This is a genomic window from Parasphingorhabdus pacifica, from assembly GCF_054779195.1.
The window spans coordinates 115,344-572,769 of the sequence record NZ_BAAGYS010000006.1 but is presented as its reverse complement, the minus strand read 5'-3'; the positions used below and the strand labels follow the sequence as shown (position 1 = coordinate 572,769).

Annotated in this window: 419 protein-coding genes, 8 tRNA genes, 1 other RNA gene, 3 pseudogenes and 2 riboswitches (1 of these 433 running past the window's edge); of the genes and pseudogenes, 175 read left to right on the top strand and 256 right to left on the bottom strand. The window is 68.3% G+C overall.

Annotation, left to right across the window (positions count from 1 at the left end; translation table 11 throughout):
- Positions 1-10: 10 nt before the first annotated feature.
- From ACYVAN_RS08755 to ACYVAN_RS08745, 3 genes are all read left to right on the top strand, one after another.
- On the top strand, positions 11-2,266 hold the full coding sequence (locus ACYVAN_RS08755) for a DUF3631 domain-containing protein (protein WP_460957556.1): 2,256 nt from the start codon (positions 11-13) through the stop codon (positions 2,264-2,266).
- A gap of 69 nt (positions 2,267-2,335) precedes the next feature.
- Positions 2,336-2,572: a helix-turn-helix domain-containing protein gene (locus tag ACYVAN_RS08750; protein ID WP_460957554.1), complete on the top strand. Its 237-nt coding sequence runs from the start codon at positions 2,336-2,338 to the stop codon at positions 2,570-2,572.
- Entirely contained in the window at positions 2,556-3,719 is a 1,164-nt protein-coding gene (locus tag ACYVAN_RS08745; RefSeq protein WP_460957552.1) for a site-specific integrase, read from the top strand. The genes ACYVAN_RS08750 and ACYVAN_RS08745 overlap by 17 nt, the downstream gene beginning before the upstream one ends.
- A gap of 102 nt (positions 3,720-3,821) precedes the next feature.
- Here the strand turns inward: ACYVAN_RS08745 and ACYVAN_RS08740 are convergent, their stop codons facing one another.
- Both ACYVAN_RS08740 and ACYVAN_RS08735 read right to left on the bottom strand, forming a co-directional pair.
- Positions 3,822-7,424 carry an NB-ARC domain-containing protein gene (locus ACYVAN_RS08740; protein WP_460957550.1) on the bottom strand — a complete coding sequence of 1,201 codons (3,603 nt, stop codon included), beginning with the start codon at positions 7,422-7,424 and terminating at the stop codon, positions 3,822-3,824.
- Between the two features lie 202 nt (positions 7,425-7,626).
- Positions 7,627-7,699: transfer RNA gene (locus ACYVAN_RS08735), tRNA-Ala, on the bottom strand.
- A gap of 158 nt (positions 7,700-7,857) precedes the next feature.
- On the opposite strand from ACYVAN_RS08735, the gene ACYVAN_RS08730 reads away from it, so the two are divergent.
- Complete coding sequence (locus tag ACYVAN_RS08730; RefSeq protein ID WP_460957548.1) at positions 7,858-9,198, top strand: phenylacetate--CoA ligase family protein; 1,341 nt, start codon at positions 7,858-7,860, stop codon at positions 9,196-9,198.
- A 76-nt stretch (positions 9,199-9,274) separates the two neighbouring features.
- Here ACYVAN_RS08730 and ACYVAN_RS08725 read toward each other — a convergent pair whose 3' ends face one another.
- The 5 genes from ACYVAN_RS08725 to ACYVAN_RS08705 all read right to left on the bottom strand — a co-directional run bounded on the left by ACYVAN_RS08725 (position 9,275) and on the right by ACYVAN_RS08705 (position 13,738).
- Complete coding sequence (locus ACYVAN_RS08725; protein WP_460957546.1) at positions 9,275-10,630, bottom strand: NAD(P)/FAD-dependent oxidoreductase; 1,356 nt, start codon at positions 10,628-10,630, stop codon at positions 9,275-9,277.
- A complete protein-coding gene (locus ACYVAN_RS08720; protein ID WP_460957544.1) occupies positions 10,623-10,856 on the bottom strand; it encodes a DUF6158 family protein in 234 nt (77 codons plus the stop codon). The genes ACYVAN_RS08725 and ACYVAN_RS08720 overlap by 8 nt, the downstream gene beginning before the upstream one ends.
- Before the next feature lie 12 nt (positions 10,857-10,868).
- Positions 10,869-11,150 carry a WhiB family transcriptional regulator gene (locus ACYVAN_RS08715; RefSeq protein ID WP_460957542.1) on the bottom strand — a complete coding sequence of 94 codons (282 nt, stop codon included), beginning with the start codon at positions 11,148-11,150 and terminating at the stop codon, positions 10,869-10,871.
- A gap of 231 nt (positions 11,151-11,381) precedes the next feature.
- A complete protein-coding gene (locus tag ACYVAN_RS08710; protein WP_460957540.1) occupies positions 11,382-12,686 on the bottom strand; it encodes an MFS transporter in 1,305 nt (434 codons plus the stop codon).
- Between the two features lie 227 nt (positions 12,687-12,913).
- Positions 12,914-13,738: a GNAT family N-acetyltransferase gene (locus ACYVAN_RS08705; protein ID WP_460957538.1), complete on the bottom strand. Its 825-nt coding sequence runs from the start codon at positions 13,736-13,738 to the stop codon at positions 12,914-12,916.
- 75 nt (positions 13,739-13,813) lie between these two features.
- On the opposite strand from ACYVAN_RS08705, the gene ACYVAN_RS08700 reads away from it, so the two are divergent.
- Complete coding sequence (locus ACYVAN_RS08700; RefSeq protein WP_460957536.1) at positions 13,814-15,460, top strand: DUF885 domain-containing protein; 1,647 nt, start codon at positions 13,814-13,816, stop codon at positions 15,458-15,460.
- A gap of 100 nt (positions 15,461-15,560) precedes the next feature.
- Complete coding sequence (locus ACYVAN_RS08695; RefSeq protein ID WP_460957534.1) at positions 15,561-16,037, top strand: GreA/GreB family elongation factor; 477 nt, start codon at positions 15,561-15,563, stop codon at positions 16,035-16,037.
- 169 nt (positions 16,038-16,206) lie between these two features.
- Here ACYVAN_RS08695 and ACYVAN_RS08690 read toward each other — a convergent pair whose 3' ends face one another.
- The 13 genes from ACYVAN_RS08690 to ACYVAN_RS08630 form a co-directional block, all read right to left on the bottom strand.
- Positions 16,207-17,223 carry a nitroreductase family protein gene (locus ACYVAN_RS08690; RefSeq protein ID WP_460957532.1) on the bottom strand — a complete coding sequence of 339 codons (1,017 nt, stop codon included), beginning with the start codon at positions 17,221-17,223 and terminating at the stop codon, positions 16,207-16,209.
- A gap of 464 nt (positions 17,224-17,687) precedes the next feature.
- The gene (locus tag ACYVAN_RS08685) at positions 17,688-19,394 is read right to left on the bottom strand and encodes a BCCT family transporter (RefSeq protein WP_460957530.1); all 1,707 of its coding nucleotides are present in this window, start codon (positions 19,392-19,394) and stop codon (positions 17,688-17,690) included.
- Between the two features lie 587 nt (positions 19,395-19,981).
- Positions 19,982-20,353, bottom strand: a transfer-messenger RNA (tmRNA) gene (gene ssrA, locus ACYVAN_RS08680).
- 89 nt (positions 20,354-20,442) lie between these two features.
- Positions 20,443-21,354 (bottom strand): amidohydrolase family protein, encoded by a 912-nt coding sequence (locus ACYVAN_RS08675; protein WP_460957528.1) that lies wholly within the window; start codon positions 21,352-21,354, stop codon positions 20,443-20,445.
- The gene (gene smpB / locus ACYVAN_RS08670) at positions 21,351-21,827 is read right to left on the bottom strand and encodes an SsrA-binding protein SmpB (protein ID WP_460957526.1); all 477 of its coding nucleotides are present in this window, start codon (positions 21,825-21,827) and stop codon (positions 21,351-21,353) included. Before smpB ends, ACYVAN_RS08675 begins: the two co-directional genes overlap by 4 nt.
- 135 nt (positions 21,828-21,962) lie before the next feature.
- Entirely contained in the window at positions 21,963-22,865 is a 903-nt protein-coding gene (gene ftsX, locus ACYVAN_RS08665; RefSeq protein ID WP_460957524.1) for a permease-like cell division protein FtsX, read from the bottom strand.
- A 53-nt stretch (positions 22,866-22,918) separates the two neighbouring features.
- A complete protein-coding gene (ftsE, locus tag ACYVAN_RS08660) occupies positions 22,919-23,608 on the bottom strand; it encodes a cell division ATP-binding protein FtsE (RefSeq protein WP_460957522.1) in 690 nt (229 codons plus the stop codon).
- Between the two features lie 143 nt (positions 23,609-23,751).
- Positions 23,752-24,858, bottom strand: a complete 1,107-nt coding sequence (gene prfB, locus ACYVAN_RS08655; RefSeq protein WP_460957520.1) for a peptide chain release factor 2 — start codon at positions 24,856-24,858, stop codon at positions 23,752-23,754.
- A 231-nt stretch (positions 24,859-25,089) separates the two neighbouring features.
- Positions 25,090-25,587: a PadR family transcriptional regulator gene (locus ACYVAN_RS08650; protein ID WP_460957518.1), complete on the bottom strand. Its 498-nt coding sequence runs from the start codon at positions 25,585-25,587 to the stop codon at positions 25,090-25,092.
- Between the two features lie 435 nt (positions 25,588-26,022).
- Positions 26,023-26,099: transfer RNA gene (locus ACYVAN_RS08645), tRNA-Met, on the bottom strand.
- Positions 26,100-26,416: 317 nt separating this feature from the next.
- Positions 26,417-26,493 (bottom strand) — tRNA-Met (locus tag ACYVAN_RS08640).
- Between the two features lie 335 nt (positions 26,494-26,828).
- A tRNA-Met gene (locus ACYVAN_RS08635) sits at positions 26,829-26,905 on the bottom strand.
- Between the two features lie 159 nt (positions 26,906-27,064).
- Positions 27,065-29,968: a UPF0182 family protein gene (locus ACYVAN_RS08630; RefSeq protein WP_460957802.1), complete on the bottom strand. Its 2,904-nt coding sequence runs from the start codon at positions 29,966-29,968 to the stop codon at positions 27,065-27,067.
- A gap of 195 nt (positions 29,969-30,163) precedes the next feature.
- Here ACYVAN_RS08630 and ACYVAN_RS08625 point away from each other — a divergent pair, with 195 nt between their 5' ends.
- A complete protein-coding gene (locus ACYVAN_RS08625; RefSeq protein ID WP_460957516.1) occupies positions 30,164-30,694 on the top strand; it encodes a PPA1309 family protein in 531 nt (176 codons plus the stop codon).
- A gap of 121 nt (positions 30,695-30,815) precedes the next feature.
- Here ACYVAN_RS08625 and ACYVAN_RS08620 read toward each other — a convergent pair whose 3' ends face one another.
- Positions 30,816-31,838: a YlbL family protein gene (locus ACYVAN_RS08620; RefSeq protein ID WP_460957514.1), complete on the bottom strand. Its 1,023-nt coding sequence runs from the start codon at positions 31,836-31,838 to the stop codon at positions 30,816-30,818.
- A gap of 169 nt (positions 31,839-32,007) precedes the next feature.
- Here ACYVAN_RS08620 and ACYVAN_RS08615 point away from each other — a divergent pair, with 169 nt between their 5' ends.
- Positions 32,008-33,450 (top strand): zinc-dependent metalloprotease, encoded by a 1,443-nt coding sequence (locus ACYVAN_RS08615; protein ID WP_460957512.1) that lies wholly within the window; start codon positions 32,008-32,010, stop codon positions 33,448-33,450.
- A gap of 123 nt (positions 33,451-33,573) precedes the next feature.
- Here the strand turns inward: ACYVAN_RS08615 and ACYVAN_RS08610 are convergent, their stop codons facing one another.
- Positions 33,574-34,116 (bottom strand): M48 metallopeptidase family protein, encoded by a 543-nt coding sequence (locus tag ACYVAN_RS08610; protein WP_460957510.1) that lies wholly within the window; start codon positions 34,114-34,116, stop codon positions 33,574-33,576.
- Between the two features lie 229 nt (positions 34,117-34,345).
- Here ACYVAN_RS08610 and ACYVAN_RS08605 point away from each other — a divergent pair, with 229 nt between their 5' ends.
- Positions 34,346-34,495, top strand: coding sequence for a DUF5679 domain-containing protein (locus tag ACYVAN_RS08605; protein WP_460957508.1), 150 nt, complete (start codon positions 34,346-34,348; stop codon positions 34,493-34,495).
- Positions 34,496-34,693: 198 nt separating this feature from the next.
- Positions 34,694-36,010, top strand: coding sequence for an ABC1 kinase family protein (locus ACYVAN_RS08600; RefSeq protein ID WP_460957506.1), 1,317 nt, complete (start codon positions 34,694-34,696; stop codon positions 36,008-36,010).
- 97 nt (positions 36,011-36,107) lie between these two features.
- On the opposite strand, the gene ACYVAN_RS08595 is transcribed toward ACYVAN_RS08600, so the two are convergent.
- The 7 genes from ACYVAN_RS08595 to ACYVAN_RS08565 form a co-directional block, all read right to left on the bottom strand.
- The gene (locus ACYVAN_RS08595) at positions 36,108-36,965 is read right to left on the bottom strand and encodes a class I SAM-dependent methyltransferase (protein ID WP_460957505.1); all 858 of its coding nucleotides are present in this window, start codon (positions 36,963-36,965) and stop codon (positions 36,108-36,110) included.
- A 236-nt stretch (positions 36,966-37,201) separates the two neighbouring features.
- A complete protein-coding gene (locus ACYVAN_RS08590) occupies positions 37,202-37,561 on the bottom strand; it encodes a WhiB family transcriptional regulator (protein ID WP_460957503.1) in 360 nt (119 codons plus the stop codon).
- A 547-nt stretch (positions 37,562-38,108) separates the two neighbouring features.
- Positions 38,109-40,187: an ATP-dependent DNA helicase UvrD2 gene (locus tag ACYVAN_RS08585; RefSeq protein WP_460957501.1), complete on the bottom strand. Its 2,079-nt coding sequence runs from the start codon at positions 40,185-40,187 to the stop codon at positions 38,109-38,111.
- 163 nt (positions 40,188-40,350) lie between these two features.
- The gene (gene nudC / locus ACYVAN_RS08580) at positions 40,351-41,298 is read right to left on the bottom strand and encodes an NAD(+) diphosphatase (protein WP_460957499.1); all 948 of its coding nucleotides are present in this window, start codon (positions 41,296-41,298) and stop codon (positions 40,351-40,353) included.
- Positions 41,299-41,356: 58 nt separating this feature from the next.
- The gene (locus ACYVAN_RS08575) at positions 41,357-42,724 is read right to left on the bottom strand and encodes a M16 family metallopeptidase (RefSeq protein WP_460957497.1); all 1,368 of its coding nucleotides are present in this window, start codon (positions 42,722-42,724) and stop codon (positions 41,357-41,359) included.
- Entirely contained in the window at positions 42,721-44,043 is a 1,323-nt protein-coding gene (locus tag ACYVAN_RS08570; RefSeq protein ID WP_460957495.1) for a M16 family metallopeptidase, read from the bottom strand. Before ACYVAN_RS08570 ends, ACYVAN_RS08575 begins: the two co-directional genes overlap by 4 nt.
- 172 nt (positions 44,044-44,215) lie before the next feature.
- On the bottom strand, positions 44,216-45,886 hold the full coding sequence (locus ACYVAN_RS08565) for a DUF2207 domain-containing protein (RefSeq protein ID WP_460957493.1): 1,671 nt from the start codon (positions 45,884-45,886) through the stop codon (positions 44,216-44,218).
- A gap of 112 nt (positions 45,887-45,998) precedes the next feature.
- On the opposite strand from ACYVAN_RS08565, the gene ACYVAN_RS08560 reads away from it, so the two are divergent.
- Both ACYVAN_RS08560 and ACYVAN_RS08555 read left to right on the top strand, forming a co-directional pair.
- The gene (locus ACYVAN_RS08560) at positions 45,999-47,018 is read left to right on the top strand and encodes a neutral zinc metallopeptidase (protein WP_460957491.1); all 1,020 of its coding nucleotides are present in this window, start codon (positions 45,999-46,001) and stop codon (positions 47,016-47,018) included.
- A gap of 376 nt (positions 47,019-47,394) precedes the next feature.
- Positions 47,395-48,369: a neutral zinc metallopeptidase gene (locus tag ACYVAN_RS08555; protein ID WP_460957489.1), complete on the top strand. Its 975-nt coding sequence runs from the start codon at positions 47,395-47,397 to the stop codon at positions 48,367-48,369.
- 36 nt (positions 48,370-48,405) lie between these two features.
- On the opposite strand, the gene ACYVAN_RS08550 is transcribed toward ACYVAN_RS08555, so the two are convergent.
- A complete protein-coding gene (locus ACYVAN_RS08550; RefSeq protein WP_460957487.1) occupies positions 48,406-48,846 on the bottom strand; it encodes a hypothetical protein in 441 nt (146 codons plus the stop codon).
- Positions 48,847-48,919: 73 nt separating this feature from the next.
- Positions 48,920-50,023, bottom strand: a complete 1,104-nt coding sequence (locus ACYVAN_RS08545; RefSeq protein WP_460957485.1) for a potassium channel family protein — start codon at positions 50,021-50,023, stop codon at positions 48,920-48,922.
- 244 nt (positions 50,024-50,267) lie between these two features.
- Between ACYVAN_RS08545 and ACYVAN_RS08540 the strand changes: the two genes are divergently transcribed.
- Positions 50,268-50,804 carry a hypothetical protein gene (locus ACYVAN_RS08540; RefSeq protein ID WP_460957483.1) on the top strand — a complete coding sequence of 179 codons (537 nt, stop codon included), beginning with the start codon at positions 50,268-50,270 and terminating at the stop codon, positions 50,802-50,804.
- A 106-nt stretch (positions 50,805-50,910) separates the two neighbouring features.
- Here ACYVAN_RS08540 and ACYVAN_RS08535 read toward each other — a convergent pair whose 3' ends face one another.
- The 3 genes from ACYVAN_RS08535 to ACYVAN_RS08525 all read right to left on the bottom strand — a co-directional run bounded on the left by ACYVAN_RS08535 (position 50,911) and on the right by ACYVAN_RS08525 (position 58,319).
- Positions 50,911-51,525, bottom strand: a complete 615-nt coding sequence (locus tag ACYVAN_RS08535) for a hypothetical protein (protein ID WP_460957481.1) — start codon at positions 51,523-51,525, stop codon at positions 50,911-50,913.
- 132 nt (positions 51,526-51,657) lie between these two features.
- Positions 51,658-55,122, bottom strand: coding sequence for an ATP-dependent helicase (locus ACYVAN_RS08530; protein ID WP_460957479.1), 3,465 nt, complete (start codon positions 55,120-55,122; stop codon positions 51,658-51,660).
- A complete protein-coding gene (locus tag ACYVAN_RS08525) occupies positions 55,119-58,319 on the bottom strand; it encodes an ATP-dependent helicase (protein ID WP_460957477.1) in 3,201 nt (1,066 codons plus the stop codon). The genes ACYVAN_RS08530 and ACYVAN_RS08525 overlap by 4 nt, the downstream gene beginning before the upstream one ends.
- A gap of 233 nt (positions 58,320-58,552) precedes the next feature.
- On the opposite strand from ACYVAN_RS08525, the gene ACYVAN_RS08520 reads away from it, so the two are divergent.
- Positions 58,553-59,560 (top strand): chitinase, encoded by a 1,008-nt coding sequence (locus ACYVAN_RS08520; protein WP_460957475.1) that lies wholly within the window; start codon positions 58,553-58,555, stop codon positions 59,558-59,560.
- Positions 59,561-59,624: 64 nt separating this feature from the next.
- Positions 59,625-59,912, top strand: a complete 288-nt coding sequence (locus ACYVAN_RS08515) for an MGMT family protein (protein WP_460957474.1) — start codon at positions 59,625-59,627, stop codon at positions 59,910-59,912.
- 19 nt (positions 59,913-59,931) lie between these two features.
- On the opposite strand, the gene ACYVAN_RS08510 is transcribed toward ACYVAN_RS08515, so the two are convergent.
- The 5 genes from ACYVAN_RS08510 to ACYVAN_RS08490 form a co-directional block, all read right to left on the bottom strand.
- Positions 59,932-60,765 (bottom strand): uroporphyrinogen-III synthase, encoded by an 834-nt coding sequence (locus tag ACYVAN_RS08510; RefSeq protein WP_460957800.1) that lies wholly within the window; start codon positions 60,763-60,765, stop codon positions 59,932-59,934.
- Between the two features lie 50 nt (positions 60,766-60,815).
- Positions 60,816-61,613, bottom strand: coding sequence for a TIGR02569 family protein (locus tag ACYVAN_RS08505; RefSeq protein WP_460957472.1), 798 nt, complete (start codon positions 61,611-61,613; stop codon positions 60,816-60,818).
- A gap of 120 nt (positions 61,614-61,733) precedes the next feature.
- The gene (gene moeZ, locus ACYVAN_RS08500; protein WP_460957470.1) at positions 61,734-62,936 is read right to left on the bottom strand and encodes an adenylyltransferase/sulfurtransferase MoeZ; all 1,203 of its coding nucleotides are present in this window, start codon (positions 62,934-62,936) and stop codon (positions 61,734-61,736) included.
- A 303-nt stretch (positions 62,937-63,239) separates the two neighbouring features.
- Positions 63,240-64,310, bottom strand: a complete 1,071-nt coding sequence (locus ACYVAN_RS08495) for a DUF3152 domain-containing protein (RefSeq protein ID WP_460957468.1) — start codon at positions 64,308-64,310, stop codon at positions 63,240-63,242.
- Positions 64,311-64,410: 100 nt separating this feature from the next.
- Positions 64,411-65,505: an alpha/beta fold hydrolase gene (locus tag ACYVAN_RS08490; RefSeq protein WP_460957466.1), complete on the bottom strand. Its 1,095-nt coding sequence runs from the start codon at positions 65,503-65,505 to the stop codon at positions 64,411-64,413.
- Between the two features lie 149 nt (positions 65,506-65,654).
- Between ACYVAN_RS08490 and ACYVAN_RS08485 the strand changes: the two genes are divergently transcribed.
- Positions 65,655-66,287: a TetR/AcrR family transcriptional regulator gene (locus ACYVAN_RS08485; protein ID WP_460957465.1), complete on the top strand. Its 633-nt coding sequence runs from the start codon at positions 65,655-65,657 to the stop codon at positions 66,285-66,287.
- A gap of 315 nt (positions 66,288-66,602) precedes the next feature.
- Here the strand turns inward: ACYVAN_RS08485 and ACYVAN_RS08480 are convergent, their stop codons facing one another.
- Together ACYVAN_RS08480 and ACYVAN_RS08475 are read right to left on the bottom strand one after the other, a co-directional pair.
- Positions 66,603-67,514, bottom strand: coding sequence for an alpha/beta fold hydrolase (locus ACYVAN_RS08480; protein WP_460957463.1), 912 nt, complete (start codon positions 67,512-67,514; stop codon positions 66,603-66,605).
- A 47-nt stretch (positions 67,515-67,561) separates the two neighbouring features.
- Positions 67,562-68,461, bottom strand: a complete 900-nt coding sequence (locus ACYVAN_RS08475) for an AurF N-oxygenase family protein (RefSeq protein ID WP_460957461.1) — start codon at positions 68,459-68,461, stop codon at positions 67,562-67,564.
- A gap of 89 nt (positions 68,462-68,550) precedes the next feature.
- On the opposite strand from ACYVAN_RS08475, the gene ACYVAN_RS08470 reads away from it, so the two are divergent.
- On the top strand, positions 68,551-69,354 hold the full coding sequence (locus ACYVAN_RS08470; protein ID WP_460957459.1) for a TetR/AcrR family transcriptional regulator: 804 nt from the start codon (positions 68,551-68,553) through the stop codon (positions 69,352-69,354).
- Between the two features lie 138 nt (positions 69,355-69,492).
- Positions 69,493-69,795 carry a DUF4873 domain-containing protein gene (locus tag ACYVAN_RS08465; RefSeq protein ID WP_460957457.1) on the top strand — a complete coding sequence of 101 codons (303 nt, stop codon included), beginning with the start codon at positions 69,493-69,495 and terminating at the stop codon, positions 69,793-69,795.
- A 48-nt stretch (positions 69,796-69,843) separates the two neighbouring features.
- Here ACYVAN_RS08465 and ACYVAN_RS08460 read toward each other — a convergent pair whose 3' ends face one another.
- Entirely contained in the window at positions 69,844-70,071 is a 228-nt protein-coding gene (locus tag ACYVAN_RS08460; protein WP_460957455.1) for a DUF3107 domain-containing protein, read from the bottom strand.
- A gap of 132 nt (positions 70,072-70,203) precedes the next feature.
- Positions 70,204-70,884 carry a ferritin-like fold-containing protein gene (locus ACYVAN_RS08455; protein ID WP_460957453.1) on the bottom strand — a complete coding sequence of 227 codons (681 nt, stop codon included), beginning with the start codon at positions 70,882-70,884 and terminating at the stop codon, positions 70,204-70,206.
- A gap of 720 nt (positions 70,885-71,604) precedes the next feature.
- Between ACYVAN_RS08455 and ACYVAN_RS08450 the strand changes: the two genes are divergently transcribed.
- Together ACYVAN_RS08450 and ACYVAN_RS08445 are read left to right on the top strand one after the other, a co-directional pair.
- A complete protein-coding gene (locus tag ACYVAN_RS08450; protein WP_460957451.1) occupies positions 71,605-73,089 on the top strand; it encodes a DEAD/DEAH box helicase in 1,485 nt (494 codons plus the stop codon).
- Positions 73,090-73,265: 176 nt separating this feature from the next.
- Complete coding sequence (locus ACYVAN_RS08445; protein ID WP_460957449.1) at positions 73,266-74,726, top strand: Rv3212 family protein; 1,461 nt, start codon at positions 73,266-73,268, stop codon at positions 74,724-74,726.
- Positions 74,727-74,738: 12 nt separating this feature from the next.
- On the opposite strand, the gene ACYVAN_RS08440 is transcribed toward ACYVAN_RS08445, so the two are convergent.
- The 5 genes from ACYVAN_RS08440 to ACYVAN_RS08420 all read right to left on the bottom strand — a co-directional run bounded on the left by ACYVAN_RS08440 (position 74,739) and on the right by ACYVAN_RS08420 (position 77,792).
- Positions 74,739-75,074 carry a hypothetical protein gene (locus tag ACYVAN_RS08440; RefSeq protein ID WP_460957447.1) on the bottom strand — a complete coding sequence of 112 codons (336 nt, stop codon included), beginning with the start codon at positions 75,072-75,074 and terminating at the stop codon, positions 74,739-74,741.
- A 74-nt stretch (positions 75,075-75,148) separates the two neighbouring features.
- Positions 75,149-75,934, bottom strand: coding sequence for a RecB family exonuclease (locus ACYVAN_RS08435; RefSeq protein WP_460957445.1), 786 nt, complete (start codon positions 75,932-75,934; stop codon positions 75,149-75,151).
- A 132-nt stretch (positions 75,935-76,066) separates the two neighbouring features.
- Positions 76,067-76,930 carry a PHP domain-containing protein gene (locus tag ACYVAN_RS08430; protein ID WP_460957443.1) on the bottom strand — a complete coding sequence of 288 codons (864 nt, stop codon included), beginning with the start codon at positions 76,928-76,930 and terminating at the stop codon, positions 76,067-76,069.
- 114 nt (positions 76,931-77,044) lie between these two features.
- A complete protein-coding gene (locus ACYVAN_RS08425; protein WP_460957441.1) occupies positions 77,045-77,611 on the bottom strand; it encodes a PH domain-containing protein in 567 nt (188 codons plus the stop codon).
- Positions 77,612-77,630: 19 nt separating this feature from the next.
- The gene (locus tag ACYVAN_RS08420; RefSeq protein ID WP_460957439.1) at positions 77,631-77,792 is read right to left on the bottom strand and encodes a hypothetical protein; all 162 of its coding nucleotides are present in this window, start codon (positions 77,790-77,792) and stop codon (positions 77,631-77,633) included.
- Between the two features lie 982 nt (positions 77,793-78,774).
- On the opposite strand from ACYVAN_RS08420, the gene ACYVAN_RS08415 reads away from it, so the two are divergent.
- The 4 genes from ACYVAN_RS08415 (at position 78,775) to ACYVAN_RS08400 (ending at position 81,327) form a co-directional block, all read left to right on the top strand.
- Entirely contained in the window at positions 78,775-79,875 is a 1,101-nt protein-coding gene (locus ACYVAN_RS08415) for a magnesium and cobalt transport protein CorA (RefSeq protein WP_460957437.1), read from the top strand.
- A 155-nt stretch (positions 79,876-80,030) separates the two neighbouring features.
- Positions 80,031-80,228: a hypothetical protein gene (locus ACYVAN_RS08410; protein WP_460957435.1), complete on the top strand. Its 198-nt coding sequence runs from the start codon at positions 80,031-80,033 to the stop codon at positions 80,226-80,228.
- Between the two features lie 157 nt (positions 80,229-80,385).
- Entirely contained in the window at positions 80,386-80,670 is a 285-nt protein-coding gene (locus tag ACYVAN_RS08405) for a hypothetical protein (protein ID WP_460957433.1), read from the top strand.
- Positions 80,671-80,817: 147 nt separating this feature from the next.
- The gene (locus tag ACYVAN_RS08400; protein ID WP_460957431.1) at positions 80,818-81,327 is read left to right on the top strand and encodes a CAP domain-containing protein; all 510 of its coding nucleotides are present in this window, start codon (positions 80,818-80,820) and stop codon (positions 81,325-81,327) included.
- A gap of 78 nt (positions 81,328-81,405) precedes the next feature.
- Here ACYVAN_RS08400 and ACYVAN_RS08395 read toward each other — a convergent pair whose 3' ends face one another.
- From ACYVAN_RS08395 to ACYVAN_RS08385, 3 genes are all read right to left on the bottom strand, one after another.
- Complete coding sequence (locus ACYVAN_RS08395; RefSeq protein WP_460957429.1) at positions 81,406-81,927, bottom strand: general stress protein; 522 nt, start codon at positions 81,925-81,927, stop codon at positions 81,406-81,408.
- A 259-nt stretch (positions 81,928-82,186) separates the two neighbouring features.
- Positions 82,187-85,657 (bottom strand): patatin-like protein, encoded by a 3,471-nt coding sequence (locus tag ACYVAN_RS08390; RefSeq protein WP_460957427.1) that lies wholly within the window; start codon positions 85,655-85,657, stop codon positions 82,187-82,189.
- 329 nt (positions 85,658-85,986) lie between these two features.
- Positions 85,987-86,946 carry an HpcH/HpaI aldolase/citrate lyase family protein gene (locus ACYVAN_RS08385; RefSeq protein WP_460957425.1) on the bottom strand — a complete coding sequence of 320 codons (960 nt, stop codon included), beginning with the start codon at positions 86,944-86,946 and terminating at the stop codon, positions 85,987-85,989.
- A 215-nt stretch (positions 86,947-87,161) separates the two neighbouring features.
- Between ACYVAN_RS08385 and ACYVAN_RS08380 the strand changes: the two genes are divergently transcribed.
- Positions 87,162-88,430 carry a magnesium transporter MgtE N-terminal domain-containing protein gene (locus tag ACYVAN_RS08380; protein ID WP_460957423.1) on the top strand — a complete coding sequence of 423 codons (1,269 nt, stop codon included), beginning with the start codon at positions 87,162-87,164 and terminating at the stop codon, positions 88,428-88,430.
- Positions 88,431-88,432: 2 nt separating this feature from the next.
- Complete coding sequence (locus ACYVAN_RS08375) at positions 88,433-88,996, top strand: DUF1003 domain-containing protein (protein ID WP_460957421.1); 564 nt, start codon at positions 88,433-88,435, stop codon at positions 88,994-88,996.
- Positions 88,997-89,019: 23 nt separating this feature from the next.
- On the opposite strand, the gene ACYVAN_RS08370 is transcribed toward ACYVAN_RS08375, so the two are convergent.
- Complete coding sequence (locus tag ACYVAN_RS08370; RefSeq protein ID WP_460957419.1) at positions 89,020-89,436, bottom strand: NUDIX hydrolase; 417 nt, start codon at positions 89,434-89,436, stop codon at positions 89,020-89,022.
- A gap of 4 nt (positions 89,437-89,440) precedes the next feature.
- Positions 89,441-89,932, bottom strand: a complete 492-nt coding sequence (locus ACYVAN_RS08365; protein ID WP_460957418.1) for a MarR family winged helix-turn-helix transcriptional regulator — start codon at positions 89,930-89,932, stop codon at positions 89,441-89,443.
- A 157-nt stretch (positions 89,933-90,089) separates the two neighbouring features.
- Between ACYVAN_RS08365 and ACYVAN_RS08360 the strand changes: the two genes are divergently transcribed.
- The gene (locus ACYVAN_RS08360) at positions 90,090-91,226 is read left to right on the top strand and encodes an Mrp/NBP35 family ATP-binding protein (RefSeq protein ID WP_460957416.1); all 1,137 of its coding nucleotides are present in this window, start codon (positions 90,090-90,092) and stop codon (positions 91,224-91,226) included.
- Between the two features lie 118 nt (positions 91,227-91,344).
- On the opposite strand, the gene ACYVAN_RS08355 is transcribed toward ACYVAN_RS08360, so the two are convergent.
- A complete protein-coding gene (locus ACYVAN_RS08355) occupies positions 91,345-91,989 on the bottom strand; it encodes an O-methyltransferase (RefSeq protein ID WP_460957414.1) in 645 nt (214 codons plus the stop codon).
- Between the two features lie 235 nt (positions 91,990-92,224).
- On the opposite strand from ACYVAN_RS08355, the gene sigE reads away from it, so the two are divergent.
- The 4 genes from sigE to tatB all read left to right on the top strand — a co-directional run bounded on the left by sigE (position 92,225) and on the right by tatB (position 96,013).
- A complete protein-coding gene (gene sigE / locus ACYVAN_RS08350; RefSeq protein ID WP_460957412.1) occupies positions 92,225-92,824 on the top strand; it encodes an RNA polymerase sigma factor SigE in 600 nt (199 codons plus the stop codon).
- The gene (locus ACYVAN_RS08345) at positions 92,821-93,519 is read left to right on the top strand and encodes an anti-sigma factor family protein (RefSeq protein ID WP_460957410.1); all 699 of its coding nucleotides are present in this window, start codon (positions 92,821-92,823) and stop codon (positions 93,517-93,519) included. Before sigE ends, ACYVAN_RS08345 begins: the two co-directional genes overlap by 4 nt.
- 211 nt (positions 93,520-93,730) lie before the next feature.
- Positions 93,731-95,458: a S1C family serine protease gene (locus ACYVAN_RS08340; RefSeq protein ID WP_460957408.1), complete on the top strand. Its 1,728-nt coding sequence runs from the start codon at positions 93,731-93,733 to the stop codon at positions 95,456-95,458.
- A 153-nt stretch (positions 95,459-95,611) separates the two neighbouring features.
- On the top strand, positions 95,612-96,013 hold the full coding sequence (gene tatB / locus ACYVAN_RS08335; RefSeq protein WP_460957406.1) for a Sec-independent protein translocase protein TatB: 402 nt from the start codon (positions 95,612-95,614) through the stop codon (positions 96,011-96,013).
- On the opposite strand, the gene ACYVAN_RS08330 is transcribed toward tatB, so the two are convergent.
- The 3 genes from ACYVAN_RS08330 to ACYVAN_RS08320 all read right to left on the bottom strand — a co-directional run bounded on the left by ACYVAN_RS08330 (position 95,992) and on the right by ACYVAN_RS08320 (position 99,286).
- Complete coding sequence (locus ACYVAN_RS08330) at positions 95,992-97,224, bottom strand: MFS transporter (protein ID WP_460957404.1); 1,233 nt, start codon at positions 97,222-97,224, stop codon at positions 95,992-95,994. The two genes, tatB and ACYVAN_RS08330, sit on opposite strands and share 22 nt — an antisense overlap.
- Positions 97,225-97,379: 155 nt before the next feature.
- Complete coding sequence (locus ACYVAN_RS08325) at positions 97,380-98,969, bottom strand: leucyl aminopeptidase (RefSeq protein ID WP_460957402.1); 1,590 nt, start codon at positions 98,967-98,969, stop codon at positions 97,380-97,382.
- A gap of 149 nt (positions 98,970-99,118) precedes the next feature.
- Positions 99,119-99,286 carry a DUF3117 domain-containing protein gene (locus ACYVAN_RS08320; RefSeq protein WP_460957400.1) on the bottom strand — a complete coding sequence of 56 codons (168 nt, stop codon included), beginning with the start codon at positions 99,284-99,286 and terminating at the stop codon, positions 99,119-99,121.
- A gap of 360 nt (positions 99,287-99,646) precedes the next feature.
- On the opposite strand from ACYVAN_RS08320, the gene ACYVAN_RS08315 reads away from it, so the two are divergent.
- The gene (locus tag ACYVAN_RS08315) at positions 99,647-100,435 is read left to right on the top strand and encodes an enoyl-CoA hydratase-related protein (RefSeq protein ID WP_460957398.1); all 789 of its coding nucleotides are present in this window, start codon (positions 99,647-99,649) and stop codon (positions 100,433-100,435) included.
- Positions 100,436-100,482: 47 nt separating this feature from the next.
- Here the strand turns inward: ACYVAN_RS08315 and ACYVAN_RS08310 are convergent, their stop codons facing one another.
- From ACYVAN_RS08310 to ACYVAN_RS08295, 4 genes are all read right to left on the bottom strand, one after another.
- The gene (locus ACYVAN_RS08310; RefSeq protein WP_460957396.1) at positions 100,483-101,076 is read right to left on the bottom strand and encodes a DNA-3-methyladenine glycosylase I; all 594 of its coding nucleotides are present in this window, start codon (positions 101,074-101,076) and stop codon (positions 100,483-100,485) included.
- 69 nt (positions 101,077-101,145) lie between these two features.
- A complete protein-coding gene (locus ACYVAN_RS08305; protein WP_460957394.1) occupies positions 101,146-101,595 on the bottom strand; it encodes an SRPBCC family protein in 450 nt (149 codons plus the stop codon).
- A 3-nt stretch (positions 101,596-101,598) separates the two neighbouring features.
- Entirely contained in the window at positions 101,599-101,940 is a 342-nt protein-coding gene (locus ACYVAN_RS08300) for a DivIVA domain-containing protein (protein ID WP_460957392.1), read from the bottom strand.
- Positions 101,941-101,997: 57 nt separating this feature from the next.
- Positions 101,998-102,336 carry a PadR family transcriptional regulator gene (locus ACYVAN_RS08295; RefSeq protein WP_460957390.1) on the bottom strand — a complete coding sequence of 113 codons (339 nt, stop codon included), beginning with the start codon at positions 102,334-102,336 and terminating at the stop codon, positions 101,998-102,000.
- Positions 102,337-102,566: 230 nt separating this feature from the next.
- Between ACYVAN_RS08295 and ACYVAN_RS08290 the strand changes: the two genes are divergently transcribed.
- Together ACYVAN_RS08290 and ACYVAN_RS08285 are read left to right on the top strand one after the other, a co-directional pair.
- On the top strand, positions 102,567-102,920 hold the full coding sequence (locus ACYVAN_RS08290; RefSeq protein ID WP_460957388.1) for a hypothetical protein: 354 nt from the start codon (positions 102,567-102,569) through the stop codon (positions 102,918-102,920).
- Positions 102,921-103,093: 173 nt separating this feature from the next.
- The gene (locus ACYVAN_RS08285) at positions 103,094-104,716 is read left to right on the top strand and encodes a CocE/NonD family hydrolase (protein WP_460957386.1); all 1,623 of its coding nucleotides are present in this window, start codon (positions 103,094-103,096) and stop codon (positions 104,714-104,716) included.
- A 50-nt stretch (positions 104,717-104,766) separates the two neighbouring features.
- On the opposite strand, the gene ACYVAN_RS08280 is transcribed toward ACYVAN_RS08285, so the two are convergent.
- The gene (locus ACYVAN_RS08280; RefSeq protein ID WP_460957384.1) at positions 104,767-105,345 is read right to left on the bottom strand and encodes an LOG family protein; all 579 of its coding nucleotides are present in this window, start codon (positions 105,343-105,345) and stop codon (positions 104,767-104,769) included.
- Positions 105,342-106,127 (bottom strand): LOG family protein, encoded by a 786-nt coding sequence (locus ACYVAN_RS08275; protein ID WP_460957382.1) that lies wholly within the window; start codon positions 106,125-106,127, stop codon positions 105,342-105,344. Before ACYVAN_RS08275 ends, ACYVAN_RS08280 begins: the two co-directional genes overlap by 4 nt.
- Before the next feature lie 320 nt (positions 106,128-106,447).
- Here ACYVAN_RS08275 and ACYVAN_RS08270 point away from each other — a divergent pair, with 320 nt between their 5' ends.
- The gene (locus ACYVAN_RS08270; protein ID WP_460957380.1) at positions 106,448-107,443 is read left to right on the top strand and encodes a slipin family protein; all 996 of its coding nucleotides are present in this window, start codon (positions 106,448-106,450) and stop codon (positions 107,441-107,443) included.
- Between the two features lie 69 nt (positions 107,444-107,512).
- Here the strand turns inward: ACYVAN_RS08270 and dapE are convergent, their stop codons facing one another.
- A complete protein-coding gene (dapE, locus tag ACYVAN_RS08265) occupies positions 107,513-108,589 on the bottom strand; it encodes a succinyl-diaminopimelate desuccinylase (protein ID WP_460957378.1) in 1,077 nt (358 codons plus the stop codon).
- A 217-nt stretch (positions 108,590-108,806) separates the two neighbouring features.
- Between dapE and dapD the strand changes: the two genes are divergently transcribed.
- Entirely contained in the window at positions 108,807-109,796 is a 990-nt protein-coding gene (dapD, locus tag ACYVAN_RS08260) for a 2,3,4,5-tetrahydropyridine-2,6-dicarboxylate N-succinyltransferase (protein WP_460957376.1), read from the top strand.
- 110 nt (positions 109,797-109,906) lie between these two features.
- Here the strand turns inward: dapD and dapC are convergent, their stop codons facing one another.
- The 6 genes from dapC to typA all read right to left on the bottom strand — a co-directional run bounded on the left by dapC (position 109,907) and on the right by typA (position 116,951).
- The gene (gene dapC, locus ACYVAN_RS08255; RefSeq protein WP_460957374.1) at positions 109,907-111,031 is read right to left on the bottom strand and encodes a succinyldiaminopimelate transaminase; all 1,125 of its coding nucleotides are present in this window, start codon (positions 111,029-111,031) and stop codon (positions 109,907-109,909) included.
- Positions 111,028-111,348 carry a ferredoxin gene (gene fdxA, locus ACYVAN_RS08250; RefSeq protein ID WP_460957372.1) on the bottom strand — a complete coding sequence of 107 codons (321 nt, stop codon included), beginning with the start codon at positions 111,346-111,348 and terminating at the stop codon, positions 111,028-111,030. The genes dapC and fdxA overlap by 4 nt, the downstream gene beginning before the upstream one ends.
- 354 nt (positions 111,349-111,702) lie before the next feature.
- Positions 111,703-112,080: a hypothetical protein gene (locus ACYVAN_RS08245; RefSeq protein WP_460957370.1), complete on the bottom strand. Its 378-nt coding sequence runs from the start codon at positions 112,078-112,080 to the stop codon at positions 111,703-111,705.
- The gene (gene mshB / locus ACYVAN_RS08240; RefSeq protein WP_460957368.1) at positions 112,077-112,991 is read right to left on the bottom strand and encodes an N-acetyl-1-D-myo-inositol-2-amino-2-deoxy-alpha-D-glucopyranoside deacetylase; all 915 of its coding nucleotides are present in this window, start codon (positions 112,989-112,991) and stop codon (positions 112,077-112,079) included. Before mshB ends, ACYVAN_RS08245 begins: the two co-directional genes overlap by 4 nt.
- A gap of 70 nt (positions 112,992-113,061) precedes the next feature.
- A complete protein-coding gene (locus ACYVAN_RS08235) occupies positions 113,062-114,807 on the bottom strand; it encodes an ABC transporter family substrate-binding protein (protein WP_460957366.1) in 1,746 nt (581 codons plus the stop codon).
- 215 nt (positions 114,808-115,022) lie between these two features.
- The gene (gene typA / locus ACYVAN_RS08230; protein WP_460957364.1) at positions 115,023-116,951 is read right to left on the bottom strand and encodes a translational GTPase TypA; all 1,929 of its coding nucleotides are present in this window, start codon (positions 116,949-116,951) and stop codon (positions 115,023-115,025) included.
- A gap of 301 nt (positions 116,952-117,252) precedes the next feature.
- On the opposite strand from typA, the gene ACYVAN_RS08225 reads away from it, so the two are divergent.
- Positions 117,253-117,813 (top strand): hypothetical protein, encoded by a 561-nt coding sequence (locus ACYVAN_RS08225; RefSeq protein ID WP_460957362.1) that lies wholly within the window; start codon positions 117,253-117,255, stop codon positions 117,811-117,813.
- A 69-nt stretch (positions 117,814-117,882) separates the two neighbouring features.
- Here the strand turns inward: ACYVAN_RS08225 and ACYVAN_RS08220 are convergent, their stop codons facing one another.
- Positions 117,883-118,188 carry a YciI family protein gene (locus tag ACYVAN_RS08220; protein WP_460957360.1) on the bottom strand — a complete coding sequence of 102 codons (306 nt, stop codon included), beginning with the start codon at positions 118,186-118,188 and terminating at the stop codon, positions 117,883-117,885.
- A 218-nt stretch (positions 118,189-118,406) separates the two neighbouring features.
- Between ACYVAN_RS08220 and trpS the strand changes: the two genes are divergently transcribed.
- Positions 118,407-119,372, top strand: coding sequence for a tryptophan--tRNA ligase (trpS, locus tag ACYVAN_RS08215; RefSeq protein WP_460957358.1), 966 nt, complete (start codon positions 118,407-118,409; stop codon positions 119,370-119,372).
- A gap of 326 nt (positions 119,373-119,698) precedes the next feature.
- Here trpS and ACYVAN_RS08210 read toward each other — a convergent pair whose 3' ends face one another.
- Genes ACYVAN_RS08210 through ACYVAN_RS08195 form a run of 4 tightly spaced genes read right to left on the bottom strand, consistent with a single transcriptional unit; the run spans position 119,699 to position 124,345 of the window.
- The gene (locus ACYVAN_RS08210; RefSeq protein WP_460957356.1) at positions 119,699-120,544 is read right to left on the bottom strand and encodes an NUDIX domain-containing protein; all 846 of its coding nucleotides are present in this window, start codon (positions 120,542-120,544) and stop codon (positions 119,699-119,701) included.
- A gap of 56 nt (positions 120,545-120,600) precedes the next feature.
- Positions 120,601-121,647 (bottom strand): ABC transporter ATP-binding protein, encoded by a 1,047-nt coding sequence (locus tag ACYVAN_RS08205; protein ID WP_460957355.1) that lies wholly within the window; start codon positions 121,645-121,647, stop codon positions 120,601-120,603.
- 1 nt (position 121,648) lies between these two features.
- Positions 121,649-123,286, bottom strand: a complete 1,638-nt coding sequence (locus ACYVAN_RS08200) for an ABC transporter permease (protein WP_460957353.1) — start codon at positions 123,284-123,286, stop codon at positions 121,649-121,651.
- A gap of 6 nt (positions 123,287-123,292) precedes the next feature.
- On the bottom strand, positions 123,293-124,345 hold the full coding sequence (locus tag ACYVAN_RS08195) for a thiamine ABC transporter substrate-binding protein (protein ID WP_460957351.1): 1,053 nt from the start codon (positions 124,343-124,345) through the stop codon (positions 123,293-123,295).
- Between the two features lie 36 nt (positions 124,346-124,381).
- A riboswitch (TPP riboswitch) is annotated at positions 124,382-124,492 on the bottom strand.
- 131 nt (positions 124,493-124,623) lie between these two features.
- Between ACYVAN_RS08195 and ACYVAN_RS08190 the strand changes: the two genes are divergently transcribed.
- Both ACYVAN_RS08190 and ACYVAN_RS08185 read left to right on the top strand, forming a co-directional pair.
- Positions 124,624-124,917: a 4a-hydroxytetrahydrobiopterin dehydratase gene (locus ACYVAN_RS08190; protein WP_460957349.1), complete on the top strand. Its 294-nt coding sequence runs from the start codon at positions 124,624-124,626 to the stop codon at positions 124,915-124,917.
- A 50-nt stretch (positions 124,918-124,967) separates the two neighbouring features.
- Positions 124,968-125,171 (top strand): DUF397 domain-containing protein, encoded by a 204-nt coding sequence (locus ACYVAN_RS08185; protein WP_460957347.1) that lies wholly within the window; start codon positions 124,968-124,970, stop codon positions 125,169-125,171.
- Between the two features lie 585 nt (positions 125,172-125,756).
- Here ACYVAN_RS08185 and ACYVAN_RS08180 read toward each other — a convergent pair.
- The 6 genes from ACYVAN_RS08180 to ACYVAN_RS08155 all read right to left on the bottom strand — a co-directional run bounded on the left by ACYVAN_RS08180 (position 125,757) and on the right by ACYVAN_RS08155 (position 131,838).
- Positions 125,757-126,713: an FAD-dependent oxidoreductase gene (locus ACYVAN_RS08180; protein ID WP_460957345.1), complete on the bottom strand. Its 957-nt coding sequence runs from the start codon at positions 126,711-126,713 to the stop codon at positions 125,757-125,759.
- Between the two features lie 86 nt (positions 126,714-126,799).
- Complete coding sequence (bioD, locus tag ACYVAN_RS08175) at positions 126,800-127,501, bottom strand: dethiobiotin synthase (protein ID WP_460957343.1); 702 nt, start codon at positions 127,499-127,501, stop codon at positions 126,800-126,802.
- A 17-nt stretch (positions 127,502-127,518) separates the two neighbouring features.
- Positions 127,519-128,811: an adenosylmethionine--8-amino-7-oxononanoate transaminase gene (locus ACYVAN_RS08170; RefSeq protein WP_460957341.1), complete on the bottom strand. Its 1,293-nt coding sequence runs from the start codon at positions 128,809-128,811 to the stop codon at positions 127,519-127,521.
- Positions 128,812-129,373: 562 nt separating this feature from the next.
- On the bottom strand, positions 129,374-130,015 hold the full coding sequence (locus ACYVAN_RS08165) for a LysE family translocator (RefSeq protein WP_460957339.1): 642 nt from the start codon (positions 130,013-130,015) through the stop codon (positions 129,374-129,376).
- 124 nt (positions 130,016-130,139) lie between these two features.
- Positions 130,140-130,865, bottom strand: coding sequence for a DUF5134 domain-containing protein (locus tag ACYVAN_RS08160; protein WP_460957337.1), 726 nt, complete (start codon positions 130,863-130,865; stop codon positions 130,140-130,142).
- A gap of 607 nt (positions 130,866-131,472) precedes the next feature.
- A complete protein-coding gene (locus ACYVAN_RS08155) occupies positions 131,473-131,838 on the bottom strand; it encodes a winged helix-turn-helix transcriptional regulator (RefSeq protein ID WP_460957335.1) in 366 nt (121 codons plus the stop codon).
- A 114-nt stretch (positions 131,839-131,952) separates the two neighbouring features.
- On the opposite strand from ACYVAN_RS08155, the gene ACYVAN_RS08150 reads away from it, so the two are divergent.
- Positions 131,953-133,491, top strand: a complete 1,539-nt coding sequence (locus tag ACYVAN_RS08150; protein WP_460957333.1) for an MFS transporter — start codon at positions 131,953-131,955, stop codon at positions 133,489-133,491.
- A gap of 82 nt (positions 133,492-133,573) precedes the next feature.
- Here ACYVAN_RS08150 and ACYVAN_RS08145 read toward each other — a convergent pair whose 3' ends face one another.
- Both ACYVAN_RS08145 and ACYVAN_RS08140 read right to left on the bottom strand, forming a co-directional pair.
- Positions 133,574-134,164 (bottom strand): hypothetical protein, encoded by a 591-nt coding sequence (locus ACYVAN_RS08145; RefSeq protein ID WP_460957331.1) that lies wholly within the window; start codon positions 134,162-134,164, stop codon positions 133,574-133,576.
- A gap of 730 nt (positions 134,165-134,894) precedes the next feature.
- Positions 134,895-135,386 (bottom strand): RICIN domain-containing protein, encoded by a 492-nt coding sequence (locus ACYVAN_RS08140; protein WP_460957329.1) that lies wholly within the window; start codon positions 135,384-135,386, stop codon positions 134,895-134,897.
- Between the two features lie 359 nt (positions 135,387-135,745).
- On the opposite strand from ACYVAN_RS08140, the gene ACYVAN_RS08135 reads away from it, so the two are divergent.
- Entirely contained in the window at positions 135,746-136,186 is a 441-nt protein-coding gene (locus tag ACYVAN_RS08135) for a hypothetical protein (RefSeq protein WP_460957327.1), read from the top strand.
- Here ACYVAN_RS08135 and ychF read toward each other — a convergent pair.
- Positions 136,138-137,214, bottom strand: coding sequence for a redox-regulated ATPase YchF (gene ychF, locus ACYVAN_RS08130; protein ID WP_460957325.1), 1,077 nt, complete (start codon positions 137,212-137,214; stop codon positions 136,138-136,140). The two genes, ACYVAN_RS08135 and ychF, sit on opposite strands and share 49 nt — an antisense overlap.
- Positions 137,215-137,321: 107 nt before the next feature.
- Positions 137,322-137,543 carry a hypothetical protein gene (locus ACYVAN_RS08125; RefSeq protein WP_460957323.1) on the bottom strand — a complete coding sequence of 74 codons (222 nt, stop codon included), beginning with the start codon at positions 137,541-137,543 and terminating at the stop codon, positions 137,322-137,324.
- Between the two features lie 178 nt (positions 137,544-137,721).
- Here ACYVAN_RS08125 and ACYVAN_RS08120 point away from each other — a divergent pair, with 178 nt between their 5' ends.
- Both ACYVAN_RS08120 and ACYVAN_RS08115 read left to right on the top strand, forming a co-directional pair.
- A complete protein-coding gene (locus ACYVAN_RS08120) occupies positions 137,722-139,206 on the top strand; it encodes an AlkA N-terminal domain-containing protein (protein WP_460957321.1) in 1,485 nt (494 codons plus the stop codon).
- On the top strand, positions 139,203-139,700 hold the full coding sequence (locus ACYVAN_RS08115) for a methylated-DNA--[protein]-cysteine S-methyltransferase (RefSeq protein WP_460957319.1): 498 nt from the start codon (positions 139,203-139,205) through the stop codon (positions 139,698-139,700). Before ACYVAN_RS08120 ends, ACYVAN_RS08115 begins: the two co-directional genes overlap by 4 nt.
- A 329-nt stretch (positions 139,701-140,029) precedes the next feature.
- On the opposite strand, the gene ACYVAN_RS08110 is transcribed toward ACYVAN_RS08115, so the two are convergent.
- Positions 140,030-142,984: an AAA family ATPase gene (locus ACYVAN_RS08110; RefSeq protein WP_460957317.1), complete on the bottom strand. Its 2,955-nt coding sequence runs from the start codon at positions 142,982-142,984 to the stop codon at positions 140,030-140,032.
- Positions 142,981-144,168, bottom strand: coding sequence for an exonuclease SbcCD subunit D (locus tag ACYVAN_RS08105; protein WP_460957315.1), 1,188 nt, complete (start codon positions 144,166-144,168; stop codon positions 142,981-142,983). Before ACYVAN_RS08105 ends, ACYVAN_RS08110 begins: the two co-directional genes overlap by 4 nt.
- Before the next feature lie 313 nt (positions 144,169-144,481).
- Between ACYVAN_RS08105 and ACYVAN_RS08100 the strand changes: the two genes are divergently transcribed.
- The gene (locus ACYVAN_RS08100) at positions 144,482-145,444 is read left to right on the top strand and encodes a DNA recombination protein RmuC (RefSeq protein ID WP_460957313.1); all 963 of its coding nucleotides are present in this window, start codon (positions 144,482-144,484) and stop codon (positions 145,442-145,444) included.
- A gap of 14 nt (positions 145,445-145,458) precedes the next feature.
- Here ACYVAN_RS08100 and ACYVAN_RS08095 read toward each other — a convergent pair whose 3' ends face one another.
- The 3 genes from ACYVAN_RS08095 to ACYVAN_RS08085 form a co-directional block, all read right to left on the bottom strand.
- On the bottom strand, positions 145,459-146,427 hold the full coding sequence (locus ACYVAN_RS08095; RefSeq protein ID WP_460957311.1) for an alpha/beta hydrolase fold domain-containing protein: 969 nt from the start codon (positions 146,425-146,427) through the stop codon (positions 145,459-145,461).
- 86 nt (positions 146,428-146,513) lie between these two features.
- Positions 146,514-148,010, bottom strand: coding sequence for an FGGY-family carbohydrate kinase (locus ACYVAN_RS08090; protein WP_460957309.1), 1,497 nt, complete (start codon positions 148,008-148,010; stop codon positions 146,514-146,516).
- 99 nt (positions 148,011-148,109) lie between these two features.
- Positions 148,110-149,525 carry an L-fucose/L-arabinose isomerase family protein gene (locus tag ACYVAN_RS08085; protein WP_460957307.1) on the bottom strand — a complete coding sequence of 472 codons (1,416 nt, stop codon included), beginning with the start codon at positions 149,523-149,525 and terminating at the stop codon, positions 148,110-148,112.
- A gap of 299 nt (positions 149,526-149,824) precedes the next feature.
- Between ACYVAN_RS08085 and ACYVAN_RS08080 the strand changes: the two genes are divergently transcribed.
- A complete protein-coding gene (locus ACYVAN_RS08080; RefSeq protein ID WP_460957305.1) occupies positions 149,825-150,817 on the top strand; it encodes a LacI family DNA-binding transcriptional regulator in 993 nt (330 codons plus the stop codon).
- Between the two features lie 89 nt (positions 150,818-150,906).
- Here ACYVAN_RS08080 and ACYVAN_RS08075 read toward each other — a convergent pair whose 3' ends face one another.
- From ACYVAN_RS08075 to ACYVAN_RS08060, 4 genes are all read right to left on the bottom strand, one after another.
- Positions 150,907-153,417, bottom strand: coding sequence for a glycoside hydrolase family 172 protein (locus ACYVAN_RS08075; RefSeq protein WP_460957303.1), 2,511 nt, complete (start codon positions 153,415-153,417; stop codon positions 150,907-150,909).
- 350 nt (positions 153,418-153,767) lie between these two features.
- Complete coding sequence (locus tag ACYVAN_RS08070; RefSeq protein ID WP_460957301.1) at positions 153,768-154,772, bottom strand: substrate-binding domain-containing protein; 1,005 nt, start codon at positions 154,770-154,772, stop codon at positions 153,768-153,770.
- 21 nt (positions 154,773-154,793) lie between these two features.
- Complete coding sequence (locus ACYVAN_RS08065) at positions 154,794-155,891, bottom strand: ABC transporter permease (protein WP_460957299.1); 1,098 nt, start codon at positions 155,889-155,891, stop codon at positions 154,794-154,796.
- Complete coding sequence (locus tag ACYVAN_RS08060) at positions 155,888-157,450, bottom strand: sugar ABC transporter ATP-binding protein (protein WP_460957297.1); 1,563 nt, start codon at positions 157,448-157,450, stop codon at positions 155,888-155,890. Before ACYVAN_RS08060 ends, ACYVAN_RS08065 begins: the two co-directional genes overlap by 4 nt.
- A gap of 244 nt (positions 157,451-157,694) precedes the next feature.
- On the opposite strand from ACYVAN_RS08060, the gene ACYVAN_RS08055 reads away from it, so the two are divergent.
- Positions 157,695-158,657, top strand: a complete 963-nt coding sequence (locus ACYVAN_RS08055; protein ID WP_460957295.1) for a DUF6542 domain-containing protein — start codon at positions 157,695-157,697, stop codon at positions 158,655-158,657.
- A gap of 122 nt (positions 158,658-158,779) precedes the next feature.
- On the opposite strand, the gene ACYVAN_RS08050 is transcribed toward ACYVAN_RS08055, so the two are convergent.
- Complete coding sequence (locus tag ACYVAN_RS08050) at positions 158,780-159,829, bottom strand: 4-hydroxy-3-methylbut-2-enyl diphosphate reductase (RefSeq protein WP_460957293.1); 1,050 nt, start codon at positions 159,827-159,829, stop codon at positions 158,780-158,782.
- A 150-nt stretch (positions 159,830-159,979) separates the two neighbouring features.
- Between ACYVAN_RS08050 and ACYVAN_RS08045 the strand changes: the two genes are divergently transcribed.
- Genes ACYVAN_RS08045 through ACYVAN_RS08030 form a run of 4 tightly spaced genes read left to right on the top strand, consistent with a single transcriptional unit; the run spans position 159,980 to position 162,672 of the window.
- Positions 159,980-160,507: a lipid droplet-associated protein gene (locus ACYVAN_RS08045; protein WP_460957291.1), complete on the top strand. Its 528-nt coding sequence runs from the start codon at positions 159,980-159,982 to the stop codon at positions 160,505-160,507.
- A complete protein-coding gene (gene xseA / locus ACYVAN_RS08040; RefSeq protein ID WP_460957289.1) occupies positions 160,504-161,964 on the top strand; it encodes an exodeoxyribonuclease VII large subunit in 1,461 nt (486 codons plus the stop codon). The genes ACYVAN_RS08045 and xseA overlap by 4 nt, the downstream gene beginning before the upstream one ends.
- A gap of 16 nt (positions 161,965-161,980) precedes the next feature.
- Complete coding sequence (locus ACYVAN_RS08035; protein WP_460957287.1) at positions 161,981-162,376, top strand: hypothetical protein; 396 nt, start codon at positions 161,981-161,983, stop codon at positions 162,374-162,376.
- Entirely contained in the window at positions 162,373-162,672 is a 300-nt protein-coding gene (locus ACYVAN_RS08030) for an exodeoxyribonuclease VII small subunit (RefSeq protein ID WP_460957285.1), read from the top strand. Before ACYVAN_RS08035 ends, ACYVAN_RS08030 begins: the two co-directional genes overlap by 4 nt.
- A gap of 67 nt (positions 162,673-162,739) precedes the next feature.
- Here ACYVAN_RS08030 and ACYVAN_RS08025 read toward each other — a convergent pair whose 3' ends face one another.
- Positions 162,740-163,360, bottom strand: coding sequence for a DUF4245 domain-containing protein (locus tag ACYVAN_RS08025; RefSeq protein WP_460957283.1), 621 nt, complete (start codon positions 163,358-163,360; stop codon positions 162,740-162,742).
- 187 nt (positions 163,361-163,547) lie between these two features.
- Here ACYVAN_RS08025 and glpX point away from each other — a divergent pair, with 187 nt between their 5' ends.
- Complete coding sequence (gene glpX, locus ACYVAN_RS08020; protein WP_460957281.1) at positions 163,548-164,591, top strand: class II fructose-bisphosphatase; 1,044 nt, start codon at positions 163,548-163,550, stop codon at positions 164,589-164,591.
- A gap of 252 nt (positions 164,592-164,843) precedes the next feature.
- Positions 164,844-165,599 (top strand): S1 family peptidase, encoded by a 756-nt coding sequence (locus ACYVAN_RS08015; protein ID WP_460957280.1) that lies wholly within the window; start codon positions 164,844-164,846, stop codon positions 165,597-165,599.
- 90 nt (positions 165,600-165,689) lie between these two features.
- On the opposite strand, the gene ACYVAN_RS08010 is transcribed toward ACYVAN_RS08015, so the two are convergent.
- On the bottom strand, positions 165,690-166,682 hold the full coding sequence (locus tag ACYVAN_RS08010) for an NAD(P)/FAD-dependent oxidoreductase (protein WP_460957278.1): 993 nt from the start codon (positions 166,680-166,682) through the stop codon (positions 165,690-165,692).
- Positions 166,683-166,874: 192 nt separating this feature from the next.
- On the opposite strand from ACYVAN_RS08010, the gene ACYVAN_RS08005 reads away from it, so the two are divergent.
- The 4 genes from ACYVAN_RS08005 to ACYVAN_RS07990 all read left to right on the top strand — a co-directional run bounded on the left by ACYVAN_RS08005 (position 166,875) and on the right by ACYVAN_RS07990 (position 171,385).
- On the top strand, positions 166,875-167,669 hold the full coding sequence (locus tag ACYVAN_RS08005) for a S1 family peptidase (protein ID WP_460957276.1): 795 nt from the start codon (positions 166,875-166,877) through the stop codon (positions 167,667-167,669).
- A 243-nt stretch (positions 167,670-167,912) separates the two neighbouring features.
- Positions 167,913-169,310, top strand: a complete 1,398-nt coding sequence (locus tag ACYVAN_RS08000) for a class II fumarate hydratase (RefSeq protein WP_460957274.1) — start codon at positions 167,913-167,915, stop codon at positions 169,308-169,310.
- 84 nt (positions 169,311-169,394) lie between these two features.
- Positions 169,395-170,927, top strand: coding sequence for an ATP-dependent DNA ligase (locus tag ACYVAN_RS07995; RefSeq protein ID WP_460957272.1), 1,533 nt, complete (start codon positions 169,395-169,397; stop codon positions 170,925-170,927).
- On the top strand, positions 170,924-171,385 hold the full coding sequence (locus tag ACYVAN_RS07990; RefSeq protein WP_460957270.1) for a DUF4288 domain-containing protein: 462 nt from the start codon (positions 170,924-170,926) through the stop codon (positions 171,383-171,385). Before ACYVAN_RS07995 ends, ACYVAN_RS07990 begins: the two co-directional genes overlap by 4 nt.
- A gap of 4 nt (positions 171,386-171,389) precedes the next feature.
- Here ACYVAN_RS07990 and ACYVAN_RS07985 read toward each other — a convergent pair whose 3' ends face one another.
- Together ACYVAN_RS07985 and ACYVAN_RS07980 are read right to left on the bottom strand one after the other, a co-directional pair.
- On the bottom strand, positions 171,390-171,620 hold the full coding sequence (locus ACYVAN_RS07985; RefSeq protein ID WP_460957268.1) for a DUF397 domain-containing protein: 231 nt from the start codon (positions 171,618-171,620) through the stop codon (positions 171,390-171,392).
- Positions 171,621-171,626: 6 nt separating this feature from the next.
- Complete coding sequence (locus ACYVAN_RS07980; protein WP_460957266.1) at positions 171,627-172,502, bottom strand: helix-turn-helix domain-containing protein; 876 nt, start codon at positions 172,500-172,502, stop codon at positions 171,627-171,629.
- A 311-nt stretch (positions 172,503-172,813) separates the two neighbouring features.
- Here ACYVAN_RS07980 and ACYVAN_RS07975 point away from each other — a divergent pair, with 311 nt between their 5' ends.
- Entirely contained in the window at positions 172,814-173,197 is a 384-nt protein-coding gene (locus tag ACYVAN_RS07975) for a hypothetical protein (RefSeq protein WP_460957264.1), read from the top strand.
- A 143-nt stretch (positions 173,198-173,340) separates the two neighbouring features.
- Positions 173,341-174,780, top strand: a complete 1,440-nt coding sequence (locus ACYVAN_RS07970; RefSeq protein WP_460957262.1) for a GuaB1 family IMP dehydrogenase-related protein — start codon at positions 173,341-173,343, stop codon at positions 174,778-174,780.
- Positions 174,781-174,826: 46 nt separating this feature from the next.
- Here ACYVAN_RS07970 and ACYVAN_RS07965 read toward each other — a convergent pair whose 3' ends face one another.
- Positions 174,827-176,230: a PhoH family protein gene (locus tag ACYVAN_RS07965; RefSeq protein WP_460957260.1), complete on the bottom strand. Its 1,404-nt coding sequence runs from the start codon at positions 176,228-176,230 to the stop codon at positions 174,827-174,829.
- Positions 176,231-176,605: 375 nt separating this feature from the next.
- Between ACYVAN_RS07965 and ACYVAN_RS07960 the strand changes: the two genes are divergently transcribed.
- From ACYVAN_RS07960 to ACYVAN_RS07950, 3 genes are all read left to right on the top strand, one after another.
- Entirely contained in the window at positions 176,606-177,106 is a 501-nt protein-coding gene (locus ACYVAN_RS07960) for a hypothetical protein (RefSeq protein ID WP_460957258.1), read from the top strand.
- Positions 177,107-177,196: 90 nt separating this feature from the next.
- Positions 177,197-177,445, top strand: coding sequence for a hypothetical protein (locus ACYVAN_RS07955; RefSeq protein ID WP_460957256.1), 249 nt, complete (start codon positions 177,197-177,199; stop codon positions 177,443-177,445).
- A 298-nt stretch (positions 177,446-177,743) separates the two neighbouring features.
- Positions 177,744-177,992 (top strand): hypothetical protein, encoded by a 249-nt coding sequence (locus tag ACYVAN_RS07950; RefSeq protein ID WP_460957254.1) that lies wholly within the window; start codon positions 177,744-177,746, stop codon positions 177,990-177,992.
- Positions 177,993-178,179: 187 nt separating this feature from the next.
- On the opposite strand, the gene ACYVAN_RS07945 is transcribed toward ACYVAN_RS07950, so the two are convergent.
- On the bottom strand, positions 178,180-178,956 hold the full coding sequence (locus tag ACYVAN_RS07945) for an isoprenyl transferase (RefSeq protein WP_460957252.1): 777 nt from the start codon (positions 178,954-178,956) through the stop codon (positions 178,180-178,182).
- A 128-nt stretch (positions 178,957-179,084) separates the two neighbouring features.
- Here ACYVAN_RS07945 and trhA point away from each other — a divergent pair, with 128 nt between their 5' ends.
- Positions 179,085-179,774 (top strand): PAQR family membrane homeostasis protein TrhA, encoded by a 690-nt coding sequence (gene trhA / locus ACYVAN_RS07940; RefSeq protein ID WP_460957250.1) that lies wholly within the window; start codon positions 179,085-179,087, stop codon positions 179,772-179,774.
- An 81-nt stretch (positions 179,775-179,855) separates the two neighbouring features.
- Here the strand turns inward: trhA and ACYVAN_RS07935 are convergent, their stop codons facing one another.
- The 3 genes from ACYVAN_RS07935 to mca all read right to left on the bottom strand — a co-directional run bounded on the left by ACYVAN_RS07935 (position 179,856) and on the right by mca (position 183,308).
- Complete coding sequence (locus ACYVAN_RS07935) at positions 179,856-181,880, bottom strand: thioredoxin domain-containing protein (protein WP_460957248.1); 2,025 nt, start codon at positions 181,878-181,880, stop codon at positions 179,856-179,858.
- Positions 181,881-182,037: 157 nt separating this feature from the next.
- The gene (locus ACYVAN_RS07930) at positions 182,038-182,427 is read right to left on the bottom strand and encodes a hypothetical protein (RefSeq protein ID WP_460957246.1); all 390 of its coding nucleotides are present in this window, start codon (positions 182,425-182,427) and stop codon (positions 182,038-182,040) included.
- A complete protein-coding gene (gene mca, locus ACYVAN_RS07925) occupies positions 182,424-183,308 on the bottom strand; it encodes a mycothiol conjugate amidase Mca (protein WP_460957244.1) in 885 nt (294 codons plus the stop codon). The genes ACYVAN_RS07930 and mca overlap by 4 nt, the downstream gene beginning before the upstream one ends.
- A gap of 413 nt (positions 183,309-183,721) precedes the next feature.
- On the opposite strand from mca, the gene ACYVAN_RS07920 reads away from it, so the two are divergent.
- Both ACYVAN_RS07920 and greA read left to right on the top strand, forming a co-directional pair.
- The gene (locus tag ACYVAN_RS07920; protein ID WP_460957242.1) at positions 183,722-184,159 is read left to right on the top strand and encodes a DUF4307 domain-containing protein; all 438 of its coding nucleotides are present in this window, start codon (positions 183,722-183,724) and stop codon (positions 184,157-184,159) included.
- A 189-nt stretch (positions 184,160-184,348) separates the two neighbouring features.
- Entirely contained in the window at positions 184,349-184,837 is a 489-nt protein-coding gene (gene greA, locus ACYVAN_RS07915) for a transcription elongation factor GreA (protein ID WP_460957240.1), read from the top strand.
- Between the two features lie 424 nt (positions 184,838-185,261).
- Here the strand turns inward: greA and ACYVAN_RS07910 are convergent, their stop codons facing one another.
- Positions 185,262-185,762, bottom strand: coding sequence for an Lrp/AsnC family transcriptional regulator (locus tag ACYVAN_RS07910; protein ID WP_460957238.1), 501 nt, complete (start codon positions 185,760-185,762; stop codon positions 185,262-185,264).
- A gap of 145 nt (positions 185,763-185,907) precedes the next feature.
- Between ACYVAN_RS07910 and hppD the strand changes: the two genes are divergently transcribed.
- Positions 185,908-187,116, top strand: a complete 1,209-nt coding sequence (gene hppD / locus ACYVAN_RS07905) for a 4-hydroxyphenylpyruvate dioxygenase (protein WP_460957236.1) — start codon at positions 185,908-185,910, stop codon at positions 187,114-187,116.
- A gap of 10 nt (positions 187,117-187,126) precedes the next feature.
- Here hppD and ilvA read toward each other — a convergent pair whose 3' ends face one another.
- Entirely contained in the window at positions 187,127-188,338 is a 1,212-nt protein-coding gene (gene ilvA / locus ACYVAN_RS07900) for a threonine ammonia-lyase (protein ID WP_460957234.1), read from the bottom strand.
- Between the two features lie 136 nt (positions 188,339-188,474).
- Here ilvA and ACYVAN_RS07895 point away from each other — a divergent pair, with 136 nt between their 5' ends.
- Positions 188,475-188,729: a hypothetical protein gene (locus tag ACYVAN_RS07895; RefSeq protein ID WP_460957232.1), complete on the top strand. Its 255-nt coding sequence runs from the start codon at positions 188,475-188,477 to the stop codon at positions 188,727-188,729.
- A gap of 106 nt (positions 188,730-188,835) precedes the next feature.
- On the opposite strand, the gene ACYVAN_RS07890 is transcribed toward ACYVAN_RS07895, so the two are convergent.
- From ACYVAN_RS07890 to ACYVAN_RS07880, 3 genes are all read right to left on the bottom strand, one after another.
- A complete protein-coding gene (locus ACYVAN_RS07890) occupies positions 188,836-189,975 on the bottom strand; it encodes a cystathionine gamma-synthase (RefSeq protein WP_460957230.1) in 1,140 nt (379 codons plus the stop codon).
- Positions 189,976-190,106: 131 nt separating this feature from the next.
- Positions 190,107-191,522 carry an RDD family protein gene (locus ACYVAN_RS07885; RefSeq protein ID WP_460957228.1) on the bottom strand — a complete coding sequence of 472 codons (1,416 nt, stop codon included), beginning with the start codon at positions 191,520-191,522 and terminating at the stop codon, positions 190,107-190,109.
- A gap of 104 nt (positions 191,523-191,626) precedes the next feature.
- Positions 191,627-192,994 carry a cystathionine beta-synthase gene (locus ACYVAN_RS07880; RefSeq protein WP_460957226.1) on the bottom strand — a complete coding sequence of 456 codons (1,368 nt, stop codon included), beginning with the start codon at positions 192,992-192,994 and terminating at the stop codon, positions 191,627-191,629.
- A gap of 182 nt (positions 192,995-193,176) precedes the next feature.
- Here ACYVAN_RS07880 and ACYVAN_RS07875 point away from each other — a divergent pair, with 182 nt between their 5' ends.
- Together ACYVAN_RS07875 and ACYVAN_RS07870 are read left to right on the top strand one after the other, a co-directional pair.
- Complete coding sequence (locus ACYVAN_RS07875) at positions 193,177-194,103, top strand: SGNH/GDSL hydrolase family protein (RefSeq protein ID WP_460957224.1); 927 nt, start codon at positions 193,177-193,179, stop codon at positions 194,101-194,103.
- A gap of 230 nt (positions 194,104-194,333) precedes the next feature.
- A complete protein-coding gene (locus ACYVAN_RS07870) occupies positions 194,334-195,554 on the top strand; it encodes an acetyl-CoA C-acetyltransferase (RefSeq protein WP_460957222.1) in 1,221 nt (406 codons plus the stop codon).
- Between the two features lie 95 nt (positions 195,555-195,649).
- Here the strand turns inward: ACYVAN_RS07870 and ACYVAN_RS07865 are convergent, their stop codons facing one another.
- On the bottom strand, positions 195,650-196,447 hold the full coding sequence (locus ACYVAN_RS07865; protein ID WP_460957220.1) for a Bax inhibitor-1/YccA family protein: 798 nt from the start codon (positions 196,445-196,447) through the stop codon (positions 195,650-195,652).
- A gap of 450 nt (positions 196,448-196,897) precedes the next feature.
- On the opposite strand from ACYVAN_RS07865, the gene ACYVAN_RS07860 reads away from it, so the two are divergent.
- Together ACYVAN_RS07860 and ACYVAN_RS07855 are read left to right on the top strand one after the other, a co-directional pair.
- Positions 196,898-198,340, top strand: coding sequence for an MSCRAMM family protein (locus ACYVAN_RS07860; protein ID WP_460957218.1), 1,443 nt, complete (start codon positions 196,898-196,900; stop codon positions 198,338-198,340).
- Positions 198,337-199,011 carry a class F sortase gene (locus ACYVAN_RS07855; protein ID WP_460957216.1) on the top strand — a complete coding sequence of 225 codons (675 nt, stop codon included), beginning with the start codon at positions 198,337-198,339 and terminating at the stop codon, positions 199,009-199,011. Before ACYVAN_RS07860 ends, ACYVAN_RS07855 begins: the two co-directional genes overlap by 4 nt.
- Positions 199,012-199,095: 84 nt before the next feature.
- On the opposite strand, the gene yidC is transcribed toward ACYVAN_RS07855, so the two are convergent.
- The 3 genes from yidC to ACYVAN_RS07840 all read right to left on the bottom strand — a co-directional run bounded on the left by yidC (position 199,096) and on the right by ACYVAN_RS07840 (position 202,921).
- Positions 199,096-200,217: a membrane protein insertase YidC gene (gene yidC, locus ACYVAN_RS07850; RefSeq protein ID WP_460957214.1), complete on the bottom strand. Its 1,122-nt coding sequence runs from the start codon at positions 200,215-200,217 to the stop codon at positions 199,096-199,098.
- 224 nt (positions 200,218-200,441) lie between these two features.
- The gene (locus ACYVAN_RS07845) at positions 200,442-201,587 is read right to left on the bottom strand and encodes a hypothetical protein (protein WP_460957212.1); all 1,146 of its coding nucleotides are present in this window, start codon (positions 201,585-201,587) and stop codon (positions 200,442-200,444) included.
- Positions 201,584-202,921 (bottom strand): hypothetical protein, encoded by a 1,338-nt coding sequence (locus ACYVAN_RS07840; protein ID WP_460957210.1) that lies wholly within the window; start codon positions 202,919-202,921, stop codon positions 201,584-201,586. Before ACYVAN_RS07840 ends, ACYVAN_RS07845 begins: the two co-directional genes overlap by 4 nt.
- Positions 202,922-203,292: 371 nt before the next feature.
- Between ACYVAN_RS07840 and ACYVAN_RS07835 the strand changes: the two genes are divergently transcribed.
- The 3 genes from ACYVAN_RS07835 (at position 203,293) to ACYVAN_RS07825 (ending at position 205,288) form a co-directional block, all read left to right on the top strand.
- Positions 203,293-203,670: an ArsR/SmtB family transcription factor gene (locus ACYVAN_RS07835; RefSeq protein WP_460957208.1), complete on the top strand. Its 378-nt coding sequence runs from the start codon at positions 203,293-203,295 to the stop codon at positions 203,668-203,670.
- Positions 203,667-204,767 carry an ACR3 family arsenite efflux transporter gene (gene arsB, locus ACYVAN_RS07830; protein ID WP_460957206.1) on the top strand — a complete coding sequence of 367 codons (1,101 nt, stop codon included), beginning with the start codon at positions 203,667-203,669 and terminating at the stop codon, positions 204,765-204,767. Before ACYVAN_RS07835 ends, arsB begins: the two co-directional genes overlap by 4 nt.
- A gap of 113 nt (positions 204,768-204,880) precedes the next feature.
- On the top strand, positions 204,881-205,288 hold the full coding sequence (locus tag ACYVAN_RS07825; protein WP_460957204.1) for an arsenate reductase ArsC: 408 nt from the start codon (positions 204,881-204,883) through the stop codon (positions 205,286-205,288).
- 96 nt (positions 205,289-205,384) lie between these two features.
- Here the strand turns inward: ACYVAN_RS07825 and ACYVAN_RS07820 are convergent, their stop codons facing one another.
- Positions 205,385-207,283 carry a bifunctional sugar phosphate isomerase/epimerase/4-hydroxyphenylpyruvate dioxygenase family protein gene (locus ACYVAN_RS07820; RefSeq protein ID WP_460957202.1) on the bottom strand — a complete coding sequence of 633 codons (1,899 nt, stop codon included), beginning with the start codon at positions 207,281-207,283 and terminating at the stop codon, positions 205,385-205,387.
- Positions 207,284-207,849: 566 nt separating this feature from the next.
- Between ACYVAN_RS07820 and ACYVAN_RS07815 the strand changes: the two genes are divergently transcribed.
- Positions 207,850-208,836, top strand: a complete 987-nt coding sequence (locus tag ACYVAN_RS07815) for a zinc-dependent alcohol dehydrogenase (protein ID WP_460957200.1) — start codon at positions 207,850-207,852, stop codon at positions 208,834-208,836.
- A gap of 26 nt (positions 208,837-208,862) precedes the next feature.
- Here ACYVAN_RS07815 and ACYVAN_RS07810 read toward each other — a convergent pair whose 3' ends face one another.
- The 4 genes from ACYVAN_RS07810 to ACYVAN_RS07795 form a co-directional block, all read right to left on the bottom strand.
- Positions 208,863-209,648, bottom strand: coding sequence for an IclR family transcriptional regulator domain-containing protein (locus ACYVAN_RS07810; RefSeq protein WP_460957198.1), 786 nt, complete (start codon positions 209,646-209,648; stop codon positions 208,863-208,865).
- A 246-nt stretch (positions 209,649-209,894) separates the two neighbouring features.
- A complete protein-coding gene (locus ACYVAN_RS07805; RefSeq protein ID WP_460957196.1) occupies positions 209,895-210,584 on the bottom strand; it encodes a hypothetical protein in 690 nt (229 codons plus the stop codon).
- 117 nt (positions 210,585-210,701) lie between these two features.
- A complete protein-coding gene (locus ACYVAN_RS07800) occupies positions 210,702-211,073 on the bottom strand; it encodes a hypothetical protein (protein WP_460957194.1) in 372 nt (123 codons plus the stop codon).
- Between the two features lie 3 nt (positions 211,074-211,076).
- The gene (locus ACYVAN_RS07795; RefSeq protein WP_460957192.1) at positions 211,077-212,243 is read right to left on the bottom strand and encodes an SRPBCC family protein; all 1,167 of its coding nucleotides are present in this window, start codon (positions 212,241-212,243) and stop codon (positions 211,077-211,079) included.
- A 320-nt stretch (positions 212,244-212,563) separates the two neighbouring features.
- On the opposite strand from ACYVAN_RS07795, the gene ACYVAN_RS07790 reads away from it, so the two are divergent.
- Together ACYVAN_RS07790 and ACYVAN_RS07785 are read left to right on the top strand one after the other, a co-directional pair.
- On the top strand, positions 212,564-213,493 hold the full coding sequence (locus tag ACYVAN_RS07790) for a hypothetical protein (RefSeq protein ID WP_460957190.1): 930 nt from the start codon (positions 212,564-212,566) through the stop codon (positions 213,491-213,493).
- Positions 213,490-213,732 (top strand): hypothetical protein, encoded by a 243-nt coding sequence (locus tag ACYVAN_RS07785; RefSeq protein WP_460957188.1) that lies wholly within the window; start codon positions 213,490-213,492, stop codon positions 213,730-213,732. Before ACYVAN_RS07790 ends, ACYVAN_RS07785 begins: the two co-directional genes overlap by 4 nt.
- A gap of 205 nt (positions 213,733-213,937) precedes the next feature.
- On the opposite strand, the gene ACYVAN_RS07780 is transcribed toward ACYVAN_RS07785, so the two are convergent.
- From ACYVAN_RS07780 to ACYVAN_RS07730, 11 genes are all read right to left on the bottom strand, one after another.
- Positions 213,938-214,014 (bottom strand) — tRNA-Leu (locus ACYVAN_RS07780).
- A 146-nt stretch (positions 214,015-214,160) separates the two neighbouring features.
- A complete protein-coding gene (locus tag ACYVAN_RS07775; protein WP_460957186.1) occupies positions 214,161-215,336 on the bottom strand; it encodes an ATP-grasp domain-containing protein in 1,176 nt (391 codons plus the stop codon).
- Positions 215,337-215,668: 332 nt separating this feature from the next.
- Positions 215,669-216,991 (bottom strand): NAD(P)/FAD-dependent oxidoreductase, encoded by a 1,323-nt coding sequence (locus tag ACYVAN_RS07770; RefSeq protein ID WP_460957184.1) that lies wholly within the window; start codon positions 216,989-216,991, stop codon positions 215,669-215,671.
- 426 nt (positions 216,992-217,417) lie between these two features.
- Positions 217,418-217,855: a DUF6157 family protein gene (locus tag ACYVAN_RS07765; RefSeq protein ID WP_460957182.1), complete on the bottom strand. Its 438-nt coding sequence runs from the start codon at positions 217,853-217,855 to the stop codon at positions 217,418-217,420.
- A 242-nt stretch (positions 217,856-218,097) separates the two neighbouring features.
- Complete coding sequence (locus ACYVAN_RS07760; RefSeq protein WP_460957180.1) at positions 218,098-218,688, bottom strand: DinB family protein; 591 nt, start codon at positions 218,686-218,688, stop codon at positions 218,098-218,100.
- A 50-nt stretch (positions 218,689-218,738) separates the two neighbouring features.
- A complete protein-coding gene (locus tag ACYVAN_RS07755; protein WP_460957178.1) occupies positions 218,739-219,260 on the bottom strand; it encodes a GNAT family N-acetyltransferase in 522 nt (173 codons plus the stop codon).
- 191 nt (positions 219,261-219,451) lie between these two features.
- The gene (locus ACYVAN_RS07750; protein WP_460957176.1) at positions 219,452-219,718 is read right to left on the bottom strand and encodes a type II toxin-antitoxin system death-on-curing family toxin; all 267 of its coding nucleotides are present in this window, start codon (positions 219,716-219,718) and stop codon (positions 219,452-219,454) included.
- The gene (locus tag ACYVAN_RS07745) at positions 219,715-219,912 is read right to left on the bottom strand and encodes a hypothetical protein (RefSeq protein ID WP_460957174.1); all 198 of its coding nucleotides are present in this window, start codon (positions 219,910-219,912) and stop codon (positions 219,715-219,717) included. The genes ACYVAN_RS07750 and ACYVAN_RS07745 overlap by 4 nt, the downstream gene beginning before the upstream one ends.
- Positions 219,913-220,093: 181 nt before the next feature.
- Entirely contained in the window at positions 220,094-220,393 is a 300-nt protein-coding gene (locus ACYVAN_RS07740; RefSeq protein ID WP_460957173.1) for a HigA family addiction module antitoxin, read from the bottom strand.
- A gap of 12 nt (positions 220,394-220,405) precedes the next feature.
- On the bottom strand, positions 220,406-220,687 hold the full coding sequence (locus ACYVAN_RS07735) for a type II toxin-antitoxin system RelE/ParE family toxin (protein ID WP_460957171.1): 282 nt from the start codon (positions 220,685-220,687) through the stop codon (positions 220,406-220,408).
- Between the two features lie 56 nt (positions 220,688-220,743).
- Positions 220,744-221,505, bottom strand: a complete 762-nt coding sequence (locus ACYVAN_RS07730) for a uracil-DNA glycosylase (RefSeq protein ID WP_460957169.1) — start codon at positions 221,503-221,505, stop codon at positions 220,744-220,746.
- A 538-nt stretch (positions 221,506-222,043) separates the two neighbouring features.
- On the opposite strand from ACYVAN_RS07730, the gene ACYVAN_RS07725 reads away from it, so the two are divergent.
- The gene (locus ACYVAN_RS07725) at positions 222,044-224,704 is read left to right on the top strand and encodes a glycosyl hydrolase family 65 protein (protein ID WP_460957167.1); all 2,661 of its coding nucleotides are present in this window, start codon (positions 222,044-222,046) and stop codon (positions 224,702-224,704) included.
- 290 nt (positions 224,705-224,994) lie between these two features.
- On the top strand, positions 224,995-226,476 hold the full coding sequence (locus ACYVAN_RS07720; RefSeq protein WP_460957165.1) for a S10 family peptidase: 1,482 nt from the start codon (positions 224,995-224,997) through the stop codon (positions 226,474-226,476).
- A 131-nt stretch (positions 226,477-226,607) separates the two neighbouring features.
- Here ACYVAN_RS07720 and ACYVAN_RS07715 read toward each other — a convergent pair whose 3' ends face one another.
- From ACYVAN_RS07715 to ACYVAN_RS07685, 7 genes are all read right to left on the bottom strand, one after another.
- A complete protein-coding gene (locus ACYVAN_RS07715) occupies positions 226,608-227,621 on the bottom strand; it encodes an ABC transporter ATP-binding protein (RefSeq protein ID WP_460957163.1) in 1,014 nt (337 codons plus the stop codon).
- The gene (locus tag ACYVAN_RS07710) at positions 227,614-228,627 is read right to left on the bottom strand and encodes an ABC transporter ATP-binding protein (protein WP_460957161.1); all 1,014 of its coding nucleotides are present in this window, start codon (positions 228,625-228,627) and stop codon (positions 227,614-227,616) included. Before ACYVAN_RS07710 ends, ACYVAN_RS07715 begins: the two co-directional genes overlap by 8 nt.
- A gap of 10 nt (positions 228,628-228,637) precedes the next feature.
- Positions 228,638-229,606: an ABC transporter permease gene (locus ACYVAN_RS07705; protein WP_460957159.1), complete on the bottom strand. Its 969-nt coding sequence runs from the start codon at positions 229,604-229,606 to the stop codon at positions 228,638-228,640.
- Positions 229,599-230,525, bottom strand: coding sequence for an ABC transporter permease (locus ACYVAN_RS07700; protein WP_460957157.1), 927 nt, complete (start codon positions 230,523-230,525; stop codon positions 229,599-229,601). Before ACYVAN_RS07700 ends, ACYVAN_RS07705 begins: the two co-directional genes overlap by 8 nt.
- A 66-nt stretch (positions 230,526-230,591) precedes the next feature.
- Positions 230,592-232,220 (bottom strand): peptide ABC transporter substrate-binding protein, encoded by a 1,629-nt coding sequence (locus ACYVAN_RS07695; RefSeq protein WP_460957155.1) that lies wholly within the window; start codon positions 232,218-232,220, stop codon positions 230,592-230,594.
- 206 nt (positions 232,221-232,426) lie between these two features.
- Positions 232,427-233,380: a Ppx/GppA phosphatase family protein gene (locus ACYVAN_RS07690; protein WP_460957153.1), complete on the bottom strand. Its 954-nt coding sequence runs from the start codon at positions 233,378-233,380 to the stop codon at positions 232,427-232,429.
- A 92-nt stretch (positions 233,381-233,472) separates the two neighbouring features.
- Positions 233,473-235,470, bottom strand: a complete 1,998-nt coding sequence (locus ACYVAN_RS07685) for a lytic transglycosylase domain-containing protein (protein ID WP_460957151.1) — start codon at positions 235,468-235,470, stop codon at positions 233,473-233,475.
- A 268-nt stretch (positions 235,471-235,738) separates the two neighbouring features.
- Here ACYVAN_RS07685 and ACYVAN_RS07680 point away from each other — a divergent pair, with 268 nt between their 5' ends.
- Positions 235,739-237,403: an isovaleryl-CoA dehydrogenase gene (locus ACYVAN_RS07680; protein ID WP_460957149.1), complete on the top strand. Its 1,665-nt coding sequence runs from the start codon at positions 235,739-235,741 to the stop codon at positions 237,401-237,403.
- 127 nt (positions 237,404-237,530) lie between these two features.
- On the opposite strand, the gene ACYVAN_RS07675 is transcribed toward ACYVAN_RS07680, so the two are convergent.
- The 3 genes from ACYVAN_RS07675 to eno form a co-directional block, all read right to left on the bottom strand.
- Positions 237,531-238,085 (bottom strand): DUF501 domain-containing protein, encoded by a 555-nt coding sequence (locus ACYVAN_RS07675; RefSeq protein ID WP_460957798.1) that lies wholly within the window; start codon positions 238,083-238,085, stop codon positions 237,531-237,533.
- 2 nt (positions 238,086-238,087) lie between these two features.
- Positions 238,088-238,678 (bottom strand): FtsB family cell division protein, encoded by a 591-nt coding sequence (locus ACYVAN_RS07670; RefSeq protein ID WP_460957796.1) that lies wholly within the window; start codon positions 238,676-238,678, stop codon positions 238,088-238,090.
- 68 nt (positions 238,679-238,746) lie between these two features.
- The gene (gene eno / locus ACYVAN_RS07665) at positions 238,747-240,033 is read right to left on the bottom strand and encodes a phosphopyruvate hydratase (protein ID WP_460957147.1); all 1,287 of its coding nucleotides are present in this window, start codon (positions 240,031-240,033) and stop codon (positions 238,747-238,749) included.
- Positions 240,034-240,400: 367 nt separating this feature from the next.
- On the opposite strand from eno, the gene ACYVAN_RS07660 reads away from it, so the two are divergent.
- Positions 240,401-240,778, top strand: coding sequence for a tetratricopeptide repeat protein (locus tag ACYVAN_RS07660; protein ID WP_460957145.1), 378 nt, complete (start codon positions 240,401-240,403; stop codon positions 240,776-240,778).
- A gap of 56 nt (positions 240,779-240,834) precedes the next feature.
- Here ACYVAN_RS07660 and ACYVAN_RS07655 read toward each other — a convergent pair whose 3' ends face one another.
- The 7 genes from ACYVAN_RS07655 to mfd all read right to left on the bottom strand — a co-directional run bounded on the left by ACYVAN_RS07655 (position 240,835) and on the right by mfd (position 250,789).
- On the bottom strand, positions 240,835-241,671 hold the full coding sequence (locus tag ACYVAN_RS07655) for a lytic transglycosylase domain-containing protein (protein ID WP_460957143.1): 837 nt from the start codon (positions 241,669-241,671) through the stop codon (positions 240,835-240,837).
- A gap of 32 nt (positions 241,672-241,703) precedes the next feature.
- The gene (locus ACYVAN_RS07650) at positions 241,704-242,516 is read right to left on the bottom strand and encodes a lytic murein transglycosylase (RefSeq protein WP_460957141.1); all 813 of its coding nucleotides are present in this window, start codon (positions 242,514-242,516) and stop codon (positions 241,704-241,706) included.
- A 137-nt stretch (positions 242,517-242,653) separates the two neighbouring features.
- Complete coding sequence (locus ACYVAN_RS07645) at positions 242,654-243,721, bottom strand: nucleoside triphosphate pyrophosphohydrolase (protein ID WP_460957139.1); 1,068 nt, start codon at positions 243,719-243,721, stop codon at positions 242,654-242,656.
- Positions 243,722-243,799: 78 nt separating this feature from the next.
- On the bottom strand, positions 243,800-244,735 hold the full coding sequence (locus ACYVAN_RS07640; protein WP_460957137.1) for a SurA N-terminal domain-containing protein: 936 nt from the start codon (positions 244,733-244,735) through the stop codon (positions 243,800-243,802).
- Between the two features lie 317 nt (positions 244,736-245,052).
- A complete protein-coding gene (locus ACYVAN_RS07635) occupies positions 245,053-246,504 on the bottom strand; it encodes an LCP family protein (RefSeq protein ID WP_460957135.1) in 1,452 nt (483 codons plus the stop codon).
- A gap of 337 nt (positions 246,505-246,841) precedes the next feature.
- Entirely contained in the window at positions 246,842-246,991 is a 150-nt protein-coding gene (locus tag ACYVAN_RS07630) for a hypothetical protein (protein ID WP_460957133.1), read from the bottom strand.
- Positions 246,992-247,177: 186 nt separating this feature from the next.
- Positions 247,178-250,789, bottom strand: a complete 3,612-nt coding sequence (gene mfd / locus ACYVAN_RS07625) for a transcription-repair coupling factor (RefSeq protein WP_460957131.1) — start codon at positions 250,787-250,789, stop codon at positions 247,178-247,180.
- A gap of 220 nt (positions 250,790-251,009) precedes the next feature.
- Here mfd and ACYVAN_RS07620 point away from each other — a divergent pair, with 220 nt between their 5' ends.
- Positions 251,010-252,200, top strand: coding sequence for a PQQ-dependent sugar dehydrogenase (locus tag ACYVAN_RS07620; RefSeq protein ID WP_460957794.1), 1,191 nt, complete (start codon positions 251,010-251,012; stop codon positions 252,198-252,200).
- A 49-nt stretch (positions 252,201-252,249) separates the two neighbouring features.
- Here ACYVAN_RS07620 and ACYVAN_RS07615 read toward each other — a convergent pair whose 3' ends face one another.
- Together ACYVAN_RS07615 and ACYVAN_RS07610 are read right to left on the bottom strand one after the other, a co-directional pair.
- A complete protein-coding gene (locus tag ACYVAN_RS07615) occupies positions 252,250-252,930 on the bottom strand; it encodes a TetR family transcriptional regulator (protein ID WP_460957129.1) in 681 nt (226 codons plus the stop codon).
- Between the two features lie 97 nt (positions 252,931-253,027).
- Positions 253,028-253,984 carry an acyl-CoA desaturase gene (locus ACYVAN_RS07610; protein ID WP_460957127.1) on the bottom strand — a complete coding sequence of 319 codons (957 nt, stop codon included), beginning with the start codon at positions 253,982-253,984 and terminating at the stop codon, positions 253,028-253,030.
- A 462-nt stretch (positions 253,985-254,446) separates the two neighbouring features.
- Between ACYVAN_RS07610 and ACYVAN_RS07605 the strand changes: the two genes are divergently transcribed.
- From ACYVAN_RS07605 to ACYVAN_RS07590, 4 genes are all read left to right on the top strand, one after another.
- Positions 254,447-254,517 (top strand) — tRNA-Gln (locus ACYVAN_RS07605).
- Positions 254,518-254,602: 85 nt separating this feature from the next.
- Entirely contained in the window at positions 254,603-256,339 is a 1,737-nt protein-coding gene (locus ACYVAN_RS07600) for a GGDEF domain-containing protein (RefSeq protein ID WP_460957125.1), read from the top strand.
- A gap of 299 nt (positions 256,340-256,638) precedes the next feature.
- Positions 256,639-258,186 (top strand): bifunctional UDP-N-acetylglucosamine diphosphorylase/glucosamine-1-phosphate N-acetyltransferase GlmU, encoded by a 1,548-nt coding sequence (gene glmU / locus ACYVAN_RS07595; RefSeq protein ID WP_460957123.1) that lies wholly within the window; start codon positions 256,639-256,641, stop codon positions 258,184-258,186.
- 37 nt (positions 258,187-258,223) lie between these two features.
- A complete protein-coding gene (locus ACYVAN_RS07590) occupies positions 258,224-259,189 on the top strand; it encodes a ribose-phosphate diphosphokinase (protein ID WP_460957121.1) in 966 nt (321 codons plus the stop codon).
- A 129-nt stretch (positions 259,190-259,318) separates the two neighbouring features.
- Here ACYVAN_RS07590 and ACYVAN_RS07585 read toward each other — a convergent pair whose 3' ends face one another.
- Both ACYVAN_RS07585 and ACYVAN_RS07580 read right to left on the bottom strand, forming a co-directional pair.
- Positions 259,319-259,936: a malonic semialdehyde reductase gene (locus ACYVAN_RS07585; RefSeq protein WP_460957119.1), complete on the bottom strand. Its 618-nt coding sequence runs from the start codon at positions 259,934-259,936 to the stop codon at positions 259,319-259,321.
- An 87-nt stretch (positions 259,937-260,023) separates the two neighbouring features.
- Positions 260,024-261,310, bottom strand: a complete 1,287-nt coding sequence (locus tag ACYVAN_RS07580; protein WP_460957117.1) for an Nramp family divalent metal transporter — start codon at positions 261,308-261,310, stop codon at positions 260,024-260,026.
- A gap of 343 nt (positions 261,311-261,653) precedes the next feature.
- On the opposite strand from ACYVAN_RS07580, the gene ACYVAN_RS07575 reads away from it, so the two are divergent.
- Both ACYVAN_RS07575 and pth read left to right on the top strand, forming a co-directional pair.
- Complete coding sequence (locus ACYVAN_RS07575; RefSeq protein WP_460957115.1) at positions 261,654-262,271, top strand: 50S ribosomal protein L25/general stress protein Ctc; 618 nt, start codon at positions 261,654-261,656, stop codon at positions 262,269-262,271.
- Positions 262,272-262,446: 175 nt separating this feature from the next.
- Positions 262,447-263,034 carry an aminoacyl-tRNA hydrolase gene (pth, locus tag ACYVAN_RS07570; protein WP_460957113.1) on the top strand — a complete coding sequence of 196 codons (588 nt, stop codon included), beginning with the start codon at positions 262,447-262,449 and terminating at the stop codon, positions 263,032-263,034.
- 44 nt (positions 263,035-263,078) lie between these two features.
- On the opposite strand, the gene ACYVAN_RS07565 is transcribed toward pth, so the two are convergent.
- The 11 genes from ACYVAN_RS07565 to ACYVAN_RS07515 form a co-directional block, all read right to left on the bottom strand.
- On the bottom strand, positions 263,079-264,737 hold the full coding sequence (locus ACYVAN_RS07565; RefSeq protein WP_460957111.1) for a fatty acyl-AMP ligase: 1,659 nt from the start codon (positions 264,735-264,737) through the stop codon (positions 263,079-263,081).
- Positions 264,738-264,818: 81 nt separating this feature from the next.
- A complete protein-coding gene (locus ACYVAN_RS07560) occupies positions 264,819-266,693 on the bottom strand; it encodes an ABC-F family ATP-binding cassette domain-containing protein (protein WP_460957109.1) in 1,875 nt (624 codons plus the stop codon).
- A 219-nt stretch (positions 266,694-266,912) separates the two neighbouring features.
- Positions 266,913-267,878, bottom strand: coding sequence for a 4-(cytidine 5'-diphospho)-2-C-methyl-D-erythritol kinase (locus ACYVAN_RS07555; protein WP_460957107.1), 966 nt, complete (start codon positions 267,876-267,878; stop codon positions 266,913-266,915).
- Positions 267,879-268,056: 178 nt separating this feature from the next.
- Complete coding sequence (locus tag ACYVAN_RS07550) at positions 268,057-269,079, bottom strand: methionine ABC transporter ATP-binding protein (RefSeq protein ID WP_460957105.1); 1,023 nt, start codon at positions 269,077-269,079, stop codon at positions 268,057-268,059.
- A 224-nt stretch (positions 269,080-269,303) separates the two neighbouring features.
- A riboswitch (SAM riboswitch) is annotated at positions 269,304-269,395 on the bottom strand.
- Positions 269,396-269,734: 339 nt separating this feature from the next.
- Entirely contained in the window at positions 269,735-270,622 is an 888-nt protein-coding gene (gene rsmA, locus ACYVAN_RS07545) for a 16S rRNA (adenine(1518)-N(6)/adenine(1519)-N(6))-dimethyltransferase RsmA (protein WP_460957103.1), read from the bottom strand.
- A 163-nt stretch (positions 270,623-270,785) separates the two neighbouring features.
- Entirely contained in the window at positions 270,786-272,252 is a 1,467-nt protein-coding gene (locus ACYVAN_RS07540) for a transglycosylase family protein (RefSeq protein WP_460957101.1), read from the bottom strand.
- Positions 272,253-273,275: 1,023 nt separating this feature from the next.
- Complete coding sequence (locus tag ACYVAN_RS07535; protein WP_460957099.1) at positions 273,276-274,118, bottom strand: TatD family hydrolase; 843 nt, start codon at positions 274,116-274,118, stop codon at positions 273,276-273,278.
- Positions 274,119-274,139: 21 nt separating this feature from the next.
- Entirely contained in the window at positions 274,140-275,933 is a 1,794-nt protein-coding gene (gene metG / locus ACYVAN_RS07530) for a methionine--tRNA ligase (protein WP_460957097.1), read from the bottom strand.
- A 156-nt stretch (positions 275,934-276,089) separates the two neighbouring features.
- Entirely contained in the window at positions 276,090-276,395 is a 306-nt protein-coding gene (locus tag ACYVAN_RS07525; protein ID WP_460957094.1) for a transcriptional regulator, read from the bottom strand.
- Positions 276,392-276,856: a hypothetical protein gene (locus ACYVAN_RS07520; RefSeq protein WP_460957092.1), complete on the bottom strand. Its 465-nt coding sequence runs from the start codon at positions 276,854-276,856 to the stop codon at positions 276,392-276,394. The genes ACYVAN_RS07525 and ACYVAN_RS07520 overlap by 4 nt, the downstream gene beginning before the upstream one ends.
- An 89-nt stretch (positions 276,857-276,945) precedes the next feature.
- Positions 276,946-277,971 carry a DUF4185 domain-containing protein gene (locus ACYVAN_RS07515; RefSeq protein WP_460957090.1) on the bottom strand — a complete coding sequence of 342 codons (1,026 nt, stop codon included), beginning with the start codon at positions 277,969-277,971 and terminating at the stop codon, positions 276,946-276,948.
- A gap of 83 nt (positions 277,972-278,054) precedes the next feature.
- Between ACYVAN_RS07515 and ACYVAN_RS07510 the strand changes: the two genes are divergently transcribed.
- Positions 278,055-279,353, top strand: a complete 1,299-nt coding sequence (locus ACYVAN_RS07510) for an aminodeoxychorismate synthase component I (RefSeq protein WP_460957088.1) — start codon at positions 278,055-278,057, stop codon at positions 279,351-279,353.
- 32 nt (positions 279,354-279,385) lie between these two features.
- On the opposite strand, the gene rsmI is transcribed toward ACYVAN_RS07510, so the two are convergent.
- On the bottom strand, positions 279,386-280,234 hold the full coding sequence (rsmI, locus tag ACYVAN_RS07505) for a 16S rRNA (cytidine(1402)-2'-O)-methyltransferase (RefSeq protein ID WP_460957086.1): 849 nt from the start codon (positions 280,232-280,234) through the stop codon (positions 279,386-279,388).
- Positions 280,235-280,257: 23 nt separating this feature from the next.
- On the opposite strand from rsmI, the gene ACYVAN_RS07500 reads away from it, so the two are divergent.
- Positions 280,258-281,838, top strand: a complete 1,581-nt coding sequence (locus tag ACYVAN_RS07500; RefSeq protein ID WP_460957084.1) for a dolichyl-phosphate-mannose--protein mannosyltransferase — start codon at positions 280,258-280,260, stop codon at positions 281,836-281,838.
- A gap of 113 nt (positions 281,839-281,951) precedes the next feature.
- Here the strand turns inward: ACYVAN_RS07500 and lat are convergent, their stop codons facing one another.
- The 3 genes from lat to ACYVAN_RS07485 form a co-directional block, all read right to left on the bottom strand.
- Positions 281,952-283,322 carry an L-lysine 6-transaminase gene (lat, locus tag ACYVAN_RS07495; RefSeq protein WP_460957082.1) on the bottom strand — a complete coding sequence of 457 codons (1,371 nt, stop codon included), beginning with the start codon at positions 283,320-283,322 and terminating at the stop codon, positions 281,952-281,954.
- 255 nt (positions 283,323-283,577) lie between these two features.
- Positions 283,578-284,294, bottom strand: a complete 717-nt coding sequence (locus ACYVAN_RS07490) for a spermidine synthase (RefSeq protein WP_460957080.1) — start codon at positions 284,292-284,294, stop codon at positions 283,578-283,580.
- Between the two features lie 91 nt (positions 284,295-284,385).
- Positions 284,386-284,982 (bottom strand): TetR family transcriptional regulator, encoded by a 597-nt coding sequence (locus tag ACYVAN_RS07485; protein ID WP_460957078.1) that lies wholly within the window; start codon positions 284,980-284,982, stop codon positions 284,386-284,388.
- A gap of 238 nt (positions 284,983-285,220) precedes the next feature.
- On the opposite strand from ACYVAN_RS07485, the gene ACYVAN_RS07480 reads away from it, so the two are divergent.
- Together ACYVAN_RS07480 and rph are read left to right on the top strand one after the other, a co-directional pair.
- Positions 285,221-286,060 (top strand): SDR family NAD(P)-dependent oxidoreductase, encoded by an 840-nt coding sequence (locus tag ACYVAN_RS07480; protein ID WP_460957076.1) that lies wholly within the window; start codon positions 285,221-285,223, stop codon positions 286,058-286,060.
- Positions 286,061-286,403: 343 nt separating this feature from the next.
- Positions 286,404-289,016 carry a rifamycin-inactivating phosphotransferase gene (rph, locus tag ACYVAN_RS07475; protein ID WP_460957074.1) on the top strand — a complete coding sequence of 871 codons (2,613 nt, stop codon included), beginning with the start codon at positions 286,404-286,406 and terminating at the stop codon, positions 289,014-289,016.
- 252 nt (positions 289,017-289,268) lie between these two features.
- On the opposite strand, the gene ACYVAN_RS07470 is transcribed toward rph, so the two are convergent.
- The 5 genes from ACYVAN_RS07470 to ACYVAN_RS07450 all read right to left on the bottom strand — a co-directional run bounded on the left by ACYVAN_RS07470 (position 289,269) and on the right by ACYVAN_RS07450 (position 293,495).
- Positions 289,269-289,341, bottom strand: a tRNA-Ala gene (locus ACYVAN_RS07470).
- Between the two features lie 74 nt (positions 289,342-289,415).
- A complete protein-coding gene (gene sepX / locus ACYVAN_RS07465; protein ID WP_460957072.1) occupies positions 289,416-290,360 on the bottom strand; it encodes a divisome protein SepX/GlpR in 945 nt (314 codons plus the stop codon).
- A gap of 275 nt (positions 290,361-290,635) precedes the next feature.
- The gene (locus ACYVAN_RS07460; protein ID WP_460957070.1) at positions 290,636-291,307 is read right to left on the bottom strand and encodes a GNAT family N-acetyltransferase; all 672 of its coding nucleotides are present in this window, start codon (positions 291,305-291,307) and stop codon (positions 290,636-290,638) included.
- A 6-nt stretch (positions 291,308-291,313) separates the two neighbouring features.
- Positions 291,314-292,537 (bottom strand): molybdotransferase-like divisome protein Glp, encoded by a 1,224-nt coding sequence (gene glp / locus ACYVAN_RS07455; RefSeq protein WP_460957068.1) that lies wholly within the window; start codon positions 292,535-292,537, stop codon positions 291,314-291,316.
- Positions 292,538-292,598: 61 nt separating this feature from the next.
- A complete protein-coding gene (locus ACYVAN_RS07450) occupies positions 292,599-293,495 on the bottom strand; it encodes a UTP--glucose-1-phosphate uridylyltransferase (RefSeq protein WP_460957066.1) in 897 nt (298 codons plus the stop codon).
- 37 nt (positions 293,496-293,532) lie between these two features.
- Here ACYVAN_RS07450 and ACYVAN_RS07445 point away from each other — a divergent pair, with 37 nt between their 5' ends.
- Both ACYVAN_RS07445 and ACYVAN_RS07440 read left to right on the top strand, forming a co-directional pair.
- Positions 293,533-294,129: a 5-formyltetrahydrofolate cyclo-ligase gene (locus tag ACYVAN_RS07445; RefSeq protein ID WP_460957064.1), complete on the top strand. Its 597-nt coding sequence runs from the start codon at positions 293,533-293,535 to the stop codon at positions 294,127-294,129.
- A 98-nt stretch (positions 294,130-294,227) separates the two neighbouring features.
- Positions 294,228-294,368, top strand: a pseudogene (locus tag ACYVAN_RS07440) (FmdB family zinc ribbon protein); the annotation flags it as partial.
- Between the two features lie 14 nt (positions 294,369-294,382).
- On the opposite strand, the gene ACYVAN_RS07435 reads toward ACYVAN_RS07440, so the two are convergent.
- Entirely contained in the window at positions 294,383-294,583 is a 201-nt protein-coding gene (locus ACYVAN_RS07435) for a hypothetical protein (RefSeq protein WP_460957806.1), read from the bottom strand.
- Positions 294,584-294,825: 242 nt separating this feature from the next.
- On the opposite strand from ACYVAN_RS07435, the gene ACYVAN_RS07430 reads away from it, so the two are divergent.
- Positions 294,826-295,503 carry an SAF domain-containing protein gene (locus ACYVAN_RS07430; protein WP_460957062.1) on the top strand — a complete coding sequence of 226 codons (678 nt, stop codon included), beginning with the start codon at positions 294,826-294,828 and terminating at the stop codon, positions 295,501-295,503.
- A 77-nt stretch (positions 295,504-295,580) separates the two neighbouring features.
- Positions 295,581-296,057, top strand: a complete 477-nt coding sequence (gene mscL / locus ACYVAN_RS07425; protein WP_460957060.1) for a large conductance mechanosensitive channel protein MscL — start codon at positions 295,581-295,583, stop codon at positions 296,055-296,057.
- Positions 296,058-296,105: 48 nt separating this feature from the next.
- On the opposite strand, the gene ACYVAN_RS07420 is transcribed toward mscL, so the two are convergent.
- The 10 genes from ACYVAN_RS07420 to mrf all read right to left on the bottom strand — a co-directional run bounded on the left by ACYVAN_RS07420 (position 296,106) and on the right by mrf (position 305,028).
- Positions 296,106-296,282, bottom strand: coding sequence for a hypothetical protein (locus ACYVAN_RS07420; RefSeq protein ID WP_460957058.1), 177 nt, complete (start codon positions 296,280-296,282; stop codon positions 296,106-296,108).
- A gap of 192 nt (positions 296,283-296,474) precedes the next feature.
- On the bottom strand, positions 296,475-296,975 hold the full coding sequence (locus ACYVAN_RS07415; RefSeq protein WP_460957056.1) for a MogA/MoaB family molybdenum cofactor biosynthesis protein: 501 nt from the start codon (positions 296,973-296,975) through the stop codon (positions 296,475-296,477).
- Between the two features lie 197 nt (positions 296,976-297,172).
- Positions 297,173-298,768 carry a S1C family serine protease gene (locus ACYVAN_RS07410; RefSeq protein WP_460957054.1) on the bottom strand — a complete coding sequence of 532 codons (1,596 nt, stop codon included), beginning with the start codon at positions 298,766-298,768 and terminating at the stop codon, positions 297,173-297,175.
- Between the two features lie 154 nt (positions 298,769-298,922).
- Positions 298,923-300,002, bottom strand: a complete 1,080-nt coding sequence (gene galT, locus ACYVAN_RS07405; protein ID WP_460957052.1) for a galactose-1-phosphate uridylyltransferase — start codon at positions 300,000-300,002, stop codon at positions 298,923-298,925.
- On the bottom strand, positions 299,999-300,808 hold the full coding sequence (locus ACYVAN_RS07400) for a DeoR/GlpR family DNA-binding transcription regulator (protein ID WP_460957050.1): 810 nt from the start codon (positions 300,806-300,808) through the stop codon (positions 299,999-300,001). Before ACYVAN_RS07400 ends, galT begins: the two co-directional genes overlap by 4 nt.
- A gap of 162 nt (positions 300,809-300,970) precedes the next feature.
- Positions 300,971-302,392 (bottom strand): sensor histidine kinase, encoded by a 1,422-nt coding sequence (locus ACYVAN_RS07395; RefSeq protein ID WP_460957048.1) that lies wholly within the window; start codon positions 302,390-302,392, stop codon positions 300,971-300,973.
- On the bottom strand, positions 302,389-303,081 hold the full coding sequence (locus ACYVAN_RS07390) for a response regulator transcription factor (RefSeq protein ID WP_460957046.1): 693 nt from the start codon (positions 303,079-303,081) through the stop codon (positions 302,389-302,391). The genes ACYVAN_RS07395 and ACYVAN_RS07390 overlap by 4 nt, the downstream gene beginning before the upstream one ends.
- Before the next feature lie 160 nt (positions 303,082-303,241).
- Positions 303,242-303,394, bottom strand: coding sequence for a 50S ribosomal protein L32 (rpmF, locus tag ACYVAN_RS07385; RefSeq protein WP_460957044.1), 153 nt, complete (start codon positions 303,392-303,394; stop codon positions 303,242-303,244).
- Complete coding sequence (locus ACYVAN_RS07380) at positions 303,394-303,687, bottom strand: type B 50S ribosomal protein L31 (protein WP_460957042.1); 294 nt, start codon at positions 303,685-303,687, stop codon at positions 303,394-303,396. Before ACYVAN_RS07380 ends, rpmF begins: the two co-directional genes overlap by 1 nt.
- 69 nt (positions 303,688-303,756) lie before the next feature.
- Entirely contained in the window at positions 303,757-305,028 is a 1,272-nt protein-coding gene (gene mrf, locus ACYVAN_RS07375) for a ribosome hibernation factor-recruiting GTPase MRF (protein ID WP_460957040.1), read from the bottom strand.
- A gap of 97 nt (positions 305,029-305,125) precedes the next feature.
- On the opposite strand from mrf, the gene rpmB reads away from it, so the two are divergent.
- The 14 genes from rpmB (at position 305,126) to ACYVAN_RS07305 (ending at position 313,240) form a co-directional block, all read left to right on the top strand.
- Positions 305,126-305,362, top strand: a complete 237-nt coding sequence (gene rpmB, locus ACYVAN_RS07370) for a 50S ribosomal protein L28 (RefSeq protein ID WP_460957038.1) — start codon at positions 305,126-305,128, stop codon at positions 305,360-305,362.
- Positions 305,362-305,526, top strand: coding sequence for a 50S ribosomal protein L33 (gene rpmG / locus ACYVAN_RS07365; protein WP_460957036.1), 165 nt, complete (start codon positions 305,362-305,364; stop codon positions 305,524-305,526). Before rpmB ends, rpmG begins: the two co-directional genes overlap by 1 nt.
- 5 nt (positions 305,527-305,531) lie before the next feature.
- A complete protein-coding gene (gene rpsN / locus ACYVAN_RS07360; protein WP_460957034.1) occupies positions 305,532-305,837 on the top strand; it encodes a 30S ribosomal protein S14 in 306 nt (101 codons plus the stop codon).
- Between the two features lie 4 nt (positions 305,838-305,841).
- Positions 305,842-306,081: a 30S ribosomal protein S18 gene (gene rpsR, locus ACYVAN_RS07355; protein ID WP_460957032.1), complete on the top strand. Its 240-nt coding sequence runs from the start codon at positions 305,842-305,844 to the stop codon at positions 306,079-306,081.
- 116 nt (positions 306,082-306,197) lie between these two features.
- Entirely contained in the window at positions 306,198-306,878 is a 681-nt protein-coding gene (gene bluB / locus ACYVAN_RS07350; protein WP_460957030.1) for a 5,6-dimethylbenzimidazole synthase, read from the top strand.
- A gap of 78 nt (positions 306,879-306,956) precedes the next feature.
- A complete protein-coding gene (locus tag ACYVAN_RS07345) occupies positions 306,957-308,462 on the top strand; it encodes a GGDEF domain-containing protein (RefSeq protein WP_460957028.1) in 1,506 nt (501 codons plus the stop codon).
- A 76-nt stretch (positions 308,463-308,538) separates the two neighbouring features.
- Positions 308,539-308,611 (top strand) — tRNA-Arg (locus tag ACYVAN_RS07340).
- 512 nt (positions 308,612-309,123) lie between these two features.
- The gene (locus ACYVAN_RS07335) at positions 309,124-309,405 is read left to right on the top strand and encodes a hypothetical protein (protein WP_460957026.1); all 282 of its coding nucleotides are present in this window, start codon (positions 309,124-309,126) and stop codon (positions 309,403-309,405) included.
- Between the two features lie 21 nt (positions 309,406-309,426).
- Positions 309,427-309,762, top strand: a complete 336-nt coding sequence (locus tag ACYVAN_RS07330; RefSeq protein WP_460957024.1) for a hypothetical protein — start codon at positions 309,427-309,429, stop codon at positions 309,760-309,762.
- Positions 309,763-309,807: 45 nt separating this feature from the next.
- Positions 309,808-310,695, top strand: coding sequence for a hypothetical protein (locus tag ACYVAN_RS07325; RefSeq protein ID WP_460957022.1), 888 nt, complete (start codon positions 309,808-309,810; stop codon positions 310,693-310,695).
- Positions 310,696-310,697: 2 nt separating this feature from the next.
- The gene (locus tag ACYVAN_RS07320) at positions 310,698-310,985 is read left to right on the top strand and encodes a hypothetical protein (RefSeq protein WP_460957020.1); all 288 of its coding nucleotides are present in this window, start codon (positions 310,698-310,700) and stop codon (positions 310,983-310,985) included.
- Positions 310,982-311,203, top strand: coding sequence for a hypothetical protein (locus tag ACYVAN_RS07315; RefSeq protein WP_460957018.1), 222 nt, complete (start codon positions 310,982-310,984; stop codon positions 311,201-311,203). The genes ACYVAN_RS07320 and ACYVAN_RS07315 overlap by 4 nt, the downstream gene beginning before the upstream one ends.
- 21 nt (positions 311,204-311,224) lie before the next feature.
- Complete coding sequence (locus ACYVAN_RS07310; protein WP_460957016.1) at positions 311,225-311,611, top strand: SAV_915 family protein; 387 nt, start codon at positions 311,225-311,227, stop codon at positions 311,609-311,611.
- Between the two features lie 504 nt (positions 311,612-312,115).
- Positions 312,116-313,240 (top strand): pentapeptide repeat-containing protein, encoded by a 1,125-nt coding sequence (locus tag ACYVAN_RS07305; protein ID WP_460957013.1) that lies wholly within the window; start codon positions 312,116-312,118, stop codon positions 313,238-313,240.
- A gap of 404 nt (positions 313,241-313,644) precedes the next feature.
- On the opposite strand, the gene ACYVAN_RS07300 is transcribed toward ACYVAN_RS07305, so the two are convergent.
- From ACYVAN_RS07300 to ACYVAN_RS07285, 4 genes are all read right to left on the bottom strand, one after another.
- Positions 313,645-314,409, bottom strand: a complete 765-nt coding sequence (locus ACYVAN_RS07300) for a hypothetical protein (RefSeq protein WP_460957011.1) — start codon at positions 314,407-314,409, stop codon at positions 313,645-313,647.
- A gap of 97 nt (positions 314,410-314,506) precedes the next feature.
- Positions 314,507-315,622 carry a WXG100 family type VII secretion target gene (locus tag ACYVAN_RS07295; RefSeq protein ID WP_460957009.1) on the bottom strand — a complete coding sequence of 372 codons (1,116 nt, stop codon included), beginning with the start codon at positions 315,620-315,622 and terminating at the stop codon, positions 314,507-314,509.
- Complete coding sequence (locus tag ACYVAN_RS07290) at positions 315,622-315,909, bottom strand: hypothetical protein (protein WP_460957007.1); 288 nt, start codon at positions 315,907-315,909, stop codon at positions 315,622-315,624. Before ACYVAN_RS07290 ends, ACYVAN_RS07295 begins: the two co-directional genes overlap by 1 nt.
- On the bottom strand, positions 315,906-316,280 hold the full coding sequence (locus ACYVAN_RS07285) for an SAV_915 family protein (RefSeq protein WP_460957005.1): 375 nt from the start codon (positions 316,278-316,280) through the stop codon (positions 315,906-315,908). Before ACYVAN_RS07285 ends, ACYVAN_RS07290 begins: the two co-directional genes overlap by 4 nt.
- Before the next feature lie 264 nt (positions 316,281-316,544).
- On the opposite strand from ACYVAN_RS07285, the gene ACYVAN_RS07280 reads away from it, so the two are divergent.
- The 5 genes from ACYVAN_RS07280 to ACYVAN_RS07260 are packed head-to-tail and all read left to right on the top strand — an operon-like array spanning position 316,545 to position 318,941.
- Positions 316,545-316,832, top strand: coding sequence for an SAV_915 family protein (locus ACYVAN_RS07280; RefSeq protein ID WP_460957003.1), 288 nt, complete (start codon positions 316,545-316,547; stop codon positions 316,830-316,832).
- A 3-nt stretch (positions 316,833-316,835) separates the two neighbouring features.
- Positions 316,836-317,147, top strand: a complete 312-nt coding sequence (locus ACYVAN_RS07275; protein ID WP_460957001.1) for a hypothetical protein — start codon at positions 316,836-316,838, stop codon at positions 317,145-317,147.
- 14 nt (positions 317,148-317,161) lie between these two features.
- Positions 317,162-317,704 carry a hypothetical protein gene (locus ACYVAN_RS07270; RefSeq protein WP_460956999.1) on the top strand — a complete coding sequence of 181 codons (543 nt, stop codon included), beginning with the start codon at positions 317,162-317,164 and terminating at the stop codon, positions 317,702-317,704.
- A complete protein-coding gene (locus ACYVAN_RS07265) occupies positions 317,704-318,285 on the top strand; it encodes a hypothetical protein (RefSeq protein ID WP_460956997.1) in 582 nt (193 codons plus the stop codon). Before ACYVAN_RS07270 ends, ACYVAN_RS07265 begins: the two co-directional genes overlap by 1 nt.
- Before the next feature lie 29 nt (positions 318,286-318,314).
- The gene (locus ACYVAN_RS07260) at positions 318,315-318,941 is read left to right on the top strand and encodes a hypothetical protein (RefSeq protein WP_460956995.1); all 627 of its coding nucleotides are present in this window, start codon (positions 318,315-318,317) and stop codon (positions 318,939-318,941) included.
- Positions 318,942-318,991: 50 nt separating this feature from the next.
- Here ACYVAN_RS07260 and ACYVAN_RS07255 read toward each other — a convergent pair whose 3' ends face one another.
- Positions 318,992-320,527, bottom strand: coding sequence for an MFS transporter (locus ACYVAN_RS07255; protein ID WP_460956993.1), 1,536 nt, complete (start codon positions 320,525-320,527; stop codon positions 318,992-318,994).
- 376 nt (positions 320,528-320,903) lie between these two features.
- Here ACYVAN_RS07255 and ACYVAN_RS07250 point away from each other — a divergent pair, with 376 nt between their 5' ends.
- Complete coding sequence (locus ACYVAN_RS07250) at positions 320,904-321,842, top strand: zinc-binding dehydrogenase (RefSeq protein WP_460956991.1); 939 nt, start codon at positions 320,904-320,906, stop codon at positions 321,840-321,842.
- Between the two features lie 267 nt (positions 321,843-322,109).
- The gene (locus ACYVAN_RS07245) at positions 322,110-322,640 is read left to right on the top strand and encodes a hypothetical protein (RefSeq protein WP_460956989.1); all 531 of its coding nucleotides are present in this window, start codon (positions 322,110-322,112) and stop codon (positions 322,638-322,640) included.
- Positions 322,641-322,909: 269 nt separating this feature from the next.
- Here the strand turns inward: ACYVAN_RS07245 and ACYVAN_RS07240 are convergent, their stop codons facing one another.
- Positions 322,910-323,854: a LysR family transcriptional regulator gene (locus ACYVAN_RS07240; protein WP_460956987.1), complete on the bottom strand. Its 945-nt coding sequence runs from the start codon at positions 323,852-323,854 to the stop codon at positions 322,910-322,912.
- Positions 323,855-323,984: 130 nt separating this feature from the next.
- On the opposite strand from ACYVAN_RS07240, the gene ACYVAN_RS07235 reads away from it, so the two are divergent.
- On the top strand, positions 323,985-325,331 hold the full coding sequence (locus tag ACYVAN_RS07235) for an MFS transporter (RefSeq protein ID WP_460956985.1): 1,347 nt from the start codon (positions 323,985-323,987) through the stop codon (positions 325,329-325,331).
- A 90-nt stretch (positions 325,332-325,421) separates the two neighbouring features.
- On the opposite strand, the gene ACYVAN_RS07230 is transcribed toward ACYVAN_RS07235, so the two are convergent.
- The gene (locus ACYVAN_RS07230) at positions 325,422-326,522 is read right to left on the bottom strand and encodes an NAD(P)-dependent alcohol dehydrogenase (protein WP_460956983.1); all 1,101 of its coding nucleotides are present in this window, start codon (positions 326,520-326,522) and stop codon (positions 325,422-325,424) included.
- A gap of 172 nt (positions 326,523-326,694) precedes the next feature.
- Here ACYVAN_RS07230 and ACYVAN_RS07225 point away from each other — a divergent pair, with 172 nt between their 5' ends.
- Positions 326,695-327,168: a DUF7144 family membrane protein gene (locus ACYVAN_RS07225; protein ID WP_460956982.1), complete on the top strand. Its 474-nt coding sequence runs from the start codon at positions 326,695-326,697 to the stop codon at positions 327,166-327,168.
- 109 nt (positions 327,169-327,277) lie between these two features.
- Here the strand turns inward: ACYVAN_RS07225 and ACYVAN_RS07220 are convergent, their stop codons facing one another.
- The 3 genes from ACYVAN_RS07220 to ACYVAN_RS07210 form a co-directional block, all read right to left on the bottom strand.
- Entirely contained in the window at positions 327,278-327,787 is a 510-nt protein-coding gene (locus tag ACYVAN_RS07220) for a GNAT family N-acetyltransferase (RefSeq protein WP_460956980.1), read from the bottom strand.
- A gap of 312 nt (positions 327,788-328,099) precedes the next feature.
- Positions 328,100-329,608: a DHA2 family efflux MFS transporter permease subunit gene (locus tag ACYVAN_RS07215; RefSeq protein WP_460956978.1), complete on the bottom strand. Its 1,509-nt coding sequence runs from the start codon at positions 329,606-329,608 to the stop codon at positions 328,100-328,102.
- Positions 329,609-330,198: 590 nt separating this feature from the next.
- Positions 330,199-331,257 (bottom strand): maleylacetate reductase, encoded by a 1,059-nt coding sequence (locus ACYVAN_RS07210; protein ID WP_460956976.1) that lies wholly within the window; start codon positions 331,255-331,257, stop codon positions 330,199-330,201.
- Between the two features lie 182 nt (positions 331,258-331,439).
- Here ACYVAN_RS07210 and ACYVAN_RS07205 point away from each other — a divergent pair, with 182 nt between their 5' ends.
- A complete protein-coding gene (locus ACYVAN_RS07205; protein ID WP_460956974.1) occupies positions 331,440-331,949 on the top strand; it encodes a hypothetical protein in 510 nt (169 codons plus the stop codon).
- Between the two features lie 17 nt (positions 331,950-331,966).
- Positions 331,967-332,566, top strand: coding sequence for a TetR/AcrR family transcriptional regulator (locus ACYVAN_RS07200; protein WP_460956972.1), 600 nt, complete (start codon positions 331,967-331,969; stop codon positions 332,564-332,566).
- A gap of 257 nt (positions 332,567-332,823) precedes the next feature.
- Here ACYVAN_RS07200 and ACYVAN_RS07195 read toward each other — a convergent pair whose 3' ends face one another.
- The 5 genes from ACYVAN_RS07195 to ACYVAN_RS07175 all read right to left on the bottom strand — a co-directional run bounded on the left by ACYVAN_RS07195 (position 332,824) and on the right by ACYVAN_RS07175 (position 337,828).
- On the bottom strand, positions 332,824-333,600 hold the full coding sequence (locus tag ACYVAN_RS07195) for a PhzF family phenazine biosynthesis protein (protein WP_460956970.1): 777 nt from the start codon (positions 333,598-333,600) through the stop codon (positions 332,824-332,826).
- A 168-nt stretch (positions 333,601-333,768) separates the two neighbouring features.
- Positions 333,769-335,238: an NCS2 family permease gene (locus ACYVAN_RS07190; protein ID WP_460956968.1), complete on the bottom strand. Its 1,470-nt coding sequence runs from the start codon at positions 335,236-335,238 to the stop codon at positions 333,769-333,771.
- A gap of 297 nt (positions 335,239-335,535) precedes the next feature.
- Positions 335,536-336,006, bottom strand: a complete 471-nt coding sequence (locus tag ACYVAN_RS07185; protein ID WP_460956966.1) for a MaoC family dehydratase — start codon at positions 336,004-336,006, stop codon at positions 335,536-335,538.
- 26 nt (positions 336,007-336,032) lie between these two features.
- On the bottom strand, positions 336,033-336,899 hold the full coding sequence (couO, locus tag ACYVAN_RS07180; RefSeq protein ID WP_460957792.1) for a 4-hydroxyphenyl-beta-ketoacyl-CoA hydrolase: 867 nt from the start codon (positions 336,897-336,899) through the stop codon (positions 336,033-336,035).
- A 20-nt stretch (positions 336,900-336,919) separates the two neighbouring features.
- Positions 336,920-337,828, bottom strand: a complete 909-nt coding sequence (locus ACYVAN_RS07175; protein ID WP_460956964.1) for an SDR family NAD(P)-dependent oxidoreductase — start codon at positions 337,826-337,828, stop codon at positions 336,920-336,922.
- A gap of 119 nt (positions 337,829-337,947) precedes the next feature.
- Between ACYVAN_RS07175 and ACYVAN_RS07170 the strand changes: the two genes are divergently transcribed.
- Positions 337,948-338,409, top strand: a complete 462-nt coding sequence (locus ACYVAN_RS07170; RefSeq protein ID WP_460956962.1) for a MarR family winged helix-turn-helix transcriptional regulator — start codon at positions 337,948-337,950, stop codon at positions 338,407-338,409.
- A 44-nt stretch (positions 338,410-338,453) separates the two neighbouring features.
- Here the strand turns inward: ACYVAN_RS07170 and ACYVAN_RS07165 are convergent, their stop codons facing one another.
- From ACYVAN_RS07165 to ACYVAN_RS07150, 4 genes are all read right to left on the bottom strand, one after another.
- A complete protein-coding gene (locus ACYVAN_RS07165; protein WP_460956960.1) occupies positions 338,454-339,803 on the bottom strand; it encodes an MFS transporter in 1,350 nt (449 codons plus the stop codon).
- A 279-nt stretch (positions 339,804-340,082) separates the two neighbouring features.
- The gene (locus ACYVAN_RS07160) at positions 340,083-341,606 is read right to left on the bottom strand and encodes an acyl-CoA synthetase (RefSeq protein ID WP_460956957.1); all 1,524 of its coding nucleotides are present in this window, start codon (positions 341,604-341,606) and stop codon (positions 340,083-340,085) included.
- Positions 341,607-341,658: 52 nt separating this feature from the next.
- Positions 341,659-342,825, bottom strand: coding sequence for an acyl-CoA dehydrogenase family protein (locus ACYVAN_RS07155; protein WP_460956955.1), 1,167 nt, complete (start codon positions 342,823-342,825; stop codon positions 341,659-341,661).
- A 276-nt stretch (positions 342,826-343,101) separates the two neighbouring features.
- Positions 343,102-345,861, bottom strand: coding sequence for a helix-turn-helix transcriptional regulator (locus ACYVAN_RS07150; protein ID WP_460956953.1), 2,760 nt, complete (start codon positions 345,859-345,861; stop codon positions 343,102-343,104).
- 162 nt (positions 345,862-346,023) lie between these two features.
- On the opposite strand from ACYVAN_RS07150, the gene ACYVAN_RS07145 reads away from it, so the two are divergent.
- Entirely contained in the window at positions 346,024-346,716 is a 693-nt protein-coding gene (locus tag ACYVAN_RS07145; RefSeq protein ID WP_460956951.1) for an esterase/lipase family protein, read from the top strand.
- A 246-nt stretch (positions 346,717-346,962) separates the two neighbouring features.
- On the opposite strand, the gene ACYVAN_RS07140 is transcribed toward ACYVAN_RS07145, so the two are convergent.
- From ACYVAN_RS07140 to ACYVAN_RS07125, 4 genes are all read right to left on the bottom strand, one after another.
- Positions 346,963-347,619, bottom strand: coding sequence for a GTP-binding protein (locus tag ACYVAN_RS07140; protein WP_460956949.1), 657 nt, complete (start codon positions 347,617-347,619; stop codon positions 346,963-346,965).
- Entirely contained in the window at positions 347,600-348,430 is an 831-nt protein-coding gene (locus ACYVAN_RS07135; RefSeq protein WP_460956947.1) for a DUF742 domain-containing protein, read from the bottom strand. Before ACYVAN_RS07135 ends, ACYVAN_RS07140 begins: the two co-directional genes overlap by 20 nt.
- A 6-nt stretch (positions 348,431-348,436) precedes the next feature.
- Positions 348,437-348,892 (bottom strand): roadblock/LC7 domain-containing protein, encoded by a 456-nt coding sequence (locus ACYVAN_RS07130; RefSeq protein WP_460956945.1) that lies wholly within the window; start codon positions 348,890-348,892, stop codon positions 348,437-348,439.
- A gap of 88 nt (positions 348,893-348,980) precedes the next feature.
- Positions 348,981-352,013, bottom strand: a complete 3,033-nt coding sequence (locus ACYVAN_RS07125) for a nitrate- and nitrite sensing domain-containing protein (RefSeq protein WP_460956943.1) — start codon at positions 352,011-352,013, stop codon at positions 348,981-348,983.
- A gap of 707 nt (positions 352,014-352,720) precedes the next feature.
- Here ACYVAN_RS07125 and ACYVAN_RS07120 point away from each other — a divergent pair.
- The 3 genes from ACYVAN_RS07120 to ACYVAN_RS07110 all read left to right on the top strand — a co-directional run bounded on the left by ACYVAN_RS07120 (position 352,721) and on the right by ACYVAN_RS07110 (position 355,614).
- A complete protein-coding gene (locus ACYVAN_RS07120) occupies positions 352,721-353,140 on the top strand; it encodes a DUF485 domain-containing protein (RefSeq protein ID WP_460956941.1) in 420 nt (139 codons plus the stop codon).
- Entirely contained in the window at positions 353,137-354,726 is a 1,590-nt protein-coding gene (locus ACYVAN_RS07115) for a solute symporter family protein (RefSeq protein ID WP_460956939.1), read from the top strand. The genes ACYVAN_RS07120 and ACYVAN_RS07115 overlap by 4 nt, the downstream gene beginning before the upstream one ends.
- A 531-nt stretch (positions 354,727-355,257) precedes the next feature.
- Complete coding sequence (locus ACYVAN_RS07110) at positions 355,258-355,614, top strand: SH3 domain-containing protein (protein WP_460956937.1); 357 nt, start codon at positions 355,258-355,260, stop codon at positions 355,612-355,614.
- Between the two features lie 377 nt (positions 355,615-355,991).
- On the opposite strand, the gene ACYVAN_RS07105 is transcribed toward ACYVAN_RS07110, so the two are convergent.
- The 6 genes from ACYVAN_RS07105 to ACYVAN_RS07080 form a co-directional block, all read right to left on the bottom strand.
- Positions 355,992-357,599 carry a long-chain fatty acid--CoA ligase gene (locus ACYVAN_RS07105; RefSeq protein WP_460956935.1) on the bottom strand — a complete coding sequence of 536 codons (1,608 nt, stop codon included), beginning with the start codon at positions 357,597-357,599 and terminating at the stop codon, positions 355,992-355,994.
- A 106-nt stretch (positions 357,600-357,705) separates the two neighbouring features.
- A complete protein-coding gene (locus ACYVAN_RS07100; RefSeq protein ID WP_460956933.1) occupies positions 357,706-359,472 on the bottom strand; it encodes a GMC family oxidoreductase N-terminal domain-containing protein in 1,767 nt (588 codons plus the stop codon).
- The gene (locus ACYVAN_RS07095; protein ID WP_460956931.1) at positions 359,472-360,359 is read right to left on the bottom strand and encodes a hypothetical protein; all 888 of its coding nucleotides are present in this window, start codon (positions 360,357-360,359) and stop codon (positions 359,472-359,474) included. Before ACYVAN_RS07095 ends, ACYVAN_RS07100 begins: the two co-directional genes overlap by 1 nt.
- A gap of 208 nt (positions 360,360-360,567) precedes the next feature.
- Complete coding sequence (locus ACYVAN_RS07090) at positions 360,568-361,770, bottom strand: PucR family transcriptional regulator (RefSeq protein WP_460956929.1); 1,203 nt, start codon at positions 361,768-361,770, stop codon at positions 360,568-360,570.
- A gap of 122 nt (positions 361,771-361,892) precedes the next feature.
- Complete coding sequence (locus tag ACYVAN_RS07085) at positions 361,893-362,174, bottom strand: YrhK family protein (RefSeq protein ID WP_460956927.1); 282 nt, start codon at positions 362,172-362,174, stop codon at positions 361,893-361,895.
- Between the two features lie 100 nt (positions 362,175-362,274).
- On the bottom strand, positions 362,275-363,930 hold the full coding sequence (locus ACYVAN_RS07080) for an FAD-binding dehydrogenase (protein ID WP_460956925.1): 1,656 nt from the start codon (positions 363,928-363,930) through the stop codon (positions 362,275-362,277).
- A gap of 247 nt (positions 363,931-364,177) precedes the next feature.
- Between ACYVAN_RS07080 and ACYVAN_RS07075 the strand changes: the two genes are divergently transcribed.
- Complete coding sequence (locus ACYVAN_RS07075) at positions 364,178-364,633, top strand: peptidase inhibitor family I36 protein (protein ID WP_460956923.1); 456 nt, start codon at positions 364,178-364,180, stop codon at positions 364,631-364,633.
- Positions 364,634-364,716: 83 nt separating this feature from the next.
- Here the strand turns inward: ACYVAN_RS07075 and ACYVAN_RS07070 are convergent, their stop codons facing one another.
- From ACYVAN_RS07070 to ACYVAN_RS07050, 5 genes are all read right to left on the bottom strand, one after another.
- Positions 364,717-365,916 (bottom strand): glycosyltransferase family 4 protein, encoded by a 1,200-nt coding sequence (locus tag ACYVAN_RS07070; protein ID WP_460957790.1) that lies wholly within the window; start codon positions 365,914-365,916, stop codon positions 364,717-364,719.
- Between the two features lie 22 nt (positions 365,917-365,938).
- Positions 365,939-366,868: an alpha/beta fold hydrolase gene (locus ACYVAN_RS07065; RefSeq protein WP_460956921.1), complete on the bottom strand. Its 930-nt coding sequence runs from the start codon at positions 366,866-366,868 to the stop codon at positions 365,939-365,941.
- 12 nt (positions 366,869-366,880) lie between these two features.
- Positions 366,881-368,116 carry a glycosyltransferase gene (locus ACYVAN_RS07060; protein WP_460956919.1) on the bottom strand — a complete coding sequence of 412 codons (1,236 nt, stop codon included), beginning with the start codon at positions 368,114-368,116 and terminating at the stop codon, positions 366,881-366,883.
- Positions 368,113-369,054: a hypothetical protein gene (locus tag ACYVAN_RS07055; RefSeq protein ID WP_460956917.1), complete on the bottom strand. Its 942-nt coding sequence runs from the start codon at positions 369,052-369,054 to the stop codon at positions 368,113-368,115. The genes ACYVAN_RS07060 and ACYVAN_RS07055 overlap by 4 nt, the downstream gene beginning before the upstream one ends.
- Before the next feature lie 1,107 nt (positions 369,055-370,161).
- Positions 370,162-370,980, bottom strand: coding sequence for a GH25 family lysozyme (locus tag ACYVAN_RS07050; protein WP_460956915.1), 819 nt, complete (start codon positions 370,978-370,980; stop codon positions 370,162-370,164).
- Positions 370,981-371,318: 338 nt separating this feature from the next.
- Between ACYVAN_RS07050 and ACYVAN_RS07045 the strand changes: the two genes are divergently transcribed.
- From ACYVAN_RS07045 to ACYVAN_RS06985, 13 genes are all read left to right on the top strand, one after another.
- Positions 371,319-371,996: a DUF4232 domain-containing protein gene (locus ACYVAN_RS07045; RefSeq protein ID WP_460956913.1), complete on the top strand. Its 678-nt coding sequence runs from the start codon at positions 371,319-371,321 to the stop codon at positions 371,994-371,996.
- Positions 371,997-372,104: 108 nt separating this feature from the next.
- On the top strand, positions 372,105-372,905 hold the full coding sequence (locus ACYVAN_RS07040; RefSeq protein WP_460956911.1) for a lysophospholipase: 801 nt from the start codon (positions 372,105-372,107) through the stop codon (positions 372,903-372,905).
- Between the two features lie 240 nt (positions 372,906-373,145).
- Positions 373,146-373,592 (top strand): PRC-barrel domain-containing protein, encoded by a 447-nt coding sequence (locus ACYVAN_RS07035; RefSeq protein ID WP_460956909.1) that lies wholly within the window; start codon positions 373,146-373,148, stop codon positions 373,590-373,592.
- 94 nt (positions 373,593-373,686) lie between these two features.
- Positions 373,687-374,094 (top strand): hypothetical protein, encoded by a 408-nt coding sequence (locus ACYVAN_RS07030; RefSeq protein ID WP_460956907.1) that lies wholly within the window; start codon positions 373,687-373,689, stop codon positions 374,092-374,094.
- Positions 374,095-374,310: 216 nt separating this feature from the next.
- A complete protein-coding gene (locus tag ACYVAN_RS07025; protein ID WP_460956905.1) occupies positions 374,311-374,640 on the top strand; it encodes a hypothetical protein in 330 nt (109 codons plus the stop codon).
- 4 nt (positions 374,641-374,644) lie between these two features.
- Positions 374,645-374,896, top strand: coding sequence for a hypothetical protein (locus ACYVAN_RS07020; protein ID WP_460956903.1), 252 nt, complete (start codon positions 374,645-374,647; stop codon positions 374,894-374,896).
- Between the two features lie 150 nt (positions 374,897-375,046).
- Entirely contained in the window at positions 375,047-377,929 is a 2,883-nt protein-coding gene (locus ACYVAN_RS07015; RefSeq protein ID WP_460956901.1) for an FtsK/SpoIIIE domain-containing protein, read from the top strand.
- On the top strand, positions 377,926-378,318 hold the full coding sequence (locus ACYVAN_RS07010; RefSeq protein ID WP_460956900.1) for a hypothetical protein: 393 nt from the start codon (positions 377,926-377,928) through the stop codon (positions 378,316-378,318). Before ACYVAN_RS07015 ends, ACYVAN_RS07010 begins: the two co-directional genes overlap by 4 nt.
- A 179-nt stretch (positions 378,319-378,497) precedes the next feature.
- Positions 378,498-379,520 (top strand): NADP-dependent oxidoreductase, encoded by a 1,023-nt coding sequence (locus ACYVAN_RS07005; RefSeq protein WP_460956898.1) that lies wholly within the window; start codon positions 378,498-378,500, stop codon positions 379,518-379,520.
- A gap of 211 nt (positions 379,521-379,731) precedes the next feature.
- Positions 379,732-380,493: a TetR/AcrR family transcriptional regulator gene (locus tag ACYVAN_RS07000; protein WP_460956896.1), complete on the top strand. Its 762-nt coding sequence runs from the start codon at positions 379,732-379,734 to the stop codon at positions 380,491-380,493.
- Positions 380,490-382,112, top strand: coding sequence for a glycerol-3-phosphate dehydrogenase/oxidase (locus ACYVAN_RS06995; RefSeq protein ID WP_460956894.1), 1,623 nt, complete (start codon positions 380,490-380,492; stop codon positions 382,110-382,112). The genes ACYVAN_RS07000 and ACYVAN_RS06995 overlap by 4 nt, the downstream gene beginning before the upstream one ends.
- A gap of 105 nt (positions 382,113-382,217) precedes the next feature.
- On the top strand, positions 382,218-383,120 hold the full coding sequence (locus tag ACYVAN_RS06990; RefSeq protein WP_460956892.1) for an ABC transporter ATP-binding protein: 903 nt from the start codon (positions 382,218-382,220) through the stop codon (positions 383,118-383,120).
- The gene (locus ACYVAN_RS06985; protein WP_460956890.1) at positions 383,117-384,313 is read left to right on the top strand and encodes an ABC transporter permease; all 1,197 of its coding nucleotides are present in this window, start codon (positions 383,117-383,119) and stop codon (positions 384,311-384,313) included. Before ACYVAN_RS06990 ends, ACYVAN_RS06985 begins: the two co-directional genes overlap by 4 nt.
- Positions 384,314-384,407: 94 nt before the next feature.
- Here the strand turns inward: ACYVAN_RS06985 and ACYVAN_RS06980 are convergent, their stop codons facing one another.
- The 3 genes from ACYVAN_RS06980 to ACYVAN_RS06970 all read right to left on the bottom strand — a co-directional run bounded on the left by ACYVAN_RS06980 (position 384,408) and on the right by ACYVAN_RS06970 (position 387,801).
- Positions 384,408-385,712, bottom strand: coding sequence for a citrate synthase (locus ACYVAN_RS06980; RefSeq protein ID WP_460956888.1), 1,305 nt, complete (start codon positions 385,710-385,712; stop codon positions 384,408-384,410).
- A gap of 509 nt (positions 385,713-386,221) precedes the next feature.
- A complete protein-coding gene (locus ACYVAN_RS06975) occupies positions 386,222-387,163 on the bottom strand; it encodes a carbohydrate kinase family protein (protein ID WP_460956886.1) in 942 nt (313 codons plus the stop codon).
- Positions 387,160-387,801 (bottom strand): TetR/AcrR family transcriptional regulator, encoded by a 642-nt coding sequence (locus ACYVAN_RS06970; RefSeq protein ID WP_460956884.1) that lies wholly within the window; start codon positions 387,799-387,801, stop codon positions 387,160-387,162. The genes ACYVAN_RS06975 and ACYVAN_RS06970 overlap by 4 nt, the downstream gene beginning before the upstream one ends.
- Before the next feature lie 131 nt (positions 387,802-387,932).
- Between ACYVAN_RS06970 and ACYVAN_RS06965 the strand changes: the two genes are divergently transcribed.
- Entirely contained in the window at positions 387,933-389,078 is a 1,146-nt protein-coding gene (locus ACYVAN_RS06965; protein WP_460956882.1) for an acyl-CoA dehydrogenase family protein, read from the top strand.
- Positions 389,079-389,172: 94 nt separating this feature from the next.
- Here ACYVAN_RS06965 and ACYVAN_RS06960 read toward each other — a convergent pair whose 3' ends face one another.
- The 3 genes from ACYVAN_RS06960 to pdxH all read right to left on the bottom strand — a co-directional run bounded on the left by ACYVAN_RS06960 (position 389,173) and on the right by pdxH (position 392,507).
- Positions 389,173-390,099, bottom strand: coding sequence for an aldose 1-epimerase family protein (locus tag ACYVAN_RS06960; protein WP_460956880.1), 927 nt, complete (start codon positions 390,097-390,099; stop codon positions 389,173-389,175).
- Between the two features lie 35 nt (positions 390,100-390,134).
- The gene (locus tag ACYVAN_RS06955) at positions 390,135-391,526 is read right to left on the bottom strand and encodes an APC family permease (protein WP_460956878.1); all 1,392 of its coding nucleotides are present in this window, start codon (positions 391,524-391,526) and stop codon (positions 390,135-390,137) included.
- A 327-nt stretch (positions 391,527-391,853) separates the two neighbouring features.
- Entirely contained in the window at positions 391,854-392,507 is a 654-nt protein-coding gene (gene pdxH / locus ACYVAN_RS06950; protein WP_460956876.1) for a pyridoxamine 5'-phosphate oxidase, read from the bottom strand.
- Between the two features lie 1,070 nt (positions 392,508-393,577).
- Here pdxH and ACYVAN_RS06945 point away from each other — a divergent pair.
- From ACYVAN_RS06945 to sepH, 4 genes are all read left to right on the top strand, one after another.
- Positions 393,578-394,708 (top strand): citrate synthase 2, encoded by a 1,131-nt coding sequence (locus tag ACYVAN_RS06945; RefSeq protein ID WP_460956874.1) that lies wholly within the window; start codon positions 393,578-393,580, stop codon positions 394,706-394,708.
- 81 nt (positions 394,709-394,789) lie between these two features.
- A complete protein-coding gene (locus ACYVAN_RS06940; RefSeq protein ID WP_460956872.1) occupies positions 394,790-395,398 on the top strand; it encodes a tetratricopeptide repeat protein in 609 nt (202 codons plus the stop codon).
- Between the two features lie 206 nt (positions 395,399-395,604).
- Complete coding sequence (serC, locus tag ACYVAN_RS06935) at positions 395,605-396,750, top strand: phosphoserine transaminase (RefSeq protein ID WP_460956870.1); 1,146 nt, start codon at positions 395,605-395,607, stop codon at positions 396,748-396,750.
- Positions 396,751-397,055: 305 nt separating this feature from the next.
- Complete coding sequence (sepH, locus tag ACYVAN_RS06930) at positions 397,056-398,057, top strand: septation protein SepH (protein WP_460956868.1); 1,002 nt, start codon at positions 397,056-397,058, stop codon at positions 398,055-398,057.
- Positions 398,058-398,130: 73 nt separating this feature from the next.
- Here sepH and ACYVAN_RS06925 read toward each other — a convergent pair whose 3' ends face one another.
- Both ACYVAN_RS06925 and ACYVAN_RS06920 read right to left on the bottom strand, forming a co-directional pair.
- On the bottom strand, positions 398,131-398,748 hold the full coding sequence (locus ACYVAN_RS06925) for a DUF2537 domain-containing protein (RefSeq protein WP_460956866.1): 618 nt from the start codon (positions 398,746-398,748) through the stop codon (positions 398,131-398,133).
- Between the two features lie 3 nt (positions 398,749-398,751).
- Positions 398,752-399,555 (bottom strand): TrmH family RNA methyltransferase, encoded by an 804-nt coding sequence (locus ACYVAN_RS06920; protein WP_460956864.1) that lies wholly within the window; start codon positions 399,553-399,555, stop codon positions 398,752-398,754.
- A 284-nt stretch (positions 399,556-399,839) separates the two neighbouring features.
- Between ACYVAN_RS06920 and ACYVAN_RS06915 the strand changes: the two genes are divergently transcribed.
- The 4 genes from ACYVAN_RS06915 (at position 399,840) to ACYVAN_RS06900 (ending at position 404,638) form a co-directional block, all read left to right on the top strand.
- Positions 399,840-401,135 (top strand): multidrug effflux MFS transporter, encoded by a 1,296-nt coding sequence (locus tag ACYVAN_RS06915; RefSeq protein WP_460956862.1) that lies wholly within the window; start codon positions 399,840-399,842, stop codon positions 401,133-401,135.
- An 88-nt stretch (positions 401,136-401,223) separates the two neighbouring features.
- Positions 401,224-402,159, top strand: coding sequence for an aldo/keto reductase (locus tag ACYVAN_RS06910; RefSeq protein WP_460956860.1), 936 nt, complete (start codon positions 401,224-401,226; stop codon positions 402,157-402,159).
- Positions 402,160-402,334: 175 nt separating this feature from the next.
- Complete coding sequence (locus ACYVAN_RS06905) at positions 402,335-403,831, top strand: hypothetical protein (RefSeq protein ID WP_460956858.1); 1,497 nt, start codon at positions 402,335-402,337, stop codon at positions 403,829-403,831.
- Between the two features lie 177 nt (positions 403,832-404,008).
- The gene (locus ACYVAN_RS06900) at positions 404,009-404,638 is read left to right on the top strand and encodes a superoxide dismutase (protein WP_460956856.1); all 630 of its coding nucleotides are present in this window, start codon (positions 404,009-404,011) and stop codon (positions 404,636-404,638) included.
- A gap of 215 nt (positions 404,639-404,853) precedes the next feature.
- Here the strand turns inward: ACYVAN_RS06900 and ACYVAN_RS06895 are convergent.
- A pseudogene (locus ACYVAN_RS06895) lies at positions 404,854-405,119 on the bottom strand (IS30 family transposase); the annotation flags it as partial.
- A 394-nt stretch (positions 405,120-405,513) separates the two neighbouring features.
- On the opposite strand from ACYVAN_RS06895, the gene ACYVAN_RS06890 reads away from it, so the two are divergent.
- The 3 genes from ACYVAN_RS06890 (at position 405,514) to ACYVAN_RS06880 (ending at position 406,648) form a co-directional block, all read left to right on the top strand.
- Entirely contained in the window at positions 405,514-405,831 is a 318-nt protein-coding gene (locus tag ACYVAN_RS06890) for a MerR family transcriptional regulator (RefSeq protein ID WP_460956854.1), read from the top strand.
- A gap of 216 nt (positions 405,832-406,047) precedes the next feature.
- Positions 406,048-406,251 carry a cold-shock protein gene (locus ACYVAN_RS06885; protein WP_460956852.1) on the top strand — a complete coding sequence of 68 codons (204 nt, stop codon included), beginning with the start codon at positions 406,048-406,050 and terminating at the stop codon, positions 406,249-406,251.
- A gap of 193 nt (positions 406,252-406,444) precedes the next feature.
- A complete protein-coding gene (locus tag ACYVAN_RS06880) occupies positions 406,445-406,648 on the top strand; it encodes a zinc-ribbon domain-containing protein (protein WP_460956850.1) in 204 nt (67 codons plus the stop codon).
- A gap of 243 nt (positions 406,649-406,891) precedes the next feature.
- On the opposite strand, the gene ACYVAN_RS06875 is transcribed toward ACYVAN_RS06880, so the two are convergent.
- Both ACYVAN_RS06875 and ACYVAN_RS06870 read right to left on the bottom strand, forming a co-directional pair.
- Positions 406,892-408,214 carry an MFS transporter gene (locus ACYVAN_RS06875; protein WP_460956848.1) on the bottom strand — a complete coding sequence of 441 codons (1,323 nt, stop codon included), beginning with the start codon at positions 408,212-408,214 and terminating at the stop codon, positions 406,892-406,894.
- A 4-nt stretch (positions 408,215-408,218) separates the two neighbouring features.
- Positions 408,219-408,653, bottom strand: a complete 435-nt coding sequence (locus tag ACYVAN_RS06870) for a MarR family winged helix-turn-helix transcriptional regulator (protein ID WP_460956846.1) — start codon at positions 408,651-408,653, stop codon at positions 408,219-408,221.
- 232 nt (positions 408,654-408,885) lie between these two features.
- On the opposite strand from ACYVAN_RS06870, the gene ACYVAN_RS06865 reads away from it, so the two are divergent.
- Together ACYVAN_RS06865 and ACYVAN_RS06860 are read left to right on the top strand one after the other, a co-directional pair.
- Positions 408,886-409,644: a RelA/SpoT domain-containing protein gene (locus ACYVAN_RS06865; RefSeq protein WP_460956844.1), complete on the top strand. Its 759-nt coding sequence runs from the start codon at positions 408,886-408,888 to the stop codon at positions 409,642-409,644.
- The gene (locus tag ACYVAN_RS06860; RefSeq protein WP_460956842.1) at positions 409,641-409,931 is read left to right on the top strand and encodes a hypothetical protein; all 291 of its coding nucleotides are present in this window, start codon (positions 409,641-409,643) and stop codon (positions 409,929-409,931) included. Before ACYVAN_RS06865 ends, ACYVAN_RS06860 begins: the two co-directional genes overlap by 4 nt.
- Positions 409,932-410,030: 99 nt before the next feature.
- On the opposite strand, the gene ACYVAN_RS06855 is transcribed toward ACYVAN_RS06860, so the two are convergent.
- Positions 410,031-411,473, bottom strand: a complete 1,443-nt coding sequence (locus ACYVAN_RS06855) for an NCS2 family permease (protein WP_460956840.1) — start codon at positions 411,471-411,473, stop codon at positions 410,031-410,033.
- A gap of 91 nt (positions 411,474-411,564) precedes the next feature.
- On the opposite strand from ACYVAN_RS06855, the gene ACYVAN_RS06850 reads away from it, so the two are divergent.
- The 6 genes and pseudogenes from ACYVAN_RS06850 to ACYVAN_RS06825 all read left to right on the top strand — a co-directional run bounded on the left by ACYVAN_RS06850 (position 411,565) and on the right by ACYVAN_RS06825 (position 416,011).
- On the top strand, positions 411,565-411,852 hold the full coding sequence (locus tag ACYVAN_RS06850) for a DUF2530 domain-containing protein (protein ID WP_460956838.1): 288 nt from the start codon (positions 411,565-411,567) through the stop codon (positions 411,850-411,852).
- 84 nt (positions 411,853-411,936) lie between these two features.
- A pseudogene (locus tag ACYVAN_RS06845) lies at positions 411,937-412,731 on the top strand (ESX secretion-associated protein EspG).
- Between the two features lie 107 nt (positions 412,732-412,838).
- Positions 412,839-413,429, top strand: a complete 591-nt coding sequence (locus tag ACYVAN_RS06840; protein WP_460956836.1) for a DUF3558 domain-containing protein — start codon at positions 412,839-412,841, stop codon at positions 413,427-413,429.
- Positions 413,430-413,645: 216 nt separating this feature from the next.
- Positions 413,646-414,083, top strand: coding sequence for a hypothetical protein (locus ACYVAN_RS06835; protein ID WP_460956834.1), 438 nt, complete (start codon positions 413,646-413,648; stop codon positions 414,081-414,083).
- Positions 414,080-414,679, top strand: a complete 600-nt coding sequence (locus ACYVAN_RS06830; protein ID WP_460956832.1) for a DUF3558 domain-containing protein — start codon at positions 414,080-414,082, stop codon at positions 414,677-414,679. Before ACYVAN_RS06835 ends, ACYVAN_RS06830 begins: the two co-directional genes overlap by 4 nt.
- Before the next feature lie 54 nt (positions 414,680-414,733).
- Positions 414,734-416,011, top strand: coding sequence for a PPE domain-containing protein (locus ACYVAN_RS06825; protein WP_460956830.1), 1,278 nt, complete (start codon positions 414,734-414,736; stop codon positions 416,009-416,011).
- Positions 416,012-416,185: 174 nt separating this feature from the next.
- On the opposite strand, the gene ACYVAN_RS06820 is transcribed toward ACYVAN_RS06825, so the two are convergent.
- The 4 genes from ACYVAN_RS06820 to ACYVAN_RS06805 all read right to left on the bottom strand — a co-directional run bounded on the left by ACYVAN_RS06820 (position 416,186) and on the right by ACYVAN_RS06805 (position 418,595).
- A complete protein-coding gene (locus ACYVAN_RS06820) occupies positions 416,186-417,670 on the bottom strand; it encodes a PQQ-binding-like beta-propeller repeat protein (protein ID WP_460956828.1) in 1,485 nt (494 codons plus the stop codon).
- A gap of 72 nt (positions 417,671-417,742) precedes the next feature.
- The gene (locus ACYVAN_RS06815) at positions 417,743-417,964 is read right to left on the bottom strand and encodes a hypothetical protein (RefSeq protein WP_460956826.1); all 222 of its coding nucleotides are present in this window, start codon (positions 417,962-417,964) and stop codon (positions 417,743-417,745) included.
- Between the two features lie 117 nt (positions 417,965-418,081).
- Positions 418,082-418,285 carry a hypothetical protein gene (locus ACYVAN_RS06810; RefSeq protein ID WP_460956824.1) on the bottom strand — a complete coding sequence of 68 codons (204 nt, stop codon included), beginning with the start codon at positions 418,283-418,285 and terminating at the stop codon, positions 418,082-418,084.
- An 85-nt stretch (positions 418,286-418,370) separates the two neighbouring features.
- Positions 418,371-418,595: a zinc finger protein gene (locus ACYVAN_RS06805; RefSeq protein ID WP_460956822.1), complete on the bottom strand. Its 225-nt coding sequence runs from the start codon at positions 418,593-418,595 to the stop codon at positions 418,371-418,373.
- A gap of 130 nt (positions 418,596-418,725) precedes the next feature.
- Between ACYVAN_RS06805 and ACYVAN_RS06800 the strand changes: the two genes are divergently transcribed.
- The 3 genes from ACYVAN_RS06800 to ACYVAN_RS06790 all read left to right on the top strand — a co-directional run bounded on the left by ACYVAN_RS06800 (position 418,726) and on the right by ACYVAN_RS06790 (position 420,289).
- Positions 418,726-419,559, top strand: a complete 834-nt coding sequence (locus tag ACYVAN_RS06800) for a helix-turn-helix domain-containing protein (RefSeq protein ID WP_460956820.1) — start codon at positions 418,726-418,728, stop codon at positions 419,557-419,559.
- Between the two features lie 3 nt (positions 419,560-419,562).
- The gene (locus ACYVAN_RS06795; RefSeq protein WP_460956818.1) at positions 419,563-419,763 is read left to right on the top strand and encodes a DUF397 domain-containing protein; all 201 of its coding nucleotides are present in this window, start codon (positions 419,563-419,565) and stop codon (positions 419,761-419,763) included.
- A gap of 277 nt (positions 419,764-420,040) precedes the next feature.
- Complete coding sequence (locus ACYVAN_RS06790; protein ID WP_460956816.1) at positions 420,041-420,289, top strand: DUF397 domain-containing protein; 249 nt, start codon at positions 420,041-420,043, stop codon at positions 420,287-420,289.
- Between the two features lie 19 nt (positions 420,290-420,308).
- Here ACYVAN_RS06790 and ACYVAN_RS06785 read toward each other — a convergent pair whose 3' ends face one another.
- The 8 genes from ACYVAN_RS06785 to ACYVAN_RS06750 form a co-directional block, all read right to left on the bottom strand.
- Positions 420,309-420,872, bottom strand: a complete 564-nt coding sequence (locus ACYVAN_RS06785) for a hypothetical protein (protein WP_460956814.1) — start codon at positions 420,870-420,872, stop codon at positions 420,309-420,311.
- A complete protein-coding gene (locus ACYVAN_RS06780; RefSeq protein ID WP_460956812.1) occupies positions 420,869-421,627 on the bottom strand; it encodes a WXG100-like domain-containing protein in 759 nt (252 codons plus the stop codon). Before ACYVAN_RS06780 ends, ACYVAN_RS06785 begins: the two co-directional genes overlap by 4 nt.
- Positions 421,628-421,636: 9 nt before the next feature.
- Positions 421,637-421,948, bottom strand: coding sequence for a hypothetical protein (locus ACYVAN_RS06775; RefSeq protein ID WP_460956810.1), 312 nt, complete (start codon positions 421,946-421,948; stop codon positions 421,637-421,639).
- A 33-nt stretch (positions 421,949-421,981) separates the two neighbouring features.
- Complete coding sequence (locus ACYVAN_RS06770) at positions 421,982-422,671, bottom strand: hypothetical protein (RefSeq protein WP_460956808.1); 690 nt, start codon at positions 422,669-422,671, stop codon at positions 421,982-421,984.
- Between the two features lie 167 nt (positions 422,672-422,838).
- Positions 422,839-422,982 carry a hypothetical protein gene (locus ACYVAN_RS06765; protein ID WP_460956806.1) on the bottom strand — a complete coding sequence of 48 codons (144 nt, stop codon included), beginning with the start codon at positions 422,980-422,982 and terminating at the stop codon, positions 422,839-422,841.
- Positions 422,983-422,992: 10 nt separating this feature from the next.
- Positions 422,993-424,105 carry an AI-2E family transporter gene (locus ACYVAN_RS06760; protein ID WP_460956804.1) on the bottom strand — a complete coding sequence of 371 codons (1,113 nt, stop codon included), beginning with the start codon at positions 424,103-424,105 and terminating at the stop codon, positions 422,993-422,995.
- A gap of 285 nt (positions 424,106-424,390) precedes the next feature.
- Positions 424,391-427,363 (bottom strand): sacsin N-terminal ATP-binding-like domain-containing protein, encoded by a 2,973-nt coding sequence (locus tag ACYVAN_RS06755; RefSeq protein WP_460956802.1) that lies wholly within the window; start codon positions 427,361-427,363, stop codon positions 424,391-424,393.
- Positions 427,360-428,148, bottom strand: a complete 789-nt coding sequence (locus ACYVAN_RS06750; protein ID WP_460956800.1) for a DUF3027 domain-containing protein — start codon at positions 428,146-428,148, stop codon at positions 427,360-427,362. Before ACYVAN_RS06750 ends, ACYVAN_RS06755 begins: the two co-directional genes overlap by 4 nt.
- A gap of 138 nt (positions 428,149-428,286) precedes the next feature.
- Between ACYVAN_RS06750 and ACYVAN_RS06745 the strand changes: the two genes are divergently transcribed.
- Positions 428,287-429,132 (top strand): glutaminyl-peptide cyclotransferase, encoded by an 846-nt coding sequence (locus tag ACYVAN_RS06745; protein WP_460956798.1) that lies wholly within the window; start codon positions 428,287-428,289, stop codon positions 429,130-429,132.
- Between the two features lie 98 nt (positions 429,133-429,230).
- Positions 429,231-429,710: a DUF2771 family protein gene (locus ACYVAN_RS06740; protein WP_460956796.1), complete on the top strand. Its 480-nt coding sequence runs from the start codon at positions 429,231-429,233 to the stop codon at positions 429,708-429,710.
- Between the two features lie 79 nt (positions 429,711-429,789).
- Here ACYVAN_RS06740 and ACYVAN_RS06735 read toward each other — a convergent pair whose 3' ends face one another.
- Positions 429,790-430,191, bottom strand: coding sequence for a cold-shock protein (locus ACYVAN_RS06735; RefSeq protein ID WP_460956794.1), 402 nt, complete (start codon positions 430,189-430,191; stop codon positions 429,790-429,792).
- Between the two features lie 350 nt (positions 430,192-430,541).
- Here ACYVAN_RS06735 and ACYVAN_RS06730 point away from each other — a divergent pair, with 350 nt between their 5' ends.
- Complete coding sequence (locus tag ACYVAN_RS06730; protein WP_460956792.1) at positions 430,542-430,748, top strand: hypothetical protein; 207 nt, start codon at positions 430,542-430,544, stop codon at positions 430,746-430,748.
- 124 nt (positions 430,749-430,872) lie between these two features.
- Here ACYVAN_RS06730 and ACYVAN_RS06725 read toward each other — a convergent pair whose 3' ends face one another.
- Entirely contained in the window at positions 430,873-431,490 is a 618-nt protein-coding gene (locus ACYVAN_RS06725; RefSeq protein WP_460956790.1) for an HAD family hydrolase, read from the bottom strand.
- A gap of 214 nt (positions 431,491-431,704) precedes the next feature.
- On the opposite strand from ACYVAN_RS06725, the gene ACYVAN_RS06720 reads away from it, so the two are divergent.
- The gene (locus tag ACYVAN_RS06720) at positions 431,705-432,664 is read left to right on the top strand and encodes a R2-like ligand-binding oxidase (protein WP_460956788.1); all 960 of its coding nucleotides are present in this window, start codon (positions 431,705-431,707) and stop codon (positions 432,662-432,664) included.
- Positions 432,665-432,742: 78 nt separating this feature from the next.
- Here ACYVAN_RS06720 and ACYVAN_RS06715 read toward each other — a convergent pair whose 3' ends face one another.
- Together ACYVAN_RS06715 and ACYVAN_RS06710 are read right to left on the bottom strand one after the other, a co-directional pair.
- Positions 432,743-434,479, bottom strand: a complete 1,737-nt coding sequence (locus ACYVAN_RS06715; protein ID WP_460956786.1) for an AMP-binding protein — start codon at positions 434,477-434,479, stop codon at positions 432,743-432,745.
- Positions 434,480-434,599: 120 nt separating this feature from the next.
- A complete protein-coding gene (locus ACYVAN_RS06710) occupies positions 434,600-435,241 on the bottom strand; it encodes an N-acetylmuramoyl-L-alanine amidase (protein ID WP_460956784.1) in 642 nt (213 codons plus the stop codon).
- A 397-nt stretch (positions 435,242-435,638) separates the two neighbouring features.
- On the opposite strand from ACYVAN_RS06710, the gene ACYVAN_RS06705 reads away from it, so the two are divergent.
- From ACYVAN_RS06705 to ACYVAN_RS06695, 3 genes are all read left to right on the top strand, one after another.
- Positions 435,639-436,424 (top strand): PhzF family phenazine biosynthesis protein, encoded by a 786-nt coding sequence (locus ACYVAN_RS06705; RefSeq protein ID WP_460956782.1) that lies wholly within the window; start codon positions 435,639-435,641, stop codon positions 436,422-436,424.
- Positions 436,425-436,774: 350 nt separating this feature from the next.
- Positions 436,775-437,176, top strand: a complete 402-nt coding sequence (locus ACYVAN_RS06700; protein ID WP_460956780.1) for a YccF domain-containing protein — start codon at positions 436,775-436,777, stop codon at positions 437,174-437,176.
- A gap of 111 nt (positions 437,177-437,287) precedes the next feature.
- On the top strand, positions 437,288-437,662 hold the full coding sequence (locus tag ACYVAN_RS06695) for a hypothetical protein (RefSeq protein WP_460956779.1): 375 nt from the start codon (positions 437,288-437,290) through the stop codon (positions 437,660-437,662).
- Between the two features lie 48 nt (positions 437,663-437,710).
- Here the strand turns inward: ACYVAN_RS06695 and ACYVAN_RS06690 are convergent, their stop codons facing one another.
- The 5 genes from ACYVAN_RS06690 to ACYVAN_RS06670 are packed head-to-tail and all read right to left on the bottom strand — an operon-like array spanning position 437,711 to position 441,549.
- Complete coding sequence (locus ACYVAN_RS06690; RefSeq protein ID WP_460956777.1) at positions 437,711-438,505, bottom strand: HAD-IIA family hydrolase; 795 nt, start codon at positions 438,503-438,505, stop codon at positions 437,711-437,713.
- Positions 438,502-439,608, bottom strand: a complete 1,107-nt coding sequence (locus ACYVAN_RS06685; protein ID WP_460956775.1) for a sulfate/molybdate ABC transporter ATP-binding protein — start codon at positions 439,606-439,608, stop codon at positions 438,502-438,504. The genes ACYVAN_RS06690 and ACYVAN_RS06685 overlap by 4 nt, the downstream gene beginning before the upstream one ends.
- A complete protein-coding gene (locus ACYVAN_RS06680; RefSeq protein ID WP_460956773.1) occupies positions 439,605-440,408 on the bottom strand; it encodes an ABC transporter permease in 804 nt (267 codons plus the stop codon). Before ACYVAN_RS06680 ends, ACYVAN_RS06685 begins: the two co-directional genes overlap by 4 nt.
- Positions 440,405-441,136: a molybdate ABC transporter substrate-binding protein gene (gene modA, locus ACYVAN_RS06675; RefSeq protein WP_460956771.1), complete on the bottom strand. Its 732-nt coding sequence runs from the start codon at positions 441,134-441,136 to the stop codon at positions 440,405-440,407. Before modA ends, ACYVAN_RS06680 begins: the two co-directional genes overlap by 4 nt.
- 11 nt (positions 441,137-441,147) lie before the next feature.
- The gene (locus ACYVAN_RS06670) at positions 441,148-441,549 is read right to left on the bottom strand and encodes a TOBE domain-containing protein (protein WP_460956769.1); all 402 of its coding nucleotides are present in this window, start codon (positions 441,547-441,549) and stop codon (positions 441,148-441,150) included.
- A gap of 170 nt (positions 441,550-441,719) precedes the next feature.
- Here ACYVAN_RS06670 and moaA point away from each other — a divergent pair, with 170 nt between their 5' ends.
- The 3 genes from moaA (at position 441,720) to ACYVAN_RS06655 (ending at position 444,537) form a co-directional block, all read left to right on the top strand.
- Positions 441,720-442,778: a GTP 3',8-cyclase MoaA gene (moaA, locus tag ACYVAN_RS06665; protein ID WP_460956766.1), complete on the top strand. Its 1,059-nt coding sequence runs from the start codon at positions 441,720-441,722 to the stop codon at positions 442,776-442,778.
- Positions 442,779-442,782: 4 nt separating this feature from the next.
- Positions 442,783-443,076: a MoaD/ThiS family protein gene (locus ACYVAN_RS06660; RefSeq protein ID WP_460956764.1), complete on the top strand. Its 294-nt coding sequence runs from the start codon at positions 442,783-442,785 to the stop codon at positions 443,074-443,076.
- An 843-nt stretch (positions 443,077-443,919) separates the two neighbouring features.
- A complete protein-coding gene (locus ACYVAN_RS06655) occupies positions 443,920-444,537 on the top strand; it encodes a transglycosylase family protein (RefSeq protein ID WP_460956762.1) in 618 nt (205 codons plus the stop codon).
- A 258-nt stretch (positions 444,538-444,795) separates the two neighbouring features.
- On the opposite strand, the gene ACYVAN_RS06650 is transcribed toward ACYVAN_RS06655, so the two are convergent.
- The 4 genes from ACYVAN_RS06650 to ACYVAN_RS06635 form a co-directional block, all read right to left on the bottom strand.
- Entirely contained in the window at positions 444,796-445,755 is a 960-nt protein-coding gene (locus tag ACYVAN_RS06650; RefSeq protein WP_460956760.1) for a molybdenum cofactor biosynthesis protein MoaE, read from the bottom strand.
- Positions 445,756-445,772: 17 nt separating this feature from the next.
- Positions 445,773-446,252, bottom strand: coding sequence for a cyclic pyranopterin monophosphate synthase MoaC (gene moaC, locus ACYVAN_RS06645; RefSeq protein ID WP_460956758.1), 480 nt, complete (start codon positions 446,250-446,252; stop codon positions 445,773-445,775).
- Positions 446,253-446,361: 109 nt separating this feature from the next.
- Positions 446,362-447,816: a malic enzyme-like NAD(P)-binding protein gene (locus ACYVAN_RS06640; RefSeq protein WP_460956756.1), complete on the bottom strand. Its 1,455-nt coding sequence runs from the start codon at positions 447,814-447,816 to the stop codon at positions 446,362-446,364.
- A gap of 261 nt (positions 447,817-448,077) precedes the next feature.
- Positions 448,078-448,257: a hypothetical protein gene (locus tag ACYVAN_RS06635; protein WP_460956754.1), complete on the bottom strand. Its 180-nt coding sequence runs from the start codon at positions 448,255-448,257 to the stop codon at positions 448,078-448,080.
- A gap of 131 nt (positions 448,258-448,388) precedes the next feature.
- Here ACYVAN_RS06635 and ACYVAN_RS06630 point away from each other — a divergent pair, with 131 nt between their 5' ends.
- The gene (locus tag ACYVAN_RS06630; RefSeq protein ID WP_460956752.1) at positions 448,389-450,644 is read left to right on the top strand and encodes a helicase-associated domain-containing protein; all 2,256 of its coding nucleotides are present in this window, start codon (positions 448,389-448,391) and stop codon (positions 450,642-450,644) included.
- A gap of 111 nt (positions 450,645-450,755) precedes the next feature.
- Here the strand turns inward: ACYVAN_RS06630 and ACYVAN_RS06625 are convergent, their stop codons facing one another.
- From ACYVAN_RS06625 to ACYVAN_RS06610, 4 genes are read right to left on the bottom strand one after another with little or no spacing between them, the layout of a single operon-like run.
- Positions 450,756-451,331, bottom strand: a complete 576-nt coding sequence (locus tag ACYVAN_RS06625; RefSeq protein WP_460956750.1) for a GTP-binding protein — start codon at positions 451,329-451,331, stop codon at positions 450,756-450,758.
- A 10-nt stretch (positions 451,332-451,341) separates the two neighbouring features.
- On the bottom strand, positions 451,342-452,052 hold the full coding sequence (locus ACYVAN_RS06620) for a DUF742 domain-containing protein (RefSeq protein ID WP_460956748.1): 711 nt from the start codon (positions 452,050-452,052) through the stop codon (positions 451,342-451,344).
- 31 nt (positions 452,053-452,083) lie between these two features.
- The gene (locus ACYVAN_RS06615; protein WP_460956746.1) at positions 452,084-452,515 is read right to left on the bottom strand and encodes a roadblock/LC7 domain-containing protein; all 432 of its coding nucleotides are present in this window, start codon (positions 452,513-452,515) and stop codon (positions 452,084-452,086) included.
- The gene (locus tag ACYVAN_RS06610) at positions 452,512-456,183 is read right to left on the bottom strand and encodes a sensor histidine kinase (RefSeq protein ID WP_460956744.1); all 3,672 of its coding nucleotides are present in this window, start codon (positions 456,181-456,183) and stop codon (positions 452,512-452,514) included. The genes ACYVAN_RS06615 and ACYVAN_RS06610 overlap by 4 nt, the downstream gene beginning before the upstream one ends.
- Before the next feature lie 743 nt (positions 456,184-456,926).
- On the opposite strand from ACYVAN_RS06610, the gene ACYVAN_RS06605 reads away from it, so the two are divergent.
- Positions 456,927-457,426, top strand: the 5' end (the start) of a protein-coding gene (locus ACYVAN_RS06605; protein WP_460956743.1) for an ABC transporter substrate-binding protein. The gene runs 517 nt beyond the window's last position; 500 of the gene's 1,017 nt are visible here — the first part of the coding sequence; its start codon is at positions 456,927-456,929; its stop codon lies off the right edge, out of view.

Below are 457,426 nucleotides of genomic sequence, written 5' to 3'. Positions count from 1 at the left end.
AGGGGCTGCTATGACTACGAACCTCACCATCGCCAGCTGGCTCGCCGCTCACGGAATGCACGTCTTCCCGCTGCGCCCGTTCAGCAAGCGACCGATGGCCAACTGCGTGCACTGCAAGGCCGGCCACGCCGCACTGGCCGCCTGCCGGTGCCTGAGCGCAGAACGGCCCTGCCACGGGCTACTGGCAGCCACCACCGAGCCAGAGCTAATCCGGCAGTGGTGGACCCGCACGCCCCGCGCCGGGGTCGGCATCGCCACGGGCCCGTCCGGCCTGGTCGTGCTCGACCTCGACTGCAAGGACAAGGCACCAGCCCCGGCCGCGCACGACGTGCCCAGCCTGGTCGGCAACGGGTTGGAAGCCCTCGATGCCCTGGCCACCGCCGCCGGAGCGCCGTGGCCGGCCACGCTCACCGTCGCCACACCCTCCGGTGGCCGGCACCTGTACTTCCGCGCACCGATCGGTCTGGACGTGCCTAGCGACGCCACCGGCCGAGTAGGACATCAGATCGACGTCCGTGCTCAAGGCGGCTACGTCGTCGCTCCCGGAACCAGCATCACAACACCCCCGGAGGACGCTGCCGGCGCCTACAGCCGGATCTCAACGACCGCTGAGATCGCCGAGCTGCCCGCCTGGCTGCGAGCCCGAGTCACACCCCCGGCCACACCGGCACCGGCAGCTCCCAACCTCTCGGCAGCCCGGCCGGGTGATCACGCTCCGGGCTACTGGCAGCGCGTCTGGGCAGGCCAGCTGACCAAGGTCGAAACCGAACCAGGAGAGCGCTGGCGCCTGGTCTACGCCGCCGCTCGCCGATTGGCCAACCTCGCCACCCACGACACCGCCCCCTGGACGGCAACCGAGGCGATCGACGCCCTCACAGCCGCAGCGCTGCGCCGACGTGAGCGCACCGGCAAGCCCCTCGAACCCGCCGCCGCCCGACGCAACGCCCTCCGGGGTTGGGAGCGCGGAACACGACGGTCCGGAATCCCTGCACGGCCTCGGAAACCGCATCGCATGACCACTAGCTCGGAAGGAGGTAGTCCAATGACGTCTCAACCCAACGGCGCCGGGCTACTGGACCAGCTGCACACCGCGCTGACCCGCTACGTCATCCTGCCCAGCCCGCAGGCGGTGGACGCCGTCGTGCTGTGGATCGCCGCGACCCACGCCCAGGCGGCATGGGCACACGCCCCGCGTCTGGTGATCCGCGCACCGGAAAAGCGCTGCGGGAAGTCACGGTTGCTAGATGTAGTCGAGGCCGTCTGCTACGAGCCGCTGATCACCGTCAACGCCTCGCCCTCGGCGATCTACCACTCCATCACCGACGACCCGCCCACGATGCTGGTGGACGAAGCCGACACGATTTTCGGTGCCGAGGCCGCGAGCAACGAGGACCTGCGAGGTCTGCTCAACGCCGGCCACCAGCGCAACCGTCCGGCGATCCGGTTCGACGCCAACACTCGCAAGGTCGAGGCCATCCCCACGTTCGCCATGGCCGCGTTGGCTGGCATCGGAGCTATGCCCGACACCATTGAGGACCGCGCCGTGGTCGTCCGGATGCGGCGACGCGCTCCGGGCGAGTCGGTCTCGCCCTACCGACACCGCCGCGACCGTCCGGCCCTGACGCACTTGGGCGACCAGCTGACCGCCTGGCTTCGCGGCGACCTCAACGTTCTCGAACGCGCCGAACCGGAAATGCCGCTGGAAGACCGAGCGGCCGACACCTGGGAACCACTGATCGCAGTGGCAGACCACGCCGGCGGCAGCTGGCCGGACCGCGCACGCCAAGCCGCGGTTGACCTCTTGGCCGAAGCCACCGACAACGACCAGGGCACCATCCGCACTCGGCTGCTGATCGACTGCCGCACCGCGTTCAACGACGCGCAGGTCATCTCCACCGCTGATCTGCTCCGGCAGCTCAACTCCGACCTCGAAGCCCCGTGGCGCGACTACGGGCCTGGCGGGTTGAGCCCGGCGAAGCTGTCCAAGCTGCTCGCCGAGTTCGAGGTGAGGTCAGCAAACGTCCGGTTCCCCGACGATCTCAGGCCAAGGGCTACCGCCGCGCCGACTTCGCCGACGCCTGAGCGCGCTACTGCCCGCCTGAGTCCCCTGCGGGGGAGGCGTCCCAGCCGTCCCAAGCGTCCCAGCCCATGTCAGCGCGGGACGGCAACACCGACTGGGACGGCTCAAGCCGTCCCACCCAGATCACCGGCCCAGTCCCTTGGGACGGCAAAAGCCGTCCCAGCAACCCAAGCCGTCCCATCCTGACCTGCATTGGGACGGATGGGACGGCTGGGACGGCTACCCCACGCACCATCAACACCAGGGGGGGATCGCATGACCACCGCGCACTTCTCGGCTGAGGGCGTCCCACAACGCCTGCTGTACCCGGTCCGCGAAGCGATGGTTCTGCTCGCGCTGAGTCGATCGACCATCTACGAACAGCTTCGCTCCGGTCGGCTCCGCTCCGTCACCCAGGGCGCCACCCGCCTCATCCCAGCGTCTGCCCTCACCGACTACGTGGAACTGCTCGAAAAGGAAGCTCAGGAGGACGGCAATGGCGAAGCGGCGTAGCCGAGGCGAAGGCGGCCTGCACTGGCACGAGGGACGGCGACGTTGGATCGCCTGGGTAACGGTTGGTTTCGATGCTGCGGGCAAGCGCAAAACTCGCAGCGCAAGTGGAGTTACGAAGACCGAGGCCAAGGACAAGCTTCGGGAGCTCGTTGACAACCGCGAGAAGAAACAGCCTGCACCGAGTAGCTACACCGTCGAGGATGCGGTTCGAGGCTGGCTGTCCTACGGGCTGAGTGGGCTGTCCAAGTCCACAGTCGAGAACTACCGGAACAACGTCGAGATGCACGTGATCCCGTACCTGGGCAAGAGGAAGCTGGTTGATCTGTCTACAGAGGATGTGGAGCGATGGCTGGCGGACCGAGCAATCCAGCTGAGCACTCGGACGCTGCGGCTCTTGCACTCCCTCTTGAGCCGCGCCGTCCGGTACGCCCAGGCACGCGACAAGGTCATGCGCAACGTGGTCGAGCTGTGCGAGATCCCGGCAGGGCAGGAAGGACGCCCGTCGAAGTCCCTCACCCTCGACCAGGCCGAGGCAGTACTGAAGGCGTCAGAGAGCTCGAACATGCACGCCTACATCGTGCTCTCGCTGTTGATCGGGGCTCGGCAAGAGGAGCTTCGCCCCCTGACTTGGGATCACGTCGACCTCGACGGTGACCCGAATGCAGATCCTCCGAACCCCCGTTCGATCGAGGTATGGCACTCAGTTCGCGAAGGCGGCGACACGAAGACGAGGAAGTCACGGCGTACCTTGGCGCTCCCCGCCCGGTGCGTCGTGGCGCTCCGACTCCACCGACTTCGTCAACGCGACCTGGCACGACGCCAAGGTCGGCAGTGGGCTCCCACAGGGCTGGTCTTCCCGTCAGTGAACGGCACAGAACTCGACGCCCACAACGTTCGACGAGCGTTCCGACGAGTCGTCAAAGCCGCCGGCCTTGAACCAAAGCAGTGGACACCCCGCGAGATGCGGCACAGCTTCGTCTCCATCATGTCCGCATCCGGCGTCTCCCTGGAAGACATCGCCCGCCTGGTCGGCCACAGCGGAACCCGGGTTACAGAGTTGGTCTACCGGAAGCAGATCCGACCGGTCATCGCCGAAGGAGCAACTGCAATGGACAGCATTTTCGAGAACGCTAAAAGGAAGAAGTAGGAGGGTTCTTCGAGGACTGGGGCCCGCGTTGTTCTACTTCGGCTCCAGTCCCCCTACATATAGTTCGGTGCGAAATCTGCAGTCCATAGAGCTACGTACGGATCAGACCTCCAACCGAAAAAGAAAGATCCCTCTCTCCCCTACCGCAGCAAATCCGGAACCGTCGGGGAACCAAACACCGTGCTCACAGCTTTCGGATGTCCTCAACGCCGAGACGCACCTACCAGTTGCCGACTCCCACAGCCTCACGGTTTTATCGTTACTATACGTGGCGAGCCACGTCCCATCTGGGCTGATCGTCACCGACCAGACATGGTCGGCTTGGACTTCGAGAAGGTCAAGTTCCGTTCCATCAGAACCCCACAGCCGAATGGCTCCGTCGTCTCCACTCGTGGCGAGCCAGGTCCCGTCAGAGCAGATATCCACCGAGCCGACGGCATCTACATGTCCGGTCAGGGTAGCAATCTCGGTGCCGTCGGTACGCCACAACCGAACGGTTTCATCGGCGCTAGCTGCCGCCACCCATGTGTCATCAGGACTGATCGCCACCGAGTGAACCCAGTTCTTATGACCGGTGAAAGTAGCGAGGTGGGAACCATCGTCACCCCACAACCGCACCATCCCATCGTCACCACCGGTGGCGAACCAGGTGCTGTCCGAGCTTATCGCCACAGATCGAACCGAGCCAGCGTGGCCAAGAAAACCCGTTTGGTTAGTGCGATCAGCCCACCACAACTGCACCATCCCGTCATGGCCACCGGAAGCTAACCACCTACCGTCCGGACTGATCGCCACGGAACGGGCGGGGCCAACATGGCCAGCGAAGCTGGCGAGTTCATCACCCTCGACACTCCACAACCGCACGGTTCCATCTTCGCCGCCGGTGGCAAGCCAACGGCCGTCCGGGCTAATTGCTACCGCATCAACCGTGCCGGTATAGCGACCGAAGGTTGAGTGATCCGTGCGATCGACTCGCCACAATCGAACGGCGTCGTCGCCCACTGTGGCCAGCCAATCGCCGTCCGGACTAATCGCTATAGAGCTGACCGTGCCGACATGGCCAGCCAGGGTGACAAGTTCGGTGCCATCGGGACGCCACAGCCGCACCGTCCCATCCTCATCTCCAGTAGATAACCACGCGCCATCCGGGCTAATTGCGACAGGCCAAACCGTGTTCATGTGGCCCGTGAATGTAGTGCGGCGGGACCCGTCGACACCCCAAATATGCACAGTGTAAGAATCGCCAATAATGGCGATCCAAGTGCTGTACGGACTAATCGCCATATGCCTGCCCGTACGGGTTCGGACAGTGAATGTTGAACGGTGTGTGCCGTCGGCCCACCACAACCTCACCGTGTCGTCGTGGCTAGCAGTGGCTAACCACGCACCGTCTGGGCTGATCGCCAACGAGCTGACCGTGCCGGTCGCTCCGATCAAGGTGGCGAGCTCGGTGCCGTCAGCCAACCACAACCGCACCGTGCCGTCATGGGCAGCGGTGGCTAACCACGCACCGTCCGGGCTGATCGCCAACGAAGCCACCCCTTGAGCATGTCCAGTGAGGGTAAGGCGGTGGCTGCCGTCGACATTCCACAACCGTACGGTCCCATCACTCCCGCCGGTGGCAAGCCAGCTCCGGTCTGGACTAATCGCCAACAACTCGTCAGCCCCAGCGGGAATGGTGAATGCGGCGATCTCCACGCCGTCGAAATCCCACAACCGCACGGCCCCGTGGCCAACGGTGGCCAGCCAACTGTCGTCTGGACTAATCGCTACTGACGCGACCCGGCCGTTGTGGACCGGCAGTACCCGTTCCAGGGCCGGGTCAGCGCTGTCGGGAAGCGCCGCGATGGCAGCCAGAAAGGGGCGGGGGATGGTTGCCGAAGCAGCAGTGAGGTAGTCGGCTAATTCTGGGTAACCGTGCAGCCGCGACAGTAGGGTTGGCGCTAAGGTATTAGCCGGCTCCATTGGATGTAGCAGGTGAGCATTCTGGGCGATTGCGCGCCGCAGCGCCAAAGCGTTTATTCCAGTGGCGTAGCCGATATCGCGTTCCACCGCTGCAGGGCTGTCTCGATGTAGAACAGCGGTGATCCACCGAAAATCACAAACAGTATTGTTAAGTTCGGTGGTAAACCCAGCGTGATGAAGGTGGCGTGATAGCGCCGACCACATATACGGCTCAGTACTCGGTAGCCCCCACCACTCAGTACGCCCATTCAATGTCGCCAGTCCCACACGATAGGCGCCCAGTAGCGCCTGGTGATAATCGGGCAGGTCCGCAACAGCACGATGGCGCACGTACTCCCGCATTACGTCGTGCAGCCAAAGGCACTGCTGTTCACGATCAAGTTTGTATCTCGACACCAAGGACAGATCGAACAACTGTAGGCAGAGTTCTTCGACCTCGGCAGCGCCCAGACCCGCGGTGTGACCCCAGTAGGTCTCCAGAGTCTCCTGACCAATGACGTCGTCCTCAGCGAACACGGCCAACTCAAGATACCGGTCCAGCCATCGTGGATCGTCCTCAGCCAATAGCGATAGGCTGACCTCGACCGTGTTTGCCACCGCGAGCCGACGCTGGTCGGCATTGGCGACGTCCAACGCAACCGGCCCTCTAGAAGAAAGCCGGTCATTCACACGCGTTACCGCTTCCTCGGCTGACAATCCACGGCGTACGTACCGGTGTATCGCACGATTAGCTAGTGCCATAAGCAACGGCCAGCGCCCGGTCCGCAACACCAATGGCTTCCAGTCCACACCGCTGCTGTCCAGACCTTCCGCCAGCAACTCGCGCGACTGCTCCGGAGTCATCGCATCCACGGTCACCGGGACCGTGTCAGCCGGGAGCACTCCCTGCACCCGCGTAGTCACCAATCGCCTACACGACAGGCCGCCAATAAGAAACGGCTCCAACTGGGCGGATCGCCATACATCATCGATCACAAGCAGACATCGTTTGCCCTCCAACACCGCCCCAAGGTGCTGACCAGCTTGTTCGGGTTCCGTGTAGTGCGGCCGGGCACCCGAGACCAGCTCAGACAGATCGTTGATCCTGCGCGCTAGATCCGCGCCACGGACCTCCTCCCCGAGCGTCACCCAGTGCACTCCGTCGGGAAACCGCGACGTGACCCTGTCGTCGCGGGCCACCGCGTTTGCAACGGTGGTCTTTCCGAAGCCGCCGGCTCCGGTAACCCCTGTCAAGGCGACCACATCGCGAGGCCGTTCCTTGACTAATGCATTCACTACCAGGTCAGAAACATCCCGACGGTCCACCAGCGTGTTCGGCAGAGCTGGCACTCCACTTAGCCTGGTATCTGTTCTGGGCTGCACGGGAAAAGTGACGTTTCCATTGATAGTTCCAGCTTGAAGGACCACACCCGCATCGCTCGCTACATTGAGCACCTGCTGGGCGACCAGCTCTGAACGCTCAACCCCCCTCGGCTCATCATGGTGCTCGGCTGCCGCTGGCGAGGACGTTCCCTCACCCTTCGAAGGAAAATTCTTTGGCGCAGGTGACCTGGGGAAAAGCTGGTTCAGCAATGCGAACGCAACAGCAGCAAGACCGGCGACAGCGCCGACCATGCTGGCGACCTGGTCACCCTTGTCAAGGTCAACTATGCCGGTCCTGATGACTAGGAAGGCACCACCAACAATGGCGGTGACTCCAGCAATAAGGCCCCAGACTCGCGGACTGCGCAGCCACGCCACGTTGTGCCCCCAACAGCAATCGCGGATGTGGCGTCGCACTATAGCGCGGACGGCACGAGGCCGTGATCTACCCATGGGAAGCGCCAGCAGCTAGCCCGCTGCATAGCCCACCACCGCAAAGTTGGCTGCGATAGACAGGCAGTTAGACAGGCAGCAACGAACCAGGGCCGATGCTCGGAAGCATCGGCCCTGGTCATCTGGGTGGAGCTGACGGGATTCGAACCCGTGACCCCTTGACTGCCAGTCAAGTGCGCTACCAGCTGCGCCACAGCCCCATGTTACGGTCTTCAGTTGTTCGCCCCTGCGGCTCTCGGTTTCGTTCTCCCGTTCACCGCGTGCTTGTATAGATTACAACAGCCCCAGCGGCCCCTTCGCAGGGGGGTCCCCTCATTGGCGCTACCCAGCTCGTGCCGGTGGGTGCTAAACCGGGGCGGTGGCGCATTCACAGCGCGCATCGCCGCCGCTCCTCGCCCCCGATGCCGAGGCGGTCGATCCGCAACGCCGCCGTGCGCTGCAGGAAACCCGGCTGCAGCGGCTGATCGATCGGCTGTTGGTGGTCGGCGGGCTCCAAGCGGACCGGCTGCGCGAGCACGGGGTGGACAGCGGGGCCGATGTGCGCCTGGGCGACCTGCACCGGTTACCGACCGTCGACAAGCGGGACTTGGCGGAGCACTACCCGTACGGGCTCCGCGCCTCCCGCGCCGACGACATCGTGGCCGTGCACGGTTCCTCCGGCACACACGGGGAGATAACGCTGGTGCCCTACACCGCCCACGACGTGCACGTATGGACCGAGGTGATGGCGAGGGCGCTCGCCGGCGCGGGCACGACCCGGCGCAGCAGCGTGCACTCCGCCTTCGGCTACGGCTTGTTCACCGGTGGCCTGGGCATGCACTACGGGGCGATGCGGCTGGGCGCCACCGCGCTGCCCGCCTCCAGCGGGGCGACCGACCGGCAGCTGCGGATGGTCCTCGACCTGCGACCCGACGTGCTGTGCTGCACTCCCTCCTACGCGATCTACCTGGGCGAGTCGTTCCGGGCGACCGGGATCGCCCCCGGGCAGCTCTCACCGCGAGTGGGGCTGTTCGGTGCGGAACCGTGGACCACGCGGATGCGCGACGAGATCGAGGAACTGCTCGGGCTGCGCGCCCTCGACATCTACGGAATCACCGAGATCATCGGACCAGGCGTCGCCTGCGAATCCCTGGACTCGGGCGGGCTGCTCAACATCGCCGAGGACCACTTCTACCCGGAGGTCGTCGCCCCGGACGGGACACCGCTGCCCGACGGCACGCGAGGCGAACTCGTGTTCACCACGCTGACCAAGACGGGCATGCCACTACTGCGCTACCGCACCGGCGATATCGCGACCCTGCACCCGCCGGAACCCGACGCGCCCCGCACGCTCCGGCGGATGAGTCGCGTGCTCGGCACGACGGAGGACCGGATGACGATCCGGGGTGTGACCGTCTTCCCCGTCGAGATCGAGTCCGTGGTGCTCGCCGATCCCCGGGTCGCACCGCACTACCTGGTGGTCGAGGACCGGCGCGACCCGGGGCAGCCCGAGTTGCTGGTGGCGCTGGAGACCCGCGACGCCCACGAGGACGCGGGACGTCTCCGGCGCGACCTGGAGCACGCGGTGCTGCAGCACCTCGGGCTTTCCTGCACCGTGCGGGTGCTCGGGCCCAACCACTTTCCCCGCATCGAGACCGGCAAGACCAGACGAATGGTGCGCTGGAACCACGGCGTGGCCCCCCTGCCCGGGCTGGAATGAGCCCGGCCGGGGCGCCCCGGCCACACGCAACCGGGAGCGATGAATCGCAGCGCACCGGCCGGGCGACCGCGAGCGGTCAGCCCGCCGCGTGCCCGTGCTCGCTGGGCAGCCCACGCGTGTTGGCGGCCTCCACGAAAGCGGCCCTGGGGTCGTGCAGCTCGCCCAGCGCGACGGTCTGCCTGCGGAACGGCAGCTCCAGCAACCAGTCCCCCGCGATCCGGGCCTTGCGGGACGCCGTCGGCATCTTCGCGAGGTGGTAGACGCGATGCAGCAGCCACGCCGGAAAGCCCTTCAGCTTGATCCCGTAGACCTCGGCTGCGCCCTGGAACAGCCCCAGACCGGCCACCGAACCAGCGTGCTTGTGCCGGTAGTCGCTCAGCTCGCGACCACGCAGCAGGGACACGATGTTGTCCGCGAGGGTCTTGGCCTGCCGCACGGCGTGCTGGGCGGACGGGCTGCACAACGCGTCCGAATCGTCGCTGGTGAGATCGCGCACGGCCGCGCAGTCCCCCGCGGAGAAGACGTTGCTGGTTCCGCGCACCTGCAGCTTGGTGGTGCACTGGACCCGTCCCCGCTCGTCCCTGGCCAGGTCGCTGTTCTCCAGCATCGGGTGCGGTTTGACCCCGGCGGTCCAGACGATGGTGTCGGCGTCGAACTCGTCGGAGTCCGACAGCACCACGTGCCCGTCCTCCATCGTGGAGACCGTGGTGCCGAGCTTGACCTCGATTCCGCGCTCTTCCAGCCGCTGCCGTGTGTACTCGCCCATCGGCGCGCTGACCTCGGGCATGATCCGCCCCATCGCCTCGACCAGCACCCAGCGCATCCGCGCGTCCCGCAGTTGCGAGTAGTTGTTCATGGCGACGCGGGCCATGTTCTCCAGCTCGGCCATCGCCTCGATGCCCGCATAGCCGCCGCCGACGAACATGAACGTCAGCAACCTGTCGCGCAGCCGTTCATCGGAGGTGCTGGCCGCCATGTCCAGCCGGGAGAGCACGTGGTTGCGCAGGTAGATCGCCTCACCGATCGTCTTGAACCCGATGCCCTGCTCGGCGAGACCGGGGATCGGCAGCGCCTTGGACACCGAGCCGGGCACCACGGCGAGGATCTCGTAGTCGAAGTGCTCCCGGGTGCCGTCGGCGAGCGTGGCAGTCACGCTGTTGCGCCCGTGATCGATCGAGGTCACCTGCGCGGTCACGACCTCGCACTTGCGCAGCGTGTCCCGCAGGGGCACCACCACGTGCCGGGGTTCGATCGACCCGGCGGCGGCCTCCGGCAAGAACGGTTGGTAGGTCATGTGCTGCTGGGTGTCGATAACCGTGACCTGAGCTTCACCGTCGGCCAACTTCGACTGCAGGCGCAGCGCAAGGGTCAGCCCGGTGTGCCCGCCACCGATGATCACGATCCTGGGCCGCGTCGCCGTCGGCCTAACCATCGTGGGCGCCTCCTCTCGCACCCGCTCGGGTGCGCCGGGGATCGACGTCGCGTTCGGGATGCCGCCGCAGGTATTCCTGCTCGAGTTCGAAGGTGCGAGCGGTGTGCTCGCGCAGCGCATCGGGCGAACCGTGCAGGAAGGTCTCGTTGCGCGTCGCGTGCAGGTGTTCGAGTTCCCGAGTCAGGTCGGCTTCGCTCAGATCGCCCGCCAGTACTCCGCTGCTCATCGGACCCCCCGGCTATACCGCGCGGGCGGCGAGCATTTCCTGCCGCTCGCGCTCGCTGAGTCCGCCCCAGACGCCGTACGGCTCGTGCACGCGCAGTGCGTGCTCGCGGCACGGTTGAATCACGGGGCAACGCTGACAGATCTCCTTGGCGTGCTCGTCCCGCGTCGCCCGCGCGGTGCCGCGCTCGTTGTCCGGGTGGAAGAACTGACTCGTGCTGGCGTCCTTGCATGCCGCGTGAAGCTGCCAGTCCCAGACTTCGGTCACGGGCTTGGGCAGACGCAATGTTGCCGTCATTCTGATCATCCCATCGCCTAGCCGGGTTGTGCGACTTCGCGCCGCTACCTCGCGGACATACCCAGCCCGAGCACGAGGTGAAACCGACAGATCAGATTCCGTTGCGAATCTTCCGCTCCAAGGCGCGGACGGCCGCCGGGGGCGCACCCGCCGTTCCGGGGCCGGCGAGCTACCGGTGCGCGCGGAGAGCACCCGCCGACGGAGGCGCGCACAACCGAGAACGCCTTCGGGTCAGTCGCCGCCGACCCGGCGGGAGTTCGGCACCTCGGGCGCGTCCTCCAGATGACCGGTCTCGGCCGCGATCTCCTCGGCGGCGTGGTCGGTGCGCCCGGCCCTGGTTTCGGGAGCCCGCGACCACACGAGCAGGGCGAGCACGGCGGTGAGCCCCGTGACCCCGAACGCGGCCTGGAACGAGATGGCGTCGACCAACAGCCCGGCGACCAGCGGCCCCACGATGGCGCCCACGTCGGCCGACATCTGGAAGCCCGCCAGCACGGAACCTCCCCGACTCTTGGAGCCGACGATGTCGGCGACGGCGGCGTTCTGAGCCGGGTTCAGCATGCCCGCGCCCACGCCTGCCACCAGGGACGACGCCAGCAGCCACGGGATCGATCCGCTGTATCCGAGCGCGATGGTGCCCGCCGCCGAGATCGCCAAGCCGGCCAGCACCATGGGCTTGCGGCCGTGCTGGTCGGAGATGCGTCCGGAGAGCAGCAACACCGCGGCGTTACCGGCGGCGAACACCGACAGGGCGACCCCGGCCATGGCCTGCGTGGAACGGAGGGCTTCGACGACGAACAGCGGGACCAGCGCGATGCGCACCCCGAAAACCGCCCAGCCGTTGCTGAAGTTGGAGATCAGCGCTGCCCGGTAGGCGCGGTGGTCGAAGGCTTCGCGCACCGTCATGGCGTCCGCCGCGCCTTCGCGGTCATGGGCGACCAATGTGGACTTGCGCAGCATCAGCCAGCCGACGAAGGCCGCGACGAACAGGGCGACTCCGTAGGTGAGGAACGGCAGGCGCAGCGAGTACCCGACCATGAGGCCACCGATGATCGGGCCCGAGATGTTGCCGAGCAGGAAGCTCGTCGCCCACAGCCCGGAGGCCCGCCCGCGCAGGTCCGACGGTGCCAGGCGGATCAGCAGCCCCACGGCGGAGACGGTGAACATGGTCGAGCCGGTGCCGCCCAGCCCTCGGAAGAGCAGCAACTGCCAGTAACTGTCGGCGAAGGCGCAGGCCATGGTGCTGACGCCGACGATCGTGATGCCGATCACGTAGATCGGGCGTTCGCCGAAGGACGAGACGAGCCGCCCACTCACCGGGGCGAAGGCCAGCCGCATGAACGCGAAGCCGCTGATGACCATCGAGACGGCGGTCACCCCGACGTTGAAGCTCGCCGCGAAGCTCGGCAGCGCGGGCGAGACGATGCCCATTCCCACGGCGACGATGAAGCTGCCGATGACCAGGATCCAGATTTCCCGCGGTAGTGCGCTGATCCCGCGCTTGCTGTCGTCCTGCGCCGTCGAGCTGCTCGACACCATTCCTCCTCGCCGGGCATCGTGCCCAGCCGCTCCCCGACGCCGCTGGACGACGGCCGTGCGCTGCGAAGTTCCTGGCGGCAACTCCTTAACCACGCTAAGCGGGCCCCGCCGAGTGGTCAACTGAGATTCGCCGCACCGTCAGGTACGAGCGCACGCGGCGGCGCGTTTGTTCCCGCTCGCGGCACGCGATGATCGGCTTCGGAGCGATCCTCCGGGGAGCGGGGTCAGTCCAGCAGTTCGTCCACGCGCCTCGCGTACGCGGTGACCGAATAGGCCGTCTCGAACCCGCACGCCTCCGCGAACCGCTCGTCGGCACTGCCCTCCTCGCTCTGTGCGGCGGTCAGCACGGCACCTCGAGCCCGGAGTTCGTCGACAACCTCGGTGACCAGGGCGCGCCCGGCGCCCTTGCGACGGCGGCCGGGGCGCAGGATCACCTGTTCGACCAGCCCGACGCCCTTCTCCAGGAACCCCTGCGCGAAGCCAGCGATGCGGTCGGCCTCCGGATCGTCGAAGACCCGCAGCACGCAGCGCGGTTCGTCGATGCGGTGCCCCAGGTTGCGCGCGAGCTTGGCCTCGCCCGCCGACGACAGGCCCGCTTCGTCCCCGATCAGCTCGGCGATCCCGGTGATGTCGGAGTCCTCGGCTTCGCGAGTGGTGATCATCGACACCTGCGGTGAGCGGTGCAACAGCACCACCTGCTCCTCGACGGCCCGCCACCCGGAGTCGTCGGCGATGCCCTCTATCTCGGCGACCGTTGACGGCGAGGCGTAGACGACGGCTTCGGCGCGGTCGGCGTCGGCGAACACCTGCTCCAGCCGGAGCAGCGTCGTCGCAACCTCGGCGAGCGTGCCCCAAAGCCCGCAGGCGTGATTGGCGCTCGGCAGCGGGTTGTCCTTGTTGAGCACGACGGTCGCCGCCCCGGCCTGGCTGATCGTGCCGTACCGGATCCTGCCCGACGCCAGGCGCGCCTTTTCGACCAGGCCCGCCAGATCGCGGGCCTGGCGCGGATGGATCAGTGCTTCGTCGTCCGGATCGTGCAAGGGGTCCACCTGGCCCATTGTCGAGGTCGGCGCGAATGCGCCACCAATCGGCCACGCGGAGCGCGCTCGGGCACCATGACCGGTGTGACCACACCCTCGGAATTGGCCGACCTGCTGCTGGCGGTCGTCTTCGACGCCGATCCGGTCGGAGCGAGCCTGTACGGATACCGGGACCGCGACGAACGGCTCCCGGTGATCGCCGATGCGGCCGAACAGGCCATTCGCGCACGGCTCGACGGCATCCGGGTCCAGGCGATGCGGGTGGACACCACCCGATCCCCGCTGGAAGACCGGTTGACCCTTGCCGTGGTCCTGCAGCAGGCCGAGTCGATGATCGACCGGATCGACGCGCGCGGCGCGGAGTACGGCATCGCGAGCACCTTCCTGGCTCCCGTACCCGGGTTGCTGATGCATCTCGGGCAGGTCCCGATCGCCGATGCCGAGCAGGCGAGCGCGTTCGTGGTGCGGCTCGCGGGCATCCCCGGATTCGTGCGGGCAGCGGCCGACAGGCATCGAGCGGGAATCGCCGCGGGCAGGGTGCCGGTGCGGCACCTGGTGGATGCCGCCGTGGAACACCTCGACCGCCACCTGGCCGATCCGGCGGCCGATCCGCTGCGCGTCCCGGACCTGCACAGCGAGGCGCTGGAGGCCGATCGCGACCGGGTGCTCGAAGAGCGGGTGCGTCCGGCGCTGCAGTCCTACCGGAACATGCTGGCCGACGAAATCGCACCGCACGCGCGGTCGGCGGAACACCCCGGTCTGTGCTGGCTGCCCGAGGGCCGGGAGATCTACCGGCTGCTCAGCCGCGAGCACACCACCACCGAGCGCGACCCGGCGGAGCTGCACCGGACCGGGTTGGCCCTCGTCGAATCGATCAGGGCGGAATGCGCGGCCATCGGCGACCGCCTCTTCGGGCTGTCCGATCCCGGCGAGGTCATGCGGCGGCTACGCTCGGACACCGACTTGCGCTGGACGGACGCGGACGAGGCGTTGAACGCGACCCGCCGCGCCGTGGAACGCGCCGAGGAAGCGGCCGGGCGGTGGTTCGGCCGGATTCCGTCCGGCCGCTGCGTGGTGGAACCGGTTCCCGGGGTTCCCAACGAGTCGACTCCCCTGGCTTATTACATGCCACCCGCTGTCGACGGCTCCCGGCCTGGGACCTTCTTTCTCAACACCGATCGGATCGAGCAGCGCAGCAGGCATCCGGCCGAAGCGGTCGCCTTCCACGAGGCTGTTCCGGGACACCACTTCCAGCTCTCCCTCGCCCAGCAGCTGCACGAACTGCCGATGCTGCGCAGGCTGATGATGGCGACCGCCTACGCCGAGGGCTGGGGGCTCTACACCGAGCGGCTCGCCGACGAGATGGGTTTGTATTCCGACGATCTCGCCCGGTTGGGCATGGTGGGGTTCGAGGCGCTGCGGGCGGGTCGACTCGTGGTCGACACCGGGCTGCACGAGTTCGGCTGGTCGCGGCAGCAGGCGATCGACTACCTGATCGAGAACACCCCGCTGCCGCCGCTGGAAGTGGAGTCCGAGGTGGACCGGTACATCGTGTATCCGGGCCAGGCACTGGCCTACATGGTCGGACGGTTGGAGATCGACCGAATCCGGGCGGCGACCGAACAGCGGTTGGGCGCGGACTTCGACATCCGTGCCTTCCACGACACCGTGCTCGGTCACGGCGCGCTCCCGCTCTCCACCCTGGACTACTTGGTGAGCGAGGTGCTCTGACCGTCGCACCCGTGGCTAGGTTCACCGGCACCCCGGGCTCGAACGCGCACGACCGGTGCGCGGGTGTTTGAACGGCCGCCGCACCGGCAAATCCAACTGCATGGAGGACTCGCGCAGTACCGACGCTCGTGAACAGCTCGAAGCCGAGCTGGCCCGGTTGCGCGAGCAGAGCCGCGAGCTGGCGCCCGGAACCGACGACGACCACGTCGGTGACCGGGGCGACGATGCCCAAGCTCTCGCCCGAGCGGATGAACGGGCATGGGTGAACAACCGGATCAAGGAGATCACCCGCCGGCTCAACCACCTCGGCCAACCGCCGCCCTCCGGTGAGGGATTGCCCGAGGGCACCCGGATCACGCTGCGCTATCCGGACGGGACGGTGGCGAACATGCGGGTCGGCGACGAGTTCACCGGAACCGATGCGGCCGACCAAACCGAGCCGGCGCCGCTGACGCCCGCGAGCCCGTTGGGGCGCGCCCTCGTGGGATGCCAGGCGGGCGACAACATCACCTACGAGACCCCAGCCGGTGAGGCCTACGCCCAGGTGCAGGACATCCAATTGCCCAAACTTGGCTGATCAGACGAGCTCCGTTGTCCCGGCTCTGCAAGCGGACCTGAGCTCCAGGCAAACCTTGCGCCCCGTGGCCCCCGGTCCGGCTTCGCGGTCGGCCGACAAGCCACCATCCCGGGACGAACCCCCCGGCGTCCGCACCGCACCACCACGGCCGGTGCCCGGGCCAATCCGCTCAGGGGTCCTGCCGCTTCCCGGCCACGCAGATCTCCCCGAGCGGACGACGCACATCACGCGGCACTGAGATCCCCGGGTAGCCGAACCGCATGAACACCAGCGGCGCACCGGGAAGCGCGAGCCGTTCGGCCACCCCGTCCCGAACCTCCTGCAGGCGCAGCGGCTGCGGGAGCACCGATCCGACGATCCCGAAACTCGTGGCCTCCAACCACGCCTGCTGCATCGCCTGCCCCACCCGCAAATGACCGTCCCTGCCCTGTACCGGGGTGCTCAGCACGAGCAGCGATTCACCGCCGATCCGGGCGGCCAGCCGTTGCTCATTCGTCCAGTCAGCGGCGGTGCGGAGCGGCCGCGAAGCTGACCGGGCGGAACGTGGTGATCCCCCGAACGCGGCTGCGGAGAGCCGGTCGGCACGTTCCTGCTGGGCCGTCCAAGCCGCAAGCTCCCAGCGGTAGCCGGGATCGCTCCGCTCCACCCGCCCCGTGTGGGCGAGCACCCGGGCCAGGTAGGCGACTTCGTCATCACCCGTCACCCAGCGAGCGAACACTCCGGGCAAGCGGGTCGCCTGGTAAAGGCTTTCCTTGGTGACGTGCGAAAGTGGCTGGTTCTCGAACGCACGCCGGTAGCTGGCCCTGCGCACGATCGCCCGATAGCGCTGGTTATCGGTCGCGGTCTGGGCACGCGGCCGGGAAGCGACGACCGTGGTGGTGATGTGCTCGCCGTAGTGCGAGTGCACCTCGGCGGACCAACCCGCTTTGCGCACCGCGAGAACGAGGTTCGTCAACGCCGCCCCCAGCGCGAGCTGCTGTTCCCGCCCGCTCGGGTCGCGCTCCAGCAGTCGGCTGTCCGGCCGTTCGTGGAGGACCGCCGCGCGGTCCCGCAGTTCGAGCGACCACGGCTGCGCGTTCTGCACGGACGGCGCTCGGTTGACGGCCGTGACCATCGCCGAGGCCTCCTCCGGCGGCCACGCCTGCGCGGTCGAACCGGTGCCGCCACGCGCGTGAGCCGTCGTCACCCAGCTCATCATCGATCATCTCCCGTTGGGTTCGAAGCGACCCGTGGAGTGCCGCGCGCAGAGTGCGAAGCACGCTGCAGTTCCGGGGTTGTGGGACCGACTCCGAACCGACCCTGTCATCCGCGCGAATCCGCGCATCAGAGGAAATCGACCCTGTCCCCTGGGGGCTGCGTCGTCGAGAGTGACACACCACGCGCGAGTCCGCCCCAGGAGACAAGCCCGCGCGGCAGCGGACCCGGTCGGCCTCAACGCCACTCGGCAGGTCCACTCGGCAGGTCCACTCGGGAGTCCACCTGGGCGACGCCTCCGGCGCATCGCGCCGCGCAACGCCTGGCCGACCACCGGTCCGGGGCCGTGGCCGTGGGGTGGCCGGAACCACGGCGAAACCGCGGTTGGCGAACGACGATGCCCCGGCCACCACACGGGCGGCCGGGGCATCGAAACTGCTCGGAATCGGTGTCCGATCAGGGGTTGGAGGTGTTCTCCTCACCCGACCCGGACCCGGAATCCGACTGGGACCCGGAATCCGAACCGGAGCTTTCCCGCTCTGCCGCGCCGGTCGAGGTGCCGGTAGCCGTGCTGCCACTGCTACGACCGGCGGCAGCGCTGACCCGCAGCCGCTCGGCCGGACTCGGCTCCACCTGCAGGCTGATGCGCTCGCTGGACAGGCCACGCACGAGCCCAACGCACATGAACAGCAGCACCACGCAGAACGGCAGTCCCGCGACGATCGACGCCGTTTGCAGCGCCGACAACGCGTCCTGACCGCTGGCCGCACCGGCAGCCAACAGCACCGCCGCCAGCACACCTTCGAGGATCGCCCAGAACAACCGCTGCTGCCAGCGCGGATGCGGGTCGCCACCGTTGGTCAGGATGTCCACGACCAGCGAACCGGAGTCCGAAGAGGTCGCGAAGAACAGCACGACCACCAAGATCGCCAGCACCGAGGCGAGTGTGGAAACGATGCCGGCCACCGGGAGCTGGTTGAACAGCGAGAACATCGCGGTTTCCGAGCTCGCCTCGGCCAGCGGGTTCTGCGGGTCCTGCAGCAGCAGACGCATCGCGGAGTCACCGAAGATGGTCAGCCAGACCATCGAGGCACCCACCGGGGCGAGCAGCGCACCGAGAACGAACTGACGGATCGTGCGTCCCCACGAGATGCGGGCGATGAACATACCCACGAACGGGGACCAGGAGATCCACCAACCCCAGTAGAACAGCGTCCAGGAGGCCTGCCACTCGCGGCCGTCCGCCGAGTTCGGGTAGGTCTGGAAGCTCGTCTGGGGGAGGTTCTGCAGATAGGTGCCGATGTTGGTCGCCAACGAGTTGAGCAGGTTCAGCGACGGCCCGAAGAAGAAGACGAACAGCATCAGGGCGAACGCCAACCACAGGTTGGTCAATGACAGGTTCCGGATGCCCTTGTCGATGCCGAGCATCACCGATACGACCGCGATCGCGGTGATCGCCAATACCAGGAGGACCTGCAGCCCCGTGGTGTTCTCGATGCCGAAGAGCGTGCTGAGCCCCGCACCAACCTGCTGCCCACCGATGCCCAGCGAGGTCGCCAGCCCGAAGAGCGTGCCGAACACCGCCAGCACGTCGATCGTGTGGCCGATCCATCCGTAGATCCGGTTACCGATCAGCGGGTAGAAGGCTGCGGCCGGGCGCAGCGGCAGTCCCTTGCGGAAGGCGAAGTAACCCAGCGAAAGACCCAGCACGATGTAGATCGCCCACGGGTGCAGACCCCAGTGGTAGAACGTCAGGTTCATCGAGTTGCCTGCTGCCGCTTGAGTCCCACCGGGCCCCTCCGGCGGCTCCAGGAAGTGCGAGACCGGCTCGCTCACCGCGTAGTACACGAGGCCGATGCCCATACCGGCCGTGAACAGCATCGCGAACCAGGCGAGGTTCGAGTACTCCGGCTTGGAGTCCGGTGGACCGAGCCTGATCGTGCCCCATCGGGTGAAGACCAGCCCCACCACGAACACCAGGAAGAAGCTCGCGGCAATGATGTAGAACCAGCCGAAGTTCGTCGTGATGAAGCTGTTCACATTGGTTGCGATCGTCGACATCGATGCGGGCGCCAGGACGCCCCAAAGCACGAAAGCCACGGTCACGATCGCCGAAACGACGAACACCGGTGGGTTCGTATGTTCTCTCAGATACTGCTTCATCACCAGGTCACCTACTGTTCGGTCAACGACATGCCCCTCGGCGAACCCGTTGAACGCCCGGACCATTCACGAGTGGCGTCCTCGGCACCCGCTTTCAAACGACTATGCAGGCTAGTTTCGACCCAAAGCGGTGAAAACGCCCATGGTCGGACCCATATCGTAATGAGATCTCCGGGTTACCGCTGTTGAGCCGACGGTGCGGAGCGGATCACCGTGGGTGCACCAGCGTCGCGTTCGGACCCGGCGACGGTGACCAGGGGCACGCGTCAGCCCAGGGGCTTCAATGATCGAACCGTATCCCGCACTGGTCAGTTTTGTAACCCGAACGCGTTAGGCCGATGCATTGTGCCGGGGGCCGCTGCGTCCGAGAGGGACACCGAGAAGTGTTCCCGAGAGGCCGCACATCCGGCGCGCTCCCCGTGCCGGACGGTCGAAACCTCCACCGACCGAGTCCCGTGAAGCTCCGAATCCGGCCATTGGGCCGCCTTCACGCGGTGCCGGCCCGCAGAATGCGAGCTCACGGCTGACAGCCGCGGCAACCGAACAAAAATGCCCTGACCGGCGAAAACCGCCGGTCAGGGCTATGAGGGTGGAGGTGCCGGGAATCGAACCCGGGTCCTCCGTCGCTTCACCAAGACTTCTCCGTGCGCAGTCCGCTATGCCTCTGCTTGACTCCACCGGTCTCGCGAACTAGCCGGTGTGACGAGCCCAGTCGCTGTTTGATGTCCCACCAGTTCCCGCGACCGGAACTGGCGGTAAAAGCCTCCTAGATGATGCCGGATTCCGGGACGGAGGCTTTCCCGGTCCGACAGAGTTGCTCCTCGCTCAGGCAGCGAGGGCGAACTCGCGCTGACTCTTGTCGGCGCTTATTAGTTGACGGCGACGCTTGCGGTGGCCATCCGTCCTACACCGGCACGCTTCCCTCGGATCAACGTACGGAGTCGAAACCGTTCACCCCCTCGTCAGCGCCCGTCCTCGAAGGGCGCACTGCGTTGACACCAAGCATAACGCCCATGCCCCCGCGATCATTCCCACATCCCCCGAAAGATCAGCAATTGATCAACCGGGCCGGTGCATCGTACAACACCGACCGGAGAAACCACTGACCAAGGCGGTCATCGGTGGCCGCCCACTCCGCGATGGCTGCCAACTGACGAGCGTACGGATACGGGATGTTCGGGAAATCGGTCCCCAACACGACCCGATCCGCTCGCTCGGCCAACCGGGCCGACCAGTCCGGCGGTAGCGGGGCGGTCGCTTCGGTGAAGGCCACGCCCACCATCGTCGTGTCCAGATGAACCCGCGGGTACGTGTCCACCAGGTTCAACGCGGTCTCGTACTCCGGCATTCCCGCGTGGGCGAGCACCGCGACCAACCGCGGGTGCCTGCGCAGCACCTCGGCGAACACGTCGAGTCCGGTGTGGGCACCGCGCAGCGGGCCATGACCACAGTGCACCACGACCGGTACTTCCGCCTCCGCCAGCAGACCCCACGCCGGGTCGAGCAGTTCATCGCGCGGATCGAAGCCGCCGACCTGGACGTGCACCTTCACGCAGCGCGCCCCCGAACGAACGGCAGACGCCACGTAATCCGCCACGCCCGGCTCCGGGAACATCGTGGCCGTGGGGACCGCGCCAGGAGTCCGGCTGCCGAAGTCCAGCGCCCAGCTCGTCAGCCACTCGGCCATGCCCGGCTTGTGCGCGTACACCAGCGGCGCGAACGTCCGCACGCCGAAGTCCTCCAGCATCCGCAGCCGGGTGGACTCCTCGTGCCGGTACCAGATCGGCCAGCTCATGCCGTAGTGGGCTTCGGCCCGATCGAAGTATCCCCACACCTTTTGCAGCACCCGCTCGGGCAGGAAATGCGTGTGGATGTCGACCAGTCCCGGAAGGCCGAGCTCGGCGACCCACTTCGGGATCGACGGGTCCGCCACCGGGCGCCCGATTTCCGTCGGCGTCACCGCTTGCCCTTGCGGGCCCTCCCGATGGCGCGCGCCATCTCCCGCTCGGCATCGCGCTGGGCGAGGTCTCGGCGCTTGTCGTGCGCCTTCTTGCCCCTGGCCAGCGCCAGCTCCACCTTGGCCTTGCCGTCGGAGAAGTACAGCGACATCGGCACCAGGCTCAGCCCGGTCTCCTTGATCTTGCCGACCAGTCGAATGATCTCGAGCTTGTGCAGCAGGAGCTTGCGCGAACGTCGCGGCTCGTGGTTCGTCCACGTGCCCTCCGTGTACTCGGGGATGTGGACGTTGCGCAGCCACACCTCGCCCTCGTCCACGGTGGCGAAGCCGTCGACCAACGACGCCTTGCCCTGCCGCAAGCTCTTCACCTCGGTGCCGGTCAGCGCGATACCCGCCTCGTAGGTGTCGAGCACTGTCCAGTCGTGCCGCGCCCTGCGGTTCTGCGCGATCAGCTTGCGGCCGCGTTCCTTCGCCATACCTGCACCTTAGAACCTCTGGTCAATTCAATTGCACAGCGCCCACCGGAGGGCGAACCGCGCGCGCAAAAGGCCGGGGCGGTGAACCCTCGGTCCACCGCCCCGGCCGTGCGCATCCGCTACGAGCAGCGCCCGCTACAACCGCACGTAGAGCCGCAATGTGAGGTAACCGGTGATCGAGGAGATCGCCGCGGCCACCAGCAGCATGATCGGCGAGACGGCCGCGATGTCGGTATAGCCGATCTCGGGAATGATGCCGGTGCTGAACATCGGGGCCATCACGCTGTCGATGAAGGTCGCCTTCGAGATCAGCAGACCGATAATGGCGAGGAACGCGCCGATGAGTCCGGAAACCATCGCTTCCAACAGGAACGGCAACTGCGTGTACCAGCGGGTCGCACCCACCAACCGCATGATGCCGGTCTCGGTTCGCCGCGTGAACGCCGAGAGCTGGATCGTGTTGGAGATCAGCAGGAGCGCTGCCATCGCCTGCACCAGCGCGATCGTGAAGGTCGCGTTCCGCACCCCGTTGAGCACGTTGAACAGTCGGTCCAGGTAATCGGCCTGGTCGACCACGCTGTGCACGCCGGCCCGATTCTCGAACTTCTGCTTGATGACCTCGAAGCGATCGGGATCGTCCAGCTTCACCCGCAGCGAGGCGGGCATGGCCTCTTCGCGAGCGACGTTGCGCAGCTCGGGCTGCGATTCGAAGACCTTGTTGAAGTTCTCGAACGCTTCCTGGCGGTTCTCGTACCGCACCGACGCCACACCGGAGGCGTTGGACAGCTCGGACTGGATGCCCGCGCAGGGCTGCTGGCTGCATTCGGAGTCATTGGCACTGACGTCGTCGGTCATGAACACGACGACCTCGACCCGGTCCTGGTAGACGTCCTGCATCGAGTCGATCATCCGGACCACCAGAAGACCGCCGCCGAGCAGGCCGACCGAGATCGCTGTCGTCAGGATCATCGCGATGGTCATCGTGACGTTTCGGCGAAGGCCGTTCACGACCTCGCTGAATACGAAGCTCGCGCGCATCTTGTGTCAGCTTTCGTGGCTTGAATCGGGGGAAGAAGGGGAAGCCGAACCGGTCAACGACCGACGCCGTAAACACCGCGGGCGTCGTCCCGGATGACCTCGCCGAGGCTCAGCTCCACGACGCGGCGGCGCATCGAATCGACGATGCCGTGGTCGTGAGTCGCCATCAGGACCGTTGTGCCGGTGCGATTGATCCGCTCCAGCAGCAGCATGATGTCCTGGCTCGTATCGGGGTCCAGGTTGCCGGTCGGCTCGTCGCACAGCAGCACCAACGGCCGGTTGACGAACGCCCGCGCGATCGCGACCCGCTGCTGCTCGCCGCCGGAAAGCTCGTGGGGCATCCGGTCGGCCTTGCCGTCGAGTCCGACCAGCTGCAGCACCTCGGGGACCACCTTGCGGATGGTGTGCGCTGGCTTGCCGATCACTTCGAGGGCGAACGCGACGTTCTCGGCCACGGTCTTGTTGTTGAGCAGGCGGAAGTCCTGGAAGACGCACCCGATGCGCTGTCGCAGCTGCGGGACGCGGCGGCGAGGCAGCTTCGCGACATTCCAGTCTGCGACGAACACACGCCCCTGACTGGGCACGTCCTCGCGCAGGAGGAGTCGGAGGAAGGTCGATTTCCCGGACCCCGAAGGGCCGATGAGGAAGACGAACTCGCCCTTGTCGACATTGACCGAGACATCCTCGAGGGCAGGACGGGTCGACGTCTTGTATGCCTTGGACACGTGTTCGAGCCGGATCACGGGGCGTGAGTTTACCCGCGCCCATCGGGCGACCTTGCGCTCACCCACATCAGTGGTCGCACCACCGCTCGATACCGACCGAATGCCCGCTCAGCGGGGGTCGGGCCGATCAAGCAAGGTGAGCGGTCCGGGGCGCGGTCCGATCAGGAAGAGGTGTTCTGCTGGCGACGCCACCGGATGGCGGCCTCCAGGAAGCCGTCGATCTGGCCTTCGAGGACCGCTTCGGGGTTGCCGACCTCGTGTTCGGTACGGAGGTCCTTGACCATCTGGTAGGGGTGCAGCACGTACGAGCGCATCTGGTTGCCCCAGCTCGAACCGCTGTCCTTGAGCGCGTCCAGTTCGGCGCGCTCCTCCTCCCGCTTGCGTGCGAGCAGTTTGGACTGCAGCACGCGCATCGCCGCCGCCTTGTTCTGCAGCTGCGACTTCTCGTTCTGGCAGGAGACCACGATGCCGGTGGGCGCGTGGGTGATCCGCACGGCCGAGTCGGTGGTGTTCACGCTCTGACCACCGGGTCCGGAGGACCGGTAGACGTCCACCCGGATGTCCTTCTCGGGGACCTCGACGTGGTCGGTCTCCTCCACGACCGGCAGCACCTCGATGCCGGCGAACGACGTCTGCCTGCGCCCCTGGTTGTCGAACGGTGAGATGCGCACCAGCCGGTGCGTGCCCTGCTCCACCGACAACGTCCCGTAGGCGTAGGGGGCGTTGACGCGGAAGGTCGCGGACTTCAGACCCGCTTCCTCCGCGTAGGAGGTGTCGTACACATCGGTCGGGTAGCCGTGCCGCTCCGCCCAGCGCAGGTACATCCGCATGAGCATCTCGGCGAAGTCGGCGGCGTCCACACCGCCTGCCTCGGCGCGGACCGTGACCATCGCGGCCCGCTCGTCGTACTCGCCGGAAAGCAGGGTCCGCACCTCGAGCGCCTCGAGATCCTTCTTCAGCCGGGCGCGCTCCTCGTCGGCCTCGGCGACGCTAGACGCGTCGTCCTCGGCCTCGCTCAGCTCGTAGAGAACCTCGAGGTCCTCTACGCGCTGGCGCAGCTCGGTGACCTTGCGGAGTTCCGCCTGCCGGTGCACGAGTTCGCTGCTGACCTTTTGCGCGTACTCGACATCGTCCCACAAATCGGGCCTGGCGGCCTCGGCCTCCAGCTCCGCGATTTTCGCGCGCAGCGAGTCGAGGTCCATCACGCTCTCGATGCCTTCGAGAGTGGTGGACAGTTCCTTGAGGTCGGCCGCGACGTCGGGATTCACAGTCTTCAACCCTACTTGACCGGTGTGTCCGAGGCCCATGAGGACGGCCCGGACGCACCGGAACCGTCGCGTTCCGCGCGGCCACCCGAACCGCGACGGGCGGGATACCCGGTGCGCACCCCTGATCGTGGCAGGACCGGCGGGCAGCACCGGAAGACCGGGCGGCACCCGCCGGTCGGACGCGGCCGCACCGCAGCCGACCGGCGGACGCACCGCTCCGGCTCTGACGGATCAGTCGGGGATCGCGTCCAGCAGCTTGATGACCGCCCGGTTGTGCGCAACGGTGAAATCGGCCGCTGCCTTCTCGTACGGGTCGGAGGCCGCCTTCGCCGCGCTCTTGGCCTCGTCCAACTGCGCGACGTACTGCTCGCGGGCGGAGTCGACGAGATTGGCCCGTTGCTTCGGCGTGAGCGCACCGGAGTGGACCAACCGCAGGATCAACGGACTGCGGACGTTGTCCGGCCCCGGCTCGGTGTTCAACCACGACTTGAAGGCACGCTTGCCTGCCGCGGTGATCGCGTACTGCTGACTTGAGCGCGGCCCCTGCTTGCCCAGACGCAGCAGTCCGGCTTCGGTCAGGGCCGGCAGTTCCCGGTACACCTGACTGCGGGTCACGCTGAAGAAACCGCCGAAGCGCTCGGTAGCAGCGGCCACCAGCTGACCACCGGTCTTCGGACCTTCGTGCAGGAGCCCCAACAGGGCGGCGGATGTCGCATTCAGCTCGGTCACACCCCAACGGTGCCACGACTGCGAGATGCTGTCCACAGTGGTCGCGGCATCTGTCCACAGTGGCATAAGATCGGCTCGGCCGACTGGCCGAACGCCTACTCCATTCCGGGACCCGTCCGATGATCACCCGCCGGAGTCAATGACGCCCGCCGAGCGTCCACTCAGGCCCATGCTCGCCCGTACGGGCGATCTTGGGACTCGAATCGGCCCTGCCACTGCGACGATCCGGTTCACTACGCGGGGTAACGACCCCTGCGACCCGACAACCGGACGAGCAGCCCGGGATCCGCCCGCTCGGCGCCGCGGACGAGCCGGAAAGCGGAAGCCCTTACCGAACAGAATCGCGGCCCGAATCGGGACGGGACCGTCGTGGACAACTCGCACGACGGGCGCAAAAAAGTCCGGCGGTCCACCTCAGTGAACCGCCGGACTACTTGGTAGCGGGGACAGGATTCGAACCTGCGACCTCTGGGTTATGAGCCCAGCGAGCTACCGAGCTGCTCCACCCCGCGCCGTGTTTCGTTCTGTTGTAAGGGGAACTCTACATGGCCTGAATCAGTCATGAACACCGGGGCGCCGCCAACTCCGCACAGCTCTCTGACGTGCACGAACCACCACTCGGCCGAACTCCACCCGCGACCAACCAACCACGCGAACCGTCCATGTGCGCCCGTCCCGCGCGTCATGCGGACCGCGCGTCATGCGGACTGCCGCGAAGCGACAGAGGACGACCGCGAACACTCGCCGGGACCGGCGCACCGACACCGAGCCGACGGGTCGGCGGGCGCAAAAAATCCGGCGGTCCACCTCAGTGAACCGCCGGACTACTTGGTAGCGGGGACAGGATTCGAACCTGCGACCTCTGGGTTATGAGCCCAGCGAGCTACCGAGCTGCTCCACCCCGCGCCGTGTTTCGTTCTGTTGTAAGGGAAACTCTACATGGCCTGAATCAGTCATGAACACCGGGGCACCCTCAACCCATCACAGTCCTCTGACGTGCACGAACATCCCACACGAACGGATTCCGCCCACGAACAACCGACCACGCGAACCAGCCACGTACGCCCGTCCCGTGACGCCCACGCGTCCCCGGTCGTGTGACATGCCGCGGAGCGACAACGGACGATCCCGAACGCCGCCAGAACCGACGCCCCGGCACCGAACCACCGCCCGGGACGGACCAACGGATCGGGCGGGCACAAAAAGTCCGGCGGCTCACCTCAGTGAACCGCCGGACTACTTGGTAGCGGGGACAGGATTCGAACCTGCGACCTCTGGGTTATGAGCCCAGCGAGCTACCGAGCTGCTCCACCCCGCGCCGTGTTTCGTTCTGTTGCGCCAAATGCGTTGTTTGCGCACCATTTACTGTACGGGCCGGGGCAGCCTAGTGCAAACCACCCGACCACAACAGTGACGGGCGTCATCGACCCCCGAATGGACGTGGCGGCGAAGGGCCTCCGCCGCCACGTCCTGGCACTCAGTTTCCGCCGCCGCCCTGCGCCTGCTCGTACTGGCCGAGGGCCTTTTCGAGCTCGTCGAACGCGGACCCGAGCTCACCGAGGTTGCCCGACTGCTGCGCAGACCTGACACGCTCCATCGCACTGTTGAGTTGCTCGACGGCCTGTCGCATCTGGGGGTCGGCCGACTGGTCCGGTTGACCGTCGGTGGGTGGCTGCTGCTGCTGTCCGTCGGCGGGTGGCTGCTGCGGGTTGCTCCCCGTGTGTGTGTCCCCGGCACCCGGACCGAACACCTGTTCCATCGCTCCGTTCAACGTCGGCGCGAATCCGACGTCACCACCGAACGACACCAGCACACGTGCGAGCTGCGGATATGAATCCGGCTCGTTGCGCTGGATGTAGATCGGTTCCACGTAGAGCAGACCGCCCTTGACCGGCAGCGTCAGCAGGTTACCGAAGATCGCGTTCACGTTCGGGTTATTGAACAACGTCCGGTTCTCGGTGACCTCCGGAGTCGACTCCATCTGGTTCTGAACCTGGTTCGGCCCGGCCGTCTGCGTGTTGGTGGGCAATCGCAACACGGTCAGCTCACCGTAGTTTTGCGGATCCGACGACGCCGAGATCCACGCCGCCATGTTCTGCCTGCGCAGCGCGGTCAGTGAGCTGGTGAGCTGGAAGGTCGGCTGCTGCTGGTCGCCGACCTGCGCAACCACGTAGTACGGCGGCTGCTGATTGCCTTCCCCGGCGCCCTGACCACTGCTGGTCGGGTCCGGCGGCACCTCCCAGAACGTCTGGGTCGAGTAGAAGTCACCCGGGTCGTCGACGTGGTACTGGGACAGCAGCGTGCGCTGAACCTTGAAGAGGTCCTCCGGGTACCGGAAGTGTTGACGCAGCTCCGGCGTGATCTCGCTGCTGGGCTTGACCAGACCGGGGAAGACCCCCTTCCAGGCCTTGAGTACCGGGTCCTGGTTGTCGGTCGTGTAGAGATTGACGCTGCCGTCGTAGGCGTCCACGGTCGCCTTGACCGAGTTCCGGATGTAGTTGATCTCCTGGTCGGGCAGCCGCTCGACGCCGCTGAGGGTGTCGTTGGTGGCCTCACCGAGCGAGGTCAACTTCGAGTACGGGTAGTTGTTCAGCGTCGTGTACCCGTCGACGATCCATTTGATGCGGCCGTTGACGACGGTCGGGTACGGGTCGCCGTCGAGCTTCAGCCACGGCGCGACGTTCTGCACCCGCTCCCGTGGGTTGCGCTCGTAGATGATCTTCGACTCGGACCCGATGGCCTGGTTGAACAGGATGTTGCGCTCACCGTGGTAAGCCGCGAAGGCGAGTCGGTTGAACCAGTTGCCCAGCGAGACGCCGCCCTTGCCGGTGTAGGTGTACGCCTGGTTGTCCGTGTCGTACTCGCGCGGCGCGTCGCCCGGGTCGCCACCGACGATGGCGTAGTCCTGCACCAACTCACCGAAGTAGGTGCGCGGCTGGTCGACCGGGATGCGGCCCTGTCCGTCGTTGGCCACGTCGCTGACCGAGAAGACCGGGTAACCGCCCTGAGTGCGGCCGTCCTCCAGCGTCGAATCGACGCGGTCGGCCGGTGCGCTCACAAAGCCGTTGCCGTGCGTGTAGACCATGTGGCGGTTGATCCACCTTTGCTGGCTGGCTGCCAGACCGTCGGTGTTGATCTCCCGCAGCGCGACGAGGTAGTCCTGCAGCTCGCCGTTCTGGTCGCGGTAGCGATCCACGTCCAGCTTCTCGGTGAAGCCGTAGAAGTTGTACTGCTGAGTCAGCTGGGTGAACGTGTCGGACAGGACGTTCGCGTCGAGCAGCCGGATATTCGGGATCGTGCCCTCGTCCTGCGCGACTTCCGACGAGGACAGGTCGGTACGTCCCGGGTAGGGCTTGATGTCGACCTTGTCGTCGCCGATACCGAACGCGTTCTTCGTCGCGGCGAGGTTCCGCTCGATCGACTGGGCCTCGCGCTCGTTGGCGTTCGGCCGCACCGAGAACTGCTCCAGCAGCGCGGGCCACACGGCCCCCACGAGCACGCTGGAGAGCACCAGCAGCACCGTGGCCAGCGCCGGGATCTGCAGGTTCCGCAAGAAGATCGCCGCGAAGAACGCGAAGGCGCAGAACACCGCGATGCACAGCAGGATCAGCTTGGCGGGCATGACCGCGTGCAGATCGGTGTAGGTGGCACCTGTGAAGAGATCGCTGCGTTCGGAGAGCAGCAGGTCGTAGCGGTCGAAGAAGTAGTCCACGGCCTTGAGCAGCACGAAGATACCGGCCAGCACGGCCAGCTGGACCCGCGCGGCGGCCGCGATCTGGCCGCTGCGCCCGGCGAGCCGGATGCCGCCGAAGATGTAGTGGGTGATCAGCGCACCGATGAACCCGATCGTCACCGCGACGAACGCCCACGTGAGCAGCAGCCGGTAGAACGGCAGCTGGAACGTGTAGAAGCTGATGTCGTTGCCGAACTCGGGGTCCTGAATGCCGAACGGCGTGCTGTGCAGGAACAACTGCACGGTCTGCCAGTCCGTCTGAGCCGCGAGCCCGGTCAGCACACCGACGATCACCGGGATGCCGATCCCGAACAACCGCACTCGTTCGGTGATGACGGTCCGGTAACCCGCGAGCGGATCTTCCGGTCCGCTGACTGGGACGAACACGGGCCGGTTGCGGTAGGCCAGCCACAGGCTCAGCGCGAGCACACCGCCGACGAAGAACGCCGCCGAGAGACCGAGGGACAAGCGGGTCAGGACTTGCGTCGTGAAGACGTAGCGATAGCCCACCTCCCCGAACCACAACCAGTTGACGTAGGCGCCGAGCATCCTCGACCCAGCGAGCAGGGCGACCAGCGCAACCCCGCCGAGGATCAACAGGATCCGGCTTCGCCTGGACAGTTTCGGCATTCCCGCCGGGGGCCGCATGGCCACAGCGCACTCTCCTGGTGACGATCAATCATCCTGGGGGCACCGACCCAGCCGGCCGCCCTCGTGATGTTCAACTCTACGACCTACCACAACGCTCCACGGGACCGCATGCCGAAACCGGGTGAATCCGACATCGCGGCACGTTCGACGTGCGGCCCGTGGGCGGCCGTGACCGGGTGCGACGATGAACGCATGCCACCGGAATCCACCGACGACATGGCGGCCGCACTGCCGCAGGCGACCCGGGAAATCGAAGAGTTCATCGCGACGGCCGGCTGGGACCAACCCGTGCAGGTCTTCGCCCTCGTCGACACCGCGGAACTGCTCACCGCCGACCCCAACCTGGCCGAGCAGCTCGATGCCGACGCCCCGCTGACCCCCATCGCCCAGGAATCACTCCCCTCCGACGACCTTTCCGAGGCGCTGGCCCGCATCGCCTGGCCGGAACAGGTCATCGGCTGCGCGGTCGTGCAGGAGATCCTCGTACTCCCGCCCGGGGCCGAAGAGGAGCTGCCGGGCGAGGGTGAGGCCGCGCGGAAGGCCGCCGCCGAGCATCCCGAACGACAGGAGGCACGCCTGGTCGCTGCCGTCCTCCGCAACGGTGGCGAATCGTGCGTGATGCGGCTCAGGGCGACCGACGACGACACACCGGGCGAAATCGTGCAGGACCGTTCGCTGGCGCCGAACCTGTTGGGGGCCCTCAAGGAGACCTTCGCCCCCTGAGCAGGCCGCTCCCATCACGCCGCTCGCTGATCACGCTGCTCGCGGGGGCCGGTCGCCCGGTCCCGACGGCCGTCGCCCGACCGGGCGGCGGCCACCCGCGGGCACCCGGCCCACCGGCGCCTCAGCAGCTGACGGGCGGTCGCCCGGTGCGGATGGCCTCCAGCGCGTTCGTCGCCTCGTCCAGCGTCCCGACCCTGGCCAGTCGCAGCCCGTCCACGGCGTGCGCCTCCGCCTCCACGCAGTTCTCGGCCGGAACCAGGAACGTGGTGGCGCCGGCTTCCCGCGCCTTCAGCATCTTGAACCGGATGCCCCCGATCGGGCCGACCTTGCCCGCCGCGTTGATCTCACCGGTTCCCGCGATGAACTTGCCACCACTCATCGCCCCCGGCGTCAGCTTGTCGACGATCGCCAGCGCGAACATGAGTCCCGCGGAAGGGCCGCCGACGTCCGAGAGTCCGATGTCGATCTCGAAATCCGCGTTCGGACGCGCGGTCGGCGCCACACCGAGGAATCCCTGCGGCCCGTCCGGCGTCCGCGCCAGCTCGACCTGGGCCGAACGGACCGGCTCGTCACCGCGCCGGTACCGGATCTCGACCCGATCACCCGGCTTGCTCCCGGACAACGCCCCCTGCAGCGACGCCGCGTCGGTGAGCGGACGCCCGTTCGCGGCCACCAACTCATCACCGGGTTCGAGCACCGCGTCCGCCGGGCTGTCCTTGATGATCTCCTGCGCAACCACCTTCGTGGGGTATCCGAGGTAGCCCAGCGCGGCCGTTTCCGCCGAGGTCTGCGAGTCCTTGAAGGCCGCGGTGTTCTCCTTCTCGATCTCCAGGTCGCTCTTGTTCGGCGGGAAGTACAGGTGGCGAGGAGCCAGGGCGTACCGCCCGCTCGCCCACAGGCCGAGCGCCCCGAACAGGGACAGCTCGTCGGTCACCGACACGGTGGTCATGTTCAGGTGCCCGTCGGTCGGAAAGGTTCGCTGCTCGTCGATCCGCACCACCGGCCGGTCCCCGTCCACCCCGAGGGTGTTGTAGGTGGGCCCCGGCCCCAGCGCCACGAACGGCACCGGCACGAACGCACCGAGCAAACCAAAGGCGACGACCAGCACGACGCTCGTCAGCAGCGTCCACGTTCGGCGGTTCACGGGGGCACAGGCTACGTGTTCGCGCACGGAGGAACGGGCGAGGTGCCCGCACACCGGATGCCGCGTCCCCTCCGCGCCCGGTGTGCGGTGGAGTGCTTCGAGGTCGCCGAGGGTGTGGGACGCGGCGGACGGCTTCTGCCCGAGGCCGAATGCCGCGTAGGCTGTAACCATGAGTGATGTGCCGTTCGGGTTCGGCCCGCAAGATCCCGACGACCGCGACAAGCGCGATTCGTCGGAAGGGCGCTCGGAAAGTGGCGCCGAAAATTCAGGGGGCTTCCCCGGGTTCGGTTTCGGCGGCATGCCCGGTCCGGGCGGCATGCCGAATTTCGACATGGGCAGCCTCGGGCAGATGCTGACGCAACTCGGCCAGGTCCTCAGCCACTCCGGTGGCGGCAACACGGGACCGGTCAACTACGACCTGGCCAAGCAGATGGCGGTGCAGCAGCTGCACAGCAACCAGCGCACCGAACGACCCACCCAGGAACAGGTCAAGGCCATCGAGGACGGCATCCACCTCGCCGAACTCTGGCTCGACCCCACCACCTCGCTTCCGGCGGGCACCCGCACGGTGCAGAGCTGGTCGTCGGTTGATTGGGTGGAGAAGACCCTGCCCACGTGGCAGCGGCTCTGCGACCCGGTCGCCCAGCGCGTTTCCAACTCCTGGATCGAAGCGATGCCGGAAGAGGCCAAGCAGGCTGCGGGGCCACTCCTGTCGATGCTCGGCCAGATGGGTGGGCTCACGTTCGGCTCGCAGCTGGGCAGCAGTCTCGCGCAGCTCGGCAGCGAAGTCCTGACCTCGACCGATGTCGGCTTGCCGCTGGCTTCGGAGGGAACGGCCGCGCTGCTACCGGCCAACATCGAGCGGTTCGTCGAGGGCTTGGACCGCCCGGCGAGCGAGGCGACGGTGTTCCTCGCCGCCCGGGAAGCAGCGCACCACCGGCTGTTCAGCCACGTGCCGTGGCTGCGGCAGCGGCTGCTGGCGACCGTCGAGGAGTACGCGCAGGGCATCAGGGTGGACACCTCCGCGCTGGAGGAGATGGCCAGCAAGATCGACCCGACCGACCCCAGTTCCATGCAGGAGCTGATGACGTCCGGCATGCTCGAACCCAAGACCACACCGGAGCAGGAAGCCGCGCTGAAGCGGTTGGAGACGCTGCTCGCGCTGGTCGAGGGCTGGGTTGACGTGGTAGTCACCGACGCGGTCGGTGAACGGCTGCCCGGCGCCGACGCCCTCAGCGAGACGGTGCGCCGTCGTCGTGCGAGCGGCGGGCCCGCCGAGCAGACCTTCGCGAATCTGATCGGGCTGGAGCTCCGCCCGCGCAAGCTCCGCGCGGCGGCCAATCTCTGGCGGTTGATGACCGAGCGACACGGGATCGAGAGCCGGGATCGGGTGTGGGAGCACCCGGACTTGCTGCCGGATGCCTCCGACCTGGACGAGCCGCTGGACTTCGCCGACCGTTGGGGCGCGGAGCACACGGACCTCGACGACCCGATCGCCGCGATCCGCAAGGCGGAGGCGGACGAGGCAGCGCAGGCCGAGGAAGATGCCGGCGAGCAGGACTCGGCGGACGACTCCGGGCAGGACGACTCCAAGCGGGACGACGAGAAGTAACCGTCGCTATCCGAACCTCCCTCGCTGGTCGCGGGGGAGGTTCGGAAAGCGCGGTTCCCGTGCCGCAGCAGTAGCCACCGCCGCAGTGGCAGCGGCCAGCGGTCTCCGCAGCGGGCGGTCCCGTCAGGAGGACTCATCGTCCTCCAGGGAGAGGTCCAGCGCCGCAGCGGCCGACAACCCTTCCAGGAATCCGACCGCGCGCTCGGTCTTGGGATACCTGTAGACCCATTTCCAGAAGTCGGCACCGTGGCCCGGCACGAGCAGGTGCGCGAGCTCGTGCACCAGGACGTAGTCGAGAACCCAGCCGGGCACGTCCCGAAGGCGTGTGCTCACCCGGATCGTCCCGTCCGCGGGCGTGCACGAGGCCCAGCGAGTGCGCATCGGCCGCACCCACCGGACTCCGGTCGGTTCCGCCCGCGAGTCCAAATACTGCTCCGAGAGTTCTCGACAGCGTTCGACCAGCGCTTCGTCCGAGTTCCGCGCGGGTGATCGCCTGCGGGTCTCGCTGCGCTGCAATCGACTGAGCATGTCGGCCACCCAGCGCTTCTCCTCCGCGCGACTCATGCGGGCCGGTATCAGCACGACGACTTTGTCACCGTCCCGATAGGCACTCACCGTCTGGCGGCGGCGCTTGCTGCGGCGCACCTCGACTTCGGGTTCGGCCACGGCGCCAAAGCTTAGCCATCCGCAGCCGCGATCCGCTCCCCCTGTGAGTCTTGCCGCAATTGCCTACCCAGCGTGATCACCTTTTGGGTTACGCCATTCAGCCGTACATGCGATCCTCTATATGCCTGCATGTCGAATGAGCCACATGTACCGTTCCCCCAGCGCGGCCCGGACCCGGGCTCTAGAAGATTCGGCAACACGCCGGGTCACAACATGAAGGAGGGGAGCCGTGGCCGATACGTACAACGGCTACTGCGTCAAGTGCCGGGAGAAGCGCGACTTCACCGGCGAGGTCTCGGAGACCAACGGGCGCCGGATGGCCAAGGGCACCTGCCCCGTGTGCGGGACGAAGATGACCCGCATCCTGGGCAAGGCTTGACCGAACCACGCGGGTGGGTCCTGATGTGACGACCCACCCGCGTCGTCTCCACCGGTGCGCCGTTCAGCCCAATCCACAGGACTGGGCGGACGATCAATGCCCACACCTTTCCCGTGAGCCTCTAGCATGTGAACTGAGCCTCGACGCCGGGGATGCTCGGCGCCGGGCAGGCCACTCGTGTGCGGGAAAGGAGCTCTCGTGACCGACATCCCCCGCCGGGCGGCGCACCGCAGCGCCAAACTGGCCGGACTTCCGCTGGGTGTTGCGGGGCGGGTGGCAGCCGGCTGGGGCAAGCGGCTCACCGGTCAGGACGCCGCGCAGATCAACGCCGACGTGTCGGCGAAGACCGCCGAGCAGCTCTTCGCGGTCCTCGGACAGCTCAAGGGCGGCGCCATGAAGTTCGGGCAGGCGTTGAGCGTGTTCGAAGCGGCAGTGCCCAACGAGATGGCGGGGCCCTACCGCGAAGCATTGACGAAGCTGCAGTCGTCGGCCCCGCCGATGTCGGGAACCAGCGTCCGGCGAGTCCTCGACGAGCAGCTCGGCCGTGCCTGGCGGGACCGGTTCGCCGAGTTCGACGAGACCCCGGCCGCCGCCGCCAGCATCGGACAAGTGCACCGCGCGCGCTGGCACGACGGTCGCGAGGTCGCCGTGAAGGTGCAGTACCCCGGCGCGGACGAAGCACTGCGTTCCGACCTGCGTCAACTCACCCGCTTCTCCCCGCTGTTCCAGTCGCTGGCCCCCGGCGCGGAGGTGAAACCGCTCCTGCTCGAGCTGCAGGAACGGATGGCCGAGGAACTCGACTACCGCACCGAGGCGGAGAACCAACGTCGGTTCGCGGCCGCTTACGACGGTGACGACCAGATCCGCATCCCGCGGGTGGTGGCCAGCTCGCCCAAGGTCATCGTCACCGAATGGGTGGCCGGAAAACCGCTCGCCGAGATCATCGCCGATGGTGCGCAGGAGGAACGCGATGAGGTGGGGCGGCTACTCGCCGAGTTCCACTTCTCCTCCCCGGCACGGGCGGGAGCGCTGCACGCGGACCCGCATCCGGGGAACTTCGCCCTGCTGCCCGACGGCCGTCTCGTGGTCATCGACTTCGGCGCCGTCTCGCGGCTACCCGACGGGTTACCGGAGACGATGGGACGCATGCTCAGGCTCGCGCTGGACGATCGCGCCGAGGAGCTGCTGGACCTGCTGCGCTCGGACCGCTTCGTCCAGACCGAAAGCGGCCTGCGGGCCGAGGACGTCCAGGCATACCTCGGTCCCTTCGTCGATCCGGTCCGCACGGAGGTGTTCCACTTCAACCGGGCGTGGATGCAGGGACAGGCCGAACGGGTGGGCGATCTCCGCAGCCCGGAGTTCAGCACCGGTCGCTCGCTGAACCTCCCACCGGACTACCTGCTCATCCACCGGGTCACGCTCGGTGCGACCGGCGTGCTCTGCCAGCTCGACGCCAGGGTCGCCGCCCGGAAGATCATCACCGAGTGGCAGCCGGGTTTCGCCGAGCGGAGCTGATCGCGCCACGGCGGACGGAGAGCCCGCCGAGCCGTCCGCGGGAACGGCCGGGCGGGACACCGGGGCACCACTGGCCGGGGTGAACCGCCCTGCCCGATCAGTTCCGGCTGCCCACGTGCACCGCGTAGGTCGCCGTCACGTAGACGTCGTCACGATGACCCGCGAAGTTCGGGCCCTCCTCGTCGAGAAGCTCGTTCAGCGCATGCCGATCCGCTTCCACCACGTGCTCCTCGACCTTCCGGAACCACTCCAGCCGACGCAGCACGGCCCGACGTTCGAGGTCCGACAGCGGCGCCTGGCGATCGACCAAGTAGTGCCACGAGCGCACGTCGCGCAGTCCGACTTCGGACAGTGCTGCCGACCAGCCCATCGGAAGTCGCACCGCCCCCTGCATATCGGCGCGCATGGACCTGAACCACTCGGCACGCGCGGCCAGCAGCCGGTCCTCCAGCCCCGGTTCCCCCACCCCCACGTCCCAGGGCAGCACCCGTTGCTCCAGCCCGAACTCGACCAGCGCCAACCTTCCCCCCTGGCGGGTCAGATCCGCGAAGCGGCGCAGGCCCGCGAGTTGATCGGGCAGGTGGTGCGCGACCATCGACACGAACACGAGATCGGCCGGTTCGATCCCCGCCATCGCATCGTCCTCGGCCGCATCCGCCAGCACCGATCGAACGTGCAGGTGTGGACTCGCCACCTGCTCCACCCGGTCCAATGCGGCGGACAACAACTCCGGAGCCGAATCCACCACCGTCAGAGTTCCCCCGACTTTGCCGAGGACACTGGCGAACTCCGCCGCGGCCCCTCCCGCGCCGGACCCCACATCGATCACCGAGCGGTCCCCGGATTCGAGCAACCGGCCGACGAGCGCCCGCGTTTCCGGTGCGGCAAGCTCATCGCCCTCGCGGAGCTGCCGCAGCCGGGCGTCCCAGTCGATGCCATCGTGCGAATGCGTCATGGTCGAAAACCATACGACCCCTCACCCACCCCTGCGCGCGTGTTCCGCCCGATCGGCGGCGAATCCGGCCAGCCAACCCCACCACCGACCTCGGCGGAGCCGAGTGGCCGACCGTTCTCGTTCTGCCTCCGCCAGCAACTCCTGTCTTCGTATCCTGGTCATTTCTTCGGGCAACAGCATTCGAACCTGTCCTCCTGAAAGTAGATCCGCCGGGAATCGCCCAACCGTCGTGCGCGTCATGCCGCCCGCTCCTTCCCGGCTGGTGCCTGTTCCGGAAGCGGGTGCTTGCGGGGCCGACCACGTGGCCGCTTGCGCTCGACCACCGCGCCGTGCGCGAGAATTTCGCCGCCCCAGACACCCCACGGCTCACCTCGGGAGAGCGCACCGGTCAGGCATTGGGTCTTGATCGGGCACTCGCGGCACAACGACTTCGCCCGCTCCAGTTCCGCCGGACTCTCGGCGAACCAGCGGTCCGGGTCGCGGCGGCACGGAATCTCGTCGCCGGCCTCCAGCCCGCCGTCGAGCAGCGTTCCCGCCGCGTCGCCGGCCCGCTGAGCCTCGGCTCCGTCTGCTATCGGAACGCCAGTGGTCAACATCAATCGGTTCCTCCTTGTCTCCCGCCTGGGTGCGGGGCCGGGGTGGTGAACGGCAGCGGGTGGCTGGAGCGCACAAAAAAGCCGCGGACCCGGTGCGGGTCCGCGGCTTGCAGAAGCCTTCAAACGTGCCTAGATCAGCGGATCGTAGGCGCGTTCGGATACGGACCGGCACAGATCGGCACTGTGCGAAACAGCTGTACGGCGCTCTCGCGGAATGGAGAGCACGGAGCCAAAGCTGCGCTTGTTCCGGACGACATGCGACGAAGCGACGTCCCCGATCGCGAGGAGACCGCACGTCGAAACCATCAGGTCCTTCAACATGGTGTCCCTCCCTTCGGGTCGTACCGGGTTTTCAGCGCACCCGGGCTTCGCGCATTCGCAGATTATTTGCCTCGACGGCCGGGCCGCAACTGATTTTTCGAGATTCCCCTCGTTCAGGCGTAGACCCGGCGTCCTTACTGGTCAACGCGGAGGCGCGGTCGACCGTCCCGAAAGGTCCATCCGCACGGGTCCGCCGGAACTGCTCGCGGGAGGGCGACTTTCGAAGTCAGTTCCGGCCTTGCACGAGGGCCAGCACATCGGCGCCGAACTTGCGCACCTTGGATGCTCCGATCCCCGAGATCGCCACCAGCGCGGCCTCGTCGCACGGCCGCTGCTCGGCGATCGCGGTCAGCGTCGCGTCGGTGAACACGACGTACGAGGGCACGCTGAGCTGCCGGGCGCGCTCGCCACGCCAGGACTTCAACCGGACGAGCAACTCTTCGTCCACATCGGACGGGCAGTCGGAGCAGCGCCCCATCTTGATGTCCATCGTGTTGCCCAGCGAGCCGTTGCAAACCCGGCAACGCGGTTGGGCCGTCCGCTTGGCGGGCACCGCCTCACGCTGCTTCGGCCGCGTCGGCAACGCCGCGGGATGCTCGTCGGGCACGAGGTTGTAGACGAACCGGCTGCGCCTGCGATAGCGCTTGCCCCCCGAAGCGCGCGCCAGCGCCCAGGACAGGTGCAGATGCTCCCGAGCACGGGTGACGCCGACGTAGAGCAACCTGCGCTCCTCCTCGATCGCCGCGTCGTCCCCGGCGTGCTGGATCGGTAGCGTGCCCTCCACCAGACCGACCAGGAACACCGCGTCCCACTCCAGCCCCTTGGCGGAATGCAACGAGGCCAGCGTCACGCCTTCGACCGTCGGCGGATGCTGCGATTCGGCCCGCGCCTCCAGCTCGCCCAGATAACGGGCCAGGTCGGCATCCGGCACGGTTCCGGTCAATTCTTCCGCGAGTTCGACCAACGCGATCAACGATTCCCACCGCTCGCGCGCGGACCCGCCCGACGGCGGTTCGTCGGTGAGGCCGACATCGCCGAGGATCGAACGGACCACCGCCGGCAGTCCGTCTCCCGTGGGTCCGCCCCGAGTTGCCGCCGTCCGCAACGCCACGATCGCCTGCCTGACCTCGTTCCGCGCGAAGAACCGCTCACCGCCGCGGACCTGGTACGGGATCTCGGCATCCGCGAGCGCCTTCTCGTAGGCCTCCGACTGCGCGTTGACCCGGAAGAGCACCGCGATCTCCGACAGCGCCACACCGCGCTTGACCAGGTCGGCGATCTTCCGCGCGACCGCCTCGGCCTCGGCGGGCTCGTCGTCGTACTCGGCGAAATCCGGGCGTGGCCCGTTCGCGCGTTGCCCCACCAGCCGGAGCCGGGTGCCCGCCGGACGCTCTCGCGCCGAATCGATCACCTGGTTGGCCAGCGACACCACCTGCGGGGTGGATCGGTAGTCCCGCTCCAGCCGCACCACCGTCGCTTCCGGGAACCGGCGGGGAAAGCCGATCAACCACTTGGGGGCCGCTCCGGCGAAGGAGTAGATCGTCTGGTTGGCGTCACCGACGACGGTGAGGTCGTCGCGTTCGCCGAGCCAGGCATCCAGCACGCGCTGCTGCAGCGGGTTGACGTCCTGGTACTCGTCGACGACGAAGGAGCGGTACCGGGTGCGGAACTCCTCGGCGACCTCCGGATGCTCCTCCAGGACGGCTGCCGTGTGCAGCAGCAGATCGTCGAAGTCCAGCACCTGTGCCCGGTTCTTGAGCTGCTCATAGCCTGCGAAGGCCTGCGCGATCTGCTGCGGGGCGATCGGTGCGGATCGGCCGAGTCGCGTCACCTCGGCCGGATACTGCTCGGGGCTGATCAACGAGGCCTTCGCCCACTCGATCTCACCGGCGAGGTCGCGCACCGACTCCTTCTCGGTGGACACCCCGAGGCGGTGCGCGGCCTGCATCACCAGCCGGAACTTGTTGTCCAGCAGTGGCCAGACCTGCGTGTCGTGCACCTGTGGCCAGAAGTACCGCAGCTGCCGGAACGCGGCCGCGTGAAAGGTCTGCGCCTGCACGCCCGCCGCCCCCAGCGCACGCAGTCGGGTGCGCATTTCACCGGCGGCGCGAGCGGTGAACGTGACCGCGAGCACCTGCTGCGGTACGGCCAACTCGCGTTGCACCAGGTAGGCGATGCGATGGGTGATCGTGCGGGTCTTGCCGGTACCGGCGCCCGCAAGCACGCACACCGGTCCACGAGGGGCGATGACCGCCGCGTGCTGCTCCGGATCCAACCCTTCCAGAAGTCGCGGTTTCTCGGCCATGCCCGGCATCTTCGCAGAAGCGCCCGCACGAACCGGGTCACACCCGCTGCCGCGGGCACGCGTGTCGGCCGTCGGCGCCACCGGCCCGCCCGACCCGCTGCTCACCGGAGCGCGCGGCACACGCCGAAGCACCGGCCGCCACGACGCACTCGGTGCGAGGTGGCTATTCCCAGTAGGCCCAGCCGCGGAGCATCCGATGTGCGATGGAAACGCCCGGCGGCATGCGCAGCCCACGGACCGCCTCACCGTTGGCCTCCAGAGCGGCGAGCACGTCGTCGCGATGCACCCAACGGGCGTCTTCGATCTCTCCGTCGGCAGGTCGGATCGGCACCGAGGGGTCGGCCGTTGCCGCGAACCCGAGCATCAACGAGCGCGGGAACGGCCAGGGCTGGCTACCCAGGTAACGCACCCCGGATACGGGCACGCCGACCTCCTCCAGCACCTCACGGGCCACGCAGGCTTCCAGCGACTCACCGACCTCGACGAACCCGGCGAGCACCGAATACCGGTCGGTGGGCCAGGACGGTTGGCGAGCGAGCAGCACCTGGTCCGCACCATCGTGCACCAGGCAGATCACCGCCGGATCCGTCCGGGGGTATTCCTCCCGGTCACAGCCGGTGCAGTGCCTTGCCCACCCGGAGCGAACACGCATGGTCTCGGCGCCGCACACCGCGCAGTAGCGGGCGTGATCGTGCCAGTTGAGCAGTCCGACCGCGGTGGTCAGCAGCCCCGCGTCGGTGTCGCTGAGCAGCGTGCCGCCCGCGCGAAGGTCGCGCCAGCCCTCCTGCGCACCGTCGCGTCCGGTGCGCAGGGCCCAGTAGCCGACGTCGTCCTCGGCGCCCAGCAGCACGGCGTTGGGCAGCGGACCGGCCCCGAAGTCGGCAGCCACCTGGTAGTCCAACCGGTCCTCGACGAAGGGGCTGCGCCCCTTGCTGTCGACCAGCAGAACGCGGCCGGTGGTCCACAGTCGGGCGGTCCCTTCGGGTGCCTCCCGCAGCGGCTCGCTCCGGTCCACCGTCGAACGCGACAGCAGCGGCGCGGAGTCCAGCTGGAAGCCCGGCCACCCCAGTTCGGTCTCCGGCACCGGCCGTGCGCACGCTTCGGAACTCACGCTCGCCTCACTCGCTCTCCACTGCTGCTGCCGCCTCCGCGACCGGACATCCCGAGCATCACGGCAGCTCCACACCGCCCAGTGCGCGGAGCGGTTCGCTGAGCTTGTTCGCGTCGCCCACCACGATCCCGGTGAACGCCGTGGGCGCGTAGAACTGCGCCGCCTCCGCGACCTGCTCGACGGTCACCGCCCGCAACCGGTCCGGGTGCGCGAGCAGCCAGTCCTGTCCGAGCCCGGCGGAGGCCAGCGAGACCAGCATGGAAGCCATCCCCGCTTGGGAGGACGTCGAGGTCAGCAGACCGCCGATCGCGTACTGGCGGGCCGATTCCATCTCGCTCTCGGTCGGCGGCACCAGGGCGAGCCGACCGAACTCGTACCGGATCTCGTGCAGCGCCGCGGCGGTGACCTCGCTGGCTGTGTCCGCGTCGACCAGCACGGTCCCGTTCCCGTCGGTGAACTCGAACGACGAGTGCGCGCCGTAGGTGTAGCCCTTGTCCTCGCGGATGTTCTCGACGAGGCGGGACGAGAAGTACCCGCCGAACGCGAGGTTGGCGATCTGCAGCGCCGCGTAACCCGGGTCCGTCCGCGGCAGCGCCTGCGCGGAGAACCGCAGTTGGGACTGCACGGCACCTTCACGGTGGAGCAGCCGGACGTCACCGCCCCGCACCAGGGGCAGCGCGGGCAGCTCCCGCGCGGAGGCCTCCGAGCGCCAGCCCCCCAGCACGCGGTCGACGTCGGCGACCGCCTGCTCCGGGTCGAGGTCGCCGACGAGCACCAGCACCGAACCACGCGGCAGCACCGCTTCCCGGTGCAGGGCGCGCACCTGTTCGGCTGTGACCTCGGCGACGTCGGCGGCCTGCGGAACCTCACGGACGAACGGGTGGTCGCCGTAGCGGTGCCGCTGGAGCTCTTCCCGCGCGATGGTGCGCGGTTGCGAGCGCGCCACCGCGATGCGGTCGACGAGCCGGTCCCGCTCGCCCGCGACCTCGTCCTCGGTGTAAACAGCACCCGTCAACGCATCGCCGAGTACCTCCAGCAACGTTTCCGCCCCACTGGAGAGCGCGTCGCCCGCGAAGCTGAGTCGCTCCGGATCGACCACCGCGTGCAGCGCACCGCCCACGGCGGCGAGGTCCTTGTCGACCTGCACCCGGTCGCGGCGTTCGGTTCCGGTCAGCACGGTCTCGGCGAGCACCTCGGCCCGCGCGGGATGGCTGCTGTCGTCACCGGCGAACGGGATGCGCAACCGCAGTTCGACCATCGGGACCGTGCCGTGCCGCGCCGCGATCACGCGGAGCCCGTTTTCGAGCACGGTGTCCACGGTCGCCGGGGGCACGCCCTGGCGCTGCTCGCCCAGCGGCGGGAGGGGTCGCGGACCGGCCTCGGTACGGCCGATCTCCTCGGCACTTCGGTGCGTAGACCGGGTCATTCCGTACCTCCTGCGGAGTTCGTGGCGGGTTCGATCTCCAGCACCGCGCGGGCGTCGGCGCGCAATGCTTCCGCGGCGGCCGAGACGTCCTTCGCGGTGATCTCGGCGACCCGCTGGGGCAGCTCGGAAATCAGTTCGGCGCGACCGTGCAGCAGTTCTGCGCTGCCGAGGTCGAGCGTGCGCGAGATGAGGCGATCGTGTTCCCGGTACAACCCGGCCGACCAGCGCGATGTGACCCGGCCCAGCTCCTCGGCGCTCGGCCCGTCGGCCGCCAGCTTTTCCAGTTCCTCGTCGACCGCACCGACGACGCGTTCCACACCGACTTCGGGGGTGTGGATGGCCGTCAGCGTGAACGTGTCCGGGTCGCGGGCGTCCAGCGGTGCGCCCATCAGGCCCGCACCCGCGTGGACGTCGACGACCAGCGGATCCTGGTAGACCATCCGCTGCTGCAGGCGGGAGGCGTCCCCGTCGGTCAGCACCGTCGCCAGCACCACGTTGGCCAGGTAGGCGTCGAGTTCGCCGACCGGGTCCGGCAGCCGGTAGCCGAGCGCGACGGCGGGCAGCGGGGCGTGCGGATCGGTCTGGCGGGAGGTGACCTGCTCGGTCGGGAACGGTTCGGCGAACGACGGGCGCGGCCGGACCTCCCTGGCCGGGACGTCGCCGAAGTGCTTGTGCACGAGTTCGGTCGCGTGGTCGACGTCGATGTCGCCCGCGATGGTCAGCACCGCGTTGCCGGGGGCGTAGAAGGTGTCGAAGAAGGCCGCGCAGTCGTCGACGGTCGCCCGCTCGAGATCGGTGAAATCACCGTATCCGTTGTGCGCGTTCGCGAAGGTCGAGTACAGCACCGGCGGGAGCAGAATCCACGGGAAACCGCCGTAGGGTCGGTTGAGGACGTTGAGCCGGATCTCCTCCTTGACCACGTCCACCTGATTCCGCAGGTTCTCCTCGGTGATCTTGGGCGCGCGCATGCGGTCGGCTTCGAGGAACAGCCCGCGTTCCAGCGCTGCCGACGGCAGGATCTGGAAGTAGTCGGTGTAGTCCTGGTGCGTCGACCCGTTGAAGATCCCGCCCGACCCCTGCACGTGCCGAAAATGCGCGAGCTTCTCCAGGCTTTCACTGCCCTGGAACATCAAATGCTCGAACAGGTGCGCGAAACCTGTTCGGCCTTCCGGTTCGGAACGGAATCCCACGTCGTAGTGCACGCTGACACCGACCACCGGAGCCTGGCCCGCGGCGGACCGGCCCTCGGTCGAGTACGGCGCCAACACCACGCGCAGCCCGTTGGGCAGAGTGACGCGATGCAGTTGGGGTTCGACCATGCGTGCAGCCTACGTGCGTCCGGCCACTTCGCGCTGTGCCCCCTGGGGACCGCTTCGGCGTGTCGGACGTTCCCGACATCGCCGTTCGCACGGTCCTTGGGGCCGTGCAGCAGCACGCCACGGCTGGGGGTTGGCGGCGCGTCCGCGGGCACGGCGTGGATCGCCGCCCGGGCTACGAGCGCAACCCGCCCGCGCTGGTCAGCACCACGTCCAGCTCGGCGAGCAATCGGGGAAACCGCTCGCGGAAGCGCCGCAGGTTCGGCATCGTGGCACCACCCCGTGCCGGTTCTCCGTACCAGTGGAGCCCCGGAGTTCCGTCCGCTCCCGGATCAAGTCCGGCGAACTTCTCCAACCAGCGTTCCGCCTCCCCCAGTGCGACCGCGTAGGGCAGCGACCGCGAGAAGACCATTTCCCGGTCGGCCGCGGGAATGGCCTGCGGGTCCACCGCGCGGAGGTACTCCCGGAGACCGTTTACCTGAGCGACCAGCGCGCCACCCCGCGCGGTACGCGCGGGCATGACCCGCGCACCGAGGGCGAACGCGATCCCTCCCAGCACGAGCCCCGCGCCCAGCAGGGCCAACGAACCGGTCAGCGCCAGCAGGACGGTGAGCGCGCCGCCACCGAGCGCGATCCCGACCCCCACCCACCAGAACAGGTCCCGTTCCGAATCCGGCCGCCTGCGGAACCACGCCTGCTGGACGACGTCCGCGTAGAGGGCGGCGCGGATGCCGGTCACGTCCGGTCCGGCCTGCTGCTCGCGCAGCCGGCTGATCCGGACGTCGGAGCGCTCGCCGAGCAGTGCCTCGTACACCGCCCGCTCGTACGGCCGCAGCGCGTCGTCCGGCGGGTTCAGCCGGACCAGACGCCAGTCCCGGCCGTCCGTCTCCTCTTCGATGTGCAGGTAGTTGCGCACGACCAGATCCAGAACGGTGGCCACCACGTCGATCACGTCCACGTGTTCGTCCAGCACCGTGCCGACCTGCCCCGGCAGCACCCCGTCGGGGGACGCGAAGGTGACACCGCCCGCCGAGTCGGTCAACAGCACCTCCACAGGTCCCACCTCGTCGGCGGCGATGCGCTCGTCCCGGCCGCGCGCGTACCAGAGGAGCCCGAAACTCCCGATCAGCAGCAATCCGATCCCCGCCAATCCCGCTCCGGTGGCGGCATTCAACGAGAACGCGTCCGCCGGATCGAAGCGCTCTTTCACGACCGCGTTCGCCGGTACCGCGCCGACGGGTAGCCGCAACCGCACGTCGACCCGGTCCTGCGGGGCGAGCCCGCGGGTCGTGACCCGCACCGACTGCGTGTGCCCGATCTCGAAGCTGTCGCAGCGGGATCGGCTCCCGGTCTCGCCCGCGAAGCACTCGATCGACCGGGCCAGCTGCGGGGAGAGGAAGGAGGACATCTCCACTCGTCCCACGGTGGTGTCCCATCCTCCGGTCACCTGCCAGCGCACCTGTTGGGCGCCGGGAACATCGGCCACCGCCCCGCGCACCGCGTAGGTCAGGGTCGAGACCCCGGGGCGGACGGTGAGGTCGAGTTCGTCGCCGTCGGTGTGGACATCTCCGTTGCCCTCGATGCGCACATCCTCGACGGAGAACACGCGCTCCTCGGCGGAACCGTCGGGCAGGCGCAGCGGTATCGCGCGGTGCACGGGTTCGCCGTCGGGAACCGTGATCCGCTCGGTCACCGAGAGCAGGCCGTCACGCTCCAGCTTCAGGTCGAGTTCGGTGGTGAGACTTCCCGGCGGTTCGTCCTGCGCGAATGCCGGTTCTGGTGTTCCGACGGCGACCATCGCACCGAGCAGGGCGACGATCGATTTCGGAACCCTTTTGGTCAACACGGCCCGGACGATATCCGGTCGCCATTAAGCTCTGCCCCGCATTCGGTGCAAGTACTCGGCATCCGAGCACCGCGGCACCACTCGAACCACGAGCGCAGGGGGATTTCGGTCGATGTCGGACCCTGGGTGGCCGGACGACCGCGGCCGAGCAGAACACGTAGCCGTCCCCCGACGCGGAAACCGCTGGGCGGTGACAGCGGTTTCGGTGTTGCTCGGTGCGTCGTCGGCACTGGTCACGGTAGGGCTGGCGTGGTGGTCGCGTCCCGCGGACCCGCCGCCCCCCACCGTCGCCATCGCGCGACCGAGCTCACCGGCGTCCTTCGAATCGCATCCCCCACCGTCGCGGGTTTCCGGCTCCGATTCGGCGAACCACACCCCCGCCGTCGCGCAGGCAGCTCCGACGGCTGCCGGTCCCGCCGTTTTCGTGCCTGCCGCTCCCGGCCGGAATCCGTTGAACCGCAGGGGTATCGGGATCGAGCCGACGGTCTGCGCGCTGCCACGGTTCGATGCTTCGGCCGAGAGCCAGGACGCCTATTTCGAGGCGACGCTGACCTGTCTCGACCGCGCGTGGAAACCCGTGCTGGAGGCAGCAGACCTGCCCTTCCACGGACCCGAGGTCGTCCCGGTGGTCGACGAGGTGGACACCCCCTGCGGTCCGCGGGACGCCTCCCAGACCGCGCTGTACTGCAGCGGAACCATCTACATGACCGGCAACTACTACCGCGACATCGAGGGTCACGGCGACCACGCCGCGGTCTACTTCGGACAGCTGGCGCACGAGTACGGGCACCACGTCCAAGCGCTCGCGGGGATCATGGACGCGTCCTGGGACAGACGGAACGCGGCGAAACCGGAATCGCGACGTGGTCACGAGATCTCCCGCCGCTTCGAGCTGCAGGCGACCTGCTTCGGCGGCATGTTCCTCGGATCGGTGCGGGAACGCGGCGCGGAATCCGGCGAACTCGCCGAAGACGCCCTTGCCGACGCGGGCAGGCGCGGTGACGACCCGCGCGACGACCGGCCCGACCACGGAACTCCGGAGAGCAACGGGGCCTGGGCTCAACTGGGCCACGAGCTGAACCGCACGCACCAGTGCAACACCTGGTTGGCCGAGGCGGACGCGGTCCGCTGACCCGCGACCATCCACACCAGACGGGCCGACGCCGACGAATCGGGGGGAACCAGGCATGAATCAACCACCACGGCCGCCGCAGGACGGCCGCCCGCACGGACGTCCGGTGGCGCCACCGCCCTCGGCCCGCCCCTTACCGCCGCCGGGAGCGGGCGCTCCGCCGTCCGGCCGAGATGGTCAGGCCCCACCCCAGCCATCTCCGCAACCACCACCTCCGCAGCCACCACCCCCGCAGGGACCGCCTCCCGCGATGCCACCACAGCCGCCGCATGGGCCGTGGGGCGTGCCGCCTCGGGGCGCACCGCCTGGTGGGCAGGCGCCGCCGCCGATGCCACCGCGCCGTCCCGGGCCGCCACACCGCCAGGGACCGAACCCGGTGCTCATCATCCTCGCCGTAGTCTCCGGTTTCTTCCTGCTGACGATGGGCGCTTTCGGCGTCGCCACGACCACCCTGTTGGCCGACGGTGGCGGGACGACCGCCGAGAATTCCCCGCCACACGACACGTTCGCCTGGGAAACCACGAGCGACCAGCCCACCATCCCCACCACGACCGATGCCGACGGTTCCACCGAGCGATCGGTCGAGCCCGGATACGAGACCACCGGGGCCACCGAGACCACGCAGACGGCCCCAGGGCCGCAACGGGTGGTGGCCCACGGCGAGAATCCGTTCAACATCACCGGCAACGGGGCTGTCCAGACCGCGTGCGACATGCCTGCGTTCGACACCTCGGTGGCCGGCCAGGACGCCTTCTACCAGGCAGTGCTGCCCTGTCTGATGGAGATGTGGGAACCGGCCCTGCGGGACGCGAACCTTCCCGTTGTGACGCCGACCGTGGTCACCTCCGGAGACGACGTCCAGAGCCCCTGCGGAACGCGGAACTGGAACCAGACCGCGATGTACTGCCCCGGAAATCACACGATCTACATGACCGCGCGGTACTACGCCGACGAGGAAGGCCGATCCAGACCGGGCGTGTACCTCGGGCAGTTCGCCCACGAGTTCGGCCATGCGCTGCAGGGAATGACGGGGATCAACGCCGCCTACGGCAATGCGCTGTACGACGTGGGCGGCGTCGGTACCCCCGACGGCCTGGAACTCTCGCGGCGGTCGGAGCTGCAGGCGACCTGCTTCGAAGGCATGTCGCTGGCCGCCCTGCAGAACGGTGGCGTCAGCGACGACTACATCTTCCCCGCGCTGCAGGACTCGTCCCTTCGCGGGGACGAGCACAACAAGCAGCGCGACCACGGGACCGAGGCCAGCAACGCCTCCTGGGTCGAGCAAGGCTTCTACAAGAACGAGATCGTCGAATGCAACACCTGGCTCGCGGAACCATCCACAGTGGATTAACAACGTTCTCCCGCGCGAACACGCCGATGCGGACGGTCAGCCGGGCAACCCCAGCCGTTCGCGGTCGTCGCTCGCCGGACTCCGGCCGGAACGCAGCAGCATCGCGTAGCCGCCACCGGCCACCCCGGAAAGGGACAGCAGCACCCACGTCACCCGCTCCGAGAGACCGCTGCTCGGCCGCTCGGCCGGCCGCACGACGAGGTTCTCCCCGGATGCGGCGGGGACCCGCACTGCCAGCTTCTGCCCCGGTAGGTGACCACACCCGTCGAAGCGCGCCCGGCGGGTTTCGCCACCCACCCGCACCTCCACCAGATCGCCCTCGGTGGACGTGCCGCACGGAGCGGAATCGATCACCACGGCCTCCGCGGGGTGAAATTCGGACCGAGCGTTCCCACCGAGCGCGTTCGGCCAGGACCACCAGGAGACGGCCACCACCCCGATTCCGAGCGACCCCAGGACAAGCAAGATCAGAGCCACCGATGCCGAGCTTCGTCGTCGCCCCACACGACGATCGTGCCAGAAGGTTCACGAGGGGTGTCGCAGACCACGGTCAGGTGTCGGAATCGACCTTCTTGACGTAGAGCAACCGGTCGTCGTCCTCGATCGAGTCCGCCTGCGGAGCATCGACCCGGAACAGCGCGCCGTTCCGCACCACACCGAGCACGATGTCGGGCAGGTGGCGGGGCGAACCACCGACCTCGTGGGGCTCCACCGCCCGTTCGGCGATGGCGAATCCGACATCGGGGGTCAGCAGGTCCTCGAACATCTCCACCACGGACGGCGTGCTGGTGGCCATGCCCAGCAATCGCCCGGCGGTCTCGCTCGACACCACCACCGAATCCGCGCCCGACTGCCGGAGCAGATGCACGTTCTCGGCCTCCCGGACCGCGGCCACCAGCTGCGCCTTGGGCGCGAGTTCGCGAGCGGTGAGCGTGACGAGCACGGCGGTGTCGTCCCGCGCGGGGGCGACCACGATGGCGCGAGCGCGTTGCACACCGGCCACCCGGAGCACGTCCGACCGCGTACCGGAACCGTTGACCGTGACGAGTCCGAGCGAGGACGCTGCTTCGAGCGAGACGTGGTCGGTGTCGACGACGACGATCCGCCCCGGTTCCGCGCCGTCACCGAGCAGCGCGGTCACCGCCGAGCGCCCCTTGGTTCCATAACCGATCACGACCACGTGGTCGCGCACCTTGGACCTCCAGCGTTGAATCTTGAAAGCTTGCCGGGACCGCTCGGTGAGCACTTCCAGCGTGGTACCGACCAGCACGATCAGGAAAAGCACCCGCAGCGGCGTAATGACCAGCACGCTCAACAGCCGCGCCGTCGGCGTGACCGGAGCGATGTCACCGTACCCGGTGGTCGAGAGGGACACCGTCGCGTAGTAGAAGGCGTCCAGCAGGCTGATCTCTTTACCGGTGGAATTGCTGTACCCGTCACGCCCCACGTAGACGATGAGCACCGCGATCCCCAGCGCCAGCAGCGCCCCGATGATCCGCCGGACGATCGAGCGAACCGGCCCGACGTCGGCAGCCGGCATTCGGATCACGCCGACCAGTGAATGATCCGGCCGGTTGGTCAACCGGTCGGTGATCTGGTTCTCCCCGCGCCCCCCGGTGAACGGGTTCGAGCGGATTCGCCCCTTCCGGCTCATCTGCCCTGCTCCTGGTTCGCTCCCGAACCGGCTCGGTACTGGTTCACGCCGGAGAACACTAACCGCTCGGGCGAACACGCACCGACCCCGTCGCGGATCCGACCGGGCGGAAGCGCGCGAAGCGACCGCGCCGACCCGTCCTCACCTGCTGCCGTAGCGGAAACGAGACGGCCGGATAACGACTGGACGGGGAACGCACGGCAGCACTTGTTCACCGGCACATCGCCACGTTTAGGATGATGCGGTGCAGCAGCTTGAGCACGCGGCCCGCGCCCTCGGCTGGGACGGGCGTCTGGTCACGGACATCGAGGTCCACGGCTGCCAGTTCGCTGCCGTGACGCGGGTACGTCACGACGTCCACCTGTGGCGCAGCGAGCACGGCTGGGCTCCGGAACCCAACCCCACATGGTTCCGCTCCTGGTCCGACCCCGACATTCACGATCACCTGCCGATCGCGGCGGTGGACCTGCTCGGGGTACTCGTTCCCGTCTCCAGAGCCAGACGCGCGCTCCGGGCGTGCGGCACGCTCATGACGCTGGCTCCGTGCGCGGTGCTGCTGCCCGCCCCGCAGCTGACCAGAACGCTGCCGCTGATGGAACTCAACTACTACGGGATCGGCGTGGTGACCGTCGACGGACCCAACCCACCCGAGCTGCAGTTCGGTCCCGAAGACCGTTCCGCGGAGTTCGGCGCGTCGCTCTTCGGCCGCTGGCTGCAGGAAGTGCTGTACGCGCGGGTGCTCAAGCACGATCCCGAGCTGGCGGACACCACGGGCAGCTGACCCCCGCGCACGTTCGTCCCGGCGCCCCGTCCGTTCGGGACGTTCCGTCCGTTCGGGACGTTCCGTCCGTTCGGGACGTTCCGGGCTCATCCTGGACGCGGAACGCTCAGGCGACCAGGTACTCGTGCCAGTTCAGCTTCTCCTCGTTCCAGCTCACGCCCCGGCCCTCGTCCAACGAACGGAGTGCCTGCATCGTGTGCGGCCAGCGGCGGATCACGTTGGCCACCGCGACGGGGGTCATCTGGTCGCTGGTGCGACGGTGACCGCCCGGTCCGAGCATCGCGATGCCACCGGGTGTGTGGATGATGTCCAGCAGCGGAACCTGCCCTGCCAGCGCGGTCTGCTCGACGCTGACCAGGTCGTTCGGCTGCAGGTCGGCAGGCCAGGTGCTGCGGTCCAGGTCCGCGGCGACCGGCTGGTCGCAACTGCCGCAACGGCAGTCGAACTCGCTGGTCCACCCGTGCCTGTTCCAGGACCAGACCGCCGCCGTTCCGTTGTCCAGATGCGACAACGCGGCGACGTGCGGCCAGGCCCCGACAACGGCGCTGAGCACGGTCCGCTTCGCCGGACGCGGTTCGCGGCCCGGACCGTCGAAGGCCCACGCTCCCCCCTCGTCGCGATGCACCCGGACCAGTGGCGCGCGCATCGCCAGCACTTCCTGATCCACCCGGACCTCGGCATCGGGCGGGCTGCCCAACTTCCACTCAGTTTTTTGCTGCATCGCGGGCATGTTCGTCCGCCCGAACACGGACTCACAAGATCCGCCACCCGAACGTGTGGGATGAATCGACCACGTCGGCTGCGGGATGACCCGCCCGGCCGGGCGGGTCAGCGGCCGCGCCCGGTCCTGCGATCAGTCGACCGCGGGAACCGAGGTGAGCAGCGCGCGAAGTCCGTCGCCGTCGAGCAGGTCGGCAGGTCGGAGCGTGCGGTCGTGGCGCACGTAGTGGAAGGCCGCGCGCACCTGCTCCAGCGGCACGTCCACCAGCGCCGCCCACGCCAGCCGGTAGGCGGCCAGCTGCACCGACAGCGACTCGACCTGGTCGTCGGAAGGAACGGAGCCGGTCTTCCAGTCCACGACCGTCCAGCCTCCATCCTGGTCGCGGAACACCGCGTCCATGCGCCCGCGGACCACCGTGCCCGCCACCTCCGCCTCGAACGGCACCTCCACCCGGTGCGGAGTCCGGTCGGCCCAGGCACTCGCCAAGAACGCCCCACGCAGCTCATCCAGGTTCTCGTTGCCATCGGCGGACTCGTCGGCGGCGCCCGGAAGCTCGTCGAGATCGAGCAGCGCCGTCGAGGTGAACCGGTGTTCCAACCAGGTGTGGAACGCCGTACCACGACGCGCCATCGGGTTCGGTGGAAACGGCAGCGGGCGGCGAAGTCGTCGAGCCAGGTTCTCCCGGTCGCCCGCGAGCTCGACGAGCTGGCTCACCGAGAGCTTGTCGGGCAACTCCACCTGGTCCCGACGGCGCTCGGTGGCGGCTCGCTCGGCCAGCAGGACATCGACGTCCCGGGCCCAGCTCTGTGCCTCGTCCCCGTCAACGCCGTCATCCTCCTGGTCATCCTCCTGGTCATTGCCGTCAATGCCGTCAGGTGGTTCGGCCGGGACCTCGTCGACCGACCACCCGTCACCCCCGGCCGCGCCGACGGCTTCGGCTTCGGGTCCGACCGCGCTCTCGGCCGCCGCACTCTCGGCTGCCGCGTTCTCGGCTGCCGCGTTCTCGGCTGCCGCGTTCTCGTCCACTGTGGCCAGTGCGGCCCGGACCAGGTCCGCTCCCTCGGTCACCGCTTCACGCCGCCGCTCCAGCGGATCCACCGGCCACCGCGCTTGCCGGGCGGACTCGGCCATCGGGTTCACCGCGTCCTCGGCGGGCTCCTCGGCCCAGGAGTCGACCACGCCCGCGCCGGTTTCGGCGCACGTCTCGGCCAGTTCCCGCAGGAAGTCCGACGGCCCCTTGGCCCGGTTCCCGCTGTCCGCCCACCAGTGACCGGACAGCAGCAGCACTCGTTCCGAGCGGGTCAGCGCCACGTACAGCAGCCGCCGCTCCTCCACGATCCGGCGCTCCTCGAACTCCTCGTCGTGGATCCGCAGCTGCTCGGCGACCTCCTTGCGGTCCAGCACTCCCGGCTCCGCGAGGCGCAATTCCGGCAGGTCCTCGGCGTCCCCGCGCAGATCCGCGGGCAGCGAACTCACCGACCGAAGCCAGGACGAGGACTTGCGCTTGCCGGGGAACACGTCCCGAACCAGATGCGGCAGCGCGACCACCTGCCATTCCAGGCCCTTCGCGGCGTGCACGGTCAGCACCTGAACGCGGTCCTCGGCCACCTCGACCTCACCGGGTTCGAACCCGTCCTCGGCCTGCTCTGCGGTCGCGAGGTAGTCCAGCAGTGCGGGCAACGTCGCGGACGGGCTGGCGGTGGCGAACTCGGTCACCACATCGGCGAAGGCGTCCAGGTGGATCCGCCCGGCCCCGCCCGGCCGGGCCAGGCTCTCGATGTCCAGCAGCAGCGTCCGCTCCACATCCGCGACCAGCTCCGGCAACGGCTGTTCGAGCCTGCGGCGCAACGCGGCGAGTTCCGAGCGGAGCCGCCTGAGCCGCCGGTACCCGTCCGGCGAGTAGCGTTCCGCGTCCCCCGGGTCGTCGATCGCATCCGCCAGCCCGGCCTGCTCCGATTTCTCCCCCGGCAACGCGGAAGCCACCACCGCCGTGGGGTCGTCCGCCGCTTCGACCGTGCCGGACGGTTGCGCCCCCAGTTCCCTGGCGCGTTCCCACAGGGCGGCGAGGTCGGCCGCCCCGATCCGCCAGCGGGATCCCGTCAGCAACCGCATGGCGGCGGTGCCCGCGAGGGGGTCGACGAGCACTCGCAGTGCGCTGACCAGGTCTCGGACCTCCGCCTCGTCGAGCAGCCCACCGAGACCGACCACCTCGACGGGCAGCCCGCGCTCCCGCAGCGCGGCCGCGATATCGGCCATGTCCGCCCTGCGCCGGACGAGCACGGCAGCGGTCGGCGGGCTGCCGGTGGCATCCACCGCGTCGTGCCACTGCGCGGCCACCCGGTCGGCGACCCACTCGCGCTCGCCCCGCACGTCCTCGGCGAGCATCACCCGCACGTCGCCCTGGCCTGCGCCGTCCCGTGCCCGCAGTTCCTCCACGTCGAGCCCGGATTCCCGCAGCACCTCGGAGACCGAGTTGGCCAGCCGCAGCACTTCCGGGGTGTTCCGGAAACTAGTGAGCAGCCCGAACCGGTGGGCCGGGAGCGGGGTTCCCGCCCCGTCGAGCCTGCGGAAGTCGGTGGTGAATCGGGGCAGGTTCGCCGCGCTCGCACCGCGCCAGCCGTAGATGGCCTGCGCCGGGTCGCCGACCGCCGTCACCGGCAGGGGTCGTCCGCCCGCTGAGACGTCCCCGAACAGTGCCCGCAGCAGGACGCGTTGAGCGTGGCCGGTGTCCTGGTACTCGTCCAGCAGCACGGCCCCGAAGCGCTCGCGTTCCCCCGCCACCACCTCGGGGTGTTCCACCGCCAGGCGAGCCGCCAGCGACATCTGGTCGGAAAAGTCCATGGCCCCTTCGCGCCGCTTCTGGCGCGCGTACTCCTCCAACAGGGGCAACAGCGCGACCCGCAACCGCTGCGCCGTGATGACCTTCCGGAGGTCCTGGGACAGGGCGTCCCGCTGCCGCTTGCCCTTCGGCGCGTCCTCCACGTTGCGGCACAGCCACTCGGCGTGCTCGCGCAGCCGTTCCGGGCGCAGCAGGTGCTCACCCAGCTCGCCCGCCAGCGCGAGCAGGTGCGCGGTGATCGTCGACGGGACCTTGTCGGTGTCGATGTCCTCGGTCCAGGTGGACACCACGCGGTGCGCCAGCTGCCATGCGGCGGTCTCGGTGAGGAGCCGTGCTCCCGGCTCCACCGGTACGCGCAACCCATGCTCGCCGACCAGACGTCCGGCGTAGGCGTGGTAGGTCAGCACGGTGGGCTCGCTCGCCAGCACCGCCGAGCGCAGTTCCCCGCTCGGGTCCGCTTCGTCGAGCAGACCCGAACCGGCGAGCCTGCGCAGCCTGGCCCGAACTCGATCCGACAGCTGGCGCGCGGCCTTGCGCGTGAACGTCAGCCCGAGCACGCGTTCCGGGCCCACCACTTGGTTCGCCACCAGCCACACGACCCGGGCGGCCATCGTTTCGGTCTTGCCCGCACCCGCACCCGCGACGACCAGGGTCGGTTCGACGGGTGCCGCGATGACCTCCACCTGCTCGGGCGTCGGCTGGTGCAGACCGAGCGCCTGGGCGATGCGTTGCGGTGTGATCGGCACGTCCGCGGTCACTGTCCGACCTGCCTTCCGGCCGGGTGCACCGGACAACTCGTGCGTGCCGGGCAGCGGGGGCAGTCCGGGTTCTCGGCGGCCACGAACGCGGGGCCGACGCTCGACTCGGCGGCGTCGTGCACGAGGTCGAGCCACACCTGCGTGCGCTCCTGGTCGAACCCCTGCTGGGACCGTTCGGTGGCGGCCCCGGTTCCGGATTCCGGCTTGGCCACGTACAGCAGCCGCGCACCGCCCGGTTCGGACTGCTGCGCGTCCTGGAACGCGCCCAACGCCGCCGCGAGCTGGTAGACGGCCAGCTGGGGGTGTTCTTCGGCGTCGTTCTTGCTGACCGGGGTCTTCCCGGTCTTGACGTCGACGACGACCGGCCTGCCTTCGGCGTCGGCCTCCAAGCGGTCCACACGACCACGCAGCCGAAGCTGCGGACCGTCTTCCCTGGCGGGGATGGTGAGGTCGAGGTCCTTCTCCACCCCGAGCTGGGTCAGGTCGCCACGAGTCCCGTGCAGCCATGCCACGAAGGAGTCGATCATCGATTCGACGCGCTGCCGCTCCAGCCGCGAGAACCACGGTGGTCCGGCGTCGACCGATTTCCACGCCTCGTCCAGCACGGCACGCAGTCCTTCGGCGTCGGCCCCGTCGGCCGCGGCCTGCACGAGTGCGTGCACGAGCGTGCCGGTGACGGCCGCGAGTTCCGCCGGGTCCTGACCACCGTGCCGTTCGATCATCCAACGGAGCGGACACTTCGCCAGGGTGTCCACAGTAGATGGCGAGATTCGCGCGGGCTCGCCGTCCGCCAACAGCGGTGCCGCGCTGGAGCTCTCCGGCAGGCCGTACCAGGTGTCCGGATGCGCCCCGGGAACTCCCGCCGAAGCGAGCCGGGCGAGCTGCCGCGCGGCTCGCTTCCGGCGTTTCGAAGGAGCTTCCGCGTCGCAGACCACCTGCCGGAGTTCACCGACCAGTTCGGCGAGCACGAGTCCCCGTTCCGGCCGCACGACGGGACGCTCACCGGAATCGGGGTCGCTGACGAGACCTTCCAGTTCGTCCAGGAATCGAGACGGCTGCTCGTCCTCACCGCGGACGGCGCTGACCAGCAGGCTCCGCCGCGCCCGGCTCGCGGCCAGGAGCAGGAGGCGTCGCTCTTCGGCCAGCAACGGCGCCGTCGACGAGACCTGGCGCTCGTCCACTCCGGACAGTACGTCGATCAGCCGTTCCATCCCCAGGATCGAACCCCGCACCCGCAGGTCGGGCCACACGCCCTCCTGCACTCCGGGGATCGCCACCACGTCCCACTCCCGACCGGCGGCCGCGTGCGCGGTGAGCACCGCGACCGCATTGCCGCCGGGCGCCGACGGCGCCAACGAGCTCCCCGAGATCTGCTGCCGTTCCAGGTGGTCGGCGAATCCGGCCGCGTCATCCCCCGGCCGCCGATCGACGTACTGCGCGGCCGCGTCGAACAGCGCCATGATCGCGTCCAGATCTCGATCGGCCTGCGCGCCGGCGACACCACGCCGCTCGGTCTGCGCGAGCCATCGGGATTCGAGCCCGCTGGCCTTCCACACCTGCCACAGCGTCTGTTCGACACCCTTGCCGTTCCCGACGCACTCGGTGGCCGTGCGCAGCAGGTTGCCGACCCGCCTGGCGGGTTCGGCCGCCGAATCCTCCAGAGCCGCCAACCGGTCGGACTCGTGCAGCACCTCCACCAGCAGTTCGTCACTTGACCGGCTGCCACCGGCGGCCAGTTCCAGCCGCCGCAGGCCGCGTCGCAACCGCCGCAGCGCCAGGGGATCGGCACCCCCCAGCGACGAGGAGAGCAACTCGGCGGCGGACTCCGGGACCAGTTCGTGCGGGCGGGCCGCGCACCGCAGCAGCGTCAGGAACGGACGTACCGCGCCACGTTGGGCGAGCGGCAGATCGTCCACCGGCAGCACCAGCGGAACCCCGGCGGCCAGCAGCGCCCGGCGCAGCACCGGTAGCGACAGTCCGGTCGAACGCACCACCACCGCCATCCGGGACCACGGCACGCCGTCCAGCAGGTGTGCGCGGCGCAACTGGTCGGCCACCCACGCGGCTTCCCGCGCCTGCGAGGACAGCAGCCGCACCTGCACGGAACCGCCGTTCTCCCCGTCGTCCTCGATATCGGGGTCGACCAGTTCGCGCTGCGGCCCCGTGCCGGGCAACCGTGCCGCCAGCCGTTGCACGGCCGCCCGCACGGGTTTCGACATCCGGTGGTCGACGGTGAGCACTTCGGTCCGGTCCCCGACGGGGTCGGCATCGAGCAGGCAACGCGGGTCCGCCCCGCGAAAGGCGAACACCGCCTGGTCCGGATCACCGGCGAGCAGGTGTTCGGAGGCCCGTTCGGCCAAGCGCCGGATGAGCCGGTGCTGCTGCGGGTCGAGGTGCTGGGCGTCGTCGACGAGCACGTAGCGCACGCGGTCCTGTTCGGCGCCCAACAAGCCCGGGTCGGTGTCGAAGGCCAGCAGGGCGGAGGCGACCAGCTCGGCAGCGTCCAGCGCGGGCGCGGCCGCCTGCGAGTTCGCGCCGCCCTGCAACAACGTGACCTGCTCGTACTGCCTGCCGAACCGCCCGGCCGCGACCCACTCGGGGCGGTCGTGCCGCTGCCCGAGCTCGATCAGCCCACCGGGCCCGAGCCCGCGTTCGGCCGCGCGCAGCAGCAGGTCTCGCAGTTCCGCGGCGAATCCGTCGGCGGTCAGCGCGGCCCGCAACGAGTCCGGCCAGTACTCGGCGCCCGACTCGAGATCACCCGCGAGCAGGTCGCGGACCAGGGCGTCCTGCTCGGGACCGTTCAGCAGGGTCGGTGGCGGCAGTTCCTCGCGCACGGCTTGCGAGCGCAGCACCGCGAACGCGTACGAGTGGACGGTTCGGACCAGCGGTTCACCCGCGGTCCGCAGTTCCGCACCACCGTCGGAGGCGGTGAGTCGCCGGGTGATCTCGGACCGCATCCAGTTCGCGGATCGCCTGCTCGCGGTGAGGACCAGCACGTTCTCCGGTGGCACGCCGCGGTTCAGCATCCGATCGGCGGCGACCTCGGCGAGGAGCGTGCTCTTCCCGGTGCCGGGTCCGCCGAGGACCCGCAAGCTCCCCCCGCCGTTTTCGAGCACCCGGCGCGCGGAGCTTTCCCACCGGAGGTCCGGCCGGTCTGCGCCCGCGCGGCGAACGAGGGTGGGAGACGGCTGCGACACGTCCCCGATGGAACCACGCGAGGCCGACGAGATCGCGAAGGGTGCAGCTGACACGCTTACCGGCCGGGTGGCCGAAGCTCGCCCGGGCCGGTTCGCCGCCTGCCCGACCGTCGGATGCGGCTACCCCGCACGCAGGCGTGAGAGCGCTTCCGGATGGTGGTACAAACCAATTTCGTTTTCTGCGAACGTCCGGACCGCGACGCACCCCACCCGAAAAGGTCGCAGGAGGACATATGAGTACCCCGCGAAGGAACCGGCGGTCCCGCACCATCCTCGGCAGCGCCGCGGCCTGCGCGTTCGCGCTGGTCGCCACGACCGGCGCCGCCCTCCCGGCAGCAGGCGCGAACCCGACCGGCGGCGAGCTCGCCGCCGAAAGCCCCATCGCAGCGTCCCCGTACCTCTACAACGGCTGGGGAAGCCCGCCCGCACCCGCCGACGTGATGGACGCGACCGGCATCCGCGACTTCACACTCGCCTTCGTCCTCTCCGACGGTGGCTGCAACCCGGCATGGGACGGCACCCGGCCGCTCGACGGGGTGGACAACGCCACCATCGACGAGATCCGTGCGGGCGGCGGGGACGTCATACCGTCCATCGGCGGCTACAGCGGGCAGAAGTTGGGCGAGGTCTGCCAGGACGCGACCTCACTGGCAGGCGCTTACCAGAAGTTGATCGACGCCTACGACCTCGCAGCCATCGACGTCGACATCGAAGCCACCGAGTTCGAAGACCCCGCCGCGCGGAACCGCGTGCTCGAAGCTCTCAAGCTCGTCAAGCAGGACAACCCCGGACTGCGCACGGTCGTGACCTTCCCGACGCTGACCACCGGCCCCAACGCGGCGGGCGAGGCGATGATCCGGCAGGCGGCCGAGATCGGAGCCGACGTCGACGTCTGGACCCAGATGCCGTTCAACTTCGGCGGCAGCGACATGGTGGCCGACACCGTCAGCTCCACCGAAGGGCTCGTCGCACTGCTCAAGAGCACCTTCGGCTACGACGACGCCACCGCCTACGCCCACGCCGGGATCTCGTCGATGAACGGCCGGACCGACACCGGCGAGATCGTCGACCCGGCGGCGTTCCGGGAAATCGCGGACTACGCGAACGGCAACGGCCTCGGACGCCTCAGCTTCTGGTCGGTCAACCGCGACCGGCCGTGCACCGGCGGCGGCCCCGCCAGCTGCAGCGGCATCGACCAGCAGCCGTGGGAGTTCACCGGGATTCTCGCTCAGGCGAGGTGACGCCCGCCGCACAACGCTCCTGGGCGGTCTCCGGCCGGAGACCGCCCGCTGGCAAACTGGCCCGGTGGACGAGGAAACGATGGAGCGCGTGCGATCGATCGTGGCGTCGATCCCGCCGGGCAACGTGCTGGGCTACGGCGACGTCGCCGAACTGGCCGGTCTTCGGTCGGCCCGGCTGGTCGGTCGCATCCTCTCCGAAGACGGGGCCGACCTGCCGTGGCACCGCGTCCTGCGCTCCAACGGCACGGTCGCCGACCACATCCGGCACCGCCAGCTCGAACTCCTGCGCGGCGAAGGCGTGCTCGCCGACGGTGGACGCGTCAACATGCGCCGGTACCGCTGGGGCAGCTGACCACGCACCGGCCTCCCGGTCAGCGCACTCGTGCGGGCAACCGCTCGGCCACCAACTTCACCAGGGACGCGGTGCGGGCCCGTTCCGGCACCTCGTACGGCAGCCCGGCCCGCTCGATCGGCGCCGCCGTAACAGGCCCCACGCACGCGAGGAAAACCCGCTCGCGCAGCGACTCCAGGAGAGCCTCCCCCCGACCGGTCCGGTCCGCGCGCCCGAGCAGGTTCGCCGCGGCCGGGGCGCTGGTGAACGGCAGTGCGTCCACCTCGCCCGCGATCACCGCGTCGATCAGGCGGTCCAGCGCATCGAGATCGACGGGGTCCGTCCAGCGGTAGACCGGTACCGCGACCACATCGGCACCCGCCGCGCGCAGGGCATCCCGGAACTCGTGCATCGGATCCCCGTGCACCTGCACCGCGACCCGCTTACCCGCCACGCCGGTTTCCCGCAGGTACCCGAGGATCTCGGCGGACTCCTCCGAAGGTGTCGTCCACGTCTCCCGGAGCCCCGCTCCTCTGATCGCCCCTCGCGCTTTCGCGCCGCGCGCCAGCAGCTCGGCACCCGCGAGATGACTCACGAGCGACTCACCGACACCGTTCTGCTCAGCGGACTCCAACCAGCCCCGGAACCCGACGCCGGTGGTCACGACCACGACGTCCACCGGTGCCGCCAGCACCTGACGCGTCGCCTCGGCGAGCTCACCGTCCTCCGGCAACGGCACCGTGCGCATCGCCGCACCCTGCAGCACCCGAGCACCGCGCCGAGTCAGCAACGCGCCGATCTCGTCGGCCTTGCGCGCGGCGGTGATGCCCACGGTGAAGCCGCGCAGCGGTTGATCGCTGTCGGAAGTCGTCATCTCGTCCACACCATCATTCTGACGCCTTCGCGCGAACGGGACGGCGTGTCCTACAGCACTTCGAGCACCGTTTGGGAAGCGTGTTCCAACCCGCCGAGCGAAGCCGTGGTGGCGCGGGGGTGCAACGCGTGCACCGCCAACCGGAACAGCAGAGCCCGCAGCAATGCCTGCGGCCACTCCGCCAGATGTGACCAACGCTCCACGATCGCCGGGTCCGACCCGCCCCACGCGAGCGCGTCGATCACCGTGACCGCGGCTCCCCACTCGGCAGGCCGCCAGTACGGGGCGAAATCGATGATCCCGGGCGAGGCGTTCCCGGCGAAGAGCACGTTCCCGAACAGGTCGCCGTGCACGACCTGCGGGCGGAGCTGGATCTTGCGCCTGGATCCGGCGAGCACGTCGTACAGCCGCCCGCCCTTGTCGGGCCGCAACGGGTACTCGGCCTCACCCCAGGCCATCCGATCCGCGAGCGCGTAGACGTCCTGGCGCGCGTCGAGGAACCGGGGACGGGACAGATGCTTGCTCGCCTCGTGCAGCCGCAGCGACAGCGCGACGACCTCGTCGTGCCGCGGCTCCGGCCGACCGGGTATGTCCCGGCTGGCCGACCAACCGGACACCACCCACCGGCCGTCCGTCGAGCGGACCGGCCGACTGACCCGCACCTCACCGGGTTCGATGAGGTCGAGCGCCTGTGCCACCCATGCGGCTTCGGCGGTGTTCGCGGCCGGTTTCAGGACGGCCTCGCCACATCGCCAGGCGAGGCCTCCTTCCAGCAGCTCAGGCTCTTCGACGCGTGCGCCGAACGCCGCACGCACATGCGGCGGGGGCGACTCCGGCGTAGCACTCACGGAGCAAACGCTACATCGCTCGTTCCGGTTTCGGGGTCAGGCGCTCCGCGCGCCCGCCTGTCCCGATCCACCTCGGTGGCAGGGTTCAGCGCAGGGCGATCACCCTGCCACCGGGAGTGATCAGTAGGTCGGCAGGCTCTGGTCCACCTGGTTGGCCCAGCCGAGCACACCGCCACCGACGTGCACCGCATCTCCGAAACCGGCCTTGTGCAGGGCCGCCAGGGCTTCTGCCGAACGCGCACCGGACTTGCAGTGCAGCACCAGCTGGCGGTCCTGCGGAAGCTCCGAGAGCGCCTCACCCGAGAGGATCCGATCCTTGGGGATCAGCGTGGACCCGTCGATCTTGACGATCTCGTACTCGTGCGGCTCGCGGACGTCGATCAGCTCGAACTTGTCGCCCCGGTCGAACTTCTCCTTGAGCTCGGCGGGGGTGATCGTGCTGTTCACCGCTGCCTGCTGGGCGTCATCGGAAACCGTCCCGCAGAACGCCTCGTAGTCGATCAGCTCGGTGACCGGCTCGGTGTTCGGATCCTTCCGGATCTTGACGGTGCGGTAGCTCATCTCCAGCGCGTCGTAGATCATCAGGCGGCCGAGCAAGGTCTCGCCGATACCGGTGATCAGCTTGATCGCCTCGTTGACCATGATCGAGCCGATCGAGGCGCACAGGACGCCGAGCACACCGCCCTCGGCGCAGGACGGCACCATCCCGGGCGGCGGGGGCTCGGGGTAGAGGTCGCGGTAGTTCGGACCCTTCGCGTCCCAGAACACGCTGACCTGGCCCTCGAAGCGGAAGATCGAACCCCACACGTAGGGCTTGCCGAGCAGCACCGCCGCGTCGTTGACCAAGTACCTGGTGGCGAAGTTGTCGGTGCCGTCCAGGATCAGGTCGTAGTCCCGGAAGATGTCGAGCGCGTTCTCCGAGGACAGGTGCGTCTGGTGCAGGTTCACCTGCACGTACGGGTTGATCTCGGCGATCGAGTCCTTGGCCGACTCGCCCTTGCTCCGCCCGAGGTCGGATTGCCCGTGGATGATCTGCCGGTGCAGGTTCGACTCGTCGACCTCGTCGAATTCCACGATGCCGAGCGTGCCGACGCCCGCGGCCGCCAGGTAGAGCAGCGCCGGGCTACCCAACCCGCCCGCACCGATGATGAGCACCTTGGCGTTCTTCAGCCGCTTCTGCCCGACCATCCCCACATCCGGGATGATCAGGTGGCGGCTGTACCGCGCGACCTCTTCCTTGGTCAGCTCCGCCGCGGGCTCGACGAGCGGCGGAAGCCCCGTAGCGTTCTGGTTGGCTGCAGCCTGGGCTGAATCGCCGGACATCTCCCAGCTCCTCCTCAATGGTCCTACCTCGCGCCGTCCCGACCTGCGGACGGCGTCGGTCCGGGAGAGTGTCTCCCGGCCAGTGCCGCCGTCCCGGATGGCGGGCGCGCGAGCGTCACGAGAGGGCCGACGTCCATCGGCCGACCTCTCGTGTGGTGTAACGCAAGCCTGGCCGGTGTTCTTCCCCGACCCAACCACTTCCCAACATCCGGGATGCCCGGCCGTCGACGAGCGGGGCGGATGGGCATCGGCCCGCCGCCGTTCAGCCCCCGCCGCCGTTCAGCCGCCGTCAGCCCGGAAACCTCAGCCCGCCGTCCCCACCGGGAACGGCCACGCGTTGTACTTGCAGACGAACCCGTTCTTCGGGATCTCCGTGCCCTGGGGCACCGCCTTGTTGAGCTCGTGGAGCTCATCGTTCGACGTGCTGAACGTCTGCTGCATCATCACCGGCGCCAGCCCGCCCTGCTCGGCGCAGGGAACGTGCGGATTGCCGAAGACGTGTCCGACCTCATGGTTGATCGCGTACCGCCGATAGCTGCCGTCGTCACCGTTGAACGAGACCGCCCCGCGGACCCAGCGGGCCGCGTTGATGTAAACCCGGTCCTCCTCCTCCGCGATGCGGCACGAAGTGTCGAACGGCAAACCGTTGCCGTAACCGCACACCTCCCGCGCGGTGGCCTGGCTCACCAGCGTGATGCGAAAGTCCGGCTCCTCCGGGCTGCTCTCGTCGACGCGTCGGAGGGCGATCCCGCCCGCTTCCGGGTTCGTCCAGCTCCGGGGGTCGGCGAGGGTCTCGTCCACCAGGCCGCCGAAGGTGCGGTTTCCCTCGGTCAGCTCGATCCCGCGTTCGACCTCGACCGTGTACGTGTAGAGCTCGCCCTCGCCCACCCGCTCGGTGGTCCCGGGCATCACGTCCATCATGCGCGAGCCGTTCTTCGGAAACGGCAGTCCCGGAGGCAGTTCGGCGGAGAACATGCTCGGGTCGTAGGTCTGCCCGGGCGGCGCCTCGGTGACGACCGGTGAGTCCGGCACGTTCTGCGAGTCCTCGGGTTCTCCGAGCACGCCCGTCGCGATGCCGCCCTCGGACGGCGGCTGATCGACCGCCTGGAAGATCGCGAGCGCACTGATCACCACGAGTAGCGGCAGGGCGTACATCCGCCAGCCGTAGCGGGCCATGCGGCCTCGGCGCCTGCGGCGTCCCTGCCGGGGTTCCGGCTCCTCGCCGTCCCCGTCGGAAGCGGGGGTGGGACGCCACGCCGCGGCCAGCGGAGCGTCCTCGTCCGGTCGCCGACCGCGACCGGACGCCGCACCGCGCCGGTTCGCACGAGGACGTGCGTCCGGGGAGTCGCGGGAAGATCGAGACGAGCCACTCACCGCACCAGGGTGCCACAGCGGGTGAGCGTCGCCGACCACCAGTGGTGGCGCCGGTCTGCGGAGATCCGCCCAGCGCACTCGGCGTCACGATTCGACCCCGTCACCAGCTGTCGGGTACTCCGTCGAACATCGCGACGGCGGCCCGCGCCACGGTGCGTGGCCGCTCCATGTGGGCGACATGTCCGGTACGCGGCAACATCAACAACCGGCCGCGGTCGAGCTTCTCCGCTGCCGGTACCGCTCTGCGCACACTGACCACCTTGTCCTGCAGCCCCCAGACGACCAGCGTCGGCGCCCGCACCCGGCCCAGCAGCCGCCCGATCGACTGAGAGGGCGGAACCAGCCACGAACGCAGCAGCCGCTCGGTCGTCCGTTCGAGTGCGGGCCCGGCCCAGGGCAGGTCGGCCCGAATCTCGATCTCCTCCACGGCTGCGCGCACCCGATCCGGTGGAACTGCCGCCGGCTCCGCGAAGCACAACCGGATCAGGCGGTCAGCCCGTTCCTGAGCGCTCACCCTGGCCAGTCCGCGACGCACGCGCGGGCCGACCAGCGGCAGCAGTGCCCACAGCATCCGCTGGTCGGACAACCGCCTCGGATCCGGGCGGAAATCCGGCAGCGCGGGCGAGATCAGGGTCAGCGTGGCGACCAGGTCGGGACGCTCGGCCGCCACCTCGATCGCCACCGCACCACCGAAGGAGTTGCCGAACAGATGCACCGGCTCGCCCCCGAGTTCCTCGAGGTAGCGCACCACGACGTGCGTATTCGCCGTCCTGGTGCAGTCGAAACCGACGGGCGGCTCGGTGTGGCCGAACCCTGGCAGGTCCAGCGCCACGCTGCGGGTGCGCAGTCCCAGCATCCGCGCCAGGTCTGTCCAGTTGGTCGACGAGCCCGCGAGCCCGTGCAGGTGGACGGCAGTCCGGTCGGTGCGCTCCAGGGCGGGTGTCTCGCGGAGATGCAGTGCGAGCGGCCCGTACGTGGTGGCCAACTCGACGTATTCGCCCGGGGGCGGTCCTGCCCACGCAGCCGCGTCCACGACACCGTCGGTCGCCATCGGTACCCTCGTCAACTCGCGGAGCCGGACGTCCCCGGCCCGTCGCCACGAGGACCGCGACAGCGGTCTTCCGGCGAGCACCGGGCCCCGCTGACCCGCGATCTTGAGCAGCGGCAGGCGCGCTCGCTGTGCTTTCGTCGTCACGTGGTCCAGGATGAGCTCCGACCCCGAGAACTCGCCGGAAAACAACGACGAGTTCCCCGCAAGGAGTCGAGGGACGCCGCTACCGACGAGTAAAGTCACCAGTGCCCGCGAGCCGGAAGACCTCCGGTACGTGGCAGGGAAGGAACCGGGTGAAGGCCACCATGACGGAGACCGTGCAGCCGAGCCGAGGTGTGCGGCTGCCTCGCGACGCTCGTCGAGCACAGCTGTTGACCGCGGCCCAGCACGTGTTCGTGACCAACGGCTACCACGCCGCTGCCATGGACGACATCGCCGAACGAGCGGGTGTCAGCAAGCCCGTCCTGTACCAGCACTTCCCTGGGAAGTTGGAGCTGTACCTCGCCCTGCTCGAAACGCAGGGCAACGAGCTCGTCCGTCGCGTGCGTGCGGTGATCGAGTCCAACCCGGACAACAAGCACCGGGTGCGGGCCGCCGTCGACGCGCTGTACGGGTTCGTCGACGAGGAGGACCAGGCCTTCCGACTCGTGTTTGAATCCGACATCCGCGGTGAGCCCGCGGTGGAGAAAGCGGTGGACGACGCGCTCTCGGGCTGCGCCGACGCCGTGGCCGAAGCGGTCACCGCCGACGCGGGGCTCGACCACGAGCGGGCGCGACTGCTGGCGGTCGGCCTGGTGGGGCTGAGCCAGGTCACTGCCCGGTACTGGCTGGACACCTCGCAGTCGATTCCGCGCGAGGAGGCCGTCCACCTGATGTCGACGCTGGCGTGGAAGGGCCTGGCCGGCTTTCCGATGCAGTCGGGCTGATCACCCCCGCGGTTTCGCGCAGGGCAGCGAACCCCGCGCGAAACCCACCGGGCGTGCCTGGGGTCTGTTTCACAGGCGGCCGCCTCCCGTGTGGAACCCGGGGTGGCTGGTGGCGGGTTCTCCGGTGTCCTTTCGCGAGGACAGCCCCGACGTGGCGTACACCGGTACGCGACGTCGGAGATCCCGCAGCGAACGGACCGGAGTAGAGCGAAGCGATTCCGTGGGGGACGGTGGTCGGGCGACGGGCCGGCCGGAGGTTCCGCCGGGTGCCCACCACCCGAATGCCCACCACCCAAACCACCTCCGAAACACTCCCTACTGGCGCGGTACGGCGGCCACCAGCTCGGCGATGCGCTCGGTGACCTCGTCGGAGCGCTCGAGCGGCAGCATGTGACCTGCTCCCGGGTACACGAGCAGTTGCGCGTCGGGCAGGGCCGCGGCCATCCGGCGCGCATGTTCGCACGGGGTGAGCCGGTCGCGCGTTCCGGCGAGCACCACCGTCGGGATCGACCGGAACGCGCCGAGCGCGCCGATACGCTCGTGCTCGGCGAGCGAGGCCCGGTACCCGGCCACGCTCGCGGGATGGCAGGTCGCGAACCAGTCGGCGGCGGCGGCCACGTCGGCGGGGTCCGGCCGGTCGCCGAACAGCAGCCATCGCATTCCCGGCCGGAGCATCCGCGAGTTCTTGAGGACCTGCTTGCCCCGAGCTGCGGCGAGCTTGTGCTGCACGCCTTGCTCCAACCGGTTTCCGACCGCGGCGACCGGCCCCGGCAGCCCGAGGCCGGGCGCTTCGAGGTCGCCGCCGGAGCTGGCCACCAGCGCGACCCCCACGATCCGGCTCTCGAACAGATCCGGGTGCCGCTCGGCGAGCGCCATCGCGGTCATGCCACCCATCGAGTGGCCCGCGAGCACGATCGGCCCGGCCGGGACGCGTTCGGCGATCAGCTCGGCGAGGTCGTCGGCACAGCGCTCGATCGTCGCGGTTCCGGCAGGGGCCGGATCGGATTCTCCGTGCCCGCGCAGGTCGAAACGCACCGTCCGCACGGTCGTTCCGGCCGCTGCCGGGAGACCGGTCACGACCCGATCCCAGGTGTGCGGGCTGAGCGTCCAGCCGTGCACCAGGACGACCGTGACCGGTGCATCGAACGAGCCGCTCTCCAGCACGCGCAGTCGCGTGCCGTCGCCTGCGGTGAATGTCGTGCGCCCGGCTTCTGCGATGACCGACATGACTTCCTTTCTGACGGGGGCGGGCGAACTGCGGTCGAACGGGTTCGTCAGCGGATCAGGCAGGCCTTGCGCCACCAGCGCATACCCGGCTTGCCGATCAGCCCAGCCTCGTCCAGGAACGACATGATCTTCTCTCCGCTCCAGTTCATGGTGTTCCGGAAGTGCGGGTTCTCCCAGGCCACCTGGTGCGCGTCCCTCGGGCGCAGACCGACGGATTTGTAGACCCGCGGGTTGATGAGGCTGTAGACGATGCAGAAGGAGACCAGCGCGGTCCAGTACTGGTGGTAGGCGCGTTCGGCCGGGTTGCACTCGGCCATTCGGCGCTTCACCTCTTCCCGCGCGAAGGTGACGTGCCTGGCCTCTTCGAGCACGTGGATCCGGTTGACCATCCGCACGAGCGGCTGAACCTGCTCGTCGTACATCTGGTCCCGCTGGAAGCGGTCGAGGACTTCCTCGGCCACCAGGATCGAGGCGTAGGCGGACGGCCCCTTGAGCACGGCGGGCAGCACCCGGCCACCGTGGTAGAGCAGCGGTGCCGGGCCGTACGGCGGAGCGCCTATGCGATCGACGGCCTTCGCGAACATCGTCGAGTGCCTGCACTCGTCCGCGACCTCGGTGAGCGCGTACTGGGCGTGCGCGCTGCGCGGGTCGGAGGCGTAGAACTCCTTGAGGAGCATCTGCATGAGCAGGGTTTCGAACCACAGGCCGTTCGAGGCGATGCTGGCGAACTCGTGCTTGGTGAGCTCGATGCGCTGCTCGTGGCTGAGCTGATCCCACATCGGGGTTCCGTACAGCGAGGACCGCTCGAACGGGATGTAGGGCTTGTCGTCGGGGAGCGGCGCGTCCCAGTCGATGTCGACTTCGGGGTCGAAGCTGTTCTTGGCCGAGGCTTTCAGCAGTCGGGTCGCCGTCTTCTCCCGGTCGTTGACCTGCGCGGTCCTGCTCACGAACTGATCACCCTCTCGCCCTCCGGATCAAAGCATCAGCCCGCCCGGGGAATTGCATGTTACCAGTAGTAACAGTTACATTTGGCACTGTGAGCGACCCCTCTCGACATGTCAAGGGATCCGGCAAAGCGGCGGAGAAGCCCTCCGGAGACGCCCGGCGCGAACGCTGGCGCGAACACCGCAAGGCGCGCCGAATCGAGTTCGTCGAGGCCGCGGTGCGCGCGATCGGCAACCACGGCCCGGATGTCGGCATGGACGAGATCGCAGCCGAGGCAGGGGTCAGCAAGCCGGTCCTCTACCGCCACTTCAGCGACAAGAGCGACCTCTACGTGGCGGTCGGCGAATGGGGCACCGATCTGCTGATGCGGCACTTCGCCCCCGCCCTCGCCGAAGAGGGCAGCCCGAACCACCGCATCCGCCGCATGCTCGACGCCTACCTGCGGGTGATCGAGCAGTACCCGGACCTCTACCGGTTCGTCGTGCGCCGCACCTTCGCCGACCGGGCGGTACAGGACGACCCGGTCACCACCGAGAAGACCCAGATCGCCAACTCACTCTCCCGACTGCTCGGTGATTACATCCGGGCACTCGGCCTGGATTCGGGCGGGGTCGAGGCGTGGAGCCACGGGATCGTCGGACTCGTGCAGGCGAGCGGTGATTGGTGGCTGGAGCGCCAGTCGATGAGCAGGGAGAACCTCACCGACTACCTCGCGGAGATCATCTGGCACGCCATCGACGGCGTGCTGCGCTCGGGCGGAATCGTGATCGACCCGGACACGCCGCTCGATCTGAGCACGGGTTTGCGCGTGGTTACCCCGCTATCCGGGGACGACAGTTCCGGGGACGAGATCGATGACCGCCGGAAGGCGGACGAGCACCCCGGCCGAAACTGAGCACGGCCCTCGGGCCGGACCTTCTCGGGCCGGGCCATCGGAGGACCGGGCCGGAACGGGTCACCGGGTCACCGGGTCACCGGGTCAGGACAGGACACCAGGCCAGCGAACGCCACCGGTATCGGCGAAAGGAAACCCATGCAGGAACACGACCACGGCGAGGACGACTACCGAGGCCCGGCGACTGTTCGGACCGAGGACGCGGAACTCGACGTGCGGGTGGTGCTGCGCGGCCACTTCCAGCCCATCGACGGGCGGTTCCACTGGTACGGGCGGGTCGATGCGCACGCGGACGTCAGCGAACTCGCCGATGGCAAGCGCACCGACGTCGTGCTGCGCACACCATCGGGTGAGGCGGTGGGCACGCTCTCGGACCCGGACCCGTGGAACCGGTTCCGGATCACCGGGCTCGGACGCCCGCCCTTCGAAATCCCGCTTTGAGCGGGTGCGCCCTCGACGGCTCACCGTCGGGGACGCACCGGCACAACGTCAGCCGACGCCGAACCCGACACGTGCGGGTTCGGCCGGCCCGATCTCCACGTAAGCCAGCTTCGTCGCGGGAACGACGAAGCGGCGTCCCTTGTCATCGCTGAGGCTCAGCACACCGTCGGCGTTTTTCAGCGCGTCGGCGACCAGCGCCTCGACCTCGTCAGGGGACTGACCGCTGACAACCGCCAACTCGCGCGGGCTGTCCACGACGCCGATCTTGACCTCCACGCCGAACCTCCGTGAGAACTCGTGTTCATTGGGCGGCTTCAGGCTATCCCAGAACGGCGCTCCACAACGCCCGCCGGGGGCTTTCGCGTGTTCGGAATTCTGCTCGGTGCGCGGCGGCACACCGAACACGCGTCATCCCAGCCCGAGCCGGGCCATGCGCTTGGTGTGATTGTTCTGCAAGCGCCGGAGCAGGGCGGCGATACCGGTCAGGTCGCCCGAACCGTTGATGATCAGCTCCGCGAGGGCGTCGCGTTCCGCCACGACGCGCTGCGCCTGCGTCATGGCCTCGCCCAGCAGGCGTCGTCCCCACAGAGTCAGTTTGTCGTGCAGCGAGCGATCGTCGGCGCACGCCGCTTGGACCTCCCGCTCGGCGAACGCCGAATGCCCGGTGTCGGCCAGCACGGTCAACACCAGCTCACGGGTGGACGGATCCAGCCACTCCGCGACCTCGCGATAGAAATCGGCGGCCAGACCGTCCCCCACGTATGCTTTGACCAGGGACTCCAGCCACGAGTGGGGCGCGGTGGAAGCGTTGAACGCATCGAACGGCTCGACGAACGGGCGCATCACGTCCTCCACCGCCACGCCACGGTGGGCCAGCTGATCTTCCAACATCCGGAAGTGACCGATCTCCGCGGCCGCCATGCTGGCCAGCGCGGCGCGCCCGCCGAGCGTCGGTGCGCTGCGGGCGTCCTCCGCCAGCCGGTCGAAGGCGGACAACTCGCCGTAGGCCAGCGCCGCGAGCAGGTCCACCACCCCCTCTTCGAACCGCTCGTTACCGCCTTCGGAGGTGCTCTGATCAGCCGGGTCCATGACCACGAGCGTAACCGGCGCGATGATTTCCCGGACGCGGCCGACCCCCGTCGGCCGGAAAGCAGGTATCCTGGTCGGCGGAGAAGCATCGGTGTCATGCGGTGCGGTTCCGGTAGCGGCGCTGTTCCGGTGAACGACCGGTCCGGTACCGACGCAGGGCTGACGATCCCCACCACGTCGCGAATCGGGCGGAGGGCTGATCGGGACGGCCCCGGGATCCCCGCAAGTGCGCACGACTGCCCGCGCCCGGGCTCGCCGGATCGGCGTACCTGCGGCTCGCGTCAGCGGTTCGGCGCGCTGCGATGCCGGACAAGGAAACCTGGCAGCGGCCACTACCGCTGATCGAACAAGGGCGCGCACCATCACGTCGGTGACCACGAGCACAGGATCAGGCCACGGAATTCGGGTGGCTGCCGTGCCGGAAGCAGTCACTGCGCGAGGAGGGCCCACGCGGGGCTTTGCGCGCAGGTACCGAGAGAGGCGATCATTCTGACGCTCAGCAACAACCGGGTCGGCGACGACTCGGGCGAAACTTCCGACCTGCACACTCCCGAGCAGAACGGCTCGCACAACGGCGACGCGGTCGACCCGCAGACGCTGGAGCACAGCGAAACCGGAACCCCGGACGAACTCGACGTCGACGCGGTACCACCGCTGCACGCGGAGGAAACCGTTCCCGACACGCCCACCTTCGCCGAACTCGACGTCAAACCCGAGATCGTGAAGGCGCTCGAAGAAGCGGGCATCAAGCACACCTTCGCGATCCAGGAACTCACCCTTCCCCTCGCACTGCGTGGCGACGACCTGATCGGGCAGGCCCGCACCGGCACCGGTAAGACGCTGGGCTTCGGCGTCCCGCTGCTGCACCGGTTGCAGGATCCCGGCGACGGCACCCCGCAAGCCCTGGTGATCGTCCCCACCCGCGAGCTGTGCGTCCAGGTGGCACGAGACCTCACCGACGCGGCCAAGCACACGGGCCTCCGGACGCTCGCCGTCTACGGCGGCCGCCCGTACGAGCAGCAGATCGATGCCCTGCAGAAGGGCGTAGACCTGGTGATCGGCACGCCCGGTCGACTGCTCGACCTGGCCGAGCAGCAGCACCTCGTGCTCGGCAAGGTCCGCGGGCTCGTCCTCGACGAGGGCGACGAGATGCTCGATCTCGGCTTCCTCCCGGACATCGAGCGCATCCTGCGCATGGTTCCCGAAGAGCGCCAGACCATGCTGTTCTCGGCGACCATGCCGGGCCCGATCATCACGCTGGCCCGCACCTTCCTGCAGCAGCCCACCCACATCCGGGCCGAAGAAGCGGACCAGGGCGCCATCCACGAGCGCACCAAGCAGTTCGTCTACCGCGCGCATGTGATGGACAAGACGGAACTGCTGGCACGGGCCCTCCAGTCGGAGGGACGCGGGTTGACCATGATCTTCACGCGCACCAAGCGAACGGCCCAGAAGGTCTCCGACGACCTCGCCGAGCGGGGCTTCGCGGCAGCGGCGGTACACGGTGACCTCGGTCAGGGAGCCCGTGAGCAGGCGCTGCGCGCGTTCCGCGCGGGCAAGGTCGACACCCTGGTCGCGACCGACGTCGCCGCGCGCGGAATCGACGTCGAAGGCGTGACCCACGTGTTCAACCTGCAGTGCCCCGACGACGAGAAGACCTACGTGCACCGCATCGGCCGCACCGGCCGGGCGGGACGCGAGGGCGTCGCGGTGACCCTGGTCGACTGGGACGAGGAATCGCGCTGGAAGCTCATCAACGACACGCTGGACCTGGGCAAACCGACCCCGGTCGAGACGTACTCCACGTCGGCTCACCTCTACGCCGACCTCGGCATCCCGTCGGACGCCGCAGGCAGGCTCCCGCTGTCCAAGCGGACCCGCGACGGGCTGAACGCCGAGCCGGAAGAGGAGTCCAAGACCAAGCGCAAACCGCGTCGCCGCACTCGTGGCGCCGCCGGTGGTGAGCAGAAGCCGGGCGAGACCGACAGCACCCGGCGGGAGAACAGCAGCGAGAGCCGTCCTGCAGGGCGCAGCCGTCGCCGGAACCGCACCCGTGGCGGGGTCAGCGTCGATGCGACCGCACCGCAGGCCGACAACAAGACCGAGAACGCGGACGGTGCGGAGCGCCCCCGGCGTCGCCGCAGGCGCCGCGGAAGTGGCTCCGGCAACGGTGGCGGCTCCGGCACCACCGGTGCGGCCGAGTAACGAGCACGGCCCCGCACCGCGTCGAGCACTCGCGGAAGTCGGCGAGCGGTCCACCGACCGCTCGCCCACCGGTTCGCGGAGCTGTCGTCGCCGCGGTGCCGTCGTCGCGGCCGTGAACCGAGCGGCACGGGTATCGACGTACCGCCACGAGATCCGGGTTTAAGCTCGCGGCGGCAGTGACCGACGAGCTGGGAGTGGCAGTGGTACGGCCGGAGCGGCGCACGAAAGCCGACCTTTCCGCAGTGGCGCTGATCGCCGTGGCCGTGCTCGTGGGCGCGACCGTACTGTGGTTGCGCAGCGACGCTCGTGCCACTCACTCCGAGACGACGGCCGCCCCTCCCCCGGCCGTCGGCGCTCCGGCGTCCGTTCCCGGTGAACTCGGCGAGATCTGGCGGGAGCGGAGCACCGCCACGCCCACACCGGTCGTGACCGACTCGACGGTGATCACCGGCACCGGCGGCGAAGTCGTCGGACGCGATCCACTGACCGGGGACCAGCGGTGGCGGTACGCCCGGGACATTCCGCTGTGCACCATCGGTGCCGAGTGGAATCGGGCGATCGCCGTGCACCGGAAGGGCTCCTACTGCAGCGAGGTGACCTCGTTGCGAGGCGCCTCGGGCGAGCGCGGACCGCAGCGAAACAGCGACGCCCGGCCCGGAACCCGGTTGCTGTCCGATGGCGATTACGTCACCGCCACCGGCCACGAGACCATCGAGTCGTGGCGGTCCGACCTGGTGCGAACCCAGCAGTACGGGATCCCCCCGGACCTGAAAACCCCGGACAACAACATGTCGCGGCCGGGCTGCGAATACGGGTCGACCGCCGTCTCCGAGGGCCGGGTGGCACTCATCGAGGAGTGCGAGAAGGACTCCGGGGATCGCATTACGGTGATCAAGACCAACCCGGATGACGACGAGAAGCCCGAAGAGGTCTTCAGCGTCGGGGTGGGCAGCGAACACGCTTCCGTCGTGGCCGTCACCCACAGCCACACCGCGGTGCTACTCCGGGACCGCGCCCTGGTGCTGCTCTACGACAACTCGACCGCCAGCGTGCGGGATCAGTTCACCGTGGCGGAGGGCGTCGGCGAGGAACCCGCGGACGGCGTCGAACCGCACGCCCCGCAGCGGTTGTGGACGGTGAACCTCCGGCCGGTTCCCGGCGGAAGCACCGACCGGACGGCGCACGTTCTGGCCGAGGAGCTCGACCGGTTAGCCCCGCACCTGACCAAGGCGTCGATCCTCGCGGAACTCGCCGAAACGCCACCCGGCGAGCCGTACCGGGTGGCCTCGCTCAGCGAAGCCGAGTTCAAGGAGGTCGACGGCCGGCTCGACGACCTCGATGGCATCAGCTTCGGCGGGGTCCTCTACTGGTACACCGGTACCGCGACGGTCGCGCTGGACGCCGCCACCCTCTCTCCGCTGTGGACGGTTCCGGACACGCTCGGCCCCGGTGCGCTCTTCGGCGGCGAACTCGTGATCCCGGTCGCGGACGGACTCGCGGTCCACGATCGCAGGACCGGCGCCTTCCGCAGGCTGCTGCCGGTCGAGCGGCCGGACCGGACGCAGCCGGTCTCCCTCACCGCCGTCGGCGAAGTCCTGCTGGAACAACGCGGCGACACCCTCGTCGCACTGCGCTGACGGCTCGGTCGCTCAGAGCCACCACCAGAACCACAGGTTGGCCAGCGTTCCGAGCAGAACTCCCGCGGTCAGCAGCCCGCCCACCAGGTCGCGGCGGCGATCGGCGACCGATTGCATCGTCAGCACCACGCACGCCGACACCCCGTGGGTGATCACGGCATCGAGTCCCGGGCCTTCCTGGCCCACATGGGTGGCCCAGAACTGGATGCCGATCAGAACCAGCGACAGCGACAGCAAGCCTACGGCGAGTGAACCGGTGAAACCGCGCGCGAGCGTGCCCGACCGCGTCGGGGGTCGATGCGGGGGCGGTGGAACCACGTCGGGACGCCACTGCTGAGACTGCCGCATGTCCGGCATCGTGTCCCATGTGGGCATATCCTGCTGACGACCGCCTCGACCGGGTCCGGTCATTCGCATCCTGTTCAATCTCCCAACAGAGCCCAGGAGGGGGCACCGGCCGCGGTCTCGCGACCTTCCGGGCAATGAGCTCGGAAATCGCACCACGCGCAGTGCCGCCCGGTACGCGCCGGGAAGGTCCGCGCCGATCCGTCGCCGGCTTCCCACGCTTCCGTCGCGGTCCGGATCTCCTCGGCGAGCTGCTCGGCTCGCCGCAGGTGCGCGCCGATCGATTCCTCCGTGTGCTCCCACGAAACGACACCTCCGCTGGGGAGGTGGTGCAGCTCCACCCGGTCGCACTTCGCCCGGAACGTCTTGCGGGCCGCAAGCGCGTACAAGCCGAGCGCCATCGAGTCGCGCGCGTCGTCTGGGTTCACCCCGTGGCGACCGGTCTTGTAGTCGACCACCACGAGTTCGCCACCACGCTCGTCGATCCGGTCCGCACGCCCTTCGGCGATGATCGTCCCGGCTGGTGCGGACACCCATCGTTCGACCGCGAGCGGTGTTTCGGAGACGTCGTTGCGCTCGACGTAATCGGTCAGCCACCGTTCAGCGCGGGCGCGGTACTCGGCCACCTGATCCGCCCCGGCGAATCCGTCGCTCTTCCAGTACCTGCGCAGCAACCGGGGCATTCGATCCGGGGTGCGCTCTTCCGGCGGCAGTTCGAAGAACGCGCGCAGCACGTTGTGCACCACAGCCCCCAGAGTGCTGTGGGCCCACGCACCGGAACGGGGCGGCGAAGGGCGGTCGAGGTAGGTCATCCGGAACTTCCGCGGGCAGCCGGCCCACGAACCGAGTCTGGCTGGTGTCACCCGGACGAGCTTGCTGGGTATACCTTCAAGACCGAGCTGTCCCTGCACCTCGCCCACAGTACTCAGTCGTGGGCCGGTGCCGGGATTCGGGCCGGAGCGGCTCGCTGCCGGGACCCGCCGTCCGCGCCCCGGTCAACCGATCACGCGAGCCCCGGTCCCGCGGCGGATCAGTTCCCGCAACGAATCCGGATGGGTGGTTTCCTGGCCGATCCGGATCGTCTTGTTCGTCCCGTGGTAATCACTGCTGCCGGTCGGTACCAGGTCGAGGTCGGCGACCAGCCCGCGCAGCCGGGCGCGGGTGTCTGCGTCGTGATCCGGGTGGTCGACCTCGACACCCGTCAGGCCGGCTCCGGCCAGTTCCCCGATCACCTCCGGAGTCACCATCGGCCCTCGTGCCGCCGCGAACGGGTGCGCCAGCACCGTGACCCCGCCCGCACTGGCGATCATGTCGATCGCCTCCCGGACCGGCGTGTCCGTGCGCGCCATGTAGTAACTGCCCGCGCTCCCCAGGAAGCGGGCGAACGCCTCGTCGACGGTGTCGACCACGCCGCCGCGCATGAGGGCTCGGGCAAGATGCGGCCGACCCCCCGGGGAATCCAGTGGCAACCCCGCCATGACTTCGTCGGCGTCGATGGGAAAGCCGTCGAGGGCCATCCGCTCGGCCATCGAGCGCAGCCGTTGCCTGCGTTCGGCTCGCAGTCGGCTCTGCTCGGCCACCAGCGAGGTCGACGTGGGGTCGAACAGGTAGGCCAGCAGGTGCACCGTGATCGTGCGCCCGCGCCCGTCAGGACATGCGCAGGACAGCTCTGCACCGGGTACGACCCGGAGGTTTCCCTGGTCGGACACTGCCCGGGCGGCTTCCGCCCAGCCCGCCGTGGTGTCGTGATCGGTCAAAGCGATGACGTCGATCCCGGCGGAAATGGCGTTGGCGACGAGATCCGACGGCGTGTCCGTGCCGTCGGATTCGGTGGTGTGGGTGTGCAGATCGATTCGCACACCCATCAGTGTGGCCGATGCGGTTTCGCGTCGAGCACCGACGCCCCACCACGGCCTCCGACCACCGCTACGGGCGTTCGTTCACCCGTCGCTGGGGGACCCGGGCGAACGGGTTCACACCTTGGCCTTGCGACGCCTTCCGACCGCGGCGCGCCGTGCCTTGAGCATCGAGAACCTCTCCTGCTGGGCCTTTTTCTCGCCGAAGACCAGCTGGGAGATGGCGTCGAAGACCTCTTCCGGGTTCGGCAGGTGGTCGATTCGGTTCAATGCCTGAATCTGACCGGCGGATTCGACGACCATGGTGCCGTAACCGAACATCCTGCCGAGGATGCTCCGCTCGTAGGTGAGGTCGGTGACCTTGCCGATCGGCATCATCTGCACCGACGAGGTGATGATCCCCTCAGTGATCATGAATCTCTTGTCGGTGACGACGATCCGCTCGACGTACCAGTCGAGGAGCTTGTAGGTGAACTGCAGCAGGACGAACAGCCCCACGTACCAGAGGATGTTCTGCGGCAGCCAGCTGTCCACCGGAAGCAGGTAGGACAGCATCACCACCCCGAGCAGCAGCCCGACCGCGTCGAAGAGCTCCCAGAGCAGGCAGGCCCAATGCCTGCGCACCCGGATCACTCGTCGTTCGGTGTCGAGCAGGTATTCGTCGGGGTCTCTCGGCGCGAACACGGCATCCGCCTCCCGACGCCTACAGGAAGATGTTCTGCATGAATACGATGACCGCGTTCGCCGCCTCTTCAAGGCTGCCGAGGATGCCGTTGACGACACCGCCCGCCTGGTCGGGGGCCGAGATCAAAAAGAAGAGGAGGAACGCAACCCCAACCCAGGTGAGGAGTTTCTTCATGTTCACTGTGACGCACCCCGTCCGAAATGCCCTTAGTCGCGCTGGCGCCTGCTGATCCGTTGTACCGTACTTGGCCGCTTTACGGCAGCTTTATACCGCACTTGGGGCAGTCGTATCCAAGCCGACCCGAACCAACTACCCTCAGTGTCGGTGATCGTATCGAAACATACCGGCCGCCGCCGCATCCGCACGGAGATTGCCCGCACAACAGAACGGTCATCCCTGGTCCGCGGAGTCGACGAAGGACAGCGAAGGACCGCGGAGGACAGCTGAGCGGCTGATTCCGATCCGGCGAGCGATACCTCCCCGAGAAATCCTTCGTTCGGCGGTATGCGGGCGAAAGCCACCGAAATCGCGGACTCCGAGTCGTCGCAACCCTCCACCCGGCGCACTTTTCGGCCGACCGCGAACGACTCCCGCAGGATTCTCGGGCCGCTGCGCGCAAGACATCCGAACACACTTTTCGCAGGTGACAATACCGCAGACCACCCAGGAAGCGAGTGCTGCGACTTTCACCACACCCGAACGGAATGGGATTGCCCTCGGCGGCCCCGGCCCAACTGCGCGCGCGGAATTGTTTACCGCGCAAAGACCACCCCATGCGAATAGTCGCATCAGTGCATACCACGATCAATGCGCCATTCGGACATGAGTGCCGAAAGCCGTCGGGGTCGCGGCGCGAAAAAATCACCCGTTTTGCCGTCGGGGCGACGCAGCGTCCCGACGCGCCATCGGCCGCCGCGAGGCTCGGGGTACCGTGACCGGGTCGACGACCATCGTCCCCGCGCGGGCGAGGACATCCGGGAGGTGAGGGATCGTGAGTAGCAGTGCGGACAGCGCACTCCCGTGCAGTATCGGCCGCATCCCCGCCGGCGAAGTCCGCCGCTAGGAGAAGCACCGCGGGTTCACCCCCGCAGGGCGAACCCGCGGCACCGGCCGGGATGCGAGCCACCGCAGGAAATTCGCTCAGCCTTCCCGCGTCAGCACCATGGAGGTCGCCGTGGCCGCATTGCCCAGGCTCGGTCTGCGTCAACGCGTAGGCCGGATCAACCGCAGCGCACGCTCTCGCCCGCGCACTCCGCAACCCACCGCGACGCACGTGGTCGACTGCGCGGTCTATGTGGACGGCGAACGGCTCGACGGGGCGTGGACGCACGAAGAAGCCATCACCGAGGTTCGTCGACGCGACGCAGGGTTCGTCTGGATCGGCATGCACGAACCGAACGAGCAGCAGATCAACGGGCTCGCGGAAACCTTCGGACTGCACGAGCTGGCGGTCGAGGACGCGGTGCACGCGCACCAGCGCCCCAAGCTCGAACGCTACGACACGACGTTGTTCATGGTGCTCAAAACCGTCCGCTACATCGCGAACGAGAAGCTGTCGGCCAACAGCGAGATCGTCGAGAGCGGTGAGCTGATGGCGTTCGTGGGACGAGATTTCGTCATCACGGTGCGGCACGGCAAGCACGCCGGATTGGCCCAGATCCGCCGCCAGCTGGAAGCGGACCCGGAGCAGCTCGCGCTGGGCCCCGCCGCCGTGCTGCACGGCATCGCCGACCACGTCGTGGACACCTACCTCGAGGTCACCGAGGCGATCCAGTACGACATCGACGAGATCGAAGCGGCCGTGTTCGCACCTCGTACCAAGATCGACGCCGAGCACATCTACCTGATGAAGCGCGAGGTCATGGAACTCCGCCGCGCGGTGATGCCGCTGGCCAAACCACTGCAACGGCTCGCCGAGGGATACACACCGACGGTTCCCGAGCAGGTGCGTTCGTACTTCCGTAATGTCGACGACCACTTGACGACGGTTTCCGAGCGCGTCGCGTCCTTCGACGAACTGCTGACAACGCTGGTCGACGCCACCCTCGCCAAAATCACGCTGCAGCAGAACACGGACATGCGCAAGATCTCGGCATGGGTCGCGATCATCTCGACGCCGACCATGATCGCCGGGATCTACGGGATGAACTTCGAGGTCATGCCGGAGACCGAGATGGCTTTCGGGTATCCGGTGACGCTGCTGGTGATGATGGTCGCCTGCGTGGTGCTGTTCAACATCTTCCGGCGGAACAAGTGGCTTTGACCCGCCGGTGTAACGAAACTCGCCTCTGCGACGATGTCCCAGGCGTGGCGTTCGTTCACCTCGCCACTTCTTTCCCGGCTCTCGGCCGGAGCGCGACGTCGCGCATCGCCATCGAGCAGTTTCGAGGCACCACACCCATCTGGGAGGAGGCAGTCATGCCCGTCGTGTCGAAGCACCGGCCAACGGCCCGGCATCGATTGCTGCGCTTCGTGGGTCACGAACCTCCCGGACGAAGTCCCGTCGTGCGTCGGATTCTCGCCGCGGACTCGCGCCGCACCGCGTGGCTCGAGCGAAAACCCGGCGCGATGTGGGACCCGGTCACCACCGCCTCGCGCGCCGCACTCGCGCGCTGACGTAAGGCACCGCACCTCACATCGAGAAGCGCGTTCGCATTCGCCGGACCGTTCTCGCCTTTCCAGCAGCGCCGCACGGCGCTCGTTCCGGCGGAACCGGACCGGCAAGCCGACACCCCCGGGCCCAGGCCCGGACCTGCGACAAGACAGTCGAACGGTGGTCGCCCACCACCGCCCCCGCACCGCCGCACGCCGCGTCGAGTTCTCGCGCGCAGATCTCCTGCGACGCGACGTCCTCCGCCTGACCAGCGACGACCGGGAGCAACTGTGGGTTGCCAAGCCGCTCGGCCCACACCGTAGCGAGAAAGGCCCCCGCCACGGCCTTTCACTGGGAGGCAGCGCCATGGCCCGTTTGATGAGCAACAACAAGTTCACCGTCCTGTCTGCCCTGATCATGGGCTGGATCGGCACGCTGTTCGTGATCATCGCGAATCAGGTGTGAAGTGACCGGTGTGGACACTCCGAAGCGAGTTCCTTTCGCGTGAGAGCGCACTGAGCGGCGTTCCCCGGTTCCGGGGAACGACCGCGCCACGTCGGCTCGACCGGGCTATAACTCCGGCACGGATGCCGACGTGCAGGAGACCCGCGAATGCGTACCTTCCGAAGCAACCGAGCACTGCTCACCTCGATGCTGCTGGCCTCGACCCTGTTGCCCGGGACCGCCAATGCGGCTCCGCACGAAGCGCACCGCGCACCGTCGCTGGAACGGCAGGTCTTGTCCATGACCAATTCGGCGCGGAGGTGGGTCGGCTGTCCTCCGTTGCACCTCGCTCCCGCGTTGAATCGGGCCGCGCGGGCGCACAGCATCGAGATGGCCGAGGAGGGCTACTTCGACCACATCAGTCCCGACGGCAGCGATCCAGGGGGCCGAGCGCTCGATGCCGGGTATCCGAGCAACTTCGTCGCCGAGAACATCGCAGCCGGAAACGGCCTCGCCGGGCGCACCTTCCGGCAGTGGATGAACAGTTCCGGGCATCGGCGCAACATTCTCGACTGCACCTACACCGATCTCGGGGTCGGACACGCGTTTCGCCCCGACAGCCGGTACGGGCACTACTGGGTGCAGGAACTGGGCAACCCGCATCTCACCAGCCGTTGACGGCGCCACCGCACGCCCGTGCGCACGAAGCGAGGGCTGCCGGGTCACGTCGCCGACAGCCCTCGCGTTCCCGGTTTTCTACTGCGCCGTCGGCGGGCGCATGGCGAGCCTGGCGAGCATGTCGCGGCCCCGCTCGGCGTGGCTCGGTTGGCTGAGCACGTCGTAGCGTCCGGCCACCAGCTGACTCGCCGAGGAGAAGTCGCGCCGCCCTTTCGTCGAGGCGTACCCGACGGCGGCGAAGACCAGACCGAACACGACACCAGTGCCGAGACCGACCAGGACCGGGAGGAACCAGGAGTCCTGCTCGGCGAACAGTCCCATGATCAAGCCTACGAACAGACCGAACCACGCACCCGACGCGGCCCCGCCACCGAGCACGCGGCCCCAGGTGAGCCGACCGGTGACCCGCTCGACGAGCATCAGGTCGACTCCGACGATGGTGACCTCCTGGACCGGGAACTCCTGGTCGGCCAAGTGGTCAACAGCGCGTTGAGCTTCCTCGTAGGTACTGTACGAACCGATCGGCCAACCGGTCGGCGGGGTGGGCAGATTCGGTGCACCCGGCGCCGACCGGCCGGGGCCGGTAAACGGGTTGGACACCTCGGACACCTCCGTGCGGCTGACGTCATTACCGGACCGTTCGCGGTCGAATCCGCGGTGGCCCGGCGGTCGGGGTTATTGTCCCCTGCCGCCAGGCTACTCTGCCGCCCGCGAACCGAGATCGACTCGGTGCCGAGACCGGCCTGAAGGCCGCTCAGCAGCTCCGACGTGGACCGCTGCCGACCGCACGCGTGCGTGGTGGCACCGGAGAACGGCGACGGCTCGCGTACCCGCCGCTCGGCAGACCGCGAAAGGTTCTCTAAGCGGGTCGCGGTCGTGGTCGGAGCACATCCACCGAGCCGACCAGCGCCATCTGGGCGTAAGCGGTGGCCACCGTCGCCACCACGAGCCAGTGCGGCCCGCTGTACCCCAACAGCACCGCGCCGAAGACCACAGCGGTCAGCGCGGTGGCCGCGAACCGCCCGGCGTAGCGGTACGCGAACGTGGCCAACCACGTCAGCACGACCGCCGCTTCGAGCATTCCGAAGGCGCCCAGTCGGAACCCGGACAGCACGGCCCCGACGAGTCCCGCCAGCAACACCGCGGCGAGCAGGGCGGCGGGCAACCACCGCGCCAATCCACGCCCCCGCCCGATCAGTGCCCAGGACAGCCACACCGCGAACACGACGGACAGGGGAAAGGCAACGTAAAAGCCTGCCCCCGACGTGCCGGAGAAGTCGAAGACCGACGCCGTGCCGACCGATTCCCCAGCGGCGGCCGATTCCCCAACGGCGGCCGGGCCGGTCGGGTGGCAAGCCCGGTCCGCTTGCCCGAACGCGTCCGGTGGACAGCCGCTCCCGCCGGTGTCCTGGCCGCTCACCGCGACCGTGCTCGGCTGCCCGGTCCCCGGTTCCGAAGCGACGGCGGGGTCGAAACCGAGCCCCGACGTCGCCGCGGACGCACCGGCCAACGTGCAAACGACCGCGGCCAGGAACGCGACCGCCGCCACGCGTCGCGGCGCCGAAACCGCGAGCACGAGCGCGGCCAGCAACGGCTTGGCCACGAGCATCCCCAGGCGCCCGAACCACTCGAGCAGGCTGTGTCCGCGGGGTTGGACCGCTCGGCAGGCCAGCAGACCGAGCCGGGTGGCCATCGTCGCGGTCCGCTGCTCCCCCAGATCGACCAGTCGCTGGCGGCCGACGGAGTAGTTCTTGACGCTGCGCGCGAGGCGGTCCGGGATCGCGGGGGTCGATGCGGCACCACCGTTCGGGTCGGCACCGATCTCCACCCCTTCGACGAACGGGATCTCCCCGGCCGCAATCGTCCAGTGCAGGCGTTCGGTGACGACCTCGCGGGTACGCGGCAGCGGATGCACGTCTTCGGGACGCTCGAACATCGCCCGGATCTCGGCGCTCACCTCGTGCTCGTTGCCCGCCCACAGCTCGGCCAGGAACGCGGCCCACTGCTTGCGCTTCGCCTCGTCGAGTTCACCCAGCTCGGCACTGCTGAGTCGGGTGACGACCTGGCGCAGGGTCGCGAGCACGCCGGAAGCGCCGTCTTCGGAGTTCTGCCGGACGAGCCGCACCGGATCGAGCAGGAGATCGACGAGGCTGGTGGCCGCGTCCATGCGGCCCCACATCCAATCGTTGGCCCGCCACTTGGCGGACAGGAACGCCCCGAAGTTGCCCAGGTCGCCGCCGCGGATCTTGTTCTCCGTGCCCAACCTCTCGGCGCCCCGAGTGAGCCCCCGGAACGGCAGCGGGGTTTGCGCATCACCGACGACGCGCAGGAGGTTGATGTGCGTGCCGGGTGCCCGCCCCACGTCCAACGGAGCGGTGAGGACGACGAGTCGGCGCAGCACATCGAGCCGCTGTTCCGCCTGTTCCAACAGCTCGTACCCCAGCTGAGCGGGTTCGTCCGCGTGGGTTCGTTCGGGCGCGGCCGTCGCCAGCCGGTCGGCGAGGCCGTGCAGCATCGCGGTGGCCTCGGCAACGGCGTCGACGCGATCAGCGTCGTCGTCGACCGCATCGGCCCCCGAAGAGTCCACGATGGACATCAGCTCGCCCGCGAACTCGGCCAGCGCCCGCTGGAACCTCGCGCCGCCGTCGACCTCGGCCAGCACCGCGCCGAGCAGGGGGCTGATCGGCGACGGAAGGTGGTGTTGCAGGCGGAACCGCCGCTGTGCGACCCGGGTCACCCAACCATCGAGTTCGCCTGGATCGACGATCGGTTCGAGCCGGGCACCGTTAACCCAGTAGCGGTCGGCATGCCCCTCGAGCACGTCGGCGAACGCTTGGAGGCGATACAGCGCGGTCTTGCAGCGCCCGATCTCCGGAAGCCGCTCGCGCGCCGCCCACCGCTCGATGTCCCTGGCCCAACCGAGACATTCCTGGACCGCCGAGCGCAGTGCGCGGACATCGTCGAACACCTCGGCGGGGTCGGTGGCCGCCCGTTCACCCATGCATTGGGAGAGGTGTCGCCCCAGCAGGCTGCGGGCCGGTGCCGACCAGCCGGCCAGCGGATCCCCGAGGACCGGAGGAAGCAGGTCGTCGTCGCCGGTGCCGTCCGGGTCGGTGAGCAGCCGGTGCACCTCCTGGGCATCCAGCTCCGCCCGCACCACGGCGTGATCCCGCCGGACCGCGGCGGTCTGCTCCTCGAGCACCCGGTGCCGCTGGTCCGCCGGGGTGCTTCGCAGTTCGGCGAACAACGCCCTGCGGCGCAACCCGGTGCGGGCGACCGCGCGATTGTGCTCGTCGAGGGCGTTGAGGTCGGCGAGCAACGACTCCTGCGAGAGCCGGGTCTGCACCGCCGTCGAAGCGACCGGCAGGGCGAACTGCCGCCCGCGGGGGCGTTCCTCCTCCGCGGCCTCCGGTTCCGGGTTCAGGTAGAGCAGCCACCGGGCGCTCGGGCGGTCCGCGGGCGAGGCCGCCATCGCCTCGATGGCGGCGGTGACGGGAATGTTGTCCAACACGCCACCGTCGATCACCCGGAACGGTTTGGCGCCCGAATCGGTTGCGACCTCCGAGAACCTGCCGAACATGTCGGGTTCTCCCGGTGGAGCGCTGCCGGGCGCCGAATGCACGTTCGCCGGTTCGAACGCGAACGGGAAGGACGAAGTGGTCCTGGCCGCGTGCGCCAGTTGCAGAACCGTGTCGTCGAAGTCCTTGCCGGTCCCGAAATCCGACAGGGGCTGCCCCGGCCGTCCTCGGTGGCGGAAACGGAACGACGCCGTACGACGTTCCTCCAGCATCGGGCCGGACCGTCCGTCGAAGTGCTTCTCGACGACCGGGTCGAGCAGGGTCGCGGTCAGCAGCAGATCGGCCCGGTCGACGGCCTTTCGCTCGTTGTTGTCGGCAGGAACGTTCTCCCGGAGAACATCGGCGAGCTGCTTCCGGAAGTACGCGTCGCCTTCCAGCAGGGATCGTGGCGGTGCTTGCCAGAACTTCGGGATCGGCCGGGCCATCGACTCCAGGTCGCCCAGGCTGACCCACGTCTCGCGCATGGTCTCGAAGGGCATGCCGTAGACCAGCGACGCGCTCAGCAACGTCGCGTTCAGCCCGCCCGCCGACGTTCCGGCCAGCACATCGATGCGCACGGAGTCGTACCCGGCCAGCGCGGACAAGCCGGCCCAGGGATGTTCCGCCGAGGCCTCGTCGTCCAGCGCTCTCCGCAGCCGGTCGATCTCGGCGACGGCTCCGCCGATCCACACCGCCATGCTGGCCCCGCCGCGCATGGCCAATGCCAAGCGCAGTTCCTGCTCGTTTTCCTTCACCGGCCCAGCGGTGGTCACGTCGCCGCTCCGCCCTCCATCGACATTTCCATTCGAGCGGAAACTACCGCCTGCGCCCCACGGGTGGAATGACGACCGGTTTGACCACCCGCCTGGCGGCACGGTCGCTGCTCCGCGCGCACCAGCACCGTCGTCCGGGCGGCACAGCGACGCCCTCGACCCGGCTGGACGAGAGCCTGCTTCGATCCACAGTGGACGATCGGACCGTCGTGGTGGTTCCGCGCGGCCGGTCACCCGGACACCGGCCGGCACCGGCTCCCCATCGACGCCGGGTCACTCCGCCGGCGGGCTCCACCGGTCCGTGCGGTCCATGCCCGCGGCCCGCCCGGTCACTCCGCCGGCGGGCTCCACCGGTCCGTGCGGTCCATGCCCGCGGCCCGCCCCTTCCCCGCGATGACCAGCGCCATCTTGCGGGAGGCTTCGTCGATCATCTCGTCGCCGAGCATCGCCGCACCGCGTTTGCCGCCGGCCTCCGAGGTGTGCCAGTCGTAGGCGTCCAGGATGTTCTCCGCGTGGTCGTAGTCCTCCTGGCGTGGCGAGAACATCTCGTTGACCGCGTCCACCTGCGCCGGGTGCAGCACCCATTTACCGTCGAAGCCGAGAGCCGCCGATCGTCCACCCACCGCGCGCAGCCCGTCGACGTCCTTGATCTGCAGGTAGGGGCCGTCGACCACCTGCAGGTCGTGCGCCCTGGCCGCCATCAGCAGCCGCATCAGGGTGTAGTGGTAGGCATCGCCCACGTCGTAGCCGGGCGGCTGGTGACCGACCACGAGGGAACGCATGTTGATCGAGGCCATGAAGTCGGCGGGCCCGAAGACCAACGCCTCCACCCGTGGTGATGCGCTCGCGATGGCGTCGACCTCCACCAGGCCCTTGGCGTCCTCGATCTGCGGTTCGATGCCGATCCGGCCCACTTCCAGCCCGGTCGCCTTCTCCACCTGGGTCAGCGTCATGTCGAGCCACCGCACGTGGTCGGCGGTGCTGACCTTGGGCAGGATGATCGTGTCGAGGGCGGCTCCCGCTCCTTCCACGACCTCCACAACATCGCGGTAGGTCCATTCGGTGGTGAGATCGTTGACCCGGACCGAACGCGTCTTGCCTTCCCAGCCACCGTCGTTGAGCGTGGTCACGACCCGCTCGCGCGCCTCCGCCTTGGCCAGTGGCGCGACCGCGTCCTCGAGATCGAGGAAGAACTGGTCGACGGTGAGGCCACGCGCCTTCTCGATCATCTTGGCGCTGGAGCCCGGAACCGCCAGGCAGGTGCGGCGGGGACGTTGGCGGTCGACCACGGAAAACCTCCTCTTCGGACAATGACTGGTGACGTGTCTAGCACGCATGAGCCCTCGAGCGACTGTGACAACGATCGCGACGAGCCGGCTTGTGCCGACCCCGGACATATCGACACGTCCGCACGGCGTCGCGCACCCACCGCCGTCGTCATGTTCGGCTCGGGGCGATCTCGGACGCGCTGCCCACCCCGCCCGCAGCCACTAGCCTGAGCGGCGTGGCAGGCACGACCAGGGTTTTCGCGGCGCAGCTGGCGGGGTTGACGGTGTTCGGCCCCGATGGCGAGTCGATCGGCAAAGTCCGCGATGTGGTCACCGGGCTGCGCGTCGGACGCCAACCGCCACGAGTGCTCGGCCTGGTGATGGAGATGTCGCCACGGCGGCGCGTGTTCGTCCCGATGCTTCGGGTGACCCGCATCGAACCCAACGCGGTGATGCTGGCGACCGGTTCGGTGAACATGCGCCGGTTCCACCAGCGGCCGAACGAGAAACTGGTACTCGGCCAGCTTCTCGACGTCAGGGTGACGATCACGGCCAGCGGGGCGCAGGCGGTCCTGGTCGACGTCGCGATGGAGCAGACCCGCACCCGGGACTGGATGATCAGCAGGCTGGCCGTCCGCGAACGCTCCGGCAAGCTCGGTCGTCGCTCGCCGACGCAGGTACTGGACTGGGACCAGGTCTCCGGACTGTTCGCGAACGTGTTGTCCACCCAGCCGCAGGGCGCGCAACAGCTGCTCGCCCTGTTCGACACGATGCGCGCCGTTGACGTGGCGAGCACCCTGCACGAGCTGCCCGCCAAGCGCCGCTACGAGGTCGCCGAGGCGCTCGACGACGAGCGGTTGGCCGACGTCGTGGAGGAACTCCCGGAGGAGGACCAGAAGGACCTGCTGAAACACCTCGGCGAGGAGCGCGCCGTCGATGTGCTGGAGGCGATGAACCCCGACGACGCCGCGGACCTGCTCGCCGAGCTGTCCGAAGTGGACAAGGAACGGTTGCTGGGGATGATGGCACCCGCCGAATCCGCACCGGTGAAGCGGCTGCTGGAGTACTCCTTCGACTCCGCGGGCGGCCTCATGACTCCGGAACCGGTCGTCCTCGCGCCCGACTCCACCATCGCCGAAGCCCTGGCGACGGTTCGCAACGCCGACCTTCCGGTGGCCGTCGCCAGCATGGTGTTCGTGTGCCGCCCGCCCTCGGTGCCCCCCACAGGCCGCTACCTGGGCTGCGTGCACATCCAACGCCTGTTGCGCGAGCCTCCGTCCGCGCTGGTGGCCGGGGCGCTGGACACGGATCTGGCGAGCCTTCGGTCGAGCGCGTCGCTTTCCGAGCTCACCCGCTACTTCGCCGCCTACAACCAGGTGTGCGGGCCGGTGCTCGACGACGAGGAGCACTTGCTCGGCGCGGTCGCCGTCGACGACCTGCTCGACCACCTGCTCCCGGAGAACTGGCGCGAGAGCGGGCTCCCCGAACACGACTCGGTGCGGTGACCATGCCCGAGCTGTCCCAGCGCCGCCTCGACCAGCCACGCGCCTCCCGCCGGTTTCCGGTGGAGGTGAACCCCGACCTGTTCGGTCAGGTCTCCGAGCGCGTCGCCAGGTTCCTCGGTACCGGCAAGTTCCTGTTCTGGATGACGCTGTTCGTGTTCACCTGGATCGTGCTGAACGTGTTCGCGGTGGGCCTGCGCTGGGACCCGTACCCGTTCATCCTGCTGAACCTGGCGTTCTCCACCCAGGCGTCGTACGCGGCCCCGCTGATCCTGCTCGCCCAGAACCGGCAGGACGACCGGGACCGGGTCGCGCTGGAGGAGGATCGCGCCCGCGCGGAACAGACCAGGGCCGACACCGAGTACCTCGCGCGTGAGCTGGCCTCGCTGCGACTGGCCGTGGGCGAGGTGGCCACCCGCGACTTCCTGCGCGGCGAGCTGGACCGGCTCCGCGACGAGTTGCCCGGAGCCGAGAGCGCGGCGAGCAGACGCCGCCGGAGCGCCGCACGCGCCGACTCCACGGTCCAGGACGATTCACCGCCTCCGGAACCGCAGGAGGGCCAGGACTGACCGGGGCGAGCTCTCAGCTCCGATCAGGCGGACCCGGTGACCGCGGACAGGTCGTTCCACAACGCCACCACGGCGGGTGCCGTCTCCGGCCGGGCCCCGTACTCGACCGCCGTCATCCATTCCACCTCGGCGATCTCGGCCGCCGGTCGCGGTGCCCCCTCGACCTCGGCCGCGTAGCAGCCGAGGTTCACCCGCACACCGACTCCCTGCCCGCACGCGTCGGTGACGTAGCGGCCGACGAACCGCTCCGAGCGGGGACGCAGCACCAGCCCCAGCTCCTCCCGGACCTCCCGGTGGAGAGCGTGCAGCTCGGTCTCACCCGGGTCGATCTTGCCACCCGGCAGGTAGAAGGCGCTCTGCTTCTTCGAACGAACCAGCAGCAGTCGACCGTCCACCACGTGGACCAGCCCGACAGCGCGGATCGGGTTTCCCGCACTCATGCGTTCAAGCTTGCGCCCGCGAGCCCGGCGGTGCGGGCACACCCCCGTCGGCGAGCTGCGCGCAGGTGCGAGCGAGCTCCTCGACACCGTCGGCGCCGAGCGCGGAGAGGAAATAGCGCGCGACCCCGCGCCGGTGCGTGTCGGCGGCCCCCTCCAGCCGGTCCCGCCCGCGCTCGGTGATCACAGCCAGTACTCCACGTCCATCGGAGTCGACCCGGACTCGGCCGACGAGCCCCAGGCGCTCCAGCCGGTCCACCAGTCGCGTCACCCCGGAGCGGGAGAGAAGCACCGCGTCGGCGAGTTCGGTCATGCGCAGTCGCGTGTCCGGCGCTTCGGCGAGCGCGCTGAGCACGTCGTAGGCCGCGAGCGTCAGCCGTTGCTCGGCGATCAGGTCGCTCTCCAGGCAACGCGTCACCCTCGCGTGCGCGCGCAGGAAGCATCGGTAGGCCGACATCTCGGTTCGACCGGGTAATCGATCAAGACCCGTCTCGGTCACGGAGATCAATGCTACGGAACGGAGTCGAACAAACGCGAAGCGCCCCCATGTTTTGCCTCACATCAGGCCAGAACGTGAGCCACTACTGACGGATGCCTACCGGTCCGTAGCATGAAGAGTAGAGCGCACGCGCAGGAAGGGTCGGTGTCAGGCAACCGTGACCAGTACGCAGTCCCCCACTGAAGAGGCCGTCCGGCAGGCCCTCAGCACAGTCGAGGACCCCGAGATCCACAAACCCATCACGGATCTGGGCATGCTCAAGTCCGTGTCCATCGGATCCGATGGTGCCGTCGCGATCGGGGTGTACCTGACCGTCCAGGGCTGCCCGATGCGGGAAACCATCACCCAGCGGGTCGAGTCGGCCGTGACGGCGGTCGAGGGTGTCCAGAACGTCGAGGTCGAACTCGACGTGATGAGCGACGAGCAGCGCACCGAACTCCGCAAGATGCTGCGCGGCAACACCGACGAACCCCGCATCCCGTTCGCCGAACCCGGTTCGATGACCCGCGTGTACTGCGTCGCGTCCGGCAAGGGCGGTGTCGGGAAGTCCAGCGTGACGGTCAATCTGGCCGCATCGATGGCCGAACGCGGCCTGTCGGTCGGCGTGGTCGACGCCGACATCTACGGACACTCCGTCCCGAGGATGCTCGGCTCGGCGGGCAAACCGACCCAGGTCGACCAGATGATCATGCCGCCCCAGGCGCACGGCGTGAAGCTGATCTCGATCGGCATGTTCACCCCGGGCAACACCCCGGTCGTGTGGCGTGGCCCGATGCTGCACCGCGCGTTGCAGCAGTTCCTCTCCGACGTCTTCTGGGGAGACCTCGACGTCCTGCTGCTGGACCTGCCCCCGGGCACCGGCGACATCGCGCTGTCGACCGCGCAGTTGATCCCGAACGCGGAGCTGCTGGTGGTCACCACCCCGCAGCAGGCCGCCGCGGAGGTGGCCGAGCGCGCCGGGGCGATCGCGATGCAGACCCGGCAACGCCTGGCGGGCGTGGTCGAGAACATGTCGTGGATGGAGATGCCCGACGGTCAGCGGATGGAGATCTTCGGTTCCGGCGGCGGGCAGATCGTGGCCGACTCGCTGAGCAAGTCCGTCGGCGCCGAGGTCCCGTTGCTCGGGCAGGTCCCGCTGGACACTCGGCTGCGCGAGTCCGGGGACTCCGGCAGGCCGCTGGTGCTCGACGATCCGGAGTCACCGGCCTCCGTCGTGCTCAGCGACGTCGCCAAGCGGCTCTCCACCCGCGCGCGGGGACTCTCCGGGCAGCTGCTGTCGGTTTCCCCCGCCTGAGACCGGACGGACCGGCGCGGCTTCGCGGGACCCGTCGTCCTACGCGAGGTCGCGCCGGGAAACCGTCCCCGGCCGGTGGGTTCCCGGCCGACGGAGGCGGGCGGCAGAAACTCGTGCCTCACGCCCGTGCGACGGCGAGCAACCCCTCTCCCACCGGCAGTGCCACCGGGATCAGCTCCTCCGCGGCCTGGATCCGACCGGCCAGTTCGAGCAGCGCACGAGCGTCCTCTTCCCGGCCCGGCGCCACATCGGCCCCTTCCGAACCGAGACCGGCGAACACGATCACCCCGCCGGCCCGCAGCAACCGCGTGCCCAGGTCGAGCAATCGCGGGTACTCGGTCCGCGCGGCGTCCACCAGCACCAGGTCGTAGGTGTCCTCGGACAACCTCGGCAGCACCTTCGACGCCACTCCCGTGATCAACCGCGCGCGCGAGTTCGGAATCCCCGCATCGGACAACTTCGCCCGCACCGCCCGCTGCGCATCGGGGTCGCGGTCGATCGAGGTCAGCACCCCTTCGGGAAGCATGCCGCGCAGCAACCACACTGCGTTCTCGCCCGAACCGGCACCGATTTCAACCACAGCTCTGGCGCGCAGCGCGGTCGCGATGAACCATAGGAAGCGGGCCGTAGAAGCGGCTATGGGGACGTCCTCGGCGACAACGGGGGTGTTCTCGTCCGCGGTGTCGACTTCGTCGCCGGAGAAGCGGCGCTGCAGGTTTCCCCGGCCCGTGGGCCCGGCACCAACCGGTGTCTCGGGTATCACGGTGCGCAAGGTTAACGCCGTACAACGGTGGTGTTCGCCGATCGGGTCACATCGTTAGAAGGCTGTTTCTCTCAGGCGACTCTCAGTCGACTTTCATCTCCACCTCACCATCGTGGTGGAGAGTGGTGTTCGGCAACACCGGGAATCCTTCACCCGAAGTCGACGGCCCCGGAACAAAGCGCCGGGCCCGTCCGTTGTCCCGGTGCAACACCCTCAGGAGGTGGCGTTTCGTCCGATGGCAACACAGCAGCTGAGCCTGGCCGACGACACTGGCCAGCACACCCCCGCCACGACCGTCCCCGAAGCGGCCTGGACGCCGCCGTCCTGGGACGAGGTCGTCCGTGAGCACGCCGATCGGGTATACCGGCTGGCCTACCGACTATCCGGCAACAAGCACGACGCCGAGGACCTGACCCAGGAGACCTTCATCCGGGTCTTCCGCTCCCTGGCGTCCTACAAGCCCGGCACGTTCGAGGGCTGGTTGCACCGCATCACCACCAACCTGTTCCTCGACATGGCCCGCCGCAGGACGCGGTTGCGCATGGAGGGCCTGCCGGAGGACACGGACCGGCTGCCCAGTGGTGCGCCCAGTCCGGAACAGGTCTTCGCGAACACCCACCTCGACCCGGACCTGCAGGTCGCGCTCGACGACCTCCCGCCGGAGTTCCGCGCCGCTGTCGTGCTCTGCGACGTCGAAGGCCTCTCCTACGAGGAGATCGGCACCACCTTGGGCGTCAAGCTCGGTACCGTGCGAAGCAGGATCCACCGTGGCCGCCAAATGCTGAAGGCCACACTGGAAATGCGCCGCAAGCATGCTCAGGAGGACTCGGCATGACAGGTTTGCGTGGGTGGGGTCTGCCCGAAGGACACCTCGCGCTGGACGCGCTCGTGGCATTCGTCGACGGCGAGCTGAGCCCGAGCGCGCACGACCGCGCGGTCGCTCACCTCGCACACTGTCCGGCCTGCGCCTCGGACGCCTCATCGCAACGGCAGGCGCGGGCAGCCGTGCAGTCCGCCGAAACGCCCTCGATCTCGTCCGGACTGTTGCACCAGTTGCAGTCCATCCCGACCAGCGCCGAACTGCCGGACCGGCCGGACGAGCTCGGAGTGACCGAAGACGGCCAGCTCGTCGCGGTCGATCCCACGCGCGCTCGCGGCAAGAGCACGCCACTCGGGGCCGGCGCGAAGTTCGGCAACGGACACGCGTTCGGCACCGGCACCAAACTGGGCGACCGCGCCGAGCAGAATCCGTCGCGTCAGCAAGGACGGCGGACCCGCCAAGGTGCCGGGGTGGTCTTCTCCGGCCTGGTGCTGGGAGCGCTGGCGTTGATGACGGTGCCGACCGAGGACGAGCAGGAGAACCCGGTCAACGGACCGGCTCCCTACCCTGGCGGCCCCCATGACCAGGCGGTCGTTCCGGCCTCTGCCGGGGAGAGCACCTCATCCGAACCCGCTCCTTCCTCCCGGCCGCGGGTGGCGGCGAACACCGCGACGGTGCCGGCCACGACATCGCTCGCGTCGCAGCCCTGACCGACCCGGCCGTCGCCGCGGAACCAGCGAAAGCCGCGCGGCAACGACCCGATGTCCGCACTGCACGCGCAGGAGTCCCCCACAGGGACTTAACCTGATACCCGGCAAAATGACCCCGGGACCGGCCCATGCCGGTGGCCGGGGGGCCGCCCTCGTGTGATCCACTCATGCTCGAGGTGCCGAGCCGAAACCTTCACGAGCCCGGGGATAGATGAGCGAGCAGTCAGGAAGCCCTGCGCACCGAGCCGAAGCCGGCCGGTCGCGCCCGGAAGAAGACGCCGGAAACAACGGCGTCCGCGACGGCGCGTCACAGGGCCATGACGACCGGAACACCGGATCGGAGCCGGTGCACCCGTGGCAGGGTGGTTCCAGCGCTTTCGGAGCTCGCGTTCCGGCTGCCGAGCCCGCTTCCTCCGACGAACCGACCGAGCACGACCGAGCCGATCCGGTCACAGCCCGGAACGGCGAGACCCCGCGCCTCGAACCGCGTCCGGTGCAACGACCGGCGGTCGACCCCGCGCAGTCCGCCGCGTTCGCGCGGCCAACCGGTGTCGAGGGCAGCTTCGCCCCCGCGACCCAGCACCGGACCGCTCCGCACGTCCAGGGAGCACCACCACCGTCCGAGGCGCTGGCCGGTGCTTTCGGCCGACCGGCCGGCGATGCCGAATCGCTGCAGCGCGCCCCCGGCGACGCGCCGGAACCCAACGGCGGGGAACCCGGCGACACCTTCTGGAATGAGCGGGGCGAACGCGACCCCTGGCGCGATCCGGCGGCCGCCGCGGTCATCGGGCCCCCGGCCGTTCCGGATGAACCGCACGAGGACACCACCGAAGACGGCCCGGGTCCGCTGCTGAGCACTCGCGAGGTCCTGTTCGGGCGACGGGTGCATCCACGCACGCTGGCCACCCTGACCGCGATCGCGGTGCTGCTCGCCGTCGTCGGTGGCTTCATCGGTCGCATCACCGCCGAAGAGGGCAACCCGCTGACGAGTCCCGACGTGACCCTCACGGAGGTGGAGCCGCGAACGGACCGGCCGGTGGGCGCGGTGGCCGAGGTCGCACAGCAAGTCGTGCCCGCGGTGGTCTCGATCGAGGTTCGGGTCGGTGCTCAGGGCGGTACCGGCTCCGGCGTCGTCATCGATGGCGAGGGATACGTCGTCACCAACAACCACGTGGTCTCGATGGCCGCCGACACCCCGGACGCCGAGGTCTCGGCGGTCTTCCACGACGGGACCAGAGCGCCCGCGCGCATCGTCGGGCGGGATGTGAAGACCGACCTGGCGGTCATCAAGGTAGACGTGGCCAACCCGACCGTCGCCCGACTCGGCAGCTCCGCGGAACTCGTCGTCGGCGAAGACGTGATCGCGATCGGTTCGCCACTGGGACTGGCCAGCACGGTGACCACGGGCATCGTCAGCTCGATGCACCGGCCGGTTCGACTTGCCGGCGAGGGCACCGACACGAACGCGGTGGTCGACGCCATCCAGACCGACGCCGCGATCAATCCGGGCAACTCCGGTGGCGCGCTGGTCAACGGGAACGGTGCGGTCATCGGCATCAACAGCGCCATCCGCACCCTCGGTTCCGGTGAGGGCGGTTCGATCGGGCTGGGATTTGCCATCCCGGTCGACGATGTCCGGCGGATCGCGACCGAGTTGATCCGCACCGGAACCGTCCGGCACGCCGACCTGGGCGTCAACGCCAAATCGGTCAGCGACGGCATGGCGGACGGCGCGCAGGTCCAGAACGTGCGGGACGGCAGCGCCGCTGCCGGGGCCGGCATCGCCGAGGGCGATGTGATCACCAAGGTCGGTGACCGCAAGGTCGGGGGTGCCGACGAGCTGGTCGTGGCGGTCGACCGGCACCAGGTCGGTGAGACGGTGCCCGTGACGGTTGTTCGACAGGGCCGTGAATTGGTCCTGGACGTGCGGCTTTCCTGACCCCCGGGCTGCTAATCTGACCACGCGAGTGAGCGACATTCACCTGCACCGGATGGGCGGCGGGTTGCCGAGCCCTTTCCGGCTGCGGACCCCGGGACCTTCCCGTGGGTACGCTGAAACCCGACGTCCGCTCATCACCTGGAGGTAGTCGAGGTGTTCGACAGCATCGGCTGGTTGGAGGTGCTCGTCCTCGTCGTCGCCGGGCTGTTCATCCTCGGTCCGGAACGGCTGCCCTCGGGTGCGGCGTGGCTGGGCAGGTCCGTTCGCCAGGTGAAGGAGTACGCGACGGGCGCGCGGGATCAGCTGCAGTCCGAGCTCGGACCGGAGTTCAACGACCTGCGCAAACCGCTCGAAGACCTACGTGGGATACGCAACTTCGATCCGCGCCAGGCCGTCACCAAGCACCTCTTCGACGGGGAGAACCCGCTCCACGGGCTCACCAAGGAGAACGGGACCGGCTCCTCCTCGCGGGCCTCCGGGGCCAAACCGGAGCGGCGGCCGGAGCGACCGCTGCAGCCGGACGAGCGTCCCCCTTACGACTCCGACGCCACCTGAGGCGGTCGGCCCCGCCACGGCCCTCGACCGGCCCAACTCACCGCGATCGCCGCCAGGACGATCCACGCCGCCAACAACGCGCTCATACCCGGCCAGTTCCACATCGCGTACGCCCAGCCACCGAGCAGACCTCCGAGGCTGCTGCCCCCGTAGTAGCAGAACTGGTAGAGCGCGGCCGCTTGGCCGCGTGCCCGCGCGGACGCGCGCACTCCCACCCAGCCGCTGGCCACCGCATGAGCCGCGAAGAACCCGCCCGTGAACAGCACCAGTCCGAGCAGGATCGGGGCCACCGCGTCGGCCAGCATCAGGCCGAGACCGCAGAGCGTGATCGCGAGCCCGGCGAGCAGCGTGCCGAGCCGCCCCCAACGATCGGCGATGCGTCCGGCGAACGCGGAACTCACCGTTCCGGACGCGTAAGCCAGGAACGCCAGGGCGGCGAGAGCGGGCGGGATCGACAGCGGCGGCCCGGTCAGGCGAAAACTCAGCACGTTGTACACGGTGACGAACGACCCCATGCCCAGGGCCGCCATCAGGTAGAGGGCGCGAAGCACCGGGTCGCGCAGCGCCGGTCGCAATCCGTCCCAGCCAGGTTTCGAGTTCGAGGGCGCTTCGGGAGCCTCCCCGAAGCTCGCACTCATCCGGGAGCGTTCCGGCGGGAGCAGCAGGACGAACAGCACGGTGCAGGCGCCCGCCACCACTGCAACCGCCAGCAGGCCGCCGTGCCAGCCGGCGAAGTCGCCGACGACACCACCGATCACCCTGCCCGACATGCCACCCAGCGTCGTACCCGCGACGTACAGCCCCATCGTGGCGCCCATCCGGTGCCCGCGGGTCTCGTCCGCGAGGTAGGCGGCGACGACGGCGGCCAGACCGGCCACGGCCACGCCCTGCAGCAGGCGGGCCCCCACCAGTAGTGGGAACGACCGTATCAACGGCAGGAGCAGCCCCAGAGCTTCGGAGGCCACCAGCGCGGTCACCATCGTCCGGCGCCGACCGAGGGCTTGGGCCAGCGCTCCCATCGGCAACGCCGCGGCGGCCAGTCCCAGTGTGGCCGCCGAGATCAGCAGCGCCACCGTGCCGGCTCCCAGCGAGAACGACTCGGCCACCTGGGGTAGCACCGGCTGCGGTGCGTACAACAGCGCGAATTGACCCGTCGACCCCGCCAGCAGGGCGTACCGGATCTTGCGCATTCGGCGCGGGTCGGTGTTCACGGCGACGAACCTAGCTCGACGGCGCTGCGCTCACGCTCGGCGGGCGGCGGACCTCTCGTACATGCCGCCGCATCGAGCTCCGGCGCACGCCGTTCGCTCGGCGCGTGCCGGAGCGCTCAGCGCTGTTCGGGAGGGCCAGCCCCGTTCGGGAGGGATCAGCGCTGTTCGGCCATGTTCGCGGCGAATTCCACCAAGCTCCGCGCCGCGAACCCGGTCGCCCCGGCCACGACCTCGGAGTACGCGGATTCGGCCCGCGCCGGTCCCGCGATGTCCAGGTGCGCCCAGGGCACTCCGCCGGTGAACTCGCGCAGGAAGAGAGCGGCGGTGACGCCACCCGGGCCGGGTGGGGTCTGGCGGAGGTCTGCCAACTCGCCGCGGACGTCTTCCGCGTGGTCCGCCAGCAGCGGCATGGACCACCACTGCTCGCCCACGCGCGAGCCGACCTCACGCAGTCGCCCGGCCAGTTCCGGGTCGGACGCGAAAACGCCTGCCGTGCGCACGCCGAGCGCGACCTTCATCGCACCGGTCAGGGTCGCCACGTCGACGAGCACGTCGGGAGCGTGTCGTTCGACCGCGTAAGCCAGGGCGTCCGCGAGTACCATTCGCCCCTCGGCATCGGTGTTCCCGACTTCCGTGGTCGTTCCTCCGTAGTGCCGCACGACGTCACCCGGCCGGTAACTCGTGCCGGACACGTGATTCTCCGCCGAGGGCACGAGCGCCGTGACCCGCACCGGCAGGCCGAGCCGGGCGATCGAGAGCATCGCGCCGATCACCGCGCCGCCACCTGCCATGTCGGTGCGCATCAGATGCATGCCCTCGGCGGGTTTGATCGAGATACCGCCGGTGTCGAAGGTGATGCCTTTGCCGACGAGCACCAGGTGGGGGCCGGATTCGGCGCCTGCGGGATTCCACGACATCTCCAGCAACCGCGGCGGGCTCGCCGAACCACCGCCAACCGCGAGCACGCCGCCGAAGCCGTGGTCGGCGAGCCACTTCTCGTCGTGGACCTCGGCTTCCAGCCCGTCGACCCGGTTGGCCAGGTCGGCTGCCAGCCGGGTGAACCAATCGGGGGTCTTGACGTTGGAGGGTGCGTTGGCGAGGTCACGAGTCAACGCGGTGGCCGAAGCCCATTCCCGGGCGCGAGAGGCGGCTGCGCCGAGCGCCGCCACATCCGCGCTCTCCGAGGCGACCAGCAACGCCTTGCGCAGCCTCGGGGCGGAGGGCTTGCCGCTGACCCGGAACCGGTAGTCGCCGAGCGTGAGGCCCAGCGTCAGGGCCGAAACGCTCTCCGGGGCGACGCCCTCGGGCAACCGGACCTGCAGGTATTCGGCTTCGGCGGCGTCACCGAGGTCACCGGACTCGGCGTCGGAGTCTGCGCCCTCACCGAGACGTCCCCGCACTGCGCGGGCGAGGGCCGCGCCCGCACTCCGCCACTGATCGGGTTCGCCGGAGCCGACGCCGACGGACCAGCCGAACCTGCCGTCCGACAGCGGCACGGTCCGTACCTCGCCGACGGACGCCGTCGCGCCGAGCGTCTCCAGCAGCGCGCTGTCCACATGGAACGCATCGGCAGCGGTCGCCAGTTCGGGGCCGGACTCGCCCTCGAAGACCGGCACGGCCGCGGGCACGCCGTCCCGCCAGCGACGCACGACGTCCATCTCGGTCAATGAAGTGGGAATCACCGGAAGTAGCGAGTCATCGGCCCGCCCTGCTTTGGAACCACCGAACACCGAAGAACCGGACACAGATGTACCTTCCCGCGCGGCGGATCACCAACCGCGCAAATCCGACCCCGAGGGTCGACAACGGACGACGGCCCCGGCACCATCCTCTCGATGCCGGGGCCCCAGCGCTTCAGCCGATCGGACGCCTTCCGATCGTTCTCGCAGCGGCCTCAGCCGGTGACTGATTCGAGGGCGTCACCCAGGTTCTTGGCCTCCTCGGCCGACATCTCGACGACGAGCCGCCCACCGCCCTCGAGCGGGACGCGCATCACAATGCCTCGCCCCTCCTTCGTCACCTCGAGGGGACCGTCACCGGTCCGGGGCTTCATGGCCGCCATAGCGTGCTCCCTCCGTGAACTCTTCCCACCCACTGGTCGCCGCAACCAGCCGGGGCTGGGGCCATTCTCCCCCATCCGGACGCGGAGGCGAAACCGAGCCGATCAACTCGTGTCGGGCTTGCGCTGGTCGAATGGCGGTACGGGGTGGCAGACTCAGCCCGCATATCGGTTCGATCGCACCACGTGCAGTTACTCGTACCTGCACGCGTGAGCACGATGACACCGTGCCGGTGGTCACAGAATCGGTGCCACCACCGGGACAAAACTGTCCACTCGAGACATACCGCCACAGCGGACCGTGTCCATTGTGGAAACCGGGTTCGATCAGCGCGCGAACCCAGACCGACGAAGGGGCGAAAAGTGTCCGATGTACTGCTGACCGACAACACCGAGGGTGTGCGCCTGCTCACGTTGAATCGCCCGGAAGCGTTCAACTCCCTCAACGTCGAGCTCAAGCAGAGCCTGATCACCGCACTGCGTGAGGCCGCTGCCGACGACTCCGTCCGTGCCGTGGTCATCACCGGCAACGGCAAGGCGTTCTGCGCCGGTCAGGACCTCAAGGAGCACATCGCCCTGCTCGAAGCGGGCGATCCTTCCCCGCTGCGGACCGTCGAGGAGCACTACAACCCGCTCATCCGCGCGGTGACGACCATGCCCAAGCCGGTGATCGCGGCCGTCAACGGCAGCGCCGCCGGGGCGGGCGCCTCCCTGGCCTACGCCTGCGACCTGCGCGTGGCGGCACCCGAGGCGAAGTTCCTGATGGCCTTCGCCAACGTGGGGCTGTCCACCGACTCGGGTGCGTCCTGGACGCTTCCCCGACTGATCGGCTACGGCAGGGCGATGGAGATGCTGTTGCTGGCCGAACCGGTCGGCGTGGAGGAAGCCCACCGGATCGGGATGGTCAACCGCGTGGTCGGTTCGGGCGAGGCCACCGAAGCGGCCACCGAGCTCGCCAAGCGCATGGCCGCGGGGCCGACCAGCGCGTACGCGCGGATCAAGGAGAGCATGCTCGCGGCCGCGGCGGAAGGGCTCGACGAGGCGCTCGCGGTGGAGGCCGGTGCACAGGACGAATCCGGCAGGACCTCGGATCACCGGGAAGCCGTGCAGGCGTTCGTCGAGAAGCGGGACCCGCGCTTCACCGGGCACTGATCCACCGGTTCAACACCGCTCAGCGGTTCAACACCGCTCCGGCCTCGTCACGTCGCGCGCCAGCAGCCGACCAGGTGGTCGTCGACCATGCCGGTCGCCTGCATCAGGGCGTAGCACGTGGTGGGGCCGACGAAGGTGAATCCCCGCCGCTTGAGGTCCCGGGCCATCGCGGTTGACTCCGGCGTGATCGCGGGTACGTCGGCGATCGTCCCCGGTCGCCGACGACCCGTCTCCGGCGCGAACGACCAGAGCAGCTCGTCGAGCGGTTCCGCGAGCTCGACCACGGCACGCGCGTTGCCGATCGCGGCGTCGATCTTCGCGCGGTTGCGGACGATGGCGCTGTCGCCCAGCAGCCGCTGCCGGTCGCTCTCGCCGTACGCGGCCACGCGATCGGGTCGGAACCCGGCGAAGGCCGCGCGAAAGGCCGGGCGCTTGCGCAGAATCGTCAGCCACGAGAGTCCGGACTGGAATGATTCCAGCGTCAGACGTTCGAAGAGCGCCTGTTCACCGCGCAACTCGACGCCCCACTCGGTGTCGTGGTACTCGGCGTAGTCGGCTGCCTGCACTCCCCACGGGCATCTCGGTCTGCCATCCGGCCCGACCACCACACCCGGGTCCGGTTGTTCCACGGACTCAGCCATCAACCACTCCTCCATCGCTCGACGAAGCCATCGGCATTCCGGACGGGCTCCGCGAGTCCGACGAACCGTTCACACGCCTTCCGCGTAACGGCCGCACCAGGATTCGAACCGGTTCAGCGAACGCCGCAGCCCCCATCTGACGGCGGGACGGAGCACCGGCCACACCAGGCCCGCCCCGGTGGGCAGCTCCAGGCGCTCCCACCACACGAAGGTCGCAGCACGCGGGCCGTGGGCGATCACGTCGAACCCTCCCGTACCGCTCACCAGCGCGCCGGTGTGCCGTACCCGGCAGCGCGTCGGCGGCCGGAACTCGACTATCTCCATCCGGTCGAGGAAACCGACATCGCGCAGACCGGTGAACGCCGCGAGCTCGGATCCGGCCCCGCCGTCGCCCGCGAGCACGAACACCTCGGTGCCCAGCATCCATTCGCCCTGCTTGGGCCAGTCGGTCGCCGCGTCCCACACCGTCTCGGCCGCCTGCCCGACCTGAACGCTCAACCGCAGTTCTCCGACACCCACGATTCAGTCCTCCGATTCGGGCGACCGGCCCTTCGCCAGCTGTTCCCCTGCCACGTCGAGTTGTCTTTCGAGGACGGCGATCCGGCCGTGCAACTCGTCGATCTCTCCCGCGAGTCGATTGAAGGCCCAGTCGACCTCGGACATCTTGTAGCCGCGAAGCACCTGCTGAAACCGGAGTTCCCGCACGTCGCTCCCGGACACGTCGTTGGGCGGGAGCCTGGTCGGGGTCATGCCCGGTGGCAACGCCTCCAACTCTTCGCCCCGACCGAAGACGATCGAAGCGAGCAGGAACACGATCGCGGCAACCGCGAGCACGACGAGCAGGTATATGAGCGCACTAGCCACGCCATAGATCCTGGCACGGCCGACCACCGGGTGCGCCAACGACCGGACTCACCACGCTCAGGCCCGCACCGGCTCCGGGCGAATGTCGAGAACGCCTTCGATCGCCGCGGTGAACTCCCGCCACGCTCGCCGTTCGGTTTGCAGAGCTTGCGCGCCGGTCCGGGTCAGTCCATAGGTGCGACGCTGGCGTCCACCCACCGTGCTCCACTCGCTGTGCACGTACCCGGCTCGTTCAAGTCTCCGCAACGCCGGGTAGACGGTTCCGGTCGGTAGATCGAGCGCCCCGCCGCTGCGATCCTGCAGTGCCTCGATAATCGCGTAGCCGTGCAACTGCCTGCCATCCAAGGTCGCCAGCAGGAGCGCATCCAGGTGACCACGTAGCGCATCAGCTTTCACGAGTAGCCACTCTACGGTCCCGCCAGGTCAACTGTCACCGCTACGCGCAAGAGGACTTAGGTCCTTTTCCGATTCGAACCCGGCGTGACCTGCCTCATGGCCGGCCGGGCCGCGATGGGCCGATCGAGTGGATCATTTTCGATCGGCCGCCGCACATCGACCGCTGCCCCAGACTTTCGAGCCAATGCGGCGGTTCGGTGGGGCGAGCCACCGGGGAGGAGCGACGCGGTATGTCCGAGTACGACCAACGAGCGACCGGGGACGGGCCGGAAGTTCACCCGGCCACGGCCGCCCGCCCCGGGGCCGGTGGCCCGGCGATGGAGAAGTTCCGGAACTACATCAACGCCCTCGTCGGGGTGATCGCGGACCACCCCGAACCGAGCCTCGAACGGGATGAGGCCCAGTGGCGGATCGAGGAGCTCGCCGACGAGCTGTCCGCAACTGAGCCGAGCGCACCGCGGGTCAGGTCCCGATGGCTCCGACTCGCGCCGGTACTGCTCGAGGTCCGGCCCGATGTTCCGGTCCCGGCACTCAACGGCCTGCTCGATGAAGCGTTCAACCTCGCTCGCAAGCCCCCGCCCTGACCGCGCTCGCCGCGCGGGCACTGACCGACGACTCACCCGCCGGTGCCCTCGACTCACCCGCCCCGCAGCACGTCGGCCGACCGGAGCGACTCCGCCGAATGGCCGTTGCTACTCGCCAGTAGTAAATGGTTACATCTGTGCGCTGTGCCACACAGATCGACAGGAGCCTCACCGTGCGCCGATATCCACCGCCGAGCAGACCGTCCCGGACGATCCCCGTGTTGATGGCCGCTCTGCTCAGCACGTTGATGGCGGGTTCGGTCCTCACCGCCGCGACCGCCCACGCCGCGCCCGGGGTCGACATCAGCTCGCACCGCATCCCGGGCGCGGACGGCGTACCGCTCGACGCGAAGGTGATCGAGCCACGCGGCGACGGCCCGCACCCCGTGCTGGTCATGCCCGCGAGCTGGGGCACACCGAACATCGAGTACGTCGGCGCGGCAGCGGAAATGGCCTACGAATCCGGATACGTCGTCGTCAGCTACACCGCGCGTGGCTTTTACGCTTCCGGCGGTGAAGTCGAGGTCGCCGGTCCCGAAGACGTCGCCGACGCCTCGAAGGTGATCGACTGGGCACTGGCCAACACCGACGCGGATCCGGACGCCGTCGGCATGGCGGGCATCTCCTACGGTGCGGGCATCAGCGCTATGACCGCGGCCGCCGACCGCCGTGTCCGGGCGATCTCGGCGATGAGTGGCTGGTCCGACCTCGTGGCCTCGCTCTATCCGAACCGGACGGTCAGCACCCAAGGTGCCGAGCTGCTGCTGGGCCTCGGACACCTGACCGGCCGCTTCGGCGACGACCTCAGCGAACTGGAACGCGCGTACCGGGCCGGGCGGGTCGAAGAGGGCCTCGACATGGCGCCCGAACGCGCGCCGCTCAACAAACTCGACGAGCTCAACTCCCACGGCACCGCCGTCATGCTGGCCAACGCCTGGGGCGACTCGCTGTTCCCGCCCCAGCAGATGGCCTCGCTGTACAAGGGATTGGCGGGGCCGAAGCGGTTGATGCTCGCTCCCGGCGATCACGCGACCCCGGAGCTGTTCGGCGCAGCGGGCCTGCCCAACCACATCTGGGACTCGACCAAGCGTTGGTTCGACCACCACCTGCGCGGCATTCCGAACGGGATCGACGGTGAATCTCCCGTCCAGGTCGAACCGGTCAACGGCGGACCGTGGCGCGGCTACGCGGACTGGGATGCGGCCACCGGCGAGGTGGAGACCCGGCACCTGGGCGCAGCTCGGCAGGAGCACCCGTTCGCGCCCGCCACCGGCGCGCTGTCCACCGAGGAACAGCCCGGCTGGAGCAACGAGATCCAAGCAGGCCGTCCCACCCTCGCCGACAGCGGGACCGTCATGATCAGCGGCGCGCTGCAGGGCACCTTCAACATCCCCACCGGGGTGTCGGTCCCGCTCGTGGATCGAACCGCCGCAGGGGTGTGGGCCACCGAGCCCTACGAGCGGTCGGTAACCGTCAGCGGCGCACCCCGACTGACCACGACCGTCACACCGGAGGCTGAAACGACCTCGCTGTTCGCCTACCTCTACGACGTCGACCGGGCGGGCGCGGGCAGTCTGATCACGCACAAACCGATCACGTTGCGAGACGCCTCACCCGGACGACCGCAGCAGGTCGACCTCCCGCTGGAACCGACGAGCTGGGAAGTACCGGCCGGTCATCGGCTCGCGCTGGTCGTGGACACCGTGGACCCGCGCTACGAGAGCGCGGATGCGTCCGCGGTCACCTTCGGTTCGTCCGAGCGGACTCCGTCCACGTTGGAGATCCCGCTGGGTTGAGCCGCGTCACTCCGGGGCCCGGACAGCCGGGCCCCGGACGACCGGGGAGGTCAGTCCCCCGCCGGGATTCCGGCACCCCCGCAGGCGTCCAGCGCGGCCTCGACATCGGTCACCCGGATCAACGAGTCCAGGGAACGTTGGGAGGCGAACCCGGTGTCGACCATTTCCTGGACCCATTCCAGCAACTTCTTGTAGTGACCGTTCGGGTCGAGGATCACGACCGGCTTGGTGTGCATGCCGATGTAGTGCGAAGTCCAGACCTCGAACAGTTCCTCGCACGTGCCGACGCCTCCGGGCAACGTCAGGAACGCGGACGCGTGCGCGTCCATCAGCCCTTTTCGCTCCCGCATGGTGTCCACGACGAGCAGCTCGTCCGCCTCGGAGTCCGCGACTTCGAGATCGACCAGAGCGCGCGGAATGACGCCTACCGTACGGCCACCACCGGCCCGCGTGGCCCGCGCCACCTCGCCCATCATGGATACCCGGCCACCGCCGGAAACCAGGGTCCAGCCGCGGTCGGCGATGGCCTTGCCCACCGACGCCGCCAGGTCGAGATGTTCCTGGGGAACGTCGCGGGATGCGCAGTACACGCAGACGGCGACGTCCACAGCGGGTTCACGATCGGTCAATGTGCGTCCTCCCATGCTTGGTACGCCTCCTGCACGATGCTCACGACGTCGTCGATGTCGTCGGTCACGTGCAACAGCGCCAGGTCCTTCTCGCCGATCTTGCCCGACCCGTACATCGAGTCCCGCACCCAGTCGTAGAGACCCTGCCAGTACGACCGTCCGAAGAGCACGACCGGGAACTTCGTCACCTTCTTCGTCTGCACCAGCGTGAGCGACTCGAAGAGCTCGTCCATGGTGCCGAACCCGCCGGGCAAGCAGACGAACGCCTGCGCGTACTTGATGAACATCGTCTTGCGGGCGAAGAAGTAGCGGAAGTTGACCCCGAGGTCCACCCAGGGGTTCAGGCCCTGCTCGAAGGGCAACTCGATACCCAGCCCGATCGAAAGACCACCTGCTTCCGACGCTCCCCGGTTAACGGCCTCCATGGTTCCCGGCCCGCCTCCGGTGATCACCGCACAGCCGATGTTCGCCAGTGCCGCGCCCAACTCGACCCCGGACTGGTACTCGGGATGCTCACGAGGTGTGCGGGCGGACCCGAACACCGTCGCCGCGCGAGGCACCTCCGCCAGCGCGCCGAAGCCCTCGACGAACTCCGCCTGGATCCGCAGCACCCGCCAGGGGTCGGTGTGCACCCAGTCGGTCGGACCGCGTGAATCGAGCAGCCGCTGGTCGGTGGTGGTGGGTTCCTCCAGCCTCGATCTGCGCAGTACCACCGGACCGCGCTGCTTCTCGTGCGGGCGGCTGTCGCCGTTGGGGCCGCTACGGGGACCTTCGATAGTCATGCGACCGAGGGTAGGCACCCGGAACGAACATCGGGTGAGCCGACAGTGTCGGCGTGGTGCAGCGCCGCAGCACGCCGAGCCGACTCCGGTCCGGCCGGACCCCTCGGGCCACACCCGCCCCAGCGGCAGCCGATTACCACCGCCACCCCTCGTCACCTGCTGCGAAGTGGATTCACCCGGTCGATCGGCGGCGTACGATACAGGGAGAAGATCGGTGGTGCCGACGGTCGACGGCAGGCACACCACGCAGGTCTACGACGATCTACGCGGGCGCTCGGCGCGCCGTCGGGCACGACTTCACTCGAGCCCGGGAGTGCATCATGCTCATCGAACTCATCGTCGTCATCCTCGTGCTCGGCATCCTCTACATCGGCGCCAGCGCGAAAATCATCAAGCAGTACGAGCGCGGTGTCGTGTTCCGCTTCGGGCGGCTCCAGGAGAGCACGCGCGGCCCAGGACTGACCATGATCGTCCCGGTCGTCGACCGGATCCGGAAGGTCAACCTCCAGATCGTCACGATGCCGGTACCCGCCCAGGAGGGGATCACCCGCGACAACGTGACCGTCCGGGTCGACGCCGTCGTCTACTTCAACGTGACCGATCCGGTTCGGGCGGTCATCAACGTCGAGGACTACTTGTTCGCAATGGGCCAGGTCGCCCAGACGTCGTTGCGCTCGATCATCGGCAAGAGCGATCTCGACGACCTGCTCTCCAACCGCGAGCGGCTCAACCAGGGCCTCGAGGTGATGATCGACAATCCCGCACTGGGCTGGGGCGTGCACATCGATCGCGTCGAGATCAAGGACGTCTCCCTGCCCGAAACGATGAAGCGCTCGATCGCACGACAGGCCGAAGCCGAGCGTGAACGCCGGTCCCGCATCATCTCCGCGGATGGCGAGTTCCAGGCATCGAGGAAGCTGTCCGAGGCCGCGGCGGTCATGCACGACACACCGGCCGCACTCCAGCTGCGCCTGCTGGAAACCGTCGTGGAGGTCGCGGCCGAGAAGAACTCCACCCTCGTCCTGCCGTTCCCGGTAGAACTGCTGCGCTTCGTCGATCAGACCGGGCACGACGGGAAGACCGGCCAGAAGCAGAAGGAGGAGCTCTCCGCCGACGAGTCCGCCGAAACCGCGGTGGAGACCATCCCGCCAGCGGACGTCCCCGCCCGAACCGACGTGATCGCGCCGTCCGGCGTCGCACCGGCAGCCGACACGCCGGAACCCGAGGGGCCGGAAGCCCCCGCACCGGAGCCGCACGCACCGGAACCCCGCACGCCGGAATCGGCCGAAGACAACAGAACCGTTTCGCAGAACTGAGTCCCACCGGCCCGACGGTCGCCGACCTGCCGAGGAATCGCCGACCGTCCGGCCGGCCCGTACTCCCGGTCAGCTGAGGAAGCGGTGCAACACCTCGGCGCAGCGCCGGATCTCCGCCACGCGGACGTGTTCCTGCTGGGTGTGCGCCAAGGTCGGCGCCCCGGGCCCGAAGTTGACCGCGGGCAGACCGCGCGCGGCGAAGCGGGCGACGTCCGTCCAGCCGAGCTTGGCCACCGGCTCCCCCTCCGATGCAGCGACCAGGTCGGCCGTGGCCGGTTCGGTGAGCCCGGGCAGTGCCCCCTGCGAAGCGTCGACCACGGTGAGTTCGTAGCCGTCGAAGATCTCGCGCACGTGCGCTTCCGCTTCGGCCAACGACGTGTCGGGCGCGAACCGGTGGTTGACGGTCACCACGCACGAGTCGGGGACCACGTTGCCCGCGACCCCACCGTCGATCCGCACCGCCTGCAGCCCTTCGTGGTACTGCAGGCCGTCGATGATCGGATTCCGCGGCACGTAGTCGACGAGCCGCTGCAGCACCGGCTGCGCGGCGTGGATCGCGTTGCTGCCCATCCAGGCCCGTGCGGTGTGCGCGCGGGCGCCGCCCGTACGGACCTCCACCCGCAGGGTTCCCTGGCAGCCGGCCTCGATCACCGCGTTCGACGGCTCGCAGACCACCGCGAGGTTCCCGGTGAGCCAGTCGGGCAGCTCCCGCTCGATGCGGTTGAGGCCGTTTCGCTCGGCGGCGATCTCCTCGCAGTCGTAGAACACGAAGGTCAGATCGTGGCGCGGCTCGGCCAGTGCCGCGGCGACGTTGAGCATCACCGCGTCACCGCCCTTCATGTCGACGGTCCCGCACCCGTGCAGCGTCGCTTCCGTTCCGGTGCCGGTCCAGTGGGACGGCAGGTTGTCGTTGATCGGCACGGTGTCCAGGTGTCCGGCGAGCACGACCCGGGAGTCGCGCCCCAGATCCGTCCGCGCCAGCACGGCGTCCCCGTTGCGCACGACCTCCAGGTGTGGAGCCTGGCTGCGCAGTGCCTGCTCGACCGCGTCGGCGAGCGTCTTCTCGTCTCCGGAGACGCTGGGCACGTCCACCAGAGCAGCGGTCAGTTCGACGGGGTCGGCGGTGAGGTCCAGCGGTGCGGTCACGCCCGGCAGGTTACCCTCGAATCCGCCGCCGAGGCGTCACCGGCCACCTGTCCGGCCCGTTCCGACTCCGGTGGAGCCGCCCCGCACCGGGGCTAGTCAGCCCGATCCCAGGCGAGCCCGAAGCCCGGCTCAATACCCTCCGTGCCCAGCCGATTCCGGAGCGCGACAGCCCACCCCTACTCGGCCGTAGCTCCCGATGCCGATTACCGTTTTTCGCATGAGCAGCGCACAGAACCCCGATCCGCAGAGCACCGGTGCCCACGGCGTGGGCCTGGCCACCGTGACCGATGACGGAACGGTGCTGGACACCTGGTTCCCCACTGTCAAGATCGGCGAACCGGGCGAATCCGGCAGCACTCGGCTGTCGACCGACGAAGCGGCACAGGCCCTCGGCGAAACCGGCGCGGCACTGCTCGGCCACGACAACGCGCGCGGGGTCGAGGTCGTCGCCGTGCGTACCACCATCGGCAGGCTGTCCGACGAGCCCGCCGACACCCACGACCTGTACCTGCGCCTGCACCTGCTCTCGCACCGGCTCGTGCGCCCGCACGGCCAGAACCTGGACGGGATGTTCGGTCTGTTGTCCAACGTCGTGTGGACCAACCACGGCCCGTGCCCGGTGGAGGGCTTCGAGGCGGCCCGGATGCGGCTGCGCGCACGTGGCAACGTCACGGTCTACAGCATCGACAAGTTCCCGCGCATGGTCGACTACGTCACGCCGTCCGGCGTGCGCATCGGTGATGCCGATCGCGTGCGCCTGGGTGCTCACCTGGCCAGTGGGACCACCGTGATGCACGAGGGCTTCGTGAACTTCAACGCGGGCACGCTCGGCGCCTCCATGGTCGAAGGTCGCATCTCGGCGGGCGTGGTCGTCGGTGACGGTTCCGACGTCGGCGGTGGCGCCTCGATCATGGGCACTCTCTCCGGTGGCGGCAAGGAGGTCATCTCCGTCGGCGAACGCTGCCTCATCGGCGCCAACGGCGGCGTCGGCATCACCCTCGGCGACGATTGTGTGGTCGAGGCCGGGCTCTACCTCACCGCGGGCACCAAGGTCACGCTGCCCGACGGCACCATGACCAAGGCTTGTGAGGTGTCGGGCTCGGACGGTCTGCTGTTCGTGCGCAACTCCGTCACCGGCACGGTCGAGGTCAAGAACCGCGAGGGCGGCAAGGTCGAGCTGAACGCCGCACTGCACGCCAACGACTGATTCACGGCCACCACGGAACGCGAACGCGGGGCGGGTCGATTTCTCCGGAAATCGACCCGCCCCGCGACGTTTCGGTTCACAGCACCAGGCGGTTCACAGCGCCAGGCGGTTCACAGCGCCAGGCGCCGGGCTGCTTCCTCGATGCGTTCGTCCGATGCGGTCAGGGCGACGCGCACGTGCCTGCTGCCCGCGGGGCCGTAGAAGGTGCCGGGCGCCACCAGGATGCCCCGCTGCGCCAGCCAGTCCACCGTCTCCCAGGCGTCCTCGCCACCGGTCGACCACAGGTACAACCCACCCTGCGAGTGCTCGACGGTGAAGCCCGCTTTTTCCAACGCCGGGCGCAACACCGCGCGCCGCGCCGAGTACAGCCCGCGTTGGGCGCTCACGTGCTCGTCGTCGCCGAGCGCGGCGGTCAGCGCTTCCTGAACCGGGCGGGGAACGATCATCCCCGCGTGCTTGCGCAGCTCCAGCAGGCGCCGCACGAGGTTCGGATCGCCGGCCACGAACCCGGCGCGGTAGCCCGCGAGGTTCGAGGACTTCGACAGCGAGTGCACGGCGAGGACACCGGTGGGATCGGGCGTCACCGCGGGGTGCAGCACCGATACCGGCTCGGCATCCCAGCCGAGCGTCAGGTAGCACTCGTCCGAAGCCACGACGGCGCCCATCTCCTGAGCCGCGCGCACCGACCTGGCCAGCTGTTCGGCTTCGAGAACGCGACCGGTCGGGTTCGACGGCGAGTTCAACCACAGCAGCGCCGTGCCCGGAGGCGGAAGTTCACCCGGCGCGAGGCGGACGGTCTTCGCTCCGGCCAACGTCGCGCCGACCTCGTAGGTCGGATACGCCAGTTCCGGAATCGCCACGACGTCGCCGCCGCCGAGCCCCAGGAGGGTCGGCAGCCAGGCCACGAGCTCCTTCGATCCGATCGTCGGCAGCACCGCATCCGGGTCCAGCCCGACCACTCCGTGCCTGCGTCCGAGAGCGGCGACCGCCGCCTCCCGCAGCTCGGTCGTACCGTGCGTGGCCGGATAGCCCGATTCCTTCGACGCGGAGTCGAGCGCGCGGCGCAGCACGTCCGGGACCGGGTCGACCGGCGTACCCACGGACAGGTTCACCGGTCCGTCAGGGTGCGCCCTGGCCTTCGCCGCGTGGTCGGCCAACGAGTCCCACGGAAAATCCGGCAGCACCGGCCCTCGAGGCCCGGCCGGATCTCCGACCGGGCTGACGTCCGACCTCATTCCGCCTGCGGCGGGAGGCTGGTGACGGGCTCGACGTCCTTGTTGACCCTGCCCACCTTGGCCGCTCCGCCCGGGGAGCCCAAATCGTCGAAGAAGTCCACGTTCGCCTTCGTGTAGGCGGTCCACTCCTCCGGGACGTCGTCCTCGTAGTAGATGGCCTCCACCGGGCACACCGGCTCGCAGGCACCGCAGTCGACGCATTCATCCGGGTGGATGTAGAGCATCCGCCCGCCCTCGTAGATGCAGTCGACGGGGCATTCCTCGATGCATCCCTTGTCGAGCACGTCGACGCAGGGTTCGGCGATCACGTAGGTCACGGTTGCTCTCTCCTGCTTGAAGCGTTTTCCCTGTCCGCGCTCACAAGTGCCGCGCGGTCCTGACAGTATCCCCCTTGTGCACCGCGGGGACGAAATCGGCTCCCACAGCGCACCGGGCCCCCTGACCTTACGTCCCTCCACCCCGGGGGTAAACGGCGTAAACCCAGATGCTGGAACGCGGACGCGCACGCCGGCACCCGTCGACCCCACCGGCCCCGACCAGGGCGCATCCCCCCAAACCCGACCATTCCGCCAGGTGACGCGCACGTCCGGCCGCCACATCCGGCACTCACCGCGTGGCTCTCGCCACCAGGAGTGCTGTTCGCCACATCTGCGACCGGAGGCCGACGGCGATCACGCGTGGTTCGCGGCCAACCGGTTCCGGGCCAGCACGATCCCGAGCATCATCGCGCTCGGCAACGTCCCGGCCCCCAGCAACAACAGGGTGCGCCAGTCGTTGCCGAGCAGCACCGTGTCCCCGCCCGGGCCGAACGCACCGAACCCGAAGGCCGTCAGGAACCACACCAGCAGCGGGGCCACCGCGACGCTCAGGTGCGGGGAGAGCCGGCCGGCCGCCGACACGGCCAGCGGCGTCGTCACGGCCGCGAGAGCCGCGGTGATCGGGAACTGCATCGAATCGATGTACAACGGCAGGTAGAGCAGCTCGATCAGCGCGAGCAGGACCATGTCCACCAGCAGGAAGCCGAACACCACCCGATCCCGCGCCGTCACCGGTGCTCCGCCCGCTCGGTTCCGCCCACTTCCAGGCCCCCGAACAGGTCATGGGCGCAGCCCTCGGAAGTACCCGCAGCCAGCACGAAGTGCTCCGTATCGACCAGCGGCTGGGCCACGTCGTTCGACAACGCCAACGCCGCGACACCCGCGCCGCCGTCCTCAGCGCCCTCCCACACCCGAACCTGCGTGCGGTGCGCGCGCAACGCGCCGAGCTTCGCGGGGAGGTGTTCGCCGACGTCGACGACGGTCGTGATCCGCTCGTCCGCCACGCTCGGCAACTCGTGGGGTCGGGGCAGCGCGAACGGCAGGTCCGGCGCCCGGCCGAGCTCGGCCAGCCCGTCGGCCTGCACGCCTTCCGACGGCACGACGTGAAAGACGCGGTGCACTTCCGGCACTCTCGCGGCCGCTGTCATGGTCACCTCGTGCGCGCGGACGTGATCCGGATGCCCATAGCCCCCGTCGCTCGCGTAGGTCACCACCACCTGCGGTTCGACCTCCCGTAGCACCGCTTCGAGCTGATCGGCCTGCACGCCCCGGTCCCCGGCCACGAACGCACGAGGATGCGCCCCGGGGAGGGCTCCGGCGATTCCCGGGCGTTCCCATTGCATGCCGGAGTCGCGCCAGCTCCCCATCCCGCCGAGGAACCGCTGGTCGGCGACCCCCAGCTCCGCGCAGGCGGCGCGCAACTCGCCGACCCGATAACCACCGAGCTGATCGGCTTGGTCCGAGACCAGCCGACGCAGGTCTTCGGGGATCACTTCGCCCTCTTCACCGAGGGTGCAGGTAACCACTGTCACGCGAACACCGGAAGCGGCGTACCGGGCAATCGTGCCGCCGGTCCAGATCGTTTCGTCATCGGGGTGCGCGTGTACCAGCAGCAACCGAGGTGGGGGCGTCAGCGTCGTCACCCGGCCAGCCTATTGAACGCCGTGCGGCGCCTGGCGAACGGTCTGGTGGCACGCGCTGGGACGCAGCGGATCACCAGCCGTCGTCCTCGGCCGGTGTGCCCTTCCAATCGGCCGCCGTCGAGAACGGCCCGGCGAGTCCGTTGCCCTCTTGCACACCGCTGACGTCGCGCCGCTGCACGAGCACCTGGGCCTGCTGGTAAAGCGGCAGGGCGATCGCCCTCGACCACAACACCGACTCGATCTTCGCCGAGGCGTCCTCGAACGAGAGACGCCCCGTCATGGCCGCCTCGATAGTGGGCTGCAGGAGCTCGTCGCAGAATCCGGCCGGGTTGTACGGCAGTGACGACGGGTCGCTCTCGGACGCCGACGACGGGCAACCGTAGGCCGAAGCCATCATGGACGCCGGATCTCCGCCCGCAGGCCTCGGAGTGATCGCCATGTCCACCGAAGCGGCCGGACCGGGCTCCTCCGCGAGCGGGTTGTCGGCGAGTACGTCGGTGAACAGCTCATCACCGGTCGGCGTGACCGCGGTCGCCCGGATTCCCTGCTCAGTGAGCTGGCGGGCCGTTTCCTCGGCGATCCGGACGTACTGCTGGTGTTCGAACGGGGCCGCGATCACCAGGTTGAGCGGCTTGCCGTCCCGCATCCACACACCGCCACTGCGCTGATAACCGGACTCGGTCAGCAACCGGGCCACATCGGCGGGATCCCCGCTGGGGTTTCCCGCGGGCTCGGTGGGCCGATAGCCGCGTTCGGAGGGCGCGAGCACCTGGCTGTGCGCGTGCAGCTGGTCGGCCGGGCCACCGTCGGAACCCACCTCGATCAGGCGGTCCCGGTCGACGGCCGCCGCGACCGCTCGGCGCACCTTCGTCTCGGCGAGGTTCGGACTGGTCGGACGCAGCAGGACCTGCATGGTCGCCGGCCGCGGAATGGTGGTGATCTGCACGGATTCACCCAGCGCGCGCAGCGAGTCGATGGCCGCGCGGTCCGCCCCGAACACCGCCAGGTGGCTGTCACCGCTGCGCAGGGCTGCGACCTGCCCCGCCTTGTCATTGGCGCGCAGCACGATCCGGTCGGACACCGACGGGGTGCCGTAGTAGCGGTCGTTGCGTTCCAGGACGATCACGCCGCGGTCGAGGTCGACCTGCCTGAACCGGAACGGTCCGCCCGAGGCGGGGTATCCCTCGTCGAGCGCGGTGGTCCAGCCACCCGGTGAGTCCTTGAGCAGGTGCGCGGGAAGCAGATTGGTGAACAGCGACTTCCAACCCGGGTAGGGCTGGGCGAAGGTGACCTCCACCGTCTTGCCACCGGCGTGGGACGCCACGTCCTCGATCAATCGGTAGCCTGCGGGATCCGTCACCCCCGGCTGGGATCGCAGCTGCTGCCACAGGTAGACGAAGTCCTCGGCCGCGATCGGTCCGCCGTCGGACCAGTTCGCCTCCGTCCGGATCCGGTATCGGACGGTGAACTTCTCGGCGTCCGGAACCACTTCGGCCGATTCCATCAGCGTGGTGTCCAGTCGCAGCTCGCCGTTTTCGTCCGGCCGGAAGACCGACGGCAGCATCAGGCTGGACAACGCCGAGCTCGTCGGGGACAGGTCCGCGAGGGTGTGCGGGTTGAACCCGCCCTCGATGGTGTCCACGCCGACGACGACCTCGGTGGGCATCGGCTGGGTGGTCGGCACGTCCGGCGGGGCGTCCGACGTGGCCGGCGGGTCGACCAGCGGTGGCGGTGGCGCGTTCGTGCACGACACCACCAAGCTCAGCACGGCGAACAGCAGACCGACCACGGCGGGACGACGCCGACCTGAAAACACGCGGCCGAACCTCCCTCCCAACACCTGGCGACCCACACGCGGGCGGACAATTGCACGCTCCGCTAGGAAGCGGCGCGAGCACCCCATCGTTCCGTCCGCTGTTCCGGTGATCGGCGGCGGGGTGCCATTACGGAGTGTCCCTCAGGTGAACGGCCATGTCCGCCGTTCCACGCGAACCCGGACCAACCAGTCTCGCGCGGAACGGCACACATCGCTCAGGAGTTGTCGCGCGCCTTGGCCTTCGAGCGGTCACGACCGCGCGTCGTGGAGTCCAGAACCATCTTGCGGACGCGGATCGCCTCCGGACCGATCTCGACGCATTCGTCGGCGGAGCAGAACTCCAGTGCCTCCTCCAGGCCGAGCGTGCGCGGCCTGGCGAGCCGCTCGAGCTCGTCACCGGTCGCGGAGCGCATGTTGGTGAGCTTCTTCTCTTTGGTGACGTTGATGTCGAGGTCCTCGGCACGCGGGTTCTCACCCACGACCATGCCCTCGTACACCTCGGCGCCCGGCTCCACGAAGAACGTTCCCCGGTCGGCCAACTGCATCATCGCGTAGCTGGTGACCGGTCCGGTGCGGTCGGCGACCAGCGAACCGCTGTTACGGGTGCGCAGCTCACCGACCCACGGGAAGTACCCCTCGAAGACGTGGTTGGCGATGCCCGTGCCCCGCGTCTCGGTCAGGAACTCGGTACGGAACCCGATCAGGCCGCGGGCCGGGATGATGTATTCGAGGTTGATGCGGCCGGTGCCGTGGCCGTCCATCGTCTCCATCCGGCCCTTGCGGGAGGCCATCAGCTGGGTGATCGCGCCGAGGTGCTCCTCGGGAGCGTCGACGGTCAGGCGCTCGAACGGCTCGCACAGCTTGCCGTCGATGGTCTTGGTGACCACCTGCGGCTTGCCGACGGTCAGCTCGAAGCCTTCCCGCCGCATGTTCTCCACCAGCACGGCCAGGGCCAGCTCGCCACGTCCCTGCACCTCCCAGGTGTCCGGGCGCTCGGTGGGCACGACCTTGACGCTGACGTTACCGATCAGCTCGCTGTCCAGCCGGTTCTTGACCTGTCGCGCGGTGACCTTGGTGCCGCCGTTGCGGCCGGTCATCGGCGAGGTGTTGATGCCGACGGTCATGGAGATCGCCGGGTCGTCGACGGTGATCCGCGGCAACGGCTTCGGGTCGTCGAGGTCGGCGAGGGTGTCGCCGATGGTGATGTCCGGAATTCCGGCGATGGCGACCAGGTCACCGGCCGAGGCCTGTTCCGCCGGGACCCGATCGAGGTTCTCGGTGATCATCAGCTCGGTGAGCTTGACCTTCTCGACGCTGCCGTCCTCGCGGCACCAGCCGACGTTCTGCCCCTTGCGCAAGGTGCCCGCGTGGATGCGGCACAGCGCGATCCGGCCGAGGAACGAGGAGGCGTCGAGGTTGGTGACGAGTGCCTGCAGCGGCGCGTCGAGCTCGGCGACCGGCGCGGGCACGTGCTCCAGGAGCACGTTGAACAGCGAGTCGAGGTTCTCGTCCGCGGGCAGTTCCCCGTCGGTCGGCTGGGTGAGGCTGGCTCGTCCGGCGCGGGCCGACGCGTAGACCACCGGCAGATCGAGGACCGCGTCCATGTCGACGGTGGCCTCGCCGCTCTCGTCGAGCTCGGAGGCCAGCTCCAGCAGCAGGTCGTGGGCCTCTTCGACGACCTCGGCGCACCGGGCGTCGGGACGGTCGACCTTGTTGACCACGAGGATCACCGGCAGCTGCGCGGCGAGCGCCTTGCGCAGCACGAAACGGGTCTGCGGGAGCGGCCCCTCGCTGGCGTCGACGAGCAGCACGACACCGTCGACCATCGACAGGCCGCGCTCGACCTCACCGCCGAAGTCGGCGTGACCGGGGGTGTCGACGACGTTGATGGTGACCGGGCCGTCCTCGGTCTCCCGGTGAACGGCCGTGTTCTTGGCCAGGATGGTGATGCCCTTCTCGCGCTCCAGGTCATTGGAGTCCATGACCCGGTCGACGAGTTCCGCTCGCTCGGAGAAGGCGCCGGACTGGCGCAGCATTGCGTCCACCAAGGTTGTTTTGCCGTGGTCGACGTGCGCGACGATCGCTGCGTTGCGCAGATCGCTGCGAGTCTGCTGGTTCGGGACGGCGACGCTGGTGGCGGACACGCGAGTACTCCTGAATGGTCGGAGAGCAAGTGGTTCGGAAAGTAGCGGCGGTGCTCGTCGACCAACGTCTGCCGCGGCTCCGCTATTGCCGCCGCTGCGGAGCTATGACGCCGCCGGGAATAGGGCCCGACGCGGCACGATGTCGACACGCGGCACCACCAAGCGTAGTCCAATGCTCGGTAGAACCCTCGGGCACGTGCGCAGTGCAACACCCCTGGGCCCACGAACAACATCAAGTTCGCCTTCTTAGGTTAGGTTCACCTACGCTGGAGGTCCCGACCCCGGCCGCGGAGTGAATAGCGTGGGCAAAGGCACCATCAAGGTCAAGCGAAAGTGCTGTCATTCGAAGCCACCGTGCAAGAGCTGCCCGATCGTAGTGCTCCGCGAGGCCCTGCGGGATTCGAAGGCTCAGGAGGCCCGGAAGGCCGAGAAGGGCGCCCCCAAGCGCGCCGAGACCGCTGCGCCGGACCGGAGCGAACCGAGACTCGAGACGGCTGCTCGGGACCTGACCGACCCGCGGTCGATGGAAACGGCTCCCGAACGCGCCGCCAGGAAGCTGCTGGAAAAGCCCCTGGAGGCTTACCTGAAGCCGCTCCCGGACGCATCCGACGCCGAAACGGCTGTGGAACCCACCTACACATCGATGGCGGACCGAGAGCCGGTCGACGATCAGTGCGACTGTGCTGACCAGGATTGCGTCGACGACCAGGAGGACATCGCCGACGAGGACGGTGTCGACGGCCGGGACGGCGTCGCCCGCGAAGAATCTCTCGCCGACCGGGAAGCTGTCGCGGACGAGGTCGTTCCGAAGAACAAGAAGAAGGACAAGAAGAGCAAGAAGAAGGGAAAGAAAAAGTCGTGATCTCCCCGGCCCGCGCCGACAGACGGCCGCGGGCGGAACACTGATCGCGCGATATTCGGTTTTGCTCGACTATTCCGCCGGGGACAGGCGATCGGCGTACTTGGCCAATTCCGGGACGGTTCGCAGCGCCTCGAATTCGATCACCTCGTGGCGCGCGAGCTTGTGCCACTCGAACGGGTCGGTGGCCAGGATCGCCTCCAGCCTGTTCCTGGACATCGCCCGGGCGATGATCACCCCTCCGGTTCGCGGCTGCCGGTGACCGGTGGCGATGAAATCACCCGCATCGTAATGGCGGCTGACCCACTCGTAATGATCCACCAGCCTGGCGTCGATCTCGGTATCGGGACCCGTGTAGTGCAGCAGTACAACAAACATTTTTTCACGATAACGCCGCGGCTCTCCCCCCGCCGATCACGCGGAGGTAGCATTCGTTCCGTGCACGCTTTTGTGACCAGTTGGTGGGCCGCCGAACGGCGGCCCCTGCTCGACGTGCACTGACAGCAGACTTGACTCGGCCGCCGCTGGTGGCGGCCGACGCGTGATGCTGGAGCGGTCGATCCCGGTGGCGGTCGGATCCGACACCAGGAGTGATCATGACCCGCCTTTCCGGATTGACGCCGTCCGGCCATGTCCAGCTCGGAAACCACCTCGGCGCGGTGCGCCGGTGGGCGGCCGAGGCCGGACCGGACGACCGGTTCTTCATCGCCGACCTGCACGCCATGACCAATCCGTACCGACCGGAGCGGCTGCGCGCGCTGACCCGCGAGCAGCTCGCGGTGCTGCTGGCCACCGGCATCGAGCCGGAATCGGTGTTCGTCCAGTCCGATCTGGCCGGCGAGCTCGGAGCGCTGAACTGGGTTCTGGAGTGCACCTGCACCTACGGCGAAGCCGCCCGGATGACGCAGTTCAAGGAGAAGGGTTCCGGCCGTGATTCGGCCAGGGTGGGCCTGCTGACCTATCCGGTGCTGATGGCCGCCGACATCCTCCTGCAGGGTGCGACGGAGGTTCCCGTCGGTGCCGACCAGGGCCAGCACGTCGAGCTGGCGCGGGCCATCGCCAGGCGGTTCAACAGCGGTTTCGGCGAGGTCTTCGCGGTGCCCGGCGCGGTGCTGCCCACGGCGTCGGCCCGGGTGCGCGACCTGGCGGATCCGAGCCGGAAGATGGCCAAGTCCAACCAGCAGTCGGCCGGTGTGGTCTTCGTGCTCGACGAGCCGGACGTGGTACGCCGCAAGTTCCGGCGGGCGGTCACCGACGATCTCGCCCGGGTCCGCTACGCCCCGGAGGAGCAACCCGGCGTGGCGAACCTGCTGGAGATCCTCGCCGGCTGCACCGGAACGAGCCCGTTCGGTGCCGCCGAAGGCATCGGCTCGTACCAGCAACTCAAGGAGCTGGCGGCGGAAGCGGTCGTGGCGGAGCTGCACCCGGTTCGCGAGCGGGTTCGCGAGCTTCTCGACGACCCGGCCGAACTCGATCGCATCCGCGCGCAGGGAGCCAAGCGCGCTTCCGAGCGCGCACAACCGCGGCTGGACGGCGCACTGCGAATGGCCGGACTGCGTTGAACTCCGCAGGGTGGCGGGACGCCGGTCCCGCCACCCTGTCACCGGTCAAGCGGCCCTGTCACCGGTCAAGCCGCCCTGTCACCGGTCAAGCCGCCCTGTCACCGGTCGAGCCGCCCTGTCACCGGTCGAGCCGCCCTGTCACCGGTCGAGCCGCCCTGTCACCGGTCGAGCCGCCCTGTCACCGGTCGAGCCGCCCTGTCACCGGTCGAGCGGCCCTGTCACCGGTCGAGCGGCCCTGTCACCGCCGTTCCCGCGGGGCCCGCCCGACTATCCGTCGGGCGGGGCGCCCGCCGAGCACATTCGTCGAGCTGATGGGCTCGAGCGATTCACCGGCGCAGGCAGTCTCGGATCGAGTGCACCAGCACGCGGTCGGCGTCGAGCCAGTTCAGGCCGGTCAGGTCCGGCCCGTCGATCCAGCGCACCGCGCGGTGTTCGACGGCCTTCGGGTAAGCGGACGAATCGGCGAGTTCGGCGGCGTGGATGCGCAGCAGCATGCCGTTGTTCAGCGGCACGTCCGTGCCGATCCGGTGCGCCGGTTCGACGTCGACGTCGAGTTCCTCCCGGCATTCCCGCACGACCGCGTCGGCCTCGGTTTCGCCCGGGTCCACCCGCCCGCCGGGCAGTTCCCAGCGTCCGGCGTCCGCTGCCGGGAAGTGCCGCTGCTGGGCCAGCAGTTGCCCCTTGCGGACGATGGCGGCACCGACGACGACCGACCGCTCGGCCCACGCCTCGGCGACGGCCCGCACCGCGACCATTCGCTGCGCGAGCACGCCGAGCACCACCCGCCGCATCAGCGTCACGTCCACCACCCGGCCCAATCTGCCGCCGGGGGTCGTCCAGTGCAGCGAGTCCGTGACCAGGGTCCGACCACCCACATCGGCCAGCACCGACTCGTGCCGGAGTTCGCGCAGCGGCCCGTCGACCAGTACCGAGGACATCCCGTCGGCATCGGCCCGCACGACGCGGGTCCGCAACCGCACCGGTATTCCGGCGACGCCGAGCCGGAAGCCGATCTCGTCACCGGGCACCAGCAGCTCCAGCGCCGAGGGCGTCGCCCAGGCGCGCACGCCCACCTCGGCGAGGCCGGTCGTGGCGGTTCGGGTGTGACGCAGCGCGGCGGCCACGGTCGCCACCGGCGCGTCGATCAATCCCGTGCTACGCAACACAGACACGTGTTCGTATCTTGCCCGACCGTCTCCAGCCGGTCACCGGCCCCCACCTCCGGCGCTCACTCGCCGACGAGCGCCACGCCGCCGGGGTTGAGTTCGAGTCGCACGCTTTCCCCGATCGCGGGGGCGTTGTTGATCTGCGCGATCGCCTCGACCTTCCCCACCTCGGGCACGTCGACGCCCAGTCGCACGTGGTCGTGCCGGTGGACGCGTTCCAGCACGGTCCCGGCAGCACCACCACCGGCGACCGCTGAACCGACGCCTGCACCGACCTCCGGGGCCGCGTGGACTCCGGACGCGCGCAACCCCAGCCGGGCGGCACCGTCCTCCGCACCGATCGCCACCCGGCCGAGAGCGCAGCTGGCGATCCCGCCGCTCACCTGCGCGGGCAGCAGCGTGGTGCAACCGAGGAATTCGGCGACCTCGTCCGTGGCCGGGTGGCGCCAGAGCCTGCCGGGGGTGTCCACCTGCGAGATCGTGCCGTCGAGGAGGACGCCCACCCGGTCGGCCAGCGTGAAGGCCTCGTCGTGGTCGTGGGTGACGACGATGGCGGTCGCGTCGTCGCGGTCCAGCAGCGCCGCCAGGTCGACGGCGAGCTGGTCACGGAGCACCCGGTCGAGCGCGGACAGCGGCTCGTCCAGCAGCAGCAGTCTGGAGTCGGCGGCCAGTGCGCGGGCCAACGCGACCCGTTGCGCCTCGCCCCCGGACAGTTCCGTGACCCGGCGGCGCTGGTAACCGTCGAGGCCGACGACGTCGAGGAGCTCGCCCACCTTCCGCTTCCGGTGGGCCCGGCCGTGCGCGCGCATCCGCATCCCGAACTCCACGTTCCCCGCGACGTCGCGGTGCGGGAACAACTGCCCGTCCTGGAAGACCATGCCGAAACCACGCCGGTGCACCGGCACCCGCGCGAGGTCGTCTCCGTTCCAGCGGATCCCGCCCGAAGTGGGCCGTTCGAGTCCGGCGACCGCGCGCAGCAGCGTGGACTTTCCGCATCCGGACGGCCCCAGCAGCGCGACCACCTCACCTCCGGCCACCGACAGGTCCACATCGGACACGGCTTCGGTGGTCCCGAAGCGGACCGTGAGTTCGCGGATGGTCAGGCTCATTTCAGAACTCCTCGACTGCGTCCTCGCGCACCCGCAACCGTTCGATGACGATCACGGCGAGCACGGTGACGACCATGAGCAGCGCGCACGCCGCATACGCCATCTGGGTGTTCAGCTGTCCCGGTCTGGCGATCAATCGGGCGATCGCCACCGGCAGCGTCGGCGCGTCCGGGCGGGCGAGGAAGCTCGTCGCGCCGAACTCGCCGAGCGCCACGACGAACCCGAACCCGGCCGCGGACACGACGGCTCGGGCGGCCAGCGGCACGTCGACCTCCCACCGCACTCGCCACGGGCTCGCGCCGAGTGTCGCGGCGGCCTGCCGCAGCCGGGCGTCGATGGCCCGCAGCACCGGCAACACCATCCTGATCACCAGCGGAATCACCACGAGCGCCTGCACGAACGGGACCAGCAGCGGTGACGTGCGCAGGTCGCCAGGCAACGCGTCCAGCGTGATCAGGTAGCCGAATCCGACGGTGACGGCCGAGACGCCCAGCGGCAGCATCAGCGCGGTGTCCAGCACGTCCGCCGTGCTCTTCCGCCGCACCCCGACGAGCACCAGCGAGGCCAGCAGGCCGATCAGCAGCGCCAGCCACGTGGCGTCGGCGGCGTTGCGCACCGAGTTCAGCGCCGCCTCGTAGCCCGAGACCTCCAGCGTGCCGCGCTCCCCGGTTCCGGCCAGCGCCCGGAATCCGGCGAGGCTCCAGCCGTCGGGCGCGGTGACCGAACGGGCCAGCAGCCCCACGATCGGGGTGAGCATTCCGCTGAGCACCAGTGCGGCCGCTCCGACCACCCACCATTCCGCGCCCCGAGGCCGTCGCGCGGTGTCCCCGGTGCGCCGCAGCCGCAGCGCCGTCTCGCGACGCCGCCTGGCCACGGCGGCGATCACCAGCGCCGCCAGCACCGCCGCCACTTGCAGCAGCGACAGCGCGGCCGCACCGGAGAGGTCGAGCATTCGCACGGTGCGCAGGTAGATCTCGGTTTCGAGGGTCCGGTACCGGCCGTCCCCGAGCACCAGCACGATGCCGAAGCTCGTGGAGCAGAACAGGAACACCACTGCCGCGGCGGATCCGAGCGCGGGCATCAGCGCGGGCAGCGTGATCGAACGGAACGCGCGCAACCGGGAGGCGCCCAGGCTCCGCGCGGCGTCCTCACCACGGGGATCGAGGTGCGCCCAGAGCCCACCGACGGTCCTGGCCACCACCGCGACGTTGAAGAACGCGTTGGCCAGCACGATCGCCAACACGCTGCCGTCCGAACCTCCGAGCAGCGCGCGGAAGGCCATGCCCACCACGATCGTCGGCAGCACGAACGGCACCGTGATCATCGCCCGGATCGCGGTTCGCCCGGGCACGGCCGCGCGGGCGAGGACGTAGGCCAGCGGCATGCCCGCCAGCAGCGCCACCGCCGTGGACGCGGCGGCTTGCCCCAGGGTGAAACCCACCAGCCGCCAGGTGCTCGGCTCGGTCAGCACCGCCCCGAATTCGCCGTCCAGGCCCAGCTCGACGATGGCCGCCACCGGCCACACGAAGAACGTCCCGAGGAATCCGAGCACCAGCGCACCGGCGAGCGGCAGCAGCACCCGGTGCCCGGCACGCGGCGCGGGCGACGAACTCCGCCGCCGACCGGCGAGCACGGTCATCGGCGGTCAGCCCCGAACCACGTCGCGCCACTGTTCGACCCACTGGTCGCGGTGGCGTTCGACCCGTTCGGCGGGCATTTCGGCGGGATCGTGCGGCAGCGGCGCGTGGGTGGCCCAGCCCGGAGGCAGCGGCACGTCCCGCACGACCGGGTACACGTACATCTGTTCGGCGACCTGGCGCTGGAAATCCTGGGAGAGCAGGAAGTCGACCACCTTGCCCGCCGCTTCCGGGTGTTCGGCGCCCGCCAGCACCCCGGCGTATTCGACCTGCCGGTAGCAGGTGTCCAGGAGCGCCTTGGTCGGGGCGGTGCCGTCCGGCCCGACCTCGGCGGCCGGGGAGGAAGCGTAGGACAGCACGATCGGGCGCGGTCCCGCACCGGACGAACCGGAGAAGTCCTGGTTGTAGGCCTCTTCCCAACCGGAGCTGAGCTTGGTGCCGTTGGCCATCAGCCGCTGCCAGTAGTCCTGCCAGCCGGTTTCGCCGAAAGTGGCGACGGTGTTGAGCAGGAATGCGAGCCCCGGGGAGGACGTCGTCGGGTTCGGCACGGCGAGCAGGTCGCGGTACCGGGGATCGGTCAGGTCGCGCAGGCTCGTCGGCTCCGGAACGCCGTGTTCGGCGAACCAGCGGGTGTCGACGTTGAGGCACACGTCGGCCACGTCGACGGCGGTGAGCCGGTCACCGGCCCCCAGCGCGTGGCGTTCGGGGCCGCGGTCGGCGTTGACGGCGTCGTGCTGGGCGAACACGCCCTCGCCCAGCGCGCGAGAGGCGAAGGTGGAGTCGACCCCGTAGGCGACGTCGCCGATCGGGTCGCCCTTCGACAGCACGAGTTTGTTCGTGAGTTCCCCGGCGTCACCGCTGTGCCGGATCTCGACGTGAATCCCGTTCTTCCGTTCGAAGTCGGCGAGCACCTGCTCGTCGACGGCGAAGGAGTCGTGGGCGACCAGCGTGACCGTGCGCGTGCCCGGTGGCGGCTCCGCCGAAGTTCCGATGAGCGAGCAGCCGGATGCCAGGGCGACCACCACGGTGGCGACGCCGAGGCGCTGTAACGAACGTTTCAAACGATCCTCCCGATCTCACACCACGCGTGCGGCATCGAGCTGATCGCATCGCCTCCCCGCGCCGGCATGATCCGGTTCGGGTCTCGACGGTCGAGGGGTTCGGCCCCTCCTCTCAGCCCAGCTCACTGGACTCCCGTGGCGACGTGAGTGTACTTCAGGTGAGATCGCGACGGCAGGCGCGTGTTCGAGACGCTCGCCACGCCCCGTGGCCGCACGAGCCGCGCCGACGCACCGGCGGGTTGCTCGCATTCCGGGCGGTGAGGCACCACCATGTGTTCATGACCGATCTTCTCAACGACACGCAGGTGTCCGAGGCGCTGGCGCATCTGCCGGACTGGCACCAGGACGACTCGGAGCTGACCCGGACCGTGGAGTTCGAAAACTTCGCGCAGGCGATCCAGGCCGTGAACCGCATAGCCGAGATCGCCGAGAGCGAGCACCACCACCCGGACATGGACATCCGGTGGCGCAAGGTCACCTTCCACTGCTCGACGCACTCGGAAGGCGGGATCACCCACAAGGACGTGTCGATGGCCGAGGAGATCGACGGCGTGGTGGAAGCCCTCTCCTGAGCAGGGCGCGGCTGGTCGGTTCGGCATAGCCAACGTTTAAGGAGGGCTACGTGCGAGCCCCAGCTCTTGGGCCGGTCACCTGGCACAAGTCCAGCCGCACCACCGACAACGACAACTGCGCCGAGATCGCAGACCTGTCCGACACGATCGCCGTCCGGGACTCCAAGATCCCCGATGGCGCCGCCTTCGTGTTCAGCCCGTCGGCGTGGTCGGCATTCCTGTCCGCAGTCAAGACAGGTCGGCTCGACCACTGATCACCGACCGGAAGCCCCGCCCGACACGAATCCGGGCGGGCCCCGGGGCGCATCCCCCTGCGCAGAGATATAGATCGAGCGTGAGCCAGTAGCACGAACCACCAGGTGCCGTGATCACAGCGCCACAGCTTCTCTCGCCGGGGACCCGGCGAGAGAGCCCTTCTCTTACACAGATTCCGCACAGCACTGCTGGTCAGGACAGCACCCGTGGAGACCACCAACCACCCCGCACCCGCCAGGAGACATAACCGGCATTTCCAACGGGCGCTGCGGGAAAATAGGATTCGAGTCCACTGGGGTGGTAGGTCCGCGCGGGTGGTCCCTCAGTTCGGACGCGGGCGAGCGGAGGTTGTGTCGTGCACAAGATCGCTGATCAGCGAGAGATCGGCTCCGGTGCCGCTGTCGGCTTGGCACTGGGAGTCGCGTTTTCCCTGCTTCTGGACGAATGGGCGTTCTTGGCTGTCGGGATAGCGATCGGACCTGGTGCAGGCATGGCGATCGGGAAGGCAAGGTCTCGACGGAAGGGCAGTACCGACGGGACCAATGACCCGGCCTGAGGCAGCGAGATCGGATACAACGCCCGTCCTAGGCCTCGCCGGTGACGAGGTCGGCGGCTTCGAAGGCACAGCCCCACGACAATGCGACGCCGGAACTGCCGTGCCCGTAGTTGTGGACTATCCGCGCCCCGCGGAACTCCTCGACGTCCAGCCGCACGGCATCGCGCCCCGGTCGCAGCCCCACCCGCACTTCCAGCACCTCGACCTCGGACACTCGCGGATCGATGGCGGCACAGCGCCGGATGATCCCCTCGGTCACCCGCTCCGACGGGTTCGGATTCCAGTCCTGGTCCACGGCTATCCCGCCGAGCACCAGGCGCTCCCCGTGCGGAAAGAAGCTCGCGAACTCCACATTCGAGCCCACCTCGACGAAGTACTCCTCGACCCCCGGATTGCGCACCACCACCTGCTGGCCACGCACCGGATGCACCCCGGGGTCCCCGACGAGTTCGCGGGCTCCCACACCGGAGCAGTTCACCACCGTCGCCGCTTCTTCGACCGCTTCGGCGAGCGAGGGCACCGGGCTCAGCACCAACCGTCCACCCGCCGACTGGAAGCGGTCGACAAGCCGGTCCAGGTAGCGGGGCATGTCGATCAGCGGGACGGTCGCCCGGTAGCCGCTGGCGAACCCCTCCGGTAGTTCGTCCTCCGTGCAGTGCCGCAGGTCGGTCAGCAATCGGGTTTCGGGCGGCACCGTGTCACCGAGGGCGAGCCTCGAAGCCATCCGGCCCGGAACGAGCCGCACACCCGAATCTTCCTCGCGGGCAAGGGTCATGAACTCGGCGTGCGCCATGGTCGCCCAATACAGGACCCGTCCGGGTGGCCGTAGCATCGCCGGACCCCACATCGCACCGGCCACCGCCGAGGTGGTCTCCTGCGGTCGTTCGGCCGTCCGGATCAGCACCTCGTAGCCCTGCTCGGCCAGCACGACACCGGTCGAGAGGCCTTGCACACCTGCACCGACGACCAGCACCGACGGGTTCATTTTTCCACGCTAACAGCAGGTCACCCGCCGGTCAGGACATCGAGCGGGCCTGTCGGCGGATCGAGCGGTCTTGCCGGGACTTGGCCCTACCGTTCAGGCATCTCGTGGTCCCAGCTTCCGCCGAGCTTTGGGGCCAGTCCCCGAGCCGCTATCCGGCCGAATTCCGCTGGTGCCGCTTCAGCTGCCCGCTCCGGAATCGCCCCCAGCAGGCGCGCGCCGACCGCTCCGGGCAGGTCCGCGAAGTTGCACCGGGCCGCCAGATCCGGAGTGCCCGGCCAGCTCCCGATGACCACGCCCGCGCACGCCAGGTCGCGGGTGCGGAGCGCTTCAGCGGTCAGGGCGGCGGCGTTCAGCACTCCGAGCCCGGCTTCGGCCACCACCAGCACCGGCGCACCCAGCCGCGCCGCCACGTCGGCGAGGGTGCTGCCCGCTTCGTCGTACTGCACCAGCAGCCCACCGGCTCCTTCGACGAGCACCAGGTCGTGCTCGTCCGCGAGCTCGGCGACCGCCGAGGCCGTGGCTTCGGCGGTGACGGGCGGCGTTCCGGACAGTCGCGCGGCCGTGCGCGGGGCGAGCGGGTCGGGGAAGCGGCCGAGTTCGACCGCCGTGACCGGCCCGGCCAACCTGGTGATCTCGGCCAGATCACCAGGCTCGCCGTCGGCGACACCGGTCTGTGCGGGTTTGACCACCGCGACCCGCCGGTGCGCGGCGAGCGCCGCCAGCGCGGCGGTCACCACGGTCTTGCCTACCCCGGTACCGGTTCCGGTGATCACAACGATGCCGTCCACGAGGCGCTTCCTTTCGTTCAGCTCGCTGCCGCCGCGGCCAGCGCGGCCGCGGCGATGCGGTCGAGGTCGGCGTCGTCGGTGACGTACGGCGGCATCGTGTAGATCATGTTCCGGAACGGCCGCAACCACACGCCGCGCTCGATCGCGGCGCGGCTCGCGGCGGACATGTCCACGGAGTGGCCGAGCTGGATCACCCCGATGGCGCCGAGCGCGCGGACGTCGACCACTCCCGGCAGCTGTCGGGCGGGCACGAGCCCCTCGGAGAGCCGCTTCTCGATCCGGCCGACCTCCCCGCGCCAGTCCTGGTCGAGCAGCACGTCCAGCGAGGCGTTCGCGGCGGCCGAGGCCAGCGGGTTGCCCATGAACGTCGGGCCGTGGGCCAGCACGGGAACCTCACCGGTGGAGATGCCTTCGGCCACCTCCGACGTGCACATGGTCGCGGCCATCGTCAGGTAACCACCGGTCAACGCCTTGCCGAGGCACATCACGTCCGGGCTCACGGCCGCATGATCGGCGGCGAAGAGTTCGCCGGTGCGGCCGAACCCGGTGGCGATCTCGTCGAAGATCAGCAACACGTCGTGCCGGCTGGTCAGTTCGCGCAGGTCCCGCAGGTATTCCGGCGAGTGGAAGCGCATGCCTCCCGCGCCCTGGACCACGGGTTCGACGATCACCGCCGCGAGTTCGTGCGCGTGCTTTTCCAGTAGGTCGGACAGCTGCCGAACGTACTGCTCGTCGTAGTCGGCAGGTGGTGCGTCGGCGAAGACCTGCGGGGCCAGCGCCCCGTCCCACAGATGGTGCATGCCGCCTTCCGGGTCACACACCGACATCGGGTGCCAGGTGTCGCCGTGGTAGCCGCCGCGCCAGGTGAGCATGCGCCGCTTGCCCGCCCGCCCCCGGGAGCGCCAGTACTGCAGGCACATCTTCATCGCGACCTCGATCGACACCGATCCCGAATCGGCCAGGAACACGTGCCGCAGCGGATCCGGGGTGATCTCGACCAGACGACTGGCCAGCCGGATCGCGGGCTCGTGGGTCAGCCCGCCGAACATCACGTGGCCCATCCGGCCGAGTTGTCCGCGGATCGCCTCGTCGATGACCGGATGCGCGTAGCCGTGGATCGCCGACCACCACGACGACATGCCGTCGATCAGTTCCCGCTGCCCGTGCACCGGTTCGGCCATCCGCAACCGGACCCCGTGCGCCGACTCGACCAGCAACGGCGGGTCGGTGGCGGGCATCGTTCCGTAGGGGTGCCAGACGTGTTCCTGATCCAGCTCCAGCAGGCGCGCATTCGACAGCGGCTCAGTCATCGTGAACTCCTCCGCACAACACCATGCCGACGATCATGACGGTCCCGCGATCGGGACCGAACGTGCGCCGCGAACAACAAGCGAACGGCGACATTGTCCACGGCGGACAGTGATCGACCCGCTCGGGCCGTGCGGAGGTGCGCCGCGGCCGGCGGTGGCCGACCCGCCGCTGAGCACGCCTGGAGGCAGACGGGTCAGGTGGGCGGCGCGGGACGAGAGGCTCTTCGCGATCTCTGCCCGGAACGGGCCCTGCCCGAACGTCCCCTGCCGGTGGCGCCTCGGACGTTGGCCCGTCGGTCGCCGGATGCGTACTGCGCGGAAATGCGTACTCCTCGGTGCTGCATCAGCACCCCCACTGGTTCGGTTCCGGGTCGCGTGCAGGTGGTTCGGCGCCGATGGCGATCGGCGTCACCACTGGGATGGAGTGACCGCCCGTAGCGTGACGGCGTTTCAGGTAAAACGCTCGCTGAACCATTCGAGTTGCATCTCGCCGCGCACTGTTACCGAGCCGATGCGAACCAGGCGGTTCCGGCAAAGCTGAGGACGCTCGACCGGCGCGGTGTCAGACTTCCGCGGCCAGCTTCACCCCGAGCCCCACCAGCACGGTCGCCGTCAGGCGGTCCAGCACCCGGCGCACGCGTTCCCGGAGGAGGAACGCGCGCGCTCGCCCGGCGATCCACACCAGGCCGGAAAGCCACACCAGGCCCACCACCACGTGGATCGCGACGAGAACACCGCCCCACCCGGTCGCGGCCGGTCCGCTGGGCAGGAACTGCGGCAGCAGGCTGATGTAGAACACACCGACCTTGGGGTTGAGCAGATTGGTCAGCAGTCCGGCTCGGAAGGCCGAACGGGTGCCCACGGGCACCGGCGCCTCCTCGGCGTGGCGCGCTTCGGGGGCTGCACGACGGTTGCGGGGCAGCGTCCGCCACAGGGCCGTCGACCCCAGCCAGATCAGGTAGGCGGCGCCGAGCACGCGGACGAGGTTGTACGCGAGGTCGGACGCCGCGAGCAGCGCGGTCAGCCCGGCGATGCTGGCCGTGCCCCACACGAGACAGCCCGCCGCCACGCCGAACACCGCCGCGAGGCCTCCCCTGCGGCCGGCGAGCAGACCGTGCCGCAGCACCAGCATCGTGTCCAGACCGGGCGTGATCACCCCCAGGACGGCCACCACGGCGAATCCCCACACGGCCGCGCTCGTCATCGCTCTCCTTCCGCAAGCCATCGGACCCGCAACATTCCAGCACGCAGCTCCGTAGCCGGCGAGACCTGTCCGAGCGCTGATCTGCGTGGCCGGATACCGCCGCGCGCTGCCGGAGCTGACGGGCTCAGAGCATGATCAGCAGCATGTAGGCGGTCGTGAGCGCCATGAGAATCTCGGCGATGATGTCGATCCCGGGCCTGGTCAGCACGGCGGGCGGCGTCGAGAGCGTCCCGCCCGCGACCGCTGCGGAGTCGGTTCTGCCGCTGTTCACGAGGTCGGCGACCAGCCATCCCGCTCGCAGCACCGAATGCACCACGAGAAACCACGCCAGCAGCGGAAGCACCAGGCCGGAGTGGTCGTGTTCGAGGACGACCGCCGCGTTGCCGTGCCCCGCGCCGTGCGAGTGGGCGGCCGGGGCGCCTGCGGAGACGACCTGCACCGGACCCGACGATGCCGGACTCGCCCCGTGCGGTTGCGCAGCCAAGAACATGTAAGCCATCGCCGCGCTGGACGCCGTGTGATGCAGGTGCAGTCTTCCCGGAGCCCGGTTCGTGGTCGAGACCGCGCGCTCGGTGCCCGGTCGGCTCGCGCGGTACGCGGCCGCGCCCGTCCACCCCGCCCCCAGTGCGAACACGACGCCCCAGACGGGCCTGGTCCAGCCGCCCATCGTGGGCAGGAGCATGACCAGCATTCCGACGCCCATCAGCACCTGGAGCAGTTCCGCGCCGAGACCGGACCGCGCACGCGCGGACTTCGCCCGCATCCGGTCCACCACCAGGACGCCGCCGTGGACGGTCACCGCGAGCATGGCCACCGCGCACATCCAGAGGGACCAGACCGGTCCTGCCATAGCTCGCTCCGTTCGGCGCGGGCATGATCGCGCACCACGCTACGAGCTGTGGAGGTCAAGTCAAGGGAAGAACGGGGCCGCACCGTCACCGGGAGGTGTGCTGCTCTTCACGCGGACGCGGATCGCCGGATGGCGCATCGCAGGCACGCACGTGGCGGACGAAACCGCCGGTCGGGTGCGTTCCGGCCCGCGTTTCGAGGCTGCTCCGGGCGTTGCTCCGTGTGATCTGCTCACAGTGGACTCAACGGGCACCATCACGGTCAACGCGGGCAGTTCCACTGTTGTCTCACCGGGATCGAGGGTGAGTCCTTGGGCGATCGTTTCATGGTCACCTCGCGCTACTGCCGTGCCCAGATCGGAGACGTAGACGGCAGAGCGATCGTCGTCGCACCCGGCGACCTTGCATAGTTACATGGTCACAGCGTCGGCCACCGGACGATCGCGACAAGGCCCTGGTCGCGATCTCGCATAGTCAGACGGAGGCCGTTCAGACCGGAACAAGAACCTCCCGGACAGAGGTGTTTGGGCACTACCTCCGTGCTGCCGTACCTCGTGTTCTGGTGGCGCTAGGAGCCGTCTTCGTCTTCACCGGTTCTTCAGGCACAGGTCACCGAGAAGGCTGGGTGTTGGCTGTCGACCGGGCCGTTTGGGTATCGCGGTACCACTGTCCCCACTGGTCTAGCTGGTCGGCGATGTTTTCTAGGCTGCGTCCGATAGCCGTCAGCGAGTATTCGACCTTGGGCGGAACCTCGCGGTAAACGGTTCGGAGTATGAGGCCGTCGGCCTCGAGTTCGCGTAGCTGCCGGGTCAGCATGCGCTGGGTGATGCCGGGCAGGGCACGTTTGAGCTCCCCGAAGCGCTGGGCCCCGGGGAAGAGGTGTTTGAGGATGACGAACTTCCACTTACCACCCACCACGGCCATGGCAACCTCGATCGTGCAGTAATCGGGCATCTGCTCCACGTCTTCACGCATGGCCTTCCATCTTTCCTCGTACCTTCGTGCCCTGCATGGGTATACGGATTGGCACTACGCCACAAAAAAGACAGTACTTGCTGCGAACAAGGGCTACTGACGAGTCTTCTCTGTGTGAGTACTGAACCCTCGTCCCGAATGGACAGCACCCGCACTACCCCTGTCGTCACACCGGTGCGGCGTTGGGCAGTTCTGGGAGTGCTGTGCACTAGCCTGCTACTCGTCGGCATCGACCTGACAGTGCTGCACGTCGCGGTACCAACAATCAGCCGCCAGCTATCGCCGAGCACGGCCGAGCTGTTGTGGATCGTCGACATTTACCCATTGACCGTGGCCGCGCTTCTGGTCACGTTCGGCACCCTGGCCGATCGGTGGGGCCGTAAGCGCCTGGCACTGAGCGGGTTCGTCGTGTTCGGACTCGCCTCGGCCGGTGCGGCGGCCTCGGCTACTGCGGCCCAACTCATCCTTACACGGGCTGCACTCGGAATCGGCGCGGCCATGATGATGGCCGCGACCGTCGCCATCATCCGCAACGTGTTCGCCGACCAGCGTGAACGCGCCCTCGCACTTGGGTTATGGACCTCGGCCAACAGCGTTGGTGCTGCCCTCGGGCCGGTGCTGGGCGGACTGCTATTGCAGCACTGGTGGTGGGGAGCGGTGTTCCTGGTCAACGTTCCAGTGGTCGTCCTCGCAGTCGCGGCAGGAACTCGTCTTATCCCCGAATCCCGCGATCCTGCGCCTCGTCGGTGGGATGGGCTCAGCGCCGCGATCTCCGTGGCCGGCCTCGGGGCGGTGGTGTTCGCCCTCAAGCGGACCGCCGAACAAGTTTCGGTGGATACAGTCGGATTCGTCACCGGCGTGGTGGGACTGACTCTGCTGGTGTGGTTCACGCGTCGGCAGCGCCACGTGAACCACCCCTTGCTGGATCTCTCGTTGTTCTCGGACCGGCGTTTCTCCGCGGCAACGCTGTCCGTGTTCGTGTGCTTCGGCTGTTATGCCACGCTGCTGTACTTCGCCACCCAGTTGCTGCAACTCGCAGGGGGCTACTCCCCTCTGCAGGCGGGCCTGGCGTTGGTACCTCTCGCGGTGGCCAGTGCGCTCGGAGCTGTGCTCGCCCCACAACTGGCCGCATGGTGGACTTATCGTTGGGTGATCACCGGTTCCTTGGCCGCGTTCGGAACGGCGTTTGCCGGACTGGCCGGCATGCTTTCGATCACCTCACAAGCCGGTGCCACCACCTCGGGGGTTCTGCTGGTCCTCACTGGTCTGGGAGCTGGCGTGGTCATGACGCTCGGCGCCGATGCCATCATGACCACGGCGAGCGCTGACCGCGCGGGCGAGGCAGGGGCAATCCAAGAGACCTCGTTCGAGCTGGGATCCGGTCTGGGCATCGCAGTGCTGGGCTCGGTCTTAGCCGTTGCCTATCGCATTCTCCTGCAGGCCCTACCTGCCAGTGCCGATGCCAACTCCCGCGACTCACTCGGCGCCACACTCGAGTACGCCGACTCTCTCGAATCACGAGCCGAGCCGGTACGCCAGGCTGCGCAGCACGCCTTCACCCAAGGATTGGCCACCGCCTCCATGGCAGCCGCCACCGTGCTGATCATTACCGCTGCCGTAGCCGCAGTACGACTTCGCAGCACGGCGAGCTGAAGCTGCGATGCCGTGAGCATCCCGCCCGCCACCGCTTCGGACTCGCCCCTCCTCTTACTGGGCCGGCTCCGCGCGGCGTGGATCATCCGCCGGTGAGAAAGTCCTCGGCTTGCTGGCGGAGAGTCGGCGGAGCGGCGGACCAAGCCGGGGTCCGCATCACTTCGCGCAGCTTGACCTCCTTTACCTCCCGCGGGGCGTCCCTACGCAGGCCCACGTGGGCCCACAGTTGCTCCAGTTCGTAGTACGGAAGGCCCCACGAGGCGCCGGCAGCGGTCTCTGGTTCGCTGGCTGGCGACGGAGGCACGACGTGGACTTCCTCGGCGGTGGCGGCGGGCGTGATCTCGACGAGCTCGAGTCCCAGCTGGTCGACGAGGTCGCGGAACAACCTCCGGTAGTCCTCGACGGTGTCAGCGGAGGGCCGTTCTCCGTCGAAGAACAGGGCAAGCACCCAGCCGGCGTCGCCGGTGTGGGCGAGATCTAAGACCAGCCGGGTTGTGCCCGCCTCGCTGGTGAAGGAACGGTGCGCGAGGCTCTGCTTCGCTCCTGGTCCCACGGTGCGAGGGGTCTCTTCGAGCTGAAGCGTGTCGAGCAACCACCGCTGCTGGTCAGAGGTCAGCTCTCCGGTAGCGAGCGCCCTGATCGCAGGCAAGTGCATGCGGCCTTCCTTGGTCATGACAACCTCCTCGGTGCTCCAGTGCCCGGCCACCTCAGTTGATCACACGAGGGCAGGTACTCGGTTGCGAATCACGATTCCTGGGGTTGATCACGTCGACACAGAGCGTCCCTCTTGTCACTCTTGTCACTCTTGTCACTCCGGAAGTAGATTGCCCCGGGACCACAGTTCCCCTGTTTGGACCTGAGATCGACGCTGGCGTATCGATGCAGGTCACCAACCTGACCTCTTAGGCGGCGAGGCCTCTGCCTGCGAGCTCGTTCGGGGTCTGAGTAGTACTGGATCAGGATCTGGCGATAGCGGTGGTCATCCTGGCCAGACGACGTTCGGATCAGGGCATGATCGCGCACCACGCTCCGAGCTGTGGAGGTCAAGTCGAGGGAAGAACGGGGCTCGGAACTCTCATGCCGAGTCCCGAGCCCCGTTCTTCGCTACGGACGAGCACACATTGAAGCGGAACGACTGCCTGGACGTTCGCAACACGCGTCGATGTCCGCTACCGGCAGCGTGACCGGCGGACACCTGTTTGCGATTTGCTGTCGCTTTTGCGGCCGTTTTCGACCCGCTGACGAACAACCGGCGAAGCCGCCGCACTGCGCGGTCGCGCCTGATTCCGGTGCGACCTCCACGAGTACGCATCCCGCCATTCCGTTCTTACCGGGCAAAGCAGAGCAAGCGGGCAGGGTCATGCGTTACCGATACGCCGGAGGCGACGCCGCGAAAATCCCGATCAATTGGGGATGATGTCCTTGTGTGCGCGCTCGTTGAAATACCAGAGGCGATCAACCGAGGAAATCTCCCGGTTTCGGACAACGAGGTCCCAGTATCCGCCGTAGTCGTAGACACACATCACAACCGAAGTATCGACATGCGAGCAGAGCTTCACCAAGCGACCCTCACCGGCAACGTCATTCCAAACGTGCCACTTCTGCCGGTCCGATTCGTCAGCCTTTTTGAGCAGGACGGGGGTGGCATCGGCCTTGGGGTCATCGCTACCAACGTCCACACGGAACGTCCCGTTCTCGTCCGACTGTTCAATATGAATAATGTCGCGGCCATAGGCGTCTTCGCCTACTTTGACCGTGTTCCACCTTTGGGGGTAGGTCTCATCGTAGGCCGAATAGCGAGTAACGATGATATGTTTTCCATCCACGAGGGATCCATCGCGGACGGAAAGTCGACCACCGTTGAGTCGATTGAGGACGAGCGCGTCCTCGTGCACGTGTGCCATTTCCAGCCTCCGATTGCGTGTTGCAATGACAATTCCGGACGCTACATGTGCTCCGCGTGCCAGAGTAGGACTTCTTGATCATGTCATCATGATGGCCTAGCGATCACCCGTATGCCACGGAACGTCGCCACTGAATGTGGCTCTTGAATAATGGTGCACATCACAGGAGTTCGTCCTGTTCGGTGAAGTTACGCGACAGAGCCTGGTCCGATCCTGTTCGAGCGGCCCAACACCACAGGATTCGAATGATTCGGCGTCGGGCAGCAGGTCCAGTCGTTCGCCCCGAGCGGTCGTGGCGAACGCCATCGCCGGATTCGAGCACGCTCTGGTCAGAGCCCCTCAGAGTAGGCATGGCCGATGTGTTCAGACACGCGGGAGCTCGGGGCAGCGCTCGGGGTCGCCCTGATCGGCAGCCCGGAACGGTGCTGTATCGCGCGCAGACGGCCACCGCAGCAGCCGAGTTGCCCTCGGACGCGCGCGCCGAGGCGGGCGACACGCTCGGCGGTGCGGCGGCCGTCGCCGACAGCCTGCCGCCCGCCGAGGGCACGCTCGTGCTCGACACCGCCCGAACCGCGTTCACCGACACGTTGCAGACCGTGTCGATCGTCGCCACCGTGGTGGCCTTCGCCCTGCCTCCGGTGGTCGTCGCGGTGCTGCACCAGGTCGGGAAGCCAGGACCGGCCGCCCGTCGCAGCGTTGAGGCCCGAGCAGGTTCGAGACCGGCCGCGACGCCGAGGGACGATCACACGTTGAAGCGGAACTCCACCACGTCGCCGTCGTGCATGATGTAGTCCTTGCCTTCGATGCGGACCTTGCCCGCCGACTTGGCGGAGGCCATCGATCCGGCCTCGACGAGGTCGCCGTAGGAAACCACCTCGGCCTTGATGAAGCCGCGCTCGAAGTCGGTATGGATGACACCGGCGGCCTGCGGGGCCGTCCAGCCCTGGCGGATCGTCCAGGCCCGGGCTTCCTTCGGTCCCGCCGTCAAGTAGGTCTGCAGGCCGAGCGTGTGGAACCCGGCACGGGCCAGCGCGTTCAACCCCGGCTCCTCCTGGCCGACCGATTCCAGCAGCTCCTGCGCGGACTCGGCGTCCAGCTCCACCAACTCCTCCTCGACCTTGGCGTCGAGGAAGACCGCGTCGCCCGGTGCGACGAGTTCCCGCAGCTCCTTCTTGCGCTCCTCGTCGACGAGGACACCCTCGTCGGCGTTGAACACGTACAGGAACGGCTTGGTGGTCAGCAGGTTCAGCTCGCGCAGCTCCGGCGAGTCGGCCTTGCCCGCGTTGAACAGGGTCTTGCCGGAGTCCAGGATCTCCTTGGCTTCCTTCGCCAGCTCCAGTGACGGACGCTTTTCCTTGTTCGTGCGAGCTTCCTTCTCCAGCCGAGGCAGCGCCTTCTCCAGCGTCTGCAGGTCGGCCAGGATCAGCTCGGTGTTGATCGTCTCGATGTCGCTGGAGGGCTCGATGCGGCCGTCGACGTGCACCACGTCCGGGTCGTCGAACACTCGGATGACCTGGCAGATCGCGTCCGCCTCGCGAATGTTGGCGAGGAACTTGTTGCCCAGCCCCTGCCCTTCGGAGGCTCCCTTGACGATGCCGGCGATGTCGACGAACGACACGGTCGCCGGGATCGTCTTCTCCGACGAGAAGATCTCCGCCAACGTGTCCAGGCGTCGGTCCGGAAGCGGCACCACACCCACGTTCGGCTCGATCGTCGCGAACGGGAAATTCGCAGCGACGGCGTCGTTACTGGTCAGCGCGTTGAACAAGGTCGACTTGCCGACGTTGGGCAGGCCGACGATTCCGAGGGTGAGGCTCACGGGGACGTAAGTCTAGGCGCTACGGTCGTCGATCACAGAAGCCCGGTCGCCGCACCGGTTCCGATGCAGGGCACGAAGCTGGTGCGGCGTTCCGGTAGAAGCGGCCGTCAGTCCTCCTGCTGACCGCCACCGCCTTCCTCCTGCTCCTCGCCGCCGTCCTGGCCGCCTCCCTCTTGGCCACCTTCTTCCTGTTCCTGCTCCTGCTCCTGTTCCTGGCCGGGCATGACGCCCGCGTCATCGCAGGCCCCGGTGAGGGTGAGGGCGAGAGCGGCAGCGGCCGCCGTGCCGGAGATCTTCAGGACGCGGGCGAATCGGTTCGTAGTTCCCATGCCCCGACAGTAAGCAGCGAGCACTCCGGCAGTACAGCTCGGGCGGTGAATTCCCCACCCACGAGCGAGCCGACCTGGTCAGCGCCCTCGTCCGAGCACCGACACCGCCCGATCACCCCGCGCCCAGATGTCCGATTCCCGCTAGTTACCCGCACCTCCCAGTGGCACTATCGGGAACGTGCTGGTCACGACGGAACAAGCCCACCGGGCGATCGCCGCGCGAGATCCCCGCTTCGACGGGTATTTCGTGCACGCCGTGCGCAGCACCGGCATCTATTGCCGCCCGTCCTGCCCTGCCCGCACACCGAAACCGGACAACAGCCGCTTCTTCCCCACCACCGCCGCCGCGCAGGCCGCCGGCTACCGCGCCTGCCGCCGGTGCCTGCCCGACGCGGTGCCCGGGTCGCCCGAGTGGGATCTGCGGGCCGATCTCGCCGGCCGGGCCATGCGGCTGATCGACGACGGCTGCGTCGAACGGTCAGGAGTGGACGGGTTGGCCGCGCAGCTCGGCTACTCGACCCGGCACCTCACCCGCGTGCTGACAGCTGAACTCGGCGCGGGACCGCTCGGTCTGGCCCGCGCGCGCCGCGCGCACACCGCCCGCACCTTGATCGAGACGACACCGTTGAGCTTCACGGCGATCGCGTTCGCCGCCGGGTTCGCGAGCCTCCGCCAGTTCAACGACACCCTGCGCGAGGTGTTCGCGACCACCCCGACCGGACTGCGCGAGCAGGCGCGGCGACGCGGCGGCCCGGACGGCACGGCGGCCGGTTCGATCTCGTTGCGGCTGCCCTTCCGAACACCCTGCGACACGAGCGGGCTGCTGCGATTCCTCGCGGCCCGAGCCGTCCCCGGCGTCGAAGCTCACGATGCCGACGGCTACACCCGGTCGCTGCGACTCCCACACGGCACCGGCATCGCAACTCTGCGCCCCGAAGCCGACCACTTCTCCTGCGTGCTGCGGTTGACCGAGCTGCGAGACCTCGGCAGCGCGGTCACCCGGCTGCGTCGGCTACTCGACCTCGACGCCGATCCGGAAGCCGTGGCCGTCGCCCTGCGGACCGACCCGGTGCTGGCACGGGAGATCACGCGCGCACCCGGTTCGCGCGTCCCGGGCAGCGTAGACAGCACCGAGACGGTGATCCGCGCGGTTCTCGGGCAGCAGGTTTCGGTGCGCGCGGCACGCACCACCGCCGGGAACCTCGTCGCGGCGTTGGGCGAACCGCTCTCCCAACCCCACGCGCAGGTGACGACGCTGTTTCCCACCGCGCCGGTGCTGGCTGCCGAAGCCGCGAACGTCCTCACCGGGCCGCGCAGCCGGGTGGAGACGGTGCGCCGGGTCGCGGAGGCGCTCGCCGACGGAACGCTGCGGGTCCACCCCGGACGGGACGAAGCCGGACTGGAATCCGACCTGCGCGGCATCACCGGCATCGGCCCGTGGACGTCGAGGTACGTGACGATGCGGGTGCTCGGAGCCCCCGACGTGCTGCTCGACGGCGACCTGGCACTGCGCCGAGGCGCCGCCGCGCTCGGACTCCCGAGCGGGTCCGGCGCTCTACAAGAACACGCACGGCAGTGGAGTCCGTGGCGGTCCTACGCCGGGATCCTGCTGTGGCGGGCCGCCGAACGCGGCGGCACTCGCGGAAGAGAGGCGGAATCATGACCAGTTGGTCCACTGTGGATACGGAGTTCGGACCGTTCAGCGCGGTCGTCGCCGAGGACGAAGCGGTGCTCGGTTCGGGCTGGACGGCGGATCCGGACGAGCTCAGCGCGCTGATCGCACCGGAGCTGCTGCCGGAGCGACCGCGCGAGGTCTCCGACCTCGGTGCCGTCACAAGGGCGATCCTCGCCTACCACCGAGGCGACCTGGACGCCATCGACACCGTTCCGGTGCGGCAACGCGCCGGTCCGTTCCTCGGGCACGCGCGCGAGGTACTGCGGAAGGTCCCGCCAGGAGAGCCGGTCAGCTACACCGAATTCGCCGCCCTGGCCGGTCGCCCCAAGGCGGTGCGCGCGGCGGCGTCGGCATGCGCGGGCAACGCGGCCGCGCTGTTCGTGCCGTGCCACCGCGTCGTTCGTGGCGACCGCTCCCCCGGCGGATTCCGGTGGGGAACGGAGGTCAAAGACCGCCTGTTGCGGCACGAACGGCAACAGTGACCGTTCCGGGGAGCACTGCTGGGCACGCTCCCCCGGCAGGTCCGGAACGCGCCCGCCGGGCCGAGATCTGTTTCACAAGCGTGGCAGTCACCTTCCGCGTGGGACGCGGGGTCGGGTTCTCCGGTGTTCTTTCGCGAGGACAGCTCCGACGTGGCGTACGCCGGTGCGCGACGTCGGAGATCCCGCGGCGAACGGACCGGAGTAGAGCGAAGCGATTCCGTGGGAGACGGTGGTCGGGCGACGGGCGGGCCGGAGGTTCCGCTGAGTGCCCAGCACCCGAATTACTTCCGGAACACTCCGCAGGTGCGCTTCCGGAACGCGCCGCCGGGTCAGGTCTCGATTCGCAGGGTCGAACCTTCGCGGGACTTCCGGATCCGCAGCCGCACACCGATGCGCTGCCGCATCTCCTCCACGTGCGAGACCAGGCCGATGACGCGGCCGCCCGCCCGAAGTTCGTCCAGCGTGTCCATCACCAGGTCGAGGCTGTCGGCGTCGAGCGTCCCGAAACCCTCGTCGATGAACAGCGTGTCCAGGAGCGTTCCCCCCGTCTCCGCGGCGACCACGTCCGCCAGGCCCAGCGCCAGCGAAAGGGAGGCCAGGAACGACTCGCCGCCGGACAGCGTCTTGGCCGGGCGCACCTGGCCGGAGTAGTCGTCGAGCACGTCCAAGCCCAGACCACCCCGGGTATTGCGGGCACCGGCGGCGTCCGAATGCACGAACGAGTAGCGGCCCTCGCTCATCCGCTGCAGGCGGCTGCTCGCGGTGACCGCGACCTCCTCCAGTCGCGCCGCCAACACGTAGGCCCGCAGCGACATCTTCCGCGCGTTCTGCCCGCGCCCGTTGACCACGTCGGTCAACGCGTCCAGCTCGGCATACCCGGCAGCGACCGGAGCGAGCCGGCCCCACAGGTCGCGGAGCTGCTCGGCCAGCCGAACCACCTCACCGTGCCGCTGTTCGGTCTGCGATGCCTTCGACGCGGCCCGCTCGGCGGCCTCCCGGGCGGTCGTGGCCGCCTCCGTGACGCCCTCCAGCCGGACATCGGCGCCCGGATCGACCTCCGCCAGTTCCGGAGCGGCCAACACCGCCCGCGCGGCCGCGTACCGGCGTTCCACATTGGCCAACAGTTCGGTGAGCTCGTTCGTGCGGGCCTCCTCCCGCTCGGCGGCCAACGCCTCCTCGACACCGCCGAAACCCGCCTCGGTGGCCGCCTGCGCCAGCGCCGCCCGCTGTTCCTCCAGCCTGCGTTCCGCGTCGTGCAGCGCGGTTCGGGCTGCCACCAGCCGGTCGACCCGCGCGGTCAGGTCGAGCAGGTGTTCCCGCCGTTCGGCGATGCCCGCGTGCTCGCCGCGCGCCTCGTCCAACCGGACGCGCCGGTCCTCCACGGTCGCTTCGAGCGTGGTGAGTTCGGTCCGTGAGGAGGCGATCCGGTTCTGGATACCGCTGCGTTGCTGGGCCAACTCGTCGGCGGAGGCTTCCAGCTCGGCGAGCTGCTCGACGAGCCGCTGGGCCTCGTCGGCCCTCTCCCGCAGCGCGTCCCGCTCAGCCGTGACCTCGGTGAGCTGGGCGGTGAGGGCGACTTCGGTGTGCTCGCCGAGCCGCTCCCGCAGCCGCTCGCAAGCCTGCCGGGTCTCGCTCGCCACCGCGGTGGCGCTGTCCCGCTCGGCGTGGGCGGCCTGCTCCTCCTGCTGGGCTCTGTCCTCGTCGTCGGCGCTCACCTGATCGTCCACCGGGCGGGGCGGGTCCGGATGTTCCACCGAACCGCACACCGCGCACGGGGCACCGTCCCGCAGGTTCCCCGCCAACTCGGCGGCCATGCCCGCAAGCCGCCGCGCACGCAGCTCCTGCAGCCGGTCGCGGGCACGCTGGTGCGCGTCGACCGCCGCCCGCGAGCGTTCCGACGCCGCACCGGCCTTCCGCTCCGCTTCCGGCAGCTCGCGGGCAGCGCCGAGCAGCTCCGTCAGTTCCTCGACGCGCCGGGCGACGGATTCGAGGCGCGTGCCCGCTTGCCGCGCCGAGTCGAGCCGCTCGCGGGTCGTGGTGATCCGGTCCGGCAGCGCCGCCTGCTGCTCGGACAGGTCGGCATCGCGCTTCTCCTCCTCCGCGATCAGTTCGCGGAGTTCGACGATCCGGGTCCGGTCCGATTCCTGCTGCCGCGCTTCCGGAACGAGCTGAGCGAGCGCACCGGCGTGCTCCCGGTACCGACCGGCGAGCGCGCGCAGCCCGTTGTCGGTCTCGTCGATGTCGACCTCCGGGCATTCCTCTCCGGCGGCGTGAACCTCGTTCCGAGCCCGTTCCAGTGCCGCGGCGGCGCGCTCCCGTTCCCGGCGGACGGTCAGCACGGGCACGGCCCGACGCGCGGCGTCCTCCTCGGCGCGCCACGCCGCGTGCTGCTCGCGCCCGCCGTCGAGCTCGGCCAGCTCGGCGTTCGCCTGCCGGACCCGGCGCACCTTCTCGGCCAACTGCCTGCGTTCGGCCAGCGCCGCGTCGGCGGCCTCCCGCTCCCGGCCCAGCCGGGTCTGCTCGAACTGGGCGTCCTCCAGTTCGCGGGTGAGCCGCTTCTCCAGCTGCTCCAGCCAGGACTGCTGGTCCTCGCCCTCCGAGGGCTCCACCCCGGCGACCCCGGTGATCCTGGCCAGCAGTTCGCGGGACCGGCGAGTCCGCTCCTCCAGCTCCCGCCCCCGCTGCCTGCGACGTTCGCTGAACCACCGCTCGACGGCGGCGAACCGCTCCGTGCCGAACAAGCGCTCCAGCAGTTCCTCGCGATCCTTGGTGTCCGCGCGCAGGAACCGGGCGAACTCGCCCTGCGGCAGCATCACCACCTGGAAGAACTGTTCGACATCCATGCCGAGCAGGCGCTGCACTGTCCGGGCCACGTCGTCGATCCGGGTGATCCCCTCGGCGGGTTCCCCGTCCGGAGGTGCACCCAGCCAGGTCAACGACGCCTTCGCCTGCTGGGTGGTGACGCCGCTTCCGCGCTTCTTGGGGCGTTCGTACTCGGGACTGCGGGTGATCCGCAGCCGGTGGCCCTGCACGGTCAGCTCCAGCACCACGGATGTGCCCACATCGGGGTCGGCCGAGTCGCACCGCAGCCGCTTGGCTTCGTTCCGCGCACCGGGAACCCTGCCGTAGAGCGCGAACGCGACCGCGTCCAACAGCGTGGTCTTGCCCGCTCCGGTGTCCCCGTGCAGCAGGAACAGCCCGTCTGAACCGAGCACGTCGAAATCGACCGTCTCACGTCCCCGGTAGGGGCCGAACGCGGTCACCTCAAGGTGGTGCAGCCTCACAGCCGCACCTCCCCCGCGTTGACCGAGTGCAACGCCTCCCGCAGCAACTCCCGCTCCGAATCCGTCGGGTCGGCGCCCCGGCAGTCGCCGAGGAACCCTTCGGCGAGGGTCTGATCGTCGCGTCCGCGCACCGCCTCTGCGTAGCGCAACGGCGCGGTCGCGCGGCCACTCGCCGGTTTCCACTCCAGGTGCACTGCGTGCGGGAACCGTTCCTGCAACCGGCGCATCGCCTCCAACGGGCGAACTTCGTCGGTGAGCGTCGCCGAGAGATAGTGGTCTTCCAGCTCGGTGTACTCGGGCTCGGCCAGTAGATCCGCCAGCGTGCCGGTCACCGTGCCGAGTCTCCGCGGAACCGGTAGTTCGCGGCGTTCCACGCCCGCGAGACCACCCGCGTCGAGTTCGAGCAGCCAAACCGATTTGGTCTGCGCGGCCTCGGAGAACGAGTAGGCCAGCGGACTGCCCGAGTAGCGCAGGTGCTCGTCGAGGCGTTGCGGGCCGTGCAGGTGGCCGAGCGCCACGTAATCGACCCCGCCGAACACCGCGCCCGGAACCTGTTCCACACCACCCACCGCGATGGTGCGCTCCGAATCGGTCGCGTCCCCTCCGGTGACGAAGGCGTGCGCGAGAACCACCGAGCGGGTTTGCGCCGCGCGCCCGGAGAGTTCGCCGCGCACCCGGTTCATCGCCTCGGTGAGCACCGCGGCGTGCCCGCGCGCCTCGACCTCGGCGCTGGAACCGGGTGCGTGTTCGTGGGTGGCGGCCAGCGCGTGCCGGGCGGGATCGGGTTCCAGGTACGGAATGCCGTAGAAGGCGACTGGCCCGTGTTCGTCGTCGACCACCACGGGTTCGTGCAGTCGTGAAACCCGGGTGCGCAGGTGCAGGCCGCCGGCGGCGGCGAACTCTCCGAACGCGCCGACCCGCGCGGCGGAGTCGTGGTTCCCCGGTGTCACCACCAGTTCGGCACCGGCGTCGCGGAGGCGCCCCAGCACGCGCACGCAGGTTTCCACGGCTTCCCCGGACGGCACTGCCCGGTCGTACAGGTCGCCGGAGACCACGACGACGTCGACCCGTTCGTCGGCCACCAGGTCGGCGAGCCCGGACAACACCGCTTCCTGATCTTTGAGCAGGTCGCGGCCGTGGAAGGTCCGGCCCACGTGCCAGTCGGAGGTATGCAGCACCCGCATGCGCCAAAGCTATCGACGTCGGGGGCCGACGATCGCGACCCCCCAAGGCACTTCGGCGTGTCGGCACCTGTCCGTCACCCGCTCGGCGCAATGCGTCACCGCTCGGGCACCGCACCCAAGCGTCGGAGTGCCGAAGTCGGAGTGCCGAAGTCGGAGTGCCGGGGTCATCGGAGTGTCGGGGTCATCGCGAATACTCGGTGGCACGCGGAACGCGCACGAGAAACTGGAACGCGGCGCAGGGAGATCGCATCGTCGCAGCCTCCGGCGAACCGGCGAAGCCTCCGGCGAACGCCCCCGAACACGAGGAGAGCACTTGAATTCAGGACTTCTGACCGGCTTCGTGATCGTGCTGACGGTGCTGTTCGCGGCGGCCCTGCTGCTGATCCGGCGCCTCTACGACGACAACGCGCGACGCGCCGACGAGGCGATGCGGATGGTCGAGGCCGAACGCGCGCGGACCGTCGAACAGCAGGCCGCGCTGCGCCGCTACGAGGTCGCCTTCGCGTCCATCACCGGTCGAGGAGAACTCGGCGAACAGGTGCTGGTGGAGACCGCGCGGTCGTTGGGCCTGCGCGAAGGCGTCCACTTCGTCCTGCAGACCGACCTCGCGGGCGGTGGGGCGGCGCGCCCCGACCTGGTGCTCAACGTCGGCGGCGGCCGCCAGGTGCCGGTCGATGCCAAGGCCAGCCTCGCGGTGTGGGCGGAGGCGATGGACACCGACGATCCCGAAGAGCGACGGGACGCGCTGCGGGTGCACGTGCGCAACATCCGGTCCCGCGCGAACGAACTCTCGGGCAAGGGCTACCAGCGCTGGGCGGACGCGATCTACGGATCGATCATGTTCGTGCCGTCCGACGCCGCCGTCATCGCCGCACTGGACACCGACCCGCAACTGCTGTCGTGGCTGCTCGACAAGCGAGTTTTCCTGTGCGGACCGACCGGATTCGCGGTGCTGTCCTCGGCCGCGATGTTCGCGGCGACCGAACGCACCATCGCCGAGGACATCGAGCAGGTGCGCTCGCAGGCGGTTCGGGCCCAGCGCGCCGCGTCCGGTGCGGTGGACGCGGTGAACCTCTCCAGCACGCATCTGCAGCGGTTCGTCTCCGCCCGCCGCCGCGAGCTGGACGCACTCGAATCCTTCCGCAGCGCGGTCGTTCCGCTGGCCGAGTCCTCGGGCGCGACCAGCGGGCTCTCCACGGTGCGCCAGGACGAGGACACCCTGCTCAGCGGGGCCGCCGCGGAAACCAACGGATCGAGTGGGCCGGAAACCGACTGAAACCGGCGAGGCGGTCAGCTCCGCAGGTGCTCGTCGAGGAAATCCACCGCGGTCTCCACGATCGCCGGGGTGCGTGGTCCGGGTGCGAAGCCGTGCCCGACGCCCTCGTAGGGATGGACCTCCACCGGGAGGTCCAACTCTCGCATCGCCTCCGCGAAGTCGAGACTCTGCTCCAGCGGCACGATCGAATCGTCGACGCCGTGCTGGATCAGGAACGGCGGCTCGTCTCCGGACAGGTTCCGGACCGGGCTGGCCGCGTCGGCGATCCCCGGGCAGTCGACCGGTTCGCATCCGAGGAACTTGGTCACCACGCGCCGCGCGTAGTCGTCCAGCTCGGGGTGTTCGACTTCGGCCTCGGCGCTCATGTCGGTGGGACCGAACCAGTTGACCACGGCACGGATGCCCTCGAGTCCGCCACCGGGATCGGACGGTTCGCCGGTTTTCGCACCGAGTTGGGAAACCAGCAGGCCGCCGGCCGAACTCCCCCACAGGGCCACCCGGTTCGGGTCGAGGTGCCAGTCGGCGGCGCGCTCGGTCAGCCACCGGACCCCTGCCGCGACGTCCTCCACCTGCGCGGGCGACTGGGCGATCCCGCTCAACCGGTAGTCCACTGTGGCCACGGCGTAGCCGCTGCGCACCAATTCCGCGGCGGTTCGGGACTCGGTGGCACCCGCCTCGGCTGACGCCCCACCGAGATAGCGGAAACCGGCGTCCCAGCCACCACCGTGGACGTACACCACCAGCGGGCTGCGCTGCGGACTCGGCTCGGGCAGGAACAGATCCAGCCGCTGCGGACCGGTGTCACGCTCCGCGAACACCAGGTCACGGTGCACCTCGTGGGCGCCCAGGTCCCGAACGGCAGCGATCTCGTCCGCGGACTTCGCCTGCGGTTTCGGGTTGGGAGCGGCCTGCTGGGCGCAGCCCACGACCGGTAACAGCGCCCCGACGAACAAAGCGGCCAAGAAACGTCGCGCCCGCACCATGCACCCTTCCCCGACCCGCAGCTGGACGCCTGACGATAGCAAGATCGTCCGAATCGTCGGGTGACTATGGCGTTTCTCCCGCTTCGTCAGGGCCCGTCCGCCGTGCGTTGTTCGGCCGCGAGGAAGTGCGCGGTCCGCACCGTCGACTCGTAGAGCTCCCGGTAGTGCTGGTAAAAGGCGTCGTACCGCTCGGTGTTGGCCGGTTCCGGGTGGACCGTGGTCGCCACCGGATTCCACTCGTCGGGCCGCACGGCGGCACCCGTGCCGATCCCGGCCAGCAACGCGTCACCGAACGCCGCACCCACCGTCTCGGCCGGGATCTGCTGATCCCGGCCGGTGATGTCGGAGACGATCCGCGTCCACAGGCCACCCCGCGTGCCACCGCCGACACCGACCAACCGCTCGGCGAGCGCACCCGCGTCGCCCATGGCTTCGAGGTTGTGGCGCACCCCGTAGCCGATGCCTTCGAGCGCGGCCCGGTACAGCTCGGCGCGACCGTGGTCGGTGGTCAACCCCGCGATGATGCCCCGCGCGTCCGGATCGAAGATCGGGGTCCGCTCCCCCGCGAAGTACGGCAGCAGCAACAACCCGCGGCTGCCCGCGGGTACCCGCCCGGCCTGTTCGACCAGCGTCGCGAACTCGCCGTCGACGAGCTTGCGGAACCAGTCGGTGACCGCTCCCGAGGTCGCCATGCCGGCCGCGAGCGTGTAGGTGTCCGGGAACGCGCCGGACGTGCCCCACAGGTTCGGATGCGGCCGGGGGTCGGTCAGCACCTGGACGAAGAACATCGTGCTGCCGTACATCAGCATCACGTCGCCCGGTTCGCGGACGCCGACACTGGTCGCCTCCGCCCACGCGTCGATCGTCCCCGCCGTGACCGGCAGCCCCTCCGGCAAGCCCGTCTCGGCCGCCGCCCGCGCACCGACCTTTCCGACGACCTCCGTCGGCCAGCTCAGCTCGGGCAACGGCACCCCGGGAGCCACCCGCTCGGCCCACTCCCGCGACCAGTCGCGGGCCGCCAGATCGTACAGCGGGTCGCACTGGCTGGCGGAGTGCTGATCGAGCACGTACCGCCCGGTCAACCGGTGCACCAGGTAAGAACTGCACATCAGCAGCATCTCGGTGCGCTCGAACACGTCCGGCTCGTGCTTGGCCAGCCAACGGATCTTGGGACCGACCGCCTGACTGCTCAGCGCCGAACCGCCGCGGCGGAGGATCTCGTCGGCGCCGAACTCCCGGGTCAACTCGTCGATCTCCGCGGTCGCCCTGGTGTCCACGCCGTAGAGGATCGCCGGGCGCAGCGGGTTGCCCCCGCCGTCGGCGGGTAGCAGCACCGGGCCGATGCCGCTCACCCCGAGACCGGCCAGCGTCCGCCCCTCGGCTTCGGGCAGCAGTTCACCGACGAGCGCGCGGAAGTCCGCCCACCACACCGATTCGGCGTCGTGCTCGACCCAGCCCGGGTGCGGGTGGGAGGTCTCGTGCGGACGGCTCGCCCGGGCGATGATCCGGCCGTCGGCGGTCACCAGCACGCCCTTGGAACTGGCGGTGCCGATGTCGATCCCGAGCAGCACCTGGTCGGCCATCGTTTCCTCCCGGCTTTGGGTCGGTGCGCGGTTTCGCGCTGATTCGCGCCGGACTCTCCTGCCCGCGGCCGAAGCCGGGGGTTCGTCCACCTTCGACGGTCAGGTTCGGGACCACTCGTCCACGCGGACACCGAGCTGGTCCGCGGCCGCGCGCAGCCCCGCCCGGTGATCCCCCGGGATCGCGTGGATGTGGTTCGCGCCGAACCGGGACAGGAACACGTCGCCAGGGGTGTCGAGTCGGGCGAACGCGTGCGGCCACTCCGGTGTGGACTGGTCGACGAGCGACTTGTTGGTCGCCGCGTCGTAGCTCTCGAACTCGCCGAGCATCAATTGCAGCCGGTACCGGCCGTCCTCGCGGGTGAGGCGACCGAGGGTCATCTCACCGGGCGCGGCGATGTGCTGGACCGAGGCACCGCCCGCGGGGAAGAAGAACACCTCGGGGTAGAAGTTCACCCGGGCGAGGTTCTCGGCCGGGTCGTCGCTGCGGGCGGCGAACCAGGTGGCGTGCTGGCCGGAGTTGCACAGGTCCCAGATGTCCCGGTCCGCGTGGTAGTGCCGCACGTCGGCGAACAGCACCGGAGTTCCGGACAGCCGGTGCATCAGCTGCATCGTCAGCGCACCGTCCATGTCCGCCTCGGTCGCGCAGATGTGCGGCTGCTTGGGCCCGTCCCAGTCGTAGGGGTCGTTGAGGAACGCCTCGGTGACGTCCATCGTCGCGAAGTTCTCGGTCAGTTCGGGTTGCGCCTTGATCCCGGAGAAGTCGAGGTTGCGCTCCCGGATGATGTCCCGGATCGCCAGGTAGGAACGCAGCTGCCGTTCCAACAGTTCCGGGGTGAGCTTGTCGCCGTCGTAGTGCACGCCGGCGGCGTGGCGCTCGATCCATTCCCGTGCTCGCTTCGCTTCGGCCGGGTCGGCCTTCTCCGCCCGCACCACGAGCTCGTACTGGTCGATCTCCTCGACGTCGATGCCGAACTGACGCTGCCACTGGTCGGTGTTGGCGACCGCGGTGTTCATCCCCATCGGTCTGCCACCGAACCGCCCGAACGTGGAGCCGCGCAGCGAGGACACCGCCGCGGCCGCCGTCGCCCGCACGCCGATCTCGTTCACGAGCCCGGCGTCGTCCGGGGCGCCCCACGCGCGGGTGTGGGTCCGGCCGATCTGGTCCAGGGCGCCACCGGCGGCAAGCATGCCGACCAGGCCCGGTTCGGTGGGGTCGGTACTGGCCACGAGGACCAGTGGACCGCGGACCGCATCAGCAGCGAGCATGGTGAAGTGCGGAAACGCCCAAACCGCGTAGTAGAGGACCGTGACGTCCACGTCGGCGGCGGCGACCTTGCGCGCCACCGAACCGGCCAGAACGTTGCTGGAGACGAGATCGTCGCCGACCACGACCTCGTGGCCGGCCGCTTCGAGCGATCGCACGAGCGCCGTCTGCTTGGTCCGGATGAATTCGGCATTCCGCGCGTGCACGTGGTCACGACCGTCGGAAATGCTCACCACACCGATGCGGGCCACAGGTCCTCCCAAGTGTTCCGGCAGGCGACGTCGACTGCCGAGAGCCGGCGGGCAACCGGGGCCCGGGTGCTCCGGTTGGCGCACATGAAGGGGAAAGGTATTCACAAACGCGAGCGGGAAGGGCTGAGCAATCGTTTTCCCGGAAGTTATTCTGGAGCCGCGTTGGCTGTCAAGGACATCGACGGCGGGAGCACGCGGCCGGCGCACTCCGGAAGCGGATCGGGTGGTGCGGGGTCGGCCCGGCATCACGAGGGGCACCGCCGCTTCCCCCGCAGCCCCAGTGGACACGAGGAGGCGTCGTGGCGACGATCAGTGACGTGGCGGCCCGAGCCGGGGTGTCGACCGCGACGGTGTCGCGTGCGCTCAACGGCAAGAGCACCGTCGACCCCGACCTGACCACGCGGGTGCTGGCCGCCGCGAACGAGCTCGGTTACCGCCCGAACGGGCCGGCCCGGAACCTGCGCAAGCAGGAAACCGCCGTGCTCGCCCTCATCATCTCCGACGTGGAGAACCCGTTCTTCACCGCGATCGCGCGCGGAGTCGAAGACGTCGCGCACACCGCCGGGTACTCGGTCGTGCTGTGCAACTCCGACGACGACCCCGACAAGGAGGGCGAGTACATCGACGTCGCCCTCCAGGAGCGGGTCGCGGGCGTGCTGCTCTCCCCGACCGGCCGCGGGGACAGCGCCGACCTGCTGGACGCCCACGGCACCCCGTGCGTGGCTGTCGACCGACCGCTGCCCGGCGCGACCGGGGACACCGTGCTGGTCGAAAGCCGGCTCGCGGCCAGCGAAGCCACCGCCCACCTCGCCGCGAGCGGCTACGGGCGGATCGGTTGTCTCACCGGGCCAACCGGGGTCCCGACCGCCGACGATCGACTCGCCGGCTACCGCGACGGACTGCGCGAGGCGCACCTGCGCGGCTCGAACTCGCTCGTGCGGCGCTCGGAGTTCCGGGCAGTTGGGGCCAAGCAGGCCGCGAACTCGCTGTTCACCCAAGCCGACCCCCCGGACGGCCTGCTGGTGGCCAACAACGCGATGGCCGTCGGCGTACTCGAAACCCTGGGGGAACTCGCACTTCGACCCGGGCGCGACGTGGGTGTGGTCGCCTTCGACGACGCACCCTGGACAACGCTGCTCGACCCGCCGCTCACGGTGGTCAAGCAGCCCGCCTATGACATGGGCGCCGTCGCGGCACAACTCCTGTTCAGCCGGATCAACGGTGACCAGTCGGCCCCCACGACGACCACGCTGTCCGCACACCTCATCCCCCGCGGCAGCACCAAGCGGTGACGCCGCCCCGGCCGTAACCGGGACAACGCCACCGCGCCGGATGCCCGACGGTCCGATCGCCGCGGACCAGTCGCCGCGGACCGGTCGCCTCAGCCGTCGAACACCGTGTACTTGGAGGCCGACCACCCCGGCGCACCGTCGACCGGGAGCAATTCCACCCGCACCGAGGACTTACCGCTGGTCAGGTCGTTCGGTAGCGCGAAGCTGTCCTCCAACCAGCGGTGGGTGCGGTTGCCCAACGGCTGCAGCCACACGCCCGCCGGTCGCCCGTCCACCCGAACCTCCATCCGCTGGTAGGGCTCGGCCTGATCGCTGAGCCTGCGGAGCCGCACGCCCTCGCCGTCGCCCACGTCGACCCGGAAGCTCACCGGCCCCGTGGCCACCGTGGTTTCCCTGGTGAACGGCTCGGGATCGCGCCCGCCTTCGAACCTCGATTCCAGCTGGGTCACCGATTCGCCGTCGGCCCGGTATTCGTGATCGTCCCGATTCGCGTCATCCGCGAGATCGACCACGTCGACCTGTTCCTGGGACGCCGGACGGCCGCCGTACCAGTAGGCCGTCGAGCTGTAGTCGCCCGGCTCGTCGTTGTCCGGGCCGTGCTCGATCCCCGCGACGAGACCGTCGCGGAACGGGACCGCGTCCGGGACCTGCAGCCGATAGGCACCCGTGCAGTCGTAGCGGCACCCGTCGCCGTTGATCTCGTGCGCGGGGTTGCCCGCCACCGGCATCGAGAACGTCGTCCCGTCCCTGAAGTACCAGCCCGACTCGTAGTAGTCCTCGCTGCCCGTCCCGTGCCACGCGGGGCTCGAAGAACCGTTGACGTAGAAGCGCTCATCACCTTCGAGGTAGTTGCGCTGGTTGGCGGGAGCTTCCGTCAACGACAGCGGCTGCGCCTTCTGTTGCGTTCGGTTCGGCGGGATCAGACCGCGCATGGTGTGCGTGACCCCGTAGAAGGTGCCGCTCCCCTGCACGTCGAGGAAGTTCCAGTCCTCCCCGGGGACGGTCCGGCCGCGCTTGTGGGTGGCGTGGAAGTAACCGGTGTTCTCACCCGCTTCGGCCGGTGAATCGACGATTTCGGCCGTGCCGCCGCTGATGGGTACACCGCCGGTGTTGACCAGTTCCACAGTGGCCGATTCGTCGAACGGCATCGGCCACCACGAGGTGTACCAACCGTCGGCACCGGGATCGATCGAACTCATCATGTTGCGCACGTCGTGCTCTCCCAGCCCGGAGCCGAAGAACTCGCCGACCGGCGCGTCCACGGTGGTCTGGCCGTCGAAGCTGATCCGCAGTCGCGTGCTCTCCAGCACGTGTTCGGACGCGGCCACCTCCTCCGGTGGGAAGCTGTAACGCCCGACCAACTTGTCCCGGGCGAATACCTCGTTGTCGATCCGGTACCCGTGCGCGGACTCCTCACCGGGGTGGCCAGGCCCGAGATCGAGCACATCGGTGCGCACCCATTCACCGTCGACGAGGCTGTGCACGTCGTAGCGGAACTCGTTGACGTCCAACGACGAGGAGACGAAGTGGTTGGAGATCTCCACCGACTCCTTTCCGCCGGTCAACTCGGGCGTCACCTCGATCGACTGCACGCCCCACTCGCCGGGCGCCCGCTCACCGCTGCGCCATTGACCGGCGTGCACACCGTCGACCCGCATGTCCGCCACCTGGTGCGCGATCTGCGGGTCGAACCGGCGAACGACGCGGACGCCCTCGTTTCGCGGGTCCACGGCGGCCTGGAACCGGCTACCACCGCCCTCCCCGAACGCCCGGCCGTCGTCGACCACCCGTGGACTGGGCACCACCTGTGGCAACCGCACCCGGAGCTGGTCGATGCGGCCGGGACCGTCGAGCTCGGCCACCCGCGTCGAGGCGCCGGGCGGCAACTCGAATTCGTGCCGGGTCCGTTCCGCGTCCGGCCTGGTGCCCTTCGGATCGGCCACGCCGAACTTGCGCAACCGGGCGAGCACGTCCTCGGCCGGGTCCCCGGGATCGAACGTCCGGACACCCTCCGCATCCGCGAATTCGCGGTGGCTGACGTGGTAGAAGTACGGATTGTTCTCCACGGTGACGCGCATCGATTCCCGGTAGGGCATGGGAACCTTGATGACGGCCCCACCCGCGGAGTCGGCGGCGTTGCCCACCAGCGGCCATTCGAACGGCGCCCCGACCTTGCCATCCACGACGTCGACCAGCGGGGCGTCCAGGACGGTCCGCCCGTCGAGTTCGATCGTGATACGGCCGGTTCCGGTGACATCGCCCCACGGTTCCCGCGTGAACCAGATGGACGAGATCTCGCCCGCGCCTGCTCGCTCGGCGATGACGCAGCCCTGCCCGCTGGTTCGCAGGCACGAGTACGTTCCCTCGAAGCCGTCGTCGTTGGTGCCGTTGCGCGCGAAGCTGGAGAACTGCCCGCTGTTCTCCGATCCGCGCAGTTGGGTCAGCGCCTCCGGGTCGCGGTAGGTCTCCCAGCCGACGCTGCCCTTCGTCGCTCCGCTCTGGGCAGGTGGCTGCTGCCCGAACGCGCGCTCGGTCATGAAGCCGCCGTCGGCCAGCATCGCGGCCGCCGCCAACGAGGCGGCGCCGAAGTACGCGCCCATCTTTCGTGGAAATCGACGGTCAGCGGCGCTGGAAATTGGTTGTCGTGAGCCGTTCTCCATCGTGCTCGCCCTCCCCACACGGCTATCCGTCCGGATAGCGGTGTACGTGTTCGACGGTGGTGGTGCGCGAATCGAATTCATCGTCCTGACTGCACGTTGGGCCGAAGATCCATCGCCCGCATCGAACGAATAGTAGGAAGCGTTTCGCCTCGTTCCAAGCAAGCTGGAACGTGTCGGGAAGAAATCTCCGGGTTAATCACCCAATAAGATGGTTGCCGGGACTGTGTTCCGGCAACCACCATCCAGGTGCTATTCGATTATTTTTCACAAAAGGCGGGCACTGCGCGTGATCAGGCCGCGTTCAACCGGGCGTACACCTCGGTCGCGTTCTCCCGCGTGATCAGCTCCGTCGGCAGGGTCTGCGACTTCGGCACCCGCCGGCAATCGATCAGAAGCCTCTTCGCGGTCTCCACCGCTTCGGCACCACCCGTCGGGTACAGGTTCGTGGCCGCCAACCGACCCGCCTCAACAGCCTTGATGCCGCCCGACTCGATCGGCAGGCCATCGATTCCGACAAACTTCAGGTCCCGCTTCCCCGCTGCCTGGGCGGCCAGGAACGCTCCCTCGGCCATGGGATCGTTGTGCGCGTAGACAGCCTCGACATCGGGGGGCGACTTGAGCATCGCATCCATTTTCGCCTGTCCCACCGAACGTTCCCATTCACCGTCCTCGCTGGCGACTATCTCGATTCCACTGCCCTCGATCGCCTGCCGGAATCCCTTTGCTCGCTCCGCGGCGGGCGTGGAACCCGAAAGGCCCTTGATCTCGGCGATTTTCCCGCCCCGCGGAAGCAACGTGTTCTTGAAGTACTCGCCGGCCTGCCTTCCGATCGCGACGTTGTCCGCACCGATGTAGCTGGTGTAGGCCTCACCTTCGACCTTGCGATCCAGCACGATCACCGGGATTCCGGAGTTGTACGCGTCCTTGACGACTTCGGTCAGCGGCGCGGCCTCGTTCGGCGAGATCATCAACAGGTCCACCTGCTTGGTCACGAAACTTTCCACATCGCTGACCTGCTTCGAGTTGTCCTTCGCCGCGTCCTGGAACTCCACGTCGAATTGCGGAACCTCCTCGGCCGCCTTCCGGATGTCGGCATCCATCCGAACCCGGTACGGCTCGGCGAGGTTCGCCTGGCTCATCCCGATGGTGTACTCGCCGTCCGGTCCCGCGCAGTCCTGCGTCGGGTCCTGCGCCTGAACCTGACCGGTGTTCTCACTCGTCGTACCGCAACCCGCGGTGAATATCGCCGTCGTGACGCACGCGGCTGCCAGCAAGGACTTCGTTGTCTTGCGCATCGTGCTTCCTCCCGAGGTCGATCACGAGGGCCGCAACCGCTGCAACGCGGCGGCCGCGACGATCACCAGACCCTTGATCAGCAACTGGACGTCGGTGTCGACGCTGTTGAGGCTGAGGATGTTGTTGAGCACTCCGAGCAGCAGCGCGCCCGCGATGGTTCCGACGACGGAGCCCCGGCCACCAGCCAGGCTGGTACCGCCGACCACCACGGCGGCGATGCCGTCGAGTTCGTAGGCGATGCCGTCGTTCGGACTGCCCGTGTTGAGCTGTCCGGCATGGACGATTCCGGCGAGCGCCGCGCACAGTCCGGCCACCCCGAAGGCGATGATCTTGACTCGGTTGACCGGCACGCCGGAGAGCCGTGCCGCCTTCTCGTTTCCCCCGATCGCGTAGAGATGGCGGGAGAACGCGCTGCTGCGCAAGAACAGGATCGCCACGACCGCCACACCAGCGAAGATCAGCGCGGGAATCGGCACGACACCGCCGAACGTCCGCTCCCCCAGCAGCGAGAACAGCATCGGAGCCTGCTCCGGTCCGTCGCCGTAGCTGATCTGCACCGTCTCGCCGCCCGACCACATCCGCGCGAGCCCCCGCGCGATCTGCAACCCGGCGAGCGTGACGATGAACGCTTGGACACCGAGCAACGCCACCGCGGCACCCTGCAGGAGTCCGAACCCGAGCCCGGCGAGCAACACAACCACCACGGCCGGCAGCACACCGAAGTTGTTCTCGACCAGCAGCACCGCCGACCCGACCGCCGCCAGCCCGAGCACCGATCCGACTGACAGGTCGATCCCGCCGATGAGGATCACGAAGGTCAGCCCGATCCCGATGATGCCGATCTCGGAAACGGCCCTGGCGATGTTGAACAAGTTCTCACTGGTCAGAAAGAGGACCTGACCGTCCGAGCCGCGTGGTGAGAAGACCGCCGCGGCGATGAACACGGCCACCAGCCCGAAGAAGCTCTGGAACCGGAACAGCATCTCGGCAGGACCCGCCGTCCGCCGCGAGAGCACGCGAGGATCGGCGGTTCCCGAGCCACCGGCGTGACCGGGACCGTCCGCATCCCGGTCTTCACCCGCGCCGTCCACCGGCTTCTCGTCCGTCCGATCGCTCACGCCGTTCCTTCCCCGATGGCCGCACCGTGCGAGGTGACCTTCTCCCCCATCGCCGCGGTCAACAATTCGGCTTCACCGACCCGGGTGGCGTCGAATTCCGCCACGCTGCGTCCGGCCCGGAGGACCACGACGCGGTGGCAGACGCCGATCAGCTCCGGAAGTTCCGACGAGGCCAGCAGAATGCCGATGCCGCGCTCGGCGATCTCGGCGAGAAGCTGGTAGATCTCGGCTTTGGCACCGATGTCCACACCTCGGGTCGGATCGTCGAGCAGCAGCAGTCGCGGCTCGGTCAATAGCATCCGTCCGAATACGACCTTCTGCTGATTCCCGCCCGAAAGTGTCGCGACCGGCTCCAAAGGGCCCGCGAGCTTGACCTTGAGCCGTTGCACGCTCTCCTCGGTGGCCCGCAATTCGCTCCTGCGGCGAATCCAGCCGCCCGCTCCAAGCCGCCCCAGCACGGACAGCACCGTGTTGGCCAGAACGGAATGCTGCAGCACCAGACCGGAAGAAGCACGATCCTCCGGCACGAACCCGACCCCCTGCTTCAGTGCGGCACGCGGACCGCCCGGCCGGACGGGTTGACCGTCGAGCAGCGCGCTCCCCTCCCAGGAACCCGCGGCCCCTGCTCCGAACAGCGCTTCCAGCAGTTCCGTCCGGCCCGAGCCAAGCAGCCCGCACAATCCGACGATCTCCCCGCGCCGCACGGTCAGGTCGATGCCGTCCGGTTCGCGCCTGCCCACGCGTGGGCGGCGCGGACGGACGGCGAACCCGCTCAGCTCCAGCAATGCCTCGCCCGCCTCGCCCCGGCCCGCGGGAAAGAACTCCCGCACGCCGCCGCCGACCATGGCCTCGGCGGCCTGGTCGGCGGTCATCGTCCGGGCATCGAACTCGGCGACCCGGCGACCGTCCCGCAACACGGTGGCACGGTCGGCGATCCGCCCGATCTCGTCCATCCGGTGCGAGATGTAGACGATGCCCGTTCCCGCCCTGCGCAACTCGTCGATCACCGAGAACAACCGGAGCACCTCGGCGTTGGACAACGCGGAGGTGGGCTCGTCCATGATCAGAACGTTGGCGTTCAGCGACAGCGCCCTGGCAATCGTGACGAGCTGCTGCTCACCGACCCGGAGCTGACCGACGGGCCGGGTCGGATCCAGGTCGATCCCGGTCCGCCGCAACAGCTCGGTGGTCCGCGCCGCCATCGTCCGGCCGTCGAGCCCGCCCCACCGGTGCCGCAGCTCCCGCCCGAGGTAGAGGTTCTCGGCCACCGACAGCGCGGGCACGAGGTCGAGCTCCTGGTGGATCATCGCGATGCCGGCCTGCTGGGCGTCGGCGGGTTTGGCGAAGCTGACCGACCGCCCCGCCACGGCGACGGTTCCGTCGTGGTCGGTGACATCGCCGGAGAGCACCCGCATGAGCGTCGACTTGCCCGCGCCGTTCTCACCGAGCAGCGCGTGGACCTCGCCCGAGCGAACGCTCAGGTCCACCTGGTCGCACGCCAGTACTCCCCCGTAGCGCTTGGTGATGCCGACCATCTCGATCAGTGGTGCTGTTTCCATGGGCACCCCCGCCACGACAGCCCGGACGAACCGGGCGCGCCAGCCACGAGAAAACGATTGCCCGACGCTAGGAGGACTACGCCAGCTGTGTCAAGGCTCACACGCTCGGGGTGGGTCCGCGGAAATACCGCACATGGGACGGAAGCGCCTTCCCACCGCCCGGCCGGGCGAAGGTCGCGGCTGGTGCGCCCCCATTTGCGGAGAGGCCGCTCCGAAACAGAACCGGAGCGTTACGGTTGATGGCGTGACCGCCACTCGCGAGCGTCCGAACGCGTCCACCCCCGACACCGGTGTGCCCGCCTGGTCCGATCGCGCCGCCTTCGGCACGGTTCGCGGTGTGCCGCTGTGGTTCGCGATCCTGCTCCCGATCGTGACGACGAGCCTCGGGACCGGCCTGGACATCGTGCTCTGGTCCAAGCCCGGTCTGCTGTTCGAGGCGCTGTTCCTGCTCGGGTGCGTTTCGGCGGTCGGCTTGGCCCGACGGAAGAACGTGTTCGGCCCGATGGTGCAGCCACCGCTGATCGCCGCGATCGTGATGCCGGTGATCGTGCTGCTCAGCGGCGGCGGTTCGAAGCAGGGCGGCGTGACGGCCACGGCTCTCGCCATCGTCCAGCCGTTGATCAACAGCTTCCCGATCATGGCGATCGCCAGTGGCATCACACTCGGCTTCGGCCTCCTTCGACTGTTCGTGTTGCAGCGCGCGAAGAACCGGCAGGACGCTCCGGCCAACAGCGAGGCTCCCACGAAGAAGGTTCCCGCACAGCCGAAGAAGAACGGGGCGAAACCCGCCAAGCGCCCGGCTCCGCCTCGGGAACGCCCGGACGAGCAGGGCAAGCGGACCGAGCGCAGGGGGAACGAAGCGCCTCAGCCGGATTCGCGCCAGCGGAAACCCCGCAAGGACGATCCTCGGCGAGGGGACCCGCGCAAGGACGGTCCGCGCAAGGACGGTCCGCGCAAGGACGCCCCTCGGAAGGACGGCTCGCGGGGCGGGGAACCACGCCGGGAGGACCCGCGCGGCGGCCGCCCCGCGCCTGGCAGGCCGCGGCCCGAATCGGGTTCGCAGCCACCTCCGCGCGGCGAGGGACGGCCCGAACGACCGGCGGGCCGAGGACGACCTCAACGCCCGGCGCCCGGTCGCGGAAGGCCGCCGGAGGCGGAACCTCCCAAGCGTCCGCGGCGTCCCCGGCGCGGCGATTCGTTCGACTGAGTCCACCGAAGACCCGAGCACCGAAACCATCCGAGCGCCGAAACCATCAGGGGCATCCGCCACACGCTTCGTTCCCGGCGGAGTACCCCGCCGGGAACGAAGAACTTCCGGTCAGCGAATGCTCAGCGAACGCCCTTCGGGGTCTCCGAGTTCTCGCTGAGGTCCTTGCGCAGCTCTCGCGGCAACGCGAAGGAGATCTTCTCGTTGGCGGTGGTGACCTCTTCGACGTCGCCCCAACCGCGCTCGGAGAGGTAGTCCAGCACCTGGAAGACGAGCACGTCCGGCACCGACGCACCGCTGGTGACGCCGACCGTGTTGACGCCCTCCAACCAGGACTCCTCGATCTGGTCGGCGTAGTCGATCAAGTGGGAGTAGGTGGCACCCGCCTGCAGGGCGACCTCCACCAACCGCTTGGAGTTCGACGAGTTCTGCGAGCCGACGACCAGCACGAGGTCGCACTCGGCGGCCATCGCCTTGACCGCGATCTGGCGGTTGGACGTGGCGTAGCAGATGTCGTCGCTCGGCGGCGCCTGCAGGTCGGGGAAGCGATCCTGCAGCTGGTCGACGCGTTCCATCGTCTCGTCGACGCTCAGGGTGGTCTGCGACAGCCACACCACCTTGGACGGGTCGCGGATCTCGACCTTGTCGACGTCCTCGGCCTTGTCGACCAGCTGCACCCGGTCGGGGGCCTCGCCCGAGGTCCCTTCGACCTCCTCGTGCCCCTCGTGGCCGATCAGCAGGATGTCGTAGTCCTCCCGGGCGAACCGGTTGACTTCCTTGTGGACCTTCGTGACGAGCGGGCAGGTGGCGTCGATGGTGCGCAGGTTGCGCTGCGCCGCTTCCTCGTGCACTGCCGGAGCCACGCCGTGGGCGGAGAAGACGACCAAGGCACCTTCCGGCACCTCGTCGGTCTCCTCGACGAAGATCACGCCGCGTTCCTCCAGCGTATCCACCACGTGCCGGTTGTGCACGATCTCCTTGCGCACGTACACGGGTGGGCCGTAGGTTTCCAGAGCCTTCTCGACGGTGACCACGGCGCGGTCGACACCGGCGCAGTAACCGCGAGGTTTGGCCAACAGCACTCGCTTGGCACTGTCCGGGCGCCGGTCGGCGGTCTCCGCACCGGGGACTCCCTGGTCAGCGTTTTCGGTGGCCTGGGGCGAGGTCGTCATGCTTCCAAGGGTACGGACCGGCCCCGGCAAGGTCAGCCGCGCCATCCACCTCGCGGACGATCTTTCGGAACCGCCCGCACCATCGATGCCCGGCCGCCGCATCTCGGCACACCGATGGATTCCCGAGGCCGAGTGCGGCAAGGTGGAGACATGCGATCGTTCCCCTTGCCGGTCCGCCTCGCCGCCGGACTCGCGGCCACGGCGGTCGAGCAGACCCGCCAGTTGCCCGGCCAGCTTCTCGGGTTGCCCGTCACCGTGGCCAGCCAGGCACTGCAGGCGTCGATGCGGGTCCAGCAGCAGGTGACCGAGCTCGCCATCAAGGGCGATGAAGCGCTCAGCGTTCTGCACACACCGGCGGAACAACCCGAATGGGCGACCTTCGACGAGGACGATCCACCCCGCCCGTCGCCGTGGGACCGCGTGGACGGGGACACCGCCCGGAACGAGGGCACCGCCCACGAAGGCGACAGCACGAGCGATCCGCGGATTCTCGACGACGACCTGTCGATCCTGCCGGAGTACGACCACCTCTCCCTCCCCCAGCTGCGCGGCAAGCTGCGTGGCTTCTCCGAAGCCGAACTCACCCGGCTGCTCGAACACGAGCAGGCCCACGGGATGCGCCCGGAGTTCGTGCGGATGCTCTCGAAGCGGCTCGAACGGCTCCAAACCGAACAGTGACCCCCGGTCGGGTGTCACCCGGCCACGGCCGGTACCCGCCGACCCGACCGGGGCTGAGGCCGCCCGAGAGCCGAGCTGGGACTATCCGAGACCCGGGACTGGAGTATCCGAAGAGCCAGGGCTGGGACCGTCCAGGCTGGGACCGTCCAGGTTGGCACCAGTCAGGTTGGCACCATCCGAGAACAGCCCTCCACCGAACACGTCAGCAGGAGCGACCCCTGACCTCCCAGACCACCCCAGAAGATCCGTGGCCGGTCCGCACGGTCTCTCGCAAGATCGCCGACTGGATCCACCGGCTCGGCGACATCTGGGTCGAGGGCCAAGTCACCCAGATGTCGCTCCGTCCCGGCGCGTCCACCTCGTTCCTGACCCTGCGGGATCCCTCCGCCGACGTGTCCCTGACGCTGACGTGCTCCTCGGCGATGCTGCGCAAGATGGACCCGCCGCTCACCGAGGGCAGCCGCGTCGTCGTCCACGGGAAGCCGACGTTCTTCGTCGGCCGTGGCACGCTGAGCATCCGGGTCGACGAGATCCGATCGGTCGGCATCGGTGAGCTGCTGGCCCGCATCGAACGCCTGCGGCAGCTGCTCAAGGCGGAAGGACTGTTCGATCCGTCGCGGAAGCGGCCGCTACCGTTCCTGCCGAATCGGATCGGGCTGGTGACCGGACGGGCCTCCGCCGCCGAGCACGACGTGCTGACCAACGCCCAGCTGCGTTGGCCCGCCGTGCGGTTCGAAGTGCGCAACGTGGCCGTTCAGGGGTCGAGCGCGGTTCCGCAGGTCGTGGAGGCGCTCACCGAGCTCGACAAGAAGCCCGAAGTCGACGTGATCGTGCTGGCGCGGGGCGGCGGCAGCGTCGAGGACCTCCTCCCGTTCTCGGACGAGGCGCTGTGCCGGGCCGTGGCGACCTGCCGCACCCCGGTGGTCAGCGCGATCGGCCACGAACCCGACTCCCCGTTGCTCGACCACGTCGCCGACGTCCGTTGCTCGACCCCGACCGGGGCGGGCAAGCGCGTCGTTCCCGATGTCGCCGAGGAGACCCAGCGCGTCCACCAGCTGCGCGACCGGGCGCGGCGAGCGTTGCACGGTTGGGTGGATCGTGAGCGCCGCCTCTTCGACGCGTTGCGCACCAGGCCCGTGCTGGCGGATCCACTCGGTCCGCTCGACCGGCGTGCCGAGCAGGTCAGCGGCCTGCGGGAACGGGCGCGCCGGGCTGTGCTCGCGGTGATGGCCAGTGAGCAGCACGCCATCACCGCGACTCGATCTCGCTTGACGACCCTCGGTCCGGCGGCCACTCTGGCTCGTGGGTACGCGATCGTCCAACGTGTCGATTCCGAGGGCGTGGATGGGGTACTTCGATCCATCGACGAAGCCCCGCCGGGAACGAAACTGCGGGTACGGGTCGCCGACGGTGCGATCCAGGCCGTCGTCCCCGACGGAACGGACGGCGCAGGCTGACGAACGGAGGTGTGTGGTGCGTCCACCGCAGCAGCTCACATTCCTCCCGCTCACGGTGACCACGACACCGCCGTGCGCTTCGGAAGTGCGCCACCGAGCCGAAGCGGCGGACGCGACCGCCGCGGACTGCTGGACCGCGCTGCTGGGCGGATGCGATTCGCTCGAGCGCAGGTCGCTGCCCACCCGCTTGCGCGAACTCACCGAGGCCACCTCCGCCTACGTCGGCGACCGGTGGTGGTGCGGTCACGGCGCCTCCCACCGACGTAAAGTCGCGGAAGCGCAGTCGCGCATCACCGACGCGGTGCGCGAGGGCGACGGTGCCGAGTTCGCCGAGGCATTCGTCGGATACGACCAGGCGATCGCCACCGCGGTGGTGTCCGTACCGAACACGTTGGAGAGTCCCGCCTCGTGACCACCAGTGAACAGTCCACCCGTGAGCAGCCCGCCAGTGAGCAGAGCCAGGACGAGCACTTCGACCCGGTGGCCGCCCATCCCGAAGTGGCCGAACTCGACTACGAGCAGGCTCGGGACGAGCTGACCGAGGTTGTCCGGCAGCTGGAGGCCGGTGGGCTGTCGCTGGAGGAGTCGCTCGCGTTGTGGGAGCGCGGCGAGGCGTTGGCGACGGTCTGCGAGCGCCACCTCGCGGGTGCGCGGGAACGGGTGGAACGGGCGCTCGCCTCAGTGGAAGAGGCCCCCGAAGAGGAGTAACGAGTGGGCCCGGATACGCGCAGACCGGTACGAGCGGGCGGCCGGACACCGCCGGACCTGGCCACGGTCAGCCGGTCGGCGCCCGCACGATCGCTTCGGCCAGCGTGCGGAACTCGGCCTCGGACCCGTCCCCGGTGATCAGCACCCGGGTTCCGGCGTGTTCGGTGACCCACGCCTGCTCGGAACGCACGCCGCTGTAGACCACCCACCGCAGATCACCTGCTCGGACGGTCCCTTCCGCCTTCGGCGACCGCTCGGTCTCGAACTCGACGAGTTCTTCCTCCGAAGCCGTTGACTGCGACATGCGCAGGTAGTGCGGCTCATCGGTCAGCCAGCCGATCCGGACCGCGCGCGCCCCGGAGGGAAGCAGCTCGGTACCCGCGGAGTTCGCACGCCACCCTTCGGGCAGGTTCGGTTCGATCACCGGGAAACCCACCCGCCCGGCCGCGTCGCGCAGCTCGGCCCCGACATCCACCGTCGGCGCGGAACCCTTCTCGACGGTGGGGCCCAGCGGGCTGAACGAACACTGGCCGAGCAGCCCGGCGATTCCGAACGCGACCAGGACCATCGGCAGCATGGCGAACAGCATCGCTTTCAGCGTGCGGGGCGGTCGTGCCGGTTCCGTGCCTGGTTGACCCGCCGCTGGGGTCTCGTCGCCCGGCTGGTCCTGGTTGCGCTGTTCAGCCACGCCCCTCATGCTCTCACCAACCGGGCGACGGGCGTCCGAAGTCCTCGCCGGAAGTGGGCTCCCCCACGTGCACCTCAGCAATGCTCCCGGGTCTGCGAAGATCCCACTAGCGAGTATCGGGCGCCACCCGTCCGTGGTGGGTGCGCCCACAGTCGAACACAGCATTGGCTCACCACCGGGAGGCGCGATGAGCACGTCCACCACTGATCAGCAGCCGCAGCGGCCGGACCGGAACCTGGCGATGGAACTCGTCCGGGTTACCGAAGCCGCAGCCATGGCAGCCGGCCGATGGGTCGGTCGCGGCGACAAGAATTCGGGTGACGGTGCAGCGGTGGATGCCATGCGCAAGCTCATCGGCACGGTGTCGATGCGCGGTGTCGTGGTCATCGGCGAGGGTGAGAAGGACGAAGCCCCGATGCTGTACAACAGCGAGCAGGTCGGCAACGGCAACGGGCCCGAGTGTGACGTCGCCGTCGACCCTATCGATGGAACCACGCTGCTGAGCAAGGGCATGCCCAACGCGCTCGCGGTGCTCGCGGTGGCCGAGCGGGGCGCGATGTTCGACCCGTCGGCGGTCTTCTACATGGAGAAGCTCGCCGTGGGGCCGGAAGCAGCCGACGTCGTCGACATCAGCGCGCCGGTAGCCGAGAACGTGCGGCGAGTGGCCAAGGCCAAGCAGATCGACGTCGCGGACGTCACGGTGTGCATCCTCGACCGCCCCCGGCACGATTCGCTGGTCGAGGAGGTTCGCGAAGCAGGCGCGCGCATCCAGTTCATCTCCGACGGCGATGTCGCGGGCGCGATCGCCGCTGCCCGCCCGGACAGCGGTGTCGACATGTTGATGGGCATCGGCGGCACTCCCGAGGGGATCATCACGGCCGCGGCGTTGAAGTGCCTCGACGGCGAGATCCAGACCCGGCTGTGGCCCAAGGACGACGAGGAGCGCGCGCAGGTCAAGGCGGCCGGCCACGAGCTGGACACGGTGTTGACCACCAATGACCTGGTTCGCGGCGACAACGTGTTCTTCTGCGCGACCGGTATCACCGACGGCGCGCTGCTCAAGGGCGTGCACTACCGGGCGAACCGTTGCACCACCCAGTCGTTGGTGATGCGCTCGAGGTCGGGCACGGTGCGCATGATCGAGGGTCTGCACAAGCTGACCAAGCTGCGCGAGTACTCGGACGTCGAACTGGGCGAATCGGAAGCATCCCGGTACGGCTTGCTGCCGTGATCGGGTCGGCCGCGGTCGATCTCGACGAGTTTTTCCCGGTTTCGCGGGAAATCGGGAACGGTCGACCGCAGGCCGAAACCCCAGCGAGTCGCGTGTCCACATCGCACTGATCGCGTCCGTTTTACGGACATGCCACGACACGGATCGACCCTCGCCTCCGTCTTTCGTGGGTGCCCCGGAAGTGGATCGCCTCCTACTGTCCGTGCGCATCCGGCCAGCAGAGCCGGGACACACGGAAGGATGCGACGCGACATGCGGAAGCGTTCCGGTCTGATCGGCGTGATCGCTGCGGTCGGTGGCGTGGTGGGTGCACTTGCCTTCCCAGCCGTCGCCACCGCCGATGATGTGAAACCACTCATCGTCGGCGGTCACGACGCCACCGAGGAATACTCGTTCATCGTGTCCCTGCAACAAGGCGGCTCACACATCTGCGGCGCCTCGCTGATCGAGTCCGATTGGGCCGTCACCGCCGCGCACTGCGTGCAGGGAGGATCTCCCGGGCAGTACACCGTGCGGGTCGGCAGCAACGACAGCACCACCGGTGGCGAGGAAGCCGGACTCGCCGACATCGTCACCCACACTACGGGCGACATCGCGCTGCTCCGGCTGGACACCCAGGTCGAGGCCGCCCCCGTCCAGGTCGCCGCCGAACCGGGCGGGACGGGCACGGGAACACGGATCATCGGCTGGGGACAGACCTGCCCCGAGTCGGGCTGCGGTGAGGTGCCGACCACGCTGCAGGAACTCGACACCAGCATCGTCGACGACGGCGAATGCAGCGGCTTGAGCACCGGCACCGAAATCTGCACGGACAACCCGAACGGCGACTCCGGGGCGTGCTACGGCGACTCGGGGGGACCGCAGATCAAGGGCACCTCGGGCAACTGGGAACTGATCGGCGCGACCAGCCGCGCGGGCAACAACGACTCCACCTGCGCCACCGGCCCCTCGATCTACACCGACGTCACGGCGCACGCCGACTGGATCACCCAGCACACCGGCGCCTGAACCGACCAGCGGAGGACCCCGTCCGCGCCCGGGGCTTTCCGTTCGGTACGGCGGTGGTGCGCTCGGCCGAGCGCACCACCGCCGTACGCGTCATCCGCTGTCGGTCGAATGACCGGGGAAGAGGCGGGCCCCCGGGTCCAGCGCCACCGCGATGTTGTTCACCGCCGTAGCCGCCTCACCGAAGCCCGTGGCGATCAGCCGCACCTTCCCGGGGTACGAGGCGACATCGCCAGCCGCGTAGACCCGCTCCCGGTTCGTCCGCATGGTGCTGTCCACCCGGATCGTGCGCTTGTCCAGTTCGAGACCCCAGGACTCGATCGGGCCGAGATTCGCGGTGAACCCGAGCGCGGCGACGACGGTCTGCGCGGGCAGCACCCGGTGCCCGCCGTCCCGCAACGCGATCTCCACCTCGTGCACCCCCGACTCGTCCCCCCTGATCTCCGCGATCTCGGCGTCGGTGATCAGCGGCACGTCCAAGGCCTCGACCTCGCGCACCAGGCCGGGATGGGCGCGGAATCGCGCTCTCCGGTGCACGAGGGTGACGCTGCGGGCGACCGGGTGCAACGCCAGCACCCAGTCGAACGCGGAATCACCACCGCCCACCACGACCGCGTCATGTCCGGTGTGGACTGCCAGTTCGGGGATGAAGTGCACGACCCCGCGGCCCAGCCAATCCTGCCCGGCGGGCAACGGACGTGGCGTGAACTCGCCGATCCCGGCGGTGATCAGCACCGCCCCGGCGAGCACCGACTCCCCCTGCCCGACCTCGACGCGAACCCGACCGTCCTCTTCGGACGCGGACATCGATACCGCGTGTCTGCCCAACAAGTAGGACGGCTCGTACCTGTTCGCCTGCTCGACCAGTGCCGCGACCAGGTCTCGCCCCCTGATCCGGGGAAAGCCTGCGACGTCGTAAATCATCTTCTCCGGGTACATCGCCGTCACCTGACCGCCCGGTTCGGGCAGCGAATCGACGAGTGCGACCGACAAATCCCGAAATCCCGCGTAGTAAGCCGCGAACAGTCCCGTCGGACCAGCTCCTAGGACCAGCAGATCGACTTCACGCGGCGCTCCAGCAACCATGCCTCACCTCACCGTGGTCGCCCCCCAGGCTAGCCCGCACAACGCCCTCCCGTCGCCACCGAGAACGCCCGCGCGCCGGCCGGTCCGGCTCGCCCCACCGGCCGGTCGTGCCCACAGCAAATGGCGGTACCCGGAAAACGATCAGGGTGGTTTCGTGCCCGAAACCGGATCGGTCTGGGGAGAGGAGACCCGGTGAGTAGGACATCGTTGTTCCTGGGTGGTTTGGCCGCATTGGCCCTGAGCGTCGGAGCTGCGCCGGCAGTGGCGAACGCCGACGTCACGGAACCGGCGGACGACCCGAGCACACTGATCGTCGGCGGTCACGACGCGACCGAGCAGTACGACTGGATGGCTTCGCTGCAGAGCGGCGGTCAGCACGGATGCGGCGGCTCGCTGGTCGACTCCGAATGGGTGCTCACCGCCGCGCACTGCGTACAACAAGCACAAGCCGCCGACCTCGGGCTCCGCATCGGGAGCCCGGACCACAGCACGGGCGGGACGCAAACCGGGGTGTCCGAGATCGTCGTCCATCCCGGGTACGAGACGGACGCCCCCAACGCCGACCTCGCACTGCTCAAGCTGGACCGGGAGGTCGCCGAGACCCCGATCCCGATCGCCGACGCCTCCGGTGCGGCAGGCACGCCCTCGCGCATCATCGGCTGGGGTCTCACCTGCCCGGTGCGGGGGTGCGGCGAACCACCCGCGCAGCTGCAAGAACTCGACACCAGCGTCGTCCCGGACGCCGCCTGCACGCTGAGTTCGATCGACGCGGGCACCGAGATCTGCACCGGAAGTGGGCAGCTGCTGACCAACGCCTGCTTCGGGGATTCCGGAGGGCCGCAGCTGGAAGGCACGTCGGGCAACTGGCAGCTGACCGGTATCACCAGCCGTCTCGGCAGCATCGTGCCGGTGTGCGGCACGGCACCGTCGGTCTACACCGACGCCACCGCGTACAAGAGCTGGATCACCGAGCGCGTGGCCGGCTGAAGCGCATCTCGGCATCGCCGTCGGGAATGGGCGGCGGCGCCCGGTCTCGGGGCGAGCAAGGGAACCTTCCTGTCACATGTGGAAGAAAAGTTCCCTTGCTCGCACTCGTGCGATCCGAGCCGGGCGGGCGGCCAAGGCGGCCGAGAAAAGCGGTCGGGGAACGCGGAGAAGCAGGTCACCCGGGTGGGCGAGTGGGATTGCCCATACTGACCAGTGCTCGCCGTGAGGGCCACACTTCCATGTATGGCTGAACAGGACTACCGCATCGAACACGACACGATGGGCGAAGTCAGGGTGCCCGCCGACGCCCTCTACCGCGCCCAGACGCAGCGTGCCGTGGAGAACTTCCCCATCTCCGGGCGAGGACTGGAGCGCTCGCAGGTTCGTGCTCTCGGTTTGCTCAAGGGTGCCGCCGCGCGGGTCAACGGCAAGCTCGGCGTGCTGGAAGCCGAGCAAGCCGAGGCGATCGCCGCGGCCGCCGACGAGGTGGCCGAGGGGAAGCACGACGAGCACTTCCCGATCGACGTGTTCCAGACCGGCTCCGGCACCTCGTCGAACATGAACGCCAACGAGGTCATCGCGACGCTGGCCACCCGCAAGCTCGGGCGGGACGTGCACCCGAACGATCACGTCAACGCGTCACAATCCTCCAACGACACCTTTCCCACCACCATTCACGTCGCAGCCACCGAGGCGGTGCTCACCGAGGTCGTCCCCGCGCTGGAGCACCTGGCCGAGGTGATCGAGGGACGTGCGGCCGGCTGGACGGAGGTCGTCAAGTCGGGCCGGACGCACCTGATGGACGCCGTGCCGGTCACGCTCGCGCAGGAGGCGGGCGGGTGGGCCTCCCAGGTGCGCTTCGGCGTCGAACGGCTTCGGTCCGGCCTGGGCCGCCTGGGCGAACTGCCGATCGGCGGCACCGCGGTCGGTTCCGGACTGAACGCGCCGCGAGGTTTCGGCGCCGCCGTCTCCGAAGAGCTGGCCCGCGTGACCGGACTGCCGCTGACCGAGGCGCGCGACCACTTCGAAGCACAGGCCACCCAGGACGGCGTGGTGGAGACTTCCGGGCACCTGCGCACGGTGGCGGTGAGCCTGAACAAGATCGCCAACGATCTGCGCTGGTTGGGTTCGGGCCCGAGGACGGGCCTCGCCGAACTGGCGCTGCCTGATCTGCAGCCCGGCTCGTCGATCATGCCGGGCAAGGTCAACCCGGTGATCCCCGAAGCCACCCTGCAGGTCGTCGCACAGGTCGTCGGCAACGACGCCGCCGTGTCGTTCGCCGGCGCGCAGGGCAACTTCCAGCTCAACGTGAACCTGCCGGTGATCGCCCGCAACGTGCTCGAATCCGCCCAGTTGCTGGCCGCCACGTCCCGGCTGCTGGCCGACAAGGTCTTCGCGGGCGTCGAGGTCAACGCGGACCGGGCCCGGGAGTACGCCGAGGGGTCGCCTTCGATCGTCACACCGCTCAACCGCCACATCGGCTACGAAGAAGCGGCGTCGGTCGCCAAGCAGGCCCTCAAGGAGCGCCGCACGATCAGGGAGGTCGTGCTGGAGCGCGGCCACGTGGAGAGCGGGAAGCTGACGCTCGAGGAGCTCGACACCGCTCTCGACGTGCTCGGCATGGCCAACGCCGACCGCTGACGGTCGCACCGGTGTCCGAAGGGGATGCGCCCCGGGGTCCGGCACGACGAGCCGTACCCCGGAGTGCACGTGCACCATGAGTGCATGGCGCTGCTGAGCGAGGTCGTGACCACATCCGGCGAGGTCGCGGGCACCCGGTCGCGGAAGGCGAAGGTGACGGCCATAGCCGACCTGCTCGCGCGGGTGGCGCCCTCCGAGATCCGCCCCGCGACGGCTTTCATCTCGGGCGAGCTGCCCGGCGGTCGAGTCGGGGTGGGCTGGTCCACCCTGTCGTCGGTGGACGCCGAACCGGCCGCCGAGCCGGAGCTCACCGTCGCCGACGTGGACGGTGGGGTGGCAGAGCTCCGGGAGACCACCGGGGCGGGTTCCGCGCAGCGCAGACATGAGGTGCTGACCCGCCTGCTGCGGTCGGCGACCGCGGCGGAACAGCGATTCCTGGTGCGATTGCTGGGTGGCGAGTTGCGCCAGGGCGCTCTGGAGGGCGTTGTACTCGAAGCTGTCGCGGCAGCGGGCGGAGTCCCCGCCGAGGCGGTGCGCCGAGCGTTCATGCTCTCGGGCCGATTGCCCGAGACCGCCGAGGTGGCGTTGCGCGGCGGTGAATCCGCGCTTGCCGAAATCCGGTTGGAGGTCGGCCGACCGCTCCGGCCGATGCTGGCCTCCCCAGCCGAGACACTCGACGCCGCACTGGCCGAACTCGGACCGGCTAGCATCGAGTACAAACTGGACGGTGCGCGTATCCAGGTGCACCGGGACGGCGAACAGGTCCGCGTCTACACCAGAACGCTGCGGGAAGTGACCGGCACGGTGCCCGAACTCGTCGAGCTGGTTCGCGGCCTGGACTGCCGGTCGATCGTGCTCGACGGGGAAACGCTGGCGTTGACCGATTCGGGACGTCCGCGACCGTTCCAGGAGACGATGGCCCGCTTCGGGGCGCAGAGCCCGCGCGATCTGCGATTGCGCCCTTACTTCTTCGACTGCCTGCACCTCGATGGCCGCGACCTGTTGGATCTGCCACTCCGGGAGCGGCTCACCGCTCTCGAAGGGGTCGCCTCGGAGTACCGCATCCCCGCCGTGCTGTCGACCGACGCCGGGCAGGCGTCCGACCTGCTGGACGAGGCCCTCGACGCGGGCCACGAGGGGGTCGTGCTGAAGTCGCTCGACTCCGGTTACGCGGCGGGGCGCAGAGGGCGGACGTGGCGCAAGGTCAAACCCGCGCACACCCTGGACTTGATCGTGGTCGCCGCCGAGTGGGGGCACGGCCGACGCAGCGGCTGGCTGTCCAACCTGCACCTCGGGGCGCGTGACCCGGACGGCGGGCCACCGCTCATGGTCGGCAAGACCTTCAAGGGTCTGACCGACGAGTTGCTCGCCTGGCAGACGGCGGAGTTCCCCCGTTGGCGCCAGCGCGAAGACGGTTCGACGCTCTACCTGACCCCCGGCTTGATCGTGGAGGTCGAACTGGACGGCGTGCAGGTGAGCACCCGCTATCCGGGCGGGGTGGCGCTGCGGTTCGCTCGTGTCCTGCGCTACCGCCCGGACAAGGACGTCGCCTCGGCCGACACCATCGGGACCGTGCGTGCTCTGCTACCGCGTGGAGATGAGACCCTGAAGTCATGACCACCCCCGGTAACGAGGACCACGAGGACCACGAGGACGGGCCCGAAGACTTCGAGGGCGTCGGATCGATCAACATCGGCCCCGGCACCATCGACCCCCGCGACTACAGCCCCAGCACCTTCAGTGCCAAGGCGGAGTTCTACGTGGCGGCGCTCGTGCTGGAGTCCAGTTCCGAGGCCGAGGGCCACGCGCCGCTCTACGAGGAGTCGTTCGTGCTGGTCAAGGCCGAGTCGGATGAGGAGGCCAAGGAAAAGGCCACGTCCTACGGCAAGCAGCAGCAGCTCAGCTACGAGGACGAGCACCACCGGCTGGTCACCTGGAAACTCAAGGAGGTCGCCGAGGTCCAGCAGCTCGAGGACGCGACCTTCGACGACGGCAGCGAACTGTTCAGCCGCTTCTTCCGCAACTACTCCGCGTACCGGTCGATCGAGCCGCTGACCGGCGACGAGGAATTCTGACCGATCACCGGTCGAACCAGCCCGCGCGGGCTCGTGCGGTGAACGCGGTCCACGCCCGCGCGTCGAACGCGAGAAGCGGGCCGGAGGCGCCCTGCTTGCTGTCCCGCACGCCGATACGGCCGGGACCGAACGCCACCTCGACGCAGCCGTTCTGCGCCTGGCTACGGCGGGACTTGCGCCAGCGCAGCACGGTCGGGGTATCGCTGGTTCCGGGCGTCGGCGGGTCGAGACGCATGTGTGCTCAGAGTTCCTTCGCGGCTTGTTCGATGCGGTGCGGGGTTTCGGATGGGGTGCAGGCGACGTCGCGGACGCGGGTCAGTACCTCGCGGTACCGCAGGACGGTTTCGGGATTCTCGTAGTAGATACCCTTCACCCTGGTCTCGGCGTACACGGTGCCCGGATCGCTCTCGAACTCCGCCGGGTAGGTCAGCAACGTGAACGCGCCTTCGGTTCCAGGGTGCCCACCCGACTGGAACGGCAACACCTGCAAATCGATGTTCGGGTGTTCGGCCAATTCGACGAGTCGCCACAGCTGTTCACGCATCACCGCAGGTCCGCCGATGGAACGCCGGAGAGCGGCTTCATCGAGAACCGCGCCCACCGACGGTGCCGTTCCGCTTTGCAGGACCTCCTGCTGCCGAGCCATCCGTAGTTCGGTGCGGCGGTCCACTCCGGCTGCGGACAACTGCGGATCTCCGCTCCGGATGAGCGTCCTGGCGTAGTCGCGGGTCTGGAACAGTCCGGGTACGACCTGCACGTCCCAGCTGTCGATCTTCTCGGCCATCGCCTCCAGGCCGAGGAAGAGCTTGAAGTATTCGGGCAGGGTGCGATCGTCGAGGTCGAAGTCGATCCACCAGTCCCGCCCCTTCTTGGCCAGCGTCCGCAGTTCGCGGAAGAATTCGGCGCGTTCCGGCACTCCGTAGAATTCGAGAAGTCTCTCGAGCTGCAACGGCCCCGGCAATGATCTGCCGTTCTCGATGTGCCCGATGGCCTGGACACTTCCTCCGATCACTTCCGCCGCCTCGGCGCGGCTGAACCGGCCGGTTTCACGCAGCTTGGTCATCTCGCCGGCGACCCATCTGCGGAGTGCGGTCGGGCTGGAGTGGGACGTACTCACCTGGTTCCTTCCAACAGCTCGACGTTGCCGTTGAAGTCTGCCGGGACCACCAGCCGAAGATCATCACCCGATTAGGGCTCTAGTTCTTGAGCATGTTCAAAGTTAGCGTGCTCCACATAGTGGCGATCGCATCGATCGCCACTCCCGCACCGCGGCCCCGATATACGATCACCGGACGCGTCAGCACGGCACGTACCGCACACCGATCTCCACGTCCGAACAATCCGTTCCGCAGCACCGATCGAAGGCGCCGAGCGAACCTACCCCGCTCGACGACGCCGCGCGCGGCAGCGACGGAACACCATGGGGAATTGCATGCCACCTACGCCGAGCACGCCACACCACTCCACGGGCGGCGCCGCGAAGACGGCGCTGTGAACACGATCCAGAACCTCCAGGATCTCGTCCGCCGCGGCTTCCAGGCCTCGCCGGTGCACAACGACGACGGGGAAATCGACGCGCTGCTCTACTCGCGAAAATGGCGATGCGGAACGGTGGACGTCCTGGTGCTGCACTCGCACACCGAAGCCTTCGCCTACCGCACGACGGAAGTCGAATCCGGCACGCCGCTGACCCCGCGCCGGGAAGCGATCCGCTGGCAGTCCGAAGGCGACCCCGAAACCGTCACCAGGGCGGTTCTCGAACTCCGCCCGGCGGACGGCGCCTCCTCGGACGCCCCGCCGCGGACCCCCTGAAGCGGTTCGCGCTCCCGGGTCGCCTTCACCATCGACTGAATCGATCTGCCGCTGCTGGGGCGCCCGCGAGGCGGACCGGCGCTGCAAACCGTTGCCCACTGGTGCGACGACGAGCAGCCCTTTGGCCAGTAGAGTGGATTCACGTGCGGTTCCTGAACGGGCAACAGCCCTCCACAGACCTGACCTACGACGACGTCTTCCTCGCCCCCAGGCGCTCGGGCGTGGAATCCCGCTTCGACGTGGATCTCGCCACCAGCGACGGCTCCGGAACGACCCTGCCGATCGTGGTGGCGAACATGACCGCCGTGGCGGGCCGGCGGATGGCCGAGACGGTCGCTCGACGCGGTGGCCTCGTCGTGCTACCGCAGGACGTCGCGCCCGACGCCGTGGCCGAGATCGTCTCCTGGGTCAAGGACCGGCATCCGACCTGGGACACCCCGCTGGTGCTGCGCACCCAGGACGCGGTCGCCGACGCGCTCAACCTGCTCCCCAAGCGCTCCCACGGGGCGGTGGTCGTCGTCGACGTGGACAACCGGCCGCTCGGGGTGGTCGACGAGGCCGCGTGCACGGGAGTCGACCGGTTCGCCCGGGTCGACGACGTCGCCGATCACAACCCGGTGGTGCTCCCACTGGAGACGAAGCCCCGCGAAGTCTTCGAACAACTCGACCGGAGCTCTCGCGGGGTGGCACTCGCCGTGGACCGGGACGGACGCCTCGCCGGAATCATGACCGCTCGCGGCGCCCTGCGGTCCGAGGTCTACACACCCGCGCTGGACCGGTCCGGCGGCCTGCGCGTGGCGGCCGCCGTGGGCATCAACGGCGATGTCGCCGCCAAGGCGACGGCGCTGCTCGAAGCGGGAGTGGACACGCTGGTCGCCGACACGGCGCACGGGCACCAGGAGAAGATGGTCAGCGCGTTGCAGGCGATCCGCCGGGTCGATCCCCGAGTGCCCGTGGTGGCCGGCAACGTGGTGACCGCCGAAGGCGTGCGCGACCTCGCCGCCGCGGGCGCCGACGTGATCAAGGTCGGGGTCGGCCCCGGCGCCATGTGCACCACACGAATGATGACCGGAGTGGGCCGCCCGCAGTTCTCCGCCGTGGCCGAATGCGCCCAGGCTGCGCGGGAACTCGGTAAGCACGTCTGGGCCGACGGCGGCGTCCGGCACCCTCGCGACATCGCCCTCGCGCTGGCCGCCGGTGCCTCGTCGGTGATGGTCGGCTCCTGGTTCGCGGGCACCTACGAATCACCGGGCGACCTGCAGCGGGACGAGCACGGGCGGGCGTACAAGGAGTCGTTCGGGATGGCCTCCAAACGGGCCGTCAGCGCCAGGACCCGCAGTGACAGCACCTTCGACCAGGCCCGCAAGGCCCTGTTCGAGGAGGGCATCTCCAGTTCACGGATGAAGCTCGACCCGGCGCGTCCCGGCGTGGAGGACCTGCTCGACGACATCTCGTCCGGGCTCCGGTCGTCCTGCACCTACGCGGGAGCTCGCACCCTCGGAGAGTTCCACGAGCGCGCCGTCGTCGGCATCCAGTCCGCCGCGGGATTCGCCGAGGGACGCCCGATGCCCACCGGCTGGTGAGCAGTGGGGTGTCGACTTCCCCGGAAGTCGACACCCCAACGCGGGATCACGGCGTGAACTCACCCTCCAGCATCTCGGTGACCAGCGCCGCCACGGGTGAGCGCTCCGAGCGGGTCAACGTCACGTGGGCGAACAACGGATGGCCCTTGAGCTTCTCGATCACCGCGGCCACCCCGTCGTGCCGCCCGACCCGCAGGTTGTCGCGCTGGGCGACATCGTGGGTGAGCACGACACGGGAGTTCGCACCGAGCCTGGACAGCACGGTGAGCAGCACGTTGCGCTCCAACGACTGGGCCTCGTCGACGATCACGAACGAGTCGTGCAGGGAACGGCCGCGGATATGGGTCAGCGGGAGCACCTCCAGCATTCCCCGCTCGGTGACCTCTTCGAGGACGTTCTCGCTGGCCAACGCGCCCAGCGTGTCGAAGACGGCCTGAGCCCACGGCGCCATCTTCTCGTTCTCGCTGCCCGGCAGGTACCCGATTTCCTGACCACCGACGGCGTACACCGGCCGGAAGACCACGACCTTCCGGTGCTGCTGGCGTTCCAGCACGGCTTCCAACCCGGCGCACAGCGCGAGCGCGGACTTGCCCGTACCGGCTCGTCCGCCCATCGACACGATGCCTACATCCTGGTCGAGGAGCAGGTCCAGCGCTATTCGCTGCTCGGCCGAGCGACCGTGGAGTCCGAATGCCTCCCGGTCACCCCGGACCAACTTGACCTGCTTGTCCGCCGTCATCCGCCCCAACGCGCTCTGCGAGCCCGCCAGCAATCGAAGCCCGGTGTTGGCCGGCAGGTCCCGAGCGTCGTCCAGATCGGCCACGCCCTCCTTGAACAGGCTGTCGATCGCATCCGGCCCGACGTCGAGGTCGGCCATCCCGCTCCAACCGGTCGAGATGACGTCCTGCGCCCGGTACTCCTCGGCCTCCAACGCCACCGAGGCAGCCTTCACCCGCAGCGGCATGTCCTTGGTCACCAGAGTGACCTGGTGACCGTCCGACGCGAGGTTCAACGCGCAGGCCAGAATCCGGGCATCATTGGAGTCCGTCCGAAAGCCCGGCGGCAGGACCTCCGGGTCCGAGTGGTTGAGCTCGACGTGCAGTCGTCCGCCCTCGTCCCCGACCGGTACCGGCTCGTCGAGCCGGCCGTGGTGAATTCGCAGCTCGTCGAGCTTCCGGAGCGCTTCCCGGGCGAACCAGCCGAGTTCGGGATGGTGGCGCTTGCCTTCCAGCTCACTGATCACGACCAGCGGAAGCACCACGTCGTGCTCGGCGAACCGGACCATCGCCCATGGATCGGACAGCAGCACCGAGGTGTCGAGCACGTGGGTTCGAACTGCCGCGACGGTCTCGGTACCGCTAGCGGTCTTCCCGGGTCCGGTGTCCGCGGCGCCTGCCGGGGCATCCGGTCGGGGCTGGGAGCCTTGGGGCTGGGAACGTCGTGTGGTCACGGCTACTCCCTCGCGAGTGTGGCGAGCACACCCGCTCGTCGGCGGGCCGGGCCTGTCCCTGCCGAACTGCGGCCGAACCGGTGCTCCGGTCCACCGCAGCCGTCGAGGGCCGCGGACCGGCCCTCGCGACCACGACGGACGGTAGAACGTCCGATCTTGCCTACAGCCACGGTCAGGGCCTCCCGGACGGGCCGCATTCGGTCATGCATGGGGACGACCCGTCACCCTGGACGCTACCTCTGAGATTCGCTCCCGACAGGCGACCACACAGGTGATTCAGCGAGTCGTCAACTCCACTTCACATACCAGCAAGTACGGAATACCGATTGTGGTCCTGGCAGCGCGGGCCCATGGAGACCTGACCGGGGCGGATCGGTGATCACCAGCGAAGTGGCTGGTCACGTCGTTTCCTCGCAGTTTGCCGTCGCGTCGCCTAAGCGCTCGGAACGGAGCGCAGTGGTCGGCACCGCGGGTAGCCCGCAAGATCAGCCCGCTCACCTTTTCGAGTGCATCTCCGCCACTTCTCTTGGCTCTCATTACTCCCAGTGTCATAACAGTACGATCAGCGCCCAGCACCTCTTCTCGCGCGGAATCCAGTTCGCACCCAGGGAGGCGCGGATCGCCCGAGGTGACAACTCGCCTCTCGCCAAGAAATCCGAAGCCGGCAACATCCGTCTGCTTTTATCCCCACTCACTCGATCCGGTAAGTCTTTGTTCGAGACGATCACTTTCGGCTACTACCAACGGCTGAAAATTGCGGGCGCAATCAATTATTTCGCAAATCCAACCGCAGTCATCCCGGTCAGACTTGAGGGCCGAGAAGAACAATCACACGATGGTGTTACTGAGCTTTTCTCGGACCGCAAGCATGGATAGATTCCACGATGAGTGCCCTCGGCAACTCACGGGGTGTTCGTATCCGAGGAATGCGCACTTGAGTCATCCCATCCAACAAGGAGCAGCGAAGTGCTGAAGAAAGCAGTGGTCGTCGCAGGTGCCGCGGCCGGTCTCATGGCCCTGGCCCCGGTCGCCAACGCCGACAGCGCGGACAACGACGGCGTGAACGTCCTCAACGACAACAACATCAGCGTCCTGCCGGTCCAGGCCTGCGGCAACAACGTCGCCGTGCTCGGCGCCGTCGTGCCGATCCTGTCGCCCCAGAGCAACGAGTGCGTCAACGCTCCGATCGTCGACCACCCGTCCATCAAGGGCTGACAACACCATCGTCCCGTCACTTCGGGGCACCGAAAAAGGGCGTCGGGCTACGCGGTCCCGACGTCCTTTTTCGCATCGATGCCTTCATTGGCGGGACGCTCGACGAGGCGCCGGAACCAAACCTCGGCCGCCGGCTCGAAAAAAAGACACACCATCGGGCTACGGAGTTTGGGATTCCTTTCACGCGAAGGTAATTTTGCGCGCGAATCCAGTCCCGGGTTCCGGTGTCGCTCCGTCCACTCGTCGACGAAACACCGCACCGCCGAGATATTCGGTAATCCAGAGGAGAGTGAACGAAGTGCTGAAGAAAGCAGTGGTCGTCGCAGGTGCCGCGGCCGGTCTCATGGCCCTGGCCCCGGTCGCCAACGCCGACAGCGCGGACAACGACGGCGTGAACGTCCTCAACGACAACAACCTCAGCGTCCTGCCGATCCAGGCCTGCGGAAACAACGTCGCCGTGCTCGGCGCCGTCGTGCCGATCCTGTCGCCCCAGGACAACCAGTGCGTCAACGCTCCGATCGTCGACCACCCGTCCGTCAAGGGCTGACGACCACCCCACCGCGACTCTTGATGGCCGGGCCCCGATCGCGGGCCCGGCCATCAAGGGTTCCTCCGGCTCCGGTCGACAGCCGCCGTTCGTACCGGTTGCAGGGAATCACCGGTTGCAGGGAATCACCGGGCAGCAGGAGCACCCGGGCAGCAGAAGCACCGGGCGACGGCAGCGGCACGCCGAGTCAGCCGCCGAACCTCCGGTGCCTGGCCGCGAACTCCCGCAGCGCCCGTAAGAAATCGACGCGCCGGAACTCCGGCCAGTACGCCTCGCAGAACCAGAACTCCGAGTGTGCGGACTGCCACAGCATGAACCCGGAAAGTCGTTGCTCGCCGGAAGTGCGGATCAGCAGGTCCGGATCGGGCTGCCCGGAGGTGTACAGGTGTTCGCCAATGTGTTCGACGTCGACCGACTCGGCGAGTTCTTCGATGCTCGTGCCCGCCTCGGCGTGCTGCTGAAGTAGTTTGCGCACGGCGTCGGCGATCTCCTGCCGACCGCCGTAGCCGACGGCGACGTTGACCTGCATCCCGCTGCGCCCCTCCGTGCGCAGGGCCGCGGACGACAGCCGCGCCGCCATCTCGGTGGGCAGCCTCTCCAACGCACCCACGATCCGGACTCGCCACGGCGTGCTCGGGGCGGTGAGGTCGTCGACCACCCCGGAGATGATCTCCATCAAGAGATCGATCTCCTCGTTGGTGCGGTTGAGGTTGTCGGTGGACAACAGCCACAGGGTCACGACCTCGACCTGGGCTTCCCGGCACCAACCGAGCAGATCCTCGATCTTGCGGGCCCCCGCCCGGTGACCTAGATCGACATCGAGACCTGCTTCCTTGGCCCATCGGCGGTTCCCGTCCAGGATCACACCGACGTGCCTAGGAGACCGCGCCCCATCGAGCTTGCGAAGGAGCCGCCGCTCGTAGACGTCCAAGATGAGTTCTCGTATCCGAGCTTTGAGCGCCACGTTTCGCGAGCTTACGCGGGTCGGAACGCCCGCCTGATTCCTCCCTGTTCGTGCGAATTCGCCCGATGAGACACGCATCGCCGCACGACGATGCACGTCGAGTCGACGGGTACCAGTAACCTGGGGCCGTGAGCAGTGACGTAAGCGAAACCGCCGGCAGTCGCCGTGCCATGTCCACGGTCAAACCGCGGATGCGCGGCTGGATCCACCTGTGGTCCCTCGTGGTCGCCCTGGCCGCGGGTGCCACCCTCATCTCCTTGGCCGCGGCGACGGTCTCCCCCGCGGCCGCGTTCGGGACCTCGGTCTACGTCGCCACGGTCCTGGGCCTGTTCGGGATCAGTGCGCTCTACCACCGCAAGACCTGGGAGTCGGTCGGCGCGCGCACGTGGATGCGGCGTCTCGACCATTCGATGATCTTCCTGTTCATCGCGGGCACCTACACGCCGTTCGCGATGCTCGCGATGAAACCCACCACCGGGAGCGTCGTGCTCGCGGTGGTCTGGATCGGGGCGCTCGGCGGTGTCACCCTCAAACTCGCCTGGCCGAACGGGCCGCGCTGGGTCGGTGTGCCCGTCTACATCGCGCTCGGCTGGGTGGCCGTGTTCGTGCTCCCGGACCTGCTGGAAAACGCCGGGGTGGCAGCCTTGGTCCTGCTGGTCGTGGGCGGTCTGCTCTACACGTTCGGGGCCATCTTCTACGCGGCGCGCTGGCCGGACCCGTGGCCGAAGACGTTCGGCTACCACGAGTTCTTCCACTCGGCGGTCTCGTTGGCCGCGATCTGCCACCACATCGCCATCTGGCTGGCGCTCTACTCCTGAGGGACGCCGGCCCCGCCCGCGGAGGGGGGCCGGCACCGCGACCGCGCCCGACGACCGGGCGCGGTCCGGCGCTGGAGGTGCTCAGGAACGCAGGGTCGATACCAGATCGTCGACCGAATTGACCGGCTGCTCGCACACGTATCCGCGGCACACATAAGCCGCCGAGGCCTGTTCGACGAGCGGCCGGTCCGACAGCAGCGGAATGTCGGGGCTTTCCGGTTCCCCCGCGACCGCCACCGCGCCGCCGGGCGCGAACCGCCTCGCGGCCGCGAGCAGGTCGGCGCGGCCACCGTCATCCGCCTCACCCACCACGGCGATCTGCAACGGGCCATGCGTCAGGGCTTCGGCCGCGGAAAGCCAGTGCCCCGCGAACCGCGGCGCCCGCTCGACCAGCAACCCCGCCCGGGAGAGCGCCTGTTCGGCGGCCTGACGCAGCCGCGAGGAACGGTCCGGTCCCGCGAGCGCGGATGCGGTCAGCAACGCTGACGTGGTGGCGGCCGCACCCGATGGGCTGGCGTTGTCGGTCGGGTCGGAAGGACGCCGCACGAGCGCCTCGGCGTCGGCCGCGGTGTCGTGGAAGACGCCCACGTGCTCGGGATCGGCGAACTGCTCCAGCGCGGTGTCGAGCAACCCGTCTGCGGTGTCGAGCCAGCGCCGTTCCCCAGTGGCCTGGTGCAGGGCCAGCAACCCCTCGGCCAGGCAGCCGTAGTCTTCGAGGACTCCGGCCGCGTCCCCCACCGAGCCGTTTCGGGAGCTGCGCCGCAGCCTCCCGTCGACGAGGTGGTGGTCCACCAGCAGGCCGGCGGCCCGTTCCGCGGCCGCCAGCCATTCGGGTTCGTCCAGTACCCCGGCCGCCTCGACGAGCGCGGTGATCGCCATACCGTTCCACCCGGTGACGACCTTGTCGTCGATGCCCGGTTGGGGGCGCCGCAACCGGGCATCGAAGAGGATGTCCCGCACGCGTTGCCAACGGGCGTGATCATCGGGGTCGCGCGGGAGCTGGAGGGTGGAGGAACCGTGCTCGAAGGTCCCTGCCTCGGTGACTTCGAACAGTTCGGCAGCCCACTGCGCGTCGGCGTCTCCCAGGGCCTCGCGCAGGTCTTCGGGCGTCCACACGTAGGTCAGGCCCTCGACCCCTTCGGTGTCGGCGTCCAACGACGCCGCAAAGCCTCCTTCGGCCGTGCGGAGCTCCCGCAGGAGGAATCCCGCGGTCTCGCGGGTGACCCGTTCGCCGAGGGCGCTCCCGCGCCGCGCCAGGTGCGCGTAGGCGCGCAGCAGCAGGGCGTTGTCGTAGAGCATCTTCTCGAAGTGCGGAACGACCCACCGGGCGTCGACGCTGTAACGCGCGAACCCACCGGCAAGCTGGTCGTAGATACCTCCCCTGGCCATCGCCTCGCAGGTGCGTTCGGCCATCTTCCAGGCCGTCTCCCCGGTCGATTCGTCACCGACCCGCTCGTGGTGGCGCAGCAGGAACTCCAGGACCATCGACGGCGGGAACTTCGGTGAGTCGCCGTAACCAGCGTTGGTTGCGTCGAACTCGCCGTTCAGCCGCTTGACGGCGGATGCGATGACTTCCGCGTCGAGCGACCCCTCCGGCAGGTGCGGGCTCTGCGCGGCCAGTTGTTCGACCACACGGGCTGCGGCGGCCCGGACCTCGTCACCGCGTTGTGTCCACGCGTCGGCGACCGCGTCGAGCAGTTGCCGGAAGGAGGGCATCCCGTGCATGGGAGCCGAGGGGTAATAGGTGCCGCAGTGGAACGGTTCACCGCCGGGAGTGAGGAAGCAGGTCATCGGCCAGCCGCCCTGCCCGGTCATCGCCTGAGTGGCTTCCATGTACACGGCGTCGACATCGGGGCGTTCCTCGCGGTCGACCTTGATGTTGACGAAGAGCTCGTTCATCACCGCCGCGGTCTCGGCGTCTTCGAACGACTCGTGCGCCATGACATGGCACCAGTGGCACGCCGCATAGCCGATCGAGAGCAGCACGGGCACATCCCGGCGGCGAGCCTCCGCGAACGCCTCCTCCGACCACGGCCACCAGTCGACCGGGTTGTCGGCGTGTTGCAGCAGGTAGGGGCTGGTCGCATCTGCCAGATGGTTTGCCATACGACCACCCTCCCACTCGTCGACGAGGCCGCAAACCAAGGCGGTCACCTGCCGACCTGGTAAAACGTCCGTGTCCGCCCGGTCTGGCCGGACCGGGCGGACACAGCAGCGGAAAGATCCCGAACGGCTCGCGGGGCACCGGCCGTTCCGGGAGCTGCTAGCTGCCGGAAGTACCTTCGCGCGGGCTACCTTCACGCGAGGTCTCGCCAGCGTCGGTCTCACCAGCGTCGGTCTCACCAGCGTCGGTCTCACCAGCGTCGGTCTCACCAGCGTCGGTCGACGCAGCGTCGGTCGACGCAGCTCCGGCTTCGCTGCCGGTTTCCCGGGTGCGCTTGGCCCTCGCCGGCGCGGCGGTTTCCGCACGCTGCTCGTCGAACTTCACGGGCAACGCCTTGAGGTGCTTGGTCATCGACTTGACCAGCAGCGCCACCGCGATGCCGAACAACACCAGCAGCAACAGGCCCACCGGGGAGGACTTGCCGAAGTCCGCGCCTTCCCCTCCCGGTGCTTGGGCCAGCACCTGGACGGCCGTTTCCTGCGCACTCATGAATAGACCTTCTCATGCACGCCTGAGAACAGGTCGTCCTCGGGCAGGGTGGTATCGACCAGCGAACGGACCAGTTCGTACTCCTCGGTCGACCACAGCTCGCGTTGGAGCTCCGGCTCGACCGCGAACCACCGGCTCGTCGGATCGATCTGAGTCGCGTGGGCCCGCAGTGCGTCGTCGCGCGCCTCGAAGTACTCCCCGCACTCGACCCACGTGGTGACCCGGTCACCGATGTCCGGGCGTTCCGACGCCTCCCACTTCCGCAACCAGTCCCCGTAGGGGGATTCGCGGCCCCGCTCGATCAGCGCATCGTGGAACAGCTGCATGCGCTTGCGGGAGAAACCATGCGAGTAGTAGAGCTTCAGCGGCTGCCAGGGATCGCCCGCCTCCGGATGCAGCTCCGGATCGCCGGCGGCGTCGAAGGCCGCCATGGAGACCTCGTGGCAGCGGATGTGATCGGGATGCGGATACCCGCCGTTCTCGTCGTAGGTGATCACGACGTGCGGCCGGAACTCCCGCATCACCTCGACCAGCTTGGCCGTTGGTTCCTCCGGCGGGACCACCGCGAAGGAACCCTCCGGAAGCGGCGGAGGCGGATCGCCCTCCGGCAGGCCGGAGTCGATGAAGCCGAGCCACCGGTGCCGCACCCCGAGGATGCCCGCTGCCGTGGCCATCTCCTGCTTGCGGATCTCGGGCAGGTTCGAGACCACCTCCGGCCGGTCCATCGCCGGGTTGAGGATGCTGCCCGCTTCACCTCCCGTGCAGGTGACGACCATCACTTCATGGTCTTCGGCCACGTAGCGGGCCGTTGTCGCCGCTCCTTTGCTGGACTCGTCGTCCGGATGCGCGTGCACCGTCATCAGACGCAGCTTCTCGGCCATCGCCCGGCTGTCCCTCCTGCTTGAAGAGCTGCTGGAAACGCGTGTCTACTTGCTGGCGTGTCCGGTTGCTCGGGTGTCCACTTGCCAACGTGCCCACTCACCGGGGTGGCGAGCGCAGGCCTGCCTCGTCAAACGCCATCACCCGCGGTCGCGACCTCGGATCACGCCGCACTCCGGGGACACGCCGCACTTCGGGGACCACGCCGTACTCCGGGGACCACGCCGCACTTCGGGGACACGCCGTACCCCGGGGATCACGCCGTACCCCCGATCCACCGATCGCGGGCAAAGCCACCCGGCAACACTCAACGCCGGTGTCGTCTCCTATTGTTCCCGGGAGGTACGACGAAAGTCGGCAGGGCCCCTTCAACTCGCCCGCTGCCGAACCGAGTCCGCGAAAGGTTGGCGCAGCGGTGACCCAGCAGCTGCCGGAAGGTCGCTACGGCGCGCGGGCGCGCACGCGGCGACGTCCCGTGCTGCGCTGGCTGTTGACCGGCACGGTACTGGTCGTCCTCGTCATCGCTTCGATCGTGAGCTACCGGAACATCGGCAGTGCCCCGATCGAGGGAAAGCAGGTCGCGTTCGAGGTCCTCGACGAGAGCTCGGTGCGGATCACTTTCCAGGTACGTCGCGACGAGCCCGAACGCCCGGTCGACTGCGTGGTGCGCGCGCGCTCCGAGGACGGCGCCGAAATCGGTCGCAAAGAGGTGTTCGTCCGACCTTCCGAGGGGACGTCGACCATCGCGGAAACGGTGTTGCGGACTTCCGCACTGGCCACCACGGGGGAGGTGTTCGGCTGCACTTACAACGTTCCTGAATATTTGTCCACCCATGCACGGCCAACCGGGTGAAGACAGCACTGCGTCGCCGAGGCCGGAAAAATTCCGCGCCAGGGCGCGCTCTCTTGTGCTATCGTATTAAGTACAGCACGGCCCCAGCGCGGGCCGTGTTTTTCCGTTCCAGTCCGAGACTGAAATGCAGGAGCGGATGTTGTCGGCCCGTGGAAAGCACGACGCCGCCGTAGACGAGGAGTGGTGACCGTGAGCGAGACCCAGGTGACCTGGCTGACCCAGGATGCTTTTGACCGGCTCAAGACCGAGCTGGACGAGCTTGTGGCCAACCGCCCGGTGATCGCCGCGAAAATCAACGAAGCGCGCGAAGAAGGCGACCTCAAGGAGAACGGTGGCTACCACGCGGCCCGCGAGGAGCAGGGCCAGCTGGAGTCCCGCATCCGTCAGCTGCAGGAACTCCTGCGCACGGCACAGGTCGGCGACACGCCCACGGAATCCGGCGTCGCCATGCCCGGCTCGGTTCTGACCGTCCGCTTTGACGGCGAGGACGAGACCGAGAAGTTCCTCCTGGCCAACCGAGAGGAAGGCGCGCACGGCGACCTGGAGGTCTACTCCCCCAGCTCCCCGCTCGGGCAGGCGCTCGTCGAGGCCAAGGAAGGCGAGACCAGGGAGTACGAACTGCCGAACGGTGGCACGATGCAGGTGACCCTGGTCCGGGCGGAGCCGTTCACGGGCTGATCCGAATCATGCTTCCGCCGCGGTCGTCCGGCCGACAACGCTGGACGACCGCGGCGCTCGTGCGTCGTCGCCGGGCGCTCTTGCGTGGTGGTGTGGCTTTCTCATTTGAATAGCCGCCCGCCATTTTCGATCGAACGTTTCGAACTTTCCCATCCCGCGCGCTTTCGCGCGGAATCGGCGAAGTCGTTACCTCCGACCACGTATCCGGAATACTCGTCGAACTCGCCGAAAGATCGTACGAAGTTCGTTCCGACGCCACCCGCACCACAGGTGCTTGATCCTTTCTGAGCGTCTCCCGAAACGGGATCTTCCGGACGGGCGCGGCCCGATCGTGAAGGCGGCCCGATCGTGAAGGCGGGGGGACAACCCGAGCGACGCCTTTCCGACCGGGACCGGCGCCACACGCGGTTCGCCGCAGCAGCTCTCAGTCGCCCGTCCCGCCCTCGGCGATCCGCCGCAACAACGGATGCACCCGGGCGGGTACCGGCGTGGAAAGCGCGATCGAGGTCGAGGTGTGCCGCACCTCCGGCACCGACACGACCTGGTCGATCACGTCCTGCAGGTCCGCGTTCGAGCGGGCCACCATGCGCACCAGCAGATCACCCTGCCCGGTCGTCGCGTGCACCTCGCAGACCTCGTCGATCGCGGCGAGCTGCTCGGAGACGTTCCCCCGCTGCCCTTGGGCGATCTCCAGCACCGCGAACGCGGTCAGCCCGAACCCCATCGCCGAGAGATCCAGTTCGGGCGGGAAGCCACGCAGGAGGCCGCGTCCGGTCATGCGATCCAAGCGGGCCTGGACCGTGCCGCGAGCGACTCCGAGCCGCCGGGAGCACTCCAGCACGCCGAGCCGTGGCTCGTCCGAGAGCAACAGCAGCAGTCGCGCGTCCAACGCGTCGATGCTCGCCCCGTTCAGCTCGGCGGTCACGGCTCCTCCTTGCTGTTTGTGTCCAGTTCCGAACCGAAATCCGACCATGAGCAAGGCAATTTGTACAGCGCCATCGTCGTCTGTTGCTCAGCATGCCCCGGAGGCGCACCCTGACCGCATCACATCCCACTTCCTAGGAGGCAGCGTGACCGGCACCGTCAATCACGGCAGCCAGACCGGGCAACTCGACGACGTCACCTTCGACCAGATGCAGCGGCTCGTCGGTCTGGTCGAACACGATTCGTCCAAGGACCCGTTCCCGGTCAAGGCCATGGACGCGGTGGTGTTCGTCGTCGGGAACGCCACCCAGAGCGCGCTGTTCTACCAGGTCGCCTTCGGCATGGAGCTGGTGGCGTACTCCGGTCCGGAGCACGGCAACCGCGACCACAAGGCATACGTGCTGAAGTCCGGCTCAGCACGATTCGTACTCAAGGGAGCGGTCGACCCGCGGAGTCCGCTGGTCGACCACCACGGGCAGCACGGCGACGGGGTGGTCGACCTGGCGCTGCAGGTCGCGGACGTCGACCAGTGCATCGAACACGCCCGTGCACAAGGCGCGACCGTGCTGGAAGAGCCGCACGACGTTTCGGACGAGCACGGCACCATCCGAACGGCCGCGATCGCCACTTACGGCGAGACCCGGCACACGCTCGTCGACCGTAGCCGGTACGACGGCCCCTACCTGCCCGGCTACGTCGAGCGGCACGGAAGCTACGCCAAACCTGCCGACGCGCCCAAGCGCTTGTTCCAGGCCGTCGACCACTGCGTCGGCAACGTCGAAACCGGCCAGATGGACCGCTGGGTCGACTTCTACAACCGGGTCATGGGCTTCGTGAACATGGCGGAGTTCGTCGGTGACGACATCGCCACCGACTACTCCGCGCTGATGAGCAAGGTCGTGGCCAACGGCAACCACCGGGTGAAGTTCCCGCTGAACGAACCCGCGGAGGGCAAGAAGAAGTCCCAGATCGACGAGTTCCTCGAGTACTACACCAGCTCCGGGTGCCAGCACATCGCGCTCGCCACCGGCGACATCCTCACCACCATCAAGGCGATGCGCGCCGCCGGAGTGGAGTTCCTGAACACTCCGGACTCCTACTACGACGATCCCGAGCTGCGTGCCCGCATCGGTGAGGTGCGCCTGCCGATCGAGACGTTGAAGGAGCACGGCATCCTCGTCGACCGGGACGAGGACGGCTATCTGCTGCAGATCTTCACCAAACCGATCGGCGACCGCCCCACGGTCTTCTACGAGTTGATCGAGCGACACGGCTCGCTCGGCTTCGGCAAGGGCAACTTCAAGGCCCTGTTCGAGGCGATCGAGCGGGAACAGGAGCTTCGCGGCAACCTCTGATCAAGCCGGCTCAACGCTTGGCCAGCACGGTGAAACCCGCGGAGCTCAGCGACGCGACGACCCGTTCCCGGTGCTCGGGACCGCGGGTTTCCAGGCTGATCTCGACATCGACCTCGCCGAGCGCGAGCGCACCGGACACCCGGGAGTGTTCGATGTCGAGCACGTTCGCCTCCAGCTGGCCCAGCTGGGCCAGCAGCGTGGCGAGCGCCCCGGGCCGGTCCGGCAGTCGCATGCTCAACGACAAGTACCGCGCGGCGGAGGTCATGCCGTGCCGGATCAGCTGCAACAGCAGCAGGGGATCGATGTTGCCACCGGAGAGCACGGCCACCGCCGGGGCGGTGATCCGTTCGGGATGATCGAGCATCCCGGCGACCGCGGCGACTCCCGCCGGCTCGACTACCAGTTTGGACCGTTCCAGGCACAGCAGCAGCGCACGGGACAGCGATTCCTCACTCACGGTCAGCATGTCGTCGACGAGTTCGGACACGTGCTCGAAAGTGATTCGGCCGGGCTCCGCCACCGCGATGCCGTCGGCCATCGTGTGCGATTCGGTCAACTGCACCGGCTTGCCCGCGGCCAGCGATGCGGGCCACGCGGCCGCCTGCTCGGCCTGTACGCCGACGACGCGAACTCCCGGGTCATGTGCCTTCACCGCAGCGGCGATGCCGGCGACGAGACCACCGCCACCGACCGGGACCACGATGGTGCGCACCTCGGGTTGCTGTTCGAGGATCTCCTGCCCGACCGTCGCCTGTCCCGCGATGACGTCCTCGTGGTCGAACGGGTGGATGAATTCGGCCCCCGTGCGCTCGGCGTGCTCTCGGGCGGCGTTCAGGGTCTGCGAGAGCATGACCCCTTCGACGCGGACCTCGGCGCCGTACGCTTCGGTCGCGGCGAGTTTCGGCAGCGGCACGCGTTCGGGCATGAACACCGTGGATCGGATGCCCAGCAGCGAAGCCGCCAGCGCCACTCCTTGCGCGTGGTTTCCCGCGCTCGCCGCCACCACTCCGGCCGCGCGTTGTTCGGCACTCAGCCGGAGTAGTCGCACGTAGGCGCCCCGGAGCTTGAACGAACCCGTGCGCTGGAGGTTCTCGCACTTCAGGTGGACCGTGCCGCCGCAGTGCGCACCCAACACCCTGGAATGCTCCAACGGCGTCCGGCGCACGGTGCCGTCGAGTTCCGCGGCGGCAGCTCGGATCTTGTCCGTTTCGAGCAGTCGCATGGCGCAATCGTGCCACTATGTCGGAGAATCCACTTCACCGATCGGGCCGTTGGGTATTCTCGCGACCGCAGAGTCGGCCGCGATTCGCTCGAACCACGGCGACGCGATTTCTCGACGCCATTCTCTGGAGGACGCGATGGCACCGCTTACCCCTTCGACGGGCGCGTTCGGGTTCGCCTTCGGGATCGCCACGGCGGCGATCCTCTCGGGAGGCGCGATCACCGCGGTGCTGCAGTCCGGCTGCGACGACCCGGGCGCTTACCACTTCCGGAGCGGGATCGTGGAACTTGCCGGTAGCTGCGTCCAACCGGACGACTTCCCCGTGCCCGCCGAGCGCCCGGACACCTCGCCCCGGCCGCTCGGCAGCGCGGATGCCACGTTGGCGCCGTGACCGGAGGGATTCGCCGACTGGTCAGGGGCACGGGCCGCGATCGACGCCGTGCGCGAGTGCGGTCCGTGCCCGACCAGCGCGCGCCCGCTCGGTCAGCGCGCCCTCGTCAGCCGAGGGCCGCGAGCAGATCGTCGATCAGGTCGTCGCCTTCTTCGATGCCCACCGAGAGCCGGACCAGGTCGGCGGGAACCTGCAGCATGGACCCTGCCGTGCTCGCGTGCGTCATCTTGCCGGGGTGTTCGATCAGCGACTCCACCCCACCGAGCGATTCGGCCAGGGTGAACAGCCTGGTGCGGGAGCACACGTCCAGGGCGGCCTGTTCCCCGTCCACGTGTGTGAACGCGACCATTCCGCCGAAGCTCCGCATCTGCTTGTCGGCGACCTCGTGGCCCGGGTGGTCTTCGAGCCCCGGGTAGTACACCTTGCCGACCTTGGGGTGGCTGTTGAGGGCCGCGACGATGCGTTCGGCGTTGTCGCTGTGGCGTTCCATGCGGACCGCGAGGGTCTTGAGCCCGCGCAGCGTCAGCCAGGCGTCGAACGGGCCGGGTACGGCCCCCGCACTGTTCTGCAGGAAAGCAACCTGGTCGGCCAGTTCGTCGTCCGAGGTGACCACCGCGCCACCGACCACATCGGAGTGTCCACCGAGGTACTTGGTCGTCGAGTGCACGACCACGTTCGCGCCGAGTTCCAACGGCTTCTGCAAGTACGGCGACGCGAAGGTGTTGTCGACGACCAGCGTCGTTCCCACGTCGTGCGAGAGCTGGGCCAACGTGGCGATGTCACCGATGTTGAGCAGCGGATTGGTCGGGGTCTCGACCCAGATCACCTTGGTGTTGGGGCGGATCGCCTGCCGCGTCGCTTCCACATCGGACACCGGAACGGGCGTGTATTCCACGCCCCACGACGTCAGGACCTTGTCCACCAACCGAAAGGTTCCGCCGTAGGCGTCGTCCGGGATGATCATGTGATCGCCGGGACGCAGGGCGGCGCGCAACACCGCGTCGGTAGCGGCCATGCCGGAGGAGAACGCGCGGGCACGCGTGCCGCCTTCCAGCTCGGCGAGGCATGTTTCCAGGGCCGATCGCGTGGGGTTTCCGGTCCGGGAGTACTCGTAGCCGGACCGCATTCCGCCGACGCCGTCCTGGGCGTAGGTCGAGGTGGCGTGGATGGGCACGATCACCGAACCGGTCGTGGGGTCCGAGTCCTGACCCGCATGGATCGCGCGGGTAGCGAAGCCGTCACTCATACGAGCAGCGTACGACCCCAGCATCAAGTGCGGCGTTTCGGGCTGGTACGCCAACGGCCCCCGACCTCGGTAGGTCGGGGGCCGTTCATCGGACTCTGGCGTCAGTCGCTCACCACTCCGGTGTCAGCAGCTCACCACTGCGGGGGCTGCTGGCCCTGCTGCGGCGGCTGACCGTACGGACCCGGCTGACCGGGCTGCGGCTGACCGTGCTGCGGCTGACCCGGCTGCGGCTGGCCGTAGGGACCCGGCTGGCCCGGCTGCCCATACGGACCCGGCTGACCGGGCTGCGGTGGCTGACCGTAGGGGCCCGGCTGACCAGGGTGGGGCTGACCGGGCTGGGGCTGGCCGGGCTGGGGCTGGCCGTACGGGCCCGGCTGACCCGGCTGCGGGAAGCCTCCGGACGGCGGGCCGGGCTGCTGGGGCTGGCCCGGCTGCGGCTGGCCGTAGGGACCCGGCTGGGGCTGACCCGGCTGCGGCTGGCCGTACGGACCCGGCTGACCCGGCTGGGGCTGACCGTACGGGCCCGGCTGACCAGGCGGGAAGCCACCGGCCTGCGGCGGGGGCATACCAGGCATTCCGTCGGCGGGCACCACGAGCGTGCCCATGATCTTGTCCGCCCAGGTCTGCTTCTTGGCGTCCCACAGCGGAGCCAGGAAACCGATCGGAAGGCCGCAGATGATCACGTCGACGATGTGCAGGAACTGGCGACCGATCGCGGGCCCGACGCCGATCGGCTGCCCGGTCTGCTCGCTCACCAGCTTGGTGTTGGCCTGCCCACGACCGAGCGACTGGCCGGTGGAGCCCTGCAGGAAGCCACTGTTGTAGATCGTGAATCCCAGCGCGCCGAGCGCGCCGAGCACGTACAGGACAACCGCGACAACGCCCCCGACGATCATGCTGATCACCATGAGGATCGTCATGACCCCGCCGGGAATCAATCCGTCGATCAGCCAGCTCTGCGCGCGGGCGCCGAACTCGACCGGCCGACCTCCCATGCCGCCTCCGGGCGGGGGGCCCGGCTGCTGGCCGTGGGCCTGCGGCGGCGGGGCACCGTAACCACCGGCCTGCGGGGCCGGGAATCCACCACCCGGCGTGCCCTGCGGGGGCTGAGCGGGAAAACCGCCCGGCTGGCTCTGGGTTCCCGGCTGGTTGTACATCGGCTGCGGGGGCTGCATCGTCGGCGGCACCATCGCGGTGGCCTCGCCACCGCCGGGATTGCCGCCTCCCGCGTTCGCGTCGCCAGGGTTTCCGGCCAGTCCCGGCTGCTCGTACATCGGCTGCGGTCCCGGCCCGGCGGGCTGCACCACCTGCGTCGAGTCCGCCGGAGCCTGCTGCTGACCCTGCGGGGGCTGCGCCGGGCGGACGACCTGCGTGGCTTCCCCACCGGAAGCCTGGCCGGACTCCTCCGGATCCATCCGTGAAGAGATCATCTGCGTGGATTCCCCACCTGAGGCGGCGGGATCAGCAGGAGTGCCGCCCGGCTGCGCGCCGGATTGCTGCGGCTGTTCTTCCTGCTGGCCGCCGTCCGGTGGCTGCGGAGAGCTCATCGGGTTTCCTAACCCCCTTGGGCATTCAAAACCAAAGTCCTGGGCGTGTGCTCCACACACGCTATCCGATAGCGGATCAGTGTTGGTTCAGCGCGTAACACTCATCAGCCACCGGCGATAAAGCCGAGCACGTCCTGCCGCGTGACGACACCGGCAGGCTTGCCGTCGATGAGGACCATCGCCGCATCGGCGTTGGTCAGCTGCGACAGCGCATTGCTGATCTCCTCACCGGCTCCGATACTGGGCAGCGGCGGTGACATGTGCTGGTCGAGCCGGTCGGCCAGTTGCGCCCGGCCGGCGAACAGGGCGTCGAGCAGGTCCCGCTCGTTGACCGCGCCCGCCACTTCCGCTGCCATTACCGGCGGTTCGGCGTTGACGACCGGCATCTGCGAGATGCCGAACTCGCGGAGGATCGCCACGGCTTCGGCGACCGTTTCGTTGGGGTGAACGTGCACCAGCTCCGGGATGGTTCCGTCCTTGCGGCGAAGCACGTCGCCGATCGAGCCGCCCCCGTGGTCCGGCGAGAGGAACCCGTACTTGGCCATCCAGGAGTCGTTGAAGACCTTCGTGAGGTAACCGCGTCCGCCGTCGGGCAGCAGCACGACGATCACGTCGTCCGGGTCGGCGTGCTCGGCGACCCGGAGGGCGGCCGCCACCGCCATCCCGCACGAACCGCCCACCAGCAGCGATTCCTGCCTGGCGAGTTCGCGGGTCATCACGAACGAATCCGCGTCGGAGACCGCCACGATCTCGTCGCAGATGTCGCGGTCGTAGGTTTCGGGCCAGAAGTCCTCGCCGACGCCCTCCACCAGGTAGGGCCGGCCCCGGCCGCCGGAATACACCGATCCTTCCGGGTCGGCACCGACGATCCGGACCTTGCCGTCCGAAACCTCCTTGAGGTAACGCCCGGTGCCCGAAATCGTGCCCCCCGTACCGATTCCGGCGACGAAGTGGGTGATCTTCCCCTCCGTCTGGCGCCAGATCTCCGGTCCGGTGCTGTGGTAGTGGGATTCCGGGTTGGACTCGTTGGCGTACTGGTTCGGTTTCCACGCTCCGTCGATCTCGCCGACCAGCCGGTCCGAGACGCTGTAGTAGGAGTCCGGGTGCTCCGGCGAAACCGCCGTGGGGCAGACGACCACTTCCGCCCCGTACGCCTCCAGTACGTTGCGCTTGTCCTCGCTGACCTTGTCCGGGCAGACGAACACGCATCGGTATCCCTTGCGCTGCGCGACCATCGCCAACCCGACCCCGGTGTTGCCGGACGTCGGTTCGATGATCGTGCCGCCCGGGCGGAGATCACCGGCGGCTTCGGCGGCCTCGACCATCCGCAACGCGATGCGGTCCTTCACGCTGCCGCCGGGGTTGAAGTACTCGACCTTGGCCAACACGGGTGTCGCGCCCTTGGCCAGCGTGTTCAGCCGGACCAAAGGGGTGTTGCCGACCAGGTCGGCAACGTGCTCGGCATAGTCCACCGCGGGGGTCCTCCCACTCGTCACCAACTGTGCCGCCGAGCCTATCTGTCCGCCACGACCGACCCGCGTGCGCGATCCGGCGACACTCCGATCGGAGCAGCCGCAGGTGGAAACCAATCCGGCCGCTGATGCGTATCTTCGTTGGGAGGACGGTGCGATGGGGCCGCGCCACGGGAGGAGCGATGATCGGGGCACGGGTGTTGCGGTTGGCCATGTTCGCCGCCGGTATGGCGGGCGGGCTCTCGGGTGCGGCATACGGGCTGCTCAACGGCCAGTCCCGATATGCCCGGCGGGTCATCGGACCGCCTTCGGCGGAGCCGCCGCGAGCCGACGGGGTCTATCTGTCCGACGGCGCGGGGCCGGTGGCACGAGCCGCGTTTCCGGCCGGTGCGGAACCGCTCGAACTGGCCGTGCTGGGAGATTCCTCGGCCGCCGGGTTGGGCGCCGAGCTGTCGGAAGAAGTTCCCGGGGCCAGGATCGCGCGTGGCATGGCCGAAGAGCTCGAACGCCCCGTGGCACTGAGCACGCACGCGATAGTCGGTACCACCTCGCAGGGAATCGCGGCGCAGGTGGACGCGGTCCTGTTGTCGCCGCCGAGGGTCGTGCTGATCATCGTCGGCGCGAACGACGTCACTTCTCGGTTGCCGATCCCCGCTGCGGCCGAGCTCCTAGGCGATGCCGTGGAACGGCTGACGGCTGCGGGCGTGACCGTGGTGACGGGGACCTGTCCGGATCTCGGCGCGATCCGGCCGATCCCGCAACCGCTGCGTTCGGTGGCCCGGTCGTGGAGCCTCCGGCTCGGCAAGGCCCAGCGCCTGGCGGTGGACTCGGCGGGCGGCCATGCGGTCCCGATGGCCGACCTGCTTTCGCCGGAGTTCCTGACCCGCCCGAACGAGTTCTTCAGCCCGGACCACTTCCACCCTTCGGCTGCCGGCTACCAAGCGGCGGCCGACATCCTGCTCCCGGTGATCTGCTCGGCGATCGGGGAATGGGAGGGCGGCTCGGTTCCCGAGCCGCCGACCCGGTCGGCAGCGGCGGAGGCGCGCAGGCCAACGAGTCGTGTCGTCGCGCGGCTGAACCGCCGATTCGGCCTCCGCCCCATGACGTGATGCCGATTACAGCCGCTCGGGGCTGGACGAACCGCATCATCGGGCCGTAGACATACCGAGTGGTCGGTCGGTATTGCCCGTGGTCCACCTCACCGCGAGGATGAGCCCGAGCGGACATACAGTGTCCCCGAACAGAGTTACCGACCGGTAACACGCTGGCGGGCTCGCGCGACCGACCACGACCAGCACCTCACCCGATGCCGTTCACGGTGGACGAAGGAGTTCGCACCATGACCGAAGCAGTGATCGTCTCGACCGCGCGCTCGGCGATCGGCCGAGCGGGCAAAGGCTCGCTGAAGGAGCTCCGCCCCGACGACCTCACCGCGCAGATCGTCCGGGCTGCCCTGGACAAGATCCCGGAGCTGGACCCCACCGAGATCGACGACCTGATGCTGGGTTGCGGCCTGCCCGGCGGTGAGCAGGGCTTCAACATGGGCCGCGTCGTCTCCGTCCTGCTCGGCTACGACCACCTGCCCGGCACGACCATCACCCGATACTGCTCCTCCAGCCTGCAGACCAGCAGGATGGCGCTGCACGCCATCAAGGCCGGTGAGGGCGACGTGTTCATCAGCGCCGGCGTGGAGGCGGTGTCCCGCTTCGCCAAGGGCAACTCCGACTCGCTGGACGAGACCCAGAACCCGCTGTTCGACCAGGCGCAGGCCCGCACCCAGCGGACCGCCGAGCAGGGCGCCGAAGAGTGGACCGACCCGAGGTCGTTCGACGAGCTTCCGGACGTCTACATCCCGATGGGGCAGACCGCCGAGAACCTGGCCCGCGCCAAGGGAATCAGCCGCGACGAGATGGACGACTTCGGCGTCCGCTCCCAGAACCTCGCGGAGAAGGCGATCGCGAACGGCTTCTGGTCCCGCGAGATCACCCCGGTCACCACCCCCTCCGGCGAGGTCGTCGACACCGACGACGGCCCCCGTGCGGGTGTGACGAAGGAAGCGGTCTCCGGACTCAAGCCCGTCTTCCGCCCCGACGGCCGGATCACCGCGGGTAACTGCTGCTCGCTCAACGACGGCGCCGCGGCCCTGGTCATCATGAGCGACACCAAGGCCAAGGAGCTCGGCCTCACCCCGCTCGCACGGATCGTGTCCACCGGCGTGTCCGGCCTGTCCCCCGAGGTCATGGGCCTCGGCCCGGTCGAGGCCACCAAGCAGGCTCTCTCCCGCGCGGGAATGGGCATCGGCGACATCGACCTGGCCGAGATCAACGAGGCGTTCGCCGCGCAGGTGATCCCCTCCTACCAGGAACTCGGTCTGCCGGTGGAGAAGCTCAACGTCAACGGCGGCGCGATCGCCGTCGGCCACCCCTTCGGCATGACCGGGGCGCGCATCACCACCACGCTGCTGAACTCGCTGCAGTGGCACGACAAGCAGTTCGGCCTGGAAACGATGTGCGTCGGCGGCGGTCAGGGCATGGCCATGATCGTCGAACGTCTCAGCTGAGTCCGTGACGCGAAAGGGCGCCGCCCTCCCGAGAGGAGGACGGCGCCCTTTCGCTTACGGTGTGCGGCTCGAGCCGCTTCCGAGGAACGGACTGCTCAGTCGTTCTGGAAGTACGACAGCAGACGCAGGATCTCGATGTAGAGCCATACCAGGGTGACCATCAGACCGAAGGCGACGTACCAGGCTGCCTTCGCGTCCACGCCGTTGCGAATGGCCTTGTCCGCGGCGTCGAAGTCCAGCAGGAAGCTGAACGCTGCGATGCCGATGCAGAGTAGGCTGAATCCGATCGCGAGCGGGCTGCCATCGCGGATCCCGATGCCGCCTTCCATGAAGAAGCTCGCGACGAGGTTCACCAGCATCAGCACCGCGGCACCGGCCAGCGCGCCGATGATCCACTTGGTCAGCTTGGGAGTGACCCGGATCGCACCGGTCTTGTAGACCACCAGCATCGCGGCGAAGACACCGACCGTGCCCGCGATCGCCTGCAGAATGATGCCGGTATTGCCCACCATCGTGGCGAACAGGTAGCTGATCCCACCGAGGAACACGCCCTCGACCGCCGAGTAGGCGATGACCAGAGCCGGGCTCACCTTCTTCTTGAAGATGATGACCATCGAGATGACCAGGCCGATCAGCGCCGCGGGCAGCGCCAACCCGACCGCTGCGGGGCCGATCATGAACGTCGCCGCGCCGGTGATCACCGCCAGGGCGAGCGTGATCGCGGTCTTGGTGACCACGTCGTCGATGGTCATCGGCCGCGAGGTCTGCTGGGCAGTGGGCGTCTGGCCGAACTGGGCGCCGATTCCGCCGCCCTGGTTCTGGCCGTAGTTGAAGTTCGAGTTCCCGCCGGTGGCCGGCAGGTTCTTGAACGCGGGGTTGCTCGTTGTGCGCAACTCATCCTCCTGGGCGTGCGTGCGCCGTCACCGGTACAACGGTCGGGACCGTCGACGGGTTCCCCTTACTGGTAAACGTGACTTTACTCGCTTCACTGATCCCGACTTCTCAAGGTCGGAACCTACTCGGTACCGACCAAAGACCAAGTAACGATCACATCGCGTCGCCAACCTCGCGAGCACGCTGCGGCAGGTCACCGACCACCCGTACCGGTCGGCCGCAACCTACGGCCGATCCGGTGAGTGACCTCACCGCGCGCCCCGTTCCGATCAGCCCTCCGTAGCCACGCCGGTCCACCGTATGACCTCTTGTAACCACGTTCCGTAACGAGAAGTATCGCGGCGGGTGTCCGCACGCCTCGGCGGCCGGGGAATTTTCTCCCCCGAGCTCGCCCGGACGGCACGCGCACGAACCCGCTCGATCTCGACGACCGGAACTGGAGCCCACGCATGCGCACGTTCAGAAGGTTGGCCACGGCGGTATTGGGAACCGCCGCTCTCGCCGGCGGAACGTTACTCGCCGCGCCGGCGAGCGCCCTGGCCGCTCCCCAAGAGGGCGTCGGACACGAAACCCGGCCGGGGCAACCGTACGGCGGCCAGGAACGGTCTCGCGACTGGCTCGGCTCCTACGAGGTCAACGGTGAGCAGGTCTGGTGCGTTCAGTTCGCGCTGACCGCGCCGGACAGCGGTGAGGAGTACCAGCCCGGCGACGAGCTCCGAACCAAGTGGGGAACTCCGCTCCCCGACGACATCGCGGCCAACATCTCCTACCTGCTGCTCCGCCACGGCAACACCACCTCACCCGACGAAGCCGCCGCCCTCGCGCACCTGCTGCACTCCTGGACCGCGGCCCCACGCGACGAATCCGACCTCGACCCGGCCAACAGCTTCCGGACGATCGGCTACGACATCGACTCGCACTTCGAGAAGCTGCCGCAGGCCGCCAAGGAGGCGGTCGACCGGCTCCGCACGGATGCCGAGGCGAACCGCGGCCCCTGGACCGCCGCGCTCACCGCGCCCGAAGGTGAGCAGACCATCGACCGGACCGACGAGTGGACGCTCACGGTCGAGCGCTCCGACGGCCACGGCGTCAGCGACGTGCCGGTGAACCTGCGGGCCACCGATGCCACCATCGAAGGCGTCGGCGAGAACGGCACCGTCACCACACCCGCCGACGGCAGTCCGTTGACGTTGCGGGTCACCCCCACCGGTCCCGAACCGTCCATCGACGGTGAACTCGCCGCCCCCGCCGAGCACCCCTACGTGCGCCAAGCGGTGAACCAGCCCGACACCACCCAGCGTGTCGTCTCCACCGGCGGCGAACAGCAGCTCGCGGTGAACGCGTCGACGACCGCGGTCACCGCACCGGGTGCCGTGCGGATCGCGAAGATCGACGCGGAGAGCGAAGCGGCCATCGCCGGAGTAGCGCTCCGCGTGACCGGAACCGACGGTGGACCCGCCGTGCGGCAGGACGGCAGCCCGCTGGTCGGCGCCGACGGGGAGCCCGCGGTGGTCACCACCGGGGACGACGGCACCGCGACCGTTCCCGACCTGCGCACTCCGCAGGAGATCCGCATCACCGAGGTCGCCCCGGCGCCCGGCTACGAGGAAGCGTTCGACCCGGAGCAGCCGCCCTCGGTGTCCGGCACCGTGACGCCCGGTTCCACCCTGGCGCTGAGCCTGCTCAACGAGGCCAACACCCCCACGGTTCCGATCGAGATCCCCGCGGGCGACCCCTCCTTCCGGGGCGAGACGGTGCAGCTCGGGGTCACCGGTGACCACGGCCTGACCGCCGCGGCTTGGATCGGCCTCGCCGGTCTCGCGACCGCGGGCGCAGCGGCGGGTGCCGGTACCGCGTTGCGCCGACGCGGGGCATTCGGCGGACAACGATGAGGGAACCGTCGCCGCGCCGACGTTGGCGGCTGACCACGCTGGTGCTGGCCGGCGTGGTCGTGCTGGTCGCCGTCGCCGGGATCCTCGCGAGCGCCTTGGTTCGGGGTGCGGAGCAGCCCGGAGTGGGCGCGGCACCGACACCGCCGCGGGCGAGCGCCACGACGGCCTCGCCGAACCCGGGAACCGAGGAGCAGGAACCCGCCGTCCAGCCGGTGCACCACCCGGCCGGGCAGCCACCGGGCACCGTACGGCTGCCCGAGGGCGGCACGGCCGATCTGGTTCGTCGGGAGCTCGAAGCTTCCGGCACCCTGCCGGTTCCCGACGGAGTGCGGGAAGCCACCTGGTGGGGTGCCGGGCTCGATTCGCCGAAAGGTGCGACCGTGCTCGCCGGGCACGTCAACTGGAAGGGCGCCGTCGGCCCGTTCGCCGAGCTGTGGCGAATCCGCGACGGTGCGGACGTGACCGTCGTCGACAACCACGGCGAATCCTGGAAGTACCGGGTCACCGAGGTGCACTCCGTCGGCAAGGACGAACTGCCCGACCGGGCAGCGGACCTGTTCGGGCAGGGCGGTCGGCACCGGCTCGTGTTGGTGACCTGCGGCGGCGATTACGTCGGCGGCGAAACCGGGTATTCGGAGAACCGCATCGTGGTGGCCGAACCGGTCACCTGAGACCGCGCTCGGCGGCACGAACGGGGCCGCGACGACGACGGGCCCGCGATCCGGTGATCGCGGGCCCGTCGGGTGAGGCGAGGTTCAGCGGCGCTTCTTCTGGCTCTTCTTGGTCGCGGCCGCCTTCTTGCCCGGACGGTTCTTCGGCTGGGGCTTCTTGCCCGCAGGCTTCGATCCCGGACGCGCCTGGCCCGACTGGCCACCGGCCTTGCCGTTCGGGCTCCCACCGGCCTTGCCGCTCGATCCGTCGTCGGTCTTGCCCGCGGTCGGCTCCTCGTCGCCCGCGGTGCCGTCGTCGGCGGTGTCGTCCGCGGTCTCGGTTTCGGCCTCGGCGACCGTGCCGTTCGCCGCCTGCTTGCCCTGCGGCTTCTGTCCCGGCTTCGGACGCGGGGTTTCCTGCTTCGCCGCGATCTCGGCCTCGCGCTCCTTGGCCTGCTCGCGGTCGATCTTGTTGGTCAGGAAGTGCTGCTGGCCGAGCGTCCAGATGTTGTTCGCCATGAAGTAGAGCACGATCGCGATCGGCAGGAACCAACCGGAGATCAACGTGCCGACCGGCGCGACGTACATCATGAACTTGCCCATCATGGCCGTCTGCGGGTTGGCCATGGACGCCTCGGTCTGGCGCTGCATCGACATCCGCATGGTGGCGAACGTGGCGATCGAGGCGATGATCATCAGCGGGACGCCGACCGCGATCATCGTGGTGCGGTCCGTGCCGAAGTCGGCGAGCACGCTGGCGGGCTGGGTCAGCCAGTTGCCCAGCTTGGCCCCGAAGATGTCCGCGTTGATGAACGACTGGACTTCGGAACGGTCGAAGATGTAGTTGCTGTCGGCCTGCGGCTTGAAGCCGCGCAGCACGTAGAACAAGCTCAGGAAGACCGGGATCTGCAGGACCGCGGGCAGGCAACCGCCGACCGGGTTGACCCCGTGCTCGGACTGGAGCTTCTGCATCTCCTGCGCCATGCGCTGGCGATCGTTCTTGTGCTTCTCCCGCAATTTCTGGATCTGCGGGGCGAACTTCTGCATCTTGCGTCCGGCCCGCAACTGGCTGATCGCGGGCTTGAGCAGCACGATGCGCAGGGTGAACACCAGGAAGAACACCGACAACGCCCAAGCGAAGCCGTTGTCCGGCCCGAGAACGGTGCCGAAGATCTTGTGCCAGAACCACAAGATGGCCGACACCGGATAGAGGATAAAGTCGAACACTCAACCACTCCTGGTCATCGCCCGGAAGGAAGTCCGGGGCGTGCCTGCACAGCCGCGCCCGCACCTGTTCGCCGGGCTCAGCTCTACCAGGGTGCCACGAGCTGTTCCACGATCGGGCCGCGCCCCGGTTCGATCGTCGCTCGACCCACACGGTTCGCAGTCACGGCCAGCCACGCACGTCCCCCGCCCGGGGGTGTCGAATGTCTCGACGTAGCGTCCCTCGGCTACCCGTCATTGGTGGGGAGCGTGGTCTGCGCGGGGGCGTCGAAGGTGCGGCGGATCTCCTCGGCCGTTTCCGAATGCCCGGCCCGGTCGATGAACTGGGCGATGCGCCGCGCGGTCAACGCCCGCTCGGGGCTCTCGGCCTCGAAGAGGCGGTCGAGCATCTTGCCGAGGAGATCGGTCGCGGACAGGTTCTCCGGAGCGGCGGCCAGACCGAACGTCGTCTCCTGTGCCCCGTAGTAGTAGAGGCCCTGGTTGAAGCCGTTCAACAAGGCGCCCTCCGCCGACCCGATCTCGAACGACGCCGGACCGTGCGATCGTCCGGCCCCGTCTCGCACGTACCGGCGGAACCGCTCCGGGACATCGGTGTCGTTCACCGCGGCGGAAAGCTCGCTGAGATCACCGATCAGGCCGACCGCGCCCCGGATGTCGTCTGCCGAGTGCGCCTGCTGCACCAGCCACCACACCAGCGCACTACCGGTGTCCTGCATGACTTCCTGTCCGAGGTACTCGCGCTGGGCGCGTTCCAGGTCGCGTTGGCGGGTCCAGTCCTCCTCGGCCTCGCGCAGGGCGCCGAGCCGCTTGAGCCTGGCGGCGTCCGCGTCGGCCAGCTCCACCCGGGCGTCGGTCGCGTAGGCCTCCACCTGACCGGACTGGTCACCGAGCCGGCACCCGAGCACGCTGTCGAGCCGGGTCCGCAGGTAGGACTGCCTTCCGGGTGGTTCGGAACCCGCTATCTCCCTCGCCCGGCCCAGCACCAGATCGGCGGCCAGCGCCCGCGGGTTGTGGTGGCGGACCCCGATGGGCTCACTGCCCACCCGCCACCACACGGTGACGGAGAACTGGAAGTCGAAGTCGGGTGACGCGCTCGGCAACTCCACGTCCACGTGGTAAGCGGCGAACGGTCGCTCGTCCGGTTCCTCGGTCTTGGGGACAACGCGGCTCTGGCGTTCCCACTCGCGCTTGAGCTCGTCCTGCCGCCTGCGTTCCAGGAAATGCCGGTAGACCAGCGCGGGCACCGTCAGCATGAGCACCAGCAGCAGCATCGACACCCACGGCGACCATCCGAGGGCGAGCCCGAACACGACGGGCACGAGCACCGCGACCGAGGTGAGGACGGCCAGCGTGATCTTGTTCTCGTGCGTCAACGGGATGACACCTCCGCTTCGGTGCCCAGGTGGAAGTCGGCGGGACGGATTTCCTGAGCAGCATCCAACTTCTCCGCCAGCGCGTTCCGGATCCGGACGCGCGCCCGGTCGGTACCCGCCCAGTCGCGGGCTACGACGTGCAGTCGGCCGAGCCGGTCGATCCGGCCGTCGGCGGCCTCGACCAACACGGTCAGGAGGTTCGCGGCGAGGGGATTCGCGACCGCTGCCTCGAGCCAGGCCCGCACGCGCGCCGGGCTCCTACCGCTGTCCCGTGCCAGTGCGCGGCGCCAGGAGGCCGCGAGCTGCCTGCGCACCGCACTGTGGGCCAGTAACGACCAGCAGTGACCGGTGACGACCGCGGGGCCGGGCGGCAGGATGCTCGAGTGCAGCCGGGCCAGACCGGCGATCTCGCACATCGGGGCGGTCGACAACAGCTCGGCGAGGTCGGGGGCTCCCGGGTCGGGCACCGCTGGACCCTGCTCCCTCGGCTCGGGCGCGTGCGCCGGAGAGCCGAGCAGACCGTCGGCGGCGAGGTGCTTGCGCAGGACCGTGCTTCCGCGGGGACGTTCGAGCTCGACCACGAGCCGACGCGGGCGATGGCCACCTGGTCGGTAACCGCTCGGAAGCAGCACGACAAGGTTGGCACCGCGTTCCCGGAGCAGCTCCTGCGCGGACACGATCCGGTCGAGCGCTTCCGGCGGTGGCGGGCCGGAAGCGCGGGTGAGGTCGAGCAACATTCGGGTGCCCGGTGTGACGGTTCGCGGGTCGCGCAGGGCGTGGAGGGAGCTGACCTCGGTGAGCGGAATGGCGGTTCCGCCCGTTCCTGTTCCATCGATTCCGGTGCCGCGCGCTTCGGTGCCACCTTGCCCGTCGAGCGACCGCAACAGCATCAGGGCCGCCGCGCGCCGCCCGCTTCCGGACTCGCCTGCGAGCAGCACGGTTCGCGCCCGGCCGCTGAGCGCTTCCCGCGCCACCGAGAAGTTCAGCGGAAACACGAACCGCCGCGCGAGCCAGTGCCCGCTGCTGGTCCCGTGGTCGGGTTCGACCGCTCGCGCCAGGTTGAACCGCTCCGGTCCCGGCCGGTGTCCGGGCGATTCCGGCAACGCGCTCTCCCCCAGCGGGCCGTCCGGTGCCGACAACGACACGGACGGAACCGCGGGAACCGATCCCTCGAACAATCGAGCGCGGGATACCGGCCCCTCCCGGCAGGTGACTCCGGGGGGTTGTCGATCCGGTCGACCGCTCTCGGAATCTCGCGGGGTCTGCCACCCGGCCGACAGCGCGGTGCGCGCGTCGCCCTCGCGCACCGCGCTGTCGATGCGGAAGTCGGGCACGATGCTTCACTCCTCTCCGCCGAGCGTTTCTCGGGCAGGCGAAAGGCTCGTGCCGCGGTGCGCGGTATGTGCTTCCCCGGAGGTGCGCCCGGCACCGGTTCGGGTCCGGAAGGTAGCCGAAACGGCGGCGAATGGACATGAGAACGATCATTAACACCCGATGAGCCGACACGATTTCGCCCGCTGAGCCGAACCCGACCTCGAGGGGCTGATCGCCCGAGCTCGAACCGCAGCCGCTATCCCGCCTCGCGGGCGCGACGTTCCGGAAAGACCGTGTCGCGCCAGAAGCCACGGTGCCGGGCGATGCGTTCGGTTCAGGGTGGGGCCGGACGGATTTGTGGCGTTGCATAGACATGTGTCAAATTAGGCACATGTCTAAACAGGAGGAGTCGCTCTCCGCGAGCGATCAGGCCGAACCGTGTTCCACGGCGATAGTCGGCGAACCGCTCACCGGGCAGCAGGCGAGCGAACTGGCAGGCGCGTTCAAGGCGCTCGGCGACCCAGCCCGCCTGCGGCTGCTGTCCCTGATCGCCTCCCACGCCGGGGGTGAAGCCTGCGTGTGCGACCTGACCGGGGCGTTCGAGCTGTCCGGCCCCACGATCTCGCACCACCTCAAGGTGCTGCGCGAGGCGGGCATCATCGAGGGCGACCGGCGCGGCACCTGGATCTACTACCGCGTCCGGAACGAGACCCTTCGCCTACTCTCGGGCACGCTCGCCCCCACGGAAGATGCGGCGGTGCCGGCGTGACCGAGACGACCACCCATACCGCCCCGGACACCGTCGCAGCGAAGATGTCCACTTTGGACCGATTCCTGCCGGTGTGGATCGGCACGGCGATGCTCGTCGGCCTGCTCGCCGGGCGCTGGATCCCCGGACTCGGCCAAGCCCTGAATGCGGTGGCCATCGACGGGATCTCGCTGCCGATCGCGCTCGGTCTGCTGGTGATGATGTACCCGGTGCTGGCCAAGGTGCGGTACGACCGGCTGGACGCGGTCACCGGGGACAAGCGCCTGATGCTCTCCTCCGTGCTGCTGAACTGGGTCGTCGGCCCGGCTCTGATGTTCGCACTGGCCTGGACCTTCCTGCCCGACCTTCCTGAATACCGGACCGGCCTGATCATCGTCGGACTCGCGCGCTGCATCGCCATGGTGGTCATCTGGAACGACCTGGCCTGCGGGGACCGCGACGCCGCCGCCGTGCTGGTCGCGCTGAACTCGGTGTTCCAGGTGATCGCCTTCGCGGCGCTCGGTTGGTTCTACCTCGGCGTGCTGCCCGGCTGGTTGGGACTGGCGCAGACCGAGCTGGACGTATCGGTGTGGGCGATCGCCAAGTCGGTGCTGATCTTCCTCGGCATCCCGCTGATCGCCGGGTATCTCACCCGCAAGATCGGGGAACGCGGCAAGGGCCGCGAGTGGTACGAAAACCGGTTCCTGCCCCGGATCGGGCCGGTCGCGCTGTACGGGCTGTTGTTCACGATCGTGCTCCTGTTCGCACTGCAGGGTGAGCAGATCACCAGCCGCCCGCTGGACGTCGCCCGGATCGCGCTCCCGTTGCTGGCGTACTTCGCCATCATGTGGGCGGGTTCCTTCGCGTTCGGCAAGGCCGTCGGCCTGAACTACGAGCGGTCGGCGACGCTGTCGTTCACCGCCGCCGGGAACAACTTCGAACTCGCCATCGCCGTGGCCATCGGCACGTTCGGCGTCACCAGCGGTCAGGCTCTCGCCGGAGTCGTAGGACCGCTGATCGAAGTTCCCGTGCTGGTTGCCCTCGTGTACGTCTCGCTAGCCGCCCGACGCTGGTTCACCGACGCGGGCGACACCGAGCGCTCGACCACGCACTCCTGATCACCGCGCGGGCGGGATCCCGCGATTCCGCCCGCGTCGGCCGGACGAGCACGTCCGGCCGCGACCGACCGAACGCGCGTGCCTTCCGGCACCGCCTGCACCGAGGAGTCCTGTTGGCATCCGCCCCCGAGGTCCTGTTCGTCTGCGTGCACAACGCCGGGCGCTCGCAGATGGCCGCCGCACTGCTGCACCACCACGCGGAAGGCCGGGTCACCGTTCGCTCCGCCGGTTCGTCGCCCGCCGACGCGGTGAACCCCGCGGTGGTGATCGTCATGTCCGAACTGGGCCTGGACCTTTCGCGGGAGTTTCCGAAGCCCCTCAGCAACGAGGCGGTCGAAGCAGCCGACGTCGTGATCACCATGGGATGTGGCGATGCCTGCCCCGTCTTCCCCGGCAAGCGCTACCTCGATTGGGAACTCGACGACCCGGCGGGCAAATCGGCAGACGAGGTGCGCAAGGTCCGCGACGACATCGACGCCCGCGTGCGCACGCTGCTGACCGAGCTCCTCGACGACAGGTGATCGGCCGAGCACCACCCGCTGCATCGCATGCAGCAAGGGAACCTTTCTCTCACATCTGAGAGAAAAGTTCCCTTGCTCGCACCCGAGTGCCGATGTTCAGTCCCGGGCAGTGCCCCGGCGGAGGTGGCGGTGGGCCGCCATGCGCACGGGCGCGTTGGCCGATCCGTACCCGGCGTAGCCGTCGACTCGCTGGACGACCTCGAAGAACACCCGCGATCCGAGCACCTCCGTGTAGTAGTGGAAGAACTCGCCGTGCTCGTCGCGGTCGTAGAGCACGTCGCATTCCCGCATCGCGGCCAGCAGTGCCGGGGACAGCCGGTAGCAGGCGTCGAGGTCGTCGTAGTAGTTGTCGGGCACCGGGAGCAGTGGGGCGCCGCGTTCCCGCATCGTCCGCGCACTCGCGAAGACGTCTTCGGTGGCGAACGCGATGTGTTGCGGGTCCGGGACTCCCGGTGCCCAGTTCCCCCGACGCAGCACCGTGCCGTCGAGCACGATGCGCACCCGGCCACCGGGTTCGCCGAGCACCCGGCTGCGCACCAGGCCGAACGGCGCAGCGAACTCGCTGTCGTGCACGGACTCCAAGCCGAGCACCGAACGGTAGAACAGTCCGGCCTCGTCGAAGTGGTCGAAGGGCTGCGCGAGTGCCACGTGGTCGGTGTGCGTGAGGCCGGCCCCGGTCGGGCCGTCCGCCCCCTTGGCCCCGGTGGGGATGAAGTCGGCAGGCCAGCTGCCGTCACCGCGGGTGCGGCAGAAGAAGACCGCGGTGCCGTCCGGCGCGGCGACCGCCGACAGGTCGGCTTCCGAAGATCCTCGGGTGCGCGGGAGCACGGGCGAGAGAAACGCCTCCGCGCGCTGGGCCGAACTGGTCGGATCAGCGCTCTCCACCGCCAACGCGGTGATCGCGGCGACCCCGGGTTCTTCCGGTCCGACGATGGCCGCGTTGAGCAGCACTCGTGCGCTGCCCTGTTCCCAGAGCTGCACCGGTTTGGAGCGGTGCTGGCCGGTGTGTGCGAATCCCAGTGCGCTCAGCGCCGATGCCACGCGTGGACCGGAGACGCCGTCGACCGCCAGTTCGGTGAAGGCGTGGCCGGACAGTTCCGGTGGCCCGGGCGGGTTGGTCGGCTCGATTCGTTCGCGCTCGGAGCCGCTCGGCAGCCGTTCCTCCAGCGCGAGCAGCGAACGCATCGCGTCGACGGCGGTCCGGTCGGGATCGGCCTGCCGGAAGACGTCGTTGAAGACTTCGAGCGACAGGGGGCCCGCGTATCCCGCCGCGAGCACGTGACCGAGGAATTCGGGCAGGTCGAAGGCTCCTTGGCCGGGGAAGAGCCGGTGGTGCCTGCTCCACTGCAGCACGTCCATGTCCAGGCGGGGCGCGTCGGCCAGCTGGAGGAAGAACAGCTTGTCGGCGGGCAGGTCCCTGATCCCGGACGTCTCGGAGGTCCGGGACAGAATGTGGAAGCTGTCCAGGCAGATTCCCAGGGCAGGGTGGTCGCCGCGCCGCACGATCTCCCAGGAATGCTCCCAGGTGTTGACGAATCGTCCCCAAGCAAGCGCTTCGTACGCGATGCGCAGTCCTCGACGCCCGGCGCGCTCGGCGAGGGTGTGCAGCTGTTCGGCCGCGAGATCGTCGTCGTCCACGGCTTCCGGGGACACCGACGAGCAGACGAGCATCGTGTCGGTTCCGAGCTGTTCCATCACGTCGAACTTGTGTTCCGCGCGCCGCAGGTTGGCCGCCGCGATGTCCTCGGGTACGGCCTCGAAGTTCCGGAACGGCTGGTAGAGGTCGATGGACAGCCCGAGGTGGGTGCAGCGCTCGCGTATCTCGGGTGGGCTCAGCGGGGAGGCGATGAGGTCGTTCTCGAAGATCTCGACCCCGCCGAACCCGGCGTTCGCGGCTGCCGCCAGCTTGTCTTCGAGCGTGCCGGACAGGCACACCGTGGCGATCGACAGCTTCGGGTCGCCACTCGGGGACTGTCGAAAACCTGACTGGTTCATCGGGATTGCTCCTGCCGGAGATGAGGGTGGTCTCGCCCAGCGAGCGACGGGCCGGGGCAGCAACGGCAGGTCGGTGCCGAGTTGCCGGAGATGGCCTCACTGCCTGATTGGCGCTCGCACCACGTGTTCGCATTACGCACACTTGTTACCAATACGCACAAGCAAGGTAAGCCCGGGAAGAAGCGGGGTCAACATCCACCCTCGGAGACGTCCGCGAGCTCGACCACGACCAAGCCCAATCACCTGCACACCCCACCGGATGCCCGGCGACACCGAGCATGAGACAGCATCCGACGCCGAGCAGTACACGAGGCACGGTTGAAAACGCCGACCCACCGCACCGTCATGAGACCCCGGATCGCCCTCCTGGGGTCGAGCTTCGTTGACTGACCTCCACGAGGTCACTACATTGTTCACTATAAGAACTTTTGTGCGTATTACGAACTAGACCACGACGAACCGGGTGAACTCGGAAGCGGTGTCCGCCATACGACACACTTCCACTGCACGCACCCGGACGCGGCCACTGGGGAATCCCGCCGCACAGCCCAGCGAGGAGCACTCCGATGAAGGCCGTCACCCTGACCTCTCCCCAAACGCTGGAGGTCGTGCACGACTGGCCGGACCCGGTTTGCGGGGACGACGACGTCGTCGTCCGGATGCGCGGTGTCGGTTTGTGCGGCTCGGACCTCACGGTCTACGACGGCAAGCGCGAACCCGCGTCGATGCCCTGGGTCATGGGGCACGAAGGCTGCGGGGAGATCGTCGCGATCGGCTCCCGCGTGACCGACCGGCACGTCGGCGAGGTGGTCGTCATCGAGCCGAACTACTGCTGCCTGAAATGCGAGTGGTGCCTGGCCGGACGCACGTCCGCCTGCGACGACCGCGGCATTCTCGGCATCAACGAGCCGGGACTGCTGTCCGAGTACGCCGCCGTCCCCGCACGCTTCAGCTGGCCCGTTCCAGCCGAATGGCCGGTCGAACGCCTGGTGTGCTTCGAACCGCTCGCGGTCGCCCAAGGGGCCGTGCGTCGAGCCGGTGTGAACGCGGGCGACCGGTGCCTGGTCATCGGCGCGGGCTCACAGGGACTGCTGCTCTGCCTGAGCTTGCTCGCGGTCGGGGCGCACCCGGTGGTCAGCGAGCCGCACGAGGGTCGCCTCGCGCTGGCGCTCTCCCTCGGCGCGGCCGCTGCCGGCGACGAACCCGACCGCCAGTACCCGCACGTCTTCGAGTCCTCCGGCGTGGAGCCCGGGTTCCACGACGCCGTGCGATCGGCGGGCAAGACCGCGACCGTGACCCTCATCGGTCAGAGCTCCCGGCCGTACCCCCTGGTGACCCAGGAGGTGGTGCAGCGCCAGCTGACCCTGCGCGGTGCGCTGATCTACGACCACCCGCACGACTTCGCCCACACTCGGGCGTCGCTGGAGGAAAGCCTGGTGCACCCGGAACGGATCATCCAGGCGGGCGCGATGGCGGCCGACGCGGACAGCGCCCTCGCCGCGGCCCGCGAGATCCCGGGCAAGTCCTGGATCGACCTGTCGACCTGGCCGTGAGCGCACCGGACTCCCCGCGTACCCGCCTACAGCAGCGAAGCGGGGGCCAGGTTGAGGTCGGCCTCGACCCGGGAAGCGGTCGCCAGCAACGACGGCACGATCTCGCGGCGAACCGTCGCATCGTCCGTCGTGTGGGTCTGCAGTGAGACGTTCACCGCCGCGACGACGCGGGCCGAACGGTCCCGCAGCGGGGCGGCGACCCCGTGCAGACCTTCTTCCAGCTCACCGTCCGAAACGGCCCATCCCCGCGCCCGCACCTGCTGGATCTCGGCGCGCAGCTCGGTGGCCGAGGTGATGGTGCGCGCGGTCAGCTTGGTGAGTTCCATCCGCGCCACGCGCGCGTCGAGTTCCTCCTCGGACAAGCCCGCAAGTAGCACCTTTCCCATCGAAGTCGCGTGCGCCGGGAACCGGGTGCCGACCGTGATCGCCACCGACAGCAGGCGGGAACTGGGGACCCGCGCGACGTAGTAGATGTCGTCGCCATCCAGGACCGCCACGGACGTGCTCTCCCGCAGCTCCTCGGCGAGCCGGTGCAGGTGCGGGTCGGCCAGCTTGGGCAGCGGACGTCCGGACAGGTAGGCGTAGCCGAACTCCAGCACCCGGGGCGCCAGGGTGAACTTGCGCCCTTCCGCGCGCAGGTATCCGAGGTCGACGAGGGTGAGCAGGAACCGCCGCGCTCCCGCACGGGTCAGGTTCGCATCCTCCGCCACCTCGGTGAGCGTCAGCGCGGGGCGTTCGGCGGAGAACGCCCGCAGCACCGCAAGGCCTCGCTCGAAGGACTTGACGAAATGCTCTCCGCGTTCCTCAGCCATCAGCACATCGCTCCACACCCGCACCCTAATGCCGGCGGGGATGGCGACATGTGGGCACGCTCGCTCGCCACCGGCCGGAAACGAGCCGCTCACCGAGACCACGCCGCTCACCGAGCATCCGATGGGCGGCGTTTCTCTGGTGCGAACCTTGGTGCCCATCGCCGAAGCATCGGCTCGGCGGGTGTGTCCGACCTCGACATGCTGGTTCGACCGGCTTATGACCAGGCCTGTCCGTAGTCGAACGCGTCAACGACCAGTACGCGGGGACCGTTGTTCCGAACCCTTTCCGGGACTCTCCGGGCGTCGCGGTCGCCGCGGACGCCGCGAGGAGCTGGCACGCTCGGTCTGGCGCTGCGGGGGAGCCTTCCGGCCACCGGCCTGGGAGCTCTCCTCGGTTGGTTGCTCGTCCACGTCCTCGTCCTGCTCGGCGCGCTCTTCGTCCTCGTCGGAGTCTTGTTCGGCGTAGGACGACTCGCCCCGCTCCTCCGCGGCGTACTCGTCCTCGCCGCTCGATTCCGGCTCGGCCGAGCGAGACGACCGGGACGTGCCGGTGGGGGCGTTCTCGGTGACGGTGCCCGTTGCCTTTTCGGCCGCTTCCTTACCTGCGGTGCCCGCGGCCTCGGCCGTCTCGGTGGCAGAACCGCCCCGGATCTTGTCTGCCATGGCATCGACCCGGTTGGTGGCTGCGCTCGTGGCCACGTTGACGGCTGCTCTTAGCAGCTGCTCGCCGAGCTCGCCGGTGACCTTGTTCTTGAGCTGTTGTAGCTCCGGGGAGGAGTCCAACAGCTTGCTGCCCTGCTGAAGGAGTTGTTTCGGATCAAGCGACAATCGCCGACCCGCCAGCATGCCGGCCACCGTGATAGCCAGTTTCATCCTGCGTGTGCGCCCCAGCACATAGCCGATGGCCACCGCGATCGCCGTCCTCAGCATCGACATCGCAACCTCCCGCTAGCCCCCACGCGCCGTCCCGTTCCGGCTGTCGCAGGAATGCCCACCACTCCACCGCGTCAAAACAGGTCAAACGTCCGGGTTCGAGCGGGTAGGGCCTCGACTCTAGGAGGTCCGCGGGCGGGTGGTCTCGCTCTTCTGGTGTGGTCGCAGGGCTGTGACGATCCAGGCGATGAGCGCGGCCAGGAGCAGGAGCACGAGCACGACGGGGCCGAGTAGGAGGGTGATGGCACCCCCGACGAGCAGGGTCGCCTTGGTGGCGCGGCTCAGATTTGCCACAGCACCTTTGAGTCCTTCCCACAACGGGGAGCGGCCCTGTACTGCTGCGGAGAGGGCTTGCCCGATGCCAGGCAGGGCATTCACGCTCTCCGCGACAGTACCGACGATCCTGTTGACCCACCCGCGGACCTTGCTGGCCAGCGCGGCGAAGGCTCTGCGGAGAATACCGCCGCCTTGGCGTCCAGCGCGGGCAAGCATGGGTCACCTTCTTCTTCCTGATCGTGCTGGTTCGCGGCGTTCACCGGTGTCCGGCTCCGCACCGTCACCGCGCTCGTCTTCGTCCTCGTAGTCGTCGCGCTCTTCTTCGTCCTCGTAGTCGTCGCGGTCCTCTTCGTCCTCGTAGTCGTCGCGGTCCTCGTACTCGTCGCGGTCTTCTTGCTCGTCGCGGTCTTCTTGCTCGTCGCCGGAGCTCTCCGAGTCGCCGGAGCTCTCCTCCTCCTGGAGCGCCTCCTCGTGACTCTTGACGACCTCCGAATCACGGATCTCGCCACGCCAACCCTCGGTCTCGTCCTGCTCGAGGATCGTCTGGGTCATCATGTGCCGCTTGATCTGTTTGAAGTCCGCACGCGCGCGACGCCCCTGAGCGCGCCAGAGGTTGGCCGTCTTCTCGAAGAACCCCTCAGGGTGGTACTCCAGCACCATCAGGATCCGCGTCATGGTCGGCGCCAACTCGTGAAACGTCACGGCCCCGTCGACGGAGCCCTTCGACCCGGTGGAACGCCACACGATCCGCTCATCGGGAACCTGCTCGGTGATCGTGGACTCCCAGCTGCGGTGGGACCAAAAGATCTGCGCCTTCCAGTTGACCTTCTCGTCGGATTCTTGGTCGACGCTTTCTACCTTGCGGGTGAAGGTGGGAAAGTCCTGCAGCTGCGTCCACTGGTCGTAGGCGACCCGTAGCGGCAACCCCACGTCGAACTCCTCGATGATGTTGACGACCTTCGGACTGCCGCCCCCACCACTGCCACCACCGCCACCACCGTTGCTGCCCTTCTCACCACTGTCGCTCTGACCCCCACCACCGCCGACGGCCTGCTTGACCGTGTCCGTCGCCTTGCTCGCACCACTGCTCAGCCCGGAGGTGAGGCGGGAGAGACCACCGGTCTTTTCCTGCTCGCCACTCTTTTCCTGCTCGCCGCTCTTCTGCTCCTTGCCCGTGATCGCACTCACGAGTCCGGTACCGCTGCCCTCGGCGACATCGGTGAGCCGCTCCGTCAATGCGGTGACCTTGGTGTCGATCGAGCCCACCGCCCGGGAGATGAGGGCGTCGACGAGCTCTTGGCCTGCCTTCTTGAGCGGATCGACCGGCAACTCGTTCAGCACGCTGCGCATCGACCCTTGTTTCTCGCCGGTCTCGAGCATCGTCATCCCTCCACATCCGGCGGGTTGGCCGCGGAGTCCGGTCTCCGCTACATCGTGGGCATGGGCTCGGTCCTCGCCATAGCCAACCGACTTCCCGGCATTCCGGTCCCTTCTCGGTGACTTCCCCCGGGTGTCCGTACCAAACCTCCGCATCGGCGGCCGTTCCCCACGAGCTGGCATTTCGGTGGCGAACAGACGATGTCTCTTCTCGCGCATGCGCCCACTGCGGCCAGCGTGCCCTCGTGACCTGTGTTTTCCTGGCTTTCAGCCGCTGTAATGCAGCAGCCTCTCGGGAGATGGGGGCCAGTGCGAAGAGGGGTAGCGCCATGGCCGACGAGACGGAGTTCGATCGGAACGGTGACGAAGAGCGGTACCGGGGAGACCGCGAAGGCGATTCGGGGCCGGACGATGCGGAGACGGCCGTCAGAAACAGCGACGAGCCCGATGTCCTGCTCGATGTGCCGAACCTGAAGGTCGATGAGATCAGCCTGGAAGTCGAGAATCTCCGAGCGAAGGTCTCGCTCCAGGCCGAGGTGTTGGACCTGGTCAAGCTCAACGTGGGAGCGGACGTCTACCTCGGCCGGGTCGCCTTGGAGATCAAGGGTGTGGAGGCGCAAGCCTTGCTGAAGGTCCGGCTCGACAACGTCGCCGGCATCCTGGAACGCGTTCTCAAGACCATCGATCGGAACCCGCAGATCCTGGAGAACCTGACGCAGGGGCTCGGAGCCGCGGCGCGTGAGGTCGGCGAAGGTGCCGGGAGCGCGGTTCGCGAGGTCGGCGCGGGCGCCGGGAGCGCGGTCGAGGACGTCGGCGAAGGTGCCGGCAGCGCGGTCGAGGACGTCGGCGAAGGTGCGGGCAGCGCGGTTCGCGAGGTCGGCGCGGGCGCCGGGAGCGCGGCCGAGAGCGTCGGCGAAGGCGCCGGCAGCGCGGTCAGCGAGGTCGGCGAAGGCGCCGGCAGCGCGGTCAGCGAGGTTGGCGAAGGCGCGGGCAGCGCAGCCGAAAACGTCGGCGAAGGCGCCGGCAGCGCGGTCAGCGAGGTCGGCGAAGGTGCGGGCAGTGCCACCGAGAACGTGGGTGAGGGCGCGGGGAAGGCGGCGGAAGACGTCGGCGATACCGCACGCACCGCGACCGGCAAGGCGACCGGTGGCGCGGCACAGTCGGGGGGAAAGACGACTGACCGTACAGGCAAGAAAAGGTCGAGTTCCGAGGAGCGTTCCCAGCGGCCGCGGTCATCGCGTCGGGAGCAATCGCGATGACCGCACGGCGCGAGCAGCCGGACATCGACTTCGTCGCAGTGGTACAGGCCGAGGAATTGCGCTTCTCCGAAGCGCCGGAGTCGCACGTCGAGTTCTTCGGGCATCCCGAGCGCGACTCCGCGTCGGGAAGCGTGCGTCGCGGCCTGCCCGACAGCGTCGAGAACAACGTCACCTACCGGCACATCCGGGTCGACTACCGGATCCGATCAAGGATTGTCGAGCGACCCGAAGACCCTTGATCAATGTCCGCGAACTTTGCCTCCACCGAGCTAGCAATCGCCGATCAGGTCGGGAGGCTTGCTGTGGTCGAACGAGCGGGCTGAGACACCCCGGACTGTGGCCTCTCAGCCCCCATCCAACAGGAACAACTGAGACTCAAACTGAGACCCCGCCGCTCACCGATCACACGACGAGAGGCGTTTTCGCTGGTGAAGATCCTACTGCTGGTGCCCCCGGTCGGATTCGAACCGACACTTGGACGATTTTAAGTCGTCTGCCTCTGCCCGTTGGGCTACGGGGGCGCTGGTGATGAGCTCACCGGTTCGGGCGAGAACTCACTACCTCTCGGACGCACCGACTCTGCAACTGGTTCCTTCCAATTGGAATCCACCAGGCGGAGCAGTAGCGTTGATCAAAGGTAAGCGGCGGCAGTCGGTGTTCCGCAACCTCATTCCCCACCTCGCCGAGAGTTCGGTGCGGCTCCGGCCCCCGAACCGGCGAGCTCCTCGAACCGGTCGCCCAACCACGAGTGGACCGTCTCGGAGACCGCCGAGCAGCCGGCGCGGTGTTCGAACCACCGCCAGTCGCAGTTCACGTTCACCTCGAGGAACACGTGCTCGCCGCCGGCGACCAACAGGTCGAGCGCGACCACGTGCAGGCCCCAGTGCCGGGACAACGCGAGCGCCCGTTCCGCCACGTCGGCGGGCAGTTCGACCCGTTCCACCACAACCGCGTCCGGGTCGACCCACAGCTGGGCGGGATCGAGTTTGTCCACCCGGTAGCCGATCACCTCGTCGCCCACCACGAAGATTCGCAACTCGTGGTCGGACTCCACGTACTGCTGGACCAGGACCGGCGCGGGTTCGCGCGCGTCGTCCTCCCGGCGAATGTCCAGCGGCTGCGGGAACAACCCCCGCAACGCCCCCGGGTCGGGCTCCAGCAGGTGGTGTCCTGCGGTCTTGATGATGCAGCGGCCCCCGCCGGGACGGTTGCGGCCGGGACGCGTGGTCACCGCGGTGCGCGGGACCCGGAATCCGAACGCGGCCGCGTCGGAGAGCTGCGTGAGGCGATCCAGCTGGTCGCCGGACCGGATCGGGTTCACCTGCTGCCAGTCCGAACGGCGGGACAGCCAGTTCGCCACCGCCGTCCACTGCTCCCGCACGTAGGCCCCGTGCACGGTCGTCGGGTCCGCCCGCAGCGCACTGATGTCGAAGTGCCGCCGCCAGACCAGCAGCGGCCGAAGCAGCCACCGCTCGAACTCGATCAGTGGCGCGTCGGTGTAGACGGTCAGGGCGGCTTCCATGCAGCGGTCGGCGTCGACCCGGATCATCCGGATGTTCCGCTCGGCCAGGGCCAGCGAAAGCTCGTCCATCTCCATGTCGGCGGCGCGGGCCAGCACGAGCACGCAGGGAACGGGATCCTCCGCACGGTCGTCGACCATGCCCGCGCGGTGCATGCGCTCCTGGAAGTCGAGACTGTCGTTGGGAGAGCGGAAGAAGTAGTCCTGCCCCTGCAGGAGCAGCGGGGCGGGACGAATCGCCGGGGATGTTGGAGAACCGTCACCCACCCCGGAGGAGCCGAACGGGCGCGCCGACTGCTCCGACGGCCCCTCGGCCTCGCGCATGGTCAGTCGTCCTTCTTGCGGAAGACCTGCGCGGCCTTCCGGTAGTCCGCGGCGAACTCGGCGATGGGCCCTTCCTGGACTTCTCCCGCACGGAACAAGGCCGCCAGTTCCTTCAGCGTCAAGGGATTCACCCCTTTCCGAGCCACAGACATACTTTCAGGTGAAGACGCACCTACAGTCTTCGAGTATCGGCTACCGAATGTCAAGAATAGAGGGCGATCACGTCGCCTGCACAGAGCAGGCTCACCTGGTGTCATAGGCGCACCGCATGCCATACCCCTCGACATGCGGCACGCCCTCCCGAGAGTGCAGGCGGCCTCGGCGAGCGGATGTCAGCTCGCGGCGGCCTTCTCGAAGTCGGCCTTCGGGTCCTGAATCTGCCCCATCGACACGGCCTCACGCTTGAACAGGAACGCCAGCGTCCAGTCGATGATGATGCGCAGCTTCCGGTTGAACGTGGGCATCTTGCTGACGTGGTAGGTGCGGTGCATGAACCACGCCACGAAACCCTTGGCCTTGAAGCCGTACACGTCGGCCACGCCCTTGTAGAGCCCGAGCCCGGCTACCGAGCCCGCGTAGGCGTGCCGGTATTCGCCGGTCTTCTTTCCCCGCAGGCTGGACAGCATGTTCTTGCCGAGCTGGGTGGCCTGCCGGACCGCGTGCTGCGCGGAGGGAGCGCACGTGGCGTTGGGTTCGGTGTCGGCCTTGGACAGGTCCGGAACCGCGGCGCAGTCGCCTGCGGCCCACACGCCATCCAAGCCCTCGACCTGCAGGTGTGAGGTCGCCCGGACCCGGCCGCGCTCGTCGACCGGCAGATCACTGTTCTTGATCACCGGGTTGGCCTTCACACCCGCGTTCCACACCAGGGTGTCCGTGTCGAACTCGGTGCCGTCCGACAACACGGCGTGGCCGTTCTCGACGGACTTGAGGAAGGTGTTCAGGTAGATCTTGATCCCGCGCTCTTCGAGCGCCTTGACGACGTACACGCCCATCTTCTCGCTGACCTCGGGCATCACTCGCCCGGCGGCCTCGACGAGGACCCAGCTCATGTCCTCGGGCGTGATCGTTTCGTAGAGGCGGGTCGCGTAGCGCGCCATGTCCTCCAACTCGGCGAGGGCTTCGGCACCGGCGAAACCACCTCCGACGAAGGTGAAGGTGAGCAGTCGCTTGCGCAGCTCGGGGTCGTCGGTGTTCGCCGCCGCGTCCATCTTCGCCAGCACGTGGTTGCGCAGGTAGATCGCCTCACCAACGGTCTTGAGGCTGACCCCCTGTTCGGCCAGGCCGGGGATGGGCAGCAGACGCGGGACCGACCCCAGTGCGACCACGAGGACGTCGTACTCCAGGGTCTCTGGACCAGTCTGCGGGTTCTCGATCGTCACGGCCTTGTCGGCGTGCTTGATCTCGGTGACGCTCGCGGTGATGACGTGACACCGCTTGAGCACTCGTCGCAGTGGCGCTACCACGTGGCGGGGTTCGACGGAACCCGCGGCCGCTTCCGGAAGGAACGGCTGGTAGGTCATGTGCGGCTGAGGATCAACGACCGTCACGGAAGCTTCCCGACGGCCGAGCTTCGATTGAAGCTGCAGCGCCGTGTACATGCCTACGTAACCGCCGCCGAGGATGAGAATCCGGGTGGGTTCGGATTTACCAGCCATGACGCACATGGTCGCACCATTGGCTCTGCCAATGGTGCACAGACCCCCCCAAATGTGACGCCAGTCGCCGGTGGCGCTGATCACTCCTACGCAAGGTGCACAAGCGAACGCACTGCGTGCGCACCCTGGTGTCGGCGGTCGGTCCGCTCACCCACTCCTGGGGCCGGATCGGTAGACAGCCGACCACATCCGGGACCCATCCGGGACCCATCCGGGACCAATGCCTCTAGCGGATCAACTCCGCGGGTGATCGCCACTCTACCTGAACTTCGCGGCGCACTGTGCCGCCATCGCGCCCACTTCTTCGACCAGCCACCGCGCCACCGGCCCCAACCGCCTACCCGGTTCGGTCGAAATCGCCGACACCGAACGACGCATCAGCGTCCCGACCAGCGATGATATCGACCCAGCCGTCCCGGGAACGGATCAGCTGGCCCGGCGGGAGCCGCGCATGGCCCGCGTCACGGTGATCGATTCACCTGCTTCGCTCCGTCGCCGTCCGGAGACGAATTCGGCGTACTCCTCGGTCCCCACCCCGTACAGCGCCAACCGGCAGGACGAGTCGGCGTGGACCCCCCACCCGTAGCGCTTCGGCAGGTCGGACGAACGCAGGCAGGCACGGCTCGTCGAGTAGAACTCGGCCCGCATCATCGCCCGGTCCACCTCCGGAATCCCGTTGCGGTCGGCGTACACGGTGAAGATGACGTCGCCGGAGGTGAACTCGTAGGGGTGGTCGACGAGCATGCGGTAGGTGCGTGCCGCGATCGACGGGTTCTCCGGGTTGAGCGGCGGTGCGGTCGCTTTCTCCGCCACGCTGTCCTCGGCGACCGCGATGAAGGTGTCCGCGTAGTCCACTCGCTCCATGCCGCGACGGTAGTCGCATCTCCCGACGACCGCCCGCAGCCTGACACGAGCGGCCGGGACCCCGTGCGTGCGGCTGGGCATCAACACGAGCGGCTGGTGCTCCGTCAGCGTTGCCAGGCGTAGCCCATCTGCCGCGCCGTCGCAGTCGCGAGCTGCGCACCCTCGAAGCGGCCGAGGGCAGTCGCATGCATGCTCGGTTCGCGCCCGGCGTCGCCGCTTGCTCGGGCGGTTGGCGGACGTGCTCAGTCCTGGGCTGCTTCCCGTGCGACCCGTTCCAGTCGATTCCGGTAGCTCTCCCACGATTCCCGGTCGCCCGGCGGAATGTTGTCGTTGCCGTCCCACAGCCCGACCACGCCGTCGATGAGCTCCCGGACGAGGTCGGCGTGCCCGGCGTGCCGATGGGTCTCCGCGATCATGTGCGCGAGGACCCGGTGCAGGGTCACCTCGTTCCGGTCGTCCGGCCAGTGCGGCACGCGACCGACCCCGTCCAGCTCGTTCGCCTCGATCGTCGCGTCCGCGTGTGCCCACGCCCGGTGGTAGAAGTCGATGATGCGTTCACGCGACTCGTCGGCGGTCGCCCACATGTCCGCGTTCGGGTCAGCGTCCTCCTCGAACCAGGGCAACGATTCTGCGAACGGTCGCCCGAAGACCACACCGAAATAGCCCACCTCGCAGCTGGCCACGTGCTTGATGATTCCCAACAGGTTGGTCCCCGTGGGGGTCAGCGGGCGGCGGATGTCGTATTCCGAGAGCCCTTCGAGCTTCCACAGCAGGGATTCGCGGGCGACCTGCAAGTACCAGTGGAGGTCCGCCTTGGGATCCGATGTCGTCATGGCGGACACCCTTCCACCCGGCACCGACGGCTCGAGGTACTCATACGCCGTCAGCGGCGGGATCCGGGCTCATGTAGGCGCAGCATCGTCACGCGTGGCCAAGCGTCCAGCCCTCTGGCCGCTTCTTGATCGCGGAGGGAGCGAAGACCACCGGTCAGTTCCCCGTGGGTCATGGTGCGAAACCCGAGCCGTTCGTAGTACGGGGCGTTCCAGGGCACCTCGACGTAGGTAGTGAGCGTCAAGCCCACAAGATCGTGTTGTGCGGCCCAAGCGTCAGCGACATCGATCAGCTGTCTACCGAGTCTCTGCCGGGCGCGACGGGGATGCACGGAAACCTGCTCGACGTGCGCATAGTCGTCAACCGGGGCCACAAGCAGGTAGGCCGCAGGGTGATCGTGTTCATCAGCGAAAACCCAGGCCCGACCGGCTTGCTGGAACGCGCTCAAGTCCTCAATGCTCGGAGGATCATCATCGGCGATGGCGTCCATGCCGAGGTTCCGGAAGGGTGCGCCCGCTGCTCGCTCGATGTCGCGCAGGACTGGCAGGTCATCACCTCGAGCGCGACGGATCACGATGCTCGCCCCCCCTCCGTACAACGACGATCGATCTCAATGGAACTCCGGCGTTTCGCCCGACGTCCATCGCTGCACTGGTCAGCGAGGCTCGACCGCCTGCCTGATTCGGGCAGCAATCGAGGGAACATCGTCGAGCTCACCGGAAGCCACGGCGATGATGAAGTCGTACGCCTCGTCGTTGGAGAAGGTCAGCCGCTTTCCGTTGACACCGAGAAACGCGATTGTCGCGGCCAATGCCAAGCGCATTTTCCGTCGACGAGCGCACGGTTGCCGGCAATCGAATGCAACAACGCCGCCGTCTTCTCCTCCAGGCTTGAATAGGCATCCGCACCGAACACCGAAGTGCGCGGTCGCGCGAGCGCCGACTCGAGCAAGCCGTGATCGCGGACCTCGAACCCGCTGCCGAGTGTTCGCTCGGCGACGTGGATCAGTTCGGTCAACCGCAGGTAGATCACTGGCCAAGCCGCTCCAACACTTCGGCGTGGCGCGGCAGCTCTTCGTCGAGCACCTGGTCGAGCAGCTCAGCTCGACTGCGGTTCTCCACGTACTCACGTACCGCCTGCTTGGCGACATCCTGCATCGAGCGGTGCTCGAGTTCGGCACGTCGGCGCAACGCATCTGTCTCGGCATCCGACAGTCGTAAGGTCATCGGGGTATCGCGGTTGATACCGCGACCGGGAGTTCTTACCCGCCCGCGGTCGCCTTCGCCTGCTCCAGCACGTCGCGCAGCATCGCCGGGTTGAGCTTGCCGGTGAATGTGTTGGCAACTCGACGTGGCGCGGAAACTCATTGCCGGCCCAGCCGGCGAGTGAGCCGGAGGCCGCAACGCATCATGCCGTCAACGGCTGGATCCGGTCGAGGGTCCCGGCGAGGTGGTCCTTCGCCCGCTCCAGGTCATACCGGATTTGCAGGTTGAGCCAGAACCCCTCGGACGTCCCGAAGTAGCGGGCCAGCCGCAAGGCGGTGTCAGCCGAGATGCCGCGCTTGCCATGCACGATCTCGTTGATCCGGCGTGGTGGTACGCCGACCGCCACGGCCAACCGGTGCTGGGTGACGCCGAGCGGCTCCAAGTACTCCTCGGCCAGAACTTCCCCGGGGTGAACCGGAGGCATGACGAACTCGTCAGACATCCTCAGCTCCCTTCAGTGGTAGTCCACGATCTCGACGCTCTCCGGGCCAGCCGACGTCCACTTGAAGCAGATGCGCCACTGCTGGTTGATGCGAATGCTGTACTGACCAGCTCGATCTCCACTCAGCTTCTCCAGTCGGTTTCCCGGAGGGATCCGCAGGTCCTCCACGGCCTCCGCCGCGTCAAGGATGGCGAGTTTGCGCAGAGCCGCCCGCTGAACTTTCTGATCGAGAACCCGCGAACGCTGTCGTTGCCATACACGCTCGGTCTCCTTGTCAGCGAAAGATCGCAGCATGAGTTTAACGTAGCACGTTATTAACGGCAACCGTTATGCGCCCGAAGTGCCGCACCTCACTTCACTCCAGCCAGGTCCCTCGCCTGCTCGAAGACCTCGCGCAGCATCGCCGGGGTGAGCTTGCCGGTGAAGGTGTTCTGCTGGCTGACGTGGTAACAGCCGATCAGGTGCAGCTCGGCGCCACCATCGGTGGCGGGCAGCACCGCCTCGGCGGCGTGACCGAACTTCGGACGCGGCCTCGGCACCTCCCAGGTGGTGGAGTGCAGCACCGGAAGCAGCGCCTGCCAGCCGAAGGAGCCCAGCACGACGATCGATCGCAACGTCGGCCGCAGCAGCGAGAGCTCCCGGCTCAACCACGGCCTGCATTCGTCCCGCTCCCCCGGCGTCGGCTTGTTCGCGGGCGGCGCGCAGTGCACCGGCGCGGTGATCCGGGTGTCGTGCAGCTCCAACCCGTCACCGATGTGGTGCGAAGTCGGTTGCGAGGCCAGGCCGACCTCGTGCAGCGCCCGGTACAGCACATCCCCCGAGCGGTCTCCGGTGAACATCCGCCCGGTGCGGTTGGCGCCGTGCGCGGCGGGAGCGAGCCCCACGATGGCGATCGACGCGTCCGCCGGGCCGAATCCCGGCACCGGCCTCCCCCAGTACCGCTCTTCGCGGAACGCGGCGCGCTTGACCTCCGCCACCTCTTCGCGCCACTCGACCAATCGGGGGCATGCCGTGCAGCGCGACACCCGCGCATCCAGCTCGGCCAGATCCGCGGCACCTCCGGCCGCCTCACCAGGGTCCTCGATCGGATCGTCCACGAGTTTCGAGATCACGAGCCCCTTTCCAAACCGAATCCGCGCGGGCCGAACCCACACGGGTCAGATTCGCCCGGCACGTCAAGTGCTGGGCATGGCAGCCGACGAGGAGAAGACCGACAACGACGAGTCGCAGCGTACGAGCATGGCTGCCGAGCCGACCGACGAGCTGATCAGCACCCATTACACCGGCACACTGGCAATGCCGCGTGACCGGCCGCCCCTGCCGAGGTCTCGCGCAAAGCATGCGAGCCCATCGCAGCACTGCGCAGCCAGGCACTGTCGAAGCGCATCACTCGCGGATCCGACCGCGGAACGAAACCGGAGAAACGCAGAACTCGCCGAATTCCCGCCAGAAAGGAAAATCAAGACGCCCCGCCCGGCTCCACTGGTGCGGCGATCGCATGGTTGATCGGAGCAACCAATCACCAGCGGTGATGTTCTGCCGGAGTGATCGGAAACACCGTCAACTGAACACATTCTTGCATCTTGACGCGTGAACGCGTTCACAGCATGATCCTCGCTTATTCGCCTGAGCCGAACAAGAGGTGAGTAAATGTCACTGTATCGTTCCAGTTGTTGTCTTGCCGGTGGCGCTCTGCTCGTCATGACGACCACGGCCGCACCCGCCCCTGAAGCCCGAGCCGTCGAACCGCCGTCGCCGCAGTGCGCGACCGACCAGTCCTGGGAGATGTCGACCGACGAGTTCGACCCGGCCTATACCAAGCACGCGTTCGTGGGCAACGGTTACCTGTCGCAGCGCGTGCCCCCCACAGGGGCGGGGTACGTCGCCACCGGCGAGAAGACGGGTTTTCCACTGGAGACACCTCGCTACGACGGAGCCTTCGTCGCCGGTCTTTACGGCGAGGGCCCCAGTTCGCAGAGCGACCAGCCCCGCCACGCGATCGCGGCCATTCCGACTTGGTCCACACTCACCGTTGGTACGGGCGACCAGGTGTATTCGCCGCAAACGCCGCACGAGCAGATCTCCGACTTCCGGCAGTCGCTCAACGTGCAATGCGGGGTGCTGCGAACATCGTTGACCTGGACGACGCCCGACGGCAAGGCGACCGACTTGGAATACGAGGTCGTGGCCGACCGCGCGAACCCACACGTCGGTGCGGTTCGGGTGCGAATCACCCCGCGTTGGGAGGGGCAGGCAGAGGTAACCGGCGCACTCGACGGCGCTGGAGCACGCCGGATGCACCCGACGGAAAGCAAGGTCGAGGGCGAGACCGTGCGAGTCGGGTTCGAAACCGATGGTGTCGGTGCGAAGGGAACCGTCGCCTCGACGATGAAGGCTCCGGAAGGGATGCGCGGCGCCCCGGAACAGCACGTCGACGGGCTCGGTGCGACGCAGAAGTTCCAGTTCCCGGTCCAACGGGGCAAGACCTACGAGTTCAGCAAGTTCGTGGGCGTCGACACGGAGGTGACCACGCCCGAACACGAGAAGGCGGCCGTGCGGGCCTCGCGTGATGCGACGGATCGAGGCTGGGACGAGCTTTTCGACACGCACGCCGCGCGCTGGAAGGAACTGTGGGAAAGCGATATCCGCGTCCCAGGTCGCCCGGACTTGCAGAAGTCGTTGCGTTCCAGCAAGTACGCCATCCTCTCGAGCATCCGGAAGGACCAGAACTTCAGCGTCGCGCCCTCCGGCTTGAGCAGCGACAACTACGCCGGCCTGAACTTCTGGGACACCGAACTGTGGATGTACCCGAGCCTGCTCCTGCAGCACCCGGACATCGCCCGCTCGGTCGTCGCCTACCGGGAGAAGATGTTGCCCGCAGCCCAGCAGAACGCCCGGGAAATCGGGGCCGAGGGCGCGTTCTACCCGTGGACCAGTGCTGATACCGGAAGGTTGCAGCAGGACTGCCACAGCTGGGACCCGCCCCACTGCTTGACCCAGAACCACCTACAAGGCGACATCGCGTTGGCCACGTGGCAGTACTACCAAGCCACCGGTGACCGGAAGTGGCTGCGCGAGCACGGCTGGCCGGTCCTGCGCAACATCGCCGAGTACTGGGCCGGACGAGTCACCCCGAACCCCGACGGCAGCTTTTCGATCAACAACGTCGCCGGGCCGGACGAGTACAGCAACGGCGTCGACGACGGCGTCTTCACCAACGCCGGGGCCGCCACGGCGTTGCGCAACGCCACGACGGCCGCGCAGCAGCTCGGAGAACAAGCTCCGCCCGAATGGAATGCCATCGCCAACGGGTTACGCATGCCCTTCGACCATCAGAAGCAGGCGTTCCAGCAGTACGACGGCTACCAGGACCAGCAGATCAAGCAGGCCGATGCGGTTCTCCTGCAGTACCCGCTCGAATGGCCCATGCCGAGGGAGGTCGCGAAGAACACGCTCGACCACTACGCGCCGCGCACCGACCCGGACGGTCCGGCGATGACCGACTCGGCGCACGCCATCGACGCAGCCGAAATCGGCGAACCGGGCTGTGCGACCAACACCTACCTCAACCGGTCTATCGAGCCGTTCGTGAAGGCCCCCTTCGCGCAGTTCTCCGAAGCACGCGGAGAACGAGCGGGTGAGGGCGCGGGCGCCCCGACGTTCAACTTCCTGACCGGAGCCGGCGGATACACCCAGGTCTTCACCCACGGGCTGACGGGGATGCGCTGGCGCGGCGACAAAGTGGTGCTCGACCCGATGCTGCCTCCCCAGCTGTCCGACGGCGTCGAGCTGACCGGTCTGCAGTGGCAGGGAAGAACCTTCGACGTGCGGATCGGTGGCCATGAAACCACCGTTAACCTGCGCAGCGGCGAACCGTTCACCGTGCAGGGACCGCAGGGCGAGCACGTGGTCAGCGAGGCCAACCCGCTGATGCTGAAGACCCGTCGGCCCGACCTGGCTCCGACCGACAACGTGGCGCGGTGCAAAGCGGCCGTGGCCACGAGCGAGGAACCGGGACGTTACGTCGAAGCGGCTGTCGACGGAAGCTCCGCGACGCCGTGGATTCTGAACGGCACGCAGGGGACTGCCACGTTCGACCTGGGTGCTCCGCAGCAGATTTCGCAGATCGCACCGCACTGGACCGAAACCGCCCCGACCTCGTTCCGGCTGTCGACCTCGGTCGACGGGAAGCACTACACCGAGGTCCCCGCAGACCTTCCGGACAACCATCTCGCACGCTACGTGCGGGTCGAGATGACCGGCCCCGAAGGGCCGCAGCACGCCGGGCTCAGCGAGCTCGAAGTGCTCTGATCAACGGACCGGGTCAGACCTGCCTGACCCGGCCTGCGGAGATCGCCGACGCGCTCAGGGCAATAACAGCTGCCCTGACCGCGTCGTGGCATTGGCAGTGGCCCGGCCGGCCGTTAGCGTTCCGGAGCCCACGCCGTGCAGCGCGCCACCCGCGCATTCAGCTCGGCGAGGTCCGTCGCGCCGTCGGCCGCCACGCCTCGATCGGAGCGTCCACGAGTGTCGGGATCACGCACTCCTTTCCAGGCCGAACACGCGCGGACCGGACACGACCGGCACGTAAAGTACGGGATATGGCAGCCAGCGAGGAGAAGACCGACAACGCCGAGCCGCAGAGCACGACCACATCTGCCGAGCCGACCGACGACCTGGTCAGCACCCATCACACCATCAGCGTGAAGGGTTCCGAACTGTCGTACACGGCGACCACCGGGCGGGTGGTGCTGCGCGAGGAGGTCCACACCGACGGCAAGTTCGAGGGGCACAAGCCCAAGGCCGAGGTGTTCCTGACCTCCTACGTCGCCGATCACGCCGAGCCGGGAAACCGGCCGGTCACCTTCGCGTTCAACGGCGGCCCCGGCTCCTCCAGCGTATGGGTCCACCTCGGGCTGCTCGGGCCCCGCCGGGTCGTCTCCGGTGACGTCGGCAACCTGGCCGCGCCGCCCTACGGGATGACCGACAACCCCGAGACGCTGCTGGCCCACAGCGACCTCGTGTTCATCGATCCCGTGTCGACCGGCTACTCCCGCGCCGTCGAGGGCGGGCAGCCCGGCGACTTCCACGGCTACCAGGGCGACATCGAATCGGTCGGCGAGGTCATCCGGCTCTGGACCACCCGCAACGGCAGGTGGCTCTCCCCCAAGTACCTCGCCGGTGAGTCCTACGGGACGCTGCGGGCCTCTGCACTGGCCGAATATCTGCAGAGCAGGCACGGCCTGTACCTCAACGGCCTGATGCTGATCTCGATGGTGCTGGACATGAGCACGATCCGGTTCACCGAAGGCAACGACCTGCCGTACTCGATGTTCCTGCCGACCTACGCGGCGGTCGCGCACCACCACGGCAAACACGGCGACCGCGCACTGCGGGACGTCCTGGACGAGGCCGAGGACTTCGCGGCCGGGGACTACCCGTGGGCGCTGGCGCGCGGCGCCCGGTTGACCGCCGACGAACGCGCCGACATCGTGCGGCGAACCGCGCGGCTCACCGGGCTTTCCGAGGATTACGTGGACCGGGCGAACCTGCGCATCGAGCACCTGCGCTTCTTCAGCGAGCTGCTGCGGGACCGGCGGATGACCGTGGGCCGGATGGACGGCCGGTTCACCGGCTGGGAACCGGACGCCGCCGCCGAACACTTCACCGACGACCCCAGCGTTTCCGGAATCCGTGGTGCGTACTCGGCGGCCATCAACCACTATCTGCGGTCCGAACTGGACTACGCCAACGACCTGCCCTACGAAGTGCTCAGCCCGCGGGTGCAGCCCTGGTCGTACAAGGAGTTCGAGGGGGCGCACGTCACCGCGACGGACAAGCTCGCCACCGCGATGCGCACCAATCCGCACCTGCGCGTGCACGTGGGGGCCGGGCACACCGATGGCGCCACGCCGTACTTCGCGGCCGAGCACACGCTCGCCCAGCTGGCCGTCCCCGACGAACTGCGGGCGAACATCGACGTCCGCTACTACCCGGCCGGGCACATGATGTACGTGCACGAACCGTCCCGGATCAAGCAGGCCGCCGACCTCGCGGACTTCGTCACGCCCGACCACCCGTAGAGCCTGTTTCACGAGCGGCGTGAGCCGCTTTCCGCGTCGAACCCGGAGTGGCCAGCGGCTGGTTCTCCCGCGATCGGCCCGACGCGCGCCGGTGGGTGCGGTGACTCGCACCGCACCCACCGGTGCGCGGTTCAGGAAACGACGTGGCCGCGTTCCTCGGCGAAGTGGCAGGCCGAGGGGTGATCGCCGAGCCGCACCTCCAGCTCGGGCTGCTGCTCGGCGCAGATGTCCTGCGCCTTCCAGCAACGCGTGCGGAAACGGCAGCCCGACGGCGGGTCCGCCGGGCTCGGCACGTCCCCGCTGAGCCGGATGGTCTCGCGCTTGCCGCGCAACGACGGGTCGGGAACCGGGACCGACGACAGCAGCGCCTGCGTGTACGGGTGCTGCGGATGTTCGTAGATCTGCTCGTCGGTGCCGACCTCGACGACCTTGCCCAGATACATCACCGCCACCCGGTTCGACAGGTGGCGCACCACGCCGAGGTCGTGGGCGATGAACACGTACGACAGGCCGAACTCCTGCTGCAGGTCACCGAGCAGGTTCATCACCTGCGCCTGGATCGAGACGTCCAGTGCCGACACCGGCTCGTCGCAGACGAGCACCTTCGGTTTCAGCGCCAGTGCGCGGGCGATACCGATGCGCTGGCGCTGACCACCCGAGAACTGGTGCGGGTAGCGGTGGATGTGCTCGGGGTTGAGCCCCACCACGTCCAACAGCTCCTGCACCTTGCGCCGCCGGTCGCCCTTCGGTGCCACCTCCGGGTGGATCTCGAAAGGTTCGCCGACGATGTCGCCAACCGTCCGCCGCGGGTTCAGCGACGTGTACGGATCCTGCAGCACGATCTGCATGTCCCGGCGCAGCTTGCGCAGTTCGGCACCGCGCATCTTGAACATGTCGCGACCTTCGAAGGTCGCGGTGCCGCTGGTCGGTTTCTCCAACCGCATCAGCACCTGGGCGAGCGTCGACTTGCCGCAGCCGGACTCGCCGACGACGCCGAGCGTTTCGCCCCGGTTCAGGTCGAACGACACCCCGTCGACGGCCCGCACGTGGCCGATGGTGCGCTTGAAGAGCACGCCCTGGGTCACCGGGAAGTGCTTGACCAGGTCGCGCACCTGCAGGATGGGTTCCGGGTTCGACTCAGTCACGGCTCATCAACTCCTCCGCGAAGTGGCAGGCGCTGACCCGACCCAGCCCCAACCGGTGGTTCTCGGGCACCTGCTCGCGGCACTTGTCCTCGGCGCGGGGGCAACGCGGGTGGAACGGGCAACCCGGCGGGATGTTCATCAGGTTCGGGGGCAGGCCCTCGATCGTGTCCAAGTCCTGGCCCTTGAGGTCGAGTCGCGGGATCGACCGCATGAGCCCCTCGGTGTAGGGGTGCCCGGGCTGCTTGTACAGCGCGTGGGCGTCGGCGGACTCCACGATCCGCCCCGCGTACATCACCACGATCCGGTCGGCCACCTCGGCGACGACCCCGAGGTCGTGGGTGATGAGGATCAGCCCCATGCCGCGTTCGCGGCGCAGGTCGTCCAACAGGTCCATGATCTGGGCCTGCACGGTCACGTCCAGCGCGGTGGTCGGCTCGTCGGCGATGAGCAGATCCGGGTCCAGCGCCAGCGACATCGCGATCATCGCCCGCTGGCGCATACCGCCGGAGAACTGGTGCGGGAACTCCTTCACGCGCTGCTTGGCGTTCGGGATCTTCACCATGTCCAGCAGTTCGACCGCCCTGGCGGTGGCGTCCTTGCGGGACATTCCCCGCCGCAGGCGGAGCTGCTCGGCGATCTGGAACCCGACGGTGTAGACCGGGTTCAGCGCCGACAGCGCGTCCTGGAAGATCATCGCTATCGAGTCGGCGCGCAGTTCGCGGTGCCGTTCCGGCTTGGCGGTGAGCAGGTCCTCGCCCTGGTACCGAATCGACCCGCCGGTCACCGCCCCGGGCGGGGTGTCCAGGATGCCCATCACGGTTTGGGCGGTGACGCTCTTTCCGGAGCCGGATTCGCCCAGCACCGCCAGGGTTTCTCCCCGGTCGACGTGATAGCTCACACCGTTGAGCACCTGCGCCACGCCCTCCCGGGTGCGGAACTCCACGTGCAGGTCCTCGACGTCCAGCAGCCGCGAGGAGCCGCCGGTTTCGTTGTCCACAGCAGACACAGCGGTCCTCCTACTTCTGCTTCGGGTCGAGCGCGTCCCGGACGGCGTCGCCGAGCATCACGAACGCCAGCACCGTCACCACCAGGAAGCCCGCGGGGAAGAACAACAGGTGCGGGGCCGCCGAGATGTAGTCGCGGGAGTCCGAGATCATCACGCCCCAGGACACCACCGGGGACTGCAAGCCGATCCCGAGGAACGACAACGTCGCCTCGGCACCGATGAATCCGCCCAGCGCGATAGTGGCGTACACCAGGACCGGTGCCAGGCAGTTCGGCAGCATGTGCCGCAGGATGATCCGCACCGGGCCCGCCCCGAGCGCCCGTGCCGCCTTGACGTAATCCTGCTGCCGGGCGGCGATCGCGGCCGAACGCATGATGCGCATCGCGATCGGCCAGGACAGGATCGAGATCGACAGGATCACCAGGCTGATGATCCTGGCCGGGTTGGGCACTCCCTGCGGGCCGAGCGTCGTGAGGATGACGATGGCGCCGAGCACGAACGGCAGGCCGAGGAAGATCTCGGAGAAGCGGGAGAGCAGGCTGTCCAGCCACCCGCCGAAGTAGCCGCCGAGCAGCCCGACCACCGAACCGAGCAGCACGGTGGCCGTCGTCGCGAGGACACCCACCAGGATCGACGCGCGGGCGCCGTAGATCGTCCTGGCGTAGATGTCCCGGCCCTGGGTGTCGTAGCCGAACCACGCATCGAACGACGGGGTGTCCCGGGACCTGGTCAGGTCTTGGTGCGTCGGGTCGATCGAGGTGAACAGCTGCGGGAAGATCGCCATCACGACCAGCACGAAGATGATGCTCATCGCGATCAGGAACATCGGCCGCCTGCGGAGATCGTGCCAGGCATCTCCCCACAGGCCGCGCGGCTTCTCCGGCTTCCCAGCGGAGTTCCCGCGCTCTCCCGCGGGCGGTGTGCTCGGGGATTCGCCGGGCGCCGTCGCGGGGGGCCCGGATTCCAGGGACTCAGTCATATCGGATCCTCGGGTCCAGAACCGCGTAGAGCAGATCCACGAGCAGGTTCATCAGCAGGTACACGATGACCAGCAAGGTCACGATGCCGGTGACGGTGGCGCCTTCCTTCGTCACGATCGCCTGGAAGGTCAGCCCGCCGATACCGCGGATGTTGAAGATGCCCTCGGTGACGATGGCACCACCCATGAGAGTTCCGAGGTCGGTACCCAGGAACGTGATCACCGGGATCAACGAGTTGCGCAGCAGGTGCACCCCCACCACCCGGCGCGGCTGAAGCCCCTTCGCGTTGGCGGTGCGCACGTAGTCGGCGGTCCGGTTCTCCATCAGGCTGGTGCGGGTCAGCCGTGCCACGTAGGCCATCGACAGGCTGCCCAGCACGAAGCCGGGCACGATCAGCTCTCCCCAGGTGGCCTGGGAGCTGACGCTCGGGTTGATGATGCCGAGCTGGGTGCCCAGCACGACCTGCAGCAGGAAACCTGTGACGAACACCGGCAACGAGATCAGGAACAGCGTCGACATCAGGACCAGGTTGTCTGTGAATCCGCGGCCGCGCAGGCCGGTCAGGATGCCGGCGCCGATGCCGATGAGCGCTTCGATGACCAGGGCGACCAGCGCGAGCCGGATGGTGACCGGATAGGCGTTGGAGATCAGCTCGGACACCGCGGTGCCCGAGAAGGTCTCACCGAAGTCGCCCTGCAGGAGCTGCCCGAGGTACTTGAAGTACTGGATGTAGACCGGGTCGTTCAGGTTGTACTGCTCGGTCATCTCCGCGATGTAGGCGGGTGGGCAGGGCCGCTCCCCGCAACGCCCGGCGAACGGATCGCCGGGCAACGCCCAGACCAGGCTGTAGATGATGAATGTGGTCCCGATGAACACCGGGATGAGCTGCAGCAAGCGCCGCAGTACGTAGCGCCCCACGTGAATCTCCTCCAGAACGCGACGCGGGGTCCGGCCCACCGCGTGGGCCGGACCCGTTGCCATGGATCAGGACGCCAGCTCGACCCTTTCGAAGTCGAGGTGGCGGTCGAAGGTCACGTGCACGTTCTTCAGTCGTTCCGAGTGACCGACAACTGCTTTCTGGTCCCACAGCGGGATGGATGGCATGTCCTCGGCCAGCACCTTCGCCGCCTCGTTGTAGAGCTTGTTGCCCTCTTCCACGCTGGCTGCCCGGTCGGCCTTGTTCATCGCCTCGTCGAATGCGGGGCTGGAGTAGGTCATGTAGTTCGACGACGCACCGGTGCGGTAGATCTTGCCGAGGAACGTCTCGGCAGCCGGGTAATCACCGACCCAGCCGAACCGGAACGGTCCCTCGTGGCCGTTGGTCTCGTGGGTCTTCAGGAACTCCGCGAACGTGGGGATCGGGTTGTACACGCAGTCCACGCCGAGGTTGTTCTTGAACTGGCCGCAGACCGCCTCGATCCACTCCTTGTGACCACCGTCCGAGTTGGACGAGATGACAATCGGTCCTTCGAAGCCCGTCTCACCCAGCAGCTGCTTCGCCTTCGCCGGGTCGAACTCGCACCACTGCCCGCAGGCAGCGCCCTCGTAGCCGGGGATCGCGTCCTGGGGAATCCATCCCTTCGCCGGGGTGTAGCCGCCCTGGAACACGGTCTCGGTGATCTGTTCCCGGTTGATGGCCATCGACAGCGCGTGGCGCACCTTCGGGTCCTGGTACTTCTCCTGGTAGAGCGGCAGCTGCAGCGCGTTGTTGCTCAGAATCTGCTTCTCGATGGCCCGGTCGCCCAGGTCGGCCTTCCACTTGTCCCCGGCCATGGCCGAGGGCGGCATCTGGTCGACGAAGTCGAGGTTGCCCGAGACCAGGTCCTGGTAGGCGGTCTCCAGTTCCGTGTAGATGCGGAACTCGACACCTTCGACCGAGGGCTTGTTCACGCCCGCGTACTCGTCGTTGCGGGCGAGCTCGATGCTGGTGTTCGGCGTGCGGGATTCGAACTTGAACGGACCGTTGCCGATCGGGTGCTGCTCGAAGCCCTCCTGGTCTTCGAAGAAGGTGTTCGGCATCGGGGAGAACGCGGGGTAGCCGAGCGTCGTCGGGAAGGTCGCGAACGGCGCGTCCAGGGTCACCTTGAACGTGTGCTCGTCGACGACCTCCAGCCCGGAGAGCTTCTCGGCGCTCGGCTCCGGCGGCTCCTGCGGGCCCGAGTCGCCGTCCGGGTCGTCCGGGTTTACCTGGTCGTAGCCCTCGATGTGTTCGAAGAACGACGCCGTGGACTGCCCGTTCGGGGCGTAGGCCGCGTAGTTCCAGGCGCGCACGAAGCTCTCGGAGGTGACCGGCGAACCGTCGTGGAAGGTCCAGTCCGGCTTCAGCGTGATCGTGTAGACCTTGTTGTCGGTGGTCTCGATCGACTCGGCGACCTCGTTGTACACCTCGTTCTTCTCGTCGTAGCCGACGAGGCCGGTGAACATCGCATCGACCACGTTGCCGCCACCGGTTTCGGTGGTGTCGCTGGGCACCAGCGGGTTCTGCGGCTCGGTGGAATTGACCGAGATGACGCCGTCCTCCGCGGCGCCACCGCCCCCACCTCCGCATGCGCTGGCCAGCAGCCCCACTGCCAGCGGGGCCGCTACATATGCGGCCAGACGTCGTTTACGCATCTACGTCCTCCTGTTTCCACGCGCGCCCCATCGAGAATTACCTCGGGGTCGCCAACCCGCGGCCGCGATTTCACCACCGCGAGAGCTGAGCGTAAACATAAATGACAAGCGACCGAAGTGGTTCGGTTGTCACAAATCCGACACTTTCTCGGCCGACCTGCCACTGCCGCGTCGACAATCAGGACGCCGTGTCCACATCGTGGGAATTAGCTGATGGACAGCGCTATGCCGTCGAGGATGTCGTGCTCGCTGACCGTGACAAAACGGATACCCGATCGTTCCTGCAACTCTTCTGCGATAACCCGAACGACCAATGCGCCACCACATATCACGTCAACTCGCCCAGGGTGCATCGGACCTATCTCGGCGCGCTGATCATGCGTCATCCCCAACAGCCGTTCAGTCGTTTCCGCGACACTATTCTGGGATAAACGGGAAAGGTGAATGGCGGCAGGATCATAGGTGGGAAGTTCCTGCGCCACCGCCGACAACGTGGTGACCGTTCCGGCCACCCCCACCCACGTCCGCGCATCCGAGGAATCGACCGCCGCGAACGCCTCGTCCAGCACCCCGCGCGCCACCTTCTCGGCGTCCCTGACCTCCTGCTCGGCAGGAGGGTCACTGCGCAGGCAGCGCTCGGTCAGCCGCACGCAGCCGATGTCGGCCGAGTACGCGGATCGAATCTCGGCCGTCGCACCGTCCCAGGTGCCCACCACCAGCTCGGTGGAACCGCCACCGACGTCGGTGACCACGAACGGTCCGTCTGCGGGGTCGAGATCACCCACCGCGCCGATGAACGACAGGCGGGCCTCTTCGTCGCCGGTGATCACCTCGGCTTCCACGCCGAGGGTCTGGCGCACCATGTCGAAGAAGACCTCGCGGTTCTCGGCGTCCCGGGTGGCCGAGGTCGCGACCATCCGCACGCGTTCGACGCCCTTGCGCCGCGCGATCATCGCGTAGTCGTTCAACGCCGACCGGGTGCGTTCCAGCGCCTCGTCGGCCAGCCGCCCGGTGGCGTCGACTCCCTGGCCGAGCCGGACGACCCGCATCTCGCGGTGCACGTCGCGCAGATCCCGCGTTCCGTCGTCGTGCGCGGTCACATCGGCGACCAGCAGTCGGATCGAGTTCGTCCCGCAGTCAATCGCCGCGACCCGTGACATGAGCGTCCTCCTCGTGCGCGCTGAGAGGGGCTTCGCTCGAAAGCCGCGCAGGTGTTCGCATCCCCACGCCTGCCCCTCGCCTCACGCACACGCTAGCGACCCACCCCGTTCCCCCGGTGCACCGAGGTATCCCCGGGCCGGGGCACGGGCTCCCCGGCCGTGAACGGTGCGGACGTGGCCGATTCCCCGGTCGGATCGAACTCCTCCGGCACCCGACACCGTTCGAAGTCGGACTCCTCAGTAGCGGCGACGTGGACAACTCCACCCGGACGTGCGTCGCTCGGCGGTGTTTGTCCGGGGGCGGGAAGTTCCCCGCCGGAGGGGTCGGTCACGAACGCGCCCTCGTTCAGCACGTCCGGGTCGCATGGTTCGAGCGGCTCCTGGAACGCGTCGGGAGGTTCCGTGGAAGTCGGGGCACCGGTCGGCGGCAGGCTCGGCGTCGGTTCGCCGGTCGATGTCGGCTCACCCAGCGGTTTCTGGCCCACCGATTCCTCGCCCGCGGGCTGCTGGCCCGTGGTTTCCTGACCGCTCGGAAGCGCGCTGCCGGTGGGAACGTCATCACTTTGCTGCCCACCGAACAGGGCCTCGGGACGAGCCGGAGCCGTCCCCGGGCGCTGAGGTTCCTGCCCCTGCGCTTCCTCGCTCTGCAGCTGGCTCTGCTGGCTCTGCTGGCTCTGCGAATCCTGGTGCTCGGAATCCTGGCCCGTGGAATCCGGCGCGTCCGACGCACCGCTTTCCGATGATGTCCCGGCCTCGTCCGTGGGCCGGCCGTTCGGAGCTTGCGCGAGCGCCGACAACGATTCCGACACCGATTCGGACAGCACTTCCTCGCTCGGGCCGGCAGCTCCGGGACCTTCCGCCCCCGACTCCTCAGGCCGGAACTCCTCAGGTTTCGGCGCCCCCGGCTCCAGCGGTCCGGGCTCCAGCGCCTCAGGTTTCGGCGCCTCAGGTTTCGGCGCCTCGGGCTGCGGCTCTCCGGAATGGAACGTCTCGGAGTGCGGATTCTCCGGACGGTGCTGCTCCGGACGGTGCGCCGCTGGCCGGTGCGCCGCCGGATGGGGCCCCTCAGCCTCCGGCAATTCCGGTCGTGGCGGACGCGTGCCCTCCGGCGGGTGATCCGGCCGGTCGGGCGGCCCGGGTGGCATCGCGGGCGGCAGCGCCACGATCTCCGGACGATTCGGCAACCGACTGCCCGCCAACACGTCCGACTCGTCGATCTCGGCGGCCAGCTGCGCGGGCGTGGGATTCACACCCAGCGCGTAGGCAGCGGCCCAGACCAGCACCGTCCGGACGTAGCTCTCCGAGTGGTTGTAGCCGAACACGGCCTCGGCGAGAGCCCGCGGATCGCGCAGGTCGGCTCCCCCGGAACACAGGTAACGCCCGGCGGCCAGGGTCGCGTCGTGCACGTTGTGTGGGCTGGCCACCCCGTCGTCGTTCCCGTCCGCCGCGTGCTTGCGCCACGTCTCCGGGATGAACTGCATCGCCCCCACCGCCCGGTCCCAGACCGGATCGCCGTCGAGCGCGCCACCGTCGGTGTCGGGGATCGAGGCGATGGCAGGACCGCCGGACAGCCGTGGGCCGAGGATCGCCGACACGGTGGTGCCCTGAACGTCCAACCGCCCGTCCCGCGCATGCCCCGACTCGATCCGGCCGATCGAGGCCAGCACCGACCAGTGCATTCCACAGCCCGGATGGGTCTCGGCGAGCCGGTCGGCGGCGGAGGTGTAGGCCGCCAGCATCGGGCGAGGAATGCCCAGGTCTCCGGCGGGCATCGCCGTCTCCGGCTCGGCGCGGGCGGTCAGCTCGCGTGGTTCATCCGCCCGTTCGAGCAGTTCGCGGCCGGGTTCGCGGTCCTGGGGCAGTTGTCCACCCGCCCCCAACCCCCTCGGGTCCTGCTGCACGTAGGGCAGCTCGACCGGGTCCTCGCGAGGTTGGTCGGCGAGCAGCGCCCCCGAAACCCCGGCCAGCGTGGCGGGCAGCAGCAGGCTCGGAGCCAGTGCCGTGACCTTCGACCACGCCCGCCACCGCCCCCTGCGGTGCCCGGCGAAGCGCAACGGTGGTCCGGTCCGACGCATCATGCGAGGTTTCACCACACCTCCTGCCGCCGACGAAGCGACGTCCCCGAGTAGGGCGCGAACGCGCACACCGTCCTTGGATACACCACGGCCTCGGACATCGCCGGGTGACGAGCACCCGGTCGTGCGGCCCGGGAAAGGCTGGTTCGATCGACCCCCGATCCCGCGTCGGAGGTGCTCGGTGAGGGTGTGGCGACGCCGCACGGTTACTCCGCGCGAAGCAGCCTCAGCGGGACCACCGCGAAACCTACTCACAGGTAGATCCGTCGCCTATCCTGCTGCCATGACGCTCATCGACGAGCCCGGCACCGGAACGGAAGACTTCGCGACCCACCAGGTCTTCAACCAGCCACCCCCGCTGGACGGGTTCGATCCGATGGCCTGCGACCCCGCTCTCCGGGAAGCGGTGAGCAGGTACGCGAACGACGAGCAACTCGGCGCGCTCGCCGAACTCGCCGCCGAAGCCGGATCCGCGCACGGCCGCGAACACGCCAGGCTCGCCAACGAGAACCCGCCCGCGTTGCGCACCCACGACCGCTACGGACACCGGGTCGACGAGGTCGAGTTCCACCCCTCGTGGCACTGGTTGATGTCCCGCGCCGTATCGCACGGGCTGCACGCCACCCCGTGGGAACCGGATGCCGGACCGGGCGCGCACGTGCGCCGAGCGGCCGGTTTCTACCTGTGGTCCCAGCTCGAAGCCGGGCACGGCTGTCCGATCTCGATGTCCTTCGCCGCCGTGCCCGCTCTGCGGCACTCGCCCACCCTGTCCCACCACTACGAGCCGGGCCTGCGGTCCGGCACCTACGACTTCGGGCTCCGGCCTCCCGACGGCAAGACCGGCCTGCTGGCGGGAATGTCGATGACCGAGAAGCAGGGTGGTTCCGATGTGCGGGCGAACTCCACCACCGCCGAACCGCTGGCCGACGGCACCTACCGGATCATCGGGCACAAGTGGTTCACCTCGGCACCGATGAACGACTTCTTCCTCACCCTCGCGCAGGCGCCCGGCGGGCTGAGCTGCTTCCTGGTCCCACGCGTCCTCCCGGACGGCACCCGAAACGCCGTCCACCTGCAACGCCTCAAGGACAAGCTCGGCAACAAGTCCAACGCCTCCGCCGAGCTCGAATACGCGGGCGCGCTGGGACATCTGGTCGGCGAGGAAGGTCGTGGCGTTCGCTGCATCATCGAAATGGTGTCGATGACCAGGCTCGACTGCGTGCTCGGCTCGGCCGCGAACACCCGCATCGCGCTCTCCGAGGCCGCCCACCACGTGCGGCACCGCAGCGCGTTCGGCGACCGGCTCTCGGACGCACCGCTGATGCGTTCGGTGCTCGCCGACCTCGCGCTCGAATCGGAGGCCGCCACGGCGCTGTCGATGCGCCTCGCCGCCGCCGTGGACCTGGGGCAGCACGGGGAGGGCAGCGAACCGGAGTTCCTGCGCCTGGCACTGCCCGCATCGAAGTTTTACGTCTGCAAGCGCACTCCCGCCGCTGTCGCCGAAGCGCTCGAATGCCTGGGCGGCAACGGTTATGTGGAGGAGTCCGGGATGCCTCGGCACTACCGGGAAGCACCGTTGATGTCGATCTGGGAAGGGTCGGGCAACGTGACCGCGCTGGACGTGCTGCGAGCACTGGCCAAGCAGCCGTCCAGTGCCGATGCGCTGCTCGCCGAACTCGACTCGGCGCTGGGAGTCGACGCGAACTACGACGCGGCGGTGGCCCGGGTGCGCCGCGAACTGAGCGCGCCCGCTCCCGAACGCGCGCGGAGGCTCGCCGAGCTGCTGGCCCTGACGCTGCAGGCATCACTGCTGCTGCGGTACGCACCGAACGCGGTCGCCGAAGCTTTCACCACCACCCGGCTGGGCTCGGACTCGGGGCGCACCTTCGGCACCACCCCGGCGTCCAGCGCGGGCGAACTCCTGGACCGGATCACGCCGCAGTCCTGACCGGACGCGGCACGAGATCCGGACCGCGGTCGGGAGTGGGTGCGGTCGGGAGTGAGTCGGTCAGGAGTGGGTGCGGTCGGGAATGTTCGTGGTCGGGGAAAGGCGGCGACCCGTGCGGGTGCACGGGTCATTCGGGCCAGCGCCGGGCGATCTCGTCCAGCGCCTCGTCACCGAACGGGTTGACCCCGCGCCCCTTCGCCAGGGCGTGCGCGATGTGCACGTGCAGGCACTTCACCCGGTCGGGCATTCCGCCCGCGGTCACCTCGATGCCCAACGAATCGATCGCGTCCCGCTCGGCCAGATAGGACTCGTGCGCGCGGCGGTACCGCTCGGCCAGTTCCGCATCTTCGGCCAGCCGATCGGTCATCTCCCGCATGCGGCCCTCGGACTCCAGCGTCGAGGCGTGCGCGACCAACCGGGGCGAGGTCAGGTAGTACAGGGTCGGGAACGGGGTTCCGTCCTCCAGCCGGGGTGCGGTCTGCACGACCGTGGGCTCCCCCGCCGCGTCCCGTGCCGCGACCGCGCGGAGTCCCCGGGGCGGCCGCCCCAACTGCCGGGTGATGACCTCGCGATCGCGGTCGCTGATCGTCGGCGCCGCACCCTCCTCCGGCGCTGCACCCTCCTCCGGCGCCGCACCCTCCTCCGAAGTCGCGCCGTCCCCCGAAGTCGCTGTACCCGGCACGGTCAAGTTCCCTTCCCCGTCAACGATTTCCACAGGTCCTCGTACCAGGGAATGTCGTCGATCTGTTGTTCGGTCTGTTGCTGCGTCGCCGACTCGTCCGACGGCACCTGCACGATGTACGGGGTCTCCCCCGGGCGCACCAACCCCAAACGGGCCCGCGCCTCGGCTTCCACGTGGTCGGGGTCGGCGAGCTTGGTCTTGCGTTGCTCCAGCTCCTCGACCTGTTCGGCGAGCTGGGCTTGCTTCCTCTCCTGGGCGGCGAGTTCGTCGCGCTGGCTCAGGTACGTGCGCAGCGGCACCGAGACGCTCAGCGCCATGGTGCACACCACCAGTGCCAACACCGACGCCCTGCGGGTCGAGGAGAGCTTGAACGCGCCACCGGTTCCGTCGCCGGAGCGCTTCCGCACGGTCTTGTTGCCGACCGGCCGCTTCGCACCCGGCGCGACACGCTTCGTACCCGCTGCCGCTCGCTTCGTGCCGTTCTCCTTCGGTGCGGCCTTGCCGCCGCGGGCGCGCTCGGGTCGACGCGCCGCCGTGCCCTGCACCTGACGGCGGTTGCGGCCCCGATCCGCAGAGGAGCGCCCGCTCGGCATGACTCGCACCGCCCTTCCTAGCGGTTCCGCCCGGGCGGGCGGCCGGCCCGCCCGGGCGAACTGATTCGTTACGCCTCGGGAGTGAAGCGCGGGAACGCGAGCTCACCCGCGTACCGCGCCGCGTCACCGAGGGCTTCTTCGATGCGCAGCAGCTGGTTGTACTTGGCCACGCGCTCGCTGCGGGCGGGGGCGCCGGTCTTGATCTGGCCGCAACCGGTCGCCACCGCCAGGTCGGCGATGGTGGTGTCCTCGGTCTCGCCGGAACGGTGGCTCATCATGCTCTTGTAGCCGCAGGAGTTGGCCAGGTTGACCGCGTCCAGCGTCTCCGACAACGTGCCGATCTGGTTGACCTTGACCAGCAGCGAGTTCGCGGCGCGCCGGTTGATGCCGGTTTCGAGCCGCTCCGGGTTCGTGACGAACAGGTCGTCACCGACGAGCTGGACGCGCTCGCCGATCTCGCTGGTCAGCTTGGCCCAGCCGTCCCAGTCGTCCTCCGACAGCGGGTCTTCGATGGACACCAGCGGGTAGGCGTCGAGCAGCTCGGTGTAGTAAGCGGCCATCTGCTCGGCGCTGCGCTTGGCGCCCTCGAAGTTGTAGACGCCGTCGGCGTGGAACTCGGTGGCGGCGACGTCGAGCGCCAGCACGATGTCGCGACCCAGCTTGTAGCCGGCCTTCTCGACGGCCTGCGCGATCAGGTCCAGGGCCTCCCGGTTGTTCGCCAGGTCGGGCGCGAAACCGCCCTCGTCACCGAGACCCGTCGACAGGCCCTTGGCCTTGAGCACCGACTTCAGCGCCTGGTACGTCTCGGCACCCCAGCGCAGCGCGTCGGAGAAGGAATCCGCACCCACCGGGGCGATCATGAACTCCTGGATGTCCACGCCCGTGTCGGCGTGGGCCCCTCCGTTGAGGATGTTCATCATCGGCACCGGCAGCACGTGCGCGTTCGGCCCGCCGACGTAGCGGAACAGTTCCAACCCGGAGGAGTCCGACGCCGCCTTGGCCACGGCCAGCGAGACGCCGAGGATGGCGTTCGCGCCCAGCCGGGACTTGTCCGGGGTGCCGTCGAGGTCGACCAGTTTCTGGTCCACCACTCGCTGCTCGGTGGCGTCGACACCGTCGAGTTCCGGCCCGATCTCGTCCAGCACGCCCATCACGGCCTGCTCGACGCCCTTGCCTCCGTAGCGGTTGGCGTCGCCGTCACGCAGCTCGACCGCCTCGTGCTCACCCGTCGAGGCCCCCGACGGGACCGCGGCACGGCTGAGGGTGCCGTCATCCAGTGCCACCTCGACCTCGACAGTGGGGTTCCCACGGGAGTCCAGGATCTCGCGAGCGCCGACCTGCTCGATGATCGCCACGTGTACTCCTAACCAGCCTTGAACTATGGACGTTTCGATCCGCCCCGGCGTTCCGTCTCCGCCGGAATGGCGGTCGAACGCCCGACGACCGGACACGAGCCTAACCGGGTGGCTGGTCGCCCTGCCGCGAGACTCGCTCTGTTCGCGGACGTGGCGCTGCTCATGTCACTCCGGCGACCTGGTAGACGGCCCGACGTCCGCCTGCCTGCGCTCACCGGGAGTTGCCGAATCGTTCCGGCCGCCATTCACGTGAACCGGCGCCCCGCCCGGCCACGCGGCGTCGTCGAACGCCCCGTACGCGGAGCCGCGAAAACATCCGCTCGGACGACGAGAAACCCCCGGGCCCGAAAGTAAGGTGGTTCGGGCCATGACGACCGAAGGAACTGTTGAAGCGTTTCGCCGGGCCGAGAGCTTGGTCGCGCAGCGACGTCCGTGGGAAGCTCTCCGCGTCCTGGAACCCGTGCTCGACATTGCCGGGGACAAGGCCAGCGTCCAGCTGGTACTGGGTAGGGCTTACCTGTTCTCCGCCCAGTTCCGACGCGCCGAGCTCGCATTCCTGCAGGTCCTGGAGCTGGATCCGTCGGACCACTACGCCAGGCACATCCTCGGCCGAACCCTGCAGAAGCAGGGGCGACTGCGGGAAGCTCAGACCCAGCTGCGGATGGCCGCCACGATGCATCCGGACCCCGCCTACCAGGAAGCTCTCGGCGAGCTCAACGCACGACTCGCCAACCGCAAGGACTGACACCACTCACCACCCGAACCACTACCGAAACACTCCCCAGGGCACGGCTCTTGCGGTCACTGCCGCCTGCTGCCCGCCTCCGCGTAGGTCTCGGCCAGCGCGAACACCTTCTGCCCGTATTCGACCGAGTTGTTGTAGGACATCACCGCGCCCCACCAACCGGTCCCGGAGGTCAGGTCCCGCCCGCCCGCGCACAGGTACCGCGCCGCCGCCATCGCCGCGTCATCGAGGTTCTGCGGATCACCGGTACCGTCCCCGTTCCCGTCGGTGGACCACTTTCCCCAGGTCGACGGGATGAACTGCATGGGGCCGACGGCGCGGTCATGAACCCGGTCGCCGTCGAGGACACCGCCGTCGGTGTCCGGGATCGCCCGGACACCGGGACCACCGTCGAGCGGAACTCCGATGATCGGGTACGAGGGCCGGGCGTCTTCTCGCAGCTGCCGATCGCCGTAGCGCCCGTGGTTCGACTCGATGCGTCCGATCCCGGCCAGCGTCGCCCAGGAAACCCGGCAGCCGGGATCGACGTCCCGCATGGCCAGGTCGGCGTTGACGTAGGCCACGAGTGCCCTCGCAGGCACGTCGACGACGGCCGAGACCTGGTTGGACCACTCCCGGATCGGGTTGTCCACCGATACTTCCACCGGCTCCGGCACTTCCACGGGTGCCGGCTGCTCGACGGGGGGCGCGACAGAGCCGGGTGAGACCTGCGCGGGCTCGACTTCCTCGTCCGGAGGCGGTCCCGCCACCGGAGCCTTCGACGGCTTGCCGAGCGTGGAGATCGCTCCCAGGCCCGCCGCCAACAGTGCGAGCGCGGTCACGGCGATCCCCGCACGCCCCAGGACCGCGAGCACACGTGAACGGCGAGTACGCGATGAAGTGGGATCGATCACTCGATCAGGTTACTTCGTGGTAGCCGACAGGACTACCACTCACCCGGCAGATTCCTGCTCCGCCGACCGTACTGATCGGCGTGATCGAGCACGTCCTGCGCATACTCGCCACTCTCGTTGTAGGTCAGCAAGGCCTGCCAGAAAGCGTCCGGATCCTGGAGGTTCCGGCCTTCGCCGCAGAGGTACTCGCCCGCAGCCAGGGCGGCGTCATCGAGGTCGTCCGGGTCCGCGACACCGTCACCGTCGGCATCCACGGCCCACTTCTCCCAGGTGCCGGGAATGAACTGGAGCGGCCCGACCGCCCGATCGAAAACCTCGTCGCCGTCGAGTTCGCCGTCGTCGGTGTCCTCGATCCGCTTCACCCCGTCGCTGCCGTCCAGGGCCAGGCCCCGAATCGGGATGCTCGGACGGCCGGTGGCGTCGAGGTCCGCGCCCCCGTACCGGCCGTGGCTCGATTCGACGAAGCCGATACCGGCCAACAGGGTCCACGTCAGGCCGCATTCGGGAGCGGTGCCCTCGAGAACGCGAGCGGCGTAACCGTACGCCTGCAGCGCCGCCCTCGGAATGTTGAGCGAGTCGGCCATCGATTCCGACCAGGCGGTGAGCTGCCCCTGGGGGCGCTCCTCCACCGACACCGGTCGACCTCCCGGCGCGGGTATCCGCACCACCGGCGGCGCGACGCCGGGATCCGGTGGTGCCACCGCGGTGGGAGGCTCGGGAAGCACGTCGACCCGACTCGTCTCCTCCTCCGAAGGCACCAGGTTTCCGCACGACAGCGCGGTCACCATGATCGGCGCGATCCCCAGCACCAGTCGGTTACGCCGACCACTCCGCCGCAGCGACACGAACTTCCTCCTCTGCGCACCCGAGGCGTGCGCGCATCCCTCGCCACATTACGGCGCCCAAGCGCCGGACCGGACAAATTCGGCCAACCAGCCGCCATGGGCCGTGGCGCGGTCACGCGATCAGCTCAGCCGCGTGCTCAGGCAGTGTCGTCGCACGACTCCGAACGCGAAACAGGAGGGTCGGACAAAGCCGACATCCAGTACCGGCGCCACTGCTCACCGGTGAGCGATTCCGGATCGACGCCCTCCTGCCGAGCGTTGGCTTCCGCCGCACGCACCTGCCCGGCGAACGCCAGCGCCACTCGACGCAGTTCGTCCTCGGGATCCTCGCCCGCGCTCCGCGCCCGCTCGGCCAGTGCGAACAGGGCACGTCCGGTCGAGTCCCCTTGCGGCAGCAGGTCTTCGGGCACTTCGGCACGTCGCGCGCGCTGGGCCAGCTTGGCCGCCAGGGCCACCGCGGGTTGCGCGAGCGCCACTCCATCCACAATGGACTCCCGTGACTTCTCGCGCTGCTTCAGCTCTTCCCAGCGCAGCTGCTGCGACTCCGAATCGTGCAACGTCTCGCCATCGGAGAACACATGCGGATGCCGGGACACTAGCTTGCTGACCAGCCCCGCGGCCACCTCGTCGACTCCGAACGGGTCCGCCGCGTCCTCCGCGGCCACCCGCGCGTGGAAGAGCACCTGCAGAAGCACGTCGCCCAGCTCCTCGCGCAACGCCTCCCGGTCGCGCCGGTCGATGGCGTCGAGCAGCTCGTAAGCCTCTTCGACCAGGTACCTGCGCAACGAGTCGTGATCCTGCTCGGCATCCCAGGGACACCCGCCGGGAGAGCGCAACCGGTCCATCACCGTGACGGCATCCAACACCTCGACACCTGCCGGCGACTCCGCCTCGACCACGAGGGTGCCGACAGCGCGCAGTGCCAGGGCGAACTCGGAGTCCCGCTCCGGCACGACGAGCACGATCGGTTCCACGGCCGCGCGCGCCACGAGCTCCCCCACCGACGGAGGCGTCTCGGCACCCAACGACGAGCGCGTCGACCGCGTCAACCCTTCGTCGGCGAAAACCGCGGCAGCACCGCGCAGGAGCGGCACAGCGGCCGCCGGGACCACCTCACCGAGCCTGTCGTCGACCACCACCACAGCACATCCGTCCGCGGTGGGCGCCTCGAAGGCATCACCGACCGTTCGAGCCTCAGCATCCATACCGGGATTGTCCCAAGCCGCCGCCCGGAACCGAAGCTACCTGCTCGACTCCGATCGCCCGGTCCTTCGATGACGCGATCAGCTCGACTCCGCGGGGCCGGAAAGCCAGAAACCCCTCGTCTGGCTCTCGTCGGGTGCCGATCCGAGACCGACCTGGTCCCACACGCCGTAGCGCGGGCTGAGCCGAACCCCCACCCGGTCCGCCGTCACACCCAGCATGCGCATTCCCACCGCCTGCAGGGTCTGGTCGTCGGCCTGCGCGGCCGCCGGAATCGGAGGCGCGTCGGTGTCCCGCTCCTTGATCCGCGCGATCAACCACTGGCCCGCCTGGGGTTGCGGCTCGAACGCCACCACCGTCCCCGGACGTGCCCCGAACAGCGGAGTCGCTCCGGCCAGCTGAACGTTCTCGGCCGCGCGCAACCGCTCGTCGCGGCCCGCCGGCGTGCCCGCCTGAAGCTCGGCATCCACCAGTTCGGCCGCTTCTTCCGGCCCCTGCGCCATGCGCTTCGCCTTGGTCTCGGCCTCGTCACGCGTCGCAGCCTGCGTGAAGTCGAACGTGATGGCCAGCCGATCGAGGTGCTTGCGACCGAGTTCGACGGCGATCAGCTGCGAGCGGGCCGCCACCTCGAAGTTCCGCGGCGTGTAAATCTTGTTGCGCGTCGCCGCGTCGGCGCCGCCCATCGAATCGACCAGCTCCGCGACCTCCCGCTCGTCAACGCTGATCCCATGGGTCTCCGCCGCCTGCCGCAGCAGCTCCTGCTGGATGCTGTACGAAGCCAGCTGGCGCCCGAGCTCGTCCATCTGCTCCTGTTCGCGCAGCCGGGGTTTGAGCCCTTCTTCCTTCGCCAGCACCGCCTCGAACCAGGACTGGACATCCGCCACGGGAATCCGGGTATCCCCGACGATGGCCGCGGCACCGACCTTGTTCGGACCGGGGCCGCAACCCGCCAGCAGCAAACCGGCGGCGGTGATCAACGCGAGCAAGCGCAGCGGGCGCTGGATGACGAACCTCACAGTGATCACCCTCTCACGGAGCCACCCACCGGTGAAGTCTCATCACGGTGCGACTTCCCGCCACCGCACGGTATGTGACCAGGGACACACCGCGGGCTTTCCGGGAATGCCCGCTCCGAACCGCTCCGGCCACTTCGGACGCTTGCGGGATCGGACGCTTGCGGCGCAGCGTCCCGGAGCACTGCTGCCTCCCCGGAACATCGCGGGCTCGGCAGCCGGGAGCGCGTGTCCACGTTGGACTCGTGGCGCCCCGGCGCGCCCCTCCGTGTGTGCCCCGATCCGTGTGTGCCCCGATCCGTTGTGGCGGTCCCGTGTGTTCAGTTCACACACGGGACTCCCTCCGCGGTGATCCGCTCGTCGTCCTCGGCCCCGGAACTCGGTTGCGCGGGCCGCAGACCGTCGAGCCGTACGGCTCCGGCAGCCGCGAAATTCCGCCGTCCGGGCCCCTCGTAGTCGTCCGCCACGTACACCTCGACCGTGCCCGCGGAAACGTCCTCGCCCTGCTCCGTGCCGATTCCGCCGAGCGCCGCCGCGACCTGCTTGGCGGATGCCTCCTCGCCAGGTGCGTACCGCACCACGGAGGTCGATGCCGACGATGCGTTCCCGACGCTGCCGGTGCCGAAGCCGCCGGTCGCGAGACTGTCCGAAACACGCCCGGCGAGACCGCTGACACCGGTGGTGTTGTACACGCTGACCTGGATATCCGAGGGATCGTGCTCGACCCGGTCGCTCATCTCCTGCTGTGGGCGCTGCTGGGCCTGCCGTTCCTGCGGCGCCAGCAGGAGATCGTCGACGAATTTCCGGACCTCCGCCGGGTCGGCCTCCACGTCCTCCCGGCCGGACTCACCGACCAATTCCACCGGAATGGTGTGGAACTCGATGTCCCCACCGGCGATGCCCTGCATTTGCCTGGCGAAATCCATCACGTCCCAGCCCTCGTCGAGCACCACCGATTTCCGCAACGCGTCCATCAGCTCGGACAGCTTCGCGGGATTGCTCAGCACACCACCGGACAGCATCTTCTGCGCCATCCCGGACAGGAACACCTGCTGGCGAACCACGCGATCGAGATCGCCTCGCGGCAAGCCCTTTCGTTGCCGCACGAAAGCAAGCGCGTCCGCGCCCTGGACGGTTTGCCTGCCCGCCTCGAACACCGCGCCGGAAGCCGGGTCGTTGACCGGCTCGTTCAAGCAGACCTCCACCCCACCGATCGCTTTGGTGACGTCGTGGAAGCCGAGCAGGTTCACCTCGGCGTAGTGGTCGATGCTGACACCCGAGAGCTGCTCGATGGTCTTGATCAGGAAACGCTGGCCCGCCTCCCGGGACCGCTTGTGCAGCTCCTTCTCGTCGGACACGCCCTGCTCCTCCAGGCGGTGTCGCGCGGCGGCCATCTCCCTCGGCATGGCTTCGGTGAGCAGGTGCTCGCCGTGCCCGTTGCCCAGCTGAACCTCCGTGTCCCGGGGAAACGAGACCGCGCTGGCCCGTTGGCCGCCGTTGGGAACGCGCACGAGGATCATCGTGTCGGTGAGGTTGCCGCCTTCCGCGTCACTGGTGCGGAGCTGCTGCAGCACTTCCTCCGGCAGCGGGTTGCCCTCGGCGTCGGTGCGGCTGTCGTTGCCGACCAGCAGGATGTCGGTGGCCCCGTCCGGCTCGCTCAGGATGACGTCGTTGCCACCGAGGCTGTTGCTCAGGTGACGCAGGTATGCCCACGCCGTGCCCGTCGAGCCGAGCACGAGGATCGCCAGGACGGCGACGAACACCTTGCCCATCGGCTTCCGCCGCCCTGGGCGGCGGCTCCACATGTCGTCCACGGCCGGCTCGGGCGCCCGCCGCTCGCCACGCCTGCGCGATGGCGGTGGTCCGTCACCGGGACGGGCCCCGCGCGGCCGGCTCCCCTGCCGCCCGCGTCCCGGGCGCGATGGATCATCCACACCGATTCCCCTCTTCTCGTCCACGAAGGGTGCCACGTCCCTCGGACGAAACTCGCCAAAAACACGAATCCCGCATTCGGGAGACGTCCGTGGGTTCGCGAGGTTGTACGACCGCACATGTCCCCACACGAATGGGCGAGCCCGGCGAGTTCGTCCCCTCCCGAACGTCAGGCCATCAGCCGAACCACAGGTGATCAGCCGAACGCAGGTGATCAGCCGAACCGCAGGTGATCAGTCCGATCGGGTCCGACCCCGGAACGACCACCTCAGGGGCGACCACCTCGAAGGGGCCGCCACCACGGGTTGACCGGGGAGCCGTACCCATCCGAACACCAGTGGATCAGCAAGGTGGCCGTTCCGACGGACAGCCACCTTCACTGTGGACAAGCATCCTGCCGTCTCGGCGGCGACACACCGAGGGAACCACCATCCGGGTCGCTGAGAGGGCAGATCGGTCGACCTGTCGAGGATTCGACCGCGAGGAAGGTGTCCGCGAAGCGGACGACGGCGTTCAGCCCACCGCCGCGGGTTTGTCCGAGAGAGATTCGAGCAGGGTGGTGCACCATTCGAGCAACGCCTCATCCCGCAGTGGCGGTGCGCCGATCCGGCCCCCTGCGGCACCTTCCGTCGGCCGCGGTACCGAGATTGTGCGAACCGCGGGCTTGTAGACCGCCTTCGGGTGCAAGCGCTTCAACCGCATCTGCTTCGAATCCGCCAGCTCCATCGGCGCCATGCGCAACGAAGAACCCTGCAACGTCACCTCGGTGACACCGTGCGCCCGGCAGGTCTGGCGGAACGCGGCCACCTTCAACAGCCGCTCCACCGGCTCCGGAACCCGGCCGTACCGGTCGTCGAGCTCGGTTCGCACCGCATCCAGCGCCGCGGTGTCCGCAGCTGCCGCGATCTTGCGGTACGCCTCCAGCCGCAGCCGCTCACCGGGCACGTAGTCGTGCGGGATGTGGGCGTCGATGGGCAGGTCGACCCGGACCTCGGCGAGTTCCTCGTCCGCTTCGCCCGGTTCGGCACCGGCGTGCTCCCGGAAAGCCTGCACCGCCTCGCCGACCAGTCGCATGTAGAGGTCGAAGCCCACCCCCGCGATGTGCCCGGACTGCTCGGCACCGAGGATGTTGCCCGCGCCGCGAATCTCCAGGTCCTTCATGGCGACCGCCATGCCGGAGCCGAGTTCGGTGTTCTGCGCGATGGTCGCGAGGCGGTCGTGCGCGGTGTCGGTCAGCGGGTTCTCTCCCGGGTAAAGGAAGTACGCGTACCCGCGCTCCCGCCCGCGCCCAACCCGACCGCGCAGCTGGTGCAGCTGCGACAGCCCCATCATGTCGGAACGCTCCACGATCAACGTGTTGGCATTCGAGATGTCCAGCCCGGTCTCGATGATGGTGGTGCATACGAGCACGTCGTGCTCGCCTTCCCAATACCCCTGGATGACCTTCTCCAGGCGATCCTCGTTCATCTGACCGTGCGCGGTGACCACCCGCGCTTCGGGCACGATCTCCCGCAGGTGCCGGGCCGCCTTCTCGATGGTCTGCACCCGGTTGTGCACGAAGAAGACCTGACCGTCCCGGAGCAGCTCGCGGCGGATCGCGGCGGCGACCTGCTTCTCGTCGTAGGCGCCGACGTAGGTCAGCACGGGATGGCGTTCCTCGGGCGGGGTCAGGATGGTGGACATCTCGCGGATGCCCGCCATGCTCATCTCCAGGGTGCGCGGAATCGGTGTCGCCGACATCGTCAGCACGTCGACGTGGGTGCGCAGCGCCTTGATGTGCTCCTTGTGCTCGACGCCGAATCGCTGCTCCTCGTCGACGATCACCAGCCCGAGGTCCTTGTAGCGGACACCGGTCTGCAGCAACCGGTGCGTGCCGATGACGATGTCGACCTCGCCTTCGGCCAGACCCCGCACGGTCTCCTCCGACTCCTTCGGGTCGGTGAACCGCGACAGGCCGCGGATCTTCACCGGGAACGACCGCATCCGGTCGGTGAACGTGTTCAGGTGCTGCTGCGCGAGCAGCGTCGTGGGCACGAGCACCGCGACCTGCTTGCCGCCCTGCACGGCCTTGAAGGCCGCCCGCACCGCGATCTCGGTCTTGCCGTAGCCGACATCACCGCAGATGACCCGGTCCATCGGGACCGAGTTCCGCATGTCGACCTTCACCTCCTCGATCGCCTCCATCTGGTCGACGGTCTCGGTGTACGGAAAGGCGTCCTCGAGTTCGCGTTGCCAGGGCGTGTCCGGATCGAACGAGTGTCCCGGCGCGGACTGGCGGGCGGCGTAGAGCTGCACCAGCTCGGAAGCGATCTCCTTGACCGCCTTGCGCGCCTTGGCCTTGGTGTTCTTCCAGTCGGACCCACCGAGCTTGTTCAGCGTCGGCAGTTCGCCACCGACGTAACGGGAAACCTCGTCGAGCTGGTCGGTCGGCACGAACAGGCGGTCACCGGGTTGTCCCCGCTTGCTGGAGGCGTATTCGAGCAGCAGGTACTCGCGGGTCGCACCTCCGACGGTGCGCTGCACCATCTCGACGTACTTGCCGACGCCGTGCTGCTCGTGCACCACGAAGTCGCCCGGGCGCAACGCGAGCGGATCGACGGCGTTGCGCCGCCTGGACGGCATCCGCCGCATGTCCTTCGTGGAGGTTCCGCCGCGACCACCGGTGATGTCGGTCTCGGTGAGCACGACGAGCCCCACCTCGGGGGCGGCGAAACCGTCCTCCATGCCGCCGCGCACGACCGTCACCACGCCGGAATCCGGCGCGCTGTCCAGGCCGTCCTCGGCGAGCCGGACCGGGAGGTCGCCTTCGCGGAGCTGCTGCACCGCCCGCTGCGCCGTGCCCGCTCCGGGCACCACGAGCACGGCGGCGCCACCCGATGCGGTGTGAGCGCGCAGATCCCCGTACGCACGCTCCAGTTCACCCCGGTACGCCTCGACCGGTTTGAACCCGAGTCGCACGACGGAGTCGTCTTCCTCTCCCGCCTCGCTGCTGAGCTGGGTCAGCAGCCACCAGGGCAGCCCCCGCTCACGGGTGTGTTCGGCGATCTCGGCCAGACCGCGGTAGGCGGAGGCGCCGAGGTCGATGGGCGCCTTACCCCCGTCGGCGGCGACCATCCAGGACGCTTCGAGGAACTCCTGCCCGGTGCGGACCAGGTCGGCGGCCCGTGCCCGGACCTTCTCCGGGTCGGCGAGCACCACGTGCGTGTTCGCGGGCACGAGGTCGGTCAGCAGTTGCATCTCCCCGTCGCAGAGTGCGGGGATCAACGCCTCCATGCCTTCGACCGGTGCCCCACCCGCGATCTTGCCGAGCATCTCCGAGAGGTGGGCATCCGCTTCGTGCTGTTCGGCGAGCTTGGCGGCGCGCTCCTGCACCCGCTCGGTGATCAGGAGCTCCCGGCAGGCCGGGGCGTACAGGTCGACATCTTCGGCTTCCGGCAGCGACCGCTGGTCGGCGACGGCGAACGGGCGGATCCCGGACACCTCGTCGCCCCAGAACTCCAGCCGCAGCGGGTGCTCCTCGGTCGGCGGGAACACGTCGATGATGCCGCCGCGCACGGCGAACTCACCACGCTTCTCGACCATGTCGACGCGGTTGTAGGCGAGGCCCGCGAGCCGCTGCACCACGTCCTCGAAGTCGTGTTCGGTGCCCACCGCGAGTTGGACGGGTCGCAGCTCGCCCAGGCCGGGTGCGATCGGCTGGATCAGGCTCCGCACCGTGGTGATCAACACCCGGGCGGGTCCTTGGTCGTGCTCTTCCGGGTGCGCCAACCTGCGCAACACCGCGAGCCTGCGACCGACGGTGTCGGCACGCGGCGAGAGCCGTTCGTGCGGCAGCGTCTCCCAGGACGGCAGCACCTCGACGCCGGCGGGGCCGATCAGGCCGGAGACCGCCGCGGCCGTCTCCTCCGCTTCGCGGCCGGTGGCCGTGACCAGGAGTACGGGGCGTCCGGCCCCACCGCCTGCGTCCGCTGGCTCGGCGGCCAGTGCGGCCGCGATGAGCGGGCGTGCCGCGACAGCTCCTTCCAGCACGAGGTGGGGATGATCCGCGGATTCGACGGCTTGCCGGATCGCGGAGTCCCGGAACAGGGTTTCGAGCAGTCCGCGCAGGGGACCGACCTGGGGCATGGAAGTACCTCACACCGAGAGATCGCAGACGGGCAGACTCCGGAGCAAGGGAACCTTCCTGTCACATGTGGAAGAAAGGTTCCCTTGCTGTCACGTCCAAGACGGCTCGACCCATCCGGCATCGGGAGTCACCTCCAGCGTACGACTCGGCTCCGCGTCCCTCTTGGCGGCCCGAATTCGGGCACTTCGGGTAGCGGAATGCGAGACTCCGAGCGTGTTCATGCGCCCACCGATCGTGTTCGCCATGCTCGCCCTGCTCGTGGGATGTGGTGGTCCCGGCCCCGGCACCGGCCCCGGCGGAGGTTCCCCGGACCGGACACCGCCCCCACCCGCCGGATCGACGCTGAACGCGGAGGTGGTCGCCGGCGGGCTCGAACACCCCTGGGCGATCGGGTTCCTACCCGGCGGGCAGGCACTGGTGACCGAGCGCTCCGGACGGTTCACCCTGCTGACCGGCACCCGGCCGGGCGCCACCGCCCGACCGGTCGATGCCGACCTCGGCGATGTGCGCAGCGTGGGCGAGGGCGGTCTGATGGGGCTGCTCGTGCATCCCGACTTCGCCGAGAACCGGCGCTTCGTCAGCTGCCAGACGCATCAGCGCGGGGGCACCACGGACATCAGGCTCGTCAACTGGCGGTTGTCCGAGGACGGTGCCAGCGCCGAGCGCCTCGGACCACTGTTGACCGGCCTGCCCATCAACAGCAGCGGCAGGCACTCGGGATGCCGGCTCGCGCTGGCCGAGGACGGCAGCATGCTGGTCAGCACAGGTGACACCGCGCGTCCACCGGTGGCCCAGGACCGCGCGTCGCTGGGCGGCAAGGTCCTGCGGATCGATCCGGACACCGGTGCGCCCGTGCCGGGAAACCCCTTCCTCGCCAGCCCGGAACCGAACGAGCGGTTGATCTGGACCTACGGACACCGCAATCCGCAAGGCGTGGCGCCGCGCCCGGGCGGGCAGGTGTTGATCGCCGAGCACGGCCCGGACGTCGACGACGAGATCAACCTGTTGCGGCCGGGCGGCAACTACGGTTGGGATCCCTCGCGGGGTGGCGCGAGCGGATCCTACGACGAGTCGGTGCCGATGACCGACCTGCGGCGCTTCCCGGGAGCCGTCCCCGCGACGTGGTCTTCCGGGGATTCCACCGAGGCGGTGTGCGCAGCGACCTTCCTCACCGGTTCGCGGTGGGGCCGCTTCGAGGGACTGCTCGCGGTCACGGCCCTCAAGGGCAGCAAACTCATGCTCTTCGAGCTGGGTCCGGACGGGACGACCACTCTGAACGTGTCGGTACCTCGCGAGCTCGACGGCGAGTACGGCCGGCTCCGCGCGGCCAGGCAGGGCCCGGACGGAGCGCTGTACGTGACCACGTCCAACGGTTCGGGCGACCGCGTCCTGCGCGTCACCAACACCTGAGCCGTCGCCTGAGCCGTTGGCGTCACGCAGGCAGCGGGCGGGCGGGAGTTCAGTCCGGCGGGCGCAGCAGCGTCGGCTTGTGCTCGAGGTTGGACAGGCCGTTCCACGCGAGGTTGACCAGGTGGGCGGCCACGTCCTCCTTCTTGGGCTTGCGCACCTCCAGCCACCACTGGCCGGTCAACGCGACCATTCCCACCAGCGCCTGGCTGTAGAGGGGAGCGAGCTCCGGGTCGTATCCCTTGGCGCTGAACTGCAGGCCCAGGATGTGTTCCACCTGGCTGGCTATGTCGTTGAGCAGGCTGGAGAAATGCCCGGTCGCGCTGACCACCGGCGAGTCGCGAACCAGTATCCGGAACCCGTCGGTGGAGTTGTCGATGTAGCCCAACAATGCGTTCGCCGCTTGTTCCAGCAGTTCACGCGGGTGGCCTGCGGAGAGCGCGGAGACGATCGAATCCAGCAGCGCGTGCATCTCCCGGTCGACGACCACGGCGTAGATGCCTTCCTTGCCGCCGAAGTGCTCGTAGACGACTGGTTTGGACACGCCCGCTCGGTGGGCGATCTCCTCGATCGACGCCGCCTCGAAACCTTTTTCGGCGAAGAGTGCCCTGGCGACGTCGAGGAGTTGTTCGCGGCGTTCTTTGCCCGTCATCCGCACTCGGGCCGAGCGGGCGGACCCACCGCGCTTCCCCACACCGTCGTTCACTTTTCGCGCCCGTCGCCGTACTGCCACCTCGACCACCCTAGACGTCGGATCCGTGGCGGACGGGTACGTCCCCACGACGTACCGGCCCCGCCGAGAGCTCTGGCGGGGCCGGTACGTCTGCTGTTCAGGACTTGTGGTCGGTGACCGCGATGCGGGCGAGGCGCTGCTCGTTCGGCCAGCGCACCTTCCACGCCCAGCCGAGCTTTTCGAACATCCAGATCGTTCGGGCCGAGATGTCCAGCTGACCGCGCAGGACGCCGTGCCGGGCGCAGGTGGGGTCGGCGTGGTGGGAGTTGTGCCAGGACTCGCCGAACGACACGATCGCCAGCGGCCAGAAGTTCGCGGCCTTGTCCCGGCTCTTGAACGGGCGCTCACCGATCATGTGGCAGATCGAGTTGACCGACCAGGTGATGTGGTGCAGGAACGAGACCCGCACGAGCCCCGCCCAGAAGAACGCGGTGAACGCGCCCCACCAGGACATGGTGATCAAACCACCGATCAGAGCGGGCAGCAGGAAGCTCAGCGCGGTCCACAGCGCGAACAGCTTGTCCACGCGGACGATGTCGCGGTCCTTGAGGAGGTCGGGAGCGAACCGGTCCTCGTTGGTCAGGTCGCGGCCGAACAGCCAGCCCATGTGCGAGTGCCAGAAGCCCTTGGCCAGGGCGGTGGGGCCGGTGCCGTACAGCCACGGGGAATGCGGGTCGCCCTCGCGGTCGGAGAACGCGTGGTGCCTGCGGTGGTCGGCGACCCAGGTGATGACCGATCCCTGCACCGAGAACATGCCCGCGATCGCCATCGCGATCTTGAGCGGGCGGTTCGCCTTGAACGAGCCGTGCGTGAAGTACCGGTGGAAACCCACGGTCACGCCGAGGCCGCTGATGCCCCAGAAGACGACGGCCAGAATGATGTCGAGCGCACCGATTCCCCAGCCCCAGGCGAACGGGACAGCGGTGAGCAGTGCGGCCAACGGGACGAGCAGAAAGATGTAGACCAGCGACTCGTGGCCGGGCGTTTGGGGCCCGGACGTCAGCGGTTTCGGTCCGGATCGTTGCTTTTCGTCTGTCTCGATTGTTGCGGTCATGCTCACTACCTCTAATGGGGTTCGGGAGGTGGGAGGGCGTCCATCCGGGGACACGGACGCGGGTTGACTATGACACCCGGTCCGCAGGAGGTCACCTCAACCCTACGGCACCGTAACCTACGGTAGCGTAGGTTGGCCGTGTCCAAATCGTCACCCCCAACAAGCGACAGGACCGCGTGTCGCTGCAACCCGGGCGTGTCCGAGGCTCGAGCCGTTCTGCGCTCGAACCAGACGGGGCCGAGCGGGGAGAACGCGACCCGAACCGATACCGCCCAGGTGTTCGACAGATCGCGAGCCGAAGGCCGTACCCTCGTGAATCCGCGATCAAGGCACCTTGGGCGTGGCCGCGGTCAACCTGTCTGGACGCACATGCCACCATGTCTGCTGGGCAGCGACGGCACCGAAGCACTGCCGGTAGGCTTCGGATCTGTGCCGCTGGTGTCCGCGACCGGCAACGCCCGATCCGCCGTGGTGTAAAGGCAGCACCTCAGATTTTGGTTCTGATGGTCCAGGTTCGAGTCCTGGCGGCGGAGCGCCCGGTCTTCCAGGAGCGCTGTGGTGAATCGCGCCCCGCACGAAAACCGCAACAGACCGGCGGGAGACGTTGACAGGGGGTGTGTGCCGCTGCGCGAGGACACGACGGACGTTCGCGATGAAGCGGCGACCACGCTGAACGATGTCTCCGACGCGTGGTTGGTAGGACGCGCACGCGAACTGAACGCTGTCGGCCAGCACGGCGACGCCCTCGGGCAACGCACCACGATCCGCAAGGGCGACCACCTACTCGCCGAAGCACAACGGCGCGGCGAACCCCGCATCGTGGGGCAGCTGCTGCGCCACTGCTCCTCCATGCGGCTGTCGACGCCGGGATTCGCCGAAACCGCCGATCCACTCCTCGACGAACTGCTCGCGCACACCAAGCGCCACGGCCTCGGCGTACTCGAAGCCGACGCGCGCGCTCTCCGAGGCAGGCGGGCCCTGCTCGGCGGCAACGAGGACGACGCACTCAGCGAGGTCGCCGAGGCGCTGGCGATGCTGGACCACGAGCTCGTCCCCGACGCGGCACTGGGTCGCCGCTCCTGGGAACGACTGCTGGCCACCGCGCTCAGCGACATCGGCTCGGTGCTCACCCAGCTCGGCGTGTACGAGATGGCCGACGAGGTCATGGCCCGAGCCCACCAGCGCATCCGGGAGAGCGGCGGTCCGCACGAGATCGCGGTGCACCTGATCAACCGGTGCCGGATGCTGCTCGGCTGGGGACTCCGACTGGAACGAGTCGGACAGGAGGACATCGCCACCGAACGATTCGCCACCGCATCGGCCATAGCGGTCGCCGTCGAGGGGCCGTGGCGGGAGTCGCTGTTCCCGCGACTGCCGGATCGGCCCGCGTGCGACCAGATGCCGGTGCTGGGTGCCGCGCACGCGCTGGCGCAGCCGCACGTCGAGCACATCGATCGCCTTGAGCTGCTGAGGTCGCTGGACCGGGCGATCCATCCCCGCGAGAAGATCATCGTGTCGATCGCGCTGTCGCGCTGCCTGACCGCGGCGAGCCGCGACGACGAGGCCGTGCGGATGCTGGGCAAAACCCGCCGCGCTCTGGCGCGTGACACGTCCGAGCCGACGCTGCGGATCTCGTTGGTGCGCGAGTACGCCCAGTTGGCCGAGCTGGACAGCGACGCGTCGAACGAAGCGCTGCATGACTACGCACTCGGCCTCGAAACCGAACTGTGGACGATGCGCGAGGCACGTCTCTCCACATTGATCACCCGGCTGGAACACGCGCGGCTGACCAACAAGCACGACGCGATCACCCAGCAAGCCCTGCAGGATCCGCTCACCGGCCTGCACAACCGGCGGGCCCTCGACGACCGGCTCGACCGGCTGATGGGACAGCAGGAGTCGCAACCGCTGTCGGCGGCGCTGATCGACCTCGACGGCTTCAAGGAGGTCAACGATCGATGCTCGCACGCGGAGGGCGACGACGTCCTGCGCGTGGTGGCAGGCGCGCTGCGGGAGACCCTGCGCACCGACGACTTCGTGGCCCGCTACGGCGGCGACGAATTCGTCGTCCTGCTCCCCGGCGCCACGCTCGCCGACGCCGAGGCCGCGCTGAATCGTGCCGCCGAGATGGTCGCCGATCTACCGGGTGCGCGTTCCCGGGGCGTCACCCTCTCGGTCGGCGTGGTGGCCATGCGCCCGCAGGAGTCCGGCAGCCAGGTCCTGGCTCGCGCCGATGCCGCGATGTACAAGGCAAAGCGCGAGGGCGGGAACCGGGTGGCCGCGTTGCTGAGCAATCCCCCGCGCGAGAGCTCGGACGAAAGCTCGACGATGTGGGTCCCCCCGCAGGCCCGCTGATCCGCACGCCACCCGTCCGCGGTCGGCAGCCCCGGGACGCCATCCGGACGAACCGCCGAAACCTCCCAAAGATCGCGTATTCGCAGCTAGAGGCGGTGCCATCCGCGGGCGAAACCCTCTCGGCCGGGTATCATCACTCGGGCCGAACGAGCTCGCCGGGGCACCGGCGGAGTTGGGTTTCGGCCCGGTTACCCTTCACCCACTTGGCCGCGACAAGCGGGTTTCAGGCGCGAGCCGGCGCAACGTGACCGGAAGCCACCGTGAGCCGTTGAACTGCCCAAGACCAAGGGAGAGCACGGATGCCTGAGGGCGAGAACGCCCAGCCCTCCTCCCGTGGCACGTCCGGCAACGCCGGGCTGCCGTCGGAAGCCGTCAGCACCATCGTGCTGGCCGCGGGTGAGGGAACCCGCATGCGATCGACCACTCCGAAAGTGCTCCACCGGATCGCGGGCAGACCACTGGTCGAACACGCCGTGCGGGCCTGCTCGGGCATCGACCCGGACGACCTCGTCGTGGTCGTCGGACATGGGCGCGATGCCGTCGGCGATCACCTCGACGAGCTGTCGGCGACGCTCGATCGCGAGGTCGGCAAGGTCGTGCAGGAGGAGCAGCTCGGTACCGGCCACGCGGTGAGCTGCGGGCTCTCGCGGATCGCCGAGCCGCGAACGGGCACGGTGATCGTCAGCTACGGCGATGTCCCGCTGCTGGACGCCGAGACACTGCGAGCCCTGCTGGACGAGCACCGCGACACGGGGAACGCGGTCACGGTGCTGTCCGCCGTGGTGGATGATCCGACCGGTTACGGACGGCTCCTCCGGGATGCCGAAGGGCGGGTGTCCGGAATCGTCGAGCAGAAGGATGCCTCGCCCGAGCAGGCCGCGATCACCGAAATCAACTCGGGTGTGTACGCCTTCGATGCCGCAGTCCTCGACAACGCGCTCAGCCGCCTCTCGACCGACAACGCGCAGGGCGAGCTGTACCTGACCGACGTGCTGTCGATCGCCCGCGACGACGGACGCGGGGTGGGCGCTCTCGCCTGCTCCGACACCTGGCTGGTCGAGGGCGTCAACGACCGGGTCCAGCTGGCCAAGCTGGGCGCCGAACTCAACCGCCGCCTGCTGCTGCGGTGGATGCGCGCGGGCGTCACGGTGACCGATCCCAACTCGGTGTGGCTGGACTGCGACGTCTCGCTCGGCCAGGACGTGGTGCTGGAGCCCGGTGTGCAGCTGCGCGGCGCCACCACCGTCGGCGAGGGCGCCGTGGTCGGCCCGGACACGACGCTGACCGGATGCGAGGTCGGGCCCGGAGCTTCCGTAGTGCGCAGCCACGGCGAACGGGCCGCCGTGGGCGCGAACGCCTCGGTCGGACCGTTCGCGTACCTGCGGCCCAAGACCACCCTGGCCCCCGAAGCCAAGGTCGGCACGTTCGTCGAGGTCAAGAACACCGAGATCGGTTCCCACAGCAAGGTTCCGCACCTGACCTACGTCGGGGACGCGACGATCGGCGAGAACAGCAACATCGGCGCGGCGACGGTGTTCGTCAACTACGACGGAATCGCCAAGCACCACACCGTGATCGGCTCGCACACTCGCACCGGCGCGGACAACATGTTCGTCGCTCCGGTCGAGGTCGGAGACGGCGCGTACACGGCTGCCGGATCGGTGGTCACAGAGGATGTCCCCCCGGGCGCAATGGCGGTCGCGCGCGGGAGGCAACGCAACATCGAAGGCTGGGTGGCCAAGCGCCGCCCGGGCACCGCCGCCGACGAGGCCGCACAACGGGCGCTAACCGAGCAGCGGTCGGCAACAGAACGAGAAACCACCAATCCGACGAGTGACACCCCATGACGGGCGTCAACGGGGAGGGACGATGACCGTGAGCGCCATGTCTGCAACGCCGAAGAAGAGCCTCAAGCTCTTTTCCGGGAGCAGCCACCCGGAACTTGCCGAGGAGGTGGCCAAGCAGCTCGACGTGACGGTCACTCCGCAGGCCGCATACCAGTTCGCCAACGGCGAGATCTTCGTGCGTTACGACGAGTCGGTGCGCGGCTGCGATGCCTTCGTGATCCAGTCGCACTGCCAGCCGCTCAACGACGGCATCATGGAACAGCTGATCATGGTGGACGCGCTCAAGCGGGCGAGCTCGAAGCGCATCACCGTGGTTCTGCCGTTCTACGGGTACGCGCGGCAGGACAAGAAGCACAAGGGTCGTGAGCCGATCTCGGCGCGCCTGATGGCGGACCTGTTCAAGACCGCGGGTGCCGACCGGATCATGACGGTGGATCTGCACACCGACCAGATCCAGGGCTTCTTCGACGGACCGGTCGACCACCTGTTCGCCCAGAAGATCCTGGCCGACTACGTGCGCGACACCTACGAGAACGAGAAGATCACGGTCGTCTCGCCGGACTCCGGCCGCGTTCGGGTCGCCGAGAAGTGGGCGGACGACCTCGGCGGCACGCCGCTGGCGTTCATCCACAAGACGCGGGACCCCACGAAGCCCAACCAGGTGGTGGCCAACCGTGTCGTGGGTGACGTCGAGGGTCGGCTGTGCGTCCTCGTCGACGACATGATCGACACCGGCGGCACGATCACCAAGGCCACCGAGCAGCTGCTGGAGGCCGGTGCCAAGGGCGTCATCATCGCGGCCACGCACGCGGTGCTCTCCGGCCCGGCCGTGGAGCGGCTGGCCAACTGCGGCGCCAAGGAGGTCGTGCTGACCAACACGCTGCCGATCCCGGAGGACCACCAGTTCGAGACGCTCACGGTCCTGTCCATCGCCCCGCTGCTGGCCGAGGCGATCCACCAGGTCTTCGAGGACGGTTCGGTCACCAGCCTGTTCGCCGGCTGACCTCTCCCCGAAAACGCACGAGGGCCCCGATCCAGACCGGATCGGGGCCCTCGTCGCATCCGGGCCCTCGTCGCATCCGGGTCCGCGCCGCACTCCGGGTCCGCACTGCACTCCGGGTTCGCGCCGCACTCAGACCGTGGTGACGACCTCGTCGTAGTCCAGCCGCGGCAGCCGCTCGAGCCAGGCGTCGGCGCCCGGCTTGCCGATGTTGACGGCCACCAGCACCTGCTGCTTGCCGTCCGGGAAGAACTCGTCGTTGATGCCCTGGGCGTTGAACCCGGTCATCGGCCCCGCGGCGAGCCCGGCCGCGCGCACGCCGAGGATGAAGTAGCCGACCTGCAGGCTGGCGTTGAGCCTGGCGCTCGACGTCCGGAACTCGTCGTTGCACGCGAACATCTGTTTGGCGTCCGGGTTGATCGGAAAGACCTCCGGCAGCTTCTCGTGGAAGTCCGTGTCGGCCACGAGCAACGCCACCAGCGGAGCCTTCTCCGTCTTGTCCTGGTTGCCTCCCATCAGGTGCGGGAGCAGCCGCTGCTTGCCCTGTTCGGAGCGCACGAGGACGACCCGCAGCGGTTGCTGGTTCATCGACGTCGGTGCCCACTTGACCAGGTCGTAGATGGCCTGCACCTGCTCGTCGGTGACCGGCTCGTCGCTGAAGGTGTTCGCGGTTCGCGCGTCACGGAACAGCAGGTTCTGCGCGTCCTCGGTCAGGTGCAGCGCCGCGGCGGCCTGTTCTGTCGTCGTCATTCGTCCACTCCTGGTATGCCGGTGTCGTTCACCGGCACGAACGGTACTTCGAAGTCGAACTATTTCGTCGGGTGCCCTACTTCACGATCAGCCGAACAGGCCGACCAGCTGCACCACCGCGACCCCGATGAACAACGCCAGGCAGATGGTCAGCAACGTGTTGGACAGCCAGCGCGACCGGTGCGCGGCGGGCATCATCGAGCGGGAGTTGAGCAGCACCAGCAGCGTCCCGGCCAGGAACGGCAGGAAGAACGCGCCGAGAACTCCGTAGACGATCGTGAGTTGGAACGGCTTGCCCAGCAGCAACAGCAGCATGGGCGGGAAGGTCAGCCACAGCAGGTAGGCCCGATACGGCACGCTGTGCGTTCCGGCCTTGTTGGCGTAGGACTCGGTGGTCTCGGGCGGGAGTTCCTTCGGCATCCGCCAAGTGCGCCACCAGTCGGCGAACAGCAACGACACGCCGTTCCACACGCCGATCAACGAGCTGAACGACACCGAGAAGAACCCGATCAGGAACGGGATGCGGGCCCACTGGCCGTAGTCGGCGGCGAGTGCCTCACCGAGGTAGAGCAGCCCTTCGCTGTCATCGACGAGGTTCTGGCCACGCAGCATCTCGGCGCCGACCACCAGCATGGCGACCACGAAGATCCCGGTGGTGATGTACCCGACGGCGTTGTCGGTACGCATGAACGGCAGCCACTTCGGCGAGCGCCAGCCCTTGGCGAGGGTCCAGTATCCGTAGGCGGCCATCGTGATGGTGCCGCCGACGCCGCCCATCAGTCCCAGCACGTAGACGACGGAACCGTCGGGGAGCGAGGGGATCAGCCCCTTGCCCAGCGCGGGCAGGCTGGGCCCGATCATCAGCGCGGTGCCCACCACCGTCACGAACATGACCCCGACCAGGACGGTCATGACCTTTTCCAGCACGGCGTAGCGGCCGAACCAGACCAGTGTCAGGCCGCAGAGCGCGCTGATCACGCCCCAGCCGCTCACCGGCAGCACCGGGAACAGGGCGTTGAGCGGCAGCGCGGCGGCCGACATCGCGGTGGCGCCGTAGACGAAGCCCCACACGATGATGTAGATGCCGAAGTAGGTCGTCGCCCAGCGGCCGAGGGTCCGCCAGCCCGACAGCATCGTGCGCCCGGAGGCCAGGTGCCAGCGTCCGACCGCCTCGCCGAGCGCGAGCTTGAAGACCGCGCCGAGGATCACCGCCCAGAACAGCGCGTACCCGTACCTCGAACCGGCGACCAGCGAAGCGACCAGGTCACCCGCCCCCACGCCGGTCGCGGCGGCCATGATCCCGGGCCCCACCTGTTTGAGCCGGGACTTCCAACCCGTATCGAGGGGCGCCCCGGAATCCGCTTCAGTAACCATGCGCAGGAACGTAATACCGACAGGAAGTTTCGGCCGGGGCACGCGACCAAACCGTGATGCCCGTCCCGTCGCGCGGGACGACGAATCGCCACGGCACGGCCCGGGTACACCAGGGGTCAACCCACCGCATAGACTGTTGGGGTTGCCTCGGCGAGGCCGGGTCGTTCGCCCGGCGTGATCGACGCGGCGGCACACTCGCCGCCGATGGGTTGTCGGCGCACTGGTGCCGTCCACATACCGGTGCCGGAATTCCGGCGCACGTCGAATCACACCAGTTGCGCGCCCCGCCGCCGCAGGCCAGCGACCGAATCATTTTCCGCCAGACGTCACGAGGAGCACCACCGTGTCCGAGGTACGACTCACCGTTGAACCGCGCACCGAATTCGGCAAGGGCGCGGCCCGCCGCACACGTCGTGCGGGGAAGATCCCCGCCGTCCTGTACGGCCACGGCTCCGACCCCAAGCACCTGTCCCTGCCCTCGATCGACTTCGCGAGGGCGATCCGCGAGAACGGGCAGAACACCGTGCTGACCCTTGAGGTCGCCGGTTCCGCCAACGAGCTCGCGCTCACCAAGAGCATCACGTCGCACCCGATCAAGAACTACATCGAGCACGTGGACCTGCTGCTGGTCAAGCGCGGCGAGAAGGTCACGGTCGACATCCCGCTGGTCGTCGTCGGCGAGGCCGCCCCGGGCACCCTGGTCACACAGGACCTCACCGAGCTCAGCGTCGAGGCCGAGGCGCTGCACATCCCCGAGCAGATCGAGGTGTCGGTCGACGACGCCGAGGCGGGCACTCAGCTGCACGCCTCCGATGTTCAGCTGCCGAAGGGCGCGATCCTGCAGGGCGACCCCGAGGCTCTCGTCGTCGCCGTCGGCGAAGCCCCCACCGAGGCTGATATGGAGTCCGAGGTGGACGCGGAAGGCGCCGGTGTCGTCGAGGACGCTGCCGAAGCTCAGTGATCCAGAGCCCTCGACGTCGGGCTGAGTTCGCAACGGCGCTGTCCCGTTCCGTCCGCTTCCGCGCCAGCGGGACCGGATGCCATCCCCCTGCCCGGGGATGCGGGACAGCGCCTCGCTTGCGCTCACCCCGCGTCGGGGAGATCCTCTTGCCGTGACCGACCCAGGAGCCCGTCTCGTGAGCACACCGGACAGCGAGGCCGCGAACCTCGCGCTGATCGTCGGTCTCGGTAATCCGGGCCCGCGCTACGCGGGCAACCGACACAACATCGGTTTTCTGGTGGCCGACGAGCTGGCCGATCGCGTCGGAGGCAAGTTCAAGGTGCACAAGTCCAGCGCGGAGGTCGTCGAGGGTCGTCTCGGCGGGACCCGGACCGTGCTGGCCAAGCCCCGTTCGTACATGAACCTCTCGGGTGGCCCGGTCGCCGGTGCGGTGAAGTTCTTCAAGGTCGATCCCGAGTCGATCATCGTGATCCACGACGAACTCGACCTGCCGTACGGAACGGTCCGGTTGAAGCGGGGCGGGGGCGACAACGGCCACAACGGACTCCGGTCCATCACCAAATCACTGGGCACCAAGAACTACACCCGCGTGCGGTTCGGCGTCGGCCGCCCTCCCGGCCGCATGGATGCCGCCGATTACGTGCTCAAGGACTTCTCGGGAGCCGAGCGCAAGGAACTCGGCTACTTCGTGGACCTGTGTGCCGACGCGGTGGAGGCGCTCGCACAGGACGGCCTGGAGAGCGCCCAGAACCGCTTCCACTGACCGCTCGGTCTTCGCGCCGCCACCCGTCTTCGCGCCAACATCCGTCAGCGCTCGATCAGCTCGGCCGTGGCAGCTCGCTTGAGCTTGCCGGACGGTGTTTTCGGCAGTTTGCCGGGCGCCAGCACCACCACGGCCGACGGTCGCGTACCGACCGCATCCACGACCCGGGCGGCGACCTCGTTGCGCAGGTCGTGCTCGGCGTCCGCATCACCGGCCGAGCGTGATTCCACCACCACCGCGAACCGTTCCCGCCTGCCGCCTGCCGCCTGCCGCACAGCGGCCGCACCGCCCGGGCGAACCCCTTCGACCTGGCAGGCCGCCCGTTCGATGTCGACCGGGTAGAGGTTGCGACCGCCCACGATGATCAGGTCCTTGCGTCGACCGCAGATCACCACCTGGCCGTCGACGAGATACCCGTCGTCCCCGGTCAGCAGCCACCCGTCGGCGTCCTTGGCCGCCACCGGACCGTCGACCGTCAGGTAGTCGGAGGTCACCGATTCACCTCGGATCCGGAGCTGTCCGATCTGCCGCGGCCCCAGCTCCCGCCCCGAATCGTCGACCACGCCGACCTCCACCCCGGGCAGGGGCGACCCGAGCAGCGCGAACCGCCGCGACCGCGCGGAGTCGGCATCGACCGGTTCCGCCCGTCCTCGCTGCTCCAGCGCGTCGGCATCGACGGCGTCGAATTCGGCCGGCCGATCCGACTTGCCGATCGACACCGCCAGCGTCGACTCGGCCATGCCGAACGCGCACACGACCGCATCCGGGGCCAAGCCGAACCGACCGCCCTCGGCCGTGAAGGACCGGACCGCTTCCGGATCGATCGGTTCCGCTCCGTTGAGCGCGAAACGCAGACTCGACAGGTCGAACGCGCCGTCCTCCGCGCTCCCCAACCGCCGGGCGGTGATCGAGTAGGCGAAGTTCGGCGCGGCCGTCACGGTGCCGCGGTAGCGGCCGATCAACTCCGGCCACAGCAGCGGGCGCGCCATGAACTCGGCCGGGGTGACCTTGACCGTCTCCATCCCGATCGTCATCGGCACCGTCAGGCAGCCCACCATCCCCATGTCGTGGAACAGCGGCAGCCAGGACACGACGACGTCCTCGGCGGGATCCAGCCCGGTCGCGGTGATCATGGCCCGCGTGTTGGCGATCAGGTTGCCGTGGCTGATCCGCACCGCCTTGGGTTCCGCGGTCGAGCCACTGGTCAATTGCAGCAGTGCCGTCGCGTCCTCGGACACCTCGATCGGCTCGGGCAGCGGTTCCGTCGAACCTTCGACCAGTTCGCGGAGGTCGTGGCAGGTCAGCGAGGTGTTCGCGAGGAAGCCCGAAAACCGTTCGAACGGCGGCCCGAGCAGCACCACCCGGATACCGATCATCTTCAGCACCCGCACGACGTCCTGCGCCCACTGCGCCAGTTCGGTGCGGGGAGTCGGCTGGTGCAGCATCGTGACGCTGCCGCCCGCAAGCCAGACGCCCTGCACGGCGGGTGCGATGAGTCCGGGATCGGCAGCAAGCACCGCGACCGCGTCGCCGGGGCGCACTTCCGGCACCAGCCCGCCCGCGATCCGCATCGCGTCCGAATGCACTTGGCCCCAACCACGTCGTCGGGGATCCTCCGGCGGGCCGGTGACGAGTCCGCGAGCCTGCGAATCATCCGCGTTCTCGCGAGCGGAAGTCACCAGCGCCTCAACAAACCGACTCATGTGACGCAGGTTACTGCCACATGCCCTCCGGCATCGAACACGCCGGGCAGCGCGCCGCTCCGGACGGCGGCCCCGGAGGGCTCAGTCGAGCTGACCGGCCAATTCCATCCAGCGCGACTCGATGTCGTCCTTCTCCTCCTGGAGCGCCCGCAGATCGGCGTTGAGGGCCTGCAGCCGTTCCGGCTCGGTCGCCGCATCGGCCAGCTTTTCGTGCAGCTCGCCCTCCCGCTTGGCGAGCTTGTCCAGCTGCCGCTCCAGCCGCGAGAGATCCTTGCGCGCGGCGCGCTCGTCTGCACCGGAGAGCGCCCCGGAACGCGACTTGCCCGCACCGGCCGCGTCACCCGCCTGCTTGCCGACGTTCTGCGCGTCGTCCAGCAGCGATTCCCGCCGCTTCAGGTACTCGTCGATCCCACCGGGCAGGTGAGTGATGTTGCCATCGCCGAACAACGCCACGACCGTGTCGCACACGCGCTCGACCAGGTAGCGGTCGTGGGACACGACCACCAGCGTGCCCGCCCAGCCGTCCAGCAGGTCTTCCAGCTGCTGGAGGGTGTCGATGTCGAGGTCGTTGGTGGGCTCGTCCAGCACCAGCACGTTCGGCTCCGCCATCAACAGCCGCGCCAGCTGGAGGCGGCGGCGCTCACCGCCGGAGAGGTCGCCCACCGGCGTCCACTGCCTGCCCTTGCCGAATCCGAAGCGCTCCCCCAGCTGGGATGCCGACAGTTCGTACTTGCCGAAGGTGACCCGTTCGGCCACGTCCTCGATCGCTTCCAGGACGCGCCACTGCCCGGGCAGGTCGTGAAGTTCCTGGGTCAGGTGCGCGATCCGCACGGTCTTGCCCTCGGTCCGCTTGCCCGCGTCCGGTTCGCGCTCCCCCGCCAGCAACCGCAGCAGGGTGGTCTTGCCGGAACCGTTGACCCCGACGAGCCCGATGCGGTCTCCCGGACCGATCCGCCAGGTGACGTTCTCCAGCAGGACGCGATCGGCGACGCGCAGATCCACGTCCTCCAGTTCCAGGACGGTCTTGCCCAACCGGCGCTTGGCGAACGACACCAGCTCGACGGTGTCGCGTGGCGGCGGAACGTCGGAGATCAACGCTTCGGCCGCTTCGACGCGGAAGCGCGGCTTGGAGGTACGCGCCTTGGCACCCCGCTGCAGCCACGCCAGTTCCTTGCGTGCCAGGTTCTGCCGCTTCTCCTCGGCCTGCTGGGCGAGGCGAGCGCGTTCGGCCCGCGCGAAGGTCCAGTCCGCGTAGCCGCCCTCGTACTGCTCGACCCTGCCCTGGGTGACCTCCCAGGTGCGGTTGCAGACGGTGTCCAGGAACCAGCGATCGTGCGTGACGATCACCAGCGCACACCGGCGTTCCAGCAGGTGGTCGGCCAGCCATCGAACACCCTCCACGTCGAGGTGGTTGGTCGGCTCGTCGAGCACGAGCAGGTCGAGATCTCCCACCAGCGCAGCCGCGAGCGCGACTCGACGCCGTTCGCCACCCGAGAAGTCCGCCACCGGGGTGTCCAGACCGAGCCTGGACATCCCCAGGCCGTTGAGCACCGACCGCACGCGCGGATCGGCGGCCCACTCGTGTTCGGCGTCGAAACCGTGCTGGTCGAGCACCGCGCTGCGCACGGTGGCTCCCGCAGGCAGTTCGGTCCGCTGCGTGACCACTGCCGAGCGTAGGTCGCGGCTGTGGCTGACCCGGCCGGAATCGGGCTCCTCTGTTCCGGAGAGGACCTCCAGCAGCGTGGTCTTGCCACCACCGTTGAGTCCGACCACCCCGATCCGATCGGAGGCACCGATGCCCAGCGACACTCCGTCCAGCAAGGGCCGAACGCCGTAGCTCTTGCTCACGGCTTCGAGGTTGATCAGGTTGGCCATCGCGTGTTCTTCACTCCGTTGACTGCGTTTCGGGTAGGTCTGCGGTTCGTCTTCGTCCGGTCCGGTGCTGGTCCTACCCACTTCCGTATCCGGACCCGTCGAACTCGGTCCGTCACCCGTCACCGGGCGGATGTGTTCAGGACGATTCGACGCCGGTCTCGTTCCTCCGCGCCCGAGCTCGGCAACGGACGGCACCCGCACGGGTATTCCGCGTGGTCACGGTCCCGTCGGCCCGGAACTCACTGCGGCCGGGTGCGCTGCGGGACACGCCCGATGGTGTCGTCCCCACCCGGACAGGCGTCAAGCGTGCACCTGCGGAGGGGTGGGTCGATCCGGTTGCTCGTCACCGACCACCCGGGCTCCGTGCACCGGTCCCTGGGCCACCCGGACCGTCCGGCACACCCCAGCGCCGGAAAGTTCCGCGGCAACCCGCACCGCCGAGTCCGCGTCCGTGCACAGGAACGCGCACGTGGGCCCGGAGCCGGAGACGACTCCCGCGAGCGCGCCCGCGTCGACGCCCGCGCGCAGCGTGCGACGGAGGCCCGGTCGCAACGACACGGCGGCCGACTGCAGGTCGTTGCCCAGCAGCAGGGCCAATTGTCTGGGATCTCCCGAAGCCAACGCTTCGAGCAGCGGTTCCACATCCCCGACCGGGCTCGGCCGGGACTCGGCACGCAGGCGGTCGAGTTCGGTGAACACGCCCGGGGTCTCCAGGCCGCTCCGGTCCAGTGCGATCACCCAGTGATACGTGTGCCTGGCCAATACGGGCACCAAGCGTTCCCCACGCCCGGTGCCCAACGCCGTTCCGCCCTGCAAGGCGAACGGCACGTCGCTGCCCAGGTCCGCGGCGATCTCCATGAGGTCCTCGCGCCCCATCTCCAGGCGCCACAGCGCATTGATCGCGAGGAGCCCGGCGGCGGCGTCGGCACTGCCGCCCGCCATACCTCCGGCGACCGGGATTCCCTTGCGGATCGAAACCTGGACCCCTGGGTCTTCCGGGTCCCGACCGCTGTGTTCGGCGAGCGACCGCACCGCCTTCCACACGAGGTTGCCCGGCCCGGTGGGAACCGAGTCCGCGCCCTCCCCGTGCACTTCGATGCCGGACTCGTCCGAATCCCGGACGGTGACCTCATCGGTCAACGACAGCGCCTGGAAGACGGTGACCAACTCGTGGTAGCCGTCAGCACGCGCGTCCCCGACCGACAGGTGCAGGTTCACCTTGGCGGGGACGCGGACGGTGATGGGTGTGGGTACTACGGAGAGCACTCTTAGAGCCTACGTGTCCGGCGGATCGCCGTGCGTCCCCTGGACCGGGTTCACTCCGGACGACTACTCGACCGATCGGCCGGAGGCGACCCCGACAGTGTCCCCAGCGGCGTCCCCAGCGGCGTCCCCAGCGGCGTCCCCAGCGGCGTCCCCAGCGGCGTCCTGGTCCGGAACGCTCTCACGCGGCGGCGACCCGTTCGACGCAGACCGGCGTACGGCGCACCTGCGCATCGTGCTCGATCATCCACTTCAACGCCGATTCGGAACGCTCCCCGCTCAACCCGACGCGGAACTTGGCCACCGGGGTCTCGCCGAGCCGGGTGAGTCCGCCACCGAGGACGGACAGTTCGACGTCGAACCGGCTGGAGGCTTCCGGCAACAGCGCCCCGACCGCCGCGAAACCGACGAGGACGACCTCGGCGACCACGTCGTGCCGCGTGCCGGCCTGCTTGAGCACCTGGGCCTGGTCCGTCTCGGGGAGCAGCGCCGAGCCGATGTGGCTGCCGGGTTCGGCGACGAGGTCCAGCGCCTTGCCGTGTTCGACCACGTGGCCCTCTTCCAGGACGGTCACGTCGTCGGCGATGCGGCGGACCACCGCCATGTCGTCGGTGGCGATCACGACCGTGGCACCCAGTTCGGACCGGGCGCGCTCCAGCACGGTCAGCACGGAGTCGGTGGACGCCGGATCGAGACCGGTGGTCGGTTCGTCGGCGACCAGTACGGACGGCCTGGTGGCCAGCGCCCTGGCGATCGCGACGCGCTGCAGCTGACCGGCGGTGAGCCGTTCCGGATACGCGGGCGCCTGCTCGGTCAGCCCGACAAGGTCGAGCAGCTCGGCGACCCGGGCGCGCCGCTGCGGGCCGGCAACGCCCGCGGCCTCCAGCGGAAGGGCCACGTTGCCCGCAGCGGTGCGCTGCCGCAGCAGTTCCTCCCGCCGGGGCACCACGCCGATCTCGCGGCGAGCGGCGCGCTGGGACCGTTCGTCGAGGGCGGCGAGGTTCGTGCCGTCGATCCGCACCTCGCCGACGTCGGGCTTCTCCTGCAGCGCGATGCACCTGGCGAGCGTCGACTTGCCGGATCCGCTGGATCCGACGATGCCGCTCACGCTCCCCGCCGGAACCTCCATCGACACGTTGTCGAGGGCGACGACGTTGGTGGCGTCGTGGGAATACGTCTTGGTGATGTTCTGGACCGTGATCACGAAGGGCTCCGCATCAACTCACGCCGGGCACACCGACCTGCTGAGGTCGGCCCGGGAGGACGGACAAACGGGTATGCGAGGGTCAGGCGGACCGTCGACAGCCCGTGGTGGTGCGCAATCCGTGGTCGATGACGCGCCGCTGCGTCAGCACGAGGTCAGTGCGCGGGTCCCGGTTTCGGACAGATCGCGCACGCGGGCTTGCGAACAGAGCTTCAGGCACCACAACTCCATCGGGTCCTGGCGTTAGCACCTGCCCGCGTTCGGGTGGTTGCTGCGGCGTCCTCGAGCCAGGTCTCTCGGCCGCTCCGGATGGATTTCTCGAATAGTAGACCCCACTTGCACTTGTTGACGCAAGTGGATATCGGTCACATTGCGAAACCTTGGTTCATCTCACACCACGCCATCGAGCTGGTCGTCTTGATCAAGGAGTGCCACTTTCATCACGTGGAGTAATCCCGAGGCTCACGCGAACGGCGCATCGACAGGGGTGGACAAGACCACGCTCGCAGGCACGTCACCCACGCGCGATCACCGATCGAATTCAGCACGCGGCTGGCGTCGACACTCGTCCGGCCCAATCCGGAAAACGGCTTCATGATCGAGCCGGGACGACGCGGGCGGATGCCGCCGACGGTTCCGCGCCGGGGGCGTGCGGTCAGGCCCCCTCGGGGTCGTCCGAACCTGCTGCCTCGGCGAGCCGGGCGAAATCATTGATCGTCAGCCGCTCACCGCGGTCCGACGGTTCGATACCGGCCGCCCGGAGCAACCTCTCGGCACGCGCCGCCGAACCCGCCCAGCCGGAAAGGGCCGACCGCAAGGTCTTGCGCCGCTGGGCGAACGCGGCGTCGAGCGCCGCGAAAACCTGCTCCCTGGGAGCGTCCGACGGCGGATCCACCCGGGTGAACGACACCAGACCGGAATCCACGTTCGGAACCGGCCAGAACACGCTTCGCGGCACCGGTCCCGCACGACGCACGTCCGCGAACCACGCCGCCTTGGCGCTGGGAATCCCATAAGTCCGGCCGCCGGGTCGCGCGGCCATCCGGTCGGCCACCTCGGACTGGACCATCACCAGGCCGTGCCGCAACGACGGCAACTCCGCGAGCAGGTGCAGCACGACCGGAACCGCCACGTTGTAGGGCAGGTTCGCGACCAGCGCGGTCGGGGCGAGCTCGCCGAAGTCCGCGGCGCGGAGCCGCAAGGCATCCGCCTGGAACACCCGTAGCCGGTCGGCCATCCCCGAGGCGTACTCGGCGACCGTACGCGGCAACCGATCGGCGAGCACCGGATCGATCTCGACGGCGGCCACCTCACGAGCGACCGGCAACAAACCCAACGTCAAGGAGCCCAGGCCGGGCCCGACCTCCAGCACCACGTCCTCGGCTGTGACCTGCGCCGTACCGACGATGCGTCGAACCGTGTTGGGGTCGTGCACGAAGTTCTGCCCGAGCTTCTTCGTCGGCCGTACACCGACCTCCTCGGCCAGCCGCCGCACGTCGGCCGGTCCGAGCAACCGAACCCCGTCCGTCGCCTGCTGTTCCACGAGGAAAAACCTACTCGGGTCGTCCGCGGGGCATCGCGGCGACCCGGGGGAGACCGGTTCGAAGGTGTGCCGCCGCACGGTCACCGGCACCGGAGGACGGCCAGTGGCTTTGCCTCCGAGCCGGTGACTTCCCGCGAGCGCACCGACCGTCCGGCGCGCTCGATCAGCTCAACCCCAGCTTGGACGAGCAGCTCGGCCAAGCACCGTAGCCGCCGCGCGCGTCCCGCATCTCCGTAGCTACCTGGATCTGCTGCTCCCGGCTGGCCTGGTGCGGATACGCGGCGAACTCGTCACCGCCGTAGGCGTCCCAGGTGGACTTGTCGAACTGCAGACCGCCGTAGTAGCCGTTGCCGGTGTTGGCGCTCCAGTTGCCGCCGGCTTCGCACTCCACCAGCTTGTCCCAGACCGCGCTGTTCGGGCGGGGCTTGCCGCCGACCCGCACGACCTTTTCCACCGGCTCCTTGGTGACGCGCTCACCGATGGCCTCGCGACCGGTCTCCTCGCCGTTGCGCGTGGAGACGCGGGTGAAGACGATCTTCTCACCGGGCGAACCGGCTTCGACGACCTTCTCCTCGCCCTTGAACATCGAGTCGTCGACGATCTCCTTGACCGGCGGCTCGATCTCGGTGGTCACGTTGACCACCGAGCTGCCGGTGCGGTTGACGTGGACCTCGGTCCCGTCGGTGATCTTCTCGGACGCGCCGGGCGTGATGTGGTCCTCGGGACCGAGCTTGAGCTTCTGCTCGGCGACGAATTCGTCGATGGTCACCGCGTGCGTGGTGAGCTCCTTGGGCTCGCCGCCGCCATCGGTGATGGTGATCGTCTTCGCTGTCTTGACGACCACCTCCATGCCCTGCTCGGGCACCGGGGCGGACCGGTCCGCCGAAACCGACGCGCCCTCGGTGTCCACACCGAGCTGGTTCAGCGCCTGTCCGACCGAAACCGAGCGGACCCATTCCTGGCGCTGCTCGCCGTCGACGGTCACCGTCAGCTGACGGCCCCTGTCGAGCGTGATCGTGTCGCCGTGACCGACCTCGGACTGCGGAGACGGGCTCAGCGCGTCGTGCTTGCCGACCTCGATGCCCTCTTCCTCGAGGACCTCGCCCACGGTCGAGTCGTAGGTGTTGACGGTGCGCTCTTGTCCGTCGATCTCCACGGTCACGGACTTGTCCATCGCGGCGGCCGCGGCGCCGGAACCGGTGAGCGTGAGGATCACCGCGGTGACGGCGCCCTTGAGGAAGCGGCGCTTCCAGGTGGTGATGGCTTCGACCATCTCCGCCTCGTCCGCTTCGGGGTGCTCTTCCGGGAGAGCCAGCGGCGGAAGCACCGTGGTTTCGGCGTTGAGCAGCCGGATGATCTCGTCGACGTCGACGTCGGCACTGGCGAGCAGATCGTCCGCGTCAGGGCCCAGTGCTTCGAGAACATCCGCCTGGGTGATCTCCAGGCCGGACGGCAGGCCGTCCGGCTCGTTGGCCGGAACCAGATCCTGCTCGGTCGGGTCCAACACTCCGACGGAGGTCTGAGTGGCTGCGGTGACCGGGGTGAACCAGTCGGTGGAGGCGTCGAAGGAATCGCCCCAATAGCCGTTGTCTTGACTGCCAAAGGCACTCGGTGTGCCGCTTCCGTTCACAGGGTCGCTACCTCTCGAAAGCGAGAAGCACCGCACGCGTGTTCTACAGGGTTCTCGAACGAGACCATGTCGTCGTTCGCCTCCCCCTGCCTCACGCGAGGCACTTCGTGCTTCGTATCCGTATCCGACTCCCGTAGCCAAGCGCCGTCCTAGCCGACTCCGACGATCGCTGTGCCACGATCCCCGAATCTCGACTTCCCCGACGTGCACCGGCGGCGACTAGCGGGCGTAGCCGACGACTGCTTTGTCATCGGTTACGAAGCCGAGACTCTAGCGTGATCGGAAAGACGTGCCAAGAAGGGGTAGGAACGCAGTGATCACGGTTACCCCGGTTTGCCGCGCAACCAGGCACGTTGCGTAGCGGTTGGGCACCACCGTAACGCGTCGCCCCACGCCTTGACCGTGCGCCGACCGCGATCCCGGCCCCACCGCCGACAGCTCGCGGAACCCCGCGTGAACTGCTGATGTCGGTGAGATCAACGACCGAAGCCCACCCGGTCCGTGGAGAACGGGCGGCGGAAAAGCCGGACACATCTCCCGCCGCCCGTCATGCTTGTACGGCGCCGCAGACGCCACTGAACGCACACGGTGACCGTGACCACAACTCCCGAGTGAGGAGTCGTCCGGTCCGGTCTTATTCGACAAAGCACACTTCGGGCGCCGTTGGGCCATCCTCCGGAGGCCGCCCCGGCAACGGCATCGTTACGCGATCAAGCGATTCCACAGCGAAGCCGACTTTCGCTCGACGGCACTCACCACAGTCGACGCTCGGTCCTGTTGCCGTCCGGTCGCTCGGCCTGTTGTCGCTCGGCCTGTTGTCGCTCGGTCCTATTGTCCACCGGCCGGTGGTTTTACTTTCGTTCGCTCCCGGCGACGAGCGCGTTCGGGGCACGCTCGTCGCCGGGGCGGAACACCGAGGGGCGCCCTTTCCCGGCTTCCACAGTGGACGTTAAACGTGATCCATCCGCGCGCAACTCCGGCGCGCTGGATTTCCAATATCACAAAACCCTGAGTTGATGTAGCTCAGGTCGCAGTCACCTGATCGAGTCGGAATACTCGTTCCGCTGTGGCCGTAGTGGTCACGATCAGTTCTTCCAGATCAACACCGCGGAGTTCAGCAAGGTCACGAAGGGTGTAATTCGCGCAATATGCCTGATTTGGCCGCCCCCTGAAGGGATGCGGCGTCAGGAACGGCGCATCGGTCTCGACCAGCAACTGCTCACCAGGCACGATCCGCGCGGCCTCCCGTAACTCCGCGGCGTTGCGGAAGGTCACGGTCCCCGCGAACGAGAGGACGTAACCGGCTTCCACACAGGACTTCGCGAACTCGGCATCCCCGGAGAAGCAGTGGAAGACCACCGTTTCGGGCGCACCCTCCTTTTCGAGGATCTCGAAGATGTCCTCGTGGGCTTCCCGGTCGTGGATCATCAGCGGCTTGCCGACCCGCTTGGCCAGGTCGATGTGCCAGCGGAACGCCTCGTGCTGCGCTTCCGGCGGCGAGTAGTCCCAGTAGTAGTCCAGGCCGGTCTCTCCGACCGCCACCACGCGCGGCCGCCGTGCCAGCTCCTCCAGCGTCGACCGCACCGAGTCGTCGAAGTCCTTGGCCCGCGTGGGATGCAACGCGACCGCGGCGAAAACCCGATCGTCCCAAGTGGAGGCTTCGACGGCCCATTCAGCGGCTGCCAGATCGTCGGCGACCGTGACCACCCTGCCGACTCCGGCCGCTTCGGCACGGTCGAGGATCGTGCCGACTTCCGCGGCCGTCGCCGCACCGCACGCGTCCAGGTGGGTGTGCGCGTCCACCGCCTGAGCCGGAAGAGGATCCGGCACCGGCGGCAGCTCGCGCTTGCTGTCCTTCTTGCTCACACGTTCACCTCAGGTCCGCGCTCAGCTCTTGATCGGAGCCCACTCCGGGCCGGTCTCGGCGAGCTCGGGGTCCAGCTTCGCGAACAGCGGCTTGGGCTTGTTCAGCGGACGCCCGACCTCGATCGGCCGCGACTCCCAGGTGGCTTGCTCGGCGGCGTAATCGCCCATCAACACCGGGTACCGCGAATCGGCCGTGTCCAAATCGGACACCTCGTGGACCTCCGGCTGAGCCGACCACACGCCGGTGCCGCCGAGCAGCTCGTGCACCTTCTGCGCCGAGTGCGGCAGGAACGGGGTGAGCAGCGCGTTCGCGTCCGAGACGACCTGCAGTGCGGTGTGCAGGACGGCGTCCCGGCGGTCCGGGTCGTCCTTGAGCTTCCACGGCTCCTGGTCGGACAGGTACTTGTTGGCCGCCGTGACCACCCGCATCGCTTCCTGCGCGGCCGTCTTGAACCGGGAGCGCCGCAGGTGCTCGCCCACCAGGTCGAACGCGTTGCGGGACTGGGTCTTGAGCTCCTCGTCGGCGGCCGTCGGCGCGGTCGGGGACGGCACCGCGCCGTTGTTCTTCGCCGCCATCGAGACGGCGCGGTTGACGAGGTTGCCCCATTCGTTGGCCAGCTCGAAGTTGGTGCGGCGGACGAACTCGTCCCAGGTGAAGTCGGTGTCCTGGTTCTCCGGCCCCGCCACCGAGATGAAATACCGCAGCGCGTCGGGGCCGAACTCGCGCAGGAAGTCCCGGACGTAGATCACGGTCCCTCGGGAGGTGGAGAACTTCGACCCGCTCATCGTGAGGAACTCGCTGGAGACGATCTCGTCGGGCAGGTTCAGCTCACCGAACGGGCCGGTGGCCCCTCCCTTGTCCCCGGTCCCGTTGTGCCCCATCAACAACGCGGGCCAGATCTGGGCGTGGAACGTGATGTTGTCCTTGCCCATGAAGTAGTGGGCCTGGGCCTCCGGGTCCGACCACCACTGCTGCCACGCGTCCGGCCTGCCGATGCGGCGCGACCACTCGACACTGGCCGAGAAGTAGCCGATCACGGCGTCGAACCACACGTAGAGCCGCTTCATCGACTCGTCGCGCCAGCCGTCGAGCGGGATCGGAACGCCCCAGTCGAGATCGCGGCTGATCGGCCTCGGACGCATGTCCTCGACCAGGTTCTTGGTGAACTTGAGGACGTTGGAGCGCCACTCGGTGCGGGTGGAGAGCCACTTGCCCAACGAATCGGTGAACGCGGGCAGATCCAGGAAGAGGTGTTCGGTTTCGGTGAACACCGGCTTCTCGCCGTTCACCCGCGAAACCGGGTTGACCAGCTCGGCCGGGTCGAGCTGGTTGCCGCAGTTGTCGCACTGGTCGCCGCGGGCGCCGTCGTAATGGCAGATCGGGCAGGTGCCCTCGATGTAGCGGTCCGGCAGCGTGCGCCCGTTGGACGGGCTGATCGCGCCGGTGGTCGTCTTCGGCATGATGTAGCCGTTGCGGTACAGCGCCAGGAAGATGTCCTGCACGACCTTGTAGTGGTTGCCCGTGGTGGTGCGGGTGAACAGGTCGTAGGAGAGCCCGAGCCCCTGCAGGTCCTCGGTGATCACCCGGTTGTACTTGTCCACCAGCTGGCGGGTGCTGACGCCCTCCTTCTCGGCCTGCACCGAGATCGGAGTGCCGTGCTCATCGGTGCCGGACACCATGAGCACCTGGTTGCCCACCATTCGCTGGTAGCGCGAGAAGACGTCCGAAGGCACACCGAAGCCGGAAACGTGGCCGATGTGCCGTGGACCGTTGGCGTAGGGCCAGGCCACAGCGGTCAGCACAGAGGCACTCATGGTGACCAGCTTACGTTTCGAGGCGGGTGTGACCGGAACCGGTTCCGCATCCCGCACCGGCGGGTGACTCGCTCCACAGCGGTACTTCGCACGGCGTCGCTCGATCGGGAGCGTTCGGGCCGGTTGCCCCGCCCCCGAGTCACCGGAGCGCGGACGTCAGGACACGTCTCGAGCACGGCCGACGATCTCGTCCAGCGCGGCGACGTGGCCGCGGAAAGCGACCAGACCCGTTTCGGTGAGGTCAATCCAGGTCTTCCGGCGACCACGCCCGAGGTTCTCCTTGCGAGAAGTGACGTACCCGGCCGCCTCCAGTGCGCTGATGTGCTTGGACAGCACCGAATCACTCAGTTCCAGCTGGTCGCGGAGAAACCGGAACTCCACGCCTTTCGCCGGAGCGAGCAGCGACACGATGGACAATCTGGTCGGGGCGTGGATGAGCTCGTCGAATCGCGGCGTCGTCATCGCTCGACGGCACCTCCGTAGGCCCGCCGGTAGATCCACCGGACCATGAAAGCGCAGATCACCGCGGCCGGAACGGCGGCGAGCACCGAGCTCGGCCCCACCGGCACGACCCCGGCGAGCGCGACCCGGCCGAGGTGGAAAACCACCGACAATGCCAGCAGCCAAGCGCAGACGAGGATGATCGTACGCGTGTCCCACAGGTCCCGAGGGCCCTTCACGCCGGCCTTGCGCTCGTGCCGGATCCCGACCAGCAGTCCGCCCGCCATGATCAATCCGCCGACTCCGAAGCAGATCAGCGGCACCGGGAAGGCGAAGTCGATCCCGGCGAAGACGACGTAGTAACCGAACACGAACACGGCGGTGCTCCACACCGGTGGGTGCAGGCCGGCCATCGCCGCCGCGGTCTGCTGTTGCCTGCCGCTGACTTCCCGCAGCGCTCTGCGTGCTTCTTCGGACTCCATGTGAACCTCCTGGATCGTGCTACTTTCCAACCAAGAAAGTAGCACGAGCTTTCCGATTCGGAAAGTAGCTTTCGGCGGGGACCGATCGATCAGGCCAGATCCGCGCGGAGCAGGAAGACGTTGTACGGGCCCCACCGGGTCATCGTGAAGTGGATAGCGGGCCGGTCCGCGGCCCATGGGTGCTGGTAACCGCCGTACAAAGCCGGATACCGCGCCCCCGACGCGAGCACCTGACCCGCCGACCACGAGCCCACCAGTTCCGGAGCCGTCCGCAGCACGATCGCCCCGCGCGGCTCGTCGAGGTGCACCGCGAACCATCTCCCGAAATGCCGGTTGTACTGGACCGAGAGTTCCGCGACCGGAGCGCTCAGCACCGGCGCCGCCGCGAACGGATCCCGTACCCAGCCCGCACCCGTCCAGTACTCGTAGCCACCCGGATCGAGCAGGTCGTCGACACCCACCCGCGCGAGATGGCCCGGTCCGAACCGCCCGCTGGGAGTCCCCAGCAGGTACACCCTGCGGTCGAGCACACCGGCGAACGCCACCATCTGGAACGAGCGACCGCCCTGGTCACGCCGCCGAAACCGGCTGAACCAGCGTTGCCCGCGATTGGGCCAGACCGCCCGGGCGGACTTCGTCCACGACCGGCCGCCGTCGTCGGAATAGGCCAGCCCGCCGTAGTTCGTGTGCCACACCCCCGGTACGCCCCAGCGGCGCACCGACATGTAGTGCACGTAATTGCGCCCGCCGACGGCGATGCCCGCGGTCGGGATCACCGTGTGCTCGTGCGCGCAGCTCCCGTCCCCGGCCAGGAATTCGCCGGCCGTCCCGTCGTCGCGCCGCACGACCGGATCCAGCCGCAACCCGCTGTCCAGCTCGGTGTCGGTCGACCGGGCGAGGACGTTGAACCGCCAGTCCGCGGACCGCGGACCGGCACCGAAACCACCCCAGCCCTCGCCGTAGGTGTCGCCGAACGCGGCCAGCACACCCCCACCGCCGTTGTCCCACAGGACGCCCAGGTCGGTGGCCGTGACGCCGAACCGACTCGCGGTCGTGTTGCAGGAATCCTCGCCGGTGATCTTCGCGATGCTGGTCGTGCCCGTGACGTGGACCATCTCGCCAGCGTACGGAGCTTGGTGAGCACGACCTCCCAGCTCACTCACACCGGCCACCAGTCCCGAAGCCGCATAATGGAGGCGTGGAACCGTTCATTCGACCGCTGACCGGATCGGCGCACCCGGAACACGTTCTGCGCAGGCTCGCCACCCGCGCCCGCCACCGCGACCTGCCACCGCCCGCCGCGCTCACCGGCGACTGGTTCCACGGCAGCGCCGTCCTGGCCCCGTCCGTCGCGATTGAACCGGTCCCTGCCGCCGGGGCCTTCAGCACGCTCGACGCCCCGGCGGACTTCCGTAGCCCGGACGCGCCGGACGGGGCGGTCGGCGGTGGCTGGTTCGGCTACCTCGGCTACGGCCTCACCGACCCCGGCAAGCACGCCGAGCCGCGCAGGCTGCCCGACGCGGCCTGGGGATGGGCCGACCACGTGCTGCGCCGCGATGCCGACGGGCAGTGGTGGTTCGAGGCCCTCGACGCCACCGACCCGCACTCACTGCTCGACGACCTCCGCGAGGTCGTACTCCCCGGGTCGGAACCACCCGGACCGGAGGCGCTCCCGGCAGGCGCGCTCGGGACACCCACCGCCGAGGAACACCGCAAGTCCGTGCGGGCGTGCGTGGAGGAGATCGCCGCGGGCGAGATCTTCCAGGCCAACATCTGCAGCCGTTTCGAGGTCGACTTCCGCGGTGACCCGCTGGAACTGTTCGCGCTCGGCAGCGAACGGTTCCGCCCGGCACGAGCCGCCTACGTCGCCGGTGGCTGGGGAGCGGTCGCCTCGCTGTCCCCGGAGCTGTTCCTCTCCCGCGAAGGAGACACCGTCAACTCCAGTCCCATCAAGGGCACGCTGCCGCGCCGAGGCCCCGAAGACGACGGCAACGCCGCGCTGCTCCGGTCGTCGATCAAGGACGTGGCCGAAAACGTGATGATCGTGGACATGGCCCGCAACGACCTCGGCAGGGTCTCCGAGGTGGGGCGGGTGACCGTCCCACAGCTGCTCGACGTGCAACCCCACCCCGGCGTGTGGCACCTGGTCTCCCGAGTCCGCGCGGAACTCCCGGACAGACTGTCGAACTCCGAACTGCTGTCCGCCGCATTCCCGCCCGCCTCGGTCACCGGCGCACCGAAGTCCCGCGCGCTGGAGGTCATCGCCGAGCTGGAGACGCATCCGCGCGAGGTCTACTGCGGGTCGGTCGGTCTGATGTCGCCACTGGCGGGTCTCGAACTCAACGTGGCGATCCGCACCTGGGAACACGCGCGCGGGACGCTCCGCCTCGGAGTCGGCGGCGGGATCACCGCCGACTCCGACCCCGAACGCGAATGGCGCGAATGCCTCACCAAAGCCGCTCCGATGCTGGCGTTGCTCGACAGCATCGAAACGTGAGAAGCGAGCGTTGAGGGGTTCGCCGACCGCGTTCAGCGGCGGGCGGCGAGCACCGCGTCGTAGAGCTCCTTCTTCCGCACTCCGGCGAGCTCGGCGACCTCCGCGACCGCGTCCTTGAGCCGGAGCCCGCAGGCGGCGCGCTCCTCGACCTGCGGGACCAGCTCAGCGGGATCCTCCGGTGCCGCCACCACGGCACCGCCCAACACCACGGTGATCTCGCCGCGAACCCCGTCGGCGGCCCAGTCGGCCAGTTCCGACAGCCGCCCCCTGCGGACTTCCTCGTACGTCTTCGTCAGCTCCCGGCACACCACCGCCGGACGGTCGCCGCCGAGCACCGCCACCGCATCGGTCAGCGTGGCGGCCAGCCGGTGCGGCGCCTCGAACAGCACGCACGTCCGTTCCTCCGCCAGGAGGCGCCCGAACCACCGACGCCGCTCACCGGACTTGCGCGGCGGAAAGCCCTCGAAGCAGAACCGGTCCGACGGCAGTCCGGAGACCGCCAGCGCCGTGGTGACGGCGGACGGACCGGGCAGGCACGTCACCGGGAACCCCGCGTCGACGCACGCCGCCACGACCCGGAACCCGGGATCGGAAACGCTCGGCATCCCCGCGTCGGTGACCAGGAGTACCGAGCGGCCCTCGCCCAGCGCCTCGGTCAGCATGCCCGCACGGCTCACCTCGACGGCTTCGTAGCAGCTCACGATCCGTCCCGACGGCACCACACCCAGCGCGGTGGCCAGCGAACGGACCCTCCGGGTGTCCTCGGCGGCGATGATGTCGGCGGTGCCGAGAGCGTCGATCAACCGCGCCGAGGCATCTCGTGCGTCACCGAGCGGGGTCGCGGCGAGCAGCAGCGTGCCCGATCCGGATACGGGGTCCATGACGTCAACCCTACGATTTGGGTGTGAGCGTCCTCGTACCGAACTCCGGTGGCCCCAGTGTCGATACCGCCGAGCCGGTTCGCGTCGGCCAAACGCCACCCGTGAAGTCGCCCGGTACGCACGATCCGCGACACCTGCTGACCCCCGCCATGCCGGGTGATCGGCTGCGTGGATGGCTCGTCACGCTCGTACTCGGGGCGATCGCAGCCGTGGTGCGCCTGTGGAATCTGGGTCACGCCACCGACGAGGGCGCCCCGGTGTTCGACGAGAAGCACTACGTCCCGCAGGCGTGGCAGATGCTGCGCAACGGCGGCTACGAGGACAACCCCGGCTACGAGCTCGTAGCGCACCCTCCGGTCGGCAAGCAGCTGATCGCCGTCGGCGAGTGGCTCTTCGGCTACACGCCCTTCGGATGGCGGGTGGCGGCCGCCCTCGCGGGCACGGTGATGGTGGTGCTGCTGGTACGCATCGCCCGGCGCATGACCCGTTCGACGCTGCTGGGCGCGCTGGCGGGTGTGCTGCTGATCTGCGACGGCCTCAGCCATGTGCAGTCCCGGGTCGGGATGCTCGACATCTTCCAGGCGATGTTCCTGCTCGGTGCCTTCGCGTGCCTGCTGGTCGATCGCGATCAGATCCGGCAGCGCCTGTCGCTGGCGTTCGCCGATGGCCGGATCGCCGACAGCATCTGGGGCCCACGGCTCGGGTTCCGCTGGTGGCGCTTCGGTGCGGGTCTGCTGCTGGGCCTGGCCTGCGGCGTGAAGTGGAACGGCATCTACTACATCATGGCGTTCGGCCTGCTCAGCGTGCTCTGGGACGCGCTGGCCAGGCGAACGGTCGGGGTGCGCCGTCCGTGGGTCGGGACGCTCGTCCGGGACACCGTGCCCGCGCTGGCCTCGCTGGTGGTGCTCGCGGTGTCGGTGTACTTCGCGACGTGGGCGAACTGGTTCGCCAGCGAGACCGCCACCGACCGGCACGCCGCGACCGTGGCCGAGGGAGCCGGATTCGGCTTCCTGCCGGACGGAATGGCGTCGCTGCTGTACTACCAGCTCAACGTGCTGGAGTTCCACACCGGCCTGTCCACCGGAAGTGATCCGCACCCGTGGGAGTCGAAGCCGTGGTCCTGGCCGATGGGCATGCGGCCGATGCTCTACTACCACGAATCCGGGATGCCCGGTTGTGGCCGGGCGGACTGCGTCGAGGCGACCATGCTGATCGGCACACCGGCGATGTGGTGGTTGGCGCTGCCGGTAGCGGCCTGGGCCGTGTGGCGCGCGACCAGCCGGATGGACTGGCGTTACGCGACCGTGCTGGTCGGCTACGGGGCGGGTTACCTGCCGTGGTTCGTCAACCTCGATCGCCAGATGTACTTCTTCTACGCGACACCGCTCGCACCGTTCCTGGTGCTGGGCATCGTGCTGGTCCTCGGTGAGATCCTCGGCTCGGCCCGGGCGTTCGCGGAGCGACGCAAGACCGGATTACTCGTGGTATCGCTCTACGTGGGTCTCGTGGTGGCCAACTTCGTGTGGCTCTGGCCGATCCTCAACGGTGAGCCGATCACCGAGGCGCGCTGGCAGGCCGAACTGTGGCTGCCCTCGTGGCGATGACCGGTCTCGTGGTGCTGACCTGCATCGCCCGGTCTCGTGGTGCTGATCTGCCGCGCTGACCGGTCCGACGCAGCGGGGACCGGGAGTACCGCTGCGTCGGCCCTGGATCTGTGTCAGTGCAGGTCGGCGAGAGTGTTGCGCAATGCCGTCACCGCATCGGTGATCTCATCGGCACTGGCCGACAGCGGCGGTCGGCAACGCAGCGAGTCCGGTCCCGACGGCAGGAACAGCGTCCGGTAGCGCTCCCTGGCCAACCCGATCGCCCGGTTCCGCATCACCGGGTCGTGGAAACTGACCGCGCACATCAGTCCGCGTCCGCGCGGATCGCGCAGTACAGCGGGGAACTCGGCCGCGAGTTCGCGCAGGCCGGACAACATCAACCAGCCGTTCCGACGGCTGTGTTCGAGGAGCTCGTCCTCTTCGACGACCTCCAGGATGCGGGTCGCCCGCACCATGTCGGTCAGCGCGCCGCCCCAGGTTGAGCTGATCCGGCTGCCTTCTCGGAAGGCGTTGTCGGCGATGTCGAGCACGCGACGACCCCCCATCACACCGCACACCTGGACGCGTTTGCCGAAGGCGACCAGGTCGGGTTCGAGTCCCAGGCCCTGGTACGCCCACGCGGTTCCCGTGAGCCCTCCCCCGGTCTGCACTTCGTCCGCGACGGTGAGCACGTCGTGTTCCCGGCACAGCTGTTGCATGGCCAGGAGGAACTGCGGGCGAAGGTGCCGGTCGCCGCCCTCGCCCTGGATGGGTTCGTAGACGAAGCAGGCGATTTCGCGGCCGTAGCGGTGCAGTGCGGCCTTCGCCGCGTCGAGGGCGATGGTTTCTTCCGGCAGCAGCTCGGCGATGTCCCACCGGGCGCCCGGTTCGATGGACGGGCTGGGAATGCGCGGCCAGTCGAACATCGGGTAGTCGCGGATCTTGACCGGGTCGGTGTTGGTCAGCGAGAGCGTGTAACCGCTGCGGCCGTGGAAGGCCTTCTCCAGGTGCAGGACGCGTGATCCGCGGATGGCGGCGCCGTGCCGGCCGTTGAGCTTGGTCTTCCAGTCGAACGCGACCTTGAGCGCGTTCTCCACCGCCAGCGTGCCACCGTCGATGAAGAACATCAGCGGCAGTTCGGGGTCCCCGAGGACCCTGCTGAAGGTGTCGGCGAAGCGCGCCTGCTCGACGGTGGCGAAATCGGGGTTGGACGGTTTCACCCGCCCCGCGCGCACCAGTGCCGCTTCGAAGTCGGGGCGCCGCAGACCCGGGTGGCCGTGTCCCAGCGGCGCGGAGCTGAAGAACATCGTCATGTCGAGGTACTCGGTGCCGTCGCGGAGATCGCGCAGTCGGCAGCCGTCGCCTGCGTCCAGATCGACGACGATGTCCAGGAGATCGCCGGTCACGTGCGCGCGCAGCGCCGTGACGGGGTCACCGGGATCGTTGCGCTGGGCTGGGATGTCGCCCTGGCTGGTGGGGAGCGGGGTTTCCTGCTGAGCGGTCATGATCGGCCTCCCGGCATCGCGTGGGCACGGTGGCGCCCATCACTGTCACCGGAATTATTGCACCATCCACGCCTGTGTAGGCAATCTTCTTCGCTGTATTGGCGCAATGGAGAAAGATTTTCTTTCGCTGTGCCATACGAAGCCCCTTGAAGGCGGAACACGAGTTCCCGGTCGCGGCAAGAGCGAGAGCGACGCGGAGCTACGAGCCCTCGGCCGACGTGCTCGGCGGAAGCTTCCGATCACACGACGATCGACTCAACCGCGGTCGTCCTCGAAGGCACGCCGCGCGACGAACAGGTGGTAGTGAGTGTTCCTGCTGCCGAGCTCCACCGGTATCGCAGCCTCCTGGCAGCCGCCGAAGACCTCGCGCAGCTCGGCCACCAACTCCGGGGCCTCGTTCGCCGACCAGACCGCCACGAGCCCCCCGTCCGGCAGCCGCTCGGCACACGTGGACAGGAACGCGCGCCGATAGACGGCGGCGTTCGCCTCGTACACCAGGAAGCCGGGGCCGTTGTCGACGTCCAACAGGATCACGTCGACCGAGTCGGGCGGCGATCCCGCGAGGACGTCCGCAACGTCCCCCGTCGAAACCCGCACCCGCTCGTCCCGCAACGCCGAAGCCGTATCGGTCACCAGCCCCCGGCGATTCCACTCCACCACCGCGGGCTCGATCTCCACGACGTGCGCCTCGGCGACACGCGGATCGGACAGCACCTCGTCGAGGGTGAACCCCAACCCGAGGCCCCCGATCAGCACGCGGGCACCGTCCTGGATCGCGTCTCCGAACGGCCCGTTCAGCGTGGTGCTCGCCAGGAGCCGTTCGGTGGCGGTGTGCGCCGTGTCCATCACGAAGATGCCGTTGACCCGGAGCTCCAACGCCCCGTCGTCACCACGCCGCAGCAGGACGACTTCGCCACGTTCGGAAGACGCCCGCGCCACGTGTTCGGCAGCGACCGCGCCGCCGTCCAACATGCTCACACCTCACCAGCTCGTTGCCCGGTCGAGACGCCTCGTCGCCCGGTCGAGACGACCGGATCGAATCGTCACCCGCGGGGCGTGCAGTCTAGCGGTGCGAGCCCGGGAACGGTGCGATGAAAAGGCCGTCGAGCAGCACCGCGATGAGCCGTCGCGTCGTGGCGTCCCGGCCCGCTCCCGCCGACCCCGCGGCAACGGCTACTTCGATCATCTCGAAGACCGGCACTAGATCGGCTGGCTCGACATCGCTCCGGAGCTCCCCCGAGGCCTGCGCCCGCCGGAACCCAGGCGTGAGCACCGCGATCAGCGCATCGGCGTGCTGCCGCTGGTCGCGGGCAGGCAACGCGCGGAAGAGGTTGACGAGCGGCCGCCGCGATACCTGGTCGGACAGCACCCCGTGGAGCAGGTCGCGGAACGAGCAGCACTCCCCGTCCGACTCGCCGATGGCCCGGCGCCACATGCCCAACTGCTGGGACACGACGGCGGCACCGAGTGTCTTCCGGTCGGAGAAGTGGCGGTACACGGTCGCCCGACCGAGTCCCGCGCGGCGCGCGATCTCCGCCAGTGGCACCACATCGGAACCCTGCGAGAACGCCTCGTCGGCCACCCGCAGGATGGCCTGCCGGTTCCGGCGGGCATCGGTGCGTCGCGACGTCAGCGCCCGAGACTCTCGCTGATCCCGCACGGCGCCGATGCTACTCACGCGTACCGAGATCGGCGACCCGTTCCTTCTCTCGGTTCACTTCCCTACAGTCCGGCCCGAACGTGGTGACGATCAGCGGCACCCGCCATCGCACGCCTCGCGCCGGACACCGCCACGGAGGACCGTTCCGGTGGCCCGACGTTCCGGTGGCCGAGACACGCCTCCACCCCGGTCGACCCGACCACCACCAACGCATGCGAACGATCCGAGAGGAAACACCTTGCCCACTCCGCACGACCATCCCGGGACGGACGCCGAGGACCCCGCGGCCGAATCGCCCCGACCGGCGCCTCCGCCGGAATGGCAGGAGCGGATCACACCGGGTCGTTTCACCGGCAGCACCGTCATCGTTACCGGCGCCGGCTCCGGGATCGGTCGTGCGACCGCGTCGCGCGTGGCGCGCGAAGGCGGCCGGGTCGTGGCCGTCGACATCGCACTGGAGGAGCTCGACGAATTCGTCGCAGCACACGCGGGGCAGGACATCGTCCCGGTCCACGCCGACATCACCACCGACGAGGGCATCGCCGCGATCCTGGCTGCCGTGGACGGCCGGGTGGACGCTCTGGCCAACGTCGTGGGCATCACGGATGCCTTCATGCCGCTGCACGAAGTCAGCGACGAACTGTGGCAACGCGTCTTCGACGTCAACCTCAACGGGATGTTCCGACTCACCCGGGCCGTCCTGCCGACGATGCTCGGAGCGGGCCGAGGCGCCATCGTCAACGTCGCCTCCGAGGCGGCCCTGCGCGGGTCCACGGCCGGGGCGGCTTACACCACGTCCAAGCACGCCGTCGTGGGGCTGACCCGCAGCGCCGCGTTCATGTACGGGGCCTCCGGCATCCGGGTCAACGCCGTCGCTCCGGGTGCGGTCATGACCAACATCGAGGGCAGCATGGGATCGGATCTCGGCCGGGAACGGGTCGGACCGATCTTGGCCACCATCCCCGGCATCGCCGAAGCCGCCCACCTCGCCGCCTCCATCACGTTCCTGCTCAGCGAGGACTCCGTCAACATCAACGGCGGCGTGCTGCCCTCCGACGGCGGCTGGTCGGTGCAGTGACACCGCCCGGAACTCGCACACCACCGGAGTGGTCCGAGCGGGTCACGGTGTCGTACCGGCCCGGTGTCGGGGACGGAGCGGGACGACGGCCCAACCGAGCGTTCGTGCAGCTTCGCGGGAGGAGAATGGTCCGTCCACAGCGGCGACGAATGGTCCGTCCACAGTAGACGGAAATAAGAATGCGGGAAGTAGAGAATGGCGGGAGTCGTGCACTCCCTGCCATTTTCAACATATAGCACACCGGGGGTCTTGCGGCAAGACCCGGCTCGTGCCACAGAATCTCCTGGCCGAAACCAAAATCGACCCAGGCGGGAAGTAACGAATGCTTGATAATGACAGCAGCGTGGCGAGGTCTTTCCCGCCCGACCGCTACGTGCTGGGCTTCCAGGAGATCGACACGACGCAGGTCTCGGTCGTCGGGGGAAAGGGCGCGCACCTGGGAGAGCTTTCGCGGACCGAAGGCGTCCGCGTGCCGGCTGGCTTTTGCGTGACGACGGACGCCTTTCGGCGGGTCATGGCGGACACGCCGTCGATCGACGATCAGCTCGATCAGCTGTCGCGCCTGAACCCGGACGACCGGGAGGCGATTCGCACGCTCAGCGCGGAGATCCGCGGAAACGTCGAAGGATTCCACACCCCCGCCGATCTGGCGGCAGCGATCACATATCCGCTCACCCGTCTCGGCGAGAATGCCGCGTACGCCGTCCGATCCAGCGCGACGGCGGAGGATCTGCCGACGGCCTCCTTCGCGGGCCAGCAGGACACGTACCTGAACGTCGTGGGGCCCGCGGCGATCCTCCAACAGGTCAGCCGGTGCTGGGCCTCGCTGTTCACCGAGCGAGCCGTGACCTACCGCCTGCGAAACGGCTTCGACCATCGCAAGGTCCACATGGCCGTGGTCGTGCAGCGGATGGTCTCACCGGATGCCTCCGGCATCCTGTTCACGGCCGACCCCGTCACCTCGAACCGACAGGTCGCCACCGTGGAGGCCGGTTTCGGCCTCGGCGAGAACCTGGTCACCGGTCTGGTGAACGCGGACGTCTACAAGGTGCGAGACGGTGAAGTCGTCGATAAGACGATCGCCATCAAGCCACTGGCCATCCACGCCTCGCCGGAAGGCGGGACGCAGGAACAGGCGATCGAACCCGAGCTGCGGGAGCAGCCGGCGCTGACCGACGCGCAGGCAGTACGGCTCGCGGAGCTGGGCCGGCGGATCGAGGCACGGTTCGGCTGCCCCCAGGACATCGAATGGTGCCTCGTCGACGACGGCTTCCGGATCGTCCAGAGCCGACCGGTCACCACGCTGTTCCCCATCCCGGAGGTCGGCGACCGAGCCAACCACGTCTACGTCTCCGTCGGTCATCAGCAGATGATGACCGACCCGATGAAGCCCCTGGGGCTCTCCATGTGGCTGCTGACGACCCCTGCGCCGATGGTCGAGGCCGGGGGGCGTCTGTTCGCCGACGTCACCAAGAGGCTGTCGTCACCGACGAGCCGCGACGACTGCCTCAAGGCTCTGGGAAGTTCCGACCCACTCATCCGGGACGCGCTGCGGACCATCCTCGAACGCGACGATTTCGTCCCGTTGCTCCCGGACGAAGACCCCGGCCAGCCGACTCCTGACGACGCGCCAAAGCCGATCGAGACCGATCCGGACATCGTCACCGAGCTGGTAGAACGCAGCCAGGAGTCCATGGCCGCCGTGAAACGCGAAATCCGCACGAAGTCCGGATCGGAGCTGTTCGACTTCATCCTGGAGGACCTTGCGGAACTGAGGCGGCTCTTGTTCGATCCGCGGAGTCTCCAGGTGATCACGGCGGCGATGGACGCGGCATGGTGGCTCAACGAGCAGCTGCCGGCCTGGTTGGGCGAGAAGAACGTGGCCGACACACTCACGCGGTCCGCCCCCAACAACGTCACCTCGGAGATGGGGCTCGCGCTCTTGGACGTCGCGGACGTGATCCGCCCGCATCCGGAAGTGGTTGCCTTTCTGCAGGACGTCGAGGACGACGACTTTCTGGACGGACTGGCCGAGCTCGCGGGCGGCAGGCAGGCGCGAGACGCAATCCGGGCCTACCTGGACAAGTACGGCATGCGCTGCATCGGCGAGATCGACATCACCAGGCCGCGTTGGAGCGAGCGCCCAAGCACACTCGTGCCCGTGCTTCTCGGCAACATCGAGAACTTCGAGCCGGGCTCCGGGGAGCGACGCTTCGAACAAGGGCGGCAGGAGGCGTGGAAGAAGGAACAGGAGCTGCTGGAGCGCTTGCGGGCCCTGCCGGGAGGAGAGCGGAAAGCCGAAGAGGCAAAGCGGATGATGGACCGTCTCCGCACCTTCATCGGGTATCGGGAGTATCCGAAATACGGCATGATCAGCCGCTACTTCGTGTACAAGCAGGCCTTGCTGGACGAGGCCGAGCGTCTGGTCCAGGCCGATGTGCTTCGCGAGAAGGAAGACATCTTCTTCCTGACGTTCCAGGAACTTCACGACGTCGTGCGCACGAACCAGGTTGACGATGAACTCATTCACCGGCGCGAGGCGGCGTTCGAGTCATATCAAGCGCTCACCCCACCTCGGGTGCTCACATCGGACGGCGAGACCCTCGCCGGAGCGTACCGACGCGACGACCTGCCTACCGGTGCGCTGGTCGGCCTACCGGTTTCCGCCGGGACCGTCGAGGGACGAGCCCGAGTCATCCTGGACATGGCGGAGGCTGACCTCGATCCGGGCGACATCCTGGTCACGGCCTACACGGACCCCAGCTGGTCGCCCATGTTCGTCACGATCCAAGGGCTGGTGACGGAGGTGGGTGGCCTGATGACGCATGGCGCGGTGATCGCCCGGGAGTACGGTTTGCCTGCCGTCGTGGGGATGGAGCACGCCACTCGGCTGATTCGGGACGGGCAGCGCATCCGCGTGAATGGAACACACGGGTACGTCGAGATCCTGTCCTAGTCTCTTGGTCGATCAGCGTCGGCGCCCTGCTCAACGTCGCCCTGACCGCGAGGGCAGCAGCCGAGGGAGCATGCACCGCAAGCGGCTCCCGTTGCCTTACCCGTCCCGCTCCACCCGGCGTCTCTCAGCTGGCGCCAATGCGCGTCGAGCACCGAAATGACCCCTGACCAGCGAAAACCCCCCGGCCAGATACTGGACGGGGGGTTCGGTACGTTCAAATACGCTGGTCAGAGCGCGAGAACCGAATTCCGGTGGAGCTGAGGGGAATCGAACCCCTGACCTTCTCGATGCGAACGAGACGCGCTACCAACTGCGCTACAGCCCCTTGTTCTGTTCTGGAAGAACAATAGCAAGTCCGTTTCGAGCTCGATCGCACCCCCCTCCCCCCGGGCCGCGCGACTACTCGCCCGCGGCCCGCCGGTAGGGCTCCCAAGTGCGTTCGTCCAGCTCATCGAACATCGGGTCCTCGTCATCGATGTCGATGACGACCGCGTCGGAGTAGCGCCTGGCCATCCGACGTTCCTCTTCGAGTTCGCCGAACTCGTCCAGGTCCCCGAGATCATCGATGTCCCCGAGGCCGTCGCGCTCGTGGCGCAGGCCCCGGCGGCCGCTTTCATCGATCCGCTCGAGGTCCTCGTCGAACTCGCCGTCCTCGTCGGCGAACCGGTCGACCTCCTCATCGCTCGAACCGGACATCCGGGCCAGCCGTCGGGATCGGACCTCTTCCTCGATGCGCACCTGGCGACGCAGATACGTGAGATATCCGACCAACGACACATCCGCGATCGCGTGCAACCACCACAGCGCGCTCCACGCGAAACCGGCCAGCAGCGCGGTCGTCACCGCCGACAGCAGCATGACCAGCACGATCCGCTGCCTGCGGGCGTACTTCGTGCGGGCGGCCAGCGCGGCAGCATCCGGGTCGAACCCGCCGCGTCCGGGCCGATAGCGGCGGCCGGAGCGAACGTCGTCGCTGTTCACCGAACGCCGCTGGTCATCATCCGGGTGCCCGGCATCCTCGTACTCGCCATCGCGGTACCCGTCGTCCTGATACCGGTCGTCCCGATACCGATCGTCGTCCTGGTATTCGTCGTCCCGGTACTCGTCCTCGAAATCGGCCTCGACAGCGTCGGCCCGGTCGGATTCAGACATCCGGGACGCCTCCTTCACGGTTCTCGACCTCTCGGCCGGAGCCGACTGCCGATCGCTTCCTCGCCGCACCACCCGCGCCGCCAGCGCGGTGTCCGTGGTGTGCGAGACCTCCTGCCTGCGACGAGCGAATATCGGAACCAGAACGACCAGCCACGCAGCTGCCAACGCAGCGAAGATCAATGAGCTGAGCACGCCTCGCCACCTCCCCCTGGCTACCGGCACACACCTACATGCGTAACGCTAACCACATCAGTCACACTTGTCTCGCTGCCACGCCAAGTCACTTCCGACTCCTGACACCTCCAGGGAACCGCACCCCGACGCAGCCGAACAGATCATCGGCTCCGGCGTGTCGGACCGGATCCGCTGTTCAGAGCGGCAGTCCGCTCCGCTGAGCAGTCGGCGCACGCCCATCCCTCGGCACGGGCAGCCGAATCGTCCAGTGATCAGCATCTCGCCGTCTCGACTCAGGCCGGCCGCGCCCGGCCGTCTCGGATCAGCGCGGCCACCGCACTGCCGCCGAGATCCTCGACCGTCAATCCGTAGACGTAGTGGTCCCGCCACGCGCCCGCCACATCGAGATACCGCTCGAAAAGACCTTCCCGGCGGAAACCCGACTTTTCCAGCACCCGAACGCTGGGGGTGTTCTCCGGTCGCACCGTCGCCTCCAGCCGGTGCAACCCCGCCGGACCGAAGCAGTGGTCCACCGCGAGCGCCATCGAAGCCGTCGCCACCCCGCGACCGGCAAGGCCTTCGGCGACCCAGTACCCGATCCACCCGGAACGCAGCGCACCGCGCACGATGTTGCCGACCGTCAGCTGCCCGGCGAACTCGCCGTCGACGGTGATGGTCAGCGGCAGCGCATGCCCGCGCCGCGCCAACCCGCGCAACGCGCTCCACTGCGCGGGCCAAGCCACGAGCGAGTTGCGCTCACGCCAGTCGCCGGCCGAAGTCGGTTCCCAACGTTGCAGGTAGACGCGATCCCGCAGCCGGGCCGCGCTCCAGGCGGTCGCGTCCCGCAAGCGCGGCGGCCGGAGTCGCAGGGTCCCCGCCGCCGTGGCCAGCGGCCCGAGTCGTGCCGGCCAGCCGGGATGACGCCCCATCGTCCGGAAAGCCTCGTTCTCAGATGGCGCGGACATCGCTGCTCACGCCCGCTGCGACAAGAAGCTGACCCGCACGTCCTCACCGGCCGCGACCTCGGTGACGTCCTCGTCGACCAGCACGAGGCAGTTCGCCTCCGCCAGCGAGGCCAACAGGTGCGAACCGGACGTGCCCAACGGCTGCACAAGGTACGAGCCGTTGTTCGGGTCCCGCAGGAGCTGGCCGCGCAGATAACCACGACGGCCCGCCGTCGAGGTCACCGGTGAGAGCAGTTCGGCGGTCACGACCCGGCGATGCGCGCTCTGCTTGCCCATCGCCGAGCGGATCAGCGGCCGCACCAGCACCTCGAAGTCCACCAGCGCACCCACCGGGTTGCTCGGCAGCAGAAAGGTCGGAACGGCGTCGGGCCCGAGCTTGCCGAAGCCCTGCACGGAACCGGGATGCATCGCGACCCTCGTCGTGTCGAGTTCTCCGAGGTCGGCGAGCGTCGACCGGATCTCGGCGCCGCTCGTTCCGCCCGCGCCGCCCACGAGCACCACGATCTCCGAGAGCAGCAGGCGCCCCTCGACGACTTCACGCAGCCGCTTCGGGTCGGTGCTCACGATGCCCACCCTGGTCACCTCGGCGCCCGCGTCCCTGGCGGCCGCGGCCAGCGCGTAGGAGTTGACGTCGAAGACCTGCCCCTGACCGGGTGTGCGATCGACGTCCACCAGCTCCCCACCGACCGAGATGAGCGAGACCCGCGGGCGCGGGTGGACCAACACCTTGTCGCGCCCGACCGCGGCCAGCAAGCCGACCTGGGCCGAACCGATCGGCGCTCCCCGGCGCACCGCCACGTCCCCGGCCTGCACGTCCTCACCGGTTCGGCGGACGAAGGCCGCGGACGGGACCGGGTTCCGCACGGTCACCTTCGCCGGGTGTTCGTCGGTGTGCTCGGCCGGAACCACCGCGTCGGCCAGCGTCGGCAGCGGCGCACCGGTGCTCACCCGCGCCGTCTGCCCGGGTTGCAACCGTCGCGGCTGACGCGACCCAGCCGCGATCTCGCCGACGACCGGGAGCACGGTCGGCTCCTCCGCGGCGAGCTGCACATCGACGCTGCGCACCGCGTAACCGTCGACCGCGGCTTGATCGAATCCGGGCAACGCCCGCTCGGCGACGACTTCTTCCGCGCACAGCAGGCCCTGCGCCTCGGCGATCGCCACCCGGACCGGTGCCGGCCGCACGGCAGCGGCGAGAACGCGGGCGATCTGCTCGTCGGCTGACCTCATGGCTGATCCTCTTCCGGGGCGCTTACCAGAGCAGTCAAGCACACACACCCGGGTGCGGCTCTCAGCTCATTTTCGTTCTTTCCACGAGCCAGTCCCGCAAGTCCGGACCGTACTCGGAACTGTTCAGGGCGAAGTCCACCGCAGCTTTGAGAAAACCGCCAGGATTTCCCAAGTCGTGTCGCCCACCACGATGCACCACGACGTGAACCGGGTGACCTTCGGAGATCAGCAACGCTACGGCATCGGTGAGCTGAAGCTCACCTCCGGCGCCCGGTTCGATCCGCTCCAAGGCGTCGAACACCGCCCGGTCCAGCAGGTACCGCCCGACGGCGGCGAGGTTCGACGGCGCGTCGGCGGGTGCCGGCTTCTCGACCATGCCGTGCACCACCTTGACGTCCTCCTCACCCGTTTCCCGGACGTCGAAGACGCCGTACGAGGAGATCTTCTCGTTCGGAACCTCGAAGGCGCACAACACGCTGCCACCGAACCGGGCGCGCACTTCCGCCATCCTGGCAAGGACTCCGGTGGGCAACACCAGGTCGTCCGGCAACAGGACGGCTACCGCGTCGTCGTCATCGGTCAGGTTCGGCCTCGCGCAGGCCACCGCGTGGCCGAGGCCCAGCGCCTGTTCCTGAATCGCGTTCTCGGCGTCGATGAGCTCGGGACCTCTCCGAACCTTCTTCAGCAGGTCCGTCTTGCCGCGCTCTTCGAGGGTCTTCTCCAAGTCGGGTTGGGCTCGGAAGTAGTCCACCACCGCCGTCTTGTCCGGCGAGGTGACCAGGATAAGTCGCCTCGCGCCCGCTTCCGCGGCTTCGGTGGCCACGAGCTCGATCCCGGGAGTGTCGACGACGGGCAGCAATTCCTTGGGCACCGCCTTGGTTGTGGGCAGGAAGCGAGTGCCCAACCCGGCAGCGGGCACGATTGCGGTACTGAACGACGTGCTGGTCGGGCGGTTCATGGTTCAAGAGCTTATCGGGCGTCCCTACAATGGAACTGTGACCTCACTGGGAGAATTGTCGGAATCGAAGCGATCGTGGCGTGACGTCCTGCTGAAACAGCGACGTTCCCTCCCGGAGACCACTCGATCGGCCGAGACCGAAATGTTGCGTCCGGCCGTGTCGGACTGGATCGAACGGCACGGGATGGCGACGGTGTGCGCCTACGTGCCCGTTGGCGGTGAACCGGGTTCGCTCGACCTGCTCGACGCGCTCCGGTCCGCGGGTTGCCGCGTCCTGCTTCCGGTCGTGACGGGCGCGTCCCCGTTGGAGTGGTCGGTCTACGAGGGCGGCGAGTCGCTGCGACGCGCCGATTTCGGCCTGCTCGAGCCCGCGGGCGAGCGCCTCGGCAGCAGCGCGATCGGGACGGCGGACGGCATCCTGGTCCCGGCGCTGGCCGTGGACGGAAGCGGGGTCCGCCTCGGACGTGGCGCCGGGCACTACGACCGCTCGCTCCCGCTCGCCGCCGCGGACGCGGATCGGGTGGCCGTCGTGCGGGACTCCGAGTTCGTCGACGAGCTGCCTGGTGAGGAGCACGACGTGCTGATGAACGCGGCCCTGACCCCGGAGCGGGGGGTCGTTCGGCTGCCGGTGTGACGTAGGATTGTTTGCACTGGGCACCTACTCTGACGCATTATCGTATTGGCACTCTGACTACACGAGTGCCAATACCATGATGCCGGAGGTTGACCGCCGTGCCCACGTACCAGTACGCCTGCACCGAGTGCGATCACCGCTTCGACGCGGTGCAGTCCTTCAGCGAGGACTCGCTCACCAAGTGCCCCGAGTGCACCGGGCGGCTTCGAAAGCTCTTCAACGCCGTCGGCATCGTCTTCAAGGGCAGCGGCTTCTACCGCACCGACAACCGGTCCAACTCGACGAACACCGAGTCCGGCAGCTCGAACAACTCCAGCAGCTCCAACGGCTCCGACTCGTCGAGCAGCTCCGGTTCGTCCGGCTCCGACTCCGCCGGCTCGGGTTCCGGCTCCTCGGGCTCGTCCGACTCCGGATCCTCCTCGGGCAGCTCGGGGTCGTCCTCTTCGGCCACCACCGCTGCAGCTTCCTGACCTCCGGACCGAGAAGCACCGGCTCCGAACGTCGCCGACCTCCGCGGTCGGCGACGTTTTTCTTTTCGGGGCGACCGTTCGTGTATTACTCGATCTGATTACACGAGTCCGGATTGTCCACAGGTATCTGAGCTGTCCACAGGTTTGATTTTCGCTCTTCTTTCGCGTTTCCCGGCGACCTACCTTCGAAGCAGGGTTGATCAACAGGTGACGAAAGAGCGAAACCATGACGAACGGCAGACGAATGGACGGGCGGCTGGGGCCGTCACCGATCGGACGACTGCGGATGCTCCCCGCGATCGCCCGCAGCGCGCGGATGATCGCTCTTCGCCGAAGCGCCGCCGTGCTCCTCGTGCTGCTGGCCGCTCTACTCGCCTGGCTTTCCCCCGCACGCCCGGCGGCCTCCCCTGACGACGATGTCGCCGTACTGGTCGCGGCGCGGGAACTCGATCCAGGCCGGGTTCTTGGACCCGAGGACCTCGCGGTGCGTCACCGCCCTGCGGGCAGTGTCCCGGAAGGGGCCCTGCACACCAGCGCCGATGCCCGGGGGCGCGTGCTCAGCGGCGCCGCCCGCCGCGGCGAGGTGCTGACCGACGTGCGCCTTGCCGGAAGCGCACTGACGGCGTTGACCGCCGGCGACGGGCATGCTTCGGTTCCGGTTCGGCTGGCCGACCCGTCGATCGCGGATCTCCTGCACCCGGGCCGACGCGTGGATCTCGTCACCTTCGACGCGGACTCGGGCGGAACTTCGGTGCTCGCCCGGTGGGTACCGGTTCTCGCCGTCCGTCCGGCGGACGAAACAACTGATCGAGGAAGACTGGTCGTGGTGGGATTACCGGACGCCCGGGCCGCCGAGGTAGCAGCCACATCCCTGGTTCATTCGGTAACCGTTACTCTTCGCTGAATCGGGTCGATTTCGCCACGACCGGTATTGCCGAACCGGCCTCCCACGTGGTCCGCCGGTGAACACAAGGAGCGAACTTGCTCAAAGGCTTCAAAGACTTCCTCACGCGAGGAAATGTCGTCGAACTCGCCGTGGCGGTCGTGATCGGTACCGCCTTCACCGCGGTCGTCACCGCTTTCACCGGAAGCATCGTCAAGCCGATGATCGCGTTGGCAGGCGGCACCGGCTCGCAGGGGCTCGGATTCCGGCTGCACCCCGACAAGCCGGCCACCTTCGTCGACCTGTCCACGGCCATCAACGCGGTGATCACCTTCCTGATCACCGCGGCCGTGGTCTACTTCCTGTTCGTTCTCCCGCTGCAGCGGATCCAGGAGCGCCGCAAGCAGGGTGTGGTGAAAAGTCCGACCGCAGCGACCGACGTCGAACTGCTCGGAGAAATCCGCAACCTTCTGCGAAGCCAACAGGGCTTGCCCGCCCTCGACGCCACCCAGCTCGCCTCCGAGGCGGACGCGAGTACGACGACCGGCACGGGATCGACCGGCGACAGGAGCTGATCTTCGGCGTGCGTCGGTGTTCACGGGTACCGAGTCCACGGGAATGCGTCAGCCGTGGTGGGGCGGGCGGTTCTCCAAATACCAGTGATCACTCGATCGAGCGCCGTCCGCTTCACTGGAAGACCGTTCGTCCGATGTCGTATCGGGCAGGACGTCACCGAACACCTCGGCGAGCCTGCGTCGGCGCTCCGAGTCGGCGCGCTGGTCCTTCTGTCGTTCCGTCACGGCCACCATTATCCCCATCGGAGCCACGCGTATCCCCATCGGAGCCACCCGTAGCCCCGTCCGAGCCGCGCGGTGGTGGCCGACCTCACGAGGGGGTGGAGCGGCGCAACGCCAGCACCCACCACACCCGAACCGATCGCAGCGGGACGACGAAGGCTCGCCGTAGCCACCGTCGTCCCGGGCGAGGTCGGATCAGGGCGTCTCCAGGCCGGACAGCTGTTCGATCACGTGGGTCACCAGCGGGGACAACGTGGCCATCCCGTCACGGATCGCAGATCGGGACCCGGCGAGGTTGACCACGAGCGTACTGCCGGAAACACCGACGAGGCCGCGCGAAACTCCGGCGTCGGTCGCCCCCGCCGCGAGCCCGGACGCGCGCAAGGCCTCCGCGATGCCCGGGATCGGCCGGTCCAGCACCCCCGAGGTCGCATCCGGTGTGACATCGCGCGGAGATACCCCGGTGCCACCGACGGTGATCACCACGTCCACACCACCGATCACCGCCGTGTTCAGGGCGTTGCGGATTTCCACGGTTTCCCCGGCCACCGCGACGGTTCCGTCGACGATGAAGCCGGCTTCCTCGAGCAGTTCGGTCACCAACGGACCGATGCTGTCTTCCTGTTCAGCCTGTGCGACCCGGTCGTCCACCACGACCACCAGAGCCCGCCCCAGCCGCTGCGCGCTGCGTTCCATGCCGTTTACCGTAGTCGCTGGTTCCTCCCCGCTCAGATCCAGTGACTCGGGCAACTCGGGGACGAGTCGAGCCCGCTCTCGGGGTGCACTTCGGGTGCGATCGGACATGCGGTTTGACCCTTTCTGGGAATTGCGTGCTCACCCGGTCGACGGGGCCGAATTCGCGGCCCCGTCGACCGGGTACTGGATCGATTGCCCTACTTGCCCATGAGCGTGACTTCGGTGGTGCGCTCGGCACCGTCCTGGCCCTGCAAGGTGATGGTCACCTTGTCACCGGGCGCATGGGAACGAACGGCCGCGACCAACGTGTCGGGATCGCGGATGTCTCGGTCATTGAGCTTGGTGATCAGGTCGCCGGTGCGGATGCCCGCCTTCTCAGCGGGGCTGCCGGGCACGACCCGTCCCACGAGCGCTCCCGGCTCACGTCCGACGCCGATCTCGACTCCGAGGGTCGTCTGTTCCGCCGATCCCGTGGCCAACAGCTCGTCGGCGATGCGTCGAGCCTGGTCGATGGGGATGGCGAAGCCGAGGCCGACCGAGCCGGCTTGCTGCTGGCTGCCTCCGCCTCCCGGGCTGTAGATCGCGGAGTTGATCCCCACGACCCGTCCGTCGGCGTCCACGAGCGGGCCGCCCGAGTTGCCGGGGTTGATGGCCGCATCGGTCTGCAACGCGTTGAGCACGCTGGATTGGCTGCCACCTTCACCGCCCGCACGGACCGGGCGGTCCTTGGCACTGATGATGCCGCTCGTCACCGTCCCGGACAGACCGAACGGCGAACCGATCGCCACGACCGGAGCGCCGACCGGAAGGTCGTCGGAACGCCCCAGTTCGGCCGGGGTCAGACCGGTGATGTCGGCCTTGACCACGGCGAGGTCCGAGTTCGGGTCAGTGCCGACGACCTCGACCGGGGCCGAGCGGTTGTCGTGGAACAACGCTGTCATCTCGCCGGATTTGGCGCCTTCGGCCACGTGGTTGTTGGTGAGGATGTAGCCGTCTTTGCTGAGCACGATCCCGGATCCCTCACCGGAGCCTTGCGTGGTCTCGACCTGCAGCTGAACCACGCTCGGGAGCACCTTGTCCGCGATCTGCTGCACCGATCCGGGCTGAGCGACGTTCGTGCTGCGCGCGGGTTTGGCACCGCCGATCGTGGAGGACACCGTGCCGCTGTCGCTGCCTGCCCGGTAGCCGAGCACGCCGCCGACCCCACCGCCGACCAGACCGGCCAGCAAGGCCAATGCCGCCATACCGGCGATCATCTTGCTCGGCCCGCGCTTGGTGCGCTGCGTCCCCTGCACCGGGTTCATCGACGGGTGACCGTGATTCCAGCCCTGCTGCGGCGCTTGGTTCCCCTGGTTCGGGTACGCCTGCTGGTTCGGGTACGCCTGGTTCGGAGGTGGCGGCTGGTTCGGGTACGGCTGCTGGGGATAGGGCTGGGTCTGGTGGTTCGGCTGCTGCTGGTTCGGGTCCTGCTGCCACGGGTGCCCCTGAGCCGGCTGGCCCTGAACCGGCTGGCCCTGGCCCTGAACCGGCTGGCCCTGCCACGGCTGGCCGGCCCCTGATTGTTCCGGCTGCGGCTGGTTCGGCTGCGGCTGGTTCGGCTGCGGCTGTTGCGCCTGTGGGTGGTTCGGCTGCGGCTGGTCCGGCGCGGGCTGATCACCGCCTTCCGCGTTCGGCTGGTCGCCTCGAGCCCCTGCAGGCGGCGTCTCGGCGGAACCACCCGCAGCGGTGTTCTCTGCCTGCGGCTGCGGTTCTTCGGAGGGGTCCTCCGAAGACCTCGGGGGCTTGTCGGTCATGCCTCCACTGTGCGCCATGGAGCTGAGAGGTGCCTGAGACCCCGCTGTGTGAGAACCACGATCTTGATGTCGAAAACCTGATCGAGCTCACGAGGAAGCGATCGGACACGACGAGCACGAGCCACTCGCGGCACGCGAACCGCGGGCGTGGGAGCTACACGGACCGCAGCCGTTCGGCCATCTGTTCCGGGGTCACGTCGTTGATCCAGACGCCCATGCCGGATTCCGAACCGGCCAAGTATTTGAGCTTGTCCGCCGACCGCAGCACCGAGAACACCTCCAGATGCAGCCAGGACAGTTCCCGTCCGGTGTTCACCGGTGCCTGGTGCCAGGCCGCGATGTAGGGCAGCGGGCGATCGTAGAGCCCGTCCAGCCGCCGCAGCAGTTCGAGGTAGGTCACCGCGAAATCGTCCCGCTCGGCCTCGTCGAGTTCGGTCATGTCCGGGACCTGGCGGTGCGGAACAACATGGACCTCCACCGGCCACCGCGCGGCCGGCGGGACGAACGCGGTCCAGTGTTCGGACTCGACGATCACCCGCTCGCCACTCGCCCGCTCGGCGGCGAGCACGTCCCCGAGGACCGGGCGCTCGTGCTCGTCGAAGTATTCGCGCGCGGTCGCCAGCATGCGCTCGGTCTTGGGCGTGACGAACGGGTAACCGTAGATCTGCCCGTGCGGGTGGTGCAGGGTCACACCGATCTCTTCACCCCGGTTCTCGAAGCAGAACACCTGCTCGACGCCCGGTGTGCGGGACAGTTCACGGGTCCGGTCGGCCCACGCGTCGACAACGGTGCGGACCCTGGCGGGTTCGAGCGCACCGAACGAGCTGTTGTGGTCGGCGGTGAAGCAAACCACCTCACAACGTCCGCGCGCGGGCGCGGCCGCAACCATCGACGTGCCTTCCACGGTCCCGGAAGCGGCACCGCTGCCGTTCGCGAACGACGGGAACTGGTTCTCGAAAACGACCACCTCGTAGTCGGTTTCCGGAACCTCGCTGGGACGTTCGGGAGTGCTCGGGCACAACGGGCACTGGGCTGCCGGCGGTTTGTAGGTGCGGGACTGCCGGTGGGCGGCCATCGCGACCCACTCCCCGGTCAGCGGATCCCGCCGCATCTCCGAGGCCGGTGACTGCGCGGGCAGCTCCCGCGTGTCGACGGCATCGCGCACCACCGAAGGGTCGGAATCGAAGTAGATGATCTCCCGGCCGTCGGCGAGACGTCGTGCGGTCCTCTTCAACGTGATCCTTCCTTCGTGCCACCGGAAGCGTCGGCGACCATGACCGTCGGCACCTGCTCGTCGAGCACCTGCCGGGCCTCCGATGGCAGACCGTCGTCGGTGACCAGCACGTCGACCTGGTCCAGGTTGACGATCGTGGATATCCCGACCGTCGACCACTTCTCGTGGTCCGCGACTACCACCAGGCGCCCGGCGGCTTGTGCGAGTGCCCGATCGGTTTCGCCCTCGTTGAGGTTCGGGGTGGTGAACCCCGCCTTGGCGGACATCCCGTGGACACCGAGGAACACCATGTCGAGGTGCAGCGAGCGCAACGCCTGTACCGCGACCGGCCCGACCAGGGCGTCCGACGGGGTCCGCACCCCGCCGGTCAGCACGACGGTCCGGTCCGTGCGGTTGCGCTGCTGCAGGACGTCGGCGATGCGGACGGAATTGGTCACCACGGTCAGGTCGGGGACTTCGTCGAGGTGTTTGGCCAGCGTCCACGTGGTGGTTCCCGCCGACAGGCCGATCGCCATGCCGGGGTGGACCAGCGTCGCCGCGAGCGCGGCAACGGCTTCCTTCTCCGCGAGCTGGCGCACCGACTTCGCTTCGAAACCGGGCTCATCGGTGCTGGGGCCGCCCGTCGAGGTCGCGCCGCCGTAGACCTTCTCCACCAGCCCGCGCTTGGCGAGCGCGTCGAGGTCCCTGCGAATGGTCATGTCCGAGACGCCCAACCGCAGAACGAGCTCGCTGACCTGCACCGCGCCGGTTCGGCGCACCTCGTCGAGGATCATCTCCTGGCGCTGACGTGCGAGCACTCCACCCATCCTGTCCTCAACCCGTTCCCGCTGGGAACAAGTTCTTCCTGCACACTTCAACAGGTCAAGTCAACAGAAACAAACACTACTGGAGGATAGATCCAGGAGAAAGTCCGGGTATATCAACACACAACCCGAGGTTTGTGTTCAATGGTGTTGAATCTCTCGGGCTCAGGCCGCCGACCCCGGCAGTCGCATGCGCAGCAACGCACCGCCTTCGGGCGCCGCCCCCGCCCACACGACCCCGCCGTGACGCTCGGCGACCTGCTTGACGATCGACAATCCCAGCCCCGAGCCCGGCAACGTGCGCCCCTCGGACGAGCGGTAAAAGCGTTCGAACACGAACGGAAGGTCGCTCGGGGCGATCCCCGGACCGGTGTCGGCGACTTCCAAGTTCGCGAACCCCGCACCGTCCGGACGCAGCTGGACCCGGACCGTGTCCCCGTCGCGGCTCCACTTGGCCGCGTTGTCCAGCAGGTTGAGCACCGCGCGTTCCAGCGCGGTCGCATCCCCCATCATCGTCCACGGCTCCAGCCGCACGTCGAACTCGACGCCCGACGCGCGCCTGCGAGCCCGGCTCAACGCACGTTCGACCACGTCGACCAGGTCGACCGGTTCGTGCACGGTCTGCGGAGCGTCCTCCCGCGCGAGTTCCACCAGGTCGCCGACGAGTGCGGACAACTCGGTGATCTGGCCGCGCACGTCGGCGAACATCTCGTCCCGATCCTCTTCCGCCAGCGTCGGGGTATCCGGCCGGGCCGAGGCCATCAGCAGTTCCAGATTGGTGCGTAACGAGGTCAGCGGGGTCCGCAGTTCGTGTCCGGCGTCGGCCACCAGGCGCCGTTGCTGCTCCTGCGACTCGGCGACCGCGCCCAGCATCCGGTTGAAGCTCGCGGTCAGCCGGGCGAGTTCGTCGTCCCCGGCCACCGGGATCGGGCGCAAGTCACCGGTGAGCGCGACGCGTTCGGTCGCCGCCGTCAGGCGCTGCACCGGCCGCAACCCGGCTCTGGCCACAGCCGTCCCCGCTGCCGCGGCGAGCAAACTGCCCGCGCCACCCATCACGATGAGCACGATGCTCAGCTGCGCCAGGGTGGCCTTCGTCGGGCGCAGCGACTGGGACATCACCACCGCGCCGTTGTCGGACGGCACGGCCACCACTCGGCTGTCGGTGGCGTCGTCGGTGCGGATCGACAGCTGGCTGCGGCCCCGTGCGACGGCCAGCTCCGCTCGACTCGTCGGCGGGTTGTTCCTGGCGCTCTCCAGCACCGATCCGTCCGGTGCGAGCAGGGTGATCCGCAGGTCCGCGGCCGCGTAGAACGCCACCGGCAGCGTCTGCACACCGGGTCCACCGACCAGCGGCCCGGCTTCCGCCTCGACGGCGCGACGCACCAAGCTGTCGTCGAGTTGCTGGTAGAGGCTGTCCCGCACGGTGAAGAACGCCGCTACCGAGACCAGCGCCACCGCACCCGCCACGCAGAGCGCCGCGAGGAGCGTGACGCGATTCCGCAACGAGACCCGATGCCACCATCCGACGCGGTGCACACCGACGTCGAGATCGACGAGGTCGGGCGGGGGTGGGGCCGGTTTGCTCACGGAGGGGTCTCCCGCAGTACGTAGCCGACGCCGCGCACGGTGTGCAGCAGCCGGGGTTCCCCGTCCGCCTCGGTCTTGCGGCGCAGGTACCCGACGTAGACCTCCAGCGCGTTGCCGGAGGTCGGGAAGTCGTAGCCCCAGACGTCCTCGAGCAGTCTGCTGCGGGTCAGCACCTGCTTCGGGTGGGCCATCAGCAGTTCCAGCAGCGCGAACTCGGTCCGGGTGAGGCTTATCGGTCGGTCGCCACGACGGACTTCGCGGGTTCCCGGATCGAGTTCCAGGTCGGCGAAGCGCAGCGGTTCGGGCCACTCGTCCTGCGGAAGATCCGGCGTGGCCCTGCGCAGCAGGGCGCGCAATCGTGCCAGCAGCTCTTCCAGGGCGAAGGGCTTGGGCAGGTAGTCATCGGCTCCCGCGTCCAGCCCGGCGACTCGGTCGGAAACCGCATCACGAGCCGTCAGCACCAGGATCGGCAGGTCGTCACCAGTGCTGCGCAGGCGCCGGGCGACCTCCAGACCGTCCAGCTTCGGCATCATGACGTCGAGGACCACCGCGTCCGGCCGTTGCTCGCCCAGCCAGTCCAAAGCTTGTTGACCGTCCGCGGCGAGCTCCACCTGGTATCCGTTGAACTGCAACGACCTACGCAGTGACTCGCGCACGGCCCGGTCGTCATCGACGACGAGGATGCGCATGCCCTCAGTCTTACGCGACAGCCTGAGAACTGCCTGAGAGGTGCCTGTGCGCGGGGCGTCCGTCCGGTTCCTGTGACTTGTCTCTCCGCTCCCCGGCCCGGCGCGGTTCCGCACGAGCCGATACCCGCGCGGAACCGCGAACACGCCGCCCGACGACGGGTCAGCGGGTGTGGAAGTAGCGGACGAGTTCGCGGGGGACGAGCTTGCGCTCGCCGTCGACCACGATCGGAACCAGCTGCGGCGCGGACGCCTTCCACTGCGACCGCCGGTGGCGGGTGTTGCTCCGCGACATCTTGCGCTTCGGTACCGCCATCAGTTCGCCTCCGTGCCCTGCTCGTTCCTGCCGGTGCCTTCCGGGCGCTGCCGCGAGCCGTAGCGGCGGCGGAACTTCTCGACCCGCCCCTCGCTGTCGAGCACCTGGTTCCGCCCGGTCCAGAACGGGTGCGAATCGGCGGTGATGTCGACGACGATCAGCGGATACGTTTCGCCGTCCTCCCATTCCACGTAGCGGTCGGAGGTGCTCGTCGATCTCGTCAGGAACCGGGTGCCGGTGTTGGTGTCCGCGAACACGACCGGTCGGTACTCGGGATGGATACGTGGCTTCACTGTTCTCCTCTCCACTCGCCCGGCCGGATGCCGGGCTGCTCGTCGTCGACCGACCACGCCTCGGGCCGGTCAGGAACGCCCCTGTTCGGAGGCCACGTCGGAAACCTCGTCGCCCGCGTCGGCGCACGGATCGACGTGCCACTCCCCGAACGGGTCCTCGTAGGCCGCCCAGGCCGACTCGCCCGCGGCGAGTTCCTCGTCGGTGAGCAGCGCGGCCTCCAGCGCGCCGGTGATCTCCGCCGGGTCGGCTTCATGCGCGATAACCACGAGTTCTTGCATCCGGTCGCCGTAGGGGTCGGCCCAGTTGACCGATGCCCGGAGCCTGCGGTCGGGGTCGATGTCCGCCCATTCGGAGGACGGCAGCGCTGCCAACCAGGGCCCGGCGTGACCGACGCCGAGTCCTCCCCCGGCGGATTCGAGCCACAGCACGGTGTCGGGTTGGCTGGCGACCCAGACGCGCCCGCGAGTGCGCACGACTCCTTCGAGCAGCACGTCCAGGGCGTCGTGCAGACGTTGCGGGTGGAACGGACGGCGCTGTTCGAACAGCACGAGCGAGACGCCGAGTTCGGCTCTGAAGTCGGGGTGGCCCCGCAGCAGGTGACCGTGCGGTCCGTCCACCTCCCCGCGTCGGGCGCTCTCCGGGACGCCTGCCAGTAGCTCGGACATGTCGAGACCGCTCATCGACGTCCGCACCGCGTCCGGCGTGAGCCTGCTGATCACGGTTTCGGTCCGAGCCGCCTGCCACTGGTCGGTTTCGGCCGCGGCGAGCACGACGGCGTCGGCGAACTCGACCTGGCCGACGGCGACCTGGGCGAGCGTCCGTTCGTCCTCGGCGCTGCCGCCGAGTCCGCGTTCGGTGAGCGGTTCGTCGCCGCTGACATCGGTCAGCCAGCTCGGCACGTCGACAGCGGTCACCACGGCGCGCAGGTCGAGGTCCGGGCCGACCGGGCGGTCGTCGACGAGCACGTGTTGCAGTGCCCAGCAGATGGCTTCCGGTTCGAGAGCCGGATCCAGCCGCACCACGATCCGCTCCACGTCGGTGGCGCCGGCGAGCTCCCGCAGCAGCGGCAGCAGGTCGTGGCGAAGCGTGCAGGACACGCAGCCGTGGGCGAGCTCCAGGACGGTGGTTCGGTCGTGGTCGCCGTGGCGCAGGCGGCGCCGGACGATGCCCTGGTGGATCTCGCGGAGATCGTGGTGGACGAGCGCGGTTCCGGCCGGGTTCTCCGCACGCGTGGCCTCGGCTGTCGCCGTGACGTGGTCTTCGTGGATTCCGGCGAGCACGATCAGCGGTGTGCGTCGTTCGCCGGTGGCCTGCTCCCGCTCGGGCGGCTCGGGTTCCATCCCCACCTCCACTTGGCAATGGTTTTCATTAGCTGCTCGACACGGTACTCTCCTCGGTGGCTAAATGAAAACGGGTTTCATTATCAAGGAGTGAGCCATGTCCGTCCGCTGCCAAGTCACCGGGAAGGAACCCGGATACGGCAAGCAGGTCTCGCACTCGAACGTGCGCACCAACCGCCGCTGGCTGCCGAACGTGCAGCAACGCCGCTACTGGCTGCCCTCCGAGCGACGCTGGATCCGCCTCCGGCTGTCCACGAAGGGCATCAAGACCATCGACAAACGAGGCATCGAGTCGGTGGTGGCCGACATGCGATCCAGGGGAGAACACGTCTGATGGCCGCAAGCGAGGTCCGCCCGATCATCAAGCTGCGATCCACCGCAGGCACCGGGCACACGTACGTGACCAGGAAAAACCGGCGAAACAACCCGGATCGCATGCGACTGCGCAAATTCGACCCCGTCGCGCGGCGGCACGTCTGGTACCGCGAGGAGAAATAGGAACGATGGCCAAGAAGTCCAAGATCGTCCGTGACCGGCAGCGCCGGGACACCGTCGCCCGCTACGCCACCCGGCGGCGGGAGCTGAAGAAGATCGTCGCGTCGCCGGCGAGCGGCCAGGCCGAACGCGACCGGGCTCTCGCCGAGCTGCGACGCCAGCCGCGGGACGCCAGCGCCACTCGGCTGCGCAACCGCGACGTGATCGACGGTCGCCCGCGCGGCTACTTCCGCAAGTTCGGGCTCTCCCGCGTCCGGCTCCGCGAGCTGGCGCACAACGGCGAACTGCCCGGCGTAGCCAAATCGAGTTGGTGAACCCATGCTCAGGAACGAACGACGCCCCGGAGCGCGAAAGAAGGAGAACCTCCTGCGCAGGGAGGGAGTGGTGGAGGTCGACTGGAAGGACACCGCGCTGCTGCGGAAGTTCCTCTCCGACCGGGGCAAGATCCGGTCGCGCCGCGTCACCGGCCTGACCCCGCAGGAACAGCGCGACGTCGCCAAGGCGATCAAGAACGCGCGGGAAATGGCCCTGCTGCCCCATCGGAGCTCACACAGGTGAGCACCGCACGGCGCGCGTCGTGATCACCGCGCCTCGACCCGCGCGCGGTGAATTCGAGCACGTGTGCCGTTCGGGGCGTTGCCGCGTCCCGAACGGCACACGGCAGGATGTTCCGAATGAGCAATACCCGACGAGTACCTCCGATCAGCGACCACGCGCCGTCCGCCGACCTCTACGACGTGATGCGGCGCCGTCGCGACGTGCGCTCCGAATTCACCGGCGAGGAAATCGACCGCGACACGCTGACCCGCGTCCTCACCGCAGCGCACAGCGCCCCCAGCGTCGGCCTGAGCCAACCTTGGGACTTCGTGCTGGTGCGGGACGAGAACACCCGGCGATCATTCCGCGACCACGTGTTGGCCGAGCGCAGCGTGTTCGAGGCCGACCTCAGCGGCGAGCGGGCCCAGACCTTCTCCAAGATCAAGGTGGAGGGTGTGGTGGAGTCCTCGCTGGGCATCGCCGTCACCTACGACCCCGAGCGCGGTTCGCCCGCGGTCCTCGGCCGGCACGCCATCGCCGACGCGGGCCTGTACTCGGTGTGCCTGGCGATCCAGAACCTGTGGCTGGCCGCGACCGCCGAAGGCCTCGGCGTCGGCTGGGTCAGCTTCTACCGGGAAGACTTCCTGCGGAGGCTGCTGGACATCCCGTCCGGGGTACGCCCGGTAGCCTGGCTCTGCCTCGGGCCGGTACAGGCCCTCGCCGAGACACCTGACCTGGAACGACACGGTTGGCGCGAACGCATGCCGCTGGAGTCTGTCGTCCATCACGAGAAGTACACGCGACGTTCCGCCCGGTAGCCTGGTCGTCGAACGGAGAGCAATCTTCGTCCGGGAAGGACAGCGTCGTCCGTCCCGGCGACGTCGAGCGAGGACGCGGTGCGACTGGCGGATACGCTGCTGGCAGGGCATGTTCCGGCACAGGACCGGAACGTCCGGATACTGCTCGACTCCGCCCGCACTCGGGAAGCCGACGTGGCGTTCGACGAGTTGATCGCCCCCGGCCCGAACTTCGTCGGCAGCCAGTGGAACCGCGCCACGGTGCTGGTGCATCGCGCCACCCTGGCTTGGCGGCTCGATCGGATCGCGCTCAGCATCGAACTCGCCGCCGAAGGCTGGACCGAACTGGACCTGAAGAATCCTTCCGGTACCGGCGCGGCACACACCACCGGCATGATCGGCTACCTGCAGGCGTTGATCGGACGTCGCAGAACCTCGCAGCAGTTCCTGTGCCTGTCCGTGGACCTCGCCCGCGAATCGAACGAGCAGGCGGCATTGACGCACTGCCTGACCAGGCAGGCCAGCATCGTGCTGATCCAGGCCGGCGGACGTCGCTCCCCGGAAGCGGCCCGGGAGGACTTCGACACCGCCCACGCGCTCTTCGACGAGGCACTCTCCTTGTCTTCGCACGGCCAGCTCCGCCGCACGGCACTGGCCGGGCTCGCCCGCGCCATGGCCGCGCGCGACGAACCCGAGCGGGCCCTGCCGCTCGCCCAGGAAGCCGCCCGGCTGAGCGTCGAAGCCGAGGACCAGTTCACCGGTTCGCTGTCGAACTGGGCGATCGCGTCCTGCCACCAGCGGTTGGGCAGCATCGAAACGGCCCGCACATACTTCAGCCGTGCGCTGGAGGGTGCGGAGAACATCCACGACGCGCTGTTTTTGATGCGCTTCTCCTTCGACCTCGCCGACATCTGCCGGGAACTGCGCGACCCGACCGGCGAGGCGGTCGCACTTCGCCGGACCGTGGAAACCAGCCTCAGCGGGGTGCGGACGCTGCAGGAAGGGCTCGGGCAGGCACTGGAACAGCGCCGCGTCGCCGTTCAGGCGCAACGGCTCGCCCTGGCAGCGCAGGAAGTGGCCAACCGCGATTCGCTGACCGGCCTGACCAACCGGCGCGGGCTGCAACAGCACGCCCCCGCCCTGCTGGACCGCACCGCGGCCGCCGGGCGGGTGCCCTGGTTGCTGATGGTCGACGTGGACCAGTTCAAGGAGATCAACGACCTCGCGGGCCACACCACCGGGGATTCGGTGCTGCAGGAGATATCGCGGACGCTGCGCAACGAATGCCGGGCGGGCGACCTCATCTGCCGTTGGGCCGGTGACGAATTCGTGGTGCTGCTGCTCGACTCCGTCGAGGAGGTCTCGGACGCGGGCCCGCGAGCCGCCGAACGGATCCGGGCAGCCGTCGAGGAGCACGACTGGCGCATCCTGCTCCCCAACCTGCCCGAACCCACCGTCAGCATCGGTGTCGCCGCGGGCATGGTCACCTTCGAGCACCTGTTCGCCGCCGCCGACCTCGCCCTCTACCGAGCCAAGCGGGAGGGCCGCAACCGCATCGAAGTGGACCGGACCGGCCCGGCGGAGGACCGCCCCACCATCGCCTGACCTCACCACGCCCACCACGTGTCGGCGCCCGAGGCGCAGCGAGGTACCCTGCAGGAGATCGGCCAAGGTCGATCTCGCCCTCGTAGCTCAGGGGATAGAGCACCGCTCTCCTAAAGCGGGTGTCGGAGGTTCGAATCCTCCCGGGGGCGCAACACCGCAGGTAAGCGATGGTGGGAGCCGATTCCGGCGATGATCGGCCCCCACTTTATCTCCACAGTGGCTCGGCTCTCCAGCTGCATCTTCGCCAGCGCTTCAGCCGCTGAACTGCCCGCCGCCTTCCGGCTCATGTACACGTCCTGGGTCATGCTGACCCGCTCGTGGCCGAGGTAGTCGGCGATCTCCCGGGTGAACAGATCGGCCAAATCCAGCTGGGACCCCCCGGTGTCGAAAGGCCTGCAGGTGCAGGCCTTTCGACTGCGTCCCGGCGAAGGCCTCGCACACCACCCGCGGGCGTTGTTACACGTCAATCCGCAGGTCGCCGCCTCGTCGGATGCTGACTGATGTGTGGATGCAGCACATCGCATGAGCTCTCACTCAGAACGGCCACGGCTGGCGTACGGACTTCGCTGGGCTGTTCGGGTGACGAGTAGAACTACGCTCCACCAGCTGAAATGTGTTCGATACTGTGCGGTCGAGGTGGATCAACGACGTGGGGAGCACCGTGGCTGGCATTGATGTTCCGCCGGAGCTGCTCGAGCGGATGCGGGGCATCCTCGACGGCGGTGCGCACGGCTTGGAAGACATCGCCAACTCACAGCCGCCTGGCATCGACGCGGGGGAATCCACGTCGACCGTGGCCGAAACGCTCGGGTTGCTTATGCAGTCCAGCGCGGGGGCGCTGGCCGGGGTGCAGCAGATGACCAACGACGTTCAGGTCACGCGCGAGACGTACCTGAACAACGACGAAGCCGCAGCGAACCTGTTCGGCCGCCACGAGCAGTAAGAACTACCGGGGGACGAGCAGATGACGGCGGTCAACACGCAGGTTCTCGCGGACCCGTCTTCGGCTCGCGAGGGGGCGCGGTACCTCACGCACTTGAGTACCGCCCATCGCGATGCGGCGACGGCGGTGCACAAGAGCCGTTCGACCTCGGAGGCCGAGTGGGAAGGCGCAGCCGCCGAGGCGTTCCGGGACGAGGCATCACGCAGTGCTCACGATATCGACGAGCTCGCCCGGATCACCGACAAGATCGTACGGGCGCTGGAGAGCTTCGCCGACTACATCGCCACGTGTCTGTCCAGAATGGACCACGCCAGGCAGGTGGCCCGGGAAGGCGGTTTGAGCGTCCGAGGCTGGTAGATCGAAAAGCCGCCAGGTGACCCCACCCAGGCCGCGCCGGAGGGAATGGGAAGCCCGTCGCTGCCGGGTCTCAATCCCGCTCACCAACGGCAACAGGAGCTGGAGGCCAAGCTCGACGCCTGGCGGGAAGCTGAAGGCCTGGTCAACTGGGCCAGACGGCTCGAACGCACCGCCCACGAAGAACTGAACTCCGCTCTGGCCGATGCCAACAACCTCGTCGCATCGCTGACCAAAGCGGCCACCTGGATCGCCAACTCCGTCGCCACCGTGGGAGCACTCCACGGCGCCGCGACGAAACTCCAAAGTATGGCCACCGAGCGACTGCAGTTTGTCGAGCAATTCAGACAACTCTCCGCCAACTCCAGCATGCCAACCGCCGCCCGCGAGGCGCATCTAACCCGCCTCATGTCCAGCATCGGACTCACCCAGCAACAAGCCGACTCCAACGCAGGCGCACTGGCCAACCTCGGCAACACCAAAACCGGCAACCTCGCGTTCAACCCGCTGACCAAGAACTTCGGCGGCTCGAAACCGGGTGTCTTACGAGAAATCGGCCGCATGGGATCAGTCCCTACGTTCATCCTCACCGGCATCGAATCCGGCCGACAGATCATCGTCGAAGGCAAACCCGTCGGCAAGACATTGAAAACCAACTTCGAAGTATGGGGAGTCGGAGCCCTCACAGGTGGAGGCGCTGCGGCCGCTGCTACGACGGCCGGGTTCGCAGGCGGACCAGTAACACTGGTGGGTGTTGGTGTAGGCGTGGCCGGAAGCACCGTCTACGGCTACTTCCAAGACAACACTTGGGAAGACTTCAAACACGACTCCAAGGAAGTCGGCAAAGAATCTCTCGACCAGTACGGCAAATCACAGGAAGAGATGCGTAAGGTCGAGCAGAAGCACCCAGGCTCAGTTCCGTTATCGAAGTGGTAGGCATGCCCAAGTTCCTCAAGCTCGTGCTCGTCCTACTGCTATGCGCCATCGGCATCGCCCCCTTGGCCATCGCACCGGGCGTTGCCGAGTCCCACGGCCTCGAACGCTCTACCGGATCGACGATAGGTGCGTTGATCACGATGGTCTGGTTCGGCCTCATGTGGTGGGTCAGCTACAAGATCACTCGGTGGCAAGCACGTCGCGAGCTTGGCGCAGAAGTCAACCGTCTGCTTGAGCCTTATCGGGATGCCGACGGAGGAAATACCGACCAAGGCAAGCACGAACAATGAGCCAGCCACGCTCGGGACGGATCGTCCTCGTCGGCCTGGTGCTGATGACTGTTCCACTGGTTCCGCTGTGGGTGGCCGGTCCCGCCGCCGCCGCGTTTGGGTGGGACCCGCACGCCGCCGAAGTCGGTAGTGGTGTGCTCGCGGCACTGTTATTCGTCGGGATGGCTGGGATCGCGTGGGAACTCATTCGCCGCGCCCAAGATGCCGACGAGCAGTAGCGACAATCAGGGAGCCGAGTGGTGGGCAACGCGGACATATTCTCCCCCGATGACCAAGGCGTCGCGCCTGCGGTGTTCGGCGCGGAGGGACTCGACGAGGACGAACTTGCGGACGAGCTTGAGGCCGACTCCAACCCCGCGGAGACAACACCCCCACAACCCCAGGAGCAAGCATTCGTCATCCCCGCTGAAGAGGCCACCCCGCCGCAAAGCGAGGTAACCGTCCAGCTCGCACGTACTCCCGACGACGAGCTGGTCATGCTGGCCTTCAGCACACCGGAACGACTGGCAGCCTGCCTCGGCAACGAACAACCCTGGATCGCAATCCCGAAGTCAGAACTCCAACCCGTCCAACACGCCTGCGAAGCCGACATCCTGGAAATCGACCCAGTGCTCCCCGCGGACTGATCGCCACTGCAGTACCAAACGGGTCCAGAGCTCGTGTGTTCAGAGTTTCTTTTCTTCATCAAGGGCAGCCCCTCCGGGGCCGCCTGCCTGCTGTCTGGTGCGCCCGGCCAAGCCGGTCGCCGGGCGTGCGGCTGACGCCGATCCCGGCGCCGGCGGCCGGGCGCGAAAGGAAAGCAGGCGGCCAGGAACCACGGAGGGGCCGCCGGGAGCGACGCGCCACACGAAGATCGGCGCACTATATGCACGGGACGGTGTGGCCGCTTGGCGTAGGTGGGCACCTTCACCCTCACCTTGCTTACGATCCGTCAACTCATGCACGGCTCTCCTGCTTGTGGTTGCGTCGCAGGTCCCGACAGACATCAACAGCAGTCTCGACAGAACCTGCCACCAGACAGGGCGTCCGCTCGAATCTCGTCAAGTGACTGTCGAGCAGGGGCCCGGTGACGTAGACAATGATCATGCGTTTGCTCCGACGCCACTACCGACTCCGACCGCCTGTTCGCCATGCCGCTCGTCGTCCACATCGCCCTCATGCTCGCGATGGCCGTCGTCTTAGCCATCGCCCTCGGCTCCGGACTGTGGTGGAGCATCGGCCAACCAAGCGTCATCACCGGCAAGCCCTGGACGGCCAAGGAAAGCTTCGACTTCGTCAAGATTATCCTGGCTCTCGTCGGCGGCATCGGCGCAGTAGTCGCGTTGGTCGTCTCCTACCGAAAACAACGACTCGGAGAGACCGCCGAGAAACGACAAAAGGCTGCCGAATCGAGAGAGGATGCCCGGCTCTTCGGTGAAGACTTCGCCAAAGCGACCGAACAGCTCGGTTCGACGGAGGCGCCGGTCCGGCTGGCGGGCATGTACACCCTCGAACGCCTGGCGCAAAACACGCCCCATCAGCAGCAAACGATCGTCAACGTGCTCTGCGCCTACCTGCGGATGCCCTACACCCCGCCCGACTCCGAACCCGCCGAAGAACACCGGCAGGAGAACGAACGTCGTAAGCACGAACGCGAAGTCCGCCTCACTGCGCAACGCATCCTCGCCACTAACCTTCGCCCCCGTAAGACTTCGAAGGACCAGGCTGATGAGCACTGGAGAGGCATTCACCTCGACCTCACCGGCGCCACCCTCCTCGACTTCGACCTACACGAATGCCAACTCGACAAAGCCCTCTTCACCGGGGCGCAGTTCAAGGGGGACGCCAGCTTCGCCGGGGCGCAGTTCAGCAGGGACACCCGGTTCGACGGGGCGCAGTTCAGCAAGATCGCCTGGTTTTCCGGGGCACAGTTCAGCGGGGACGCCTGGTTTTCCTTGACGCAGTTCAGCAAGGTCGCCTGGTTCCGCGGGGCGCAGTTCAGCGAGGACGCCATCTTTCCAGCGGTGCAGTTCAGCAAGGATGCAAGCTTCCGCGGGACGCAGTTCAGCAAGGACGCCAGCTTCAACGAAATCCGGGTACGGCTCGATGTGACCCAAGACGTGTTGAGCAACCGGACCTGGCCTCAAGGATATGTCGTTACCGCGTGCTCGGAAGATGAGCGCCTGCCCGATGGCGAAGAGCAATGGCGCCACCTGGCACGCGTCGATACTGAAGAAAACGACGCGCACCCCGCTCCCATGGTCGACAGCCCTTGAGGCGCGGTGAGAGGTAGACACAGAGGCGAGCAGTCCCGGAGAGTCCAGTCCACGGGGGTACAAATCCGGTAAGTCTGAGCATGGCGACAGCTCGCAAACAATGACAAGCAACAACAGGGTTTTGCCTGGTCAGAGAGCATTTCGCCCCTGCTGTCGCTGGCCAGTAGATTCCCGAGCTCCAGTACATCACCAAGTGTGGTGCCGAACCCGTTACCGCCGTGCTCAACCAATTGAGGCGCCAAGTGGCCTCGGAGCACATCTGGTGCACACGCCAACGGCAACCAGCCAAAACAATGACAACTAATCAGCACGTCACCGGCCGCACCGCAGGCAGACGAAGCGGCGGAGTCCCTCCGAAAACGGCCACAAAAACCAACAGTAGCTGGCCAGCTGCGCTGCTGGCGCTACTCCTTCGGAGGTTGTGTCGTTCCGGGCTGGGCGTCGAGGGCGTTTTCCCGCCGGCGGGCGAGAAACAGCAGGAGCCCCACCCCTGCCATGACGACGAGCACGATCGCGGTGAAGATCATCAGTGCTGGGCCGAGCAGGTCGGGGCGGAACAGGTACATGGCGCCGAAGACGGCTGCGATCACGAGCAGAAACGTCCAGGCGACTCGGTCCGGGATCGTGGGCCGACGGGTCTGGTGGCGCAGTGCTTCGAACCCGGGGCGCAGTCGGAGCATCCCAGCGGCCAGGTTGTTGATCTTCGCTCCGTTGCGCACGGAATGCGCCATGCCGTTGTAGACCAACGCCCACAGCTCGGCGTTGGTTTCGAGATCACTGATGTAGGTGCGCACACGCCTACCATCGGCATCGTGCAACCGCAGCAACCAGCCGAACCAGACTCCTCGCAGGGTGATGTGGGTGATCCGGTACGTGTCGACCCAGCGACGGTTCACCCGAAGCCAGTCAGCGCCGGCCACGAGCTTGACACTCCACTCGCGCAGCAGCGTGAACACGAACACCACGCCGATGAGACCCCACGAGAAGGGCTCTTCCGCCCAGTCACCGCCCCCATCCATCACCGTGAACGCGATCATCGTGACGAGCGAAAGAAAACCCGCCGTTGCGGGTGCGAGCCACCAGGCATTGCCCTGGACTTCCAAGACCGGACCACGCCCGTCCGGGGATACATCGCTACTTCCCGGCTCCTTGCTCGATCCGCTCGGCATGCTCAGAACGGTCGGCGCAGCCGGCGGACGCGGCTCCCCTGTATGCACGTCCGGCTTGGGCGGCAGCTTCGTCGTCATCAATCAGCGTCCGTGCTCATCAGTCGTAGTAGTGGTGATCAACGTAGTAGCCCACCCCTGCGGCCAGCGCCGTACCGATCAGCAAAGTGCCGCCAGTCGCGGTCACTGCGCCAATGTATCCAGCGGCAGCGGCTCCGGTCATCACAACGCCAACTGCGGCGCTGGTTCCGGTCTGGGCTACCCCCTTCGTAATCGCCTTGTCCGCAGGTACGCCCGCATCGATCTCTTTCTTCACACTACGGACGGCGACGATGCCGCCCACGATGCCTACGCCCTTGACCGATTTCCCGACAATTTGCTTTGCACGACCAGGACCCGGGATCTTGGCATCAACGCTCTTTCCTGGCTGTGCTGCGTTTTGCGCCGTTTTCACCTTCCCTGCCCACACCACTTGATTGGACAGGACTTTTTGCCGGTCCGCTGGTGTCAGCGTCGGGTCGTCAAGTACCGCAAGAGCTCCCTCAGCACGGGCCTGTGATGTGGCAGCCGCCTCCGTCAAGGCCTTGGCGGTCAGATGCGAGCCCGAGTAGGCGCCGGTTAGCATCGGTGCCCACGCCCAGCCTTTGGGCAGGAGGTAGTCACCGAGACCATTGTTGACCTTCAGCGCCGAGACTAACGACTCGTGTGCCTCGGTCTCTTCGCCACGCGCGTCGCGAACGGTACTGAGGACCTCGTTCCAAATATCGACCTTTTCCTGGTAAGCCGCGAGGATTCGCCGGTCTTCTGGCGACCGGTCATTGTCGGCACCTGGGCCGGGGTTATAGAGCTCCACACCGGGTTTCGGTGGCTTTTCGATAGTCGTTGGAGTCACAACCAAACCGCCTCGTTGTGCCACCATGCGAGCTTGGTCAATGCGGCTTGTAACCGTGGCAATCGTGTCGGCGAACTCCTCCACAGCGACCTTGGTGCGGTTCAGGAACTCCGCAACCTGGTCGGCATCACCGCCGTTTCCTGAGACAAGCTCGCGGAACGCTTCACCAGCCTCTCCTCTCCAAACCGCCTCGGAATTCGACTCCGCCTTGTGCAGCCCGGTACCCAAGTCGTGCACCCCATCATGGAGTTTCGCCAGCCAGCGAGCTGCTTCGCGGCACGAACCAGGGTCAGCCTCGACGACCGTATTGACCGAGTGCGGCATCAGTTACCCCCATCGACCTTCGGCAGCTCATCGGCTGCGTTCTGATCGGTCTTGCTGTAGGCCGCGCGCCCAGCAGAAACGTCCTCGGCTGTACGGACCGTTCCATCCAGCAGGCCTGCTGCCGCTCGGAGCAGAGTTGCGATGGAGGCCTGGACCTCCGCTGTGGACTGGCCCGCATTCACTTCGCTAACGGGCTCTTGTGCCGCTGCGCCGAGGCGGTCCGTTGAGGCGTGCATCCCGTTCGCGATCCGATGCAGTGCGTCCGGGGAAACACCGAGGCCGTTCACGAATCTTCCTCCACATTGGTTTTGTGCCGCAGTTCACTAGGCAGCTCGGCGTCCCAGAAGACGAGTTCGGCGCCGGCTTCCTGCTTCACTCCCGATACGCGATCGAGCGACACCGCGATCCACGGCTGCGCGGTGCCGCAGGCCCGCACCAATTCCTCCAGGGAGGAGTACGCCAACATCACCAACCGTCCATCGCTGTCCTGGCGCAGCTCAATCCGCGCCTCACGGTCGTGCAGGCCCACCCGTTGCGACAGGAGGTAGACCGTTTGTGCAGCGTCTTCCGACTCGTATCCCGCGTACTCCGAACCGAACACAGCCGGAGTCGCCGGCTGCCCGAGATCCCCCCACTGCGGGCTACCATCCCAGTTCACAAACACACCTCATCCGACATTGCCTCCGTTGGCACGGTAACGGAGCCATTCCCGTGGCAGTGTTGAGTTGCGTGATCACGCACAGTGGAGATCACTCAGATGGCCGAGTGGCGCAACGGTCGATGCCTACAGGCACAGTGCTGGATGAGTGTGGCGAGGCCATTTGCTGTTTGGACGACCGATCTGGTCTGTTCGAGTGAGGGGTTGGAGCAATCCTTCTCGTTATTCTGACGGTGCTCGGGCCGCTCGATAGTCTTGATCTTGATGGCTAAATTGGATCTTCGTGCGGCGTTCGCCCTGGGGGCTGGGTCGCAGGTCACGGCGCAGCAGGTGTTCACCAACAGGGTCTCGGAGATCGCGGCGTTCGACGGATCGTTGCAAGCATTGGCCTACACGTCGGAAGCAGCGTTGCGCCTAGGGTGCGGTCCTCATCAGGCTGCGGCTCCCGTCCCTGCCGGATTGCTCGGCGACATCCGACGCCAGTGCGGAGCACACACGATTTGTCTGGACACGCCGTTGCCGGAACGTCTGCGGCACGGCGGGGAGGAGTGAGGCATGGCCGGAGATGAAGTCCATGTCGCCCATGACCAGGTGCGGCAGATGGCGTCTGCACTGAGAAGCAGCACGGACGAACTGGACAGCGCGGCGAAGAATGCACCCGACATGCCCGAGGTGAGCACCTCGGCCGAGAAGATGAGCCACACGCTGGGAAAGCTCTCGCAGGCCGCGGCAGGCTTGATCGCCACGATCGACGAAGTCGCGGGCAAGATCGATGCCAGCGACGGGAGCTACGGCGACGTGGACAACCGCAACGCCGAACAGCTGCGGAAAGAATACTACGACGAGTACGCCGGTCGGCCGGACTGAGCGGGGAGTAGGACATGGCCGGGGAACTGGATACCGAGGTCCTGGACAAGCCCGACACGTGTCGGCGCACTGCCGAGTGGTTGGGCAAGCTCGCCAGCGGGATCACCGAAGTGGCCGACACCGCTAGCCAGCAGCGAAGTCCCTCCGAGGGCTTCTGGCAGGGCACTGCGGCGGACGCGGCACGCGGTGAGCTAGGCAGGCACGCCACGAACGCCGACGAGCTGGAAGGCGGGGTCAAAAAGGTCAAGACGGCCCTGGAGGTCTTCGCCGACGAGATCGGCACCGTGAACTCACGAATGGCCGATGCGCGTGGCACCGCCCGTGAAGCCGGATTGGTGATCAACGATACGAAGATCCTGCCGCCGAAACCGAGCCCCTCTGGCCCTGCTGGGCAGCCGAATGGTCCGAGCGGAGCGGCCGAGAAGAAGCAGAAGGCCTTCGAGGCAGCCGGCGAAACGATCGCAGACGCGCGGACAAGCAGGAGGACGCGCACCGCAAGCTCGAAGGCGACCTGCAGGACCCGAACGAGACCTTCAACACCGTCAAGACCCACGTGATGCGGGCCGTGACCGGCGGATTGACCGCGATCAAAACCTCCAGCGACAGCGCCTCCGCCCTCTTCGACAAGGCCGACGCCCTGCAAGGCCAAGCGAAGGACATGGACAAGCTGGCCAAGGCAGCCGACCACAGCAGCGACGCCGCCAAGACCAAGGTCGCCGCCATGCAGACCCAGGCCAAGGCCACGGTCGCTGATGCGCGAGGAGAGAGGACGGGTCGGCTCGCCAAGAAGTTTGGCCGGGTCGGCGACGCCGTCGCTGCGGACGCGAGCACGTACGTGGAGAGCGGTTCCAAAGCCGCGAAAGGGACGCGCTCCGTGCTCCGCGGTGTGCCGTATGCGGGGACAGCAATGACGGTGGGCTCGGAAGTCACCGATTACGTGACCGGCACCGATACGGCTGGAGAGGCCGCAATGGATACCGGTGCCAGCCTCGGCGGAGCCGCAGTCGGCGGCGCGGCCGGTGCTGCGGTCGGCTCGGCGATCTGCCCCGGTGTCGGCACCGTGGTGGGCGGAGCCCTCGGAAGTATGGCCGGGGACTTCCTCGCTACCACAGCAGAGAATGCCTTGACGGGCGAATAGGCGGACGAGGTATGTCGGAGGAGAATCCAGTGCTGCCGGAGCAGTTGCCGCCCCGACCGGACCCGTGGGCGGGTGAACCCCGACCACCGCGAGCGCCGGGGTTCATCAAGTGGGACAAGCCGCCGAAGGACCAGGATTCCGAACGCGATCGCAGTGAACGCCGAAAACCTCAGTCACCGGAGGGATGTGGACCGGTGCTGGAATGGTATCGGCACAGCCAACGTTACGCGATCAGCATGGGCGTCGTCGGCACCGTGCTGATCGGGTTTGGGATTGGCGTGCGACAGGGGCTCGACTACAGCTGGCTCGGGAGCGGATGGATGTGGCTCTTCCTTGCCGTGGCGGGGTTGGGTTTCTACGGGATCTTCCGCAAGGTCGGTGCGGCCGCGGGGGCCGACTGGTTGAAGGTCGGCCGCATGTGGGTGCTGCTGTACGAGCTCACCGAGATCAAAGCCCGCCACCGCGGGGCATCGATGCACCTGGACCTCAAAGACAGCGGCAACCGCAGCCTCCAGGTTCGGTTGGACGAATTGCAGGAGGACCGCGACCTGTGGGACCTGGTCTACAACGGTCTGCTGCACTCGGTACTCATCAACGGCGCGACAACGAACCACACGGTGCACTCGCGACTGAAAGTGCCCGAACCGCCGGAGTGAGCCAGCTTCTCAGTCCGAAGTCGAGTTCAGATCAAAGGTCACTAGGGTCCTCAGCTGGCGACATCGGCCGGTTCTGGTTTCTCGACGCGGCGCAGCACCGCGACGACCAACGCGGACAGGGCGAAGGCCACCACGGTGGCGACGATCGACACGGTCTGCAACGCGTCGGTGAACGCGGTTCGGGCGGTGTCGAGCACGAGCGTGCCCTCGGCGGGCGGCAGGCTGTCGGCGACGGCCGCCGCACCGCCGAGCGTGTCGCCCGCCTCGGCGCGCGCGTCCGAGGGCAACTCGGCTGCTGCGGTGGCCATCTGCGCGCGATACAGCACCGTTCCCAGGCTGCCGAGCAGGGCGACCCCGAGCGCTGCCCCGAGCTCCCCGACGGTCTCATTGAGCGCCGAGGCGGCCCCGGTCTTCTCTTCCGGCACGCTGCCGACCACCAGCTCGGTGCTCAACGCCATCAGTGGCGCGATTCCCAGACTGACGACGACGTTGCCGACGACAACCACCGCCAGCGCAAGCGCCCCACCAACCTGGGTGAAGACGAGGAAGCCGACGCCGCTGACGACGAGGCCGCCGGCCACGATGAACGCGAGACGCACCCGTTCAGCCAGCCACGGCGACAGCTGCGTCCCGACGATGACGGCCAGCGCCTGCGGCACCATCCAAGTGCCTGCCACCAGCGGTGAGAGCCCGAGCACGAGCTGCAAGTACTGGGTGATGAACACCTGGATCCCGGCCGTGGTCAGCAGCGCCATCATCAGGGTGACCATGCCGGTGGTGAACGTGCGGTTGGTGAACAGCCGCAGGTCGACCAGCGGCTGGGCGAGCGTGAGCTGGCGCCGGACGAACACCACACCGCCTGCCAGCCCGACAACGATCGCGATCAGCACCGTCGACACCGTGCCGCCGGCCGCGAGCTCCTTGAGCCCGTAGACCACGCCCATCACCGCGACCAGCGATAGCACCACGCTGACGGGATCCAACCGACCCGCGTTCGGTTCGCGGTACTCCGGCAGGACCCGCGGCCCCACGACCAGCAGCAGCGCCATGATCGGCACGCCGACCAGGAACACCGCTCCCCACCAGAACCACTGGACGAGCAACCCACCGGCGACCGGGCCCAGCGCGACGCCCGCCGAGAAGCAGCTCATCCACACCGCGATCGCCCGCGCCCGCTGTGCCGGCACGGTGAACATCGTGGTCAGCAGCGCCAAAGTGGACGGCATCAGCGTCGCCCCGGCGAGCCCGAGCAGGCCACGCGCCGTGACGAGCATCAGCCCGCTCGTCGAGAACGCGGCGAGTACCGACACGCCCCCGAAGCACGCGGCACCGATCAGGAGCAGTTTTCGCCGACCGACGCGGTCGCCGAGTGTCCCGGCCGTCACCAGCGTGCCGGCGATGATGAAGGTGTAGATGTCGACGATCCAGAGCAGCTCGCTACTGGAAGGCGCCAGCTGCGCGCTGATCTCGGGTAGCGCCAACAACAGGATGCTGGCGTCCATCGACACGAGCAGCGTCGGCAGGCCGAGCACCGCCAAACCCCACCACTCCCGCCGACCGGCACGGGCGGGTGTCCACTCCGTCATCACCACTGCCTTTCGTTCGATCGTCCGCCCAACCCGTTCCATGGTCAGGAGGTATGGCCGGTGTCGACCTGCATCGGCGCCAGGGCCTCTCGGTTGCATGTGGACAGAGGTCGGCTCCATGTCCATGGATGGCGACAGATCGACGCGGCGAAGCTAAAACTTCAACCAAGCTATAGGTCAACCTGTGATCGGAAACTCTGCTGCAGCGCAACGTCCTGAGACACCACAGTTCCGGCAGGAAGCTCACGCGAATTGACTTCAACCACTGTCGAAGTTCTAGCTTCTATGGCGGCACAGCTGTGGTTTGAAACGAGCACGGAGGTGAAAGGGCATGCGGGTAGTCCAGGTGACGCGGTTCGGTGGCCCGGAGGTATTGGTGCCGACCGAGCAGCCGGATCCGGTAGCCGGGCCGGGGCAGGTCGTGGTGGACGTGGCTGCGGCTGAAGTGCTGTTCCTCGACACTCAGCTGCGCAGCGGGTTGTTCCACGAGTACTTCGCTGTGCAGCCCCCATATGTTCCTGGCACCGGGGTTGCTGGCACGGTGAGCTCGGTCGGCACGGGCGTGAATCCTGGCTGGATTGGCCGTCGGGTCGTCGCCGGTACCGCCGAGGAGGGTGAGTACGTCGGCGGAGGATGCGCGGAGCGGGTCGCAGTACCAGCCGGCGAGGTGTTCGAGGTGCCTGCGGACCTTGATCTGCTGGAGGCGTTAACAGGTCTGCACGACGGCCTGATGGCCTTGAGTCTGACGGAAAAGGCCGCCCTTCAACCGGGAGAGCGGGTGCTGGTGACCGCAGCGAGTGGCAGCCTCGGGGTCTGGTTGATACCGCTGGCACAAGCGACCGGTGCTCAGGTCATCGCCGCTGCTCGCAGCGAACGGAAGCTGTCACATACTCGCCGGCTGGGCGCGGATGTGACGGTTGACTACTCCGAAGCCGGCTGGACAGAGCGGATGCGTAAGGCCACCAACGGCTCAGGCGTGGATGTGGTCTTCGACGGCGCGGGCGGCCAACTCGGCCGGTCCGCCTTCGACATCACTGCCGAGGGCGGGCGGTTCTTCTCTTACGGTGCGGCAACCGGCGACGTTGCCGACATCGATATGCGTGAGGCGGAGCGCCGTCAGGTCACCGTGTTCGGTATCGAGGACGAAATCACCGCGGAGGATTGGAGGCGGCTGGCCAATCAGGCGCTGTCCGAACTAGCGACCGGGCGAATCAGGCCGGTCATCGGGCAAACCTTGCCACTGGAGCGTGCCGCCGATGCGCACGCCGCAATCGCCGCGCGCGACGTCATCGGAAAGACAGTGCTCCTGACTTGACGAGACAACGCCTCACCCACGCACCGGGGTGGTACCTGGCGATCCGCAAGCTTTCCAACGGCAGGATCGACGTGAGGTAGGCGAGGGTCTCAACCGAAGGCTTGCTCGGTACCGAGATGGCGAGGACAAGGGACGCCAATGAGCAGCGAGCCCGAGGTGGGTGTGACTGCTCGCCCGAAGCTCATGCGTCTGCTCCGAATTCAAGCTCGCGCGGGGTCTGCCGGGCTTCCGTCCGCTAAGATGGTCGTCATCACACGATGTGCAGGGATGATGCGCTTGGCTACGGCGCGGTTCCCGTGGCTTTGGTTGTTGCCGAGTCTCGGGCTTCTCATCACCATGGGCACCTGGGGCGCAATGGTGTATTCGGACCTACCCGAACTGATTCCCAAGCACATCGGCCCGAGCGGGGTCGACGAGTGGTCACGCAAGTCCGTGGGATCGGTGTTCGTGCTGCCGTTCGTCTACGTCGGAATCACGGCACTGTTCGGTGGTCTCGCCTTGGGAATCATGCGGATCACTCCGGACAGTGAGGTGCCGTACGATCGCCGCCCCGAGATGATCAACCGCCCGGCCAGTGCCGCCTCGGCGACACGATGCGCCAAGGCGGTGCTGGGCCTCAATACCGCTATAGGCGTGGCGTTCCTGCTCCTATGCGCAGTCATCTGGCGCACCACGCACGAGTCCGCTGTGCCGTTGTGGTTGTTGCCCACAGAGTTGGGCCTCATTCTCGCGGGTACGGTGCCATTGCTCGTCGCCGGCCTCCGCGACCGGTCGGAGAAACGGGAGCGCACTCAGTGAAGAGTTCCGATCGATGCCCTGCCGACAGGGCCGAAACAAGCCGAGAACGATCGCTGTGGGCTGGTGCCGGCCTTATACGGCTGTAAATGACTCTGGCTGGAGCGCAGCAGCTTCGGCTGATCGACACCGAGCAACTGCTTATCCGGTCGGGCTCGGCGTGTCGAGTCCAGTTGATCGTTGACGTTCTGGACCCAGAACATGGGTTCTCTCCGGTGTTGCGGGGCCGGGGGCTCAACTCGCGCAACTCACCACCCCGACAAGCTCAATACCTACGAATCATTCGCCTGCTCCCCGGCTTGCCGGGGTGGTGGGTGCAGGGCCGTGGCGGTGGTGGTGATGGCGTTCAGGGCGGTCGTGATGACGGGATGTTCGCGACTGCCGAGGCGGGTGGCGGCGAGGATGCGGCGGGCGGGCGCCGGGTCGCCGTGCAACGGGATGCGTGCCACGGGCCAGTCGTCGTGCAGTCGGGCGAGTCGGGGCACGAGGATGATGCCGAAGTGGTGGGCGACCAGGGCGGTTCCGGTGTCCCACTCGTCGGCGTAGTGGGCGATGTCGGGCGTGAATCCGGCGGCCATGCAAGCGGTGAGCACCAGGTGGTGGTAGGTGGTGCCGGGCCGTCCCATGATCCACGATTCGTCGGCGGCGTCGGCGAGGGTGACTCTGCGGCGTGTCGTCAGCGGATGGCCGCTGGGAACCACCAGGTCCAGGGGGTCGTCCAGCAGCGGATGCTGGTCGAAGCGCGCGTCCGAGCTGGGCGGGGTATCGGCGGTGGCGATCAGCAGGGCGAGATCGGCGTCCCCGGCCAGCAACAGGTCGAAGCACCGGGCAGGTTCGGCTTCGATCACTCGCACGCCCAGCTGGGGATAGTGGTCCCGCAGGGTGGCCGCGGCCGGGGGCAGCAGGTGCGTGGCGGCGGTCGAGAAGCCGCACAGCGTGAAAGAGCCGCCGGGTTCGTCCGCGGCGGCGGCCAGTTCGGCGTGCGCGCGCTCCACTTGGGCCTGCAGCACGTCGACGTGGCGCAGCACGGTGGCCGCCGCGGCGGTCAGCCGGATGCCGCGACCGGACTGGCTCACCAGTTCGACGCCGAGTTCGGCGGCCAGCTGGCGCAACTGGTGCGAGACCGCGGAGGGCGTGTAATGCAGCGCCGTCGCGGCGGCGGTCACCGTGCCGTGGTGGGCCACCAGCTGCAGCACCCGCAGCTTCGGGTCGATCATGTTCATATTTTACACGGTTTCATGCGTATACATTTGATTTTCCTCATGGGTCATAGCGGGCAGGCTACGGGATGTGCTGCTGACGGATTTCTCTGACGATCGTTGTTCCCGTAGGCCCCACGGCCGGCTCGTGCGCCGAACTCGCCGTGGCACGCACGAACTGCGCACGGCTGTGTTCCTGCTGGTGGTACTCACGGCCGGGGCATACCTGCCCAGTCCGCTGTATCCGGATTATCAGCACACCTTCGGATTCAGCGATCTGACGATGACGCTGGTATACGCGATGTTCGCGCTGGTCAGCGCGCCCGCGCTGCTGCTTTTCGGGTCGGCGACCGATTCGGTCGGCCCCCGAGCGGTGCTGCGGATCAGCGTGGTGGTGGCCGCGCTCGCTTCGGGGTGTTTCGCCCTCGCCCAAGGCCCGGGCTGGCTACTGATCGGCCGCGCCGCGCAGGGCCTGGCGCTGGGGGCCGCGACCGGAGCGGCGACCGCGTTGATCACGGAGCACGCTCCCGCGCGGAACCAGGTCCAGGCGTCGGTGCTGGCCACCATGGCATTCGTCGCCGGTACCGCTGCGGGCCCGATCGCCGCGGGCGCGTTGGCGGAGTACGCACCGGCACCACAGGTGCTGCCGTTCCTGGTGCACCTGGTCTTGCTTGCGGTCGGCTGGCGTCGCGCGTCGTTCCTCCCCGCGCCCGCGTCGCTCCGGACTCGCTGGCGGCCCACCCGACCGCACATACCTCCTCGCATGCGACCGCTGTTCTCCTCCGCCGCGGCGACCGGCTTTCTGGCGTGGACCGTTGCCGGTCTGTTCTTGGCGGTCATACCGGCGGTCCTCAGCCGAACGGCCCAGATCGACAACCTGGCGATCATCGGCGGCGTCGTCGGCGCCGTACTGGCGTGTTCCGTGCTGTCCCAACCCCTCGTGACCCGTTGCGGCGCGCGTCTGGCGCAGCTCGTGGGGCTCGGTGCGCTGCTGGTCAGCCTCGCCACCCTGGCGTGGACCGGCGGGGGCTCGGTTTCCGGGACCGTGATCGGGGCCGTGACAGCCGGAATCGGGCACGGACTCAGCTACGGCGGAGCTACCGCCGCCATCGACACGGCCGCGCCCGAGAACGAGCGCGGGGCGATCAGCTCCGCGCTGTACCTCGCCTTCTACGTCGGCTCCGGAGGTCCGGCCGTGGCGGTCGGCCTCTTGACCCTCTGGCACCCGTTGACCACGGCGGTGTCCTGGCTCAGCGCCGCCACGGCCGTGCTCGTGCCGCTCGCCGGTATCGCGACCGTGCTCACGACCGCGCACCACGACCGGCACTCGCCGACCGCGGCTCGTCGACGCGGAACCACCACGGTCGGCGGCACGCGGCATCCCGGCACGAGGCGGTGTAGCCGTAGGACCCGCGCCCACGGAACGTGCTGTGGCGTCTTCGCCGAACGACACCCGGCCGAGCGGCTTCTCGGTGGGTGGAACCGGGTCGATTAACCCGGTTCAGTGCCCTCGATCGTGTGATGAGCAAGCGGCTCTGCCCACGGCGGTGGCGAAGACGACTCCGGTGCCGGAAGCGCGGACGCTTCAGTTGAAGGTCAGGACGGGTTTGAGGGTGGTCCCCTTCTCGGAGTCCGCGACAGCCTGGTTGAGGTCGTCGAAGGCGTACGTCCGGATCAGCTTGTCGATGGGAAACCGGCCCTGCTTGTACAGCTCGACCAGTTTGGGGATGAACACGCGCGGCACGCTGTCGCCCTCCACGATGCCGCGCACGGTGCGGCCGAACAGCAGCGACGACATGTCGATCGAAACTTCGGTACCCAGCGCGGCGGCGCCGATCAGGCCGCAGGTTCCGCCCTGGCTCAGCGCGTCGACCGCCTGCCGCAGCACAGCCGGAACGGCGGTGGTCTCCACGGTGTAGTCGACGCCGAGACCGCCGGTGAGTTCCCGAAGACGAGCCACCGTCTCCCCGTCGGCCGCGTTGATCACGTGCGTGGCACCCAGTTCACGGGCGAGTTCGAGCCGGTGCTCGTTGAGGTCGATGGCGACGATGGTGGTGCAGCCCGCGATGACGGCACCCAAGACGGCGCTGGTCCCGACCGAGCCCGCGCCGAAGACCGCGATGCTGCTGCCCGCCGAGGGGTCGAGGGCGTTGAGAACACCACCCACGCCGGTTTGGACGCCGCACCCCAGCGGGCCGAGCAGTTCCAGCGGCACGGTCGGATCCACCTTAACGACGTTGCGCTCGGTTGCCAGGGCGTGCGTGGCGAAGGACGACTGCCCGAAGAAAACCCCGTGCACATCACCGGAATCGCGGTGCAGCGGCGTGCTTCCGTCGGCACGCGAGCCCGCGAAGTTGGCGGCGAAGAACTCGTCGCAGTACGTGGAGCGGCCCTGGACGCACATGCGGCAGCCACCGCACGAGTTGAAGGTGAGCACGACGTGGTCGCCGGGAGCGACGTAGGTGACGTCGTCGCCGACGGCTTCCACGACGCCCGCGCCCTCGTGGCCGAGCACGGCAGGCAGCGGTACCGGGTACAGCTGGTCGCGGACGATCAGGTCCGTGTGGCACACACCGGCGCCGACCACTCGTACGACGACCTCGTCCGACCGCGGTTCCTCCAGCTCGAGGGGAACCAGGGTGAAGGGAGCGCTCTGGTGCTCGGTGACTGCAGCGGTGATGCGCATGGTGCGGCTCCTTTCCGGTGGCCCAACACCATCATGGGTACCTCCGAAACACCCCGACCAACACAGGCCGCAGCGCAGGCGGAGGTTGAGGTCCTCTTCCTCTGCACAGGCCTCCTGCGGAGGCGGAATGCTCGCAGAACGTCACCGTCACGAGACATATCCGGGGGAACCAATGACTTCCGAATCCCAACCGGTCGCCGGGCAGGACACGTCCCAGACGACGTCGAGAGAGCAAAGCACGTGGGCAGTAACCCAGACGCGGCCGGACCAGATCTCGAACTGGCTCACCTTCTCCGGGACGCTGCTGCTGCTGGTCGGAATTTTCAACCTCATCAGTGGCCTGACCTCGTTGTTCCGCGCGGACTACTTCTTCGTCGCCTCCGGCGGGCTGCTGGTCTTCGACTACGCCACCTGGGGATGGATCTGGTTGGCTCTCGGCGTGCTGCAAGCCGCGGTGGGTCTGGGTGCGCTGGCGGGCCAGACCTGGGCTCGCGTCACCGGTGTCGTGCTCGCAAGCCTCTGCGCCATCGGTCACTTGGCCTTCCTCAACGCGTTTCCCGTCTGGTCGCTGCTGGTCATCGCCCTGTCGGTGCTCGTGATCTACGCGCTGGTGGCACCTTCAGCGAACGCATCCGGAGTAGCCTGAACGGGCACGTGCGATAGGCGGAACCCAGCTCAAACCGCACGGCGGAACGGCCGGGCCCGAACCGTTCGAACCGGCGGCAGCCGCCGCGCCGGTGGAAGCCGTCGGGTGGTCAGGCTTCGTCGCTCAAATCCAGTGCCATCAGGACGTCGTCGACGTACTTTTCCCGCAGGAAGAGCTCGCCCCGAAGAGTCCCTTCGACCTGGTATCCGTGCCTGCGGTAGAGCGCTTGCGCTCGAGTATTGGTTCCCAGCACCCGCAACGTGATCCGGCGTGCGCCCCGCGCGGCCGCCTCCCGCCGGACCGCGTGCAGCAGCGCGGTCCCCACTCCCTTCCCCTGATGTTCGGGAGCTACGGAAAACCCGCGGATCTCCTGAACATGCGTGACGGCGGGAGCGACCTTGGGCGCGGCCAGGGCCGCCGGAACCAGCTTCACGAGTCCCAGCACCTGCCCGTCCTGCACCGCTACGAGGACGTCGCGGGGCAGGATCAGATCGTCGAAGAACGCGTCCTCGGGCGATGGCCGCGGGTTCGCGGCCGACTCCCAGGACCACGCGGCATGCGTGATCCGCGCCAGCGTTCGCTTGTCATCCCGCACCGCCGCCCGTATCCGCATGTCCATCCGTTTCCCCGGGCTTCCGGCAACCCGAGTTCGGTTCCGCTGAGACGCAGTATCCGGCTCGGGACAAGCGATTTTCAGCCCTACAGGTGTTCCGCCCTACCGCACCACCCGGACGCCTGCGGGTAGCGACTGTCGGGTGGCACTGATCGTCATGAGCTGGCTCAGGCGGGTGGTGCTGTTACTCAGCATGGTGGCGATCGGAGCGTTCTCGAGCTGGTGGGGTCGGCCGTCGTCATCGCGCTGGGACTGGCCGCCGGCGCGGATGCCGCATGCTCGGCGAGGTTCGGGACCTCGCCGAGCATCAACACTTGGCTATCCCTTGAGCGCGGTTTCGTTCGCTGCCCCGGACGAGGCCTCACCGGTCGAACGGGCCTCATCGGTCGACGCGGACGGTTCCCCCGTGGCTGCCGGGCGCGGACGCACGAACAGCGACACGATGAATGCGAGCGCGCCGATGCCGCCTGCGACGATGAACGAGGTGCGCAGGCCCGCGGCGTCCGGGATCCCGGACGGCGCGGTGCTGCCCAGGGAGGCGACGGAGACGAACACGGCGGTGCCGAACGCGCCCGCGACCTGCTGAGCGGTGGACAGGATCGCACTGCCGTGGGAGTAGAGGTGGTCGGGCAGCGCGCTGAGCGACTCGGTCATCAGCGGCGTCATCATCAGCCCGATACCGGCCATGAGCAGCACATGGATGCCGACGACCGCCGCCAGCGACGAGCCCTCCCCGAGTACGGCGAACAGCCCCAGCGATACGGCGGTGGCCAGCGCACCGGGAATCACCAGCGGACGGGCGCCGAACCGGTCGAACAACCGCCCCACCGGGCGTCCGAGCAGGCCGAGGACCAGCCCGCCGGGGAGCACCGCCAGCCCGCTGACGAACGTGCTGGTGTTCAGGACGGTCTGCAGGAACAGCGGCAGCAGGATCGCCCCGGCCCCCAGCATGCACATGAACAGGAAGACGCTCAGGACCAGAGCGACGGAGAAGGGCCGGTAGGTGAACGGCCGCAGGTCGAGCAGCGCGCGGTCGAGGCGCTGCAACCGGACCTGGCGGACGACGAACACTCCGAGAGCGACCACGCCGATCACGACCGGAATCCACGGTGCCACCGGCCCATCGCCGGACTCCCCGATGGAGGACAGGCCGTAGAGGACGCCGCCGAAGCCGATGGCGGACAACAACACCGAGATCACGTCCAGCGGCACCGGCCGCGTTTCGGTGTCCAGCCGCATCCAGACCGCACCGATCGCCAGGGCGAGGAGCGCCAGCGGCAGCACGATCCAGAACATCCAGCGCCAGCCCAAGCCGAGCACGGCCCCACCGATCGTCGGTCCCACGGCGGGTGCGACGGCGATGACGATGGTGATCGTGCCCATCGTGGCGCCGCGCTTCTCCGGTGGCACGAGGCGCATCGCCGAGGTCATCAGCAGCGGCAGCATGACCGCGGTGCCGCAAGCCTGCACCACGCGCCCGATCAGCAGTACCGCGAATCCGGGCGCGAGCCCGCTGAGCAGCGTGCCCGCGCTGAACAGCGTCAGCGAGGCCAGGAAGACCTGGCGTGGCGTGAAGCGCTCCAGCAGGAAACCGGTGATAGGGATGACCACCGCCATCGTCAGCAGGAATCCGCTGGTCAGCCACTGCACGGTCGTGGTGGAGACGTTCAGGTCGACGCTGAGGTCGCGCAGCGCCACGCTCAGGATCGTCTCGTTGAGGATCATCACGAACGCCGAGACGACCAGCACACCGATCAGCACGGGTACTCGTGCTGATCCGGTGTTGCGGTCGGAGTCCGCGACCGTGTCGCTCACGGATTCGGTCATGGTCGGGCATACCTCGCAGAAGTAGGTCGGGCTCGGCTGGAGCCACCGCTGGTCGTCGAACGCAGGGCGTGAGTCCAAGATCGCGCACGCACCGGGGTCGGCACGTGCGTTCGCTGAGAGCAGGCCGACCCGTGCGAGCACCGCCCCCAGGGCTGCGCGAAGCACTGCATCTCGCTGGCCGGTCGGCTGTGCCGGGCAGCGAAGTCGCGACGACGCCGTGGACAGCGTGAACCGGCAAGGGCCGCTCGGCGGTGAGCGGCGATCGGCGGCCTGCGGTTCGCTTCGGTGGTCGGGAACCGGCCGCCCCAGCGCCGTGGAGGTATCGATGTCCTCGTGCGGACTCCCCCACCGCCGACCCTCTTGGCTTACCGCAGCGTAGAGGTCATCGCTCGGGTCGGCACAGACCGCCCGCCCGGCTCGACCGGATTCGTGCCTGGGTGAAGTGTCGCTGAACAGGCGTTTTTCGGTGGTTTCAGCGAGTAGCTGACGACGCGGTCTTCGGCAACGCGTCGAATCTCACCTCGGTGACGAACGGATCGGCCGAGAGCCGTGGCCGCACGCCGGCCGGGCGCGAGCGGAGAAGGCGGGGGTTACCAGGCTTCTTCGAGAAGTCCCGCGAGCGCGTCGACTTCCAGCGAGCGCGGGTTGGGGTACGGCTGGGCGACCACCCGTTCGGCGACGGCGCGCAGCCCGTCCCGCGGCACGTCCAGTGCGCAGAGGGTCGTCGGTCCGTCGTGGCTGCGGGCGAGCTGGGACACCATTTGAATAGGGGCGCCGCCGGTGATCCGATCGAGCCGGGCCGCCGTCTTCGGTGCCGCGGGCAGGTTGAACGCCATCACGTGCGGCAGCAGCAACGTGTGGAGTTCGGCGTGCGGCAGGTCGAAGGTGCCGCCGAGCGCGTGCGCCAGTTGGTGGTGCAGCCCCATCCTGGTTTGCGCGAGGCAGAGTCCGGCGAGCCAGGCCGCCGATTGGAGGCGCTCGCGCTCGGCCACAGAGGACGGATCCGCCAGCACCGCGGGGAGTGTGGTGAGGATGCCTTCCGCGGATTCGGTGGCGAGTGCGTCGCTCATGGCCGTGGCGTTCGGCGCCCACAGCGCTTCGACCGCGTGGGCCAGCGCGTTCATGGCGCTGGTGAGCGTGAGCCCGCGCGGCATCGTGAGGGTCAGTTCGGCGTCGTAGACGACCGTCCCGGGGGCCAGTTCCGGATCGCGGCGCGTCGTCTTCACCCCGTTGTCGGTCTCGCCGAGCACCGGGGTCACCTCGGATCCGGCGTAGGTGGTGGGAACGGCCACCTGGGGCACGCCGGTGCGCGCGGCGACCGCCTTCGCCAGTCCGATGGCGGAACCGCCGCCGATCGCGACGACGCTGTCGACGCCCGTCTCATCGACCATCGACATGACCTCGGAGGTGACCGCTGCCGGGGTGTGCACGACCGGCCGGTCGAAGCGCGCGGCCAGCCGTGGGCCGAGCGCTTCGGCCAGCTCGTCGGCTGCGGCCTTGGCGGAGCCCGTCGCCACGAGCAACACCCGCGCGGCGCCACCCAGCCGTTCGATCTCGTCCGGGATCCCGTGGCGAGCGCCCGCTCCCACGAGCACCCGGGCGGGAAGGGTCTCGTGGACGCTCACGTGCGCGCGGGTGCTGTCAGGCATGTGGTTCTCCCCGAGGTCGGTCGTTCGGATCAGGGTGGGTGCGGAACCGGTTCGGGTCGGTGGGTCACCTCGTCCTACACCGAAAGCGGCGGTCGCCGCTTCCGAACCAGACCCTAGGTCAGGTGTTCCGTCTCGTGCGCCGCCCTTGTTTTCAACACGGTCGTGCTAATAAATTTCCACCCGTGGAAACACAGTCGTACTATCAAAATGGAGAGCGCGCCCCGGCCGAGGTTGACGCGCAGCGGGCATCTCGGCAGCTCGTCGGCACGCTCGTCGCGCTGGTCGTCGTGCTCCTGGCACTGCCCGCCCAAATGGTCATCAGCCCGGATGGATTCGCCGAATCAATCGCGCGGAGCAACCCGACGCTGAATCCGAGCCAACTGGATCTCGCGCTCAAGTCCTCGATCGCGTTCGCAGCGATCACGCACGTGGCCTTCGGGGCGATCGCGACATGGTTGGTCATCAAGGTCCTGCGAGCCCGCCAGTGGGCCCGTGTCGCGCTCACGGTCTTCGTGGTGCTCGCATTGTGGAACAGCCTGTACTCCGCGGCGGCCGGACCCGAGTACTACTGGGCAGTGATCGCGGGCAACGTGATCCTGGTGGTCATCATCGGCCTGCTCTGGTTGCCCGGACCGGTTCGGCGGCTCTTCACCGAACATCGTCCGGGGCCGGGCCGCGCCGCCCGCGGGTAGGAATATCGGAGCACTGCATGCCCAAGCTCATCGATCACGACGAACGCCGCGAACAACTCGCCGAAGCGGCCTGGCGAGTGATCCTCCGCGACGGGGTGTCCGGCATATCCGTCCGAACGGTGGCCGCGGAAGCGGGGCAGTCGGCCGGGTCGCTGCGGCACATCTTCTCCAACCAGGCCGACCTGCTGGTCTTCGCGCTGCGACTCGTTCTCGACCGGGTGAGAACTCGCGCGGCCGCGCTCCCGACGTTGCCCACAGCGGTGGAGAACGTGGAAGCGATCGCGGCGGAACTCATCCCGCTGGATCGGGAACGCCGCGCCGAGATGGGGGTTTACCTGGCCCTGTTCACCGCCGCGAACGCCGACGCCGACCTCCGGGGACCGCGCGACGAGGCACACCGCGAGCTGCGGGCCGCGTGCCGGACGCTGATCGACCGACTCGACAACGGCGCCGACCTGACCCCTGACGCCGATCGGGAGCTCGAAACCGCCAGGCTGCACGCGGTCATCGACGGACTCGCCGCCCACCTGCTCTACGAACCGGAGGACGCGGACCCCGACTGGGCGCACCGAGTCCTCGTGCGCCACATCCGATCGTTGTCCGTGCCGGAGCGGTAGATCCGGCCGGATCGGCGACCCGTACCGCCCGCGCACCCGTCAAACCGTCACCGATGCCGTTCTCCGGGGCCGCGGGGTCACCGCAGCAGCCCCGCACGCGACCGCCGGGACACCAGCCGAGGAAACCACCGCGGTCTGACGGGTTCGCAGGTGCTTCGAGCGCCCCGGTGAACACCCCGGCACCTCACCGCAAGATCTCCCGGGGAGGTGCCGGGGCGAAGCCCGATGGTGCGCCGCGTTCGGAAGTGACGCCGCGCTCAGGAGTGCAGTTCGCCGCTGAGTACCGTGACGGCGTGGCCCGCGAGCAGCACCCGGTCACCGGCCAATCGCACCCGCAGGAACCCACCGCGCGAGGAAGCCTGCTCGGCGAGGAACTCCGTCCCGCCGAGCCGCTCGGACCACCAGCCGGCCAGGGTGCAATGCGCCGATCCCGTCACGGGGTCTTCCGGGATGCCGACGGCGGGAGCGAAGAAGCGGCTGACCACGTCCGCCGAATCGCCTTCGCCCTCGGCTGTGACGATCACGCCCCGACCCGGTACTCGGGCCAGCACCGCCAAGTCCGGGCGCAGTGCACGGACCTCGGCGGCCGACCCGGCCTCGACGAGCACATCGCGGGTGCCCCGCCGCACCGAGCGGAGGGTGACGCCGGGCAGTCCGGCGACGAGTTCCTCGCACGGTTCCTCCGCGACCGGCTCGTCGGCCGGAAAGTCCAGCTCCACCGACCCGTCCGCACGCGCGGTGCAGATCAGAATGCCGCTGCGGGTATCGAAGCGCTGGTCGCCGCCGAGCACGTGCCCCGTCGCCATCGTGGCGTGCCCGCACAGGTCCACCTCCGCGGTCGGGGTGAACCAGCGCAACGGTTTCGGGGTCTCCGCAGGGACCGAGACCTCGACGAACGCCGTGTTCGGGTGGTTGAGCTCGGCGGCTACGGCCTGCATCCAGGCCGCATCCGCCGGTTGATCCAGCAGCACCACCCCTGCCGAGTTGCCGCTGAACGCTGTCCGGGTAAAGGCATCGACCACATACGCGCGCACCGAGCAACCGTAGCGTTCCGGGACCGGGCGCCGAAGCGAATTCTCGTCGACTGGCCCGCACCGCCCGGAGAGGACGGCTGTCGCGCACGACCGGGGCATGGCACGCCCGCCATGTCCGCGTTCGCACGCGCACCGACGCCGTCAGCGGCATCCGAACAGCCGCCGGACTCACTGCGGGCCGCCACCGGCCAACGCCTCGACCCCCTCGATCCCGAAGTACACGGCGAACACAGCGGCGAGTATGCCGACGAACCAGCCGATCTCCTGCACCTTGCCCTTGGCGAGTTTGATCACCGTGTAGGCGATGAGCCCCGCGCCGATCCCGTTGGTGATCATGTAGGTGAACGGGATCAGGGTCACGGTCAGGAAGATCGGGATGACGTAGTCGGGATCGTCCCAGGGCAGCTGGCGGCACTGGGTCATCATCATGGCGCCGACGACCACCAGTGCCGGCGCGGCCGCCTGGGTGGGCACGATCGAGACGACCGGCGTGAACAACAGGGCCGCGCCGAAGAGGCACCCGGTGAGCACGCTGGCCAGGCCGGTGCGCGCGCCTTCGCCCACGCCCGCCGCGGATTCCAGGAAGACCGTGTTCGGCGACGACCCGGTGACTCCGCCCGCGGCGGCGGCGACTCCGTCGACCGTGAGGATGCGGCCCATGCCCTCGACCTTGCCGCCACGGGTCAGGTCGGCTTGGCGGGCGACGCTGGTGATGGTCCCCATCGCGTCGAAGAAGCCGGACAGCACGAGCGTGAACAGGAACACCGTCGCCGCGACCCCACCTGCGGCGACGAATCCGCCGAACAGGTCGATGTCACCGAACAGGCCGAAGTCGGGCGCGCCGATGAAGCTTTCCGGCAGGTTCGGCTGGATCAGTCCCCAGTCGTCCTCGGTGAGGCCGAGACCGTAGTTCAACCCGACCGCCGCGACCGTGCCGATCCCGATGCTGATGAGCATGGCGGCTCGCACCCTGCGGGCCATGAGCACGATCATGAGCAGCAGCGTCACGCAGAACAGCGCGATGGGCGCCCCTTGCAGGTGGCCACCGTCGCCCATCTCCACCGGAACCGTGGTGTCGGCGGCATCGGGGACGCGGCTGACGAAACCGGCCTGGACGAGCCCGATCAACGCGATGTAGAGGCCGATGCCGACGGTGAGCGCGATCTTCAGCGGGTCGGGGATGGCTTCGATGATCTTCTGGCGCAGTCCGCTGGCGGCGAGGATGATGATGCACACGCCTTCGAGGACCACCAGCCCGAACGCCTGTTGCCAGGTCATGACCGGTGCGATGGTGAACGCCACCACCGCGTTCACGCCGAGGCCGGAGGCGAGCGCCAACGGCGCGTTGCCGATGAGTCCCATGAGGACCGTGGCGAGGGCGGCGGTGAACGCCGTCGCGGTGGTGAGTTCGGCGGTGGTCAGCACGCGCCCGGTGACGTCGGCGGACGAGCCGAGGATGATCGGGTTGAGGATCACGATGTAGGCCATCGCGACGAAGGTCGTGAGTCCGCCGCGCAGTTCGCGCGACACCGTGGAGCCGCGAGAGCTGATTCTGAAGAAGCGGTCGAGACCCGATTCGGGTCTCGATTCGAGCTCGCGGGGCTGCCGCCCCGTTCTTTCCGTGCTTGGCGGGGTCATGCGAGTCCTCCCGTGCCGGTGGGGTGTCGCCGTGCTCCGACCCCGCTACCGAGCTGACCGGTGGCCGCGATTCCCCGGCACGGGGCCGGGGAACTTCCACGGGTTCGTTCTCGGGGTCGCCGAACTGGTGTGAGGCATTACACAGCTCGGCGAGGATCGGTCGATAGCGGCGGAACACACGAAACGGCGGGCCGCACCGAGCGGCACCGTTGTGGTTTCCTACGAACCGCACAGCGCACGAAAAGGCTAAGGTGCCGGTTCCGGGTGTTTCGGCTCGGGGGTCGGCACCCCGCGCGGTCACTCGAACATGCGATAGACGGACTCGGCGACGCAGGCCGGGCGATCACTGCCCTGGAGCTCGATGGTGCCATCGACGGTCACCTGGACCCCACCCTTCGCCAGCTCCTCGTACTTCTGGAGCGTGGCCTGGAGGCGCACCCGACCGTCGGTGGGCACCGGATTGGTGAACCGGACCTTGTTGAGCCCGTAGTTCACCTTGGTGGTCACGCTGTTGACGGTCAGCACTTCGCTCCACATCGGGATGATCAGCGAGAGCGTGAGGAACCCGTGGGCGACGGGTCCGCCGAACGGGCTTTCGGCACGGGCCCGTTCCGGGTCGATGTGGATCCACTGGTGGTCGTCGGTGGCGTCGGCGAATGTGTTGATGCGCGTCTGCGAGATCGGCATCCACGAGCTCGTGCCGAGCGATTCGCCCTCGTACCGCTTCAGGTCGGCGAGTGTTTCCAGCGTGGTGGTGCTGGCGGACATGGGTTCCTCCTGGGACGTGCGACTGGTCAGCTCAGGCCGAGGGCCCGGAGTGCGTTCTCCTTGAAGATCAGCGGCCGCACTTCCTCCTTGATCTCCAGCTTCTCGAAGTCACGCATCCACCGGTCCGGCTGGATGACGGGGAAGTCGGAGCCAAACAGGACCTTGTCCCGCAGCATCGAGTTGGCCGCCTTGACCAGCTGTGGCGGGAAGTACTTCGGCGACCACCCCGACAGGTCGATGTAGACGTTGGATTTGTGCGAGGCGATGGAGATGGCTTCGTCCTGCCACGGCACCGAAGGGTGAGCCATGACCATCGTGAGCTCGGGGAAGTCGGCCGCGACGTCGTCGAGCAGCATCGGATCCGAATAGCGCAGCTTGATGCCGTGCCCGCCCGGAAGCCCGGCTCCGATGCCGGTCTGCCCGGTGTGGAACAGCGCGGGCACGCCGCATTCGGCGATGGCCTCGTAGAGCGGGTAGAAGTCGCGGCTGTTCGGCTCGAAGCCCTGCAGGCTCGGGTGGAACTTGAAGCCCTTCACCCCGTACTCGTCGACGAGCCTGCGCGCCCGGCGGACCGCGGCCTTGCCCTGCCAGGGGTCCACGGAGCCGAACGGGATCAGCACGTCGTTGTGCCGGGCGGCTCCCTCGGCGATCTCCTCTACCGAGTTCACCGGGTGGCCGGTTGCGGCGGCGCAGTCGACGGTGAACACGATCGCGGCCATGTTCCGCTCGCGGTAGTGCTCGGCGACGGCGTCCAGCGCGGGGGTGCGCTCGGCGCCGGATTTGAAGTACTTCTCGGAGGCGGCCATCAGCTCGTCATCGAGCGACCGGTGCCCGCAGGAGTCGATCTCGACGTGGGTGTGCACGTCGAGCGCGGCCAGCGCGGAGAAGTCGATCCCGTACTCGTACTTGTTCGTCACGCGGTCGCCTCCTCGGGAAGTTCCTCGCCGACCGACTGGACGTGTTCGGCGAAACCGGAGCTCCATCCGGCGGCGATCGAATCCGGGTCCCAGCCACCCTCGCGGTAGTCCTGGAAGACCATGTCCGGGTGGGACCAGAGGGCGAGCCGGTCGCCTCCGACACCGACGGCCTGGCCGGTGATCTCGGCTGCCTCGTCACCCGCCAGGAACGCGACGATGCCCGCCGCGTCCTCGGGGCGGCCGAAGCCGAGCTCGCGGCGAGCGAACGAAGGAAGCGGGCTGCCCTCCTTCATCGCGTCCACGTAGGGCTTGAGGAACGGGACGGTCTCGGTCATGGCGGTGGCGGCCACCGGGACCACCGCGTTGGCGGTGATGCCCGCGCGCTGCAGCTCCATCGCCCAGGTCCGCACCATGCCGACGATCCCGGCCTTGGCCCCGGAATAGTTGGTCTGGCCGAAGTTGCCGCGCTGGCCCGCGGGTGAACCGACGCAGATGATGCGTCCGCCCTCCCCCTGTTCGCGCATCTTGATGGCCGCGGCACGCGCACAGGTGAAGGTGCCCCGCATGTGGACGTCGAGCACCTGGTCGAAGTCCTCGTCGGTCATCTTCCACAGCACCTTGTCGCGGAGGACACCCGCGTTGGTGACGAGGATGTCGAGCCGCTCGAAGGCTGCGACCGCGCCGTCGACCAGCGCCTGCGCCGTCTCCGCGCTGCCGACCGCACCGGCGACGGCGTGCGCCTTCCCGCCTGCTCGGACGATGGACTCCACGGCGCTGTCGGCCACGTCGGGGTCGATGTCGTTGATGACGACAGAGGCTCCGCAGCGCGCGAGTTCCTCGGCGTACACCAGTCCCAGGCCCTGTCCACTGCCGGTGACGATCGCGACTTTGTTGCTGAGGTCCATGCGGACTCCTCCACGCGAAGTTGAATGAGACAACATTAGACAATCATCTACCATTGAAGATGTCAACGATTTAGGTTTCGATGCTACTGTGCGCATACAGCCAGACGAAAGGACACCTGATGAGCACGCAGCGGCCATTCGCCGACGATCTGGGCTTCCTGCTGTCCCGAGCCAGTGGCGTGGTCGCGAAGTCGGTGAGCGAGGCACTCGAACCGCTGGGACTGCGGGTCCGCTCGTACTCCGTTCTCGCGTTCGCCAGCGAACAGCCCGAAGGGGTGACCCAGCGACGGCTGGCCGCCCTCATGGGACTGGACCCCAGCCAGATCGTGGCGTTGGTCGACGATCTGGAGAACCGCGGCCTGGTCAACCGGACTCCCGACCCGAGCGATCGCAGGAACAAGCTCATCGCGGCCACCGAAGAAGGACACCGGGTCCGGCAAGCCGCCCAGCAGCGGGCCGATGAGGAACACGTCGGCTACTTCGACCACATCCCGCCGGAAAACCTGCGCGACCTCCGGGACGCGCTGCGCCGCATCTCCTTTCCCGAGGACGTTCCCGCCACGGGCACCAACGCGCGCTGACGGCTACGCGCGGCAGTGCCCGCCACACGGGCGTCGCGAGCGGATCAGGACTGTTCCGCGACCGGCGCGTGTGAATCCACACTGGTCAGGTCGTTGTGCCTGCTCTCCCGCGTCGCCAGGATGAAGCAGGCGCTGACCAGGCTCACCGCGGCGAGGAACCACATGACGGGGCCGACGCTGCCACCGGTCGACGCGTAGATCGACGCCAGCAGCATCGGCGTCAATCCGGCTCCGAGCAGCGTCGCGAGCTGGTAGCCGAGCGAAGCGCCCGTGTAGCGGGAACTGGTGCCGAACTGCTCCGCGATGAAGGCCGCCATCGGACCGTAGGTGAGCGAGTGCAGGGTGAGTCCGAGCAGGAAGGCCGCGAGGAGCAGGAAAACGTTCCCGGAGGCCAGCCACCCGAAGATCGGGTGGAGCAGGACGGCGAACCCGACCAGGCCACCGATCATGACCGGGCGCCTGCCCACCGAGTCGGACAATCGGCCGGCTGCCAGCACCATGAAGATCTGGCTGAAAGAGGCCACCCCGAAGCACAGCAGGACCGTTTGACGATCGGCTCCCTGCGTCGTCGCGTAGGTGACGGCGAACGTCGCGAACAGGATCTGGATCGCGAAGCTCCCGCCACATCCGAACATCGCCAGCAGCAACGTTCTCGGTTTGCGGAGCACCGCGACGATCGGAACCGCCGGTGCGTTCTCGGCGGAATCGGCGACGGCCCGCTCGAACACCGGGCTCTCCGAGACGCGGGAACGGACGAACAGACCGACCAGCAGCAGCACGCCGGAGAACAAGAACGGCACTCGCCAGCCCCACGCGAGGAACTGGTCCTCGGGCAGCGTGGAGAACGCGGCCATCATGAGGGTCCCCAGGACCGATCCGGAAGGCGCGCCCGCGTTGGTGAACGATGCGGCGAACCCGCGTCTGCCCGTGCTGGAGTGCTCCAAGGACATCAGGGCTGCCCCGCCCCACTCGCCTCCGACGGCGATGCCCTGGCACATCCGCAGCAGGACGAGGGTGATCGCGCCCCACGAGCCGATGAGCTCCGGGGGCGGGATGAGGCCGATCAGGAAAGAAGCGACCCCCATCACGGCCATGGACAGGATGAGCATCCGTTTACGACCGATGCGGTCACCGAAGTGTCCGAACACCGCTCCGCCGAGCGGGCGGGCCACGTATCCGGCGGCGAACGTGCCGTAGGAGGCGACCACCGCGGCGAGCGGGTTCAGACCGGAGAAGAACACCGGCCCGAACACCAGCGAGGCCGCTGTGGCGTAGAGCAGAAAATCGTAATACTCGATGGTGCTGCCGAGGTAGCTCGACAGCACGACCCTGCGGAACTCCTTCTTTCGTCCCGCCGTCGAAGCCCCGACAGCATCCACACCAGTCGTCGTCACAACGCCTCCTCAAGCCCCCAAACCGCCCCCACGCCAACACGACCCATCACCGGCGAGGCACAAAACCGCCAGGTGAGGCTCAAAAAACCGACCACCCGCGGGTTCTCCTCGGGCTCCAAGTGAGGGACAAAACCGACCACCCGCGGGTTCTCAGGGGCTGGTTGGCGAGGACAGCTCCGACGCCGCGCAGTGCCCTACTCAATGTCGGGGCTCCCGGAGCCGACCAGCCCCTGAGGTTCCGCAAAGCGACCACCCAAGCAGCCCAACCACCGAAAAAGATCAAGAAGCGAACTCCGAGCGGAGGATGTTCTTCCGGACCTTCCCGCTGGCATTGCGCGGAATCTCGTCGACGAAGAAGAAACTCTTCGGGATCTTGTACTTGGCGAGCCGGCCGGCGAGGAATCCGCATATGTCCTCTTCGGACACCGTGGCGCATTCGGCGAGGGTGATCACTGCGCAACCGACCTCGCCCCACCGCTCGTGGGGCACGCCGAACACGGCACATCCCGTGATGCCGGGCAGCTCGAACAGCGCGGCTTCCACCTCGGCCGGGAAGATGTTCTCCCCACCCGAGACGATCATGTCCTTGAGCCGGTCGACGATGGAGACGAAGCCGTCCTCGTCGGCGGACCCTACGTCGCCGGACCTGAACCAGCTCCCGTCGGTGAACGCGTCGGCCGTGGCCTCCGGGCGGTTCCAGTACTCGCGCATGACGTTGGGGCCGCTGATCTGGACCTCCCCCCGCTCGCCCGGGCCTGCCGGATCCCCTGCCGGGTCGACCAGCCGGACGTCGGTGAAGAAGTGCGGCACCCCGGCCGTGCCGAGCTTGTCGTCGACATTGCCGGGAGTGCAGATCAGCGCACCGGGGCCGGTCTCGGTGAGTCCGTAGCCCTGGCACATGGGGACCCCGCGCTCGGCGTAGGTGCGCATGGTGCGCGGCGGGACCGGCGCGGCGGCCACGACCGCCCGGCGGATCGACGACAGGTCGGCCGATTCCCAAGCCGGGTTCCGGCTCAGCGCGTCGTACATGGTGGGCACGCCGAACATGAAGGTCACGCCCTCTTGGTCGATCACCCGCAGGACGCGTTCGGGGTCGAAGCCCTCCTCGATGCGGACGGTCCCGCCCTTGAGCAACGTGGGCAGCGAGATGAAGTCGAGGGCCGCCGTGTGGAACAACGGCGCGCAGACCAGCGCGACCTCGTCACCGACCAGGTCGAGGTCGACGATCGGGTTCAGGGCGGCGAACACGATGTTCCCGTGGGTCAGCACCACGCCCTTCGGACGCCCGGTCGTGCCCGAGGTGTACATGATGAAGCACCGGTCCTCGTGCGAGACGGGCTCGTCGATCCGATCGGTGGCAGCGGCCGCGATGATCTCTTCGTAACCGGCCGCCTCGGCGTCGGGAGCGCCGTCGACCACCACCCGTTGTGCCGTGCCGGCTCCCCGCGCGGCCGGAACGGCGACGTCGGAGACGTTGGCGGAGTGAATGAGCACCGAGGTTCCCGAATCGGCGAGGCAGTACTCGATCTCGGGCTCGGTCAGACGGGCGTTGAGCGGCACGAAGATGGCCCCGAGCAGGCCGGCCGCGAACAGTCCTTCCAGGTAGGAAGGGTGGTTCATGCTCAGCAGCGCGACCCGATCGCCCCTGCCGACACCGAGGTCGCGCAGTGCGTGCGCCAACCGGGTCACTCGCTCGTCGAGCTGCGCGTAGCTCCAGGATTCGTCCCGGTATCGGATCGCGGTCTTCTGGGGCGCCAACCGGGTCCGCCGGTAGGGCCACGAACCCACACCTTCGTTCAGCATGCTCAGCTTCTCCTCGCCAGTCATGTAGTTGCGGCGTTGTCGAACCGGGGCGTTACCTCGCGGTGAGCTTGCGGCCGATGATCTCCTTCATGATTTCGGTGGTTCCGGCGTAGAGGACGCTGCCGCGGCAGTCGAGGTAGTCGCGCGCGACGCCGTACTCGGTCATGTAGCCGTAACCGCCGTGCAGCTGCAGGCAGCGCTGCACGACCCGTTGTTGCAACTCGGTGACCCACCACTTGGCCATCGCGGCGTTGACCTCGTCGAGGGTGCCGTTGGCCGCGTCGAAGACGCAGCGGTCGACGAAGACCTGGGCGATCTCGATTTCGGTGGCGAGTTCGGCCAGGTAGAACCTGTTCGCCTGGAAATCGGCGATGCGCCCTCCGAACGCGGTGCGGTCGCAGGTGTGCGCGAGCGCCTCGTCGAAGGTCCGACGCATTGCGGCCATCGAGGTCACCGCCACGCTCAGGCGTTCTTGCGGCAGGTTCCGCTTGAGATAGCGGAATCCCTCGCCCTGCTCGCCCAGGATGTTCGTCCGGGGCACGCGCGCACCGGTGAAGGTGAGTTCGGCGGTGTCCTGCGCGGAAAGCCCCACCTTGCCCAGCGGCCCGCTGCGGGTGAACCCGGGGGTGTCGGCGTCGACCAGGACTAGGCTCATGCCGCGCCGTTCGGCTGATGGGTCGGTGCGCGCGACGACGATGAACACATCGGCGAGCAGGCCGTTGCTGATGAACGTTTTCGAACCGTCGAGCACGAGGTCGTCACCGTCGAGGGTCGCCGTGGTGGTGATCGCGGCGAGGTCGCTGCCCGCACCGGGTTCGGTCATCGCGATGGCACCGATCAGGTCCCCGGAGCACAGCGGCGCGAGCCAGCGCTTCTTCTGGTCCTCGTCGGCCAGCGACTCCAGGTAGGGGGCCACGAGGTCGTTGAACCCGCTGAGGTTCATCGCCACGGAGGTGGCGCCCACTCGGGCGAGTTCTTCGATGAGCACGGTGTTGAAGCGGAAGTCGTCGATTCCGCCGCCGTTGTGCGCCTCCGGCGCGCCGATTCCCAGCAGGCCGAGTTCACCGGCTCGGCGGTAGAGGTACCGATCGACGTGCCCTTGCGCGGACCACATCCGGAGGTTCGGTGCGACCTCGCGTTCGGCGAACGCGCGTGCCATGTCGCGGAACGCCTCGTGGTCGTCTTCGAAGATCGTCCGCTGCAGAGAGACCGAACTCATGGCTCTCCTCTCGTGGTGCTCGCGGGCCTCGCCCGTCGTCCGCGCCGGACGGCCGTCGACCTGCGATCAAAGCGGCCATGCAACAAATCACAGTGGAGCATCAACGATTGAGAAAGTCAATAAAGAAAGAAGACAACGGTATCGCGATAGTCGTGCCCGGCCCGCCCGACCAGCGCGGACGTTCCGCCGCCAGTCCGGCACAGCCGGTTCTGCCTTCGGCCGGCCCGGTCTACGGCCTCCGCTGGGTGCCCACCACCCAAACCACTTCCGGACTCCCTAACCCAGCATTCGGCTCAGCTCGACGCGGGAACGGACGCCCACCTTCGCGAAGATGTTGCGCAGGTGGTGGTCGACGGTGCGCGGACTGATGAACAATCGGGCCGCGACCTCCCGGTTCGTCGCCCCCTCCGCTACCAGTTTGGAGATCTGGGCTTGCTGCGGAGTGAGCTCCTCCGTCACCCCGGAAGCCACGCGCCCCACCGTCTCCCCCGCTGCCCGCAGCTCGGCCTGCGCCTTATCCGCCCAGTGCGCCGCCCCGTAGTGGTCGAAGATCTTCAACGCGTCGGCCAGGTACTCCCGGGCCATGCGCGGTTTCCGCCCCCGGCGCAGCCAGTGCCCGTAGTGCAGCTCGGTCTTGGCCAGTTCCCACGCGGTGTCACAGCTGCGATGCAGGCGGATCGCCTCGCCGAAGTGTTCGTCCACATCGTCCGGACGGTCCGCGAGCAAAGCGTGGCATCGATGCGACAGCGCACGCCTGGCAACGCTGCCGGTCGTGTTCGCCCAGTGGTCGAACACGCGCAACGCCCGCACCGCGCGGTCCCGCTGACCGCAGCGGATCGCCGCTTCGACGAAGTGCGGCACGGCCATCGCCCGGATCGCCAGGTTCGCCTGCCCCGCCCCCGCCGTCATCAACCGGAACCGGTCCAGCGCGTCCGATGGCCTGTCGTGGGCGAGCTCCACCGCCGCGAAGGCCCATGAGCTCAACGCGCCCGGCCGCCCCAATCCCCGCATGGACACGCCTTCGGCGACCGCCTCCAGCCGCAGCAGGGCGGTCTCCCGGTCTCCCCGCAACGCGGCCACCAGCGCGAGGATCGTGAGGTGGTCGATCGCTGCGTTCTGCTGGCCGATGGCCCGAGCCACCCGAAGTCCTTCCAGGGAGCTGGCTTCCGCGCACGGGTGTCGATCCAGCAGCAGTTCGGTCATCGAGCGGAATCTCAGGGCCCACGGCTCCATCACGGACGAACCTGCGCCTTTCGCGACCGTGACCGCGCGCATCGCCACGTCGTGGGCCACCAGCGGGTCGCCGAGAGTGAACGCGGCCTCGCTCGCGAGGATGCCGGAGAACGGTTCCTGGCTCGTCTCCCACAACCGGACGACGCTGTGCAGTTTGGGCAGGGCCTGCTCGTGCTTGCCCTGGAAAGTCGCCGCCATCCCGTCCAAGTGGTCGTGCATGATCCGGACCGACGGCGGACTGTCCTGCTCGCGCAGCTCCCCCGCCCGCTGCGCGATTCGGTAGAAGCGGGGGTAGTCGCCCGCCAGGTAACTGGCTTCGCCTGCCAGAGACAACGCCGTGACCGCGAGCGGTCGGTTCGCACCCGCGAGCTGCTCGGCGGCCGTCAGCAGGTTCTGCGTGGCCAGGCTCGGCACGCCCCCGCGCATGTCGATGCCGCCCTGCAACAGGTCCGCCATCCCGCGCAGCTCCGGCGCACCGGTGAGCGAGCGGACCTGCCGAATCAACACCTGCGACCGCCGGGAACGGCCTGCCAGCCAAGAACTCCGTCCCGCTTCGAGCAGACGCCTCGCGCGGGATTCCGGGTCGGCCGTCAACTGCGCGGACCGGTGAAACGCCCGGAACGCCGCCGAATGATCGCCGGACCCGCTGACCGCAACAGCCGCGTCGGCGAGATCGTCCGCCAGGTCGGCGCGCGGTTCGGCACCGATGGCCGCGCGGTGCCAGGCCCGCTGGAGCCGGTGCGGTTCGGGGTCGAGCACGTCCACCAGCAGCTGGTGAACACCGCGGAGCTGCGCGGGCGAAGCTTCCGCGTACAAGGTGGACCGGACCAACTCGTCCGGCACCCGGAGCAGGTCGTCCCGCGCCTCGACCAGACCGGAGGCGAGCGCCTCGTCCCAGCCCCGCAGGTCGAGCCCGGCCGCCTCCGAAGCGCGCAGCAAGGTGTCCCGGTCGAGCCGGTCGTCGACCACCGCCATCAGCACCATGTGCCGCGCATCCGGGGATATTTCCGCGAAGTGCCTCCGGAGCAGTCGCCGCAGCCTGCTGTCCGGCGGAAGCGAATCCGGTGGAGCAGCCAGCCCCGCGAGCTGTTCGGCGGTGAGGGAATCCGCGAGCTCGCCCAGCGCCAGCGGGTTACCACCCGCGAGATCCACCAGGTCTTCGGCGAGGTCCTGGGGTATTCCCGGCGTCCGATCGCGGAGAACGCACAGGCTCGCCCGGTGATCGAGGGGTCCGAGTACGAGACGTGGCAGGTCCTCGGTTGCCACGGCCGTCGGCCGCGTTTCGGCGAAGAGCACGAGAACCGCGGTCGAACCGACGCGCCGAGCGGCGAAGAGCAACGCCCGCAACGACAGCGGATCCAACACGTCCGCGTCGTCGATCAGAATAAGCAGTGGCTTTTCCCGCGCCGCTGCGACGATCAGACGATGCACCGATGCGCAGAATGCGAAAACGTCCTCCTGCCGCGCATTCCGATCGGCGACCGAACGGAGCAGAGCTTTCGACCAGTGTTCCGCGGGAACCACTTCCGGAATTTCGTGCACGGCGCGGTGCAGCGCGGCTCCCGGAAGTTCCGTCTCCGCCGAATGCCCGTGCACGCCGAGCACTCGAAATCCCTCGGCACGCCTGCGCACCTCGTGCAGGAAGGTCGTCTTGCCCATTCCCGTCCCGGCTCGCACCGCCAACGCGCCACCGCACCCCTGGCCCGCTCTGTCCACGAAACCCTGGACTGTGCCGAGCTCTTGATCACGTCCGTGCAGGGCAGAAAGGGAACCGGTGGACAGCGCTGCAATTCCGAGCGGCATCGCGTCAGTGTGTCGTGAACATCCGGTTCAAGGGAACCCCCTACTCCGATCTTGACCGAATCCGACAAGTCGGCCGAAACAACCGGCGATTTCGCCGATGTGTCCGAATGGCCAACTCGCGAAACTTCAGCGGTCCCCAGCAGACAACTAGGGAGGCACCACATGCGCCGATCATTCGGCATTGTTCTGGCCGCTCTGACTTTCGCCGCGATCGCTCCGGCGGCCGCCAACGCGGAGTCGACCACCACGGGGCCGGTCGAATCGCAGGCGGCGAACACGCCGGTCGTGTTCGTCCACGGCTACAGCGGCAGCAGCTCCAACTGGTCCACCGCCCGCACCGTCTTCCGCCTCGCCGGATACAGCTCGGACGAGCTGCACTCCTACGAGTACGACTGGCGGGCGTCCAATGAGGAGAGTGCGGCGGGACTGGCCGACTTCGTCGAGAACGTCAAGTCCGAGACCGGTTCCGACCAGGTCAACATCGTGAACCACTCGATGGGCGGTCTGGTCAGCGGCTGGTACATCAAGGAACTCGATGGTCAGCCGAACGTGGCGAACCTGGCCTCGCTGGCAGGCGCCAACCACGGCACCACCTACGCCAGCGCGTGCACCATCAACGCCTCGTGCCGCGAGATGCTGCCCAGCTCGGATTTCGTCGAGCAGCTGACCTCCGGTGACGAGACGCCCGGCAACACCGGTTACGCCACCTGGTACTCCTCCTGCGACGGCGTCATCATTCCCTACGACAGCACCGTACTCGAAGGCGCCGACAACAACCGCGTCCTCTGCGAGACCCACATCGGCTTCCTGGCCAACACCGATGTGCTGGGCGAAGTGGTCGACTCCTTCGCCTGAACGTGAACCGCGGTGCCGCACGAGCCCCCGACGTGCGGCACCGGTGCACCGGGAAAGACAGTTCGCACGATGCGGGCCCGTCCGGAACAGCGGTCGGGTCCGCATTCACGTCTGCGGGCCGACCCGGGTGGCGCGGTAGCGCCCGCCGACCGGCCAGGTTCGACGCACTCACCGCCCGACACGAACGGGCTGCCCGGCCCGCGGCCGAACAGCCCGTCACGCAACGAGAAATTCCCGACGGTCTCGTCAGCGCCCGGGTGGCTGCACCCCACCCGGATTCTGGTTCTTCCACGACTGCATCGCGTGCTGCACCAAGGCGATCAGTGCCTGCTTGGTCGACTGCTGATCGCGAGCATCGCAAGGACCGATCGGCACATGCGGGCCGATGGCCATCGCTTCCCGGATCTCCTCCACCGGGTGCAACATCTGGCCGTCGAAGCAGTTCACCGCGATGAGGTACGGCAAGCCGCGGTCCTCGAAGAAATCCACGGCCGAGAAGGAGTCCGCGAGCCGTCTGGTGTCGACCAGCACGACCGCGCCGATCGCACCTCGGACCAGGTCGTCCCACATGAACCAGAACCGCTGCTGCCCGGGAGTGCCGAACAGGTACAGGATCAGGTCCGAGTCCAGCGAGATACGGCCGAAGTCCATCGCGACCGTGGTGCTGGTCTTGCCCGGAGTCTTCGTGAGGTCGTCAACGCCCTGACTGGCTTCCGTCATCACCGCTTCGGTGGTCAACGGAACGATCTCCGAAACCGATCCGACGAACGTCGTCTTGCCCACTCCGAAACCGCCGGCCACCACGATCTTCGCTGAAGTCGTAGCCGATTCGCTCTGGGTGTCCTGCGGTGTCTGCGGCTCCCGGACGCCGGGTTGGGGACCTCTAAAGCCGACGGAGTCCACTCAATACCCTTTCCATCAACATCAGGTGTGGTGCGCTGCCACTTTCGCTCACGGTTTGGTGGACTGTGATCAAACCCAGTTCCGCCATGTCGGCCAGCAGCACCCTGGCCACACCGATCGGGACCGACAATAATGCCCCGATCTCGGCGACAGACCTGGGATGCTGACACATTTCCGCGATGGATTGGTGCTCCATCCGGACCAATGAGCCGGGACGGTAGGTCTCACTTGTGGAGACGAGGGTTTCCATCTCCAATTGGTGGTTCGACTTCGTCCGCCCACCAGTCCAGGTGTAAGAACGAATGCTAGACGCGACGGTGTATTCCTCCGCCGGGGGTTCCGCGTCCGCTCCGGCATCCTGCTGCTCCGGTATGCCCTGCCCCGAGACCTGCTGCCCCGAGACCTGCTGGTGCGGGACCTGTTGAGGAGGCAGCCGGTGCTGCTCGCCGGTGGACTGCCCCGGCACGGGAGTGCCCGGTGTGGAGGCCCCCTGAGAGGGCCGAGCATGCGGCGGAAAGTCGGAAACCGAACGCTCGGATGCGTCGGGGCGCTCGTCGGGTGGCGGTGTGCGGAATGCCTCCCGGGCCCGCTCGCGCTCCGCGGAACGCGAGTCATCCTGCTCGGGCTGCTTCGATTCCCGCTCGCCCGCGGCCTCCCGCTTTCGATCCTTGCGCCGACCGCGTCCGCTGCCGAATGAGAACCCGTTGTAGATGTCGGCGAACGAGCTCTCGTCCCCCTCGTCGTACTCCGGTCCTCGTGGTTCGTTCTTCCGTCTTCGATCCGGCTCGGGAAACCAAGGTCCAGGATTCATCGTGCCTCACACCAATTGACCGGAGAACGGATTCTGGTTGCCCCGGGTCTGCACATCCTGCAGATGGGAACGCAGTTCCGGGGTGAGCATCTGACCGACGCGCTCGACGAGCATGGCCATCTCGTAGGCGACCAGTCCCATGTCGCATTGCGGCGCGGCGAGCACCGTGAGGCAGGAACCGTCGCTGATGCCCATCTGAATCAGCGTTCCGTATTCCATCTCGACGATGGTTTCGGTGACCTCTCCGGCCTCGAAGCACTTCGCGGCACCGTTGGTCAGGCTCAGCAGCCCCGAAGCGACCGCGGACAGCTGATCAGCGCGGTCTCTGGGCAGCTTCGCCGACCCGGTCAGCAGCAGGCCATCCGCCGACACGACGACCGCGTGCGCCACTCCGGCCACGCGCTCGGTGAAGTCAGTGACCAACCAACCGAAGCGGCGGGAAATCGTCTCCTGGGCACTCATGCAACCTCCTGGCCACTCGTGGTGTGCTCTTCAGCCCGGTGGGGCAACGAATCGGATCGTTCGAGCCGCAGTCGCACGCCAGCCTCCGCTATTCCTCGTCCGGGGCGCGGTGACGACCACGCTCAACACCGCTCTGGAAGCTGGACAACCGGCCTCGAAGCTGCTCGGGATCGCGCTGGTAACGCTGCCCCTGCGACTGCTCTGCCGTGTTGGAGACGCTGCCGGGTGCCAGCTGCGCCTTCGGAGTCCGGCGGGGCAACCCCGAGTCGGTGTATGAACTCGGATCCTGACTCACCGCCGCCTCCGCTTGGCGCCACGCGTCGTCGGTGGCGAAGTTCCACGCCCCGCTCTCCGGTGCGCTCGAGATCTCCGTGCTCGTCCGGCCGAACTGCAGTCCTCCCTGCAAATCGGCCAGCTGACGACTGAGTTCTTCCGGACTGCGTTTCTGACCGTCGCCGGCCGCTGCCTCGCCCGCTGCGTCACCCGCTGCATCGTTCTCCGCCGGCTGCCGCTCACGACGCGGCAGTCCCTCGGGAGCGAGCGACGAGGCCCGTTCCGGAGCGGGGCCGGACGCAGCAGGTTCCGGAACGGGCTGCTGCTCCGTCATCCATGAACTGCCCGTCGTACTTCCGAACTCGCCGCCCGAGCCGTTCGCGTCGCCCGGCCACGGCTCGTCACCGTCGTCTGTGTCCGCCATGGCTTGATACTGCGCATCCTGGTCCGACGGTTGGAACCATTCTGTGGAGAAAGCCTCGCCACTCGTGCTCTTCGGCTCGGGCGGTCCGACGGGTTCGGGCTCGTCCGCCCCGAACGGCCAGTCGAACGGCGGGTCGTTCGACGGCTGACCCTCCTGCTCCGGGGGCAGGGCCAACGGGGTGAACAGTGTTTCGGTGGGACGGTCCTCCTCGGCCGGTGCCTGGGCCGGACCGGCCGGGTTCGAGTCGAACATGCCTGGCCGGGGGGTCGACGGCTCACGTCGCGGGAGTGACGAGCCCGTGTCCGGCGACGAGGGTTCCCGCTGGGGTAGCGACGAACCGCTGTCCCTGGTGGGTTCCCGCTGCGGAAGGGCCGGGCCGCCCCCACCCTGGTCGCTCTCCGGGGCGCTCGGGGCCAGCGTGCCCGAGGTGGGCATGTCGTGGTGGGCGAAGCCGTTGCGCTGCCCACCGCTGACCGGTGCGATCCGGCTGCTGCTGGTCTCCTGGTTGACGACCTGTTCGGGTGGAACCGACACGGTGGCGCGCACACCTTCCACGTCATGGCCACCGTGCAGTTCGACGGTGACATCGTGACGGATCGCGAGCCGGCCCGCTACGAACAGCCCCATCCGGCGGGACGTGGCCAGATCGTTGTCGTCGATCCGCCGCAACCGGATGTTCGCTTCGTCGAGTTCCGCTTGCCCCATGCCGATGCCCTCGTCGAGAACATCGATCGTGACCGAACCGTCACCGGCCTGGTAACTGGAAACCGTCACGGCGGTCTCCGGCGACGAGAAGTTCGCGGCGTTGTCGAGGAGCTCCGCAACCAGTCGAACGAGGTCACTGGCCACGTGGCCGAGCAGTCGGATCGCGGGCGGCGGCTGCAGCACCACGCGGGGGTACTGCTCGATTTCCGAAACGGCGGCGCGGAGCACGTCGGAAAGCTCAGTGGGCCGGGCGAATCGACGTGCCAGGTCGGTGCCGGAAAGCACCATGAGGTTCTCGTTGTTCCGGCGCATCCGGGTCGCGAGGTGGTCGAGCTGGAACAGCCTCGCCAGCTGGTCCGGGTCCTCTTCGTCCTGCTCCAGCTGCTCGAACAGGCGCAGCTGACGTTCCAGCAGGGCCTGGCTTCGGCGGGACACGCCGACGAACGATTCGCTGTAGCCGTGGCGCAGGGTGGCCTGCTCGACCGCCAGCGTCAGCGCCTGCCGGTTGACCGCCTCGAACGCACGGGCGACCTGCCCGACCTCCTCGGTCGTGGTGACCTGCACCGGCTTGATCGCCGCCTCGGCGTCGTCACCGGCTCGGACCTCGGAAACCGCTTCCGGCAGGTCGTGGCGGGCGGAACGCAGGGCGCTCCTTCGCAGCTCACGCAGCGAGCCGAGCAACTGCCTGCTGATCATGAAGATGACCACAGCGGCGATCAGCAGCGCGCTGATCAGGAAGACCGAGTCCCGGCCTGCCGCGTTGCTCGCCTCTTCCTCCAGGTTGAACGCACCTCGGCGAACTTCGGCGGTGAGGTCGTTGTGGCCGTCGTCGATCAGGTCGATGACCGCGTTGCCGCGTTCGTTCCACTCTTGCGGAGAGATGGAAGGCGCGTCGGCACTCGAATCGGAACTGGCGGCGACCAGCGAGGTCAGCATCGCGTTGCGCTGTGTGACCGCGTCGCCCGCCATGGTCCGGTCCAGGCGCTCGCGCCAATGCTGGGCGACGATCGCACCGGTCTCCTCGACCTTCAGCGTCAGCCTCGCGCGGGAACCGACCAGGACCTGAATGACCTGCGGTGACAGCTGTCCCTCTGCCAGTCCGGTGTGGACCCACGCCTGCTGGAGCCGGACCTCCTCCATCAGCACGAGCATTTCCTGGATGGCGGTGGCCGAACTCGACAGCGAGCGTTCGGCGATGATGCTCGTCAGCGCCCGGTCGAGCGCGAGCACCGACTGAATCTGGCCACTGTAGGCCTGGATGAGCTCCGGTGGACCGACCTGCCGTGCGGTTACGCGCTGCCGCAGGCCATCCATGCTCTCGAGCGCGGCTTTCATGTCGTCGTGCCGGGAGAGTACGACCTGATCGTTGATCTCGCCCTCGCGCAGGATCCGGTCGACCGCCTCCGCGCTGGCGTCGGACTCCTGCGCACGCGCCTGCAGGGTCTCCGGGGACTCGGTCCCCATGATCACCTGGACCGCTGCGGTGCGCTCGGCCTGGATATCGTTGACCAGGGGCTCGATCTTCTCGACCGTGTCCAGGATGGTGGTCACGCGGTGGAACTTCCCCGCGTTCGCCACCTGCCACTGGATCTGGCTGATGCCGAGGCTGATCGCGAAGATGAGCGGCACCAGCACGACGGCACCGAACTTCACCATCAGTGACCAGTTGCGCCAGTCCAGGATCGTGGCCGCTGTCCGCGGCGTCTCGGCCGCGTTCACAAGCGCCGTCCCTGATACGAGCGCGATGCCTCAGCTTGCTCGTTCACGGTGTGACACCTTTCGGGCGGACCAGAGGTGGGGAAACGGCGCATGCGTGTGATCCCGCAATCGTCGTCTGGGCTGTTTCGGTCGAAATCCAGGTGCCCCCGGGTTCCGGCGCAGCGACGGACACGTCTCGGCAGGGCCGTCCACCGTAGCGCCCCAGAGCTGTTAACGGTACTAACCGTTACCGCTCCTGTCGGCAGCAGTGGCACCTCGAACACGTCGTCACCAAACCAGAGCACGCGGAACGGACAGGATGGTCTTTCGATGCCAGCACTATAAACCCCGTCACAACGAAAGCTTCGGGGGTGTTTTCAAGATTCCGAACGGACAAACGCCCCATGTCAACGGGCGTTCACGCATTCGAACCGATGAAGGTGACCGTTTGGTTACAGAGCCCTGCATCCGATGCCCTGACGAGCAACCGGCACCATCGGTCCGTGGCCCGTTCCTCAAAAACGACCCGGACAGGATGGGACTACGGCAATTATTCACGGCCACGACAGACCGTGACCTTCCCAGCTCAGACAGTTACGTTACGGAGAGTATTCAGTACTGCATCTTCAGTGGCGATTCACACACTTCCATTTAGCCCTGCCCAACGGTTAGCCTTCGCGTCCGCGTCGAGTCCGGACGCAGTTGGGCCCAGTTTCCGGGAAGGATCCATGAGCAACGCATCGCAATCCGCGCTGCGCGGGCGACCCCGCGACCCCGGGAAAGCGCGGACGGCCTTCGGTGGAATCGACAAGAGCTCGGTCCGCCGCTCCACCAGCGGTCCGGATTACTCGGCACTTCAGCAGAGCGCGGAATTTCGCACCCTGCGGCGCCGGCTAAAACTGTTCGTATTCCCGATGACCGCCTTTTTCCTGACCTGGTACTTCACCTACGTGCTGGTCGCGGCCTACGCCCCCGACTTCATGGCCGAGCCGTTGTTCGGCGAGGTCAACGTCGGGCTGCTCATGGGGCTCGCCCAGTTCGTGACCACGCTCCTCATCACGACGATCTACGCGCGCTACGCCGTCGCGCGAATCGACCCGGTCGTCGATGAACTGCACAGCGACCCGACCGGCGGTGCCGAGCGATGAACGAGAACTTCCAGCTTCCCTCCGAAACACCGGTCGTCAACATCTCGATCTTCGCGGCCTTCGTGATGCTGACGTTGTTCGTGGTCTACAAGGCAAGCACCGCGAACAGTTCCAGCGACTACTTCGCGGCAGGCAGCGCGTTCAGCGGGCCGCAGAACGGCGTCGCGCTCTCCGGTGACTACCTGTCCGCGGCTTCGTTCCTCGGCATCGCGGGCGCAATCGCCGTGAACGGCTACGACGGCTTCATGTACTCGATCGGCTTCCTGGTGGCCTGGCTGATCAACCTTCTCCTGCTGGCCGAGCCGGTCCGCAACACCGGCCGGTTCACCATGGGTGACGTGCTGGCGTTCCGGATGAAGCAGCGTCCGGTCCGTGCGGCGGCTGCCACCTCCACCCTCGCCATCACGTTCATGTACCTCATCGCGCAGATGGCCGGTGCCGGTGGTCTCATCGCCCTGCTGCTCGACGTGCACAGCGCGGGTGGCCAAGCCATGGTCATCGCCGCGGTCGGCCTCGTCATGGTGCTCTACGTGCTGGTCGGCGGCATGAAGGGCACCACGTGGGTGCAGATCATCAAGGCGACCCTGTTGGTCCTCAGCGTCGTGCTGATCACGATGTTCCTGCTGGGCAAGTTCGGCTACAACCTCTCGCACCTGCTCAACGACGCAGCCGCTCGCAACCCCAACGGCAGGGACATCCTGGCGCCGGGCGTGCAGTACGGCCAAAGCGCCCTCACCCAGCTCGATTTCATCTCGCTGTCCATGGCGCTGGTGCTCGGCGTCGGCGGGCTGCCCCACGTGCTGATGCGCTTCTACACCGTGCCCAACGCCCGCGAGGCCCGGCGTTCGGTCATCTGGGCAACCTGGACAGTGGCCGTCTTCTACCTGTGCACGCTGGTGATCGGTTTCGGCGCCACCGCGCTCGTGGGCACCGACGCCATCGTCAACGCACCGGGCGGCGAGAACTCGGCAGCACCGCTGCTGGCGTACCGAATCGGCGGAACCGTCTTGCTCGGCATCGTTTCCGCCGTCGCGTTCGCGACGATCCTGGCGGTCGTCGCTGGTCTGACCCTGACGGCGTCCGCGTCCTTCGCGCACGACATCTACGCCAACATCGTCCGGCGCGGGGACACCGACTCGGACTCCGTGGTCCGGGTCGCCCGCTGGACGGCCGTGATCATCAGTGTTTTCGCGATCTTGGGCGGCATCCTGGTCAACGGCCAGAACATCGCGTTCCTGGTTGGGTTGGCATTCGCGTTCGCGGCATCGGCGAACCTGTCCACCCTGCTTTTCACGTTGTTCTGGCGGCGGTTCAACACCACCGGCACGTTGTGGGGCATCTACAGCGGTCTGATCTCCTGCCTGCTGCTGGTGATCTTCTCCCCGGTGGTTTCGGGAGCGGCGGACTCGATCTTCCCGAGCGTCGACTTCGCCTTGTTCCCGCTGAAGAACCCGGGCATCGTCTCGATCCCGATCTCGTTCATCTGCGGGGTCGTCGGGACCTTCGTCGGTGACAAGAACGACGAGCAGGCGCAAGCCGAGCTGGAAGTTCGTTCGCTGACCGGAATCGGTTCGCGGACCAGCTGAAGCCTGGCCGGCGGTGTGCCCCCGCGCAGGGGCACACCGCCCGCCCGGATCCCGTCCCGGGGCGGGACGGCCCCGCCACGTGCGGCCCCGGAGGTGTCCGGTCACCGGCTGACGATCGCCACCGACGCAGGCACGAACGAACCGGCCGGAGGAGCCATCGCCCCGGTTCCGCAAGGCGCCGAGCAGCCGCCGAAGTGAGCGGTAACACCGTTTCGGTCGCTCCCGCCCGACAGCGGTGCGCTACCGGACCCGCGATCCAGCTACAGGAGAGGTCGCCACGAAGGCGCTACGGCCATTCCACCGGGTAATCGATTCACATTTTTCGTGCCGAATGGCGAATCATTTCGCTTTACCCAATCGGACACTTTTCCCGCCCGCTTCTTCCGGCCTAGGCTGGAATCATGTTCCGGCAAGATCGCTATGACGTGCGAGACCCGCACCACTGAAGCGACCTTTCGGACTCATGGGGGGATTACCGTGAACGTGATCCGAAATACAATACTCGCGGGCGTAGCTTCGATCATTCTTCCGATGAGTGGAGCAGCGCACCACACTGCACAGTTCTTGATCAGCCTCAGGGACAACCTCGTGCAAATGGCCGAAGCCGCTCCGGCCCGCTCAGTCGATTTTCTCGGACCCGGCATTCGCATCCGGTCCGGCGCCGACACTTCGACGCCCGTCCGCGGTCTGGGCAACCCGGGCGACCGGGCGACCATCCACGACAGGACCACCGGCCAGCGCGTCACCTGCCCGGACGGCCGGATCACCGACAGCTGGGTGCGCGTCACCGACCTGCGCACCCGCGTATCCGGATACGCCAGCGCCTGCTTCCTGCCAGCCCCGGCCGGCCCCGCACACGGGGAAAACCCGCAGCGGGCGGAGCAATGATCGAACAACAGATCAGCGTTCTACCGCATTTCCCGGTTCTTTCGGCCGCTACCGGATACCGAAAAGCGAAAAGGCTCTTTCCTCGCGCCGCCGAGCGATCGAATCGTATGCGACCCACCGGGGGCGGCCGTCTTACTGCCACCACCGGAGATCGCTCGATCGGCATCAGGAGCCCGCCCGGCCCGTCCGGCAATTCGATTCACCGAAGTCCCGGAATCGAATGAGCAAGCACCGGAATTGATCGCCGAAGACGTGATCGGCGAACATTCGCGACCGCCTCGCATGCCTGCCTTCGAGGACCTCTCGGGATTTTCCGATCTCGGTGCCCGCCCAGTACCGCGCACGGCACCGGGCGGGCGATGAACGGCCCGTGGAGGTCAGTCCAGGATCCGCTCCCGGAGCGTCTTCTTGGAGAATTTGCCGGTGCTGGTCTTCGGGATGGCCTCGACGAACAGCACCTCGTCGGGGAGCCACCACTTCGCGACCCTGCTGGTCAGGTGCTCCAGCACCTCGTCCGCGGTGAGCTGCTCGCCCTTCTCCAGGACCACGCAAGCGACAGGCCGTTCGGTCCAGCGCGGATCGGGCTTGGCGATCACCGCGGCTTCCGCGATGCTCGGGTGGTTCATGATGTGGTTCTCCAACTCGACCGAGGAGATCCATTCCCCACCGGACTTCACCAGGTCCTTGGTCCGATCCACGATGCGGACGAACCCGTACCGGTCGATGACCGCCACATCGCCCGTGCGCAGCCAGCCGTCCTCAGTGAACGCGTCCTCACCGGCGCCACCGAAGTAGCCCGAGGCGATCCACGGACCGGCGGCCTGCAACTCACCGACCGACACGCCGTCCCACGGCTGCTCGGCACCCGTGTCGGGTTCGACGATGCGCAGCTCCACCAGTGGAACGGCCTGGCCCTGCGAGGTGCGGATCTCCGCGAGCGACTCCTCGTCGAGTCCCTCGTGGTGGCTGCGCGGCGTAGCCGCCGACCCCACCGGGCTCGTCTCCGTCATTCCCCACGCCTGGGTGATCGGCACTCCGATCGCCTCGCGCCAACCCTCGGACAACGACTTCGGGATGGCCGCCCCACCACCGATGACCGCACGCAGGTTCGACAGGTCCCGGCCGCTCAACAACGGCAACATGCCCATCCAGATCGTCGGCACACCCGCCGTGCAGGTCACGCGATGCTTCTCCAGCTGATCCAGCAGGGCCGCCGGCTGCATCGCGGGTCCGGGGAAGATCAGGCGCGCGCCCGCCGCGACCGCCGAGTACGGGATGCCCCATGCGTTGACGTGGAACATCGGCACGACCGGCAGCACCGTGTCCCGCTCACTCAACGCCAGGACGTCGACGGCCATCGTCACGAGCGAGTGCAGCACCGACGAGCGGTGCGAGTACACGACGCCCTTCGGGTTTCCGGTGGTCCCCGAGGTGTAGCAGATCGCGGCGGCCCGCCACTCGTCCTCCACCACGAACCGGCCCTCGTGCGGATCGGCCTGCTCCAGCAGCTGCTCGTACCGCAGCACGCGCGGATCGTCGGGGATCTCCGCGTCCGCCCCGTCGTCGATGACGACGAAGTACCGCACCGTGGTCATGGTGTCCGCCAGCGGCCACAGGACCGGCAGCAACGAGCGGTCCACGAAGATCACGTCGTCTTGGGCGTGCTCGGCGATGTAGGTGATCTGCTCCGGGAACAAGCGGATGTTGAGCGTGTGGAGCACGCGACCTGTGCAGGGCACGGCGAAGTACAGCTCCAGGTGCTGCTGGGTGTTCCAGCAGAAGCTGCCGACCCTGGCATCGTCGGCGACCTCCAATCGGTCGAGGACGGTCGCCAGGCGACGGACCCGTTGTGCCCACTCGCGGTAGGTCGTCTCGATCTCGCCCTTGAGCGTGGCCGTGACCATGGTCTTGTCACCGAACAGCTGCTCGGCGCGGTGAAACACGTGGGGCAGGGTCAGCGGACGATCCTGCATCAGCCCTTGCATGCCTTCTCCATTCGAATATCGCTCGTGTCCCTGCGCAGGACATCGCCGAGTCTTGCGCTTGATCTGGCTCCTCGCCCACCGGGCGGGCGTCCCGGGGCTCCGGCTCTCACAACCGGCTCAACCGGACGCTGATGCGCGAGTCGGTCGAGACGACGGGTTCTTCCGAGGACACCCAGGGTGACCCCCCGAAGTACTTCTCGAACACCTTCTCCGCGGTGCGGGTCGCCAGCGCCTGCGTGCTCAGGGTCGGGTTCGGCCCACCGAGCGAGTTGGGCAACGCCGAGTTGTCCGCGACGAAGAGCCGCTTCACCCAGCGGGCTTCCGCGTCGGAATCGAGCACCGAATCGTCCTGCGACTCGCCCATCCGCATCGAGGACTGGACGTGCAGGATCAACGGTGCCCAGTCGATCCGGTACACCTGCTTGGCACCCGCACCCCGCAGCACCTCGACGGCCTTGCGGGCCATGACCTCGCGGTTGCGCAACGTTCGCGCGGTCCGGTTGCGCTGGTTGAACTCGACCTTGGCCACCGGGCCGTTGGCGTCACCGGGCATGGCCGAGATGGTCGCCCGGTTCTGCGCCTCGACGTCGTCGTCGGTGATGACCAGGATGTTGAGCAGGTTGTCGATGCCACCCGCCAGCAGGTCCTTGAGCTCGGGTCCGACCATCCGACCGGCAGCACCGTCCCACGAACCGGTCATGCCACGGCCGTTGCCGTACTGACCTCGAATGCCGCTCTCCGACAGCGTCATCGAGTAGGCCTGCAGCGCGGGCGGCAGACCCACGTTCTCCAACCCTCCGTATCCGGGCAGCTCCAGCCGAGCCGACGAACCCGTGCCCTTGGTGTTGCCGGTGTCCTCGTCGAACGAACCGATCACCCAGTCGAAGAAGTGATCGGTGTAGCCACGTCCCACCCATCCGTTCGGGTTGGGCAGACCGCTGTTGAGCCACAACCGGGGGGTCTCGGTGCAACCACCGGCCAGCACCACGACCCTGGCGTCCTCGCGGTATTCGGCGCCGTCCGCGTTGTCCCGCCAGGTGACACCGCTGGCCACGAGTTCGCCGCCGCGTTCCTCGGTGTGCACCTCGGTGACGAACGCGTTGGTGATCAGCGTCGCGGGTTTGCCCGCCGACCAGGCGTCCGCTGTGATCGCCATCGGCACGTAGCTGTTGTCGGTGGACCGCTTGGCGAATCGGTTGCGCGGAGCGTTGATCGGTTCCATGCACCCCTGGAAACAGCTGCCGCAGAACGTGCAGCCGGTGGCCTGCGGGTAGTGCAGCAGGTCGGCGTCCCGGGTCCGTCCTGCGGTGCCTCCCGGCTGCAGGATGGCGTTCTCCTGGGGGCGGTAACTCGGCCCGTGCGTGGTCTTCGTGGTCTGCACCGGCATGTCGAGGGTTTCGCACCCGTTGAGGAACAACGACTCCTTGGTTCCCACCGCCGCGGTCTGCACCGGCAGCGTGGCCTCCACCCACTCGTAGTAGGGAACGAGGTCCCGGTAGCCGAACGGGAAGCGGTGTTCGGTGTCGTAGTTGCCCGCGTCCGCACCCCGGTAGTCGTTGAACACTCCGGGGTAGGCACGCGGACTGTTGCCGTAGTAGTGCTGCGTCGTTCCGCCCACACCCGACAGTTGCCACAGGAACGAGTTCTGCGCCCACTCCCGATACCAAGCCGGTTTGGTGCGGTCTTCGGGGCCGAACCGCAGGAAACCGCTGAGCGGGTTGTTGGCGTCGTTCTCGAAGTGCGTCCACTCGGAGCGGGGGTCGGCATGGCGTGGCCCTGCCTCCAACAGCAGCACGTCGAGACCGCGCTGCGCGAGTTCCTTGGCCATCACCGGGCCGCCGCCACCTGCGCCCACCACGATCACGTCACGCATCAGTCGTGCACCTCCTGGCGGTTCTGGTAATAGCCGATGAAGTCGTCCCAACCGTCGTGGACCTCCGGCGGATCGAAACCGGTGAGCCGCCATCCGACCGGTTTTCCGGTCAGCTCGCGGGTCTCCGCGTCGAATACGGCGTACTCCGAGTAGCCGCCGAAGGCGGAGAATTCCAGCAGGGCGCCGCTGACGAACCGAAGCAGCCCGGACACCGACTGCTTGAGCGGTTCGGGGAACTCCGCGTCGAGCAGGTTCACCAGCTCCGGAACCGGTCCTTCCAGGCGCTCGAAGACGGCAGCCTTGTCCTCGAAGGACAGTCGGGCGAACGGAGAGAGGAACGGACCCTCCACCGCGGCGGGATTCACCTCCGAGGCCACCAGGTTCAGCAGCAGCGCGATCGGTACCGACAGTGGCAGGGCCGCGTCGGTGGCGATCAGCCTGCCCAGCGCACGGTCCAGCGTCGCGAGCTCGCCCGGCAGCAGCCCGTCGAGCCCGAGCGGGAGTTCGATGCCGGAGTCGGACAGTCCGGTGGCCACCGCCTGCACGACCGGGCGGCCGACCGACTGCGGGAACGGCAGGAACTCGTCGAGGGCCTCCATCAAGAAGTCCGGCAGTCGTGCCTCCAGTGCCCCTGGCTCTTCACGGGGGGTTCCCTGCGCGCTGGAGTACGCGTCGGGGCCGGGGACGACGAAGGTGGTGACCCCGTTGTAGGTGTCCCGTGCGAGTTCCCGCAGCACCGGGTTGAGCTGGTCGGCGACGGAGTCGATGGGGTCGGTACCGGCGAGGGCGGCAGGCGGGAGCAGGCTCCCGGTGCCGACGGCGGCGCCCAGCAGCCCGATTCGGGCGAGGAACGCGCGTCGTCCCAAGGACGGGTGGAGCGAGGACATGGTCGGTTTCTCCATTCGCAGGCAACATCGGCTGTGATGGGGAACACGCGATGTCTACCAGCAGTAGCCCGGTCGGGGCATTAGGCCTGGAGCCCTCCGTTTCGCGGAGTTCGTTGTGCCCTGGGCACACCCGAAAACGCCCTTTCCGCTCGTTCCTGCGGTTTTGAACAGCTCAGCGCACATGCCGGTAAACCATCCGGGCGACCACTCATGCTCCGTCTCGGAGTTGTCGCGCCTGCAGGGCCAGCGAGAGCCAGACCGCGTCCTCGACCCCGTGGACCGAGCGGTCCAGCAGCGCCTCGATCCGGCCGATCCGGTTGAGCACGGTGTTTCGATGGCAGAACAACCCGGTGGCGGCGAGCTTCGCCGAACGGTTGGCCGCCAGCCACGCGTCGAGCGTCTCCAAGAGCAGGTCCCGCTCCGCCGCGGGCAGCGCGAGCAGCGGCCCCAGCGTCCGGTCCACCAAGCGTTCGGCCAGGTCGGGCGAGCGTACGAGGACCGCCTGCGGCAATCGGGAATCCAGCGACACCGCCCCCGGGCTGCCCTTCGGCAGGGTGCGCAACGCGGTCGCGGCGAGTTCCCGCGCCGCCACGACACCGCCGATACCCGACAGCACCGGCGATGCTCCCACCCGCGTGCACAGATCCGGGATCAACGCCTCCGCGACGGACTCCGCCGGGCGCCCTTCCAACGCCACCAGGCCGGTCAGCATGCCCTTCTCGATCCGCCACACCGATCGGATCCACTGCCGCGCCAGCGTCTCCTCGGGGCTCACGAGCTCGACCCGGCCTCGGATCCCCTCCCCCACCAGGACCACGTACGGTCCCGCTTCGGGTAAACCGAGCGTGCGCAGTGCCGTGTTCGCGAACGCCGGGTCCTCCCCCGCACCGCGGAACAGCTCGTCGACGAGCACGCGCCTGCGCTGCTCGTCGACCCGCAGGAGTTCCAGCTCGGTGCGGCGGTAGGAGTCGGAAAGCTTCGAGGAAACACCGTCGACGACCGTCCACACCGAGGTTCCGACGTCGAGCAGGGTTTCCGGGTCGACGTCGCCCTCGTCCCTGGCGGCCTGCAGCGCACTGGCCCACACCACTCGACCGCCCAGCCGGAAAGAGCGCAGCACCAGGTCCAGTGGCGCCCGCTGCTCGGCTCGTCGCCGTCCGGTTTCCCGCGCGGCGTCGTACGGATCGTCCCCGTCGGGCACGCGGCCACCGAGCAGTTCCAACACTCTGCCCAGGTTGGCTCGGCAGGACGAGCGGAGGTCGGGAGCGGCGGCGTGGTAGCTGGGGTTCTCGTTGAGGATGTCGGCGATGAGCCGATCGGTGACCCCGTCGAGGTCGATCAGCAGTGAACGCGCCAGTCGAGCCGCCGCCCCGGCTGCCGCATCCCCGTCCCGGACCACCTCGACCGACATGCCGAGACACTAGGCCAGCCCGCACCAGGAGACAATCCGCACGGCGGCACCGGCCTACTTCGACGGGACCGCCCCCGCGCCCCGGTGGCGAGTCCGCCTCACGTCCGGCGATCGGTGGGTGATCAGAAATCCTGGCTGGACTCGCTCGGCCGCCTGCGCTGCAGATGCAGCCGCCTGGCCAACCTGATGATCGGGCGCACCGCCAGTTCGATACTGCCGAGCAGGAACAGCCACGTTCCGAACGTGGCCGTCGACGGGCTGAAGAACAGCACGCTGCCCACGATGAACCAGAGGGCGATCAGGAAGTCGTTGGTGATGCTCAGCAGCTCGTAGCGCCGCCTGATCACCAGTTCTTCCGGCCCCATCCGCAGCACCCAGGAGTCCGGGGAAGGCTGTGCACCCATTCCCCGAGTGTCGCCCCGACGTCCCGGGGATGCCTGGGCGAGGCGGCGAATGGCCCACCCGCACCGAGGGCCCGTTCGTGGAGAAGTCGAGGACGCCCGGTCAGGCCACCGCACCGCCGGCTGCCCGGCCTGCGGCCCTGCCGGAGAACAGGCAACCACCGAGGAAGGTTCCCTCCAACGCGCGGTAGCCGTGGACGCCCCCACCACCGAAGCCCGCGACCTCCCCCGCCGCGTACAGCCCTGGGACCGGCGCTCCCGAAGCGCCCAGCACGCGTCCGGACAGGTCCGTCTCCGCGCCGCCCAACGTCTTCCGGGTGAGCACCGACAGCCGTACCGCCACCAGCGGACCCGCTTCCGGATCCAGCAACCGGTGCGGTTCCGCGACCCGGACGTGCCGGTCCACGGCGTAGCGACGCGCCTCGCGGATCGTCTGCACCTGGGCGTCCTTACCCAGTCCCGAGGTGACCTGGCGATCGCGGGCGATGATCTCGCGTTGCAGTTCCGCCGCATCGATCAGCGGTTCCCCGGTCAGCTCGTTCATGCCGCGAACCAGTTCCGGAACGCTCCGGCGCGTCACGAAGTCGGCTCCGTGCCGGATGAACTCCGCGATCGGCGCGGGAGTGCCGCCACCGCCCCGCTGCAGGAGTTTGCCGATGCTGCGCTCGGTCAGGTCCGGGTTCTGCTCGGAGCCCGACAGCGCGAACTCACGACTGATGATGCGCCGGTTGAGCACGAACCAGGTGTAGTCGTACCCGGTTCCGAGGATGTGCTCCATCGTGCCGAGCGTGTCCGCACCGGGGAAGAGGGGTCCGGGCAGCCGCTGTCCCCGCGCATCGAACCACATCGACGACGGCCCGGGCAGAATGCGGATGCCGTGCCCGCTCCACACCGGGGAGTGGTTGTGGATGCCTTCGGTGTAGTGCCACATCCGGTCTGGATTGATGACACGTCCGCCGGTGCGCTCGACGACCTCGAGCATCCGGCCGTCGACGTGATCCGGCACCCCGGAGATCATTCGCTCCGGCGGCGGCCCGTGACGCGTCGGCCAGTTCCGCCGCACCAGTTCGTGGTTGGCCCCGATACCGCCGGAGGTCACGACGACGGATTGGGCGTGCAGCTCGAATTCCCCGGTCCGCTCGCGGGAACTCGGTTCGCCGCGTGCGCTCCGGCTCGGCACGAGGACTTCGCCGCGTACCCCGTCGACGGTGCCGTCGGTGGTGAGCAGTTCACTGACACGGTGCCGGAACCGCAGGGAGACGAGTCCGCGTTCCTCGGCCCGGCGAACCCTCCGGAGGAACGGTTCGAGCACCCCAGGCCCGGTGCCCCACGTGACGTGGAAGCGGGGAACCGAGTTGCCGTGGCCGGTCGCCAGGTATCCCCCGCGCTCGGCCCATTGGACGAGGGGGAACATGCGCAGGCCCTGCTCGTGCAGCCAGGCACGCTTCTCCCCGGCGGCGAAGTCGACGTACGCCTCCGCCCAGCGGCGCGGCCAATGGTCCTCCGCCCGGTCGAAATCGGCCGACCCCATCCAGTCCTGCAGCGCGAGTTCGGGCGAATCCCGGATCCCCAACCTGCGTTGCTCGGGCGAATCGACGAGGAAGAGGCCCCCGAACGACCAGTGCGCCTGGCCACCGAGGGACGCCTCCGGTTCCTGGTCGAGCAGGATCACCCGACGTCCGGCGTCGGCGAGCTCCGCGGTGGCGACCAGCCCGGCGAGCCCAGCGCCCACGACGATGACGTCCGCGTCGAAACCCATGCTCGATCCCCTCGCCACCTACCAGCCGGTAACCACTGTCCGTGGGTTGTATACCGCAGTGGCCGCGGCGACGACAGAGGTTCGCCGATACCGAATCCACAGCGGACTTTTCGGCAGGAAAGCCATAAACCACACGGTTGGGGTGTATCCACCAGATTTCCTGGCTTCGCCCATGTCCACTTCGGGAGTCTGGACCCAGTCGGGCCGGTTCGGCCCAATCTCCCGCACTTCACCGGAGGGAACTCCCATGCCTGTCGCACCGCCGCCGCACCACCACTCGCGCACGTTCGACTCCGCCTCGGTCCGGACTCGCCCCGAACCGTTCGGCGCCACATTCCGGCAGACCGCGGCGAAAACGGCCACCGCTGTGCTGCTCGCGGCCGCATGCGTCCCGGCCGGAGGCGTGCTCGCGCACGCGGCGGATCAGGATTCGTGCCGATCCGGTTCGTTCTGCGCGTGGGGCGCCAACGAATTCCGCGGCCAAACGCACAAGACCACCCTGGAGGACACCGAGATGGAAACCTGCGTCGCACTCCCGGAAGGCCTTGAAGCCAGCTCGTTCGTCAACCGGACCGGCCACCCCGTGACGGTCTACCAGGATCCGCTCTGCGACACGCACGCGGATTTCAGCACCTATCCGTCCGAAACACACGTGCCGAACGCCCCGTACGTGGCCAGGGCCATCAAGGTCTGGTCGCACTGAGAACGTTCGGGCGAGCAGCCCGCACCGCGCCTTCGGCCCCGGGTCCGGCGGCCCCGGGTCCGGCGGCGCGGTGCGGGCTGCTTTCATCGGCGCAGAACGCGCATGAGCTCCAACAGCCTTTCCGCGGAAGCCGTCCAGGTGAACTCCGCCGCCCGGGTTCGAGCGAGTTCGACGAGTTCCGCCCGAAGCGCCCGGTCCTCCGTTTTGCGCACTGCTGCGGCGAATTCGTCCGGCGAACCGGGTTCGAAGAACAGGGCGTGGCCTCCGGTGACCTCGCGGAAAATCTCGAGATCGCTGCACACCACCGGAGTCCGCTCGTTCATCGCCTCGATGATCGGCAGCCCGAAACCCTCGTCCCGGGACGCGGTAACCAGCGCAGCGGCTCGCCGGAGCAGCCGTCGGTAGTCCGGTTCACTGATTCCTCGCCAGAAAACGACATCCACGCCCGGAGGCAGTCGGGCCGTCAGCTCCGCCTCACGCTCCACCGGAATCCGACTCAACAGGTGCAGCCGGTAACCGGGCAGATCGGCCATGCCGATCAGGAGAGTCTCCACGTTCTTGTACGGCATGAACGAACCCATGTACACGAGCTCGCGCGGACCCCCCGGGAACTCCGGATCCCCCGAACCCTCCCGGAGCCCGGGGGCCGCGGGCTTTTCGGGGGCCGCGGGCTTTTCGGGGACCACGGGCTTTTCGGGGACCACGGGCTCATCGGGGATCGTAGGCTCATCGGAATGATCGCCCTCGGTTGCCGGAATGTCCGGCACCGGCCCGGAAGGAGCGTTGGGAACGACGGTCACCGGTCGGCGAGTGAGCCGGTACTCGGCGATCAGCCGCTTGGTCGTCTCGCTCACCGTGACGACCGCATCCGCACGGTTGAGCAGAACCCGCTGCGGCCAGAACGCCTTGTGGTAAAGCCGCCACAGAATCCGTACCGGCAGCGGCAAGAACCCCGGCGGCTTCGGGTGCCGGTAGTAGATGAGGTCGTGCAGCGTGAGGATCAGCTGGTAGCCGCGTCCGACTCCACCGATCACCTGCAGCGGACTGAAGACGACGTCGGCGCCCAGCCTGTTCAGGGTCCGCGAGATCCACAGTTCCTTCGCCGAAAGCGGGCTGTTGACCTTCACGTGCGGAACACCCTCCGGCAGCAAGTGAAGTTGCCGCTCGTCGTGAATCAGCATCGTCACCGGATGGAGGCCGTGCAACGCCTCGATCAAACTCGCGCCGTACCTGCTGATCCCGTCGTGGGTGTCGGTTCGCGTCCAGCGCGCGTCGACGAACACCTTCAACGGTCGGCCTCCTGGATCACGCTTGCGCACCCGCGTCTTCTTGCCGAGCGGCGAGGAAACGATCGACCGCTTCGGCCGCGGCTCCCGGCGTCTCGTAGTGCACCAGGTGACCGACTTCCGGGATCACCACCAGCTCGGCGTCGACGATTCCGCTGAGCAGCTCGCGTTGACCGTCCAGCGGCGCGATCTCGTCGCTCTCACCGGCGATCAACAACGTTGGCACGCGCAGCCGATCCACGTAGTTGGCGACGGTGCGGGTCACCGATGCTTCATACGTCTGGCTCAGCAGCTCCGGACTGTGGAACCGGCTGAAGTGCCGGAGGTGGCTGTCGTAGACGTACTGCCGTATCCGTTTGTCCTTGCTGCGCATCATGGCGCGGCTGGCCACGAACACGGCCAGCTTGTTGGACAGCAGGGCCGTCCCGAGCCGGGGCGGCAGCGCATTGCCGAGCGCGTAGTACGCCGACGTCAGGCCGGTGAGTACCACGCGCGGACCGTTCAGCGGTGGACTCGCGATCGGGTTGATCAACACCAGGCGCCGCACGAACGCCGGAACGGTAGCGGCCACGTGCGCCGCGATCACGGACCCGAAGGAATGTCCGAGCAGGAAGACCGGTCGGTCCTGCGCTCCGAGCAGCTTCAGGATGCCCTCGACGACGTTGGCATAGCCCGCGACGTCGTGCGTGCGGTCCGGCATGGGACCGGACTCACCAAAGCCAGGCATATCGGGCACGACTACGCACCGACCGGGCAACCGGTCGACGATCAGTTCCAGCCCCTCGTGCGTTCCGCGCAGTCCGTGGATCATCACGATCGGTGGCGGCTGCCGGCCGCCTCCCCGAGGCCCCGCCGCATCGAGCAGCTCCTCGCGGTACACCCAGTAGTGCAGGTCGGTTCCGCAGATTCGTTCCACGCGCTCGACCGCGGGGGGACCGACATCCGGCATGACCATCCCGGATCAACTCGCCAGCTCGGAGTAGATCCGGTCGGGTTCGACGTCCTCGTTCGGGTCCAGCACGTGCCGGTAGATCGACTCGAAGTGCCCGAGCACCACGTCGATGTCGTGCTTGGAGACCACCCGGTCGCTCGCCGACCCCATTTCGTCGATGGTGGCGCGATCACTGACGACCTCGTCGATCGCGGCAGCCAGGGCGTGCACATCCCTCGCCGGATACAGGTAGCCGTTCCTCCCCTGCTCCACAAGGTGCGGCAGCGCCATCGCGTTGGCCAGCACGACCGGCGTCCCGGCCGACATCGCCTCCATCGTGGCCAGGCTCTGCAGCTCGGCGATGCTGGGCATGCAGAACAGGTCGGCTCGCGCGTAGGCATCCAGCAGTTCGTCGTCGTCTGCCAGTCCGGTGAAGTGCACCCGGTCGGCGATTCCGAGTTCGGCCGCGAGCTGTTCGAGCGACTCCCGGCAACTGCCGTCCCCGACGATCTCCAACCGGGTCGCGGCCTGCGTGCGCAGCAGTGACATCGCCCGGATCAGGTCGTCGACGTGCTTCTCCTCGTCGAGACGTCCGACGAACAGCACGGTGCGCACGTCCGGGTCCGGGTTGTTCTTCCGGTAGTCGGCCGCCCGCTGGCGGTACCGCGCGACGTCGATTCCGCAGGAGATCGGCAGCGCCTGCTCGTCGAAACCGTTGTCCTGCAGCAGTTGCACCGCGCGTGGTGTCGGTGCGGACACGACCTGCGCCTTGCTGTAGTGGCGAACGAGGTTGTGCCACAGCAGTCGCGCCCCGGCGGTTTGCAGCATCCGAGGGATCGGCAGGTAGCCGAAGATGTTCTCCGGCATGAAGTGGTTGGTGGCCACGAGTCCGATCCCGCGCCGCTTGGCCGCGTCGATGAGACCGCGCCCGATGAAGAAGTGCGATTGCGCGTGCACCACATCGGGACGGATCTCGTCGAGCAACGTGCTCGCCGCCTTGGACGCCTGCCAGGGAGCGCAGATCCGGAACGTGGGATGCGCGGGCGTCCGGTAGGACCCGACCCGGTGCACCGTCACACCTTCCTCTACGGAGGTGCTGGCGGTCCGGTCGACGGAGTGGCAGATGACGTGCACGTCGTGGCCACGCTTCGCCAGTCCGGTCGCCAGTCGATGACCGAAGTTGGCGGCGCCGTTGACGTCGGGCGGGTAAGTGACCGCACCGACCACGATGCGGAGCGGGCGCCTGCTGAACGCATGCGAGGTCAAGAGGAACTCCCGTCAGGACGATACGTCGAACTCGGCCCGGCAAGTTCACGGCTGCCGGTCGCGGTGGAGTGCACCAAGCGTTCGGCGGCCGGTTCCGAGCGATGTCTTGCGAGCGCGATCACACCCGCGCAGGCGATCACAGCGCACATGGCTTCGCCGGTGGCGGTCCAGGCTCCCACCTCGTCGGCTTCCCCCAGCAGGCCGATCCCGAGGCCTACCGCCACCAAGGGGTCGATCACGGTCAGGCAAGCCACCACCAGGTCCGGCGGGCCGCTGGCATAGGCGTGCTGCAGGAGCCAGCCGCCGACCACCATGGCCGCCACGATCCCGACCACGGGTAGCACGTTCACGTCCTGGAGCCCGGTCGTACCCAGCTGCTGCGTCACCGCGCGCATCAACAGCGAGACGAACCCGTACGCGACGGCGCATCCTGTCGCATACGCGATGCACCGCGTGTAGGAGGTGCTCAGGAAGCCGAGGACGCAGAGCGCGGCGACCGCGACGACCACCAGCTGAGTGGCGAGCAGCTGCGCGTCGGCGGGGACCGGCGTGGAGGTGGCACTGCCCGCCGCGAGCAGCACGAACGCGCTGACGCCGCCGGTCGCGGCGAGCACCGCCAGCACCAGGCCCGGCCTGACTCCCTGTGCGCCGGTGCTCCGACTGCGAGCACCGAAGACGACGGTGAGCGGCAGTGCCAGCACCCCGATCGGCTGTACCACGCTGAGTGGTGCCATCCCGAGGGCGCAGGCATGCAGGATCGCGCCGCTGCCGAGGGCCATCAGCCCCAGTCGCCACGTGTTGTTGCGGACGAGGTTCAGCTGATTCCGGACGCCGAGTCCCCGGTCACCGATCGTGTCGTGGACCGCCCCGTGTTGGAGCCGGGCGCCCGCGGCATTGCAGCACGCCCCCATAGCCGCGAGCAGGACTGCCAGCGTCATCATCCGATCCCCCAACGCAGCAGCAGCACCGTTCGACCACACATGGTGACAGCCTGCCGCCTCCGGCCGCCGACGAGATCGACCGTCGCAGTCGCGCTTTCGCGCTTCACAACCGTCCTCCCCGTCTCACGTGCGTGGTTCGAAGCGGTCTTCGCGAGCTTCGAGCTCTGCGTTCCCTCCTGGCCACCATCCACACCGTTCAATCTCGCCCGCCGCGGGCTCGCCCCACATCGGGGATTCGCCCTCGTATTCCCTGAGTCGTGCTACGTACGAGCACTCATGGCCGCATGGTCCCCGGCCGGACGCCCACTGTCCGAAAACTCGCATCCTGCCTGGCAGAAAGCGGTGCAAACGTTACTGCGTGGCCCGCCCCGCCCGTACGGGTAACCCGCTCGACCACCATCACACTCCGGCGCCGCTCGCCCACGGAAACTCAATTCGCGCAACTCTCGACGCACTCCCGACGAGGAGTCGGCGGACTCGTTCCCGTTCCGGCATCGGTGGGCCGATCGAGCACTCCGGCGGCACCGACGAGTCCGGACGAGCAGTGCGCGAGCCGGGGTCGGTTCCCCTGCCCCGCCGGTCGCCCATTCGTCGAACCGGCAGGACAGAGCGTCGAGCAGGAGCGGACTCCTCGCCCGCGGCCGGCGCCGCGCTCAGCGGGAGTCCACGCCATTCCACGCGGGCCTGCCGTGCCGGATTCGCGCCGCGCCGGTGCGCCGTCAGCCGGATCCATAGGCCCGACTCTAGGACAATCACACGTGCGGGTCGGCGGGCAACACTCGACTCGGGGTACGGAATCGCCGTCGAATCCCGGTGGGGCCGCCCGCGGGAATCAGCTTTCTCCCGCGCCCATTACCCGTCTACCTCGCCAATCGTCCATTTCAAGATCAACTCATGAAATGGACGGACGGTGACCAGGCCAACGTTAAGAAACATCACAACCGTTGACCCGAATCCGCAGAATGCGATCACGTGATCACGCAAGGTGATATGACGGCTTCGCGGGCCTCCGTTTCGCGAATCGCCGGACCCCGAGGATTCACCGGATTCCGTCCGGGCGGGAGGAGCCCGGTACCGGAACACGGCTCTCGACGGCCGCGTGGGTCAGCCAGGAATCCGCAGCACTTGGCCTGCGTAGATGAGATCGGGGTTCTGGAGCTCGTTGATCCGGGCGATCTCGCGCCAATCCACGCCCAGTTGTGCGCCGACGCCCGACAGCGAGTCACCCGGCTGAACGACGTACGTCGGAGCCTGGGGTGGCGGTGCTGGCCGGTCGGGCGGTGCCGGCCGGTCGGGTGGCGGCGGTTCTCCCCCACCGGTGAGGACCGGCAGGTCCACCATCGACACGTTGAGGTCGGTGTCACCCGCGATGCCGGGCACCCGGCCGTCCGAGGCGTGCTGGTGGAGGGCGACCCGGTCGGTCAGATACCCGGGCGCACCGGGCTCCCGGCCGTAGTGCGCCACCCAGAGGAAAATGCCCGGATCGACCCACGTGTCGGTACCGAGCTTGCCCTCGAACCAGGACGTCGACGCGTAGACCACGATCTCGTTGCGACCGGTATGACCACGGAGCGCGTCGATGAACCCCTTGATCCAGCCAGCCAGCTCCGGCCCCTCGGTCTCGATGTCCAGGCACGGTGGCAGGTTGCCCGGCGCGCTCGAATCCAGCCGGGCGAGCTGCCCGGCGAAATCGGCGGCGTCCTGCTGCGGCGAGTTCGTGTCCGGCCTCGCGAAGTGGTACAGCCCGGTCACCATGCCCGCGCCACGTGCTCCCGCCAACTGGGAGTCCAACGTCGGGCTGACGTAGCCGATCCCCTCCGTCGCCTTGATGTAGGCGAACGCGTGCCCAGCACCGCGAACCGCCGCCCAGTCGGGTTCTCCCTGGTACTTGGCTACATCGATTCCCGGAATGCGCACGGCCATTCCGACCCCCTAGTCGTCTGCCGCCGGTCGCTCCCGGCCGGCGCAGCTTTCGCACCGCCAACCTAACGGAGCGTGTCGAGCACGTAGTGCCGCCGATCAGGTCAAACGTGCCCCCGGATCGAGCGACATCGGGTCGGTCCGGCCACCGTGCGAGGTTCCCTGCTCTGTTCTGGTCGCACGAGTCGGCCACCGGATGCATGGTGGGGCGGGCTCGGTCCTTCGTCCGTTCGACGGCATTCCGCACGGGGAAGCAACCGCCTGCGAGGTCACGCGTCCATGGGAACAGCGGACCAAGTACGGACCCTCGCCGATTGAGCGGGGAGTGGGAGGTGGTCGTCATGACCCCGAACCGAACAAGAAGCACTACCCAGCGCACGTTCCAAGTCACCGGCGCACTGTTGGCCGCCGTAGTCCTCGCCGGCTGCGGTGCGGCATCCGAAACCGATGGCACGACGCTGCCCGTGCACAACGCGCAGCCACCCGCATCACCGCCGGGAGCGGAGAGTCCGGCCATCCCGTCGGCCACCGAGGATTCCGGCGCTGCTTCGAGCGCACAGCCGAAACCGCCCCCGCCGCGGACCTCCGCACCGGCGGAGGAAGTCACGAGGTGCCACACCTCGATGTTCTCCGGGTCGTTGGAGCCCGGACGACCGGGCGCGGGCCAGCGCTACGCCGAGCTGGTGCTGCGCAACACGAGCTCGGAGTCGTGCACGCTCTACGGGTACGGCGGTATGCAGCTCATCGGCAGCGACGGTGCTCCGCTACCGACCGATCTCGAACGTACCCCGAACCCGGGGCCGACCATGATCCGGTTGGATCCTGGTGAATCCGCGAGCTCCACCCTGCACTGGACGGTCGTGCCGCACGGCAACGAGCGGACCGACGGGCCGTGCCAGCCGACCCCGGAGCGTTTGGACGTGATTCCCCCGGACGAGACCGATTCGTTGAGCATCGGCTGGGAGTTCGGTCCGGTTTGCGGACACGGGTCGATCGACGGCAGCGCTTACCACCAGTGAGTTCGCCGGTCCGCCGGCAATCCAGCCCACCCTCGAACCGGTGCTCGTTCCGCGCCTGCGGAGCGGAGCGCTGGTCCGAGGTGCGGGGTGTGTGCTGGGGTTGTGCTCATGACGTCTGCGGAACGCGAAGTCTCCGGCTCGGCCGGTCGGCTCTTTGTCCGGACCTGGGAGCCACGAGCCCCGGAGTGGATAGCACTGCTGGTGCACGGGTACGGCGAGCACTCCGGCCGCTACGAATGGGTGGCCGAGCAGTTGACGGATGCCGGAGCCGTGGTCTGGGCCCCTGATCACGTGGGGCACGGCCACTCCGACGGCGAGCGAGTTCTGATCAAGGACGCGGAGTCGGTGGTCGCCGACCTCGACGTGGTGCGCGAAACGGTCGTCGGCGAACATCCGGGGCTGCCGGTCGTGCTCATCGGGCATTCCCTCGGTGGCATGTTCGCCGCGCGCTACGCGCAGTCGCACCAGGACGAGCTGGCCGCGGTCGTGCTCTCGGCACCCGTACTGGGCACCTGGTACGTCCTCGATCTGCTGGAGGGCGACGAGATCCCGGACACGCCGATAGATCCGGGGGCGCTGTCCCGCGATCCCGCGATGGGTTCGGACTACGTGGCCGATCCGCTGGTCTGGCACGGACCGTTCAAGCGGTCGACGCTGCGTGCGATCGACCGCTGCCTCGAGCACGTCAACGACGGACCGCCGCTGCGAGCGCCGACCTTGTGGCTGCACGGTGACGACGACGAGATCGTCCCCGAGGCCGACACCCGCACCGGCATCGACCGGGTCCGGGGACAGGACTTCCAGGAGCACATCTACGTGGGCGCGCGGCACGAGGTCTTCAACGAAACGAACCGGGCGGAGGTGCTCCGCGACCTGCTCACCTTCGTGCAACGGAAGCTGTCCACCTGATCGTGTTGACGACTACTCCACGTCACGGTTTTTGGTAGATACGGCGCGACCGCTGCCCGATCAGGTAAGGAATTGCCGGCTGTTTCGGCCGGCTCGGACGGCGGCGCGCTCCCGCCGCCACCCGTCCGTGTCGCCGCCGCGTTCTCGTCCGGTTGCAGGCCCCCTCGCCCCGGTGCAGCGTGATTGCGCCGTGGCCGAAGGTCACGCTCATCGGCGGTACCACGAGGACGAGGCGAAACCATGGACGACGTCAGCCGTGCACAGGACCTGATCGGCAGCACCGTGTACGACCAGGCGGGGAGCAGAATCGGCCGGGTCGACAACGTCTACCTCGACGATGCGACGAATCAGCCCGAATGGGTGACGGTCCGCATCGGGTTCTTCGGCACCAAGGAGTCATTCGTACCGTTGGCGGGGGCCTCCACCCGCTCGGACGGGCTCACGGTGACCGTTCCCAAGGACAAGGTCAAGACAGCGCCGCGCATCGAGACCGAGCAGGGCCACCTCTCCACCGAGAGCGGCCACGACCTCTACACCCACTACGGCCTGCGGCACGTTGCTCCCGGGGAACAGACCGCCCGCGGCAGGACCACAGCCCCCGAACAGCGAGCGGAGCCGCCGGTCCGGCACGAGGGCGGACAGAACCTCCGCGACGAGCTCGTCGGGCGGCACCGCAGGGAGGACTGACCGGCCCGGAACAGCCCTCCGTCCCGGAGCGAGCAGGCTCACGGTGGTCGAGGCTTCGACCACTTCCGCCGGATGCGGGAGAATGCGTCCCGCGATGGCTGAAGACACCGAGCTGGAACTATTGATCACCGTCCTCGTCGGGGCCGCCGACGAGGACGCGGCGCGCACCGCGTGCACCACGTTGCTGGATTCCACCGGCGGCCGACTCGTCGAATCCGGCGACTGCTCCGACGAGGAACCGGGCTGTTGGTCGGTGACCATCAGCCGTGCCGGGGAGCGCGGCGCGCCCGCGGGGCCTGCCACGCTGTCCAGGGCCGTGCGCGATCTCCTCCGCGAACTGGGGCCGGGTTACTCACGGCACCGGGTCTCCTGCGAACCACCCACGGCCTGGACCGTCATCGACGATCCCGAACTCCTCGACGCCCTGGTCGGCGGTGGCGAGCGGCTGCTGGTCGAGGCGTGGGCGGGCGGCTCGGAGCTCGGCTCTTCGCCAGGTTCCTGAAGCGATTCCCGCCGCGCGACCGGGGCGACCCCGTTCCCGCGCCGGCATCGACACGTCCGTTCAATCCACTGTGGACGGTTGTGGCGGATGCCCCGCGGACCGGGCGGCCCCAACTCCGCGCCACCGGCACCTCAGCGGCCGCTCCACGCTCCACCGCGCAGCCGTGATCACTTCGCGCCCTGCCGGACCGCGGCCGAACGGTGGACGCTAACTTGTGTGTCGGCACAAGACCGTCCGCGACGGGTAATCTCGACCACGTCGCGCATCCTGGAGGTCCGCAAGAACATGGCAGGCGTGGAAGAAGTTCGCGCAGGCATCGCTCTGGCCAATCAGAAGTCGTCCGAGAGCATCGCGGCTCTGCAGCAGGCGACGCTCGCGCTGGAGGAAGCCCAGCAAGCACTTTCCGAAGCCACCCAGGGCAGCAGCCAGGAAGAGATCCAGAACGCCTACGGAATGCTCGCCCAGGCTCTGCAGAGCCTCAGCGGCGTGCAGGGAACGATCAACGCCAGCATCGCATCCGCCGAAGGCTACGCGGGACGGCTGTAGCACCGTGTCGGCGCTCACCGAACTGCTCGGTCTGCTGCGGACCGCGGAAGACGGCCTCGACCAAGCGCGCGGTCAGCTGTCTCGTGGCCGGAAATCGTTGTCCGAGGCGGAGGCGGCACTGGCCGATATCGATCCCGAACACCCCGAAACGGTCGTACCTCCCGGCCTGCGACGAGCCGACGACGAGCTCGAACGAACCCAGCAGATCGTCGAGCAGGTGGCCGACACATTGCGCGAATTCTCGACCCGCTTGTGAGGAGCAGCCCGCGAATGCGCTGAGAACGTGCACCACGCACAGGAACGCAGTTCCGCCGGCGAATGGCCGCACGCCACCGGATCCAGGACCGGACCGGCCGTCCCGGTGCTAGCTTGATCGCTTCCAGCTACCGAGGTACCGAGGTGAGGTGTGCGTAACCGCAACGAGCGACGCAGCCGTATCGAAGCAGCCTTCGAACGCCTACGCTCCCGCGTGGCCACAGCCCTCGGAGCTGCCGAGAACGAGCGCGGGCGGGCGCACGCCGAATTCGCGCGGCAGCAATTCGCCCTGCGGATCGCGACCGGCGGCGTCGCCCAGGCACAGCGCGATCCGTCCGGCATCGAAGGCACCCCCGACCCGGTGTTCGACGCGGCGCTGCGGGAAGCGCTGCAGGAGCGGGAGCGGATCTACGAGGACTGGACCGAACACGGCCCCACCAAGCTGGCGGAACTGATCGCCTCGACCGCGACCGGCACGGCAGGCCTGCCCTGGCAGGACTGGCTCGGGCAGGCCGGAACCGCCGACATCACCACACCGCCGCCGGAACTGTGGCGAATCGGCTCCGCGCACATCCCCGACTCCCCCGATCCTCGACCGTTCCCGGTCGCGGTACCGATCCTCGACGAATCCCACCTGCGCATCACGACGTCGACGGAAACGGCCGAAACCGCCGAGGCCCTCGTCCAGGACCTGCTGCTGCGGATGCTCAGCCACTACCAGCCGGGGCTCGTGCGGGTGCACGTGTGGGACGTCGCGCAGCTCACCGGGACGCTGCCCGGCTTGTACCCGCTGACCAGGGCAGGCCTGCTCACCGCGCACGACCCGACCCGGCTGGACGAGATGCTCGAAGCACTCTCCGACCACATCCGCCGTATCCACACCAGCGCATTGCTCGGTGGCCACACCTCGTTGCGGTCGCTCGCCGCCGAGACCGGCCACCGGGGTGAGCCCTGGCGAGTGGCGGTGCTGTTCGGCAACGGCGAGCCGCTGCGGGACGAACAGCAGCAGCAGCTGCAACGAGTGGCCCGCAACGGGGTCGCCTGCGGCATCCACCTCATCGTGGTCGACCTGCCCATGACCGTGAACAGTTCGCTGGAGTCGGTGAGCTTCCTCGACTCCCGCACGGCCCGCACCAGCATGACCGGGCCGGAAGCGATCCTGCGACTCGACGACTCCCCGCCGCGCGACCAGGTGACCAGGGCGTGCTCGACGATCGCCGAAGCGTTCGCCGCCCGCCGCGCCCGAGTGCGGACGTTCGACGACCTGGTGCCCGACCGGCTGTGGAATCACCACTCCGCCGGTGGGCTGCAGGCTCCCGTCGGTTTCGACGAGGGCGAACCGGTGTGGATCACGTTGGGCGACGCCAGCCCGCACACCCTGATCGGCGGACCCAGCGGTTCGGGCAAGACCAACTTCCTCTACGGGATGCTCGGCGGCCTGACCGCTCGCTACTCCCCGGACGAGCTCGAGCTGTACCTGCTGGACTTCAAGGAGGGCGTGTCCTTCGCCCAGTTCACCCCCGGCAGGCGAGATCCCAGCTGGCTCCCGCACGCCCAGCTCGTGGGGGTCAACGTCAACACCGACCGCGAGTTCGGGCTGGCCCTGCTTCGCTTCCTGTCCACCGAGATGCGCAGGCGCGCGGACGCGGCCAAGGAGCACGAGGTCACCAAGCTCGAAGAGCTCCGGGCCGAAGATCCCGATGGGCGATGGCCGCGCATCGTCGCGGTGATCGACGAGTTCCAGTACCTGTTCGCCGAACGCGATTCGGTGTCCGCGCAGGCGACCACGTTGTTGGAGGACGTCGCCCGCCGCGGGCGGTCCCAGGGCATCCATCTGGTCCTGGCCAGCCAGGACGTTTCGGGGATCGAGGCGTTCTGGGGAAAGCCCGCGATCTTCGAGCAGTTCATCCTCCGAATCGCGCTGCCGAAGGCGCGCAGGGTGCTGGCCGACCAGAACTCCACCGCGGTGGACCTGCCCCGCTGGCACGCGGTCGTCAACCACGAGTCCGGGGTGCGGCACGGCAACGAGGTGGCTCGCATCCCCAATGCGACCACAAAGGACACTTTCGACGCCCTGCAGCAGCGAATGTGGGAGAGTCGAGCGGACAATTCCGAACCGCCACGGCTCTTCGACGGTTCCGTCCTGCCTTCTCTGTCGAGTATGGACGATTATGCCGCCCTCCGCCCCCAACGCGGGGTCGCCCCGAGGACGCTCCTCGGCAAGGTGATCGACGTGGACGGCACCGCCGCCGCCGTCCCCCTGGCCGGTTCGCCAGGGCGGAACGTCGCGGTGCTCGGGTCGGTCCAGGTCGACGCGACCAGCGTGCTCGGTGCCGCCTGCCTCTCGCTGGCGCGCCAGCACGAGCCCGGCACGATCAGGTTCACCATCGCCGGGCTGGTCGACGAAGCCGACGAGGACGTCCGGCGGGTCGTGGAGTCGCTGCGGCGAGCAGGCCACGAAGTCGACCTCGTGCGGCTCGACGGCATTCGGCCTGCGCTTTCCTCGCTGGCGGAGACCGTCGACACCCGGTCTTCCGGCTCGTCGGACGTCCGGCACTGCCTGGTCCTCTACGCGGCCGACGCCGCCCACGCGCTGCTCGAGCACAAGGACCCCGAAACGCGCGCCAGCGGCCAGGACCACCTCCGCAAGATCCTCAAGCAGGGCCCGGAGGTGCGCGTGCACACGATCGGCTGGTGGCGCAGCGCGCAGCGGCTGAAGAACAGCTTGGGCATGGGTCCCGTCGACGACATCGGCGCGTGGGTCGCCTTCGACGTGCACGGCCAGGAGCTGTCGGCCTTCGCCGCGGGACAGGTGGTCAACTGGTCGCCGCGTTCGCGTCGCGGGTTGTTCTTCGACCGGTTGACGCACTCGCGCCCCGAGGTCATCCTCCCGTTCGACCTGGGCGAGGCCGACCTGCCCGCTCCCTCCAACGCGGGGACGACCGATACGGGCAGGACTGATGCGCCTCCGGCGGACGGCCCACCCGCCGGAGAGGCCGGGTTCGACGCGTCTACCTCGGGAGCGAACCGGTGAGCGAGCCGCAGCGGGTACCGGCAGCGGTCCGGTACAAGGAGATCACCTCGCTGGCGACCAGCGCCGCCAAGCGGATGCGCGAGGTCGAACGGGAGAAGGCGACCGAGCTCGGCGAGCTGGTGGCCTCGGGTCGGGCGCGCACCGAGGAGGCGGACCGGCGGTACGAGTGGACGGTCCAGGAGGTGGAGTCCCGCTGGAACGCCGCGATGGAGGCTCTCTTCGAGGAGCGGTGGATGCGGGTGACGACGATGCCGGAGGCCGACTCGTCAGCGGTTCCGGACAACCCCGAAACCAGCGTCAACGCCGTGCAGAAGGCGTTCTACGACTTGTACCAGGCGGTCCGGGCTCCTCGCTGGTCGATGCGCCGGAAGCGCACGGATTCGAGCTGAGGCCTACCGTGCGGCAAGGGAACCTTTCTGCCACATGTGACAGAAAGGTTCCCTTGCTCGTGGCGGTCGCCCGGCCGAGGTTCCAGCCTGGCGGCGTTCGCGGGACGGCCGAATGCATGGCCGATTTCGGACATGAGGAGTAAAATTACGGAACGTAATAGTTCCGCATTGGAGGATTCGTGACCAACCAGGAAACGCCCGCGACCGGGGTCGAAGTACGCCTCGCCTCCCGCCCCACCGGCTGGCCCACCGACGAGAACTTCGACATCGTCGAAGCACCAGTCACCGCTCCCGGAGACGGCCAGATCCTCGTGCGCAACAAGGTGATGAGCGTGGACCCCGCCATGCGCGGGCGGATGAACAACCAGAAGTCCTACGTCCCGCCGTTCGAGGTGGGCAAGGCACTCGAGGGTGGCGCTGTCGGTGAGGTCGTCGCGTCCAACTCGGAGAAGTTCCAGCCCGGTCAGCACGTGCTGCACCAGGCCGGTTGGCGCGAATACGCGACGCTCGACGACAAGCGCGCCGTGCCGGTCTCGGCGGACGCGGCACCGCTGAACGCCTACCTCGGCGTGCTCGGCATGCCCGGCTTGACCGCCTATGCCGGACTCTTCCACGTGGCGAACTTCAAGGAAGGCGACACCGTGTTCGTCTCGGGCGCGGCGGGTGCGGTCGGCTCGCTCGTCGGACAGCTGGCCAAGCTCAACGGGGCCGCGAAGGTCATCGGCAGCGCGGGCTCGGCCGAGAAGGTCCGCTACGTGACCGAGGAACTCGGTTTCGACACCGCGTTCAACTACAAGGACGGGCCGGTGGCGGAGCAGCTCAAGGAGGCCGCACCTGAGGGCATCGACGTCTACTTCGACAACGTCGGCGGTGAACACCTCGAAGCCGCGATCGCCCGGATGAACGACTTCGGCCGGATCGCCGCCTGCGGTGCGATCTCGACGTACAACGCGAGCGAGCCGACCCCCGGGCCGCGCAACATGTTCATGTTCGTCTCGAAGAAGCTGACCCTCCAGGGCTTCATCGTGATCGACCACTTCCACCGCCAGGAGCAGTTCTTCGCCGATGTGGCGCCGCTGGTCCGCGATGGCAAGGTGCACTACGACGAGACCGTGGTGCAGGGTCTGCGCAACGCACCGGAGGCCTTCCTCGGCATGATGCGCGGGGAGAACACCGGCAAGATGCTGGTCACCATCGACTGACCGGCCCGGACGGGGTCGTACGCCCGGCGCTCCCAGGCACGGCAGCGCCCTTGCCCACGTCCCGTGGGCGTGCGACCCTTTACCCGCCGTGGTTCGCGTTCGGTTGCGCGTGCGCGGCACCGCACGCGCAACCGAAGGGATGTTCCCGGTACCCGATGCGGCCCGGCTCCCGGCATCGTCAGTCAGCGCGCTGCGCACTAGAGTGTTACACATGACGTCGCAACGTCACAGCAGCTCGTGCCAGCCCAGCTCGCGCCAACACACCTCGCGCCAACACACCGCGCCGCAGCACGATCCGCAACCGCGCGGCATCGGGCACGGCGGAAGCGCGGGCGCCGAGCTCCTCCGGCCCGCGACCAACCGGGTGGACGATGCCGCGCTCCTGCGGGCCGCGCACGAGTGCGTGCTCGACAACGGGGTCCGCCGCAGCACGCTCACCGAGATCGCACGCCGCGCCGGGGTCAGCCGGATGACCCTCTACCGCCGGTTTCCCGATGTCGGCAGCATGGTCACCGCGCTGATGACCACCGAGTTCTCCGACATCCTCCACCGGGCCCGATCTTCGGCGGGCACCGGCATCGCCCGGCAGCGCCTGGTCACCGCGCTGGTGACCAGCGTGCGACTCCTGCAGGAAGCCCCGTTGTTCCGCCGAGTACTCGAAACCGACGCCGAGTTGCTCCTGCCCTACCTGGTGGACCGGTTCGGCAGCGCCCAGCTGACCGCCGAGAGATTCCTGCGGGACTACGTCCTGGCCGGGCACGAGGACGGGTCGATCCGGCGGTCCGATCCGGCAGCCCAAACCCGAGTACTGCTCGTGATGGCCCAGTCGTTCGTCCTGTCCGTGAAGCCCGCCTCCAGCGGAACCGACATCGGGGCCGTGCGCGCGGAACTGGCGAGCCAGCTCAACGCCGCACTCCTTCCCACCGAGGCCGTCGCCCACCCATTCCAGCCCACCCACGGGGAAATGCTTTGAACACCACGCCGCTACCGGCCGGATCGCTGCGCGCGACCTCCCTCAACGCAGCTCGGCGAGCGAACGAACTTGCCGCGGTGGGCGATGGTCGCCCGGTGGACCTGGTCGTCGTCGGCGGTGGCGTGACCGGAACCGGAGTCGCACTGGACGCGGCGGCACGCGGGCTGTCGGTCGCCCTCGTCGAAGCCGAGGACCTCGGGTGGGGAACGTCCCGCTGGTCGACCAAACTCGTCCACGGTGGACTCCGCCACCTCGCGCACGGCGACCTCCCGCTCGCCCGTGAGAGCGCGGTCGAACGCGGGACCCTCATGACTCGCACCGCGCCGCATCTGGTGCGGCCCCTTCCGCAGCTCGTCCCGCTGCACCACAACGTGTCCCGGCGTACCGAGGCGACGCTCTCGGCCGGTCTGCGGACCGAGGACGCGCTGCGCCGGAGCGCCCGTACTCCGTCATCGGTGCTACCCGCGCCGCGACGAATCCCGGCCGTGGAAGCCGCTGCGCTGGTCCCCGGACTGCGGTCGGACGGCTTGCGGGGCGGGCTGCTGAGCTTCGACGGCCGGCTCACCGACGATGCCAGGCTCGTCGTGGCCCTCGCGCGCACCGCCGCCGGGTTCGGCGCCCGCATCCTCACGCGCGTCCGGATCGACGCGTTGGACCACGACGGGGCGGATGCGGTCGACCGGCACAGCGGTGAGTCGCTTCGGATCAACGCGCGTTCGGTGGTCAACGCGACCGGCGTGTGGGCCGGTGAACTTTCGCCCGAGGTACGGCTGCACGCCTCTCGCGGTTCGCATCTCGTGCTGGACGCGGCGGCGGCCGGGCTGGCCGGCACCTCGCTGGCCGTTCCGATGCCCGGAGGACCCGGCCGGTTCGCGCTGCTGCTCCCGCAACCGGACGGTCGCGCCTACCTGGGAGTGACCGACGAGCCGCTGGACGGCCCGATTCCCCCCGTTTCCGAAGTTCCCGAGGTCCCCGACTCCGATGTGGACTTCCTGCTCGGGGCGATGCGCGATGCGCTCGGCCGCCCGCTCGGCAGGGAACACGTGCTCGGCTCGTTCGCCGGGCTCTTCCCGCTGCTGGCCTCCGGCCCCGGAGCAGCCGGCGGCCGGATCCGGGCATTGCTCGGCCGATCGGACGAGTCCGACCTGTCCCGCAAGCACGCGGTGCTGACCTCGCCCGAAGGGGTCGTGACCGTCATCGGCGGCGAGCTCACCACGTATCGCAGGACGGCCGCCGACGCGGTGGACACCGCCGTGCGCGCCGCGGGACTGCACGCGGGTCCCTCGCGCACCACCGCCGTCCCGCTCGTCGGCGCGGCCCCGCGCGACTCGCTGGCGGCCGTCGAGGCCGATCCACGGCTGGTGAGCACGTACGGCACCGAGGCCACCCGGGTCGCGGCCATCGGCGAGCTCGACGCCGAACTGACTCGGCGCGTGTGCGCGGCATCGCCGCTGACCGCGGCCGAGGTGGTCTGGGCGGTCCGTCACGAAGGTGCGCTCGACGCCGATGACGTGCTGGATCGCCGCAGCCGGATCGGCCTCGTCGCGGCCGATCGGGCGGCGGCGGGCCCGACCGTCGAGGAGATCGTGCAGCGGGCACTGCACGGCGTGCTGGCCTGAAATGCCGGATTCTGCTCTGTTCCTCCACGGCAAAGCGGCCTGATCCGGCAGGATGGTCGTCGACAACCGGGCGACCATCGACGAGGGGGAACCGCGTGCCTGCGAGTGGGTTGGAGATCGATCGGATCTCCAAGCAGTACGGGGACACCACCGCACTCCGCGACATGGCCTTCACCGTCTCCGCGGGCGAGATGTTCGGATTCGTGGGAAGCAACGGCGCGGGGCAAAACGACGACCATGCGCATCGTGCTCGGCGTGCTCGCGGGGGATTCCGGCGAGGTCCGGTGGGACGGATCCCCGCTCACCGCACAGCTACGTCGCCGAATCGGATACATGCCGGAGGAGCGCGGCCTGTATCCGCGGATGAAGCTGCTCGAACAGCTCACGTACCTCGGGGAGTTGCACGGGTTGACCCGCAAGCACGCCCGGACGTCCGCCGAGCAGTGGATCGACCGGCTCGGGTTGGCCGCCCGCCGCAATGACGAGGTGCAGAAGCTCAGCCTCGGCAACCAGCAGCGGGCGCAGCTGGCGGCGGCACTCGTCCACGAGCCGGAGCTGCTGGTGCTGGACGAACCGTTCTCCGGGCTGGATCCCGTCGCGGTCGACACGATCAGCGAAGTGCTCACCGAGCAGTGCTCGGCCGGGGTGCCCGTGGTGTTCTCCAGCCATCAGCTCGAACTCGTCGAACGGCTCTGCCAGCGGGTCGGAATCGTCCAACAGGGGCAGATGGTCTCGTGCGGGACGGTGGAAGAACTCCGCGACCGGGGCCCGACCACCCTCGTGGTCGAGGCGCCGGAAGCGCGGCGCGGCTGGGCGGACGACCTGCGCGGGGTGCGCGTCGTCGAAGCAGCCGATCAGCGCACGACATTGGAGCTCACCGATGGTGCGGACGACCAAACGGTGCTGCGCGCCGCGCTGGCCACCGGACCGGTGCGGGAGTTCAACCGGTACCGCCCGACCCTCTCCGATCTCTACCGCAACGTCGTCACCGAGGAGCGAGGAACGTGAGCACGCCGCGCACTACCAATGCGGTATGGCTGGTGGCCCGCCGCGAGATCACCGGTCGGGTCCGGAGTCGCGCGTTCGCGCTCGGCACGCTGGCGACGATCGCGATGATGGCGGGATACGCCGCGCTGATGTTCTTCATCGGGCAGAGCAGTGCGACCGCCGTCGGATTCACCGGCCAGTCGACGGTCGTGTCCGGTCAGCTCGCCCGCGTCTCGGAGTCGATGGGTGAGCCGATCGAGGAGCACGCCGTCGCCGACCTCGAAGAGGGGCGTCACCAGCTCCAGGAGGGTCGGCTGGACGCGGTGGTGACCGCCGGGCCTCCCGGCCGGCTGACGGTGCTCGCCGAGCGGGAGCTGGACCAGGAGCTGCGAGCGGCTCTCGACGCGGTGCTGGAGCAGCGGGTCCTCTACACCGAACTCGCCAAGGCCGGTCTCGACCCGGCCGACCTGCAGGCCGCGCTGTCCGAAGCGCGGATCGACGTACAGCTGTTGAACCCTCCCGATCCGCACCTGGGCGAGCGGCTCGGTCTGGCCATGGCCGCGGGCATGCTGCTGTACTTCTTCCTGATCGTGGCCGGGCAGGCAGTGGCCCAAGGCGTGGTCGAGGAGAAGACCAGTCGGGTCGTCGAACTGCTGCTCGCCACCATCCGCCCCAGGCAGCTACTGGCCGGCAAGGTGGTCGGGATCGGGATCGCGGTGCTGATCCAGTTGCTGATCATCATCGTGGCCGGTCTCGTCGCCACTTCGGTGGGCGACCTGATCACGCTGCCGTCCGACGCCGTACTCGGCACCGCTCTCTGGACCCTCGTGTGGTTCCTGCTCGGGTTCTTCACCTACGCGACCGTGATGGCCGCGGCCGCGTCGTTGGTGTCCCGCCAGGAGGATCTGCAGAGCGTCACGACTCCGGTGATCATGCTGCTGATCGTGCCGTTCCTGATCGGGCTGTCGGTACTGCCGGACGATCCGCAAAGCGGGTTCGGCGCCGTGCTCTCGATGGTGCCCGGGTTCTCCCCGGTGCTGATGCCGATGCGGATCGCGCTCGGCGTGGCCGCGCCCTGGGAAATCGCCGTGTCCCTCGTGACGACAGCACTGGCGGTCCTCGGGCTGCTGCGGCTCGGCGGGCGGATCTACGGCCGCGCCGTCCTGCACACCGGGGCCAGGCTGAAGCTCGTGGACGCGCTGCGTTCCCGTTGAGGCCCGTCCGCAGCGGCCGACACAGCGGGGCCCGAACTGCGACGACCCCGGTCCGGATGATCCGGGCCGGGGTCGTGACGTGCGACGAGGCGAGTCAGCGCTCGCCGATGGGCGTGTAGGCCCGCTCGGGCTCGCCGGTGTAGACCTGGCGCGGCCGGCTGATCTTGCGGGAGGGGTCCACCAGCATCTCGCGCCAGTGGGCGATCCAGCCCGGAAGCCGACCGAGGGCGAACAGCACCGTGAAGTACTTGGTCGGGAAGCCCATGGCCTTGTAGATCAGGCCGGTGTAGAAGTCGACGTTCGGGTAGAGGTTGCGCTCCACGAAGTAGTCGTCGGCGAGGGCCTTCTCCTCGAGCTTCAGTGCGATGTCCAGCAGCGGGTCGTTGGTACCGAGCTTGCTGAGCACCTCGTCGGCGGTCTTCTTCACGATCGCCGCACGCGGGTCGTAGCTCTTGTACACCCGGTGACCGAAGCCCATGAGCCGGACGCCCGGCTCCTTGTTCTTCACCCGCTCGACGAACGAGTCGACGTCTCCACCGTCGGCCTGGATGCCCTCCAGCATGTCCAGCACCGCGCTGTTCGCACCACCGTGCAGGGGGCCGAACAGGGCGTTGATGCCGGCCGACACGCTGGCGAACAGGTTGGCCTCGGAGGAGCCCACCATCCGCACGGTCGAGGTGGAGCAGTTCTGCTCGTGATCGGCGTGCAGGATGAACAGGAGGTCGAGCGCACGGGTGAGCGCCGGGTCGACGTCGTAGGGCTCCGCCGGGAATCCGAAGGTCATCCGGAGGAAGTTCTGCACGAGGCCCAGCGAGTTGTCCGGGTAGAGGAACGGCTGCCCGACGGACTTCTTGTAGGCGTAGGCCGCGATCGTGGGCAGCTTCGCCAGCAGGCGGACGGTGGACAGCTCGACCTGGTTGTCGTCGAACGGGTTCAGGCTGTCCTGGTAGAAGGTCGACAGCGCGGACACCGCGGAGGAGAGCACCGGCATCGGGTGTGCGTCCCGCGGGAAGCCGTCGAAGAACTGCTTGAGGTCTTCGTGCAGCAGGGTGTGCCGCTGGATCCGTTCCGAGAAGTCGGTGTACTGCTGCTGGGTGGGGAGCTCACCGTAGATCAGCAGGTAGCTGACCTCGATGAAGTTCGACTTCGAAGCCAGCTGCTCGATCGGGTAACCGCGGTAGCGCAGAATACCGGCATCACCGTCGATGTAGGTGATGTCGGACTTGCAAGCCGCGGTATTGACGAAGCCCGGATCCAGCGTCACCAAACCGGTCTGGGCCAGCAACTTGCCGAGATCCACACCAGGCGCGCCCTCGGTGGCAGGGGCCACCGGCATTTCGTGGTCGCCAGCGTCATAGCGCAGCGCGACGGTACGTTTGGCGGTCGCGTCGTCGGGCATTCGGGAACCTCTCGCGCTCGTGAAATGGGGTAGCGCTTTCGCCGACGACGTACGTGGAGCCGAGGCGTGTCGGTCCTCGATGTGTCGAACTGCGTGGGACGCGCCGGCCGGGGTATCCGGACGTCGCAGCACCACCCCGTTGGGGTCCTGTCCGTTGCCACGCTAGACCGCGGTGGGGTCGTCGCGCAGCAATCGTGTTAGTCCTTTTGGGCAGGTGGGACAACGATCACATAGCTGTGCGCGGCCAAAGCATGACCCCGATCACCCAAAAGAAGCAGTACGGCGTGATTTCAGCGACAGAACGGCATTCGCGAGCCACGAACTCCGCACCATCACCGCTCCAGCGTAAGCTCACCGCCGCGACCGGACAAAGCCGACGAGCCGGACCGCACCGCTGACCGTGGGGCGGTGCGGCGAGTTCGGAGCGGCCCCGCGAACAGCCCCGCGCGAGACGGCCGTGACCGGCTCACCCGGCCCGAAGATCGGAACCCCCCCCCCGCTCGCTCGCCTCACCAGCCGAGTTCGGACCGATACGGCGGTTCGGCCCCCGGCCGGGAAACGGTGACGGCCGCGGCCGAAGCCGCGAATCGCAGCGCCTGCTCCCAACGTCGGGGATCGAGCGAACGCAACGTCGCCGCGGACAGGGCTCCCGCCTCGCGCAACCAGGCCAGCAGAGCGGCTTGCACGGTGTCCCCCGCGCCGATGGTGTCGGCCACGTCCGCGCGCACTCCCCCGACCTCGATCCATTCGCCTGCGGCGGTCAGCGCGAGGAGACCGCCCGCTCCCCTGGTCAGCACCACGCCGGCCGGCCCGGCCCGTTGCCACCGGCGCACCGCCGCGAACACGTCCGGATCGTCCTCGTCGGCTAGCCACTCGGCGTCGTCGACGGACAGCTTCAGCAGGCTCACCGAGGGCAACCACGACTCGAAGCGCGCGCGGTAGGCGGCGGGGTCCTCGACCAGGTCCGCTCGGATGTTCGGGTCGAGCGCCACGAACCGGCCCAACTCGGCCTCGCGGAACAGCAACCGCTCGTAGGCGCTCGCTCCCGGCTCCAGCACCATGCCGAGCGTGCCGAGCGAGACCGCACTGGTCCCGGCCGGCAGCGGACCGGGGTCCTCGACGTACCGGCTCGCGGTCTCCGCGGTGTGAAAGGTGTAGCGCGCCGATCCGTCGGCGCCCAGCCCGACGACCGCCAACGGCGTCGGCTCCGCGCCGCGTCGAACGAGCGAATCATCCACATTGGAGTTGTGGAGCCGGTCGAGCAGCTTGTCGCCGAACTGGTCGCTGGACAACCGCGCGAGGAACCCGGCGGGAATTCCCAACCGTCCCAACGCGATCGCGACGTTGTAAGGGCCGCCGCCCAAGCGCGGGTGCAACGGACCGATTTCACCGTCTATCGTGGACGGATCCGGAACGAGGTCGACGAGTGCCTCGCCACCGACGACGATCACGATTCCTCCATCCGCTGCGGGTCGGTTGTCTCGGCGAACAGCCCGCCGTTCAGGAACTGCGACAGGGCCGTGAAGGCTTCGGCATCGGAGAGCCCGGTTCGTTCCCCGATCTCACCGCGTTGGATCGACACGATCGTCCGGCTGACCATCTCCGCCACGAACGCCGCGTGGACCTCGCGGAACACCCCCGCGTACACGCCCGCGCCGATGAAGGAGCGCATCTGGTCGGCGGCCGCCCGCGCGTTCGACTCGTAGGTGGCGCGCGTCGCCTCGTTGGCGGCCATGTCCCGGATGAACTGGCGGGACGCTGGTCGCAACGCCTCGGCGGCCGCTTGGAGGTACGCGCTCATCCGCTGCCGGAGGTCGACGATCTCGGCCACCTCGGCCTCGATGCTCGCCGTGGCCTCCTTGAAGTAGTGCCCCACCACTCGAACGGCCAACTGCTCCTTGCTCCCGGCCAGCGTGTAGAGCGTCGATTTCGAGCAGTGCAGCCGGGCGGCCAGATCGTCGAGCGTGAAGTGGGCGAACCCCTCCGCGAGGAACAGGTCGCGGAGCCTGTCCAGCAGCTCGGCCCGGCGCGCGCTCACCGGCCGGGACCGCGAGCCACCGCGGCCGACGGTCGACTCGGAGGTGGTCATGGGCAAGAGGCTCCCACAACCGCGCGTCCCGCCAGGTGACCGGTCATCGATCCAGATTCCCTTCCGACATATCCATCCGTACTCTGAGTAGTCCTACAGTACTGCCGAAAGTATCGATGGGACGACGTGCCATGCCTGTTCAACGCCTGCTGCCCACCGAAGAAGCGACCGACCTGCTCGCCCTCACCAGGGAAATCTCGCGCGACGAACTCGCCCCGGCCGCCGCCGACCACGAGGAGCGCAGCGAGTTCCCCCGCCAGGTGTTCCGCCTGCTCGGCAAGAGCGGTCTGCTGGGACTGCCGTACGCCGAGGAGCACGGTGGCGGTGCCCAGCCGTACGAGGTCTACCTGCAGGCGCTCGAAGAGATCAGCAGCGCGTGGATGACCGTGGGCGTCGGCCTGTCCGTGCACACCATGTCGTGCTTCCCGCTCGCGAACTACGGAACCGCCGAGCAGCGGGACCGGTGGCTGCCCGAGATGCTCGGCGGCAACACCCTCGGCGGCTACGCGTTGTCCGAGTCGCATGCGGGCTCCGACGCCGCCGCGCTGAGCACCCGAGCCGAGCACACCGGCGACGACTACGCGATCACCGGAACCAAGTCCTGGATCACCCACGGCGGGATCGCCGACTTCTACACCGTGATGGCCCGCACCTCGGACGACGGTCCGCGCGGCATCAGCTGCCTGCTCGTCGACGGCTCCACCGAAGGGCTGGCAGCGGCCGCACCGGAGCACAAGATGGGGCTCACCGGCTCACCGACGACCCAGCTGCTGTTCGACGGGGCGAGGGTTCCCGCCGACCGGCTCATCGGCGCCGAAGGCGACGGGCTCAAGATCGCGCTGGACGCGCTGGACTCCGGTCGGCTCGGCATCGCGGCCTGCGCGGTCGGACTCGGACAGGCCGCGCTCGACCTCGCCGTCGACTACGCCGGCCAGCGGCACCAGTTCGGGCAGCGAATCTTCGACTTCCAGGGGATGGAGTTCATGCTCGCCGACATGGCCGCCGCGGTGCAGTCCGCGCGGGCCACCTACCTCGATGCGGCGCGCAGGCGGGACGCCGGGCTGCCGTTCGGCCTGCAGGCGTCGGTCGCGAAGCTGACCGCCACCGACGCGGCGATGAAGGTGACGACCGACGCGGTCCAGGTGCTCGGCGGTGCCGGATACACCAGGGACTTCCCCGCGGAGCGCTACATGCGGGAGGCGAAGGTCCTGCAGATCTTCGAGGGCACGAACCAAATCCAGCGGCTGCTCATCGCCCGCCACCTGGACCGCCCCTGAGCTTCGCCGCAGGCACGGGCGAGGACCCGTTGGCCGACTTCGGCGAAGAACCGGCCAACGGTCCCGGCCCGACGCGGGCTCAGCAGGCGGGGCCTCAGACAGGACGGAGGCCCCACTCGGCGATCCAGCTTTCGGAAGGTTCGAGGACGAGCAGATCGGTGCCGGTGTTCAGCGCGTTCGGCGGGCAGGTCATCGGTTCGATCGCGACCGCTCTGCCCCGTTCGGGGTAATCGTCCGCCGTGTAGACCTGAACCCACTTGAAGATCGGGTCGGCCCACAGCTCCACACCACGGCCGCTGGGGTCGGTGAGCGTATGCCGGACGAGCTGTTCCGGGTCGTCGGGAGCCGGGACGGCGCCCCCGAACGCGGTGTCCAGCAGCACCCCGGCGAGCCTCCGCCCGCTGCGGAACGACTGCTCGTCGCCCTCCAACGCACGCGGCGGGCGCACCGGCAGCAACCGCTCCGGATCAACGGGGAGAACGTTGGCGGCGGCCAGCCGCAGCGTGCAGTCGTCCGTCTCGGCGTTTCCGGCGCGGGGGAACGGATGAACCCCCACCCCGAACGGCACGGCCCGCCTGCCCAGGTTCTCCACGGTGTGGGTGACGGTCAGTCCCGCCGCGTCCAACGAATAACCGATGGAGGTCAGCAGCGGTACCGGCCAACCGGGCTGAGCGGCGATCATCGCGTGCAGCACGACCGTCGACTCGGCGTGCTCGACCACGGTCCACGGCGTGTGCCTGAGCAAGCCGTGGATCGCGTTGTGCCTGGTGGGCTCGGTCAACGCCAGCTGCTGGGCCTCCCGTTCCAGCACCCACTGCCCGTCGGCAACGCGGTTCGGCCACGGGACGAGGACCGCACCGGCCGCGCTGGGGGCCAGCTCGTCCTCCCGGTAACTTTCGGTGTACGGAACACCGGCGACTTCGAACACGCGCAGCGCCGCACCGACTTCGGTGACCACCGCACGCGCCTCGCCGTGGGTGATCTCGAACTGTCGGCCGGTGGCGGGAACTGGATCATTCACGTGACCCACTGTATTCCCACCACCGGCGCGATGAGCTATTTGGACAGCTTCTCGGGGTTGAATCGCGTTCTTCCCGTGACGAAATAGTTGATGATCCAGAAGACGACGCCGATACCGAGCAGCACCCCGCCGATCAGGTACTCGTCGACCGGCCGTCCGGCCAACGGGCTGGCGAAGAACAGGCAGGTCAGCGCACCGAGGACGGGCACCCAGGTGGGCGCCACGAAGTGCTCGTGCTCGACCTTCTCCCTGCGCAGGACCAGCACCGCCACGTTCACGATGGCGAACACGGCCAGTAGCAGCAACGACGTGGTGCTTCCGAGGTCCTCGATCTCCAGCGAGCTGACCAGGAGCACGGCGATAATGCTGGTGAACAGCACCGAGACCCACGGAGTCTGCCGGGTGCGGTGCACCAGACCGAACTGCTTCGGGATGACGCCCTCGTTGGCCATGCCGTAGAGCAGGCGGCTGGCCATCAGCATGTTGATCAGGGCGGTGTTGGTGACGGCGAACAATGCGATGATCGAGAAGAAGACCGCAGGGAACCAAGGGGCCGCGGCTTGCACGACCAGCAGCAAGGGGCCGTCCGAGGCGGCGAGTTCGTCCGTGGGGACCAGCGTCGAGGTGATCAACGCGATCACCAGGTAGATGACGGCGGTCATCGCCAGTCCCAGCAGCAACGCCCGGGGGAAGGTCTTGCTGGGGTTCTTGGTCTCCTCGGCCATGTTCACCGAGTCCTCGAAGCCGACCATCGCGAAGAACGCCAGCGCGGTCGCCGAGGTGATCGCCAGCAGCGGCGAGGTGTCGGGGTTCAGCTCCAGCAGCCGACCGGGATCCGGGTTCAAGTCGGGGTTGGTGCTGCCACCGAACAGCGCGATGGCGCCGAACACGATCACGATCGCGAGACCGGCCAGCTCAACGCACGTCAGAAGCACGTTCATCTTCACCGACTCGCCCACACCGCGCAGGTTGATCCCCGCCAGCAGCAGCAGGAAACCGATGGCGACCAACCAGGAGGGCGCTCCCGGGACGATCGCCTCCAGGTAGTCACCACTGAACGCCTGCGCCGCCGAGGACGCCGAGGTGATTCCCGAGCACATCACCGCGAAGGCGATGAGGAAGGTCAGGAAGTGCACACCGAAGGCCCGGTGCACGTACAGCGGAGCACCGCCCGCTTTCGGGTACTTGCCGACCAGCTCGAGGTAGCTGAACGCGGTGAGGAAGGCGACCACGAACGCGACCAAGAACGGGATCCAGAGCGCGCCACCGACCTTGCCTGCGACTTTGCCGGTCAGCGAGTAGATCGTGGTGCCGAGGATGTCTCCCACCACGAAGAACAACAGCAGTTTCGGACCCATGACCTTCTTGAGGCCCGGGCCCTGCGCACCACCGGACGCATCGTCGTTGACGGTTGTGTGGTTGGCCATGGGAACAAAGTGTGCAGCCTCGACCGTCCGGACGTCCGCTGCCCCCGGGGCGACTCGCGGGGGAGTTTCCTGCAGTCAGCGATCGTGTGCGCTGCGTACGCCCGTTCAGCCATGCCGAACCAGGTCCAGGCACGCTCGGTGTCCGCACCGGTGGGCCACACCGGTGGGCCACCGGGTCACCAGCCTCGGACCCGGGCGGTCGGGCAGTACCGCGCGGCACGCCGTGGCGAGGTTCGCGCGGATGCCCGACCGCCCGGTGCGGGACGTCGAACAGAACCGACCGTTCCGGGACCAACTCGTCAGGGCCGGCCCGTCAGGGGCCAGCCGTCAGGGCGCCAGCCGCTCGACCGTCCAGCTGTCGCCGTCGCCGCGGAAGCGCAGCCGGTCGTGCAGGCGATCGGGACGGCCCTGCCAGAACTCGATGCTCGTCGGGCGGATCCGCCATCCACCCCAGTGCGGCGGTACCGGCACCTTCTCGGCCTCCGCGAAGCGCCGCTCGATGCCGTTGAGCGAGGATTCGAGCACTTGGCGCCCGTGCACCACCTGCGACTGCGGCGAGGCCCACGCCCCGAGCTGCGAACCGCGCGGCCGCGCGGCCCAGTACTCGGTGGTCTCGTCCTTCTCCACCTTCTCCACCTCGCCGCGCACGTTGACCTGACGCTGCAAGCTCACCCAGGGAAAGGTGACGGCGGCCACGCGGGTGGATTTCAGATCGTGACTCTTGGCCGAGGTGTAGTTGGTGAAGAAAACGATGCCGCGCTCATCGATGCCCTTGCACAGCACCGTTCGCGAGGACGGGAAACCCTCGGCGTCGGCCGTCGCGAGCACCATGGCGTTCGGTTCGGGCACCTCGGCCCGCACCGCGTCGTCGAACCAGCGTTGCAGCTGTTCGTGCCAGGTCGGCGCGAGCGAGTTCTCGTCGAGCGAGCTCGCCTCGTAAGACACGCGCATGGACGTCAAAGTCGCGTTGGCCTCCGACATTCGCACTTCCTCCCTGGATCGTCCGGAGTCCGCTGGGACCCGGCGGGATTGTTCCGGCTGCGCCGCCGGACGGTACGGGCTGGACTCGGTCACCGCGGCGCGTGGCACTTGCCGCAGGCTTCACTCGACCATCACGACGGTAAACGGATTCCCCACGGACGCCGAATTCGGGAAGATCACGATCGATTCCGCAACCGATGCAGTGATTCGGGACACACCCGAGTGGGCGCGAGCCGTCCCGGCGACGCCGGTATCCGTTGCCGCGAGCACCCGCACTGTGGCATCCGCGCCGGGAACACCGGGGCGTCCTGCGCGTGCCCGAAATTACCGCTTCGTCGCCACCCCCGGCCAGCCGCCCGAGCACGCTCTCGTCACGTGGAGCGATCCAGCGCGACCGGGGACCGGGCACACCCGGGCAGACGCCACCCTCTTCCCCCGGAATCCGGGCCGTTCCCGCGAGGCCATCCCCGTCGAATCGCACGGAGACCGCGGCGGGAATGGCCGGACGCATACCCGCGACGCATTCCGTTCGACCGAAAGGGCGGTCGCGGAGTGACGGCTCGGCGTTCCGAAATGCCACTCATGCCAAACGCGGGCACATTTCCGAAGCGCCTGCCATCACTTGTTCCCGGCCTGCCCGGAGTCCGCCGATTCCCACCGTCCGTCAATCCGGGGCCGACACCACCCGCCGCCCGACCAGGAGGACGTCCGGGCGACTGCCTGATGCGCATCACTCCACCGCACCGGCGCTTTCTCGACTTTCGATCGGGCCCCTCGCCGCGGTCCCCACTTCTCCCGGAGTGGGTTCGGGACTGGTTCGGACCAGCCTTTCCAGCCCGATCACGCAATTACAAGCTGCGCTCGCGTTTCTTCGAGTGACCACACTTTGCGGTTCCGGTGTGACTTCGCCCATAGGCTGTGATTCCGGCGGCGCCACGCATTGCCCCACCCACCCCCGCGGGTGCATTGTTACGCGCACGGCAACGCGAGCGCTGCCTCACCCCGCCACCTCAAATCCACACCGCACCCACCGGGCGCGGTGAAAAACGACATGCGAGGAAAGAGGCGTCATGAGCAACGCAGCGCAGGATTTCCGCCCCGGGCTGGAGGGCGTGGTCGCCTTCGAGACGGAAATCGCCGAGCCGGACAAGGACGGTGGCGCCCTGCGCTACCGGGGTGTCGACATCGAGAACCTCGCGGGCACCGTCTCCTTCGGCGACGTGTGGAGCTTGCTCGTGGACGGGCGGTTCGGGGACGGCTTGCCCCCCGCGGGTGATGTTGCGCTGCCGATCGGCACCGGTGACGTGCGGGTGGACGCCCAGGCGGGGATCGCGATGCTCACCGCCGAGCACGGATTCGGCCCGCTGCTGGACATCACCGACGCACAGGCCCGCGATCAGCTCGCCCGCACCTCCGTGCTCGGCCTCTCCTACGTCGCCCAGTCCGCCCGAGGCAGCGAGCTTCCGCGCGTTCCCCAGGCGCGCATCGACGAGTGCGCCACCACCACCGAACGCTTCCTCACGCGGTGGCGGGGCGAACCCGACCCGGCGCACGTCGCGGCACTCGACGCGTACTGGGTGTCGGCTGCCGAGCACGGCCTCAACGCATCCACCTTCACCGCGCGGGTGATCGCGTCGACCGGCGCCGACGTGGCCGCGAGCCTCTCCGGCGCGGTCGGTGCCATGTCCGGCCCGCTGCACGGCGGTGCTCCCGCGCGCGTGCTGCCCGTACTGGCGGAGGCCGAGCAGACCGGCGACGCCCGCAAGGTCGTCGAATCCATCCTCGACCGCGGTGACCGCCTGATGGGATTCGGGCACCGCGTCTACCGCGCCGAGGACCCGCGGGCACGAGTACTGCGCGAGACCTGCCGGCGACTCGACGCACCGCGTTTCCAGGCCGCCGCCGAGCTCGAACAGGCGGCGCTGTCGGTGCTGCGGGAACGCCGCCCAGACCGCCCGATCGAAACGAACGTCGAGTTCTGGGCCGCCGTGATCCTGGACTTCGCCCAGGTGCCGACCATCATGATGCCCGCGATGTTCACCTGCGCCCGGACCGCGGGCTGGTCGGCGCACGTGCTGGAGCAGAAGCGCACCGGACGCCTCGTGCGCCCGTCCGCGCACTATGTCGGCCCCTCCCCCAGGACGCCCCAGGAGGTCGAGGGCTGGGACGCGGTGCGCCCGCTGGCCACCGCAGCTCTCTGACCTGCGCATTCAATCGACGATTTTCGAAAGGTGGGTGCTGCTCCAGCGGCGGCGCCCACCTTTTCGACGTACGGTGAAGGTGTGCAGTTCGCATCCGGCGACCGGGATCGTCGGCGGCTCGCAGCCGTGTGCGCCGCCGCGCTGGAAGCCGATGCGAAGGAAGCCGAACGCCGTTGCGACGACCTCGTCGAGGCCGCGTCCTACTGGCGGGTCGCCGGTGAGCCCGCTCGGGAGCACGCGGCGCTGGTGGCGGCGATGGCCGCCGATGACGGCCGGGGGTTCTTCGACGCGCGAGCGGCTTACGGCGAGTTCCTGATGGCCCACGGACACCACGCGGAAGCCGAGCACCTGTTCGCGGAACTGCTCCACCTGCATTCCGGCCGCGAGCAGACCTACCTGAACGCGGCGGGCGCGTTCGAGGAGGCCGGGCAGCACGCACTGGCGCTGCGCTGGCTCAACGTCGGCATCGACCAGATCATCGGCCCTCTTTCGAGGCATTCCCCCGGCACCGGCTCGCCGATCGACCTCGCGGGCGGGGACCCCGGTTACGAACTGCTGCGCGTCCGCCACCGGTTGCGTCGGCGGTTGGGGTGGCCGCTGGACGTACCGGACGCGGTCTTCGAGGGGCTGGAGCACCGCGGGCGGGAGATATCGGCGCGAATCCGCGAGTTGCGCCGATCCCGTTCGTAGTCGGTGTGCGCGAGGGCACCGGGCCCCGGACGAGTCGTACTGTTGGCCAAAGGTGGTGTCGGGCAGTAAGTTGCAGTGCGGCTGATCGCAGCAGCGCACGGACGCGCGGATACCGCGCTTTCGCGCGCGTTGCGGCAGCGTACGGAAGAAATGACCCGGCAACGGCGCCGGTCATCTGGCCAACAACCACGCCCGGAGGCGCCGGAATGACGCAGGCCGAGACCAATATCGACCCGACTACCCTGAAGCTGCCCAGTGAGCTCCTGCCCTCTGACGGACGGTTCGGATGCGGTCCCTCCAAGGTCCGTCCCGAGCAGCTCGCCAGGCTCGCCGAGACCGGCGAGTCCTTGATGGGGACCTCGCACCGGCAGAAGGGCGTCAAGTCCCTGGTCGGCCAGGTCCGCGAAGGTCTCCGGCAGCTTTTCTCGCTGCCCGAGGGGTACGAGGTCGTGCTCGGCGTCGGCGGCACGACCGCGTTCTGGGACGCCGCCACGTTCGGCCTGGTTCGCGAGCGGGCCATGAGCCTGACCTACGGCGAGTTCTCGTCGAAGTTCGCCAAGGCCACCAAGAGCGCCCCCTTCCTGACCGACCCGCTCGTCATCGAGGCTGAGCCGGGCGACGCTCCCACCCCGGTGGCCGACCCGAGCGTCGACCTGATCGGCTGGGCGCACAACGAGACGTCCACCGGTGTGATGCTGCCGCCGACTCGCCCCGCGGGCTCGGAGAACTCGTTGATCGCGATCGACGCGACTTCGGGTGCCGGTGGCCTGGCGTTCGACGCCGCCGACACCGATGTCTACTACTTCGCGCCGCAGAAGTGCTTCGCGGCCGATGGTGGGCTGTGGCTGGCCACGATGAGCCCGGCCGCGATCGAGCGGATCGGCGAGATCGGTGGCTCGGGCCGCTACATCCCCGAGTTCCTGTCGCTGACGACCGCGCTGGACAACTCGCGCAAGGACCAGACCTACAACACGCCTGCCGTGGCCACGCTGTTCCTGCTGGCCGACCAGATCGAGTGGATGAACTCGCGGGGCGGTCTGGACTGGTGCGCCAAGCGCACCGGCGAGTCCTCGTCGCGGTTGTACGAGTGGGCGAAGGCCTCGGACTTCGCCACGCCGTTCGTCACCGACGAGGCCAAGCGCTCGCACGTGGTCGGAACGATCGACTTCGACGAGTCGATCGACGCTTCGGCCGTGGCCAAGGCGCTGCGGGCCAACGGCATCGTCGACACCGAGCCGTACCGCAAGCTGGGCCGCAACCAGCTGCGGGTGGGCATGTTCCCGGCGATCGAGCCGGACGACATCACCGCGCTCACGCGTTCCATCGATTGGGTGGTTTCCAAACTGTCCTGATTTGGTTGCGGGCGGGGGCGTCCCCCGCCCGCATTCCACCTGGTTGGCCAGTGCGAATCCGTCGGCACTCGGCGAAAAAGCCCGATCCGAGCTGTGCTGATCAACCCGGAAGTTGATCACCGACAGTGATCAACTTCGTATTTGAGTGGTTCTACTCATTCGCAAGTCGACCGCTGATCGGGCAAGATCGGGGATGGGAGGACGGTCACGAAGCGACACGAACTCCGGCGTGCCTCCAGCGTCAAGACGGCACGCCGGGTTACGGTCACAGCTTGGTGACATGAAGTCGGCGGGAGGCTGGCGAGATGCGAGCGCTGCGGGTAGTCGGGCTGGACGAGGACGGTGAGACCGTCATCTGCGAGGACCCTGAGAACGGGGAACGCTTTACCGTGCCTGCCGACGATCGGTTGCGAGCTGCCGCTCGCGGAGACCTCACCCGTCTCGGCCAGGCGCAGATCGAGATGGAAGCGCAGATGCGGCCGAAGGAGATCCAGGCCCGTATCCGCTCCGGCGCGTCGGTGGAGGATGTGGCCGCCGCTGCCGGGTTGCCGGAACAGCGGATCGAGCGGTACGCCTACCCCGTTCTGCTCGAACGGGCGCAAATCGCCGAGATGGCCCAGCGCGCGCACCCCGTCCGGGAGGACGGCCCCGACGTGCAGACCTTGGGTGAAGTCGTGGCGCACACCTTCGGCATGCGCGGGCACGACTACACCGAGACGACGTGGGACGCGTGGCGCGGCGACGACAACAAGTGGGTGGTCCGGCTGGGGTGGCAGGCGGGGCGCTCGGAGAACCGCGCCCACTGGGCCTTCCACCCCGGTGCGCACGGCGGCACGGTGGCCGCCCTGGACGAGCACGCGGTCGAACTGCTCGACCCGTCGCCCAACCGGCCGCTGCGCACGGTCCGCCCGATCACCGAACTGGCCAAGGAAGCGCTGCGACTCGATGACGAGGGGCAGGAAGCACCGGAGACCGCCCCGGAAGAGCCCGAGGTCGAACACGCGGCGGACGGCTCCGGCGTAGGCCTGAGCATCGGCGAGGTGGACCGGCCCCGCCAGCAGGAGTCGCGGACCTCCATCCCGGCGCTCAACTTGGACGGCGGTCTCGGTGGAACGCCGGAGCCGGAGCAGCCCGCCGGCGAAGCACCCGGCCAGCCCGAGGATCCGTCCAAGCAGCGCACCGAGACCGCGGTCGCCGAAGGCGGCGAGGACGAAGCCGGGAACAAGGACTCCCGGCGCGGGCGCAAGAACCACCCGATCGTCCCCTCGTGGGAGGACGTGCTGCTCGGAGTCCGCTCGCACCGCTGAACGCCGGAACCGACATCCAACGCAGACCGCCGATCGGAAGAACCCGGTCGGCGGTCTTCGTGTCTCGGACGGCTCAACCGAGAACGCTGAGCAGCAACACCACCCACGCCAGCACGATTCCCGCCGCCGTTCCCAGCGCGACCCACCGCCACACCTCGATGTTGCGCCCGAGCCAGATCGAGGGGGCGAACCCGGCGGCCACCCCGATGTTGACGAGGCCGGCCAGCAGGGGATTCACCTCGGCGAGCCCGAAGGTCACCACGGTCAGCGCGATCACCACGATGGCGGCGAAGGCCGCGCTCACCGTCAGGCCGGTGGCCCACGGCGTCGGCGGCACCTCCTGTTCGACCGGGCGGGAGGTCCGGCGTCTGCCCACCCGGCGCAGTTCACCGCTGGCCGGGTCCCGGTAGCCGATCTCGCCACCGGTCTCCAGCGCCACGCGCATCGCGAGCTGGCGGCCGCGTTGGGAGATCACTTCCGCCGCGGCCTCGCCGGTCGGTCTGCCGTCCTGGCCGACCGTGTCGACCACCTGCGCCCACTCGTGCAGATCGGAAACGAGCGCGGCGGGCAGGCCGAGCCCTGCCGGGTCCCGCTCCTGTCGACCGCGACTGCCGACGAGGACCGCGCGCCCGGCCAAGGCCTGCAGCTCCCACCGGGACTCTCGCGCATCCGTGAAGGCGTCGTGGGGCACGGCTCAGCACCCGCTCATCGCGTGGAAGGTGATCGCCCCGGCGGTCGCCACGTTGAGCGAGTCGACGTCACCGGCCATGGGGATCCGCACGGCGAGATCGGCGTTGGCGATGGCCTGCTCGGTCAGTCCGGGTCCTTCGGAGCCCAGCAGCACCGCGACTCTGCCCCGGTCCAGTTCGGCGTCGCGCAGTGACAGCGAATCGGGGCCGGGGGTCAATGCCGCGATGCGGTAGTCGTGGTCGGCCAGCAGCTTCAGATCTTCCGGCCAGGCTCCCAGCTTCGCGAACGGCACCCGCAGCACGTGGCCCATCGAGACGCGGATGCTCCGCCGGTACAGCGGGTCGGAGCATCCGGCGCCGAGCAGTACCCCGTCCACGCCGAGCGCTGCGGCGTTGCGGAACAGCGCGCCCAGGTTCTCGTGGTCGCCCACCCCTTCGAGCACGGCCAACCGTCGCGACCGGCCGACCAGCTCCGCCGGGTCCACCTCGGGCGCCCGGTCGGCCACCGCGAGCACCCCGCGGTTCAGGTGGAATCCGACCACCTGGGACATCACGTCGGCGTCGGCCACGTAAGCGGGCGCGTCGAGCCCGGCGAGCTGTTCCTCCAGCGATTCGATGCGACGGCGGACTCCCAGCAGTGCACGCACCGGGTAGGGGGAGGCGAGCAGGCGTTCGACCACCACGACCCCTTCCGCGATGACCAGCCCGCGGCCTCCCGGCCGGTCGGGTCTGCGGTCCGCGGTCGACAGGTCGCGGAAGTCGTCGACCCTGGGGTCGTCCACCTCGGTCACCTCGATCAGCTGCGCCACAATCGGCATTTTCTCATTCGCCGGAGACTGCCCGTCGGACATGTTCCACGTCACACCTCAGGCGGCGGTGGCATAAACCTCGCGCCTTCTCGTGTTGTGCTGTTAGCGGGGCTAAACGACGAGACCTGGCCATGCCGGCACGTGCCGGCCAGCGGTTTCGTGCGGAACTGCACACGCTCCCCGGCAGGACCGCTCTCCACCCGCGTTCGGGTGCCGACGGGCGGTCATGGTTTTGCGCGGATCGCAGGGCACCGCACCGCACCGCACCGAGCGCGAGGAGAAGCATGTCCACCGTCGAAGTGGCCGACGAGAACAACTCAGGTCTGCGCCGCAAGGCCAGGTTCGCGTTGATCCTCGGAGGCTTGACGGCGTTCGGGCCACTGTCGATCGACATGTACCTGCCCGCGCTGCCCGCCCTGACCAACGAGATCGGCGCCACCGCTTCGCAGGGGCAGCTGACGCTGACCACGGTGCTGCTGGGCTTGGCGTTCGGCCAGTTGCTCGCCGGACCGATCAGTGACTCGGTCGGCAGGCGCACACCGCTGATGATCGGGCTGACGGTCTACATCGCCGCCTCGGTGATGTGCGCGCTGACCGATTCGGTCTACGCGCTCGCGGGGTTGCGGCTGCTGCAGGGCTTGGGTGCCGCGGCGGGCACGGTGATCGCCCGCGCGGCCGTGCGCGACCTGTACTCCGGTGTGGAGGCCGCTCGCTTCTTCTCCTCGTTGATGCTCGTGACGGGGCTCGCGCCGATCCTGGCGCCGGTGATCGGCGGCCAGGTCCTGCGCTACACCTCCTGGCGCGGCGTGTTCGTCGTGCTCACCGCGTTCGGCGTGCTCCTGCTGGTGATCGCGGTGCTGGCGCTGCCCGAGACGAAGCCGAAGCGCTGGCGACAACCCGCCCGGTTGGGTTCGACGTTCCGCATCTTCGGTCGGCTGCTGGCAGAGCCCTCGTTCCTCGGCAACGCGCTGGCCGCCGGGCTGGCGATGGCCGCGATGTTCGCCTACGTCTCCGGTTCGTCGTACGTGCTGCAGGACATCTACGGGATGTCCCCGCAGACCTACAGCCTGGTGTTCGGGCTCAACGCGATCGGCCTGGTCTCGGCCGGTCAGATCAACGCCCGCCTGGTGGGCCGGTTCGCCACCGAGGTGACGCTGCTGATGACGGCGCTGGTGGCCGCTTCGACGGCGGGGGCGGTGCTGCTGGCCTCCTCGCTGGCCGGCCTGCCGCTGCCGTTCCTGCTGGCCCCGTTGTTCGTGATGATCGCCAGTCTGGGCTTCGTGCTGCCGAACACGACGATGCTGGCGCTGGCGGATCACCGGGAGGTGTCCGGCTCCGCGTCGGCGTTGCTCGGGGTGAGCCAGTTCGTGGTCGGTGCGCTCGCCGCTCCGCTGGTCGGTCTGGGCGGGGTCGGTTCGGCGGTGCCGATGGCCACGGTGATGTTCGGGGTCGTGCTCGCCTCGGCGGTGGTGTTCCTGACGCTGGGGCGCCGCGGCGCTCAACGCTCGCAGTCCGCGCAGGAAGAGCCTTCTCCCGAGGCGTCGGATGCGGCCGCACCGGAGTCCGCACGCGTGGACTGAACCGCTGGGGAGAAACGTCTTCGAACGAGCGGTGAAATCGTTCTCGCCTCGACCCGGGGTCGGTGAATTCGATGCTACGTTCGAAGCCATGGCTGCACTCGGTACCACTGACCTCGACGTTTTCCCGATCTGCCTCGGCGGCAACGTGTTCGGCTGGACGGCCGATCGTGACCAGTCGTTCGCCGTTCTCGACGCCTACGCGGCGGCCGGGGGGAACTTCGTCGACACGGCCGATTCGTACTCGGCGTTCGCCCCGGGCAATCCCGGTGGTGTTTCGGAGACCGTGATCGGTGAGTGGCTGCGCAGTCGCGGCAACCGGGACGAGGTGGTCGTGGCGACGAAGGTCGGCTCCTGGCGGGAACGTCCGGGGTTGTCCGCCGAGAACATCAAGGCGGCGGCGGACGATTCGCTGCGCCGCTTGGGCACCGACCACATCGACGTCTACTACGCGCATCGCGACGACGAGTCGACGCCGTTGGAGGAGTCGCTGGCCGCGTTCGACGAGCTGGTTCGCGCGGGCAAGGTCCGCCACATCGCCGCGTCGAACTTCACCTCGACGCGGTTGGCCGAGGCGCTGCGAATCTCGGACCGGGAGGGCCTCGCACGGTTCAGCGTGCTGCAGCCGCACTACAACCTGGTGGAACGGGCGGGTTACGAGGACGACCTGGCCGGAGTCGCCGAGCGGGAGGGCCTGGCGGTACTCCCCTACTATGCGCTGGCGAAGGGCTTCCTCACCGGCAAGTACCGGCCCGGTGACGCCAGTTCGGAGAGCCCGCGCGCCGAGGGCGCGGGCGCCTACCTGGACGAGCGCGGCGTGAAGCTGCTCGCCGCGCTCGACGAGGTCGCGACGCTGCGGGGTGCCCCGGCGGCATCGGTGGCGTTGGCCTGGCTGCGCGCGCGGCCGAACGTGGCGACACCGATCGCCAGCGCCCGCAGCGTCGACCAGCTCGACGGGCTGCTGACCGCTGCGAAGCTGACGCTCACGCGGGATGAGATGGAGCGGCTCACGACCGCCTCCGACTGAGTTCGCGGACGTTTCGGGCATCCGCGACGTTTCCGTCCGGTACCGCCCGTTGGCCGTGTTCGTGCCGTTGTTCGAGCACCGTTTTGGCCGCTGGTTCGCCGGGTAACGATGTGTCACGGTGGTTATCCATCCAGCCGATGGCGCTGACGTGCTTGCCGACCGAACGGGAGACGGCATGGGAAGGCACGTGACGAATCGGGCGTTCACCCCCGTTGACCGGCAACGCTACCGAGACAAGATGCAACGCGGGCTCGACGCCCTCGCCCGGATGCTCGCGGGCAGCGATTTCTCCTTCCCCCACCAGCAGATGGGGCTGGAGATGGAGCTCAGCCTGGTCGACGAGAACCGGGAACCGTCGATGTCGAATTCCGAAGTGCTGGAGAAGATCGACGACCCGACGTTCACCACCGAGCTGGGCCAGCAGAACATCGAGCTCAACGTGCCACCTCGCAAGCTGGCCGGGGATGGCGCGCTGGAGCTGGAGCGGGACCTGCGGGGCGCGTTGGTGCGCGCTGACGGCAAGGCCGGTGACGCGGGCGCGAAGCTGGTCATGATCGGAACGTTGCCGACGCTGCGCAACACCCATTTCGATCCGCACTGGTTGTCGCGGAGCCCGCGCTACACGCTGCTCAACGATCAGATCTTCACCGCCAAGGGCGAGGAGATGCTGCTGGACATGGAGGGGTCGCCGTTGGGCGACTCCGGGCCGGAGCGGTTGCGGTCGTATGCGGATTCGATCCTTCCCGAGTCGGCTTGCACTTCGGTGCAGCTGCACCTGCAGGTCGCGCCGGAGGATTTCGCGGCGCACTGGAACGCCGCGCAGTGCCTGGCCGGGGTGCAGGTGGCCGTGGGGGCGAACTCGCCGTTCCTGCTGGGCAAGGCTCTCTGGCACGAGACGAGGGTGCCGCTGTTCCTGCAGGCGACGGACACGCGTCCGCAGGAGCTGAAGAACCAGGGCGTACGTCCACGGGTGTGGTTCGGCGAACGATGGATCACGTCGATCTTCGACCTGTTCGAGGAGAACGTCCGGTACTTCCCGGCGCTGCTGCCGGAGCCGCTGGAGGAGGACCCGATTGCGGCCCTGGACGCGGGCCGGGCTCCGACGCTGTCCGAACTGCGCCTGCACAACGGGACGATCTGGCGGTGGAACCGGCCGGTTTACGACCTGGTCGACGGGGTCCCGCATCTGCGGGTGGAGAACAGGGTGCTGCCTTCGGGGCCGAGCGTCGCGGATGTGCTGGCCAACGCCGCGTTCTTCTACGGCGCGCAGCGGGCCCTCACCGAACAGGATCGACCGCTGTGGACCCAAATGTCGTTCGCGGCGGCGGAGGAGAACTTCTTCGCCGGTGCCAGGCACGGAATGGATTCCCACCTGTACTGGCCCGGCGCGGGCTGGGTGAGCCCGGACGAGCTGGTGTTGCGGCGACTGCTGCCGATGGCCCACGAGGGGTTGCGCAATTGCGGGATGTCGGACGAGGCCCGGGAACGCCATCTCGGCGTCATCGAGCAGCGTTGCCTGCGGCGGCAGACCGGGTCGTCGTGGCAGCGGGACACGGTCGCCGCGCTGGAGCGCGACGGCATGGACAGGCAGGCCGCGTTGAGCGCGATGCTGCATCGCTACATCGAGCACACGGACGGCGGCGAGCCGGTCCACACCTGGCCGCTGCCCTGACCTGGCCGCTGCCCTGACCTTCCCGCTCCACCCGCACTCCAACCCACCCCTGCACTTCTGACCCGAGCACTCCGGACCCGAGCGTGCGCGCGATCTTTGCGCTAGTCTGGCAATTGCAAGTACGTTGCAATTGCATCGGACTGCCGACAAAGAAGATCTTCGCTAGGGAGAAGGTTCATGGCCCAGTACGTGCTGCCCGAGCTGGACTACGACTACGCGGCGCTGGAGCCGGCGATCTCGGGAGAGATCAACGAGCTGCACCACAGCAAGCACCACGCCACGTACGTCAAGGGCGCCAACGACACGATCGAGAAGATCGCCGAGGCCCGGGACAAGGGTGACTTCTCCTCGATCGTGGGCCTGGAGACGACGCTCGCGTTCAATCTGGCCGGGCACTCCCTGCACCTGGTTTGGTGGAAGATCCTCAGCCCCAACGGCGGCGACAAGCCGACCGGCGAGCTGGCGGCGGCCATCGACCAGGACTTCGGTTCGTTCGACAAGTTCCGCGCTCAGATGGAGGCCGTGTCCACGACCATCCAGGGCAACGGCTGGGGCGTGCTGGCCTGGGACCCGGTCGGTCAGCGGCTGATCACCCAGCAGCTGCGGGACCACCACTCGAACCTGTCGATCGCCACCACCCCGCTGCTGGTGTTCGACATCTGGGAGCACGCCTACTACCTGCAGTACAAGAACGTGAAGGCGGATTACGTCAAGCAGCTGTGGAACGTCGTGAACTGGGACGAGGTCGGCAAGCGCTTCGCCGACGCCCGCGCCGGTTACAACGGTCTACGGCTGCCGACCGCCTGACCAGGCTCGGCGGTGAATGCTCCGACAAGCTGACCGCCGAACGCTTCGGGGCTCTCCTCCGGGAGGGCCCCGAAGTGCGTTCGGGGCTGATCAGCCCGCCTTGCCGAGGAACACGAGCACCCCGAGTCCGACCCCCTTTTCCATTGCTCCGAGACATTTTCCGCGGGCAAGCCCGCGCCCCGTTGGCGGATTCGAGGGGTCGTTGCAACACGCTGCTACTTGATGCTGGCGGCTAGGAGCTTAGCGAGACGCTCGGCCGGGATTTCCCAGCCGAGCGTTTTGCGTGGGCGGCTGTTGAGTTCGGCGGCGACGTCGTCCAGGTGCTGGCGCCTGTAGCGGGTCGGATCGGTGCTTTTCGGGAGGTATCGGCGTAGCAGGCCGTTGGTGTTCTCGTTCGAGCCACGCTGCCAGGGGCCGGCCGGATCGCAGAAGAAGACTGGGATGTCGGTGGCGTTGTGAAGGCTTGGTGAGCGGCCAGGCCAGCGCCTTCCTCACACTCGCTGCAGCCCTCACCGAAGGGGAATTTCTATGGTCGCCGCTGTAGACATGGTTGGTTGGTCCTGTTATGGTTTCTCACCAGCAGACGGAGAGCACTGAAGCGCCATCACCGACGAATCGGCGCCGCGAGTGACAAAAGTGGAGTTGCAGTTGCAGGCCCCCGGGCGGGGACCGGCTGGTCCCCGCCCGGGCTACGAAGACAAGTCCGTGATCTGCACGCGCGTGAGAAGGGGGTCGTCGAGTCACTGTTTTCCCCGCCGCCCCACTCCCAGTGTTCGTGGATGGAAGAGCGGCCTGAGTAGTGAGTAATTTCCCCCTCGCGGCCCCCGGTGCACCTCGGTGCACCGGGGGCCTTGTAGAGGGGTGAGGGAGCGGTATTGAGCCAGAATCAACCCGGGGCCGACGCGAAGTTCGACGACGAGGATTACCCCGCCTACACCATGGGGCGGGCCGCGGAAATGCTGGAGGTGACCCAGCCGTTCCTGCGGTCACTGGAAGAGGCCGGCCTGATCGACCCGCAGCGCTCGGAGGGCGGGCACCGGCGCTACTCACGCCGCCAGCTGCGGCGGGCCGAACGCGCCCGCGAGCTCGTCGACCAAGGGACCCCGGTGGCGGCGGCGTGCCGGATCATCACCCTCGAAGACCAGCTCGCCGAGCACACCGACCCGCCGCCGAGGCCGGGCGCGCAGACTTAGATCGCCGGGGGTCTGTGGGCTGACCGCGTGCGGTGTGTAGGGTCCGTGGTGGTCGTTGTATTTTTGGGTTCGTGTTTGCGCACGCTCGCAGGATGTTGATGCGGGCGAGCTTCTTTCTTTGGTTTGTAGCTGGAGTAGTGGCTGTCTGAGATCCCCGGCCCGGGCTTCCGCGCGGTGTGGTTGCCCGTCATACCCCAGCTCCCAGGAGGAGAAGACATGACCAACGGAACCGTGAAGTGGTTCAACTCGGAAAAGGGCTTCGGCTTCATCGCCCCCAACGAGGGCGGCCCGGACGTGTTCGTGCACTACTCGGCGATTGACGCCGCCGGCTTCCGCACCCTCGAAGAGGACCAGCAGGTGGCCTACGACGTCAGCCAGGGCCCCAAGGGCCTGCAGGCTGACCTCGTGCGCGCGGCCTGAGGACCCCGCTCTTCTTCTTTTCCAGTGGCTCCCCACCCGCTCCGGGTGGGGAGCCACTGGCGTTTTCGGACTTCGCCGCAGCCGTGCTGACCAGGGATGACGCCGGGAAACAGCCAACCTCGCCGATGCGGCCCTGCACGGTGATGACCGTGCCGATGGCCGGCTACTGGGAATCGCTCCCTAAGCTGGTGTGGTGTTCTTCATCTTCGGTCTCGGCACCAAGCAGCAGCACCTTGGCCCGGGGGAGACCCGGACCTGCCCACGCTGCCACAACACGACGCAGTGGAGGCACATGCGGGAGTTCAAGCAGTTCACGTTGTTCTTCGTCCCGGGCGCACGCTGGAAGCGCCGTCAGCTCGAGGTCTGCGGCATCTGCGGCACCGCCGTCGAAGCCTGAGCGGTCTCGCCTCCCGCACCGGAACGCTTAACCGGCTACAGGGGTTTGAGGAACGCCTGTGTCGGGCTGCGCCGGCCGCAGGCGTGGCCAAGCCCGGCAGCGGCCTGCTTCGTTCAGCGTCTTCGATAAGGCGCACTGTGCAGACACAGCAACAGGCCCCGGCCTCCCGGAGGAGGTCGGGGCCTGCGCTGTTCCCGAACTGACTGTCGCTCCCACCACGAAGCGGACGACATTTAGGTTAGCCTAACCTGCTCCGGGGTGCAAGGGTTGCCTTACCTTCGCTTGCCTGGCGAGCACGGCGGCCCCCACAAGTGCGGCGACGACCGAGAGCGAGCCGCCCAGCATCAGGGGCGCGGGCGGTCCCCACACCTCGGCAAGCCAGCCGGAGGCCAGCCCGCCCAGCGGTTTGCCGCCCAGGAACAGCAACATGTACAGGCCCATCACCCGGCCGCGCATGCCGGGTTCGACCGCCAGCTGCACCGTCGAGTTGGCGCTGGTGGTGAAGGTCATCACCGCGATGCCGACCGGTATCAGCGCCACCGCGAACAGCTCGTAGCTCGGCATCAGCGCCGCGGTCGCCTCCAGCGCCCCGAAGGACGCCGCGCCCAGCAGCGGCAACCGCAGCCTCGGCCGGCCGCGCCCGCTGCGCCGCGCGGCCAGGGTGGCACCGGTGAGCGTGCCGACCGCCAGCATCGTGAGCAGCAGTCCGTAGCCGTCGGCTTGATGCCCGAAGTGGTTGCGCGCCATCACGGCCAGGGTGTTCTCGAAGTTCATCCCGAAAGTGCCGATGCAGAACACCAGCACCATGATCACCACGAGGTCCGGTCGCCCGCGCACGTATCGGATGCCCTCGCGGACCTGGCCGGATTCCTTCGGGCTGGGCTCGACCCGATGCAGCCGAGCGGTGTCCATCAGCCACAGTCCGAGCACCACGGCCACCGAGCTGCACCCGTTGGCCACGAATATCCAGCCGGTGCCGATCTGAATGATCAGCACCCCGGCGATGGCGGGACCGACGATCCTGGCCAGGTTGAAGATCATGGAGTTGAGCGCGACGGCGTTGGTCAGCTGCTCCGGCCCCACCATCTCGATCACGAAGGACTGACGGACCGGCGCGTCGACCGCCGCGAAGCTGCCCAGCAGCAGGCACAGCGCGTAGACCTGCCAGAGCGTCACAGCACCGGAGACATCGAGCAGCCCGAGCAGCAGCCCGCACATCCCCATCCCGCTCTGCATGGCGATGAGCAGGCGGCGCTTGTCGAACCGGTCGGCGGCGACGCCCGCCCACAGGGTGAGCACGAGGGTCGGGAGGAACTGGAGCGCGACCGCGACACCGAGGGCGACGGGACTGCCGCCGGACAGTTCCAGCACGAGCCAGTCCTGCGCGGCGCGCTGCATCCACGTGCCGGTCAGCGAGACGACCTGGCCGGAGGCGTAGTAGCGGTAGTTGCGTTGCCGCAGCGAGCGGAACATGCCGCCTGCGGGCCGCGTTCCCGAGTTCCGCGTCGGAGCGGTGCCGGTGGTCGGCTCCGCCGATCGCTCCCCTGCCGAGTAGAGGCGTCTCACCTGGTCAACGTCCGGCCAATCGATCAATGATCTCGGTGGCGCGACACAGGACGGCTCGCTCTTCGTCGGTGAGGTCGACGAGCTGCTGGTCGAGCCAGCGCTCGCGTACGGAGATCTCCTCGTCGATGCGCGCCTGCCCGGCCTCGGTCAGCTCCACGATGGCCTGGCGGCCGTCGGTGGGGTGGGCACGGCGGGCGACCATCCCCCGCTCTTCCAGCGCAGCGATCACCCTGGTCATCGACGGGGGCTGCACGCCTTCCTTGGCGGCGAGTTCGCCGGGGGTCATCGAACCGGCCTTGTTCAGGGTCGACAACGCCGACAGCTGGGACAGGGTGATCACGGAATCGCCGCTCTGCGCGCGCAGCCGACGATTCAGGCGCACCACCGAGAGCCGCAACCGGCCTGCCAGAGTGCGCTCGCGTTCCGCGGTTTCGGACACGTCGTTAGCCTATCAAAGTTCCTAGGGGAATCGGACATTTCGAGTCGCACCCCCGCATCGGCCGCCGAACGCGACACCCCGACGATACTCGGTGCCGTACAAACGCGTGTTCTACCGGACCGGCCCGCAGCCTGTGCAGGCACCCACCGTTCCGAGCCCGCACCGCACCGCTCCGAGGTTTGCTTGACCTCGATCAGTATCCGTTTAGTAGCTGTCTGTAACATCCGTCCTCATGGGGGAAAGACCTGCACCCGGCAGTGTCGGCAGCAAGCCGCTGCCGTCGAAGAACCAGTTGAAGACCACCGGAGACCGCATCCGCAAACGTTCGAGCGGATCTCTGGCCGAGTCAGGTGGCAACGAGAGAGCAAACGAGGATGTCCAGCTGGTCAATCAATGGCGTTCAGCACACTCGGTTCCCCTGACCCGTACTCGCATCGGCCTCGGTTCCATCGTGATGCGCGTTCTCGATCAAGGTTCCCAGTCCGGACTCGTCACGCAGAGACTCAAACGCTTCGAAAGCATTGTTGCCAAGCTCATACGGGACAAGTCCAGACTGGGCGAGGTTGAAGACATAGCGGGATGCCGCGCAGTACTGCCCGGCCGCGAGTCCGTGACGAGTGTCTGGGCCTCGCTGGCGAACGCCCACAAGATGAAGATCGAAAGGGTGAAGGACTACAACGAGAATCCGCATGCTGGTGGCTACAGAGCCCTCCACCTGTGGTGTCGACGCGATGGATTCAAGATCGAAATCCAACTGCGGACCGCATACCAGCAGAATTGGGCAGAGCTAATCGAAGAGTGGGACACTACGCTCGGCTTTGATCTCAAGCATGAGGACGCGCCAGTTCCTGTCCTGACGTACTTCCGTGAGCTTGCTGCCTACTACTCCCTGCTGGACGACAATCTGGCAGACTCGGCCATAGACGCGTCCGCACTGAGGCAGGCGACCGACCACGTCCGAGATTGGCTAACGAGGGAGGTTCAACCATGACCGACCCGGATACGTGGTTCCTACTCGTCCAGTACCGGAGATGCGGAGAGACCTCTGTCTCCTCCTTCAACGATGCTGACGAGGCCGCCGCCGCCTACAACGAGGCTGAGCAGTACCACCAGGACAAGCTCAAAGGGCCAGATGCGGAGATGGACGTGCTCTTGGTCGGCGCGTCGAGTCTTGACGTCGTGAAACGCCGGTATCCGAGCTATTTCTTGTCCGGAAGATCCAAGTCCGCCAAGGTCAAGCATCTGCTCGCGGCTCTCCCCGCGGTTCCCGCCCGCTAGCGCGGGGAGAGCCGACCTGCTGTGATCCTGCGCCGCCGGGCCGGTTCAGTGACGGGCCGGTTCGGTGCGGCACTCGAGGTGGTGAGCCCGCACCGGCCGTCAGCCGCCGAGGGCGGCGCTGACGGGGTCGGACACGAAGTACAGCACGAACGCCGCCGAGACCACCCACAGCAGCGGGTGCACCTCCCGCACCCGGCCGGTGGCCGCCCGCAGCGCCACGTAGCTGATGAAGCCGGCCCCGATTCCGTTGGCGATCGAGTAGGTGAACGGCATCACGACGATGGTCAGGAACGCGGGCAGCGCGATGCTGAAGTCGGACAGGTCGATGTCCCGGATCTGCCCCAGCATCATCGCTCCGACCACCACGAGCGCGGGAGCGGCCGCCTCGATCGGAATGACCTGGTAGAGCGGGGTGAAGAACATCGCGGCGAGGAACAGCAGACCGGTGATCACGTTCGACAGCCCGGTCCGCGCGCCTTCGGCGATGCCGGAGGCCGATTCGACGAACACCGTGTTGGAGCTCGCCGAGCCGAAACCACCCGCGACGGCGCCGACGCCCTCGACGCCCAGCGCCTTGCCGATGCCGGGCAGGTTGCCCTTCTTGTCGGCGAGGCCGGCTTCCTTGCCGAGGCCGGTCATGCTCCCCATGGCGTCGAAGAAGTTCGCGAGTACGAGGGTGAACACCAGCATCGCGCAGGCCAGCGCGGGCAGCCTCGTCCACGCCCCGAAGGAGATCTCGCCGATCAGGGAGAGGTCCGGCAGGCCCATGATCTGTTCGGGCACGCCCGGGTAGCCGAGGTGCCAGCCCTTGGGGTTGGATCCCTCCGACGGTCCGGCCTGCACCAGGGTTTCCACGACGATCGACAGCACGGTGGTGACGGCGACGCTGACCAGGATCGCGCCGCGCATCTTCCGGGCGACCAGCACGGTGGTGAGGATGAGGCCGAAGACGAACACGCCGGTGGGCCACGAGGCGATGGAGCCGTTGATGCCCAGCCCCACCGGGACGGTGGTGTCGGCCGAGTCTGGCAGCCGCCGCACGAACCCGGCGTCGACCAGGCCGACGAAGCTGATGAACATGCCGATGCCCACGGCGATGGCGGCTTTCAGCTCCGGCGGCACGGCGTTGAACACGGCCGTGCGGAATCCGGTGGCCACCAGGATCAGGATGATGATGCCGTCGATCACCACGAGGCCCATCGCTTCGGGCCAGGTCATCTGGGGCGCGATGGTCACGGCCAGCAGCGTGTTGATGCCCAGTCCGGCGGCGATCGCGAACGGGTAGTTGGCGACGAGTCCGAACAGGATGGTCATCAGCCCGGCCACCAGCGCCGTCGCCGCCGCCACCTGCGGGACCGGCAGGATGTTGCCGAGCACGTCGGTCTTCGCGTTGGGGCTGTCGGCGGAGTAGCTGCCGAGGATCAGCGGGTTGAGCACGATGATGTAGGCGACGGTGACGAAGGTGACGATGCCACCGCGGATCTCCCGGTTCAGACTCGAACCGCGTTCGGAGATCCTGAAGTACCTGTCCAGGGCTCCCATACGCTTGCCGGGTTCCGTCGCCGGACTTGTCTCGCTTTCGCCCGTCATCATCTCCACCGTTCTCCGTATTGACGGGGGTAGCCTGCCTGACGTGCCCGAAGACAGCGAAAGCACCCCCGCGAGCGCACGTACCGTGCCCGCGCTGCCACGCAAACTCGCCGAACCGACCCCTGTCGTGCTGGCGGGGACCCTGTTGTGGTTGGCCGCGACCGTGTGGATCGGGATCGCTGACTGGGGTGACTGGGGATTGCGGTTCTGGACGGCGATCGCGGGCTGCGGCCTCGGCGTGCTCGGCTACGGCGTGTTCCGCTGGCAGCGTTCGGCCTCGCGGCGCGGCTCGCGCGGGGCCTGGCAGGGTTTGTCTGGTTTGGACGAGTGATTTTTCACCCGATCTCGGTCATCGATTCAACACAAACCCGCTAGTCTTCCCCCGCGCAGCACCTACGAGGGGGAGTTCACGACAGTGGTGTCCAAGATCGACGTCGACCGGCTCGAATTCATCATCCTGGCCGAGCGCGCGAACCTGACCAGGGTTCCGATGGTCGCTTCGTTCAGCCATTACGGGACTCGGGTCCAGGACATCGGACGCGAGTACGACGCGGCGGAGCAGCGGTGCCGGGAGCGGGGGCTCCTCGGTCCTCGCCGTGAGCTCAACGAAAACGTGCAGGAGATGTTGGCGGCCTACGCGCACACGAGCGTGGAGTACGACCTGCGGTTCTCGACGAAGCAGTAGACCGAGCTGCGGGTGGCGGTCAGCCAGGCCGGACAGCGGGCGTTGCGCACCGTCGTCGACGGGGACCGGATCATCCTGGAGTCGGTCCGGCCGTCGGACGCGGTTCAGGCCATGATGTCGACGCTGCCCGAGCACGCCCCCGCGCGCATCCGCCCGCCGCTGAGCATGGATCTGGGCGAGCTCCGGAAGGTGATGGGCGAGGTCAACAAGCGCGGCGAGGCCGATCAGCGCGCCGTGGAGGAGGGACTGCGCTCGCGCGGCATGGACATCCGTGGTTTCCGGCAGATCACGCAGCTGCTCGACGCGCCGCGCCTGGGCGCGGGCGAGGTGGGCGCGACCATCTGGACGGCCACCCGCAAGGAGGTCCGCTGCGACCAGACCCTGAAGATCATCGATCTGCCGTCGGGCCGCGTCGCCATCTACAACAGCGCGGGCCAGCGGATGCTCGCGGGCGCCGACATCGGCACCTTCAACCGCATCCTGAACGACATGGTCAAGCACGCCCAGCGAGAAACCGCCTGGTGATCGACGTTCGCGATTCTGCGGACGCATGACCCCGACGACCACCCATACCGCAGGCACCGATGCCGCAGACACCGCCACCCGCGCCGGTGGCGAACGTGAGGAAGAACGTGCAACGCCGAGCAACCCTGATCAGCGTCGCGGCTCTCGCCTTGAGCTTGACCGGCTGTGCCCAGAGCAGCGAGGGAACAGCGGAGTCGGCTCCCGATTCCGGCGAGTCAGCAGCTTCGACCCAGCCGTCCGAGCCCACTGATCCAGCGCTGCGGATCAGCAATCCCAAGGATTTGGGAACGGTCACGGACGCCTGTGACCTGCTGACCCCTGAGCAACTGACCGCGCTGTCGGCAGGCACTGAGGCGGAACCGGACACGACCGTGTATGGCGAATCCAAGTGTTCGTGGCGCAACGACGACTTTCGCATGACGGTCGCACTGAATGCGACAACGGGCACTGGGCCGGAAAAGATCCACGAAGATGGCAAGGCCAGCGACAACTTCCAGCCCACCGAGGTCGACGGCTACCCCGCCGCCCGAGTCGACGAGCAAAGCACGCTCTGCCGCGTGGAAGTCGGCATCGCAGACGACCAAGCCGTCGCGATCAACTACAGCAAGCGCGGCGGCGACGCTCCGGAGCTGCAGGATCCGTGCGGCTACGCCGAGAAGATCGCCAGCGAGGCCCTGAAGAACATCCCGGACGCGTGACCGGTCAAGCAACATGCGATCCACTTGTGCCGCACTGACGGCTGCTTCCGACGCACGCAGTGACTGGGCCGAACGGATCAATCTCGGGGGAACTGGGAACCAGATCTTGTGTCGATAACGTCATAGGGCTACGCGCGCGGGTGTGGACCTGGCAAGCTGAGCGTGATCGTGACCAAGGCGTGCGAGCGAGCTCGCAGCAAACGAGGGGGTAAGGAGATGGTGGAAGCCAACCCGGCGACTGCCGCAGGCTTCGGCGCTGCCATGAGCATGACACCGGGCATGGGAGGCATCGCGGCAGGGATGGCCCAGGTGTCGACCTACGTGAACACCGGCGGCACGGCCCAGCAGGCGTCGTTCTCGGTCGACCTCGATCAAGCCCCGGGGCTTTTGGCCAGTTACAAAGACGCCCGTGAGCAGCTCTCCAAGATCGCTACCAAGGCAGCGCGTTTGCAGCTGATTGGTTCTCCTGGAGATGACGAAGTAAGCAAGAAACTGGTGAAAGACCTCGGCAAGATGGCTTCGAGCGAACCCGGCTGCCTTCTCGAGGCTGTCAATGACGGGATCAAGCGGCTCAACGAGCAGATTGAACAGCTCGAGAATGCCATAAATGATTACCAGGCGGCCGACGAGAACGCAAAGCCAACCCAAGTGTGAGGAATTCCGTGCTACGCCGTGCAATTTTGGCCAGTGTCGCCACCGTTTCTGCCCTAGTCCTTTCGGCTTGTGGCCAGGCCACCGAGGACTCTCCGGGGCAATCCAGCAGCCCCGAGAAGACTACGCAGCCTACTAAAGCCGCCGATCCAGCACTGAAGGTAACGAACCCTAAAGACGTGAGCGCATTGCAAGATCCATGTGCTGCTCTAACTCAGGGACAACTGGCCGATCTTGGGGCTACAGCCGAGCCAACCACTGATGAAACCCCTTGGGGCGAAACCGCATGCAGCTGGAGCGGCGACAATGTCAGCATTGATTTCTCACCTGACTCAGTCAGCGGTGGAGGATTCTCCAGAATTCGGGAGAACCAGGACGAGTTCGCGAACTACGAAGAAACGAATGTCGCAGGATACCCGGCCGCTCGAATCAACTCGTCTGAACTTCTGTGCGGGATTGCGGCCGGCGTTTCAGACGAACATACGGTTCTGATTAATGTTACCAAATTCGGCAGCGACGCTTCACAGCACGCAGATCCTTGCGCATTCGCAGAGAAAGTCTTCACCGAGTCAGTGAAAAATATCCCCGCAGAAGGCTAGACCAGATATCGGAATTAATCCACACCACATCGTAAGCAGAAGGGAGGTCCAGCGATGGTTTTACCAATCGTTGGCGGTTACCTACTCGCCCGCCCGTCGGACAGCGGCAACACCGACGAGATCATGAGCCAGGTGGGTTTCCACCACCCAGAGAAGTACAAGCAAATCCACGGTGGCAAAGACATCGGGCCGCTAAACGACGCTGTGCAAGACTGGCAGAAAGACATCGCCGGAGACTTCAACAAGGTCGCAGACCTTCTCGATGAAGCCAACAAGCGTGCGGGTGTCGCCTGGTCCGGCCAGGCTGCTGAACAGCACGGCTCGGCGCTCGCGCCGATGACCAACTTCATTCGGGACTCCAAAGATGTCTCCGAAGGGGTCGCCGATGCCGCCAGCAGGCAGGCCATCAACTTCTCCCAGGTCAAGAATGCCATGCCGGAGCCGGTAAAGGTCGATGCGACCGACAGCTACCTGGAGAAGGGTGCGGCCGCTGTCTTCGGGCAGGAGACGGACCTGCAGAAGCAGGAAGCGCAGGCCACGGAGAAGGCAGCGGAAGCCAAGCAGTACTACGACTCCTACGACGCGAGCACTACCGATGCGTCTTCCAGTCTTCCGCATTACCCCAAGCCGCCGGAGATGGCGTATGAGCAGGGCACGGGCGGTGGTGGAACGGGCGGCTCGGTCCAGAGCCCGATGGGTGTCAGCCCGAGCGGTGGTTCGCAGCCGGTAGGCGGCGGCAGCGGTTCCGGTGTCACCGGTGGCAGCGGTTCCGGGTTCTCCGGTGGCGGCTCCGGTGCGGGCGTCGGTCCTGGTGGTTATTCCGATTCGCCTGCGGGCAGCGGTTCGTCGTGGGCCAATTCCGGCGGCCCGGCTCCCGGTGTCGGTGGCGGTGCTGGTGCGGGTGCCGGAACGGGCGCCGGGGCTGGTGCGGGCGCTGGTGCCGGCGGCGGCCTCGCGGCCGGTATGAGCGGTGCAGGCGGCGCCGGCGCAGGCGGTGGCCGTGGCGGAGTTGGTGCCGGTGGTCGCTCCGGCGCTGGTTCTGGGGCTGGTGCCGGTGGTCGTGCCGGTGGTGCTGGTTCGCTCGGTGCCGGTGGACGTGCGGGTGCGGGCGCAGGCATGCCCGGCGCGGCTGGTGGCGCGGCAGGCGGTGCGGCTGGTGGTGCCGGTGGCCGTGGTGGCGCGGGCGCGATGGGCGGCGGCGCCGGTGCGCGCGGTCAGGGCCAAGGCGGCGAAGAGGACGGCGAGCACGAGAACAAGTACATGCTGCCGACCGACGAGGCGTGGGACGAGCTGGGGCTCCCACCTGTCGCCCCGCCGGTATTCGGCGAGTAGTTCTCATCTGGGGCGGCCGCGCATCGATTTTCGTTGCGCGGCCCGCGCTTTTTCGGCTGCCAGCCTGCTGCTGCTTCGCCGCCGCGACAACGGCTCCGCGTCCTGACGGCAGCACGGCCCTGCGGGCGAACCTGACCCGGCCGCGCACGGCGATACGCGGCCGGGCCGTGCCGGTTATCGAACGGCGAACAGGCCGGGGGCCCAGTTGGATGCGCCCATGTTCACCCCGTAGACAGTCCCGTTCTTCCAGTGCAGTTCGGATTTGCTGATCATGCCGAATTGGTCTTTGGGGTATTCGCCGCTGACCGGTTCGATGGCACCGTCGTCGAAGGACAGTTCCACCACACGCGAGGGGTTCTCGTAGGTCCGGTCGTGGATGGCGAGGACCCCGTTCTCGGTCGCCGCGAACGGCACCCCCGCGATCTTGGGGCCGAGCGGAACGCTCCAGCGCTGCTCCCCCGTTTCGAGGTCGAAGGCCACGATTCGGTTGGTTTCGCGGAGTTCGTTGACGCTGCTGGGGACGGTCGCCGCGATGAGCAGGCCGTTGGATATCACCAGCGGGTAGCGCCCGTGCGGGTCACCGTTGCCCGCTCCGCCATCGTTGACCGCGAAGACCTGCAGACCTCCCTCGGGCACGGTTGCTGGGATGGTGGTGGTTCGCTGCCCCGATTCGTCGAACACGAGGTATTCGGGTGTTCCGACGCCCCATTCTTCGGGCGGCACCAGCACCACCGGCGGGTCGGCGGAGATGATTTGCGGCCGGCTTTCAACGCCGGGCAGCGGCGTGCTGTTCTTGACAGCCCCGGTCTGCGGGTCGAGCACGACGATCGAGCTTTCCTTCTCGACGGTTCCGCAGAATTCGGGGAACACGACCGCGTCTGCACCGGCCTCGAAGTCGTCGATGTGGCAGCCTCGTTCGGCGACAGCGGTGTGGCGCCAGACTTCGCGGCCGTCGGCGATGTTGATCGCGGTCACCATGTCGTGCTGGGCGAACACCAGGTGATCGCCCACGATGTCGAGTTGGATGTTCTCGTCCGAAAAGCGTTCGTACAGCACCGGCAGGTCGACCTGCTGGACCGGCTGACCGGTTTCGAGGTCCACCACCATGACCCCGGCGCATTGGGGGTAATGGTCAGTTTCGGGGTCGAACGTCCCGTAGGAGACGGCACCGAGCCCGTCCTCGGTGGTGCTGCTCATTCCGCAGAACGCGCCGCTGCCGGGCGCACCTTCGCGGGTGGGCGGCGTGAGCTGCCACTTCCGGACGCCGTCTGCTGCCGCATAAGCGTTGAGGTGGTCGCGGTCCATCGTCACGAGGGCACCGTCGGTTGCCCAGCTGCCCATGATGGTGAGGTCGTTCGGGGCCGGTGCCGTCCACCGCACGTCGGCGGCGGGCACGGCTTCGGGTTCGTCGTCCCGCATCGCGAAGTAGAGGCGCCCGCCGACGATGACGACTACCGGTAGGCCCACGAACAGCACGATCGCGCCGATGATGACGAACGGCACCCAGCGTTTGGGCTTCTTCGGGGGTGGACCGTAGCCGGGCTGGCAGTATCCAGGATGGGGGTATCCGGGCTGGGGATGTCCGGGCTGATGCGGTGGGATTCCGTGCCCGTGGTTCGGGTGTGGGCCGGGCTGGTTCGGCCAACCGGGTTGTGTCACAGGGTCTGCTCCCCCATTGTTCGTGGTGCTTTGCGCGAATCCTCCGATATGGCGGGTTGTCGGCGGGCTGTTTTAGTCGACAGTGCGGTAATCGCCACAGCGCACCGCGCCCGCGCAGACCGAGCAAGTGGGGCGGGCGTCCGGTGGCGCAGTTTCGCGGGGTTCGGTCAGGACGCCGCAGACGCCGATGAGTTCGCTGCCGGTCCGATGCGGGTCGTCCAGCGGAATCACGTGGTTCTGGTAGCCGAACGCCACCCAGCAGGCGAACGGCGCGTCCGATGTGGACTCGGGCACGGTGCTCCTCGTTGCGGGAGTTCTCGGGGAGAGTGGCCGGGCGCGCGGGGGTTCGGGGAGAGGGCGCGCCCGGCCACTGGTGGACCGGCCCGGCCGGGGAAGCGGGCCGATCCGGTTTCACGCCGCCAACAGGCGATGTCTTCCGGCGGCGGCTGCTTCTCGCCGGCGTTCCGCTTCGATGGCGGCGATGACCTGCCACACCGTTCGACTGTCCGTGCGGCCGCAGCCGTGTTGGGCCGCTCGCGGGATGCGGGTAAGCGCCATGCTGAAAACGACGACGTTCAAGAAGATCAGGGTGGCCAGTTCGAGCCAGTAGTTCATGCGGGTTTGCTCCCCCAGCGCAGGATTTCCCAGGATTCGCGGGCCATCGGGCCGCGGTGCGAGTGTTTGCGGGTAGTAGCGCCGGTCAGTAGTCGCGGATCGCCAGCTGCCGCCAACAGGCCATGCACGTGTCCTCGCGAATCCAGTGCAGTTCCGAAGCGATCTGCTGCAGCTCATCCGAACTGACCTCGACACCGCACAAGGCGTGGACCACCACACCCGGCTCCGACCGCCGAGCCGCCAGGTCGAACGCATGCCGACCACCCGTGACCGGCTGCCACCGCCCCACCTTCGCCCCACCACTCAACATCCCTGACCTCCAAGAACCAACTGTTGCTAAATGTGAAAAGATAACTACACAGGGTCATCTGTTGCTGCAACAATGTCAGGTAGCTGCAACCAAGACAAGCGCGAAGTGATCACACGAAGGAGGGGCTTTCATGCCGCGTAGGAAGCCTGGCGTGCGTGCACGTGGCCTCGGTGCCGAGTTAGGGACGCTTCGCACAAACTCCGGTCTCAGCGTGACCGACGTGTCTGCACAGCTCGGGTGGTCAAAGTCGACGCTCTCCCGGCTCGAAAACGGACGGCGCAACATCACGGTTGAAGAAGTGGCCGCGTTGCTTGCGCTCTACGGGGTCACTGGCCAAGCACGCGACCGGCTCACCGAGATGGCAAGAAACGACGACGAACCTGGATGGTGGGAAGTCGGGCTGCCTGGCCTGCCATCCGAGTCCGCCACCCTTGCCAGCTATGAGGCGGAAGCCTCCGTCATGGTCAACTGGGAACCGTTGCTCATACCGGGATTGCTGCAGACGATGAGCTACACCCGCGCGTACATGCGGGCGGACGGTATTCCATATGATCAGATCGAGCTCCGGTTGACCGCTCGGTTACGCCGTCAGCAGGTTCTGCAGCACACAGAGGTCGAATATTCAGCGTTCATAGGCGAGGGAGCGTTGCGGGCAAACATCGGGGATCGAGAAGTGATGCTCGAACAACTCATCGCGCTAAACCAACGGTCGAGGTCGGTTCGTGTTCGCGTGGTTCCAACTCGCGTGCAAGCACACCCGGGCATGGTTGGAGGGTTCTTCATGCTTCAGTTCCCAACCGCCCGCCCAGTCGTCCACGTTGAGCTTGCTCGGTCGGCCGTCTTCCTCGACGAGACACCGATGACCGGGCCGTATCGCGATGCGCTGCAGCGCATCGACGCCGTCGCCTTGAACACGAGAGAATCTCAGCGAATGATTACAGGAATCATCGAAGAGCTGAGGTAACAAGTGCCCGAGTGGTCACGAACTCACTGGCGGAAGTCCACGCGCTCCGGATCAACATCCAACTGCGTCGAGGTCGGTTTCAACGCAGCGACAGTCGGCGTGCGCGACACCAAGGACCGCGCGGGCGGCATCATCACACTCTCCGAGGCCCAGTGGGCAGGCTTCCTCAGCGCGATCAAACGGGACCGCTACCAGCAACGTTGACGCCGGTCATCCGAGCGCCCCGGCTCGATCGTTGGGGGAGCTCGGATGACTCGACGTCCCGGTTCTCCCTAATCTGCCCCGAACTGCCCTGCCTTACCGCCGCGAGGCGTAGTGCTCCGGGCCCTCGTGCGTACTCCGGGTTTCGAGAAGCTGCCGCTGATTGCTGGATCCGGGCAGTGGCACGCGCACATAAAGTGGATCTTGCGTGCGGCCCACCGCGGAGTGAACCCCCCCGACGGTCACAGCACCTCTCGACGCGCGCGAGGCAGGGGAAACCATGCATGAAACGCACAGGCGCAAACCCGCTCGTTCCAAGACGTGCGCCCACCGCGACCGAACCGGCTGGCGCACCTCCAGCTACAGCGGAGCCGTCGGAAACTGTGTCGAAGTAGGCCACACCGGCGAGCTGATCGGCGTGCGCGACACGAAGAGCCGCGACAGCGGAACCCTCGCGTTCGCCAAACCAACGTGGGCCAGGTTCCTCACCTACCTCAAGACCAGCCAGCCTCCACCCCCTCACCGCTAGAAGGCGGCGAACGCCCCAGCTACGCGGTCGGGTAGTAGTGCTGACGCAGCAGGGACGGAGAAGGGCGCAGCAGCCACCGCGCGACGAAGAACAGGACACCTGTCACCACGACCAGCAAGGCAGGAAGCAGCAAGAACGCCGCAGCCTCAGCCCCAACGGACGGGCCCTCAACCACCCCCGATCCAGCGACCATCATCAGGTTAAAGCTGGACAGAACACCAAGAACGATTGCCCCGATCCAGATCACCAGCGCGAGTCGACAAGCACGGCGAGTAGACCACACATCCACAAAACCACGTGCGATGTACTTACGACCGAGCATCATCCCCACACCCGACAACACCGAAAAGAACGCCGATACCGCAGTCAAGATCGTCGTAAACGCGGCCGCCGGATGGTCAGCAACCTGAAGGTGCCCACCCCACCACACGGCGACGATCCCCACCACCAAGCTCACAACTACCGCGGTAGCCCCTACCCGCATCGACGTCGCGCGGATCTTGCCAATGAGCGAGTCAGGAATCCAAATGAACTGTTGCGGCGGCCCATATTGCTGCGGTGGCCCGTATTGCTGATACGTCACGCGTTCACACGCCAATCGGATGCGTCGCCGTCACTTGTAGTCGCATCGGTCATCTCGGTCCCGGACTTTTCCCACTGATCTCCAAGGCCGTCGATAGCTTGCTTGAGGGAACGCTGTTCCGAATCGATCTTGTCGAGGTGGGAGTTGAGAGATGTGATCGCCGTCGTAATCAATGCGATGTTAGCCGCAACCACAGTTGTGACGACCGCGATCCCCGCCGGGAGTCCCGCCACCGTGAAAGCCGACGCGATCGCACCGAATATCGCTACGGCAAAAGCGGCAAGCGCACACGTGATAGTTAACCAAAATGAATCAATCGAATCGCCCAGGCTGTGGAGCGACGAGTTGAGCTGGTCAGCGATGCCCTTGATCCCATTCAGGCCGTCGCTCTGAGTCGGAATCAGCGCCTTGTACGCCTCAGCCGCGCGTCCTTCCCACTCAACGTTGGCCCGCATGTTGTTGATGCCGATGTCACCAACAATATCCGCGATCGACGAGGACACCGAATTGGACCACTGGTCAGCGATCTGCTTCAAACCGTCGGCGTCGCCAGGCTGCTTCCAAAATTGACTGAGCTCCGCCCAAAACTCCTTTACCTTCTCTCTAAACTCACGCATCCCCTGCTGGATCGGTTCAATCAGATGCGAGAACATGTCCGGCACCCAGCTCAGCACGTCATTAACTTGGTCGAAGAACTCCTGGATCTTCGACTCCAACTCGGTTGATTTTGCCTGAGCGTCCGCCAACGCTGACATAGCCCCCCCTTACTGGATGGATTGAAGCCCCTCTTGAGCTCTTTTGTCATCAGATTCATATTGCTCCGCCGAGTCCCGTAAGTCTCCGCCGAGCTTTTCAAAGTATTTCGCGGCCTTCCCCAGCATGTCCTCAATTCCCGACCGAGCCGCTTCGTATGTCTGATCGATTCCTTTATCTATCCCGCACATATTTACCTGCGCGGGTTCGACGGTCAGACCCGCAACGGTTTCTTTTGGGCCGGTCAAGCTGCTTGACGCATCTTCCCAAACCCGCGCATCCACTCGCATCGCTTCGAGAGCGACCGCGATATGTCCCGACACAACGCCTCCTCGCAATATTTCAAGGCCGGACAACTACTGGGACGGTAAACCTACCGCGCGTAGGAGCTTTTGTGGATCTCGCACGAGCGCGTTGAGCTCCGATATAGCGGGACTGCTGGGCCCTTCCGCCAGTTCGCCCGGAGAAATCTGCTTTCCGAGATCTTGCAGAACGTCCAGAATCTCACCTTCAATTTCAGACTTGCGAACAGAGACCAACCAATCACCATCGGTCGAGACAGTGAGAATCTTGCCCCGTTGGGCGGACCCGTTTACATGGCCGCCCGAACTCGACGCAGAAGCAGGCTGGTCCACGACAGCCGACATTCGCTGCGAGAAATTCTGCAGATCGGCTGTGACCGCGTCCAGTACCCGGGCCACATCGTTCTTGCCGTAGTGGGACACGTCGGGCTCGGGCTGTTCCGTGGCACTGGATGCGCCTTCGCCAGTCTCAAGCCGATTCGCGAGCGCATGCATCGTGGCCGCGTTGGCTGCTTCCACGACACAAGCATCGAAGGCGCCGGACTCAACCAAGCGCTTCCAGTCATCCGCGAGCTTGACCGTCACCACCTCAGCCGATTCGGTCACGTACACAGTCACGTTTCCGCCGGCATCTTGTCCGGTTAAGGCATCCTCGTCAGCAGAATCGATATCGCTCGTTTTGTCCGGTTCCGGCTCTTCCCACGCCGCTCGCTCATCGTCTTCGTTCAATACCCAGTCATCCACCTGGCACAGGTTACCGGTAACCAATTGGTCGTATGGCCTTTTTCAGGCGTCCACTTCGACACGTCCAACGTCGTTCTGGCTGGCAGTTGCACCTCTGAATCGGTGTGGTTGATCTACCTAGTCGAGTGGACACAGCTCGCATCGATATCCGGCGGAGGCACTCCACCTCACGGGCATGCTCCAGCTTCCCGAACCAGCGCCAGCAGCTCCGAGACGAACGCCGGATCCGCGTACTCGATGATCACCGTCCGGCCGTCTTCGGACGTCCGAGCCCGCGTGACCTTCGGCAAGGAACCGAACACCCCCGGCATGCGTCCGCTCTCAGGTGGCCTCGGGGGCCGGAGCTGGCTCCTCCGCGGCATGCCGGGTGGTCTGCTGCCGCCGTTCGGCCTGTGCCTGCTGGAACAGGATCTTCAGGGCAGCCGCGATGGGCAACGCGGTCACCGCGCCAAGCACACCGGCCAGCGCGGCCCCGATCAGGATGGCTACGAACGCCCCGAGCGGGCTGAGTTCGACGGTCTTGGCGAAGACCCTGGGCGCGATGAGGTAGTTCTCCGCCGCCTGGTAGAGCATGAAGAAGATCAACGTGACGACCGCGAGCGTGATGCTCTGGCTCAGCGCTACGAGTGTCCCGGCCAGCGAGGCCAAGGTGGCGCCGACCTGCGGGATGGCGTCGAGCACGGCGACCACGAGTGCCAGCAGGAACGGGTAGGGCACGCCCGCGATGAAGAAGAACAGGAACGAGACGAGACCTGCGCACGCGCAGATCATGACCTGCCCGGTGACGTAGCCGCCGACGCGTCCCAGAGCGGTCCGAACTGCCTCTGCACGGTCGGAAGTGCCGGCGGTGCGCTGTGTGGCGGCGTGGATGCGGGGCATGGCCAGTGAGAAGTAGACCATCAGAGCCCCTGCGGTGACTGCGGCGAACACGCCGCCGAAAAAGGCGCCGACCGCGGCGAACCCGGCGGCCAACGTTCCGCAAAGCATGCTGCCGAGCTTGCCGATCGCGTTTTTGACCTGGTCATGCGTAGCCGGATCAGTCAGTTGTGCCTGCAGTGAGGTGCCGTTGCCGAACTTCGCGCCGAGCTGGGACAGTGTCTGCGGAGCCTGTTCCGCGAGCTGGCCGAGCTGCCGGGCGGCGAGCACCACCGCCAGCAGTGCGAGCGCACCGATGACGATCAGCACGGCGAGAACGATGGCGGTCACGGCCACTCCGCGCGGCCATCGGTGCTGGTGTAGCCAGGCCACGATCGGTTCGATGCCGAGGGCGATGAAGAATCCGAGGAAGATCAGGACGAGCATCTCCCGGACGGTGTAGGCCAGCGCGGCCCTTCGGTGCGGTCGCCTATCAAGTAGCGGCCGGCGTCGCTGGGCGGCGTGAACTTCGGCCGGGACGCATAGGCTGCCATTGTTTCCGCGAAGGGAGGGAACCATTGATACGAGCCGGATCCGGAATCATCGTCCTCAGCGTGCTGCTCTACCTCGTGGGGTCGCCGCTGGTGGCCGCCCCGGACGGGGCGGGCGCGAACATCGGCGCCGGGCTGCTCATGATGCTCGTGGGCGCTGTTTTTCTGCTCGGAGCGGCCCTGTCCGTCGCGGGAGTGGTCCGCCTGCTGATGTCGCGTCAGAACGGCTCGAAAAACCAGGACACCTCCTTACGCGAGTGGGCCGCACACCCCGCGCGGCCATGGAATATGCGGCCACTCCAAGCGAAACCGCTCAGCGCAGGAGGGTGGTGGCTTCCGGGTCGGCAAGCAGAGCCGCCAAGGCGAAACGTTCCTTCCAGCGGTCCGCCGACCACGCCAACGCCCGACCGAGGCCGTCCGGAGTGCGCTCCGCGTGCACCGCGCCGAACGCGTCGACCCACCAGTGCACGCGGTACGGCTCGCCCGCCCCCTGCACCCGCAGACCGTCGTACAACGTCACCTGGCCGTCCGGGATCGGAACGCCCAACAGCTCACACGACGTGGCCACGCGCCCGACCTCGCGCCAAGCCTGCACCTTGCCCTCGTCCTGCACCCGCATCGAGTTCTCCTCCGAGGCGAGCGGCAGGTCGAGCAGCTCCGCGAGAGCCTCCGCGTCGAACTCCTCCGGGCCACCACCCGAGACGACCAGCGGCGCATCCAGCACACCCAGCATCCACGGCTCGTCCAACACCGCAGCGCGCTCGGCGTCGACCACCGCACCCGAAACGGACCGGACCGAAACCGGCGTCTCCACCGCCCCCGGATCCACGATGCCTGCAGCCACCGACTCGGCCAACGCCCCGTGCGCGCGCAGCGCCGTGCCCGCGCGCACCGTGCGGGCCCGATCAGCCAACCGGCCCAGCACGTCCGCCGCGTCGTCCTCGGTGTCCACGCGCAGCTCGTCGCGCACCCCGGCCAGTCGCAACAACTCGTCGGGCAGGCCCACATCGGGAACCGGGTCGTACAAGCCCGCGATGCCGTCGGCCTCCGGCAGCCGCCACGCTCGAGGCGGCGCACCCGCCAACATCGCGAACCGCGCCAGCCACCACGCCGGATAACCACCCGGCTCCCGCAACGCGCGCGAACCGTCCGGATCCTGCGCCAGCAGCCGGATCGCCGCGGGCCAAGCCTCATCGGCCACCAAATCCAGATCGCGCACACCCGTGAACCGGGCCGGCGGCCACTGCTCCGGATCGGCGGCCTCGCGCTCCGCCCACCACAGGCGCGTATCGGGACACCGGTGATCGGGCTCGGTCGGCTCCTCCTCGGTCACCACCACGAAGCCGTCCAACACGCCAACCGACCGCAACAGGTGCCGCGACCAGCGCTCGGCGAAACGCGCGTCCAGCGCGCCCAGCGGGCCGTCCTCGCCGACCTCCTCGGTGGCCAGCACCTCCAGCAGCACCGCATCGGGCAGCAACAGTTCGTCGGCCCGGCGGAAATCACCACCCGACTCCGGCAACGCGAGCGCGCCGAGCCAGTCGCGCGAACGCGACAGATCCACCAGCCGCAGCACCGCATCGGCCAGCGGCCGCACGTCGACACCCGACCGGGCATCGGCGACGCTGCCGCGCACCGCCTCCGCCAACGCGGGCGAATCCAGCAGATCATCGGGACCCGCGCGGTGCGCGCCGAGCTTCTCCAGCAGCGGATGCGACACCCCGGGGTCGGCGATCCGCAACCCCGAAACATCCAGTGTGGACAGCAGTTCGGCCGGGTCGGACTCCTCGTCGATCAGCAGCACGTCCCGCATGCCCGTCACGGTGCGGCCGTCGACCAGCGGCACCGGCAACGCCGTGAACTCCTCGCGCGCGTACGGATCGACCGCCTCGATCGGCGCCAATGCCGCGTACAGATCGCGCCACCACGCCACCGGACGATCCAGCCCCGTCACCGCCGCGACCACCTCGGCCGCGCCCATGCGGGGCACCTCCAGCGCGCTCAGCGCCCGCCGGTGGCGCGCCTCGGACAGCTCCGCGGACGCCAGCCCCGGAACCACCTCCCGCAGCAGCTCCACCAGCTCCGGCGCGGCGTGGTCGACGACCTTCGCCTCGCGCGGGGCGACCGGCTCGTCACCGGCGCCCGGCAGCCACGCGGTGTCCCGCAGCCGCTCCAGCACGCCCAGCCGCAGCTTGTCGTCCACATCGGACAACGGAAATCCGGGGAGCGGGACCAGCGACGGGCGGTGTTCGGCGGTCAACTTCTCGATCAGAGCCGGGAAACAGGCGGCGGCCGAAGCCAACACCTCGTCCGAAGCCCGCGCCACCGCGACCCTGCGGCGATCCGCCTCCAGCGGAACGCTCGCCAGCAGCCGGGCGGGCAGCGACAACCGCTCCTCCGTCGGCGTCGGAGCGTGCAGCACGTCCTCGGCCAGCGGGATCGGCACACCGTCCGGATCCAGCGGAACCGCCCAGCACACCCACCAGCCCGTGCTGTGCCGGGCCTCCGCGCCCAGCTCGGCCAGCGCCGACTCGTCGAACACGCCCGAACCGCGGTGCACCAGCCACCGGGTGCTTCCGCCGGGGCCGCGCACCGTCAACCGGTCCGCGTCGTCGTCCTCGCGCCGCCACGAGCTGTCGCCGATCCGGACCTCCGCCAGCGCGGGCAACGCCAGCAGCAGATCGGCTGCCTGCTCGGTGAACGACTCCAGCAGCGCGTCCGCGTCCACGTCCGGACGCAACGGCAACCGGACCTCGGTGTCGAAGCCCGCAGGCGGTTCCTCGCCCACCGGCCACACCAGGCGCAACACCGGCACCGAACCGGCCCGTTCCGAAAGTTCGTCGGCCGCCGTGGGCAGCCGGGCCACCTCCGCGCGGGTTCCGGAGGCCGAGAAGGCCACCGCCCCGCTGCGCGAGACGACCCTCGGCTCGTCCGAAATCCCCAGAACCGCCGCGAAACCCACACCGAACCGGCCGACCGAACCGCTGCCGCGCTTGGCCGAAGCCCGCAGCGACGCCAGTCCGGCCACACCGTCGGCCGTCAGCTCCGCACCGGTGTTGGCGACCCGCAGCTCACCATCGACGATCCGCACCGACAGCACACCACCGGAACCGGCCGCGTCGGCCGCGTTCTGCGCGAGCTCGACCAGCAGCCGGTCGCGATAACCACCGAGCCGGAGATCCTCCTCGGCGTTGGCGTCCTCCCGGAAGCGAGTCGGCGACGCCTCCCACGCCTGGAGCACGGCCTGCCGGAGCGCGGCCGTGCCGAACGGATCGGCTCCGCTCACCCCCGGGACTCGTAATCGAACGTGGTGTCGTCGTACACGACCTCGGCCACCGGCACGGTCGACGAGGTGTCGATCTCGGCTTCGGAATGCGCGCCGCAGCCGAACTCGACGTGCACCACGTGGCCGTCGGCGGGGGCGACCTCGTTGCCGCACACGCCGAACGCCGTGCCGAGCGAACCGCCCAGGGTGACGAAGAATCCGCACGTGCCGCAGCTGCCCGGAGCCATCTTGGCCATCTCCGAGTCGGGGCCGAACTCGGCGTGCCAGCGCTCGGCGGCCGCCAACCGGCCCTCGCCGCTGAGCACCCGCTTGCGGCCGAAGCCCACCTCGTGGGCCAGTGCCTCGACCTCCGGAGAATCGTCCGACAGGTAGCCGGGCGACAGCCTCGGATCGTCCGGGCCGCTGGGCAGCAGATCGCCCGCGCTCAGATCACCGGGGCGCACCCGCTCGTTCCACGGCACCCATGCCGGTGCGGTCAACGCGCCGGAACCGGGCAGCAGGACGACCTCGCTGACCGTCACCGGGGCGCCGGAACCGGCGTTGGCCACGGTCACCGCCCACTGCCAGCCGACGTAACCGGGGTAGTTCGACTCGAAGAAGTGCGTCGCCGCGTGGGCGTCCTCGGAACGCACCCCGACATGCGCACCAACCGCCTCCATGCCCTCGGCGTCGAGGGTCAGCACGGGGGAACCGATCGGGTTCGGGCCGGGTGCCGCCTCCTCCTCGGCCGCGGCACGAGCGATGTCCACCGCATCGACGAGTGCCGCATCCGGTTGAGGCGGCACGCTTTCACCGCTCGGCTCCATTGCGGCTCCAAAAGGGGCGTCCGCACCGGGGCTGGTGGTCGGAGCTGGCATAGGCGTCACAGTCTCGATTGTGCCGCACGTGTCCGGTGGACCTGTCGCCCGTGTCAGGCTTTCGGGGTGCGGTTTCGACTCCTCGGCCCAGGACGTGCCCTCGTCGGCGGCGTGCTGGCCGTCGGCCTGTGGCTGACGGCCTGCGCGCCGTACGTACCACCCGAGCAAGACGGCCAAGCAAACCAGGAGCAAACCGAAAAGGACATTGTGCACCCGGAAAGCGTGCCACACCTTCGTGCGCATGTAATCGACGTGCACCCGCACGACCGCTCCTCGTTCACACAGGGCCTGGAACTCGCCGACGGCACCCTCTACGAAAGCACCGGACTGCGGGGCGAATCGATGCTGCGAGCGATCGACCCGGACTCCGGGCACGTGCACCGACAGACCCGGCTGCCTGCGAACTTCTTCGGCGAGGGCATCACGGTCACCGGTGACCGTATATGGCAACTGACGTGGCAGGAAGGGGTCGCGATCGAGCGGGACAGGCAGTCCCTGCGGGAGCTCCGGCGCGTGCGCTATTCCGGCGAAGGCTGGGGCCTGTGCCACGACGGGACCCGGCTGGTCATGAGCGACGGCAGCTCCCTGCTCACCTTCCGCGATCCGCGGTCCTTCGATCGGGTCGGAGAGATCACCGTCACCTCCGGGGGTGAACCGATCGAATCGCTCAACGAGCTCGAATGCGTCGACGGCCAGGTGTGGGCGAACGTCTGGGGCAGCGACCAGGTGCTGCGCATCGACCCCGGCACCGGCCACGTGAAGGCCGTCGTCGACGCCTCCGGCCTGCTCACCGCCGATGAAGCGGCCGACGCCGACGTACTCAACGGCATCGCCGCCGTTCCCGGAACCGACGAGTTCCTGTTGACCGGGAAGAACTGGCCGCACGTGTTCCGCGTGCGGTTCGCACCGTGAACTCCTGAGCACCCCGACCACCGATCAGCGACGGGTCCGGATGCGCTCGCCCACCCGCCCGTACCGGTGAGGGGGCGGCAAGGTCGTAGGCTCGCGACGTGCACCGAGGACTGAAACCGTTGCTGGCCGTGGCGGGCATCGCCGTTGCCGGCTGCTCCGCGCCCACCGAACCGCAGGTCACCTTCTACTCCCACGGGAATTCCGTGGAGGTTCAGCCCGCGCAGTACTGCGACGCCAGCGGGGAGGACTGCGCACCGCCGCCCGCCGACCCGGTCGGCGAGCTGGAGGTGCCGCCGGACACGCCGCTGCAGATCTCGGTTCCGCAGGAGGTCGCCACCACCCCGTGGCAGGTGGCGTTCGTCTACCGCACGGACACCGGCGAGGAGATCAACGGACGCAGTGAGGTCTTCTCGCCCACCCAGCGGCACTCCTACACGCTGCGGCTACCGCCCGAGGGCACGCAGCTCGAACACGTCGAGGTGCAGCAGTTCTCGGCCGTGCTCACCCCGGGCCCCGAAGGCGGCGTCAACTTCGGCATCGGCGGCAGCTGGGTCCTGGACGCCAAACCCGAGAAGTAAGCCAGAGCGATCCGCGGGGTCTCAGCGGCACCAGCCGCTTCCCCCACGCACCCAACGGGACCACCCGAAAATCAGCGAATCAGGCCCCAGGGTCGAGCTCGCGTGCCACGGCCCGCACCACTTCCCCAATCCGCTTCGAAACCTTGCGGTCGGGGTAGCGGCCGCGCCGCAGCTCGGGCTGCACCCTGGCTTCCAGGAGCTTGATCATGTCGTCGACCATGCCGTGCAGCTCGTCGGCAGGGCGGCGGCGTGCCTCGGCCACCGAGGGCGGCGGGTCCAGCAGCTGCACCTTCAGCGCTTGCGGACCGCGACGTCCCTGGGCCATGTCGAAGTCGACGCGTTGGCCGGTCTTGAGCGCTTCGACACCCGAGGGCAGTGCGGAGGCTCGCACGTACACGTCCTCCCCACCGTCCTGGGTCACGAAGCCGAAGCCCTTGTCCGCGTCGTACCACTTGACCCTGCCGGTCGGCACTGTCCTCACCGTTCCCTGTCGAATCCTCGCCCCGGAGCGACGTCCCTTGCGGGCGCCGATTGTGGGTGCTCGATCGTCACTGCTGTCGGCGCCATCCCGGAGGCGATCGATGGAGTCGATCGATCCCGACATGACGAAAGCGCCTCGGCCACGAAAAACTGCGTGCCCAAGACGCGTCATCCTAAGCGTACCCGGTAGCGCGTGGCGAAGCCGCCGACTCATCACCGGGTGGCGTGCGCGTGGCTCCCGGGGTGGGGCGGGTGTTCGACCGGGTGCTGCGCACCGGTGGCCACGTGCACGCGCCACCACGGACCGGGCCGGTCCGGACCACGTCCCGGCACGGGTTCTAAGCTGCGGTCATGGCCGGATCGAGTTCCAGTTTCCCAGCGCTGCCCGTGTCGATCGTTCTTTTCGGGATGGGCCTGCTGGCCACGGTGGCGATCTTCGCGCTGTACGCGGCCGGTTACGAGAATCTGCCGGTCTGGTTGAACGTGTCGACGATGCTCGCCCCGCTCGGGCTCATCGTCGGCGTCGTGACGCTGGTGGTCACCGCGCGCAAGCGCTGACCCCCGACGGTGCTGATCCCCGACGGTGCTGACCTCCAACGGCGCTGATCCCCGACGGTGCTGGCCTCCGAGAATGCTGATCCCTGGCTGGTGCTGGCCTCCGAGAATGCCGGTTTGCGATGACTCAGCGGGCGAAGAGCCAGGAGGGGAACTCGGTGAGGTCGTGGAGCACGACGTCGGCTCCGGCTTCCCGTAGCGCCTCCGCGTCGAAGGGGCCGGTGGCCACTCCGACCGCCGTGGCTCCGGCGCTCCGCGCGCCGAGGATGTCGCCCAGGTGGTCTCCCACGTAGATCGACGCACCCTGTTCCCGCAGCGCCGCGCCTTTGTCCGCGGCGTACACGTCGCCGCACAGGTGGTCGACGTGCCACTCCATCGCTTTGAGGTGCAGGGCGGCGTTGGGTTCGTACTTGCCGGTGATCACGAGGGTGCGACCGGACGCTTCGCGCACCGCGTCCAGGGCGGCGTCCGCGCCCGGCATAGAGGTGGTCCGGTCGATCACCACGCTCGGGTACAGCTCTCGGAAGCGGGCCACCAGCGCGTCGACCAGCGGTGATTCGAAGCCGTATTCGCGCAGCACGTCCGGCAGGGGTGGGCCGAGGTTCGCCGCGAAGCGTTCTCCGTCGATGCGGAGGTCGAATTCCTGGTTGAGCAGGTCGAACATGCGGACGATGCCGGGGCGGGCGTCGATCAACGTGAGATCGAGATCGAAGCCGACGGTGGGCCCGGAACTGTGGAACGTCACCTGCCCAGGTTAAGCAACGAGCTGGGCATCCTGACATCGAGGGCGCTGTTCGGCCCCTCGAAAGGCCCGCGCAGAGGCTCTGGAACGGCTCGGCAGGCGCTCCGGAAGGCCGGGGCAAGCACTCCGGAAAGGCTGGGCAGGCACTTGACTCGAAACTGAGTCGTATCGAAAATCACGGGTAATACGTCTCACAACCGCCACGCTGGAGCCGACCATGACGAACGCCGCGACAACCTCACATCGCGAGGACTTCCACTCGCTCCGCGCGGGCGGCCTGAACTGGGATTCCCTCCCGCTTCGCCTGTTCAACAAGGGCAACGCGAAGTTCTGGAACCCGACCGACATCGACTTCAGCCAGGACGTCGAAGACTGGCAGCAGCTCAGCGACCTGGAGAAGTACAGCGTGGCGACCCTGTGCTCCCAGTTCATCGCGGGCGAGGAAGCCGTCACCCAGGACCTGCAGCCGTTCATCGCCGCCATGGGCGCCGAAGGCCGCTTCGGCGACGAGATGTACCTCACTCAGTTCTGCTTCGAGGAAGCCAAGCACACGCAAGCGTTCCGGCTGTGGATGGACGCCGTCGGCCTGGACGCCGACCTGCACGAACACGTGCAGGACAACCCCGGCTACCGGGCGATCTTCTACGAAATCCTGCCCGAGGTGCTGAACGCCCTGCACGACGATCCGAGCGCGGCGAACCAGGTGCGCGCCTCGGTGACCTACAACCACGTCGTCGAGGGCAGCCTCGCGCTGACCGGGTACTTCGCCTGGAACAAGATCTGCCGCAGCCGGGGCATCCTGCCCGGGATGCAGCAGATCGTCCAGCGCATCGGGGACGACGAACGGCGCCACATGGCGTGGGGCACCTTCACCTGCAGGCGGCACGTCGCCGCCGACGACAACAACTGGAACGTCGTCGAGGAGCAGCTGCAGACGCTGCTGCCGCACGCGCTGGCCCAGATCCAGTGGCGCCCGGACGACTTCCCGGAGGAGCACCCCTTCGGTCTGGACATCGAAGAGCTCAGTGCCTACGCCTCGGACCGCGCCACCCGCCGACTGGGCGCGATCTCCTCGGCGCGGGGAGTCGCGGTCGACAAGATCGACGTCGACGCCTCCCCCGAACGTCTCGAAGACCAGTTCGGCGAAGAGGACGCCAAGACCCTCGCGGCCCTCTGATGAACCTCAGCCCCGACCGGAGCCGTGTGCCCGGCTCGGGTCGGGGCTGTACCCGCGTGATTCCGTCGGCGGCCCGGCTCAGGCGTCCAGGTCGAGGAACCGCTTGGCCTGCTCGCGCATCTCGACCTTGCGAACCTTGCCGGTCACCGTCATCGGGAACTCGTCGACGACGTGCACGTAGCGCGGAATCTTGTAGTGCGCCAACTTGCCCCGGCAGAACTCCCGCAGCATCTCGGCGGTCATCTCGGGCGCGCCCTCGCGCAGCCGCAGCCACGCCATCAGTTCCTCGCCGTAGCGCGGGTCCGGAACGCCGATGACCTGGGCGTCCAGCACATCGGGATGGGTGTAGAGGAACTCCTCGATCTCCCGCGGGTAGATGTTCTCGCCACCCCGGATGACCATGTCCTTGATGCGTCCGGTGATGCTGACGTAGCCGTGCTCGTCCATCACCGCCAGATCGCCGCTGTGCATCCACCGGGCGGCGTCGATCACCTCGGCCGTCTTGTCCGGCTGCTCCCAGTAGCCGAGCATCACCGAATAGCCGCGGGTGCACAACTCGCCGGCCTCACCACGAGGAACGGTCAGCCCGGTGACCGGATCCACGATCTTGACCTCAAGGTGGGGGCCGACGCGGCCCACAGTGGACACCCGCCGCTCCACCGAATCGTCGGCGCGGGTCTGCATGCTGACCGGCGAGGTCTCGGTCATGCCGTAGCAGATCGCGACCTCCGACATGCCCAACCGGTCGATCACCTGCTTCATCACCTCGACCGGGCACGGTGAGCCCGCCATGATGCCGGTGCGCAGCGAACCGAGGTCGAAGTTGTCGAACTCGGGGTGGTCGAGCTCGGCGATGAACATCGTCGGCACCCCGTACAGCGAGGTGCACCGCTCGGCGGCCACCGCCGAAAGCGCGGCCTCGGCCTCGAACCCCTCGGACGGGATGACCATCGCCGAGCCGTGGGACGTGCACGCGAGGTTGCCCATGACCATGCCGAAGCAGTGGTAGAAGGGCGGCACGATCGCGACCCGGTCGCGCTCGGTGTACCCGCACAGCTCGCCCACGAAGAACCCGTTGTTGAGGATGTTGTGGTGCGAGAGCGTTGCGCCCTTCGGGAAACCGGTGGTGCCCGAGGTGTACTGGACGTTGATCGGGTCGTCGGCGCTGAGACCGGCCATCGCCTCGGTCAGCCGTTCCGGATCGCTCCGGCGGCCGGCATCCAGCACCGCGTCCCAGTCGGTGTCGCCGAGGAAGAGCACCCGCTCCAGCGCGGGACACTTCGGACGGACTTCGTCGATCATCTTGACGTAGTCCGAGTTCTTGAAGCTGCGGGCGGACACCAACATCCGCACCCCGGCTTGGTTGAGCACGAACTCCAGTTCATGAACCCGGTAGGACGGGTTGATGTTGACCAGAATCGCGCCGATCTTCGCGGTCGCGTACTGCACGACCGTCCACTCCGCGCGGTTGGGCGCCCACACACCGACCCGGTCGCCCTTGCCGATGCCTTCGCCCAGCAGGCCCAGTGCGAGCGCGTCGACATCGGCGACGAACTCCCGGTAGGTCCAGCGCCGACCGGAGCTGTACTCCACCAGTGCATCGCGGTCTCCGACGCGCCCGGCCGTCCGGTCCAGATTCGCGCCGATCGTGTCTCCCAGCAGCGGGACGTCGGAAACACCCGACGCGTAGCTCGGTTCGGCGGCTTTGTCCACGTTGACCTCCGGACTCTTGTGACGAGAGCCACCCATCATCGCCGACGTGTCCGCATCAGTCGACCCTTCGGGAGCCTTCGAGGCCGGCTCGCGATCGACCAACGGAACGAGCGGCGTGCGACGTCCGGGCGCACGAACCGGTCACCTGCACCGCGCAACGCCGAACCGAGCCACCACGGCCCGATCAATACCGGACAAGGCCGGCCAGGAACGGGACCGACATCAGTTCGTCGCGTAGCTCCGGACCAGGCTCATGTACTCGTCCCAGTCCCAGTTCGAGCCGGGATCGGTGTGCGTGGCACCGGGCACCTCGTTGTGGCCGATGATGTGGTCGCGATCCAGCGGAATGTCGTACCGGTTCGCGATGTCGGCGGTCAGCTGTGCCGACGATTCGTACATCTCGTCGGTGAACCATTCGGGCTCGTCGACCCAACCCTCGTGCTCGATTCCGACGGAGGTCTGGTTGTACGTCCAATTTCCGGCGTGCCAGGCGATGTCGTTCTCCCGAACGCTCTGCGCGACCTGCCCGTCCGAGGACCGGACCGTGTAGTGCGCCGAAACCTGCGCATCGGGATTCTGGAACCAGGCGAGCGAACCGTCGTAGGACCCCTGCGTCACGTGGATGACGACCTTGTCGATCGTGTTCGTACCGGGGCGGTCCGCGCCGGTGAAGTTGGAGGTGTGCGCGGGCACCCAGTTGGCGTCCGGGTAGTCGGTTTCGGCGGTGAGCTGCTGGCTGGTGGCCGTGGGCGGATCGGGAATGCCGGGACCGCTCGACTCCGCGTGAGCGAGACCCGGCGTGCATAAGCCGACACCCAGCACCATCGTTCCGGCGGCGAGCGTGGCCGCCACGTTCTTGCGCATAGCGATCTCCTGAATTTCGAACGAACGAATCGGACGGTGGGCAACTTTCCAACTTCGCCCACCGGCTGACAAGACTCGCTCGTACTGAAAATCAGGGTTGTTATCCGTGCGCAACAAATGCGACCGAACAGCCCATCGGAATCGTCCCCGACGAGGGCAACGCACTGCTCCGAGAATGGCGATAACACGAAAAGGACGAACCGTCGGAATTGTCGAAAACCCGCCAGAAAGGCGCGAATTCCGGCAATTTCCGGGTCGGCGCGGCACAACTCGGCGAACCGCCGGACCACGGGATCCCCGAAACCGGCGAAGCGCACCGCTCATCCGACAGCGGGCAGCCGGCCACGCCCCACCGCGAAACCGTCCCGGATGGGAGGTGGGTCACTACAGTGGCACCGTGCGCACCTACGTGATCGACTCCTTCACCGACGCGGCGTTCCACGGCAATCCCGCCGGAGTGGTCGTGCTCGACGCTCCCGCCGAACCCGCCTGGATGCAGTCGGTGGCCAACGAACTGAACCACTCCGAGACCGCGTTCGTCGTCAACGGTCCCGCTGACCAGCCGAAACCGCTGCGGTGGTTCACCCCCACCACCGAAGTAAACCTGTGCGGGCACGCGACGCTGGCCACCGCGCACGCCCTCGGTGGCGACCAGCGGTTCGACACCCGGAGCGGAGTGCTGACCTGCCTCGCCCGCGAAGACGGCTCCATCGAGATGGACTTCCCCATCGACCGGACCGAGCCCGTCGAGCCACCCGATGACCTCGCCGCCGGACTACCGGGCACGACCATCGAGGAAGTCGCGCGGGGCGCGGAGAACGTGCTGGTGCTTCTCGGGTCCGCCGCGGAGGTTCGGGAACTGGTGCCCGACATCGGGAAGCTGGCCGAAGTCCCTGCGCAAGGCGTGATCGTCACGGCACGCGGTGACCGGGACGGCATCGACTTCGTCAGCCGCTACTTCGCGCCGCGGGCCGGGATCGACGAGGACCCGGTCACCGGGTCGTCCCACTGCACCTTGGTGTCCTGGTGGTCGACGAAGCTCGACCGGACGGCCGAAGGCAGCGAATTCACCGGCGAGCAGGCGTCAGCCCGAGGCGGTGTGATCGGCATGGTGCTGCGCGGCACCCGCGTCGGCCTGCGGGGGCGCGCCGTGACCGTGCTCGAAGGCGACCTCCGCACCTAGAACCGTGCGCGTGGTTCGGCTACCTGCGTGCTCGGTGGCGGAACCTCCGCAGTCTGCTCGCTCCGGGAGCTCCGACTGGAGTATGCCCATACGCGGCGTCGAAGCTGTCCTCGCGAGCAGACTCCGGAGAACCCGCGGGTGGTCCGGCTGCGTGGGTGGTGGAAGCGCTTGGCGCCGCTTGAAGGCGCTGCGGAGCGAAGCGACCCCATGGGGGGCGGTGGTTGGGCGACGGGTGGGCCCCAGGTTCCGCCTCCGAACCACCACCGCCAGTCTGATCCCATCAGAAGCCCTGAAGCCAACTCCGGGGGAGCATGGAGGACGGCTGCGGCTGAAACTGGCACGCTGAACTCATGCGCCTGCTGTTGAACCTCATCTGGCTCGTCTTCGGCGGTCTCGTGCTGGCGTTCGGTTACGCCGTCGCCGGGATCGTGCTCTGCGTGACGATCGTCGGCATCCCGTTGGGGATCGCATCCCTGCGGATGGCGAACTTCGCACTGTGGCCGTTCGGCAGGAGAGTCGTGGACGATCCGTCCGCCGGCGCGTGGTCCGGGGTCGGCAACATCGTCTGGATCGTGCTCGCCGGCTGGTGGCTGGCGCTCGGGCACATCGCCACCGGCATCGCCATGTGCATCACGATCATCGGAATCCCGCTGGGCATCGCCAACTTCAAACTCGTGCCGGTATCCCTGCTGCCGATGGGAAAGCAGGTGGTCGAGACCGACGCAGCGCACGCGTTCGCCGGCCGCGCGTGAGGCGAATCCGGCCCCACAACGTGAAAAGATGAGCTACCGCGCGGATCACGTTACGGTTGCCGCCGACAACCACTCTGACCTGGCGTCGATTGTCCGACCACGGGGGCGCGCATGATCACCGATCTGGAGTTGGAGAAAGTCGCGGCGGCCATCGAACGGGCCCTGCTCCGCTCTGACGACAGTGCCGGCTGGCCGCAAGTGGAACGGTTGCGGCTCCACTCCGATCTGCTCGATCGGCTAGCGGCGGCCCAGCGGAACTGGACCGGCTCGCTCAGTAGACAGGCCGAGCTCGTGCGGGACTCGGCCGAGCGGCTCGCCGACGATCTCAACCAGGTCGCCAGTGCCATCGCGTCGTCCACCGAGCCCGACGTGTCCGGCGCCGTGCCGGAGCAGTCCACAGGAGACTCGTTTCGGCCGCGCTGGGTGACCCGAGCGGGGACGCTCCCCAGGCCGGGGGAGGTCGTCCCCAGCGGCACGGCGTGGTGAGGGCGAACTCGCCCGCACCACGCCGGACCTGTCGGTCGCGCGCCGTGCTCAGGCGCCGAACGGGTCTTCGACGCGGCCGACCAGGTCGGCGACCGAACCGATGACCTTCGTCGGCCGGTAGGGGAACAGCTCCGCCGTGCTCTCGTTCGAGATGCCCGAGAGCACCAGGATCGTCTGCAGCCCGGCCTCCAGCCCGGACCGGACGTCGGTGTCCATCCGGTCGCCGATCATCAGCGTGTTCGCCGAGTGGGCGCCCAGCGTGCGGAGGGCCGAGCGCATCATCAGCGGGTTCGGCTTGCCGACGTAGTACGGCGCTCGTCCCGTCACCCGCTCGATCAGCGCCGCCACCGCGCCGGTCGCGGGCAGCGTGCCTTCTCGGCTCGGCCCCTTCTCGTCGGGGTTGGTGGCGATGAACCGGGCACCGCCCTCCACGAGCCGGATCGCCTTGGTGATCGCCTCGAAGCTGTAGGTGCGGGTCTCGCCGAGGATCACGTAGTCCGGGTCCCGATCGGTGAGCACGTATCCGATGGCGTGCAGGGCGGTGGTGAGCCCCGACTCTCCGACGACGAATGCCGAACCGCCGGGCCGCTGCTTCTCCAGGAACTGCGCGGTCGCCAGCGCCGACGTCCAGATCGCCGACTCCGGTATGTCCAGGCCGGTACGCGACAACCTGGCCCGCAGGTCACGCGGGGTGTAGATCGAGTTGTTGGTGAACACCATGAACGGAATGCCCCGGTCGCCGAGCTCGGCGAGGAACGCATCCGCGCCCGGCACCATGTGCTCCTCGTGCACGAGCACGCCGTCCATGTCCATCAGGTAAGTCCAGGGGGATGCTTCAGTCACATCCCGGATGATCCTCCCGATACGGGGTGGATGGCCACCTCAGTCGCCTTGATGGTGAACCACACGTCGTCACCCGTGGCCAGCCGCAGCTCGACGACCGCCGCGAAGGTGACATCGGCCGCGAGGTCGAACGGCGAACCGGCGGTGCTCGTGCGGGCCCGCAGCCGCACCACATCGCCCCGTGGTTCGAGACCGGTCACCCGCACCGGGACGACGTTGCGGGGGCTGCCGTGAACCGGTTCGCGATGCACGGCCACCGCACCGGGGGAGAACACGGCGGCCGCCGGTTCACCGGACTCCACGGGTTCGGCGGGCCGTCCGAGCACGGTGATGTCCCCGACCGCGATCCCACCGTCGGTGGTCGGTCCGGTGAGCAGGTTGAGTCCGGCGATCCGGGCGGCGAAGGGCGTGCGCGGGCGGGTCAGCACCTCGCGGGCGGACCCCTGCTCCACGATGTCGCCCTCGGCGAGCACCGCGACTCGGTCGGCCAGCACCACCGCGTCGAGCACGTCGTGGGTGACCAGCACGGCCGGTTCTTCCTGCCGTTCGAGCACGCGGTGGAGCAGGCCGCGCATCGCGGGGGCGGCGTCGACGTCGAGCGCGGCCAGCGGTTCGTCGAGCAGCAGCAGTTCCGGCGAGGGGGCCAGCGCCCGCGCGAGCGCGATCCGTTGCGCCTGGCCACCGGAGAGCTCGCCGGGCTTGCGCTCGGCGAGGTCGGCCGCGTCCACCTCGCGCAGCCACCGCAGGGCGAGCTCACGCGCCCGGGAACGCCCGGCCCCGGCGGAACGGGGCCCGAAGGCGACGTTCTCCAGCGCGGACAGGTGCGGGAACAGCAGGGTGTTCTGGGCGAGCAGCCCGACCCCCCGCCGGTGGGTCGGTACCCGGATGCGGCGTTCGGTGTCGAGCCACACGTCGTCGCCTACCGCGACCCGCCCGCTCGCGGACTCGGAAAGTCCGGAGAGGACGGACAGCAGGGTGGACTTGCCGGACCCGTTGGGACCCAGCACCGCGAGCACCTCGCCGCGCGGTACGTCGAGGTCGCCGCGCAGGCGGAAGGTTCCCCGCCGCGCGTGGAAGTCGGCTCGCAGCCCGCTCGCGCTCATCCCAAGCCCGCCTTCGGCCTGGCGAGCACGATCACCAGCAGGGCCACGACCACCAGCAGCAGTGACATCGCCACCGCGGCGTCCACATCGGTCTGTGCCGTGGTGTAGACGGCGAGCGGGAGGGTGCGAGTGGTGCCCTGCAGGCTCCCGGCGAAGGTGATCGTCGCGCCGAACTCGCCGAGAGCCCGCGCGAAGGTCAACACCAGCCCGGAGCTCAGCGCGGGCAGCAGCAGCGGGATCGTGACTCGCCGGAACGCCAGCCACGGCCCGGCACCCAGCGTCGCGGCGACCCGCTCGTAGCGGGCTCCGGCGGTGCGCAAGGCGCCCTCCAGACCGACGACGAGGAACGGCATGGCCACGAAGGTCTGGGCCAGGATCACCGCTCCGGTGGTGTAAGGCAGCCGGAGACCGACCACGTCGAGCACCTGCCCCAGCGGTCCGGTCCGCCCCAGCAGGTAGAGCAGTGCGAGTCCCCCGACGACCGGCGGCAACACCAGCGGCAGCAGCACGAACGCGCGCAGCACCCGCACGCCGCGCAATCGGGATCTGGCCAGCACGAGGGCGAGCGGCACGCCCAGCAGCACCGACAGGCCGGTGGAGATCAGCGCGGTGTACACCGACAACCGGAGCGCCTCCAGTGCCGCTCGGCCGGTCAGCAGCGGGACCAGTCGGCCGGGGTCGACCCGCAGCAGCAGCCCGGCAACCGGAAGCGCCACCAGCGCCAGCCCCAGCACGGCGGGCAGCCACAGCAGCGCCGGGACGCCTCCCGCGGGGGATTCCCGCGACTCGGGGGTCTTCACGGCGCCTCGAACCCGGCCCGGCCGAGTACCTCCCGCCCGACCGGGCCACGCACGTAGTCTGTGAACTCGTCGGCCAGTCGGGGGTGTTCGGTGCTGTCGATCTTGGTGATCGGGTAGGAGTTCAGGGCCTCCCGCGAGGTGGGGAAGTCGACCGCAGTGACCTGGCCCTTGGCCGCGCGCGCGTCGGTGACGTAGACCAGTCCGGCATCGGCCTCGCCCGCCACCACCTTGCGCAGCACCGCTTTGACGTCGTTCTCCTCGCTCACCGGCCGCAGTTCGACACCGGCAGCCTCGGTCGCCCGTGCGGTGGCGTCCCCGCACGGGACGGGTTCGGCACAGCTGACCACCACGCGGCCGGGTGCGTTGAGGTCGGCCAACGAGTCGATCCCGTGCGGATTGCCCGGTTGCACGGCGATGGTGAGGCGATTCGTCGCGAACACCGCGGGAGCGCCCTCGGCGACCCCGCTGTCGACGGCCTTGCGCATGTTGTCCTGATCGGCCGAGGCGAAGACGTCCGCGGGACGCCCCTGGCGCAGCTGCTCGGCCAGGATCGACGAGCCCTGGAAGTCGAATCGCACCCGGACACCGCGATGTTCGGCGCTGAACCGCTCCCCCAGTTCTTCGAAGGGTTCGGTCAGCGAAGCCCCGGCGAGCACCGTGATCGTCGGCTGCTCGGCAGCACCCGCACAGCTCGACGAACCGGCGATCAGAGCCACCGCGACCGCCACGAATCGGACTCTCATCGCGACCTCGGCGTTTCGACGACGACGTTGGTGGACTTGACCACCGCCACTCCCAGCACGCCCGGTTCGAGGCCCAGCTCGCGCACGGCCTCGGTGCTCAGCAGCGACACCACCCGGTGCGGCCCGCACTGCATCTCGACCTGGGACATCACGTGGTCGGAGATCACCTCCGTGACCAGGCCGACCATCCGGTTGCGGGCGGAACGGCCGACGCCGGAGGGGTCCGGAACCGATCTCGCCTGCTCACGGGTGAATCCGGCCAGCAGAACACCGTCGATGACCAGCCGGCCGGAGCCGTCGTGCTCGGCGGCCAGCTGACCGCTGTCGACCCAGCGACGAACCGTGTCATCGCTGACTCCGAGGAGCCCGGCGGCTTCGGAAATCCGATAATGCGGCACGATAAGGACTGTATATCCGCACCTGCGGAGAAAGACAGGGAAACGGTCCGTTTTCGCGCGGCCGCACGCTCGATTTCGCCCGTTCGCCTCAACCGCTCGGAGCAAGATTGTCCGAATCAAACCTCTCGGCACGATCGATATGTGGCGGTGACACGGGTTAGGGTCGAGGAGTGAGCGAGGTAGAGCTGGGGATTCCCACCGTGAAGAGCGCGGTGGACATGTCGGCACGTCCTGACACGCCCGCACTCGTGGACCGGTTCGGTCGGGTCGCTACCGATCTCCGGGTCTCGTTGATCGACAAGTGCAACCTCCGCTGCACTTATTGCATGCCTGCCGAGGGACTGCCGTGGCTCAAACGCACGGAGATGCTCGACACCGACGAGATGAACCGGCTGCTGCGGCTCGCCGTCGAAGAGCTCGGCATCACCAACGTCCGGTTCACGGGTGGTGAGCCGCTGCTGCGCCAGGACCTGGTCGACATCATCACTGCGACCTCCGCGTTGCCGGACGGCCCGAAGACGTCGCTGACCACCAACGGAATCAACCTCGGCCAGTTCGCCGACCAGCTCGTGGCCGCCGGGCTGGACCGGGTCAACGTCTCACTCGACACCCTGCGGTCGGACACCTTCCACGAACTCACGCGACGGGACCGCTTCGACGACGTGCTGGCGGGCCTCCGCGCTGCGAAGTCCACCGGGCTCGAACCGGTGAAGGTCAACGCGGTGCTGCTGCGCGGGGTGAACGAGGACGAAGCCTGCGATCTGCTCCGGTTCTGCCTGGATCAGGGCTACCAACTGCGTTTCATCGAGCAGATGCCGTTGGACCCGCAGCACAACTGGGATCGCGAACAGATGATCACGGCCGATGAGATCCTCGAACGCCTCGGCCGGGAATTCGACCTCACCCCGCACGTGGCCGAACGCGGTTCGGCTCCGGCGGAGCGCTGGCTGGTGGACGGCGGCCCCGGAACCGTCGGGGTCATCGGTTCGGTCACGCGACCGTTCTGCGAGGCGTGCGACCGGACGCGGCTGACCGCCGACGGCCAGCTGCGCTCCTGCTTGTTCTCGACCACGGAGACCGACCTGCGCGGTCCCATGCGCGACGGCGCGAGCGATGACGAGCTGGCGCGGCTGTGGCGGGAGACGATGTGGGCGAAGGCAGCGGGCCACGGCATGGATTCCAATGGGTTCGCCCAGCCGTCCCGGCCGATGAGTTCGATCGGCGGGTGAACCGTTGACCTCCGCATCCGACCAGACCGAAACCGGGATCGCGGTGCGGGTCCGGTATTTCGCCGGTGCCCGGGCGGCCGCAGGCGTGCCGGAGGAAACGGTTCGCGTCGCACGCGCACAAGGACCGGTGACGGCCGCCGACATCGTCGATGCGGTGCTGGCCGAGCACGGCGAACGCCTGGAGCAAGTCGTGGCCTCGTGCAGTTTCCTGCTCGACGGCGTCGTGGTGCGCGACCGGACCGCCGAGGTCCACGAGGGAGCGGAACTCGACGTTCTTCCGCCGTTCGCGGGCGGCTGAACCCGGTCGCTCACCGAGCGTCGTCGAGCAGTGACGCCGGTTATTCCCGCATTCGATCAGCCCGTCGGAAGCACCGGCGGACGCGGCGCGCGACATGCCCTTCAACCGCGCTGAGTCGCGCTCTGCGCGGTTCCGGTGGCGACCACAGCCCGTTTCCCCGCGCCCGGGTTATTCCTTACTCATCTGCACGCGAGTGCGCGCGTGCGCGCAATACCGCATGAGCCAGCGTGTCGGACACACTCGGCCGGGTGAAGTTTCGGCGTCGATCCACACCGTCACGGGCCGGCTGCGGACGGTGAGTACCGGATGCGCCTACAAGCTCCAATCGCCTACGGCGGCGATTACTATCCGCGTCAGATCAAACTCGTAAAGTGATCAGTCGACGAGCGCCGAAACGCGGGCGAGAGGCGCCGGATCTGGGTGGCACGTGCCTGGTTGCCGGGTTTCAAAGGCGAAAACTCCGTGAGCCACGCCTCACTGACGGTGATCGATATCGGCCCGGAAACGACTTGGTAACAAGACTCTGATCAGCAAAAATGATCCCGATCGGCAGCCCCTTCCGTGGCGTTACTGTGACCAGCGTCACAGTCGTTCTGATTTCCGATCAAGAACTCGGTTACGTAGTGTCGCTTTCCGGTCGGCCCCGAACCGATCAGCAAGGAGTGGGAAGTCCGCAGCGCCGAACCCTGTCCGGCGGGCTTCCAATCCCCGAACGAAACAAAACCGGACAGGGGCGGAGCGCCACCGGCGGGACCCCGAAACCCCGCCAGGCGTCAGCACGACGAGCCGGACGGGCCCAGCCCGAGCCCGGTCCACTCCGCAAGCGCGGCAGGAGAGAAGGACATGGCTCGCTACACAGGCAAGCACCGCAAACAGTCCAACGTGACCCGGAATGCGGCTCGATTCGCCGTAGCCGGCGCCGTGATCGCCGCCCCGATGGCGGTCACCGCTCCCGCCAACGCCGCCGACTGGGACACGCTCGCGCAGTGCGAGAGCAGTGGAAACTGGAGCGCCAACACGGGCAACGGTTTCTCCGGCGGCCTCCAGTTCACCCCGTCCACCTGGGCCGCCTTCGGTGGTACGCAGTACGCGTCCAACGCCAAGGACGCCAGCCGCGAGGAGCAGATCGCGGTCGCCGAGAAGGTCCTCGCCGCGCAGGGCCCCAACGCCTGGCCCGCCTGCACGGCCAAGACCAACTGGACCAGCGGCTCCACCAGCGGCTCCACCGAGGTGACGACCGAGGAAACGAGCGAGGAGACCTCCTCGTCCTCGAAGACCACGGTCAAGCAGGAGAGCTCGGTCCCGTCCAACGGCGCCGACTACACGGTGCAGGCCGGGGACACGCTCGGAAAGATCGCCGACAAGTTCGGGGTCGACTACCAGAACGTGTTCGAGCGCAACACCGACATCCTCAACGACCCGAACCTGATCTTCCCGGGTCAGAAGCTCGACATCCAGTGATCGAACCGGTCGGCTGATTCGAGCCGACACCGAGCCGGCGTGTCGATACGCGCCGCGACCGTCGGCTCGGGCGTGCGTGGGACCCCATCGCCTCCCCCAGCGATGGGGTCCCATTCGCTTTCTCAGCGGCACTCAGCGCCGCTCAGCACCACCCACGGAAACGACCTGCCGTCCATCCGCGCGGCGCCACCGTCCAGGCACAGCACCATTCGGGTCGCGGCACCACCCACGGCGGCACCGAAAACAGGACAGCGGACGTCAGGGGCAGTTGACCCACTCTTCGGCACCGTCGGCGAAAACCTGCCGCTTCCAGATCGGCAGCCGCCGCTTGACCTCGTCCACCAACTCCGAGCAAGCTTCGAACGCCTGCTTGCGGTGCTCGGCGGCAACCGCGCAACCGAGGGCCACATCCCCGATGGCCAGCAGGCCCACCCGGTGCGAGGCGGCCAACGCCCGCACTCCCTCGAACCGGTTCGCGATATCGGCGGCGACCTCCGAGATCACCTCGTCGGCACTGGGATGACCCACGTACTCGAGCTCGCGAACCCCGCGTCCGCCGTCGTGATCCCGCACCACTCCGCCGAACGTCACCACGGCACCGGCCGCCTGGTTCTCGACCAACCGCGCCAAAGCGTCCACATCGATCCGTCCACTGGTGACATCCGCCCGCGACACCTCCGCAGAGCGCTCCGAGGCGGGGGAACGCTGCGCCGGTGTGGCAGGGGCCTCCGATGTGGACGGTGCATGGTCACCCCCGTGCAGCTGCTCGACGGCATGGTCGAGCACCCCGTCGAGCACCCCGAGACCGTCCTCGACCCCGCCTCGCGAGCCCGGCAGATTCACGATCAGGGTGTGCCCGCCGACCCCGGCCAACCCGCGCGAGAGCACGGCGGTCGGCACCTGCGGCAACCCGGCACACCGCACGGCATCGGCCAAGCCGGGAATCGGATAGTCGAGCACCTCGGCGGTCACCTCGGGCGTTCGGTCGGTCGGGCTGATTCCCGTGCCACCGGTCGTGATCACCACGCCGACCCGCTCGGCCACCGCCCGCCGCAGCTCATCACCGACCGGTTCACCGTCGGGCACTACTGCCGGTTCCGGCGTGTCGTACCCGCGGTCCCGCAACCACGCCACGATGGCCGGTCCGGTCCGATCCGCGTAGACGCCGGTGGCCGCCCGGTTCGAAGCAGCCACCACGCGAGCCGTGCGTGGACTCATACGTCCCTCCTCGACGGTCATTCCTGCCTGACCCACAGTCCGGTCTTGCCGCCTTCCTTGCGCTCGACGCGCACCGCATCGAGCACGGCGGCCGGATCCACGGCCTTGACCATGTCGTGCAGGGCAAGACCCGCGCCGGTCACCGACGTGAGAGCTTCCATCTCGACCCCGGTGCGGTCGGTGGTGCGGACAGTGGCCGTGATGCCCACCTCCGCCTCGCCGACTTCGAGGTCCACAGCGACGCCGGAGATGGCGATCGGATGGCACAACGGAACCAGGTCGGGGGTTCGCTTTGCGGCCATGATCCCGGCGAGCCGGGCGGTCGCCAGCGCGTCGCCCTTGGGCAGCTCGTCCTGCCGCAGCAGCGCGATGACCTCCGCCGTCGTGCGCAGCACACCGGTGGCCACAGCCGTGCGGGCACTCGCCTGCTTTTCGGACACGTCCACCATCCGGGCCGCCCCGGCATCGTCGACATGTGTGAGCTCATCGTGGGCCATGCACCGAGCCTAGAACAATGCCGCGCCGACCCACGCACGTCGTGTGCGAGTTGGCGCGGCATCGAAGCCTCCGTCGAAGCTCACCGCCTCGCGGTGAGCGGCGGATCGGTCAGAGGTCGGCGTCCTCCACCATCGTCCAGGACATGCCCGAGCCGCCGGTCGGTGCGGGCTTGGACGGTGCGGCCGGGGCCGCCCGGCGCACCGCTTCGGCCACGGCCGGGGACACCGTGCTGTCGAACACGCTCGGCACGATGAACGAGGCGTTGACCCGCTCCTCGCCGTCGACGACGTCGGCGATCGCGTTCGAAGCGGCGAGCATCATGTCGTCGGTGATGTCGTGGGCGTGGGCATCGAGCAATCCCCGGAAGAAGCCGGGGAACGCGAGGACGTTGTTGATCTGGTTCGGGTAGTCGCTGCGCCCGGTGGCGACCACCTTGGCGTACTTCTGCGCCTCCAGCGGGTCGATCTCCGGGTCGGGGTTGGCCAGGGCGAACACGATCGCGTCGGAGTTCATCGCGGCCACGTCTTCGGCGCCGAGCAGGTTGGGGGCCGAGACACCGATGAACACGTCCACGTCGACCATCGCATCGGACAGCTCACCGGTGCGCCCTTCGACGTTCGTGTTGGCCGCGATCGATTGCAGGTTGGGGTCGGTGTCGCCCCGGTCGGCGTGCACGATGCCGTCGATGTCCACGGCGACAACGTCCTTCGGCTGTTTGCGCTGCAACAACCGGATGATCGCGGAGCCGGCCGCACCGACACCACACACGACGACGCGGCAGTCCTCGATGTTCTTGTCGACCACGCGCAGCGCGTTGCGCAACGCGCCGAGCACCACGATTGCGGTGCCGTGCTGATCGTCGTGGAACACCGGGATGTTCAGCCGGTCCCGCAGCCTGGCCTCGATCTCGAAGCAGCGCGGAGCGGCGATGTCCTCCAGGTTGATGCCACCGTAGACGGGCGCGATCAGCTCGACGGTGCGGATGATCTCCTCGGTGTCCTGGGTGTCCAGGCACACCGGCCACGCGTTGACCCCCGCGAACTTCTTGAACAGCGCCGCCTTGCCCTCCATCACGGGCAGCGACGCCTCCGGACCGATGTTGCCGAGCCCCAGCACGGCCGACCCGTCGGTGACCACGGCGACCGAGTTGCGCTTGACGGTCAACCGGCGCGCGTCCTCCGGGTTCTCGGCGATCGCGGTGCAGACCCGTGCGACGCCGGGCGTGTAGGCGCGGGAGAGATCGTCCCGGTTGGCCAGCGCGACCCGCGAGTTGACCTCGATCTTGCCACCGAGGTGCACGAGGAACGTCCGGTCCGACACCTTGCGGACCCCGACCCCGTCCAGCCCCTCGAGCAGCGAGGTGATGTCGTTCGCATGGTTGGCCGACAGCGCGTTGCACGTGATGTCGACGACGATGCGATCGGAATGGGACTCGACCACGTCGAAGGCGGTGATGACACCGCCTGCCCTGCCGATCGCGCCGGTGAGGTCGCCTGCGGCGCTCGCCGACGGCGGAGCCTCGACGCGCACAGTGATCGAATATCCCGGGCCTGGAACCGGCATGGCACACCCCTCGCTGTCTTCTCGGACCGCGCCGGGTGCTGCGCTCCGACGACCCGGACGGGTCGCCGGAGCAGACGATCTGCACGAACGGAAGCCCGGACGGACGCCTAAAGCTACCGATCTTCACCCAGCACGAAAAATCCTAGACTTTTCGCACATGTGAGCCATCTCCGACCGGTTACCACTCGGTTCGTCTTGACAACGAAGGGGGTCGACGCTCTCCCCGTCGGCGAGTCCGGGGCAGCCCCCAGGAACTCCCGATCACTTGTTGATTTCGGTGACCGGATGCTTGTAGGGAACGCTGTCCAGCGGGAAGGTCGTCTGCCCGAACGGCGAGAGCGCACCCTGCGCATCCGACAGGAGTTCACTCACCGGGTGATCGCCGTCCGGAACGTTCGGCCACGTTGGGTCGATCTGGTTCTTCTTGGTCTTTCCGGCCACGTCATTCCTCCTGAGCATCCAGGTTCTCGGCGCCACCAGTTTGCCCGATCGATCCCCGGGAACGAACCCCGGCCGGGCCGTCTCACAACGAAATCGCCGGTACGCCCCATCGACTCGGTATCGTGGTAGGGATGCCATCACTCGCCGACTGGTTGCGCGCACGCACCGACGAGGAGCTCGTCGAGCTGCTGCGCGCACGCCCCGATCTCGCCACCCCGCTGCCGGCCGACACGTCGGTGCTGGCCACCCGGATGGGGGGCCGTTCCTCGGTCGCGCGGGCCTGCGAGGAACTCGACTCGTTCACGCTCTCCACCCTCGAAGCCCTGGTGGTGCTCGACGCCGACCAGAAGCCCGTGACGCTGGAAGCGGTCGGCGAGTTCCTGGGCGAGGGCATCACTCCTGCCCGCGTGCGCAGATCGCTCGCCGTGCTACGCGCTCGTGCCCTGATATGGGGCGAGGACGACGAGCTGACGATCACCCCGGCCACCCGCGAGGCGTTCCCCGGTTTTCCCGGCGGTCTCGGGCGCCCCTCCCCCGATCTCACCGATGCGCGGGCGAGGGCCGCCCTCGACGAACTCGACGAAGACGAGCGCGCGCTCGTCGACAAGCTCGCGGCGGGATCGCCCGTCGGCCGGACGAAGGACGCCGGGAAGCAACTGCCACCGGAAGAATCCAGAACGCCGATCCAGCGGCTGCTGGCCAAGGACCTCCTGCTGCGCCGGGACGACGAGACCGTTGAGCTCCCACGGCAGCTCGCCCTGGCCGCGCGCGGTGACCGGCCGATGGGAACGGTCGAGCCGGAGGAACCGTTCCTCGACCTGACCGATCCGGGCCAGAACGCCGTCGACACCACAGCGGCCGGAGAGGTGCTGGAGTTCCTGCGGCACACCGAACTGCTGCTGCGGACGTGGAGCGACGACCCGCCCGACGTGCTGCGATCGGGCGGAGTGGGGGTGCGCGACCTGCGCCGCACCGCGAAGGTCCTCGAAACCGACGAACGCCGCCTGGCGCTGATCGTCGAACTCGCCGTGGCCGCCAACCTCGTCGCCGACAGCGAGGAGAACGAACCGAGGTGGGTCCCCACCGTCCAGTCCGACACCTGGCTGGCGAGCGGCCCGGAACAACGCTGGGCACTGCTGGTCCGAGCCTGGCTCGACCTGCCCCGCGTCCCCGGTCTGATCGGTTCCCGCGGTGAGAAGGATCGGCTGATCGGTCCGCTCTCCGAGGAGATCCGGCATCCGCACGCCCACCGTGATCGGCTACGCGTGCTCGGACTCCTCGACGAGCTCCCGTCCGGGCACGGTGTGCAGCGCCCGGAGGACGCGGCCTCCGTGCTCGCCTGGCGAACCCCGCGCAAGGGCGGCCGGTTGCGGGACGAACTGGTGCGCTGGACGCTGAACGAGGCCGACGCCCTCGGGATCACCGCGCTGGGCGCGCTCACCACCAGCGGACGAGCCCTGCTGGCCGACGGGCAGGCCGCGGCCGCGAAACTGCTGACCGAAGCGCTTCCCGAACCGCTCGACCACGTGCTGGTGCAGGCGGACCTCACGGTGGTCGCACCGGGCAGGCTCGAACCGGACCTGGCGAGCGAAATGAAGCTCGTCGCCGACGTCGAATCGGCGGGCAGCGCGACCGTCTACCGGGTTTCGGAGAGCAGCGTCCGGCGTGCGCTCGACTCCGGCCACACCGCCGACGACCTGCACGCGCTGTTTCGCAACCGCTCACGCACCCCGGTACCGCAGGGGCTGACCTACCTGATCGACGACGTCTCCCGAAAGCACGGCAAGCTGCGCGCCGGTACCGCGAGCGCGTTCCTGCGCTGCGATGATCCGACGCTGCTCGCGGAAGTATCGGCGAACGCGGCCACCAACGAACTCGACCTGCGCCGAATCGCCCCGACTGTGCTGGTCAGTTCCCTCCCGCTCGCCGACGTGGTCGACGTCTTGCGCGGAGCGGGCTTCAACCCGGTCGCCGAGGGGCCGGACGGCCAGGTCCTCGACCTGCGATCGGCCGGTCCCCGCGTGCGGGGCAAGAACCGGCCCACGCCACCGCCGGCGGCGACCACCCCCGACGACGAACAGTTGCGGGAGTTGATCGGGCACGTCCGGGCGGGCGATCGGGCGGGAACCGCGAGGCGCGGCAACGCCGTGGTACCCGAGCGCGGGCGGCCGAGTGCCGAGGCCACTCTGAACCTGCTGCGCACGGCCGCACAGCAGGAACAGAGCGTCTGGCTCGGATTCGTCGACTCGCACGGGGTTCGCAGCCAGCGCGTGGTGCGCCCGGTCAGCGTCGGTGGAGGTGTGCTGCAGGGTCTCGACCAGGACCGGAACGAGGTCGGAAGCTTTCCCCTGCACCGAATCACCTCGGTGGCCGTGGTCGAGGACTGAGGAGACGTCCGGTCATGCGGAATCGAGGGCGAGCCGGCGGAGACGATCCGCGTTCGCGAGTCCTGCCGCCACGACCGGTGCCGACCGACGACGGTTCACCACCGCCGGGAATCAGCTCTTGCTCGAAGCCATGCGCTGGCGCATCGCGTGCTGGACCAGCGTGATCAGCCCGTGCTTGGTCGACTCCTTGTTCCGGGCGTCGCACGAGATCATCGGGACCGACTCGTCGATGGTGAGCGCTTCCCGCACGTCCTCCATGCTGTGGTGCATCACGCCGTCGAACGTGTTCACCGCGACGACGTACGGCAGCTGCCGGTCGTCGAAGAAGTCGATCGAGGCGAACGCGTCGGCCAACCGTCGCGTGTCCACCAGCACGATCGCGCCGATCGCACCGCGGACCAGGTCGTCCCACATGAACCAGAACCGGTGCTGTCCGGGCGTGCCGAACAGATACAGGATCAGGTCCTCATCCAGTGACACCCGGCCGAAGTCCATGGCCACCGTCGTCGTCGACTTGCCCGGCGTTGCCGTCAGGTCGTCGACACCGACGCTGGCCTCGGTCATTACTGCTTCCGTGGTGAGCGGAACGATCTCGGAAACCGAACCCACGAAAGTTGTTTTCCCTACCCCGAAACCACCGGCAACGACGATCTTGGTCGAAGTCTTGTCGGCGCCTTGCTTGATCATTGATCGGGGGTCAGAGCCTTCGAAGCCCACTGAGCACCCTTTCCAAGAACTCCATGGACGGCCGATCACCGACGACCATGCCACTGTCGTGAATCAGAACCAGGCCGAGACCGGCCATGTCGCCGATCAGCACCCGCACCACGCCAAGAGGAAGGCGGAGGTGAGCCGCGACCTCTGCAACCGAGCGCGCCTCCGTGCACAGTCCACAGATGGACCGTTGCTCCGGCGTGGCCGGACTCGCCTGAGTCCGCCCACTGTCGCTGGTGGAAACCAACGTCTCGATAGCAAGATCATAATCGGTACGGGTGCGGCCCTTCGTCCGGGCATAGGGTCGGACGAGCGAACCCGGTTCGTCCATCTCGTCGCGTTCCCTGTTGGTCATGCCCGGCATTTCCGGCATCGAGTCGGAGATGGATGGCATGGACTGCGAGATCGGCCCCATCGGCTGTGAAATCGCCGGCATGGACCCAGAAGAAGGGCCACCATCGGATCGGCCGCCACGCGGTTGCTCCGACTCCGACGGACCGGACCCGAACAAGTCCGCTCCCGGGCCGCCGAAGAGCGCGCGACCGTAATCGCTGTCGCCGCCACCGGACTGGCCGGAACGGTCGCCATCCATCGCGTCGTCGACGAAATCGTCCTGCCAGGAATCGGAGCTGAGCCGCTTGTTGTAGAGGCGGAACAGATCACCGTCCCAGTTCGGGTCGGAACCGGTGTTCATGGCAATCCCCCGTCACCCGCATGCGGTGAAATCATCGCCGGCTCATGCCCTGCAGCTGCGCGCGCAGTTCCGGGGTCAGCTGCCGACCCACGCGCTCCACCAACAAGGTCATCTCGTAGGCGACCAAGCCGATGTCCGCGTTGGGGGCGGCCAAGACCGCGAGGCACGAACCGTCGCTGATCGACATCAGGAACAGGTAGCCCTGCTCCATCTCGACGACCGTCTGCGTGACATCGCCCGCCTCGAAGCAGCGCGCCGCGCCCTGGGTGAGGCTCACCAGCCCGGACGCGACCGCGGAAAGCTGCTCTGCGCGGTCGCGCGGCAGCCCCTGCGAGCCTGCGAGGAGCAGGCCGTCCGCAGAGACGACCACGGAGTGCGCGACGCCGGGAACCCGGCGCACGAAATCGGTGATCAGCCAACTGAAGCTGTTCTGGCTCATGGGTTGCTGGACGGACCCGGTCACTCCTGCTCCTCATGACGGCTCGGAATCGAGCGGGGCGGTTCGGTCGAGACTGGCTCTGCCTTGGCGTGCCGACCGCGACGGATGCCCTGTTGGAAGTTGGACATCCGGCCGCGTACGGCGTTCGCCGAACGGGGCGCCGCAGACTTGGAAGCAGCCTGCGGTGCCGCCTGCGACGCGGCGGAGCCGGGTACAAGGTTCGACTTCGGCACGCGTTTCGGCAATCCGGCAGAGGTGGTCTCCTGTGCCTGCTTTGTCTGTTCGACCAACGCTTCGGCAGCTTGCCACCCCACGTCGGCCGACCCCCATCCCGGATCGGACAGCGCCGACTCACTCGCCGGTTCGCCGGTTCCGCTTTCCGCGAAAGGTTCTTCTGCCTGTCCGCGACGTGCACGGCGCGGCAGGCCGGTGTCGCGGAGCAGCCCACCGGACGGCTCGTCAACGGATTCACCGCTGTCCGCCCGGTCACCGAACGGGGCGCTGTCGAACGAGCTTCCGGCCCCGTCCCACGAGGCACCGCCGAACGGCGTGCCACCGGTCGGCGCCTTGTCGGCCACCGAACTGTCGGACGGCACACCAACGGACGGAGTTCCATTCGCCGGGTCGACACGGGCAGGGTCACTACCGGCAGGGTCACTACCGGCAGGGTCGGCACCGGCCGGGTCGTTGCCGGCCGGGTCGTTCCCCAACGGGTCGCCCCCGGAGAGCACGTCCTCCGAGCTGTTGCCGAAAGCACCGAGCGGGGCCTTCGCCGCCCCGTTCCCGTTGGACGAGGCACCCGCCGAGAAATCGTTCCTGCTCGGCGCGCGGGTGCTCGCGGGTCCTGCCGCGGTGTCCACCGCGTTGTCGACCGGGTCGCTGGATTCGCGGAACCACTGTGAAAGCACCGCTTCATAGATGGGCAGGCGCTGCGTCGGCGCATCGTCCATCTCGGCGGCTGCCCCACGCGGAGCGGCCGCATCCGACGAAGCCGTTTCGGACACGTCTTCGTCCGCGGTACTTCCGTACGGGGCGACCTCGGGCGGAGCGTCGTCGACCACCGGTGGGACCGCTTCGGTCACCAGCGTCTGCTCGGCGGGGGACTCCGGCTCGGGCTCCGGCGGTTCGTCCTTCCAACCGAAGTCGGACACGGCCTCGATGGTCGTGGTCTTCTCCGCTTCGAAGGGGCTGTTGAAGAGGTCCGCGGGCCCGTCCAGTCCGGGCGGCGGGGCGCACTGCCCCTCGTACTCCGTTTCGTCGGCGGGTTCGCCCACCTCCGAGGGCCAGTACTGCGACTCCCCGCCGGTCGTCCGCTCGGGCTCGGGTTCCGGAGCGGCGGGCTCGTCTTCCCAGCGGGGAATGTCGCTGACGCCGTAGGAGTCACCGGACGAGACCTGGACGGAGTAGTTGGTTACCGGCTCCTCGGTCTCGACGGGGCCCACCTGGACGGGGCCGTCGGTGTCGAACTCCTCGAGCTCCCGAGCGCTGGTGTGCTCCCACCGGTCCTGGTCCGAACCCCCGGGCGACGTCGAATCGGTATCCAGCGGCGGCAGCGGGGCCTGTTCGGCGCTGTCCGGCCCGCGGTCGGTGATCCCGCCGCCACGCCCGCCGAAGGCCGCCGCCAGACCGAGCTGGTTGCCCGTGTCGGTGAGCGGGTCGCGATCGCGCGGATCCTCCGGGGCCACCCGGTGCATGTCCGGCATCGGAATGGGGCCGTCCGGAGTGATCTGCGACACGTACTCGCCGGAGAGGTGCACCGTCGCGGTGGCACCGCCCTCCAGGTCGCTGTTGTTCTGCAGCACGACTCGGATGTTGTGCCTGGCGGCCAGCTGACTGACCACGTACAGGCCCATCCGCCGCGACACGGCGACGTCGATCTCCGGGGGCTTGGTGAGCCGCTCGTTGATCTCGCCGATCTCGCCCGAGTCGATACCGACACCCCGGTCCCGGATCTCCAGGACGAGTTCCTGCCTGCGGTACGCCATCCGGACGTTGACCTCGGTGTCCGGGTTGGAGAACACCGTGGCGTTCTCCAACAGCTCGGCGACCAGGTGGACGAAGTCGTTGACCACGCGGCCCTGGATGGCCAGTTCCGGTGTGTCCGACGTGGAGATCCGGGCGTACTGCTCGACCTCGGACACGGCGGCGCCGACGACTTCGGCCAGCGGGACCGGTCGCATCATGCGCCTGGTCAGATCGGTACCACCGAGAATGAGCAGGTTCTCGTTGTTCCGCCGCATCCGGGTGGCGAGGTGGTCGAGCTCGAAGAGGCTGCTGAGCTGGTCGGGGTCCTGCTCGTCCTGCTCCAGGCGGTCGATCAGGGAAAGCTGACGCTGCACCAGCGTCTGGCTTCGCCGGGCGAGGTTCACGAACAGGTCGTTGACGTTGTTGCGCAGCAACGCCTGTTCGGAGGCCAGCCGGAGCGCCTGCTGGTGCACCGCGTCGAACGACCGCGCGACCTGGCCGATCTCCTCTCGGCTGTGCACCGGAACCGGCGGGACCGACACCATGTCGGCGTTGGTCGGGTTGTCGTTGACCTTCTTGATCGCGTCCGGCAGGCCGGCCTGCGCGATTTCCAGCGCGCCGTAACGCAGGGTGCGCAGCGGCCGCAGCATCGACCGCGCGATGTAGATGGCGATGCCGAACGCGAGCAACAGCACCGCGATCACGGCGGCGGCGTCGCGCAGCGCCGCCCACTGGGTGGACTCGGCGAGTTCTTCGACGCCGTCGTGAAACTCGGTGTAGAACTCCTGCTCGCTGGAACGCAGGAGGTCGCCGTAGGCAGCCGACTGACTGCCCCACCGCTGCGAGTCGATGTTCAGGTCACGTCCGTCACTGTCGGCGATGAGCGCGATCTGCTTCATCTGCTCGGTCGCGTCGACCGCCGCACCTGCCACGAGGGCGCTGTAGCGGGATTGCTGCTGCTGGGTGGCGACCTTGTTGAACTCCTCGCGCGCGGCCTCCAGGCGAGCGTCGGCCGTTCGCACGGCATCGGCCTCACCGGCTTCGAAGGTGTCCCGCGTCGTCCCGGCGAGCAGGATCGAGCGCATCTGCGCGAGCTGCTCCTTGGAGTTCCCGACGGTCTCGGCGACGTGCGCGTTCTCGGCAACGCTCGTACCGGCGGCCGAGATGGCGATGCGCTCGTTGAGTTCGAGCAGGGTTTCGACAATGTCGCCGTAGGCGGTCATCGCCTGCGATTCGGTGAACCCGGTGTTGACGACCTCTCGCAGCGCGGTGAGGCTGTCGAGGCGGTGGGCGGCGTCCTGGTAAGCATCGGCGACGAACGGATCCAGGTCGCTGACCCGGTCTCCGTAGGCGCGCAGTTCGGCTGCGGCCTCGTCGACCTGCTGGGCCTGGCTGTTGTAGGCGTCCGGCGGCGTTCCGGTGTCAACCAGCTGGACGACCGCCGTGTCCCGCTCGCGCTGGAGCTCGTGGGTGACAGCCGCGGCGCGCTGGGCGATCTCGACTTCTTCGACGACCTCGTTGAGCTGGGCGGAGGTGGTCATCCCGTCGTAGATCCGGACACCGCCGACGCCGAGCGCGGCGAGCGTGGGCACGATGAGTACCGCGGCCATCTTGTAGCGCAGGCGCCAGTTCCGCAGCCACCACTTGCGGGTGCGCTGGGGAGCCGTATTACCCACGAATTGGCGCGAGGCAGCATTGCCCCCAGTGCTGCGTTTCTTGTTGAGCATCCCTGTTTCCTGCGCAGCGGCGGACTTTTTCTTCCCCACCACAGCTAATGACCTCTCCGTGTGGGGACAGTACGGATCAACGTTCGCAGAGCGGTGTCCGGACGCATACCTCGGCCCTGTGTTGGGCGGCCGAGCTCACGGGCACCGACCGCGAACGGACGGTCCGTGGGAGCTCCGACAAACCCCCCTGGGCCAACCAAGGCCCTGACTCTGACAGTCGGGCTTGCCATCACGCTCCTCGATTACAACCTGGTACTTCCCCCGAAGCAGAGGCAGGTCACCTCGACGGGCGAGACTATACTTAACGGGGCGTCACAAGTCAGGCCCCCGCAGTGGGCCAGTTGACTCATTCGAGTGGCGAAGACAACACATCTGCTGTGACGGTGCGAACGTCGCGGTTACTGCTGGTTGTCGTAGGTGGTTCAACCTTCTACAGTTGCCTTGCTTACCCCGCCCATGGCCACTGGAGACGTCATGCCTCGCTGCCGGGCTCCGGCGATGCCTGTCCGGTCGCGAGGGCATCGAGCTTCCGTGACGCGCCGTCGTACAGACTGCGTTCACAGCAGCCCCTCGGTCAACGGCGGTTCCCCTTCGAGAGGTCGACGGGCTCGGCCGCGCACCGAGACAGCTAACGGAGACGCGAATCACTCCCGCCACCACGTAGACACTCGACACGGTCGGGCGGACAACCTCACGCGCTCGGCGACCGAGCATCCACCTGGCAGACGATGCAAGGAGAGAAGATGAGCCCGATTTCCAACCGAGGCGTCCCCAGACGCGACCTGCTGAAACTCGCCGGTGGGGTCGCCACCGCCAGCGCGTTGATGGGCGCCAGCGGATGCGGCCTCCTCGGTGGATCCCAATCGTCCGGCCAGGGCAACGGGCAGGTGGAGAAGAGCAAGATCCGCGTCGGCGCGCTGCCGATCACCGATCACGCACCGCTCTACCTCGCGCGCGAGAACGGCTCCTTCCAGGAGCAGGGCCTGGAGGTGGAGATCGTCAACGCCGCCAACGGCACCGCCGCGCTCAACAGCATGATCGGCGGCGACTACGACATCACCTACAGCAGCTACGTGCCGTTCTTCCAGGCCCAGGCGAAGGGTGTCGCCGACCTGAAGATCGTTGCCGACTGCGCGTCGGCGTCCCGCGAGACCAGCATGATCATGACCTACCCGGGGTCGTCGGTAAAGGAACCCGCCGACCTCGAAGACGCCACGATCGCGATCAGCGCCGCGGGAACGAT

Excerpts from the sequence above, each read along its gene's own strand:
- ACYVAN_RS07080 (WP_460956925.1), bottom strand. The coding sequence starts at position 363,930 with ATGGGTTTCGACGCGGACGTCATCGTCGTGGGCGCTGGGCTCGCCGGG.
- ilvA (WP_460957234.1), bottom strand. The coding sequence starts at position 188,338 with ATGCGACTGCTCGAAACGGACAAGATCCGAGCTGCCGCCGCGGAACTC.
- ACYVAN_RS07115 (WP_460956939.1), top strand. The coding sequence starts at position 353,137 with ATGAACGAGAACTTCCAGCTTCCCTCCGAAACACCGGTCGTCAACATC.
- moaC (WP_460956758.1), bottom strand. The coding sequence starts at position 446,252 with ATGGCCCACGATGAGCTCACACATGTCGACGATGCCGGGGCGGCCCGG.
- ACYVAN_RS07225 (WP_460956982.1), top strand. The coding sequence starts at position 326,695 with ATGACTTCCGAATCCCAACCGGTCGCCGGGCAGGACACGTCCCAGACG.
- ACYVAN_RS06965 (WP_460956882.1), top strand. The coding sequence starts at position 387,933 with ATGCCTGTTCAACGCCTGCTGCCCACCGAAGAAGCGACCGACCTGCTC.
- ACYVAN_RS08410 (WP_460957435.1), top strand. The coding sequence starts at position 80,031 with ATGCCCGTCGTGTCGAAGCACCGGCCAACGGCCCGGCATCGATTGCTG.
- ACYVAN_RS08180 (WP_460957345.1), bottom strand. The coding sequence starts at position 126,713 with ATGAACCCGTCGGTGCTGGTCGTCGGTGCAGGTGTGCAAGGCCTCTCG.
- ACYVAN_RS08345 (WP_460957410.1), top strand. The coding sequence starts at position 92,821 with ATGACAGGTTTGCGTGGGTGGGGTCTGCCCGAAGGACACCTCGCGCTG.
- mca (WP_460957244.1), bottom strand. The coding sequence starts at position 183,308 with ATGGCCGAGAAGCTGCGTCTGATGACGGTGCACGCGCATCCGGACGAC.
- ACYVAN_RS06915 (WP_460956862.1), top strand. The coding sequence starts at position 399,840 with ATGTCCACCGTCGAAGTGGCCGACGAGAACAACTCAGGTCTGCGCCGC.
- ACYVAN_RS07895 (WP_460957232.1), top strand. The coding sequence starts at position 188,475 with ATGGCACCGCTTACCCCTTCGACGGGCGCGTTCGGGTTCGCCTTCGGG.
- ACYVAN_RS08105 (WP_460957315.1), bottom strand. The coding sequence starts at position 144,168 with ATGCGGGTGCTGCATACCTCCGACTGGCACGTGGGCCGGACCTTCCAC.
- mfd (WP_460957131.1), bottom strand. The coding sequence starts at position 250,789 with ATGCCCCAGGTCGGTCCCCTGCGCGGACTGCTCGAAACCCTGTTCCGG.
- ACYVAN_RS08535 (WP_460957481.1), bottom strand. The coding sequence starts at position 51,525 with ATGCAGCAAAAAACTGAGTGGAAGTTGGGCAGCCCGCCCGATGCCGAG.
- ACYVAN_RS08290 (WP_460957388.1), top strand. The coding sequence starts at position 102,567 with ATGTCCGAGTACGACCAACGAGCGACCGGGGACGGGCCGGAAGTTCAC.
- ACYVAN_RS06905 (WP_460956858.1), top strand. The coding sequence starts at position 402,335 with ATGGGAAGGCACGTGACGAATCGGGCGTTCACCCCCGTTGACCGGCAA.
- ACYVAN_RS07985 (WP_460957268.1), bottom strand. The coding sequence starts at position 171,620 with ATGCGTCTCGACCCGCCGACGCCCGGAACCAGCGATACCCCGACCGTG.
- ACYVAN_RS08370 (WP_460957419.1), bottom strand. The coding sequence starts at position 89,436 with ATGAGTGCGGGAAACCCGATCCGCGCTGTCGGGCTGGTCCACGTGGTG.
- ACYVAN_RS07815 (WP_460957200.1), top strand. The coding sequence starts at position 207,850 with ATGAAGGCCGTCACCCTGACCTCTCCCCAAACGCTGGAGGTCGTGCAC.
- ACYVAN_RS07245 (WP_460956989.1), top strand. The coding sequence starts at position 322,110 with ATGATGCGCTTGGCTACGGCGCGGTTCCCGTGGCTTTGGTTGTTGCCG.
- dapC (WP_460957374.1), bottom strand. The coding sequence starts at position 111,031 with ATGAGGTCGGACGTCAGCCCGGTCGGAGATCCGGCCGGGCCTCGAGGG.
- ACYVAN_RS08160 (WP_460957337.1), bottom strand. The coding sequence starts at position 130,865 with ATGGCAGGACCGGTCTGGTCCCTCTGGATGTGCGCGGTGGCCATGCTC.
- ACYVAN_RS07735 (WP_460957171.1), bottom strand. The coding sequence starts at position 220,687 with ATGCTGCGATCTTTCGCTGACAAGGAGACCGAGCGTGTATGGCAACGA.
- ACYVAN_RS08630 (WP_460957802.1), bottom strand. The coding sequence starts at position 29,968 with ATGCGGCCCCCGGCGGGAATGCCGAAACTGTCCAGGCGAAGCCGGATC.
- ACYVAN_RS08465 (WP_460957457.1), top strand. The coding sequence starts at position 69,493 with ATGCAGGAACACGACCACGGCGAGGACGACTACCGAGGCCCGGCGACT.
- ACYVAN_RS08205 (WP_460957355.1), bottom strand. The coding sequence starts at position 121,647 with ATGAGCCTGACCATCCGCGAACTCACGGTCCGCTTCGGGACCACCGAA.
- ACYVAN_RS08090 (WP_460957309.1), bottom strand. The coding sequence starts at position 148,010 with ATGGCCGACCAGGTGCTGCTCGGGATCGACATCGGCACCGCCAGTTCC.
- ACYVAN_RS08750 (WP_460957554.1), top strand. The coding sequence starts at position 2,336 with ATGACCACCGCGCACTTCTCGGCTGAGGGCGTCCCACAACGCCTGCTG.
- ACYVAN_RS07835 (WP_460957208.1), top strand. The coding sequence starts at position 203,293 with ATGTCTAAACAGGAGGAGTCGCTCTCCGCGAGCGATCAGGCCGAACCG.
- ACYVAN_RS08715 (WP_460957542.1), bottom strand. The coding sequence starts at position 11,150 with ATGACGGCAACATTGCGTCTGCCCAAGCCCGTGACCGAAGTCTGGGAC.
- ACYVAN_RS07240 (WP_460956987.1), bottom strand. The coding sequence starts at position 323,854 with ATGATCGACCCGAAGCTGCGGGTGCTGCAGCTGGTGGCCCACCACGGC.
- ACYVAN_RS08685 (WP_460957530.1), bottom strand. The coding sequence starts at position 19,394 with ATGAAGCAGTATCTGAGAGAACATACGAACCCACCGGTGTTCGTCGTT.
- ACYVAN_RS08145 (WP_460957331.1), bottom strand. The coding sequence starts at position 134,164 with ATGACCAAGGAAGGCCGCATGCACTTGCCTGCGATCAGGGCGCTCGCT.
- ACYVAN_RS07320 (WP_460957020.1), top strand. The coding sequence starts at position 310,698 with ATGCCCAAGTTCCTCAAGCTCGTGCTCGTCCTACTGCTATGCGCCATC.
- ACYVAN_RS08745 (WP_460957552.1), top strand. The coding sequence starts at position 2,556 with ATGGCGAAGCGGCGTAGCCGAGGCGAAGGCGGCCTGCACTGGCACGAG.
- ACYVAN_RS07095 (WP_460956931.1), bottom strand. The coding sequence starts at position 360,359 with ATGTCCTCGCTCCACCCGTCCTTGGGACGACGCGCGTTCCTCGCCCGA.
- ACYVAN_RS06640 (WP_460956756.1), bottom strand. The coding sequence starts at position 447,816 with ATGCCGGTTCCAGGCCCGGGATATTCGATCACTGTGCGCGTCGAGGCT.
- ACYVAN_RS07305 (WP_460957013.1), top strand. The coding sequence starts at position 312,116 with ATGCCGCTCGTCGTCCACATCGCCCTCATGCTCGCGATGGCCGTCGTC.
- ACYVAN_RS07330 (WP_460957024.1), top strand. The coding sequence starts at position 309,427 with ATGACGGCGGTCAACACGCAGGTTCTCGCGGACCCGTCTTCGGCTCGC.
- ACYVAN_RS08155 (WP_460957335.1), bottom strand. The coding sequence starts at position 131,838 with ATGCGTGAAGACGTGGAGCAGATGCCCGATTACTGCACGATCGAGGTT.
- ACYVAN_RS07055 (WP_460956917.1), bottom strand. The coding sequence starts at position 369,054 with ATGACGCTGGCAGTCCTGCTCGCGGCTATGGGGGCGTGCTGCAATGCC.
- ACYVAN_RS08340 (WP_460957408.1), top strand. The coding sequence starts at position 93,731 with ATGAGCGAGCAGTCAGGAAGCCCTGCGCACCGAGCCGAAGCCGGCCGG.
- ACYVAN_RS07490 (WP_460957080.1), bottom strand. The coding sequence starts at position 284,294 with ATGTTGGACGGCGGCGCGGTCGCTGCCGAACACGTGGCGCGGGCGTCT.
- ACYVAN_RS07670 (WP_460957796.1), bottom strand. The coding sequence starts at position 238,678 with ATGCCGAGCGGGCGCTCCTCTGCGGATCGGGGCCGCAACCGCCGTCAG.
- ACYVAN_RS07875 (WP_460957224.1), top strand. The coding sequence starts at position 193,177 with ATGATCGGGGCACGGGTGTTGCGGTTGGCCATGTTCGCCGCCGGTATG.
- ACYVAN_RS07220 (WP_460956980.1), bottom strand. The coding sequence starts at position 327,787 with ATGGACATGCGGATACGGGCGGCGGTGCGGGATGACAAGCGAACGCTG.
- ACYVAN_RS07210 (WP_460956976.1), bottom strand. The coding sequence starts at position 331,257 with ATGCCTGACAGCACCCGCGCGCACGTGAGCGTCCACGAGACCCTTCCC.
- ACYVAN_RS06805 (WP_460956822.1), bottom strand. The coding sequence starts at position 418,595 with ATGTTGAGTGGTGGGGCGAAGGTGGGGCGGTGGCAGCCGGTCACGGGT.
- ACYVAN_RS07110 (WP_460956937.1), top strand. The coding sequence starts at position 355,258 with ATGAGTGGAGCAGCGCACCACACTGCACAGTTCTTGATCAGCCTCAGG.
- ACYVAN_RS06865 (WP_460956844.1), top strand. The coding sequence starts at position 408,886 with ATGGGGGAAAGACCTGCACCCGGCAGTGTCGGCAGCAAGCCGCTGCCG.
- ACYVAN_RS08000 (WP_460957274.1), top strand. The coding sequence starts at position 167,913 with ATGGCTGAACAGGACTACCGCATCGAACACGACACGATGGGCGAAGTC.
- ACYVAN_RS08400 (WP_460957431.1), top strand. The coding sequence starts at position 80,818 with ATGCGTACCTTCCGAAGCAACCGAGCACTGCTCACCTCGATGCTGCTG.
- ACYVAN_RS08125 (WP_460957323.1), bottom strand. The coding sequence starts at position 137,543 with ATGGGAACTACGAACCGATTCGCCCGCGTCCTGAAGATCTCCGGCACG.
- ACYVAN_RS06860 (WP_460956842.1), top strand. The coding sequence starts at position 409,641 with ATGACCGACCCGGATACGTGGTTCCTACTCGTCCAGTACCGGAGATGC.
- ACYVAN_RS07620 (WP_460957794.1), top strand. The coding sequence starts at position 251,010 with ATGCGCCCACCGATCGTGTTCGCCATGCTCGCCCTGCTCGTGGGATGT.
- ACYVAN_RS06610 (WP_460956744.1), bottom strand. The coding sequence starts at position 456,183 with ATGCTCAACAAGAAACGCAGCACTGGGGGCAATGCTGCCTCGCGCCAA.
- ACYVAN_RS08045 (WP_460957291.1), top strand. The coding sequence starts at position 159,980 with ATGCGATCGTTCCCCTTGCCGGTCCGCCTCGCCGCCGGACTCGCGGCC.
- ACYVAN_RS08220 (WP_460957360.1), bottom strand. The coding sequence starts at position 118,188 with ATGTTTGTTGTACTGCTGCACTACACGGGTCCCGATACCGAGATCGAC.
- ACYVAN_RS07930 (WP_460957246.1), bottom strand. The coding sequence starts at position 182,427 with ATGAGTGCGCAGGAAACGGCCGTCCAGGTGCTGGCCCAAGCACCGGGA.
- ACYVAN_RS06625 (WP_460956750.1), bottom strand. The coding sequence starts at position 451,331 with ATGATCAAGCAAGGCGCCGACAAGACTTCGACCAAGATCGTCGTTGCC.
- ACYVAN_RS06800 (WP_460956820.1), top strand. The coding sequence starts at position 418,726 with ATGCCGCGTAGGAAGCCTGGCGTGCGTGCACGTGGCCTCGGTGCCGAG.
- ACYVAN_RS07175 (WP_460956964.1), bottom strand. The coding sequence starts at position 337,828 with ATGGACCTCAGCAACAAAGTCGCGATCGTCACCGGCAGTGGACAGGGC.
- ACYVAN_RS07050 (WP_460956915.1), bottom strand. The coding sequence starts at position 370,980 with ATGGCCGTGCGCATTCCGGGAATCGATGTAGCCAAGTACCAGGGAGAA.
- ACYVAN_RS08165 (WP_460957339.1), bottom strand. The coding sequence starts at position 130,015 with ATGACGAGCGCGGCCGTGTGGGGATTCGCCGTGGTGGCCGTCCTGGGG.
- glpX (WP_460957281.1), top strand. The coding sequence starts at position 163,548 with ATGAGCACGTCCACCACTGATCAGCAGCCGCAGCGGCCGGACCGGAAC.
- ACYVAN_RS07860 (WP_460957218.1), top strand. The coding sequence starts at position 196,898 with ATGCGCACGTTCAGAAGGTTGGCCACGGCGGTATTGGGAACCGCCGCT.
- ACYVAN_RS08560 (WP_460957491.1), top strand. The coding sequence starts at position 45,999 with ATGTCGGACCCTGGGTGGCCGGACGACCGCGGCCGAGCAGAACACGTA.
- bluB (WP_460957030.1), top strand. The coding sequence starts at position 306,198 with ATGAGCAATACCCGACGAGTACCTCCGATCAGCGACCACGCGCCGTCC.
- ACYVAN_RS07430 (WP_460957062.1), top strand. The coding sequence starts at position 294,826 with ATGACGAACGGCAGACGAATGGACGGGCGGCTGGGGCCGTCACCGATC.
- ACYVAN_RS07150 (WP_460956953.1), bottom strand. The coding sequence starts at position 345,861 with ATGCCGCTCGGAATTGCAGCGCTGTCCACCGGTTCCCTTTCTGCCCTG.
- ACYVAN_RS07315 (WP_460957018.1), top strand. The coding sequence starts at position 310,982 with ATGAGCCAGCCACGCTCGGGACGGATCGTCCTCGTCGGCCTGGTGCTG.
- pdxH (WP_460956876.1), bottom strand. The coding sequence starts at position 392,507 with ATGTCGGAGGCCAACGCGACTTTGACGTCCATGCGCGTGTCTTACGAG.
- ACYVAN_RS07795 (WP_460957192.1), bottom strand. The coding sequence starts at position 212,243 with ATGACGATGCTCGAGACCGGCGAGAAACAAGGGTCGATGCGCAGCGTG.
- ACYVAN_RS07390 (WP_460957046.1), bottom strand. The coding sequence starts at position 303,081 with ATGCGCATCCTCGTCGTCGATGACGACCGGGCCGTGCGCGAGTCACTG.
- metG (WP_460957097.1), bottom strand. The coding sequence starts at position 275,933 with ATGAGTGCCTCTGTGCTGACCGCTGTGGCCTGGCCCTACGCCAACGGT.
- ACYVAN_RS08695 (WP_460957534.1), top strand. The coding sequence starts at position 15,561 with ATGGAGGACTCGCGCAGTACCGACGCTCGTGAACAGCTCGAAGCCGAG.
- sigE (WP_460957412.1), top strand. The coding sequence starts at position 92,225 with ATGGCAACACAGCAGCTGAGCCTGGCCGACGACACTGGCCAGCACACC.
- ACYVAN_RS07800 (WP_460957194.1), bottom strand. The coding sequence starts at position 211,073 with ATGCTTGCCCGCGCTGGACGCCAAGGCGGCGGTATTCTCCGCAGAGCC.
- ACYVAN_RS08520 (WP_460957475.1), top strand. The coding sequence starts at position 58,553 with ATGAGTACCCCGCGAAGGAACCGGCGGTCCCGCACCATCCTCGGCAGC.
- ACYVAN_RS07410 (WP_460957054.1), bottom strand. The coding sequence starts at position 298,768 with ATGACCGACAAGCCCCCGAGGTCTTCGGAGGACCCCTCCGAAGAACCG.
- ACYVAN_RS07170 (WP_460956962.1), top strand. The coding sequence starts at position 337,948 with ATGAGCACGCAGCGGCCATTCGCCGACGATCTGGGCTTCCTGCTGTCC.
- ACYVAN_RS07705 (WP_460957159.1), bottom strand. The coding sequence starts at position 229,606 with ATGACTGAGTCCCTGGAATCCGGGCCCCCCGCGACGGCGCCCGGCGAA.
- ACYVAN_RS07870 (WP_460957222.1), top strand. The coding sequence starts at position 194,334 with ATGACCGAAGCAGTGATCGTCTCGACCGCGCGCTCGGCGATCGGCCGA.
- ACYVAN_RS08010 (WP_460957278.1), bottom strand. The coding sequence starts at position 166,682 with ATGGTTGCTGGAGCGCCGCGTGAAGTCGATCTGCTGGTCCTAGGAGCT.
- ACYVAN_RS06720 (WP_460956788.1), top strand. The coding sequence starts at position 431,705 with ATGACGAACGCCGCGACAACCTCACATCGCGAGGACTTCCACTCGCTC.
- ACYVAN_RS08060 (WP_460957297.1), bottom strand. The coding sequence starts at position 157,450 with ATGGAAACAGCACCACTGATCGAGATGGTCGGCATCACCAAGCGCTAC.
- ACYVAN_RS07215 (WP_460956978.1), bottom strand. The coding sequence starts at position 329,608 with ATGACCGAATCCGTGAGCGACACGGTCGCGGACTCCGACCGCAACACC.
- ACYVAN_RS07155 (WP_460956955.1), bottom strand. The coding sequence starts at position 342,825 with ATGAGTTCGGTCTCTCTGCAGCGGACGATCTTCGAAGACGACCACGAG.
- ACYVAN_RS06885 (WP_460956852.1), top strand. The coding sequence starts at position 406,048 with ATGACCAACGGAACCGTGAAGTGGTTCAACTCGGAAAAGGGCTTCGGC.
- ACYVAN_RS08455 (WP_460957453.1), bottom strand. The coding sequence starts at position 70,884 with ATGGACCCGGCTGATCAGAGCACCTCCGAAGGCGGTAACGAGCGGTTC.
- ACYVAN_RS08595 (WP_460957505.1), bottom strand. The coding sequence starts at position 36,965 with ATGACGCATTCGCACGATGGCATCGACTGGGACGCCCGGCTGCGGCAG.
- rpmG (WP_460957036.1), top strand. The coding sequence starts at position 305,362 with ATGGCCGCAAGCGAGGTCCGCCCGATCATCAAGCTGCGATCCACCGCA.
- ACYVAN_RS07325 (WP_460957022.1), top strand. The coding sequence starts at position 309,808 with ATGGGAAGCCCGTCGCTGCCGGGTCTCAATCCCGCTCACCAACGGCAA.
- rpsR (WP_460957032.1), top strand. The coding sequence starts at position 305,842 with ATGCTCAGGAACGAACGACGCCCCGGAGCGCGAAAGAAGGAGAACCTC.
- ACYVAN_RS07030 (WP_460956907.1), top strand. The coding sequence starts at position 373,687 with ATGGCTGAAGACACCGAGCTGGAACTATTGATCACCGTCCTCGTCGGG.
- ACYVAN_RS06620 (WP_460956748.1), bottom strand. The coding sequence starts at position 452,052 with ATGAACACCGGTTCCGACCCGAACTGGGACGGTGATCTGTTCCGCCTC.
- ACYVAN_RS06970 (WP_460956884.1), bottom strand. The coding sequence starts at position 387,801 with ATGACCACCTCCGAGTCGACCGTCGGCCGCGGTGGCTCGCGGTCCCGG.
- ACYVAN_RS07185 (WP_460956966.1), bottom strand. The coding sequence starts at position 336,006 with ATGTCCGCCAGCACCACCACGCTGGAAACACTCGCCGACCTGAAGCGG.
- ACYVAN_RS06790 (WP_460956816.1), top strand. The coding sequence starts at position 420,041 with ATGCATGAAACGCACAGGCGCAAACCCGCTCGTTCCAAGACGTGCGCC.
- ACYVAN_RS08720 (WP_460957544.1), bottom strand. The coding sequence starts at position 10,856 with ATGAGCAGCGGAGTACTGGCGGGCGATCTGAGCGAAGCCGACCTGACT.
- ACYVAN_RS06900 (WP_460956856.1), top strand. The coding sequence starts at position 404,009 with ATGGCCCAGTACGTGCTGCCCGAGCTGGACTACGACTACGCGGCGCTG.
- ACYVAN_RS07820 (WP_460957202.1), bottom strand. The coding sequence starts at position 207,283 with ATGAACCAGTCAGGTTTTCGACAGTCCCCGAGTGGCGACCCGAAGCTG.
- ACYVAN_RS08135 (WP_460957327.1), top strand. The coding sequence starts at position 135,746 with ATGGCCGATGTGTTCAGACACGCGGGAGCTCGGGGCAGCGCTCGGGGT.
- ACYVAN_RS07935 (WP_460957248.1), bottom strand. The coding sequence starts at position 181,880 with ATGGCAAACCATCTGGCAGATGCGACCAGCCCCTACCTGCTGCAACAC.
- ACYVAN_RS08585 (WP_460957501.1), bottom strand. The coding sequence starts at position 40,187 with ATGGCCGAGAAACCGCGACTTCTGGAAGGGTTGGATCCGGAGCAGCAC.
- rsmI (WP_460957086.1), bottom strand. The coding sequence starts at position 280,234 with ATGGACCCCGTATCCGGATCGGGCACGCTGCTGCTCGCCGCGACCCCG.
- ACYVAN_RS07645 (WP_460957139.1), bottom strand. The coding sequence starts at position 243,721 with ATGGATGCTGAGGCTCGAACGGTCGGTGATGCCTTCGAGGCGCCCACC.
- dapD (WP_460957376.1), top strand. The coding sequence starts at position 108,807 with ATGAGCAGCGCACAGAACCCCGATCCGCAGAGCACCGGTGCCCACGGC.
- ACYVAN_RS07400 (WP_460957050.1), bottom strand. The coding sequence starts at position 300,808 with ATGGGTGGAGTGCTCGCACGTCAGCGCCAGGAGATGATCCTCGACGAG.
- glmU (WP_460957123.1), top strand. The coding sequence starts at position 256,639 with ATGCCTGAGGGCGAGAACGCCCAGCCCTCCTCCCGTGGCACGTCCGGC.
- ACYVAN_RS08570 (WP_460957495.1), bottom strand. The coding sequence starts at position 44,043 with ATGGTCGAACCCCAACTGCATCGCGTCACTCTGCCCAACGGGCTGCGC.
- ACYVAN_RS07660 (WP_460957145.1), top strand. The coding sequence starts at position 240,401 with ATGACGACCGAAGGAACTGTTGAAGCGTTTCGCCGGGCCGAGAGCTTG.
- ACYVAN_RS06650 (WP_460956760.1), bottom strand. The coding sequence starts at position 445,755 with ATGAGTCCACGCACGGCTCGCGTGGTGGCTGCTTCGAACCGGGCGGCC.
- ACYVAN_RS06685 (WP_460956775.1), bottom strand. The coding sequence starts at position 439,608 with ATGAGCGCGAGCGGGCTGCGAGCCGACTTCCACGCGCGGCGGGGAACC.
- ACYVAN_RS06835 (WP_460956834.1), top strand. The coding sequence starts at position 413,646 with ATGGTGGAAGCCAACCCGGCGACTGCCGCAGGCTTCGGCGCTGCCATG.
- ACYVAN_RS07690 (WP_460957153.1), bottom strand. The coding sequence starts at position 233,380 with ATGTCACGGGTCGCGGCGATTGACTGCGGGACGAACTCGATCCGACTG.
- ACYVAN_RS07065 (WP_460956921.1), bottom strand. The coding sequence starts at position 366,868 with ATGCCGGATGTCGGTCCCCCCGCGGTCGAGCGCGTGGAACGAATCTGC.
- ACYVAN_RS07035 (WP_460956909.1), top strand. The coding sequence starts at position 373,146 with ATGGACGACGTCAGCCGTGCACAGGACCTGATCGGCAGCACCGTGTAC.
- ACYVAN_RS08415 (WP_460957437.1), top strand. The coding sequence starts at position 78,775 with ATGGAGGTCGCCGTGGCCGCATTGCCCAGGCTCGGTCTGCGTCAACGC.
- ACYVAN_RS07265 (WP_460956997.1), top strand. The coding sequence starts at position 317,704 with ATGCGGGCCGTGACCGGCGGATTGACCGCGATCAAAACCTCCAGCGAC.
- ACYVAN_RS08575 (WP_460957497.1), bottom strand. The coding sequence starts at position 42,724 with ATGACCCGGTCTACGCACCGAAGTGCCGAGGAGATCGGCCGTACCGAG.
- ACYVAN_RS08545 (WP_460957485.1), bottom strand. The coding sequence starts at position 50,023 with ATGAGCCGGAAGGGGCGAATCCGCTCGAACCCGTTCACCGGGGGGCGC.
- ACYVAN_RS08275 (WP_460957382.1), bottom strand. The coding sequence starts at position 106,127 with ATGACTATCGAAGGTCCCCGTAGCGGCCCCAACGGCGACAGCCGCCCG.
- ACYVAN_RS08510 (WP_460957800.1), bottom strand. The coding sequence starts at position 60,765 with ATGACGACTTCCGACAGCGATCAACCGCTGCGCGGCTTCACCGTGGGC.
- ACYVAN_RS07995 (WP_460957272.1), top strand. The coding sequence starts at position 169,395 with ATGGCGCTGCTGAGCGAGGTCGTGACCACATCCGGCGAGGTCGCGGGC.
- rpmF (WP_460957044.1), bottom strand. The coding sequence starts at position 303,394 with ATGGCGGTACCGAAGCGCAAGATGTCGCGGAGCAACACCCGCCACCGG.
- ACYVAN_RS07460 (WP_460957070.1), bottom strand. The coding sequence starts at position 291,307 with ATGTCCGCGCCATCTGAGAACGAGGCTTTCCGGACGATGGGGCGTCAT.
- ACYVAN_RS07810 (WP_460957198.1), bottom strand. The coding sequence starts at position 209,648 with ATGGCTGAGGAACGCGGAGAGCATTTCGTCAAGTCCTTCGAGCGAGGC.
- ACYVAN_RS08190 (WP_460957349.1), top strand. The coding sequence starts at position 124,624 with ATGACCGATCTTCTCAACGACACGCAGGTGTCCGAGGCGCTGGCGCAT.
- ACYVAN_RS06630 (WP_460956752.1), top strand. The coding sequence starts at position 448,389 with ATGCCATCACTCGCCGACTGGTTGCGCGCACGCACCGACGAGGAGCTC.
- ACYVAN_RS07770 (WP_460957184.1), bottom strand. The coding sequence starts at position 216,991 with ATGGCTGGTAAATCCGAACCCACCCGGATTCTCATCCTCGGCGGCGGT.
- ACYVAN_RS06695 (WP_460956779.1), top strand. The coding sequence starts at position 437,288 with ATGATCACCGATCTGGAGTTGGAGAAAGTCGCGGCGGCCATCGAACGG.
- rpsN (WP_460957034.1), top strand. The coding sequence starts at position 305,532 with ATGGCCAAGAAGTCCAAGATCGTCCGTGACCGGCAGCGCCGGGACACC.
- ACYVAN_RS07760 (WP_460957180.1), bottom strand. The coding sequence starts at position 218,688 with ATGACGACATCGGATCCCAAGGCGGACCTCCACTGGTACTTGCAGGTC.
- smpB (WP_460957526.1), bottom strand. The coding sequence starts at position 21,827 with ATGGCGAAGGAACGCGGCCGCAAGCTGATCGCGCAGAACCGCAGGGCG.
- moeZ (WP_460957470.1), bottom strand. The coding sequence starts at position 62,936 with ATGTCCGGCGATTCAGCCCAGGCTGCAGCCAACCAGAACGCTACGGGG.
- ACYVAN_RS07230 (WP_460956983.1), bottom strand. The coding sequence starts at position 326,522 with ATGCGCATCACCGCTGCAGTCACCGAGCACCAGAGCGCTCCCTTCACC.
- ACYVAN_RS07190 (WP_460956968.1), bottom strand. The coding sequence starts at position 335,238 with ATGACCCCGCCAAGCACGGAAAGAACGGGGCGGCAGCCCCGCGAGCTC.
- ACYVAN_RS06810 (WP_460956824.1), bottom strand. The coding sequence starts at position 418,285 with ATGAACTACTGGCTCGAACTGGCCACCCTGATCTTCTTGAACGTCGTC.
- ACYVAN_RS06780 (WP_460956812.1), bottom strand. The coding sequence starts at position 421,627 with ATGTCAGCGTTGGCGGACGCTCAGGCAAAATCAACCGAGTTGGAGTCG.
- ACYVAN_RS07085 (WP_460956927.1), bottom strand. The coding sequence starts at position 362,174 with ATGGGTGCACAGCCTTCCCCGGACTCCTGGGTGCTGCGGATGGGGCCG.
- ACYVAN_RS07160 (WP_460956957.1), bottom strand. The coding sequence starts at position 341,606 with ATGCTGAACGAAGGTGTGGGTTCGTGGCCCTACCGGCGGACCCGGTTG.
- ACYVAN_RS07255 (WP_460956993.1), bottom strand. The coding sequence starts at position 320,527 with ATGACGGAGTGGACACCCGCCCGTGCCGGTCGGCGGGAGTGGTGGGGT.
- ACYVAN_RS07720 (WP_460957165.1), top strand. The coding sequence starts at position 224,995 with ATGGCAGCCAGCGAGGAGAAGACCGACAACGCCGAGCCGCAGAGCACG.
- ACYVAN_RS07100 (WP_460956933.1), bottom strand. The coding sequence starts at position 359,472 with ATGCGTGACGTGATCGTGGTGGGCGCAGGTGGCGGCGGCCCGGTGATG.
- ACYVAN_RS06945 (WP_460956874.1), top strand. The coding sequence starts at position 393,578 with ATGAGCAACGCAGCGCAGGATTTCCGCCCCGGGCTGGAGGGCGTGGTC.
- ACYVAN_RS07990 (WP_460957270.1), top strand. The coding sequence starts at position 170,924 with ATGACCACCCCCGGTAACGAGGACCACGAGGACCACGAGGACGGGCCC.
- ACYVAN_RS07725 (WP_460957167.1), top strand. The coding sequence starts at position 222,044 with ATGTCACTGTATCGTTCCAGTTGTTGTCTTGCCGGTGGCGCTCTGCTC.
- ACYVAN_RS08270 (WP_460957380.1), top strand. The coding sequence starts at position 106,448 with ATGCTCATCGAACTCATCGTCGTCATCCTCGTGCTCGGCATCCTCTAC.
- ACYVAN_RS07090 (WP_460956929.1), bottom strand. The coding sequence starts at position 361,770 with ATGTCGGTCGAGGTGGTCCGGGACGGGGATGCGGCAGCCGGGGCGGCG.
- ACYVAN_RS07515 (WP_460957090.1), bottom strand. The coding sequence starts at position 277,971 with ATGGTCCACGTCACGGGCACGACCAGCATCGCGAAGATCACCGGCGAG.
- ACYVAN_RS07585 (WP_460957119.1), bottom strand. The coding sequence starts at position 259,936 with ATGACGACGACAGAACAGGCCGCCGCGGCGCTGCACCTGACCGAGGAC.
- ACYVAN_RS06760 (WP_460956804.1), bottom strand. The coding sequence starts at position 424,105 with ATGGTTCCCTCCCTTCGCGGAAACAATGGCAGCCTATGCGTCCCGGCC.
- ACYVAN_RS07105 (WP_460956935.1), bottom strand. The coding sequence starts at position 357,599 with ATGCAAGGGCTGATGCAGGATCGTCCGCTGACCCTGCCCCACGTGTTT.
- ACYVAN_RS07805 (WP_460957196.1), bottom strand. The coding sequence starts at position 210,584 with ATGTCGATGCTGAGGACGGCGATCGCGGTGGCCATCGGCTATGTGCTG.
- ACYVAN_RS08625 (WP_460957516.1), top strand. The coding sequence starts at position 30,164 with ATGCCACCGGAATCCACCGACGACATGGCGGCCGCACTGCCGCAGGCG.
- ACYVAN_RS08725 (WP_460957546.1), bottom strand. The coding sequence starts at position 10,630 with ATGGTTAGGCCGACGGCGACGCGGCCCAGGATCGTGATCATCGGTGGC.
- ACYVAN_RS07120 (WP_460956941.1), top strand. The coding sequence starts at position 352,721 with ATGAGCAACGCATCGCAATCCGCGCTGCGCGGGCGACCCCGCGACCCC.
- ACYVAN_RS08440 (WP_460957447.1), bottom strand. The coding sequence starts at position 75,074 with ATGCGGCAGTCTCAGCAGTGGCGTCCCGACGTGGTTCCACCGCCCCCG.
- ACYVAN_RS06825 (WP_460956830.1), top strand. The coding sequence starts at position 414,734 with ATGGTTTTACCAATCGTTGGCGGTTACCTACTCGCCCGCCCGTCGGAC.
- ACYVAN_RS07415 (WP_460957056.1), bottom strand. The coding sequence starts at position 296,975 with ATGGAACGCAGCGCGCAGCGGCTGGGGCGGGCTCTGGTGGTCGTGGTG.
- serC (WP_460956870.1), top strand. The coding sequence starts at position 395,605 with ATGACGCAGGCCGAGACCAATATCGACCCGACTACCCTGAAGCTGCCC.
- ACYVAN_RS07680 (WP_460957149.1), top strand. The coding sequence starts at position 235,739 with ATGACGCTCATCGACGAGCCCGGCACCGGAACGGAAGACTTCGCGACC.
- ACYVAN_RS07075 (WP_460956923.1), top strand. The coding sequence starts at position 364,178 with ATGCCTGTCGCACCGCCGCCGCACCACCACTCGCGCACGTTCGACTCC.
- lat (WP_460957082.1), bottom strand. The coding sequence starts at position 283,322 with ATGACCGCTCAGCAGGAAACCCCGCTCCCCACCAGCCAGGGCGACATC.
- ACYVAN_RS08480 (WP_460957463.1), bottom strand. The coding sequence starts at position 67,514 with ATGTCGGTCATCGCAGAAGCCGGGCGCACGACATTCACCGCAGGCGAC.
- ACYVAN_RS07695 (WP_460957155.1), bottom strand. The coding sequence starts at position 232,220 with ATGCGTAAACGACGTCTGGCCGCATATGTAGCGGCCCCGCTGGCAGTG.
- ACYVAN_RS07280 (WP_460957003.1), top strand. The coding sequence starts at position 316,545 with ATGGCTAAATTGGATCTTCGTGCGGCGTTCGCCCTGGGGGCTGGGTCG.
- ACYVAN_RS07775 (WP_460957186.1), bottom strand. The coding sequence starts at position 215,336 with ATGCGCGAGGCCGAGGGGCCGTCGGAGCAGTCGGCGCGCCCGTTCGGC.
- ACYVAN_RS07790 (WP_460957190.1), top strand. The coding sequence starts at position 212,564 with ATGGCCGACGAGACGGAGTTCGATCGGAACGGTGACGAAGAGCGGTAC.
- ACYVAN_RS08615 (WP_460957512.1), top strand. The coding sequence starts at position 32,008 with ATGAGTGATGTGCCGTTCGGGTTCGGCCCGCAAGATCCCGACGACCGC.
- ACYVAN_RS07525 (WP_460957094.1), bottom strand. The coding sequence starts at position 276,395 with ATGACGACGCCGCGATTCGACGAGCTCATCCACGCCCCGACCAGATTG.
- ACYVAN_RS08310 (WP_460957396.1), bottom strand. The coding sequence starts at position 101,076 with ATGGCTGAGTCCGTGGAACAACCGGACCCGGGTGTGGTGGTCGGGCCG.
- ACYVAN_RS07885 (WP_460957228.1), bottom strand. The coding sequence starts at position 191,522 with ATGAGCTCTCCGCAGCCACCGGACGGCGGCCAGCAGGAAGAACAGCCG.
- ACYVAN_RS07890 (WP_460957230.1), bottom strand. The coding sequence starts at position 189,975 with ATGAGTGACGGCTTCGCTACCCGCGCGATCCATGCGGGTCAGGACTCG.
- ACYVAN_RS07630 (WP_460957133.1), bottom strand. The coding sequence starts at position 246,991 with ATGGGTACGGCTCCCCGGTCAACCCGTGGTGGCGGCCCCTTCGAGGTG.
- ACYVAN_RS07130 (WP_460956945.1), bottom strand. The coding sequence starts at position 348,892 with ATGAGTGCCCAGGAGACGATTTCCCGCCGCTTCGGTTGGTTGGTCACT.
- ACYVAN_RS06980 (WP_460956888.1), bottom strand. The coding sequence starts at position 385,712 with ATGCCCGACGACGCGACCGCCAAACGTACCGTCGCGCTGCGCTATGAC.
- ACYVAN_RS06910 (WP_460956860.1), top strand. The coding sequence starts at position 401,224 with ATGGCTGCACTCGGTACCACTGACCTCGACGTTTTCCCGATCTGCCTC.
- glp (WP_460957068.1), bottom strand. The coding sequence starts at position 292,537 with ATGAGGTCAGCCGACGAGCAGATCGCCCGCGTTCTCGCCGCTGCCGTG.
- ACYVAN_RS07785 (WP_460957188.1), top strand. The coding sequence starts at position 213,490 with ATGACCGCACGGCGCGAGCAGCCGGACATCGACTTCGTCGCAGTGGTA.
- ACYVAN_RS07765 (WP_460957182.1), bottom strand. The coding sequence starts at position 217,855 with ATGGAGCGAGTGGACTACGCGGACACCTTCATCGCGGTCGCCGAGGAC.
- ACYVAN_RS07045 (WP_460956913.1), top strand. The coding sequence starts at position 371,319 with ATGACCCCGAACCGAACAAGAAGCACTACCCAGCGCACGTTCCAAGTC.
- ACYVAN_RS08075 (WP_460957303.1), bottom strand. The coding sequence starts at position 153,417 with ATGGGCGCGTACTTCGGCGCCGCCTCGTTGGCGGCGGCCGCGATGCTG.
- ACYVAN_RS07200 (WP_460956972.1), top strand. The coding sequence starts at position 331,967 with ATGCCCAAGCTCATCGATCACGACGAACGCCGCGAACAACTCGCCGAA.
- ACYVAN_RS07000 (WP_460956896.1), top strand. The coding sequence starts at position 379,732 with ATGACGTCGCAACGTCACAGCAGCTCGTGCCAGCCCAGCTCGCGCCAA.
- ACYVAN_RS07145 (WP_460956951.1), top strand. The coding sequence starts at position 346,024 with ATGCGCCGATCATTCGGCATTGTTCTGGCCGCTCTGACTTTCGCCGCG.
- ACYVAN_RS08200 (WP_460957353.1), bottom strand. The coding sequence starts at position 123,286 with ATGACCGTGCTCGCCGGTCGGCGGCGGAGTTCGTCGCCCGCGCCGCGT.
- ACYVAN_RS06855 (WP_460956840.1), bottom strand. The coding sequence starts at position 411,473 with ATGGGAGCCCTGGACAGGTACTTCAGGATCTCCGAACGCGGTTCGAGT.
- ACYVAN_RS08070 (WP_460957301.1), bottom strand. The coding sequence starts at position 154,772 with ATGCGCAAGACAACGAAGTCCTTGCTGGCAGCCGCGTGCGTCACGACG.
- ACYVAN_RS08170 (WP_460957341.1), bottom strand. The coding sequence starts at position 128,811 with ATGACTGAGCCGCTGTCGAATGCGCGCCTGCTGGAGCTGGATCAGGAA.
- ACYVAN_RS06765 (WP_460956806.1), bottom strand. The coding sequence starts at position 422,982 with ATGCCGGGGGTGTTCGGTTCCTTGCCGAAGGTCACGCGGGCTCGGACG.
- ACYVAN_RS08590 (WP_460957503.1), bottom strand. The coding sequence starts at position 37,561 with ATGTTGACCACTGGCGTTCCGATAGCAGACGGAGCCGAGGCTCAGCGG.
- ACYVAN_RS06700 (WP_460956780.1), top strand. The coding sequence starts at position 436,775 with ATGCGCCTGCTGTTGAACCTCATCTGGCTCGTCTTCGGCGGTCTCGTG.
- ACYVAN_RS07580 (WP_460957117.1), bottom strand. The coding sequence starts at position 261,310 with ATGGTTACTGAAGCGGATTCCGGGGCGCCCCTCGATACGGGTTGGAAG.
- ACYVAN_RS07275 (WP_460957001.1), top strand. The coding sequence starts at position 316,836 with ATGGCCGGAGATGAAGTCCATGTCGCCCATGACCAGGTGCGGCAGATG.
- ACYVAN_RS07520 (WP_460957092.1), bottom strand. The coding sequence starts at position 276,856 with ATGGAGTCCGAAGAAGCACGCAGAGCGCTGCGGGAAGTCAGCGGCAGG.
- ACYVAN_RS07040 (WP_460956911.1), top strand. The coding sequence starts at position 372,105 with ATGACGTCTGCGGAACGCGAAGTCTCCGGCTCGGCCGGTCGGCTCTTT.
- ACYVAN_RS07610 (WP_460957127.1), bottom strand. The coding sequence starts at position 253,984 with ATGACCGCAACAATCGAGACAGACGAAAAGCAACGATCCGGACCGAAA.
- ACYVAN_RS07450 (WP_460957066.1), bottom strand. The coding sequence starts at position 293,495 with ATGAACCGCCCGACCAGCACGTCGTTCAGTACCGCAATCGTGCCCGCT.
- ACYVAN_RS08095 (WP_460957311.1), bottom strand. The coding sequence starts at position 146,427 with ATGGTGCGGGCGCGACGTTTCTTGGCCGCTTTGTTCGTCGGGGCGCTG.
- ACYVAN_RS07270 (WP_460956999.1), top strand. The coding sequence starts at position 317,162 with ATGGCCGGGGAACTGGATACCGAGGTCCTGGACAAGCCCGACACGTGT.
- ACYVAN_RS07135 (WP_460956947.1), bottom strand. The coding sequence starts at position 348,430 with ATGAATCCTGGACCTTGGTTTCCCGAGCCGGATCGAAGACGGAAGAAC.
- rpmB (WP_460957038.1), top strand. The coding sequence starts at position 305,126 with ATGTCCGTCCGCTGCCAAGTCACCGGGAAGGAACCCGGATACGGCAAG.
- ACYVAN_RS07565 (WP_460957111.1), bottom strand. The coding sequence starts at position 264,737 with ATGAGTCGGTTTGTTGAGGCGCTGGTGACTTCCGCTCGCGAGAACGCG.
- ACYVAN_RS08015 (WP_460957280.1), top strand. The coding sequence starts at position 164,844 with ATGCGGAAGCGTTCCGGTCTGATCGGCGTGATCGCTGCGGTCGGTGGC.
- ACYVAN_RS08375 (WP_460957421.1), top strand. The coding sequence starts at position 88,433 with ATGCCCGAGCTGTCCCAGCGCCGCCTCGACCAGCCACGCGCCTCCCGC.
- ACYVAN_RS06730 (WP_460956792.1), top strand. The coding sequence starts at position 430,542 with ATGGCCGGATCGAGTTCCAGTTTCCCAGCGCTGCCCGTGTCGATCGTT.
- ACYVAN_RS07590 (WP_460957121.1), top strand. The coding sequence starts at position 258,224 with ATGTCTGCAACGCCGAAGAAGAGCCTCAAGCTCTTTTCCGGGAGCAGC.
- ACYVAN_RS08755 (WP_460957556.1), top strand. The coding sequence starts at position 11 with ATGACTACGAACCTCACCATCGCCAGCTGGCTCGCCGCTCACGGAATG.
- ACYVAN_RS07745 (WP_460957174.1), bottom strand. The coding sequence starts at position 219,912 with ATGACCTTACGACTGTCGGATGCCGAGACAGATGCGTTGCGCCGACGT.
- mrf (WP_460957040.1), bottom strand. The coding sequence starts at position 305,028 with ATGGAACCCGAGCCGCCCGAGCGGGAGCAGGCCACCGGCGAACGACGC.
- ACYVAN_RS08320 (WP_460957400.1), bottom strand. The coding sequence starts at position 99,286 with ATGGCGGCCATGAAGCCCCGGACCGGTGACGGTCCCCTCGAGGTGACG.
- ACYVAN_RS06955 (WP_460956878.1), bottom strand. The coding sequence starts at position 391,526 with ATGGCCAACCACACAACCGTCAACGACGATGCGTCCGGTGGTGCGCAG.
- ACYVAN_RS07295 (WP_460957009.1), bottom strand. The coding sequence starts at position 315,622 with ATGCCGCACTCGGTCAATACGGTCGTCGAGGCTGACCCTGGTTCGTGC.
- ACYVAN_RS06710 (WP_460956784.1), bottom strand. The coding sequence starts at position 435,241 with ATGCGCAAGAACGTGGCGGCCACGCTCGCCGCCGGAACGATGGTGCTG.
- ftsX (WP_460957524.1), bottom strand. The coding sequence starts at position 22,865 with ATGCGCGCGAGCTTCGTATTCAGCGAGGTCGTGAACGGCCTTCGCCGA.
- sepH (WP_460956868.1), top strand. The coding sequence starts at position 397,056 with ATGCGAGCGCTGCGGGTAGTCGGGCTGGACGAGGACGGTGAGACCGTC.
- ACYVAN_RS07635 (WP_460957135.1), bottom strand. The coding sequence starts at position 246,504 with ATGGGCAAGGTGTTCGTCGCCGTCCTGGCGATCCTCGTGCTCGGCTCG.
- trpS (WP_460957358.1), top strand. The coding sequence starts at position 118,407 with ATGACCCGCCTTTCCGGATTGACGCCGTCCGGCCATGTCCAGCTCGGA.
- ACYVAN_RS07855 (WP_460957216.1), top strand. The coding sequence starts at position 198,337 with ATGAGGGAACCGTCGCCGCGCCGACGTTGGCGGCTGACCACGCTGGTG.
- ACYVAN_RS08050 (WP_460957293.1), bottom strand. The coding sequence starts at position 159,829 with ATGACGACCTCGCCCCAGGCCACCGAAAACGCTGACCAGGGAGTCCCC.
- ACYVAN_RS07740 (WP_460957173.1), bottom strand. The coding sequence starts at position 220,393 with ATGTCTGACGAGTTCGTCATGCCTCCGGTTCACCCCGGGGAAGTTCTG.
- ACYVAN_RS08115 (WP_460957319.1), top strand. The coding sequence starts at position 139,203 with ATGACCAGTTGGTCCACTGTGGATACGGAGTTCGGACCGTTCAGCGCG.
- ACYVAN_RS06655 (WP_460956762.1), top strand. The coding sequence starts at position 443,920 with ATGGCTCGCTACACAGGCAAGCACCGCAAACAGTCCAACGTGACCCGG.
- ACYVAN_RS07300 (WP_460957011.1), bottom strand. The coding sequence starts at position 314,409 with ATGCCGAGCGGATCGAGCAAGGAGCCGGGAAGTAGCGATGTATCCCCG.